Genomic DNA, 456,196 nt, shown 5'->3' on the forward strand with positions numbered 1-456,196 from the left:
CAGCGCCGCGGAACGATTCGAAGGTGAATTTGCCGACTCATACGGGCTCGACGGCGTCAGCGAGGAGACCCTGGAACACGTCACCCGCCGCACCCCCGGCTTCCACGCCTGGCAGGACCCGCACTGGCTCGTTCACTGCAACGACGCGGCCGCCTTCATCGGCGAGGTCGGATACACGGAACTCGCCGCCCACCCCGACGCGCTCGACCGGCTTCGAACCGACCTACGGCTCGGCGGTTGGCACGACGCATCCCAGCTCGAGAACTTCCTGACCCATCTCGGACAGGGCGCAAGCGCGATGCTCTTCCGCTGCACCGTCTGCGGCACCCACCTCGCCTACGCCGACGCTTCATAGCCAGGCCCAGCCTCGACGCGCGCCTTTCCCTTGCCGGGCGCGTGTCGGCGAGCATCCGGCGGAGTCCTGGCACCGCGTCCGAGGGCTGATCGCGGGGACCGATCGAGGTCACAGCATTCGGTCGACCAGCCCGTCGATGTAGTCCGGGGTGAGCGGGACCATGCCGAACAAGACGCGGATGTACATCGGGGCCAGGATGTGGTCCAGCACGTCGGACGCGTCGAGTGCGCGCTCGCCACGGTCGCGGGCGCGATCGAGCATGGACTGCAGCTGCCGGGTGCGTTCGGCGCGCAGGTCGACGCCAGCCTGCATCCCCTGCTGACCGCTCCTCGAGAGGGCGACGGCCAGGTGCAGCACCGCAGGACCGTCGGGTCCGGTGATCTCGCGGGCCACTTGGGCCGCGTACGTGCGCAGGTCACCTTCGAGGCTCCCGGTGTCGGGCATCGGCGACTGCGCGTTGAGACGGGTGAGCGCCACGTCGGTGAGCAGGGTTTCCAGGTCGCCCCACCGGCGGTAGATGCTGCTGTCGGCTACGCCTGCGCGGGCTGCGACCTCACCGACCGTGAAGTTGCCGTAGCCGCGCTCACTGATCAGGTCGGTGACGGCCTGGTGCACCTGCGCGCCGACGCGGGCGCTGCGCCCACCCGGCCGCCGGGCTCGCTGTCGCTCGTTCATGCACTCACCTTAACGCAGTTATCACTTGCGTTTGTGAATGGACCCTCCCTATAGTCGACTAACGCAGTCATCGACTGCTTTTGTGGCGCTCGGGTGCATCGCCATGCGCGTCGACCGCGACCGGGCGTAACCAACGATTGAGGGGCATCTCTTGGCTGCATCGCATGCGACCGTAGGCAGTCGATCGAACCGGGCCGTGCTGCTCACGGTGACCTGCCTCGGGCAATTCATGGTCCTGCTCGACAACACGATCGTGGGAGCGGCACTGCCCGATATGCAGCACCGGCTGCACACCGAACTGACCGGACTGCAATGGATCGTCGACGCGTACGTACTGCTGGTCGCCATGCTGCTGTTGTCCGGCGGTGTCTTCGCCGACCGATTCGGCCGCAAGCGGGTGTACCTGACCGGCGTGGCGGTGTTCACCGCCGCGTCACTGCTGTGCAGCCTCGCGCCCTCGCTCGGCTGGCTGGTCGCCGGCCGGGTGCTACAGGGCATCGGGGCCGCGGCGCTGAGCCCTGCCTCGCTCGCCCTGCTCGCCGCCGCCTATCCCGTGCCGCAGGAACGAATCAAGGCGATCGGGCTGTGGGCCGGGCTCAGCGGAATCGGTCTGGCCGCGGGCCCCGTGGCCGGCGGCGTGCTGACACAGGCCTTCGGCTGGGCCGCCATCTTCCTGGTCAATCTGCCCATCGGCGTGGTCCTGCTACTGATCGGCCTGCGCCACCTCGGTGAGTCCCGCAACCCGAGCGCCCCCGCGATCGACATCCCGGGCACGGTGTTGTCCGTTCTGGGGGTGGGGGTACTGACCTATGGGCTGATCGAGGGGGGTGCCCGCGGCTGGACCTCACCGGTCATCCTGGGCAGCCTCGCCGCCGCGGTGATGCTCCTCGCCGCTCAATCCTGCGCGCCGGCCTGCAGACCCTGCCGGTGTCCCTCGCCATGGTGATCGTCAGCCCGTACGCGGGCCGGCTCGCCGCCCGATACGGCTTCCGAACCGTGGTCACCACCGGACTGGCCCTGGCCGGCCTGGGACTGCTGACGCTCGGCATGGTGCATGCCGACACCGGCTACGGGAACGTGTGGTGGCGGCTGGGACTCGTCGGCATCGGCTTCGCACTGGCCATGTCCCCACTGACAGGAGCCGCCATCCAAGCAGTCAGCCCGCAGGAAAGCGGCCTCGCCTCAGGCATCAGCAGCACCACCCGGCAGATCGGTGCGGTGCTCGGCGTAGCGGTACTCGGAGCCATCGTCCGAACGCGGCAATCCGGCGGCGCCTCCTTCGCGTCCGGTCTCAACAGCGCCTTCCTCGCTGCCGGCGCCGTGACCTTGGCCACCGCCGTATTCACCGGCCTGTGGCTGGCGAGGTCCAAGCCCGCGGAAGACTCTGCGGCGCCGCGACGTTCCACGGATCCAGGTGTGGTCACCGCCTCCAACGAGGCATCCGCGAACAGCCGTTGACGACAACAACCGCCTTGACCGGGAGAAGCGGCTGCGCGAGGTGGTCACCGCCATGCCCAGCCGGCCCTCATGCACACTTGACCTGTCCGAAGATCGTACTGTTGGAGACCAGGTATGCAGAATCTGCCCACATTCGTATTTGTTCATGGGGCCTTCGCAAATTCGTTCTCGTTCGCGCCGCTGCAGGCCGAGCTCGCCCTACTTGGGTACCGCTCGGTCGCCGTCGACCTTCCGGGGCATGGATTCGAGGCGACCTTCACCGCCGCTTACCAGGCGCCCCAGGATCTCGACGCACTCGCCACAGAACCGGGGAGCATGAAAGGAGTCACCCTCGCCGACAACGCCGCTCGCGTGATCGAAGTCCTCGAACGGGCCAAGCGGAACGGGCCCACCATCCTCGTCGCCCACAGCAGGGGCGGCATCACGACCACCGCCGTCGCCAACGCCCGGCCCGAACTGATCGACCGGATCGTTTACGTCTCCGCCTGGTGCCCCGTCGATCTGGACGTGAGCGAGTACTACGCCCAGCCGGAGATGGCGGACGTCGACGCGGGAGCCTTCGCCGCCGCGCTCGTCGGGAACCCGGCCGAACTCGGTCTCCTCCGGACCAACTTCCGCACCGCCGCCCCGACGGCACTCGCCGCGTTCAAGCGAGCGTTCGCCGCCGACCTCACCGATGACGAGTTCCGGACCTTCCTGAACACCTTCCAGCCCGATGAGAATCTCGACGTCGGTACGTCCGCAGACCGAGCACAGGCCACGACCTGGGGGCGGATTCCCAAGACCTATGTGCGCCTGGCCGCCGATGCCAGCATTCCGCTCGCCATGCAGGACCGCATGATCCGCGAAGCGAACGCGCTCACACCCGGCAACCCCTTCGACGTCCGCACGCTTGAGGGGAGCCACCTCGGCTGGCTCGTCCACCCGAAGCCCGCCGCCGAGCTGCTCGCAAACCTCGCAGCGGACTGACGCGCCCTCAGAGGCGGCTGCCTACGGCTCAAGCAGCGCTCGATCGTCTTGGGCCGCAGGTAAGTCTCCCGGTGTCGAACCCTGTTGGTATCGGAATGTCGCTTCTGGCCCCGGGAAACGCGCGCACCGCTGCCGCGGGCGGTGTTCACCGTCGGTCGGCGACCAGGCGCAGGGTCGGCGCACGACGGAGTCTGATGAAGGTGACGACCAGAGCGACAGCCTGCAGTACGGCGCAGACCAGCAGCGCCCTGCCCAGATGCGCGGGCGGCGTAAGCGCAACGAGGATGCCGGCCGCGGGGAAAGGCAGCAGCAGGATCAGCATGGTCAGGGAGAGCGTGGCGCCGAGTGCCGTCGACGGGATGATCAGTGAGCGCACGGTACGCAACACGACCGTGAGGCCGCCGTCGCCCGCCATGAAGATGGCGACCAGGATCGTGTAGGAGATGTAGGAAGGCGCCAGCGGTAGGCCAAGACAGGCCGCGGAGGCGAGCGTTGCTGAGACGACGCCCACCGACCACAGGTCGAGCCGGCTCAGCACCAGACGACAGCAGGTGATCGCCAGCAGGCTCGCCACCGCGGCGGCGGACCACATGGTGCCGACGCTGGCCGAGGAGCGGTTGAAGGTCTCCACGACAATGACCGGGCTGGCGGACTGCAGCAGCCCGAGAGCGAGGTTCGAGCAGGTCAGACCACCCACGAGCCATCCCAGCGCGGGCAGCCGCAGCAACGTCCGCAGGCCTGCCCGCAGCCCGCCGACCTTTCCCGCCCCGTCCGGGGACGCGGCACGCAGCGGCGTCGGCGGGGTCTGGAGTCCGAGTACGGCGGCAAGCAAGGACACCGCGCTCAGACATGCGAGCATCCACCCGGGGCCGTATAACAGCAGGAAGCCGGCGAGCAGTGGCCCGATGACCGTGGCCGTCTGGTCGATGCCGACGAGCACCGCCTGCGTCCCGTGCGGTCGGGCTTCCCCGCGCCGGGTGACAACCGCGCCGACGGCCTCGTTGGCGACGAACCCGAACTGGGAGAGGGTCCCGGTCACGGCCGCCAGCACCAGAATGACGACTGTCTCAGTCGTGTCCCGCGGAAGCATCATCAGGGCGACCGCCGACGCCGCCACCACCGTGGCCCGGCCGAGCGACGACAGGAAACTCACGATGGCCGCGCCGCGGCGGTCCACCACGTTCCCGGCCAGCACGAACGCCGCGATCCGCGGCGTCCATTCCAGCGCGAACGCCAGACCCGTCAAAGAGGCGGAACTGGTGATGGTCAGGACCAGAAGCGGCATCGCGTACGTCGACATGGAAAACGCCAACGCATCGCTCGCGCGCGGAGCATAGATTCGCCGAAAGTGACTGCCGGGCGGAATGGCGGCATGCCGACCGGCAGGCCGGTCCTCGTGCACGGTGAGGGCCACGAACAAGAGGCTTTCGGTGAGGGGTACTTGGGGTGCTGAGAATGAGGGCAGTTGCCCGCGAGAGAAAGCGAGGTGCGGCAAATCCACTGTGCGGCGGCGGTACTCGCAACGATGACAGGAAGAGGAAACTGGCCCGCGCACGCTGGCAGTTGACGGCTGAACTATACCGCCTCCACGCCGCTCTCACAGGTGAGTCCGTCAGGCTCGGCGGTATGCGGTCATATCAACCGGATACCGATACTCACTCTTTCAGGGTCCGGTTCGTTACGTACCGGCAATTACGGAATGGCACGCTCCGTGGTGTAGTCGAGCAGTGGCCCGATTCCATGGAATTCGGAAGAAGATCGGCAATCGCCGGAGATACGGCGACGACATAACCTCCGCCAGGTCGGCCCGGCCCTCCCGGCTGACGGACATCGTGGTCGCGCTGCTGCTGGCCGTGGCCGATGCCCTCGCACTGGCGGGTATCGGTCTGATCATGGCCCTGGGCGGTATGGCGAGCATGGGCGACGGCTTTCCCGAAGCCCACCGACCTCATCCCGGATTCTCGTTCTCGGGACTCGCCCTGGCCTGGACGATTCCCGCCGCGCTCGCGCTCTCGACGTTCGTCCACGCCAGTCTGCGGATGCCGGTCACCGCCGTCGTCCAAGGACTGTTCCTCATCGTCGGGATCGTGCTCGCGCTCGCCGAGACGTACATGTTGGTGGCGATCGCTTGACCTGCGGCCGACGAAGCCGACGTCTGCCCGTTGGCACGTCGGCGGGTCAGGGTGCCGCGTTCACCAGCCGGCGCCAATTAGTGGGTACCTCAGTTGACTTGCCGGTCGACACCGTGGGCCAGTACGGCTCGGTTCCGGCGTACTCGCATGTCCAGCCTGCAGCGCCATCAGGTGCAGGAGTGGCCACGTATACGTGCCACGCAGCGGTGGGCTGTCGCATGCGTGACTCCCGTGCCCGTTGCCATGCCCGTGGATGCTGTTGATCGTCAACCTCCACTATGCGGAAACGGGCGTCGGCGCCTGTTGCCGCCTTGCGCGCCTGCTGGATCGGTCGCCAGGGTCGGCCTCCGGAAACGCGAAGTCCCTGAGCCTTCCTCGCATTGAGATCCTCGGCGGTGGCCACCTACTGGTAGCAGCCGGCAGCACACAGCACGGTGACCGTGCCGCTCTCGCCGGTCGTGGTTGAGGGGACATGGTGGGTGGTAGCCGTAGGGGTCCTGCTGGTCTCCCAGGGCATAGGGGTAGCCACGGCCTGGGGGGTGAGGGCGGAAAGGGCGATGGTGGCCACGAACACGGCGGCGACCGCTCGCTTGTGCGTACGCATCTGATACCTCTTTTCGTCCGGGTTTTCGCCAGGGTGGGCATCTCGTCGTGTTCGGCAGGACATAGGCTCGCCAGGCACAGTCACCGATGGTGGAGGCCGGGACGGTCTGCCTCGGACTGCCAGCTGTGCCGTTCCCTGCGCCGCCGGGCCGGCCTGCCGTGAGGGCCAACAGCTCACACCGCTGCTGTGGTCGATTGCTGGTGCCTCAACGTAGGTGTCATTGGAGGACAGCCGCAAGGATTTCGAAAGCCGTCGAAACGGGATCGGCGACCCGGAGCTTCCTTCCGTTCAGGCGTCCACAGCCGGGTGCGTTCAGGCCGCCTGTGACTCGCAGCCCTGGAGGGGCACTCCCGCGGCAGTGTCGAGCGATGAGTTCCGATGCGAAGAGAGGTCTTCTTGGGCAGCCGTGCTCGTGAGGTCCTGGTGGAGGCGGCAGCCAGGCCTCGGATCGTGGCGCGTGCGTACTTGACCAAGCTTGACGACCGGTGAGGAGACTCCAGCGTGAGCGACAGCGTGGTCCAGAACATCGTCCGGCCCGAGCGAGCAGTATCGGGCCCTTGGCTGGAGTTGATCGCCTCGAATCTCGATTACCACCGAGCGACCTTCTTGTGGAAGTGCGAGGGCCTCTCGGAGGAACAACTGCGGCTGCGTCCTGTGCAGTCGTCGGCGTTGACCCTCCTGGGGCTCATGCGCCATCTGCAGGGGGTTGAGCGTGCCTGGTTCCAGCGGACGTTGGCTGGTACGACGCCCCGTTTCCATCCCTATCGGACCTACGTCACCGCTGACGGTGGCGAGTGGTACGACGAGTCGGACGCCACGCCGGCCAGGGATGTCTACGAGGACTACCTCAAGGCGTGCGAGGAGTCGCGGCAGGTATTCGCCAAAGTGACCGTCGACGTCGCCCGCATCGCGCCGAACCCGGAATTCGGTGACACCGATGTGGGGTTCGTCCTTGAGCACGTGATCGAGGAGTACGCCCGCCACGTCGGCCATGCGGATCTCCTCCGCGAGGCCATCGATGGTGTCACTGGCGAGTAGCCGACCGCTGCGTCCCACGAGGCGTGGGCCTCAGCCCAGCATGGGACCGCCACCGGGCTGGCCAACTACCGCTGAGCGAAACGGCGCCTTCGCATGATTCGTCGTCTTCCGAAGACCCGGTGGATGCGAGGCTTGGCTGCCCGGGCCGCCTGCGTCAAGAAGACGAGCGGGGCGGCCGTCAGGGTCGTACGGCCCTCGCGGTACCGGTGCTGAAGTGATTCAGTCAAGGGGACGGGGAGGGCCCCGCACAAAGACGCGGAGAAGCAGCCAGAGGCTGCGCACCGCGCAATCAGGAACCGCGAGAAGCGGTTGGGGCCCTCCCTGTCGGCGTGCGCTACCGATCGGGTGGGCGCTAGGTGATGTCGTCAGGCGGGCGGCGAGGCCGAGTTCCTGCGCTTGTCGAGGCAGCTCAGCGGACACTGAGCTGCCCCGGATCCCGTGTCGTACGGTCTCGCGTCGCCGTGGCCCCCCGCCCCGCAACCAGCACCAGGAATCAGGCGGCGACGAGTTCTCGCTCGCGCTCCGGCGTCGTGACCTTGGGCTTCTTGTTCGGCAGCGAGAGCCGGAAGACCTTGTGCCACGCGGAGAACACCTGCTTGGGCAGCGGCCCGGTGACGTACTCCAGCTCGTACTTCTCGAACAGTGCGCGCACCTTCACCGCGACCTCGGCGTACCGATTGCTCGGCAGGTCCGGGAACAGGTGGTGCTCGATCTGGTGGGACAGGTTGCCGGTCATGAAGTGCATGGCCTTGCTGCCGCTGATGTTCGCCGAGCCCATCATCTGGCGCAGGTACCACTGGCCGCGCGTCTCGCCCTTGATCGACCTACGCTCGAAGACCTGTACGCCCTCGGGGAAGTGCCCGCACATGATCACCGAGTGGGACCAGATGTTGCGGACCAGGTTCGCGGTGAACGTGGCGGCGAGGGTGGGGAGGAACGACGGGCCCGACAGCAGCGGGTGGATCACGTAGTCCTTGAGCACCTGCTTGCGGATCTTGCGGCCGACGGCCTTGGCCCGCGCGCGGAACTCCGGGTTGTTGCGGCGGCGCTTGTGCAGGTTCTTGCCGAGCTCCAGGTCGTACGCAGCGATGCCGTACTCGAAGAAGCAGGCGTTGATGAAGTTCCACAGCGGCTGGCCGAGGTGGAACGGGTGCCACTTCTGGTCCTCGTCGACGCGCATGATGCCGTAGCCGAGGTCGTTGTCCTTGCCGATCACATTGGTGTACGTGTGGTGCAGCTCGTTGTGGGAGTGCTTCCACTGGTCGGACGGCGAGACGTGGTCCCACTCCCAGGTGGTGGAGTGGATCTTCGGGTCTCGCATCCAGTCCCACTGGCCGTGCAGGACGTTGTGGCCGATCTCCATGTTGTCCATGATCTTCGCCACGGACAGACCGGCGGTACCGAGCACCCACGCGGGCGGGAAGAGCGAGAACAGCAGGACGCCCCTGCTGACCAGCTCGAGCTTGCGCTGCGCGGAGATGACCTTACGGATGTAGGCGGCGTCTTTCTCTCCGCGGCTGGCGATCACCTCGTCGCGGATCGCGTCCAGTTCGCGGCCGAGTTCCTCGATCTGCTGTGCGGTCAGGTGGGCGGTGGGGTCGATGGCGGTCAAGGTGCTCCTACCGTTCGATGTCGCAGGGGCCCGCCGCGGCGGACACGCAGGTCTGGATGAGGACGCCCGGCTCGGCCTCGGTGATCTCGCCGGTGCGCAGGTCGCGGACGGCGCCGGCCTTGAGCGGCGTGATGCAGCCGAAGCAGATGCCCATGCGGCACCCGGAGGGCATGAGCACGCCGGCCTCCTCGCCGACGTCCAGCAACGGCGTGGCTCCGTCGGCGTCGACGCTCTTGCCGGTGGCGCTGAACGTGACCTCGCCGCCGTCGCCGGTGACGACGATGCTGGGGCGGAAGCGTTCGGTGTGCAGGCGCTCCGGTACGCCGTGGTCGCTCCAGTGCTTTTCGGCGGCGTCGAGCAGGCCCGCGGGCCCGCATGCCCAGGTCTCGCGCTCGGCCCAGTCGGGTACGAGGTCGCTGAGACGGGTGATGTCGAGCATGCCGTCTGTGTCGGTGTGCACCTCGGTGAGCCGCAGCTTCTTGTCCGCGACCAGGTCGTGGAGTTCGTTGCGGAAGATCACGTCTTGTGGCTGCGGCGCGCAGTGGACCATGACGACGTCGTCGAATTCGGTGTCGCGCAGCATGCCCATCACGGGCGTGATGCCGCTGCCGGCCGTCAGGTAGAGCACCTTGGGGGGCTTGGCCTGCGGCAGTACGAAGTCACCGGTCGCCTGGTCGAGCTGGATCAGCGTGCCTGGTTTCGTCCTGCGGACCAGGTGGTTGCTGACCTTGCCGTCCGGGATCGCCTTCACGGTGATCGTGACGCGGCCGTCCTGGCGGTTTGTCGGTGAGGTGATGGAGTAGGCACGCCACAGGCGCACCCCGTCGACGTCGATCCCGATCCGCACGTACTGACCGGCTGCGTGGCCGCGCCAGCCTCGTCCCGGCCTGATCACGATAGTCGCGGCGTCACCCGTCTCGGGGTGCACGGCCTCGATGCGCCCGCGCAGGTCGGCGCCCGCACGCAGCGGGCTGACCAGGTCGAGGTAGTCCGACGGCAGCAGCGGCGTCGTGACCATCTCCAGTAGTTTCCACGCCCTGCTGCGGAGGGCTGAACTCGTCATGACTCCAGCTTGCTGCGCCTCAAGGGGTAAAGTCCTGACCACAGGACGTAAATCTGGTGGGTAGAATTGTTCGCAGGGAACAAAAACGTGAGCCATGCAATCCGGAGAGTCAGTGAACTGGCCCTGGACGAGACGACGGTCACCGCGCTTCGGGCCGCGCTGAAGACCACCGCCGACGAGGTCGTCCAGGCGATCATCGACGAGGTCCCTTCCTACGCCAACGCCCTGTCGGGCCACATGGGCGCCACGATCCGCCGGGCCGTCCGCACCGCCCTGGGGCACTACCTGGACCTCGCGAGCGGGAACGCCACGGGCGGCGACGCCGGTGACGCGGCCTACGAGCTGGGCCGCGGCGAGGTGCGTGACGGCCGTTCGATGGACGCGCTGCTCAGCGCCTACCGCGTCGGCGCCCGCGTGGCCTGGCGATGCCTGGCAGCGGGTGCCGTACCGGCAGGTCTGCCCGCCGCCGAGGTCGCCAAGTTCGCCGAGCTGACCTTCGCCTACATCGACGAGCTCTCCGCCGCGAGCGCCGCGGGCCACGCCGACGAACTGGCCGCCCGGGGCCGGGCCCAAGAGCGCCACTTGGAACACCTGGCCCGCGACCTCCTCGCCGGCGCGAGCCCGGACGTGCTGCTGGCCTCTGCTCAGCGGGCCGCTTGGCAGCCTCCGGTTTCGCTGACCGCGGTCCTGCTGCCCGCCGCCCAGGCCCGGCCTGCCTACCGCGCGCTCGACCCGAGCACCCTCGTCCTCGACGATCTGCCGGACGCCAGCGGTGTGCTGCTCGTCCCCGATGCCGACCGATCACATCTCCTGCGGCAGCTGAGCGACCGCACCGCCGTGGTCGGCCCGGCCAGGCCGTGGACTCGTGCGTCCGCCTCGTACGCACGAGCCGTACGGGCACGCTCCCTGTCCTCGGATATTCGCGACACCGAGGAGCACCTGCCCGAGCTGGTGCTGAGCGCCGACGCGGACGCGTTCGCAGACCTGCGCGCCCGAGCCCTCGCACCGTTGCGGACCTTGCCTGCCGCGACCGCACGGCGGCTGGAGGAGACGTTGCGGGCGTGGCTGCTGCACCAGGGCAGGCGGGACGAGGTGGCGACGGCGTTGTTCGTCCATCCCCAGACGGTCCGGTACCGGATGTCGCAGGTGCGCGAGCTGTTTCCGGACCTCGCATCGCCACACCGGGTCCTCGAACTGACGCTGGCGGTCGGTCTTCGGGTCGGCTGACGCGTACTTCGCCGTCTACGACCGCGTCCGCGAGCGGTCCAGGAATCACCCGTGCAACCAGGAGATCGTCCGCTCGATGGCCCGGCGGACACTTCCCGGACCGGTGCCGCGCACTGTCCTCGTTCGACGATCACAAGCCGGATGCCGCGCTGCCGCAGGAGCCGGCGGTGCTTGTCGTGGTCGTAGCCGCGGTCGGCGAACAGCATGTCCGATCGTCTGCGCGGGCGTCCGACAACGCCGGCGACGGCCGGGATCTGGTCGTCAACTCAGCCGAGGCGGCCGAGGAGCCAGGTGACAGCCCAGCGGACGAGCGTGCCGAGTGCCGCGGCCAGCGCGACCTTCCCCGCCTTGCCCGCGACACGGCGTACCTTCCCAGAAGCGCGCCCAGGTTCCCTCATCGGGATCCCCCATTCGGTGAACAAATGGAAACTGACTGCTCAGACTAAAGCGGGACGCACAAGTAGCCTCCGGTCGGACACGACTCAACTACCCGGTCTTTATTGGGGACTTCCCACAATCTCCAGCTGCCAGATGCTCTTCCCTTCGGCTGTGTAGCGCGCCCCAGCGATCCGTCGGTCGGCCCACCAGGAAGCGTCACGGCTCCGCGTGGCCGACCAGCCACTCCAGTGCCGTGATCGCGCTGTTCAGTACCGAGATGTGTCCGTCGTCCGGGCGGAGCCACTGGGTCGATCCGGGGATGCGGTCGGCGAGCCAGCGGGCGTGGGTGCTCGGTGCGATGCGGTCCTGGCCGCCATGGAGCAGGAGGACCGGGCAGGTGATGGTCCCGGGATCGGCGCCCCAGGGATGGACGTAGGCCAGGTCGTCGTCGATCAGCCCGCCGGGGCCGTCGGCCAGGGCCGGGGTCACCACCTCCTCGAACCAGGACCATTCCCCGGCCAGTGCGGCATGGTCGGTCGCGGTGAACATGGCGGGGTCGTAGACCGCCTCCTCCTCGTGACGCGCCTTGGCCTCGCGGCCCGCGGCCGCCGCGGTCAGGGAGGCTCGGCCGGAGTCGTGCATCCCGGCGAACCAGTCGAGCCCTTGCGCGTCGTAGGGCGCCAGTCCGGCCACGCTCACCGTGCCGAGCATCCGCTCCGGCAGCAGGGCCGCGCAGGCCAGGGCGTGCGGACCGCCGCCCGAGTGGCCCATGACGGCGAAGCGCTCGATGTCCAAGGCGTCGGCGATCACACAGACGTCGGCGGCGGCCGAGGCGACGCTCCTGCCCGGTAGGGGTGTGGAACCGCCGTAGCCGGGGCGGTCGTAGGAGATCCAGCGGATGCCGAGCTGCCGGGAGGCAGGGAGCAGGGGCGCGGGTGGGCTGCCCAGATTGGGTGTGCCGTGGTGCCAGAACACCGTCATTCGGGCCGGGCCGTCACCCGCGCCGGAGTCGTAGACGTGCATGCGGCGGCCGTCGGCGTTCTCGAGGTCGGTTTCCGAAAGGGTGAGGTTCATGGGGCGTGGATCGTCCTGTCCGGGTCTCGGGGAGCGGGCTCGGCGTGTCGGCCGAAGAGGGCCAGCAGTCGGTCGACGGGGTCGTCGGGGCAGGGTGGCGGAAGGGGAGCGGCGAACAGGTCGGTGCGGTCCACGCCGTCGACCACCAGGGGGGCGTAGCCGAGCAGCGCCTCGACCAGGGTAGGCGGCAGGGGGGTGCGGCACCCGGTGGCCTGGTTGATGTCCCAGGCATGCAGGGCGAGTTCGTAGCTTGCCAGGAGTGCGGCCCAGCGGACGTGGACGGGGTTCCGGGGAAGGTCGCGCACGGTGGCCCGCAGGAGGTGCAGCTCGTGTCGGGCCGGCGCGCAGCCGGGCTGTGGCGGGGGTCCGGGAGGCCGGCCGGTGAGGAGTTCACGGGTCGCGGCGGTGGAGTCGGTGAGGTGCCGCACCAGGGTGGCGAGGTTCCAGCGGGTGCAGGGGGTGGGTGCGCCCGGGTCGGCGAGGGCGGCCCGGTGCAGGCTGTCCAGTGCGGCGCCGCTTGCCTGGACGAGCAGATCCAACGGGTGCGGCCCCGGCGGTTGTTGTGGTGCGGGCGTCATCAACTGCGAGTGAATCGGGCCCGGGAGGCGTCGGGGGTTCACGCACTCGCTCCTGCCAGCACGTTCGGGAGGCCGAAGTGCCCGAACAACTCGGGGTGCAGGAAGACCACGACCCGCGCGACCTGACCGCCCCGCGTCTCCAGGACCTCGATGGCGTGCGCCCTCATGTCGCCGTCCGCGTCCTGCAGGTACACGGCCATCGCCGGACAGCCGTTGGCCCACAGGGGCAGGGCACGTCGCGGTTTGCTGAAGACGCGGCGCGTCCAGTGGTCGCACACGGCGTCCCGGCCACGGAACCAGGTGGCGATCGGCGGCATCTCGTACGTGACGCCGCTGCGCAGCAGTTCGGCCAGCCGTCGGGTGTCGGCGGCCTCGAACGCCTCCAGGTAGCGGCGCAGCACCTCCTCGTCCACCTCGGGGTCGGGGCGGATGTCGTCCTCGGCGGGCGGGTCGGCGGCCAGGGCGGCGCGTGCGCGTTGCAGCAGGCTGCGGCAGGCGTTGACGGAGGTGCCGAGAAACTCGGCGGCCTCGGCGATCCGGAAGCCGACCACGTCGACGAGCAGCAGCGCGGCCCGCTGCCGGGCGGGCAGCCGCTGGAAGGCGGCCACCAGCGCGAGCCGGGTGCTGGCGCGCAGGACCGTGATCTCCGAGGGGTCCTGCGCGTGCGCCGTATGCCCGGGAGTGGGCAGCGGGGTGAGCCAGGCGACCTCGTCGGCGTGCACGAGGTCCGCGCCCCCGTCCTCCGTGGCCGTGCCGAGACCCGAGGGCAGCACCCTGCGGTGCGTGCCGGCAAGCGCCGACAGGCAGGCGTTGGTGGCGATCCGGTACAGCCAGGTGCGCAGGGAGGAACGGCCGTCGAAACGGTCGTACCCGCGCCAGCCGCGCAGCAGTGTCTCCTGGACCAGGTCCTCGGCGTCGTGCACCGAGCCGAGCATCCGGTAGCAGTGGGCGAGCAGCTCCTGCCGGTAGGAGGCGGCGAGTGCGGTGAAGTCGTCAGTGGGCACCGAGTTCCTCCTGTACGGCCCGGTCGGCGCCGTCGCCGACCGGTGCGGCCGGGCGAGAGCGGCCCGGTGCGAGCAGCCCGCACGCGGCGCCGGTGAAGGCCAGGGCGGCGGCGACGATCACGGCCCCGGAGAAGCCGTCCGCGAAGGCGAGCGGGGAGTCCTCGCCGCCCACCGCGCCGAAGACCGCCGCCATGACCGCGACGCCGAGGGCTCCGCCGAGCTGGCGCACGGTGTTGAAGGTGCCCGCGGCCTTGCCCATCAGGGCCGGGGGTACGGCGCCCATGACGGCCGTCTGCTGGGCCGGCATGGCCATCGAGGTACCCACCCCGGACAGGACGAGCGCGGCCACGGAGGCGCCGTAGCCCTGGTGCTGGTGGGCGTTGACGCCGATCCACAGCATCCCCGCGCCCTGAAGGAACAGACCGGCGCAGATGAGGGTGCGCGGGCCGATCCGGTCCTGCAGCCGGCCCGCGACCGGGGCGACGACGAACAGGGTCGCGGTCCACGGCAGGAACCTCAGCCCGGCACCCAGCGGCGACTGGCCGAGGGCGACCTGGAGGTACTGCGCCAGGAAGAAGACGGTGCCGAAGAGGGAGGCGGTCAGGAGGAGGGTCGAGAGGTTGCCCGCGGCGAAAGCCGGCTGCCGCAGCAGGCCGGTGGGCAGCATGGGATGCGCGGCTGTTGCCTGGCGTACGGCGAAGGCCCCCAGGGTGACCAGGCCGACCATCAGGGTGCCCAGCACCTCCACGCTCTCCCAGCCCACGGGCCCGGACCGCACCAACGCCCACACCAGGGCGAACATCGAGCCGGCCGCGAGCACGATGCCGAGGAGGTCGGGAGCGGCGGGCCGGCCGGTGTGCTCCGTGAGCACCGAGCGGGCGATGGGAACGACGACGGCGATCACCGGAACATTGATCCAGAAGATCCACTGCCAGGCGAGCCCCTCGGCCACCGCGCCGCCGACCAGGGGGCCGCCCACGACGGCGAGGCCCATCACGGCCGCGTAGACGCCCATGACGGCTCCCCGCCGGCGGGGCGGGGTGGCCTCGGTGAGCAGCGCCAGCGCGGCCGGCGACAGCAGGGCGGCCGCGGCACCCTGCACGGCGCGGGCCGCGATCAGGACTCCCGTCGTCGGGGCGAGAGCGCAGGCCGCGGAGGCGGCGGCGAACAGCAGCAGACCCGACAGGTAGGCGCGCTTGCGGCCGATCCGGTCACCGAACTCGGCCGCCGGGATGAGCAGGGCGGCGAACCCGAGCCCGAACGCGTTGACGGTCCACTCCAGGTCGGTCATGGAGGCGCCCAGGTCCTGCCGGATGGTGTTCAGCGCGGTGGCGACGACCAGCTGGTCCAGGGCGACGATGAGTCCGGCCACCGCGGTCAGGGCCAGGACCCAGCGCAGCGCGGGTGGCCTGCCGGTGGCGGCGGATGTGGTCATGGGGTGTCCTTCCGGTCGCGTTGTCACGGGTATGGACTCGGCGACCGGGAGGAATGCATCGGTGGGCCCAGCACTGAGCACTGAGCACTGAGCACTGAGCACTGAGCACAAGAATTAGCACCGGCACCGATGCATTTAGGACCCGCAGGCAGTCCAAATCCCATGAACGCCATTTCCGACAGCTCCCGGCGGCTCGTGCAGACCGCCCTCGTGTCCCTGAACGGTGTGATCGGCGAGCCGCTTCGCTGGGCCGGGCCCTACTTCGGGCCCGGCAGCGCGGGGCACTCCCTGAAGGTCCTGCAGCGGAGCGAGGCGATGCTGATGGGCCGGCGGACCTACGAGCTCTTCTCCCGCCAGTGGCCCGCCGCGTCCGGGCCGTACGCCGAGCACATCAACGCGATGAGGAAGTACGTGTTCTCGTCCACCCTCCAGGAGGCGGAGTGGACCAACACGAGGGTGATCGCCGGTGATCCCGTGAAGGCCGTGGCCGAACTCAAACGCGCCCCCGGGCGGGACTTGATCGTCTACGGGCACGGACAGTTCGGCCAGACCCTGTGCGACGCGGGCCTCGTCGACGAGCTGACGCTGACCGTTGTCCCCGTCTTCGTGGACGGCACGACGTACTACCGGCCCGGCGCTCTGTCCCGGTCGTGGGAGCTGGTGAGCGCGGGCCCGGGCCGCGACCCCGGCCTCGTGTCTCTGACCTACCGTCCGGCGAGGAGTGACAGCGCCGCAAACGGATGATGACCCGGGTGCGAGTGGCTGCCGTGCAGCCAGCTGCCGGACCGGGGAGGGTACGCAGGATGGGGACTGGGCGCAGCGGGGGAAGACGTGCGGTGGCGGAGATCATCTGCGCGGACGTCTCCTACTGCACGCGGCGGCGAGTTGCTGCGCTTCGGTCTGCATCCGCGCGTCGGACATTGCATGCCGCTCGGCCGTCGGATGGGCCTCCGCAGGCGGTCGGGGGCCTGGTGCGGCCTGGCCTCCGCGATCCAACAAGCCCTGCTGGGCGTGGAGTTGTACATACGGCGGGGCACGGGCTGCTGCGCGCATGCGGCGGGCGGTGTTCTCGCTGCCGGGGCAGTTGGCGTGGCCGACCCGGAGGTCGACCACGCCCGCAGCCGTCAGGTCAGGGGCACAGGCCCTGGTCGGAGTTGTAGTAGATGTCGATCGAACCGCTCCACGTCATGCACTGGCCGGGCTCGGGGAGGTTCTTGTACACCGGGCCGGCGTAGGTCGTGTAGGAGCCGGCGTCCCGGGCCGGGTGGTTGCCGGAGGGCCAGGTGTCCAGGGTGACCTCCATGAACACTCGGGCGCCGGGCTTGTTGCGCACCGTGACGGCGCACCACTGCTTGTCCGCGGAGCTGTAGGCCACGTACGTGGTGGCGGCCACGGTTGTCTGCGAGGAATTGATCGGCGTCGCCATGAAGACCTCGTACCCCTTGCCGCACGCGCCGTTGTAGGCACCGGCAGTGGCTGCCGAGGCCGGTGCGGTCGCGGCGAGCGTGCCGCCCAGGGCCAGGACGGCAAGAGCGCCTGCGGTGGCTGCCTTGTGACGGTTCGACTTCATGGTGTTCCCCCTGTTGGTGTCTTGGCAGGACGGCCGGTCGTCGCCGTCCACGCCAAGTGAGACCGGGCGGACCTGCTGAGAGTTGTGGTCATTTTTGTCGCGGTCCTGTCACCAGCGTCACAAAGGCCGTTACGCCGGGCGAGAGACGGTCGGCGGCGGAGAAGGGGCCCGGCGGCCCGGGTGGCGGCGGGCTGCGGGGCGCGCAGCGGCCAAGGCTCCCTCGAACCCGACGGCCCTCGCCCGGCAGCACAGGCCGGACCCGCGCACGAACGCCCTCCCCTTACCTGGCAGTGCGTGGGCGTGACGGGAATCCCATGTGGCCGCAGGGATGAATGCGGCGCGCGCGGGAACCAGAGCAGCGCAGCGGAACAGGGCGACCGAAGGCGGCGTGATGGAACACAGGCTCACGGGCAGGGATGGCACCACCCGGGACACCCGTGTCCTGCAGACCAGCCTGGTCCTGGACAGCGACGGCACGGCCATCGCCCGGGCCCGCCACGTCGCCGCCCAGTTCCTCACCGAGGTCCAGGCCGAGCACGGCCTGCCGGTCTCCCAGCGCGCCGTGGACGTGACCCGGCTGGTGGTCAGCGAGCTGGTCACCAACTCCCGAAAGTACGCGCCCGGCCCCGTCCTGCTGGACCTGCGCATCGCCGGCGACGCGGTCGAAGTCGTCGTATGGGACTGCGAACCGGCCCTGCCGATCGCGCGAGCCGCCGATGCCGGCCGCGTCGGGCAGCACGGCCTGGAAATCGTCATGGCCGTCGCCCAGGGCTTCGAGATGCAGCGCGAGCCGGTCGGCAAACGCATCACCGTCCGCATCGCCCTGCTGGACGCCCCGGACGGCGATGCCGCGGGACGGCCGCCTCTGTAGAGCCCGGGGCGGGGGCTTGTGCGGTCATGGCCCGATCGGCCTTGTCTGGGAGAGCGGTGCGACGCCTGAGGAGGTCACCATTGCCGCGCTCCAGGCCGACGTGGCGACCGGCAATCACAAGATCGGCCTCATATCTGTGCCGCCCCGGTGCCGCCCCCGAAGAGCGGCACTATCAGCCCACGTCTGCGTCCTTTGTCGTCGTGATCGCTGTGCCCCCGTTCCGGGGCGCGGGCGAGGGGCGCTCCGCGCGGACGCGGATCAGTCGGTCACCGGTCCGCCATCGGTTCCTTGTGCCTTCACGCGACGCCGGTCCTGCTCGTCCCACTTCCGGGTGTCTCGCGGCTGCGTGTAGGGCTCGGCCTCCGGCGGGTGACCGCCGGCGATGGCGCGCTGGCGGGCCGTCTCCGCGTCGAATTCAAGGCCCAGCAGGATGGCGAGGTTGGTGATCCACAGCCACACCAGGAACACGATGACGCCCGCCATCGTGCCGTAGGTCTTGTTGTAGGAGGCGAAGTTGGCGATGTAGAACGCGAAGGCGGCGGAGGCTATCAGCCAGATCACCAGGGCCAGGAAACTGCCCGGGGTGATCCACTTGAATCCCTTCACCTTGGCGTTCGGGCTCGCCCAATAAAGGATCGCAATCATGACAGTGACCAGGACGACGAGCACCGGCCACTTGGCGATCGCCCACACGGTCAGGGCTGTGTCCCCGAGCCCGAGCGTGCTGCCGGCCCGGCGGGCCAGCTCTCCGGTGAAGACCACGATCACCGCGCTGAGCACGGCCAGGATCAGGAGGGTGATCGTCACGCCGAGCCGTACGGGGAGGATCTTCCATACCGGTCGCCCCTCCGGCATGTCGTAGACCGCGTTCGACGCGCGGATGAACGCCGCCACATAGCCGGACGCCGACCAGATCGCCAGCACCAGGCCAACCAGGGCCATGAGCGAGCCGATGCCGGCGTTGCCCTGCAACTGGTGCACCGCGCTGGTGAGAATGTCACGGGCGGAGCCGGGAGCGAACTGCTTGATGTTGTTCAGCACCTTGTCGGTGGTCGACCTGCCCGTCAGACCCAGCAAAGACACCAGCGCCAGCAGCGCCGGGAACAACGCCAGCACACCGTAGTACGTCAGCGCCGCCGCCCGGTCGGTCAGCTCATCGTCCTTGAACTCCCGCAAGCTGCCCTTGAGCACCGCACGCCAGGCGCCTTTCGGCAGCTTCGTCGGGGCCTCGGGTGCGCGCCGTTCCACTTCCGGCCCCGGGCCCGCCTCTTCTGACCTCGGAGAATCGACAGAATTGTCTTGCTTTTCCGTTACATGCCTTTTTGTCATGCGAGGCGAGTGCCCCGGTGGCCGCGTCTCTCACAGCGCACGCACTCTGGACGCGCCCGCCGGGGCTGGGCCGCCGACCATTACGCGTGGTGGCCGGCGGCCCAGCCCCAGAGGAGACCGGGAGACGATCGCCGGGATGATGCAGCGTCCGAGCAGCGCCCCTCGGCTCGGTTTGCCGGCCCTGCCGGGATGGGTCACTCGGGCGGGTTGGCCGTATTCTTCAGCTGCTGCCAGCACCTGTGGACGTGCGCTTCGGCTTCCCGCACAGCGTCGGTGACCGGAGCGGCAGGAGCAGGTGCCGCGGGGGCGGCTTGCCGGGTGCCCCGTGGACTGTGCCGGTACGGCCGGTGCGGCCGGTGCGCCGCGCCGGTGCCGCGCCGGAGCCGACCCTGGTGCAACACCGTCGCCCGGGCAACCAGGATCGCGGCGATCACGGCCGCGGCCGTGACTGCGGCGGCGGCGTGCTGATCGGACATGTTCAGTGTCAGCCATTCGTCAGGGGCGGAAGGAGCGCGGGAAGGCAGGTCTTTTCGTCATCCAGGCCTTCCCGCTTCCGCCGTGCCGGTCAGTCGGGCCAGGTTCCGCAGGGCGGCGGCACGTGAGCGTGGCACCGGTGCGGTCGACGCCCCCGCTTGACCGCGGCAAAGATCGCGCCTTGCAGGGTGGCCGCGAGCGACACCTCACCACAGGAGCAGTCGTCGTCGGTGGCGTCCGCGGCTTCCCCGTCATTACCGACCGGCTTCTACGCGATCTCGCATGCCTTCGTCGCCTTACTCCTTGCCGCGGAAGGCCACCCACGCCAGCACAGCCACACCCGCGGCCACCAGCAGTACCGTGCGGTTGTCCCGCGCCAGTTGCGCCCCTTGGGCCGTCCGCTGCCGCAGCGGTTCGGGCGCCTTGTCCTGCCACAGCTGCCCGGCCTGGACCGCCTTGTCCTTGACCGGGTCGGGCACCTTGTCCTGCGCCTGGTGCGCCAGGACCGCTGCCTTGGCCTTCAGTTCGCCGGCCTTGTGAGCGGCTTGTCCCTTCAGCTCGGTAGCCCTCACCGCAGCCTGTTCCTTGACCTCGGCGGCCTTGTGAGCAGCCTGCTCCTTGACCTCGGCGGCCTTCTCCTGCGTGCGCGTCTTGACGTCGGCCTTGGCCGCCAGGGCCTCGACCGTCTGCCCGAGTTCGGCTCGGGTCTGCTCCACCTGCTGCCGCAGCTCCTCGGGGTCGGCAGCGGTGGGCTCGTCGTGCGGAGGCTGAGTCATCGGTGAGCACTCTCCTTGATCTCGGCCACGTCGGCCTTCACGTTCTCGATCGTCTCCTCCGGCTTGGGCGGAGCAGCCTGCTGCACCTGCTTCTTGCCGGTCAGGGCCATCACCGCGGCGATCACGCCGAGCACCGCCGTGACGATCAGCGCTGCCGCCCACACCGGCAACGGCACCGCCAGCCCCGCTATCGCGGTGGCGACCAGCGCCTGCAGCATCAAGAAGCCCACGATTCCGGCGCCGCCGAACAGGCCGCCGCCCTTGCCGTAGCGCTTGCCTTTCTGCTTCATCTCCGCCTGCGCCAGCCTCATCTCGCCGCGCACCAGCTCGGTCAGCTGCTGCGAGGCGCGCTGCACCAGCTCGCCCACCGGCTCCTGACCCGAACCTGCCCTGCCCCCGCTCGATTCCGCATAATGCGGCTGCATACTCGACACAACAGCCACCTCCCGTCTGATCGCCGTCACACACCGGGGGACCATGTGCCCAGCCCGGTACGAGATCCGCGAGTACCCCCAACCAGCCAGTTCACAGCTATGCGGTGTACCGACAACCACATCAGCCGGCGAGGCCGGCCCAGAGAGTCTCGACTGCGGGCCCACCGGCACCCCCCAGGGCGTGGCCCGGCAGGCTCCTGCAGCGCACTAACCGGCTTGGCGACGGGCCTGCCTGAGGGTTGGCTGCCAGACACCCCCAGCCGCCCACCGCTGGAGTGCGTACCGAGCGGGGTCGAAACACTTCAGACCACATAGACGGCACTGCCAAGTCCGCTGCGCCTCGTCGCCGACTCAACGCCCATGGCGCCACAGCTGCTGCCCTGCACGGCGGGTGAGCCAGGCGGCGGCCAGACCGACGACGGCGCCGCCGGCCACGTCGCTCAGATAGTGGGCGCCGCTTTGCACCCGCTCGATCGCCACCAGCACGGCCGACAGCCCGCACACGGCCCCGGCGGCCGGCCACGCGGGCACCACCGCGGCCGTGAAAGCCACCGCGGCAGCAGTGTGACCCGACGGAAACGACGATGATGCGGGCCGGTCGTCAACCTCGTCGTGCGGAAACCACTGCTTCGGCGGCCGGGACCGGCCGGCCAGTCGCTTGCACACACCGTTGGACACCAGCTGCCCCACCGCCAGCGCCACCAATCCCGAACCAGCCGCCCGGCGCCCGCGCCACCCGCCCCACCAGGCCATCGCCATGGCCGCACCACACCACAGCTTCGAACCCTCCGCCCCCTCCTCCAGTACCGACAGAGCCCGCCCGACACCCTCAGGAATCCAGGCCGCCCGCTGGGAAACCACCCGATCTGCCTCACTCACCACAGCCATCACATGCATGAACCGCCGGTATCCCAATACCGACGCCGCCACACCGCGCCGGCTTCGTCCGCCACGGCCAACCCGGGCGTAGGGCGGGTGCCCCACCCCGCCGCGATCCGCCGGGGAGGGACCGCACGGGGACGGATCATCACCCAGCAAGGAGGCGTGCACGATCAGGGGTGGTACCAGTTGTCCTGCCAGGCCGGTGGAGTCAAGTCTGCTGCGGCGCGGGGCAGTTCAGCTCGGGAAGGACCAGAATCCCACTCGCGGTGTCGCTGGCCGGTGGCAACCCGAAACGGCGTCACCCAGTGGGAGAAGTCGTGTGTACAGCTGGCCGTGGTTCCCCCATCCCACAGCGGAATCAAGGTGGTCGACGGCTGGGTCAGGCACCTAACTGTCGACGTCACCGTCGGGAAGTTTTCGGGCGGCCGCAGCGCAACCCGGTGGCTCCCGTAGTGATCAACTACAGCCCGGCTCCCCCACCAGGACTGGTGGGGGAGCCGGGCCAGGAGCGGGTCGATCAGCGCAGGTAGTCACTGCAATGGGCGCCGATCCAGTCCACGTGGTCGCCCGACGCGGTGAGGCTGCCGGCGTACGGGCTGCAAACCGCCTCATCGTCGTGACCGCCGCGACCGTCATGCGTGACGGCTGCGGCCGACGTGGCACCGATGGCTACCAGGGCGGCGGCGAGGACGGTCGCGGCCAAGACTGCTTTGATGCGCATGCTGCTCCTATCAGTGGGGCTGAGTGATCACGCTCAGTAATCCCCACTCGCCTTGCGCTGCACACGCCAATGCACCCGATCGGCGGCGCACGCCGTCCGACCGAGTACCGGAGCGGGCAGGGCCGGTGTGGAGGGGGGTTCAGGTGACACCGGTGTCCGGACACCGGCCTGCCAGTGCTGCGTGAGGGGTGCCGTGCTGACCCCCGTCGGTAGCTCAGCTTCCGGGGACGGTGTCCTCGAAGTTGGTACCTGCCGCGCGGTAGGTGTTGATCTTGGCTGTGACCTGCGCTGGGGTCAGGACCTGGTCCTTGACGTGCAGGACGTAGTCGACCTGCTCGTCGTACGAGCGGGCGGTGGAGCTGCTCAGGCCCCCGAAGTCGATCAGCCACTGGTTGAAGTTGATCGACATGCCCCGCTCGGGCAGGTAGGCGGCGTCATGGGTGCCGAAGAGCCGGCCGTCGATGTAGTACTTGATGTTGCTGTTGTCGATGGTCAACACGAGGTCGTGCCAGCCGGCGTAGCTCTGGCGGGATTCGGTGTGCTGGTTGACCGCCTGCCACGGGTCGGGGTTGTAGGTCTCCCAGGACGTCGTGTACAGGATGTTGGAGGGCTCGCCCCAGCCGCCGTTGGGGAGGTATTCGAAGTCGTACTCCGAGTAGTCGTCGGCCATCGGGGCCTTGAGGTCGTTGATGGTGAAGAACGTCTGGACGAGGTGGTCGCCGTCGGGTCCGGAGAGCGGCGCGTCGGCGAAGCGCACCCGAGCGGCATACGTGCCGTTCTTGAACTTCATCGCCTTGGTGAGCACTTCGGTCTGCTTGGTGCTCTCCCCCGTGCCCGAGGTCGAAGTCCGCAGGTTCATCACGGAGTTGCCGCCGGTGCTGGAGAAGGTGACGTTCTCCGGGACCCAGGTGGCGCCCGGCACTCCGGGCCCGCCGGAGTTGGAGCGGACGTTCCAGCCGTTCGCGGAGATCCTCGGATCGCTGGAGGCCGTGTAGTTGAAGTCGTCGAACAGGCTCTGCCCACCGCCCGGGGGGTCGGTCGGCGGGTCCGTGGGCGGGTCGGTCGGGTCGTTGCCCTCGGGGGCGGTGCCCCACACCGTGCTCCCCGTCAACTGGGCCGTCACCTTCGGCCAGTTCGCGTACGAGGTCTGCGAGGCTCCGAAGGAGTAGTCGTCGCTCTGGTTCAGGGTCTGCCAGTCGGCGCGGTAGAACCGCAGTTGCATGTCTCCGGTGTCGGTGCCCGGGGCGAGACTGCCGGCGCCCGAGGTGAAGCCGATGTCGAGGTAGCGGTCGGCGGTCGCCGTCGGGTGGGCGAGCGCGCCGAAGGTGCCGGTGATGTTGGCGCAGCCCTTCACCGCCCACGAGCAGGCGAAGCGATAACCGGAGCTGCCGGCATCGGCCTTGAAGTAGTAGCGCACCTTGACATCGGAGAGCTGGACGGCGGCGGAGCCGGTGTTCTTGACCTTGATCCAGGGCTCGGCCTGGTCCGCCGTGGCGCCGGACGCGCTGGTGCGGTACTGGACGGTCACTGGTTCGCCGGCAGCCGTGGCCGTGCCGGTGAGGGCGGCGAGACCGCCTGCCGCGGTGGCCATGGCGACGGCGGCTGCCGCGGCTACGCGCAGTCCATGGGGAGCAGAGGGGGGCTTCATGGTGCTCCTTCCGAAGGGATGTGACGTTCTGTCGTCGGTCGGCTCAGGCCCGGCGCGTGACCTCGAGGGCGTCGAGGTGCGATATGTGGGCGGGCAGGCGGGGGCGAAGTCGGGCCAGCTGTCGCGCATGAGGAATCCGTTGATCGTCGTCGTCCCGCCGACTGAGTCACCGAACGTGCCAACCGGAGTGGCAGGCACTGAGACCTCCAGCGATGACCAGGGCGTACACACCTGCGAGCATGCGGAGCTTCACGGTTCACCCCTGGAAGGAAAGCACCGATGGAATTTACCAGTGGGACAACTGGACAGGTGACCTCTCGTTGGCGAAGAAGGTGGCATAGACCAATCGAAGCGTCAACCCCCCGCGCTTTCACCGGATTTGAGCAAAAGCCATCACCGGAGGGTCTGCCACATGACTACCCTGGGCGGACTACACTGCGCCTGACCAGTGCGACTCAGTGGTCAACACCAGGCGACTGGTCAGGTGGCTTCACGTACGGCCGAGCGAGAGCGGGCACCATGAAGGCTGGCGAGTCGGGGGCGGTCCTCAAGCGAGAGCGCGTGCGCGATCACATCCTGCAGCTCATCGAGACCCTCCGCCCTGGGGACGCCATCCCCTCCGAGCGGGCACTGTGCGCCGACCTCGACGTGTCACGGCCAACCCTGCGAGCGGCTGTCGACGAACTCGTCGCGGCCGGGCTGCTCGTACGGGAACACGGGCGCGGCATGTTCGTCGCTCCTGAAAAGATCACGCAGGAACTCGTCTCCGACACCCACGGCATGACGCTCCCTCAGGCACCCGGCACCTGGTCCAGCCGTCTGCTGGAGTTCACCACCATCGCCGCCGGCGCCCGGGTGGGCCGCAAGCTCAGCCTCTCCCCCGCCGCCGACATCATCTACGCGGCCCGGTTGCGGCTCGTCGACGGCTCGCCGATGGCGATCGAACACCTCCACATCCGTGCGGACTTGGTTCCCGCCCTCACCACGCAGGAGCTCGAGGCGGGCGACCTGTACGAGCACCTGCGCGAGCGCCACCGCGTCCAGGTCAGCGATGCCGTGCAGACCATCGAGCCCACCGTCGTCAGCCAGGCCGAAGCACGGCTCCTTCAGGTGCCGCACCTCTCGCCCGCCCTGCTCTTCGAACGCCTCACCAACGACGACACGGGCCGGCCCGTGGAATACGTCCACTCCATCTACCGCGGCGACCGCTACCGCATCGTCTCCCACCTCACGCTGGCCCCCACGTCCGCGGGCGGACAGGCGTCCACGACGGGCCTGGTCCCCGGCATGGGGCCCGGCTCGGTCACCCAGTGGGAAGCCACGACCACCACCTCGCGCTGAAGACGCGCTCAGTCGATTGCGTCGCCGCGGAGCGGGCAGAGACGCGGCAGTAAGGCGAGAGTCGTGGCGGCTCCGCGATCACCCGCACCCCTGTCTTCCTCGCCGTCGGTCTGACGGGTCGGGTCGGGACCCGCGAAGGACACGCCGCAGACGGCCGGACTCCAAGACCGCCGACTCGCCCCGGGAAAGAATCTTCCGCAGTGTGTCGATCGGCGATCCTCCCGTTCGACGCTGGAGTAGAGGCGCGACCTGAGACACAAGATCCGGACAGGCCGCGGCTCGGCGATCAACTGATGCTGCCAATTCGTCGACCGATCGTTCGGAGTGTCGCCCGCAAACGTCGGCCGAACCGAACGCCCCGAGGAGAAATCATGCAGATCCGCGCCCGTATGAGCATGAGTGCCGACGGCTACGTGACCACACCGAACGGGTGGCCCGCCCTGACCGCCGACCCCGCCTTCGTCTCCGGCAAAAGCCACGGCATCCGGGAGTTCCTCGAAGGCTGCGAGGCGGCGCTGATGGGCCGTACCACCTTCGAGCCCGCACTGACCAACAACCGCTGGCCCTGGCCGGACCTCGACGTCTTCGTGCTCGGCTCGCACCGTCCGGACGGCACCCCCGACCACGTCACCACCGACAGCGACCCGGTGCGGCTACTGGAGAAGCTCCGCTCGGCCAACAGGGGTGGCGACGTCCACCTCATCGGAGGCCCGCAGACAATCGGCACCTTCCACGCCGTCGGCGCACTCGACACCCTCGAACTGGTCGTCCTGCCCATGCTGTTCGGCGGCGGTATGCAACTGACCCCCAAGCTCAGCCCCGACACAGGGCTGACCTTCCTGCGCGAACGCGCCCTCCCCGGTGGCTCAGTGGAGATCGTCTACTCCTGTCGGGGCAGTCGCACTGAACTTCCGAGCAAGCCCGCCAGCCAACGCTGATCCACGATGCGCCGACGCAACCGGCCCCAATGGAACCCCAGGTGGACCCGCTGCGCGCGCAACTCCTCGTCGCACACCCGGCCAGGAAGCCGATGGCGCGTCCCCGGGGCCTTCCCACCGCGGCGAAGAGCTTCTTGTTGTCGTGATCAATCCGCGGTGAGGACCCGCAAGGGGGCGATCCGGGTCAGGGTGCGGATAGGCACGGTCAGCGCCGCGCAGACCAGACCGGTCGAGACGAGGACGGCTGTCGCAGCGGCTGCGGCGACCGGCAACAGGTGCCCGGCAAGGACTCCTTCGCCGAGCGCGAGGACTGTGGCCAGTCCGGCGGCGGCGCCCGTGAGGCTGCCGAGCAGGGCCAGACCGAGGCCTTCGTAGAGGGTCAGTCGGGCCAGTTCGCCTGTCGTCCAGCCGGTGGCGCGCAGGACGGCGAGGTCCGTAGCCCGTTCTCGCTGGGACATGACCAGGACGTCCACCGCGCCGGCCGCGCCGAGCAGCAAGGTCAGGGTGACACTCAGGTAGTCGGCGGTACGGGCCCGGGCCACCACCGCGTCGCCCAGCAGTGAACCCGCGACCTCGCCCCGGAAGGCGAAGGTGACCGAGAGCAGCACGGTGAACGCCGCCACCGCCAGGGCGAGTCCGGCCGCGCCGAGCACGGTACGTCCGCGCGCCCGCAGCAGGTCGCGTTGGGCGAGACCGGCGACCGAACGCACGGGAACGGAGCGGCGGGCCGGCGCCATCGGGGAGGTGACGGCGTCCAGGGGACTGATCCGAGTCGCCCGCCATGCCGGGATCAGGCCCGCCGCCAGTGCGAGGAGCAGGGCGACCGGCAGGACCAGGGCGGCCTTTGCGAACGAGTGGGAGAGACCGAGCAGAGCGCCCAGGCCGTAGGCGAGCAGCACACCCGACGCGCCCGCGCCCAGGCCGACCACGACGAGTTCGCCGAGGATCAGGCGGAGGACCTCCCCCGCGCTCCACCCCGTGCAGCGCAGTGTTCCGATCTCGGTGCGGCGGGAGCGGACACTGGCCAGCGCGGCCTGGGTCAGGAACAGCCCGCAGACCACCAGCACGAGCACGAACAGCACGGCGCTCTTGGTATCCACGGCCCGCAGGACGCGCAGTGCCACGCCCTTGGCGGTCCAGTTCTCCCGGACGTTGAGCCCGCCGGCGAGGGCGACGGTCTGCGGTGCCGGGGAACTGCCCACGGTGACGTCGACGCGAAGATCCGGGAACGTGTCATGGATGCGCGCGGCCACCGCATTCACCCGGGCCCGGGACGCGGCGTCGACGCCCCTCACTCCGGCCACCCGGATGCGGATGGCGCTGACGGGCGCCTTTTCCTGGGCGGTGGGCGTGTGGCGGCTCTTGGTGAAGGCGCCGATCGAGTCCAGCGTGGTGAGCAGGGTGGGCGGTGGGCTCAGGTAGCCGCCCAGGTTGCGGTCGGGGTGCAGCGGTCGGCCGCCGAGCGCGGACCGGGTGGCCGCGTCGGCGCCGGTGACCTGCGGGGCGCGGTAGGTCTCCAGCGGAACGGCGGAGAGCGCGGAAAAGCCGTGCAGCCGGGTGGTGTCGTAGCGGCCGACCAGATGGATGACCGGGATCGGGGCGCGGCCGCTGTCCGGGGCACTGCAGGTCTTGTGTCCGCCGCAGTTCGTGGAGGCGTGGCCGGCGACGGTACGGTACTGCGGGCCGGCGTTCTCTTCGGGGACGTCGGACAGCAGGGCCGAGGTCCCTTCGAGGTTGTTCTTCCAGACTTCGGCGGCCTGTTGCGGGCGGGTCCGCGCCACCAGACCGTCGGCGGACGTGCTGTAGGTGACCGGACCCACGGTCCAGTAGCCGCCGGTGTCGAAGTTGACGGCGCTGTCGACGGAACGGAAGGCCTTGTCGAGGTCGGCGCCGACGGTGCCGACGGTCCGACCCCGTAGTGCGGTGACGAACCGGTGGGCGGCCGGGCTGCCCAGCTTGCCGGGCAGCTTGGCGGGGTCGCCCGCCTCGAGGCGCTCCACTTTCGCTGTCAGGGTGGTGGAGGTCAGGGCGTGGCTGCTGAGCATGACCGGTACCTGGTAGTCGTGCTGGCGGCTCGCCGCCGGGCCGCTGTCGAAGGGGTCGGGGCCCCACACCGGGCGGTCCTTCGAGGTGAGCATCCTGCCGGACGTGACCGTGTCGCCGAGGCCGACCAGCCGGTCCTCGGCCTCCGGGTCGACAGCGGACAGCAGCACCGGGAAGGCGACCGGGATCTCCGCCGAAGCCTTGCCCTGTCCCGACCGGCACGTCATCCGCGACCGCGCGTCCAGGTCGAAGGCGGACGTCGGCACCGGGTTGTAGCCGGGATCGGCCTGGGGTGTCAGCGTCTTGCCGTCGGCGCCCGTCGTCGTATCGGATTTGTCGCTGTTGTAGTACCAGCAGACCCAGTACCTCCTCCCGGCCGCCTTCTCCTGCTCCAGCCCGGCCAGTCCGATGTCGGCCATGAGGTCGTTGCGGATCGTGATGGGGTTGCGAGTGAGGTAGACGTACTGGTCGGCGGCCGGGTAGCTGCCGAGGCCGGCCTTCACCGTCGGCTTCAGGCGCAGCAGTTGGGCGGAGGCGTCCGAGTCCAGGAAACGGGAGACGTCGAGGTGCAGGCTGCCGTCCACCATCAGGTATCCGATGTTGGCGATGGGGGCGGCGACGTCGAGTCCTGGCAGTTTCTCGATGCGCCGGTACTGGTCGAGGGTGATGCCGCCGAACACGCCGGACATGAAGTTGGCCTGCACAAGGCCCCGTTGACGCTCGACGGAGGTCTGCGCGGTGGACGGGCGGACCAGGATGTCGTAAGCGGAACGGGCGTTGTGCCGAACCACTCCGGTGGTCCGGGCGCGGCTGGTGGTGACGGCGGAGGTCAGCAGGGTGAAACCGGTGGCCGCGACGAGGATGCCGACGGCCAGTGCGAGGGCCCGTCCGCGTCGACGCCGCAACTGGGAGAGGATCATGCCGATCACGGGCGGAGGCCTCCGAGACGGCCGAGGACGTCGCCGTCCGGCGTCACCCGGTCATCGGCCACGATCCGGCCGTCGTGCAGCCGTACGATCCGGTCGCAGTTCGCGGCCACCTCGACGTCGTGCGTGGCCACCAGCATGGTCGTGCCGTAGCGTTCCCGCAGCGAGAGCAGCAGGTCGACGATCTCCCGCCCGGTCGTGCTGTCCAGGTTCCCGGTCGGCTCGTCGGCCAGCAGCAGCCCGGGCCGGTTGATCAACGCTCGTGCTATCGCGACGCGTTGTTGCTGACCGCCGGACAGTTGCGACGGCAGTGCGTCCGCGCGCTCCGCGAGGCCGACGGCCTCCAGCAGTTCCTTCGCGCGCCCGTGCCGGTCGAAATCCACCCGCCGCGGCAGCACCGGAGCGAGGACGTTGTCCAGCACGGTCAAAGCGGGCAGCAGATGGAAGCGCTGGAAGACGAAGCCGACCCGTCGGCGGTGCGCGTCCAGCCGTCGCGGCGTGAGCTCATCGCCGTCGACCTCGGCCATCCCCTCGCTGGGCCGGTCCATGCCGCCGAGCAGGTGCAGCACCGTGGACTTCCCCGACCCCGAGGGACCCGTCAGCGCGACAGCGGTCCCCGACTCGATCCGCAGGTCGACGGCATCCAGCGCGACCAGCTCCGCATACCGGCGCGTCACGCCTCGTAACGTCACTTCCACCGTGCTGCCACCCTCCTGCATTGTCACAATGCAGCGGTACATTGTCACAATCCATCAGGCATGTAAATGGCGTTGCAGGAGGGTCCATGCCGCTTCACCACGCGGTGCTCGCGCTGCTGGCCGATGGCCCGGACCACGGCTACGAGTTGAAGGGCCGATTCGAGCAGGCCATGGGCCCTCAATGGGGCGGCCTGAACATCGGGCACCTGTACCAGATCCTGGACCGCCTGGTCCGAGACGGGTACGTCGTCCGCTCCCATGTGAGCCAGGCGGACCGCCCCGACAAGACCCGCTACACCCTCACACCCGCCGGGCACGACGAGTTGCGGAACTGGGCCACCAGTGCCTGGGTGCGCACCGGCGGTTTCCGCGACGAACTGTTCCTCAAACTGTTCGGCGCCTCCTCCCTCGGTCCCGACGCCCTCGACACGCTCGTCGCCGCACAACAGCAGACCTACATCGCCGAACTCGCCGGCCTGACCCGACTACGTCGCACCCGAGCGGACGATCCCCTTGTCACCCTGTTGATCGACGCGGCGATCGCCCACACCAAGGCCGACCTGGAACTCCTCGGCACGGCCACCCAACGCCTCGCCCCGATCACCGAACACGCCAAGACCGCTCCCCCACCGGCCGACACCGGCCAGGAGGAGGGCCGGCAAGGGGCCTGACTGAATCTTCCAGCCACCGCCGGGCCATCGACCGCTCCGGTCACACAGCGGGCTCAGAGGTGCGTCGGTACAGTCGGCGCCGTACACCCGCGCGGTCGTCCGCGTCCGCGTCATGCTCGTAGCGGACGATCTGGAAGGAGGCGAGCAGGGCTTCCACAGCTGCGGGCTCGCCGTTCCCGTCACGCAGCGGGAGGTGTTCCGCGACGAGCAGGTAGGGCTGCGGACCTGTCGGCTCACGGCGGACGGACAGGCGGCGACCGTCGGAGGCCCCGCCAACCAGCTCGATCTCCATACCGCAACGTCTGCCCCGCAGCCCGCTTCATACCACGTGGCCTCGGACACGTATCGGCGCGCGGCGCCTCAACCACACCGCCGCTCACCGACATCGGCTCAGCAGCGAGTTTCCCGACTGGCCTCAACTCCCCGTAGCGCTCAACGGACAGGTCGTACGCCATCGCTCGGCAGTCCAGGTGACTGGGCGATCTCGACCTCGGCGGCTTCGATGATCGCCAGCACCGCGGCCGCCGCGGCCTCAGGATCGCGGGCCTCGACGGCTTCCACGATGGCGCGGTGACCCGGCAGCGAGGCTGCGACGGCGCCGGGGGTCTGGGTGCTGACGAGGAAGCTGTGTTCCAGCGCGATGTCGACGGCGCGGCCCAGTGAGCCGAGGAGTCGGTTGCCGCTGGCGTCGAGCAGGGCGCGGTGGAAGGCGATGTCTGCCTCGATGTAGCCGTTGCGGCCGGGTTCCGCCGCCGCGGCCTGCATGGCGGCCAGAGAGTCGTACAGGGCTCGTATGTCGTCGGGGCCGGCCCGTTCGGCGGCGAGCCGCGCCGCCTCGGGCTCGACGATACGGCGCAGTTCACCCGTGTCTCGCAGCAGAGCCGTGGCGTCCCCGGTCTGCTTCCAGCGCAGCACGTCACGGTCCAGGTGGTTCCAGTGCTCCGGGGGCAGCACGCGCGTGCCGGTGCGCGGGCGTACCTCCAGCATCCCCTTGGCCACCAGTGCCTTGACCGCTTCCCGCAACCCGCCCCGGCTGACGCCGATCTCGGCCGCGAGCGCGTCCTCGACCGGCAACGGCTCCCCCGGCTCCCACGTGCCACCCACGATGCGGCGCCCGAGCTCGTCGACCACGCGCTGGTGCATGGTCCGGAAGTGCACCACGATCTCTGCCCGCCCCCTGGACGCCATTCATCGAATCATTTAATGATTGAGTGCAAGGGTACGGCCTGCGGGTGCTGTCCCGACAAGGCCCCATCGCGAAGCGGACGACGCCAGAGCCACGGGAGTGCCTGTATGACCGACGGTCGGAGCAAGAGCCGCCGCAGCCAGGCGTGGTTCGGCGCCAAGGGTCGCAGTGGGATGGTGTACCGCTCCTGGATGCGCAACCAGGGATTCGGGCACGAGGTGTTCGACGGGCGTCCGGTCATCGGCATCGCGACCAGTGCTTCCGAACTCGCGCCGTGCAACACCCATTTGACGCGTGTCGCCGAAGCCGTCAAGCGGGGCGTGTGGCAGGCGGGCGGCCTGCCGCTGCAGTTCCCCACCATGGCCACGGGCGAGACCCTGATGCGCCCCACCGCCATGCTGTACCGCAACCTCATGGCCATGGAGGTCGAGGAGCTGATCCGGGCCAATCCGCTCGACGGTGTCGTGCTGCTGTCCGGCTGCGACAAGACGACCCCCGCGATGCTCATGGGCGCCGCCAGCGTCGACCTGCCCGCGGTCATGGTCACCGGCGGACCGATGCTCAACGGCAAGTACCGGGGCCAGGACGTCGGTTCCGGCACCCACGTGTGGAAGTTCGAGGAAGACCTGAAGACCGGCCGGATGACCGAGGAGGAGTGCTTCTTCGCGGAAGGGTGCATGGCCCGCTCCAACGGCCACTGCATGACGATGGGGACCGCCTCGACGATGGCCTGCATGGCCGAGGCGCTCGGCATGCAGCTGCCGGGCTCGGCCGCCTGGCCCGCGGTCGACTCCCGCCGGATGGAGACCGCCCAGGCGGCGGGTCAGCGCGTCGTGCGCATGGTGGAGGAGGAGCTGCGCCCGTCGCAGATCATGACCCGGGAGGCATTCGAGAACGCCATCCGCGTCAACGCGGCCATCGGCGGCTCCACGAACGCGATCATCCATCTCACCGCCATCGCCGGACGCGTCGGCGTCGACCTGAGCCTGCAGGACTTCGACGACCTGGTCCGCACGGTGCCGACCCTGGTCAACCTGATGCCCAGCGGTAAGTACCTCATGGAGGACTTCTGCTACGCGGGCGGGCTGCCCGCCGTCATGGCCGAACTGCTCCGCGGCAAGCTGCTCCACCGCGAACCGATCACGGTCACCGGACGCAGCATCGCCGAGAACACCGAGAACGCCGAGTGCTTCAACTCCGATGTCATCACCGCCCTCGACGCGCCCTTCCAGCCGGCCGGCACCGGTACCGCCGTCCTGCGCGGCGACCTGTGCCCCGACGGCGCCGTGATCAAGCAGTCCGCCGCCTCGCCTCACCTGCTCACCCACCGCGGCCCCGCCCGCGTCTTCGACTCCCCCGAGGCCTACCACGCGGTGGCCGACGACCCGGAACTCGACATCGACGAGGACACCGTCATCGTCATCCGCAACGCCGGCCCCAAGGGCTACCCCGGCATGCCCGAGGTCTCCAACGTCCCGCTGCCCGCCAAGCTGCTGAAGGCCGGGGTCAAGGACATGGTGCGCATCTGCGACGGCCGGATGAGCGGCACCGGGTACGGGACCGTCGTCCTGCACGTGGCGCCCGAGGCGGCCGTCGGCGGACCCCTCGCCCTGGTGCGCGACGGCGACCCCGTCGTCCTCGACGTCCCCCACCGCACCCTGCGCCTGGAGGTCGACGACGCCGAGCTCACCCGGCGCCGGGAGGCGTGGCGGGCCCCCGCCGAACGGCACACCAGCGGCTACGCCTGGCTCTACACCCAGAACGTCCAACAGGCCGACCAAGGAGCCGACTTCGGCTTCCTGCGCGGAAGCCGTGGGCACGACGTCCCCCGCGACTCCCACTGAGCCCGCCCCGGGCGACCGCACCCTCGGATCCAGGAGAGCATCGATCGTGGAATCGGCAGCAGCGCGCCCCCGTCCGGTCCTCACAGCCGCCTCCGTCCTGCCGGAGGACTCCGACCGGGCCGCCCTCGTCGCGCGCGTCCACCACCCGGAGTGGGACGGACCGTGTGTGGCCGCGGTCCGCGGCGATCAGGTCGTCGACCTCACGGCCGTCGCACCCACCGTCTCCGCCCTGATGGAACGCGACGACGCGGTGGCCGTCGTCCGCGAGGCCGACGGCCAACACGCCTGGCGCCTGGACGAACTGCTGCAGGCACCGACCGGCCGCCGTGACGTTCCCCATCTGCTCGCCCCCGTCGACCTGCAGGTGATCAAGGCCGCGGGTGTCACCTTCGCGCGGAGTCTGCTGGAACGCGTCATCGAGGAGCGCACGGGCGGCGATCCGGCGCAGGCCGCACGGGTGCGTGCCCGCGTGAAGCAGGTGGTGGGCGGCGCGCTGGACGGCATCCGCCCCGGATCACCGGAAGCGGACAAGGCCAGGGAACTGCTCGTCGCCGAAGGACTGTGGTCGCAGTACCTGGAAGTCGGGATCGGGCCGGACCCGGAGGTGTTCACCAAGGCCCCGGTGATGTCCGCGGTCGGCACCGGCGCCGACATCGGAGTGCTCGGCGCCTCGGTGTGGAACAACCCCGAGCCCGAGGCCGTGCTCGTCGTGGACTCACGCGGCCGGGTGCGCGGCGCGACGCTCGGCAACGACGTCAACCTCCGCGACATCGAGGGCCGCAGCGCCCTGCTGCTGTCCCGGGCGAAGGACAACAACGCCTCCTGCGCGATCGGCCCGTTCATCCGCCTGTTCGACGATGGCTTCGACCTCGACACGGTACGCGGCCTCGACATCGACCTGCGGGTCGACGGCACGGACGGCTACGTACTGCACGGCAGCAGTTCCATGCGCGAGATCAGCCGCGACGTGCTGGACCTGGTGGCCGCCACCCTCGGCCCGCACCACCAATACCCGGACGGCTTCGTGCTGTTCACCGGAACGCTGTTCGCCCCCACCGAGGACCGACAGGCACCCGGCGCGGGCTTCACCCACGAGTACGGCGACGTCGTACGGATCTCCAGCCCACGACTCGGCGCCCTGGTCAACACTGTCGTGCCCAGCGAGCAGGCCACGCCGTGGACGTTCGGCGTGGGCGCGCTGATGCGCAACCTCGCCCGGCGGGGCGTGCTGTGAGACGACGAGGACGTGCGCAGCGCTGCCGCTGTTGCGACCTGCGCTGCGCACACCCGGCTCATGTCCCGGCAACCGGCTCCTGCTCGAAGGTGGCGTGCAGGCGCCGCGTGTGATCCACGTGGCGCTCGGCTCCGGTCAGCGTGACCCTGGCGGTGAGGCGGGGATCGGCGCTGGAGGCGGCCAACCGCACTTCCAGCTCGCCCGGTTCGACGACGCGCCGGCCGTCGCGTCCGGTGAAGGAGGCGAGGTCGGCCGGGACGGTGACGCTGATGCGGCGGGATTGGCCCGGCTCGAGTTCGACCCGGGTGTAGCCGACGAGACGCTGCACCGGCTGGACGACGGAGGCGACCGGGTCGTGCAGATAGAGCTGGACGACCTCGGCTCCGGACCGCTCGCCTGTGTTGCGGACGATGAAGGTGAGGGTGAACTCGCCGTCCGTGGAAGCCTCTTGTGCGTCCATGGCCAGGTCTGTCCAGTCGAACCGCGTGTAGGACAGGCCGTGGCCGAAGGCGAACGCGGGGGTCGGATCGATGTTGGACACGTCGCTGGCGTGCGCGAGCCGCGCCCCCAGGTACATCGCCGGCTGGGAGCCCGGCCCGCGCGGGACGCTGACCGGGAGACGCCCGGAGGGATTGACACGGCCGCTGAGCACCCCGGCGATCGCGTGCGTGCCCTCCTCCCCCGGGAAGAAGGACTGCACGATCGCAGCGGACTCCCCCACGGCGCGGCCCAGAGCGTACGGCCGCCCCGCGAGCAGCACGGGGACCACAGGTGTCCCCTGGCCGAGCAGGGTGTCGAGCAGCTGCTGCTGCGCGCCGGGCAGCGCGAGTGTCTCCACGTCGCATCCCTCGCCGCTGGTGCCCCGCCCGAAGAGCCCCGCACGATCGCCGAGCACCACCACGGCGACGTCGGCCTCGCGTGCCACCTGGGCGGCCTCCTGGATGCCGGAGAGGTCTCCGTCGTCGACTCCGGTGCCGCGGGCGAACGTGATCTCGGCGTCGGGGAACTCGGCGGCGAGCGTGTCGCGCAGCGTCGGAAGCTCGATGCCGAGCGGGGTTCCGGGGTGGCGGACGCCGATGTGCTGCGGGAAGGAGTAGCAGCCCAGTACGGCGGTGGGTTCGTCGGCGTTGGGACCGAGCAGGGCGATGCGGCGCGGCCCCGCGAGCGGCAGGGTGCCGTCGTTGCTCAGCAGCACGACCGCCTTCTGGGCGATCTCGCGGGCCAGTTGGCGGTTTTCGGGCCGGTCCAGGTCGACCTTGCCGCGCAGGCCGGCCGGGTCGTCCAGGTCGGCTCCGTCGAGCGCGGCGGGTACGGGGTTCCAGTCCTTGTCGAGCAGGCCGAGCATCGTCTTCTGGGTGAGGACGCGGCGCAGGGCGCGATCGACCAGCGCCTCGGGGACGCGGCCGTCGGCGACGGCCTCGGCCAGGGGTCCGCCGTACGTCTTGACGTTGGGCAGTTCGACGTCGATGCCCGCGTGCAGCGCGGTCCCGGCGGCGTCGGCCCAGTCGGCCGCGATGCCGTGCAGGGTCTTGAGGAAGGCGACGGCGAAGTAGTCGGCGACGACCGTGCCGTCGAAGCCCCAGGTGTCACGGAGGAGTCCGGTGAGCAGATCCTCGTCGGCCGCGGAGGGCATGCCGTCGGTGTCGGTGTAGGCGTTCATCACCGACCGGGCGCCGCCTTCACGGATCGCCATCTCGAAGGGAGGCAGCAGAACGTCGGCGCGCTCACGCGGGCCCACGGACGAGGGGGCGAGGTTCCGGCCGGCGCGGGAGGCCGAGTAGCCGACGAAGTGCTTGAGGGTGGCGACGATCCCGGCGGACTCCAGGCCCTGCACGTATGCCGTCCCGATGGTGCCGACGAGGTACGGATCCTCGCCGACGGTCTCCTCGACCCGGCCCCAGCGGGAGTCGCGCACCACGTCCAGGACGGGCGCGAGTCCCTGGTGGACGCCGACGGCACGCATGTCGCGGCCGATGGCGGCGGCCATGCGCCGCACCGTGTCCGGGTCGAACGTGGCGCCCCAGGACAGCGGAACGGGGTAGGCCGTCGCCCCCCAGGCGGCGAAGCCGGCCAGGCACTCGTCGTGTGCGAGAGCGGGAATGCCGAAGCGGTTCGTGGCGGCGATACGGGTCTGGGTGCGGGCGAGCGAGAGCGCACCCAGGGCCGGGTCGACGGGAAGCGTGCCGAAGGGCCGGGTCAACTGCCCCAGTCCGGTGGGCAGGAGGGCGTCGAGATCGACGACCTCCTCCATCTCGTGCTGATGGGGGGCTACTTCACCACCCTGGTCGGAGGCGCCCACCCACACTCCGTACAGCTGGGCGGTCTTCTCCTGAAGGGTCATCGCGTCGACAAGCGCGTCGACTCTCGCGGTGACGGGAAGGGCGGGGTCGTTCCAGAGGGGGATTGCGCGGGTGTTGTCTACGGCCACGTTGGTGTTCACTTTCCTCCCACGCCCGTCAGGCCCCGGGTCAGGGCGCGTTGGGCGAACAGGTATGCAGGTCTTGCCGCCCGGGCGAGCCACAGACCGGCCACCGGCCACAGCGTCGGTTCCGGCATCGGCGTCCACATCGGCGTTGGCATCGGTCAACGGCTGAATCCGGCGGTCAGACCGCTCAGCAGTTGGCGGCGGCCGAACGCGTACAGCACGAGGACGGGCAGTGTGGTGAGGACGACGGCGGCCAGAACGGCGGGGACGTTGACCCCGTACTGGCCTTGGAAGGTCCACAGTGCGAGCGGCAGGGTCCGGCGGTCGGGGCTCTGAGTGAGGACCAGCGGCAGCAGGAATCCGTTCCAGATGGTGAGGGCGTTGAAGATGCTCACGGTGAGGATCGCCGGCCGGGTGAGCGGTGCCGCCAGACGCCACAGCGTCGTCCATTCGGTGGCGCCGTCCACCCGCATCGAGTCGAACAGTTCCTTGGGCACGTCGCGGATGAAGTTGGTGAGCACCAGCACGGACAGCGGGATGGCGAAGGCGATCGACGGGAGGATCAGTGCCAGCAGGCTGTCGTACAGATGCAATTTGATGATGATCAGGTAGACCGGGATCACCGTCGCCTGCAGCGGGATGGCGAGGCCCATGAGGAACAGGCCGTTCATCGCGCGCAGGGCCCGCATGCGCCAACCGCGGACGATCGCGTACGCGGCCATGAAGGAGAACACGACCGCCGGGACCACGGCGCCGACGGTGACCACGACGCTGTTCACGAAGTAGCGAAGGAAGTCGGACTCGATGACCAGCCGGTAGTTGTCCAGGGTCGGGTCGCTCGAGGGCACCAGCGGGTTGCTCGCGTAGTAGCGGCTCTGCACCTTGAGGCTGGTGATCAGGGCCCAGTACAGGGGTACGGCGACGATGACGAGCCAGAGCCATCCGGCCAGGCCACCGGCCCAGTTGCGGCGGCCGGCAACCTGACGGGAGCGGCGCTGCCGTTCGCCGTGGGTGGCTTTCTGCTGTCGTCGCGATTCGGTGAGCGTGGTGGTCATCTCAGACCCCCTCGAGTTGGCTGGCGCCCGCGTCCCGGCCCCCGAGCCGGCGCAGCAGCAGGGCGAGGGCCAGTCCCACCAGGACCAGGATGACCGCGATGGCGCTGGCCGGTCCCATCAGGTTGGCCTGGAACCCCCGCTTGTACATGTCCAGTGCGAGGACCCGGGTGGCGTCGCCGGGGCCGCCCTCGGTCAGGATGAAGATGAGGTCGAAGAAGGTCAGTGAGCCGACCACCATCAGCGTGGACGAGGTGATGACGGTGTATTTCAGCTGGGGCAGCGTGATGCTGAAGAACTGCCGGATCCGTCCGGCTCCGTCCAACTGCGCCGCCTCGTACAGGGACTTCGGGATCTGCTGGACACCGCCCTGGTAGATCAGTGAGTGGAACGGGATGAACTGCCAGGAGACGACGAAGACGACGACGCCGAACGCGAGCCCGGGCCGCCCCAGCCAGTCCTGGCTGAGTGCGTGGATCTTCAGCCCGGCACCGAGCCCGAAGTTGGGGTCGAGCAGGGCCTTGTACGCGATCGCGATGGCCGCGGAGCTGAGCATCAAGGGGACGAAGTACACCACGCCCAGCACCGCGCGGTAGCGCTGGCGGCCTGCCAGGAACGTGCCGAGCAGAACACTCAGCGGCGTCTGAACCGCCCAGGACACGGCCATCACCAGGAACGTCACCCAGAGGGCGTGCGGCAGCCCGGGGTTGGTGAGCACCGCACGCCAACTGGTCAGCCCGGATGGGTGGATGGCGCCGATTCCGTCCCACGTGGTGAAGCTCAGCGCGAAGACACCGACGAGCGGGATCACGGCGAAGCCGACGAAGACCACCAGCGCCGGCGTCGCCAGCCACGGCAGGATGCTGCGCGGTTCGCGACGCGGCGGATGGCCGGTGAGTGCGCTCATTTGGCGGTGACCGCGTCGAGGTTACGGGCGAACTTCTGCGGCGAGATGGAGAGTTGGAACAGTTTGGCGATGTTGTCCAGCAGTGTCTCGGCGGCCGTCGGACTCAGTGCTTGGTCCCAGGACTGGCCGAACACCTTGGCCTTGCTGGCGATGTCGTACGTGAACTGCAGGAAGTCGGCGTTCTTGGAGGCCGCCAGCAACTTCTCCGTGCCCAGCCGGATCGGCACCGACCCGTTGTCGATCCACTTCTTCACCTCCTCCCCCTGGAGGACGCCCTTGGCGAAGAAGTCCTTGGCGGCCTTCTTCTCCTCGGCGCCGGCCTTCGAGGAGATGGACAGGTACTGGGCGGGATTGCCGACGGTGTCGCTCGGATCGCCCTTGCCGCCTTCGACGGGCGGGAAGGTCATGTAGCCCAGCGCGCCGCTGGAGACGAAGTCCCCGCCGTCGGCCTTCTGGATGCCGTACGACCAGGCACCGTGCAGCATCATGGCTGCCCTGCCGGTGTACAACAGGGCCTGGTCGGCGTTGGAGTCCGCGGTGATCGAGGAGAAGCCCTTCACGAATCCGTGGGCCTTGACCAGCTCCTGCACCTTGGTCAACGCGGTGATGGCGTCCGGGTTGGACCAGGCGTTCTTCTCGCCCTCGATGATGGCCTGGAACACCTCGGGACCGCCGATGCGGTCGAACAGGAACTCCAGCCACATCATGTTCGTCCACCGGGACTGGCCACCCAGGGAGAACGGCGCTATGCCCTTCGCGTTGAACTTCGGCACCAGCGCCATGATGTCGTCCCAGGACTTCGGCGGTTTCACGCCGACCCTCTCGAACACCTTCTTGTTGTAGTAGAGGATGATCGGCTGCACGGTCTCGCACGGCATCGCGTAGATCTTGCCGTCGACGGTTGCCGCGCCGAACGAGGAGGGGAACAGCCCCTTCTTGATCGCGGAGTGCTCGTCGAACCACGAGGTGAGGTCCTCGACCTGACCCGCTTCCACATAGGTGCGCAGCGTCCCGCCGCCCCAGCCCCAGATGATGGTGGGCGCCTGCCCGGCACCGATAGCGGTCTTGATCTTCGTCTTGTACGCGTCGTTCTGGAACGTGGTGTCTTTGATCTGCTCCTTGGGGTGGGCCTTGTTGAACGCGTCCACCGCGCCGGCCCTGACGCCTTCCTGCGGCTGGCCGTTCAGATACCAGTACGTGGCCCCACCGCCGCCCTTGCTGGGACCGGACGAGCCGCAGGCCGCCAGCGCCGCGGAGACCGGCAGGCCGGCGGCCAGGCCGAGGAGGGTACGTCGGGAGAGCGCCATGTTTTTCTCCGCACTCGAGAGCCATCGGCTTCTCGTGAGTCAGGGCGAAAGGTTTTCGAAATGGACGTCTTCGAGCTCCGTTCGTGCAAATTAGGTTTCGAACTGACACCCTGTCAAGGCATGTGCAGCGGCGTTGTCGGTCGGCCAACTGCTGGGTAGTGTCAGGCGACAACAGCCCCAAGGAACCTCGACAGGAGGGACCGAAACACTTTCGAAGTTCGCGCAACATGAACAGCGGTGGGTTCGATGCGTGCGGCTGGATCCACCGTCGGCGCAGGTCACGCGACGCCGACAGTGCAGGCGGAATGCCGCGCGGCTCAGCAGCCGTAGGGGCGCCAACTGCCCTGAGGCGTAGGGCAGGAGGCGGGGCAGTAAGCGACGGGCGACTCCGCCCGGCACACCGGCACACTGCGGGCACCGATCCCCCGCCGGCCGGGCACCCGCCAGGCTCGGCGCCCGGTTGCCGTACGGTTGACCGGTTCCACCAGCGTTGCCGGTGCGCCCGGCGGCTCACGACACCGGTGGACGTACAACGGGGAGGAACCGATGCCACGGAACGCCAGACGCACCACTTTGGCGGACATCGCCCAAGCGGCTGGGGTCTCCGTCGCGACCGTGTCCAAAGTGGTCAACGACCGCGGTGACGTGGCGCCGCAAACCCGCGCCCGGGTACAGGAACTGCTGCATCGGCACCACTACCTCGCGCCCGTGTTCCGGCACACCGAAACCGTCGAAGGCCCCACCATCGAGGTGCAGTTCAAGGGCGGCCTCAAGTCGTACGTGGCCGAGACCCTGGAAGGCATCATCGACTCCGCCGCCGAGTCGGGAGCGTCGGTGGTGATCAGCAGAGCTTCCCGCGCACCGCACTGGGCCCGGGACCTGGTCTCGGCGGGGCGCCGCGCCGTCATCGCGATCACCAGCGTGTACACCACGACGCACCTGAACGAACTGGCCCGCGCCGGGCTCCCCCTGGTCGTGCTGGACCCCCTGCACCTCCCGGACAACCGGGTCAACAGCGTCGGGGCGACCAACTTCGCCGGCGGCCTGGCCGCGACCCAGCACCTTCTCTCCCTCGGCCACCGCCGCATCGCCTATCTGGGCGGACCCACCATGGCCGTATGCAACCAGGCACGCATGCACGGCTACCGCGCAGCCATGGAGGCGCAAGGAGCGCCGGTACGCGACGCCTACGTCCGGCCCGGAGAATTCACGTACGAGACCGGCTTGCTCGGCGCCGTGGCACTGCTGGACCTGGAAGAGGCGCCGACGGCGATCTTCGCAGGCAACGACGAGATCGCCCTCGGTGCCATGGAAGCCGCCCGCACCCGAGGCCTGCGCATCCCCGAAGACCTCAGCGTGGTCGGCTTCGACGACACGAGCCTCGCCCAGATGGCCTCACCACCGCTGACCACCGTGCGCCAGCCCCTACGGGAGATGGGCGGCGCCGCCCTGCGCACCGCCCTCCGTCTGGCCAACGGCGAGAAGGTCGAGTCCCACCACATCGAACTCGCCACCGAACTCGTGGTACGCGCCTCGACAGCGCCGCCCCGGGAAGCGACTTCGACGCACAGGTAGGAGCGGGTGACGACTTACCGCTTACGGCTCTCTTCGCGGGCTTGCTGGAAGGCCTCGGAGATCGTCTCGGCGGCCCCGGAGAGCGCCCCCTTGGTCTTGCCGCGGGCACCGGACTCGGTGAGCTTCTCCGGGAGCTCGGTCAGGCCGGCCGGCTTCCGCGGGCCCGACTCCAGGTCGAGACGGTTGCACGCCTCGGCGAAGCGCAGATACGTGTCGACGCTCGCCACCACGACCCGTATATCGATCTTGAGTATCTCGATGCCGACCAGGGAAACCCGCACAAACGCGTCGATCACCAGCCCTCTGTCGAGAATCAGCTCCAGCACGTCGTAGAGGCCACTGGAACCTCCGCCGCCGCCCTGTTGCGTTGCTACGGTCATCAACGATCAACCCCTCGCCCTCTGTGGGTTCCGCCGTGCGGTACCAGGCCACCACACCCGCGCCTCAGTCCCCGCTGCGGGAGCCACGATCGTTCTCGTAGTTCACCGCGCGCTTCCAGGCCGCAGGCAGTCTTGCCAAAGCGGGTAGCCCCCACCCCGCAAGATCAAACGCACGGACGCGCCCCAACCAGGGCCTCCGTGTGGGCTTGGTGGGGCAAATCCGCTGGGCAGGAGGGGTGTTCCTCTGACAGGGTCCTGTCGTGACAGACATTGACAGCATTGTGATCACCACTCTCGCCGAGCGTCCGTCGTTGCTTTCCCGCCTGTACGAGATCGCCGAGACGTGGCCGGCCTTCATACCGCACGATTCGGTCGGTGAAGCCTTGCTGAGCCGGGTTTCGGAGGACTTCCCTCAGTACTGCGTGGTGGCGACCGCTGGTGACCGCGTCGTCGCCCGTGGGTTGAGCGTTCCGTTCAACGCCGAACTCGACGACCGCGAGGAGACGCCGGACAAGGGCTGGGATCAGGTGCTCGTCTGGGCGTTCCGCGACCAGCGCCATGGGCATGCTCCGACGGCGGTCAGCGCGCTGGAGATCACGGTGGACACCGACTGTCTCGGCCGTGGCCTGTCCTACAGGATGTTGGCCGCGCTGCGGGACGCCGCCGGCCGACAGAGGCACGACGCGCTGCTGGCCCCGGTCCGTCCCACCGCAAAACACCTCGAACCGCGTGTGGCCATGGCCGACTACGTCCGCCGCCGAGGAGACGACGGTTTTCCGACCGACCCCTGGCTACGCGTGCACGTCAAGGCCGGTGGCCGCATCCAGAGAATCGCCTCCGCATCGATGACGGTCAGCGGGTCACTGGCCCAGTGGCGCCAGTGGACCGGCCTGCCGTTCGACAACGATGGCGACATCGACGTACCGGGCGCCCTCGTCCCGGTGCACTGCGACACCGCACGCGATCAAGCCGTCTACGTCGAACCCAACGTATGGATCCGGCACGACGTGAAACCGTGCTACGCGCCGACGAAGGGCGAGCACTCGGCGTCGGGGACCGTCATGGCCGCCGAGGACGCCTGATCGGACGCGGAGTCGGAAGCGGTGCGCTCGCCCAGGACGATCCCTCGCCGGCCGCCCTCACCGGGTACGTCACGCTCGGCGGGATCTTCTTCCTCGCCTCGGCGATCCGCCGGCTCCGCTCCACCCCCGGGAGCTGAAGGCCCTGGCGGCCCCGTCCGCGATCGTGGTCCCGAAGGAGATCGTCCCTGGCCGGCAGCCCGGCCGCGGCCGTCAGTGGTGGAAGCCGACGCGGGTGGCGTCGTGCGGGTGCCCATGGTCCAGGCGCTCGATCGCCCGACGGATGTCCTCGGCGAGGAGTTCGATCTCGTCACGGTCGACCCCGTGCCGCACGAGCACCCGCTGGATGACGGTCTCCTGGCGGTCGGGCGGCAGCGGATACGACGGGACCTGCCAGCCGCGCATGCGGAGCTGATCGGACAGGTCGTACAGACTCCAGCCCACCGAGGCCGGATCGGTCAGCGTCCAGGAGACGGCCGGAAGCGCTCCGGCGCCGTCGTAGAGCAGAGTGAAGGGGCCCATGTCGGCGATCTGGCGGCCGAGGTGCTGCGCCGTGTCGGCGCACGCCTGGTAGACACGCCGGTAACCCTCACGGCCCAGGCGCAGGAACATGAAGTACTGGGCGACGACCTGCCCGCCGGGGCGGGAGAAGTTCAGGGCGAGCGTGGGCATGTCGCCGCCGAGGTAGTCGACGTGGAAGACCAGGTCCCCCGGCAGCGCCGCCTTGTCGCGCCACAGGGCCCAGCCCACGCCGAGGGGGGCCATGCCGTACTTGTGCCCCGAGGCGTTGATCGAGGCGACCCTAGGCAGGCGGAAGTCCCATTCCAGGTCGGGGTGGAGGAAGGGAGCGATGAACCCGCCGGAGGCCGCGTCGACGTGCAGGGGAACGTCGAGACCGGTCTCGGCCTGGAGACGGTCGAGTTCGGCCGCGATCTCTGCGACGGGCTCGTAGGTGCAGGTGTAGGTCACCCCGAGGATCGCCACGACGCCGATGGTGTTCTCGTCGACGTACTCGCGCAGCTGGTGGGCCTGCAGGCCGGTCGCGCCCGGCTCCACGGGCACCTGGCGCAGCTCCACGTCGAAGTAGCGGGCGAACTTCTCCCAGCACACCTGGACCGGCCCGCACACGAGGTTCGGACGGTCGGTCGACTGCCCGGCGGCCCGTCGGCGGTCGCGCCACCGCCATTTCAGGGCGAGTCCGCAGAGCATGGCCGCCTCGCTGGAGCCGGTGGTGGAGCACCCCACGGCGGGTTCGGTGCCCTCGGCCCCACCCGGCGCGTGCCACAGGCCGGCGAGGATGTTGACGCACCGGGACTCGATCTCCGCGGTCTGCGGGTACTCGTCCTTGTCGACGATGTTCTTGTCGAGACACAGGTCCATCAGGCGCCGGACCTCGTCGTCGGTCCAGGTGGTGCAGAACGTCGCGAGGTTCTGGGCCGCGTTGCCGTCGAGGAGCAGTTCGCTGCGCAGCAGCTGGAAGACGACGTGCGGGGGCGCCGGCAGTTCCGGCATGGCCCGTTTGGGCAGGGGCTGCTCGCTGATCGGTGACGTGAAGATGTCGGCGGCCGGGTCGGCGGCCCTTTCCTGAGCGTTGTGCAAAGCCACCGGTCGCACCTCTCGCCTGGTTCTGCCGTGTCTCCTCGGAGACTATGGGCGACACCGGGCGGCCGACAGCGGGTGTACTCCACCCGGGGCGTCGGGGTAGCACGGCAAGGCCCCTGGCTGGGCCATCGGCGCTCGCTTCCAGCGGCTATGGCCGCTCCGGGCTTTGGCGGCGGTGCTTGGACAGAAGACGCGTACGGTCAAACGCGCCCGAAATGGCCGTTCTATACGTTTTGCTCTGGCAGAGTCGAGGCGTGTTCAAGGGGCGCGCCATGCCGGTTGCCCCAGCCCAGCGAACCGGGAAATGTCATGAGTCACGCACGAGGCAGCTCTGGCCAGAATGCAGACCGGAGCACGTCCGACAGTGCCCCGTCCCGCTCAGCCCCGGCTGTTCCGGGTTCGGGCCATGACCACGCACTGTGGGGTGGCTTCCGTCTCACGTGGTGGGGCGGCAGCAAGCGGCGCCGTCTTCCGCTCAGGCCGGTGGAAGAGGGCGGCGTCGCCGCCGTCGCGGCCGCATGACATCCGCCGAGCAGCGCGCCGAGGGCGCGGGACCGTTCACCACCCGGCTCACCTGGCAGCCACCTGGCGGCGGCACCGCCGTCTGGGAGTCGCGGCCCGCCCGGCGCCGCGGCACCATCGCGGTCCGTCCCTCCGGCGCACCGGCCGGCCGGGACATCAGCGTCGACGACCTCACGCTCGGCCGCCTGCGCAAGCTCAACGCCATCGCCGCGACCGCCTTCATCATCGGCGGCGCACTCTTCACGGCCGGCGCCGCTGTCGCCCAGCTCGGCTCCGGCGACGCCACCACCTGCGCCTCGATCTACTTCGCCGGCGGACTGTTCTTCAACACCGGCGGCTACGTCTCCCTGCTCCAGGTCATCAACGCCCCCCGCCACGAACCCGGCGGGCAAGGCCGCCTGGTCACCCGCGACTGGCGCTGGTGGAGCTACGAGCCGGCACGGGTGGACTGGCTGAGCGCGCTCGTCCTCTTCGCCGGCACCCTGGTGTTCGCCATCAACCTGCTCAACTCCTTTCTGAAAGGGCTGAGCGTCCAGCAGGTCAACCGGCTCATCTGGACCCCGGACGTGATCGGCTGCCTGCTGTTCCTGATCTCCGGCCACCTCGCCTTCGTCGAGATCTGTCACCGCGCATGGCCCTGCCTGCGCCGCCGCAGCCTCGGCTGGTGGATCGTCGCCGTGAACCAACTCGGCTCCGTCCTCTTCATGATCTCGGCGCTCGCCGCCTACACCCGCCCCGCCACCGGCAGTCTGGTCAACGCCGACATCGCCAACTGGACCACTCTCACCGGCGCCTTCTGCTTCTCTGTCGGCGGCGTCCTCCAGTTGTACGAACGCCCCTGAGTCTTCCCGCTTCGAGTGCCCACCGGGGTCGCGAAGTGCGGCCCCGCGGGCAGGCTTGACGCGTGTGGATCTGCCCGTTCACTCACACTGAGCAGGCGGAGCGGGCTTCTTGCCGATCTTGACGGACACCGAGGATCCCGCAGGCAGTGCGGTGCCAGCACCAGGAGTCTGCGAACTGACCCGGTTGACGTTGTCGCAATCGACGACGCTGCCGATGCTGCCGAGTACGTATCCAGCGCTCGAGAGCGCCCGGCCGGCCTGCGCCAGCGTGTCGTGCACCACGTCGGGCACGGTCGTGACGCCGACCACCGAGGCCGAGACGGAGGCCAGGTCCCGGCTGAATCCGGTGTCCGACGACGTGTCGACGACCATGACGTTCCAGCCGACGGTTCCGGTCTGAGCGATGAACACCGACTGCGATCCCCCGCCGACCGGGAAGACGGTGGTCGACGGGTTGAAGCCCGGCCCGCTGATCACGAGCACGTCCTCGGCCGTGTTGGCCACACAGTCCGCGCTCCACTGCACGAGGGCGTTGTGGCCGTAGAGCACCGGGTCGGGCGTCACCGAGATGGTGGCGGTCGCGGTTGCCGCGCAGTTCAGTCCAGGATCGTCCGCGTAGGCGGGTGTAACGGCGAACGCCGTGGCCACCAGCGCCGCCACGACGAGCACCACCGCCTTGGGCGAGCGCGCGACCCTGGCCGCCCGCCTCCGCAGCCCTGCCGCCGCCCCGGTGAGCAGGCGGCGATGTGCAGGACTCGATGCTTGTCTCATGACTCCCCCTGTTGATTGCGCCTTTGAGCCGAACGACCAACCGTCGTCAGCGGCCGACGGCCAGCGTGATGCACCATCTGCCGGCTGTCGCCCACGGATCCGCTCAACGGAACGCCCGGGGGGAGCGGGGCGTCCGCTACGTGCGCCAACGCACTGAGCAGCGAGGTGCGGAGTCGTGCGGAGTCCCTACTGCTCGGCGCCGTCTTCGATCAGGCGGCGGTGGAGTTCCTGGGTCATGACGTGGATCGCTCGCGTCAGATCGGTGTTGGTCTTGAGCTCCAACTCCTGCTCGACGAAGTCGTGGTCGGCCTTCAACTGCTGGAAGGCCGCCTGCCGATTCTGGCCGATCATGACGAAGGTGGACAGGAAGATCGCTTCCAGCGACACCACCAGGGTCAGTGTCGGCCAGGGACTGGCCTCGAAGAACAGCATCCAGACCGCGAAGGCGACGGCGTGCACGTAGACGAAGGGCATCGAGCCCGCGAACCGGGTGATGCCGTCGGCGATCCGCAGCTGGAGATCCTCCGCACGCTTCCTGCGATGCGCCACCACCGCCGGGTGATGCCGGTCCGTACCGTCCTGCACACCCATGACAGCGCCTCTCACATAGCGGGGTGGGCTCCACCGCAGCCCAGCAAGGGCAGAACAGGGAACCGCCGATCTCCCGCAGCCTAAATCAGGCGACTTCGGCGGTCGGCACGGCCCTCCAGGCGCACTCAGCGGCGTACGCCTACCGCCACCCGACCGCCCGCCCGCTACGACATCTCAGACTCATACGACGAGGGCCCCTCTCGGGAACCGGCGGCGACCGCCGCCCCAGCCCGCAACGGCAGCACGCCGGCAAGGACGTCACGGCTGACGCCGCGATACAGCGCTCCGGCCTGGGCCGCTCGGCACGCGGGCAGGGACATCCGGCCCTGCCCGCACCATCAGCCACCACGTTGACTGAACAGTACGGGCGCCACGCCCGGACTGACCGCGTCGGCGCCACCCGCACGCCCGGAAGGCCCACCACCGGGAACACGCGGCGCGCGGGCTCAAGAACAGATCGGCCGCCCGTGCCACACGGGGCCAGAACGGAGGGACGTCATGACCGACGCTCCGCAGCAGTCCCACGCCTACCTCGTCGGCGGCGGCATCGCCACCCTCGCCGCCGCAGCCTTCCTGATCCGCGACGGCGGCTTCCCCGGCGAGCACATCCACATCCTGGAAGAACTCCCGGTCGTCGGCGGCTCCATGGACGGCAGCGGCGACCAGCCGGCCGGCTATGTCTCCCGGGGCGGCCGGATGCTGGAGGAAGAGGCGTACGTCTGCCTGTGGAACCTGCTGGAAACCATCCCGACCCTCACCGACGACACGATCTCCGTGCGCGATGAGATCCGGGAATTCAACACCAAGTGGCCCACCGACGCCAAGGCCCGCCTCATCGGCAACGGCACCACGATCCTGGATGCCGCGGACTACGGACTCGACGCACGGGACCGGCTGGAGCTGACCCGGCTGCTGGTACTGCCCGAGGCGGTGATCGGGGCCCGCCGCATCGAGGACTTCTTCTCGCCGCACTTTTTCGAGACCAACTTCTGGGCGATGTGGCGCACCACCTTCGCCTTCCAGAACTGGCACAGCGCCATCGAGCTCAAGCGCTACTTCCTGCGCTTCATGCAGGAGTTTCCGCGCATGCACACGCTGTCCGGCGTACGCCGCACCCGGCTCAACCAGTACGACTCGATCATCCGCCCGGTGCGCACCTGGCTGGAGGCCCGTGGTGTGCTCTTCGAGCACGGAGTACGCGTCACGGACGTGGACTTCACCACCGAGGACGACGGCACTCGTCGCGTACGACGCCTGCACCTCGACCGCGCCGGACAGTCGGACGCCTACGAACTCACCGACGCCGACTACGCGTTCATCACTCTCGGCTCGATGACCGCCGACGCCGCCTACGGCGACGACGCCACGGCTCCGGAGCTGGTTCGCGGCAAGCGGGACGGGAGCTGGCGGCTTTGGGAGACGATCGCCGCCAAGGCGGACGATTTCGGACGGCCGGGCGCCTTCAACGGGAACGTCGACGAGGCGAAGTGGGAGTCCTTCACCCTCACCATGCGCAGCCCCCTTCTGCTGCACCGCATCGAGGAACTGTCCGGCAACCTCCCGGGCACCGGCGCGCTGATGACCTTCAAGGACTCCAACTGGCTGATGTCCATCGTCGTCCCGCACGCCCCGCACTTCGACGGGCAGCCGGAGGACGTCTACACCCTGTGGGGTTACGGCCTGTTCGTCGACCGCGAGGGCGACTTCACCGGCAAGACGATGGCCGAGGCCACCGGTAGGGAGATTCTCACCGAACTCCTCGGACACCTCGGGCTGTCCGACATCGAGGAGCAGGTCGCGGCCACCACGACCGTGATCCCGGTGATGATGCCCTACATCACCAGCCAGTTCGCCCCGCGTACTCTCCACGACCGGCCGCTGGTCGTCCCACAGGGCTCCGCGAACTTCGCCTTCCTGGGCCAGTTCACCGAGATCCCGGAGGACGTCGTCTTCACCGTCGAGTACTCCGTGCGCGGCGCCATGCACGCCGTCTACAGCCTCCTCGGCCTCGACGACCACGAGATCCCCGGTATCTATCACGCCCTCGCCGACCCCAAGACGGCACTCACTGTTCTCAAGGCCGCCCTGGCCTGAGCAACGCGCTGAACGGCGGACCGGAAGCCGCGGGGCAACAGCTCCTCGTGGTCTCCGGCCACCGACCACCGGGCAGAACCGGCTGACGGGGCCCGTCACATCGGCAGGGAGAACAGCCGCAGCGGCCCGGAGGGCCAGGTCACGTTGTCGCGCAGCGGCGTCACCATGGTCCGGAGCGGCATGGTCACCAGGCGGGATTCCGGTTGTTCGACCAGTACTTCCTGGTCGAGCTGGTGCCATCCGAGGCGCTGGTACAGCGGTACGAGGGGAGGCCGGCAGAACAAGAGCGCGTGCTGAGGGCCCATCGTCCGAGCATGGTCGAGTGCCGCCGCGATCACGAGCCGAGCCAGCCCTCGGCCACGCTCGTGAGGTGCGACGGCCACTCCCCCAACGCCCACCACCTCTGTCTTCTTGTCCCCGATCGCCAGAGGCAGCCGTAGCAGGCCGGCGTGTGCCACAAGCCGGTCGCCGAGTTTGATGCCGAAGTGTTCTTCTTTGGGCAGCCAGGTCAGACCGGCCGCGGCGACACCGAAGGGATCATCGCCGTCGCCGAGGATCTCGTCCTGCTCGGCCCTGGTGTAGTTGGGGAGCCGTATCGCAATCGGTGCTGCGGAGGATTGGTTCTCAGACATGCCAACATGATGATCTTTCCTCCGCGGACCGGCCGAGGTACCCCCGTCCCACGCCCACCCGGCAACCCCGAGGGGAAGACGTAACCCATGCGTGACCCTGGATGGGCATACTTGCACTATGGCAACCGCCGACGATGACAATACGCCGTTTCAGCAGCTCAACGGGCATGCTCCACCACAGACCGGGGTGATCCAGTACGAACGCGGCGGAGCCTGGATCGTCGTTGCCCACGGCGCCTACGACCTGGACTCGATCGACCCGCTCGCCCACGCACTGGAGACGGCAGCCGCACAACACACCCGGGTGGTCCTTGACACCTCCGGCCTCACCTTCGCCGACTCCACCTTCCTCAACCTGCTGCTGAACACCCACCGCCTGACCGACTTGCGGGTGGCCGCACCGCCCCCGCAACTGCTGCGCGTACTGGAGATCACCGGCGCTGACACCCTGCTCGACTTGCGGCCCACCGTCGAAGACGCCGTCACCTGACCTCCAAAAAGCATCACCGACCGCGGCGCCTCCGGATGGACACCGACTCTCAGCGTCTCCACGGGCAGCAGCTGCAGTGCTATTCGCGGTTGCGGCTTCGAGAGCGGCGAACACACTTGCCTCACCTATCGAAACTCGATAGATTCCCATCGCAGGTCGATGGAGGGTGGTCATGGGAAAGCTGGCAGTGCGCGCGTTGCGCGCCGTGCTCGTGGTGGTTCTTGCCGGCACGGTGTTCGTGCAGGCCGGGATGGTGTGGGTGTTGGTCAGCGGGAGCGACAAGGAAGTCGGGACGCTGCCGCTGACCGCGCTGCGCGTCATCACCGTCCTGGGCATGGTGGCGGCTCAAATCGCTCTGACCAGCGTGTGGCGACTGGTGACGATGGTGCGCCGCGGCACCGTGTTCTCGCATGACGCCTTCCGGTACGTGAATCGTGTGATCGGCGCGATCGTGGCGGCAGCTCTCCTGTGGTTCTCGGTCACGATCGTCAATGCACCGGGTCAGCGGGACGATCCAGGCGTCACCGTCATCATGGCCGGAGTCGGCGTGGCCATTCTGGGGGTCGCGCTCATCGTGCTCGTGCTGAGGATGCTGCTCGCCCAGGCCGTAGCCCGCGACCTCGAAGCGTCGCAGTTGCAGGCCGAGTTGGACGAGGTCATCTGATGCCGATCGCCGTCGACATCGATGTGATGCTGGCCAAGCGGAAGATGTCTGTAGGTGAGCTCGCCAACCGGGTAGGGATCACCCCTGCCAACCTGGCGGTACTCAAGAACGGCCGCGCCAAGGCCGTGCGTTTCGCGACGCTCGCCGCCCTGTGCGAAGCCCTCGACTGCCAGCCGGGAGACCTCCTGCGCTGGGAGCCGGAGGCCGCTGACAGCGAATGACGTGGCCCAGCAGGGGGGACGAAATCCGACATCCTCATTGCGACGGCTTTGTCCGCGGCACGCGCGTTCATCGCCAGAAGCTCAGCTCTGCGAGTCCTGCGACTCCTGCCAGCGACGGTGCGCCGAGCAAACGTTGATCCAGAGCTGCTCGCGGGTCTCGGCGGGCAGGGCGTGCAACCGTAGGCCGAACAGATCGGCGAGCAGACCGAACCACTCCGCGCGGCGGGGGACGGGCTCATGGGTGCGCGCACCGTCGCCGATCCGGCTCAGCACCAACCCGCGCATCACGTCAGCCCCGGTCGCGTCGCGACGTTCGGCCATCGGCACCTGGACGAACGGGGACTGCGGCGATGTCGACAACCACTCATGCTGCGCCTCGAAGTCGGCCAGGCGTGCCTGAGCCGTGGTCCAGGTCATTCCGGTGAATCCGCCACCCGGGTCGTGGGTCAGGTGCCACTGCGACCGTTCAGCGTCCTGCTCCAGACCGAGCACGAACGGCGGCTGTTCGTGCGTTCCGGCGGCCAACGGCAGCGGATCGTGCAGAGCATCTCCCAACCCGTTGTCGACGTACCAGACACCGCCGGGATTCGTCTCGCTCGGCAACCCCTCCACCGTCAGAACCAGGTGGTTGCCCATCGCGGAGGCCCGAGGGCCTTCCGGGCCGTGCACTCCCCCGACGTGGCCCCGTACCGCGTATCCGAGCGAACTGAGCAGCAAGCCCAGCCCTCCGTTCATGTGGTAGCAGTAGCCGCCTCTGCCGTGGAGGGCGATGCGCGCTGCCGCCTCGTACGAGTCGATGTTCCAGGCTTCGCCGGCCGTGATCCACAGAGTCTCGTACGGCACCCGCTCGGCATGGCGCCGTACCAACAGGTGCATGGCTGGTACCGATGGTGGTGCCGCCTCGACGCCGAGACGGGCGAGATACGCTCGCTGGATATCCGGGTCCATTCGAGCTGTCGACTCGAACATGACCCTATTGTGACTTAGCCGCATGAAAATGAAAATTTCGACTGACCGGCTGACCGGCTGACCGGCCGGAAGGTCTGTCGTCCGCCCTCCCCTCAGTGCAGACCGAGGAGAAGGACGGCGATGACGAAGAGGGTGATCAGCACGGCCACGGGTACGGCGCCCCCGGGCGGCAGGATCTCGGGTGTGACCGTCCCCTGGCAGGCGCGCCCTCCTGGCGCACAGGTGCGCTGTAGGCGGGCGTGTGCATCTGGGAGCGGAAGCGCGGTCCGCCGCCCGGATCGTCGAAGGACATCGAGTCGCAGTCCAGGAAGATCACGAATTCTCCCTGGTCCACCACGATGTTGCCGGCGGAGAAGACGCCCACCACAGTGTCTCCACTGTGCAGACGGACAGTCAGGTACCCCAGATTCCAGACAACTCCCAGCAGGAAACCCCAGTTCAACTCCCGCCGGAACAAGGAGGCCCGGGTCCCTCACTCAGCTATGAGATACATGAATGAGGGCTCGAAGTCGGGATCGCTTCGGCCGGGGCCTGCCCGGACGTCCCCGTCGCCCGTCAGGGCTGGATGTTCTCCAGGTCTTCCAGAAGGCTGGGGTGCTTGGGCTCCCAGCCGAGCGTCTGCCGGGTGTACGCGCTGGACGAGGGCTGGTCGTTCGCGAAGATCTGCCCGAGGGGGCCGAAGGTCTCCGCCGGTACCGACTCCACCGGCAGGCCCAGCCGCCGGCCGATGACCGTGGCGATGTCGAGCACCTTGTCCCCCTCGTCGGCCACGGCGTGCCATGAGGTACCCGCTTCCGCCTTTTCCAGGGCATGCCGGAAGAGAACCGCCGCGTCGAGCGCGTGCACGGCCGGCCAGCGCTGTGCGCCGTCGCCCGGGTAGCCGGACACTCCCGTCCGGCGGGCGATGTCGGTCAACAGGCCGGCGAATCCGCCGGATCCCTGGTTGTGGACCGTACGCGGCAGGCGTACGGCGCTGCTGCGGACCCCGCGCTCGGACAGGCCCAGAACCGCCGCGACCGAACGACCCCGACCACCGACCGGCCCCTCGGTCATGAGCGGGTCGGCCTCGGTGGAGGCGCGGCCGGGCACGTAGGGCGTACCCGAGCAGGTGACGAAGGGGCGGTCGCTGCCGACGAGTTCCTCACCGATGGCCGCGAGGGCGGCACTCTCCTCCTTGACCGACTTCCCGACGGCGTCGGAGCTGCTGAAGTCATGGTTGAACGCGAGGTGGATCACCCCGTCGACCCGGGCGGCACCGGCGCGAAGCGTGTCCAGATCGGCCAGGGCTCCCCGAAGGGGCTCGGCACCGGCCGCCTCTACGGCCTGCGCGGACGCGTCGGAGCGAGCGAGGGCGAGGACGGTGTGGCCGTTGTCGAGCAGTTCGGCGACGACAGCGGAACCGATCAGGCCGGTGCCGCCGGTGACGAAAACGCGCATGGGAAACTCCCCCAAAGTGATGGGACTCTTATCCCATCACTCTACCGCAGTGACGGGACAAGAGTCCCATCACATAGGATGGTGACCATGGGTAGATGGGAACCAGGCGCTCGCGAACGCCTCGTCGTGGCTGCCGTCGACCTGTTCACCGAGCAGGGGTACGACGCCACGACGGTCGCGCAGATCGCCGAGCGCGCAGGGGTCACCAAGAGCACCTTCTTCCGGCACTTCCCCGACAAGCGGGAGCTGCTGGTGGCGGGGCAGGAGACGCTGAGCCGACTGCTGACCGAGGGGATCGCCGACGCGCCCGCAGACGCCAGCCCGCTCGAGGCGGTCGCCGCCGGCCTGGAGCGCGCCTCGAGCGCGATGGGCCCCATGAGCCGCGAGCTCGCGCCGCGCCTGAAGGCGGCCGTCGCCGCCAGCGCCGAACTCCAAGAGCGCGACGCCCTCAAGAGCGTCAGCCTCGCGGCCGCGATGACGACCGCGCTGGTCGCCCGCGGCGTACCCGATCCGACCGCGGCTCTGGCGGGCGAGCTGGGCCTCCTCGCCTTCAAACGGGGATACGCCCAGTGGTCCGAGGACGACCGTGACGGCAAGGACGAGCTCTCCGGGTACACCCTGGCCGCCCTGGACGAACTGCGCACAGCAAGCGCCTCACTGGGCTGACCACCGACCTCGCCCGCCGTTCACGGAACTGGTGCCGGAGTCTGGTGCGCCGAGGGGCCACGGGGGGCTGGGGGTGACGCTGAACACGGCTCAGGATCGCCCAGTCGGGTCCACGTGGGAGTGGGGGGTGAGAAACACCCGCGTGTACCGGTCGATGAGGGGTTCGAGGTAGTCGGCCCGGGGCCCGTCCAGTGCGGTGAGGTCTGCCGCGGCCTGGACGAAGACGGTGCGGTCGAGTTCGGGGAGTTGGCCGACGGCAGCGGCTGTGGACAGGACTGCGGTGAACCGGTCGGCGATGAGCGCGACGGGCTGGGGTGGGGCCACGAAGTGCACACCGATATTGCCGTGGTCGCCGCGGGTGACGGCCCACAGCGTCAGATCGTGGGGAGGGGTGTCGATTCCGAGTTCCTCCAGAAGCTCGCGTGCTGCGTTGCGGCGAAGTGCCTCGATGTCGAGCGGCTCGCCGACGCCGGGCTGTTCGACCGATCCACCGGGGAAGTGCCAGCGGCCGGGGTGGGCGGTGGCGGTCGACATACGGGCGATGAGCAGCCCGCGGTCGTCGGTGGGCTGGAGGACGTCGACGAACAAGGACGGCGGAGCAGTGGCGCCGGGTACCCGGCGCAGGGCGAAATCGCGGTAGGTGACACGGGCCCAGCCGAGGTGGAGTTCGTGCGGATGCGGCTGAGTGAGGCTGGTGCAGGCGACGACAGGGCCGTCGAAGAGGCCAGGGTTTTGGGCGGCCAGTGCCTCCCAGACGCGGTCTCGTGCCGCTTGATGTTCGACGGATAGCTGCGGCGGCGGTTCTTCGACGAAGAGGAGCTCAGTGGCCTCGATGACGTCAACGGGAGGTTGCGTTGAGGGTTGGGTCACCGCTGCAGGCTGGCACATACGACACTGTCGGGCTCGTTGACGAAGTCGAACCGTGCACCACGCTCATGACTGCATGGTTCAGAAATGCCCAACACCAGGAGTCCTGTTTCGTGGTGATGCGGCTGAGGGTTGCGGAACCGTTTTCCTCGATGGCGTCGTAGGTGTACGAGGCGAGCGGGCCGCTACGACGCTCCGCCCATGGCCAGCGCGGTTCGCGCCAGCCCTCGCAGCCAGGCGTGGGCGTGGTCGGTGTCGTAGCGCTGATGCCATGACAGATACACCGGTGCCGCAGGTAGTTCGAGAGGGAGGGGAAGCACCGCCAGGCCCAGGTCCGCGACCGCGGTCCGCGTGGTGACTTCGGGGACGCTGACCAGAAGGTCGGAGCCGCGCGCGAATTGGAAAGCGGCTGCTTCCGTGGGCGCGGTCGCCACTACGCGGCGGGTGAGCCCGAGCCGCGCGAGAGCGTCGTCGAGGGCGTTGCTGAGGTTCCCCCGGCGCGAGACGGTGACGTGCTCCGCGGCGGCGTACCGCTTCGCGGTGACGCTCCTGACGCGGGTGAGGGGGTGTCCGTGCCTCACGACGACGACGATGCGGCTCTCGCCCACGTTCTCGGCACGCACGTCCGGGGCACTCGGGCGGTTGGCGTTTGCCTCCAGGTCGACCTCGCCGCGCCGCAACTCGGGCGTATCGATGCTCGATTCCGCGACGAAGCGAAGTCGCACGCCCGGTGCCTGTTCGCGCACGGCCGCGAGCAGTGCGGGGCCGCTCAAGGCGACCAGGGAATCGTGCCAGCGCAGGGTGAAAGTGCGCTCCAGCGTCGCCAGATCAAGCTCACGGCTCGGTGCCAGCACCCCCTGGACCTGTTGCAGCAGCTCGTGCACCTGCTCCCGGACGGCGATGGCATACGGCGTCGGAGTCATCGTGCGGCCGGTGCGCACCAGAATCTGATCCCCGGTCGTGCGCCGGATCCGGCCCAGACTCCGGCTCATCGCCGGAGCGGTGACATGCAGGCGCGCAGCCGCGCCGGCCACGCTTCCCTCCTCCAGCAGCGCATCGAGCGCGGTGAGCAGATTCAAATCCAATTGCATGCGAGTAACTCTATTCGTGCCTGACATGCATTTGAAGTCAATGCCCGACCTCTATACCTTCGAAATCAGAGCGCGAAACGCAACGCACAGCGCGCCTCCTCGCTCCTCATCACCCCTCCTCACACGGGAGTACCGCCATGCCCGAAACCCTGTCAGCCACCGACGCCGCCACCTCCGACGCCGACCTGCTCGAGCAGACCACCATCGCCGTGCGCGCTGCCGGTTCGGCACTGCGCGAACGCTTCGGCGAGGTGGTCCGCTACAGGACCCGGGAAGAGCTGATGAGCGCGCTCGCCGCCAATGACGACACGGCCCTCGACATCCTGCGCCCCAGCCTCACGCGTCTGCGCCCGGACGCCGGCTGGGTGGAGGACGAACTGGACGGCGGAGCGCTGCCGCCCGGTGAATGGTGGGTCGTCGATCCGGCCGAGGGCAACGTCAACCACCTGCACGCCCTGCCGGAATGGGCGGTCACCGCCACCCTCGTACGCGAGAACCAGCCGGTGCTCACCGCGGTCCACCTGCCCCTGACCGGAGAGACCTACACGGCGCTCGCAGGCGCCGGTGCCCACCTCGACGGCCGGTCGCTGCACGTCTCGCAGACCGCGGACCTCAACCTGAGCATCGTGGCCACCAGCCAGGCCCGCCCGGACGAGGACGGGAAGGTCGTGCAACGCGTCGGCGCCTCGATCACCGCGATGCTCACCGACGCGCTGGTCGTCCGCACCGCCGTGCCCGCGACCCTGCACCTGCTGAACGTGGCCGCCGGCCGGATCGACGCCTTCTGGCAGTTCGCCGGCGCCCGCGCGGATCTCCTGCCCGGGGCGCTGCTCGTGACCGAGGCCGGCGGACGGATCTCCGACGCCGAGGGCCGCCCGTGGACCCCGCAGAGCGGGAGCTTCCTGGCCGCCGCACCCGGCGTCCACACCGAAGCAGTCACCACGCTCTCACGCTGACCGCGTACGACCAGTTGCACAGACGGAAGGATCGGATCATCCGTGACCACCATCGCCATTCTCGGAAACGGCCGTGTCGGCGGCAATCTGGCCACAGCGCTCACCCGGGCAGGGCATGAGGTGACCTCGACGGGCCGCACGCCGGGCGCCGCCGCCGACGCTGCCCGGAGAGCCCAGATCGTCATCAACGCCACGCCGGGCGCCGGCTCGCTGGAGCGGCTGGTAGCCCTACGCGAGGAACTGCGCGGCAAGATCCTCGTAGACGTCTCCAACGCCACCGTCGACGGCCCGGACGGCCTGCCCGCCGACCTGCTCTACCCCGGCTCGAGCCTGGCCGAGCAACTTCAGGAAGCCCTGCCTCGAACGCGCGTCGTCAAGACACTCAACACCATGCTGTTTACGGTGATGACCGCTCCGGCCGCGCTCACCCAGGCGCCCGACGCCTTCCTCTCCGGCGAGGACCCGCAGGCCAAGCAGACCGTTCGCGAACTGCTCACCGATCTGGGCTGGCGCAAGGAGTGGATCACTGACCTCGGCGGGATCGGGACCGCCCGCGCCACGGAGGCCGCGGTGCTGTTCGTACCGCACGTGATCCGGTCCAGCGGATTCGCGCCCTTCGCCATCTCGGTCGCGCGCTGACAGGCACTCCGTGCACTGCCCCGCAGCCCCACCTTGCGTGGGCATGAGCAACTGGTCTCGTATCCCGGCCAACTCACCCCTGCCGGCGGCTGGAGACGGGTTCAGGTCCGCATGCTCGACTCTGAGTGCGGACAATCTGCCTGAGCCTGGCGCTTCTTCAGCAAGAGCACGCCGAGGCCGGCCGCAGCGACCTGACAACCGGCCACAGCGACGACGAGACCTCCCGACCCGGAGGACTGCCAACTGCCCGCCAGTGCGGCCCCACCCGCGGCGAAGGCGCTCTTGATGCTCGCCCCCAGCGTGAACACCTGGGTGCGTGTGGTCGGGGGCGCGTAGCGGTCGCGCCCGGTCAGGAGGGCGGCGAACAGCGGTCCGGTGCAGCACCCGCTCAACACGAAGCCGCCGGCCGCGATGGCAGCGTTGTCCGCCCAGGGCACGGTGAGCAGCGTCGCCCCGGTCGCGAGCAGCATGATGATGACGGTCCGTTCAGGGCGTCGGGTGCCCCATGGTCGCCAGGCGTAGACCAGCGAACCGGCCAGGGAGCCGAGTGCCATGGCGGTCATCAGGCCTCCTGCGGCCCAGGGCGCCTGGTAGCGGTCGGCGAGCAACACACAGGCCACCGGCAGGGCGCCGATGCCGAGTTGGCCCGCGGCGCTGGCCCATGTGAGCGAGCGCAGCGGCGGGTTGCGAAGCAGCAGGACGACCGCCGCCCCCAGATCGGCGGGGCGCAGGGCGCGGGTGCCCGCAGCGCGGGGTTGCAGCGGCAGGGCGAAGACAAGCAGCCCGCCGGCCGCGGCACCCACACCCAGTGCTACGAGGGCGCGGGCAGGCCCGGATAAAGCCGCGAGGGCGGAGGCGAGGGTCGGCCCGGCGATCCCGGCCAGGTTGTAGGAGACCGCGTCCAGGCTGAAGGCACGGCTCAAGCCCGTGGTCGGCAGCAGGTCGCTCAGCAGACTGGTCAACCCGCCCGTCAGCACGGGCGTGCAGCAGCCCGCCGCACCCGCCACGGCCAGAACGGTGGGAGCGGAGGCCCGCCCGGCCAACATCGCCACGGTGGCCAGTCCCATCCCGTAGAAGACCAGGCAGCCGCCGTAAAACAACCGACGTCGCCGGATCCGGTCGGCGAGGGCGCCGGCCAGCGGGGCGGCGATGACACTGGGCACCAGAAGAGCCGCGATGAGAGCACCTCCGAACCTGGTGCTTCCGGTACGGTCCACGGCGAGCAACACCAGGCCGACACGAGCCCCTTCGGAGGCGAGGCGGACCAGCAGGGCAACCTGCAGGTAGCGGATGAGCGCCCACTTGTGCACGCCTGAAGGCTTCTGCGGCTTCACGGAAGTCTGCGTACGCACGGCATGCCTCCAGACCGGGCCTCACTCGCTCGGACACCTCCAACAGCTCCTCATTACGTCATACCCTGAAGGTATGACGACATGTGTGCCCGGTGCCGCCGATGCTCATAATCGAGGAGTGAGTTTCACCTTCGTCAGCGATCACCTGGCCCTCGATTTCGCCGCCACTATGGCGTGGCGCACGACGCGCCGCAAAGAACTGCTGGCCCAGCCAGAAGACTTCGCCCGGTGGACTGAGGAGGCCGGGGTGGTCGACGAACTGGAGGCGGTGAGCCAGGCGGAACTGGCCGAGGCGCGCGCCCTGCGCGAGTCGATCTACCGGCTGGCCCTGGCCGCCGCAGAACGGCAGCCGTCCGTGCCCGAGGACGTCGCCCGAATCCGGCAGGCAACCACCCACCCTCCCGTCAGCCTCACCCTCCAAGCCGTGGGCCGGGTGGAACGCCGCGGTGGGGTCCAACAGGTGCTGGCCACCCTCGCAGCGAGCGCCAGCGATCTGCTCGGCGGACCCGACCACCGACTCATCCGGCTCTGTGCCGGTGAACCCTGCACCCGCCTCTTCGTCGACCGCTCCCAAGCAGGTACCCGACGCTGGTGCTCCAAACGAAGCTGCGGCAGCAGAATGAACGCCGCCGCTTACCGCCGCCGCACCCGCGACGAGGCGCCCACCTGATCTCAAGCCTCGCCAGGCAGTGAACGCCCATCCACAAACAGCAGTTCTCGACTCCACTCCGGCACCGTCCGAGGGCCCTGCAACCGGCCGCGGTGACCGCCTTGTGCTGTGACCGCACAGGCTCGCCGGACTCTACGGGCCGGCATTGTTCCCTGCGAGAACGTGGAGGTACAGACTTGCTGACTGAGTCTTGGGACGGCCTTCCCATCAGATACCTCTCTCACTGCGGACGCGGACGGGTTCGCGGCTTGGGCGGCGAGCAAGTCGAGATGGCGGGCGTCGGCGTTGCGACAGCGCAGGTAGCGAGGTACAGCCTTGGGCTGCCGGGTGACTGCGATGGTGCGAGTTGGCCAGGATGAACTGGTGCAGTGGGCCGAAGTGGGCTTCGTGGTCGGGGACCCCGAAGGCGCAAGTTATGACGCGCTTGCGAGGACGAACCCGCCGCAGACCTCGGCATCCGTACTCCGACCGGGGCTGCGACTGCGACAAGTACCGCCGCCTGCTGTGGAAAAGTGGGATCAAACCGGTGATCGGTCGACGCGCCGTCGCCCACGGTTTCGGGCTCGGCAAGGTCCGCTGGGTGGTCGAACGCGCCTCCGCCTGGCTGCATCAGTTCAAGCGACCCCACGTTGGCTGTCAGCGACGCGCTGATCTCCCCAGGGGCTGCTCGAACTCGCCTGCGCATTCATCTGCCTACGACGGCTTGTGCGGTCAGCCGAACCGCAGCAGTAGGCTCCTGGTGCGTGACCCTTCCTCCTCACGACACTGACACGCCACTCCGCCAAGAGCCCATCCTTGAGCCCAGGGCCGAAAAAGCGGACGACGAGGCGTTGATCAAAGCGCTGCAGGCTCGCGCGTGGGATCCGGGCCTGCGATTCAACCGTGCGGACGTCCCTGTCGAGTGGATCGTCGAGCACTATGGCAAGCCGCGGTTGGAGCAGATCCGAGGCAGCATAGTGTCGTACAGCAGTGACGGGACGGTCCAGCTCAAGGCTGGGACCGAAGAGATCACCGCCTACTTCGCCGACGTTCCTCGCGGGCCTCTGTTCCCCCCGATCTCCCTGCCTGAGGCCGAGAAGGCGGAGCTTCGAATCGGCCGCCCTCTCCCTGAACTGCTGCGGCGTGTCTACACCGAGGTCGCCAACGGAGGATTCGGACCCGATAGCGGACTTGCCTGCCTGACCGACGGCAACCGAGCTCCAGGGCACTTGCGTGAATGGCCGTGCGCGGTCAGCGTCCACGAACGCAACCTGTCGAAAGGCATGCCGACGTCCTGGCTTTTCCTGACCTACGGCGGCTGCACGATGGAGTGGCATGTCTCATTGGCTGCGGTCGACAACCCGGTACTTCTCTACGACGCCGACGGCTACACCTTTGGTGAAAACCCTCACGACGGCCTGCGACATGCAACCGCCTCACTACGCAAATGGTTGTGGACCTGGGCTGACGGCGGCAATGTCTGGGATGAAGTCCTGTGACTGCTGTTCGGAGCAAGGGCGAGTTGGCGCCCAACGTCGCCTCGTTCTGAAACGGTCAGCTACGGGCTCGGCGCCCGGTGCCCCGAAGGCGGCCTGTCGCCCGGGCAGCGTGTCGTCGCCGCTTTCGTCACGTTTCACATGCCGCGGAGGAACTCTCGCGCTCCCCGCAGCCGTGTGCGCAGGCGTAGTTGAGTGGTACGGCAGTCGAGGCGGACGTCCAGCGGCCCGGGAACGGCGCTCTCGGCGCGGCGCCCGGTAGGCAGTCGGGTGGCGTCCAGTCCGTCCCGTCGGGCGATGAGAACGCCGAGTTCGTGACGGCTGAGGGCGTCCGTCCCGGCCATGTGGAACACCCCTACCTTGTCGGACGCGGCGAGTTCCCGCACAGCGGAGGCGAGGTCGACGACATCCACCGGACAGCGGATGTCGTCGGTGAAGAGGACGCCCTCCCTTGTCCCGTCGGCCAGAGCGTGGACCATGCGTTCGTGCTCGGATCGCCCGTGTCCGATGATCAACGAGGTGCGGACGACGGCAGCGGTCGGCGCCAGCAGCCGGACAGCGGTCTCCGCGGCGGCTTTTGCGGCGCCGTACGGAGTGACGGGATCAGGCAGGCAGGTCTCGTCGTAATGGATGCGAGCACCGGAGAACACGGCGTCGCTGGAGAGGTGGACCAGGCGGCAACCTTGGCTGGCCACGGCTGCCGCCACGCGGAACGCTCCATCGGCGGTGACCGCCCAGTCGTTCCCTCCACTCGTCGCGTTGATCACGGCGCAAGGAGCGACCGCCGCCAGTACCTCGTCGGCCCGGCCCGGGACGCGAAGATCAAGCGGGTACCACGAGGCTTCGGATACACCGCCCGGGCGGGAACAGTAGGTTGCGGTCGTCTCCCAGCCTGCGGCAGCTGACTGGCGTACAAGCTCCGTGCCCAGAAACCCGCTGCCCCCGATGACCAACACCCTCATGCCGCTCAACGATAAGGGTGCCATGGCAGGGGGCGGGCCCGGTGAATAAGGTTGGGGGGACGGGGGGAATCACATCCGCATGGTTCGAGTGCGCAACTGGTCGATCTCAGCGAGCACGTAATCCACGTGCGGACGCACGCGGTCCCGCAAGGCTTCGCTCCAACTCTCCTCCGAGTAGGAGCAGTTGAGATAGAGCTGCCTGGCGTGCTCCAGGACGGCGCAGTGCTCGGGCGAGAGACGCGCGATGGCCCACTCCGCGGCGGCATCCTTCGACTTGATCCTGCCAGTGGCGACCGTCGTCCAGATGCGAGCCAGGGTCAGCACAACGTTGCGGGTATCGCTGTCCAGGTCATCGAGGAGACCGGGGATACCCGCAAGGCTCGCCCGGACCAGATCGGACTGTGGGATCGGGTGGAGGATCTGCGCCGGGCGCGGCCCGGTGAGCGGATGATCGCCGATCAGCGTCGTGGCGATCAGCAGGGCCAGATCGGGCATCGGCTCGGGCAAGGGGACCTTGCCGGCCTCGTACTCCGCACGCAGCCACTCGCCGTACAGGAAGTCGCAGTTGGGCGGATAGCGCCAGGGGCGCACCTCGGACTGGACGACCACCGTGAGCTCGAGTGGGCGGATCAGGTTCGTGGAGCCGGAGATTCGCAGAGCGCCGTTGAGGAGTTTCCGTCGGGACGGCTCGTCCATGCTGCGGCGGGAGACCACCAGTACGTCCACGTCGCTGGCCGGCCTGAGTTCGCCGACCACGGAGGAGCCGTGCAGGTAGCCGCCGATGGCATTCCGCCCCAGCGCACCGCCGACGACGTCCACGATCTCCTGCACTTGATTCATGACATCAGCATCTCCAGCCCCGGGGCAGCAGAAAATGTCCGACAGGAAGGTGTACGCGAGGTCGACGACTGACCCGCGGCGCTGTCTTCGTCAGCCGCACGGCGGGGCAGAGGACCCGCTCTTCTGCCTACCCGTGTCGGCGTGTCCCCGCGGGCCCCGCGGACGCATGCGCATCCCAGTCGGCGCGGCCGCCGACGCCCAGGACACCGACGTCGGTGGCCAGGTCCGCCTTGGACTGTGAGCGCAGTTCTCGGCGGGTGATCCGGGCAACCGCGGCCGGGAACAGGGGCCTCAGCGGCTGGCACCAGCGAAGCCACGGCGGTGCGTAGACCTGGTCGGCGCGATGGGTGATGCCGGTGGTGAGCCAGTCGGCCACCTGCGCCGGGGTGTGCACCCGGCGCGCGAACCAGGGCTGGTTCCTGCGCAGGGCGCGTAGAACGGGGTGCTCATCGATGCTGCTGACCATGTCGGTGCCGGTCCAGTGGAGGTAGGCGATACCGACGCCCACACCGTCGGGTTCGACTTCACCGCGCAGTGCTCGCGCGAACGACTCCGCGCCCGCCTTCGAGGCGCAGTAGGCACTCATCATCGGCGCTGAGCCGAAGGCGGCCGTGGAGGCGATCTGCAGGAAGTAGCCGTGCGTCTGGGTGAGTTGGGGCAGGAACGCCCTGGCGGTGTTGGCGGCTCCGATCAGGTTGACGTCGATCACGCGATTCCACAGGTCCGCCGCGGTCCGGTTGAAGGGTCCGCCGACGGCGATGCCCGCATTGGCGACGACCACGGAGGCCGGCCCGAGTCCCGCCTCCACCCGCTGGGCGGCACGGTCGAGGGCGGCCTGGTCGGTGACGTCCGCCTCGACGCAGATGCTCCGAGTGGGCAGGGACTCGGCCACCCTGCACAAGGTCTCCTCTTCACGGCCGAGAAGCGCGATGAGCATGCCGGCATCGGACAGACGCCGCGCCAGGGCTTCTCCGATGCCGCGGGCCGCTCCGGTGACGACGGCGACGCGACCATGGAGCGGTGTATCGCGAGTGAGCGCGTCTGTGGCGGTGCGGGCGGTGTCGCGCATACGGACCTCGACTCTCGAACCTACTGACCTACTGACCTACTGACCTACTGACCTACTGAGCACAGCTTTTCTTCTCCGTATACCCGAAATGCATCTTTCTGTTGCCGACGCGCACTCCAGGCCGACCGACGAATGCGGGCACGGGGTGAGGCAGCCCAGCCGCCTCCGTTCCCGAGCGGCGCCTGATCTTTCTCCTTCTTTCATTTAATGGTCAACTTTGCACTCTCACCCCAACAGGTGAAAATTCGGATATATGGTCGTTCTACGGTTCGGTGCGAGGGCGAGTGAGGGTGGCCGTGGTCGATGCGGCAGATGGAGAGGAACCGGGGCAGGCGCCGCCCGCGCTGGGCCAGCTGGAGCAGTCGTTGGCGATGGCGGCCGAGCTGCGGGGTATGGCCGAGGCCCTGGTGCGGGCGTCCGCGTGGATGGGGCTCGTGGGCTGGGCCGTGATGCTCTTCCAGGCTGACGGCACGCACCTGTTTCCCTGCGGGATGGCCGGCCTGGGCGGGCGCTGGCAACCGCCGCTGCGGCCCCTGTCCACGGGGGACACGTGGCCGGTGGGGCAGGCGGCCCTCGGTCAGGAGCGCGCGGGCTGCGGGACGACGGGCCCCTACCCGTTGCCGGCGAAGGCCGGGGCAGCGGCCTGGATGGTGCTGCCTCTGGCCAAGAGACAGGGCGTCGCCGTGGCACTGAGGCCCGGCGTCACCGCCTTCCGCTCAGTGGAGCAGGCCTTCCTGCGCGAAGCCGTGAACTTGCTGGACCGCTATCTGCCCGGCGTGGAGCGGACCGGACGTACCGTGGAACCCGCCCCACGCCTGCGGCCGCGGTCGGCCGGCGTCTTCCGCCTCGATCTGCCCGACGAGCGGGTGGAGTGCGACGAGGTCTTCGCCCGGCAGCACGCCCTGCCCGGTCCCGGGCGCTACCCACTCGCCGACATCCTCTGCCGGATCCCCGCGCAGGACCTGCCGCGGATCCAGGAGATCCTGGGCGAGCTGCGTGAACGGCCCGGCACCTTCGAGGTTTCCTACCGCCTCACCTTGGACAACAGCGGCATGCGCCACCTGCGAGCGCACTGCACCAGCAGCCGGACCGAAGCCGGCGTGGTCCAGGACATCTCGGGTGAGGTAACCGATGTGACCACCGAGGCGCAGCAGATCGGCGAGCGGGAAGCGCTTCTACGTGAACAGCTTCAACGCGCCGACCGCATGATCTCCCTCGCGGCCAGCGCCGCCAGCGCCAGTGGAACCCGCGAGCTGGCGGCCGCGGCCTGCGAGGCTCTCGCCGTCTTCGGCGCCGACGCCCTGGCCATCGTAGAGGCCCACGGTGGCCGTACCCGTGTCGTGACAGCAGCCGGCTACGACCGCGAGCACCGCGCCGTACTCGACGGGCTCTCGCTTTCGGCTCGCACTCCACTCACCGACGCCCTGCGCAACCAGCAGGCCGTCTTCGCCCCCTCCCACCGCGACCTGGTGTCCGCCTACCCCCACTACGCCGCCACCCTGCCCCGACTCAGACGTCATGCCTGGGCGGCCATCCCACTCCCCCTGGCCGACCGCACCACACCGGCGGTCTGCATGTTCTCCTTCAACCGCGCCCACGCCTTCCAGCTCTCCGACCAGCCGCTGCTCATCGCCGGCGCGGCCCTGCTCGGTCGGGCACTGGAGCGCTGCCGCAGCTACGACGCCGAACACGAACGCGCGGTCAGCCTGCAGCGCAGCCTGCTGCCCGCCCGCCTGCCCGAGCACCCCGGCCTGCTGCTGACCGCCTCGTACCGTCCCGCCGCGCCCAAGGCGCACGCCGGCGGCGACTGGTACGACGCCTTCCCCCTGCGCGACGGACGTATGGCCCTGACCATCGGCGACGTCGAGGGTCACCACACCGAAGCCGCCGCTCTCATGGGCCGGCTGCGCACGACCCTGCGCGCCTACGCCGCCCTCATCCCCGACCCCGCAACCGTCCTGGCCCTCACCAACAACCTGCTCACAGCCGAGAACGACGCCGACCCCGACCACGCACTCCTGGCGACCTGCTGTCTCATCGCTCTGGACCCGAAAACCGGCCGGCTCGACTGCGCCACCGCAGCCCACCCGGCCCCCCTCATCCACACCCCCGACGACACCCCCGTTCCCCACTTCCCGACCGGACTCCCCCTCGGCGCCTTCGCCGACACCTCCTACCCCGCCGCGGGCCTCACCCTCCCGACCGGCAGCAAGCTCTTGCTGTACACCGACGGATTCACCGACACCCCCCACACCGACCCCGATCACGCCCGCGAGCAACTGCGCCAGCTGCTGGCGGCCACGGAACCCAAGGTCGGCGCTCACGCCCTCCACGAGGTCGCCACCGCCTGCCTCACTCCGCTTCGACCCCATGACGACTCCGCGCTGCTGCTCGCCCATCTCACCGGGGCCTGAGCCTGGCTGTCGGCCTGCGGGAAGGACAGTTCGACGTACAGCCTCGGCCACCCGACGCCGGTCCCGGATAAAATGGGGTGAATCCGGAACATTCACTCGCAGCAGGGCTACGGACAGCTCCAGCCACTCAAGACCCAGGCGGCCCGCTGACCGCCGCCAAGGACGTACACCACAGTCGAGCCGCCGTCCTCGGCGCTCGGCTGGAGGACGGGCGGTGGCCATCGCCACGGGACGTCGGCGGGTTCCACGCCAACTTCCCCAGAAACAGGGGCACTTCGCCATCCAGAGGAAATGACGAGGGGTGACCGTGCGAACGAACATCATCCGGCACGAGAGCATGATGGTGAGCTACGACGTGGTCAACGACTGGGTCGTCGCCGAGGTCGACGGTGAGGTGGATGCCCACACCGCCCCCATGATCCGCGATGCGGTGATCAAGCTCCTCGATGAGGGGCACCGCCACTTCGTCCTGGATCTGGGCTTCGTGACCTTCATGGACTCGATGGGTCTGGGCGCGATGGTGGCGATCACCAAACGCATCCGTGAAAGGGAGGGCTCGCTGCGTATCGCGTCCGTCTCCGGCCGGGTCCTCCGGCTCTTCGAGCTCAGCCGCATGCGCGAGAGCTACGACATCTACCCCTCGACAGCGGAAGCGGTGCAGACCGCACCCTCGCCCGGCGGCCTCGCCCGCTGGCCGCATCCGTCCCCCGGCTGACCGCGGAGTTGCCGGGGCACGCTGAAGCACGTCGCGGTGTACGCCACCGGGCCTGGCGCATCAGGGCCGGTGGGGTGGGCGGGGTCGGTCGCCGCGCCGGTGGAGTGCCACGGCCACCGGAGCAGCGGTGAAGACCGAGGAGTACGTGCCGACGGCCAGGCCGATCGGCAGGGCCAGGGCGAAGTCGGTGAGCGAGGACCCGCCGAGCAGGGCGAGGGCGGTGAGGATGAACGCGGCGCCCATGCCGGTGTTCACCGTGCGGGGCAGGGTCTGCAGGATCGCCTGGTTGGCGATGCCGGACAGCGGCGCCTTGGGGGGTCTGCGGGCCAGTTCCGTCACGCGGTCGAAGAGGACGACGGAGTCGTTGGGCGAGTAGCCGATGACAGTGAGCAGGGCAGCCAGGAACACCCCGTCGAGGGGTTTGCCCAGCCAGGCGAAGACGCCTACGAGGATCACCGCGTCGTGGGCGAGGGCTGCGACCGCGGCAGTGCCGAGCCGCCGGCGGAAGCGCGCCGCGAGGTGGACGAGCTGGGTGCTGAGGGCCACGGCCAGCGCGATCAGGGCGCCCCGGCGCAGTTCGTCGCCGAGACTGGGGCCGATCAGTTCGTCACGGCCCTTGTGCGCCCCGTCGGCGAGGTAGCGCACAGTGGCGGTCACCTCCGTCTCCTCAGCGTTGGTCAACCGATCCGCGCGCACCGTCAGGCTGGTTTCACCGGAGGACTGGACGACCGCACGGGGGAATCCGGCGTCAGCGAGCGCCGTTCGGGCCCGGTCCGGGTCGACGTGAGCGTCGGTGGCGTACTCGATGAGACGGCCTCCCGTGAACTCCACACCGAGGTCGACGCCACGGACCGCGATGCCAGCGGCGGCCAGGACGAGCACGACGGCCGAGGTGGCCAGCCAGCCGCGAGGATGACGCATCAGGTGGGGGTTGCGGCGGGTGAGGCGGTCGCGGACGGCGCCCGTGGTGGCGATGCCGGTGAGGTGGGGACGGCGGCGCAGGGCGGGGCGGCCGGCGGGCGCACCGGGCCACGCGGGCGCGCGGTCGGTGCTGTCAAGGTACGTCCACGTCACCGCAGCCGCCGTTTACGGCATGGCAAGCCGCGTCCTGCACGGCCGCAACCTCGCCGCGTGGGACACGGCCTGGGCCGAAACGGCACTCCGATGGACGACATCGCCGTAGCCCCGCCCCATCGAGCGGTCGACACCAGCCCCGCCGACTGGGCCGGTGCCGACCGCAGCCTCAACCCAGCTGATTTCGAACCGAGTTGAGGTAATACAACTGTCCCGAACGGCGAACCTCATGCGGACGGCATCGTCTCTTCCCGCGGGTCTGCGCTTGTCCGGATCGAAGCGCACACGCCATCCGCCGGTAGACCTCTCCGGAGTGGCGGCCCAGCCGCACGCCTCCCTCATGAGCACGCTGACGTCGGGCGAGTTCGGCGTAGAACGCCAAACCGCCGTCAGCCCGTCGAGTGTCTGGTCAGCACGCACGAGTTCATGTCGTCGGGATCCCCCACGCTCAGACCCACCACCAAGTGGCCGTTGTCCCGGTAGAGGTTGAACGGGGTTTCTTCGTTCTCTATGGTCACATCGAGTTCCTGCTCGGCGCCGGACTCGTATATGTCCCAGGTGCCGGCGCCGCTGAGGCTGTCCACGGTCCTGCCGTCGAGGTCCATGTCGGTAGGGATACCGGCGGCGGAGGCCGATCCGTCGGCCTTCAAGGTCAACCTCGTGTCGCAGTCCTGAGATCGCCACGTGCCGACGAGCTGAGAAGCGCGGACGTTCTGCGCATGCGGATAGCCGCCCCAACCCACGCACGCGGAGACCGACAGCGCCATCGGGGCCGAGATCAGCGCCCACTTCCATGCTCGGCCGCTCAACGCCGCCCCCTTCGTCCTGATCGCCTGATCTTAGGCTCCTGACCGACCAGGGAACGGGGGCGGGGCTCCCTTTGAGAGCGGTGCGGTTGAGTTTCAGAGTCGCAGGTCAGACGGCAGTGCGGCACGAGCCGGACGTGGGCCCGTTCCACGGTGCAGCGTTCAGGTCATACCGGAGGTCCGGCGGGGCAACCAACGTGCCGGACGGGCCTGCCGCCGTTCAGGGCCGTGGCGCGAGCCGATGCCCTCGTCCTCGCAACCGGCCCACATCGAGGGATCGTACGGCGTGCGGGGAATGAAGACGATCTGCGGCTGGGCGCGATCCACGGTCGGGTCCTCGGCCGCCATGCTCTGCCGCAACAGGTCCAGATCCTCCCGCAGGTGGGCGGTGTCCACTCGGACGCGACGGACGTCCGGGCCGTCCCCGAGGGGGATCTGAAGTCGATCCACCGCACGGACCAAGTCGTCGAGAGCATGCCGAGCGTGTGCCAACTCGTCTTGAACCGACATCGATCCCTCACCTCCGGACGTGTCCGTGACGAAACGTCCCCGCTCCGCCGCGGCGCGCTTGAGCATCGTCCATCCATGGTGTCCGGCTCGGCGATGTCCGCGTATGGGCCGTCAGGCCCATCGGCGAAGGCCGAACAGCCGGGCCGGACGTCGGCGGGAGTGGGCCGACCCGGGCTGCAGCGCGGTTGCAGCGTTGTCGGGTCCAGCATCCCGGCATCGGATGTGAAGGGAGCCCAGGACCATGCCCGTATCAGTGTCCCTGCGCAGCCTGCTCGGCCTGGCCGACCGGCCGGCGGCACTCAAGGACTCCGCGTTGATCATGATCGACTGTCAGGACACCTACCGGCGGGGTGTGATGCGGCTGGAGGGCGTCGAAGAGGCGCTGGCCGAAGCGGCCCGGGTGCTGTCCAGGGCACGCGAGGCCGACATCCCGGTCATCCACGTCAGGCATGACGCGGGAGCGGGATCCCCCTACGATCTCGAGGCCGACGTCGGCCAGATCAGCGCCGAGGTCGCACCGGCTCCGGGTGAGCCCGTCATCACGAAGGATCACCCCAGCTCGTTCTTCGGGACCGACCTGGACACGCGGTTGCGGCGGACAGGGCGCCAGGACCTCGTCCTCGTCGGCTTCATGACGCACATGTGCGTCAACTCCACCGCACGCGACGCCTTCAACCTCGGGTATCGGCCGACGATCGTGGCCGCCGCCACCGCCACCCGCGAACTCGCGGGAGCGGACGGCAAGCCGGTGACCGCCACGGAGCTGCAGGAAGCATCGCTCGCGGGGATGGCGGATCTCTTCGCCGTCGTGGTCGGCAAGGCCGAGGAGATCCCGGACTGACGGACCCGACCCTTGCCACTGGCTGTCGCCCACACCGCCGGACGACACCATGGCCGGTGGAGAAGGGGCGGGCGATCTTCTCCCCACCCCGGGCATATCGGGTGCCGACCGGTGCTCGCGGGGGCCGTTCCCTTGTCCACCGGGTCCGCGAAGCACCGGCTGACAGCCCCATACGGGGAACCCCGAACCTTGTCGCGTCTCGACCGTCCCCCATAGGGCCCGCAGTGCGGACTTCAGTCCGTGCCCGCCCCACCGAGGTCTGGGGCCGGCCTCTTCGGGGTGTGTTCGACGTGGCGGACGTGTGCGTCTGGGCCGGGGAACACGAGAGTCACCTCGTGGGTGTCCGACCAGCGCACGTCGTAGGGAGGCGTTCCGTCCTCGTGGTGGACTCCGACTATCTCGCCGTCGCGCTTGGTGACTCCGGTGGTCGGGCTTTCGACGACAAGTACGTCACCGATTTGCGCTCGCATGATCGTCACCCGCTTCCTCGTTCCGCTCCTGGGTCCAACGTGGCACCTGGGGGCGGCGGCCGCATGGGCTCAGGAACCCTGATCGAAGGGACCGGACGGACCTGTTTCCGGGCCGTCCGGCCCTCAACGGGTCCTGGGTGGCTCTCCTGCCGGCGCGCCGCCGCTGACACCCTTGATATGTGACCCTCCGGTTGCCGCGAAGGGAGGACGAGATGCAGCACCGTACTGTTGCCGACCTGATGACCCATGACGTCGTCCGGGCCAGGCAGGACACGCCGTTCAAGGAGCTCGTCGAGCTGCTGGCCGAGAACGGCATCACCGCGGTACCGGTCGTGGATGAGATGGACCACCCCCTCGGCGTGGTGTCCGAGGCCGACCTGCTGCGCAAGTGCTCCGCCCAGAGCGATCCGTCCAGCGGGACGCCATTGCCGCATCTGGAGATCTGGGAGCGTGCCAAGGCCGAGGGTGCCACGGCCGGAGAGCTGATGACGGCCCCCGCCGTCTGCGCGCGTCCGGAGTGGACCGCGGTGGAGGCGGCACGCCTGATGGCGCTGCGGAACGTCAAGCGTCTGCCCGTGGTGGACGAGGCGGACCGGCTGAGGGGCATCGTCAGCCGTGGCGACATCCTGCGGATCTTCCTGCGCCGGGACGACGCCATCCGCGACGAGATCACCCAGGACGTACTGCAGCGGACGCTGCACCTCACGCCCGCGGAGGTGACGGCCGAGGTGCACGAGGGGAAGGTGACGCTCCAAGGATCCGTCGAGTCGAACAGCCTGGTTCCGATCATCGAGCGGCTCTGCCGCAACGTCGACGGCGTGGTCTCTGTCTCCGCGCACATCGGCTACCGAGACGCCTCCCGGGCTGCTTCCGCCGATAAGTGATCGCCAAGGGATCCACCCTCGACGCCGGTACGGTCACCTGTGCCGGCCGCCGAGCGGTGGGGACTCCTCCTTGACGGCGGGCCCTCCTACGGCGTGCGACCTCCCCGGCGCTGTGGCCCCGGTCGACTCGCACGGGTCGGAGAACGGGCCCAGTCGACGCTCAGCCGGTCGCCCTCGTCGGTGACATCGGTGCCCATCTCGGCGCAGGCGCGAATCAGCCGGTCGGCGGTCCAGGTGTACTCCGCCCGATCGGCGATCCGGGTGTGGCAGTAGTCCAGCGCGATCGGCACCGCCTCGGTGCGCAGCGGGCCGTGCTCGTCCAGGGTGACCAGCCACAGCAGCCCCAGGTCGTTGCGCAGCGCCGGGTGGACGGCGTAGTCGTCGATGAAGTCACCCAGGTCGTACAGGACATTACGGGTGAAGCCGTGGAAGACGTGTGCGGAGTGCCCCACCACCAGGTCGGCGCCGGCGTCGATGAGGGCGGGGGCGGCACGGCGGACGTGCGACACGGGCCGGGCGGTCATGTTGGGACCCCAGTGGACACTGACCAGCACGAGGTCGGTACTGCGGGCCAGCTCGCAGATAGCGTCGGTGAGCCAGGCGGGCACGTCGCCGTGCCAAAGGTCGGCATAGGCCACCCCCGGCCTGCCGTCCGCGGCGGCGAACTCGGCGGGGTGATCCGTGACCGCGATGATCCCGATGTCCAGCCCGCCGACCTCCCGGACCAGCGGCGCGCGGGCCTCCTCGGCGGTCGCCCCGGCCCCGACCGCACGGATGCCGACGCGAGCCAGATGGACGCGGGTGTCCATGAGTGCTTCGGGGCCGTAGTCGAGGGCGTGGTTGTTGGCCAGAGACACGGTGTCCGCACCGAGGTCGGCCAGCACTTCGGCGGCGCGGGGCGGAGCGCGGAAGAAGAAGGCCTTGCCCGGCAGGTCGATGGGCGTGTCCCGGTCGGAGACACAGCATTCAAGGTTCAGCAGGAAGAGATCAGCGGCCTCGACGACCTGCTGCACAGCGTGTGTGAACAGGGGATGCGGCTTGCGGTGCGCCAGAGCCTCGGCCACGCCACGGCCCAGCATGGCGTCCCCCGCCAGGGCAATCGTGACGGCCATGATCTCCCACCTCCAGGCACACGCCACCGACCTCCACGGGCTCATCGGCGCACCGAGTGATCGTGTCCAGGACGCAGGTCGCTGGTCGGAGCCTTCGCGGCACGCATCGCTCCCACATTCTGAGTCTCACGCTCAGCTGCGAGGTGAGGGGAGGGTCGAACAGCCCGCCTCAAGGGACAGTCGGCCCTCAGCGACACCGTCCGCCGCGGCCCGCTCCGTGAGTGCGCGTTACGCCATGTTCCGCAAGTCCGCCATCGCCACAGGCAAACCCGTGCTGAAACACACGGCGCATCAGGTCCGTACGACCCATGGCAGCAGTCCGCTCGCCCTCTCCCCTGCCGTAGCCCCCGTCTCTAGCGTTGTCTCGGGCCTCGCAGGGAGAGTCTCCCGGCGCGGCGAGGGAGAGAGGGGAAGCCCGTGCGTGCCGTCACCACCACGATCATCACGGACGACGGCGCTCGCCTGTACACGGCCGTCGCCGGTGATCCGAACTCACCGGTGACCGTGGTGCTGTGCCATGGCTACATGCTCGACTCCACCGTCTGGCACTTCCAGCTCCCCGCCCTCGGTCAGGCGGCCCGGCTGGTCCTGTACGACCAGCGCGGCCACGGCCGCTCCACGCTCGGGGGTGACCCGTTCACCATCGACCGCCTCGGTGAAGACCTCCACCACGTCCTGGCGACGACCGTCCCCCGCGGTCCCGTGGTGCTCGTGGGTCACTCCATGGGCGGCATGGCCATCATGGCCCTGGCAGCCGCCCGTCCCCACCTTTTCGGCAGCCGCGTCATCGGGGTGGGCCTGCTGTCCACCTCCGCCGGAAACCTCAACGACGCCCCCATGGGGTTGCCGCCCACCACAGCCCGGCTGCTGCACAGGGCCCTGGCCGCCGGGCTGCCCGCGCTCGCCCGCCTGCCCCGCATCATCGACGCAGTGCGCCGCCACACGGGCCTGCTCGCCTTTCTGCTCACCCGCCCGCTGCTGTACCGGGCTCCGGCCGGCCAGGACGCCACGCAGCTCGCCATCCGTGCCATGTCCAGGGTCCCGATCACGACCGTGGCCGCCTGCTACCCCGCGCTCATGACCCACGACCAGCTGGCCGCCCTGCCCGCGCTGGAGCGTGGCGCGACGCTCGTCGCCGTCGGTTCGGAGGATCAGATCACTCCCGCCTCACACAGTGCGACACTCGCCGACCGCATCCCTTCAGCCGAGTTCGTCGTCGTGCCCGGAGCCTCACATCTGCTGCCTCTGGAACACCCTGACACGGTCAACCGACTGCTCCTGGCACTCATCTCCCGCAGCATGACCGCTCCCAGACGATTACCGACGGCGCACGTGCGCTCAGTGCCCGGGGACGCTCCTCCCCCGCCGCCGGTACGCCGTCCAGGCGCGGCCCCTACCTGTGCACGGCGAGCGACGCGGTCGACGGCCGGTCCCGGAATTGGGCGGTCGCGTCGGCGAGGGCCAGCGGCCCGATGGAGGCCCTGTAGTGGTGGCCGCACAGATACAGGTCGATCGGGCCGCCGATGCGAGCCGGTATCAAGATCTTGACCTGTGGTGGGGCGGAGCAGCAGCACGCCCGTGTGGGCCACCTGTTCGCTCCCTCGCCATCTGTGTCGATGTGGATGTCGCGGATCTCTTCGCCGGCGCGGGGTGGTTGTCGCACTTCTTCGAATGCCTCCTCCATGGAGGGCGGACCGGGGAGGTTGTCGGCACTGAAGCAAGCACCGTCGCTCGCGGGAATCGTCAGTACCGGGCAGGTGGCGTGCTTGGCGCAGTAACGGCAGGTGGAGCGGTGGAACCAGCGCCGTGGCCAGAGTCGACGCAGGCGGCGGACGGGTGGCTTGCCCACGATCAGCAGATCGTCCTCCCGGTGCGCCTCGGCGACCAGCAACGGACCGGGTCGGCCCATCGCCGCCACCGGGTGGACGTGTACGTCATGGGGAAGTCCCCCCAGGGCCTGCTCGAAGACCCGTGTCACCGTTCTCAGCTCCCGCTCCTCGCAGGCGGCCTGCAGCTGGTGCCAGGGCTCGGACGTCGGAGGCTGCGGTATGTGTGGCAGTCGCCAGTCGAGCTGGCTCGGTGGTGTTCCGCCACCGCTCGGTGCCGGGTAGGCGCGTACGGCCATCAGTTCCCGGCCCAGCACCCTGGCCTGGGCCACGGCGGCATGCAGGGCACACAGACCAGCCGGGGAGTCGTCCACGCCGACGACAACACGACCATCGGACGATCCTGTCATCACCAGTCACCGTCCCTCGGTCGCGGTTTCTCAACACCAGCATCCTCGCGAGCACGTCGGCCCGACATGGGCCACAAGTACTGCATGCGGGGACGCACGGTCCCAGTCGCAGCCGCCTCCCTGGGCTCACGGCACCGGCGCAGGGCGTCCCCGGGGGGCCGGCGTTTCCCTGTGCTCCGGCATCGAGGTGAACGCCGGGGTCACAGCACGATTCCCGTCGTCGCCGGACCCGGCCGCCGACTGCGCCTCGGCGTCCGACTCATCGGGCCTGTCCGCGTGCGCGTCGGCAATCACGTACCGGCCTCGCCCAGGAATCTGGAGAACTCGACCCCTGCCGGGTTCCCCGAACGGCCCACGTTCCTGATCCGCTCTCCTCAGCCCGTCCCGTCCCGCGCAGGCCGTCCGGTCCGGTCCACCCCGGAAGCAGGGCCGGCGGATGCGTGACCGGCCGGGTCTCCGGCGGGCTTCTTGGCGACGGAGACACGGCGGGGCGCGATGGTCTCACCGGCGGGGTGCGCGCTCGGGGGCTGGACGCCGAGCAAGCCGTACACCACCGTGCCATCCACGGTCTCCCGCCTGAGCAACAGCTCGGCCAGCTCCTGAAGCTGTGCGCGATGCCGGGTGAGCAGGTCGGTGGCGCGCCGTTCGGCCTCGCGCAGCAGCCGGGCGACCTCGTCGTCGATGGCCGCCTGGGTGGCCTCGGCGAAGGGGCGGCTGCTCATGGCGGGTGTGCCGCGGCCGAGGAAGACCGAGCCGCCCTGCGGATAGCCCACAGGACCCAGCGCGGGCGACAGCCCGAACTCGCGGACCATCTTGATCGCCAGCTCGGTCGCTCCGGCGAGATCGTTGGCCGCTCCGGTGGAGCCCTGGCCAAGGACGACGAGTTCGGCGGCACGACCGCCCAGCCGCACCGCGAGGGTCTGGTTCAAATGGTCCTCGCCGTACAAGTGCCTTTCGACGAGCGGGAGTTGTTCGGTGACACCGAGGGCCTGTCCGGCGGGCAGGATGGTGACCTTGGCGACCGGGTCGGCGCTCGGCGACAGGGCGGCGACCAGCGCGTGTCCCGCCTCATGCACCGCCACGGCTTCCTTCTCCGCGGGGAGCAGCACGTTGGAGCCCTCCCGGCGGCCGAGCAGGATGCGGTCGCGGGCAGCGTCGAAGTCAGCGGCGGCCAGCACTTCACGGCCGTCCCGGACCGCGACGATGGCGGCCTCGTTGGCCAGGTTGGCGAGGTCGGCGCCGGAGAAGCCGGGGGTGCCGCGAGCCACCACGTCCAGGTCGGCATCCTCGCCCAGCCGCTTGTCCTTGCAGTGCACGGCCAGGATCGCGGCGCGTTCGGCGAGCGTGGGCAGCGGAATGGTGACCTGCCGGTCGAAGCGACCGGGGCGCAGCAGAGCCGGGTCGAGTACCTCGGGCCGGTTGGTGGCGGCGAGCACCACGATGCCCTCGGCGGCCTCGAACCCGTCCATTTCGGAGAGCAGTTGATTCAGCGTCTGCTCGCGCTCGTCGTTCGATACGACGGCTCCGGCGGCGGCGCGCCTGCCCCCGAGCGCGTCGATCTCATCGACGAACACGATGACCGGTGCCCGCTTGCGCGCCTCGGCGAACAGGTCGCGCACCCTGGCGGCGCCCACGCCGACGTACATCTCCACGAAGCTGGAGCCGACCACCGACAGGAACGGCACCTCCGCCTCGCCCGCGACCGCGCGGGCCAGCAGCGTCTTGCCGGTGCCCGGCGGGCCGACCATGAGTACACCGCGCGGTGCCATCGCCCCGGCGCGGCGGTAGCGTTCGGGCCGCCGAAGGAAGTCGACGACCTCGGCGATCTCGCCCTTGGCGCCCTCGTAGCCCGCGACGTCGGAGAACGTGGTCTCGGGCCGTTCGGCGTCGAACACCTTCACCCGGGACTTTCCGACCCCGCCGAGTACTCCGGTCATCTGCGCGGCTCCGCCCTTCGACAGCCGCCGCCAGAACCAGAAGATGATGAGGAACGGTCCCAGCAGGAGGATCAGGGACAGCATCTGGGAACCGAAGGACGTCGTGGTGGACGGCTGGGACGCGGTGACCTCCACCTTCTTCTTCTCCAGGCGGGTCAGCAGCTGGTCGCCGGCGAGCTGGACCGGGACCTCGGTACTGAAGGTGTGCCCGTTGGTGAGCCTGCCGCTCGTGTGCCCGTCGGACCTGATCGTGACGGACTTGACCTTGCCGGCGTCCACGTCGGCGAGGAACGTCGAGTACGTCAGGTTCACCTTCTGCGGCTGCGTGGACCGCGTCGCGGGCAGCACCGCCCACAGGCCGAGGGCGAGAACGATCGCCAGGGGCCACAGCCAGTGGCGCCAGGCGGGCGGGGGCGGCGGCGCGGTCGGTGACGGTCGGTCGCCCGGTGGCGGCGGCTGGGCCTGCTTGGTCATGGCGTCTCCATGCGTTCTCAGGCGGGCCCACCAGATGGCGTGGTGCGGCGAGCCGGGTCGGAGTCGAAGGCGGACGCGCGGCGGGGGGAGCAGAAGTGGCAGGTGGTGCTCACCGCGTGGTAGTGGGGGCGGATGCTCACCTCGGCCTCCGTCGGTCGTGTGCAGGGATCGCGCGCTCGGATGGCAGCTCGTACCTCCACTGTCACGCTCGCGTACGCGCCCCCACAGGGGCCCACCGTCCCCGCGCACAGGGCTGCCCGGCCCATCGGACGTCTGGGCAGCGACGTCCTTCACCAGGCCATGGCGGCCGCAGGCCACGACTGACGACGCTGATGCCGACCGGCCGCCGCCGACGGATGGGTTCGGAAGGTGACGCCGGCCCGGCAGGGTCGAACGGCACCCCCATCACATCGGCGTGACCTCTTCGACGTCGACCGGGCGCGAGTGGGAGGAGATCCCGGCGTGCCGCAGCCGCTTCTCGGCCTGTTCCGGGGAGGGCGGTTCACGGGTGAAGACGTCCTGCCCGACGGCCGTGGCCTCCCAGGTGTTGGCCGCGGCCGCGGAGGCCGTGAGGAGCCAGGTGGCGCAGATCCGCTCCTCGCCGTCGTCGTAGTACTGACCACTCCAGCTGGTCACCGACTCGGCGTCGGTCCGCCCGTTGCGCCAGGCCACCGTCCAGCCGAGCGGGGTCCCATGCTCCGGAACGGTGGCCGCCTCGCACCGGCCGACCAGCGGGTACGTCCCGACGGCATGCCCGGCGGCGGAGACGTAGGTGCCCCTGACACCGCCGGTCGGGTCCGCCGTGATCCGCATGTGGGAGCCGATCTCGTTGTACCAGTCACCGCTGATGCTCATCGTTCGTCCCTCCTTGGCTTCCGGCCGATCTCATCGACGTCTTTCCGCAAGCCGGTGAAGGCGTCTGCCTGACGATGCGGTCGGTCCGTTTGCCCTTCTTCTCCACTACAGGCGTCCCACGACCGCCCCACCAGGGCCGAACAGACCGTTTCAGGAGCCGAATTCCTCTCGTCATCGAGGCCCACGAGGACCGCCGAGGCTGTCCGGTGGGGCCGTGCGGACGTAGCCTGAGGACGACGGGAGACGGACCCCGAGCGAAGGCATGTGGTGCGCATGTCCGTGACCACCTCGCACAATCTCTCAGGGCCGCTGGACGAGGTGACGGCTTCGTACCGTGCGACCTGGCTGCGACCACCCCACGCAGAGGTGTTCGCCCGCAGGCTCGACCGTCTCGCGTCCTACCTCGACCTCGCCCTCAACGAGCCCGCCGCCGTCCAGAAGGTGCGAGACGCCGTGGCGGAACTGCGCGAGGTCCCTCGCCTGAGCACCGCGCTTGTCCAGATCACCGACACGGCACTGTCGATCATGGGCACCGAGTTCGGAAATGTGCAGGTCATCGACCCGCGCGACGGCTCGCTCGTCCTGGTCGCCCATGCGGGCTTCCGGTCCGGGTTCCTCGACCACTTCGCGGTGGTCCGCGACGCCCATTCCGTCTGCGGCCAGGCCGCCCGGCACAGCGAGCAGGCGGTCGTGGCGGACGTACGCGCGCCCCCGGCCCTGGAACCACACGAGGAAGTCTTCCGCGTTGCGGGCGTCCGCGCGGTCCAGTCCACCCCCGTGCTCGACCCATCGGGCCGGATCATCGGCATGATCTCCACCCATGCCTCACAGCCGGGCAGCCCCTCCGATCGGGACCTGCGGCTCATGGAGCTCTATGCGCGGCTCGCCGGTGAGGTCATCGCACGGCACCTCGGCCAGTCACCTGCGGCCGCTGAGGGCCTGGCCGTCCGGCGGCCCGACACCACGGCCCTGCTCCTGTCCGATCAGTCGTCGATCCACGCCCTCACGGGGCAGATCCTGTCCGAGACGATCAACCGGATCTTCTCCGCCGGGCTGAACCTCGCGGGCACGCTGCAACTCGTCGCCCACGACGACCTCCTGGCGCGGCGTGTGCAGGCCGGACTGGACGAACTCGACGAAGCAGTCCGCCAGATCCAACGAGCCGCACTGGAGATCGACCTGCACCGGCACGCGGGGGAAGGGAGCCGACCCCCGCACACCAACATCGGACTGGCTTTCCCAACCCGCACCAGCCGGTGAGAACGGACGCACTCGGGCATCCCCGACGCGCCATGCACCAGGGCCTGAACAGCCCCGCCATGGCTACCAGTTGGCCTACGAAGGCAACCGGCTTTCGCGATGTACCGGGAGGTGAGGTACGTCAGTCTTCTTCTTCGCGAAGGGAGGAGAACGTCATGGCCACGCCTCATACCTTCCGTCATATAGCGCTGGGAGCCATGGTGCTCCCCCTCGCCGTGCTCGCACCATCCGCCGGAGCCGGCGCCACAGGACCCGTCGCCGCAGGCGCCGCGGTTCAGGGCCGCGGCGGAAGCCCGGCCTCCACCGTCGACCACGTCGCCGACTTCTACGGCGCCTACACCGATGCCCTGCACGACGTCGGCCACGGCCGCCTGACCGACGCCCTGCGCCGGCACTACCTCACCCCGGAGCTGCTCCGCACCCTGACGCGCTGGGAGGCAGCCCACCACCGGGAGGGTGTCCTGCGCGCCAAGGGAGTCCCCACCCGGTGGAGCGTCGAGTACAACGACAGCGGCATGGGCCATTGCTGGACCCGGGTCGCCCTGACCTGGAACGACACCGGAAAGCACCAGCGCACGAGTCACCTGATGATCCAGTCCGACCTCGCCACCCGGCTGATCTCCGGTATTCGCACGGACGGATAAGGCATACGGCCCCCTGGCACGAGCCACCCGCCCCGGCAAGCGACCGCCCAGCCTCGCCGTGCGCTCGCGCACCTGCGAGCACTTTGACGGCGTCCTGTGCAGGAGCCGCAGAGAGGGGACGGAGGCTCAGGGGATCACATACGCTGCGACCGTACGACGAGTGCCATGGGGCCCCGGTGTCGGCCGGGACCGAGTTCATCGGAGGCGATGGCCCTGCTCACCCTGGATCTGCACCCCGTCTTCCGCAGCGATCGCGCCATCGACACGGCCCTTCGGCAGACCCTCTTCAAGGCCGCCGCCACCGGGGTCGACACCGTTCAGATCATCCCGGGCAAAGGGACGGGCCAGCTGAAGAAGCGTGTACTGGCGGTGCTGGCGCAGAAGCACCTCAGGAAGCTGTACGCCCGCGTGGAGACGGATCCGAACAACGCCGGCAGGATCCTGGTCCACCTCCGTTGACTCCCCGACGGACAGGCCGGGCGCAGCAAGCGGTCCGTCCCCAGGGACACTGACGTGCGCCTCGCGAGAAGGCGGTCACACGGTCGCTTCCGTCAGACCCGCCGACATCCATCGCACCACCGACTCCGCGTTGTACACCTGCCCTTCGGGAGCCAACTGCCGCAGGAAGTCGAGGTCCTGGCCGATGGTGACGACGGGAGGTTCGACCACGCCGTGCGGGCGGCGTTGGCCGAACCCGACGGCGGCCAGCAGCCCGTTGCACAGGCATTTCCGGCCCTTCGTCTGCTCGACGGCACCGCCCTTGCGGACGTACATCGCGGCGGGCTCCGCAGGGCAGCGATAGGCGACGGCGCCCTGTTCGGTGCGGTACGGGGTGCGCAGATAGCCGAGGTCGCAGAGCCGGCGGCGCGCCGCGCTCACGCCCGGGTCGGCCAGTGTGCCGGGCAGGTCGACGACCTTGAACGGGAAGCCGGTCGGAGAGGCCGCGGGATCGTTGCGGACGGTCAGTTCCGTGCGCAGTTCCCGCTCGACCAGCCGGCGCCGCAACCGCGCCTCCAGGCCGGACTCCTCGCAGAGCGCGAAGACGCTGCCGAGTTGGACGCCGGCCGCTCCCACCGCCCGCGCCCGGCGCAGATGTTCCGGCCCGCACTGGCCGCCGGCGATCCAGAAGGGCAGGCCGAGGGCGGCCATCTTGGCGAAGTCGGGGACATCCCGGGGCCCGTAGACAGGGTCGCCCTGCGCGTCCAGGCGCATCGGTCCGCGCGGCGGCGCGCTGTGTCCGCCGGCGCCGTACCCTTCGACGACGAAGCCGTCGGGCGTGGTCTGTGGCGAACGGCTCAGGTACGACGCCAGGGCCGGTAGCGAGACGATGGCCAGGACGTCGGGGCGGCGCAGGGGCCCCGGTTGCGCGCCGCACAGTATCGAGGCGGGGTCGAAGGGCAGTTCTACGGGTGTGTCGTCACCCTCGATGTCCAACCGCGCGGTGACGGGCTCCAGTTGGGCGAGCCGGGTCGCGATGCCCGGGAACTGCGCGGGAATGCCCGCGCCGACCAGCACGTAGTCGACACCGGCCAGGATGGCGCCGAACATGGCGGGGGCCGTGGCGAGTTGGACCTTCGCCAGGTAGTTGACGCCGACCTGTCCGTCGTGGCCCTCCTTGGCGAGCCACACCTCACAGAAGTTGGCGACGACCGTCAACTCCCGGGCAGGACACCTCTCGTCGGCCGTCAGCCGGGGTGTGGCGGCGTACCGCTGGTCGGCGTCGATCCCGCCTTCGACGAAGTAGCGCCGCCGTATGGAGTCGGCGAGTTCCGGCACGGGGAATGCGGCGAGGGCCCGCCTGAGGTGGCCGCCGGGGTCACCGCTTTGCAGTGTCCGGATCAGCAGGGTGTCCAGGGCGGTGCCGGAGACGACGCCCAACTGCCCTGTGCGCGCGACGGACCGGGCCAGGCGCCAGCCGGACACCCCGACCCCCATCCCCCCTTGGATCAGCCAGGGCAGGTCGGTTTTCGTCCCGGGTGTGCTCATGGTTCCTCGCAAGGATGATCGCCGGTTCGGAACACCTACTTACGGTTCCGTAACCTACGCTACCGTAACCATGTGTGGCTCTTCAGGGCGTCGGTTCGCCGACTTGTTGGGTGCCGATGACGGCGAGGAGGTCGAGGGCGTCGGCGCTGTCGGTGCCGACGGCGGGGGTGAACCAGAGCAGCCGCTGTCGGCCGTCTTCGCTGAACAGGCTGAGGCAGTTGACCTCGATCAGGCCGAGTGCGGGGTGGTTGAGGCGTTTTCGGTCATTGCGCCGGAACGCGACGTCGTGGTCGGCCCACAGGGCAGCGAATTCGGGGGAAGTGCCGAGCAGCGAGCTGATCATCGAGCTGGCTTCGGTGTCTTTGCTGTCGCGTCGGGCGGCGGCGGCCCGCAGGTCGGCGACGAAGGCGCGGGACTGCTCGCCATGGTCGGCTTCCGGATACAGGCGACGGGCGGCGGGGTCGGTGAACCACCGGTGCACGAAGCTGGCCCGGGAGCCCCGGAAGCCGGAGTGGTCCCCGAGCAGCGCCACCGCGAGCGGATTCTGTACGAGGGTGACGTGCAGGTCGGTGATGACCTGTGCGGGCGTCGACGTCAGGCGAGTGAGCAGGTCGAGCATGCCGGGGTGGACGTGCGAGGCGGCTGAGCCGTGCGCGGGCACCGGGCGGTCTGCCAGGTGGTAGAGGTAGTCGCGCTCGTCGGCGGTCAGGCGCAGTGCCCTGGCCAGCGCGGCGACCATCTGCTCGGAGGGCTGGGACCCGGCGCCGCGTTCGAGCTCGTTGTAGTAGTCCACCGAAGCTCCGGCGAGCTGCGCGACCTCGTCGCGGCGCAGTCCGGGCACTCGGCGCCGGGGGCCGGACGGCAGTCCCACGTCGGCCGGACGGATGCGCTCACGCCGGGAACGCAGGAAGACCCCCAGCTCGGTGTATTTCCCAGAACCCATGTCCGCCATTGTGCGTCCGTCCCAAGCGACGGAACCAGGGGATGTCATCCCCTGGTTCCGCCTGCCCGGGCCGCGCATCGTGGAGAACATGACCAAGAACAACAGCACGTCGGCGGCCGTACGGGTCGCCGTCGTCACCGGCGGATCGCGCGGCATCGGCCGGGCGGTCTCCCGCCGGCTCGCTCAGGACGGCCTGGCCGTCGTAGTGAACTACGCCCGGGACGACGCGAGCGCCGAGGAGACGGTGGCGGCGATCACCGCCGCCGGCGGCCGGGCGATCCCCGTACGGGCCGACGTGGCGGACGAGAAGGAGGTCGCCGCGATGTTCGACCGAACCCAGGAGGAGTTCGGCGGCGTGGACGTCGTGGTGAACTCGGCCGGCCGGATGGCCCTCGCGCCCATCGCCGACCTCGACCTCGCGGCGCTCGACGCCATGCACCGCACCAACATCCGCGGCACCTTCGTCATCGCTCAGCAGGCTGCCCGGCGACTGCGCGCGGGCGGCTCGTTCGTGGGGTTCTCGACGTCCGTGGTGGGCACGCAGTTCCCGACCTACGGCGCGTACGCGGCCAGCAAGGGCGCCGTCGAGTCCATGACCATGATCCTCGCCCGCGAGCTGCGCGGACGGGACATCACCGTGAACACCGTCGCCCCGGGCCCCACGGCCACCGACCTGTTCCTCGAGGGCAAGACGCCCGAGCAGATCGACCGGCTCGCCAAGACCCCGCCCCTGGAGCGGCTGGGCACCCCGCAGGACATCGCCCAGGTGGTCGCCTTCCTCACCAGCCCCGCAGGGCACTGGGTGAACGGCCAGATCCTGCGCGCCAACGGAGGCATGGTGTGATGCATCAGCCGAAGGTCGTGATGGTCACCGGCGCATCCAGTGGCTTCGGAAACCTCACCGCACGCGCCCTGGCCGAGGCCGGTCACATCGTGTACGCCGGCATGCGCGCCACCGCGGACCGCAACGCGCCCGCCGTCGCGGCGCTCACCGAGTTCGCGAAGGACCGCGGCGTACGGGTAACCGCCGTGGAGATGGACGTCCAGGAACAGGATTCGGTGGACGCCGCCGTCGACCACGTCATGACCGAGCACGAACGTATCGACGTGGTGGTCCACAACGCGGGCCACATGGTCCTCGGACCGGCCGAAGCCTTCACCCCCGACCAGCTCGCCGACGTCTACGACATCAACGTACTGTCCACGCAGCGGGTGAACCGCACGGTGCTGCCGATCATGCGCCGCCGGAGGCAGGGCCTGCTCGTGTGGGTCGGTTCCTCCTCGACCCGCGGCGGACACCCTCCCTTCCTGGCGCCCTACTTCGCCGCCAAGGCCGCCATGGACGCCGTCGCCGAGAGCTACGCCGCCGAACTGATCAAGTTCGGCATCGAGACCACCCTCGTCATTCCCGGTGCCTACCCGAGCGGCACCAACCACTTCGCTCATGCCGGGACACCCGACGACACCGGGCGAGCCGCGGAGTACGACGAGTTGTACGGCCGGCTCAGGGACACCATGGCCGAGACCCTGAGCGACATCTTCCCCGCCGGACGGGAGATCGGGGAGGTGGCCGACGAGATCGTCCGGGTCATCGGCCTGCCGCACGGCGAACGGCCCTTCCGTACCCACATCGACCCCAACCGTGACGGCAGCGAAGTGGTGTCGATCATGTACGACCGGATCCGCGCGGAGTTCTTCCGCCGCACCGGCCTCGACGAACTGCTCACCACTCACGCCACCTTCTGACCAGAACCCCCTTCCACCGAACATCCCGTTCAAGGAGAAACGCTCATGCCTTTCGCCAACTTCAAGGTTCCCGCGGGCACCATCACCGCCGAGGACAAGAAGAAGATCGTCGAGCGCACCACCGACCTGTACGCGGAGATCTACGGTGAGCGGGCCCGCCCCAGCACCGTCGTACTGATCGACGAAGTCGTCGACGGCGGCTGGGGCTTCGGCGGCACCGTCCTGACCGCAGCCATGCTCAACGGCGACGCCTGACTCCCACCCCCTGTGGGGCCCGGAGCCACGGAGCCGGGCCCCACACGGCGGTTGCGACACATGCCAAGCCGTCCCCTCAGGGCTCGGCGGGCGCCGCCAACCGCTCGGCCACCTCGCGTGCTTCCACCGACCGGCCCTGGTCTCGGTACAGGCCCAGCGCCGTCGTCCAGGCGTGACGTGCCGCCTCGCGATCCCCGGCATCGGCGTACATGTCTCCGAGTGACGCCCATGTGTCGGCCTCACGATTGGCGTTGCCGATGGCCTGAAAATGGGTGAGCGCCTGTCGGTAGGCGTCCAGGGCACGACTCGTCCGGCCGGTGCGCCGCGCGATGTACGCCAGCGTGTCCCACGTCGCGGCTTGCCCCTCACCGTCCCCGTGGAGCTGGAGCAACGGCAGCGCCTGAAGGCAGTGTGCCTCACCGCTGGCGTACCGGCCGAGCCGTGCGAGCGCCCAACCGGTGCCGTTCAGGATGTTGGACTCGCCTACCTGGTCCCCGAGTTCGCGATATCCCTCCAGCGCCTGCGCGAAGTGCGGCAGGGCACGCTCGTAGGCGTTGATGCGGACGTAGACCTCGGCGAGCGAGTGGTGGGTGCGGGTGAGGCCCACCGTGCCGGCGTCGGCACTGAACCGCTCGAGAGCCGCGTCGAGGTGGGACAGCGCTTCGTCGTAGCGCCCCGCCTGCGCCAGGGCGACACCGAGCCGCTGCCGGGTGTGGGCGGCCAGCGACGGATCGTCCAGGCCTGTGGCCGCGTCCAGGGCCGTGTACCAGGCCCGGATGCTCTCCTCGAACAGCCCGCGGCGCCAGCGAAACGTGTGCAGCGCCCAGGTCAGGCGGCACAGCTCCGGTCGCAGGCCCCGCCGCTCGGCGAGGGTGATGATCTCCTGGAGGCAGGCGTACTCCGCGTCGAACCAGTCCAGCGCGGCCTGCGCGTCGCCGAAGGCGAGAGGGGCCGGGCTCGGGTCGTGGAGTGCGGGCGGGTCCTGTGCCGTGCGGTGCGGCTCCAGGACCCGGTGCGCCGCTTGCGCCGAGCGCACGTAGAAAGCGACCAGACGGCGCGTGTGCCCGTCGCGTTGCGTGGCGGTCAGGCCGGCCGCCTGCTCCTCGGCGTACAGCCGGACCAGGTCGTGCATCTCGTAGCGGCCCGGTCGGTGTTGGCGGATGAGACAGGCTTCTTCCAGGACGCGCATGGCCTGCCGGGTTCGCGTCGGGTCGCGCTCGATGAAGTGGGCCAGCGCCGCCAGGGACACGTCCTGGTGCGGCAGCAGCCCCAACAGAGCGAACACCCGGGCCGGTTCCGCGTCGAGCGCGTCGTGCGACGCGGCGAACAGGACGCGGAGACTCGCGGAGACGTCACCGGCGTCCAGTACGTCGAGGCGGGTGCTCGGATCGCGCAGGTCCTGGGCGAGTTGGTCGAGGGAGGCGCCCGGCAGACCGTCCACGTGCGCGGCCGCGATGTCGAGGGCCAGAGGCAGCCCGGCGCACCAGTGGACGATGTCGCGCAGTGCCGGCTCCGACGCGGCGCGGTCGTGTCCCAGCCGGCGGGCGAAGAGCCGCGACGATTCGTCGGCCGACAGCAGGCCGAGGCCGACGATGTCAGCACCGGCCCGTACCTTGAGGCTGCTCAGCCGATTCCTGCTGGTCACGAGCGTCCTGCAGCCAGGTGTCCCCGGCAGGAGGGGGACGACCTGCGCGCTGTCGCGGGCGTTGTCGAGCACGACGAGGATCTTCCGCCGGGCCATCAGCGTGCGGTAGAGCGCCGCGCGACCCTCCGTGTCGGCGGGCAGTTCGCTCTCGGCCGCCCCGAGCGCCATCAGGAACAGGTGCAGAACGTCACCGGGGTCGGTGGGGCGGGCACTGGGACTGAAGCCGTTCAGTTGGGCGTAGAGCTGGCCGTCGGGAAACTCCTCGGCGTGCTGGTGCGCCCAGCGCAGAGCCAGCCACGACTTGCCCACTCCGGCCATGCCCGCGATCACGCTGACGTCCGGCGCCCCGCCATCGGTGCGGCCCTCCCCCGCGTCGAGGAGCCGCAGTTCGTCGTCCCGGCCGACGAACCCCGAAGGCAGCGCGGGGAGTTGACGGGGTATGCGGCCTTCCGGCGCGTTGGCCGACGGTGCGGCGAGAGCGTCATCGAAGACGAGGATCCGCTGATGGAGCTCCTGCAACCGGGGACCGGGGTCCACACCCAGCCGCTCCGCGAGCCGTTGCCGCAACTGCTCGTAGGCCATGAGGGCAGCGGCAGGCTGTCCCGTCCGGTACAGGGCGAGCATGTGCAGGTGGGCCGCCTGTTCGTCCAGTGGCTGCTCGGCGGCGAGCGCGGCGAGGGGCTGGACGAGGTCGACGTGCAGTCCCCGGTTCAGCAGCAACTCGTAGTGATCGAGTCGGGCCCGATGGTGCTCCTCCGCCAGCGTGCGACGGTACGTGTCGAGCCACGGCGAGCGCAGACCGGCGAACGGCTCGCCCTGCCAGAGCGCCAACGCCCGTTCGTACGAGGCCTCCGCCTCCCGAGGGTCTCTCGTGCCGCGCGCCTGCTCGACCAAGGAGCGGAAACGGAAAAGATCGACGGCCGAGCTGTCGGTCCGCAGGACATACCCCGCGGGCGTCCGCGCGATGTCCCACCGCTCCGCGTCGCCCGGATCCGCGCGCAGGGCGCGCAGCCGCGACACGTAGCTGTAGAGCGAGGCCATCGCACGCGGCGGGACCTCGTCCCCCCACACCCGGGTGAGGAGCGTCTCCGCGGACACGGGCCGGTTGACGTCGATGAGGAGCAGCGCGAGGACGGAGCGCTGGCGCGGTGATCCGGGGGTGACGGCGGACCCGCGGGAGCGAATGGTCACATCGCCGAGGAGGGTGAATCCGATGCTCATACCGGTCCTTCGTCCCGCGCGGTCTCGCCGGCCCGGGGCGGCTGTCGCGGCTGTCCGCCCGACACCCGTTCTGAACAGCCCTGCAAGAAACTATCAAGGTCCTTGCAGGGCGCGTGCCGAATACTGACGGTGACCAGCACCACCCAGGGGGAAGGACTACATCGTGACCCGTCACGCCGTACCGCGCCGCGGACTGCTCGGCCTCACCGCGCCGGAAAGAGACACCGTCATTGCGACCGGGCGGTCTGTCGCACGACACGCGACGCCCCGCGGAACCGGTCACGCGTGAACATCACGTGAGCTGTTCGCCCGCCCGGCACCTCGCCGATGTCCGTCCGCCGCCATCCGCGACGACGTACACCACTGTTCACCCCGGCCAACCCCCCACCGCCCGCGAACGAGGCCGCATGCTCCGCATCCACTTCACGCCCGAGGACCTGCAGAACATCCGCATCTCACGCCGTCCCGATCCCCTGTGGGAACTCGTCTGCGCCGCCTGCCGGTTCGCCACCCACCAGGGACCGCTCGAATTCGGGGCATGGCGTAGCACCGTCCGTCAACGGCTCGCCGGAGACCCAGCCGCCGGCCGTGCCCTACACACCCTGCAGACACTCGTCCCGCCCGCCGGATACATACCCGACTTCCTCACCCCCTCCGTCCCGGAAGGGGGTCTGCCCGCGGCCCTGGAGGAAATCCAGGCCACCCCTCCCGGCCGACTGCGGGAGGAGCTGGGAAGGCTCGCCACCGCACGCCCTCTCCCGCCATGGACCACAACGCTCGGCCGGCCCGGAGACCGGGGCATGCGATCGCTGGCGAATTCCCTGAACATCTCCGCCAGAACCCTGCTGCAACCACGCTGGGCACACGCCCGTCGAGCCGTCCGTGACGACGTCGACGGGCGGACCCGCGCGCTCCTCGACGGCGGCGTCCTCGCCCTGCTGCACAGCCTGCGTCCCCTCGCCCGATGGAACGCACCCGTCCTGGAGGTCGACTACCCCACCCATCGCGACCTCTACCTGGACGGCCGCGGGCTGCGCCTCGTCCCGTCCTACTTCTGCTGGCGCCGCCCCACCGCCCTCGCCGACCCCGCACTCGGCCCGGTCCTCGTCTACCCGGTCACCGCACGGCCACTGGACTCGATCACCCTGCGCGACGACGGACTCGACCGTCTGCTGGGCCGTACCAGGACGTCGGTCCTCGTCGAGGTCGCCCGCGGCGGCCCCCGGACCACCTCGGAAGTGGCGACGGCGGTCGGCATCGCCCTGCCCAGCGCCAGCTACCAACTCACCGTCCTGCGGGACGGAGGGCTGGTGGCGAGCCGACGCGAGGGGCAGTACGTGCGGCACTCGGTGACGCCTCTGGGCTACCGGCTCCTGGACGGCGACGCCGGAGAGTCTTCCCGCATGGGTCAGGAGGTCGGCAGCGCCCCCGAGCTTCTGCACGCGTAGCCTCACGGGCCGATGGGGGATCCCGTCCGTGCGCGGAACGTGCGGCGGTAGGTGTCCGGGGGCACTCCGACCGTACGGTTGAAGTGGCGGCGCAGTGTCGTGGCGGTGCCCATGCCGGTGGCCTCCGCGATGGTGTCGATCGTGTCGTCGGTCTGCTCGAGCAACTCCTGGGCGCGGCGGATCCGTTGGGTGAGCAGCCACTGCAGCGGGGTGGTGCCGGCCGCGGCACGGAAGTGGCGGCCCAGGTTGCGCGAGCTCATCCGCGCCCGGCGCGCGAGGTCCTCCACCGTCAGCGGCTGGTCGAGGCGCTCCAGGGCCCACGGGAGAAGGGCGGCGAGCGGGTGGTCGTCCCGGGCGGGCACCGGCGTGGTGACGAACTGGGCCTGGCCGCCGGCGCGGTGCGGCGGTACGACCAGTCGGCGGGCGGCGGCGTTGGCCACGGACGAGCCGTGATCGAGACGGATGATGTGCAGGCACAGGTCAAGGGCGGCGGCCTTGCCCGCGGAGGTGAGCACGCTGCCGTTGTCCACGTACAGCACGTCCGGGTCGACCTCGACCGCGGGACAGCGGGCGGCCAGGGCATCGGTGTGCGCCCAGTGCGTGGTGGCGCGCTTGCCGTCCAGCAGGCCCGCCGCGGCCAGCACGAAGACGCCCGTGCACAAGGAGGCCACGCGCGCCCCCGCCTCGTGGGCCGCGCGCACGGCGTCCACCAGGTCGGCCGGCGGGTCGTCGTCGATGTCGGCCCAGCCGGGGACGATCACGGTGTCGGCGTCGCGGAGCCGGTCGAGCCCGTGGTCGGGCTCCAGCCGGAACCGGCCGAACCGTATGGCGTCCGGCCCGCAGACCTCGAGGTCGTACCAGGGGCCGGTCACTCCGGCCGGGGCGGTGCCGAAGATCTCGTACGCCAAGGACAGCTCGAAGTGCAGCATCCCGTCGGTGACCGCCAGCGACACAGAACTCATGTCCGTAATTGTATGTGGCATGTCGTTTCGGACACTGGTGGTGCGGTGCCCGCCCCGTGAGGATGGCTGCTGTCGATCGTTCGAGAGCAAGGGCGGACCATGGGATCAGGGCAGATGGTGGCGGTGTACGGCGCGTACGGCCACACGGGGCGGTTCGTGGTCGCGCATCTGCGGGAGCGCGGGTTCGTGCCGGTCCTCTGCGGCCGCGACGCCGGCAAGCTGACGGAGCCGGCGGCGTCATGTCCCGGACCCGAGCCCCGTACGGCATCGGTCGACGATCCGGTCTCGCTCGACCGCGCACTGGCTGACGCGGTCGCCGTGGTCAACTGCGCCGGCCCCTTCGCCACGACCGCCGCCCCCGTGATCGAAGCGGCACTGCGCGCCAAGATCCCGTACGTGGACGTGGCGGCCGAGATCGAGGCCAACGCCGACACCTTCGCGCACTTCGCGGAGCATGCCCGGGCCGCGGACGTGGCCGTCGTCCCCGCGATGGCCTTCTACGGCGGACTCGGCGACCTCCTCGCCACCGCGGCGATGGGCGACTGGACGGGGGCCGACGAGGTGCACGTCGCCTACGGGCTGAGCAGCTGGCATCCCACGGAGGGCACCCGCGCCGCGGGCCAGGTCTCCGGTGAGCGGCGCAACGGGCGGCGGGTGCGGTACACGAAGGGGCGGCTGGAGTACCACGACGATGCCCTGCCCACTCTGACGTGGCCGTTCCCCGACCCGATGGGCCCGCGGACCGTCATCGGGGACTTCACGATGGCCGACGTCGTCACCGTCCCCAGCCACTTGGCCGTCCCCGAGGTCCGTACCTACATGACCACCGAGGCGGCCGGCGATCTGGCCGCCCCGGACACACCGGCGCCGACCGCGGTCGACGAGCGCGGCAGGTCCGCGCAGACCTTCGTCGTCGATGTCGTCGTCCGCTCCGGCGGCGTCGAGCGGCGTGCCGTGGCAAGGGGGCAGGACATCTACGCGGTCACCGCGCCGCTCGCGGTGGAAGCGGTCGACCGCATTCTCACGGGACGGATCAGGACGGTCGGCGTCGCCTCGGCCGGTGAGATCTTCGACGCGCCCGACTTCCTCCGCGCGCTGTCCCCGCACATCGTTTTTGAACTGCGTCCGTAGAGCGCGGGCCGCGGGTTCCGGTTCCTTCTCGTTCTCCTTGTCCTTGCTCCTTCTCAGCGCAGTTGCTCGGCCAGCCCGACGATGATGCCCTCCGGGCCGCGGACGTAGCAGAGCAGATGGCTGTCCTCGAACCGGGCGATCTCGCCGACGAGTTCGGCTCCGTGGGGGCGCAGGCGGGCGACGGTGTCCTCGATGTCGTCGACGGCGAACATGACGCGGTGCGTGCCCAGAATGTTGTGTGGCCGGTTGCGCGGCCCGGCGTCGATCGCCGCCGGGCTGCGGTACTTCGCCAGCTCGAGCCGGCTGTGACCGTCCGGGGTCCGGACCATCGCGATGTCACAGCGGACGCCTTCGAGTCCTGTGCACTGGTCGGCGACGCGCCCCTCGACCTGCGCCCTGCCCTCCAGCTCCATGCCGAGCTCCACGAAGAACGCGACGGCGGCGTCCAAGTCCTCGACGACGATGCCGACGTTGTCCATCCGCTGAACCGCCATGCTGCACGCTCCTTCTTCCTCGTCCGGCCGGTGGTGGCCGCTGGTGTCCCCGGGACGGAGCCGACGGCACGTTCTCGACATCCGCGGACCGCCGAACCGCAGAAGGAAGACTCCTGCTACGACTCTCCTTCTACTGTGTGCGCAGCGTGCACCACCCGGCCACGAGGAACGCCATGCCCGACAGCCACGACGCCCCGACGCAGCCGGGAACCAGCCGAAGCACCTCGGCGACCATCGCTCCGAACATCCTGCGCTGCCTGCGCCCGGTCACCGACGCGTACGGGGTCGACCTGCGGCCGGAACTGAACCGGGTCGGGCTGGACGAGGCGATGATGCGCTCGGCGGCGCTGCGGGTCTCCTACCGCCAGGGCAGTGCCGTCATCCGGCGTGCGCTGGAGCTGACCGGCGACGCTCACCTGGGCCTGCGGGTGGGTGCCGCTCAGCACCTGACCTCCTGGGGTCTCCTCGGGTTCGCCCAGATGGCGGCCGCCACGCTGCGGGAGGCCATCGAGACCGGCGTGCGCTTCCAGAACCTGTCCGGGGCGATGGTGGTCTGGTCGGCCGGGCCGGAGGAAGCCGGCTACGTGCTGCGGGCCGAACTGCCCGATCCGGCCCTCGATCCACCGGTCGCGGTCTTCCTGGCGGAGGAGGCGTTCGCCAGCGTCGTGGCCCTCACACGGCTCAGTTCGGGGCAGGAGTTCGCGCCGCGGGGCGTCGAGTTCGCCTTCCCCTCCCCTCGCGACACCGCACCGTTCACCGAGTTGTTCCGCTGCCCGGTGCGCTTCGGCGCCGTGTCGAACCGCCTGGTGTTCCCCACGTCATGGGTCGGGCGTCCGATGCCGGGCCGCGACCCGGTCACCTACACCGCCGTCGTGGAGATCCTGGAGGAGCAGGCGGCGTCGACGCGAGATCGGCAGGACCTGCTGGAGGTGCTGGAGATCTCGATCGCCCAGGGCCTGCCCGAGGTGCCGTCCTTCGTCGACCAGGCCCGACGGCACGCCTTGAGCGAGCGCACGCTGCGCCGTCGGCTGGTCGAATGCGGTACGACGTACGAGGCGGTCGTCGACGGAGTGCGCCGCGAGCGGGTCGAGCAGTTGCTGCGCCGGCCGGAGCTGACCCTGCGGGACATCGCTCGGCAGGCCGGCTTCTCCGACGTCCGCGCACTGCGGCGGGCGGTGCACCGCTGGCACGGGGTGGCCCCGGCCCGGCTGCGCGCGGACACCGCCGACCGGTGAGGCGCGCGCCCGTGTCGCACCGCACCGACATCGCCACCGGACCGCCGTGCCGCGGCGTCAACGCGTGCGGATCCAGACGGTCTTCTCTCTGGTCCACTGGGCGAAGGCGTCGGTGGACTTCTCCGCGCCTCCGAATCCCGACTGCTTCCATCCTCCGAAGGGAGTCGTGATGTCGCCTTCGCTGTAGGCGTTGACGGAGACCACCCCGGCTTCGACCGCTCGCGCGAGCCGGAAGGCGGCATCGAGGTCGCGGGTCCACACCGAGGCGGCGAGCCCGTATTCGGTGTCGTTCGACAACCGCACCGCCTCGTCCTCCGTGGTGAAGGTCTGGACGGTGACGACAGGGCCGAACAGCTCCTTGGTGAGTACGTCGCTGCCCGCCTGGGCCCGGCTGATCACGGTGGGCGGGTAGTAGGCACCGTAGGGCGGCAGACCGTGCGGCAGACCGCCGGTGTGGATGTGCGCACCGGCGGTACGGGCCGCTTCCACCGCGCCGGCGACCCGGTCGAAGGCGGCACGGTTGATGAGCGGCCCCACCTGGGTGCGGGCGTCGGCGGGATCACCGACGGTGAGTTTCCTCGCTGCGGCGGTGAACCGGTCCAAAACCTCCTCGGCGATGCTGTGGTGGACCAGGACGCGGGAGCCGGCGGTGCAGTTCTGCCCCGTGGTCAGGAACGCCGCCTCGATCATGTGGTCGATCAGTTCGTCGCCGTACTCGAGCGCGTCCGGGAGGAGGATCTGGGGGCTCTTGCCGCCCATCTCCAGGCAGACCCGCTTGAAGTTGGACTCGGCCGCGTCGGCCAGGATGCGGCGTCCGGTGGCGGTGGATCCCGTGAACGACAGTGCGCGCACCAGCGGGTTGCGGGCGAGCGCCGTACCGGTGACGTTTCCGTGGCCGGGCAGGACCGTGAGCACGCCGTCCGGCAGTCCCGCCTCGGCCGCCAGCGCGGCCAGGTGCAGGGTCGAGCGCGGGGTGGCCTCGGCGGGCTTGAGCAGCAGCGAGTTGCCGGCGGCGAGCGCGGGGCCGACCTTCCAGGCGGCCATGGCCAGCGGGTAGTTCCAGGGCAGGATCGCGGCGGCCACCCCGACCGGTTCCCGGCTCGCCAGGCCCAGGCTGTCGTGACCGGTGGGAGCGACGCGGCCGAAGACCTTGTCGGCCGCCTCCGCGAACCACCGGATCGACTCGATCGCCGCGGGCACGTCCCCCGTGCGGCACTCGGTGATCGGCTTGCCCGCGTCCTCGCAGTCCAGCCGGGCCAACATCTCGGCGTGGTGCTCCATGAGGTCGGCCAGGCGCAGCAGGACAGCGGCTCTCTCCCGCGGGGACCGGCCGGCCCAGACGCCGCCGGCGAAGACCTCGTGCGCCCGCTCGGCCGCTTGTACGACGTCCTGCTCGCTCGTCGCCGGCAGGGTCGTGATCAGTTCCCCGGTCGCGGGATTGACGACGTCGAGCGTCTCCTGGACACGGGTGCTGCCCGTCCGGCTCATGCTTCCTCCACCAGTTCCCAGCGCACGCCGCCGACCTGGCGGGCCAGCCCTCTGCGGCGCAGGTCCTCCAGATAGCGGGCCATGCCCCGCTCGCCTCGTTTGCGGAACAGCGGGAAGAGCCTGGGCAGCAGGTTCGGTGCCAGCATCGCGAACCGCACCAGCCGCGACTCGCCGGAGCGCACGTAGGACTCCAGGCGGGGCTTGTCGAGCAGGCTCACCACGGCGCGCACGACATCCGCCGGTTGCTGCGGCGCGTCCTGGAACTGCATGGAGTTCCCGCCGTCGACTGCCTCCTGGCGCAGCATGCGGGTGTCGGTCGCCGACGGCAGCACCGAACCGGCCTGGATGCCCTTGCCCCTGAGGTCCAGCCCGATGGCGAGCATGGCGCCGCGCAGCCCGAACTTCGAGGCGGTGTAGATCGGGGTCTCACCCAGCGGGAAGATCCCGCCCAGCGACACCGTGGTGACCACGCGCGGGTCGCCGGAGGCCCGCAGCAGCGGGACGGCGATCCGGGTGGTGACCAGCGGGGCGACCAGGTTGACGTCGATCTCCCGCTCGATGCTCTCGACGCTGCGTACGTCGAAGCGTTCCGCGCTGGTCATGCCCACGTTGTTGACCAGGACGTCGATGCGGCCGTGGGTGATGGCGACGCCGTCGAGCATCCGCTGTACGGCGGCGCCGTCCAGCAGGTCGCAGCCCACTCCGGTGTGCCCGCTCCCGGGCAGTTCGGCGGCGGTCCGTTCGGCCCGCACCTGGTCGATGTCGACCACGAGGACGCGTGCACCGCCTGCCGCGAAGCGGTGGCACAGGGCGCTGCCGATGCCGCCGGCGCCGCCGGTCACCAGGATGACCTTGTCACGGAAGTCGTACGTCATGACGCCACCGCCTCCTGCCGCACGGACGTCGCCCGCGGCGGCAGACCCGCGGTGCGCCAGCCCATCCCTTGGGCGACCTTGCCGAGGTACTTCACGAAGGCGTCGCTGTGCACGTAGCCGGTGTGGCGGGGCGAGTCGACGAACTTCAGTCCGCCGGACAGGTCGGGCCGGTCGCTGCGGACCAGGCGGGCGAACCGTTCGGCGGTCGGCAGCCCGGCCCTGGTGTCCTGGATGAAGGAGGCGATCAACTGGGCCTGGCTGTCGAAGAGTTGGTAGGCGCCGGAGTTGGTCTCCACGAAGCCGACGCCGAACAGGCCCTCGTGGTCGCGGGAGAAGGAGGACAGGTAGAGGTCGGGGTGCTGTTCCTCGCCGAAGTACCGCTGTGCGACGGGGACTTTGTGGACGTATCCCGTCGCCAGCAGGATCAGGTCGAAGTCGTCGCTGGTGCCGTCGGTGAAGTGGACCGTCCGGCCCTCGGTGCGGGCGATGCCGGGCCGGGCGGTGATGTCCCCGTGCTGGAGGTGGTGGATCAGCAGCGAGTTGATGGCCGGGTGGGTCTCGAACAGCTTGTGGTCCGGCTTTTGCAGACCGAGCCTGCGCGGGTCACCGTTGACGAGCCGCAGCAGGCCGCCGAACAGCTTCTGCTGCAGCCACATCGGGAGGTGGGGGCCGCCCGCGGCGATGGTGTCCACCGGTCGGCCGAACAGGTGCTTGGGAATGAACCAGTAGCCACGGCGCATGCTGATCGCAGCGTGGTCGGCGGACCGCGCCGCGTCGCAGGCGATGTCGAGTCCGGAATTGCCCGCGCCCACCACCAGCACACGCTTTCCCCGCAGTTCCGCGCTGCTGCGGTAGGTGATGGTGTGCCGGATCTCGCCGGTGAAGTGGCCGGGCAGTTCGGGGACGTTGGGGTGCCACTGCGACCCCGTGCACACGACGACCTGCCGGTGTGTGCTCACCCGGCCGTCGGCCCGGGTGACCGTCCAGGTGCCGTCCGGGTTCTTCTCCACGCTGCGGACCTCGGTGCCGAACTCGATCCGGTCCGTGAGCCCGTAGACCTCGGCGAACGACGTCAGGTAGGTCAGGATCTGCCGGTGCGGCGGGTAGTCGGCGAAGTGGCCCGGCATCGGATAACCACCGAACCCGGAAAGGGACTTGCTGGAGATGAAGTGGGCCGACTCGTACATCGGGCTGCCCGGGTTGTCGATGTCCCACAGCCCGCCCGGCCCCGTGTGACGTTCGATGTGCGTGTACGGCAGATCCCGCTCGGCCAGCGCCCTGGCGACCGCCAGTCCCGCGGGTCCGGCACCGATCACACAGGTGTCGTGCTCGTTCTCACTCACGGTTCCGATCCTTTTCTCGATGCATCAGGGGGGATGCAGGGAACCTATGCACCGCGTGACCGCCTCGAACTGACCCCTGCGGCCACACAGGGGACCCCAGCGGCCAGGGACAGGCCGCTGCCGTCCGGGCCGGGAGTCGGTGACCGGGATCACAGAGGCCAGCTGCATCGTGGCGTGGTGTCCAATGTCTTTCCACAGATGTAGGGCTGGTCGAAACGGGGACGGTGCATGTGGAACAGGGTCGAGCCGAAGGGTTCGACGGGTTCGTGGCAACTCGCTGGTCGACGTTGTTCCACCTCTCCCGTCTGCTCGTGGGAGGCGATCGGCACCGGGCCGAGGACTTGCTGCAGGAAGCCCTGGTCAAGCTCTGGTTCGTCTGGCCGAGGATCGCCGATGAGGCCCCGGAGGCATACGTGCGCAAGGTCCTGGCTCGCGCGGCGGCACGCTCGGCACGGCGTCGGTGGTGGGGCGAGCGTCCGGTCGAGCAGTTGCCCGACCTGCCCGCCGTGGGCGACGTGTCCGCGGCCGTCGTAGAGCGCTCACGCCTGGAGTGGGCCCTGGCCCAACTGCCGCCGCGGCAGCGGGCCGCGGTGGTACTGCGCTACTACCAGGACCTGTCCGAGAAGCAGGTCGCCGAAGTACTGGGGTGCCCGGTGGGCACCGCCCGGTCCCATGCCTCACGTGGCGTGGCCCGGCTGCGTCGCATCTTGTTCGACGTCATCGAGCCGGTGGGGTGAAGGGGAACCGATGGACCACTTCGAACGGGAGTTGGCGCGGATGATGCGCGACACCCAGGAGTACGCCCCCTTCGGGGAGGAACACCGGGCGCGTCTGCGGGCCGGGGTCCAGACCCGCAAGCGGGTCCGCATGGCACAGAGGGCAGCGGGTTCCGTCCTGGCCGTAGCGGGACTCGGGCTCGGCCTCTTCGTGCTGCCTCACGACCCGGGAGCGAACAGGCCGCAGGCACCCCGACCGCGGCCGACGACGAGCCAGGTGTCCCCGGCGCCGACACCGACCTCGGCACCCACGACGGCACCCCCCAGCACCACGACGCCGGACAGCACCAGCAGCGCCACCGGACAACCGTCGTCCTCGACCGCGGTACCGCCCCCGACCGGGAGTTCAACCGCGTCCGACTCCACCTCCGCCCCGCCCCCGACCGCGCCGACGACTTCGCCGCCCAACGACACGACGACACCCACTCCACCGGCAGCACCGTCGACGGCACCGGCTTCGGCGTCGGGCTCCGCCAGTCCCGGATAGCAGGAGCCGTACCGCCTCCCTGACTCTCCCCTCGCACTGACCACGCCCGGCGCACCGCATCGCGAATCCGCCGTGCCTGCCTTCGGCATGCCCTTCACCAAGACTCGAATCTGGACGGACCGTGACAGAACTGATAAATCAACTGCCGCTGCCCACGCCGGTGTCGGCGCACCACCGCGAGCCCGTCCTGGACGTGGTCGTGCCGGTGTTCAACGAGCAGGCAGACCTGGAGCGCAGCGTACGGCGGCTGCACGCGCATCTGCGCGAGACGTTCCCCTACCCCTTCCGCATCACCGTCGCGGACAACGCCAGCACCGACGAGACCCCGCGGATCGCGGCCCGGCTGACGGCCACGCTGCCGGACACGCAGTGGCTCCGCCTGTCGGAGAAGGGACGGGGCCGCGCCCTGCACGCCGCATGGTCGAACTCGCGGGCGCCGGTGCTCGCCTACCTCGACGTAGACCTGTCGACGGATCTGGCCGCCCTGTTGCCGTTGGTCGCCCCTCTCATCTCCGGCCACTCCGACATCGCCATCGGCACTCGTCTGGCCCGCGGCGCCCGAGTGGTGCGTGGCCCCCGGCGGGAAGTCATCTCCCGTTGCTACAACGCCCTGTTGCGCTCCACGCTCGCGGTGGGATTCTCCGACGCGCAGTGCGGCTTCAAGGCCGTACGGCGGGACGTCGCCGAACGGCTGCTGCCCCTGGTGCAGGACACCGGGTGGTTCTTCGACACGGAACTCCTGGTGATCGCGGAGCGGGCCGGACTGCGCATCCACGAAGTGCCGGTCGACTGGGTCGACGATCCCGACAGCAGGGTCGACATCCTGTCCACGGCCCTGGCCGACCTGCGGGGCATCGCCCGCATCGGCCGCGCCCTGGCCCGCGGGGCACTGCCGACGGCCGCACTGCGCCGCAGCGGCGACGGGCCGTCGAACGGTCTGGCCGGCCAACTGCTGCGGTTCTGCGCGGTGGGCGCCGTCAGCACCGTCGGATACGTGCTGCTGTACGCGGCACTGCGCCCCGCCGCGGGAGCGCAGGCCGCCAACGCGATCGCGCTACTGCTGTGCGCTCTGGCCAACACGGCGGCGAACCGCCGGCTCACCTTCGGACTGCGAGGCCACGGCGGCGCGCTGCGCCACCACGCCAAGGGCCTCCTCGTCTTCATCATCGGCCTGGCCCTCACCAGTGGATCACTCGCCGCGCTGCACCACCTGTTCCCCGCGGCGGTACGGACCGCGGAGATCGCGGTGCTGGTCGCCGCCAACCTGGCAGCCACCCTCGTCCGCTTCGCGCTGCTGCGCGCCTGGGTGTTCCGCGCCCGCCGACCCGGGACGGACTCCGCGACCGCATGAACGACACGCTGACCCCGTCTACGCGCCCCGACACCGACTCCTTCGCGCCCACCGGCGGAACCCGCGTCGCCTCCCTGATCCACCCGGCGTGGCGCCAACTCCGGTACCACGGACCCGTCCTGGCGATGTACGGCATCCTGAAGCTCATCGGGTTCGCCGTCTTCATGCACCTGTTGGACTCCACCGGAGAATTCCGCAGGAAGAACCCGCGTTTCGGCGGCGGCGCCCACGCCTGGGACGTCCTGGCCAGCTGGGACGGCTGGTGGTACCAGCAGATCGCCGCCCACGGCTACGAACCCGCCCTCGTCCGGATCCCCGAGGCCTCGGGGCTGATCACCCTGAAAGGCAACTCGGCGGCGTTCTTCCCGCTCTACCCGGCCACCATACGGCTCGTCTCCTCCTGCACGGGCCTTGGCCTCTACGGTGCCGGAATGCTGGTCTCGATCCTCGCCTCGTTCGCGGCCGCACTCGGCGTCTACGCCGTCACCGCCCGCTTCGGCGGCCGTCGCGCGGGGCTGGCCGCGGCCGGACTGTGGGCCGTGTGGCCCGGTTCCGGCGCCGAGTGGTCCGGGTACTCCGAGTCGCTCTACGTCGCCCTGGCCGTATGGGCCTGCCATGCCGTCATGAGCGACCGCTGGCTGACCGCGGGCGTCCTCACCTTCACCGCGGGGCTGGCCCGCCCCACCGCGCTCGCGCTCATCGCCGCCCTCACCGTCGCGGCCCTGCGGGCACTGCACCACCGGCAAGAAGACGTCGCCCGCCCGATGACCGCGATCCTCATCGCCCCGCTCGGCCTCATGGGCTATCTCCTGTGGGTCGGTGACCGGATGGGCGACCTGACCGGCTACTTCCAACTCCAGAAGGGCGCCTGGGCCCACACCTTCGACTACGGCAGCCAGACGCTCGACGTCTTCACCTCCCTCGCCGTCGGCCGCACCGACTACCTCTTCCCGAGCCCGTTCGAGGACGTCATCGGCGTGCTGGTCGTCCTGACGGGCCTGCTGCTGATCCCCTTCCTGATCCGGCTTCGCCCTCCGGCCGTGCTGATCGTCTACACCGTCCTCACCTTCGTCCTGGTCCTGGGCAGCCAGCAGATCTTCGGCAATGTCTCGCGCTATCTGCTCCCCGCCTTCCCCCTGTTCATCCCACTGGCCGTACGACTGCGCACGGTCGGCCTGCCCCTGCTGTGCGCACTCCTGGCCGTGGTGGCGGTGGCATCGGGGTCGTATGCCGGATATGCACTGTTCGAGCTTGGGGTTCCCTGACGGGTCCGCCAGGCGGGAGGGTGTGGTGGTCGGCCTGACGCGGGCTGGCACGGACGGGCGCGGCATCGCGGAGACAGATCTTGCCCAGGGGGCTGCAACTCAGACCTCCACCCCTTCCGTGGCGGCATCCGTGCCACTAAATTTGGCGTCATGACTGCCATCACTCTCCGCATCCCCGACGCCATGGACAAACCGCTGCGCGACGCGGCCGCCGACGCTCCTTCCCTGAACGACTACATCCTGCGCGCCGTGCGCCGGCAGATGACGCTCGATGCGGCCCGCAAGCTCGCCTCGATCGCGCCCCTCGACCTCGCGGGCGAAGGCGACGCCCTGTGACCATTCGCAAGGGCGACGTGTGGGACGTCGACACCGGCAAGGGAACCCGCACTGTCCTCGTCGTCAGCCTCGACGGCCTCGCCGAGGCCTACAACGCCGTCGTCGTCCTGGTCCTCCACGCCCCGGCGCAGCATCCCGACACGGCGATGAGCGTGCACCTGACCACCCCGGTCGATGCCTCCCTCGTCGCCGTGAACCTCCTCCAGCTCTCCGCCGTCCGCTTCGAAACCGGCACGCTGCACGGCAACATCGGCCCCGAGCAGCAAGAGCTCGTCGACAACGCGATCCGCGCGGTCCTCGACCTCTAGAACGGACCCCCGTCACGAACATCTGCGAAGTGCGAACTGCGGTGGTGGGCCTACGGGAAGGCTCTCCGGTCACCGGCGATAGAGCTGCCACATGGCGAGTTCGTCGTCATGTGCACGTAGGCGTTCGACGGCTTCCATGGGCGTGCGCTGTTCGGTGAGTTCGTAGAAGAAGAACAAGGGGGCGAACACGCTCGCGTAGCCGAAAGGGGCGCCCCGAGGGGCGATATAGACGCCGGCACCTGCGTCGAGGAAGGCGTCGGCGAGCGCGGGCTCCCCCGTGTCGCAGCCGGTGACGAGCATGACGCTGCCTGGCAGCCGGAAATGTTCGCGTACCCGATCCGGCCCGACGGCACCGTTGAACGGCTGGAATCTGGCCAGTTCCTCGGCGACCTCCTCCATCAGGATGTGCCCCTCGTCGCCCTGGCATGACAGGACCACGTAGGGTGCGATCGGTCTGGTGCCGTCCAGCGCGGCCACCAGGTGGCGAGGCTGGCCGATCCGCAGATAGTTCACCTGGACACCGAAGACTTCCAGCCCGTCACGCAACGCGTGCGCGTGCCCGCCCTCGATGTCGATCAGGTCGATCTCCGTCCAGGCCAGGCGGCCGGCCTGGACCTCGCGCACGCGCGACGGACGCTGAGTCGCCAGCCACTCCTGTTCTTCCCCATGCATCACCCGGTCACGATGCCACGGCCACAGCCGTCGATACCGCCGATACGACATTGCGGTGAGCACATCAGGCGGCCGGATCGATATCGGATCGCGTGAGGTGGTCGCCCGCTGGCACGCTCTCCGCATGATTCATGCGGAGGTACTGCTCATCGGAGGACGCGCTGGTGTCGGCAAGACGACGGTGGGGTGGGAGGTTTCGGCGCTGCTGCGCTCCGAGGCCGTCGCTCACGCGATCATCGACGGTGACTTCATGGGGCAGGTACATCCGGCACCGGACGGGGACCCTCATCGCGCGGAGATCACCGAGAGCAATCTGACGGCCGTGTGGGCGAACTTCGCCCAGCGCGGCTACCGACGCCTGATCTACACGAACACCGTGAGTGTGCTGCCGGAGGCGACGGGCATGTTCGAACGCGCCATGGGGGCAGGCGTGAGGATCACACGAGTGCAACTGACCGCCTCCGACGCCACCGCCCGCGAGCGCCTTGTGGGACGAGAAATCGGCTCGGAACTGGCACAGGAGCTGGAAGCAAGCGTCCGCAAGGCGCGGCTCCTGGATCAGCGGGCCCACGAGGAGACCGTGAGGGTGACCACGGACGGACGCGGCGTCGTCGACATCGCACGCGAGGTTGTGACCGCCACCGGTTGGGTCGTGGGCTACGAGTGACCGCCGGCCCCGGCGTTCAGCACCACTCCACCCAGCAGGTGGAGGAGCAAGAACAGGAACACCGCCGCCATCACGCCTGCCACGAACCTGAGACGGTCCGGAGTCATCCTCGGCCTTGTGGTGACGGGGTTCTTCCGATCCAGGTAGTCATACACCCAGAGACCGAAATTGCGGTAGTCGACGGCGACGAGGAGACAGAGGCCTCCGAGCAGGGCGACCCAGCTCAGCATGAAGAGGGCTTCCACCCAGCTGACGGGCGCCACCACTGGCCGACCCGCAAGGACCAGAGGCCCGTCCACCGCGTCTTCCACTTCCCACTGACTCCTTCACGCTCCCGCTGACGCTCAGACACAGAAGACGCGGGGAAGGTTGTACGAACCGCCTGTCTGACCACGCAGGCTCAGTGAATGCTTGCGGGAGAGGCGTCGAGGGGCATCGAGGGCGTTCAGCCGGTCTCCGTCTCGTCGCCGGTCTCCGTCCTGTCGCCTGCCTCGGCATGACGCAGTTCGACGCAGCATTCGCCCGGGCGCGGAGCCAAAACCGCCTCGACCGCCGGAGCGCGCAGTCCTTGCAGATAGCCGGTGAGAAAGGCGTGGTTCATGCCGCAGACCAGATCGGGGGCCTGGGCGGCGAGCGGGTGGAAGGGGCAGTTGCGCAGTCGCAGCCGGTCGGGCGCCTCGCGTGCGGGCTCGAAGCCGTGCCGGTCGAGCATGCGCTCGCACAGGGTCAGGCCGCGCTCGGCGCCGAGCCGGCCGGGGCGTGTCTGTGCGCGTTCCTCCTCGCCGAGCTGTTCCCCCCTTTGTCCGGCGGTGCGCATCGCCGCCTGGACCGCGGTCTCGTGCTCGCCTTCGGTCACGACCGCCTGGACGAGCAGGTCGGCCAGGAGCTCGTGACGGCGGTCGGGGATGCTGACGCGAATCGGCGTGTCGGTGGGTTCGTACACCTTGGGCTGCCTGCCCACTTTGCGGACGCCCGTGGGAGAGGCGTAGCGGGCGCGCAGCAGGCCGGCGTCGACGAGCTTGTCGAGGTGGAACGCGGCGAGTTTGCGAGAGATGCCGGCGCTGGCCGCCGCCTCGTCGCGTGTGACGGGGCGACGGGCGCGACGGATGAAGGCGAACATCTGCCGCCGCGTGCCTTCGCCGAGCGCGCTGACGGAGTCGATCGCCGCGTCGCCGGAAAAGGTCGGCGGGTTCATGTCGGGAGTCACCTCATCACGGTAACGCCAATTGTCCTCGTCGAGGGCAAATCGCGTGTGCTTGAGCTGGGGCACTTGACCACCTCCCCGAATAAGACCAAGCTTTGTTGGTGAAATAAGGAGGTGGCCCCCGATGACCCAGCCTCATGAGCCGCACCAGGCCAAGCAGCCGGTCAGCGCCGCGCTCGCCGGCCCCTACGGGCACCCGTTCCACCCCATCCTCGTGACCGTGCCGATCGGAGCCTGGGCGGCCGGCCTGGTCTTCGATATCGCCTCCCACCTCGTGAAGGAGCCGGAGTTCTTGTCCCGCGGGGCCATGTGGCTGATCGCCCTCGGCGTGATCGGCGCCCTGGCCGCCGCCATGGTCGGCTTCCTGGACCTGTTCGCCATCCCGACCGGTACCCGCGCCTTCCGGGTGGGTTTGACCCACATGACGCTGAACCTGCTGGTGACCGCCGCCTACCTCGGCAATTTCCTGTGGCGCCACGCCGGTGGAGGCCCCTCCGGCAGCGTGGGGGCGGGACCGCTGGCGCTCAACGCCGCCGCCTTCGCCGTACTCGGCGTCTCGGGATGGCTGGGCGGCAAGCTGTCGTACCGCTATGGCGTCCGGGTCGCCGACGAGGCGACCCAGGCCGAGGGGTTCACCCCCGCGCACGCCGAGAAGCTCACCCCCGTGTCCCCAGGGACCCAGGGCCGCGTCGGCTGACCCGGCCGCTCCCGCTTCTGTCCGGCATCGGCCGCGGCAGCCGCTTTCCCCAACTGGAGTTCTCATGGACATCGCCGCACTGGTCACCTGGGTGATCACCGCTCTCGGCGGCTTCTACATGCTCGGCACCTGGCTCTCACACGGCGGCGCCCGCGGCGGCAGCAGCCACCTCCCGGTCCCGGTGATCTTCGGCCACTTCGCGCTCGCCGCGATCGGACTGGTCGTATGGATCATTTACGTCATCGCCGACAAGGAGGCCCTGGCCTGGACCGCCTTCATCCTGCTGGTACCCGTCGCGCTGCTCGGCTTCGTCATGCTGGCCCGATGGATCCCGGTCCACCGCGCGCAGGCCACCGCCCCGGCCGGAGCCGGGCAGGGTGTGCCCGCTGAGCGGCACTTTCCCGTCGCCGTGGTCCTCGCGCACGGGCTGTTCGCCGTGGTGACCGTCGTGCTCGTCCTGCTGTCTGCCCTGAACATCGGGGGAAGCTGACATGTCCCAGCACCACGCCGGCCTGCCGCACTCGTCACAGCCCAAACCGCAGGCGCCCGCCCTGCGTGTGGTCTCCCCTGCCGAGCAGGAGACCGATCTGGCAGCCGCCGAGCAGGCCGCCGCACAGTTCCTGCGGGCTCTGGGCATCAGCACCGCCTCCGAAAGCCTGCGCGGCACCCCGGGCCGTATGGCGCGCGCCTACGCCGAGCTGTTCTCCCCCCGTTCGTTCGACCTGACGACCTTCCCCAACGACGAGGGGTACGACGAACTCGTCCTGGCCCGCAACATCCCCCTGCGGTCCGTCTGCGAGCACCATCTGCTGCCCTTCGTCGGCACCGCCCACATCGGCTACCTCCCGGGCCGACGGATCCTGGGACTGTCCAAACTCGCCCGCGTCCTGGAACACTTCGCCTGCCGTCCTCAGGTACAGGAGCGCCTCACCAAGCAGGTGGCGGACTGGCTGCAGAACCAGCTGCAGCCCAAAGGCGTCGGGGTGGTCATCCAGGCCGAACACACCTGTATGACCCTGCGTGGCGTCCAAGCCACCGGCGCCACCACCATGACCTCCACCCTGCTGGGCCTGCTGCGCACCGACGCCCGCTCGCGCAGCGAATTCCTCACCCTGACCGGCCTGCCCGGCTGACAGCGCGCCTCGCCGCCGCCAGTAGAATTACCACCCGTGGCGGACACCCAGTACGAAGACCTGTTGCGACTGGTGCTCACGTCCGGGACGGCCAAGGCCGACCGGACGGGCACCGGGACCCGAAGTGTCTTCGGACACCAACTGCGCTACGACCTCTCGCAGGGGTTCCCGCTGATCACCACCAAGAAGGTGCATCTCAAGTCCATCGTGTACGAGCTGCTGTGGTTCCTGCGCGGCGACTCGAACGTCGGCTGGCTGCGCGAGCACGGCGTCACCATCTGGGACGAATGGGCCGACGCGAACGGTGACCTGGGCCCGGTCTACGGCGCGCAGTGGCGTTCCTGGCCCGCCCCGGACGGCAGGCACATCGACCAGATCAGCAACGTCCTCGACACCCTGCGCCGCGACCCCGACTCCCGCCGGATGCTCGTATCCGCATGGAACGTCGCCGAGCTGGACAACATGGCACTGGCGCCCTGCCACGCCTTCTTCCAGTTCTACGTCGCCGGCGGCAAGCTCTCCTGCCAGCTGTACCAGCGCAGCGCGGACCTGTTCCTCGGCGTCCCGTTCAACATCGCCAGCTACGCCCTGCTCACGCACATGGTGGCGCAGCAAGTCGGCCTCGAATCGGGCGACTTCATCTGGACCGGCGGCGACTGCCACCTCTACGACAATCACCTCCAGCAGGTGACCGAGCAGCTCTCGCGCACGCCGTTCGAGTTCCCCCGCTTGCGTCTGCGCCAAGCGGACTCACTGTTCGACTACGCCTACGCCGATGTGGAAATGCTCGGCTACCAGCACCACCCGGCCATCAAGGCTCCGGTCGCGGTGTGACCGAGGGCGGTGGCGCGTCCTCCTCGACCTGTCCGGCCGCACCTGCACGCTGATGCCCATCGGGTATCACAGGTGACGAAAGAGGTCTTGGACTCATTCCGGTCTCCGAGCGCAGGCTTTGAACCAGTCACCGACCGACGGAGATTGGAATCAAGATCATGAGGGTTTTCCTTACCGGTGGATCCGGATACATCGGCAGGGCGACGATCAGCGCTCTGGTCCGGCACGGCCACACTGTGAAGGCCCTGGCCCGCAGCGACCGCGCGGCCGAGACCGTCGGCTCCCTCGGAGCGGCGCCGCTGATCGGCGGCCTGGGCGATCTCGGTGTACTGAACGCCGCGGCCGCCCGCGCGGAGGCGGTCGTACACCTGGCGCAGGCCGAGACCGGAGCCGAGGACCTGGCGGCCGCCACCGCCATGCAGGACGGCATCGGCACCGGCACCTACGTGCACACCGGCGGCACCTGGGTCTACGGAGACACCGACGGCGTCGCGGACGAGACTGCCGCCTGGAACCCGCCGGCCCTGGTCGCCTGGCGCAAGCCCGTGGAGGACGCCGTCCTGGAGCGCGCGCGGCGGGGCGGTCGCCCCGTCGTGGTGCAGCCCGGTCTGTTGTACGGCGGCGAGAACCGTCTGATCGACAGCTTCTACACCACCCCGGGCAAGGAAGCGGGCGCCGTCCCCTGCATCGGCGACGGTGCGAACCACTGGGCGCTGGTGCACATCGACGACATCGCGGAGCTGTACGTCGCCGCGCTCGACGCCAAGCCCGGAGCGGTGTACGTGGGCGTCGGCGGCGTCAACCCCACCGCGAAGGAATGCGCGCTGGCCATCGCCCGCTCCGTCGGCCTCGACGGCAAGATCGCCTCGGTCGCCCTGGAGGAGGCTCGCCGGCAGATGGGCCCGATCGCGGACGCCTTCGCCCTGGACCAGGAGTTCACACCGGCACGTGCCGAAGCCGAACTCGGGTGGACACCGGCGCACACCGACCCGCTGGCCGTCCTCGCAGGCGGCAAGTGATCCGCCCGGACGAAGCGGCGGACCGCCTGCGACGGCTCGCCACGGTCGGAACGGTAGATTCGTGATCGGTTGCCGCGGCCGTGTGCCCGTGGACGGCCGCGGCAAAGCGCAAGCCGACAAGGCGGCCCGCGTAGCGAGAGAGCGGTGATTCCGGGTGGATCTTGACCTGCGGAAGCTCCGTTATTTCGTGGCAGTGGCGCAAGAGCTGCACTTCGGGCGGGCGGCAGAGCGGCTGCACATCGCGCAGCCCGTTCTGTCCCGACAGATCCGCAGCCTGGAGGACGAGCTCGGGGCGGAAGTGTTCACCCGTGACCGCAGGGGCACTGTGCTCACGGCAGCGGGAGAGCAGCTGCTGGAGGACGCCGTCCCCCTGCTCGCCTCGGCCCAGGCACTGCTCACACGAGTGACGGCGGCGGCACAGGACACCCAGACGCTGACCATCGGCTTCATGCCCGGCATCACGCTGACCCCCGCCACGGTCGCCTTCACCGCACGGCACCCGAACGTGCACGTCCGCCTGCTGCGCACCACATGGGACGACCAGGTGGAGGTGCTCCAGGAGGGCCGGGCAGACGTCGGCGTCGTACGGCTGCCCGTCAACCGGCACGGCCTGGAGGTGCGGCCTCTCTTCCGGGAGCCACGGGTGGTCATGCTGCCCGTCGGCCATCCCCTGGCGGACAGGGAGTCGGTGACCGTCGCCGAGCTTGCCTCCGAGCACCTCCTGCAGGACCCGGATGCCGTTCCCGAGTGGCGCGATGTGGCCGTGGAGCTGAGGGACGATCGGCGCCCCGAGGTTCCGGTCATCCATCAGGTCGAGGAGAAGCTCGAACTGGTGGCCGCCGGAGCCGGCATCTGTGTGCTCCCGCTGTCGACAGCCAACTTCTACACCCGGACGGATGTGGTCGCACTGCGCGTCGACGGCATCGGCCCCAACGAGGTGGCCCTGGCCTGGGTCGCCGGCCGCCGGTCCCCTCTCATCCATGATTTCGCCGAGGCCGCGGGAGATTCCCTCGCCGAGGCTCACCGAGAAGCACAGGGGCCGGCGCCGCAGTAGGTGCAGTGACCTGAGCGGTGCCGATGGCCCGGGACCACTGCCTTGCCGCTTGGGCGATCCTTCCGCGCGCGGCTGCCCGGCGCGCCGCTGCCCGGGCCGGCCGGGGCCCGGGCAGCGGCGTACTGCGGGTGTGGGTCAGGGGGTCAGCTGCCAGCGCGCGATGTAGCCGACGTCGATGGACGCCTTGTCCTGCACGCGCAACTTCCAAGTGCCGTTGAGAGGTTGTGCGGACGCGTCGATCGTGAAGGTCTGGTCGACGTTGTCGGCGGAGCCGCCGCTGCGGTTGAGCAGGGAGTAGACGGTGCCGTTCGGGCCGACCAGGTCGACGGTCAGGTCACCGCGGTAGGTGTGGACGATATTGACGTAGACCGAGGTGGTCGCGGAGGCGTTGCCGTCGCGGCCGGTGATGGTGACCGGTGATTCCACGGCCGGTCCGTTGTCGGGGATGTCCACGCGGGTGGCGTTGGCGTAGACGTAGGCGATGCGCCAGCTGAAGGTCTTCGAGGCGGACGCCCCGGTGCTGTCCGTCACCGTGATCGTGACGTCGCTCGTACCGAGCGTGGTCGGCGTGCCGGTGATCAGACCGCTCGGGCTGATGCTCAGGCCGTCGGGCAGCCCGGTGGCCTCGTAGGTGAGGGAGGCCGCGGTGTTGGTGGTGTAGGCGTCCACTTGGAGGCTCACCGCCTGGCCGATGCCGCTGATCTGGTCGCCGACCGGGGCGAGGTTGACGCCGAGGGCGATGCGGTTGCCCACGTTGATCGCGGCCCAGGCGTCCGCGACGGCCAGGTAGGTCGGGCTGTAGGCGCCGAAGAGGTCGGCTGCGGCGGACAGGGTGGCGGTCCGGGCGCCGGCGTAGTCGGTCGTCGAGGTCATGTAGGTCGTCAGGGCGCGGTACCAGATGGCGGCGGCGTTCTGGATGCCGATGCCGGTGACGGGTTGGCCGTCGTACGTCGGGCTGTCGTAGGACACGCCGTTGACGGTCTTCGCGCCGCTTCCCTCGGAGAGCAGGTAGAAGAAGTGGTTCGCGGGGCCCGAGGAGTAGTGGACGTCGATCCCGCCGAGGGTGGAGCTCCAACTGTCGCGGGAGGCACCGTCCTTGGAGGGCTTGTCCATGTAACGCAGCGGGGTGCCGTCGCCGTTGATGTCGATCTTCTCGCCGACGAGGTAGTCGCCGGGGTCGGCCGGAAGGTTCTCGTAGAACTCGACGGCGGCGGCGAAGATGTCGGAGGTCGCCTCGTTCAGGCCGCCGGACTCGCCCGAGTAGTTCAGGCCCGCGGTGGCGGCGGTGACGCCGTGGCTCATCTCATGAGCCGCCACGTCCAGCGCGGTCAGGGGGTGGGAGTTGCCCGAGCCGTCGCCGTAGGTCATGCAGAAGCAGGAGTCCTGCCAGAAGGCGTTGACGTAGTTGTTGCCGTAGTGGGCACGGCTGTAGGCGGCGACGCCGTCGTTGCGGATGCCGTTGCGGCCGTACATGTCCTTGTAGTAGTCCCAGGTGGCCGCGGCGCCGAAGGCCACGTCGACGCCGGCGGTCTGCCGGTTCGACGGCAGGCCGTCGCCCCAGGCATCGTTGTCATCGGTGAACAACGTGCCGGTGCCCGACGTGCCCTGGTTGAGGTCGTACGTCTTGTGCCCGGCGCGGTCGGGGTCGACGAGCTGGTACGTCGATCCCGAAGGGGTGGTGCCGAGCTGGACCGTGCCGACGTACTGGCCGGTGCCCGTACCGGTCTCCACCTTCTGCTCGGCCAGCAGCTGCTTGCCGGTCCTGGCGTCGGTGACGACCTGCAACTCGCTGGGGGTGCCGTCCCGTTGGACGCCCTTGACGACGCTCTCCCAGGCCAGGACGGGCTTGCCGGTGCCCGCCCACACGACCAGGCGCGGCTTCTTCCCCATCCGGGAGCCGGTGACCTTGGCACGCTTCGAGGCGGCCTCGGCGCGGTCGGCGGCGCTCGTCGCGGTGATCTTCGAACGGAGCGAGGGTACCGAGAGTGTTGCCCGGTTCGCCTTGGTGATGGTGAGGCGGCCGCTCTTGTCGTGGATGACGAGATCGCCGCCGAGCACGGGCAGACCGGCGTAAGTGCGCTCGTAGCGCGTGTGTGTGGTGCCGTCGGCGTCCTTGATGACGTCCTTGACGAGGAGTTTCTCCTTGGCGCCGAGGCCGATGTGCCGCGCCGTGTCCGCGGCCGCGGACTGCGCGCCCTTCACCAGGGCGGCGCGGCGGGCGGGTGTCAGGGAGGCCGGGAGCGCACCGGCGCGGGGCTTGGCGGTGATCTTCGCGGGGCTCGGGGCCGCCGGGGTGGCGTGGGCGTGACCGGTGACGGCCAGGGTGAGCAGGGATCCTATGGACGCGAGAGCGAGTGCGGTGGCGCGTCTGCGCCGCAGGAAGGGGCGGTGTCGCAGGGGCAACGAGAACTCCTTCGGTACGACGGCCCGTTGTGGGGACCGCGGACGACACGGGCCGACAGGGTGCGCCGGTCCGGAGGCTGCACGGCATGCGGGTGGAAGGAGGTGGGGGGTGGTGCCGCGGCTGCGCCGCGTGTGGAATCTGACAAGGAATAGTGAACTTCCGGAGAAGAGTGACACCCGATGACACCCAATGTCATGCGCGGGTCAAATCAACGGCTTGAAATGGTCAGGAAGATCAGGCAAATCGGACCGCCTCCCACCGGTTTTCGGCCGCAGTCGGACACCTGGCCAACTGTGCGTCCCCAACGCCCCTTGCTCTAAAGGGGGTTGACCGCCCTACGGTTGCTCCTCGTGAGCATCGAAATGCCCTACCAACCGCTTCCACTCGACCAGTCGGACGTGCGCTACGTCCACGGACCCGATTCCGCTCCACAGCCCGGCGTGCCCGCCGGCAAGACCATCGCGTTCGAGTGGAGGGACAGCAAGGTCTACCCGGGAACCGTCCGGAGGTTCTGGGTCCACGTGCCCGCACAGTACGACCCGGCCGAACCGGCATCCTTGATGGTCTTCCAGGACGGAAGGTGGTACCTGGACCCCGCAGGTGAGGTACGCGGCGCGATCGTCCTGGACAACCTCGTTCACCGCGGCGACATCCCCGTCACCATCGGCGTGTTCGTCGACCCCGGCGTCTTCCCCGGCGTGGAGAACCCGAAGAACCGCAACAACGAATACGACGCCTTCGACGACCAGTACGTCACCTTCCTCCTCACCGAGATCATCCCGCAGGTCACGCAGCGCTACGCCATTGCCCCCTCGCCCGAACGGTGGGGCATCTGCGGCGGGAGCAGCGGCGGCAACTGCGCCTTCACCGCCGCGTGGCTGCGGCCGGACAAGTTCCGTCGGGTCATCGGATACCTGTCCAGCTTCGCGCAGATGCCGGGCGGCAATCCCTACCCGGACCTCATCCCCCGCGTTCCCCGCAAACCGCTGCGCGTCTTCATGCAAGGCGGCCACCGCGACCTGGGCTGGAATGAGCCACAGCGGAACTGGCTCGCCGAAAACCTGCGCGTGGCAGCCGCTCTCGCAGAAGCGGGCTACGACTTCCGGCTTGTCCTGGGAGACGGCGGACACAGCCCGAACCACGGCGGCGTCCTGCTGCCGGACGCTCTGCGCTGGCTGTGGCGGACCGACGAGAAGTGAGCGATACCCGCTCGTTCGATCTGTCCAGCTCACCTTTGCGCTTGCTGGGCCGGAACCGCGCTGTGGTTCTGGACCACGCCCCTGCTGTACACAGGACCGCTGCTCCGTCGTCTGCTGCGCCTTCCCCCTTGCCCCTTCGATCCGGGATCGGGTATTCCGGTGCCGCTGAGAGCGGCGAGGGTGGTCTCCAGGCGGATGAGGGAGCGTGCGCCGAGGCGGAACTGGTCGAGTTTGTCGAGGATGGTCTGCAGGACCGCGAGGTGCGGGTCGACCGCGAGACCCTCACGCTCGGCTTCGCGGGCGTGTACTCCAGCTTCCTGCGCCACGCGGCGACCGCGGCCGCCCGCCACGGCCTGGACACGCGCAGCATCCTGGTCGAGGTGGGGCGACGGAAGATGGTCGGCGGTCAGGAGGACATGATCACCGACGTGGCACTGGACCTGGTCGCACGCGCGCAGGCGTGATTCCGGTCGGCGGCCGGGCCCGAGTGGAGGGCGCCGTGAACGGAGCAGATGACGACCGGACACATTCTCGGCAGGCGTCTGCCGCCGCACACCGACTCAGCGAGGTGTGAGCACCCCCGCGATCTGCTCGGCCCAGCCGTCGATCTCGTCCCAGTCGCGGTGGTCGCCGTACCGGCAGCCCATCAGCCGGAACATCAACCGGCCGCGACGCGAGAGATGCTCGGGCCTGATGACACCGGAGAACAGCCGATGTCCGCGCGGCGTGAACGGTACCGCGAGATCCGCCTCGATGACCGGCACCTCCTTGTACATCAGCCGCTTCCAAGGGCCGCGCAGCGCACCCGGCATGCCCACACTGAACAGCCACACCGGCCGGGAGCCGGGTGCGGCGATGCCTTGGCGGACGAAGCTCCGTGCCTCGGGCAGCCACTTCTGGTCGTGCACGGCACTGCCGACGACGAACGCGTCATAACCGTTCATGTCGGCGACCGCCTCCAGGGCGCGCACATCGACCTCCACACCCTCTGTCCGCATCCTTGAAGCGATGCGGTGCGCGATCTCGCGAGTGGATCCGTGAGCCGTCGCGTATCCCACCAACACAGTCATGGCCATCCCTCCACGACGGGCGACACCGCCTCCCGGCTGTGCTGCGGCGAACGTCCGCCAAGTCCAACGAACGCCACCTCGCCCGAGCCGTACAGGGACCGTTGGCCCTGTCCTCGACAACCATCCGGCCCCAACTGCTCCGACCGCGGCGACGCTCTGGCGCTGGGCCCCGAGACTGACGGCGACTGCCGTCGATCGACGCCGTACGGCCCGCGCCCGTCCCTCCGGGGCCATGCTCGCCACCTGCGTGGCCTAACCGTCCTCGGCCGTCGTGCGCAGGGACGCTCAAGGCCATGCCGACCGCCCTCAAGGCGGACACCCTCGCCGAGGCCCGTTCATGACTCCCGCCGGATGAGGCACGGCTTGGGCCGACCGGTCGTGAACCGCCATCGCGTAAGTCGATACAGATCCCCCGTTCACCGATCGGAGGCAAGCTGAGGGCATCGCTCGGCGCCGCGCCGACCGCTCCGAGACGGGTCGGCCCGTTGCCGACCGTGCCCGGAGACCACGCGTCACCCTGAGAGGGGAACACCATGCCGTTCATCACCGTCGGCCAGGAGAACAGCACCGACATCGAGCTGTACTACGAGGACCATGGCAGCGGACAGCCGGTCGTACTGATCCACGGCTTCCCGCTCGACGGTCACTCCTGGGAGAAGCAGAGCGCGGCCCTGCTCGGCGCCGGCTACCGCGTCATCACCTACGACCGCCGCGGCTTCGGCCAGTCCAGCCAGGTCACCACGGGCTACGACTACGACACCTTCGCCGCCGATCTCCACCGCGTCCTGGAGACCCTGGACCTCAACGACGCCGTCCTCGTGGGCTTCTCCATGGGCACCGGCGAGGTCGGCCGCTACGTCGGCACGTACGGCACCGCCCGCATCGCCAAGGTCGCCTTCCTCGCCTCCCTGGAGCCCTACCTGCTCAAGACCGAAGACAACCCCCTGGGCGCCGCCCCCGAGGAGTTCTTCCAGGGCATCTCCGACACCGTCAAGGCGGACCGGTACGCCTACTACACCGCCTTCTACAAGGACTTCTACAATCTCGACGACAACCTCGGCGTCCGCATCAGCGAGGAGGCCGTGCGCAACAGCTGGAACGTCGCCGCGGGCGGCGGATCGTACGCCGCGGCAGCCGCCCCGCTGACCTGGTACACCGACTTCCGGCAGGACATCCCCAAGATCAATGTGCCGGCGCTCATCCTCCACGGGACCGCCGACAACATCCTCCCCATCGACTCCACCGCCCGACCCTTCCACAAGGCCCTCCCCCACGCCGACTACGTCGAGGTCGAGGGCGCCCCCCACGGCCTGCTGTGGACGCACGCCGAAGAGGTCAACAGCGCGCTGCTCGCCTTCCTCGGCAAGTAGCCCCGAGCGGGCTTCACCTCCCTTGCGGCGGAGGTGAAGCCCGCCGACCCGGGCGCGGTGATCCGGCTGACCGACGAGCAGTTCCACGCGTGTTGTCAGTGCCCCCCACTCATTGACATGTCCTGTACCAAGCGGGAGGCTGAGAGCCCTCAAGCACAGGTCCATACCAGACTTCCGCACCCCCACCGGAGGTGGACAGTGCCCCACCCACTCAGACCCCGCCGCACGGCAGCGACAGCATCGGCAACCGCCGTCATGGGCGCTCTCCTGACCCTCACCACACCCTCGCCCGCAGACGCGGCCGCGACGGCCGCCATCTGCAACAAGTACTGCGACACCCGCGACCCGGCGGCGGCCACTTCCGACCGCACCCCCGTCAGCAGCACCCTGTACGGCCGTACCGTGCGACTGCATCTCTCCGACAACGATGTCATGGGCTGGGCCTCCATCGACGACGGCAACCCGGGGGACGAGGTCTGGCTGGACCGGAGCTTCGACGGCGGCCGCACCTGGTCCGGCGGCAGCAAACTGGGCGACACCACGACGCCTACGGGTTCCCGTGGCTGGCGCACCCTGATGTACAACGTCGACGACTGGAACACCAGCGGCGTCGGAGCGCTGCGCGCCTGCGGCAAGGCCGGGGACCGTCCGGAGATCACTTGCACCGCCTGGGCCCGGGTCGACTGGAACGCCTGGAGCCGGGGCACCGCCGCGGCCACCGCGCTGATGATGTCGTACGACCGCGGCACAGGCCTGTTCGGCGGCAACGGCTGGTGGACGGCCGCCAACGCCCTGACCGCGGTCCTCGACAACGCCCGCGTCAGCGGCATGCCCAGCTACCGGTACGCCATCGCCTCCACCTACGACAAGAACATCGGCGCACAGGGCGGCAACTTCACCAACGACTATCTGGACGACACCGGTTGGTGGGGCCTGGCCTGGGTCGCCGCCTACGACGCGACCGGGGACAGCCGCTATCTGAACACCGCACGCGCCGACGCCGATCACATGAACGCCTACTGGACCGCGACCTGCGGCGGCGGGGTTCTGTGGAACGAGACGAAGACCTACAAGAACGCCATCACCAACGAACTGTTCCTCCAGCTCAACGCAGCGCTCCACAACCGGATCAGCGGCGACACCATCTATCTGTCCCGGGCGAAGAACGAGTGGGCCTGGTTCCGGCAGAGCGGCATGATCAACGCCGATCACATGATCAACGACGGTCTCACCGACGCGTGCGCCAACAACGGCCAGACCACCTGGACCTACAACCAGGGCGTCGTCCTCGGCGGCCTCACCGAGCTGTACCGGGCCACGAGCGACAGCTCTCTGCTCACCGCGGCCCGGCAGTTGGCCGACGCCTCCACAGTCCGCCTCCAGACCGACGGAGTGCTGCGCGAACCGGGCGAGTCCGACAGCTGCACCGGTGACGGTCCCTCCTTCAAAGGCGCCTACGTCCGCGGCCTCGGCAGACTCGACGCCCAGCTGTCCGACCATCCCTACGCCGCCACCTTGGACCGATGGGCAGACGCGGCCTACGCCCACGACCGCAACTCCCTCGACCAGTACGGCCCGCACTGGAGCGGCGGAACCGGCACCAGCGACTACGGCTGCCAGCAAAGCGTGCTGGATCTGCTCAACGCGGCAGGACAGTGAACGGGGAGATGAACGGCCCGACGCCGGCGAAGGCGACGGGCCACGCCGTTTTCTCGCAGCGATGCTCCGTCCGGCGTCCGGCTGGATGACGGCGCGGACACGACCCAAGGCGCCGGCCGACGTCGACGGACGGCTCACGGTGAAGATCAACTGTGGCTCGCCGAAGACGGACGGCCGCGTCCGGTCCCCGGAGGCCGTCGCGGTCGCGCGACACACCCGCTTGGCCGGGCAGGCCGTTTGTGGTCTGCGCGGAAGGGGGACCCTGCGACCCATGAAGGACTCAAGACATCGTCGGACGGGGCAGAACAGGCTTCTGCGGCTGCTGGACGGCCTGGAGCGGCAGTCTCGTGCCGATTCGCTGATCGACCTGGTCAGCCGGGGCGTGCGAGCCCTGCCGCTGGGTGCCGGCCGGGATCTGCTGCACGGCAAGTGGTTGGGCCATCCGGTGCATCCGCTGATGGTGCAGGTCCCCCTCGGGAGCTGGCTGTCCGCAGCGGTGCTGGATCTGCGCCCCGGTCGTTCGCGGGAGGCGGGACTGCTGATCGGCGTCGGGCTGGCCGCCGCCACCCCGGCCTCGTTGGCGGGAGCCGTCGACTGGGCCGAGCTGCACCGCCCTCAGCAGCGGGTCGGCCTGGTGCATGCGCTGGCGAACACGGCGGCCGTCGGACTGTACGCCGCTTCGCTCGCCTGCCGCGCCACGGACCGCGCCCGAGCCGGCCGCGGGTTCGCATTCCTGGGACTGACGGCGGCTGCCACCGGTGGGATGCTGGGCGGTCACCTCGCCTACCGGCAGGCGTCGGGCGCCAACCACGCCGAAGAGGTTCCGCACGTCGTCTCGCCGGGCTGGCACCGGATCGGTGCCGTGGCCGAGTTCCCGGCCGGCCAGGCGGTGCGGCGCACCGTGGACAACGTCCCGGTGCTGGTGGTCCGTGAGAGCGGTGGGACCCTCCACGCGCTGGCCGACCGATGCAGCCACCTGGCGGGACCGCTGTCCGAAGGCACCATCGCCGACGGATGCGTGCGATGCCCGTGGCACGGCAGTGTCTTCCGGCTTTCGGACGGCTGGAACGTACGCGGCCCTGCCACCGCACCCCAGCCCGCCTTCGACACCAGGATCGTCGACGGACACGTCGAGGTGCGGCTGCACGAGCCGGTCCACGCGAACCACAGTCGGCCGACGCCACAGGCCGTGCCTCAGGGCCTCGAAGGACACGGCCGCGACTGACACCGGCAGGGCACGGTACGTGCGTGACGTTGCCCGGCGCACGTACCGGCCGGAGATCCCGGCGTCCTGTCCGCGCTCGTCGACGCGTCCCCCGCCCCCGCTGAGTCGCCCACCCTCGCGCGCCTCCCAGCGCTTCGGCTCCAGGGCGTAGCTCCCCGAAGGAATGGTCGGACCGGCCATGTGGCGCAAGGGCAGCTCCGCGCGCGAATTACTTCGGCGGAGTGAGACTACGTTCGCCATGACGGGTTACCCAGGCGCCGCGGTGACCGCCTGCGGACCAGACCCACCCTGGCGTTGAACGAGGGATTGCGATGGCGACGCATACCACTGAACCGGTCTCTCCCACTCCGGCGGCCGCGGGACGCCTGAGCCGAGGGAAAGTGATCGTCTCCTGGCTGACCACGACCGACCACAAGAAGATCGGGCACCTGTACCTGATCACATCGTTCTGCTTCTTCCTGGTCGGCGGCGTGCTGGCGATGGCCATCAGGGCGGAACTGGCCCGGCCGGGCCTGCAGTTCCTGTCCACCGAGCAGTACAACCAGGCGTTCACCATGCACGGCACGATCATGCTGCTGCTGTTCGCCACCCCGACCTTCGCCGGCTTCGCCAACGCGATCATGCCTCTGCAGATCGGTTCGCCGGACGTGGCCTTCCCCCGGCTGAACATGTTGTCCTACTGGCTGTTCCTGCTCGGCGGACTGATCGTCCTGAGCAGCTTCCTCACCCCGCAGGGCGCCGCCGACTACGGCTGGACCGCCTATACACCACTGAGCGGCCCCATTCGCAGCGGCTACATCGGCGCCGACCTGTGGATCATGGGCCTGGCGCTGGCCGGCTTCGGCACCATCCTCGGCGCGGTCAACTTCATCACCACCATCATCTGCCTGCGTGCGCCGGGCATGACCATGTTCCGCATGCCGATCTTCGTGTGGAACGTGCTGCTGACCTCCGTCCTGGTGCTGTTCGCCTTCCCCGTCCTGGCAGCGGCCCTGTTGGCGCTGGAGGCGGACCGAAAGTTCGGCTCACATGTCTTCGACGCCCAGTACGGCGGGGCGCTGCTGTGGCAGCACCTGTTCTGGTTCTTCGGCCACCCCGAGGTCTACATCCTCGCCCTGCCGTTCTTCGGCGTGATCACCGAGATCATCCCGGTCTTCGCCCGCAAGCCGATCTTCGGTTATGTGGGCCTGGTCGGCGCGACGATCGCCATCTCAGGCCTGTCGGTCACCGTGTGGGCGCACCACATGTTCGCCACCGGGGCTGTACTGCTGCCGTTCTTCTCCTTCATGACCTACCTGATCGCGGTGCCCACGGGCGTGAAGTTCTTCAACTGGATCGGCACCATGTTCAAAGGCTCGCTGTCCTTCGAACCACCCATGCTGTGGGCGGCGGGCTTCCTGGTCACGTTCCTCTTCGGCGGCCTGACCGGCGTCATCCTCGGCTCTCCGCCGCTGGACTGGCACGTCACCGACACCTACTTCGTGGTGGCGCACTTCCACTACGTGCTGTTCGGGACCATCGTCTTCGCGATGTTCGGCGGATTCAGCTTCTGGTGGCCGAAGATGACCGGGAAGATGCTCGACCACCGTCTGGAGAAGATCCACTTCTGGACGCTGTTCGTCGGCTTCCACACCACCTTCCTCGTCCAGCACTGGCTGGGGGCGGAGGGCATGCCCCGCCGCTACGCCGACTACCTTGCCGCCGACGGCTTCACCACCCTCAACACCATCTCCTCCATCGGGGCTTTCCTGCTGGGCCTGTCCACCCTGCCCTTCCTCTACAACGTCTGGAAGACCACCAAGTACGGCAAGCGGATCGAGGTCGACGACCCCTGGGGCTACGGCCGCTCACTGGAGTGGGCGACCTCCTGCCCACCTCCGCGCCACAACTTCACCGCCCTGCCCCGCATCCGTTCCGAATCCCCCGCCTTCGACCTCCACCATCCCGAGGTCGCGGCACTCGACCAGCGCGAGCACGCCGGCAGACGAGACGCCCTCGATGCCGCGGGGCACGAGAGCGACCGGACGTGAACGAGGGGTACGGGGCGCGGTCCGGCCGTGGAGGTCGACGCCAAGCGGTACACCCGGTGCACCGCCGGCGAGACCTGCCTACTTACTGACAGCGAAACGCATCAGGGCGTGCTCATCACCCTGCTTGATCTTGCCCGTTGTGTTGATCACTTCGAGCTTCCAACTGCCACCGACGCGCACCGCCTTGGCCACCGCGCAGCCGTTGTCCTGGGTGAGCAGGCTCGGCCAGATGTCGGCGACCTGCTGGGAACTGCCTCCGGTGGCGTCGTAGACCTTGAAGCTGACGTTGCGCGCCTTCTGGAAAGAGCTGCCCTTCTTGTAGGCGGCGGCCACGAACACGATCGACGTGATGTTGGGCGGGATCCGCGCGAACTCGACGGTCACCTTCTCGTCGTCACCGTCGCCGTGCCCGGTCTGGTTGTCGCCGCTGTGGACCAGCGAGCCGTTGCCCATCGGGTCGAGCGAGTCCAGCCCCGCTAGGCGCACCGGGTCTCCGCCCTGCATGGCGATGGCGATCAGGTCCAGATCGGTGCCGCTCTTGCGGCGCAGCTTGCCCAGCACTCCGCCGCTGCTGCCGGCCGTCGGATCCCAGGAAACGCCGATGGACAGGTGAGTCACTCCGTCGAGGTCGGCCGGACCGTCTTCCTTGGTGAGCGTGATCATGTGTGCGCATCCTTTGTTGATGGAACTACAACACGCAGAGTGTGCCTGGCGCCCTTTTGGTTCCACATGACGGGTCCGCTCCCACCGACGACCCGGACACCCTCGAAGCCCGGCGACGAACGGTCACTCGTGCCCGAGGCAGGGGTGATGACCGAGGCCGCGGCTCAGGCAGCCGCTTATGGCGCCTAGGGCGCTCACACACTCGGATGCGGCGCTCGTCGCCCGGCTGGAGCGTCCCAACCACAGCCGGGCGACGTTCAGGGCACCACTCACTGATTCCCTTGCCTGTGATTCGGAGCGCGTCCACGCCCGGATTGGTCCCTGTGCAGAGCAGATCAGCAGAAGCGGTGCTTGGTGCATCCCGGTTCTCTGCCGACAATTCGACCATCATCGAAAGCTTTGTGGTGCGTCGGCTCTGCGACGGAAGCTGACAAGGCCAGTTGACAGTCACAAGGGGGAAACATGAGATTCCATCGGCCTGCCCTGATCTCCACGGCCATGGCCGCCCTGGCCCTGGGGGCCGCCACGGCCCTGGCGGCGCCGGCCTCGGCCGCGCCCAACACCACGCCGCAGAAAGTCTGCGGAAGCGCCTACAAGACCGTGAACTCCGCTGCCGTCGGCTCGCTGGGCACCGTCTACCTGACGTACAACGCCTCCAACGGCAAGAACTGCGTCGCGACCATCCGCAACAACCCGGGCACCGCCGTGGACATGTCCACCTGGATCTACGTGCCCGACACCGACCAGGGCGCCAACGACTTCGGGCAGTACACGTCGTACGCGGGACCGGCGTACGTGTACGGCAAGGGCCACTGCATCGACTGGGGCGGCAGCATCTCCAACGTGACCGTACAGGTGACGGGCTCCAACTGCGCCTCCCTCAAGGAGCACCGGGTCACCTCCACCCACTGACCCGCCCAACTCCGGCCTCACAACGGTCAACTGACCGTTCTCTCCGCGTTCGGTGGCACGGCCTGCTTCGAACGCAGTCCTGGATCGGTTGACTTGGTCGGCGACGGCGCACAAGGGCAGGGCACAGGGCCTCTTGACAGCTCGCGGTTGCCAACACCTGCGAGGGTCAAGAGGCCTTGTCGTCTGCCGACAGGTCTGATGCACGCGGCGGTGCGGAGTGCGGGGCAGGTCTGACGACAGCGCGAGCACGAACCGGCGAACACGGCGATGAGCGACGACGAAGCCTCTGCGAGCCAGATCGCCTGAAGGCCGATCAAGCCGGACGGGGCGCTGTGGGTCCTGTGGCCGGGCGCTTGGAGTGCCCGTCAGCGGAGCACCAGGAGGCGGCGGGACACGAAACGGGACGTCGCCCAGCTCTCGGCCGGTGAGGGGCGCCAGCCCCAGGCCAGCAGTGCTCGGTACGACTCCATGTCGCCGCGGTCCACCAGGGTGACGCCGACGGCGCCGGTGTGGCCGGCGAGCAGCCGTTTCTGCAGGCGCCGGGCGAGGTTCCAGTCGCGGGCCTGGTCCTGGGTGCGCACCCGGCGCTCGACGAGGATGTCGGCGATCGCGAAGAGCCCGTCGACGTTGGCGACGTCGAGCAGGTCTTGCGGGAGGTATCCGTCGAGGTCCCGCCACCAGGACCCGCCGCGGTGCACGGGGAAGCCGTAGGCACATGCCGTGAGGTCCCTCTCACCAGAGGAGCCCACGGCCTCCGCGACGAGCAGTTCGAACCCTGGCCGCCGTACATGGTCGGCAAGCCGTTGCCGGAAGGCGGTCCACCGGTCCTGGCCCGACGGGTCCACGTTGACCCGCTCCCGCGGAGCGCACGACGAGGTGCGTTCGTACAACTCGTCGAGTTCCCACATCCGGTCGTCGACCTGGCGCCTGGTGAGCGGCCGGACGAATTCGCCCTCCTCCGGCGGCGCTCCCCGCCGACGCGGGTGCGGCACCGACTCCTCGGAAGAAATCCGATGTCGGCCCAGCGGACTGGGACGGCTGGTCACCGGGTGGCCCGGCGTGTGCACGGTCATGGGCGAACCTTGCTCCGCAACCGGACAGGGTCCGGCTCGGCGTCGTCGTTCACCGAGAACGGTGCAGCGCCTGGGGCCGGCACACGAGGAACCCTCGGTGCCTTCGAGCCTACGCCCCCATGTCCAGCGCGGGTCCGAGAGCACGAGAACGCGCCAGTGGAAGGCCGGCCGGGACGCGGCGCCGTCGTCGGGCGGATGAATCCGGCCCGTACGGGCATGCACTGGACGACGCCGTCGACGAACTGGACTGCGGTGGCCTGTCGAGGCCTTTTCGGGGCATCCGCGTCACAGCGGCGGCCGGAGCGGGTCGAAACGAGGGGCTGGCGCCCTACGACCGAGCACGGCAGGAAAGGAACCACCACCGTGACCATGGATGCCTGCGGGCCCTCGGCCCCGGACGCAACGACGGCCCGGGGACCGGCCGCCTTCGTCTGCGGCTGCGCCGCGCCGGGACCGGCCTCGCGCGCGGTGACCACCGACGCAGCGGTCGAGGAGTCGGCAGCGCCGTACAACCCGCACATCCGCCCGCGCCCCGGCGCCGTACCGCATCGTGAGTCCCATGTCCGCTGACCCCTTCCCCGGCGAGACCCGCCCCGCCGTCCGTCCCGTGCCCCGGCCCCGGCCGCATGCCGCCTGGTGGCCGGCGCTGCGGCGCACGCCGGTGTCGTTGTGGAACGACGACATCTCGGACTTCGCGGCGGCCCTGACGTACTACGCGATCCTCGCGGTGCTGCCGGCCCTGCTGGTGGCGGTCCTGGCGTTCGGCCTGATCAGTCCGGGTACGGCACGGGAGTTCGTGACGCAGGTCACCGCCTACGCGCCCGCCGAGTCGGCGGTGGCGCTGCACGCCGCCCTGTCCCGGATGCTGGGCGTGGACGGGGGCGCGTGGCCGCTGCTGGTGGTCGGCACCGTGAGTGCGCTCTGGTCGGCCTCCAGCTACCTCGCCGTCTTCCGTCGAGCGCTGCACCGTATGCACCGGATCGAGGACAGCCGTTCGCCGCTGCGCCGGGCCCACCGCATCGTGCTCACCGCGTTCGGGCTGCTCGTCCTGTTGCTGACCGGTTCCCTCGCCCTGCTGCTGACGGGACCTCTCGCCGAGGATCTGGGCCGGGTTTTCGGCCTGGGCGCCACGGCGGCATGGGGCTGGAGCGTGCTGCGCTGGCCGCTGCTGCTGTGTCTGGTGGCGCTGCTGGTCATCGTGGTCTTCCACACGGGTCCGGTCGCGGCACGCCGACGCGCGTACAGTCTGCCCGGCGGTGTCCTTGCCGCCTTGCTGTGGCTGGCCAGTTCGACCGGATTCGCGCTGTACGCCTCCACCCTGAGCACCTACAGCAGGCTGTACGGCTCCCTTGCCGGGGCCGTCGTCTTCCTGATCTGGCTGTGGCTGTCCAACCTCGCGCTGCTCGGCGGCGCGCAGTTCACCGCCGAGCTGAGCAAGGAGGCCTCCGGCCGCCTCGGCACCGGGCTCGGCCCGGACGGCAGGCCATCCGCCTGAGCCGTGAGCGGCTGGGTTCGGGCGGCCGGGGACGCGGGTCACTTCACGAACCCGATTACAGAGGCGGTCAGTTCACTGCGGAGGCCTCCGTGGAGTCGGCGTCCTGGGTGGCGGCCCACGAGGCGAGCAGACGTAGGCCCTCCTCGGAGGGGGAGCCCGGTTCGGCGGTGTAGATCGTGAGGGTGAGACCGGGTTCGGCGGCCATCTCCAGCCCTTCGTAGGCGAGGGTGAGGTCGCCGACGGCGTGGTGGTGGAAGCGTTTGGTGCCGGTGCCGTGGTGGCGGACGTCGTGGGCGCCCCAGCGGGTGCGGAAGTCGTCGCTGCGGGTGGACAGTTCACCGACGAGGTCGTGGAGGTCCTTGTCGTGGGCGTTGCGGCCGGCTTCGGTGCGCAGGATGGCGACGGAGATGTCGGCCGCCCAGTCCCAGTCGGGGTAGAAGCGGCGGGAGGCGGGGTCGAGGAAGTTGAAGCGGGCCAGGTTCGCCTGGTTGTGGGGGGTGGCGTAGACGTCGGCGTAGAAGGCGCGGGCGAGTCGGTTGGTGGCGAGGATGTCCATACGGCCGTTGCGGACGAAGGCCGGACCGGCGGTGACGGCGTCCAGGACCCATTGCAGGCTGCGGTGGGCCTTCCACTGCGCGGAGCGGCGTCGCGGTCGGGTGAGGGTGTCGGAGCCGTCGGCCGCGTGGGCGAGGTTGAGGAGGTGGGCGCGTTCGGCGTCGTCGAGCCGGAGGGCCCGGGCGAGGGCTTCCAGGACGGCCGGGGAGGCTCCGGCGAGGTTGCCGCGCTCGAGTTTGGAGTAGTACTCCACGCTCATGTCCGCCAGGGCCGCGACCTCGCTGCGGCGCAGGCCCGGCACCCGGCGCCGGCTGCCCGAGGGCAGGCCTGCCTGCTCCGGGGTGATCTTCGCTCGCCGCGAGGTGAGGAACTCGCGGACCTCTGCTTGGTTGTCCACACATTCGACGGTACGTGCCGTGCGGGACCGTAGGGATGTACTGGCAGTACACCCTTCGACGGTGCCTCGCTACGCGTACCGGAAGCGGGTTACCTGGATGACGTGGCACTCTTCGTCCGGCCGCGAGCCGGCGGGCGGGACGCCACCTGGCTCTGCACCCGGCGACGGACGTCTCCCCTGGTACGTCGCCCCGGCACGCGAAGGATTCCCCCATGCGCGGCGCAATGATCTACGCCCCCCGTGACATCCGCTTCGAGACCCTGGACGACCCCAAGATCCTCGCTCCGACCGACGCGGTCATCCGTACGGCCGTAACCTGCGTGTGCGGCTCGGACCTGTGGCCCTACCGTGGCCTGGAGCCGACCGACGAGCCGCACCCGATGGGCCACGAGTACGTCGGCTTCGTCGAGGAGGTCGGAAGCGAGGTCACGGCGGTCAAGCCGGGCCAGTTCGTCATCGGTTCCTTCGCCACCTCCGACAACACCTGCGCCAACTGCCGCAACGGCTTCCAGTCCAACTGTCTGCACCGCGAGTTCATGTCGACCTGCCAGGCCGACTACGTCCGCATCCCCAACGCCCAGGGCACTTTGGTCGCCACCGACCAGGTCCCGGGCGAGGATCTCTGGCCGAGCCTGCTGGCCGTGTCCGACGTCATGGGCACCGGCTGGTGGGCCGCGGACGCCGCCGAGGTCAGGCCCGGATCGACCGCCGTGGTCGTCGGGGACGGCGCGGTCGGCCTGTGCGCGGTGATCGCCGCCAAGGAGATGGGCGCGGAGCGGATCATCGCCATGTCGCGGCACGAGACGCGGCAGAAGCTGGCCCGCGAGTTCGGCGCCACCGACATCGTCATCGAGCGGGGCGCCGAGGGTGTCGCCCGGATTCGCGAGCTGACCGGCGGGATCGGCGCGGACAGCGTGCTGGAGTGCGTCGGCACCGAGGAGGCCATGCACCAGGCCCTGCGCTGCGCCCGGCCGGGCGGCAACGTGGGCTTCGTCGGCGTCCCCCACGGCGTCGCCGTGGACGGACAGGAGCTGTTCTTCTCCCACGTCGGCCTGCGCGGTGGCCCGGCCCCCGTGCGTCGCTACCTGCCCGACCTCGTCGACCGCGTCCTGTCCGGTGCGATCACGCCGGGGAAGGTCTTCGACCTCACGCTGCCGCTCGACCAGGTCGCCGAGGGCTACGCGGCGATGGACGAACGCCGGGCCATCAAGACCCTCCTCAAGCCCTGACCGGCGAGCAGCGCCGGGCGACCCGACCACCCGTGCACCCCGCCACCTGGCCCCCGTACACACGGAAAGAAGTCCTCCATGCCCCACCCCGCCGCGGCCGCGTCGGGCAAGCTGCCCTTTGTCGTGTGGGTGCTGGCCGGCGGCACCTTCCTGATGGGCACCACCGAGTTCGTCATCGCCGGCATCCTCCCGGACATCGCCCCCGACCTCGGCGCCTCCGTCTCGCACACCGGACTGCTGGTCACCGCCTTCGCCGTCGGCATGATCGTCGGCGGGCCGGTGATGGCCCTGGCCACCTTGCGCCTCCCGCAGCGCCTCACTCTCGTACTCGCGCTGACGGTCTTCGCCGCGGGCCACGTCGTCGCGGCTCTCACCAGCTCCTTCACCGTCGTCATGGCCGCCCGGTTCGTCACCGCGCTGGCCACCGGCGCGTTCTGGGCCGTCGGCTTCGTCATCGCCACCGCCGCGGCGGGTCCCGCCGACGCCACCAGGGCGGTGAGCGTCCTGATGGGAGGCCTGACCCTGGCCAACGTCATCGGCGTCCCGGCCGGCTCACTGGCGGGCCACATCACCGGCTGGCGCGGACTGTTCTGGACCCTGGCCGCGCTCGCCGCGCTCGCCGCCGCCACGATCGGACGCTTCCTCCCCCGAACGGAGCAGCGCGCCGGGGTTTCGGTGCGCGGCGAGATCCGGGCACTGCGCCAGGGCCGGCTGTGGCTGGCGCTGACCGCCGCCGTTCTGATCATGGGTGGTGTGCTGGCCGCCTACACGTACATCACCCCGTTGCTGACCGAGCGGGCCGGCATCCCGGCCGGGGCCGTGCCGCTGGTCCTGCTCGCCTTCGGCGCCGGGGCGCTGGGCGGCACGGTCGTCGGCGGCCGGTTCGGCGACCGCCGTCCCATGGGCACGACGATCCCGGCCGCCGCGGCGACCGCGCTGGTCCTGATCGCGCTGATCCCGCTGTCCACCACCCCGGCGGCGGCCGTCGTCCTGATCTTTCTCATGGCCCTCACCGGCTTCACGATCAACCCGGTCGTCACCGCCCTCGCGGTCCGTTTCGCCGGTGACGCGCCCACCCTCACCTCGGCGCTGACCACGTCCGCCTACAACACCGGCATCGCCGCCGGATCCGCGCTCGCCGGACAGGCCCTCGCCTCCTCCCTCGGCGTGACCGGTCCCGCCCTGGTCGGCGCCGTCTTCAGCGGGCTGACCCTGCTGCCGCTGATCGCCCTGGCCGTGACGGCCAAGAGCGACGTGACCCGAACCGTCGCCCGGAGCGCCGGCGAAGCCCAGATGCCGGCACCGCGGCAGGACGCCGCAACGACCGGCACGGCGCTGGCCTCGGCCCATCCTCGGCATCGTCCGTGAACCCCACGTGCTGGCTCATCGGCAACGCCGCGAGCCCCGCCATCCGCCTCAACAAGACCCGCCACCGTCTCAAGAAGATCGCGGACGAACGCGACTCCTCCTGATCCCGCCCCCGTACGGCCCGACACCACCACACCACAAGGAAGATCAACATGGAGCACGTCACCTCGACCCCCACCGCCAAGGCACCGGCCGAGCGGTTCACCGGGGACGTCTACCTCAACATGATCGCAACCCCGAGCGAACCCGCCCGACTGACCGCTGCCCTGGTCCGCTTCACTCCGGGCGCCCGCACCAACTGGCACAGGCACGCCAACGGCCAGACCCTCTACGTCACCGACGGCACCGGACTGGTCGGCACCCGCGACGGCAACGTCGTGCGGGTCAGCGCGGGCCACACGATCAAGTGCCCGGCGGGCGAGGAGCACTGGCACGGCGCCACCGACACCACGCTGATGGCGCACATCGCCATGGTCGTCGGCAACGCCGACGGCGACGGCACCACGTGGCTGGAGCCCGTCACCGACGAGCAGTACGCCGACGCCGTGAACGGCAGCCGCTGACCCGCAGAACACGGCAGGGATCGCCGATGCCGTGAGCATCGAGCGGCACCGGCGCCCCGCATGCGAGCCGGCCTCTCAGACCGCACGCTGGTGCCATGACCAGCACGCAGCCCATCGTGATCTACCCGCCCGCCGAAGACGGAGGCCGGCGGGTACGGATGGGCGAGCGGTTCGTCGGGATGGCGTACGGGCTGCTGGACATCGTGGAGTTCCTGCGCCTCGCGGGCCTGGAGAGCACCGACGAGACGTGGGTACGGCAGTCGGATGCGGTCGAGTGGCGGGGCGGCGGGCCCGACATGTGGGAGCACTGAGCCTCGCACGCCCACCGTCGAGGCCCGCAGGTCCGCTCCACAGGGCCTTCCGTCCCGCACCACGGGGCATTGTCAGTGGTGGCAGGCAGGATGACCGGCATGACAACACCTGCAGCAGTGATCACGGATGCCGCCGCCTACGCCCAGGCCGTCGAAGACGCGGTGAAGGCCGCCGGGGCCTACTACGCGGGCGGGACGTCGGCACTGGACGACGACGCCTACGACCGTCTGGTGCGCGGCATCGCCGCGTGGGAGGCCGACCATCCCGAGCAGGTGCTGCCCGACTCGCCGACGGGGAAGGTCGCCGGCGGCGCGGTGGAGGGCGATGTCCCGCACACGGTGGCGATGCTGAGTCTGGACAACGTGTTCTCGCCGGAGGAGTTCACCGCCTGGACGGCCTCGCTCGCCCGGCGCATCGGCCACGACGTCGAGCGGTTCAGTGTCGAGCCGAAGCTGGACGGTCTCGCGGTCGCCGCCCGCTACACGCACGGACGCCTGAGACAGCTGATCACCCGCGGCGACGGGACGGCCGGTGAGGACGTCTCGCACGCGATCGGCACCATCGAGGGGCTGCCGGACGAACTCGCCGAGCCGGTCACCGTCGAGGTGCGCGGCGAAGTCCTCATGACGACCGCCCAGTTCGAGCACGCCAACGAGACGCGTACCTCGCACGGCGGGCAGCCGTTCGCCAATCCGCGCGGCGCGTCCGCCGGCACCCTGCGCGCCAAGGAGCGCGCCTACACCGTGCCGATGACGTTCTTCGGCTACGGCCTGCTGCCCCTGCCCGACACCGAGACCGAGCTCGCCGCGCGACTGGGCGAACTCGCGCACAGCGAGTTGATGGACCGGGCAGCTACGTACGGGATCAACACCACCGCCACCACCGCGGTGCCCGGCATCACCGCCGACACCGTCGAGCGGGTGCTGGCACGGCTGCAGGAGATCGCCGCGCTGCGGGCCGAGCTGCCGTTCGGGATCGACGGGATCGTCATCAAGGCCGACCTGGCCGCTGACCAGCAGGCGGCGGGATCGGGTTCGCGGGCTCCGCGCTGGGCCATCGCCTACAAGCTGCCGGCGGTCGAGAAGATCACCCGGCTGCTGGAGGTGGAGTGGAACGTCGGACGTACCGGCATCATCGCCCCGCGTGCCGTCTTGGAACCGGTCGAGATCGACGGCGCCACCATCACCTACGCCACCCTCCACAACCCGGCCGACATCACCCGCCGCGACCTGCGGCTGGGCGACCAGGTCATGGTGCACCGGGCCGGCGACGTCATCCCCCGCATCGAGGCTCCCGTCGCCCACCTGCGCACCGGCGACGAACAGCCCATCGTCTTCCCGGAGGTGTGCCCGCGCTGCGGGTCCGGGATCGACACCAGCGAGCAGCGCTGGCGCTGCGAGAACGGACGCAACTGCCACCTGGTGGCCGCCCTGTCCTACGCGGCCGGCCGCGACCAGCTCGACATCGAAGGCCTCGGCCACACCCGGGTCGTCCAGCTGGTCGACGCCGGTCTCGTCACCGACCTCGCCGACCTGTTCGCCCTCACCCGCGAGCAGTTGCTGGGCCTGGAGCGGATGGGCGAGACCAGCACCGACAACCTCCTGGCCGCGATCGGCGCGGCCAAGGACCAGCCGCTGTCCCGGGTGCTGTGCGCGCTCGGCGTCCGCGGCACCGGCCGCTCCATGTCCCGCCGTATCGCGAGGCACTTCGCCACCATGGACGACATCCGCGCCGCGGACGCCGAGGCGATGCAGCAGGTGGAGGGCATCGGCACCGAGAAGGCACCGTCGATCGTCGCCGAACTCGCCGACCTCGCCCCGCTCATCGACAAACTCGCCGCCGCCGGGGTGAACATGACCGAACCCGGCGCCACTCCCCCGTCGACCGCCGCCTCGACCGGGGACGCGGGCGCCGAAGGGGAGGCCGAGGGTGCGGCCGGTGGACCGCTGGCCGGGATGACGGTGGTGGTCACCGGCGCGATGACCGGCGTACTGGAGAAGCTCAGCCGCAATCAGATGAACGAGCTGATCGAACGGGCCGGCGGCCGCTCCTCCTCCAGCGTCTCCAAGAAGACCACTCTGGTCGTCGCCGGGGAGGGTGCGGGATCGAAGCGGGCCAAGGCCGAGACTCTGGGTGTCCGACTGGCCACCCCGGACGAGTTCGCCGCCCTGGTCGCCGAGTTCATCGGGTGACCCCTCCCCGGCGGGTGTGCCTCAGATCACTCCGTCAGGAGTGAGGGGCCGGGAACAGTCCGGGGTGGTCGACCGTTCAAATAAGCGTGGCTGCGGAGGGGACAGTGTCCCCGGGCCTCACCTTCCGCCCATGGGGACGATCGTTCGGCTGAAGCCCCATGGAGCATCCCGCCGAGAGGCGACCGCCCTCCGCACGCCACCGCTAGCGGCCCCGGCTGGTCTCCCCCGTCCAGCCGGGGCCTTTCTCGCTTCCAGGGCCTGCTCCCCTGGTGCGCTCACCGAGTTGGGAGCCGCCCCCCACGACGGTGACCGTCGCCTCCGTCCGTACGCCGAGACCGGAGCCGGGGGTCGACAGCGCGGCGCCGGTCAACAACCCCGACACCAGCAGGGCTGCCAGTGCGGCACCGGCAGCCTCCCTGTCACGCATTCAGCTCGCCTGCCCCGGGACCTGCTTGTCGGCGTCGACGAACGCCCGCTGGGTGATCGCGCTGGTGAACGTGACCGTACCGACCTTGAACGGACTGCCAGCCACGGCCTTGACCACGACGGTGCGCTCACCGAGGAACTGCAAGGTCTTCCTGTCGAAGATCCACTCGGTGCGCTCGCCGGCGGTGTCGTTCTGCCGGGCGATCGCGATCCCGTGCCGGCCGGTGGCGTCGACCGCGTCGTCCACCGCCACGACGCCGGGGATCTTGGCCGCGGCCTTGTAGAGGGCGGCGCTGACCGCAGCGGGCGGGTAGCTCTCGGTCAGCAGATCGCCGATGGCGACGAACGCGGCCTGGTCGCGCGGGACTTCGGGGTCCCTGCTGGCGTCCGATTCCCGGTAGATCCGCCGCAGCAGCGCTTGGGGGTCGGTGGGCAGCTTGGCCAGGGCGTTGTACGCCCCGCTCAGCGGGACGTCGCTGGAGAGGGTGATGCCCTGGTCGCTCGTCTGACCGGCCTCGATCAGCCAGCCGTCCTTGCCGTCGAGGGAGTTCCACACCTGGCGGGAGTGCAGCTCGTCGCTGACCACCGTGGTCCTGTCGCCGACCGTACGGGGGTGGGTGCTGGCCACCTTTGAGGCGATGTAGACGTACTGGCCCGTGCGCGGCGTGGGCGTCGAGGTGTCGGCGGCGGCCAGGGAGATGCGGTCGAGGAGCCGGGGGGCGCCCTTGGCGTCGGCGACTCCGACCTGGGTGGTCAGTGCGGGCCCGGTGCCGAGGGTGGTCTTGTCGCCGTTCGCGTCGCCACCGGTGAGGGCGAGGCCGCCGACGACCGCGCCGGCCAGGGCGAGGGCCGCGGCGGGCACCAGGATCGTGCGACGCAGGAACGGGTTGGGCCGCTTCGGGGGCACTGCCGGGGAGGTGCGGAGGTCTTCGTGGATCCGGGCCATCATCTGCTCCTTGTGGAACTGGTGGCGGCCCGCCGGCAGATCCCGCTCGGCGGAGGGCAGCAGGCTCTGCGTCTCCGTCCACTCAGCCGGGTGCGGCTGGTGGGAGGGGCTGGCGTTCATCGGTTTCCTTCCTGTGCGGACCGGACCGCGTATCCGCGATCACCTGTTGTCTGCCGGTTCGTGGGGGTGGGTTCCCGTTTCTCTCTGACGAGTTGAGCGTCGGCGAGTCTGCGCAGCTTGCCGCGGGCGCGCGAGAGGCGGGAGCGGACGGTGCCGACGGGGATGTCGAGGACGCGGGCCGCCTCGGTGTACTCCATCCCCTCGCACAGGCACAGCGTCAGGACCTCGCGTTCGGGACGCTTGAGCAGACTCAGGGCGGCCACCGTGGCGGCGATCCTGCGCCGGTCGTCCAGGCGTCCGGCGGTCTCCTCGGCATGGTCCTCGACCTGCTCCTCGGCGGCATTCGCGGCGGCCGCGGCGCTTGCCGCGTTGCGGTAGCGGCGATTGCTGCGGTACTGGGAGCGGGCGACGTTGGTGGCGATGCCCAGCAGCCACGGCCGCAGGGAGCCCCCTTCGGCCTCGACCGAGGCGCGGCGCCGCCATGCCTCCATGAAGGTGGCCGACATGACGTCCTCGGCGGCGGACCAGTCGGCGGTCAACCGGAAGGCGTGGTTGTACACCGATCGGGCGCACTCGTCGAAGAGTTCCGCGAAGGCATCTGGATCTCCGTTTCGTACCCGCGTTCGCATATCTGTGATCACGCTTTGAACTGACGGATCGTGCGGACGAGTTCCCGTGAGCTATGTCACAGAGGTCGCACAAGTACCCGACCGTCGACGACGGGCCACGACGGACGAACCGGAGGTGCGCCTGCATCAGCCATCCGACCAATTCGTCAACTGGCCATCGTTCCCGCCCCATTGACAGGGCATCACACCTCCTCAATCATCAGACATCCGATGAATTGGGAGCCGCCATGAGTACTCCTCCAAGACGTCAGGTTCTGGGCGCGGCAGCAGGCATCACCACCGCCGCCGTCCTTCCCCTCAGCACCGCCACACCCGCGCACGCGGCGCAACCGGTCGACCGGCGCACGGGGCCGTGGGCTTCGGTCCCCGACCCCGTGCCCGTCCCGCTCGACGCCCTCTACGACAACGACGGCATCGACACCGCCTCCGCACGCGGCGGCGACTTCGACGGTTCGGGCTACACCTTCCCCGGCGAGGAACTCGCGGCGGGCCCCGTAGAGGTCGACGGAATCCCCTTCGTCTTCCCCTCCTCGGGGGCCGGCGCCAAGAACAACGTCGTCGCCCTAGGTCAGCGAATCGAGCTGCCCAAGGGCCGCTACCTGTCGGCGCATTTCCTCACCGCGGGCAGCTACGGAAACGCCTCCGGCACGGCCACCGTGCACTACGCGGACGGATCGACCACGACGGCGAGCCTCGGTGGGGCCGACTGGTACTCGGCGGGCGGCTCACTCTCGGCGTCGTACCGTTACACCCCGGACGGCGCCAAGGACACGCACAGCGTCGGCATCGGCACGGCGGAGGTGTGGATCGACCCGCAGCGGGAGGCGATCGCGCTCACCCTGCCGGTCACCAACTCGCCGCAGCCGAACAAGGCTTCCCTGCACGTGTTCGCTCTCTCCCTGCAACCCGTCGCCCAGGGACGGGCGTTGGCCCTGCGCAACGCGCACTCCACGAACTCCCTGATGGACAGCACGGGCGCGCAGAGCGTCGAGGCGACCGTCGTCAACGCGGGCACGGTCCCGATCCTGGCCGAGGACGGGGTGTCCGTGGCCATCGAGGTGCCCGGGGCCCGCACCGTGGAACCGGCCCGGGTGCGGCGCCTCTCCTCCGGCGAACAGGCCCGTGTGCGCGTCGGCATCCGCAACCGTCGGGGGGTGGTTCCCGGGACCGTTCAGGACGGGTCGGTGACCGTCACCGGCCGCGGTGCCCGCGCCACCTCCCAGCGGAGCAGGCTGAAGCTCGGCGTGGCCGACTACCTGCCCACCGAGGTCTCCCTCTCCGGCCATCAGGCGCCGTACTGGTTCCAGGACGCCAAGTTCGGCATCTTCATCCACTGGGGCGTGTACTCGGTGCCCGCCTGGTCACCGGTGGGCAAGCAGTACGCCGAGTGGTACTGGAACCACATGCAGGACCCGGCCAACGCGGTGTACGCCTACCATCGGCAGACCTACGGGGAGGACTTCGCCTACGACGACTTCATCCCGCGCTTCACCGCCGAGAAGTTCGACCCGCGCGCCTGGGTGGAGCTGTTCCGCGACGCCGGCGCGCAGTACCACGTCCTGACCTCCAAGCACCACGAGGGATTCGCGCTCTGGGACACCAAGGTCTCGGACCGCAACGCCGTGAAGATGGGCCCGAGACGGGACCTGGTCAAGGAACTGTTCGACGCCTCCCGCCGCTACGCACCCGAGTTGCACCGAGGGCTCTACTTCTCGATGCCGGAGTGGTTCAACCCCGACAACCCCTGGATGGGCCACGCCCCGCGCAACCCGTACACCCTCCAGCCGGTTCCGTACACCGGGTACACCGCCGGCAAGGACTTCGTCCGGGACTACCAGGCCCCGCAGATGCTGGAGTTGGTCCACGGCTACGATCCCGAACTCATCTGGTGCGACATCGGCGGCGCGAACGACAGCCTCCATGTGCTCGCCGAGTACTTCAACCACGCCAAGAACCGGGGCCGCCCGATCGACGTCACGGTCGACGACCGCTCGGGCATCGCCTTCCACGACTTCACCACGCCCGAGTACACGACGTACGAGAACACGGTCGTCGCCAAGTGGGAGTCGAGCCGCGGCCTGGACCCCTTCAGCTACGGCTACAACCAGGCGACCCCGGACGACGCCTACATGACGGCCGAGGAAGTGGTGCGCAGTCTCGTCGACATCGTCTCCAAGAACGGCAATTTCCTGCTGGACATCGGTCCGCGCGCCGACGGCACCATCCCGGAGATCATGCAGACCCGGCTGCGGGAGACGGGCCGGTGGCTGCGCACCAACGGCGAGGCGATCTACGACACGACGTACTGGTCCCGCATGGCCCAACTCGGCGACGATCTGCGGTTCACCGTCCGCCCGGACGACGCCTTCTACGTCCATTCACTCGCCGAGCCGGGTGCCAAGCTCCGCGTCGAGGCGCCGGTACCCGTCCGCGGCGGCGACAAGATCACCCTCCTCGGCCACGACCGGCCGCTGTCGTGGACCACGAGCAAGGGCGCCCTGCTGATCGACGTGCCCGAAGCCGCGCGCAAGGCGGGCCGGTACGTATGGGTCTTCAAGGTGGACTGGCGCCCCTGACCCCTACGACCACGTCCCGCCCGCCATACGGCGAACCGACCCGCTCCACGAACGTGCTGTGCGCTTGTGTGTCGCGAGAGCCCCGGGAGGCTGCTTCTCCTCCCGGGGCTCTCGCACTGCGACGGGCCACAGGCCCGGGTTTCTCGGCTCGCGTCACCAATAGTGGCGTCGGCCGGCGACCGCGTGGCCCGTGGAACCCATGATCCAAAGGACGGCGCCGACCACGGTCAGGATGAGGCCGAGGGTCCACAGGATCGAGACGCCGGTGAGGAAGCCGATGACCAGCAGGATGATGCCGATGGCGAGCATGCCGTACCTCCCGAAGTTGCCTGACGTGTCTTCTCCCGAATGCCCCCAAGTGGCGACTTCACCCCTGGCCGTCCGTCAGGGCGATACGAACGCTGATGCACTTGCCGGCCGTCACCTGCCGGGCCTCGAAGCCCACTGCCAGGGCTTTCACGATCTCCAGGCCGTGCTGGCCCACCCGGTCGGCGTCAGCGGTCCGGGCCTCCGGCAGCCCCGGGTGGGAATCCCACACCTGGACCTCCACCGCCTCGCCGGTGATCCTCAGCACCATCATGACCGGGCCGGGTGCGTACTTGTAGGCGTTGGTGACCAACTCGCTCACCACCAGCTGGACCACTTCCCCCGCGCGCGCGGAGACCGCCACGGCGTGCCCGGCCTGGCGGTTGAGAAAGTCCGCGGCCAGATGTCGGGCCCGGGCGATACACGTTCCGTCACCGTCCAGCGCGACGCTCGTCTCCGGCCCCTGCTCCGACGCCGTGGTCTTCCCCTTCCTCACAGCGAGATCCATGACCGCTGTCTTCAACGCCGCTGATCCTGCGCAGAATCGCGAGTCGTCCCGCTGCTACCGATGGCTGCGCCACGCACACGTGTCACACGTATCCTTCACACAGCAGCTCGGGCCAACGCTTCAGTGTGCCAGTTCCAACGTCTTGTTCGAGGGAGAAATGACCGACGTCGACCCCACTGGGCGCCCCGGCCGGCTGTCGGCCACCCCCACCGTCATCGACGGCATCCATGTGATCACTCTCGTGGGAGAGATCGACCGCGACACCGCCCAGGTGCTGCGCCAGGCCCTGCCGCGGCCGGATGCCCCTCGCCTGCGCGTCGTGGTCGACCTCGAACACGTCACGTTCCTGGACTCCACGGGCATCAACATCTTCATCTCCACCCACAACACCCTTGCCGAGGAGGGCGGTTGGCTGCGGCTGGCCGCACCCACCGCCTCCGTGCTCCGCGTCCTGCAGATCGTCGGCATCGACACCGTCATCGACTGCTGCCCGACCCTGCACCAGGCCCTGACGACCTGACGCGTGCCCCGAGTCCGGTCGGCCCTGCCACCGCCGGCCGCTACGGAACCATGCAGGACCTCACCCGCCGGGCCTAGGCATCCTCGTGGCCGCGCAGGACGAGCAGCGACCGGGCCTCGACCTCCACGTCGCTGCCCGCCTTGATCAGCGGCCTGAACTCGGTGTACGGGATGGCCGTGTCCACCTCGACCGCCCACCAGGGGCCGAGTTCGTCGGGCACCGCGAAGGTGAGGGCCTGGCTGTGGGCGTTGACCAGCAGCAGGAAGGAGTCGTCCTGCACGGGCAGGCCCCGCAGATCCGGTTCGGTGATGGCCTTGCCGTTGAGGTGCACCATGAGGGAACGCGCGAACCCGGTGTCCCAGTCGTCGTCGGTCATCTCCTGCCCACCGGGGGTGAACCAGCCGATGTCCTTCGACGCTGTCTCGCTCCCTCGCGGGACGCGCCCCTTGAAGAAGCGCCGCCGACGGAAGACGGGGTGGTCGCGGCGCAGGGCGATCAACATGCGGGTGAAGTCAAGCAGTTCGCTCCCCTCCGCGGCCTTCTCCCAGTCGATCCACGTCAGCTCGTTGTCCTGGCAGTACGCGTTGTTGTTGCCCTGCTGGGTACGGCCGAGTTCGTCGCCGTGGGAGATCATGGGGACACCCTGGGAGAGCAGCAGGGTGGCCAGCAGGTTGCGCTGCTGGCGGGCGCGGAGCGCGAGGACACCGCGGTCCTTGGTGGGGCCCTCGACGCCGCAGTTCCAGGAGCGGTTGTGATCCTCGCCGTCGCGGTTGTCCTCGCCGTTGGCCTCGTTGTGCTTGCCGTCGTACGAGACCAGGTCGCGCAGGGTGAAACCGTCGTGCGCGGTGACGAAGTTGACCGAGGCGAAGGGCCGGCGGCCGTCGCTCTGGTACAGGTCGGCGGAGCCGGTCAGACGGGAGGCGAACTCTCCCAGCGTGCCGCCCTCGCCCCGCCACAGGTCACGTACGGTGTCGCGGTACTTGCCGTTCCATTCGGTCCACAGCGGCGGGAAGTTGCCGACCTGGTAGCCGCCCTCGCCGACGTCCCACGGCTCGGCGATGAGTTTCACCTGGGAGATGACCGGGTCCTGGTGTACGAGGTCGAAGAACGACGACAGCCGGTCCACCTCGTGGAACTGGCGGGCCAGGGTGGCGGCCAGGTCGAAGCGGAAGCCGTCGACGTGCATCTCGGTCACCCAGTACCGCAGTGAGTCCATGATGAGCTGAAGGGTGTGCGGGTGGTTCATCCGCAGGCTGTTGCCCGTACCGGTGGTGTCCCAGTAGTAGCGCGGGTCCTCCGGGGAGAGCCGGTAGTAGGCCGCGTTGTCCAGTCCGCGCAGTGACAGCACCGGCCCGAGATGGTTGCCCTCGGCGGTGTGGTTGTAGACGACGTCCAGTATCACCTCGATACCGGCCTCGTGCAGGGCCTTCACCATGGCCCGGAACTCCTGGACCTGCTCGCCCCGCTGGCCCGAGGAGCCGTAGGCGTTGTGCGGGGCGAAGAAGCCGATGGTGTTGTATCCCCAGTAGTTCGACAGGCCCCTCTCCACCAGGGCGTGGTCCTGCACGAACTGGTGCACCGGCATCAGCTCCACCGCGGTGACGCCGAGCTTGACGAAGTAGTCGATCATGGCCGGGTGGGCCAGCCCCGCGTAGGTGCCGCGAATCGACTCGGGTATCGCCGGGTGGGTGATCGTCATGCCCTTCACATGGGCTTCGTAGATCACGGTCTCGTGGTACGGAGTCCGCGGCGGGTGGTCACTCCCCCAGTCGAAGTACGGATTCACCACGACCGACTTCGGCATGTACGGGGCGGAGTCCAGGTCGTTGTAGCGGTCGATGTCCTGGAAGTGGTAGGGAAACAGCGCCTCGTTCCACTCGACCTGGCCTTCGATCGCCTTGGCGTAGGGGTCGAGCAGCAGTTTGTTCGGGTTGCAGCGCTCACCGGACTCGGGCCGGTACGCCCCATGCACCCGGAACCCGTACCGTCGGCCCGGGCCGACGTCCGGCAAGTAGATGTGGTGGACGAAGCCGTCCACTTCCTTCAGGGCGACGCGTTCCTCCGAACCGTCCTCGTCGAACAGGCACAGCTCGACGCGCTCGGCCACCTCGGAGAACACCGCGAAGTTCGTGCCCGCGCCGTCGAAGGTGGCTCCCAGAGGCGCCGTCTGCCCCGGCCGCGCGCCGACTTCCGTGTTCTCCTGCCAGATGCGCATACCTCACCCTCCCCCGCGCAGCCGGAGGGCAGCCGCGCTCGTCTGCTCCCTAGTGCCCCTCCGATCACCGAGCATGCAGGGGGGCCGGGAACGGCAGGCATCCCCTGTCACAGCGGCAACGCCCACTGTGACCGGCGCGGTGCGCACCGTCACCAGGTGACGGGCAGTTCATGGGCGCCGTAGATCACGGCGTCGTATTTGCGGTGGGCCGTGCGCGCGGCCGCCTCGCGGAGCTGTAGGGACGCCCGTCTCGCGGTGAGCTTTAGGGACACCCGTCTCGCGGTAAGCCATAGGGACGCCCGTCTGGCGGCAAGCTCCGCGCATGCCCGTATGCCGCCGAGACAAGGGCGTGCGCGTCAGGGTGTCGAAGGAACGGCGCGGGCCAGAGGCTCCAGGTCCCCATAGAGGGCGGCATGGATCGCGGCGGCGAGTTCGCGGGCCCGCTCCTCGCTCCGCACCCCGTGCATCATGAAGTAGACCGGTCCCGTGTAGGCGCCGAAATCGGCCTCGCGGTTGCGGACCAGGCGGAGGATCGCGGCCCGAATGGCATCGTTGACGGCGTCGGCCACCGTGTGGTCCGCGCCGGCGGTGAGAGTGTCCGCCTTCACGGTCCACTGTCGGGGCGCCTCGGACTCGATGGCCACGAATACGGCGTTGCGCGCCATGGCCTCGCGATACGCGTCCCGGAAGGCCCCGGCACCCGTGGCGTCCGGGATGAGGCGAGCGGGACAGGGAACCGGCAGTGGCTGCACCCGTGCATTCTTTCAACAGGCAACGTTCACCGGCATCCGCGAGCGGGAGGCAGGCCACACCTCGGGGCCACTTTCACCCCTTGGAACCAGCGACCTTCACATCAGCCGTCTCATGCTACGCAGCAATAATCGTCAACAATTTCGTTGACGACCTTGCGCGGCCGCCGACCGCGGGGCTACGTTCCTCGCCGTACCGCCCTGAAAAGCCGCAGTCGACAAGGGGACGGGTGAGCCGCACGTGGGCTGCGGTGTGCTCGGGACGGGCAGGCCGAACGGCCTTCCACGCACGCCGTTTTGACGGTCACTCACCTCGGTTCAGCGATCGAGGCGATCGAACGGAGATCGAGCATGCGCATGCTTTCCCGATGGTGCCGGTGGTCGTCGGCCTCCTTCATGACCGCCCTGGCCGCCGCCCTCGCTCTCGTGACCGGGGCGGGCATCGCCCTCGCCGCCGCGGCGGCCGGCAGCGCGCCGACATCCGGCTCGGCCACGGGGGTGACCACGAGCAGCACCGCTTCCGGGATCGAGCCGGCCATGTCCTGTTCCGGGGTCGGCGCGCTCGACCTGGCGGCCGCCGTGCCCGGCGTACCGTTCGAGGTCACCTCGGCGACCGAAGTGGCCGCCGACGGCAGCACCCTGGGCAACTGGGCCTACTGTGACGTCAAGGGCGTGATCGCCCCGCAGATCCACTTCGAGCTGCGCCTGCCGCAGACCGGCTGGCAGGCCGACTATCTGCAGCTCGGCTGCGGCGGACTGTGCGGCAGCGTCAGCACCGCCGGTGCCGCCGCCTCCTACGGCTGCGTCCCGCTGACCGACGGCGCCTTCGCGGTCGCCTCCAGCGACGAGGGCCACTCCCAGGGCGGCGGACTGTTCTCCACCGACCCGACCCTGCGCGCCGACTTCGGGTACAAGTCGGACCACCTGCTCGCCCAGGTCGCCAAGGTCCTCCTCAAGCACTACTACGGCCGCCCGGCGACCCACTCCTACTTCGACGGCTGCTCCCAGGGCGGCCACCAGGCCCTGACCGAGGCACAGCGCTACCCGACCGACTTCGACGGCATCGTCGCCGGCGCCCCGGCCGACAACTTCACGCGCTCAACACCTTCTCGCACGCCTGGACCGCCCAGTCCGTCTTCCTCGACGGCGGCCCGGCCACGATCACCACCGCCGACCTCGCCCCGCTGCACGAGGCGGTCCTCAAGGGCTGCGGCGCACCCGCCGACGGGATCATCACCGATCCGCTGAGCTGCACCTGGGACCCGGCCAGCATCAAGTGCCGGGCCGGACAGACCTCGACGGCCGCCGACTTCTGCCTGACCGCCGACCAGGTCACCACCCTGCGCCGCATCTACGCGGGACCGACCGACGAACACGGCCAACTGCTCTACCCGGGCTACCAGTTGCGCGGCTCGGAACTGAACTGGGCCGGCATCATCGTTCCCACGACGGCAACCGGCACCACCGGTGACCAGAACTTCGTCAAGGAGACCATCCGCTACCAGGTCTTCGACGAGCCGCACCCCGAACTCAATTACAGGGACGTGAAGTTCACGTCGGCCTCCTTCAAGAAGATCATGCGACCCAACGAGGGCCTGTACGATGCCACCGACCCCGATCTGAACGCCTTCAAGAAGGCCGGCGGCAAGCGGATCCTCTGGCACGGACTGGGCGACCAGCACATCCCGGCCGTGGGCACCATGGCGTACTACAAGGCCGTACAGAACGCCATGGGTGGAGCGGCGGCCACCAGCGGCTTCGCCCGGCTGTTCCTGCTCCCGGGCGTCGCCCACTGCGGCGGCGGCCAGGGCCCGGACAAGCTGGACGCGCTGAGCGCGATCGTCGACTGGGTCACCAAGGACCAGGCACCGGACAGCCTGCTGACCAAGGCGGTCGACAGCAGCGGCAAGACCACCTCCTCCCGCCCGACCTACCCCTTCCCCTACGTCGCGAAGGACACCACGGGCGGTTCGCCCGACTCCCCCTCCAGCTACACCCCGGTCAAGTCCACGGCCGAGGCCGGCCTGACGCTGGACTGGCTGGGCTCCTTCCGCTCCGGCTACGAGAAGGTCGGCAACTGGGGCCACGGGAGGTGGGTCGTCACCTCGGGGAAGGCATGACCTGACCGACGCCGACGACGCAGGCCCCGCGCACGCCTTTCGTGGCTGCGCGGGGCCACTTTTCACCGAGTCAGATGGCGAAGTTCGTTCTCGAACAGCTCGCCCGGGTCGAATTCCATGCCGGTGAAGTGGCCTGCCAGCTCCAGGGAGAGGATGCCGTGCAGGCGAGTCCAGAAGAGCAGGGCGCGGCGCAGGGCGGGCGGTGACGCGGGATGGCCGGCCGCCCATTGCCGGTGTTCGGCGAGGTGGGTCAGGAGCGGGGCGTCGACCGGGGTGTCCGCACCGGCACCCGCCGCGGCGCCATCGGACTCGGCGGCCTCCAGAAGGCACTGCATGATCTCTGAGGCGATCTCGGTGATGTCGTCGGGAGCGTGGTAGCCGGGCACCGGTGTGCCGTAGATGAGGAAGTACCGCTGGGGGTCGTCCAGCGCCCACGCCCGCATCGCGCGCCCGAGTTGTGCGAGATCCGCACCCGGGACGGCCGCGGCGCGCACGGTGTCGGCGAGACTGCGGTAGGCGTCCCGGATCAGCTCGGTGATCAGTTCGTCCCGGCCCGCGAAGTACCGGTAGAGCGCGGGGCCACTCATGCCCATCTGCTTGGCGATGGCGTTGAGGGACAGTCCCGGAGCCCCGGCGGCGGCGATCTGCTCCCAGGCGCGCTCCTTCACCTCGGCCCGTAGCTGCGCCCGGTAGCGCTCGCGTGGTGTCTCCTTGCCCGCCACAGTCACGTGCGCGTCCCTTCTGTCATCTGGTCACCGGCTCCGAGGGAGCCGGACGGGGGGAGTTCTTCCCGCCACACTCTCTTGAGTTAGACCCTATTACGAACGTTCTTGACTGTCACGCGGAGGTGCGGTTATAACTTCTAACGAACGCATCAGCCACTAACTGGTGAGGGATCGATGGAGGTCGTCATGAACGCTGGAACACGGGTCGAGGTCGTACTGCCGGGCAAGGTCGAGCCGGAGGGGCTTGAGGTACGCCAGGTCGTCGCTCCGGTCGCCGGAGCGGGCCAGGTCGTCATCCGCATGGAGGCGACCGGAGTCTCCTTCGCCGAGCAGCAGATGCGCCGAGGCCGCTACTACGACCAGCCGCCCTTCCCGTTCGTCCCCGGTTACGACCTGGTCGGCACCGTTTCGCAGACCGGGGACGGTGTCGATCCCGCTCTGGCCGGCACCCGGATGGCCGCACTGCTCAAGGTCGGCGGCTGGGCCAGCCACGTGGTCGTCGACGCCGCCGACGTCGTGCCGGTCCCGCAGGGGATCAGTGCGGCGGAGGCCGAGACCGTGGTGATCAACGGCATCACGGCGTGGCAGATGCTGCACCGCAAGGCTCACGTCCGCGCAGGGCAGACCGTCCTGGTGCACGGCGCCAACGGCGGCGTCGGTTCCGTACTCGTCCAGCTCGCCCAGGCCGCCGGAGCGAAGGTGATCGGCACAGCCTCCGCGCGCCACCACACCGCCCTGCGGGAACGAGGGGTGACCCCGATCGACTACCGCACCGAGAACATCCCCGACCGCGTCCGCCAACTCGCCCCGGCCGGTGTGGACGCAGTCTTCGACCACGTCGGCGGCCGCAGCATCGTCGACTCCTGGCGCCTGCTCGCGCCCGGCGGCACGCTCGTCTCCTACGGCAGCGCCTCCACCCGGGACGACGAGGGCTCCAAGCAGTGGCCCGTACTCAAGCTGCTCGGCCGCGTATGGCTGTGGAACACCCTGCCCAACCGCCGCCACGCCTACTTCTTCAATGTCTGGGCCGGCCGCGCCCTCACCGCCGGCCGCTTCCGCGCCCGCCTGCGCACCGACCTCACCGAGGTGTTCAACGCCCTGCAGCGCGGCGAGATCACCCCCCAGATCGCCGCCGAACTGCCCCTCGCCCAGGCCGCCGAGGCGATGCGACTGGCCGAGTCGGGCACCGTGTCCGGAAAGGTCGTCCTGCGCCCCTGAAGATCCACGCGCGAGTCGGCCGACGCACGCAGTCGTCCTACGGAGTCCGGCGCACGATGGAGCCGTACCGATCGCAGGCTTCCGCCCTCTGTCCAAGCGAAAGCATCGCGTCGGTGACCTGGCCCAGCGCCTCGTCGGGGATCCTTGTGGCGACCTCTTCGAGGGCGAGGAACCGTGCCCCGAGGATCTCGCGGGCGATCGCCTCTCCGTTGCCGATGGGGAAGAACCGGTCGCGGCGGCCGTGGACGACGAGCGTGGGGACCTCGATCTCGGGCAGGCGCTCGCGCCAACGGGGTTGGCAGTCGAGCCTGGAGAACACCATGCCCATCTGGTTGGCCATCTGCACCGGGGCCGCGGTGCCAGGCGTGCGGTCCCAGATACGCCCAGCGATCGCCCGTGCGGCTATGGGGTCGTCGCCGAGGATCTCCGCACCGCCGGCGGCGAACTCCGTGACCGCTGCGCGGTCGGCCCAGTCGGGCATCGGACGCGTGAACAACCGCCCCATCGTCGCCCGGTCATGGTCGGGGAGGTCATCGTCGGGCGGTCCGGGGGCAACCGGGCGGGTGCCGACCAGGGTGAGGGCCGAGAACGCGCCCGGGTGATCGAGCACGGCCACCTGGGCGACCATCCCGCCGACTCCGATCCCCGCGAGATGCGCAGGCCCCTCGCCGAGCAGGTCGGCAAGGGCCACTGCGTCGGCGGCCAGGTCGCGGAGGATGTAGGCGGGCGCCTCTGGATCCGTCATCGTCGACTCGCCGCTGTCGCGCAGGTCGTAGCGCACGACATGGCGTCCACCCGCGGCGAGGCGCTCGCAGAGGGCGTCGGGCCAGGAGAGCATCGTGGTCCCGCCCGCGAGCAGGACGAGTGGCGCGTCGTCGTCACCGAACGACTCGACGCCGAGCGTGATCCCATTGACGTTGACAGTGGTCATCGGCTCACCCGCAGACGTCGTACGTCGAATGCGTCTCGGTCGATGCCGGGATCACGTTCCGCTGCGCCGGGGTGCCCGGCGCTTCGCCGGTGCGGACGGCCGAGGACGGCGGTGCCCCCGCGGTCCTGGCCAGGTGCCGGCTCGGTGACAATGCCGTCGAGCGGGAGCGAGATGTCATCGATGATTCGAGTCATGCCGGGGTAGACCCGTTCCGCCGTACCGATTCATCGCTCGCCCACGACGCGTGTGGCGGATGCCAGCTCGACAGTCGTTCCGGGCCCCGCGAACAAGCAGGCGATGTCGCTTGGCCGATCAGGCTGTTCCTCTCCCGCGGTTGTGAGCAGAATCTGCGGGAACGGTGCACGTTCTGAGGGGATGGCATGGTGCGACTGCGATTACTCGGCCCGGTCGAACTGGCCGTGGGAGACATGATGGTGGACATCGGGCCGCCCCAACGGCGCACCGTCCTGGCCGCGTTGGCCGTGGACACGGGCCGACCGGTGGGAGTGGACGTACTGGTCGGCCGGGTCTGGGGCACCGATCCCCCGGAAGGCGCCCGGCGTTCGCTCTACGCCCACATCACGCGTATCCGGCACGCCTGCGACCGCATGTCCGACACCTCGCGCGAGGCGGTGCGGCTGACCCGCCGGTCGGACGGATACGTCCTGCAGGCCGACCGGCAGCAGGTCGACGTACACCGCTTCCGGCAGCTGATCGACCGGGCCCGCGACGCCCGCGTTCCGGACAGCGAGCGGGCGGCACTGCTCGGTGAGGCGCTCGGACTGTGGCGGGGCGAGCCGCTCAGCGGTCTGGACGGCCCGTGGGCCGGGCAGATGCGGCAGGCCTGGCGGCGGGAGCAGGTGGACGCGACCATCGAATGGGCCCGCGTCCAGGCACGCCTCGGCGCCCCCGCGGCGACGATCGGACCGCTGTCCACCCTCCTCGACGACTTTCCCCTGGTCGAGCCTCTGGCAGAGGCGCTGATGCGGGCCCTGCACGACAGCGGGCGCGATGCCGAAGCCCTGCAGTGCTACGCCTCCATGCGGCACCGGCTGGCGGACGAACTGGGTACGGATCCCGGGTCGGCACTGCGCGAGACCCACCAGGCCATCCTGCGAGGGAACCTCCCTCCTTCCGCCCCACCGCAGCAACCCGTGCCGGCACCACCGCCGCCTCCCAAACCGCGGCAGGGCACCGTCCCGGCACAACTCCCCGTCGCCGTGCGCGGTTTCACGGGTCGGCACGAGGAACTCGCTGAACTCGACGCGCTCTTGGAGAGCGCCCGGCCGCCGGCTCCGGTGGTCGTCTCGGCCGTGTCGGGCACGGCCGGCGTGGGCAAGACCACGCTGGCGGTGCACTGGGCGCACCGGGTACGGAAGTTCTTCCCCGACGGGCAGCTCTACGTCAACCTCCGGGGCTTCGATCCCGGCGGGACCGTAGTGGACCCGGCGGAGGCGGTACGCGGATTCCTCGACGCCTTCGCGGTGCCCGCCGCCCGGATCCCCCCGAGCCTGGAAGCACAGGCGGCCCTCTACCGAAGCCTGCTGGCAGACCGGCGGGTGCTGATCGTGCTCGACAACGCACGGGACGCCGAGCAGGTCAGGCCGCTGCTTCCTGGCACACCCGGCTGTCTGGCGCTGGTCACCAGCCGCAACCGACTCACCAGCCTGGCGGCCGTCGAAGGCGCGCGCCTGCTCTCCGTCGACGTGCTCTCCCCGGACGAGTCCCGGTCCCTGCTGGCCGACCGCCTCGACGCCGGCCGGATCACGGCCGAGCCCGACGCCGTCGAGGAGATCGTGGCACGGTGCGCCGGTCTGCCGCTGGCTCTCGCCGTCCTCGCCGCCCGTGCCGCCGCCGAGCCCCGTATCCCCCTCGCCACCCTCGCCGACGAACTCCGCGAGAACGGCAGCCGCCTGGACGCCCTCGACGCCGGCGATTCCGCCACGCGGGTACGGGCGGTGTTCTCCTGGTCCTACGCGTCCCTCAGCCCCGCCGCCCAACGGCTGTTCCGGCTGCTCGGCCTGCATCACGGGCCGGACATCTCGGCCGCGGCCGCCGCGAGCCTGGCCGGCGTGCCGCCCACACAGGTACGAGCCCCGCTGGCCGAACTGACCCGAACGCATCTGCTCACCGAGCACCTGCCCAGCCGCTACGCCTCGCACGACCTGCTCCGCGCCTACGCCGCCGAGCTCGCCCGCACCGAGGACGGCGACGCCGACCGCCGCCAGGCGACACACCGCGTCCTCGACCACTACCTGTTCAGCGCCCTGCACGCCCAGCGCCTCCTCGGGCCGCCCGCGGATCCCGTCCTCCCCTCCCCCGCCCAGCCCGAGGTGACCCCCGAAGAACCGGCCGACCGCGAGCGGGCCATGGCCTGGTTCACGGCCGAGCACCCGGTGCTCCTCGCCGCTGTCGACCAGGCGGCCCAGGAAGGCTTCGACGTCCACGTCTGGCAGCTCGCGGCGGCGCTGACGCCGTATCACCAGCGGAAGGTGCTGTGGTCCGACTGGGCCGGCACTCACATGTCCGGGCTGGCCGCCGCCCGCCGGGCCGACGACAAGGCGGGCCAGGCATGCGCCCACCGCAACATCGGCAACGCCGAATCGACCCTCGGCCGTCCCGCCGAGGCCCGCACCCACCTCGAGCGCGCCGCGCACCTCTACCAGCAGATCGGAGACCAGCTGGGCGCCGCCCACACCCACCTCGCACTCGGCAGGGTCTCCACCCAGCAGGGCCGGGTCGCCGAGGGGCTGCAGTGCTCGCAGCAGGCCGTGCGGGGTTTCCGGGCCGCCGGGGACCGCGCCTGGCAGGCCCTGGCACTCAACAACGTCGGGTGGGACCACGTGCAGCTGGGCGAGTACCGGCACGCCATCGACCACTGCGAACAGGCGCTGGCCCTCATCGGCGACACCGGCCATGTCTCCGGCGAGGCCCACACCTGGGACACGCTCGGCGTCGCACACCACCACCTCGGCGAACACGGCGAGGCCGCCGCCTGCTACGAGAAGGCCGCGGCGCTCTTCCACCACATCGGCGACCTCTACTACGAGGCGGACATCCTCGCCCACCTCGGCGACACCCACTACGCGGCGCGCAATCCGCGCGACGCCCGCGACGCCTGGACCCGCTCCCTGGCCCTCTTCGAGAAACTCGACCACCGGGACACCGAGGCACTGCGGGCAAGGCTCGAACATCACCTCCACCTGGACCCGTCCGACACGGTGCTGCCCGACCGAGACTGAGCAGACCGAACAGAAGGTGGCCCCTGCCGGTCGCCCCCGTCGGCAGGTGATCGTCTACGCTGCCGTTGCCACGGCGCAGACGATCACTCGCCGTACCCGGTGACCTGGCAGGGAGACATGCTGAACACGCGAAGACTGATGGTCGCCGGAGCAACGGCGATGCTCATAGCCGGGCTCGCCGCTTGCGGAGGCGGACAGTCCGGCGCCGAACCGCCGAGTGGCACGATCACCTACAGCAGCGACGGTTCCGCTCGGGAGACCACTCCGCGGAGCGACTCGGTCTCCGGCCTGCGGGACACGGTCCGCCATCTCTCGGTGAGGACGGTGAAGGCGACTCGGCCGCACATGGTCAAGAAGTGCACGTCCAGCACCAGAAGGGTCAGGCACACGACCAGTTCGGGCACGGGCACCAAGAGGAAGACCCGCACCTGGTACACCACCGAGCGGACTCGGACCTGCAAGAACGTCCGCACCGGCACGGAAACCTACCGCCGGGTCGTCCGGCCGGAACGGTGGTGCGTGCGCCTGGACGACGTCGGCGGCGACAAGACCAAGGACGACGTCTGGTTCCGGGTCAGCAGCGCGACCTACCACCAGGCGCTTGCCGTGAAGGAACACACCCGCCTGGAGTTCGTCCCGCGGGGCTCGACCTGCTGAGACGGGATCACGGCTGACGCCCCGGGGCGCGGCGCCTCAGTACACGTACGGATTCACCTCACGCGCCAAGCCGCGCGCGTACGGCCGCGATTGAGCCGGCTACCGGACCTCCGGGCGCTGCGGCTCCCCGGCCTTGTGCCGCTGATAGTGCCGCGCGACGCGCATACGGTTGCCGCAGCGGGCGGCCGAACACCAGCGGCGGCGTGGATGGGTGGGCAGGAACAGCATCACGCAGTCGTCTGCCTCGCATTCACGGATCGTCGCCACTGCGGGATCGACGAGCAGGTCGGCGGCGGCTTCGGCGAGGCAGGCCGCAAGCCGTCGGCCCGGTGAGCCTTCGCGTCGGCGGACGAGGGCCACGGCCGATCCGGTCCAGCCCAGTTCGCTGATCGCCGGTGCGGCGCGCTGGGCCCGGTTGAGTGCCCGCAGGTCGGCTGCCAGGGGTTCTTCGCCCCTGCGGACGTGGTCCAGGGCGCGGGCGGTGTGCTCTCGTACGGCGCGTACGGCGGCCAGGTCTTCGGCGCCGATCTCCTGCGGCACCTCGTCCGGGAGGCGGGCGGCCTGCAGTGTCCACCAATCCCGCAGGCCGTCCGGTGAGGCCAGCAGATCGCCGGTGGACGGGCGGGTGTTGACCAGGTCCAGCGCCAGCGGCTCTCCGGTCAGCGGCACGAGATCACTCATGCGACTAATGCTACACCACACCCTTGACACATTAGATCGCCTTCGACTACAACCTAATGCATAACAGGGCGAACAAAGGATTAGACATGCTTGGTGTCATCGCTCGCACGGTCCACCGCCACGTGGAGATCGACGATGTCCGCGTCTTCTACCGCGAATCCGTCCCCGACCGCGCCGACGCACCCGTCCTCCTTCTCCTGCACGGATTCCCGTCCGCCTCCCACCAGTTCCGACGCCTCATCGACACCCTCGGCTCGCACTACCGGCTGATCGCCCCGGACTATCCCGGCTTCGGCCACACCCGGACACCGGACGGCTTCGAGTACACCTTCGACCGGCTCGCCGACATCACCGAAGGCTTCGTCCAGAGCCTCGGCCTCGGGCGGTTCGTGATGTACGTCTTCGACTTCGGCGCCCCCGTCGGCTTCCGCATCGCCGAGCGCCATCCCGAGTGGATCGCGGGCCTGGTCGTGCAGAACGCCAACGCCTACGAGGAAGGTCTCTCGGACATGGCACGCGGCCTTGTCGAACTGACCCCCGACACACCCGGCGCCCAGGACACCATCGACGACGTACTCACCCTCGCCGGCACCCGCGGCCAGTACGAGACCGGTGTCGCCGACCCGGACCTCGTCGCGCCGGACGGCTGGACCCTCGACCAGCACTTCCTCGATCAGCCGGGCCGCAAGGACGCCCAGCGGTCACTGATCTTCGACTACCACACCAACGTCGAGCGCTACGGTCACTGGCAGGCGTGGCTACGCCGGCACACCCCGCCCGCGCTCGTCCTCTGGGGCACCGGCGACCCCTTCTTCATCGAACCCGGCGCCCACGCCTACCTCCGCGACCTCCCCGACGCCGAACTCCACCTCTTCGACACCGGCCACTTCGCCCTCGAGACGCACCTGCCGGACATCGCGCCCCTGATGGCCGACTTCCTCGCCCGCGCCTGGAAGTGAGTGCCCCAACAGGTGTGCAGCCGTGCCGTGCGCCACGTACCGTGCTCTTCGATGCGGTTCGCGACCTTCAATGTGTTGCACGGCCGGACGCTTCAGGACGGCCGGCCCGTTTCCGTCCCGCCCACGCAGGCCGGGCGTCCGCTGGCTGACGCCGTCGCGGCACTGGGCGCCGACGTCCTGGCACTACAGGAGGTCGACCGTTTCCAGGAACGGTCGGGGTATGTGGACCAGGCGCACGTCGCCGCCGAAGCAGCGGGCGCGCGGGAGTGGCGGTACGCGTCGGCTGTCCACGGCCAGGCCGTGCCGGGCAAGGGGTGGGTGCTCGACCCTTCCGCGCCGGGGCTACGGGTCCACGGTCCGGACGACGCGCCGGCGCAGGATGCCGTGCCGTCGCACGGCATCGCGCTGCTGTCCAGGCTGCCGGTTCGGGAATGGCGGGCCAGGCGGTTCGCGCCGGCTCCCTTGGCCATGCCGCTGCGAGTGCCCGGGAGGCCCGGACTCACGGTCTCCCGCGACCAGCCACGCACCGCCCTGGCCGCCGTACTCAGCGCGGAGCGTGGGCCGTTGACGGTCGTGGCGGTGCATCTGTCGTTCGTGCCCGGGTGGAACATTAGGCAACTGCTCGCCCTACGGGACTGGATCGCCGACCTGCCTCGCCCGCACGTCCTGCTGGGTGACTTCAACCTGATCGGACCGATACCCAGGCTCGTGCTCAGGACCGCCGAGATGGCCGCCCCCGTGGCCGGCCGCGCACGTCGGTCGACGGGGCCGGGCGGCTGGCGGGACCTGGCCCGTGTTCGGACGTATCCCTCACACCGTCCTGTGGTCCAGTTCGACCATGTGCTCGTCTCCGCGGCAAGCCGGTGCGCGCCGGTGGCTGCGAGCGCCCCGCGCATGCCGGTGTCGGACCACCGGCCCGTCGTCGTCGACCTGCCCTGGTGATGCCTCCGCGCACCGAGGGGCCGCGCGCGGCAGGCCCGCTCAGCGCAGTACGGCCGCCAGCAGGTCGGCGCCCAGCGAGGTCACGTCGGTCAGATTGAGGGTGTAGCGGACGTACCGGCCCTGACGCCGCGCCGTCAGAAGGCCCGCGCGCCGCAGGACGGCGAGGTGGCGGGACACCTCCGGGGGCGAGAGTTCCCAGAAATGGGCCAGCTCGGCGGTGGAGTGCGGGCCGCGGGCCAGGGTGCGCAGCAGCCGCAGCCGTACCGGATGCGCGAGCGCCTCCAGCCGCAGGGTGACCGTCTCCAAAGACACGGGCTCCGCCGGAATCGGCTCGGCCACGGGGTACTGCACCACCGGATGCCACCCGGGGGCGTGAACGGCCACCAGGTGCGGGCGGCCGAAGACACTCGGGATGAAGGTGACCCCGGCGCCGTGCGCCGCGGTCGCCTTGTCCTGCACCTTGTCCACGACGATGCAGTCACCGTCGGGCGCCAGCGTGACCGCGCCGGAGACCGAGGCGAGTGCCACCCCGAGGCTCTGCCGCCTGAGCAGTTCGTTCTTCAGGCGCAGATCGGTCGCGAGCTGCACCGCCACGTCCGCCCAGGCGGCGTCGAAGAAGGCCTCGGCGCATTCCTCGAGGGTGCGGCGCACCCGTGCCCGAACCGAGGCCGGATCGGCGAGCAGCCGTTCCGCGAAGGCCTCCTGCAGTGCGCCGCGGGCCTGGGCCACGTCCAGGGCCCGCTCGCGCGCGGTCGCGTCGGAGAGCGGCGACCTGCCGGGGAAGTGCAACCGGTTGCTGCCGCAGGTGGTGACCAGCGCGGCGGTCACGTACGTCTCGTCGTCGATCCGGTCCACGTCGTCCAGCTCCTCGGCCAGCGTCGACCGAGGCCGTCCCGGGATCAGGAAGTCGGCCTGAGAGGAACGCCAGAGGAATTCCGCCTCCCGCAGCCGCTCGGCCAGCTCGGGCCGCAGGCCGGCCCAGACGTCCGCGGCCCAGCCGGCGAACTGCGGATGGTGGCCCGGTTCGGCCAGCACGTGCAGCATCGCGGTCAGCTCGGCCAGCGGGGAGGCAGCGAACCGCACGCGCTCGGACGGCAGACCGCTGATGTCGATCCTCAGCGTCATCCCCTCATCATCACCGCCCCGACGTCCGCCGACGTCGCCGATTGACGATGTACGTCAACCCACGTGCCGTACCCCGACAGCCGGACGCACCGTCTGCGCCATGGCAACCCTCACCCGAGTCCGACCTCGCGCCCTCGTCCGCGCCTCCGGAGGCCCCCGCTATGTCGGCGCCCTGGCCGTGGACGCGCTCGGCACCGGCCTGCTGCGGCCCTTCCTGCTGCTCTACGGCGTGACGGTGCTCAGGCTGTCCGCACCGGTCACCGGCACCGCCATGACGGTCGGCATCGTCGCGGGTCTGGTCTGCATGCCCGCGGTGGGCCGATGGCTGGACCGCGGCGCACGCAGCACGGTCGTGGCGGCGTCAATGCTGGTGCGCGTACTGGGCGTTGCGCTGTTGCTGGCCGCCCCGGCCGGGCACGTCCGGCCGTTCGCGACGGCGGCGCTCTTCCTCGGCATCGGCAACCAGGCATGGCCCGCCGCCCACGCCGCGCTCGTGGCGACGGTCGCCCAGGGCCGCGAACGCGACACCGCCCTCGCGGGAGCCCGCGCACTGCGCAACGCCGGCCTGGGCGTCGGAGCGCTTCTCGCCACCGTCTGTCTGGCGGGCGGGACCGGCGCACTGCGCGGCCTGGCCGCCGTCACGGGCCTCGCCTACCTCGCCGCGGCCGCCCTGGCGTGGTCGGTCCATGTACACGCCCGTCCGGCGCACGCCGCCTCGGTCACGGGCCGGCGCGACGAGTCAGCACCCCGCATGTCCGCGCTCCTTGCCGCCAACGTGATCTACGTCTTCTGCCTCAACGTCCCCGAGATCGCGCTCCCCTTGGTCCTGGTGACGCAGTTGCACGCCTCCCCGGTGTGGTCGGCAGCCGTCTTCGTCGCCAACACGGTGCTGGTCGTCACCTTGCAGGTGCCCGTCACCGTCGTCATGTCCCGCTTCTCCCGGCGCACCGTCCTGGCCCTTTCCGGCCTGGTGCTGGCCGCGTCCTATCTGGGATTCCTCGCGGTCACCCCGCTCGGCCACGGCTGGGCCGCACCGGCAGTGGCCGCCGTGTCGGTGGTCTGCACGATCGGCGAGATCCTCTACGCCGGCAGCGCCACCGCGCTCGTCACCGCTCTGGCGCCGGCCCATGTCCTGGGGCGCGCTCTCGCGCGCTTCCAACTCTCCACGGGCTTCGGTCTCGCCGTCTCCCCGGCGATCATCACCGCCCTCGCGCCGCTCGGCCCGGCCGCCCTCTGGGGCAGCCTCACCACTGCCACCCTCCTGTCCGCCTTCGCCGTCGGCACCGAGAAATCGTCGCCCGCACGGTGCACAGTCACGTGAAGTGCCGTTCAGCGGCACAGGTGGGGCGGTCAACGGGCTTGCATGGGCTGCCCGTTGACCGCTTCCGCCATCGGTAGCGGGCCGGCGCCGTTGTCCGCCGAGACCAGCCCTCACCACGGCTGCGACACCGCCGACCCACCCGGCGCGGACGACTACTCGTCGATCACCGAACCGAAGTGGGCGCCGTGCGCGTTGCCGCCGAGGGCGGCGGCACCGTAGGAGCGGGAGCCGGCGGCGAGCAGGCCGTCGCCGCTCGCGGGCAGCAGCCACACCGCCCCGTCACCCGCGTTCTCCTCCGGCGCACCGGCCACCAGCTCGGCCCGGCCGTCGCCGTCGGTGTCCACCAGCCGCACCTGGGCACCCCACTCGTCACCGGCCTCCGCGGTGCCCGGGACACCAGGGGTGTTCTGGTCGAAGTACAGGGCGCCGGTGGCCGTCAGGCCCGTCCGTGAGCCGCGCATCAGCCACACCGCTCCCGCGCCGGCCTCACCGTCCGCGTCCTCGCCGGGCGCGCCGATGGCCACATCCGCATACCCGTCGCCGTCGACGTCGGCGACGGACACGTCGTTGCCCCAGGAGTCGTGCTGTTCTCCCGCGCCGGGCACGCCCGGGGAGTTCTGCGACCACCACTGCGGGGCGGCGCCGGACCCGGTGCCGGCCGGGCCGTTCTGACCTCCGTAGTACACGCCCACCACACCGCCGGACGCGTTCGGGTCCGCCACGGTGTCGTCGACGCCGCTGAGTTGGCCGACGACGAGGTCGTCGTAGCCGTCACCGTTGATGTCGCCGGAGGCGGTGCCCAGGCCTCCGTGCAGGTCGCTGCGGTAGCTCAGGCCCTGTGTTCCGCCAGCGTAGTAGGCGGACCAGCCCTTGGTGTAGTCGTCGTCGGGGCTGTAGCCGGAGACGACGAGGTCGGCGAAGCCGTTGTGGTCGTAGTCGCCGGTGGTCAGGTAGGCCGCCTGGAGGCGGTGTCCGGTGGACTTCGGAGCGCCGACCTGGCGCAGGACACCCGCGTGGTACGTGACCACATTCAGGCCCGTCGTCTGGTCGAGGACGACCATCTGGTCGGCGTCGATGTCGCCGGAGAACCTGGCAGCGGCCACCGCCAGACCGAACCGGGCCCCCGCGGTGGGCTTGGCGGCGGCGACGGTGGCCGTGCGCTCGACGCCCAGTCCTTCCTCGGACCCGTACAGGACGGTCACCCGGCCCGCGTCCTCCACCGTTCCCTCGTCCTCTCCAGGCGTGCCGATGACCGCGTCGTCGTAGCCGTCGCCGTCGAGGTCGCCGCTGGCGACCGCCTGGCCGAAGCGGTCACCCATCTCGGATGTTCCGGGTACGCCCTTGGTCGACTGGCTGACGAGCTGGACGTCGCCCCGGGGCACGGTTGTGTTCGTGCCGATGCCGTTGGGGGCGCCGTACTGGACGGTGATGTATCCGGCGCCCTCCTTGCCGTCGACGGTGCCGTCCGGGACGCCGGTGAGCACGTCGTTGTAACCGTCGCCGTTGAAGTCGTTGTTGCGGTCGGCGGCGGAGGTGCCGCCGGGGACACCCGCGAAGGCGCTCGGCGCAGCCAGGATGCCCGCTCCCGCCAGCAGCAGGAAGGAGGCCGCCGCGACGGCGGTCGTGGCCGCGCTGCGGCGGGCGCGTGCGGAGATGCTCATGTCTTGTTCCCCCGTTGGGTGTTGATGCCCTGTCAGTCGGCTGGTCTTTGTGGCCGACGGGGGGTTCGACAGGCGTGGCCCGGCGCGAGTTGTGGGCTCCGGGCGGGCTGTGGCACGTCGGTGACGCCCGTTGCGAGACGGGGACCTTTTCCGAGGAGCACGGCGCGGGCGTAGCTCGCGCCGTGGGCGCTCCTCGTCATCCCGCCCAGCCTGCGACGCGATCTGTCGATCCGAAGCCGACGCGACGGCGGAGCGGGGGAAGCCGCCTTGTCAGCGGACGACGTCGAAGACGTTCTTCTGCAGGCCGTTGGCGTAGGCCTCGTGCTCGACCAGCTTGAGCTTCTGAGTGTCCTTGTCCGTCGTGCTGAACAGGCGCTTGCCCGCCCCGAGAAGGAGCGGGAAGACGAGCAGGTGGTATCGGTCGATCAGGCCGGCGTCGGAGAGGGCCTGGTTGAGGGAGGCACTGCCGTGGACGATGATGGGGCCGCCCTCGGTCTCCTTCAGCGCGGCGACGTCGTCGAGCGAGCGCAGGATCGTCGTACTGCCCCAGTTCGACACCAGGTCGCCCTCGGTGAGCGTGGTGGAGACGACGTACTTCGGCATCACCTTGTAGTCGGCGAACTCCTCCATGTCCGGCCACACCGGGCTGAACGCCTCGTAGCTGGTCCGGCCCAGCAGCATCGCGGTGGCTTCCTCCTGCTCCCGCCCCTTGATCTCGAACGCCTCGGGGAGGAACTCGACGTCCTTGAAGGTCCACCCGGCGTTGCGGTAACCGGGCTCGCCTCCCGGGGCCTCCACGACGCCGTCGAGCGAGATGAAAGCGGTGCTGATCAGGGTTCGCATCACAGTTCCTCGGTGTCTCGTGTCCGGATCTCAACAGGTCGGCCGGTGCGCCCTTCCCTCACGGTCGCGGCTGCGCGCACCAACCATCGTCTATGACCGGGGACCACGGAGAAACTCATCGGCAGCCAGGGCGGGATTCACCAAGGTACGGTCTTGCCGAAGCGGTCCAGATACGCCAGGCCGGGCGTGCCCAGCCGGGAGAGCAGGACGTCCACCAGCATGGGCACGCTCTCCTCGATGGTGAACGGCGCCTCCGGACCCCCCAGGGCGGTGCGGATCCAGCCCGGCGCCATGAGGACGAAGGCACGCCGCGTCTCACCTTGCCGGGCGGCGAAGCTCCGCAGGAACATGTTCAGGGCCGCTTTGCTGCCTCGGTAGAGCTCGCGGCCGCCGCTCGTGTTGTTCGTGATGCTGCCCTGCCCCGACGACATCGCCCCGATGAGTCCGGCCGGGGTCACCAGGTCCTCAAGGGCTTCGATGACGCGCATGGGGCTGAGCGCGTTGGTGACCATCACGTCGATGAAGTCGGCCGTCGTGACCGCACCGATGGGCGTCTGGTGACTGTTGGTGGTGCCCGCGTTGACGAAGAGCACGTCGAGCCGGCGGTGCGCCAGACGTTCGTGCAGCAGGGGCAGGCGCCCGGGGTCGTTGATGTCGAGCTGCTCGATGGTCACCCGCCCGTCGGCGCGGTCGGCGAGGTCGTGCAACGGCGTTCGGGCGGTGGTGTCGCGCACAGTGCCGATGACGTTCCAGCCCCTGTCGAGGAGCTCCGCGGCCATCGCGTGGCCCAGGCCCCGCGAGGCGCCGACGATGAGAGCTTCCGATGGGTGTTGTTCGGTCCCAGTCGATGACATCCGGCGTCATCTCCGTTCTGCGAGTGATGTGACTCCGTTCGAGCGGGTCGGGCGGGCTCGAAGGCCCGGGCCGGTACAGGGCGGTTCCCGCCACTGCGGCCCCCTCGACCCGTGCGCTTCAGTGTTTCGTCCGCGCCGCATCACGGGCGAGCTGCGACCCCTCATTTGTACGATTGCCGTCGTGACAAGGGCACTGATGACGGAATCCGCTGCTGTACACCCCGATGATGTGCGAATCATTCGAGCGCTGCAGATCGCTCCGCGGGCTTCGTTCGCCGCGATCGCAACCGCTCTGGGCATGACCGAGGGCGCCGTCAACCGCCGGTATCGCCGCCTGCGCGCCGACGGCGTCCTGCGCGTGGCCGGCGTGGTCAATCCAGGTGCGCTGGGACAGAGCAGGTGGCTGGTGCGACTGCGCTGCCGGCCCGGCAGTGTCGCCGCGATCGCCGACGCGCTCGCCAAGCGGGACGACGTCAACTGGGTCGCCCTGAGCGCGGCCGGCTGCGAGATCACCTGTGCGACACAGTCCCGGACGCGGGAACAACGCGAGGACCTTCTCGGGCAGCGGCTTCCCCGTACGGCCGCGGTGATCGACATCAACGCCTTCGCGATGCTCCGCCAGTTCCTCGGCGGCCGTGGCCACTACTGGTCGGCTCTGCGGGGCACGCTGTCACCGGAGGAGGAAGCAGCGCTGGGCGGCGGTCGGCCTCCCTTCACCGAGTCTCCGGTCGTCGCTCGCGAGCCGCTGCTGCTCACTCCCGAGGACGAGAAGATGCTCGATGCGCTGGCTGTCGACGGCCGCGCCAGTCTCGTCGATCTCGCCGCGGCCGCCGGCCTCACACCGGGACGCGTCTCGCGACGGCTCGATGCTCTGCTGCAGCACCGCGTCGTCCATATCGACGTGGAGACCGCCGCGGCGGCCCTGGGCTACAACGCTCGCGCGAACCTCTGGCTGCGCGTGCACCCGTCGGCGGTGAAGAGCGCGGGCCGCACACTCGCGCAGGAACCCGAGATCGCCTTCGCGGCGGCCGTCTCCGGGCCCTGGAACCTGCACGCCGTCGGGCACTGCCGGGACCTCGACGAACTGTTCGAGTTCACCTCCGATCGCATCGGGTCCCTGGCCGGACTGCAGAGCATGGAGGTCTCCCCCGTGCTGAAGCTCATCAAGCAGGCGGGTACGCGGCTTTCCGGCGATCGCCTCATCGAGCCGTCCAACGCTCGTACGCGGCGCTGAGGGTCATCGAAGGGCTGGCGGGCGGGTCAAGGCCGGAATGAGTTCGAGCGCATCGAGAGCCTTCCCGACAGCGCCGTGGCGGGCGGAGCGGGACCGTGTCTCAGTGGCGGGGGCCGTGAGTGGACGGCCGCTCCCGGTGTTCGGCGCCCAGCCGGGCGTAGTGGTCGATGAGGTCGGGCGCGTCGACAGCCCCGCGGTTGACGACCTGCTCTATCGGGGCGCCCTGGAGGAGACGTTTGACGGGGACTTCGAGTTTCTTGCCGGTACGGGTGTGCGGGATGCCGGGCACTTCGAGGATCTCGTCGGGGACGTGTCGGGGTGAGGCTCCGCTCCGGATCGCTTCCCTGATCTTCTCCCTGAGGGGGTCGTCCAGGGTCACCCCGGCGGCCAGGACGACGAACAAGGGCATCCAGTAGCCGCCGTCGGGTTCCTCCGCGCCGATGACCAGCGCTTCCGTGACCTCCGGAAGGCGTTCGACGACGTCGTGGATGTCGGCGCTGCCCAGTCGTACGCCGTTGCGGTTCAGCGTGGAGTCGGAACGGCCGTGGACGATGACCGAGCCGTGTGACGTGAGGGTGATCCAGTCGCCGTGTCGCCACACGCCGGGGTAGGAGGAGAAGTAGGCGTCGCGGTAGCGGGTGCCGTCGGGGTCGTTCCAGAAGTACAGCGGCATCGACGGCATGGGGCGGGTGACGACCAGTTCGCCGACCTGGTCCACCACCGGCCGGCCCTCGGTGTCGTACGCGGCCAGCGCCACTCCGAGGTGCGGTGCGGACAACTCGCCCGCCCAGACGGGGGTGTTGGGCGCGCTGCCCGCGAAGCCGGAGACGACGTCCGTGCCGCCGCTGATGGACGCCAGCAGTACGCGTTCGCCGACGTGGTCGCGGACCCAGGGGTAGGCGGAGGCGGGCAGGGCGGAGCCGGTGCAGCCGACGACGCGGATCGACGACAGGTCGTGAACCGCGGGGTCGATGCCGAACTTGGCCATGCCCAGCAGGTATTGGGGACTGGTGCCGAAGACGGTCACCTGGTGGCGTGCGGCCAGCTTCCACAGGACGTCGGGCTCGGCGAGGGGCGCCGGGCTGCCGTCGTACGTGCACGTCGTGGCGCCCGTCAGCAAGGTCGAGGCGACCAGGTTCCACATCATCCAGTGGGTGGTGGTGTACCACAGCAGACGGTCGCCGGGGCCGAGGTCGGAGTGCAGAGCGAGAGTCTTCAGGTGCTCCAGCAGGACTCCGCCGTGGCCGTGAACGATGCCCTTGGGCAGACCGGTGGTGCCGGAGGAGAAGACCACCCACAGCGGATGGTCGAACTCCACCGGGATAAAGGCGAGTTGTTCGGTGCGGGTGGCCGCGTCCTCCCACGGGATCACCAGCGACGGGTAAGGCTGTGCCGGCCGCGGCAGGCCCGTGTGGTCCACCAACAGCGTCGCCTTCAACGTCGGCAGTGCCAGGGCGAGTTCGCGGGCGGCGTCGCGGCGGTCGTGGGTGGTGCCGTTGAACAGGTAGCCGTCGGCGGCGATCAGGACCGTGGGCCGGAGCTGGGCGAAGCGGTCGGCGGCGGCCTTGGGGGCGTAGTCCTGTCCGCACACCGACCACACGGCGCCCAGGCTCGCGGCGGCGAGGAACGCGACGACCGCGTGCGGGGTGTTGGGCAGATAGCCCACCACCCGGTCGCCCTTGCCGACGCCCAGGTCACGCAGGGTCGCGGCGACGGAGGCGACCTGCGAGCGCAGACGGCCGGCGGTCACCTCGTAGCAGGAGCCGGTCTCGTCGAGGGCGATGACCGCCACGGCGTCGTCGGCGAGGTTGCGCAGGGCGTGGTGGGCGTAGTTGAGGGTGGCGCCGGTGAACCAGCGGGCGCCCGGCATGGTCTCCTCGGCGAGCACATGCTCGTACGAGGTGTCCGCGTCGATGTCGAAGTACTCCCACACCGCGCCCCAGAAGCCTTCCAGATCGGTGACCGACCAGCGGTGCAGTGTCGCGTAGTCGGCGCCGTCCATCCCGGCATGACGGGCGAAGTCCGTCAGGTTGCTGTCGGCGACGGTCTGCGGATCCGGTGTCGCGAAAGGCACGATCATCGTGTGGCGCTCCTCAGCGGGTGTGCGGTCGGTTCGGGTGGGAACAGGCGGGGCCTGGTGTGCAGGACGGACGCCCAGGTGGCGGTGCCGGTGAAGTCCCGGCCGCCGGCCGGCACGACGTCCATGACGACGCGGTCGGGGCGCAGCAGGACGGCGTCCGCGCGGCCGGCGCGCAGCCAGGCGGCGAGTGTGCCCTCGTCGCCGAGGTCGCCGACGGGTATGGCGCGGATGCCGAGACCGTGGGCGACGGCGTTGAGCGAGGGCCAGGGTTCGGCGGCGGTGAGCACGGCGAAGGAGTCGCCGAGCACGTCGTCGAGGCGCGTACGCCGTCCGTCGGCGGTGACCCACGGCTGCGGGCAGTGGGAGCCCGCCAGGCCTCTGCGGGGGCCGCGTCGGACGAGGGGCCCGGCGGTCAGGGGCGGGCTGAGATCGCGGCCGGCCATCGCGGTCAGGCCGGGTATGCGACAGGCCGCCGCCAGGAGCCCGCGGCGCAGGGCGGCCGCGCCGTCCTGTCCGCCGGTCATGGCCCAGCCCATGGCGACGGCGAGCCGGATCATGTGCCTGGCGTGCGGCTTGCGTTCGCTCTCGTACGTATCCAACAGCCGCTCGTCTGCGCCTTGTTGCAGAACGCGCGCGAGCTTCCAAGTGAGGTTGTGGGCGTCCCGCAGTCCCGCGCACAGGCCCTGTCCGATGAACGGAGGGGTGAGGTGGGCGGCGTCACCGAGGAGGAAGACGCGGCCGCTGCGCCACCGGTCGGCGGTGCGGGCCCGGAAGGTGTACTGCGTCTCGCGAACGACCTCGAAGTCCCCGTCGTAGGACGGCGGAAGCCACGGGGCGATCAGCTCGCGGAGCGGTTCGTCACCGTCTCCGAGCCGGAACTCCCAGCGGTAGCGGTCCTCCCCGACGCGCATGAAGGTCGCCGGGCGGCGCGGGTCGCAGACCTGGTCGACGCCTTCCCAGCAGCGGACGTCGGCTTTCGTCCGGACGTCGATGACGTTCCAGCGTTCCTCGAAGCGCAGGTCCTCCCAGACGGCGCCGATGGCGTCCCGGGTGAGGCTGTTCGCCCCGTCGCAGCCGAGGACCGCATCGGCCCACAGCTGGTGCTCGCCCTCCTCGTCGCGGTAAACCACCCGTACGGGAGCGGCGGTGTCCGGTCCGACGCCGGTGACCTCCACTCCGCCACGCAGTTCGCACTCAGGGTGCCGGGCGAGGGCGTCGCGCAGCAGCCGTTCGAGTTCGGGCTGGTCGAACATGCTGGTCTGCGGGTAGCCGTGATGACCGTGCCCGGTGCGGCGGATCTCGGCCCTCACCCGGTGGCGGGCGTCCAGCAGCCGCAGCCCGTTCGACGGGCGGGCGATCGTGGCGAACTCCTCCCCCACGCCGGCGGCCTGGAGAATCCTGCGGACCTCGTCGTCGGTGGCGACGGCACGGGGCAGGGGGTAGACATCCTGGTGGCGTTCCAGGACGACAGTACGGACTCCGCGCCGGGCGAGGAGGAGGGCTGCCATCACGCCCACCGGCCCGGCGCCGATGATCACGACGGGTGCGCCTGGCCCGCTGCGTTCGACGGTCATGTGCGGCTCACTTCAGGTTCTTATCGGGCGTCCGTGACGGGGGTTCGCTGCTCGCCGAGGTCGATTCGGCCGTCCGGGGTCGCGATCGTCGCCGTGATCACGTCTCCGGAACGCAGGTAATGCGGGTTCTTCGCCTGTGACTTGAAGAACGCCTTCCACTTCACCGCGGGTGGCAGGAGGGCGCCGATCTTCTCGACCGGCTTCGGCGGAGCCTTCAGCGCCGTGCCGCCGGGTGTGCCCGTCAGCAGCAGGTCGCCGGGGTCGAGGGTCTGGAAGCGGGCCAGCAGGGTCAGGGCCTGCGCCGGACGGACGATCATGTCGGTCAGGGTGCGGTCCTGGCGCAGTTCGCCGTTGACGGACAACCGCAGCCGCAGGTCCAGGAGATGGGTGAAGTCCTCCGGCTCCAGCAGGGCGAGGTACGGGCCGGTCGGTGTGAAGGTCGGGTACGACTTGCTCTCGTAGAACTGGGTCTTGGTCAGCTGGACGTCGCGGGCGCTGACGTCGTTGGTGATGACCAGCCCGGCGACGTACGACGGCAGGTCCCGCTCCTCGACCACGGCGCCGATGGGCAGGGGTGCGCCCATGACGAGGCCGAGTTCGATCTCGTAGTCGAGGAACTTCACGTGGGAGGGCCGTACGACGGCGTCGCCGGGTCCGCTGACCGAGCCGGACGCCTTGCGGAAGAAGGCGGGCGGGATGTCGCCGGCGAAGCCCGAATCGCGGGCGTGGCTGCGGTAGTTGACCATCTGTGCGACGACCCGGCAAGGGGTGGTAACCGGCGAGAGGACGTCCAGGTCGGCGACGGGCGTGCCCGGGTCGCCGGCGAGAGCGGCTTCGCGTACGGCATCCCGGTCGGCGATCAGCTCGGCGGTGGTGACGGCTTTGGTGTGGACGGGGACGGCCCGGTCGACGGGGGTTCCCCCTGCTCGAGCGGAGTCGAGGGCTCGGGGGAGGATCACCCACCAGCCGTCGGCGGTGCGGAGGACGTTGGTGCTCATGTCGGTGCCTTTGCGAGAGGGAGGGGTCGGTGGTCAGGACCTGGTGGCCTTGAGCAGGCCCAGCAGGCGCGCGGGGTCCATCTCGTTGTCGCCGCGCAGGGCCTCGATGACGTCGCGGATCCGCTGCGGGGAGGGGTTCGCGCCGAGGAAGTCGCGGGTGGCGGGCGGGCCCCACTGGGCCAGGCCGCTCGTCGACATCGGCGCCCAGCCGGGTTCGACGTCGCTGGAGAACAAGTCGCCGTCGGCGAAGTGCTCCAGCATGAAACGGTCGGGGTCGCGCCAGTAGTCGAACAGCTGGCTGCCCTGGATGTGCCGGCCGATGCCCCAACTGCGTTGGTAGCCCCGCTCCTTGAGGTACTCGCCACCGGCGGCGATCGAGTCGAGGTCGGTGACCTGGTAGGCGGAGTGGACGTAGCCGGTGCCGGGTCCCAGATGCATCGCCAGCGTGTGGTGGTCGGACGGCACACTGCCGAGGTCGCAGCGGATGAACGCCATGGTCGGGCCTCGGTCGCGCTGCCCGTCCAGGAACAGGAAGTCGGAGACGATCATCCCCAGGGTGTCCAGGTACCAGTTCAGGGCACGGCCGAACACCCGCGTCTCCAGCACCACGTGGCCCAGGCGCTGAATGCGCGACGGCTCGCGGGGCGGGCGCTGCGTTGCGTTCGTACGGCGGGGACCGGTGCCGAAGTTGAACAGCAGCGGCTGCTGTTCGGGAAGCGCCGGCAGCTGCTCGCCGCAGTGCACCACGCGCACCGGGAAGCCCGAGGGGTCGAGCAGGTCGACCGCCTGGCCGCCGCCGGGTACGTCCGCCTCGCGCACGTCGGCCCCGGCGGCCCGGGCCAGGCGGTCCAGGTCGGCCCGCTCCGCGGCGCGGAACGCCGGGCCGATGAAGCGGGAGGTGCGCCCGCGCCGGATCACCATGCAGGGCGAGCCCGCGAAGGTGCCGCGCAGCCACAGCTCACGCTCCGTGCGCGCCGCGACACCGAACCCGAAATCGCGGGCGAACACTTCGGCGCGGTCCAGGTCGGGCTTCTCGAACTCCAGCCAGGCCAGGTCGGCGACCTTGATCACCGGGTTCCGGGACCGGCCGGGGTGCTCCCCTCGCAGCGCACCGTCTTCGCTGTGCAGGTCCTGGTGGGCCGTCCTGGCATCGGGCCCGTCGACGCGGGTTTCAGACATGGTGCCCTCCGAGCAACATCGCCTTAATGAGGGAATCATCAACTTTGACAGTTCCCTCGTCAAGGCCTCGGCCGAGTGAGTTGATGAATGCATCAGAGATGTGACCGCCATCGTCCGCGCGGTTAGACTCGCCGCATGCCTACGTCAGCCCCGCCCAGCAACCGCTTCGAGCGGCGGCGCGCCGAGACCCGTCGGGCGCTCATCGGCGCCGCCCGGCAGATCCTCGCCGAGACCGGGGACACCGGCGTCAGCATCCAGGCGATCGCCGAGCGCGCCGACGTCGGCTTCGGCTCCTTCTACAACCACTTCGAGTCGAAGTCCGAGCTGTTCGAAGCGGCGGTGATCGATGCCCTGGAGGAGTTCGGCCAGAGCTTCGACGAACGCCTCACGGGGCTCGACGACCCGGCGGAACTCGTCGCCGCGGGCTTCCGCCTCAGCGCCCGCATGGCCGACACCCACCCGGAACTGATGCAGGTCCTGCGCCGTCGCGGCCTCGGTTACATCCACTCCGACAACGGCCTGGCCCGCAGGGCGGTCCGTGACCTCGAGGTCGGCATGGCCTCCGGCCGCTTCACCGCCGTGGACCCCGCGGTCGCCCTCTCCGCCCTCGGCGGAACCCTGCTGTCCCTGGTGGAACTCCGATTCGCCCGCCCCGACCTCGACGGCGACGAGGCCGCGGCGAACCTGGCCGAGATGGTCCTGCTCATGCTGGGCGTACCGACGGCCGACGCCCACGAGGTCGCACGGCGCCCGCTTCCCGACGACCCTGCCTGAGCGGCCGGCCTCATGCAGTGACCCACGCGGCTGGTCGCGAGGTGACCAGGCGGGAAGCCGACGCGCCCAGCGGCGACTCGGACGTCACGTCGACCTGGTCGGCCGGGTAAGCCTTCGCAGCCGCACGCCGAGCGTGCCCGGCAGGTCGCTGCGCCACCCCCAGGGCCCCGCAACAGCACCGAGCAAAGACCCACCGAGCCCGTCGCTCCCCGTCCAGCGCCACCCTTTCGAAGCTCGTCGAAAAGATGGTCCGTGCGCTCGGGCGACTGGAGAGTGGTGATCGCGTCGGGCGCGGCGAGGGCTGTCGGCACCGGCGGTTAAACGGTTCGCGTGTGCTTGTTCCGCGGGACGCCGGCAAGGCCTGTGACATCCCCCGGCCACGCTCGGAGAAGGGACGGGTGAATGGACAGCATCTTCTCGGGCGAAGGGCGTTCCATCGGTGGGTTCCTGGGCGAGCGCTGGAGCGAGATGTGCGACGGGCTCGGCCTGCCGCAGTCCCTCAGCGGGCCCGTGACGGACCAGGTGCGGGATCTTCTTCGGCCGTGGGCCGATCTGCCCGTCGGGCAGGCGCCGCCGTTCCCCTCGTACGTCGCAGACGACGGCTTCCCCGCGGAGATGTCGGTGAAGTGGTCCCGGGGGCGGCCGGAGTTGCGCATCTTGTTCGAGGCGCTCGGCAACTCCCGGCCCATCACCGCAGCCTCCAATCGAGCCGCCGCGGCGGTGCTGACGGACCGGTTGGCCGGGGAGCCACTGGTCTGCCTGGACCGCTACGGGAAAGTGGCCGACATGTTCGCGCCGGGCGCGGGTCACGAGACAGCGCCCATCCCCGTGTGGCACTCCCTGGCCTGGAAGCCCGGCCGCCCTCCTGCCTTCAAGATCTATTTCGGGCTGTACGCCGTGGAGTTGACGGAGCGTCACGCCCTGGTGGGCGAGGCGATGGCACGTCTCGCCATGGGCACCGCCTGGGCCGACACCTCAGCGCGGGTGACCCGAGCGACACAGGCGGACGGAGTCGAGCGCGAGCTGGAGTTCTTCGCCCTCGACCTGGACGCCGGCGCGCGGGCCCGGGCCAAGGTCTACTACCGCAACCACACCGGCAGCGTCGCCGTACTGGAGCAGATGGCCTCCCTCGCCCGGACCCATGATCCGGACAGGGCCCGCTCGGCTTTCCGCGCTCTGCTCGGTACGGACCCCGAAGCCGCCGGAGAGGCCCCACTGACCTGCCTCGCCTTCCGGCCGGACGCCTCCTGCGCCGACGAGTCGACCACCTATCTCCGGGTGTCCACGTTCACCGCGTCCGATGAGGAAGCCGCGGACAGGATCGGCGCGTTGATGGCGCACGAGGGCCTCGACCCACGACGTCACCAGGCCCTGCTGCACGCCCTGGCGCCACGGCCCCTGAACCGGAGCCGGGGGCTGCAGGAGCTGGTCAGCTACCGCTCGCTGGGCCACGACGGCGACGTGTCCGTCTACTTCAGGTTTCCGGTCTACCCCCCACACCCCGCCCAGCCCGGCCCGCCGCCACAGCCATCCCGGCACACCCTCCAGGAGGACGACTCCCTATGACCACCATGCCCGCGCCCCTCCGGGAAGTCGTCGACAGGAACGAGGAGCACGTCCGCGCGTACCGCATCAGCGACCTGATCGTCCTGCTGGAGGACCCGACGACACCGGCGGCCACCAAGGACGCCGTACTGGCCCATGTGGCACCGTGGTCGGACGCGTTCCAGCGGATGATCAGTGTGCGGGCGGCGTTCGAGACCGACCCCCAGCTCAAGGAACTCGCCCTGCAGCACCAGCAGGAGGAGGTCGGCCACAACGACATCCTGGCGGACAGCCACCACACCGACCGGACCGCCGGATGGGACCCCGTCGTCGAAGCCGGAGCCGCCTGGTTCGTCGACCAGTTCCGCACCCTGCCCGGACTGCACCGTGTCGTGCTGGCCCACCTCGTGCTGGAGGCCGGGAGCCTCACCTTCAGCAACGCCGGCTCCCTGGCATTCCCCGGCAACGCCTACTTCGCCCTGCACGACGAGGCGGACGAGGAACACATCGAGATGGGCTACCGCCTGCTCGCCGAGCGCCAGGACTGGCGGCTCGGCGAGGTCACCGAACTCCTCGACCACGCCTGGCAGATCATCACCATGGTCTCCGACCGGATCGCCGAACTCGCCCGCCGCGACACCGCCGTACGGGCATGAACACGCTCCCCCAGCGGAGTCTCGACACCGACTCCGCCACCAGGATCGCCGAAGACGGCGCGAGGCTGTTCCAGCGGACCTTCACCGACCGCCTCGTCGCTGCCTACGCCCTGGGAAGCCTCGCGCACGGAGGGTTCGCACCCGCCGTCAGCGACATCGACCTCGCGCTGGTCCTGACGGGCCGCCACCACGACGACGATCGGACCGTCCACCGTGTGACCCTCGAACTCCAGGAGCGCGACAGCTCCCACCAACGGCTGTCGGTGTTCTGGAACTCCTTGCCCGCTCTGCGTACGGACCGCGAAGACGGCAGGTTCCCAGCCGTCGACCGGCTCGACCTCAAGAACAGCGGCACATTGCTCCTGGGCGCGGACGTACGCCAGGACGTCCGACAGCCTGGCGTCGACACGCTGGTGACCGACAGCGTCCGGTTCGCGCTGCGGATGCTCGCGCCGGACCCCGTCCTGGCCGAGTTCCATCACCCCGAACGCCTGGCGAGCGACGTCAGACGGTTCACCAAGGCGGTCCTGCTGCCCCTGAGGTTCCTCTACACCGCCGCGACCGCGGACTGCGGATCCACCGACGACGCCATCCGCCACCACCTCGCACACCCCTCACCGGTGGCCGAGGACCTCGTCCGAGCCGCGACGCGCGCCCGCCACGGCCAGCCTGACCCGGCGGTGCACCTCACCGAACTCCTCCGCACCGACCTCGTTCCGCTCTACCTCCACTACATCGACACCACCCTGCTCAGGCTTCCTCCCGGCACCAGCGACCTGTCGCAAGGCCTCATCCACTGGCGGACACGACTTCTGGACCGGTGAATGCAGTCGGTCCACATGCCGTTACGGCGGAGGCTCACCGCGAGCCCGCCGCCACCAATGTCGCGGTGATGGGTTCGAGCTCGGTGACCAGTTCGTCGAGCTCCGCGGGCGACAGGGCGTCGTACGGCGGGGCGGCGAGTTCGTCGGTCAGGGCTTCGATGCGCTGTCCGGTCGCACGGCCGGCGTCGGTGAACCGGCCGTCGGCGTCGACGAGCCCGCGCTCGCGCAAGCCGTTCATCACCGCGGCCAGCCGTGCCTTCGGCAGGTGGTGCAGGCGCCCGAACGACTCCGCAGGGTGGATGCCCTGGGCCAGCGCGGAGAGTACGTGGGCCTCGGTTCCGCCGATGCGCGCGCCGACGAGTGCGGCGACGTGCCCGTCACCGCGGTGCTCGCGCAGCATGGTCGCGGAGTGCCACAGCCGGGCGACCGGGTCGCTCGGCACCGGGAGGGTGCGCATCCCCGCGTACATCACCCGGCCTTCCATGGGCGCGCTCATGGCGGCTTTGGTGGTCAGATCGGCGGCGCGCGCCAGGCCCCGGGAGCCGGCCGTCCCGTCGCCGAGGATCCGTCGGAGAGAGGCCGCGCTGCCTCGCTCCCGCGCGGCGACGGACGCTTCGGGCGGGATCGTCTCCCATGCGCTCGGGATGTGCCGCGCCACCTCACCGTCGGCGAAGCTGTAGAAGGCGGCGTGGACGACCTCCGCGGGGACCCGCCCCAGTGGCGCGGCGCGGCTGGCGAAGTACCCGTCCCAGTAGGTGCGGTGGCCCAGCGCCGCCAGTTCCTCGTTGCACTCGTCGGCGAAGAAGGTGACGAGGCAGATCGGCTCCAGGAGCTCGAACATACGGCGAGCGGTGTGAGTCATGGGCCACATCATGCCTGCGGTGGCACCCGAGGGGGCCGGGACCGGCTGCAGCCTGCTGACGCCGCTCTCGGCGCCTTCCTGGACCCCATGGCGAACGGAACGGCCGAGCCCTACGTATTGTAGGGCCCCATCGGCCGCGCCGGATCGTCAACTCATCGGGGGTACTCATGCAGGGCACGGACACGCAGGAGGCCCGCCGCAGTGTCGCCCCCACGGTGGCGGTGCTGATCGTGAGCCTGCTCATCACGATGGAGGGCGTGTACGAGCTGTCCGGCTTCGGCCTGCACAGCCTCGACCGGCGCCCGCACCTGTTCAGCGACGGGCTGGCCACCGGCGGGGTGATAGTCGCGGCGGTGGTGGCGGGAACGGCGATCGGTAATCTGGCGTGGATCCTGGCGGCGCGCTGGCGGGTGGAGCGGGCACAGCGGTAACTTCACGCTCCCCGGATTCACACCGTTTCCCGCACTCGGGCCGAACCCCTTCCTTACCTGCACCGATATCCTACAGAGTGTAGGGTCAACTCCCCCGCCGTCGTCCCCCCAGCCGCCATCAAGGTAGTCGCTCACCATGGCCTCACAGCAGTCCGCCCTGATACCCCCGCGCCCGACCGCCGCGCAGCGCACCCCCGGCACTCAGCCGAGCCGCCTGCGCCGACGGGCCGCAGACGCCACCGTCTGGTACCTGCGGGTGATCGCCGTACTGAACATAGTGGCGGTGATGTCGCTCCCGTTCCGGCAAGAGGTCTACGAGCACAACAACGGCCGTATCACCCTGCACCTGCACCGGCAGCACGCCCACCACTCCGGCCAGTTCTTCACGCCGTACCTGGCCACCGCGGGTCTGATCTCCGCTGCCCTGGCGATCTTCTTCGTGCTGGTGATGCGCCGCCGCAAACGGGCGGCCTGGGTCGTCAACCTCGCCCTGTCCGCTCCCCTGTTCGTGCTGTACGTCCTCGCGCTCACCCAGCACGAGTACCGTGCCCACGCCTTCAACTGGCTCTCCGCCGCCCTCACCGGTCTGTTCGTCGCCGCGCTGCTGATCAGCCGGCGCGAGTTCCACGCGGTGGGCGACCCCTCCAACCCGAAGCTGGCACTGGCCGTCGGCGTGGGCGGCCTGGTGGTCACCGGCGGCCTGGGCACCCTCCTCGTGCACGCGACGAACACGATCCCGGGGGCCACCCTCGCCGACGAGCTCGGCTACACGCTCCTGCGCGGCGTCAGCGTCGGCCCGCTCGCCGACCGCGTCTCCACGGTCCACGCTCCCCGCTGGACCGACATCATCATCAACATCCTCCTCGCGGCGGCCTTCTGCCTGGTCCTGTACGCCCTCTTCCGTTCCCCGCGCGGCCGCCGCCTGCTCGGCCCCGAGGACGAGGAACGGCTCCATGCCCTGCTGGACAAGCACGGAGCCCGCGACTCGCTCGGCTACTTCGCCCTGCGCCGCGACAAGGCGGCGATCTTCTCCCCGACCGGCAAGGCTGCGGTCACCTACCGCGTCGTGGGCGGCGTCAGCCTGGCCTCCGGCGACCCGATCGGCGACCCGGAGGCCTGGCCCGGAGCGATCGACGCCTGGCTGACCGAGGCCCGCCAGCACGCCTGGACGCCCGCGGTGATGGGCGCGAGCGAAGAGGCGGGCACGATCTACGCCCGCCACGGCCTGGACGCCCTGGAACTCGGCGACGAGGCCATCGTCGACATCGCCGACTTCACCCTCGAAGGCCGCGCGATGCGTGTCGTACGGCAGGCCCACAACCGGGTCCGCCGGGCCGGCTACACGGTCCGCATCCGCCGCCACGAGGACATTCCGGCCGACGAGATGGCGCTGCTCATCGACCGCGCCGACCACTGGCGCGACGGCGCCACCGAACGCGGCTTCTCCATGGCCCTGGGCCGCCTCGGCGACCCGTCCGACGGGCGTTGCGTGATGCTGGAATGCCGCGACGCCGACGACGTCCCCCGGGCCCTGCTGAGCTTCGTGCCCTGGGGGGAGCACGGCCTGTCCCTGGACCTGATGCGCCGCGATCGCGCCTGCGAGAACGGGCTGATGGAGTTCATGGTCGTCGAACTCCTCCTGCGCGCCGCCGAACTGGACATCCGCCGCGTCTCCCTGAACTTCGCGATGTTCCGCTCGGTCTTCGAACGCGGCTCCCGACTCGGCGCGGGACCGGTCCTGCGCCTCTGGCACGCCACGCTCACGTTCTTCTCCCGCTGGTGGCAGATCGAGTCCCTGTACCGCGCGAACGCCAAGTACCGCCCGATATGGGAACCCCGCTACCTGCTCTTCGCGAGGAGCAGCGACATTCCCCGGATCGGACTGGCGAGCGCCCGGGCGGAGGGGTTCCTCACCCTTCCCGGCAAGAACTGACCAGGGGCCGGGCCGAGCATCGCGGTCGTCTCCGGGCGCTCAGGTGAAGGTGCCGAGCCGGCCGCTGGCGCCGTCGAAGCGGATCAGGGGCGGCACCTTGCGGAGAGCGCCGTAGTGGCTCGGCCGGCCGAGCACCAGCGTGTGGTCGGCCACGGGCCAGTCGTGCTCCACCCGGCACACGGCCGTGGCCAGCGCCGCGTCCAGCAGGGGTACGCCGTCGACGAGGTGGTGGGGGACAGTGGCGAACCGGTCGCCCGGCGCGGTGGCGAAGTGACCGGCGAGCGCGGTCTGGTCGCCGCCGAGCACGTTGACCGCGAACACGCCCCTCGCGCGGAGCGTCGCGAGGGTGCGGCTGCCGTCGGCCAGGCAGACCAGGAGCAGGGCCGGCTGGAGCGACACCGAGGTGAACGCGGTCACGGTGCAGCCCACCGACCGCCCTTGACGTCGGCTGGTGACCACGGTGATGCCGGTGGCCCACGTCCGCATGAACCGGTGGAACCGGTCCGAGCTGTGGGGATCATCGGGACCATGGGGAGTATCCGGCTCGTCGAGAGCGGATGGCGCCGCGGTCGCGTCCTGCCGCAGGGGGAGGCGGCTCATGCCGCACCGGCCGACATCGCCGAGCCGGTCACCGAGCGAGCCGCGTCAAGGTCGGCCCGTTCCGCCTCATGGTCGCCCAACTCGCCGTAGCACTGGGCGCGTTGACGCAGCAGCTCGGCCTGGTCGGCGCCGGGCAGGTCGAGCGCGAGCGTGTAGTCGTCGACCGCGGCCCGCCACCGTTCCGCGGCCTGGTGCACGTAGCCGCGGTTGTAGCGAAGGTCGGGGTCGGTCGGTCGGAGCTCGACGGCACGGGTCAGGTCGCGCAGTGCCGTTTCGACATCTCCGGAGTCGAAGGCGAGCGCCGCACGGCCTGCCAGGGCCGCGACGCAGCCGGGGTCGCCGGCCAGGGCCAGGTCGAAGTCATGACGAGCGGCCTCGGCCGAACCGGCCTCCCAGGCCAGTTGGCCCCGCACCTGCAGCAGCCGCGCCTCGTCGGGAGCCAGCCGCAGGCCCTCGGCCAGCAGCGGCTCCACCGCCTTGGCCTGCCCGGTCTCCAGAAGCAGGCCGATGAGGTTGACGCGGGCGTCGAGCTCGGCCGGTTCGAGTTCCACCACGCGCCGCAGGTCGGCGATCGCACCCTCCGCGTCGCCCATCGAGGCCAGCAGGTCGGCCCTGTTGAAGTGGACTTCCCAGAACGGGGGGCTGAGCGAGATCGCGGTGTCGTAGTCCGCCAGGGCGGCCGAATCCTCCCCCAGCTTGTGCAGCAGCTCGGCCCGGTCGAAGTAGTAGTCGGGGTAGTTGGGGTCGAGGGCGATCACCGTCGTCAGGTCCGCCAGCGCGTCCTCGAGCCGGCCCAGCGCCGCCAGGACCCGGCCCCGGTTGTGGACCAGGACGGAGCGGTGCAGCCGGTGCCGGTCGGCCGGCAGCTCCGCGTCCAGGCGCTTCAGTCCCGTGTCCACCAGGCGAAGGGCCTCGGGCAGGTTGCCGAGGTGCATCTCGACCAGGGCCATGCCGTTGCGCTGGAAGACCGAGTGGAAGCTGCGCTGTTCGGCCTCGGGCAGCAGGGAGGCCAGGGTGATCGTGTTGCTGAGGTAGCTCTTGGCCAGCTGGTGGTCGCGCAGTTCCGGCGGGTGCATGCGGGTGTAGAGCATGGCCAGGGCGTAGCCGGTGAACATCTGCGCCATGGGCAGGGCGTAGCGGGCCCGCACCTCCAGATACAGTTCCTCGGCCTCGCGCGTGCGCCCCAGCAGCGCCAGTGCCGAGGACATCTTGCCGCTGAAGTCCCAGTAGCGTTCGGCTTGTTCGGGATCGATGACGGCCCTGGCGCGAGTGCCGTAGTCGAGCACGGCGTGCCACAGGCCCAGGCCCGCGGCGTAGTAGACGGCTTCGTGCAGGGCCTCGCCACCGGCTCCGGCGGGGTCGGTTCCCCGTTCCAGGTGGTACGGGACGGCACCGAGACGCAGGCTCCAGTCGCCCTCGCGCAGCAGCACGGCGGCGCGTTCGTCGTGCCGCCTGGCGCGCAGGCCCGCTTCGGCCGCTTCGTAGGCGGCCAGCGCGTCGGGGTCGTCGCAGGTGCCGTCCGAGGAGATGTACGTGTGCAGCAGCTCACCCTGGTCACGGCGCGCCGGGGTGGCGGACGCGTTGCCGGCAGGGGTGATGCGGGTCGCGTACCGCGCGAGGGCCGAGGTCAGCTCGTCCGGCAGGTCACCGCCCCGGCTGCCGACGGTGACCGAGATCGGCATGCCGTGGGTGCGCCGGAGCAGGATGGCCAGGAATTCCTGGTCGGTGTGGTCGGCCTCGTCGACGTCCGTGAAGCACAGGCTGAGCGTCCCCGATCCCCGCAGATTCGTGTACGAGTGGAGGAACTCGACCAACCCGTGGGCGAGTCGGCGTGTGCGTGCGGCGGCGTAGATACGGGTGCGCTCCTCGGGGACGGCCAAGGAGGTGAGGGTCTCCGGCGCGGCACCGATGCGGTCCTTCAGTTCCGGAGCCGTCGAGAGGATCTCGATGGCGTGCGCCTTCACCAGCTCGGGCCAGCGCGCGTACACGCCCGGGACCAACGCCCGGACCAGTGATCCAGCGCCGGTGTACGGACCGCGCAGCCGGCGGTGACAGCCGACCGTCACCTCGGCCGGTCCGTCGCCTGGTCCGTGGGGGCCGGAGCGCCACAGGTGGGTGTTCATGGGGCCTTCCTTCAACGTGAGTCGGTACCGGACTGCGACGCCTCGCGGCGAGCGACCAGGATCAGGAGCGTGAACTCGGCGGCGAACAGGCCGACCGATGTGGCGGAGTCCCAGAAGCGGCCGCCGTCCGCCGTGCCGTGCGCCAGCGCGGGGCCGAGCCTTGTCACGAAGCCCACCAGCAGGGGGACGAGGGCGAGTACGGCGGTCGCCACGAGGAACCCGACGCCTCCGACGGTGATCAGCGCGAATGAGGGCGCCATCCGGCGGTCGCGCTCCGACCACGCGGAGTCGGCGCCGGTGTCGCTGTTGCCGTCGGCATCGGCGGTGAGGCGCCGCAGGCCCGGCAACCGGTGCGCCTTGCGCCGGAGGTAGGCGGAGGTGGCGCCGTGCAGGTCGTCGCAGCCCAGGAGGGTGGTGAACACGTAGTACAGGTCGGTGCGCAGGAAGACGTAGAACTGCCAGACGAGCCGCAGCAGAACGGTGTACGCGATGGCGAGTGCCAACCGGCAGGCCCAGCCCGATCCTGCGGCACCCACCAGGGTGAGGCCGCTGAACAGCAGGACGTCGGCGAGCATGCCCGCGAGGAACGGCAGATAGCGCTTCTTGCGCGGAACGCTGTACAGCCCGTCGAGGTGAGCCTCCACCACGACGAAGAACAGCCGCCGGCTCACCGACAGCCGCGTGGGCAGCCCCAGTCGGCGGCCGGCCAGGACATGGAAGAACTCGTGCCAGGAGACGGCCGGCAACTGGGCCAGGGCCAGCACCAGTTGGACCGCCACGAGGGACGGTGTGAAGAACACGGCGTCCGCGTGGGGCCGTACCCGAGGATGCGTCACCATCATGGCCACGCAGGTCACGACCAGCGCCGTATAGGCGATCCAGGCCGCGGGGGAGAACGTCCACGCGCCGAGCCGCAGCATCCGCAGCCGAGACGGCACGGCAGCCGGCTGCGGCCCCTCCCTGACGAAGCCCAACTCGCGCAGGGTGGAGACGAAGTCGCCGATGTCGACGCGCTCACCGAACTCCCCCAGATACCACCGGGCCGCCTCGTCGGCCGGGTGGCCGGCGGCGAGCCGGCGCAGCAGGGCCGCGCCGTCGTGGGGCAGCACGGCGTAGGACTCGGTGTCGGGGCGTCCCACCACGACGCCGTCGCGTTCGTCGACGAAGGTCAACGGGTGGAATTCGATGGCCGGCATGGGCGTCGCGGACCTCCTCGGCGCTACGTTGCGGAAGGAGCCGCACCCCCGGCCGCCGGGGCACGGCGGACAGGGGTGCGGACAGGCGGCGTCAGCAGCCGACGAACGTGTAGGCCGACGCGGACGACGTGAGCTTGATGGAGCCGGTCTTGCGAACGGTGATCTTCTTCATGGGTTTCACCTCCCCCGGTACCTGGTGGCGATCCTGCGGAGCACCGCCGGGTGGGCGGCTCGGCCACCCACACTGGCTCCCGACCTGTCGCCGGCGCATGGGGGTACGACCCCCGTCTTCGGCCGCCCGCCGACGGCCACGAATGGGGGCCGCACCCCCATGCGGGACGCGGAAGCGGCGTCGCAGGGTGAAGGGCATGCGAGACGACGCCCTCTCGGTCATCGCCTGCGGGTCCAGCGCGGCGAGCCAACTGCCCCAGTACCTGACGTGGTTGCGCCAGGAGATCGACCTCGGCCTGCGGGTCCTGCTCACCGCCGACGCCGCCCGCTTCGTCCAGCCCCAACTCGTCGCCTGGCACGCCGACGAGTGCTACACCAGCGATGATCCCGCCCTGAACCCGGTCGAGTTCGCGAGGCGCTCCGCGGCCGTCATCGTGCTGCCGGCCACCGCGAACACGCTCGCGTCCGCGGCCCTCGGGCTGGCCGCGACGCCGGCCCAGACCGCCCTGTTGGCCGTCGAACGCCCGGTGCTGTTCTTCCCGAACATGAACCGCGCCATGTGGACCAAGGAGCCCGTGCGACGCCATGTCGCCACACTGCGGACCGACGGTCATACGGTCGTCGAGCCGCAGGAGCGGGTGGTCTTCGAGCTGTGGCGACGGGAGAACGCGGTCGGCATCACGATGCCCGCACCGGACGAGACGGCCTCGACGGTCGTCGCCTGGCTGGAGAAGACACTGGCGGACGAGGTGGACGAGGTGGTCGACGGGCGGGACGAGGGGCCGACGGACGGCTGAGGACCGCCGTCGCCCCTGTCTCAGACAGTCGTCATCCGTCGACCTGACGCAGCCGAGCCGCATACGCGTTGAGCGCCGCCCGGTTGCCCTGATCGGTCTTGCTGATCAGGCTGGCGACATGCTTCTCGACCGTGCGCGGCGAGATGAACAGCCGTGCGGCCAGCGTGCGGTTGTCGAGTCGGTCGGCCAGCAGGCGCAGCACCTCGTACTCCCGTGGCGTGACACCCAGCAGACGGAGCGGCTCCGGGACCACCGGCCCGTTGGGGCCGGTGCGACGGGGCACCACCGCACCTGCACGTCGCAGCAGATTGCGGCACGCCCCGGCGACGGCCTCGACTCCCGCCCCGTGAAAGTACTGTTCGGCCTCGCGCAGCCAGAGCACTGGATCGCCCCAGCCGTCCGTCTGCGCGGCCTCGGCGACCAGGCGCAGCCCCAGATGCGCGGCCGGCGGATACGGCTTCGCCAGCGCCCGGGCCTCCGACACGGCATCGGCCGCTTCGTCGCCCCGCCCCTGCCGCCCCAGCCGGACGGCCCGGGCCAGCACCACGAACTGCCGGTTCCAGCGAAGTCGTCCGGCTTCACCCGGCTCCGCCCCACCCAGGGGGTCGGGATCCGCGTCCAGCGCCTCCAGGAGGACGGCCAGCCCGTACTGTCCGGTCAGGGGGTACGGCGCCGGGCGTACGGCATCGTCGGCCGCCGCCCGCTTCAGGGTCAGCCGGGCCAGCTCGCGGTCCTCCTCCAGCAGCGCCCGGACGACGCCGCCCAGGCCCTGGGCCAGCGACGCCCACGACGAGGGTGATCCGCCCGCGCCCAGAAGCACTTCCAGCGGGGCGTGCCTGCCCTGGTGGGCCGCGCCGATGGCCCGTACCGCCACCAGACAGTGCGCGTCCTCGCCGGTGAGCTTCGACCGCTCCTCCCGCGCCCGGTAGGCCTCGGTGAGCTGCTGCGCCTGCGCGTACTCGCCCCGCACCACGTGGTCCAGCCCGAGCATGAGATCGGCGGAGGTCCGCACCGCCCGCGCCCCGACGTCCCGGGCCTGTCGACGCACTCGGAGCAGCGCGTCGCGCTCGCCGTCCACCAACCAACGCTGTGCTGCCAGGTGCAGCATGGCGTGAATCCGCCACAGGGGCAGCTCATGCGCCTCGGCGAGAGTCCGCATCCGGGTGAAGCAGTACGCCGCCTCCTGCGAGCCCTGCTGCAGAGCCAGTTGACCCCGTACCCGCCAGGCCCTGCAGGCGACGGCCGGCAACCCGGTGCGCTCGGCCTTGACCGTGGCCTGCTCGGCGAGCCGAGCGGCCGTCGACGGGGCGGTGTGGATGGTCAACTGAGCCTCGACCGCGTCGAGTCCGGCCGTGTGCCGGTCCTCCGCACCCGGGCCCAACGCGCTGCGCCCGGCGCGTACTTGGGCCAGCGCGGCCATCGACTGACCGTGGGCGTGCCACAGCCAGGCCAGCCGCGTGTGCAGCCGGGCCACATGCACCCCCGCCACCCCGAGTCCCTCCAACTCGTCGAGCGTGGGCGCGAGTCGAAGCCCACGGTCAATCCGTCCATTCTCCGCCAGCGCGACCAGCAGCTCGTCGAGGACATCGACCCGGACCCGCGGTTCGTCGCCCTCGCCGAGCAACTCCCACGCCCGCTCCAGCAGTTCTACGGCGATGGAGATCCGCCCCGCCGACAGGGCCCGGCGCCCGGCGGTGGCGAACAAGGACGCCGCTCCCGGCCGGTCGCCGGCGGAGAGCCGCAGTCCGGCGGCGAAGGAGCACCACCGGCCGGGCAGCCCCGGATGCAGTTCGGCCGCCGCCTCGGCGGTACGGCGGGCGAGCGCGGCCCGGTCCGCCGGGGTGAGCCGCGCCAACAGCGCCGGCGCGGTCAGCGCACCGCGAAAGCCGTACCACCCGCCGGCAGGGCCGTCCGGCGTGATCAGCCCGGCCGCATCCGCCGCGCGCAGCCGCGCGAACAGCTGCGCCTCGGACAGCCCCCAGGCCTGGCGCAGCACCGACACCGGGAACCTTTCTCCGATCACCGCCGCGGCGGACAGCAGCCGGTGTCCTTCGGGGCCCAGCCGTGCCGCCCGCCGCGCGATGCTGTGCTCGACCGCCGCAGGCACGGGGCCAGGCACTCCTGCCAACAGCCGGCACCCCTGCGGGCCGGTCACGAGCCCGCCGGTGTCGACCAAGGTGCGCAGCAACTCCTCTGCGACGAAAGGGTTTCCGCTGCTGTCCCGGTACAGCCGCTCCACGACGTCGTACGGCACCCTGTCGACGGCGATGTCCAGGCACGACGCCGCGAGCCGCGCCACCTCGGCCCGGCTCAGCGCGCCCAGGGTCAGCAGTGTGCCGGCGCGACGCCGTGCCAGGGTCCGGGCGAGGTCCTCCGGCGCGCCCGAGCCGGACCGGAAAGTCACCGCCAGAACGCTGCCCTGACCTGCGATGTTGTCCGCCAGGTATTCCACCACGGCCAGCGTCGCCGGATCGGTGTCGTGCAGGTCCTCCAGGACGAGCAGGCTCCCCGAACCCGCTCCGACCACGGACAGCAGACGCAGCACCGACTCGCCGAGGACCACAGGCGAGTCCTGCGGCCCGGTGGGCGGCCCAGAGTGCTCGTACTCGGGCACGACACGGCTCAGTGCGGTGCGATACGGCCCCAGCGTCCCGATGCCCGGTCCTCCGCCCTCGCGCGAGAGCTCGCGGAAGAGACAGGCCAGGGCCTCGCTGAAGGGCCGCAATGCCACGACGGGGCTGGCCGGACTGCCCCGGCCGAGCAGCACGCGCATCTCCCGGCCGCGGGCGATCTCCACCGCCTCCCGCACCAGCCTGGTCTTGCCGATGCCGTCCTCACCGGTCAGCAGGACCGTCGTACCGTGTCCGTCTCGCGCCCCGTCCAACGCCTCCTTCAGCACACGTAGTTCCTCTTCACGGCCCACACAGATCGATAAGTCGTCCCTGCTCGCTGCCGACATCGCACCCCCGCGCGTTCGACTCGTGTCCTGACGTGTCGGTCATGTGCAGCGCACGGGCGCGAATCATGCGGATGCATCCATCGGCCCGCCGCGCACCGCGCAGTCTGGTTTCGCCGACAGGTGCTGTCACTCGGGGTTCCGCCCAGCGGACTGCGCCCTCGCTGGGAGGAGACTCAGCGTCCACCACAGCCACGATGTCGAGAATGCACGCTATAGCCTTTCGTCGGCGTGTGACATAGGATTCCGACCACCTCTGCCGGGATCGCGGCTTATGTCGCGATCAGACCTGTGCCCTGATGAGACCGCGGAGGTGCGGTATGAGGCGTTCACCCTGGCTCGAGTATCAACACTCTGCCTGGCGCCTGCAGGCGCTGTGCGTCGGTGAGGACCCCGAGCTGTTCTTCCCGCTGGCCGAGACGGACCGCGCAACAGCGCGCGCTCGGGCGGTGTGCCGGCGGTGCCCGGTGCTGCTCGACTGCCGGGACTGGGCCATCCGTCACGGCGAGACGGACGGTATCTGGGGTGACACCACAGCGAGCCAGCGCAGAGCGATCCACAGTGCCGCGCTCGACAGGTGATCGTCCGGTCCGGTGACCGGCGGGGAAGCCCCGTTCCCGGGTCCGCGGTGCCGTCCGCGGTGCCGTCGAGCGTGACAGCCGGGTGCGTGTCCGGCCTCGGGGTCAAGTCGTCGCAGTGCTGGCGTGGTCGTCCCCGGTGGCACGCCTTTCGTCGACCTCGAAGGTGACCTCGGGCCCGCGGCCGCGGCCGTCGTGGCGTTGGAGACCGGAGCCGATGAAGATGCGGAAGGCCTCGGGGGCGGTGTCGGAGCCGCGCCGGCGCAGCAGGTCGGCGATGCGCAGGTGCAGTTCGTCGCGGATTGTGGCGGCCATGTCCCTGGTGAGCTTCAGGTCCAGATGCGGCTCCGTGCCCCCACTGTGTCCGGTCAGCCGTACCGTCGGCAGAGGCAGGTCGTGGGCGAGGTTCCACAGACCGGAGCGGACGAGCTGTTCGGCCAGGTGGTCGAGTTTGAAGCCGGCACTGTCCGCCATGGCGCCGGACGCCTCGAAGGGGATGAACCGGTGCTCGGGAGCGGACACACCGTGACCGTGCAGGACGACCAGGGTGAGCGGGTTCGCCTCGGCCGAGAAGTGGTCGGACAGCAGTTCCGCGTGGGATTCGTGCATCGACTCCCCCGGGCGCGTGCTGTAGCTGCGGAAGTACCACTGGGCCTTGCCGTCGATCATGGGCGCCGCGCGCAGCATGGCCGTGGCCGCCTGCTGGAAGGTCCGCTCCTGCTCCTCCTCGGGCGCGCCGCGGTCGCGGGCCTCCCGGGCCGCGACCAGCCGGTCGGCGAGCCGGGCCCTGGCCTTCAGCGTGTTCTGGTGCTCCTCGGACGCCTCCACCCGCTCCGCGAAGCGCGCGCGATCGTTCAGCGCGGCGGCCAGTGCGCGCAGTCTGGCGGCGGAACTCCTCAGGTTCAGCTCGACCGCCTGGCTCATCTCCTGCCGGGTCCTGCTGACCCGGGCGTGGTTCTCCAGGGTGATCTGCGCCTGGCCGTCCTCGCTGGCCAGCACGACGGACGCGAAGTGGTATCCGAAGTGCGAGGCGTTGCTCCTTGTGGGTTTGGCGTAGTTGACCGCGAGTGTGGGCTTGCCGTCGGCGTCGGCGGCGTTGATGGACTGCACGAGATAGCCCTCCCCCACCTGGGCCCACGCCGCTTCGTTGATCCCGGTCCGGCGGGCCGACTGCGCCAGGGCGTACCGGCGCGGGTCGTCCACCCGTTGGTAGCTGAGCGCGCTGCCGTACTCCCTGCCGGGCGTGGGTGAGCCGCCCTGACCGCCGACGCCCCGGTCGTCCCGGGCGGTCTGGGCGGCGGCCCAGGCCGGGCCGGTGGCGGCGGGGTCGAGGGCGCCGTCGGCTACGCGGGCGAGGGACTCGGCGAGGTGGTGCGTACCGGTGACCTCCGCCGTGTCCAGGGCGCTGACCTGCGCGGTCGCGACCCGCTCTTCGGGCACCCGGAACACCACGTGGGACGCCCTGACCTGACCTGAGACCATCTGCGCGAAATCCCGGCAGGCCTCCTCCTCGGATCTCTTGGAGCTGGTCAGGAACTCCGGGGTGATCCGCAGGAGCGGTGGGGTGGGCAGGCCGTCCTCCCGCTCGAAGGTCACGGTGACCTCGGGATCGGCGGTGAGCCGGACCTTGCTCCCGGCCGCGGCCAGCTTGGCGTTGGCCTCGTCGACGGCGCGCTCCGTGGCGTAGGCGTGCTGGCTGAGTCCGCCGCCGTCGATGGCGAGGGTGCGGTCCTGCGAGAGCCGGATCTTCGGCATGGCGCGGACCGGCACCACGTCGAGTTCCTGCATGGGCAGGATCAGTCCGGGGGTGTCGGGATCGGGCCGGGACCCGTGAGGGAATATCGCGTACTGGGTGGCCGGCAACCGGCGGAAGAGCACCGCCTGATCGTCGGCGGTCGCCACCCTGTACTGGTCGGTGAGCAGATGCTCGGCCCGCAGGTGCGCGAAGTGGTCGGGGCCCGCTTCCGAGGTGGTCGGGGCCCAGCGGGGGTCGGTGCCGATCAGGTCGAAACGCTCGATCTTACGGTGGTCGCGGCGCGAGGAAACCATCCGCAGAGTGCCCGCCGACGGTGTCCACACCCGTCTTCCCGTCGCCCGGAACACGGCCTGGGGCAGGCCGAGGGCGTCCTGCGGCAGTCCGCGCACCGCCAGCACGATGTCGGCGTGTGCCGGCAGCCTCGGGTCGTCCTGCAGCAGGGCGGCGAAGTCCTCTGCCTCGGTCAGCCGGATCTTGCCGTCCGGGGTCTCCAGGGTGATGTGGTCCTCACCGGCGCGGGCCATGACGATGTAGGCGTCGGTCCAGGGCACCTCGTGCACGGTCCGCCGCCCGTCGGCATGCAGGACGCCGTAGCTCGTGGCGTCGAGCAGAGCCCGGCCGGGACCCGCCCAGTTGCGGCCGTGTTCCATCTCCGTCTCCGGATGAAGCACCCGGCGGATCAGATTGTCGACGTACTCCTGGTCATGCCCGGCGAAGGGCGCGGCGGCGGGGGGACGCACGGGTGCGGAACCGGTCTGCGGGTCGGCCGTCAACAGGGCGTCGCGGGCGGCGGCGCCGGTCAGTCCCGGCGCCGTGACCGTCGGCTTCGCCTCGCCTGTGTAGGGCAGGTCGCGCAGGACCGGGCCGGAGTCGGTGGCCTCCGCGATGGTCCGGAGATAGGTGTCGGGTACGTCGATGGTGTCGATGTCGGCCATGAGACCGCTTCGCTCGCTCTGCCGTTCCAGGCGGCGGAAGAGCGTCGTGGCGTCGTGGTAGCGGTCCGGGAGGCCCGCGTAGTGCAGCATCTCGTGCAGCGCGCGGGCGTCGTCGCGGATGCCCTCGTGCGTGCCCAGCGGGAAGGTGAACTGATCCCACGCTCGCACCGGTCGCTCGCTCCGGCTGATCTCGACCGCCTCCGGGTGGTCCGGGCGGTGCGCCAGCTCCACGTCGATGTGCAGCTGATCGCCCGAACCGGGCAGCCGGCGGCCGTCGTTGACGTACGTGTCCAGCAGTGTCTGGAGACGCTCACGGTAGGCGCCGAGGTCCGTGGCCGTGAAACCCTCGCCGAAGCGCACCGGCAGGTGGAGGGACAGATTGCGCACCCAGCGTCCGTCGTCCGCCTGGATCCTGGCGATCGCGGCACGGATCACGACGTCGCGGCCGGCGAGCAGGCCGGGCGCGGGACGATCGGCCGCCGGGTCGCGTGCGGGGTCGTACCGCTCGGTCCGCAGCACGGCCCAGACGGCGTGGACGCGGCGCGCACGCCATTGCTCGGGGCGCACGGGCGGGCGGCTGTCGGGCGTCGGCGGCTGTGGGCCCGGGTCCGGACGGTGGATGACGTTGATGGTCGCGCGGCGGCGGGCCTCCGGTGTGTCGTGGGCGGGGTCCGTACCGTGCGGGAGGTCCGGGCCACGGGACTCGGTCGTGATCGTGAACGCCTCGGAGGTGAGTGTGGAGGCCAGGTCCCGCAGGTGGGCGTCGAGGCGGTGCGCCATGACGTCCCGGACGCCGTCGGCCCGTTCGGCGCCGAGCCGCACCGCCCTGCCGAAGTGCGGCTGCCCCGATACGGCCGCGGTTCCGTGCCCGGTGACCAGCACCTCCGGCAGCGGGAGGCCGACAGCGACACGTCGTACCGCTTCGCGCGCCAGTTCGGCGGCCAGCGCGTCGATGGCGGCGACCTCCCGGGGGCCGGGCGTGGTGGAGTCTTCGGCGTCGAACGCCACGCCATGGGTGAGCGGGGCGGAGGCGGCCGCGGCAGGGTGCTCGCCGATCGCGGTGTCGATGGCCGCAGTCGCCGTGCCGGCCGCGCCGATCCCGGATCGGGGGGCTCGGGGGGCGATCTCGTCGGCGAAGGGGCCGGATGAGCGTGGGGCGGCCGCGGGGGCGCGCAGGGGACGGGGAGGCGCGGGGTGTTCGGCGCGTTCGGCCGCGGGCGCGGAGGGGCGGGGCGGGGGCGCGGACGGCGGGTCGGCCGCGGGCGTCGTGGACCAGTGGAAGACGTGACCGGTGACGAACCGGGGTGCGCCGTTGCCGGTTGCGTCGTCGTGGCGGCGGACGGTGATCCTGACGGGCTGCCGCATCAGGAAGGCCGGATCGGTGACCTTGACCTTGCCGGGTTCCGTGGCCGTCCTGCCGTGCGGCAGGTCGGTGTCGGGGGTGGGCCGGCCGGGTGTGCCGGGTGCTCGGGTGACGGGGCGCGCCACGTCGTAGGACTGGTCGCGGGTCATGCGGCCGGTGTTCAGCGGGATGGTGACGACCGGATCCTCGGTGAGGGCGGAGAAGTCGAGCGGGGAGACGGTCCAGTTGGCGGCGTCGGTGGCGGTGGTGCCGGCCTCGTCCTTGACGGTGACGGTCAATTCGTCGTCGGCCGCGTCACGACGGGACACTGCCTCGGCGGGGCCGATGGCCTGCATCGACAGGGCCAGGGAGGTGCCCGGCACCCGGTGGACGTGGCCTTCGTCGGCCAGCCGGTGGAACAGGGCGGGCAGGGACTGCCCCGAGAACGTCTGCCTGATCGCGAACTGCTCTTCCAGGGTGAGGCGTTGCTCCCGGCTGAAGCTGGGTCGGCTGTCGAGTCGGGGATCGGCCGAGAAGGTGTCCAGGAAGCGGGCGACGGTTGCCGCGAGGTGTGCGGGCAGAGTCGATCGCACGGCCCACCGGCCGAATGCGGAGCCGCGGGCGAGGGCCCACGAGTACTGCTCGCCGATGAGTTCGAGCAGCCCGTCGCCCCAGCGGCGCGGTGTCAACTGAACCTGGACGGCGGCATCGTGCAGATCCCTGGTGCGGTCGAAGCCGACCAGGTCGTGCGCCGCGCCGAGTTGGTTCTGCCATGCGGCGTGCTCGGCACGCCGCCGCAGGTCCGTGCGGGCGAGCTCGATGTCGAACGGGTGGTTTGCCGACGGCGCCGGGTGGGGGGCCGGCCGGCCGGGGTCGTCCGGCACCTGCGGGTGCGCTGCGGCGGTCGCGCTCTCGGTGAGGGACAGGGGCACCCAGGCGGTGACCCTGGCCGGCCCGACGGTCGCCGGGTCCTTCGGCAGGTGCACGAAACGGCCGGTCTCGGTGCGCCGGGTGACTGTCACCTCGTAGCTCAGATCGGTGGTGAACCGGGCGTGATCGTCGCCGAACCCGGACGTCTTGTGCCCGACCGTGGTCGTCACGCCGGACTCGGCGCTGTCACCGCGGCTGCCCTCGAACGCGGCGCCCGGCGTCAGGGAGGCCGAGTTCAGGTGGGCCACCGGGGGACGGACCGCGGCCCGCAGGTTGCCCTCGATGCCGGCCGACCTCTTGCCACCCGCCTTGCCCTTGACCGTGTCGGCGGCGCTGACGTCACGGGTGAGCGGACGGTCCGAACGGAAGCCTTGGTCCTTCCACTCGTTGGGGACGCCGCGCACCAGCACCTCGGTGACGACGCGTCCGGCGCGGGTCACCTCGACGTGACGGTCGAGCACGCCGGGTCCGACGAGTTCGTCGTAGCGGGCGGCGAGGGCGTCGGGGGCGTAGGTGTCGGCGAAGGGCAGCGCGGCCACGGGGACCGTCTCGGCGTTGGGTCCGCGCAACTGCTGGTCGATCTCCCGCAGGACGAGGTCGGTGTCGCGGAGGTTCACCAGGACGCCGCCCGAGATTCCCTGGTCCAGCAGGGTGGCCCGGAGCTCCGGGGGGCGGGCCGTCGCGACGGCGGCATCCCCGATCTCCAGGAGAGTCGCGTCCTCGTCGGACACGAGGACGAGCAGCTCGTGGTCGTGGCGGACCGGGCGGCCGAGGTGGGGCGTCCCGGCGGCGTCGGTGATCCTCCCGGCCATGCTCACCTCGGCGGTGGCGCGGTAGACGTGCCATGTGCCGGTGTGGCTGACCTTGCGGGAAGTGGTCGTCTGCTGTTTGACGGTGTCGGCGTCGTCCCACTGTCCGCCGGCTTTCGCCCTGATGCCGCCGCGCAATTGGTAGCTGGTGGTCAGGGCGCCGGTCGCGGTCTCGGGGAACCGGCCGAAGTCCGGGCCGACGTTGCCCTTGAGCGACCAGGACGTCTGGTCGGCGAGCGTGGTGGCGGCGCTCGCCTTCAGCTCCAGGTCGAGCGTGCCGTCCCCCGACAGGGTCTCCTGGTAGGTCAGGTCGATCAGCCGGGTGCGCACCGACAGGCCGACGGTGTCGGGGTGGCGGCCGTCGCCGACGTGCCGGTCGAGGGTGTTCACCCAGCCCACGTGCGAGGCGGAGACCAGCCCGGGGAGCTGGGCCCGGCCGACCAACGCGTCGACGGCGTCGGCGAGTTCGGGTACGCGCGGTGGTTCGCTGTCAGCCCGGCGGGAGTCGTACGCGTTCCTCAAGGCGGTCCGTGCCTGACTCCGGAAACCGGCCTCGTCGCCGACATGGGTGACGGAGTGCAGCTGCGACAACCGGCCGGGGCGCATGAACTGGGGCACCGACGTGGAGACCTCCGGACGCCGCACCTCCACCCGCAGCCGGTCGCCCTCGGTGAGGACCACGTCCCGTACAGCCCCCGCGGTCCCGCCGTCGGCAGCGGGACCGGCGGGCAGGGCACTCGGCGGGTCGCCCTCCCGGTGCGGCCCGACCAGGACGCGGTAGCCGACCGGGTAACTGAACGCGTCCGCCTGCCCCTTGTGCTGGAAGGTGCGCTTGGCCTGCGTCTCTCCGCCTGCGACGGTCTGCCGGGTCGGGGCGTACGAGCCGTCGACGCCGCCGAGCCCGAACGCCCGCACGCTGTCCTGCGGGTTGAGCGCGCTGCGCACGGTGCCGCTGACGCCGAGGGTGTGCTTGCCCCCTCGGCTCACGCCCTTCTCGGACGTGTGGCCCCGGGACACCGTGTTCTTCACCGTGGTCGCCACGGCCCCGTCGTGCCGGCCCGCCCCGATGTCCGCCCCGACCACCACGTCGTAGCTACGGCCGGGCAGTCCCGGCAGGTGGGAGGCGTCCAGCGTGATCCGGAAGGTGCCGGCGAGGAGCCGTCCGCCGTCGCCGCGCAGGCCGGACGGCGACAGCCGGGCGCGCAGCAGACGCTGGTTCTCCATGGCCTGCGGGGTGACGCGGCCCGCCGCCCCGTCGGGCGGCGGCAGGATGCCGGGGGCCAGCTCGCGCAACCGGTCGGTGACGTGCCGCTCCAGTTCCGTCGAGCCCGGGACGTCGACGAAGGCGGTGCGCTGGGCGGTCAGCGGGGCACGCAGGTCATCGGGGGCGTGACGAGTGCCGCCGGGGTCCGCTGCCGACGAGGCGGCGTCATGCGCGGCGGCGTCGGGGGGTGCGGCCGGGTGGGGGCGGAGACGGATGACCTCGCCGGTGCGGCGGGCGGGCGGGTTCTCCTCGTCGCGGGGGCGCTCGCCGGGCGCGGGCCCGGGGTCGGGCACCGGGCGGACCTCGTGCAGGCCGTCCGACCCTGGCGACAGGTGCTCACGCAGGACCTCGACGCGGAACTCTACTTCCGTTCTGACCAGGTCGCCCGTGCCCGCCCGCTCCAGGCTGTGCTCCACGGAGAAGGTCTGCTTGCCCTTCTCCTGGTGGGCTTGACTGCGCGCGTAGGAGTAGCCGCCGGTCACGGTCAGCCAGGTCGACTCGTCGGTCGTACGGCTCTGCCGCACCCGCCGCGCGCCGCCGCCGTTCAGGCCGAGGCCCCAACTGGCGGTGTCGGTCCGGCCGGCGCCGTGCTCGCCGGTCTCCTTGCTGGTGAAGGAGTCCTTGTCGGAGACCGTGCCCTCGTGGACGGACGTCCCGGGTACGAGGGTGAGCCGGAGCCAGGCGTGACCGCCGTCGGAGAGGTCCAGCCGCTTGGACGTCAGGCCCCAGCCGGCGGCGTGCTCGAAGCCGTCGATGACGTTCCTCGGGGACAGGAATTCCAGGATGTCCTTGTGCGCGGTGCCGTCCGGGCGTTCCTCGCGCGGAAGGTGGCGGAACACGTCGTCGTGCAGGACGCTCAACCCTGTCACGTCGAGCGGGCGGCCCTCCGCGCGGCCCGGGCCGTCACTCTCCCAGCCGTTCCACCGGGCAGGCACCCCGTCGGGCCGGTCCGTGACCGGGCGGGTGACCTCGGCGATCACCTCACCCACGAGCGCCTCACGGGCCGGATCGGGCCGCCGGATTCCGTCGGGACCGATCACGGCGACGCGGTAGGTGAACTCCGAGACATAGGTGTCGGTGGGGCCGGTGAGAGAGGTCTTCGTACCCGTCTCGACGGCTTCCTTCACCGAGGTGTCGGTCGTGTGCGTGGCTCCGCCCGCCTTGACCGACGGGGTGATCACGGCAAGCCGGTCGGGGTGGCTCGCGTCCGGCCGGATCACGGTGGGGGCCAGGTCGAGGCCCGCCTCGGAGGTGGTGAGTGAGGTCTTCTTCGGTTCGGCCTCGCGCTTGGCCTCGGCGGACCGTTCGAACCCCTTGTCGGCCTTCTCCGCGTCGGACGCCTGTTTCCCGCGCAGGCGCCACTCCGCCGGGCGGGCGGTGAGTTCGACGTCGTGCAGGACGCCGTTCACCCGGAGTTGGAAGCGGTGGCCGCCGTTGACCATCTCCTCGTGCCTGGCCCGGAAGGTGGCCGGATCGAACTCCAGGTCGAGCGTCTGGACGACCTGACGGTCCTCGGCATGCGCGGGGGGCAGCATCGCCAGCAGCCGGGCGCGCAGGGCCTCGGGGCTAGGGGCGTTGGTGATTCGGATCCCGGCCAACGAGCGCTGGTAGCGGCCGCGGAGCTGCTGGGGCGGGCCGGCGGAGGGGGGTTGCTGGGCGGGCGGCTCGGCCGAGGGCGGTTCTTCGGCTGGGGGTTCGACTGACGGCGAGTGCTTGGCCGGCAGTTCGACTGACGGCGAGTGCTCGGCTGGGGGCTCGACCGACGGCGGGCGCTCGGCCGATGGTTCAGCCGACGGCGGCTGTTCGGTTTCGACTTCGGCCGACGTCGGCTGCTTGACTCTCGGTTCGACCGACGGCGGCTGCTCGGCTTTGGCTTCGGCCGATGACGAGTCATCGGCAGGCCGGTCGGCCAACGGTGTTTGCTCGCGCAGCCTTTCGGCCGACGGTTGTTGCTGAACGAGCGGTTCTACTGACGGTGGTTCCGGCAACGGCATGGCAGGATCGCGCGGCTCCTCCGGCACCTGAGGGGTCTGCGGCTCCTGCGGGGTCTGCGGTTGCGGCGGAGGCGAGTCGGCGTGCGGGGGTCGCTGCTGGGCGGCGGTGCCGGGTTCCGGCTCTGCGAGTGCTGGGTTCGGGAAGGGGAATTCCCGTGAGGCGTAGACGAGTTCGGCGTCGTTCACGTCGGGCCGGAAACGCAGCAGGGGCTCGCCGCCCTCCTGGTGCGACTCGACGATCTTGCTGAAGATGCCCTTGCTGAAGGGCGTGGACGGCTCCCAGTCCATGTGCGCGCCGTGCATGACGGCCATGTCGCCGGCCATCATCGTGTTGACGACCTCGTGGTACGGGTCCCCCTTCAGCCGGGTGCCGCCCGGTGTGCTGATGTCGAAGACGTCGTGGTCGCCGGTGATCTCCTTCCATTCGTGCTGGCTGTCCCGGCCGTACACCAGGCCGTTCTCGACCTTGAACCTTCCCTGCGCCTGGAGGTCGGCCATCACCGGCGCCAGGGTCTCGAACTCCTGCGCGCGCTGGGCGAACCGCTTCTCGAGTTGTTCCCAGGTTCTGTCGTCGAGGTTTCCCCGTTCGGGCCGTAGCGGCTTGAAGTACCCGATCAGGCCGACGTGTTCGGCCTTGGCGCCCAGCCGCACGTCCAGGTCGTTGATGGACTTCGCCTTGATGTCCTTGGGCTTCGGCAGCTTCCCCTCATCGAGCCATTTCGGTGCGGCCGTATTGGTCGGCCGGACGTCGATGACGAGGTTCTTCGTCCGCGCCACGTCCCTGAACTTGTCGAAGTTCTTCTCCGGCATCCCGTACTGCGACCGAGCCACGGCCGGGGCCACCACCCGTGAAGAGGCGTTCTCGGATGAGGAGGCGGGCGTCTCCGCGGGCGTCTCCGCGGGCGTCTCCGCGGGCGTCTCCGCAGTCGTGTCCGTACCGGGGTGCGTCTGGTGATGGGTGTCCGAGGTGCCTGTCTGTCGACCGCTGCCGCCCGATACGGGGGCACGAGGGGCGGCTTCGTCGGGGTGCGGAGCGGACGCCTCCCGGACCACGGCGAGCGGCGGGGGCGTGTCCGTGCCGTGGTAGACGACTTCGGCACGGTCGGACAGTGCGAGGAACTCGTTCTCGGTCTCGGACAGGAAGAGAGTGTGCTCGGGTAGTTCCCCCGCTCTGGTCTGCAGGTACGTGCCGAAGACCTGGTGCAGCGGAATCTTCTGAGTGGTGACCCAAAACGGCCCCAAGGTGTGGTTGACGGTGTCCTTCGGGTCCTTGTACGGCGCCAGGAGACTGAACGACTCCGCAGGTCCGCGCTGCAGCTTTATCGGTTTGCCGACTTCCAGGGCTACACCCTCGTTCGACTCCTGCACCAAGGATCGCTTTTCCAGACGCAGAAGATGAACGACGCCTTCGACCGGATCGACGTTGGGCATTTTCACCCGGGTCAGGATCTCGTGGGTGAAGACGTGCTGGGCTGCCATGCTCCGCACGTAGGACGAGTGGAAGTTCGTGACCGGTGTGTCATCCTCATGGCGGCTCCTTGCCGGCACGACGTCGTTCCTGAGGTCCGGGTGGTCGAGGCGATGCCAGTAGAAGCCCTCCGGGGTCTTCGCCGGACGGAAGTGGCTCATCATCACTTTGAAGCGCAGTGCCTCGGCGGTGATGGAGCCGGAGGACTGGTCCGTGGCCCAGTCCGCCAGCCAATCACTGTGGCCACCGATGCCGTTCAGCCAGTCGTGGAACCGTGTCGACACTCCGTCAGGTCCGCGCAACGAACCGCCGATCGAACCCGTCGGATTCTCCGGGTCGACCAGGGCCCACGGCGTCGTGGTGCCGGGCTCGTCTTCGGGACCGACGTGCCAACGGTCGTTGACGACCAACTCGCGCGGCAGGGCGTCCAGAAAGTCACTTTCCCCCATCAGCATCTGGAGGTGAAGGAACTCACTGCGGTACTCGGGCAGCCAGCCGTCCTCGGCCATTGCCGACTCCGTCTTCAGCAGCTTCTGGGCCCGCGCTCGTTCCTGATCGCTCGCCTCCTTCGCGCTGACTGTTTCCTTCGCTCGCTCGACGATGAGATGAAGCCGGTGCGCGGCCGCCTTCGCCCTGGCCTTGTAGGCATCAACGCGGTGCGCCCAAAGAAGATCATTGTTCTGTGGGGTTCCTTCGCCCTCCTTTTCATGGAAGTAGGCCACCGGATGCGTCTCGATCCAGCCGGCGGGCCGTCTTACAGCCACCCCGAAGGTGTCGAAGGAGTCGTCCCCCCATAGCGTTCGCGCCTCGAATGTCCCGGGCGGCAGCGCTTCGAGCAGAGGCACGACCGGGGCGGGGACATTCGCTCCTTCCTCGGCCGTCTCGTGTCCGGCCGTATCGGTGTACCCCGACCGGTCCTCGGACTGATTGGGGGACTCAGGCGTCCCGCGGCCGTCCGGGGCCGGCTCTTCGGCGTGTGTTCCGTTGCCGGGTTGCTGCGTGTCGGTGATGTGGGCCGATGCCGTCGAGTGGAATGGAGTCAAGGCGGCCGCGCGGCCAGGACGAGGCGGCGTGTAGGTATCCGCCTCCCAGTCCGACTCCGGCTCCGACTCGTCGGAATCGGACCGGCCGGCAGAGAGCATGCGTGGGTCCGTGAGCGTCGACGTCTCGCGCGCGGAGCCGTCGCGCTGCTCGTAGCGCGACGGGTCGGAGACAGGGTCGACCCAGGTGTGGCTTCGCTTGTGGGGGGTCGCGGCGAGGCGGGCCTGCTCCCACTCGGTGTCGTGCGGAAGTCCCGGGTCCTCGCGATGGAGGTCGCCCACGACGGCGGCGACCAACTGCAGATGACGCTCGCGCAGACCGCCCCTGGCCAGCCCGTCCGGTGAGTCGGTGTGGAAGTCGCCCAGCAGACTGCCCTCGGCATGGGGGCGGTGCGGAACGGCATCGTCACGGTACTCGTCCCGCAGACCGAGCACCTGGTGGGTCAACTCGTGCGCGTACTCGATGGGTTCCCCGTTCGCCCGCCACCTGCGCTGGTCCATGACCCCGTCACGGCCGACGAGATCGACCGTCAGGTGCGCCTCCTCGCCCGGCCTTGCGCGGACCACGGTGACATGCAGCCGGTCACCGGCACCGGGCCGGTGATCCTGTCCCGGCAGGCGGTACTTCGGTGCGTTGAGGAACTGCTCGACTCCGGTCGTCACCTTGGCCCACACGGCCTCCGTGTCGTGCCCCGAGCCACCGTTGCGGAAGGCGATCCTGACGGTCAGGTCGGTGACCGGCTCGCCCTGGTGCACGAACCGGCGGGCCTCGAAAGTGGAGCGCACGACGATCCGGGGGGTGCGGTCGAGGCGCATGCGGGGAGCAGGAGCTCGGACGGGGCCGTCGCCGCCCGGATCGTCACCACCGTGCGGATGACCGGCGTTGGCGGTGTGCTGCGTGGTCGCGGTCCCCGAGGCCGTGGCTGTCACGGCCCCCGCTGCCGTCGCCGTCTGCGGACGCGGGGCCTGTGTGGTGTCGGTCCGCAGCGGGGCGGGCTCACCGACGGCCTCGGTGGAGGGCCGGGCGGCTGTGACGGACGGGCCCGTGTCGGGTCCACCCGTGGTGGCCGGACGGCTCACGGGCACGGCGGCACGGTCGACGGGGGTCGACGAGGACGGTGCCGGGGTCGAGGTCTGTCGGCCCGACGTGAGCGGTGCGGCTCCCGCCGAGGTGCCGGCACGGGGACCGGTCTCGGTGCCTCCCACGGCCGAAGCCGCCCCCGATGGGCGCGGGGCGGCGCTCGCACCGGTCGCGGTACCGGCCCCGAGTGGAGTGGAGCTGCGGCCGACGCTCCCGGAGGTCCCACTAGCGCTCTGGCCCATGGCCACCTGACGCGGGGCCTCGGACAGGGTGGTTGTGAAGCCCGGCAGACCACTGTCGTGCTGGGCGGCGTGCGCAGCGGACGCGCCGCCGGTGGACTCGCGCACGACCGAAGTACGCGCAGCACTTGTATCCGTGGTACGGGTATCGGTACCCGACCTGGTGGCTGTCGCCGTCTCGGCACGCGGCGCGTGCCCGGTCGCGTTCGTGCCGCCCGTCGTCGTGCCGTCCGAAAGTTCCTTGAAGGTGTCCGTGCCGGCTGTTTCCGTCTTGACCGTCGACACCACTCCGGGCACGTCGAACGTGAGCGCGTCGGGCACGTTCACATGGACGGGGTCCACCTTGAACGCGTCACCCTTGCCGCCGAAGCGGCGCTTGCCGCCGCCGCCCAGCGCCCCCAGCGCGCCCGCGCTGATGGAAGTGCCGAACTCGTCCTCTCCGCTGTGGTAGATGCCGTACATGATCCCGGCGGTGCTGATGCCGGTGGCCGCGCCGAGGATGCCCTTGCCGAGCAGCGAGTGGGCGAACTTCGGTGCGAGGACGCTGCCCGCGCCGAAGAAGAGGCCGCCCATGGCCCCGCCGATCGCACCCGACACGACGGCGGACACGGTGTTCTCCGTGGACCACTCGGTGCGGTCGCCCTTGAGGAACTGGATGGTCTGGACGGCCACGTCGAGGCCGACGTTGAGGGCGACACCGGTGGCGACGGAGATGAGCAGGCGGCGCAGGATCATCTTCACCGCGAGGCGGGCCCCGGTGATGGCCACCGGGATGACCTCGGGCGCGAAGAACGCCCATTCGGCGATCTGGGCGGCCAGCAGGATGAGCTGCCCGAGGATCATGTACTTGGCGTACTCGACCTGGACGGCGGTGTGCTTGCCGAGCTTTCCCAGCTGGCCGGCGGATTCCGCCATCTCCGGCAGGCTCGCCTCGAGTTGGGTGACGAAACCGCGGAACTCGTCCGCGACCTGCCCGCCGACGCTCTCCAGGACCCCGTTGCCGGACGCGCCGATCTGGCCGCTGATTCCCTTCAGCTCCTGCGCGGCATCATGCCACGCCTGGCCGAGTGCGTGCAGGTCGTCCTCGTTGCCCTTCGGCCAGGCCTGCCCGACCGCCAGCCGGGCGACCCAGGCCAGCTCGGGGGGCATCTCGACGCTCATCCGGTGCCGTGTTCCTCTGTCGAGCCGTGTTCCGTCATGCCGTGTTCCGCACCGATTGCGGGGTCAGCGCCGCGCGTGGTGCGTCGATGCGGCGTGCGCCGTCGCGGAGTCGGTGGGCGTGATGGCCCGCAGCGTCTCCACGTTCTGCTCCTCGGTCTGCCGGAACCCCTTCGCCATCGTCCGGATCCCGTCGACCGTGCTGTCGAGGACGGTGCCCGCACCGGTGATGCCGGCATTGAGCTGCCGCTTCGGCTCGGCGTACTGCTCCAGGAACTGCCGGCCGCTCTCGTCGTCGCCCCAGCAGGGGCCGAGGGCTTCGAGGCGGCCGTTCAGCTTGGTCGCGATGGACCTGATCCGGGCGGCCAGTTCCTGCACCTGCGGCGCGGCCTGGTCGAGCTGCTCGGTGTCGACGGAGAAAGTGCCGTCACTCATGGTTCTCCCCTTGGAGGCCGTGGTCGACGTAGTCGCGTACGGGGTCGGGCATGGCAGGGTCCTCGGGCAGCACGGCGTCGGGATCGATGCGGCCCTGGAGCAGGTCGGGCACGGTCACGCCGGGTGGAAGGCCGTCGGCCAGCACCCCGGCGACGCTCCGCAGTGCCTCGGCTCTGGCCTGCTGGAGAGTGGTGAGCAGCACGTCGGCCAGTTCGCGGGGTGCCATCCTGCGGTAGGCGCCGGTGGGGAACTCGACGGCGGTGACCTCTCCCTGGGCGCCGACCGTGATCTTCACCGTCTGCCGCGGGGCGGTCACGGTCGCCGTGGTCTCGTTGATTTTGCGCCGGGTTTCGGCTGCTGCGTCGCGCTGGCGGCGGTACTGGGCCAGCAGGTCCTCGATCTGCTGGTCGTACGGACCGGGCATGGGAACCCCTCTCCTCTCGGACGGTGGTGGCGGAGGCGGACGGCAGGTCAGAAGGTGGCGGTGGAGTCGCCGGGGACGGTGCCCCAGGTGCTCTCGTCCTGGACCAGCAGGTCCGCGATGCCACGGACCGCCGGCTCCTCCTCCGGCTCCTCGGCCTCTTCGGACGCTTCGGGTTCCTCGGGCTCGGGTCCCCCGTCGCCGCAGAGCGCCATGGCGGGGACGCCCGCGTTCGCGCCGCTCGGCAGTGCCGAGGCGGCGCGGTCCGGTTGCCAGGTGGTGTACGGCTCGGACGCCTCGCCGTCGGCGTCCGTCCTCGCGTCCGTCTCCGCCTCGCCCGCACCGGGCAGGGCCCACAGCAGGGGGACGAACGCACCGGCTCCGGCCTCCCAGGCCGCGAAGTCCTCCTCGCCGTCGTCGGCCGTCGGCTGCCGGATCACGGAGCCGTCGTCCTGCGCGGGCAGCGGCGCTCCGTCGGAGCCGACGGCCATCGGGGCGGGCGCGGAGGTGGTGGCGCCGGTGACCGTCACGGTCTCGGGGGCCGCGGCCTCTTCGTCGGGTACCGGCCGCCCGCGCTCGCCGGCGGTGTCGGCCGTGCGGCCCGCGGTGGCGCGGGCCTGCGGTGCCGTCCCGTCGAACCCCGGCAGGTAGGGCACACCGGGCAGGGCCCCCGCGAGCGAGCCCACCTCGTCGCCGCCGTCCTCCGACTCGACGCTCCAGGGCTCGGCGCTGGCCTCGAACAGCCCGGAGGCGTCGCTGCGTTCGTTCGCGGCGTCCCGGCCCGCGCCCGTCGCACCGACCGCGCCCATACCCGGCATGAACGGCATCCCGGCGGTACCCAGACCCTCGCCACCCGCCGCCGCGCCCTCCTCCGAACCGACCTCGTCCACGGGGAGCTCCTCGCCCTCCCAGGGGTCTGCGCTCGCATCGAGCAGTCCGGACGCGTCCGTGGGCTCGGCCGTCGGACCGGCGCCGCCGGCCCCCGTACCGCCCATCCCCGGCATGTACGGCATCCCGGAGGACGTCGCCAGTTGCGCGGGCGAACCGGAGGCGAGGCCGTCGGTGAGGCCGCTGCCCAGGCCGTCGGTCAGACCGGCACCGACGCCCTCGTCGAGCCCGGTGTCGCCGAAGGCGGCCGGGTCGGCCGTGGACAGGCCGTCCAGGGCGGCCTCCTCGCCGGTCCCGAGCCCGCGGCCGCCCAGACCCGCAAGGCCGCCGAGCCCCGGGAAGGCAACGGGGTTGAGCGCGCTGTCGATGGCCGAAGGGTCGAACCCGTCGAGACCGGTGTCTCCGAAGCCGATCGGATCGAGGCCGGTGTCACCGAAGCCGGTGGGATCGAGGCCCGCGCCGTCCAGTCCGGACAGGTCGCCCGGGTAGGGCGTCGCGCCGCCGGAAGCGTCCAGGCCGGCGAGGTCCCCGACGCCGCCGATGCCGTCGCCCGGGCCCGTGGCGCCGTCGAGGCCGGTGTCGGGGAACCCTGAGAGATCCGAGAGGTTCCCGGTGCCGCCGATGCCGTCGCCGATCCCGTCGTTCGACCCGTCGGGGCCGGAATTCAGGTCGGGGAAATTGTCGTTGTTGCCGGTGTCGTCCGGCCCGTTGGGGTTGTTCGTCGGCGAGGTCACGGGGGTGGGGTTGATGATCGCGTCGGTCGTGACCTGATAGGAGTGCGCGAGGTTCTTCAGTACGGCGCGCATGTCCTCGGTCATCATCGCGACCAGTTCGGGCTTCTGGCTGATGGGGATGAGTCCGTCGGACATCGGGGTGACGCCCATCGCTCGCGCCTGGTCGGCATACCAGACGTCGATCTCCGCGAGCTTGTTCTGCGCGCTCTGGAAGGAGATGGCGTTGTTGGCGAGTTGGTGGGGAATGGAGTGGTCGCCGGTCGAACCCCCGGACAGGACGTCGGCGTTGGCCTTCACCTGGCGGGAGAAGTTGTTCATCATGTCGAGGAAGGCGTCCGCCGCGCTGCCGCCCCACGGCCCGTTGTCGCCCGCGAGCGCCTTGGCCTGGTCGACCAGGCTCTTCGTGACGCCCTCCAGGGTCCGCTGGACGTGGAAGAAGGCGTTGGCGGCGTCCAGCAGCGACTGCGGGTTGGCGATGGACCGGGCGTGGGCGATGTTGGCGTCGGTCGCGACTCCGGAGGACATCCCGTAGACGGCCGCCTTGATCTGCTTCCAGTCCCAGTTGTCGTAGTCGGTGACGGTTCCGTCCGACGACGCGTCGGGGTTGCCGAAGATGGCCCCGTCGCTCCCCTGGTGGAAGCCGCCGCTGTTGTAGTCCGGCACTCTCGCCCTTCCATGAAGCCGGCGTTCCGACGCCCGCCCGATCCGCGCCTAGGCGTGCGTGGTGTTCGTGTTCGTGTTGTTGGTGCTGGTATTGCCGCTGCCGGTGGGGGTCATGGCGCTGCCGCCGTTGGACGTCATCATCGTGTTGAAGTCGGCGGTGGTCGTCGTGAAGGCATCCGCGAGGTCGCTCGCGGTCATGTTGTTGGCCTCCTCGGTCGTGCCGTACTTCCGGCTCAGCGCCTGCACGCCGTCCCGGAGGTCGGTCAGGCCGCGGATCAGCGCCGAGAGGGCGTCGCCGTAACTCTTCTTCAGACCGCCGTCCGCGTTCGCGCCGTTCACCGTCGCGCGCATCTTGTTGGCGTGGTAGAACGCGCCCGGCGCGACGGCCACGTCGTTCAGAGCGGTGGCGACATTGCGCACCGGCTGGATCAGCAGGTCGATGTTGGAGGCGAACAGGTCCATCGACGGCGTGCTGATCGAGGTGCCGTTGTGCCCGTCGCCGCCGGGCACCGGCGGGGGCACGAAGGGATGCAGGTCGCTGAGGATGCCCGGGACGTGCAGGACGTCGGTGCCACCGTGGTAGTGGTGGTCCCCGGTGGACGTGGTGGACGTGGTGGAGCTGTTGTTGCTGCTGCCGTTGTCGTTGTTGTTCTGGGCGCTGATGCCGTCCGTCATGTCACTGGTCCCAGAGGCTCACGCCGTGCCGTTCGCCCGCGTAGTAGGACTCGTTGATCTGGCCGAGGGCATTGGTGGCGTTCTGGGCCTGGGTCACCATGTCGGCAGCGGCGGCGTCCCACTTGGCCTTCGCCACGTCGTAGGTGGCGCGGGCGTCGCTGGTCCACTCGCTCAGGTGCACCTTGGCGCTGTCGTCCAGCTCGGTCAGCGCCGCCTGGATCTTCCCACTGATCGCGGTCATCTCACCGACCACGTACTCGACCTGGTTCATGTTGACGGTGTACGTAGGCATGGATCGCTCCTCGTGTGGTGTGGTGACGGACGGTCAGAAGCCGGGCAGCGGACTGGACATGCTCTTGTGAAGCTGGTTCGCCACGTCGCTGGTGTTGTGGTGCGTGGTGTCGTAGCTCCCGGTGTTGGCCTGGAGCTTCTGCAGCATCAGATCCAGCTGCTGCTTCACCGTGCCGAAGTCGGTGAGCCAGGTGTCCATGGCGCTCTGGAAGGTGGTGGAGGCGTCACCGGTCCAGCTGGCGCGCAGCGCCTCGATCTGGCTCTGCATCTGGGTGTACGTGTTGTTGACCTCGTCCAGGGCGGTCTGGAAACTGCCCTGGGCAATGCGCATGCCCGAGGTGTCCACCGATGTGTTCGTGTTGCCGGCCATGGCCGCTCCTCTCGTGGCGAGTGATTCGTGATCGTCGTTCGTGATGGTGTCCCGGGCCGGGGTTCGCCGGGCGCCGGACGGCGGGCTTGCTGCCCGACCGGCCGCCGATCCGTGCCCGTTCGCTCATCAGGAGGCCACCAGTGCGTCGTGCAGCGGGAGTTCGTCGGCGAGGTCTCCCGGGGCGAGTACGGGGCCGCTCGCGCGGGCGGCGATGCGGTCGGCCAGTCGGTGGGCGCCATGGGCGCCGTGGGATGGGTCCTGGCAGGCGAGCACCGCGCGGACGTCGTCGGGTATGTCGAAGCCCAGGACCGTCAGCCGTCTCCGGGTCAGTTCGGCGAGCCCCGCGCCGGTCCAGGCGGGCAGTCGCAGGTAGTCGGCGAAGGAGGCGGCCAGGTCGGTGCGAGTGCCCAGCAGTTCCATGAGCCGCGGGGCACTTCCCGACAACGCGAGCACGGCGCCGTCCACATCGCGCGCCGCACTGTGAGCGGTCAACGCGTCGAGGACCGCGCGGCGTTCGGTGTCCGGACGGGACTCGAAGGCCGGGTCGGCCTCCACCAACAGCAGCCCTCCTGACGCGCTTCGGAAGGCGTCGGCGAGAAACGTGTGCGGCTGGGGCTCCCAGCGGGCCGGGACGGTGGAGAGCGGCACGTGGGTGAGTCCGCCGGAGGGGATGAGGCCGAGTTCCGCGAGAGTCCTGCCGTAGGCGGTGGCCACGGCGCGGCGACCGCTGCCGGGCGGGCCCTCCAGGACGACGTCGGCGAGCCCGGCGGTGCCCTGGCCCAGCCGGACCAGGGTCTCCAGGCGCGCCACGAGTGCGTCGGTCACCGGGCGCAGTCCGCTGAGGGCCGCGAGGTGACGGAGGGCCGAGGTGGGGAGCGCGGCGGGCTCGGGGCCGGCGGGAGGCACCGGTGAGGGTGGGGCGGGTGGGGGCACCGCGGAAGGACGATCGTGCACCGCCTCTCGCCCCCGGACCGTCCCCTGGGGTTCCGGCTCAGGACGTCGGGTCGCGGCCGTGCCGATGTCCGAAACGGCCGGGGATGGTGAGGAGTTGACCGAGGCCGCCGCGGGCTGTTGCGGCGCAGGCGTGATGTCGGCGGCTGTCAGCAGGCTCAGTTCGCTGTCGTGTCCCGGCGGGTGCAGGGCGAGCCGGGAGGCCTGGGTGCTGATCATCGTTTCGAAGACCTGCCGGGCGACACGGCCGTTGCCGAAGGTCGGGCCCTTGGGCACGTCCTCGAACCAGCGGCTGAGCGCGTCCACCGCGCCGTCGGACAGCTCGTAGTAGTGCTTGGCGCACAGGCCCCTGACGATGGTGACCAGTTCCTCCGGCTCGTAGTTGGGGAACTCGACCGTGCGGGCGAAACGGGAGGCCATGCCCGGGTTGGAGGCGAGGAAGCGGTCCATGTGCTCGGAGTAGCCGGCCGCGATGACGACGATCTCGTCGCGATGGTCCTCCATGAGTTTCATCAGGGTCTCCACCGCCTCCTGGCCGAAGTCGGGGCCGGTGCCGCGCGACTGGTTGGTCAGGGTGTAGGCCTCGTCGATGAAGAGCACCCCGCCCAGCGCCCGGTTGAAGACCTCCGTGGTCTTGATGGCGGTCCCGCCGATGATCTGGGCGACCAGGTCGGCGCGGGCCACCTCCACGATGTGGCCCTGGGTGAGGATGCCGAGTTCGGCGAGCACCGCCCCGTACAGCCTGGCCACGGTGGTCTTGCCGGTGCCCGGCGGGCCGGCGAAGACCAGGTGCCGGCTGATCGGCGGCATGGGCAGGCCCATCTCGGTACGCCGCCGCGCCATCTTGTTGAGGTTGATCAGCCCGGTGACCTCGTGCTTGACACTCTCCAGCCCGACCAGCGCCTCCAGTTCGGCCAGCGGCCCGGAACCGGTCCCCGTCGCGGCGGCTCTGTGCCCGGACGGGTCATCGTCCTCTCGTGCCTCGTCGCGGCCCTGCTCCGCCGGGTCGTCGCCCGCGTCGTCCTGGACCACGCAGTTGGCGAGGTCGGTGAGGGCGCCGTCGTGGGCGTTGACGCCCCGTCCGTGCGCACCGCTCATCCGGCATCCGACGGCCGTGAGGGAGCCGCCCGCCAGGACCTGCACGGCATCCCCGGGCGAGTCGGCGAACTCGCTGTCGTGTGCCGTCAGTTCGGCGTCCTCACCGACGATCGTCCGGCACCCGCGCAGCACGGAACCCGCGACGAATGCGCTCGCCGACCCGGCGAGCCACAGACCGTGTCCGCCGCCGTCCATGCCGATCCGGGCGTCTCGTACGGACAGCCGGGCACCGCCTTGCGCCCTGATCGCGGCGCCTTCGGCGCCGTTGACGACGAGCCGCTCCAGCTCGGCGGTACCCGAGTCGTCGGCCTGCACGGCGGCGGTTGCGGAGTCCTTGACGACCAGTCCAGCCACCGTGACGACCGTCGCCGCGCCGGTGACGTGGAGCCCGACCGGGGCGCCGGTGATCTCGCAGTCCTCCAGGCGAGGCCGCGCGCCCCCGGCGACGTGGACACCGGTGCCCGCCGCGGCGGTGACCGTGCAGTCCCGCAGACGCGGGCTGGCGCCCTCGGCGATGTGCACGGACTGGCCGCCCGAACCCGAGAAGGCGCACGTGGTGAGGGTGGTCTCGCCCCGGCTGGTGAGGTAGGCGTCCAGGGCGGTGCTGCCGGTCACCGTGACCTTCAGCAGGGCGGCGCGCGCCTCCTGCTCCACGGCGACGGCCGGCTTGCCGCTGCCGGTGATCGTGGTGCTCTCGACGGTCGCGGAGGCGGCACCGTTGACGCAGACACCGTTGCCCCGGGGACGGCTCAGCCGGCAGTCCCGGATGTCGAGGCGGCCGTGCTCGGCGACCACGACCGCGGAGGACCCTGCTTCGGAGACCTCCGTGTCGGCCAGGACGTTGGCGCCGCGCGAGGTGACGACGACGCCCGCGCCGTGCGGGTTGGTCACCTGGCAGCCGCGGGCGGCAAGGGTGCCCTCGTTCCAGGCCAGTACGGCCGTCCAGGCCTCCCCCTCGATCCGGCAGCCGTCCAGCGCCGACTGCCCGCGCCGCAGGTCGAGGACCGGGGCGTCGCGGTCCGCGCCCGACAAAACGAGCCCGGACAGTTGGACGGCCTCCGCGTCCACCACGACCGTGCTCCCCGAGGACGCGTGCACCCGTACGGTCCCGTCGCCCCTCTCGGCGGCCAGGCTGACGGGTCTGACGATGTCCAGGGACTCCTCGTACCGGCCCGGGCCGATGGTGATCAGCGCCCCCTCAGCGGCCTCGGCCAGTGCGCCGGCGATCGTACGGTGGGCACCCGGCCGGTCCGGGGAGACCATCAGGACCTGCCTGCTCACGGCTTGGCTCCTTCTGTGACGACCGCACGGGGGGTCACGATCAGTCCGGGCGGGTCGGCGTTCTCGGCGGCGGCGTCGGTGCCGGCCCGCTCCAGGGCGTCAAGGATCTTCTCCAGCCCCTTCACCGCGATCTCGTCGAGCTTCGCCCGCTGCGTATCGGTGCGGCCGTGCTCGCCGGTCTCCGACGGCGACAACTCCCGCAGCAGTACGACGGATTCGTCGGCGCGCAGCACCGTGAAGACGGTGCCGGGCAGGAACACCACCCGGTCGGGCACGGCGGGGTCCAGCGAACTGGTGCGGCGCGCGGTCATCGACCAGATCAGGACGTCCAGCGCGTCGCTGCCGCGAGGACCCGGGTGCAGGGCCGTACGGGCGTGGCAGAAGGCCCACTCGGTGACCGGTCTGCCCGGGCGGTACCAGGAGCGTTCCGCCTGGGTGAGCCGCGTGCGCAGCAGGGCCGGCCCGCGATAGGAGGGCAGGCGGCGCAGTCCCGCGGTCACGCAGCGGGCCAGCGGCACGTGCGGTCCGGCCGTGGCCGCGCGCACGGCGGCGTCGGCCCGACGGCTGTCGCCGGACAGGTACAGGCGGACGGCGACCAGTTCGGTCAGCGCGTCGGCCGCCTCGGCCCTGGACCGGCCGCGCAGGCCCGGCGATTCGGACATCACCCGTGAGACGGAGCCGGCCACGGCGTTGAACTGCTCGCTGAACGTGCGGCGCACCCAGTCCCGCTCCTGCGCGATGCCGCGCTCCGGAGGCAGGGCGCAGGCCGACGCCTTCGGGACGGGTTGCACTCGTACCCCGACGGGTGCCGAGGGCGCTCCGGCGCTGTCCGCGTCCCGGGCCGAGGAGCCGGCTGCCGACAAGCCCGGGTCCGGCGCCGGGATCGTTTCCACCGTCCCCGGCCCAGGTGCGGCGGACTCCAGCCGAAATCGGGGCGCGGGGGCCCGCACGAGGGGTCGCGCCGACGGCGGCCCGGGGGTGTGGTGAGGGCTCGGATGGAGGTCAGGGACGGCGGTGTGGTGAGGACCTGGATCGAGGTCAGGGGCGGCCGTGTGCTGGGGGGCGGGATCGGCGGAGACCGGAGTACTCGTCGAAGCAGGGGCCGCCTGCGGGTCTGGGTCGGCCGCGTTGCCGCCCTCCTCCACTGTGACCGTCGACGGCACGTCCGTGGCTGCGGCGGTGCGCGCCTCGGAAAGGCCTGCCGCATGCTCCTCGTGCCGCCCGGCGCCGAGGCTGCCGGGCGCGGGCACAGTCGGCGTCGAGACGACGGGCGTCAAGGCCCTCGGGGTGAGTGTCGGGCCTCCCTCAACGGCGTGAGCCTGCGCACCGGACTCGGCCGGGGCGGCACCCACCGCTGATTCTGTCCGGATGTGGGGCCGGGACGGTTCGGCGACGGAGGCGCCACCCAGACCGAACGGCTCACTCACCGGCACGGGTACCGGCGCCGCTTCACTCGCCGTCAGCGTGACCGATACGACGTCGGGTGCCGTGACTTCGCCGAGCGGCACATGTGTCGGCGGTGCCGAGGACGGCCTCAGTGCACCCGGCGCCGGCACGTAAGTCGTCGCGCCGGACTGGCGGTTCAGGCCCACGGACAGGACGACCTCATGGTCGAGGGCGTCGGCGAGGGCCTGGCCGGGTGCGAGGTCGCCGGGGGCGTCCAGGGTGCCGTACACCACGAAGCGGACGGCGGCGCGGGCGCCGGGGAGCACCGTCTGCCAATAGGCGGCCACGTCGTCGAGAGGCAGGGGTGGGGTGCCGGGGCTGCCGAGGACGACCTTCAGGAGGTGGATGTCGGTGGACGCCGCCTCGACCTCGCGCCGGTGGTGGGCGGCGAGCGGGTCGCGGTCGGCGTGGTGCAGCCATACGCCGGCCGGGACGGGCCGTACGACGGTGTCCGCGCCGACCGGCCGGGTACGGGTCGGCACGGAGAACCCCCAGTCCGGCTTGGGGAAGCGCTGTGACTCCGGCTCGGGGTCGCGGTCCGGCCGGAACCGCAGCCAGGCGGCACCCTCGTCGCCGGGCACGAACAGCCCTCCGCCGGCGGTCGGGACGATGGTGCCGTCGGGGGCGAGCACCTCGCGTCCGAGCCGCCCGGCGATCAGACGGGCCGCCGTACGGATGTCGTCGCCGCTGCCGCGGCCGAAGACGAGCCGCAGGTCGCCGTAGCGGGCGGGCGACAGCAGTCGGGCCACCGCCTGCCACTGGGCGGCGAGGACGTCGGCGGGCAGGTCCACCACGACGAGGGTGCGCCGGGGGTCCTCGGCGAGCCCTCCGGCGAAGGCGGCTGCCCGGTCGTCGAAGCGGCCCTTGGGGTGGATCAGCAGGACGTTCCCGACGGGCGTCGACCGCAGGCGCAGCCCTCCCATAGGGCTCATCCCTTCGCCGCCGCGGTACGGCTGAGTACCGGGCCGTCGGGGACGAGGGCGAGGACGCCCGCGGGAAGGGTCAGTCGGCGCCTGCTCGTGTCGAATCCGAGGGCGCGCGCGGCGGCTTCGTCGGCGATCCGGTACTTCAGGCCCTGTTCGGTGATCAGGTACTCGGTTCTGCCGCCGCCCGGTACGGCCAGGACGCCTCCTCCCGGCAGCAGGACGATCCCGCCGCGGCCGGGGGCCCCGACGGTGATGCGGGCCCGGCCGCCGGTGGACGTCACGCATACGGTGTCGCCGTCCAGGGCGCGGACGGCGGACAGGTCGGGGACACGGCCGGTCGAGCGGTCGGCCGAGACCGGGGCGGCCGCGATGTCCGTCTGCCCGACCTGCCGTGGCGCGGGTGCGCCGGGACGGGCTGCCAGCAGGGCGTATTCGGTGGCGTTGACGAGGGCGAGCCCGTCGGAACGCATCAGGTAGTAGTGCTCGGTGGTGCCGGTGCTGGTGCGGAACACCTCGCCGACCACGGCGCTGTGGCCGGCGACCTCACCGGCGGGCTTTCCGGCGTCGGCCGGGGTCGGCGCGGCGAGGGCGGCGCCGGTGGGCAGGTCGGCCAGCCAGTCGGCGGTGGCGTGCAGGGCCGCCTGGTCGTCCAGTCCGAGGGCGACGAGCGTCGCGTCGCCGGGGACCGGGTACTTGACGCCGCGCAGCAGCAGGTAGCGCACGCCCTTGGGACCGGTGAGCAGCACCTGCCGGTCGTCGGGCAGCGGGGCGAGCCGGGCGGCGCGGCTGCCGAAGACCAGGGTCTGCCCCGCCGCGGCGGCGGCCTTTCCTGCCGTCCCCTTGCCCGTCGGCCCCGCTCCCGCCAGGCAGCGTGCCCAGGCGCCGACGGCCAGTGCGGAGGCCTCGGGCACGGTGTCCGGGGCACCCTCGATGCCGACCGGTGTGCTGTGCGGGACGCCGGCCAGGGACTTGGCGGACACCGTCTCGGGCTTGGTCCGCTCGCCCGCGATGAGCAGCGCGGAGGCGTAGTTGCGGATCGGGCGGAGTACACCGTCGGCGTAGACGTAGCGGGTGCCGGTGTCCTCCTCCAGGACCACGGCGCCGTCCTTGCGCCAATCGTCCTTGGCCACGGGCGAGATCAGCCCGTACACGCCGAACCCGGCGCACAGCAGCACCACCAGGCCCACTCCGAAGACGGAGCCGAGGGCGGACCGTCGGGTGGGGCTGTCACCCCGGCCGGGGTCTCCGCTGACCAGGGCGGAGGCGAGGCGGCCCATCGCGAACTGGTAGGCCTGTACGTGATCGCGTCGCGTCTGCATGCGAGTCGCCCCTAGCCCGCGAGGCCGCGGAAGTACGCGTACGCGTGGAGCACCTGGAGCAGCAGCGGCAGCAGGGTGATGGCCGTGACGGTCTCCAGGAGGTCGCCGAGGTGCCCCCACACCGGCAGCAGCCGAGCGCGCGGCAGTCGCCAGGCGCCCACGAGCAGCGCCGACGCGGCGGCCAGCAGGATCGCGAGTACGGCGGCCCTGCCGAGGAAGCCGGTGGGCGCGACGCGCACGACGAGCACGAGGCCCAGGCCGTAGGCGCCGGCGACCACGGCCGGAACGCGCTGCAGGGTGCCGTTGCCGGCGCGCGCACGCAGCAGGACGGCGAGGCTGAGGGCGAGGGGAAGTACCCAGCCCGGCCAGCCCTTCTCACGGTCGACGAGCAGCCAGAGCGCGACCGCCCACACCAGCGCGGAGGACACGCTGATGATGTCGAGGCAGGCGGTGGCGACGGCGACCCGGCGGGTCACCGCCGTCCCGGGTTCGGGCTCGATGTCCAGTTGGAGTTCCTCGGCGTCGTGCGGCAGTCGGGGCACGCGCAGCCGGGCGGTGCGCAGGGCGAGTCGTGGGGCGAGGTGCCCGAGCACGAACAGGGCGACCGCGACGGCCGAGGCGGCTTGGAAGCCGTGCAGACCGGCGCCCTCGGCGAGGCCCGCTCCGGCCGCGGCGGCGACCGCCGTGAGCAGGACGGTTCCCGGCACCACCAGGGGCAGCGCGTCCAGCGCGAGCAGTACGCCGGCCAGCGCGAGCACGAAGACGGCGCCGACGAGCACCCCGGTGAGGCCGGGGGCGAATCCGCCGGAGGGGTTGTGGGGCAGGGTGGTCCCGGCCAGGGCGGCGAAGCCGAACGAACCGACCCCGGCGACCAGGACGCTGCCCCGGTCGGCGCGCATACGGCCGCCCGCGGCGCACCCGGCGGCCAGTACCAGTGCGAGGGCGGCGGCGACGGCCGCGGTGCGGGGGCCCGGTCCCGCACCGAGCAGCGCGGCGGCCAGGGCGACCAGGGTCAGGCAGGCCAGCGTCAGGGACAGGCCGCGGGTGAGTTCGGGCCGCCAGCGGCCGGGTCCGGCGCCGACGGCGTGGGCGACGCCGTCGGCCATGTCGTCGAAGTGCAGGGCCGGCAGGGCCGCGTCGGCGGGCCGCAGGTGCAGCACGTCGCCCTCGCGCAGTCCGGCGCTCTCGACGGTCCACGCGGGATCGAGGGGCTCCTCGCCGAGCCGCTGCAGTACCCAGCGGGCGTCCTGCGGTGCGGCACCCACGGCGGCGTGGGACAGCAGGACCACCAGAAGGTCGGAGACGGTGGTGGTGACGGGGACGGCGAGGTCGGCGCGTCCGTCCGGTGCCTCGACGGTGAGGCGGCAGACCTCGGTGGCCCGGGCGGGAGCGGGTGCGGCGTTGGTCATGGTGTTCCTGTGGGGGCGGAGGCGGCCGGCACCAGGCCGGTCTGGACGAGCCTGAGGGTGCGTCGGGTGACGAGCTGGGCGCGGCCGGCGGGCAGGGTGCGCGGCTTGGCCTCGCCGATGAACTTGCCCTCCTCCTTGGGGTAGGAGAACAGCAGCGCGGGGTTGCCCAGTTCCCACATGCGGCGGATCAGCGGGTCCATGACGGACCGCATGGCTCCGGAGGTGGAACGGGCGACGACGAGGTGCAGTCCGATGTGGGCGCCCTGGGCCAGCAGCGGCACCAGCGGCATCATCGGCGAGGGTGTGCCGGGCGCTCCGGTGAACAGGTCGTAGTCGTCGACGAGGACGAACAGCAGCGGCCCGGTCCACCAGTCCCGCTTCTCCAGCTGTTCGGGGCTGACGTCGGCGCCGGGCTGCCGCTTGGCCACCGACACGGCGGCGCTGTCGGCGAGTCTGCCGAGCGCGTCGTTGTCGACGACGTAGCCGACCCGGTAATCCTCCGGCACGTCCTTGAGGAGCCCGCGCCCGGGGTCGGCCAGGAGGATCTTGGCCTCCTCCGGGCGGTAGCGGGCGGTGATGGCGCGGATGGCCAGCCGCAGGGCGTTGGTCTTGCCGGTCTCGCCGTCGCCGAAGACCAGCAGGTGCGGGGTGGCGCCGAAGTCGTGCCAGACGGGTGCGAGGCGCTGTTCGTCCCAGCCGAGGCAGAAGCTCAGGTCTCGCGTGTCGGCGGGGGCCGGCAGCCGGCGGGCGTCCAGCCGGGTCGGCAGCAGGCGTACTCCGGGCGCCCGGGAACCGGTCCAGAAGGTGTCGATCTCGGCGACCGCCGCCTTGGTGGCGGCGGTGAGGTCGTCGGTGCGCGAGGAGCTGTCGAGGCGGGGCAGCGCGGACAGGAAGTGATGGCCGGAGGAGGTCAGACCGCGGCCCGGCCGGTGCGGGACACCGGCAGCGGCGCGGGATCCGACCTCGGACTCCATGGAGTCGCCGAGACGGAGTTCGAGTTTCGTGCCGAGCATGTCCCGCAGTCGGGGGCGCACTTCGGACCAGCGGACCGCGGAGGCGACCACGTGCAGTCCGAACGACAGCCCGCGGGCGGCGAGTTCCATGATCCGCTGCTCCAGGTCGTCGAAGTCCTGACGGAGCGTGGCCCAGCCGTCGACGACGAGGAAAACGTCACCGAACGGGTCGTCGAGGGTGCCGTCGGCGATCTGCGCCCGGTAGGCGGCCATCGATTCGAGTCCGCGCGAGGTGAACAACTGCTCCCGCTGTTCGAGCAGTTGGGAGAGCTCTTCCACGGTGCGCAGCACCTTGTCGCGCTCCAGCCGGGTGGCCACCGAGCCGACATGGGGCAGCCCGGCGACGGAGACGAGGCCGCCGCCGCCGAAGTCCAGGCAGTAGAACTGGACTTCTCGGGGTGTGTGGGTCAGCGCCAGGGACAGCATCAGGGTGCGCAGCAGCGTCGACTTGCCGGTCTGGGGCGCGCCGACCAGCCCGATGTGCCCTTCGGCGCCGGACAGGTCCGCCACGAGCAGTTCACGCAGTTGCTCGAAGGGGCGGTCGACCATACCGAGCGGGACGCGGAGTGCGCCCTGGACGCGGGGGTCGGCGGCTCCCATGCCGCGGTCCGGGTCGGGCACGATGCCGGGAAGCAGCTGGTCGAGGGCCGGCGACTCCGACAGCGGGGACAGCCAGACCTGACGGGCGGGCGGGCCGCTGTCCTGCAGACGGGAGACGAAGACCTCCAGCAGGCTGTCCTCGCTGCCGTCGCCGCCGTCGTCCTCGGCCTCCGACGCGACGGTGTTCTGGTCGCGCAGAGCCTCCTCGGCGAGGGAGACCAGGTGGGCACCCTCCTCCTCGGCGCCGGTCGGCACGGACGGGCCCTGGCGGTCCAGGCCGAAGACGGTCACCTCGCGGACCGCGCCGGCAGGGCGGTCGGTCTCCTCGGGGCCCGGTGCGGTGGGCGCGGGACCGGAGACGTAGGCGGCCTTGAACCGGACGAGGTTGGTGGTGTCCACCTTCAGGTAGCCGTTGCCGGGCGCGGAGGGCAGTTCGTACGCGCTGGTGGTGCCGATGACGCTGCGCGACTCCATCGAGGAGAAGGTGCGCAGCGCGATCCGGTACGACAGGTGGCCTTCGACGCGGTGGATACGCGATTCGTCCAGGCGCTGGGAGGCGAGCAGCAGATGGACGCCGAGGCTGCGCCCGAGCCGCCCGATGGAGACGAACAGTTCGACGAACTCCGGCTTGCTGGCGAGCAGTTCGGAGAACTCGTCGACGATGATCAGCAGCGACGGCAAGGGGGCCAGGGTGCCCGTGCCCGCGGCGCGTGCCTTCTCGTACTCGTACAGCGAGGCGTATCCGGCTTCCCGCAGCAGTTCCTGACGGCGGATCATCTCGCCGTTGATGGAGTCCCGCATGCGGTCGACGAGGTGGAGTTCCTCGGCGAGGTTGGTGATGACGGCGGAGGTGTGCGGCAGCCGGTCCATGTTGAGGAAGGTGGCACCGCCCTTGAAGTCCACCAGGACCAGGTTGAGGATCTCGGAGGAGTGGGTGGCGGCCAGGCCCGTCACCAGGGTGCGCAGCAGTTCGCTCTTGCCGGAGCCCGTCGCGCCGATCAGCAGCCCGTGCGGGCCCATGCCGCCCTGCGCGGACTCCTTGAGGTCGAGTTCCACGATCTCGCCGTCCTCGGTGACCCCGACGGGCACCTTCAGACGGGCCTCCAGTACCTGGCGCGGGCGCCACTTCGCCGGGACGTCGAAGGCGCGTACGTCACGGATGCCGAGCATGGTGGCCAGGTCGAAGTCCGACTCGAGCGGGCGGTCCACGAGGTCGACGCCGCCCGCGGTGCGCATGGGGGCGAGCGCGCGGACCAGGGCCTCGGCCTCGACGCGGCCGAGCCGGTCGGCGCGGCCGCTGACGCTCTCCTCCCCCTGCGGGAAAGTGACTGTGCCGGCGCGCACGGTGAGCCGCAGCACCTTGGGGCCGCCGGGCACCGCGCCGGTGAGGTCGAGCAGCACCAGACCTCGGATGCCGGCGCCCGTCAACCGCGAGGTCTCCGGCAGCCGTACGCCCTGGGCGACGACGACCGTGAACGGCTCGGCGACACTGGGCGCGGCGGAGGCGTCGTGATCGGGGCGGTCGCGCACGTCCGGGCCGAGCAGGTCGAGCAGTGCGTCGTGGTCGCCCGCCGCGAGGCGCACGGGGCCGGCAGGGTCCTCCTGGGTGGGATGGGCGTTGTGCGGCAGCCACTTCAGCCAGTCCCACTCGCGCCGTGCGGCCTCGTCGCCCAGGACGGCGACACGCAGTTCGTCCGGGGAGTGGAAGACCACCAGCTGCCCCAGCAGCGCCCGGGCCAGGGCCAGCGCGTCCTCGGTGTCGCCGGTGAACTCGACGCTGGTGAAGCGGCGCAGGGACACGGGCACCGGCAGCAGGGGCACGGTCTGGTGGGCCTTGGTGAACCGGCGCAGCGAGATCGCGCACAGCGGTTCGAGGTCCTCGACCGGCTTGGTCTGCGGCGGCAGGAACTCCAGCGCGGCGCGGCGGGTCGCGAGAGCGATGCGGACGCGGCCGAAGTCGTCGTGTCCGGGCCTGCGTTCCCACAGCCGGGGGCCGCCGGCGAGCGCCCACAGGTCGGCAGTGTCCGGGTTGTCCCACAGCAGCGCGGTCCGCTGGGCCTCGGCGGCCTGCCGGGCCTGCGTGCGCTTCTGCCCCAGATAGCGCAGGTAGTCGCGCCGCTCGGCCCGCATGCGGCGGCGGCGTTCCGCGCCGGGCCGGCCGATCTGGGTCAGCGTCATGCTGATCATGGCGACGCCCATCATCCCGGTCATCATGTACGTGGACAGGCCGCCGCTGCCGACCGAGTACATCAGCACCATCGCCCCGGCCCCCAGGCCCATCGGCAGGTACGTCATGACGGAGCCGAAGTCGGCGGTGGCGGGTTCGCCGAGGACCGGAGGCTCCGCCAGTTCGACCTGCCCCTCGGGCATCGGCGGCCCTTCGGCACGGGACGAGCGCTTCGCGATGACCGTGCTCAACCTGCTCTCTTCCTCTGCGTCGCCGGGGCTGAAGCTGCCGCCCGAGCCTAGGCAGCGGTCCACTCCCCTCCCGCGCCGCACAGCGGATGTCTGTCCCGGCGGACAGCGAAGCCTGGCCGGACGGGCAATCTCGCCAAGTACACGCCAAGTCAGCGCCAAGACGGTCGGGTGATGCTCCTCGCGCGCCGCCCACGCCGGGACCCGACGTCGTGACGACGGCCGGGCCGGCCAGGGCGACGATCCGAACCCGAAAGGACAGCAGGAACGTTGGGGATGATCTCGATCGCAGTCGTCGCCGGTGACCCGATCACCGGCGAGGGTGCCGTCTGGTGCCTGCGCAGGTACCCGGGACTGAACGTACTGTCCCAGGAGGAGCACCGGCACGCCGACGTCGTGCTCATGATCACGCCGGAGGTCACCGAGGAGACGATGCTGCTCATGGAGTCGGTGGCCGCCCGCTCGACCAGCCCCGGCATGGGGATCGTGCTCGTCACCGGACACATCGGCGAAGCCCACCTGCTGCGGGCGGTGCATCACGGCCTGCGCGGGGTGATGTGGCGCCAGGACAGCACGTACGACAGGATCGTCGAGGCCGTGCGCGCCGTGGCCGAGGGCGGGGCCGCCCTCCCCCCGCCGGTCCAGGGCGAGCTCCTGGATCACCTTCTGGCGGTGCAGCGCGACGTTCTGGCCCCGCTGGGCCTGACCACCTCCGGTCTGGAGGTTCGCGAGGTCGATGTACTGCGGCTGCTGGCCGAGGGGCTCGACACCACGGAGATCGCCCGGAAGCTGAACTACTCCGAGCGCACCATCAAGAACATCCTCAGCGTCATGATGAACCGACTGGGCCTGCGCAACCGCACCCACGCGGTGGCCTACGCCCTGCGCTCCGGCACTCTGTGACCCGCACCCTCGCTGTTATGGTGCGCCGATGTCATCGATCAAGCAGTTTCAAGTGACCTTCGACTGCGCCGAACCCGCACGACTCGCCGCCTTCTGGTGCGAGGTGCTGGGCTACGTCGTACCGCCGGCCCCCGAGGGGTTCGCCACTTGGGAGGAGTACCACCGCTCACTGCCACCCGAGGAGCAGGTCGACTACTTCGCATGCAGTGATCCCTCGGGTGTGGCCCCGCGCCTGCTGTTCCAGCGTGTTCCCGAAGGAAAGGTCGTCAAGAACCGGGTGCATCTCGACGTACGGGCCGGCACCGGACTCGTGGGCGAGGAGCGCCTCGCCACGCTGGAGGCCGAATGCGCACGACTGGTCGCCCTCGGCGCGGTTCATGTGCGCACGCTGAAGGCCGACGAGGACAACGAGTCGTGCATCGTGATGCAGGACATCGAGGGCAACGAGTTCTGTCTCGACTGAACGTCCGCTCCTCGTCGGCAGTCGCCGTGACGGCTCGGAAATGACCACTCGGAGATGACGGCCCGGAATCAGGCACTGGAGGGAAGGGAATTCGGTCCTGCCGGGCAGAAGGGCCGCCCACGGCGGCCTGAGGTCCGCCACGCAACCTAGGGTCGGTCGCCGCAGACTCATCACGCGCGCAGACGGGCAGGCAGACATGGAGCGCACAACGGGCCGTCCACAGCCTCCTGGGGAGCCGGCCGTCTGGGAACGGCCGCTGCCCTGGCTGGGGGAGACCGAAGCCGGGACGGCGTCCGCCGAACCGGCTCCGGCCGCAGAGCCCGAGCCGGATCCCGCGGCCGAACCACTGGCGCCGAACGCCGAGTTGCGGACCGAGAGCACCAGCGGCTCCCCGGACGCTCCGGCACTCGACCACGCGAACGAGGCCGACTCGTCGGCAACGCGGCCGAACGGCGCGGACGCGACGACGCCGGACGGCGCGCAGGGGCTCGTACCGCCGTCTGCCGGCGAAGACACAGCAGAAGCGTCCGGTGCCGGGCCCGGCGGGCTGTTCCGGCCGCCGCCGGCGCGGCCGGAGACACCCGACGCGCTGCACGGACAGGGCATGGGCGACGTCGAACCGGAGCGCGGCGCGCGGGTCGCCGGGGCCACGGTCGCCGTATGCGCCGTGCTGGTCCTCGGGCTCGGCGGTGTGGCGTTGACGATGCTGCCCGGCGACGACGACTCCCGGCCGCAGGCCGCGAACGTCGGCGGCGGCTCCGTCCGGCAACTCGCCGACGGCGCCTCGGTCGAGCCGGCCACGTCCCCGACGGCGCACACCAGCAGCCGTCCGCCACACGGCGCGAAGGGAACCAAGACCCATCCGGCCAAGGGAGCGGACACCGGCGCCAAGGGCTCCAAGGCATCGACCGGCGACGGCACGCACAGGGCGGCCGGCCAGTCGGCGACCCACGACTCCGATACCGGTACGGCGACCTCCGGCACGACGAAGTCTGCCGCCAAGCCGAACACCGCCACGACCATCGTGGCCGGGGACGAGATCGTCGGCTACGAGTCGTCGAAGTGCATCGAGGTGAGCGCGCACGCCGGCGTGGACGGCTCCCCGCTGCGATTGGCGGGATGCGGCTCTCAGGCCTGGCAGAAGTGGGTCTTCAAGTCCGACGGCAGCGTGCGCTCCATGGGACTGTGCCTGGACATCGCCAACGCCTCGCAGGCCAACGGCGCGGCCATCCAGCTGGCGACCTGCAACGGCGGCTGGGCCCAGCGCTTCCGCCTCAACGACGCCCACGACCTGGTCAACACCAAGATCGGAAAGTGCGTCGACGCCAAGGACTCCGGCACCGCGACCGGCACCCGGCTCCAGCTGTGGGACTGCGCCGGCACCTCCAACCAGAAGTGGCACCTGGGCTGAGCCGTCAGCCGAGCGGAACCCCCTCGACCGCAGCGGCCCGGGCCGCCTCGGCCAGGTGGCGCGACCCCCACCGGCGCGCCACGTCCTCCGCGAGGGCGAACTGCCGCCGCGCCTCCGGCTCGTCGCCGAGAAGCCGGTACAACTCGCCCAGGGAGTGGGCGAACGGGCGGGTGACGAAGGAGATGCTCGCCGCGCCGGCGAGCTGCGTACGCAGGGGAAGCAGGAGCGGGACCAGCTCGCGGGCACTTGTCACGTCGCGCAGCAGAAAGGCGAGTTCGGCGCGCAGGGAGAGGGCGATGCCGTACAGGTGGTCGGGTACGACCGGTACGGCGGCGAGCGATCGACGGCTCAGCGCGTACGCCTGCTCGTCCTCCCCCTGCCGGGCGAGGACCACCCCCAGGGCCAGGTCCACCGTGGGCACGGAGCCGGGGGCGAGGGTCCGCAGCAACGGTTCCGCCTCGCCGGGACGGCCACTGCTCAGCCGTACGGTGGTCAGCCCCAGGACGTGCACCAGGTCGCCGTGCGGCGAGCCGTGCGCGCGCAACAGTTCGCGCGCCTGCGTGTACGTCGCTTCCGCATCGGCGAAACGGCCCTCGACGTGAGCCAGCATGCCCAGCGTCGACAGGTTGATCGCCTCGGCCTCCTGGAGACGGTGGCGTCGGGCGACGGCCAGTCCCTGCCCGGCATGACCGCGGACCTTCGCGCCATCGCCGCGGGCCCCTGCGGTCATGGCCCCTATGTGCTCGCGCACCCAGCTGTTGGCGGGCAGGTCGTGCGCGTAGCCGAGCACCCGCAGTTCGGTCGCGAGCGACGTGCGGCGGTCGACGCTCCCGGGCGGCGCGACGGCGGCCTCCGCGGTCAGCGCGCAGGCGATCAGCAGCGGATCCCCCACCGCCCGGGCGACGGCCAACCGGCGCTCGACGTGCGCCACTTGATCCGCGAGAGCGATCTGCTGCGCGTCGCCAGGCCCCGACCACCCGTTCTGCCGGCCCGCCAAGGCGGGCGGAAGCGCGCCGATGACGGCGGGGTCCAACTCGGCGCGTGCCAGCAACCGGTCGACGAACGTGTCCAGCGCCTCCGGATCGACAAGACCACGCGGCCCGCTCAGCGCCCGCCCCGGTCCGATCCACGAGTCGAGGGCAGCCGCGGTCAGCTCCTCGTCCCCGACGGCCTCGGCCGCCTCGATGGCGCGCTGGCGGGTGTCCCGGGCCGCGACGATCGCCCCGGCCCGATTCTGGGCACGCAGCAGCCGCCCGAGGAGGGCGACCAATTGTCCTGCGCGGCGAGCGGGACTGCCGTCATCCGCGACGGCGGGGATCCGCGCGAACGCCTCGATCGCCTGCGTGAGCAGTTCGACTGCGGTGTCGTGGGCGTAGCGGCGCTCGGCGAGATCGGCCGCGGCCAGCGAGTACTCGACGGCCAGCGTGGCGGTGCGCGGACTGGCGGCACGGGCTAAGTGGTGTGCCAGAGCCGCGACATCGTCCGGGCTGCGGCGCCGCAGCGCGTCCGCGACCCCGGCGTGCAGGCGCGCCCGGCGTACGCCGACGAGGTCCGTGTAGAGGGTGTCCCGGACCAGTGCGTGCGCGAACCGCACCACGCCGGGCGCCGGTTCCGTGAGCAGACCCGCCATCACGGACTCCTCCAAGGCGTCGAGCACGTCGTGCTCTTCGTGCTGGGCTGGGTCCGCGGCCTCGACGAGCAGCCCGACCTCGGTCTCCCGGCCGACGACGGCGGCGAGTCGAAGGACGGCCTGCGTCCGCTCGGTCAACTGCCGCAGCCGCCGGCGCAGCACGTCGCGTACGCCCTGCGGCACCTCGGAGATCGCCACCAGGGCGCCCTCGCTGGCGAGCAGCCGGGCGCTCTCGCGCACGTAGAAGGGATTGCCGCCGGTGCGCTCGGCCAGCGCCCGCACGGTCGCGGCGTCGACCTGCTCCCGGCACACGGCCCTGACCAGGGTGTCCACCCCGTCCAGGGGCAGTCCGTCGAGCGTCAGCCGGTGCGGGGAGCGGTGGGCGAGTTCGGCGAGCGTCTGGGTCAGACGGTCCTCCGCGTCGACCGGGCGGTACGCGGCGATCACCAGCACGGGCGATCCCACCAGCCCCGCGGCCCTTTCCAGCAGGGCCAGGGTCTCACCGTCCGCTCGGTGCAGATCGTCGACGATCACCGCCAACGGCGCCTCCGCCGCCGCCTTGCGCAGCCAGGTGCCGAACGCCTGGTGCAGCCGGAACCGTCCGGCGAACGCCCCTCCCGCACGTCCGGTGGATGCCACCACGGCACCTGCCCGGTCCAGCCCGCTGCCCGGCGTGCTCCCCTGCTCCCCAGGCTCGTCAAGCCGTGGACCCTCCCCGCATCCACCGCACTCCCCCAGCTGCCCCCGCCGCCCCGCGTCGCCGCTGCCTGCGGTCCCGCTTCCCGATCCGTCACCGCGGTCGGGCCGCTGGCGGTGTCCGGTCTCTTGGAGCAGGGCGCCGAGCGCGTCCGGGTCGGCCGGAGGGACACGGCGTGCGAGCGCGTCGAGCGCCTCCACCCACGCCCAGGCCGAGGGGGCGCCGTCGAACTCGGGGCAGCGGCCCACGACCACGGTCCAGCCCTGGTCCCGCAATCGCCGCCGGTATCGGGCGAGCAGCGCCGACTTGCCGGCGCCGGGCTCCCCGGTCACGAGTACGACGCCCCCGCCCTGGAGCGCGTCGCGTGCGGCCCCCTCCAGTGCCCGCAGTTCGTCGTCGCGGCCCACGAACACTTCGTCGGCCACCGGGGAGGCCACGGGCGCCTGTTCCCGGACCGCCACGGGAGCCGCGGGCACCGCGGGCACGGCGGTGCGCAGCACCTCGGTCCGCCCCGTCAGCATGGCGCTCTCCAACTCGGTCAGGGCCTCCCCGAGGCCCAGCCCGAGTTCCTCGGCCATGACGGCAGCCGCGCGGCGCAGCACGCCCAGGGCGTCGGCGCGACGCCCACAGGCCCAAAGGCCCAGGGCGAGCAGCCGCCAGCCCTCCTCGCGCAGCGGATGCTCCCGTACGAGCGTCTCGGCCGCCGGCACCGCCTCCGCCGGATCACCGGACGCCAGGGTGGCACCGACCACCAACTCCCGTGCCACCGAGTGCAGTTCATTCAGCCGGGCCGCTTCGACGGCCGCCCACTCCTCATCGGCCCACTCACCGTAGGCCGCTCCGTGCCACCAGCCCAGAGCCTCCTCCAGCAGGCGCCGGGCCTCGGCCGGCGACGCGGTACGAGACCGCCGTACGGCCGCCTCGAACCGCCAGGCGTCGACCGCGTCCTCCGGCAGCCTCAGCGCATATCCGGGCGGGGCACTGATCAGAACGCCGGCCGGGGTACGGGGCACCCGCCCGGGTTCGAGCACGCGGCGCAGATTCGACACGTAGGCGTGCAGTGAAGCAGCCGCCTTCTGTGGTGGCCGGCCCCGCCAAAGGCCGTCGACGAGCCGGTCCACGGGTACGACACGCCCACGGTCGGCCAGCAGGAGCGCAAGGACCGCCCGCTGCCGGGGACTTCCCAGGTGGACCGGAACACCGTCGACGTCACCACGGAGGGGTCCCAGAACCTGAACTCTGAGCATGAACCGAAAATCTACAGTGCAGCTCCCTTGACCCCGAAGGCGTTCCGTGCGTGTCAGACGTGCGATACGCCACGACGCTGTTGCCCGTGTCGGGGACCGGCAGCGGAGGACTCACGCAGTCCGGCGGCCAGGCAGCAGGATGTGCGTCGGAGGTGCGGAGATGAGCGTGACCTGGGCGGCGACGGTACTGAAGTCGGGGCGGTTCGGCGCAATTGAGAGGTGTTCCGGCATCGAGGAGTTGAGGGAACACTTCGAGGTACTGCGCTCCCGTGGCAGGGGGTACCTCGAAGTCCGCCCTCCGGACGGTGAGTTCCCCCTGTTGACCCTCGGCTTTCGAGGTGAAGAGGGAGTCCTCCATCTGTTCGACGATGCGGAGAAGTCGTTCCTGCTGGTCGGAGACGGCACCGCGGCGGCGGATGCCGTGGTCGACGTCCCAGTCATGGATGACCTGGCGGCGTTCAGCGGCGACTTCGTCCTGTCTGTAGATCACGCTTGGGACCTGATGCTCCGCTTCATCGCGACAGGAGCGCCCGGCGAACTGGGCGAGTGGTGTGCCGTGTGAGCAGGCCGCACTCACCGGTCGAGGCAGAATGCGGCCGGCTGACCAAGCAGCGATCGCCGGTCACAGGAACCGCCGTATAGGAGTGACCGCGGCTTCCTTCGCGCGCTGCAGCACCGCCCGTCGTCTCCAGCGGCTGAGGTCGATGTCCACGCTGTGGCGGAGGTCTGCCTCGTAGTCGCGGTCGAGGGAGGCGGTGAAGTTCTCGTCCAGGACCGCGAGCATGACCTCCTCGTCGTGGTCCATGGACCGGCGGTTGAAGTTCGTGGAGCCGATCAGGGCCGCGACCGAGTCCACCGTGATGATCTTGGCGTGCATCATGGTCGGCTGGTACTGCCGGATGCGCACACCGGCTTCCAGCAGACGCGTGTAGTGGTGCTGGCCCGCGAGCTGGCAGGCGCGCTGATCGGTGTGCGGTCCGGGAAGGAGGATCTCCACCTCCACACCGCGCCGGGCGGTCTGGCACAGCAGATCGATGAAGTACGTGTCGGGAGCGAAGTAGGCGGTCGCCAGCCGGAAACGCTCCTCGGCGGAGGTCAGCATGACGCGGATGAGGGTCTGCATGTCCTGCCAGCCGATGCTGGCCGACCCGCGTACCACCTGAACGACGGACGACCCGGGCTGCTCGTGTTCGGTGAAACGGTCGCGGTCGTCGAAGAGTTCGTCGTGGCACTCGGCCCAGTTCTGCGCGAAGGCGGCCGCTATGCCGTCGACGGCCGGACCGCGCACCTGCACATGGGTGTCCCGCCATTCGCCCGGACCCCGGGCGTCGCCGCACCATTCCTCCGCGATGCCGACACCACCGGTGAACGCGGTGGCCTCGTCCACGATGAGGGCCTTGCGGTGGCAGCGGTGGTTCTGTTTGAAGGGTGACAGCCACACGGGTCTGCGGAACCAGGCCACCTGCACACCCGCGTCGTCCATCTCCTGGAGCAACTGCTGCTCGATCTTCTGGGCACCGAAGCCGTCCAGGAGCAGCCGGACCCGTACCCCCGCGCGTGCCCGGTCGGCGAGGGCGAGAGCGAAGTCCCGGGCGATCTGTCCGCGCCAGTACACGAACGTCATCATGTCGATGGTGTGGCGAGCCGAACGGATCGCCCCGAGCATGGCGGGGAAGATCTGGTCGCCGTTGCGCAGCGGGACGAGTTCGTTGCCCTCGGTCGCGGCCACGCCGAGGAGCCGCTCCAGGCGACGGCGCAGGCGGCGCTTGCGCGCATCGAGTGCGTCGCCGGTGGCTTGGACAGGGGCGGGGGCTGCCGGTGTGCCGTCGAGAATCACGTCATGTCTCCCGTTGACCTTGAAGGGCGGTTCGGTGCGGGCCGGTGAGCAGGCCCGAAAAGCCACTTGCCCGGCGAATACGACGGCACTCCCGAAGCCCGCCCCCTTCATACGCACCTGGAATCAGCCCCGGCGCACCCGGCTGGGATCGCTCATTTCACCTGCGGCGCTTGCTTCCGGGGCCGGGTCGGCCAACTCGTCCCGTCATCAGCGGACTTGTCGAAGCAGTCGTGCCCCACGACTCTCCCTCGCCCCCTCCCTCGACGGACCGACCCCAGCGCGGCGCGTCTGTACCCGAGTTCAGTGGGCATACGGCGGTGAGCCGGAGGACACGCCTCGGGCCGGCCATCGCCGCGACACGTCGATCAGGGAGTACGGATGCCGACCGCCGTATCGGGAAGACCAGCCGAGTTGCCCGGGGAGAGACCCGCGGGAGGTCTCACCGCCGCCGGCAGCCGTACCGCACCGCGCGGAGTCGGCTGGTCCGTTCGCTGGATCGCGGCGCTGGCCACCTGCCAGGCCGCGCTGATGGTGGGTCTGGGCCTGCTCATCACCGGCCCCGCCCACCACCTGTGGCCTTTGACGGTCGAGGACCATGTCGACTCGGGCTTCGAGCGGATACGGACGCACTCGCTCACCACCCTGTCGTGGTTCGCCTCCGAAGCCGGCAACACCGGGACGGTCATAGCCGTAACCCTGGTGAGTTGCCTGGGCCTTCTGTGGATACCGAGACTGCCGATGTGGCGGCAGGCCGCGTTCCTCGCGCTCGCCGTGTCGTTGCAGTCCCTGGTCTTCCTGGTCATCACCACGGCGGTGGACCGGCACCGCCCCGAGGTGCACCGTCTCGACGGCTCCCTGCCCACCTCCAGCTACACCTCCGGTCACACCGGGGCAGCCACGGCGATCTACGGCGGCCTGGCCGTTCTCGCGCTGTCCCGGCTGCGCAGTCCGTGGCGGCGCGTCGTGGCCGGCGTGCTGTTCCTCATTCCGATCGTGGTGGGCCTCGCCCGGCTCTACCGGGGCATGCACCACCCCACCGACGTGGTGGGCGGCCTCGTCAACGGCGGCCTGTCGCTGTGGATCGTCGGCCGCGCCGTACTCACGGACGGTTTCGTGACCGCTCCCCCGGCCTCCGGGTCGACCAAGACCGCCGGGATCGCTCCCGACGGCCTCGGACAACGCACCGGCCACGCCGCGGTGATCTTCAATCCCACGGTCACCGATCAGACCGACCGCGACGCCATTCAACAGGTTCTCCATCAACACGGTTACGGCGCACCGACGTTCATCGAGACCACCGCCGACGACCCGGGCGGCGGCCAGAGCACCGAAGCGGTGCGCGGCGGTGCGACCCTCGTGGTGGTCTGCGGCGGGGACGGCACTCTCCGGGCGGCGGCCACCGCCATGGCGGGCAGCGCGGTACCCCTTGCCCTGGTGCCCTGCGGGACCGGCAATCTCCTGGCCCGCAATCTGGGTCTGCCGCTGTCGCCCGTCGATGCCCTCGATGCCGCACTGAACGGCGCCGTCCACCGCGTCGACCTCGGCCGCATCGAGGGAGACGGCCTGCCCGCCACCCACTTCGCCGCCATGTGCGGCGCCGGCCTGGACGCGGCGATGCTCCAACGCGCCAACGCCAACGACCGGACGAAGGCCTCTCTGGGCTGGCTCGCCTACGTCCTGGCACTCCCCCGCGTCTGGTCGCGAACCCCGCGGATGAGCGTGAACGTACGTCTGGACGGAGCCCCGGCTCATCGACGCACCGCCCGCATGGTGCTGATCGGCAACGTCGGTGCGGTGCAGGGCGGCATGCGGCTGCTACCGGAAGCCCGACCCGACGACGGGCGGCTCGATCTGCTGATCCTCGATCCGCATGGTCCCGGCGGCTGGATCAGCGCCCTGTGGACCCTGCTGCGCGGCACGGCCACACCGCGGTCGGCCGCCGACGCCCCCGCGGGCCAGGAGGACGGCGCCCCGGTGGCCTTCTTCACCTTCCGGCACGCCGAGTTCACCTTCGACCACGACCAACCCCGCGAACTGGACGGCGACCCCATAGCCCGCGGACGGCGCCTGACGGTCGAGGCCGCCCCCGGCGCCCTGAAGATGCTGCTGCCTGCCCGGGGGGAGTGAATGGGTACCGCGACTCAGGTCCCCGAGACCTGGGACATGAGCGGAGAGGAACTGTCCGCCGACGAGGCCTGGGCCACTCTGCGCCGCTACGGCGGCTGGTCCCTGCTGCGCGACGCCTTCGTCCGCTTCCGCTACGCCGACGGCTTCAGCCACGCCCGGGCCCTCGCCCTGCAGACGGTACTGGCGGTCATCCCGCTGGCCATCGCCTTCGTCGGCCTGTCCACCAGCCTGCACACCGAGAACGTCGGCAGGCTGGCGGAACTGACGATCCACCGGATCGCCCAGGGCCCCAGCGCGGAAGTCGTCGACGACGCACTCGACCGCAGTCGCCACAACTCGGGCTCCGGGGCCGAGGTCGCCCTGTGGTTCGGGGCCGTCTTCTCCCTGATGAACGTCACCACGGCCATGTGCCAGATCGAGCGAGGCGCGAACCGCATCTACGGCAACGAACGCGACCGCCCCTTCCACCTCAAGTACCTGCGGGGCCTGGTGATGTCACTCAGCGCCGGGCTGCCCCTGGGCCTCGGGTTCGTCGTCATGGTCGCCGGGGGCGACCTCGCCTCGGCGGCCGTGACGGTCTACCACCTCGACGACAGCACACTGCGCGCCTGGACCATCCTGCGCTGGCCCTTCGGTCTGCTGCTCGCCCTCATCTCCGCGAGCGCCATCTTCCGCCGTTCGCCACGCCGCCGGCAGCCCGGCTACACGTGGCTGGCCTTCGGCGCGGCCGTGTACCTCGTCCTGTGGATGACCCTGACCTGGTTGCTGAGCCTCTACCTGAACATCAGCGGCTCCTTCGACACCGTCTACGGCCCCCTCAGCGCGTTCATGTCCCTGCTGCTGTGGGCCTACCTCACGTCCATCGCCCTGCTGCTGGGCCTGTCCTTCGCAGCACAACTGGAAGCGGTACGCGGCCGCCGTCCCGGGCCGATCCAGCAAGATCCCGGAGTCTGAAAATGGGCACGAACACCACCCTGCGACAGATGCGCCGCCGTTCCCGTCGGGCCGACCGTCGGTTCGGCGCCCGGCTGCTCGCCTCCGCCGGCATCGCCGCCGTGAGCGCGGTCCTGTTCGGACTGCTGCTCATCCTGGTCGAGGACCGGTGGCGGCCGCTGCAGCGCCTGGACACCGGCGCGGCGCGACGGCTGCACGCGCAGGTGATCGACCATCCGGCGTGGAGGAGCGTGCTGCACCTGCTGTCCGACTGGGTCTGGGATCCCTTGACGCTGCGTCTGGCCGTCGCCGTACTGACGGTGTGGCTGCTGCACCGCCGGGCCTGGCGCCTGGCGGCCTGGTCGGCGGTGACCGCCGTGGCCGGCGGGCTCATCGGGCTGCTGGTCAAGACGGTGGTGGAGCGGGCCCGGCCCGACCTGCAGGACCCGGTGGCCCATGCGCCGGGGTACTCCTTCCCCTCCGGCCACGCCATGACCGCCACCACGTCCTTCGGCATCTTCCTGCTGGTGCTGCTGCCGCTGATACCGCGGGCCTGGCGGGTCGCGTGCTGGTGCGTCGCCGTGTTCTCGGTGGTCGGCGTCGGCTTCACCAGGGTCGCTCTCGGCGTGCACTGGTGCAGCGACGTTCTGGGCGGCTGGCTCCTCGGCCTCGCCGTCGTCGCCGTCACCGCCTGGACCTTCGAGGCCTGGCGCGCGGACGTGGGCCGAGACCGTACGCCGGTGACCGAGGGCCTGGAACCGGAGATCACCCAGGACGAACCCGAGGAAGACGCCCCGCGGTAGGTCGTCGCAAGGCGTGCGGCGCTAGTCGCGGTTCCCGCCGAGTTCCTCCAACTCGTCCGCCACGTGGGCGAGCAGAGACTCGATGTCCGGCCAGGACGGTCTCGCGTCGTGGGACGCCGTGCCGTGCCGGACCACGCACCCGTACAGGTCGCCGGCGCGGAGATCGACGAAGAGACCGCCGCCCATGCCGTCGCCGGCCACCGGCAGCCACTGCGGAAGCCAGAGCGGCGTCGCGTCCTGCGGATAGTAGGTACCGGCCCGGTCCTCGCCACAGCGTGCCGTCCACTCCTCCAGGGAGTCGGCCAGTGGCGGCGGCACGGTGTCGTACAGCGAGCGCAGATGCAGTTCGCGTCGCGCCAGCGCCTCCGCCACCGGATACGGATCGCATCCATAGGGCAAGAGCCTGAAGGATGTGCGGTCCTCGGCTGCTCGGGCCGGGGAGACTCCGTCGGCGGCGCGCCACCAAGCGGTCAATCCGTCCGGCAGAGGACGGCCGGTCTCCCGCTCCGCCCGTCGCAGCGACGCGGGATCGGCGGGCGGATTCAGCCGGGCGTGATAAGCGGGAGCGTTCCGGGCGAGCCAATGCTCGATGCGGCTCCACCGCACGTCACCCGTTTCACCGGACACGCTCCTTCACCAACCTTCGAGGCCGGGGACAGACCTTCCGCACATGGGGAACGTCCGGTTTCTCCCCTGGGCTTCCTCCAGCACCCGTAACAACGTTGTCGGCGTCCAATCACTGACAGGTCCGGAGCCTCTTCCGTACCGGCAACAACGAGAGGTTGGCGCCATCGTGAGAAAACCCATCGTAATGCGCGGCCGGGGCAGACCATTACTGTCCACCGTCGTCGCGGTCCTCGCTCTCGTCCTGGGCATGGGGGTGCCGGCCGCGTCCGCGGCGGATACGGCCACACCCGGTGCCGGGAGCGGTCAGCGGGCCGCGGCCGACGGCAAGTTGATCGGGAAGCCGGTGATACTCACCGGCGAGGGAGTCGACAAGAAGGCGCAGCGGCCTCGGTCGGCGTGGCGCGCCGCGCCCGCGCCGAAAGCCAAGACGGCTCCCCTCTCGCCGAAGCAGGCGATGAAGGAAGCGATGGACGAGGCGAGGAAAGCGGGCGCCGAGTCCTATCTGGACACCTCCAAGGTGCCCTTGAACAAGGACGGGCAGGCCTCCGCTCAGGCGGCCGCCCTGGGCCTTCCTCCGACCGACCTCGGTGACGAACCTCCCGCGCAGGACACCAACCAGTGCCTCGACCGCGACGGCGCTTCCTCCGCTCAGGGGGAGACCCTGAATCGCTGGCTGTGGTGCCAGAAGTTACGCATCGGCGTCCAGTACTACAAAATCATCGACGGCGAACGGGTCTACCAGGGCACCAGCAGCGTCGCCTTCCACGCCGTGGCGGTCGGCAACGGCAAGCAGCGTGTTCTGCGCACCTACCTCCAGGCCCAGTACGACTCGGTGGAGTACGACGACTGGAGCCTCTGGGACCGCTTCTTCACCGCCCCCGACCTCAAGATGTTCATCCTCTCGGACTGCGCCGAGGGCTACGATTCCTGCTTCGCCACCGGCAGCGGTATCGAGCACACCTTCGACGAGTGGGACTACCACCGCGAGTGGCTGCACTGGGACATCTACTCCGACGAGGCGGCGTCCACCTCACCGGACAAGGTCCTCTTCCATCACTGGCACTTCCGGTTCGGTGGCTCCGGCGGCGGCTATGTGGGTCCCGACGCCACGACGGCCGACCGCACCTTCCGCTGCGACTCCGCCGGCTACTTCTCGCAGTTCGGCGTCGACTACCCGAAGGCGTGCGTCAACTACGAGGTGATCCCGCACCTCCAGTACGACATCAGCGACACCAGGGTCGCGTCGGTCGCCCGGCACATACGGGTCGCCCAGGACACCCCCGACAAGACCTATCCGATCGAACTGGAACCCAAGCACATCCCCGGCAAGTACAGCGGGAGCCGGGACGACCAGGGTCTGCAGCGCGTCCCGGACGACGGCGTCGTCGCCAAGAGCAACGAGGACTGGAAGAACTACGCCTGCAACCGCACGGGTCCGTACGGAGGGGACCAGGCCTGGCGCGGACTGCCCCCGTACGACACCTCCACCCAGGACTGCGACGAATACCCGTTCCAGTCCACCGAACAGGGCGCGAGCAGCCCGAACTGGGACTTCTCGGTCCGCGCCGTCCCCAATGGTGAGAACCGGTCCGCGGGCGGCCTGCTGCGCTGGTACTACTTCAGCGACCGCATCCTCTACAACGCCGCCGACCCCTTCTGGGTCGAGATCCGCGACTAGCACCCCGCATGACTGAGGGCCCGTCGACCTGCCGACGGGCCCTTCGCGTTCGGCTGTTCGGGGTCAGACGCTCTCGGCCGCGGCCTGTGCCAGCGTCTTCGGCGCCCGCCGGGTGAGAGGCAGCAGTGCTGCCGAGACCAGCAGGGTGAGGACGCCGAGCAGCAGGACGGCCGAGGCGAGGGTGCCCAGGGTGCTGGTGGCGGCGAGCAGGGCGAGCGGGCAGGCGAACTCGCCGAGGAAGAAGGCCGACGTCCACAGTCCGGTGCCGCGCCCGCGGTCGGCGTACTCGAGCCGGGACAGCGCCACCGTCAGCAGGGACGGCAGCAGCATGCCCGTTCCGACGCAGTTGACGACGGCCCCGGCGATGAGCAGGGGAAGGTGGTCGGTGGCGCCCATCAGGACGAAGCCGGCGGCGCACACGACGAGTACGGCGGGAAGGCGCCGACGCGCCCGGTCGGCGAGCCGGGTGAACAGCACCGACCCGAGGACGGTGGCGGCGCTGGCCAGGGCCGTGGCGGCGCCCACCACGCCGGTGGAGTGCACGCCCAGGTCGTCCATGAGGTAGGACATCTCCACGGGCACGGTGTAGAAGACGGCCGCGCCGAAGACGGTCAGCAGGCAGATGCCCGCCATGCGCCGCAGCGGGAAGGGGCGCCGGTCCGCCGCCGTCGGCTCGGCGGCCGGGCTCGGGGTGGGCAGCGCGCGGGCCATGGCCGGGGCGAGCAGCACGCCCACGAGGTACAGCCAGAAGGGCGCCCGCCAGCCCGCCGAGCCCAGCGCGCCGCCGAGGACGAAGAAGACCGTGGCGGACGCCGACGCGCACATGGTCTGCAGCGCGAGGTACCGGTCCCGGGTCCGTCCGGTGTAGTAGTCGCCGATCAGCGTGGTGCAGCACGTCATGATGGCCGCCTCGGCGATGCCGACCAGGACGCGGCTGGCCACGATGCCGTACAACGAGGACAGCCACAGCGGGGCGGTGCCGAACAGGGTGTACAGGACGGTGGCGGCGACCAGCAGGCGCTTGCGGCCGAGCCGGTCGACGAGGGCGCCGGCGAACGGCGCGAGGACGGCCAGCGAGAGGGCCGGGACGGTGAGCACGAGGGGGACGAGGGCGGCGTTTCCGGGGACGTCCCGGAAGTGGTCCTGCATGCGCGGCAGCACCGGAGCGATGAGGACGGCGCCCAGGATCGGCAGGCAGCTGCCGGCCATCAGCAGCACGGCCGGCATTTTGCCGCCGGCGACCGGGTCCTGGGTGTGTTCATGAGCGGGCAGGGCGGCGGAAGCGGGCATGGCGGCACTCCGGAACATGGACGGGGAGGGGCACCGCGCGGTGAACGAGCGGACGGGCGGACGGCGCCCGGTGTCGGCCTGCGGGCGGCGCGGCGGTGTGCCACGACTATGCGTTCCGGGCCGCGGCCTGCCCAGTCCCCCCGTCATCCAAGTTTGCGATGCGGCTGATCCAGCCCGTGGATGGCGGCGTCACACCGTCACCCGCCCCCGCCCCTGAACGACCGCTCCGGCTCAGTTCTCGGACTGCAACCGCGCTCCCACCCGCGCGGCCGTCTCGCGCAGCCAGATGTGGGCCGCGTCGTGCGTGTGCACCGGATGCCACCACAGCGCCTCCCGCAGCGGTACGGCCTCGTACGGCGGTTCCACCACGCGGACGGCGGCGATGGGTGCCAGCAGCCGGGCCAGGCGCGACTGCACGAGGGCGACCCGCCGGGTGCCGGCGACCAGCAGCGGCAGCAGCTGGAAGCTGTCGACGGAGACCTCGACGCGTGGTTCGACGCCCAGCATGCCGAGCTGGCGCACCGCGGGGGCGTCGTAGGTCCGCTGGTACGTCACCCAGGGCAGCCGTTCCAGGTCCTTGCGGGTGAGGTGGTCGTCGACGCTCGGGTGGTCGCGCGCCACGAGGAAGACCCAGCGGTCGTCGAAGAGGTCGGTGGCGGGGAAGTCGCTGATGACGCCGTGCGGCATGAGCAGCCCGTCGGTGGCGCTCAGCAGGGTGGCGGTGTCGTCCACGACGGTCGTCGGCGTGTGGGTGAAGCGCAGCCGGATGCCCGGGGCCTCCTCGTGCACCACGCGGGCCAGTTCGGTGCCGAAGACGGCCACGGCGTAGTCGGACGCCAGCAGCTTGAACTCGCGGTTCTCCTTGGCCGGATCGAAGTCCGCCTGGCTGGCGAAGAGGCGTTCCAGCACGTCGTAGGCGGTGGCGGTGCGGTCCAGCAGCATCTGCCCCAGCGCGGTGAGCTCGTAGTGGCCGCCGACTCGGGCGAGCAGGTCGTCGTCGAAGTGCCTGCGCAGCCGGGCCAGGGCGGCGCTCATCGCGGGCTGGCTGAGGCCGACGCGCTGCCCGGCACGGGTGACGTTGCGCTCCTCCAGCAGCGCCCGCAGGGCGACGACGAGGTTGAGATCGAGACGGGCCAGGTTCATGCGGTTCCCTCGGCAGTGCGGCGCCGATCGGGGACTATCCATGTGATGGATCGGGGTGATCCACACAATCTATTTCCCTGATCAGAGGTGCGGGGTCCAGATTAGTCGCACCGCAATCAGGAGGACATGTCCGTGAAACCCGAATCCGCGTCCGCGCTCTTCGCCGGACCCTTCGCTCTCGCGACGCTCTCGGCCCCGGACGGGCCTCGCTTCCCCGCCCTGGTCACCCCCGACGGCCTCGTTCTCGACCTGCGGTCCGCCTTCGGCGACGAGCGGCTGACCGTGCTGGACCTGCTGGAGGTCTGGCAGACCACGCTGCCGAGGCTGCACGCGCTGGCCGCCGACACCGGCATCGGCCGGACTCCCCTCGCGGATCTTCAGGTGCACGCACCGGTCGAACCGCGCCAGGTCCTCCAGTCGGGCGCGAACTACCGGCAGCATGTGATCGACCTGCATGTGGCGCACCGCGCGCCCGGTGACGACCGGCCCGAGGCCGAGCGGCGCGCCGAAGCGGCGGAGATCATGGACCGCCGGGCGGCCGAGGACCTGCCGTACGTCTTCATCGGCCTCCCCAGCGCGATCACCGGACCGTACGACGACGTCGTCCTGCCCGCCTGGGCCGAACAGCCGGACTGGGAGCTGGAGTTGGCGGTCGTGATCGGCCGGGCCGCCCACCAGGTGTCCGTCGAGGAGGCGCCCGCGTACATCGCGGGGTACACGATCGCCAACGACCTGACGGATCGTGCGACCGTCTTCCGCCGTGACATGCCGCAGATCGGCACCGACTGGCTGCGCAGCAAGAACGCACCGGGCTTCACCCCGCTCGGGCCGTGGATCGTGCCCGCCGAGTCGATCGCCGACCCCGACGACCTGCGCGTCAGGCTGAAGCTCAACGGCGAGACCATGCAGGACGAGTCGACCAAGGACATGATCTTCAAGGTCGCGCGGATGGTGTCGTACGCCTCCCGGACCGCCCGACTGCTGCCCGGGGACCTGGTGCTGACCGGCAGCCCGGCCGGCAACGGAATGCACTGGGGGCGGCTGCTGCGCGACGGCGACGTGATGGACGGGGCGATCACCGGTCTCGGCACCCAGCGCACCCGCTGTGTCGCGGAGGCGTCGTGAACCGGCTCGATCCCGAGGGCGCGATCGCCGAGGCCGCCAAGGCGTACTCCAACTGGGGGCGCTGGGGCGAGGACGACCGGCTCGGCACCCTGAACTTCCTCGACGAGGCCAAGCGCCGCGAGGGTGCCGCCCTGGTCCGGCGCGGTGTCAGCTTCTCGCTGTCGCAGTCCTTCGACATGAACGGCCCGCAGAAGGGCTGGCGGCGGCGCACCAACCCCGTGCACACCATGCTCGACACCGGCACCGACGCCGCCCTGGGCAACCAGGGCTTCCCGCACGGCATCGGCGGCGCCGACGACGTGATCGCGATGCCGCTGCAGTGCTCCACGCAGTGGGACGGCCTCGGCCACATCTTCGACCACGGCAAGGCCTGGAACGGGCGCCCGGCCGAGAAGGTCGTCACCTCCGACGGCGACCTCGTCACCGGCATCGAGCACATGGCCCCGCATGTCGCCGGGCGCGGCGTGCTGCTGGACGTCGGCCGTGTCGTCGGCGAGGCGGGAGAGCTGCCCGACGGCTTCGCGATCATCCCGGAGCACCTGACGGCGACCGCGGAGGCGCACGGGGTGAGCGTGGGACGCGGCGACATCGTGCTGGTGCGCACCGGACAGCTCGCCCGGGCGCGCCGCGAGGGCTGGGGCGACTACGCGGGCGGCCCGGCGCCGGGGTTGTCGTTCACCACCGCCGGGTGGCTGCACGGCAGCGAGATCGCCGCGATCGCCACCGACACCTGGGGCTTCGAGGTGCGCCCCAACGAGTTCGAGCACGCCTTCCAGCCCCTGCACCAGGTCGCGATCCCCAACATCGGTCTGCTGATCGGCGAGATGTGGGACCTGGAAGCCCTGGCCCAGGACTGCGCGGTCGACGGCGTGTACGAGTTCTGGCTGACCGCCGCTCCCCTGCCCATCACCGGCGCCGTCGGCTCGCCCGTCAACCCTGTCGCCGTCAAGTAACCAGCGGAACGAAGGAGTTCCCCTATGAGCACACCCCGCACGGTCCTCGTCATAGGCGGCGGCGCGGCCGGCAACGCCGCGACGATCCTGCTGCGGCGCGCGGGTCTGGCCGTGGACCTGATCGAGGCCAAGGACGACTGGAACGCCACCGCAGGCTCCGGCATCACCCTCCAGGGCAACGCCCTGCGCGTGCTGCGCGAACTGGGCGTCTGGGAGCGGATCAAGGACTCCGGCTTCGGCTTCGGGTCCGTCGGCATCACCACCCCCGACGGCACGATCCTGCACGAAGCCCGGGACATCCGCACCGGCGGTGACGACCTGCCCGCCACCGTCGGCATGCAACGCCCCCAGTTGCAGCGGATCCTGATCGACGCCGTCCGTGCCAGCGGCGCCTCGGTGCGCCTGGGCACCCGCGCCGAGTCTCTGGAGCAGGACGGCGACGGCGTGACCGTACGCCTCACCGACGGCACCGAAGGCCGCTACGACCTGGTGATCGCCGCCGACGGCCTCGGCTCCGCCACCCGCGCCGTCATCGGCATCACCGCCAAGCCCGAACCCACCGGCATGGCCATCTGGCGCGTCGCGACCCCCCGTCCGGCCGGCGTCACCCGCACCGACCTCGCCTACGGCGGCCCCGCCTACATCGCCGGCTACTGCCCGACGAGCGACACGACGATCTACGCCTACGTCGTGGAAGCGAATCGCGACCGGGCGTCGATACCGCCGGAGACCTACGCCGACGAGATGCGCCGCCTCGCCTCCGCCTACGGCGGCTTCTGGCCGGAGATCACCGAGCACATCACCGACCCGGCGAAGGTCAACTACACCTGGTTCGACCGGCTGTTGGTGGAGGGTTCCTGGCATCGCGGCCGGGTCGTGCTGGTCGGCGACGCCGCCCACTGCTGCCCGCCCACCCTCGCGCAGGGCGCTGCCCTGTCCCTGGAGGACGCGTGGGTGCTCGCCCAACTACTGACCGGCTCGCAGGACTGGGACGACGCGCTGTTCCAGGCGTACTACGAGCGGCGCATCGCACGCGTCCGCCCGGTCGTCGAGGCATCCGTACAGATAGGCCAGTGGCAGCTGGACGGCGTACGCGACGCGGACCTGCCCGGCCTGATAGGCCGCACCATGACCATGCTCAGGGAGCTGCCGTGACCACGCCCCCCACCGTCGACGTCCACGCCCACCTCCTGCTGCCCGACGTCGAGGCCCTGGTGGAGGGCCTGCCCGGACTGGCCGAGGCCAGGGCGCTGGACACCCGGCGCAACGGCCCCGCGGCCCTCGCCGTCAACGGCCCCATGGTGCGCGAACGCATCCCGCTCCTGATCGACGTCACCGCACGGCTGGCCGCGATGGACGCCCAGGGTGTGGACGTCCAACTCGTCAGCCCCTCCCCCTCGCACTACCACTACTGGACGGACGAGGAGACCGCCGAGAAGCTGTCCCGACTCGCCAACGAGGCGACCGCCGCCCACTGTTCGGCCGCCCCCGACCGGCTGCGCGGCCTCGGACTCGTCCCGCTGCAGCACCCGCACCTGCTGGCGGCAGCGCTCGACCACGCGCTGGAGCAGGGTCTGGCCGGGGTGGAGATCTCCAGCCACGCACCGGGCCGGGAACTGTCCGACCCGGCGTACGAACCCTTCTGGACGCGGGCCGAGGAAACGGGCGCGCTCGTCTTCCTGCACCCGTTCGGCTGCACGCTCGACGAGCGGCTGGACCGGTGGTACCTGTCCAACACCGTGGGCCAGCCCACGGAGAACGCCGTCGCGCTGTCGCACATGATCTTCTCCGGCGTACTCGACCGGCATCCGGGGCTGAAGGTGATCGCCGCCCACGGCGGCGGCTACCTGCCCACCCACATCGGACGCTCCGACCACGCCTGGACGACCCGCTCCGACGCGGGCGCCGGCTGCGCGCATCTGCCCAGCAGCTACCTCAGGCACCTGTACTTCGACTCACTCGTCCACGACCCGTCGGTGCTACGGGAGTTGGTCCGGGTCGCCGGGCCCGACCGGGTCCTGCTCGGCTCCGACTTCCCCTTCGACATGGGCACGCGAGACCCGGTCGGCGCCCTGCGCGCGGCACGCCTGCCCGAGGCCGACTTCGACGCCGTACGCGGTGGCAACGCCGCCGCCCTCCTCTCCCTGGGAGTGACATCATGAGCGCACGTCTTCTCACCCACCTCAGGCACGTCGACCTCGCCGTGCCCGACTACGACAAGCAACTCGACTTCTACGCCGGCGTGTGGGGCCTGACCAAGGTCGAAGAGGACTCCGGCATCTCCTTCCTGGCCGCCGAGGGCTCCCCCGAGCAGTACGTCGTCCGGCTGCGCAAGGCCGCCGAGAAGCGCCTCGACCTCGTCTCCTACGGCGCCGCGAGCGCGGCGGACGTCGACACGCTCGCCGAGCAACTCCTGGCCGGAGGCGTGCAGTTGATCTCGCAGCCGGGCAAGGTGGACACCCCCGGTGGCGGTTACGGCTTCCGCTTCTTCGACGTCGACGGCCGCACCATCGAGGTCTCCGCCGACGTCGAGGTGCGCCGGCACCGCAAGATCGAGGAGAAGGAGTCGATCCCCGTCAAGCTGTCCCACGTCGTGCTCAACTCCCCCGACCTGGACCGGACGAGGGACTGGTACGAGCGGCACCTAGGCTTCCGCCTGTCCGACACGCTCAGCTCGCCGCACATGGGCGAGGTCATGCACTTCATGCGGATCTCCAACCAGCACCACTCGATGGCCCTGGCCAAGGGCCCGCACGCCTCCCTGCACCACGTCTCCTTCGAGATGCGCGGCATCGACGAGTACATGCGCGGCTCCGGCCGCGTCATCCGCGCCGGCTTCAAGAAGCTCTGGGGCCCCGGCCGGCACATGGCCGGAGACAACACCTTCACCTACTTCCTGGACCCGCACGGCAACACCGTGGAGTACACGACGGAGTTGGAGCTGCTGGACGAGGACACCTGGCACCCGCACGTCTACGACTTCTCCCGGCCCGAGGTCACCGACCAGTGGGGCACCGCCAACCCGATGAACGAACTGATCGCCAAGGAGTCCTTCAACGACCCCGACCGCGGCTGCTTCGTCGCCCCGCCGGTCTGATCCCTCCCCCGTCTCCCGGGGGCACGGCAGCCCTGTCAACTGCCCTGACACAACACCCGCCTTGCCCCCGGGCCCAGCCCCGAGCCAGGAGCCGCTCATGCGCTTCGCCGCCTACGAACACCACGACCAGCGCCGCCTCGCGGTCGTCGACGACGACGGAGTGCTGTACCCGGTGCCCGGCGTCCGCTCGCTCACCGAAGCCCTCACCGCCGGCGGACTGCCCGCACTTCTCGACCTCGGCGCCACCACCCTCGACGTACCGCCCGGCCCGCACGTCTCCCAGGTACGCCTGCTGCCACCACTCCAGCCCACCTCGATAAGGGACTTCGTCACCTTCGAGGAACACGTCGAAGGCGTACGACGGTCCGTCGACCGGGCCGCCGGAGTGCCCGAGCAGTGGTACGCGGCCCCCACCTTCTACTTCACCAACCCGCACGCCCTCTACGCGGCGGGGGACGCCATCCCGATGCCGCCCGGCTCCGCGGTGCTGGACTTCGAGCTGGAGGTGGCCGCCGTCATCGGCCGCGAGGGCCGCGACCTCACCCCCGAGCAGGCCCGCGACCACATCGTCGGCTACACGGTCTTCAACGACTGGTCCGCCCGCGACCTGCAGTCCGCCGAGATGAAGGTGGGCCTCGGCCCCTGCAAGGGCAAGGACACCGCCACCACCCTCGGCCCGTACCTCGTCACCGCCGACGAACTGGAGAAGTACCGCGACGCCGACGGATTCCTGCGCCTCGCGCTGACCGCCGAGGTCAACGGCGAGATCGTCGGCCGTGACCTGCTGTCCAACATGAGCTGGACCTTCGAGGAGATGGTCGCCTACGCCTCCCGCGGCACCCGGGTGATGCCCGGTGACGTCCTCGGCTCCGGCACCTGCGGCAACGGTGGCTGCCTCGCCGAACTGTGGGGCCTGCGGGGCGAGCAGAGCCCGCCGCCGCTCAAGCCCGGCGACACCGTCACCCTCACCGTCGACGGCCTCGGCACCCTCACCAACACCGTCGTCCCCGGCGTCGAGCCCGTCCCCCTGCCCGCCGGCCGACGCCGCTCCCGGGAGCGGCCGTGAGCGACCTGCACCCCAAGAGGCTCCTCGGCAAGGTCGTCGTGGTCACCGGCGCGGCTCGCGGCCAGGGCGCCGCCGAGGCGGAGGCCCTGACCCGGGAAGGCGCCCGCGTCATCGCCACCGACGTCGAACCCGCCGAGGGCTGCCGTCGCCTCGACGTGACCAGCGACAAGGACTGGACGGATCTCGCCGCCGAGCTCAAAGAGGCGTACGGGCAGGTCCACGGGCTGGTCAACAACGCCGGCATCACCTGGCGCGCCCGGCTCGGCGACGTACGGCCCGAGGACCTCGACCGGGTCCACGCCGTCAACGTCACCGGACCGCTGCTCGGCATCCAGCACCTCGCCCCGCTCATGCCGCCCGGTTCCGCCATCGTCAACATCGGCTCCTCCGCGGCCCTCACCGCCCACTACCCGGTCGCCTACACCACCAGCAAGTGGGCGCTGCGGGGCCTGTCGAAGGCGGCGGCGCTCGAACTCGGCCCGCGCGGCATCCGGGTCAACACCGTCCACCCCGGCTACATCGACACCGAGATGACCGCCTCCGCCGCCCCGGCCTTCCGCGAGGCGAACATCCGGGAGACCCCGCTGGGCCGCACCGGCACCGTGGACGAGATCACCCCGCTGGTGGTGTTCCTGCTGTCGGACGACTCCTCGTTCATCACCGGCACGGAGATCCCCGTGGACGGCGGCCTGACCGCGCACGGCGGCGTGAAGTCCATCTCGGACGCGCTGCTGACGGAGGGCGGCCGGTGAAGCGGCTCGACGGCAAGGTGGCGCTGATCTCCGGGACGGCGCGCGGCCAGGGCCGGGCGGCGGCGCTGCGCTTCGCGGCCGAGGGCGCGCTCGTCGTGGGCGGCGACCTGCTGCACGAACAGGCCCTCGACACCCAGCGGCTCATCGCCCGCGAGGGCGGCACCGCCCTCACCCCCGGCCCGCTCGACGTCACCGACGAGGACTCCGTCCGCGCCTGGACCGAAGAGGCCGTGGAGGCGTTCGGCGGCATCGACATCGTCTACGCCAACGCCGGCGCCGTCCGCTTCGGGGCGATCGCCGACCAGCCGTACGAGGACTTCGCCTTCACCCTGCGCGCCGAGCTCGACTCGGTGTGGCTGACGGTCCGCGCCGCCTGGCCGCACCTGGTCCGCAGCCGCGGCTGCGTCCTCACCGTCGGCTCCACCGCGGGCCTCACCGGCTCCCTCACCAACCAGCGCACCGCCCACTCGGCAAGCAAGGGCGCGGTCATAGCCCTGACCCGCCAACTCGCCGCCGAGGGCGCCCCGCACGGCATTCGCGCCAACTGCGTCAGCCCCGGAATGATCGACACCGACGGCACCCGCGGCGACCTCCTCGCCGACGGCCACCCGATGCGCGACATCGCCCGGCACATCCCGCTCGGCCGCGTCGGACTACCCGACGAGGTCGTCAACGCCGCCGTCTTCCTCGCCTCCGACGAAGCCGCGTACGTCACGGGCGCCAACCTCGTCGTCGACGGCGGCTGGTCCACCGTCCTGCCCGGCGCGACCCCCTGAAAGGACTCCCCCGCATGAACAAGGTCCGCGCGAGCGCCGCCGAAGCGGTCGCCGACATCCCCGACGGCGCCTCGCTGGCCGTCGGCGGCTTCGGCCTCAGCGGAGTACCCGAAACCCTCATCCGCGCGCTGCACGAACAGGGGGCGAGCGGTCTGCGGGTCGTCTCCAACAACTGCGGCGTGGACGACCGAGGTCTCGGCATCCTGCTCGCCGCGGGCCGCATCACCCGCGTCACCGGCTCCTACGTCGGCGAGAACAAGGAGTTCGCCCGCCAGTACCTGTCCGGCGAGCTGGAGGTCGAACTGGTGCCGCAGGGCACCCTCGCCGAACGCCTGCGCGCGGGAGGCGCCGGCATCCCGGCGTTCTACACCCCGGCCGGCGTCGGCACCCAGGTCGCGCGGGGCGGCCTGCCCTGGCGCCACGCCCCCGACGGCTCCGTCGCCGCGGCCTCCCCGCCCAAGGAGACCCGCGACTTCGCGGGCCGCCCGCACGTCCTGGAGCACGGCATCACCACGGACTTCGCCCTCGTACGGGCCTGGCGCGGCGACCGCCACGGCAACCTCCGCTTCCGCAGGGCGGCGGCGAACTTCAACCCGCTCGCCGCCATGGCCGGCCGCGTCACGGTCGCCGAGGTGGAGGAACTGGTCGAACCGGGCGAGCTGCGCCCCGACGACATCCACCTGCCCGGCGTGTTCGTGCAGCGCGTGGTGGAACTGACGGCCGCTCAGGCCGCCGACAAGCAGATCGAGAAGAGGACGGTACGTTCCTGATGGCCTGGACCCGCGAGCAGACGGCCGCCCGCGCCGCCGCCGAACTCACCGACGGCTCCTACGTCAACCTCGGCATCGGCCTGCCCACCCTGATCCCCGGCCACCTCCCGCCCGGCGTGCACGTCACCCTGCACTCCGAGAACGGCATCCTCGGCACCGGCCCCTACCCCACCGCTGACGAGGTCGACCCCGACCTCATCAACGCGGGCAAGGAGACCGTCACCGTGCTGCCGGGCGCCAGCTTCTTCGACTCCGCCCTCTCCTTCGGCATGATCCGCGGCGGTCACATCGACACCGCCGTGCTGGGCGCCATGCAGGTCTCGGCCACCGGCGACCTCGCCAACTGGATGATCCCCGGCAAGATGGTCAAGGGCATGGGCGGTGCCATGGACCTGGTTCACGGCGCCCGCCGTGTCATCGTCCTCATGGAGCACACCGCCAAGGACGGCAGCCCCAAGATCCTCAAGGAGTGCACGCTCCCGCTCACCGGCGAACGGTGCGTCCACCGGATCATCACCGACCTGGCCGTCCTCGACGTCACGCCCGCAGGTCTGAGCCTGGTCGAGACCGCTCCGGGCGTCACGGTGAAGGACGTCATCGCCCACACCGACGCACCGCTACGGCTCGACCGGTCGGCGGCGGCCCGCTGATCGGCGGTCGGCTCGGCGCAACGTCATTACGCGACAAGGCTGTTGGTCTCGCTCCTGGTCACCGCCCGCACGATGCACCCCGCCCGGTTTCGGTGCATGGCCGAGGCGGGGCGTGGAAGGGTAAGTATGTTCAGCGGGCAAATAGCTCGGACATATGAGGCACCTGGCCTGCGGGGGAATCAGTGGCACTTACCGCGAGTTGGAGCACCGACCATGCACTCCACCCCCCATGTGCGCTTCCACGTACTCGGCCCCCTCGAGATCTGGGCGGGGGACAGACGGATCCGACCTGGTGGCCCTGTCAACGAACGCGTACTCGCCATGCTGCTGCTTGAGGCGGGACGCATCGTTCCCGTCTCGCGGCTGATCGAGGCGGCCTGGGAGGAGGAGCCGCCGTCCACGGCGGTCCACCAGATCCGCAAGGCGGTCGCCGAACTGCGCCGCCGGTTACCGTCCGGACACGAGTTCATCGTCACCGAACCGCCGGGCTACCGCGTGATGCTCGAGGACGGCCAGTCCGATCTGCGGATGTTCGACATCCGGATGCGCCGCGCGCAGGAAGCCCGCACCGAAGGACTTCTTGACAACGCTGTCATGCAGTTGAAAGCCGGACTGGACTCCTGGCGCGGCCCCATCCTCGGCGGCACGGGCGGCCCCCTCATCGACGCCGCCGCGGCGGCATGGGAGGAGAAGCGCCTGACCGCCACCGAGCAGTGCTTCGAACTCCGCCTCGACCTCGGCGAGGCGAGCGGGCTCATCGGCGAACTGCGCGAGGCCGTCACGGCGCACCCCTACCGGGAAGTGCTGCGCGGCCACCTGCTGCTCGCCCTCTACCGCGCCGGACGACAGGCGGAGGCGCTGGAGGAGTACACGCGGCTGCGAACCTCGCTGGCGGAGGAGCTCGGCATCGACCCCGGCCCCAAACTGGCCGCCCTGTACGAGCAGATCCTGCGCGCCGACCCGGAGCTGGACGCCCCACCGCTCGCCCGCGACACCGCCGAGCCGCCGTTCGCGGTCGCCGGGACCGCCCCCTGCACACTGCCGTACGACCTCGCGGACTTCACCGGCCGCCACGAGGAGATACAGCGGCTCGTCACCGCACCGTCCCCCACGGGCGACCGCACCAGCCCGCACATCCTGCTCGTCGACGGAATGGGCGGAAGCGGCAAGACGGCCCTGGCCGTGCACGCGGCGCACCGGCTGGCCGACACCTATCCCGACGGGCAGCTCTACGTCGACCTTCGCGGCTTCACCCCCGGGGAGGAACCCCTCCCCCCGGCAACGGCGCTCGGCGTACTGCTGCGGGCGATGGGGGTGGCCGGCAAGTCCGTACCCGACGACGTGCTCAGCCGCGTCGCGCTGTGGCGGGTCACCAGCGCCCGCCGACGGCTGCTGCTGGTCCTGGACAACGCCGTCGACGCGGCACAGGTACGCCCGCTGCTGCCCGCCTCCCCCGGCAGTCTGGTCCTGATCACCAGCCGGGTCCGGCTGCCCGAACTGGAGGGCGCCGAAGGGCTCTCCCTGGGGCTGCTGTCCGAGGAGGACAGCGTCGAGATGGTGCGCAGCATCCTCGGCGCCGACCGGGTGGCCGCCGAACCGGACGCCGCCGCGCACCTGGTCCGGCTGTGCGGCCGGCTTCCGCTCGCCTTGCGGGTGTCCGCCGCCCGCCTGCGCAAGCGGCCCCACTGGACGCTGCGCCACCTGGCCGAACGGCTCGGCGACGACTCCCGCATCATGGGCGAACTGGAGTCCGGGGACCGCAGCGTCGCTACGGCCCTGCGGATGTCGTACGACGCCATGAAACCCGAACACCGCGCTCATTTCCGGCTGTTGAGCCTGTATCCGGGGGTCGACTTCGCGGTGCCGGTCGCCGCCGCCCTCCTGGACACCGATCCGCACAGCGCCGAACGGATCCTGGAGTACCTGCTGGACGTGCATCTGCTGCAGGAGTTCGAGTTCGGCCGGTACTCCTTCCACGACCTGGTGCACAGCTTCGCCCGCACGCTGCCGGCCGCCGACGACGCCCCTCAGCGCTCCGACGCGGTGCGGCGGCTGGCCGCCCGCATGGTGAGCGACCTGGAACGCGCGTGTGATGCCCTGTTCCCCGGACGGGTGCGTTACGCCTGCGCTCCGCCGACCGAGGCGACGGCACCGGCCCTGCGCCCCGAGGAGGCGCAGCGGTGGTTCGCCCAGGAGTGGCGAAACGTTGTGGCGGTCGTCCATCTCGCCGATCAGCACGGCCTGCACCGGCATGCCGCGTGGCTCAGTCGCGGCGTCGGCTTCCATCTGCACGCCCAGAACCACTTCTCCGATTTCGAGCACACGGCCCGTCTGGCCGTGGACAGTGCCCGCAAGGAGGGCGATCCGGAGCTGCTGTGCGTATCGCTGATCAACCAGGCGGTCGCCCAGTGGCAGCGTGACCTGTTCCAGGAGGGCATCGCCTCGTCCGAGGAGGCGCTGGACATCGCGGCCACCCTGGAGGACCCCCGCACCGAGGCGGCCTGCCTGAGCCGGCTCGGCGTGCTGTGCACCAGCGTCGGACGCCTGCGGGAGGCCGTCGGATACCTGGCGCGTGCGAGCGAGGCGCATCGTGCGCTCGGCTCCGCGCGGGAGGAGGCGCAGGCCCTGGCCAACCTGTGCTTCGCCAGGGAGCGCCTGGGGCGTCTGCCCGAGGCCGTGCGGGCCGGGCAGCGGGCCGCCGCACTGGCCCGCGACACCGGCGACGCGGGGATCGAGGTGACCGCGCTGGCCAATCTGTCGCTCGCCCATCTCGGTCTGGAGCGGCTCGACGCGGCGGCCGAGTGCCTGGACCGGGCCCGGGCGCTGTGCGAACCGCTGCGCGCACCGGCACTGACCTCACTGGTGCTGTGCAACCTGGCCGAGGCGGAGCTGCGCGCGGGGCGACCGGACACGGCTCACGAGCACGCGGTGAACGCGCTGGACCTGGCCCGCGGCCACGGCTCGCAGGCCAGACAGGCAGCGGCCGAGAACGTGCTGGGCCGGATCGACGGTGCGCGCGGGGAGCACCGACGGTCCGTGGACCGCCACCGGGCCGCGCTGGAGCGGGCCACGGGTATCGGGCTGCGCACGGAGATGGTCCGGGCGCACCAGGGCCTGGCCCAGTCCCTGCGTGCCCTGGGCGATGAAACCGCCGCCGACGAGCACGTCCTCGCGGCGCAGGAGCACGCCGCGGCGATGGCGTTGGGCACGGGGGCGGAAATGGACCCGGCCGCCGGACCCTGAGTGTGACGCGTCAGGGCGCGGCGGCCGGAAGCGGGCGGGCGGTGACGGATTCGGTGGTCAGGGCGCGGAGCCGGCCACGACGTCACCGCCCGGCACGTGCGCCGTCGCTGTCCGGGCCGGGAGCAGCCGCGCGCCGATCAGCCGGGACAGGGCCGCCGCCCGGGCCGCCCGCGGGCCCGACGGCAGCGTGACGAACTCCGTGCCGGACGTGGAGTGGCGGCACCACGTCCGCATCCCGGACCCGTCGAACCGCACCGAGGTCCGATCGGTGCAGACCACGAGCCGGCTCTCGGTGACCGTGCGGCGCACCTCGGCCGGGACCGGCGACACCGTGGTACGGCCGGGGGCGACCGCGTCCGACACGAACAGGGTGGTGCAGACGGCGTGCCCGAGCGCCCGCTCGAACACGCCCGCAAGCGCGAGGCCCAGGTAGGCGCCCGTTCCCCAGCCGTGCACCGCGAACGGGCCGCGCACGCCCGCGTCGCGTACTTGACGGGCGAGGACCTCCGGCGGACCGGGCGGGGTGCACACCCCTGTGCCGGGGCGCAGCACGACCGGCCGGAGGGCGGCCGGCAGGGCACGGACCAGACCGGCCACCTCCGCCACCGGGGTGTCCGGTCCCGGCAGGAGAACCAGCGGAAACCGCTCCTGGTACACCGTCATCACGGTTTCCTCCCGGCCCGGGGCGCGACGGCTGTCAGTGAGTGGGGCCGACATCGGTGGCCAGGACCAGGCTGCGTCCGTCGACGGCGTGCGCACCGGCGGATCCCGCCGTGGCACCCGCCCAGCCGATCACCGCCGCCATGACCACGGCCAGTGCTCCACGTCCCAACCACCGCATGTCGCGTTCCTTTCAGCTGCCCGATCTCGATGTGCCACCACCTTGCGACCGACTGATCCCGACGACATCCCGGTCCGATACCGCCCGGCTACCCGGCAGGTCAGAGCCATCGACGGCAACGGGCTCGACGGGCTCTTCCCCGTCGGCCCGGCAGGCTTCCACGACGGGGCCGAAGTGCCGCTCGGGCTCTGCGGCACCGCCGGAGCCGAGTCAGGGCGGGCCGGGGGGCGCCTCCCCGAGCGCGAACAAGTAAGCCTGTGTCAGCAGGAGTTCGACGACGGCCGACTCCGTCTCGTCACGCGGGCCGTAGACCAGCAGCGAGCCGCGCGGTACGGCGGTCACGCCCCACCCCGCCGCGACCGCCCACCGCGCCCACCTGCCGGGCAGCATCAGGTGCACGCTGCCGTCGTACGGCGGATGCACGTGCCCGAACTCCGAACCGGCCAGGAACGCCTCGGCCGGCCCATGGGCGAGGACCGGCGCGAGATGGAACGCGCAGGTCCCCCGTACGCAGACGTACGAGGGACCCGTGCGGACCCCGTCGAGTGCGGCGACGGCGTCGACGAGCCGCTGTCTGAGGGCGGCCGGTGCCGGGTCGGTCAGCTGCTCCACCGGATCACCGGTCACGACCAGCGGGGCGGCGCCCCGGCGTGACGGCAGAGGCATGCCCGCTCACCCTCCTCCCGTCCGGCTGCCGGTCACGGCGGCAGCCTGCGGATCGCCGCCCCGCGCGGCGCCGGCCCCGGATGGCGGCTCACCGGTTCCTCACCCCGCCGTGACGCCCGGGGCGGGCGGTGTCTCGGCGAGCCGGAAGCCCATGGCGTAGATGTCCCGCCGGTACCAGCCGTGCCGGCGGCGGCAGCGGGCCAGGTCGGCGTAGCGGGTGAAGCTGCCGCCGCGGGCCACCCGGTAGGTGGCGTCGGTGTCGGCGTGCAGGTCGTCGGCGACGTACTGGCCGCCCGGGTAGGGGCGGTAGTCGTCGGCGACGTACTCCTCGACGTTGCCGGCCATGTCGTACGCGCCGAACGGGCTGCGTCCTGCCGGGTACATGCCGACCGGGGTGGTGGTCAGGGGCCCGTACTCCACGGTGTTGGCCAGGTCCGCGCCGGGCTCCTCGCCCCACGGGTACGCGCGCCCGTCACCGCCCGAGGCCGCGTACTCCCATTCCGCCTCGGTCGGCAGCCTGAAGGCGCGTCCGGTGCGGCGGGCCAGCCAGGCCGCGTACGCGTCGGCGTCCTGCGGGGACACGCTCCACACCGGGTGGTTGGCCAGGTGGGCGGGGTACACACCGAAGCGCCAGGAGGTCGGCAGCCCGGCCTCCGGGTTCTCGGTCAGGAACAGCCGGTACTCCGCGTTGGTGACGGGGTGGCGGGCGATGCGGAAGGCGGCGATGTCGGCGTCGTACTCCGGTGTCTCCTTCGCGATCCACGCGCGCGTGACGCCCACGTGCCGCCAGGCGGCCACGACGGCGTCGACCCGGTCGGCCGCCAGGCCCAGCCGCACCCGGGCGGCCGGGACGTCCGCCATCGCCGGTGCCGGCGGGTCGATGCGGGGATCTCCCAGCAGGGCCAGGAGTTGACCCGCGGCCAGCCGAAGCAGCCACTCGGCCTCCGGGTCGGCCACCCGCGCGGCCAGCTCCTGCGGGTCCTCGCCCGCGAGCGTGCGGGTCAGCCGCCGGAGCCGGTCCTGGTCGACGCGGTCGGTGAAGGCCGCGGACAGCCCCATCGCCGTGCGGTCGTCCAGTTCGTTTGGGTTGACCGCGAGGGTGTCGGCCGTGGTCATGGGGCCGGCTCCGGCTGCGGCTGGAGCGGGTAGACCCGGCCGTCGTAGGAGGAGGCGAGGAAGCGGCCGCGGGCGGCGTCGTAGTGCAGGCTGGAGATGCCCGCCGTGGTGGGCCGCCATACGTGCGGCCAGTCCCCGGTGGTCACGTCGTACACGGCCACCGTGCCCGCGTACGAGCCCGTCGCCACCAGGCGGCCGTCCGTGGAGGCGGCGACGCACTTGACGGAGTGGTCGTGCGGCGTGGGCACGGTACGGCTGGCGCGGCCGTCCCAGATCCGCAGGGTCAGGTCCCGGCTGACGCTGGCGAAGCGGCCGCCCGGCAGCGGGGCGCAGCCGTTCGCGATCCGCGCGTGGGCCTCGTCGACACGGCCGGTCTCGGTGAACGTCTCCAGCGAGAACCAGGACACCGAGGCGTCCGCGCACACCGCGAACAGCGTGTCGTCGGAGACCGCGACGCCCTTGACCGCGTTGGTGTGCAGCGGCAGCGTCGCGACGTGCTCGGGGTGCTGTCCCTCGCGGACGGCGAACACCAGGCCCTCTCCCGTGTAGGCGCCGACGACCACGTGCGGCACCCCGTCGCGGGTGAAGGCGGCGGCACAGTTCAGCGGTGAGCGGTGCTGGTGCAGGACACGGCCGTCGCGGGCGTCGAAGACCCGGCCGAGCTGGCCGCCGGTCAGGACCCGGTCGCCGACCTCCACGAGGAAGTTGCACAGGCTGCCGGTGGTGGCGCGCTGCTGTCCGTCGACCCACACGATTCCGGCGTCGCCGGTCGTCCAGACATCGCCGTCGGCGGTGGTGACGACGGCGTTGACGCACGCGGTGGGCTCCACTCCCGTCAGGTCCCAGGTGCCGTCGGTGACGCGGTACACGGCGTAGGACGAGCCGAAGGTGCCGAAGACGAGCGTGGAGTCGTCGAGGAAGGCGCACGAGCGGGCCCACACCTCGGCGGGGAACTCGGCGGTGTGCGTGAGCCGGAGCCCGGCGTCCGCGTCGGAGGCGTCCCACACCCGCAGGGTGCGGTCGTAGCTGAGGCTGACCAGGGACTCGGTGGCCGCGTTGTACACCAGCCGCTTGATGCCGGCCTCGTGGGCGGGGGCCTTGCCGGTGCGGCCGTCGGCGATGGTGATGATCTCGCCGTCGTCGTTGCCCGCGTACACCACGCCGGCCCGGGTGATCGCGATGGTGTCGGTCTCCACACCGCCGAGGTCGACCTCGCCGACCATGCCGCCGGCCGCCAGGGACCAGCGCTTGACGGTGCCGTCGTCGCTGGAGGTCAGCAGTTCGTCGCCGTCCCCGAGCCAGGCGACGGAGATGACGTCGGCGGTGTGTCCCTCGAACCGGGCCACCAGCGCGCCCGTGAGGTCGTACACGCGCACCAGGTGGTCCCGGGAGGCGGTGGCGACCAGGTCCCGGGTGGGGTGGAAGACGGCCATCTCCACGTCGTCCTTGTGGTCGCTCAGGACGGCGCGCAGCTTCAGGTCGGGCACCGACCACAGCCGGGCGGTGTAGTCGCTCGACGAGGTCAGCAGCAGCGTCCCGTCGGGGCTGAACGCGACCTGGTTGGCCAGGTGGTCGTGGACGGCGCGGGCCAGCGGCAGCCGTGCCGCCGCGTCCCACAGGATGACCTGGTTGTCGTAGCCGGCCGTGGCCACGTACGCGCCGCCGAAGGCCGCGACGCCGCTGATCGGCCCGTGATGGCGTATCACGCTGACTCCTCCAGTCGGATGGTGTGCGAGGTGCGGGCGACCTTCGCCGTCAGGTAGCCGGTGTTGTGCGGGTTGACGAAGACGCCCGTGGCGACGGTGCGCCGCACCCGGATGCCGTAACGGCGCAGCTGCTCGCACTTGTTGGGGTTGTTGGTGAGCAGGTCGATCTCCTCGTGGCCCAGAGCGAGCAGCATCTGCGCGGCCGCCGCGTAGTCGCGCATGTCCTCGCCAAGGCCAAGGGCCCGGTTGGCCTCGTAGGTGTCCAGGCCGCGGTCCTGCAGCCCGTACGCGTCGAGCTTGTTGTACAGGCCGATGCCGCGCCCTTCCTGACGCAGGTACAGCAGCAGCCCGCCGGCGGTGTCGATCATGCGCAGTGCCTCGCGCAGCTGGGGGCCGCAGTCGCAGCGGGCTGAGCCGAACACGTCGCCGGTCAGGCACTCGGAGTGCACCCGCACCAGCGGCACGCCGTCCTGGACGGTCCCCAGGCGCAGCGCCAGGTGCTCGCGCCCGTCCACCAGCCCGTGGAAGGTCATGACGCGGGCGGTGATGGGGTCTCCCGTCGCCGGGTAGAGGGGGATGCGCACGCTCTGGCGCACCTCCGCCCGCGGCGGCGGGTCACCGGCGCCGTCGCGGTGGCGCAGCGCGGGCACGGAGGGGGCCCGGAGGCCGGTGGTGCGGGTGTCGCCGGGTATGTGGGGCATGTCTTCCTCCTCCTAGGCCGGCTCGGTCGTCGCCGGGTTCGTCGGGGTCCAGGCGGTGCGGGCGCGGTGCAGGTGGACCATCACCACCGACGAGACGGCGCCGAGCGCCAGGAACGTGGCGTGCGGGCCCGCAACATGGTCGAGCGGGGGGATCACAACAGGGGACAGCAGTGCGGCGGATCCGGTCAGCAGCCACATCAGGCCCGAGGCCCGGCCCATGACGGCCTGCGGCAGGTAGCGCACCCGCAGCATCACCACGGCGGCCAGCAGCGCGCCCTGGGCGACGGCTCCGAGGACCAGTGCGGTGAGGAACAGCGGCCACACCGGCACCGCCAGCAGGGCCAGGGATGTCGCGCGGGCGGCGAGGGCCACGGGCAGCAGCGTTCGGGGGCGCAGCCGTCGGCGCTGCGAGACGAGCAGGTTGCCGGTCAGCAGGCTCAGGTTGACGGCGGCGACGACCCAGCCCGCCTGCTGCCCGGACAGCCGCCAGGAGTGGCGCAGTTCGAACAGGACCAGGGACGTCAGGCCGGTGCCGCAGACGGCTTCCAGCACCATCTGCAGGACGAGCGTGACGGCGATGCGCCGGTCGGCGGTGACGTCGTGCCACACCTTGCGCAGGCGCGCCGGTTCGCGCCGCCCGGCGCCCACGGCGGCCCGGCGCGGCGGGCGCACGCCCACCGCCCACACCGCCAGCGGTGCGAAGAACGTCGGCAGGTTCAGCCACAGCACGCCCAGGTAGCCGAGCCACGGCAGGGTCGCCGCGACCAGGACCGGCCCGGCCAGGGTGGTGGCGAGGAAGAGACTGTTGAGGGTGCCGCGGGCCCGCGCCGGGCAGCGCGGGAACATCACGGGTACGTCCGTCATCCAGCCGGTCCGGTAGGCGACCCCGCCGGCCGCCACCACCAGGGCGCACACGAACAGCGTCCAGGTCTGCGGACGGCCCTGCCACAGCAGCAGGTTCATCGCCAGGGCCGCCGACGCCTGCGCCAGCAGTCCGTACAGGACGAGGCCGGACGTGCCGCGCCGGTCGGCCACCGAGCCGAACCAAGGGGCGAGGAGCATGCTCATCGGCACGGCGGCGGCCAGCCACGCCATCACCGTCAGCGAGCCGGTCAGCCGATACGCCAGCAGCGGCAGCGCGGTCGCGTACAGGGCCTCGCCGACGTTGTTGACGGCGTTGCCGGCGGCGAAGACGAGGAAGGGGCGCTCGGTGAACGGGGAAGGCTCCACCACCTCGTCGCCGCGGGCGGTGCCGTGCCCGGCGCGCACCCGGCCGGCCGTGGTCACGGCCGGGCCGCGCCGGCCGCGGCGGGGAAGGGACGAGCGCCGGAGGAACGCGGCAGCCACAGGTCGCGCAGCACGGTCAGCACCGGGCCCTGGCCGCCGCGGTCCAGCCGGTACAGACGCAGGTAGCCGCCCCGGCCGCCGACCACCACGTACGCCCGGCCGTCGGCGCCGCGCAGGGCGGTCATGCCCTTGGGGAAGTCGGGCAAGTCCTCGTGCAGGGCGAGCAGTTCGCCGCTGTCGTGGTCGTAGGCGGCGATCTGCATGCCGTAGGTGACCACGCACAGCGTGCCGTCGATCAGCGCGCAGTTCTCGGCCGTGTTGTCGAGCAGTTCGACGAACTGCCGCCGCGGCTTGTCCTCGCCGACGACCAGTTCCTTGACGCCGCCGCCCCCGGTGACGCGCAGCCGGTCGCCGTCGACCAGCAGCCGCTTGGGGTAGCTCTCCAGCTCCGTCTCCCAGGAGACGCGGCCGCTCTCGTCGTAGGCCGCGAGCCGGCCGGTGCGGCAGCCCAACACCCGTCGCCCGTCCGGCAGATAGGCCGACGCCCACGCGCTCGCGGGCAGCCCGTCCATGTGCAGCAGCTGCCGGCCGGTGGCCGCGTCGTACTCGAAGCCGCCGGCGTTGCAGGCCACCAGGACGCGGCTGTGGTCCGGCGAGACCGAGACGGTGTGGACGATGCCGGGCAGCCGGGCCTCCCACACGGTGATGCCGTCGGGGGTGAACCGGCGCACCGTGTCGGGCCAGAAGATCGCCACCCGGTCGTCGCCGCACGGCTCGGCCCGGCGGGCGAAGCCCGGCGCGCCGTGATACTCGTCGACCAGGTCCAGCCGGGCGTGCTCGCCGCGGGTGTCGAGGCGCACCACGGCGGTTCCGTCGTCGGTGGCGGCCAGGACGGTGGTGGGGTCGCCGGGCAGCGGACGCAGGTCCCACACGCACTGGCGGGGGAAGTCGAGCCGGTGCAGCACCTCGCCCTCCGGGGACAGCGCCGTGATCTCGCCGTCCTGGGTGAGGGTGTAGACGCGCCCCTCCTCGTCGATGGTGACGTCGATGATCTGGTGGCTGAAGCCGGAGACCCGCTTGCGGACGGTCAGTTCGGGGGTGGTGTTGTCGAACAGGAGCAGTTCCCCGTCGAAGCCGCCGATGTAGGCGGTGGTGAAGTCCGGGGAGAACACGAGGCCTTCGACGTCGTTGCGGGCGAAATGCATGCGCTGGTCGACCGTGCCGTCCAGCCCGATGGTCACCACGCCGTTGGAGACGTTGCGGGTGTCGCCGATGCCGGCGTCGCCGATGGCCCAGAAGCGGTGGTGCCGGGCGTCGTAGACGACGCGGTGCACGTTGGAGGTGTCGATGCGCACCGTGGTGGGGAACGACCACTCCTCCAGCGAGCCGAGGTGCACGCATCCGTGCCGGTCGGCGACGGCGTGGACGCCCGGGGCGTCGGTGCAGAACCATTCGAGCATGTCGTAGCCGTGCGGCCACGGGACGATGCGCTCGACGGCGAAGGTCTCGACGTCCAGTACGACGACCTGGAAGTACCCGTTGTCCACGTAGGCCTTGCCGTTCCACACGCCGATGCCGCGCAGCATCGTGGGAGACGGCTGTTCGCCCTCCAGCAGCAGGGAGCGGTCGGCGGTGGTGCGGGCGTCCAGGCGGTCGGCCAGGCGCAGCGTGTCGGCGTGCCAGCGGCAGATGGTGCCGGTCTTGTCGCGGGTGATGATCCAGTCGCCGACGAGGGCGACGCCGTACACCGGGCAGCCGGCCGGGTCCTGCGCCACGGCGGGCAGGCCGGACGACCGGCGCAGGGTCAGGTCGTGGTCGAGGCGGTGCAGGCCACCGCGGACGTCACAGGCCAAGAGCCCGCGACCGGGCAGGCTGACGATCCGTGTGATCCGTTCGGGGATCTCGGGGATCTCCATGGTGAGACTCCACTCCTGTCGGACGGGCTGAAGCGGCAACAAAAAGTGAGCAAGGGGAATGAGAAGCAAGAAAGAAGGCCGCGCCGGCGGGTGACGAACTGCGCCGTGCGAACGTGGACGTGCCCCCCGGGGCTGGGGTGACCCGGCCCCAGGGGGCGATTCCTCACTGCGCTACAGGGTGAGGACGCATCAGATGGCGGCGCGGGTCACGCGGCGGACGAGCTTCGTCATGGGACTGCACCTCCTTCGCATTCTTACCTCGTGGCAAGGGAACTGACAGGGCGCCTCAGATGGCGGCGCGGGTCACGCGGCGGACGAGCTTCGTCATGAGGGGCACCCCCTTTCCTGGGTCCGGGCTCCACGTGGCGTGGTGCCGAAGCGAAGTGCCGTCCATGGCCGGACGGGCGTTCCTGCCACCGACGCGTACCTTGTGGGCACCACGCAGGGGGCAAGTCTGTGAGGGACTCGGCGCGTCACGGCGCCGAGCCGTCAGCGGCGGTCTCAGGCGACGGCCGCGGGATGCAGCCCACCGTCACCGGCCGGCGGGCGGATCACCTCGGCGTCGGCCGCGCCGCGCCGCGCCGCCCATACGGCGTCGGCCAGTTCCTCCAGCAGGGCGAGGACCGACGGATCGGTGAACCCCTGGTCCGTACGCGGCAGTGCTTCCGCGTCGCCGAGCGCGAGGGGCCGGTGGTCGATGAGGACCGCTCCGGAGCGTTCGAGGTTCACCCGCAGTCCCGGCTGGGCGTCCGCCGCACCGCGGGGCCCGGGTGAAGCACTCATCAGCGCCGTCGGCAATCCGGTCAGGGCGCTGTCGCCCCAGGGGCGGGAGAGCCAGTCCAGGGCGTTCTTCAGGACGCCTGGAGCGCCTCCGTTGTAGGAGGGGGTGCTGATCACCAGGGCGTCGGCCGATCCGAGCAGCCGCCGCGCCCGGGCCACCGGGGCCGGTCCGTCGGCCGCGTCGAGGTCCTGGTCGTAGTACGGCAGAGTCCGCAGATCCAGCAGCGGAGTGTGCACCTGTGCGCCCCGCCGCGCCAGCAGTCGGCCGATCGTCGCGACGGCGGTGCTGTTCACCGAGCCGCGCCGCAGACTGCCCGACATCAGTACGATCCTGGTCACACCGGTCTCCCTGTCCTTCGGACGGTTCCCCATCGGGCCCCGCCTTCCGATGACTTGAGAGTGCCGGAGCGGGGTCCCGACGCGATCCCGATCCGATACCGGGGGCACGGGACAGGCGGGTCGGTGGGGACCCGGCGGACGCACCCCGCGGTCCGGGTCCTCGATCTCAATGCCGGCCGTCGCGGGGTTTCTCCCACAGCAAGGTGTAACGCCACAGCAGGCGGCGCCGGAACCGGCTGCCCGGCAGCACACGGCGGGCTGTCTCGCGTGCCTCGCCGAACGTGGTGTCCGGGTCCGCCACGGGCATCTTCGCCGGTGCGCTGCTGCCTCCCTTGCGCCGGCTCAGCAGTTTCACCGAGGGGACCGCCGCGGCCAGGTGGAGCAGGTCGACGACGGATCCGGGGCCGGCGAGTCCGATGACGGCCAGTCGCCCGCCGGGGGCCAGCAGCTCGGCCGACCGAGCCAACGCGCGTTCGGTGCCCAGGTGGTGAGCGACGGCCACCATGGTGATGAGGTCGTAGTGGCCCGGCGGAAGCTCACGGCCGCCGGCTTCGAGGAAGTCCGCCTCCAGGAACCGGACGTTCTCGACCTCTTTGCTCTGATCTCGAGCCGACTCGACCATTTCCGCGGAGAGATCGATCCCGGTGACCCGGCCGGACCTGGAAGCCAGCAGACGGGCGAGTGTTCCGTCTCCGCATCCCACGTCCAGCGCCTCGCGACAGTTCCCGGGCACGAAGCCGAGAACAGCGGGATAGTAGTGAATGTTCGGATTCCAGCGACCAATATCCATGGCGACACATTAAATTCGGTGAGTTATCGGGTCAAACCCCCTTTCTGCGGGATTAATTGAGGACCCATTAGGGATCAATTCAGGACCGGAAAGCAGAAGGCTTTTCCTTTGCTATTTCGCCCGACACGGCGGGCTCCCGTCGCTCGCCTACGGGTGCGGCGAGCGAGGGGAGCCCGGGTGGTGGGGGCAGGTTGGTTCAGGAGCAGGTGGGCACGCCGTCCAGCCAGGCCGGGCCCTGGATGTAGATGTTCGTCATCCAGGCCTTGTAGTCGGGCAGGTAGGCCCAGGCGTCGTTGGTGTAGCCGTCGGAGGTGACGACCTCCGCGTGCTTCTGGCACTCGACCCGGATGGTGGTGGGGCCGGGGAAGGCGTAGACGCGGTCGGCGCCGACGGAGGGTGCCTTCTTCGTCCACACCCCGGTGCCCCAGGTCTTGGAGACATGCCCGGTGACCGCGCCGGTGTTGACGCGGACAGCCCCGAAGTAGTCACCGCCCAGGCGGACGTCACTGACCATCAGATGCGTACCGGACTGCTTCGCCTCGACCATCCTGCCCGCGCCGAGGTAGATCGCGATGTGGTGCAGGTCCGCCGACGTCCCGTAGGCCAGCAGATCGCCGGGGAGCAGCGGGGCGGTGCCCTGGGCGGCGGTGAAGCGGGCGGCGGCGCGGACCGTGTAGTACTGATGGCCGGCGTCGCCGTCGAGGATGTCGGAGCCGGCGGCCTGCGCGTAGGCGTACCGCACCAGGCCCGAGCAGTCGAAGCCGAGCCGCTCGGGGTCGTGTTCGCTGGCCGGGTCGGTGGGATCGACCTGGCCGTAGGTGGCGCCGGGCTGGGCGCCGTGGCCGCCGCCCCACGTGTACCAGGTGCCCGCGTCGACCTGGGCGCAGGCGGCGGCGATCGCGCGCTCGGCGGCCGCGGAGCCGCCGGACGCGAGGACTCCGCAGCCGCTTGCCGCCGGGGCGGCGGGCGCGGCGACTGCCGCGGGCGCCCAGAGGAGCAGGGCCAGTAGGCCGATGAGTGTGCCGATGATTCCGGTCCGCCGGAGCATGCCGGGACCCCCGTTTTCTGTGCTGCGTGAATGGTCGTGCATCAGCCTGCCGACCGGGCCTCGGCGGGTCGAGCACCCGGCGTCACCCCACCCCGAAAGGCAACGGGAAACCCTTGGGAAACCCCCTGCCACCAGTGCGGTCCGGCCGGCCGCCGTCAGGGCCGCGCGCACCCCGGAGTGAGGGACACGGGCAGTCCCGGCATCAGCGCCTTGCGCTCCCGCGGACCGATCGCCTGGCGCAGTCGGCAGATCCGGGCGAGCCGGGCGCCGAGGTCCAGGTCCCACAGGCGTACGGTCCCGTCGTTGCTGCTGCTGGCCACGGTCCGCCCGTCCGGAGCGAACGCGACGCCCCACACCGCGTTCGTGTGCCCGGTGAGCGTGGCCCACGGCCGCCGTCCGGGCACGTCCCAGAGCCGAACCGTACGGTCGCTGCCGCTGCTTGCGAGGAGGCGGCCGTCCGGGGAGAAGGCGATGCCGCGGACCGAGCCGGTGTGCCCGGTCAGGGAGGCCTCCAGACGGCGGTGGCGGACGTCCCACAGGCGGACCGTGCCGTCGTTGCCGCTGCTGGCGAGGGTCGCCCCGTCGGGGCTGAAGGCGACACCTCGTACGGCGCCGGTGTGTCCGGTGAGGGTGGCGAGCAGGCGATGGCCGGCCGTGTCCCACAGCCGTACCGTCAGATCGTCGCTCGCGCTGGCCAGGGTGCGGCCGTCCGGACTGAACGCGACATCGTTGGCGTAGTCCGCATGCCCGGTCATCACGGCGAGTTGACGGTGGGTCGCGACGTCCCACAGGCGGACCGTGCGGTCGGCGCCCGCCGAGGCGAGGGTGCGGCCGTCGGGCGCGAACGCCACCGAGAACACGTCCCCGGTGTGGCCGGTGAGGGTGGCGAGCGCGCGGTGCGAGGGGATGTCCCACAGCCGGACCGTGCCGTCCGAGCCCGCCGACGCCAGGGTGCGGCCGTCCGGCGCGAACGCCACCGAGAACACGCTTTCGCGGTGGCCCGTGAACGTGCGTACGATCCGGTGCCGGGCCACGTCCCACAGCCGTACGGTGTGGTCCGCGTCGGCGGTGGCCAGGAGTTTCCCGTCCGGGCTGTACGCGGCCTGCGAGACCTCGGTGAACGGACGCGCCGTCAGCACCGGGCCGCGCAGGTCCCACAGCACCACGGACTGGTCGAACCCTCCGGTGGCGAGCGTCGTCCCGGTGGAGTCCACGGCGACGGACATCACGTAGTCGGTGTGGCCCGCGAGGATCGCGGACGGCCGACCGGTGTGTACGTCCCACAGGCGGGTCGTGCCGTCGCCGCCCGCGCTGACGACCGTGCTGCCGTCCGGTGTGTAGGCGACCGCGTTGACGTCGTCGCTGTGGCCGGTGAGCTTCGCCGTGGCCCGGTGCGTGGCCACGTCCCACAGCCGTACGGTCCGGTCGACGCCCCCGGAGGCCACGCTGCGCCCGTCCGGGGCGAACGCCACCCCGAGCACTTCGTCGGTGTGCCCCCTGAGGACGGCCAGGGGGCGGGCCCGGTCGGTGTCCCACAGCCGTACGGTCCGGTCGGAGCCGCCCGAGGCCAGGGTCCGCCCGTCCGGGGCGTAGGCGAGCGAGTTGACGCGGCCGGTGTGGCCTACGAGCCGTACCGCGGTGGGGTGGTCGGCGCCCGCGTCCCACAACTGGATCGTTCCGTCGTCGGCCGCGACGGCGAGGGTACGGCCGCGGGGGTCGAAGGCGAGCGCCTTTGCCCCGTGGGCGCCCACGGGCAGCAGGGCCCGCAGCCGGTGGTCGGCGGTGTCCCAGATCCGCACCGGCCCGTCCGTGGACGTCGCCGCGAGCATGCGCCCGTCGGGGCTGAAGGCCACGGAGCGGACCCGTCCGGGAAGGGAGAGGGTGGCGGCGGTCCGGTGGTCGGCGGTGCGGCGCAGTTGTACGGTGCCGTACGCCTCGGCCGTTGCCAGCAGCCGGCCGTCGGGGGCGAAGGCGACCGCGTTGACGGGCCCGTGGTGGCCGACGAGGCGGGCGGAGAACGCCTGGGCCTGGGTGCTCAACAGGGCCCCTCGCGCCTCGGGGGTGGCGTCGGCGCGGTAGGCCTCCTCGGCGAGCAGCATGGAGGCCTCGGGCTGGCCGCCGGCCAGCGAGGTGGACTGCACCGCGAGGGCCTGGGAGCGGGCGACGCGTTCCTGGTCGAGGGCGGCGGAACGCTGCTGGTAGGCGAGGCTGCCCGCGGTCACGGCGAGGCCGAGCAGCACGGCGAGGACGACGAACAGGCCCTGCTTCAGGCGCGCCTGACGTCTCGCCAGGAGCAGCCCGAGGTCCTCCTCGGCCTGGCTGGCCAGAAGGAAGGCCTCTTCGCGGGGGCCGAGACGGCTGCGGGTGTCGAGTTCGTCGGCCCAGGAGCGGACCGTGTCGAGTCGGGTGCCGCGGTAGAGGGCGGACGGATCGCGGTGCTCGCGCTCCCATTCGGCGGCGGCGTGGGCGAGTTGCTGGTGGATGAGGAGTCCGGCCCGGTCGGCGTGGATCCAGTCGCGGAGCCGGGGCCAGGCGTGCAGCAGGGCCTCGTGGGTGATCTCGACGGTGTCCCGGTCCACGGTGATCAACCGGGCCCGGACGAACGCGTCGAGGGCGGCCGAGGCGGCGTCGGCGTCGGCGAGTTCTGCCATGAGGGCGCTGCGGCCGGTGCGGCGCCGGGTCGCGACGGTCCCGTCGTCGGAGACGTGGACGAGCCGGGACAGGATGCGCCGGATCGACTTCTGTTCGGCCGGGTACAGCTGGGCGAACACGGTCTCGGCGGTGCGGGCGACGGCGCCCTGGATGCCGCCGGTGCGCTCGTAGCCGGCCACCGTGAGGGTGGTGTCCTCGCGCTGCTGCCAGGTGGCGAGGAGGGCGTGCGAGATGAGGGGCAGCGCACCGGGCGGGGTGCCGTCGGGGCCGATGGCGCCGCTCGCGCCGGCCGGTTCGTCACGCAGGCCCGCGTCACGCAGGAGGAGGGGGACCAGGCCGGGTTCCAGGGTGACGCCGGCGAGTTCGGCGGGGCGGGTGATGGACTCCCGCAGTTCCGCGACGGACATGGGGAGCAGTACGAACAGTCCCTCGGTGAAGAGGGTTGCGAGTTCGGGGAGTTCGAGGCAGTGTCCGGAGAAGTCGGCGCGGACCCCGAGCACGACGACCGCCGGGTCCGGACAGGTGGACACCGCGCGCAGGACCCGGACGAAGGTCCGTCTCTCGTCCTCGTCGGAGCAGAGGGTGAACAGTTCCTCGAACTGGTCGACCAGGAGCACGGGCCGCACCGGCGGCGGGCGGCGGCCGTCAGGGCCGGGCGGGGCGTCGTCCGAGCGGGCGCGGACGGCCTCCAGCAGGGCCTCGGGGCGCTCGGCCACCTGCGCCGCGGTGAGGTCGAGATCGCTGCCGAGGACCTTCGTGGTCCGTTCGAGGAGTTCGTCGAGCGGGTGCGCGGTGGGGGTGAGGGCGACGACGGGCCAGCGGTCGGCGCCGGGCATGGGAAAGCCGCCGGGGCGCCGCAGTGCCGGGACGAGACCGGCGTTCAGCAAGGACGACTTGCCGGCGCCGGACGGGGCGACCAGCAACAGCGGCCCGCCGCCGACGCGTTGGAAGACCCGCTCGACCAGCGCGGCCGTGGCCCGCTCCCGGCCGAAGAACCGGGCCGCGTCCTGCGGGGTGAACGCCGCCAGGCCGCGGTACGGGCACGCGGGCGCACCGATGTCGGCGGCCGGCCCGCCGCCGCGCTCCACCGGGACGCTTTCCCGCACCAATCGGAGCAACTCGCCCTCGGCGCGCAGGATGTGGTCGCACTGGCGGGCGACGTCGACGGTCGCCCGCTTGACGCCGGTCTCGATCTTGCTGAGATAGCCCTTGCTGTAGTGGGTCTGGCGCGCGAGGTCGGCCAGCGACAGACCCCGCTCCCTGCGCAACCGTCTCAGCTGCGCGGGAAACGACGGAGTGGCCTGTGCGGGGTTTTCCGGCTGGTCGGTCCGGTCGACGCCCGCGTGTACGTGTTCCTGGTCCCCCAAGACGTCCCCCTAGGCACTGGCCTGCCCGGATCGTGAGACGGCGGATGCCCAGGTTACTGCGGGGGTCGGACACGGAACCAAGCCTTTCACCCGGAGTGGCGAAAAACGGGACCGCCGGGACCGGTGTGGGGCCGGTCCCGGCGGTCGCTCCCCCGTGGCGAAGGGCGCGCTACGGGCGGTTGAGGGTGATGGAGTTGACCGGCGTGAGGTTCTCGTAGGCCCACTCGTCCTGCGCGAGTGTCTTGTAGCAGTTGGTGCCGCCGTAGTTGTAGCAGAGGCTGGCGGTGGCGCCGCCGTACTGGTTGTTGAGGACCCAGTGGTTCCCGAACTGGTTGCTCAGGTTGTGGGCCCCGTACGAGGTGTACTGGACGGTCGGATGCGGGTCGTTGACGGGATTGACGCCCTCGGCCCAGATGCACACGTTGCCGGACAGGCATCCGTACACCGTGGAGTTGCCGGCGGGCGCGGCCTGGGCGGCGCCGCTCATCGCCACCACTGCCGTGGCCGCGGTCGCGAACGCGGCGGCGGCGCTCAACATCTTGCGCATGCTTCCCCCTAGCGGGTCTCCTGCGTCGTCGCAGGACGTGCTTCGAGCTGACGGGATCAGCGTGTCCCGGGCGGCTGCCGGGGTCGACGGGTTTCCTGTTGCCCGTCCGTGGGTCGGCCGGGAAACCCGGTGTGAACTGGGGTTTCCCGGATCGGCGGTCAACCGGCGAGCCCTGACCGGGCTACCGGTGCCAGCACCGGCGGAACGGAACCGTCAGGAGGCGTGGCGGAAGACCGCGGCCGGGCCGATGACGTCGGGTCCGTACTTCTCCCGCACCCGGTCGACGGCCTCCTCGGCCACCAGCCGCGCTTCCCGGGCTTCGTCGAGGCTGATCTGCCGGGCGACCTCGTCGGCCCGGACGAGGTCCTCGCCCTTGAGCGCGAGCCCGGTCAGTCGGCCGCGCTGCAGACCGGCGGCGTCCATCAGCCGGTAGGCGAGCAGCCGCAGGTCGTCGTCGTGCGCGGACGGCTCGGCGAGGCGGCGGGTCCTCTCCCAGCGGCTGCCGCCCGCGAAGCGCAGGGTGAGCGTCACGGCCCGGGCGGCCTGGTCGCGCCGGCGCAGGAGCAGACCGAGCCGTACGACCAGTTCCAGCAGGGCGGCGCGGACGTCGGTGCCGTCCAGCACATGGCGGTCGAAGGCGCGGCTCACGGCCGCCGTGGTGGGCAGTTCGCGGGGTACGACGGGACGCGGGTCGATGCCGCGGGCCCGGTCGGACGCCGTCCGGCCGGCCTTCCCGCCCAGCAGACGCTGCACGGTGGCGGGCTCGACGGCGGCCAGCAGGCCCACGCTGTGGATGCCGTAGTCACGCAACACGTCGGCCTGGCGCGGGCCGATGCCGTGCAGTGCCCCGATTGGCAGCGGGCCCAGCCAGTCGGCGACCTGGTCCGGGGCGACGGCGACGACGCCGCCCGGTTCCGGCACCTGGCCGGAGGCGGTGGCGGCCACGGTGATCGTGGGGCCGATGCCGACCCGGAGGTCGATGCCGAGGCGCGAGAGCGTGCGCACGCGCAGGATCTCCCCCAGGCGGCGCGTGTCCGCGCCGTGGTAGCGCAGGGCCCCTTTCAGCTCCACCAACGCCGCGCCGGGCGGGAGCGCCCGCACCACCGGGGAGAGCTCCGCCAGCTGCTCCAGGACCTGTCGGTAGCCCTCCTCCCCCAGCCCGTCCGGGCAGCGCACATGCATCACTGTCGACACCTCATGTGCCCTCGTCATGACCCTCACCTCCCACACACCACGTTATCGAACATAAAATCGAACATGCGAGGGCGCGAAGTGCGGATCATGAGCATAGAATCAAAAATGTGTTCGATGACCTGCCGCCCGACCTGGAACGCCTGCACACCCTGCGCGTCTGGCACGCCCTGTGGCTGGCGCGGATCGACGCCAAGATCGAGGCGCTGCGACTGCGGCAGGCCGAGGCCGAACACGGCCGGCGCAGAAGGCCGCGGCCGCCGGAGTGGATCGTCGAACTCGGCATCGGCACCGGCCGGCGGCCCGTCCAGGTGCACGCGGGCGACTGCCACATGGCCGGCTCCCGCCGCCGCCCCGTCGGCCGCGACGAGGCCCGCCGCCTCCTCGCCGGGGGCCTCGGCGCATGCGCCCACTGCCGGCCCGACGCGCAGCTCGACGTCGTGGACTTATCCCTCAAGAGGTCCGGTCACCGTTCGACCGTCGCACGATATCGCCCGATATCCTGAATCTTGGGCGATATGACTCCTATCGCCCAGAACAGGATCTCTTCCGATGACGACTCCCCCGCCCCCGGTCAGCGAGCCCGACCCGTCCGCCCTCACCTGCCCCGGTGACAAGGTCGGCCCGTGCGCCGCCTGCCAGCGCAAGACCCACAAGTACGGCTCCGGCGGCAGCCCGCTGTGCCAGTGGTGCATGGCAGCGGCCCAGGAGCAGTGGGGTCCCGGCGTGCGCTACACCAGCACCAGGCCGTGAACCCGCAGCCCGTGCCGCCCGCGGCTCGCGGCTCGGTCGGCCAGGCGTCCGCCACTCCCCCCGTCTCTCACCGAACCGGACGGCCGCGCAGTTCGCAGTGCACCGCCCAGGCCACCGAGACCATCGGCACCGCCACGACCGCTCCGACCACGCCGGCCAGGATGCTCCCCGCGATGACGGAGAGGGCCACGACGACCGGGTGCAGCCGGACCGCCCAGCTCATCACCAGCGGATGCAGTACATGGCCTTCGATCTGGCCGACGATGACGATCAGCGCGAGGACCACGAGCGCGATGACCGGCCCGCGCGAGGCGAGGGCGACCACCGTGGCCACGCCCAGCGCGACGGGCGATCCCACCAACGGGACGAACGCGGCGAAGAACTCCAGCAGCGTCAGCGGCAGGGCCAGCGGCACCCGCAGCAGGAACAGGGCGACTCCGACCAGCACGGCATTGGTGCCCGCCACGATGAAGATGCCCCGCGTGTACCCGGCGAAGGTCCGCCAGGCCGCACCGCCCGCACGGCTCCACGGGTCACGGGCCGGCTGCGGCAGCCACTCCTGGAACCAGCGCCAGAAGCGGTCGCCGGAATGGATGAAGAACAGGGAGCAGAACAGCGCGAGCACCCCCGCGGTCAGCACCTCCACGAGCCGTCCCGCACCGCTCACGGCGCTGCTGATCAATGCGGAGCGGTGCTCGGAGACGAAGGTGTTCAGCTTGCCCTGAAGGTCCGACATCACCGTGGGACTCACGTGGAAGGGCGGCCCCTGCAGCCACCGTTCGATGCGCCCGACACCCCCGCTGAACTCCTTGCCCAGCCGGTCCCACTCGCGTGCCACCAGTTCGCCGACCAGCGCCAGCAGACCGAGGACCATCACCAGGCTGCCCAGGACACTGACCACCACTGCCAGGGCCCTGGGCAGCCGGCGCGCCAGGAGATCGGCGAGGGGACGGAGTACGGAGGTCACGACGAGGGCGAGGAACAACGCCACGGCGACCAGCTGCAGACGTCCCAGGATCACGAAGCCCGCGTACACGGCCGCCCCGAGCACCAGCAGCCGCCACGCGTAGGCGGCGCCCATCTTCAGCCCGTGGTGCACGGCCACCCCGTCCTCGGGGCGCCGCTCTTCGGCGGCCGCCCTGCGCGCCCGGGCGACCGTCCCGACTCCCCGGGCGGGCCGGCTGCCGAGCACGACGTACCTCATCCGCCGCGGGCCACGGCTCGCACCGTGACCGGCTCCTGGGTCCGCACCCGGAGTTCGGGGCGACCGACGTACGGCGTCACCCACCTGCACGTCACCGCCTCACGTCATCGAGACCACGCAGCTACGTGTCCCCAGAGACGCCACTTTCTAAATCGGACCGCCCCGGACGGCCCCGAACGCACCACGGCATCCGGTTCAGTGCGCCCCGTCGTCACCGTGGCTGCGGACGACCTCCTTGACCTTGGCCACCGCGAATCCCCAGCCCTGTTCGACGGTCGGCTTGGCCGGTACGGCGATCTCGTCGGGGTTGGTGAGCACGTCGAGCAACACGGGCCCCGGGGTGTCGAAAGCCCGGCGTACCGCCTTCTCCAGGTCGCCCGGGTCGGTGACGCGGATGCCGGTGATTCCCATGGCCGTGGCCACGGCGGCGAAGTCGGGGTTGTCCAGGACGGTGCCGAACTCCGGCAGCCCGGCCTGTTCCTGTTCCAGTTTGACCATGCCCAGACGGCGGTTGTCGAAGACGACGAGCTTCACGGGGAGGCTGTGCGTCTTCAGCGTCATGAGGTCGCCGAGGAGCATGCTCAGGCCGCCGTCTCCGCAGAAGGCCACGACCTGCCGTTCCCGGTCCAGACACTGTGCGCCGAGCGCCTGCGGCATGGCGTTGGCCATGGAGCCGAGGTTGTAGGAGCCGATGAGCCGCCGCTGCCCGCGCATCTCGACGAAGCGTGAGAGCCATACCGTCGCCATGCCGGTGTCGGAGGTGAAGACGGTGTCGTCGGCGGCCAGGCGGTCCACGACGGCCGCCAGCGCCTCGGGGCGGATGTCGTGGGTGCGGTTGTCCAGCGACGAGCGCATGCGGCCGAGCAGGCCCTTGTCGTGGGCGGGGTCGGCCAGCCGGGCCTGGCCCTCGCGCCACTGCTCGAACCGTTCGCGGGCCTTGTCCAGGTGGGAGCGGTCCCGGGCGCCGTGCGACCCGGCGGGGGCGGCCGCGAGGTGGGTGAGGAGGTCGCGGACGGTGGCGCCGGTGTCGCCGACGAGACCGACCTCGACGGGCACCCGCCGTCCGATGTGGGCTGCCTCGGTGTCCACCTGGATGACGGTCTTGCCCTCCGGATACCAGTCCCGGTAGGGGAAGTCGGTGCCCAGCAGCAGCAGGGTGTCCGCCTCCTGCAGGGCCGACGCGGCGGCCGGGTTGCCGATGAGGCCCGTCTGGCCGACCTGGAACGGGTTGGCGTCGCCTTCGAAGCCTTCCTTGGCCTTGAGGGTGAGGACCATGGGCGCGGCCAGCCGGTCGGCCAGGGCGAGGACGTCCTCGCGGGCGCCCTGCGCGCCCCGTCCGACGAGCAGGGTGACCCGTTCGGCGCGGTCCAGGAGGTCGGCGGCGTGCCGCACCGCGGACTCCTCCGGCCGGCTGAGCGGCGCGTCGAGCGCGAACCGGGCCGGGCGGTCGGTGCTCAGTTCGCGTTCGCCGAGGTCGCCGGGGACGGTCAGGACGGCGACGCCCTTGCGGCCCAGGGCATGGCGTACGGCCGTCTCCAGCATCTGCGGCATCTGGTCGGCGGAGGTGATGGTGGCGCGGAAGACGGCGACGTCACTGAAGAGGGCGTCGTTGTCGACTTCCTGGAAGTAGTCGGTGCCGAGCTCCGCCAGCGGAACCTGTCCGGCGATCGCCAGGACGGGGGTGTGGCTCTTGGCCGCGTCGTACAGTCCGTTGAGCAGGTGGACGGAGCCGGGTCCGACGGTGCCCATGCACACTCCGAGGGTGCCCGAGAGCTGCGACTGGGCGCTCGCGGCGAACGCGGCCGCCTCCTCGTGCCGGCAGCCCACCCACTCCAGGCCCTCGGTGGTGCGAATGGCGTCCGTCAAAGGGTTGAGCGCGTCTCCCACGACGCCGAACACCTGGCGCACGCCGAGTTCGCTCAGTGCGTCCACGATCACGCGGGCGACGGTACGGGCCACGATGGTTCCTCCAGGTCAGACGGTGAAGTGGTCAGGGTCGGCGGCCTTCCAGTCGGCCGCCCAGGATTGCGGAGCCCCGGCGAGCAACTGCCCCGGCTCCAGCCACTCGTACAGCTCCTCGTAGGAGCGTTCGGTGTAGGGGTCGATGCGCCGGCGGAGCATGTGCGGGCGCAGATCGGCGGGGTCGGTCACGCCCATGGACGCCATGATCTGCAGGGCGCTCGCCACGGTGGCTTCCTGGAACCGCTGGACGCGCGGCGTCTTGTCGCGCACGTCGAGGGCGCGGGCTCGCCGGGGGTCCTGCGTCGTCACGCCGGTCGGGCAGGTGTTGGTGTGGCAGCGCTGGGCCTGGATGCAGCCGACGGCGAACATCATCGCCCGTGCCGCGTTGCCGTAGTCGGCGCCCTGCACCAGACGCTTGACCAGATCCGTACCGGTGGCGATCTTGCCGCTCGCCCCGATCCGGATGCGGTCGCGCAGTCCCGTGCCGACGAGGGCGTTGTGCACGGTGAGCAGGCCCTCGGTCAGGGGTGTGCCCACATGGTCGGCGAACTCCAGGGGCGCGGCTCCGGTACCGCCTTCGCCGCCGTCCACGATGATGAAGTCGGGGGCCGTGCCCTCGGCCAGCATGGCCTTGCACACGGCGAGGAACTGGCGGCGCGAGCCGACGCACAGTTTGAACCCGGTCGGCTTGCCACCGGACAGCTCCCGCATCCGTGCGATGAACCGGACGAGTTCGCGCGGGGTGGAGAACACCCGGTGGTACGGCGGTGAGATCACCGTCTTCCCCTCGGGCACGTCTCGCACCTTCGCTATCTCGGCGTTGACCTTCGCTCCCGGCAGGACCCCGCCGATGCCCGGCTTGGCGCCCTGCGACAGCTTCAGGGACACGCACTTGACGTGGTCGTGGGCCGCCTTGTCGGCGAACTCGGCGGGATCGAAGTCGCCGTCGGGGGTGCGGCAGCCGAAGTACCCGGTGCCGATCTCCCACACCAGGTCTCCGCCCGGCCGCAGATGGTATTCCGACAGGCCGCCCTCACCGGTGTCGTGGGCGAATCCCCCGGCTGCGGCACCTCCGTTGAGGGCGAGAACGGCGTTCGACGACAGCGAGCCGAAGCTCATCGCCGACACGTTCAGCAGCGCCATGTCGTACGGGCGGCCGCAGTCCGGGCCGCCGATGCGCACCCTCGGCGGCGTCTCGGGCACCGGGCAGGGGGCCATCGACGGCACCAGGAACTCGTAGCCGGGCTGGTAGACGTCCCGTTCGGTGCCGTAGGGCTGTTCGGCTTCGGTGCCCTTCGCCCGCTCGTAGACGATGCTGCGCACGTCCCGGTCGAAGGGGCGCCCGTCGTAGTTCCGTTCGATGAAGTACTGCTGAAGCTCGGGACGGATGCGCTCCATGAGGAAGCGGAGATGCCCCAGGACGGGGTAGTTGCGCAGTACGGAATGCTCCCGCTGCACCAGGTCGGCCACACCGACCAGCCCCAGCAGACACAGGGGTACGGCGGCCAGGCACCACCAGGGCGAGAGTCCGACCGCGGCGACGGCGGCCGCGATGCCGCCCGCCAGGATCACAGCGACGATTGCATTGCGTATCACCCCTCGCTCATTGCCCTGGATCGGCCTGCCAGTCCTGCGGGTTCGTCAAGAAACAGGTAAGCGCGCGCCACGGGGGCCTCTCGTACCTGCTCCATGGTCATTTCCGCGGAGGGCAGCGGTCGGGCCGCGGCGAGGAAGTCTAAAGTTGGTGCGTGAGCGAGGGGAGGAGCAGTGAGAGCGTCGCGCACCCTGGCGACCCTGGACGAGGTCGACGCCGGTGATCACGTCTGCCAGATGCTGAAGCGCACCGACGACGTGGTCGACCGCAGCCGCGCCTTCGTCGCGGACGGGGCACTCCACGGGGACAAGGTGGTGATCGTAGGTCCCGCCCTCCACCGAGGCGGCGAGTTCGCCCCCCTCGTCCTCGATCCTGCCCGGCTGGACGGGTCCCTCCTCGCCGCGGTGCGTCGCGAGGCCGCCAATGCCGACCGCGAGGGTTTCCGCTCGCTGCGCGTGCTGCGCCATGTCACGCTCGGCCGCCGCCCCGACCACGCGACGGGACTGTTGCGCAGCGAACTCGATCTGGAGGAGTTCGCCGCGGACACCGGGGCCATGGTGGTGTGCGCCTACAGCGGCGATCTCGACCTCACCACCTTGCGGCAGATCCAGTGCGTACACCCCCACCGTCTGGGCAGCAGTCCCGGACCACCCGCGTTCCAGGTGTATCGGACGGGGAAGGAGGGATGGACGGTGAGCGGGACCATCGACAGCGAGGGCGCCGACGCATTCGCCACCGTCCTGTGCACCCTCCTCGCCCGGACGGCGACGATCCGCCTGCTCTGTCACACCGTGGAGTTCTTCGACGCCGCCGGGATGAGCGCGCTGGCCGACGCCGCCAGGCATCTTCCGGATCGCAAGGTCATCCTGGAAGGCACCAACGAGACCGTACGGCTCGCCTGGGAGCTGTCCGGATTCGCGGTACCCGACATCCCGGTGGTGATCGCGTCGTGACCTCCTCCCCTGCCACCTCCACCACGCCCGGTACGGGATACCGGCACGAGCTGTATCCGTACTCCGGCCGGGAGGAGTTCGTCGAGGGCACCGCCAGCTTCATCCAGGACGCTCTGGACGGCGGCGAGGCCGTCGTCGTGGCCGTTCCGCACGAGAAGGCGTCTTTGCTGCGTGCCGAGATCCGCGAGGACGAGGCCGTGCGCTACGTCGACACCAGCAGGGTGGCGCATCATCCGGGCAGGCTCATCGGAGCCTGGCAGGAGTGGCTCCAAGGACACGCGTCCGACGGGCGGCCCGTGCGAGGCATCGGCGAATCCCCGTGGGAGGCCGTTCGCAGCCAGGCGGAGGCCGCGGAACTGCGCTACCACGAGTGGCTGCTCAACAAGGCCTTCGCCCAGGGCCCGGCCTGGTGGCTGCTGTGCCCCTACGACGTCGCCTACGACGAGGCCACGTTGCGGGAGATGGCCCGCTGCCACCCCGAGATGCGCAAGGACGGCCGTACGACGCCGTGCGAGGACTACGATCCGCGGGCGCCGTACGCGTTCGGGCCCCTGACCCACCCCTGCGATCCGTACGACGAATTCGTCTACACCAGCGGTGACCTGACCGCGCTCCGGGAAAAGATCGCGGCCTGCGCCGAACTGCACGGCCTGGCCGAGCGGCGTCTGCGCGAACTGCATCTCGCCGCCACGGAGGTGGCCGCGAACAGCATCAGCCACGGCGGCGGGCGGGGCGTGCTGCGCGTGTGGAACGAGGACGGCCGGCTCGTGTGCGAGTTCCGGGACGCCGGCTATATCGCCGATCCCCTGGCGGGACGCATCAGGCCGACCGCGGCACAGGCCGGCGGGCGCGGCCTGTGGCTCATCCACCAGCTCTGCGACCTCGTGGAAATCCGCTCCACGCCGGCCGAGGGCACGACGATACGCCTCCACACGGAGCTGCCCGAGCGGCAATGAGTGACGATGAACACCAAGGAATGTGAGACAGAAATCGAATTCCGGGTAGGCGCTCGAAGACGCCGTAAGAACAGCAAGGTGTAACGGTCTAGACGGGAGCACGCAATTCATGCTCACAGTGCGGATGCGGCAAGGGAACACGACAGTCGCCCGACTGCCCGAGGCGGTCGACTACGACACCGCTTCCCACGTCGGCGACGAGTGCAAATCCCTGATCAAGCAGGGCTGTCGCACCCTCGTCCTGGATGCCTCGCAGGTGCAGTACCTCGACTCCTCGGGCATCAGCATGCTCATCATGGTGACCCGCGCACTCGAGGAGCGCGACGGAACCCTGCGCATCGCGGACCTCAGTGACCACTACCAGCAGGTGTGGCACGTTCTCGGTCTCGACACGATGTTCCCCATCGCCCCGACCGTGAACGCCGCTCTCGAATCGCCCGCCACCGGGCCCTCCCTGGACGAACGGCTGGACACCAGCTCGATGTAGTCCTCAGTCCTCCGCGACCCGGATGATCGTCCGGCCGGAGACGCGCTTTTCGGGAGCGAAGGCGGCAACCGCCTCGGTCAGCGGGCGTACCGCGCCGACCCGCACTTCCAGCCGTCCGTCCCTGACCCGCTGCACCAGATCCGCGAGGCGTACGCGGTCGGGTTCCACGACGAAGAACAGCGCCCGCCCGTCCTTGGGCCGGACCGTCGGCGGCTGCGCGATCGTGACGAGCGTGCCCCCGGAGCGTACGAGGGCGGCAGAGCGGTCGAGAACATCACCGCCGATCACGTCGAACACGACGTCGACCTCCCCGGCGTCCTCCAGTCGGCCGGCCTCCAGGTCGAGGAACGTCTGCGCACCCAGGGCGCGGACGGTGTCCCGGTCGGCTGAGCGGCCGCTGCCGATCACGTGAGCACCGGCCTCCAGCGCCAGCTGCACCGCGATCGAGCCGACGGCACCCGCGGCACCGTGGATCAGGACGGTCTGGCCGCTCACCAGGCGCGCGTGCTCGAACAGGCCCTGCCAGGCGGTCAGTCCGGAGATGGGGAGCGCGGCCGCCACCGTGTGGTCGACGTCCGCGGGAAGCGGGGCGAGATTGCGGGCCTCCACGGCGACGTACTCGGCCAGCGAGCCGTCTCGGGCCCAGTCGGTCGGGCCGAAGACCCGCTGGCCGACGGTGAGGCCGGTGGTCCCGAATCCCAGCTGTGCCACCACACCGGAGACCTCGTGCCCTGGCACGCTCGGGGTGCGGTCCCGGCCGGCGCGGTCGGACCACGTGGCGGGCCAGTCGAGCTCTCCCCGGGTGAATCCCGCGGCATGCACCCGAACGATGACGTCGTTCTCGGCGGCATGGGGGTACGGCAGGTCGGCGAGGGTCAGCCCGGCGACGCCGGCGTCGCGGCTCGGTGCGGTGATGGCTCGCATGATTCTTCCTTTGTTCGATTGCGAAAGGTACCGGGGGTTTGCCTGAAAATTGACGTCCTGTTTCTCGGCATCAACTGGGCCAGGGTGCGTCGACGACGCGCTCGACCATGCTCGTACGCCGGAATCCCGGCACGAAGTGTTCCAGCACATCGGAATTCACGGTCCCGTAGGTGGTGTCCGGCCGGTACCGCAGCCCTCGCACGAATTCCTGCAGGAACTCCTTCTTGAATTCCCCGCGCGGATGGGCGGCGACGATCTCCTCCACCTGGCCGCCGTCCAGGCGGTCCAGACCCCAGCCGATCGCGTCGGTCAGCACGCCGTAGTTCGTGGCGGCCGTCTCCGGGCCCATTCGTCCAGGGATCCCGGGCGTCGTGTGCAGTGCGATCGCCGTCCACACCACCTCGGCGGCGCCCTCCGAGAAACCGCGATCGAGAAGGAACCTGCGCGCATGGTCGGCGCCGTCGAGCTCGAACCGCTGCTGCACGTCGGAGAACGGAGCCGAAAGGCCGACGTCGTGGAACATCGCGGAGACGTAGAGCAGCTCCGGGTCCGGCTGGAGGCCGAGCTCGCGCGCATGGAGGGATCCGAAGAGGAAAACACGCCGGGAGTGGTGGAAGACAAGGGGCCCGGTCGTTTCACGGAGGAATGCGGTGGCCTCCGCCACTGCCTCCGTGTCGGGGATTTCCACGGCTGCGACAATGTCGGTCATGAGGTTCACGCTTTCCATGCGGCGGACAGGAGCAGGTGTTGCGCCCGCTCTCCACGGTGCCTACCGAGCGGCCTTGACTGCCACCTCGGCCCGGACATGAACCACTCGAATCCAGACACCCGAGGAACAGGCCTGTGAGCTCCGACCCGCATCGGATCGCGATCCTCGTCTACGACGGGGTCAAGCTGCTGGACGTCGCCGGACCCGCGGACGTGTTCGGGGAAGCGAACCGGCTGGGCGCCGACTACCGGATCACCCTGCTGTCGACCACCGGCACGGAAGTGGCCTCGTCGATCGGTGTACGGACAGCCGTCGACGGCAGCCCCGCCACGGAACCGGACCCCGACACCTTCCTGGTGCCGGGCGCGAACATCTATCCCAGAACTCCCGTCCCCCGCACGCTGATCGAGGCGGCGAATGGGCTGGCGGTCCGGTCCGGCCGCGTGGCGTCCATCTGCTCCGGGGCGTTCGTCCTGGCCGCCACCGGCCTCCTGGACGGCAGGCGTGCGACGACACACTGGAAGATCGCGGGCGAGCTCGCCGCCCGGCACCCGAAGATCCGCGTGGAGCCGGATGCCATCTACGTCCGCGACGGCACCACGTACACCTCGGCGGGTGTCACCGCCGGCATCGACCTGGCGCTGGCGCTCGTGGAGGAGGACCACGGTCCCGACCTGAGCCGGGAGGTCGCCCGCGCCCTCGTGGTCTATCTGCAACGCGCCGGCGGCCAGTCGCAGTTCTCCGCGCCCCTGCAGACCCCGCCACCCCGCTCCCCCGCACTGCGCACCGTCGTCGACCTGGTGACCGCCGATCCCACCGCCGGCCACTCCGTCGCGGAACTCGCCGGGCACCTCAACGTCAGCCCCCGCCACCTCACACGGCTGTTCCGCGAGGAGCTGTCCACCACGCCGGCCCGGTACGTCGAGTCCATCCGGTTCGACATCGCGAAGGCGTTGCTGGACCAGGGGCATTCCGCCACGCAGGCGGCGCTGCTGGCCGGGTTCCCCGGCTACGAGAGTCTGCGGCGGGTCTTCGCACGCGAGCTGTCCATCAGTCCCGCCGCCTACCAGCGCCGTTTCAGCACCGCCCGCCGCGGAGGATAGCGGCGCCGCCCTGGCGAGCCCCCGGACGACCCCTCCGTTCGGGGAGGGAGGAGATCACGGCTCGACGACGGACAAAATCTGTCGCGGCGACAGTAGACATTGGCCCGTCGCGGGGCTACCGTATGTGTTGTAAGCAGGAAGTCCGAGAGGACGCGGCAGGTAGGGATCTGCCGCAAGAAGGTGAAGCAGGAAACGGACCCCCGGGTCCGTGAGCAGTACCCGCAGTACCCAGCAGTACGACCGAGTAATCGAAGGTAAAGGAGCAGAACGCCATCAGGATCGCCCGGACGAGGAAGTGTCCGTCCGGGTACCGCAGGCCCCGGATTGGAAGGTGGTCCCCGGTCACGCATCCGCGATCCCCGCAGCCCCGCCGTCCCGGCGGTATCTGCGGACAAAGAAGGCCGGCGCAGTAGGCCGGTAGATGGTGTTGAAAGCTCGGGGCCCGGGTGCCAGGACGGCACCCGGGCCCCCCGACGCGTCTTTGGAAGAAGAGGTCTATGCCCCCTCGCAGTGCCCAATCCGTCACCCCCCTCGATGACGACGACTACCCTGCCTACACCATGGGCCGGGCCGCCGAGATGCTCGGCACCTCGCCCGCCTTCCTGCGCGCCCTCGGCGAGCACCGTCTGATCACCCCACTGCGCTCCGAAGGCGGCCACCGCCGCTACTCCCGCTACCAGTTGCGTATCGCCGCTCGCGCCCGCGAGCTCGTCGACCAGGGCACCCCCATCGAGGCCGCGTGCCGCATAGTCGTCCTCGAAGACCAACTCGAGGAAGCCCTGCGCATCAACGAGCAACTGCGCGCCCAGGGCGAGGAGCCGCAGCCGGAGACCACGACCTGAACCGCGGTCGGCCGGCCCGCGTACCCCTCCCCTCCCCAGAAGGCCCACCGGTAACGCCCGGGTGTCCGCGGACCCCGAGTTCTCTCCTTTCCGGGCCGACCTACCGAGCCCTTCTCCGGTAATGTCAGGTCAACGTCAACGACGTTGCGCGCGTAGAGGGGCGGGGAGACATCGTGGTCGGTGAGGCGATGAATCCTCTCGCCGGTTTCCGGCAGTGGCGGCACCTGCGGCGTCTCGACAGGGAGATGCACCAGTTCGCCGAGGAACTCATCGGTCCCATCCGGGAGAAGCTCTTCGCCGAGCAGGACGCCGCCTCGGGACAGCAGGGTCCGGTGGACCCCGAGGCACTGTTCGCGGCCTTGGTGGAGTCCGCCCGGCGGTGGCGCGGGGAGCGCACGCTCGAGGTTCACCGGGTGCGCATCCCCCGCAAGTTCCACGCCACGGGGATGTGGGTCGAGCGAAAGCAGCGGGACGACGTGATCGTCGAGCAGGACGCCGAGGTCTGGCACCAAGCGCAGATCCTCGGCCACGAGTTGTGGCACATGCGGCAGAAGGACCGCATGACCCCCGAGCAGTTGGCGGCGGACGCCTGCTCCGCCCTCGGATCCGGGCACCCGCACGATGCCCGGCCGGCCGCCGCGCGTTCCGGCTTCGACGAGGACCCCGAGAAGGAAGCGGAGCTGTTCGGCATTCTGATCGGCCAGCAGATGCGGTCCCTGATGGACCGGGACGTGATCGTCGGCGACACGGCTCGTCGCATCGCCGACTCCCTCGGCTATCAGAGGCACCGCAGATGAGCGGGGCGATCAACTACATAAGCTGCGGCCTGCTCTGGGTCGCACTGCTGTTCCGGCTGCCCGACATCAGACGCCACTGGTCCGAGCCCTCCCTGCGGGCCATCATCGCCGTGCTGGGCTTCGCCTCGATGTGCTTCCTCCTCGGGGCGCCACCGACGGTCGCCCTGATCAACAGCGTGAGCGGGATTCCCAACCTGGCCGCACCCCTGACCTACGCCGCGATCACCGCGTACAGCGCGGCCTCCCTGGTCCTGATCGCCTGCTGGCGCGGCGGTGCGTCCGTCCGCCGCACGGCACGCAACTGGATCTACAGCTACGCGGGGGTCCTCACCGGGATCGCCGTCCTCTTCGCGGTGGGAAACCCCGCCGAGGAGCGGCGGACCGACTTCGACACCTACTACGCGACGACTCCCTGGGTCGCCGAGATGGTCGTCCTGTATCTGCTCGCGCATCTGACGGCCGCGACCGTCAGCGCCGTGTGGTCCCTGCGTTGGGCTCGCGAGACAGAGGTACGCCGACGGCCCTGGCTGCGGGCCAGTCTGCTGACCATCGGCACCGGCACGGCGCTCAGCACCGGATACAGCATCAGCAAACTCGCCGCCATCGCGGCACGGTGGTCGGGCCAGGACTGGGTGACGGTGGGTACGTCGGTGTCCTCGCTGTGCGCCGGTCTGGGCGCGCTGGTGACGGTCACCGGATTCCTTCTGCCGATGGCGGGGCACCACCTGTCGGCGTGGGCCGACTTCGTGCGGCTCGCGCCGTTGGACGCCCTGCTCGACCCGGTTCTCGAGGACCGTGCCCTGCGCGTCGAACGGCCCCGCTCGCCGCTGCTGTGGGGCACCTGGCGGCGCAGCACCATCCTCAACGGCCTGCACGAGATCGAGGTCTTCTTCGACAAGGCGCTCTACGAACAGGTCCACGACGCCGAGTTGAAGAGGTTGCGGGAAGCGGCCGGGGCGCACGGACCCGAGGACGGGGCGCAGGGGCGGGCCGTGGCTTCCGCGTGGGCGGTGACGATCTCGGCGGCCGCTCGGCGAAGCGCTCAGCGGTCGGCAGGCGCGTTCGGCGAGTCGGCCCCTCTGCCGCTGCCGCGGGACCCCAAAGCGCTCGTCCAGATCGCCGATGCCGTGCGGCGCACGGAACGCAGGGCACGCTCCGTCGCGGCGGGCCCGGCCAGGGCCGGGTCGCTGTGACGGGCGGGGCAGGACACACCCCCACAGCAGGCGAAACGGAGCTGCCGATATGAGTCTGGTCGTCTACGCGGCGGCCGTGCTGTTAGTCGTGGCCGCGATGATGATCCGCCGGTCCCGCACGACTCCCCGTACGCCGCTGACGGTACCGACCCGGGCGACCGCGTTCCTCGGCGCGGTGTGCTTCATCTGCGCGGCGCCGGCGACGTTGGCCGCGGTCAACAGCGCCACGGGGATCCCCAACTTCGGCGCGCCCCTGACGTACAGCGTCATCTCCGCGTTCAGCTGCTCCCTGATCATCCTGCTGATCTACTGGCGGGGTGGTCCGAGCGACCGGATCCGCCGGATGGTCCGCATCAGCGTCGCGGTCTACGGAGCCCTGATCGTCGCCATCATCGTGCTGTTCTTCCTCGCGGACGCGGACACGGAGCGGCTCAGGGACCTGGACACCTACTACGCGAACACCCCGTACATGCGGGAGATGATCGCGCTGTATCTGCTGGGGCATCTGGCCAGCACCATCGTGTTGAGCGTCGTCTGCCTGAAGTGGATACGGGGCGAGGTGACGGGCCTGCTGCGCGTGGGTCTGCGGCTGATCCTCGCCGGTCTGCTGCTGGACGTCCTCGGCTTCGAACTGACCAAGGTCACCGCGGTCGTCGCACGGTGGTACGGATACGACGTGGACTTCCTGTCGACCACGGTGGCACCGCCCGCAGCGTCCCTCGGCGCGCTCATCTACTCCGCGGGCTTCGTCCTGCCCCGCCTGGTCTCGGCCGCGTCGGAGAAGCAGAGTCTGGCCAACTACCGTGCGCTGATGCCCTTGTGGGCGGCCCTCAAGGACGTCACCGCCACACCCCGGACGGAACAGCGGAGCCGACTGTGGCGGCAACTGCCCAGCAGCCGCCTCTACTTGCTCGAGGCGCAGATCCACGACGCCTTGTTGGACCTGACGGCTCACTTCGACCGGGGGGTCGGCGAGGCAGCCCGCGGTGCCGCGCTGGAGGCCGGCAAGAGCCGGGAGGAGGCCCGTATCGCCGCGGAGAAGGCGATGATCATCGATGCCATACTCCGGGCCTCGGGCCGCACCACCGGCGCTGCCGATCCGCCCGACGAGTTCCGTCTCACCGTCGATCTGGTCGAGCTGGCCCTCGCCGTGAGGCCCGTCCAGGACCTGACGCCGAATCAGGTCCGCGCCCACTGAAGACGTTTCACCTGCACCAAGGAGAGCGAGTGTCGCAGAAAGCTGTCGTGATCGGAGCCGGCATAGGGGGTCTGCTCGCCGCAGCGGCGCTGTCCAGGGCCGCACCCGAGACGGAAGTCCTCGTGCTCGACCGGGACGTCCTGCCCGACGGCCCCGAGGACCGCCGGGGCGTCCCGCAGGGCCGGCATGCCCACCTGCTCATGGCCGGAGGGTGGTCCGCCATGGAGACCCTCTTCGAGGGAAGCATGCGCGAGCGCCTTCTCGAAGCGGGCGCCCGTGAGATCTCACTGGGCAGCGGCATGCTCGCCCTCACTCCGGACGCCGGCTGGTTCCACCGCTACCGGTGGAACGGCTCCCGCATGATCACCTGCACGCGTGCCCTGCTCGACTGGGTCGTCCGTGACGCCCTGTTGGCCCAGGCGCCCGACGTCTCGATCCACCGCGCCACCGTCGAGGGGCTGATCGGCGACGCTCGGCGCGTCCGCGGGGTGCGCCTCAGCGGAGCCGAATCGGTCCTCGGCACTCAGGTGGAAGCCGACTTCGTGGTGGACACGAGCGGACGGGGTTCACACAACCTGCGCTGGCTCCGCGACATCGGTGTCGGCGGCGTGGAGGAACGGAAGGTCGACTGCGGACTGACCAACGCCACCCGTATCTACCGCACTCCGGCGGGCGCCGAGTCCTTCCCGCTGACCATGCTCCAGGCGAACCCCTACAACGGCCGCCCCGGCAGAAGCGCCATGGTGCTGCCGATCGAGGGCAACCGGTGGATGGTCAGTGCGGGCGGCACCAGGGGCGGCGAGCCTCCGAGCGACCCGCAGGGCTTCCTGAAGTACATCTTCGATCTGCCGCACCCGATCGTCGGCCGGCTCATCGCCGGCGCCGAGCCCCTGACGGACGTCGCGGTCAGTCGCAGCACCAGCAACGTACGCCGGTACTTCGAGAAGTCGCCGGTGTGGCCCGAACGCCTCCTGGTCATGGGCGACGCGTTGGCGACCTTCAACCCCGCCTACGGGCAGGGCATGTCGGTGGCCGCCCTCGGCGCGCGGGACCTCTTCCGGGCACTGCGAGAGCACGGCGTCTCCAGCCCGGGCCTCGCCCGTCGCGTGCTCCAGGACGCGGCCCGTCACGTCGACACGGCCTGGTCCACCGCGGTCGCGATGGACGTCCTGTACCCGGGCACGAAGGGGGGCACGCCGACGCTCGCCGACCGTCTCGCCACGGTGTTCGCGCGTCGGCTGACGCAAGCGGCCACCGGCTCCTTGCAGGCGGCCGCGGCGCTGTTCGACATCACCAGCCTCACGGCGGGCCCGACACGGGCCTTGCGCCCGGGAGCCCTGCTGGCCACGCTGAACGGCTCTCCCCTGCCCCGGCTCACCGAGCCCCCGCTGCTGCCGTCCGAACGACGAGTGCTTCAGCGCCTCACCGAAGCCGCCGCACAGCCGAACGCCACGCCGTGACAGCCCGCCGCCGGAGTACGGTGGCCGGGGCCCGCCACGGTACTCAGGCGGACGGCGTGACCGGCGGCCGCTCGCCGAGCCACTGCTCGGCGCCCCAGCCCTCGAACCTCTCCACCTCGGTGAAGCCCAGCTTCGCCGCGAGGCGCATCGAGGAGAGGTTGGCGGTCTGGGTGGTGAGCATGACCGGCTCGCCGGGAAAGACGCCTTCCAGCCAGCCCAGTGCCGCCGAGCACGCCTCGGCGGCGTACCCCAGTCCCCACGCCCGCGGCAGGAACAGATAGCCGAGATCGGCCTTCCCCACGGCAGCCGGGCGACCGGTCCCGGTCGTCCTGCGGAGCAGGACATGGCCGATCATGTCCCCGTCGAGTTCGGCGACGAAGCTCCCGGGCCACTGCTGGGGCACCTCAGGCGTGTTGCGCTCGAGCTCGTCACGCGGGCGTGGGCCGCCGACGTAGGCGTTCGCCTCCGGCGAGGCGAGCAGGTCGATGAACGCCGCACGGTCCCGCGCCTCGGGCCCGCGGAGCACCAGCCGCTCGGTCCTGATCGGCTCCGGCGGCCACGGCACGCTTCCCAGATCCTCCATCAGCGCAGGCTACAGGGCGCTGTTCGGTGACGTCCGGTTCCGAGCGCCTGCCACTCCCGGCGCCGAACTCCCAAGTCCCGGCCTCCCGCGCCGGGACCTGGGAGCGGATCAGTGTGCGTCAGGCGTGGCCGGCTACCAGCCGACGGCGACCAGGAGCCACTGCGGGTCGGCGTGGGAGATGAACGAGGACTGGCCCGCCACGTCGTCGTAGGGGAAGCCGTAGGCGAGGTGGTTGATGGCGTTGTCGTGCCAGAACTTGGCGTAGTAGTTCGCCGGTGCCGCCTTGTAGAACTGTGCCGGGTCGGACTGCTGGGAGGCCGGCAGGGTGGCGACGTGACGGTTGAGGGCGGCACACATGTCGGGGTTGCCCGCCAGCGAGGCGGCGCAGCCGAAGATGTCGGAGGTGGCCGCGTTCACGCCCACGGACTGGGCGTAGGAGGTGAAGTAGTTGGCATTCGCGCCACCCGCGCGGAAGCTCGGGTCGCTGCCGGGCGCGATGATCCGGTACGGGGCCTGGGTCTGGGCCAGCACCTTGAACTCGTTCGGCACGGCGTCGGCGAAGCGCTGGAAGGTGGTGGCGCGGTCCTCGGCGAAGGTCTGCCGGTTCTCGCCGACCTCGACGTCGTAACCGTCCTTGGTGTGCAGGCGCATGGCGAGCTTCAGGCCGAAGGCGTCGACGCGGGTGGTGTTGCCGTTGAAGACGTTGTTGCCGACCGTGAACTCGATGAAGTCGTAGTAGGGGCTGTTGGGCGAGCCGAGGTAGAAGTACATGCGGCCCGCGGAGTTGGCGGGCATGTCGAGGTAGGGCTGCTCGGCGATGGAGTGCGTCTGGCCGTTGAAGCTCCAGTACACCTGGCTGTCGGGGTACTTGCCGTTGGTGCGGTTGAGGATCTTCACCTCGACGGCGTTGCTCGCCGGGGGTATGTCGGAGGTGCTGCCCCAGAAGTCGTCCGGCGGGGTGGTGCCGCCGGGGCCGTACACCTGGAACTCCCACAGGGAGTAGCCGTACGGGGTGCCGCGCGCGGTGCCGTAGAGCCTGACGTAGCGGCCGCTGCCGGAGACGGTGATGTTCTGGGTGCCGCCGGTCGCGGTGGTGGTCGAGTAGACGGTGGTCCAGGTATTGGCGTCGGTGGAGGTCTGGATCTGGAAGGCGGTCGCGTAGGCGGCCTCCCAGTTGAGGCTGACACGGCTGAGCTGCTGGACGGAGCCGAGGTCGACGCGGATCCACTGCGGGTCGGAGAAGGCCGAGGACCAGCGGGTTCCGGTGCTGCCGTCGACCGCCGCACCGGCGGCGAAGGTGCCGTTCTCGGTCGAGGAGGCGGTGGCGGGCCTGCCTTGGGACAGCAACTGGTCGGCGGCGCGGGCGGGGGACGGGGCCAGGACCGCGCAGAAGGCGGCGATCAGGGCGACGACCAGGGCGAGGACCGCGCGGGAACGTGCGGTGCCGATCGGTGGTCTGTGCGTGGGTGCGCTGACGGAACTCTGCATGCGGGGTCTCCTCGAGCCGGGTTCGGCCGTGCGTGGGGGTGGAGCAACTGCAGATGTGAGAGCGCTCTCTCCGGGTTGTAGTCCCACAGGTGCCTGTCGTCAACAACTGAAGCCGAAATCAATCGGGTTGGGCCCTGCCCTTACATCCCTTGACGCGTCCGGTACGGACCTTCCCGTGCCGTCAAGCCGATTCGCGCACCACGAGTTCGGGCTCGAAGACGACCGAGGTCGCCTCGGTGCGGGCGCCGTGGATGTGCTCGTCCAGCAGCCGGGCCATCTCCGCCGCCATCTCCTCCACCGGCTGGCGCACGGTGGTCAGTTGGGGGCGGCAGGTGACGGCGACGCTGGAGTCGTCGAAGCCGACGACCGCCACGTCCTCCGGAACACGGCGGCCACGCTCGCGCAGCACCTGGCACGCGCCCTGGGCCATGAGGTCGTTGGCGGCGAACACGCCGTCCGTGTCGGGATGGCGCTCCAGCAGGTCGGACATGGCCGCGATCCCGCTGTCGAGGGTGAACCCGCCCTCGGCGACCGGGACATACGGGTGGCCGTGCCGGGCGAGGGCGTCACGGAACCCGGCCAGGCGCTCCTGGCTCGCGGGCACGTCCAGGGGGCCGCAGATGGTGGCGAGCCGGCGGCAGCCGCGGCCGAGCAGGTGCTCGGCGGCGAGGCGTGCTCCGTCCCTGTGCGCGAGGTCGACGTAACTGAGCGGTACCGGACGCGCGGGTCGGGCGAAGAGCACCGCGGGGAGCCGGGCGTCGGCGAGGAGGCCGGGCAACGGGTCGTCGGCGTGGGTGGAGACCACGAGTGCGCCGTCGGCCCGCCCCTGCCGCAGATACGTCAGCACCTCGTGACGGGCTGCGGCGGACTCGGCGAACATCAGCACCGGGTGCAGGGAACGGGGGCGCAGGAAGCCGACGACGCCGCCGACCACCCGTCCGAAGAAGGGATCGGCGAACACCCTCGCGGCGAAGGCGTTCTGGCCGGCGTCCGTGGTGTCCCCCGCCCCGGACACCACCAGGGCGACGGTCTCGGCCCGCCGGGTCACCAGGGAACGGGCGGCCCGGTTGGGCGCGTACCCCGTCCGTTCGATGGCGCGGCGGACCAGGTCCTGTATCTCCGGATCGACGTTGCGGATGCCGTTGACCACCCGCGACACGGTCGCCCGGGAGACTCCGGCCTCCCGGGCGACGTCCTCCAGCGTCGGGGCCCGTCTGCGCATGCAGGCACCCTAACGGACGTACGGATCACACAGTAGAGCGCTCTCCGAAGGCGGACCGGGCTGGTCGGCTGTCAGGAGTAGATGCCGAACTCGTACAGCGAGTAGCCCCAACCGGTGCCCCGGGCCGTGCCGTTGACCCGCACATAGCGGCCCGTCCCGGTGACGTCGAAGTCGTCGATGCCGCCGTTGCCGTCGGACACGGTGCGCACCGTCTGCCAGTTCCGTCCGTCGTCGGAGGTCTGGATGGTGTACGCCTTCGCGTACGACGCCTCCCAGAACAGCTGGACGTGCCGGAACGTGGTGCGGGTGCCCAGGTCGACCTGGAGCCACTGGGGGTCGCTCCAGTCACTGGCCCACCGGGTGGCGGGGTTTCCGTCGACCGCGTTGGCGGCGGTGCAGGGGCAGTCGCCGTAACTCGCCTGGTAGGACGAGGCGGTGGCCGGTCTGCCCTGCGCCACGTCGGTGCCGGACGGCACGGGTGGGACGACGCGGATCGAGCGGGTCTCGACGCCGACGTTGCCCCGGCCGTCGGTGGCCTTGACGTACATCTTCCACACGCCGGGGCGGTCGGGCGCGATCACCTTCAACCGGCCGCCGCCGAGGTCGGTGAAGGGCAGCGAGGCCAGGTTCTTGCTCTGGTCGACGTACATGCTGTTGTCGAGGACCTCGTAGGAGACCGGGTCGCCGTCCGGGTCGCCGGCCTTGACGTCCAGGACGAGGTCATGGCCCGCCTGCACCCTGCCCGCGTCGCCCTCCACGGCGAGGTCGGAGATGACGGGCGGGGTGTTGTCGTGCGTGGTGTCGCCGCCGTAGGCCTTCTTGACGGCGTAGTACGACAGACGTTTCTGGCCCGCGGGCAGCAGGTTGAACCAGATGCCGCCGAAGTCGTACTCGGTGCCGTAGTGGAACATCGTGGCACCGAGTGCGACGCCCTTGTGCCCGGTGATACAGCCCCAGGCGCGGGTGTAGCCGTCGGCCTTGGCCCGGTCGGTGGGTTCGAGCGGGACGCCGTTGGCGTCGTCGGGGACCTCCCACTCGCCGGCCGGACCGGTCTCGGTGACGATGTAGGGCTTGGTGTAACCCCCCTGCTCCCAGGCGGACTTGATGTCGCAGACCGCGTTGTAGGAGTTCACGGCGTACAGGTCGAGGTCCGGCGCGTTCCTCTTGTAGTACGGCCACGCCCCCACCCAGGCGTCGGTGGAGGTGACGGGGTGATCGGGGTCGACGGCGTGGATCTTCCTGGTGATGTCGTTGACGAGCGTGGTGTAGGCGTCGCGCTGTCTCTCCAGCTCGTCGCCGCTGTAGCAGTTCTGCAGGCCGAGGACGGACTCGTTGCCGACGTCCCACATGAGCACGCCGGGGTTGTCCTTGTACGTCTGGACCCACTTGGGGAACTCGTCGAGCATTTGGTTCTTGTACGCGGTGTCGGTGACGTAGTTGACGCAGCCGCCGCTGCCGGGGCCGCCGCCGGGCTGGAGCCAGAATCCGGCGACGACCTTGATGCCGTGGGCGGCCGCAGAGTCGAAGAGGGGCTTGCTGGTGGCGTCGGTGCCCCAGGTGCGGATCGTGTTGACGCCCATGGACCGCAGGTCCGGCATGTACTTCTCGGCGTCAGCGACGCTCGGGCCCCAGGTCAGGCCCTTGATCTGGTACGGCCGTCCGTCCACCGTCAGCTGCCAGGCGCCCTGGCCGCCGGCGACCTTGACGACACTGCCGGCGGCGTGGGCCTGGGCGGCGGGCAGCGCGATGAGGAAGCCGGCCGCCAGGACGCCGGCGGTGAGTGGTGCCGCGGCGCGGCGGGTTCTGGAGCGGGTGCGGGGTCGTGGGGTCATCGCTGTTGCTCCTCAGGGGAGTTCGTAGTGCTCGTTCAGTGCCGCGCCCGCCTCCGGGTGGGTCTCGTCGTAGCCCCGCGCGTCGCACTGCAGCCCGCCGACGACGCAGTGGTCGACCAGCGCCTTGAGCGTGGCGGCGTCCCAGGCGTTGAAGAAGTCGTAATGGAAGGTGTGGCCCGCGCCGCTGGCCAGGCGCACCTTGGACATGTCGCCGTTGACCGGGAAGGCCATCTTGAACTCGATCATCGGCAGTGCGACCGGGTGGTCGGCCGGGCAGATGTTGTCGTTCGTGCCGGGCTTGACCACCGGGTAGGCCATGTGGCTCTTGTGGTCGGGGGTGTCGAGGTACTTGCCGTCCCAGCAACTGGGCGCCTGGAAACGGATGTTGAGCTGGACGTCGGCGCGGTTGGGGCAGGTCGCGGGGAACTCGGTGTTGAAGTAGCTGTCACCGCACTCCCAGCCCTCGACGAAGCCGGGGTGGTGGCGGAACTCGTCGGCGCTCTGCATGGGGCTGCCGACGACGAACCGCAGGCCCTTGGGGAAGGGCCGGACGCTGGTGTAGTCGGTGACGCCCGCCTTGTAGTAGATGACCTGCGGCCCCACGGGGAGGATCTGCCGGTCGCCGTTGTAGAGGGTGGGCATCCAGTAGCCGGACCGGTCGCCGGGGGCCTTGCAGGTGGTGCCGCCGGCCTCCAGCGAGGCCGTCGTGCTGTAGGCGTCGGTCGTGGTGTTGCCCATGAACGTGTGGTCGTGGGACTTGCCGGGCTGCTGCGGGTAGACGATGGGGTCGTCGGGCCGGGTGTGGGTGACCGAGCAGTTGGCCTGGAACTCGTGGAAGTAGCGGTGGGGCGGGTCCTGCGTGGACGGTGTCACACCGGTGACCGGCGGGTTCGCCGGAATGTAGCCGTCGCCGTCCGGGTCCTCCGGTGAGGTGGCGACGGACGCCGCCATCGCGTGCCCGGAGTGCGTGGCCGCGAACGCCCGGGCCGCGGAGCCGTGCGGTGCGGGCGGGCCGGCGCTGACGGCGACGCCGCCCAGTCCGAGCGAGGTCAGCAGGAGCGCGCCGGTGATCAGCGTGACTGACAGGCCTTTCGATCTCCGTGACATGGAGACCTCCTCCTGTGCTGGTGGGGGTCGGGGAGCGCAGGGTCGGATACGGGAGAGCGCTCTCCCGCCGAGGAGTGTTGAGGGCATGTCATCAAGGTGTCAAGGGATCCGGCAGAAGTGAACCCGGAAAGATTTCAACTTCCGAAGGCTTGCCGAGAGTTGTGACTCATCAGTTAAATCAAGACGTGAACTAAGCGTCGGGGCGCTGCTCTTGGCGTATCCATCCGCCTGCCGTCGGCGGCCTCACCTGTTCTTTTCCCACCACACCCGCAGGGACCTCCATGAGACTCAGATCCATGGGCGTCGTGCTCGCCGCCATGGCGGCGCTGCTCGCCCTACCCGTTCCCCGCCCGGCCGCCGCGGCCGAACTCCCCCTGTCCCAGGGCCGAACGGCGACCTCTTCCTCCACAGAGAACGCCGGCACCCCGGCCGCCTACGCCGTCGACGGCGACACCGGCACCCGCTGGTCGTCAGCCGCGACCGACACCCAGTGGCTGCAGGTCGACCTGGGCACCACGGCCACGGTCTCGAAGGTCGTCCTCAACTGGGAGGCGGCCTACGGCAAGGACTACAAGATCCAGGCCTCCGCCGACGGCAGTACCTGGACCGACCTGACCTCCGTCACCGGCGGCGACGGAGGCACCGACAGCCTCGACGTCTCCGGACAGGGCCGCTACGTCAGGATGTACGGCATCCACCGGGCCACCCAATGGGGCTACTCCCTCTGGGAGTTCCAGGTCTTCGGCACGTCCGGCACCGGCACGTCCTCCTGCGACACGGCGAACTCCGCGAAGGGCAGGTCCGCCTCGGCCTCTTCCACGGAGAACGCCGGCACCCCCGCCTCCGCCGCCTTCGACGGCGACACCGGCACCCGCTGGTCCAGCCAGGCCTCCGACCCGCAGTGGGTGCAGGTCGACCTCGGCTCGGTCAAGTCCCTCTGCAAGGTCGACCTGACCTGGGAGGCCGCCTACGCCAAGGAGTTCCAGATCCAGGCCTCCACGGACGGCCAGAGCTGGACCACCCTGAAGAGCGTCACCGGCGCGAGCGGGGGCACGGCCTCCTACGACGTCACCGGTTCCGGCCGCTACGTCCGTATCAACGGCACCGTCCGCGCCACGGGTTACGGCTACTCCCTGTGGGAGGTCGCCGTCCACACCGGAACCGGCGGCAGCACTCCCCCGGTCCAGGGCGGCGGCGACCTCGGGCCGAACGTCATCGTCGTCGACCCCAACACCCCCAACCTGCAGCAGAAGTTCGACGACGTCTTCGCCAAACAGGAGTCCAGCCAGTTCGGCACCGGCCGCTACCAGTTCCTGCTCAAGCCCGGCACCTACAACGGCATCAACGCCCAGATCGGCTTCTACACCTCGATCTCGGGACTCGGCCTCAACCCCGACGACACCCAGATCAACGGTGACATCACCGTCGACGCGGGCTGGTTCAACGGCAACGCCACGCAGAACTTCTGGCGTTCGGCGGAGAACCTCGCCATCACACCGTCGAACGGCACCGACCGCTGGGCCGTCGCCCAGGCCGCACCCTTCCGCCGCATCCACGTCAAGGGCGGTCTCAACCTCGCCCCGAACGGCTACGGCTGGGCCTCCGGCGGCTACATCGCCGACTCGAAGATCGACGGCACGGTCGGCCCGTACTCCCAGCAGCAGTGGTACACCCGCGACAGCTCCGTCGGCGGCTGGACCAACGGCGTGTGGAACATGACGTTCACCGGCGTGCAGGGCGCGCCGGCGACCGACTTCGACTCGGGCCCGTACACCACCCTCGACACGACGCCCGTCTCCCGCGAGAAGCCGTTCCTCTACCTCGACGGCAGTACCTACAAGGTGTTCGTGCCCGCCAAGCGCACCAACGCGCGCGGGGTGTCCTGGCCGGCCAACGCCGGCACCTCCGTCCCACTGGACCAGTTCTACGTCGTCAAACCGGGCGCCACCGCCGCCACGATCAACCAGGCGCTCGCCCAGGGCCTCAACCTCCTGTTCACCCCCGGGGTCTACCACCTCGACCAGACCATCGACGTCACCCGCGCCGACACCGTCGTCCTCGGGCTGGGCCTTGCGACGCTCGTACCGGACAACGGCATCGACGCCATGCACGTGGCCGACGTCGACGGGGTGCGCCTCGCCGGCTTCCTGATCGACGCGGGCTCCGTCAACTCCGACACCCTGCTGCGGATCGGGCAGCCCGGCGCGAGCGCCGACCACTCGGCCGACCCGACCACCATGCAGGACGTGTTCGTCCGCATCGGCGGCGCCGGACCCGGCCTCGCCACCAACTCGGTCGTCGTCAACAGCGACGACGTCGTCATCGACCACACCTGGCTGTGGCGCGCCGACCACGGGAGCGGCGTCGGCTGGGACACCAACCGCGCCGACTACGGCCTGCGCGTCAACGGCGACGACGTCCTGGCCACCGGGCTGTTCGTGGAGCACTTCAACAAGTACGACGTCCTGTGGAGCGGCGAACGCGGCCGCACGATCTTCTTCCAGAACGAGAAGGCCTACGACGCCCCGAACGCCGCCGCCATCACCCATGACGGCATCGTCGGATACGCGGCCTACAAGGTCGCCGACACCGTGACCCAGCACGAGGCGTGGGGGCTCGGCAGCTACTGCAACTACACCGCCGATCCGTCGATCGTCCAGGCACACGGCTTCCAGGTCCCGGTCACCGCCGGGGTGAAGCTGCACGATGTGCTCGTGATCTCCCTAGGCGGCAAGGGCCAGTACGCCCACGTCGTCAACAACACCGGCGCCCCGACCTCGGGGACGGACACCGTGCCGTCGAAGCTGACCTCGTTCCCGTGACCCACGGGCCGAGGGACCCCTCGCACCGCTGACCGACTCCGGCCCCCCGACAGGACGTCGGGGGGCCGGACCTCGCGGCAGGGGACGGCTTCAGGAGCAGTACCCGCTGCACGGGCCCAGCCACAGGGGGCCGCAGCCGTAGTCGGTCCAGTTGCAGTTGCCGTAGCACACCGTGTCGCAGCTTCCGGTTCCCGCGCACTGGGAATTGCAGTCCACGGCCTGGATGCTCCGACCGCTGCGCGGCGCCGCCTGTCGGGTGTCGGCCGGGCCGAGGGTCATGAGGATCGCCCGCGCCTCCCTTTCTCCGAACGCGGCGACGGCCGCCGTCCGCAGCCCTTCGGCGGCGTCTTCGTGCCGGCGCCCCGCGATGATCTGCGGTGCCAGTCGTGTCGCGTCGTCCAGGACGGCGGACTGCTCGGACGACAGCACGGGGTGGGTCCTCCGGTAGTGCGCGAAGTGCGCCACCCACAGATCGCTCCGGGCCGAAGCGGACAGCGCGCCGTAGATGGCCCGCCGATAGTCCGCGGGATGGGAGACGAACTCGGAGTAGCCCGAGGGCAGCCGGTCGTGGTTGGCCTTCACCCACCGCGAGGCGTTGCTGCCCTTGACGCGGGTGGCCGCCTGCGCGGGTGAGGCGGCCAGGCCGCCGGTCACCAGGAACGTTCCCAGGGCCAGCCCGGGTACGGCCTTGAGGATGCGCCGGCGGTCGGGCGGCCGCAGCCCGTCGAGGTCGCGGAGCGCACGCACCACCCGCAGTGAGGCCGACGGCCCCAACAGGCGTGCCAGGCGCAGGGACAGCGGGGTCCCGGTCCAGGCCCGGACCCGGTCGCCGTCGAGCGCCAGCAGGGTCGGCGCCCACTCGGCCCCGTCCCCCAGCGCACGCGCGCGCAGATCGCGAACACGGGGTTCCTTGAGGCCCGCGGTGGTCAGCGTGCCGTCGACGGAACCGCGCACCCGATCCGCCACTTCTTCGCAGAATCGGCAGTCGGCGTCGAATGCCAATATCCACTCGGTCACAAGCTTCTCCCCACGTCGACGCGCCACAGCGCTACAGCGCTGCATGAAGGGGAAGCATTCGCCGGGGCATCCGAGAGCTCAATGATTTCGACGACGATGGAAAGGCCACACCTTCGCAGGCGGTAACCCGTCAGCCCCTGCTTGTGCCGCTCTTTCGGCTGAGTACCACGAAGAGCAGAAAACCCGCGGCTGCGAGGACGACTCCGGCGACCAGGAAGGGGACCGGGGTGTACTCGTCCGTACAGGACTGGCCGCCGGCCACAGTGTGGCAGACGTTTCCAGGACCGCCGCGGTTCAGGTAGGCGAGGTAGAAGAGCGGAACGGCAAGACCGGCCAACAGACCGACCACCGCGTTCCTCGGCCCCTTCCACAGCAGCACACCCGCCCCCACGGCGGCCGGAAGGACCAGCGCCATCCCCACCGTCAGGATGGCGGCGAGCCCGACACCTGCGCACGCACCCAACGCCAGCCAGCTCGCGAACCAGCCCCAGCCGACCGCGGACCGCTCTCCTCGCGCGATGGCTTCCTGACGCACCATGCTGCCGCTCCCCCCCCTGAGACCGCGACATCGGACACCGACCGGCCCACGTCATCTCCCAGCATCGCAGGTCCACGGCAAGGCGTCCGACTCGGCGGCACGTCGGAAAGACGATCAACGACCGAATGGAGCGCCGCGCTCGCCCACGCCCCTCTCTGACCGGGACGGACAGGCCGGCACCGGGCTGACCGAAGACGCTCGCTGTGCGATGCTCGACACGTGACGTCACGGGAACAGTCGCCCGGGCAGGGGGCCGCGTCCGACTCCTCGGCCTTGGCGAAGGTGGTCGCGCGGCAGCGGGCCGAGATCGTCGACCTGCAGCGGGTCGCCGCGCTGATGCCGGTGCTGGAGCGCGCCAAGGGCGCGGTCATGGTGCAGGAGGGGTGTTCCGCGCAGGAGGCCTACGAAACGCTCCTCGAGCGCAGTGCCACCGCCGCCCGGACACTCGTCGAGGAATGCTGGCTGACGCTGGGGGCCATCCGCCCGGCCCGCAGGCGTCGCCGGCGCCGCGGCGAGACCGGCCGGGGCGGCTCGGTGTTCTCCTCCGCCCAGTACCTGGTCCCGGCGGAGTCGACCCCGCAGTCGGCCGCCCCGGGCACCGACCGCGAGACGACTGTGCTGCTGGGCAGACTGGGCCTGGGACTGGCTAGCGTGGGAGACCGCCACGATCTCGCTCGCTGCCTGCTGGAGCACCTCTCCCAGGGCGTCGAGGTGGGCGCCGTACTGATCTACGTCGGAACCGACGACGGCGTACGGCTGACCGGGCATGCGGGCATCGACAGCGTGGAAGCCGTCCGATGGCACCGGCTCACCGTCGGCGACCACCCCCGCGTCCACGACCCGCTGCGCACCCACCGGCCACTGTGGTCGGAGGGACCCGAGGCACCCGAGGCGTACGCGGTGCCCGAGGAGACCCTGCGCCGTTGGCCCTCGCGTGCCTGGCTGCCGGTGGACACCGGCGGGGAGGTCGACGAAGTCGTCACCGTCCTCCGCAGCACCGACCGGGCTTTCACACCCGCCGAGCGGGAACTGCTGGTGGGCGCGGTGCAGCTGTGCGCCGGACGGATGGCGACACTGGATTCGGGCGTGCCGCGCCGAAAGCCGTCCGTGGAGAGCGTGCAGCAGATCTTCGACGCCCTGCCGGGATCGGTGATCCTGCTCGCCCCGCTGTCCGCGCCCGACGGCACGGTGGAGGACTTCCGCATCGAGGCCGCGGCGCCCGACTCGGTGGACGTCGCCGGCCGTACCGGCCGCCGGCTGATCGGACTGCGGGTGCTGGAGTGCTATCCGACGTTCGCCGGCACGCAGATGTGGAAGGGCTACCTGGACGTACTGGCCACGGGCAGACCGTTCGCCAGCGAGCCCTTCACCTACGAGGAGGTGGTGGCCGGCATCCCACAGCACTCCAGTTTCTCCCTGCGGGTGGCCCGGCTCGGGGAGTACCTCGTCGTCTCCTGGATCCGGCACGACATCGAGGCCCGGCAGGAACAGCGCCTGGCCGCCCTGCAACGCCTGGGCAACCTCGGCTGGGCCGACTGGAACCTCGTCACCGACACCATCACCTGGTCACCGCACGTGTTCACGATCTTCGACCGGGACCCGGGCCTCGGCCCGATGCGGCTGGAGCAACTGCCCGAATGCGTCCTGCCGGAGGACCTGCCCGAACTCACCGAGGCCGCCCAGCGACTGCTGAGCGACGGCACCGCCATCGACCAGCCCTTCCGCATCACGACCAGAACCGGAGTACGTCACCTCCGCATCGTCGCCGAAGCGATCGTCGACGCCGACGGCACACCGCTGGAGGTCCACGGCTTCTTCCAGGACCTCTCCGGGCAACGCGACGCGGAACTCGCCCTGCTCAGCAGCGAGCGCGCCGTTTCCACCCAACGCGGCCTGCTCCAGGCCGAACGCAAGGTGGCCGCCCGCCTGCAGCAGGCCCTGCTGCCCCTGCCCACCGGCCCCGTCACGCTCGCCGGACTGTGGACCAACGCCTTCTACCACCCCGCGGAACGGGGCATCAGCGTCGGTGGCGACTGGTACAGCGCCATCGAACTCCCCGACGGCGACGCGCTCTTCGTGATCGGTGACGTCATGGGGCACGGCATCAACGCCGTCGCGACCATGGCGCAACTGCGCTTCACCGCCAAGGGAATGATCATCACCGGGTCGAGTCTGACCGACGCGCTCACGCGGCTGAACGCTCTGCTGATGCACATCCACTCACCCGGCCAGCGCCACACCACCGCGACCATGATCGTGGCGCGCTACCACCCCGCCGACCGCACACTCACCTGGGCACAGGCCGGACACCTGCCTCCCGTCCTGGTCCGCGACGGCATGGCCCGCACCGTCGAGCGCCCCACCGGCATCCTGCTGGGCGCCACCCCGACCCCGCGGTTCACCGAGGCCACGCTCCGACTGCGGGAGGGCGATCATCTGCTGCTGTTCACCGACGGCCTGATCGAGCACCCCGGTCAGGACCTGTTGACGGGCCTGGACGCCCTGGCCACCACTTCGGCGTCCGTGCTGACCGCCCGCCCGGACAGCCTGAGCCGTCTGCACGCGTCCATGGCACGCCCCGACCATCGCGACGATGTCTGCGCCCTCCACATCAGCCTGCCGCCGGCGTCGTCGGAGGAGTGACAGGAGCGGCGCCTTCACCAGCCGGTCATACACCGACGCCTTGCGCGAGGAGGCTCTCGGCGGTCTCCGTGACGGTGTCCTCGATGGGGCGTGCCCGCCATCCCAGAAGCCGCTCGGCCTTGGCACTGGTGGCGTCGAGATCCCGTCCGAGCTGATGCCTGAGCAGTCGCAGCTCCGGGTTCAGGATGCCCAGGCCACGGGTGAGCCATACGGGCAGCTCGCGCGTGGGTGCCTTCGCTGCGCGCTCCCCCAGGCGGTCACGGAGTATCCGCGCGATCTCGACGACGCTCAGGCTGTGTCCGGCTATGGCGAGGAAGCGCTCACCGGCGGCTGCCGGATCGGTCATCGCCCGCAGATGCAGATCCGCGACGTCGCGGACGTCGACGTATCCCATCGCGAAGGGAGGGCACGCGGGCATCCGGCCTTCGAGCATTCTGCGGACCAGACGCAGCGAGGGCGGGTCGTCCGGGCCGAGCAGCGGTCCGAGAACACCCACGGGATGAACCGCCGCCAGTTCCAGACCGCCGCCTTCGTCCTCGACGAACTGCCAGGCGGCGCGCTCGGCGAGCGTCTTGGACCGTTGGTAGGGCGGGATGTCGGCGTCGACGTCGGTCCAGTCCTCCTCGGTGAACGGCGTCGAGCGCCGGGGGTGGCCGATCCCGACGGCACCGAAGGCACTCGTCAGGACGACCCGGCGCACCCCGGCGTCGCGGGCGGCGCGCAGGACCCGTAGGACGCCCTCCCGTGCCGGGAGCACCAACTCGTCGTCGTTCGCCGGTGTGTGACGCAGGGTCGGCGAGGCGACGTGCAGGACGAAGTCGCAGCCGGCGACGGCATCGTCCCAGCCGTCGGGGTGTTCGAGATCGGCGCGTACGACGGTGAGCCGGTCGTCGTCGAATGGTGCGGCCGCGTGAAGCCAGGAGCGCAGTGCCGGTTCCCGGCGCAGGTCGCGGACGGTGGTGCGGACGGTGTGACCGGCGTCGAGGAGGGACAGGATGCACCAACTGCCGATGAATCCGGTGCCCCCGGTGACCAGTACCTGTTTCATATGTGTCTCCTGGTTCCGGCGTCGGAGCGGACGACGGGGTTCACGCGAGGGCCATTCCGGGGACGCGCTGCCGGATGGCCTCCAACTCGGCCTCGTCCGAGACGCCCTGCCAGTCGTAGCGCGGCGTGTACGGGGCCTCCAGGGCACGCACCTCGTCGTCGGTGAGCTCGACCTCGAGGGAGGCCACGGCCTCGTCGATCTGCCGGATCGAGCCGGCGCCGACCAGCGGCGCGGTGACGACCTCCTGGCGTCGCAGCCAGGCGAGCGCGACCTGGGCGCGGCTGACGCGGTGGGCGTCGGCCACGCGTCCGACGGCGTCGATGATCGCGCGGTTGGATGCCTCCTGGTCCGGCGCGTAGAGAAGGTCCGCGTACGCGCCGTCCGTCTCGGAGCGTGCCGTCGAGCGGGCGTCGTCCCACGCGCGGGCGAGGCGGCCGCGTGCCAACGGCGACCAGACGACCGTGCCGACGCCCTCGTCCAGGCACAGCGGGATCATCTCGCGCTCCTCCTCGCGGGCGAGGAGGTTGTAGTGGTCCTGCATCGACACGAACCGTGCCCAGCCGTTCTGCTTCTGCAGGTGCAGGGCCTTGGCGAACTCCCAGGCGTGCATGGAGGAGGCACCGAGGTAGCGGACCTTTCCGGCCTTCACGAGGTCGCTCAGTGCTTCGAGCGTCTCCTCCCACGGGGTGGAGTGGTCGTTGCGGTGAATCTGGTAGAGGTCGATGTAGTCGGTTCCGAGGCGGCGCAGCGAATGGTCGACCTCGGTCATGATCGCCTTGCGTGACAGGCCCCGTCCGTTCGGGCCCAGCCGCATCGGATGGCGCAGCTTCGTGGCGATGACCACGGCGTCGCGGTCGGCGAAGTCCTTCAGCGCGCGGCCGAGGATCTCCTCGCTGGAGCCGTTGGAGTACATGTTCGCGGTGTCGAAGAAGTTGATCCCCGCCTCCAGCGCGTGCCGGATGAGCGGCCGCGCCTCCTGTTCGCCCTTGGACCAGACCGGGTGCCCTCGGTCGGGCTCGCCGTAGGTCATCGCGCCGATCGCGATCGGTGACACGTCCATGCCGGTCGTGCCGAGCTTGATGTAGTGCATGACGCCCCTCTAAAGTAAGTGGAGAGCTCTCCGAATAACCGTAGTGGAGAGTTCTCCACTTAGCAAGGTGAGGTTGAGGTCCTGTGGTTCGTTCAGACGCCCGCGAGAACCGGGCACGCATCCTCGCGACCGCCCGCGAGGCGCTCACGGAGGACGGCGGCGTCTCGATGAACCAGATCGCCCAGCGCGCCGGCGTCGGAGCAGGCACGCTGTACCGCAACTTCCCCACCCGGGAGGCGCTGCTGCTCGCCGTCTACCAGGACGAGGTGGAACGCATCACCGCCACCGTGCCCGACCTGCTGTTCCAGATGCCGCCCCTGGAAGCGCTCCGCCACTGGACGACCGACCTCGTCGAGGCCATGCGCAGGAAGCACGGCCTCGGTGACGCCCTCAGCGCCGGCGCCCACCAGGCGATGGCCGAGCAGAGCTACGGCCCCGTCATCGCCGCCCTCACCCAGCTCCTCGACGCCGGCAAGGAGGACGGCACCATCCGCCGCGACGCCGACCCCGGCGACTTCCTTCAACTCACCGGCGCCCTCTGGCGCGCCTCGTCCACCCCTGAAGACCGCGCCCCCCACATGCTGACGCTCATCCTGGACGGCCTGCGCCCCCACCCGTGACGGCCGGAAGCGAACCCGAACACGGTCGCGGCCGGCCCCGAGGGACGGCCGACCTGTGAAGGCCTACCGGCTCGTCACGGCCGGCCGGGTGCCCGATCTCAGGACGCCTCCCGCTCGGCTCGCTGCCGGATCAGTTCCTCGACCGCCGTGGGGAGGGTGGTTTCGAAGTCGATCAGCTTCGCCCAGGTCGGTGTGATGACGATGCGGACCATGCCGTCGTACAGGGAGCGCACCTCCGCCTCCCACTCCACCCGTTGCTCGGGGGTCATCTCGTAGCTGCCGTTCATCTGCAGGTACTCGTCCGGGATGCCGTCGACGACGTCGAGTTCGGCGCGGCCGCGGATGAGCAGGATCTTGGGCGGGTGCACCTCGGTGTCGATCGTCAGGGCGACCTGGGGATTGCGGCGCAACGAGGGGAGCTTCGGAGCGTTCTTCGTGGTGCACAGGACGATCTGCGAGCCGTTCCACGTGAACGCGATCGGGATGTTCCGGGGAGTCCCGTCCTTGGCGACGTAGGCCAGGCGGGTCACGTCACGAGCCAGCAGTTCCTGACTGATCGGGCGGCTCAGGATCTCGGCGATCTGCTGCTGCTCCATGATCCACACTCCCGTGGTCGGTTCCTCCGGGGCCGCGGTCCGGCCCCTTCACCCCTGGGACGGAGCAGGTCGGCCGTTCTCGACATCCACGGTGAGGAATCACCACGAGGCCCACCACCTACGAGGCCCTACCACGACGACGGGCCGGGACTTCCCCCGCAGAGAGTCCCGGCCCTGGCGCGGACAGGCCGCTACGGTCGGTTGAGGACGATCGAGTTGATCGGCGTCAGGTTGACCTGCTTGAAGTAGTTCATCTCGATGGTGATGCCGCAGTCGACGCCGTCGTAGCCCGTGCACAGGTCGGCGGTGGCGTTGGCGCCGCCGTACTGGTTGTTGAGTACGTAGTGGTTGCCGAACTGGTTGCTCAGGTTGTGGGCGCCGTAGCTGTAGTAGACGTTCGTCGGCGTGCTCGAGTGGATGTCGGCGTCCCGGGGGTAGATGCAGACCGCCCCGCCAGGGCAGTTGAAGACGGTCCTGTCGCTCGCGTGTGCCGAGCTCGTGCCGATGGCTGCCACGGCGGCCGTGGCGACGGCGAGCGCGGCGGCGCCCCTCGTGATCCTGCGCATGGTGGTGTCCCTCCGTCCGCGGCCGACCCCGGTCGGCCGTCATCACGACCTGGCGCCCGAAGGGCCGCGACCTGCTGTCATCGCCCCCACCCTGCGACCCTCACGTCGCCGGGTCCATGAATTCGAGCGTGTTCAAAGCGATGCGGCGGCACAGCAGGCACTTATGCAGGTAGGAGGCGGACCGTGGGCAGATTCGGTGTGGTGTGCAAGCACTGGCCAGGAGTTGAGAGACTGGCCGGCATGGACATCGCTCGCAGGAACAACGTCACCGTCACGGGCAACCCGGACGGGCGGACGGTCGTACTGGCCCACGGGTTCGGCTGCGACCAGAACATGTGGCGATTGACCGTGCCCGCGCTGGCCCGTGATCACCGGGTCGTGCTGTTCGACTACGTCGGCTCGGGCCGCTCGGAGCTGTCCGCCTTCGACCCGGACCGCTACACCTCCCTGGACGGCTACGCCCAGGACGTGGTGGAGGTATGTGAGTCACTCGACCTGCGTGATGCGGTGTTCGTCGGGCACTCGGTCAGCGCGATGATCGGCGTGCTTGCCGCCGACATGGCTCCCGAGCGGATCGGCGCACTCGTGATGGTCGCCCCGTCCCCGCGCTATATCGACGACGACGGCTACCGAGGCGGGTTCAGTGCACAGGACATCGAGGAGTTGCTGGAGTCCCTGGAGTCCAATTATCTCGGCTGGTCGGCCGTGATGGCTCCGGTGATCATGGGTAATCCGGAGCGCCCCGAGCTCGGCGAGGAGCTGCAGAACAGCTTCTGCGCCACCGATCCGGACATGGCGCGCGTCTTCGCCCGCACCACGTTCCTGTCCGACTCCCGCGACGACCTGAAGAAGGTGCGGGTGCCCACGCTGGTGCTGGAGTGCACCCACGACTCCATCGCACCCCGGCAGGTCGGGGCCTTCGTCCACGACGCTGTCCCCGGCTCGACGCTGGTCACGCTCGATGCCACCGGGCACTGCCCGCATCTCTCGGCGCCCGAGGCCACCAATCACGCGCTCTTGGAGTTCCTGGCGGCCCTGCGATGATGTGCCGTTCCGGGCAACAACCGGACCCCTCCGATCCCTGCGACCCCCAGGATTCCGACGACGAAGGAACAGCGAACGCGGCGTTCGCCGCACTGCTGGAGGACAGCGCCGAGGAACTGTACGAATCCGCGCCGTGCGGCTATCTGTCCACGCTGATGGACGGCACCGTCGCGAAGATCAACGCAACCCTCCTGGACTGGCTCGGCATGGCCCGTGACGCGGTGGTGGGCCGGATGCGGTTCACGGACCTGCTGACCGTGGGCGGCAGGCTGTACCACGAGACGCACTTCGCGCCGCTGCTGCAGATGCAGGGCGCGCTCAACGGCATCGCCCTGGAACTGAGAGACGCCGAGGGCCGGCGCATACCGGTCCTCGCCTCCTCGGTCGTCAAGTACGGCAGCATGGGCAAGCCGCTCCTGATCCGCACCACCCTCTTCGACGCCCGGGACCGCCGCGCCTACGAAGAGGAACTTCTGCGCCGCCGTATCGTCGCGGAAGAGGCCCGCCGACAGGCGGAGGCCGACCGCGCGCGGCTGCAGGACGCCCTCGCCGTGCTCCAGCGGTCGCTGCTGCCCGACACCCTCCCGCTCATCCCCGGCCTGGACTCGGCCGCGTACTACCACACCGCCTCGCCCGACCAGCTCGGCGGCGACTTCTACGACGTCTTCCCGGTGGACGGCAAACGCTTCGCCTTCTTCCTCGGCGACGTGTGCGGCAAGGGCCCCCAGGCCGCCGCTCTCACCTCGCTGACCCGCTACACCCTGCGGGCCGCCGCGCTGCACGAGCCCGACCCCGAAGCCGCCCTGACCACGCTGAACAAGGTGCTGCACGAGCGGTACGCGGCCGGCGGAGACCCGCGCTACTGCACCGCCATCTTCGGCATCCTCGAAATCGACGAGACCACAGGGCAGGTCTTCGTACAGCTGGCCTCGGGCGGCCACCCACCCGTGCTCGTCCTGCGCGCCGACGGCACGGCCCGGTACCTGCCGACCCCGGGCGGTCTCCTCGTCGGTGTCCTTCCCGAGGCCGGCTTCACCACGGCCACCACCACCCTCTGCCCCGGTGACACCCTCCTGCTCTACACCGACGGCCTGACCGAAGCCCGTACCGGCACCGACCGCTCCAGCCTCTACGGCGAAGACGCCCTGCTCACCTTCGCCACCCGCCACGCCGGAGCCCCCGCACACGACCTCGTCCAGGCCCTGACCGCGTTGCTCGACGGTTTCGGCGACGGACTGGACGACGACACCGCTCTGCTCGCTCTCGGTGTGCCCGCCCGCCCAGCCACCCCCCCGACGACAAGAAGTCACCCATGAACCCGCTGAAGATATCCGTCCGAGACGCCGGCACCGGTCCCGTCTGGGAGATCACCGGCGCGCTCGACTACACCACCGCCCCGGAACTGTGCGACCAGCTGACCACGCTCACTCTCCGGCCGGGCGAGCGCCTCGTCCTGGATCTGGCCGGCATGGACTTCTGCGACTCCAGCGGCATCACCGCCCTCATCACCGCGCACAACCACACCCACGCCGCGCAGGCCGACCTGGCGCTCGCCGCGGTTCCCCCGAACACGGTGCGCGTCCTGCGCATGGTCGGCCTCGACCAGGTCATCCCCCTCTATCCCGACACCGACGCCGCCACCCGGCGATGAGCCTCAGAGCGGTCGCGCGGCTGTAGCGGCGGTCTTCGCGTCGTTCTCCCGGGTGGGCATCCTCACCGCGCGGTCATCGCGGCCTGCCACGCACCCGGTCGCAGGCCTGTCGCCTTGGTGAAGAACACCGAGAAGTTGGACGCGTCGGGGAAGCCGAGTGCGGCGGCGCAGCGGGCCGCGGTGAGGCGGTCGTGCGCGAGGAGCCTTTTGGCTTCGAGGATGATCCGGTCGACGATGTACGCCTTCGCCGTGCGGCCGGTGACCTGCTGCACCGCTCGTGACAGGGTGCGGGGCGCGTATCCGAGAGCGCGTGCGTAGTAGCCGGCGTCGTGATGCTCCCGGAAGTGCGCTTCGACGGCGGCCCGGAACATCTGGAACAACGGCTGTGCGAACCGTGCCTCGGTGTGCGGTGGCCGGAGCCGGGCGATGAGCGCGGAGACAAGGATCTCGGGCAGCTCCGTCAGCAGGTCCGCCGGTGGTGCGGATGCCTCCAGGAGGAGGTGGCCGCGCGCGGCGTCGACGAACGGCCAGTCGGCGTCGGGAACGCGCCAGTGTGCGGCCAGGTCCGGAGAGGCGACGAGCTGCCGGGTGGCGTGGGTGACCGGCGCGGTCGGCACGAACAGCACGAGGTGCCCCGCCACGTCCGCGATGTCGTTCCACCGGTGAACCGCCCCGGGAGGGATCCACACCGCCGACCGCTCCTCCAGAGGGTGTTGGAGGAAGTCCACCGTGACGCAACCCCGCCCGCCGTCGACGACGGCGAGGACATGGAAGTCGGCACGTTGCGTGCCGCCGTCGTTGAGCTCGCGAAGGCGGTCGAAGGCCATCGTCTCGACCGTGGCGGCATGACGCCCGGGAGGCTGATAGGTCATCTGCCGGATCACGGTCATGTGTCCAGTTTCCACCATCGGTCGACCAGTCATGCCGATGCCCGGCCCCGGTGCAGAAGCTTCAATGAACACACAGGCCAAACGCCCACCGCGGACTGACTGGGAGAGCCACGATGAACACCATGCAGCAGACACCCCTGCCCACTTACGACCATCGGCCGGGAAACGGACCGACGCTGGTGTTCCTGCACTACTGGGGTGGTTCCGCCCGCACCTGGGACCTCGTCGTCGACCGCCTTCCGGGCCGTGACGTGCTCACGGTCGACTTCCGCGGGTGGGGCCGTTCGCGCGGTATGTCCGGCCCGTACACGCTGCGCCGCCTCGCCGACGACACGCTCGCGGTGATCGCCGACGCGGGGGTCACCGACCACGTCCTGGTCGGGCACTCGATGGGCGGCAAGGTCGCGCAGATGGCCGCGGCGACCCGGCCCGCCGGCCTGCGTGGCATCGTCCTCGTCGGTTCCGGTCCGGCGAGGCCCGCCGCGCAGATCACTCCCGAGTACCGGGAAGCTCTGTCCCACGCCTACGACTCCGACGAGTCCGTCGCCGGGGCCCGGGACCACGTTCTCACCGCGACCGAACTGCCCCCGGCCGTCAAGGCGCAGATCCTGACCGACTCGCGCGCCGGCGCCGTCGCGGCCCGGACCGAGTGGCCGCTGCGCGGCATCGCGGAGGACATCACCGAGCACACCCGCATGGTCAGCGTTCCCGCTCTCGTCGTCGCCGGAGAGAACGACCGTGTCGAACCCGTCGACGTGCTCCGCGACAACCTGGTGCCCTTCCTCTCCCAGGCCGACTTCACGGTGATCCCGAACACCGGTCATCTGATTCCGCTCGAAGCACCGGGCGACCTCGTCGACGCCATCACGGCCTTCGCACCCGCGACCTGACCACCCCCGCTGCCCGAACGGACCCGGCAGGCGGCCACCGTCACGTCCCGACTGGCCGGTCTTCGCCCTCCTCCGGCTCTTGCGTGCAATCGGCACCTTTCCGCATGCCTTGAGTCCCGTCACCGGGGTACGCAGTCGTGGCGGTGGCCCCATCGGGCGCGCGACGAAGGGAGCGACATGGTGCCGAACCGAATTCGACCTGTGCCGTCCGAACGGTTCACTCCCCTGGCACGCGCCCGGTGTGCGAGTGATCGCGCCGTGAGACGTTGACAGACGAGGGCCCGATATCGGCGGATTCGGGCATGTTTCGCCCATCGAGGCGCACCCGCCAGTCCTGAGTGACCCCGACATGCGTGGCCACGGTGACCGTGGCCGGTCCAGAGCAGAGGAATCGGTACATCGATGAGTCAGCCCAACCCCCTCAAGCGGGCAGCCGAGAAAGTCACCGAAGCCGTCCAGGGCGGCGACACCGGGCCGGAGGACGGGATCCCGGGGAAGCCGGGTCCCGAGTCCCCGTCGGTCGCCGAGCCGACCGAACCCCGGGAGCCGCTCCCGCCGAAGCCGGACCAGAGCGGCCCGGAGACCATGTCGCCGACGGGGCAGCCGACCGGTGACGCCCAGGCGCGCGTGGCCCAGTCCGGGGCGTACCTGACCGACGCCCAGGGCACCCGCCTGTACGACACCGACCACTCCCTCAAGGCCGGGCCGCGCGGGCCGGTCCTGCTTCAGGACCACCACCTGCGCGAGAAGGTCATGCACTTCGACCACGAGCGCATCCCGGAGCGCGTGGTCCACGCCCGCGGCGCCGCGGCACACGGCATCTTCCGCAGCTACGGCACCGCGGCGTCCGTGACGAAGGCGGCGTTCCTGGCCAGGGACGTGGAGACACCGGTCTTCGTACGGTTCTCCACGGTGCTGGGGTCCCGGGGCTCGGCCGACACCGTGCGGGACACGCGGGGCTTCGCGACGAAGTTCTACACCGACGAGGGTGTCTTCGACCTGGTCGGCAACAACATGCCCGTCTTCTTCATCCAGGACGCCATCAAGTTCCCGGACGTCATCCACGCCGGCAAGCCGCACCCGGACCGGGAGATCCCGCAGGCCCAGAGCGCGCACGACACCTTCTGGGACTTCGTCACCCTGCACACCGAGGCAGCCCACCACACCCTGTGGAACATGTCCGACCGGGGCATCCCGCGCTCGTACCGGATGATGGAGGGCTTCGGCGTCCACACCTTCCGCCTGGTGGCCGCCGACGGCGCCACGACGCTGGTGAAGTTCCACTGGAAGCCGAAGCTGGGCGTGCACTCCCTGGTCTGGGAGGAGGCGCAGATCGCGAGCGGCGTCGATCCCGACTTCCACCGCCGCGACCTCGCCGACGCCATCGAGGCAGGTGCCTACCCCGAGTGGGAACTGGGCATCCAGACCTTCCCCGACACCCCGGAGCAGACCTTCGAGGGCATCGACCTGCTGGACCCGACGAACCTGGTGCCCGAGGAACTCGCCCCCGTGCAGCCGGTCGGGCTGCTGACGCTCAACCGCAACCCGTCGAACTACTTCGCCGAGACCGAGCAGGTCGCCTTCCACGTCGGCCACCTCGTCCCGGGCGTCGACATCACCGACGACCCGCTGCTCGCCGGGCGGCTGTTCTCCTACCTGGACACCCAGATCACCCGCCTGGGCGGCCCCAACTTCCCGCAGCTGCCGATCAACCGTCCGCACTCACCCGTCAACGACATGCTGCGCGACGGCATGCACCAGACGGCCGTGCACCGGGGCGTGGCACCGTACCGTCCCAACTCCCTAGACGGCGGCTGCCCGTTCACGGCGGGCGCGGACGCGGGTGCGTTCGTCGAGGCTCCGGTGCGCGTGCCGGAGGCGACGAAGGTGCGCGAGGCCCCCGAGTCGTTCGCCGACCACTTCAGCCAGCCGCGCCGGTTCTGGCTGAGCATGAGCCCGGTGGAGCGCGAGCACATCATCGCGGCCTACACCTTCGAGCTCAACAAGTGCTACGAGCAGGCCGTCAAGGAGCGTGCGCTGCAGGTTCTGGCCAACATCGACCCCGAGTTGTGCGAAAGCGTCGCGGAGGGCCTCGGCCTGCCGGCGCCGAAGGCGAGCGTGCCGCTGGCGGAGGTCGAGCCGAGCCCGGCGCTCTCCCAGGTCGGCCACACCTGGCCGGCGGACGGTCGCGTCGTCGGCATCGTGACCGGTCCGGACGGGGATCTGGACGCCGTACAGGCGCTGCGGGAGGCGATCCTCGGCGCTGGGATGGTCCCTCTGGTGGTCGCGCCCAAGGGCGGCATCCTGGGCTCGGGCGACGCCGCGGTGACGGTCCAGCGGACGTTCGCCACCGCGCGGTCCGTCGAGTTCGACGCCCTGCTGGTGGCCGGACTGCCCGGGGTCGGCGGTGACGCGTTCGGCGCCCGTGACGTGAAGGCCCAGCCCTCGGGCGCGGCTGTCGCCGCGACCGATCCCCGGGTCGGCCTGCTGCTGTCGGAGGCGTTCCGGCACGGCAAGGCGATCGGTGCCTGGGCCGGCGGCGAGAACGCCCTCGACGCGGCCGGGGTTCCCGGTGACGCGCCGGGAGTCGTGGTCGCCGACAGTGGGACGGCCGTGCTGGAGCAGGTGCAGGAGCTGATGGGCTCCCACCGCGTGTGGGAACGGTTCATCGCCGCTTGACCGGTGTCCACCGGGGCCGGGCGGGAGCGACTTCCGCCCGGCCCCGGTGGCCGCCACACCCGGCGGACGGACTCAGGCCGTGTGCTGGTACGACGGGTAGGTCAGGTAGCCCGCGTCGCCGCCCTGGTAGTACGTGGCTTCGTCGACCGGGGCGATCGGGACGCCGGTGCGCAGGCGCTCGACGAGGTCGGGGTTGGCGATGAACGCCCGGCCGAAACTGATGAGTTCGGCGCCCAGTTCCAGCCAGCGGTCGGCGTCGGTACGGCCCGTCTGCTTGGGGCCCATGGGAAGCACCGGGTTGACGATGAGGGTGCCCGGCCAGGTGCGGCGCAGGCCGAGCAGTACGTCGTCGTCGGCGGTGGCCTCCAGGTGGACGTAGGCCACGTCCAGCCGGGCGAGTTCGGTGAGCAGCGCGTTGTAGAGCTCGGGTACGTCGCTCTCCTCGATCCCCCAGAACGTCCCGCCCGGCGAGAGGCGGATGCCCGTCCGGGCCCCGCCGACGGCGTCGACGGTGGCGGCAACTGCCTCGACGGCGAACCGGATCCGGTTGGTGACCGAGCCGCCGTAGCGGTCCGTGCGCAGATTGGCGTTGGAGGAGAGGAACTGCGAGATCAAGTAGCCGTTGGCGCCGTGCAGTTCCACGCCGTCGAAACCCGCGTCGACCGCGCGCAGGGCCGCCTCGGCGTACGACCGGGCCTGTTCGGGCACCTCGGCACTCTCCAGCGCACGGGGCACCGGTGCGGGTTGCGGGCCGGTCGGGGTGAACACCTCGCCGACGGCGGCCACCGCCGAGGGTGCGACCGGCTGCGATCCGGTCGTGTCCGGGTGCGAGACGCGGCCGCTGTGCATGAGCTGGGCGAAGATCCGTCCGCCGTTGGTGTGCACGGCGGCGGTCACCGGCCGCCAGGCGGCGACCTGTTCGCCGGTGTGCAGTCCCGGCGTGCCGGGACTCGACTGCCCGAGGAGACTCGGCTGCACGCCCTCACTCACGATCAGCCCGGCCGTCGCCCGCTGGGCGTAGTACGTCGCCATCGACGCCGTGGCCAGCCCGCCGGCGGCAGCACGGACTCGGGTCATCGGGGCCATCACCACCCGGTTGGGCAGTGTCAGGTCGCCGAGACGGTAACTGTCGAAAAGGGTCGTCACTTCATGGCTCCATCAAGGTCCGCCGTGCCCGGATCTCGGGCACGGCGTTACGCTAAAACCTCACATGGATGTCAGGGGCAAGGCAGTGTGGCCGAGGTCACAGCCGGGAGGTCGACAGTGCGCATCGGCGAACTCGCGTCACGTACGGGGGTCAGCATCAGGTCCCTGCGCTACTACGAGGAGCAGGGGCTGCTCCGCAGCTCGCGTAGTGTCAGCGGTCAGCGGCACTACACCGAGGAGGAGGTCGACAGGGTCGCGTTCATCCAACGGCTGTACGCGGCAGGCCTGTCCAGCCGCACCATCGCCGAACTGCTGCCGTGCGTCGACCTGCCCAGCGAGGAGCACTCCGACGCCGCGCTGGAGCGGATGGCACAGGAACGCGACCGGCTCTCCGAGCACATCACCGACCTCGTCCGCACACGGGACGCGCTCGACGAGGTGATGGCCAGGGCCCGGCAGCACCGCGAGACCCTGCGCACCGCCATCACCGGGTGACCATCCCCGCACGCCGCCCTATCGGGCCGCGTGCGGTACCCACACGGCAGCGTGGAACGGACCGTTGGCCGCGCCCGGGACGGTCGGTGGAAGTGCCGCACTGCCCGCGACGACACCGTGGCCGTTGACCTGCGCCGCGGCGGAGTTGAGGCCGCCGAGGGAGGTCAGGTAGGTGAAGTCGCCGGTGTCGACGCGGGCGACGAAGGCGAACGCGTTGGGGGCGAAGTTGTCGCCGACCACGACGTCCCGGACGATCTGCCTGACCTCGGTCACCCCACGCCCGGACCCGATCGTTCTGATCTCGTGCGTCCTGAGGTCGTACGAGCTGGAGAGCAGACTGTCGCCGCCGACCACGGTGTCCCCGCTGATCAGCTGCGCGGTGAGGAACCGCGGCCCGAGATCCGTACGGGCACCCGTGCGAAGGTCGTAGGCGTAACCGGCCAAGGCGTTCCCGGCCGTTCGGGACTGACCGACCACGGTGGAACCGCTGATGTCGTTGGCTGTGCTGGAACTTCCGCCGAGGGTGCCGAGATCGGTCATCGTCCCGGTGCGCAGGCTGTACGCGAACCCGTGCGTCGTGGAGCCGGGGCTGCCCGGCAGGGACGAACTGCCCACGACGGTCCCACCGTTGACGGCCGCCGCGCTGCTGCGACCCGACGGGCCGGCCAGGCTGTCCAGATCGGTCATGGTCCGGGTGCGCAGGCTGTAGGCGAAGGCGTGGCTGACCGTGTCGCCGGGCAGTGACGACGTGCCCACCACGGTGTCGCCGTCGAGTCCCGTGATGTGGGTGCCGCTCCCGCCGAGAGTGCCGATGTCGACCATCCGCCGGGTCCGCAGGTCGTAGACGAATCCATGAGCCGGGCCGTCCGGCGAGAGGTCCGACTGCCCGACGACGTGGTTCCCCTCCACGCCGGTCGCCCGGCTGGAGTCCCCCAGTGTGCCGAGGTCGGTCATGGCATGCGTGCGCAGGTCGTACGCGAAGGCGTGCTCCGCGGCATCGCCGCTGGTCGACGACCCCCCGACAACCATCTTGCCGTCGATCGCGGTGGCCTCGCTGCGGGTACCGCCCAGCGTGCCGAGATCGCGCACGGTGTACTGCACGGCCCCCGCCACCGGTTCGGCCGACGCCGAGCCGACCCCGTATGCCGGACCGACCCCGACGGCAAGCAGCCCCGCACCCACCAGAGACCACACACGAAGACGTCTGCGCACGATTCCCCCCTGAACCGATCAGCGACGAGTGCCGCACGCGTCGGCGGCCCTCCGCGTCCTCACCGGACACGCATGCACGGCCTTCACTTGTACAACAGCCCCGAACAACCAAACAGCGCATGACCGGCCACAAATGGGACACACGGCGCGGGGGCCCAACATTCCCTGGAATTGGTTGGGTTAGGACCGCCGATGCGGGGCAAGCGCGTGAAGAGAGGTTGCGGCACCCCCCCGCCGCAGACCTCGCAGCGGCGGTTCTTGCGGACACACGGTACGAGAGGCTCCCCCACCTCGACTCCTCCGCAAGGACCGCCGCTCTGGCGACAGCCGGGTGCGAACCCCTCCGACCGGCGCGTCGCGCGTTTCTTCCCCGGTCACTGTCAGTCATGCGCCATGGCGCATTCGAGAGACAAACCGCACATCCACCGCAGAAATCCGCCGCCTCGGGGTAACCGATAGCGAGTAGGGGCCACGAGACCGACTGTTGCCGTTTGACAATAATGGTCGCGAGGCAACAAAGTGACCGTGGCGGAAGTACGCGGGGAAGGATCTGGAATGCTCCGGTGGACGGAGACCGCTCCGTGTGCTGGTCACCCTTGTCGCGAGGTGATGAAGACACCTGGGGCGCGAGTGGTGGCTCAGCCGATCGCTCAGGCGGTCCGGCTGCGGGTGTCGGACGTGTCGCCGTGTATCTGCGCCGCCGCGGCATCGCAGAACGCCTCAAGCCCCTCCAGCAGGGCGATCCGCTTGGCGGTGGGCATATCCGCCAGGACCGCCTGCAACTCCCTCTCCCTGCGGGCCCGCAGGTCGGCGAGGAACGCGCGCCCCCGGCTGCTGAGGTGCAGCCGCACCTCACGCCTGTCCTCCGAGCTCACCACCCGCTCGACGAATCCGGCGGCCACGAGCCGGTCGCACAGCCGGCTGGTGGACGGCGGGGTCGACGCCAGGGACTCGGCGAGCGAGCGCAGGTTGATGCCGTCGTGGTGCTCAAGGATGTGCAGGACGCGCAGCTGGGACGCGGAGGTGGGTGCGGTCGAGGCCCGGCCCCACACCACTTCCAGCAACTCGGCGGCCGTGGTGGTCACACGCGCGACCTCGTCGGGCTCGGTGCGGCGGCGGAAGGCAGTCACGATCACACTCTCGCAGGCACTGGGATGCCTGTCAGCGTACTAGGCCCGACCGCGGGCCACAGCTCACCAGGGCGATCGACGCGGCTCCCACGGGAGCGACGCCGCGCGATGCCCGGGGAAAGATAGGTGCATTTTCCATCATGAAGAGATTCGTAGCCGTTGAGCGCGCCCTGCGCACAGCGGCTCCCCACGCACTGCTGGACGCCGTCCGCGCCGTACTGATCGAGCAGTACGGCGCCCAGGACGTCGAGCTGTTCATGGCCGACTACAGCCTCACCGTGCTGCAGCCGGTGTCGGTGCTGCCGCACACCCTGGAACCGGTGTCCGTGCACAGCAGCCCGACCGGCCGGGCCTTCGGCTCGCAGGAGCCGTACCGCGAGCAGCTGCGGGACGGGCGGGTGCGCCTGCATCTGCCGGTCAGCGTCCGCGGCGACCGGCTCGGCGTTCTGTCGGTGACCCTGTCCGAGAGTGACGCGACGCCCGAGTGGGAGTCCGAGCTGGCCGAGGTCGCCAACGTGCTGGGCTACCAGGTGATCGTCGCCGAGCGCGACACCGACGTGTACCTCCAGGCCCGGCGCAAGGACCGGCTGACGCTGGCCGCCGAGATGCAGTGGCAGCTCCTGCCCGGCCGCTCCTGCTCGCGCCCCGAGTACGACCTGGGCGCCCAACTGGAGCCCGCCTACGCGATCTTCGGCGACAACTTCGACTGGTCCAGCACCGTCGACCATCTGATGCTGTACGTCACCAACGGGATGGGCGAGGGCATAGAGGCGTCTTTGCTGACGAACCTCGCCATCAACGCTCTGCGCAACGCCCGGCGGGCCGGCCTCTCCATCGCCGACCAGGCGGCCCTGGCCGACCAGGCCGTCTACGCCCACTACCAGGGGCGCTGCTATCTGTCCGTCTTGATGTTCGACTTCGATCTGGCCAACGGCCGCGCGCGCGTGGTGGACGCGGGCTCGCCTCAGCTGCTGAGGCTGCGCGCCGGCGCGGTGGAACGCGTCACCTTCGACGCTCAGCTGCCGCTGGGCATGTTCGAAGAGACCGACTACGTGGCGCAGGACTTCGACGTCGAACCCGGCGACCGGCTCGTGTTCGTCAGCGACGGTGTCCACGCGGTCGCCGATCCCCAGGGCGAGGCCTACGGGGAGACCGCCCTGGCGCGGGCCATCCAGGCCACCCGGCTGCTGCCCGCGGCCGAAGTGCCGCGCGCCATCCTGCGCGAGCTGACCGGCCACCGCGGGGCGGCCCTGGCGAAGGACGACGCGCTGGTCGTTTGCCTGGACTGGCGCGGCCGGACACCGGAACGGTGACCGGCGGGCCCGCCCGACGGGCGGCGAGCGGTTGTTGGTCCACGACACCCCCTCGCGCTAATGTTTGTCATGCGGCAATAATTGCCTGATGGCCTGCCGACCGGCGGGCCGCAGCGCCCGGCAGCAGGGAGACGATGCAGGTGGCGGAGCACGACACGGCCCTCGAGGCGGCCAAGGATCTGGGCGCCTTCCTGGAACGGCGCCGTGAGCAGATCGCCCAGCGCTGGGCGGACGCCGCCCTGTTCCGCACGGTCTTCACCGTCTCCCGGGACGAGGCGGTCGAGGCGTGCAAGGCCGTGGTGGACGCGCTCGCCGACGTGGCCCGTTCCGGACGGCTGGAGGACGTCGCCGCTCCCGGCTTCGACACCGTGCGCGACCAGCTCGGCCGGATGTCCACCTCCCGCGCTCAGGCCGGATTCGGCTCGGTGCACATCGACGGCGAGGTCGTCGGTCTGCGCGAGCCGGTGACCGCCGTGCTGCGCGCCGAGTCCGCCGACGCGACGGACCCGGACGTCCACGCCCGCACGCTCGCCTTGACCATCCTGATGGGCACGCTCCGCCTGGTGGTGATGGACACGACCGTGCACGCGGGCCAGGAGCTGATCGCCCGCCAGCGCCAGCAGTTGCTGGAGGTGGCGACGCCGGTCATCAAACTGTGGGAGGGCATCGTCGCCGTTCCCCTGATCGGCACCCTGGACAGCGCCCGCAGCCAGGTCGTCATGGAGAGTCTGCTGGAAGCCATCGTGGACCAGCGGGCCTCCTACGCCATCCTCGACATCACCGGCGTGCCGACGGTCGACTCGCTCGTCGCCCAGCACCTGATGAAGACGGTCGCCGCGGCACGGCTGATGGGCGCGGACTGCATCGTCTCCGGCATCCGCCCCGCCATCGCCCAGACCATCGTCCACCTCGGTATCGACCTCGGATCCATCCTCACGCGGGCCACGCTCGCCGACGCCCTGGCCCACGCCCTCGGCCGACAGGACGCCGTCGCCCCCGCACGGCCCGTCGCCGCAGGAGCGAGCCCGCGGTGACCGGCTTCTCCGCCGCCCGTCCGGCGCCGGTGCCCGTACTGGCGCTGGGAGACATCCTGCTGGTCACCCTGCAGGGGGACCTGCACGACGGAGCGGCCGAGCAACTCCAGCACGACATCACGCACCGCATCGCCTCCAGCCCTGCGCGGGTGGGCGGCGTCGTGATCGACATCTCCGGCGTGGAGATCGTCGACTCCTTCCTCGGACGCATCCTGGCCGAGATCGCCGCGAACGCGCGCCTGCTGGCCGCACGGACCGTCCTGGCCGGCATGCGCCCGGCCGTGGCCATCACCCTGGTCGAGCTGGGCCTGACCCTTCCCGGTCTGGTCACCACCCTGAACGCCGAGGACGCCCTGGCCCTGCTGGGCCGCACGTCCTCCGCCGCCCCGCCCTCTCACCCGGAAGAGGGTGCGTGATGCATGCTCGAACCGCCTCGACCTCCCGCCTGCCCATCACCTCTGACGCCGACCTGGCCTGGGTCCGGCAACACGTGCGCCAGGCCGCTGCCGAAGCGGGCTTCAACCTCGTCCAGCAGACGAAACTGGTGACCGCGACCAGCGAACTGGCCCGCAACACCCTCGTCCACGGCGGCGGCGGCCACATGGAGGCGACAGCGCTCAGGGAAGGCGTGGCCCGCGGACTCCGTCTGTCGTTCGTCGACAGCGGCCCCGGCATCCGGGACCCGGAGCAGGCCATGACCGACGGCTACAGCACCGGCGGCGGCCTGGGCATGGGCCTGAGCGGCGCCAAGCGGCTGGTGCAGGAGTTCACGCTCGAAAGCCGCCCCGGGCACGGCACCACCGTCACCATCACCGACTGGGTCTCCGGCGTGCCCTCCCCCCGGAGGGGTGCGCCATGACCAGGGTGTGGGACATCCCGGTCCAGGACAGCACCAGGATCCGGGATGTACGCGTCGCCGCCGAGGCCGCCTGCACCCACGCGGGACTGGACCCGCACGCCACCGCGGTCGCCGCCCTGGTGGCCACCGAACTGGCGAGCAACCTGGTCAAACACGCCGTCGGTGGCCGCATCCTCATCAACCTGGCCGGCCCCGCGGACACCCTCGCGCCCGACGTGACCGGTGTGCAGATCACCTCGCTCGATCACGGGCCGGGCATCGGGAACGTCCCGGCCGCGCTGCGCGACGGTCACTCCACCGCCCCGTCCTCCCTCGGCGCGGGCCTGGGCACCTGCCTGCGCGTCGCCCACGCCTTCGACCTGCACAGCCGCCCGGGACAGGGCACCGTCGCGGTGGCGAGGATCGGCCGGGCGCGGGTACCGGGCAGCGCCCACGCCGAGCCGCACCGCCCTCTTACGGGCGTCCGGGCCGGAGGGGTCACGACCGCCCTGGCCCATGCCGAGCACTCCGGTGACGCCTTCGGCCGGGTACGTTCCGGCTCGCGGGTCACGCTGCTGCTCTCGGACGGACTCGGCCACGGGGACAAGGCCGCCGAGGCGTCCAACGCAGCGATCGAGGGCCTGGGCCGCTGCGCGGACCTGCCCCCGGCCAAGATCCTGCGGCACCTGCACACCGCGCTGCGCGACACCCGGGGCGCGGCCGTCGGCGTCGCGCAACTCGACGAGGAGACCGGCCGGTTGTCGTTCGCGGGCGTCGGCAACATCGGCGCCAGACTGCGCACCGACGCCACCTGGCAGCCTCTGCTGTCCCATCCGGGCATCGTCGGAGCGCACTTCCCCGCCACCGTGCCGGTGCAGGAGAACGCCTGGCGGCCGGACAGCCTGCTCGTCCTGCACAGCGACGGGCTGCCCAGCCGCTGGGTGCCGCCGAGCGAACCCCGGCTGGGCGACCACGACCCGGCCGTGGTGGCCGCGGTCGTCCTCAGGGACGCCGGGAGCGCCGCCCGGCCCCTGCGGGACGACGCCAGCGTGGCCGTACTCGCTCCGCGACCGCCGGACGGACGTGCATGACCGAGGCCACGGACATATGGAGGATCGCTTCGGCCGCCGACGCGGCCCGGGCGCGTGCGGCCGTCGACCGCATCACCACCGACGGCGGAGCACCGGCACTGCGGCGAGTCCGCTTCCTCACCGCGCTGACGGCACGGCTGCGCCACCGCCTCGGCCGGGGGATGATCGCCCGCTTCCGGCCGGGAGATCCGCAGGTGCTCTGGGCATCGGCCGGCCACCCGCCCGCCGTCGTGCGCGACGTCCACGGCGCCGTGCGTGTCCTGGACGCCAAGCCCGGTGTGATGCTCGGCATCCCCCTGCCCTGCGTGTACCCGGACCATCGGGCCGACCTGCCCGCCGACTCCACCCTGGTGCTGTACACCGACGGCCTGGTCGAACGGCGGGGCGAGGGCATCGACACCGGGATCGGGCGTCTCTGCCACGCCCTGGAAGCGGTGAGCACGTCCGAGCTGGAACAGGACCCGGACGCCGCGGCCGACACCGTGCTCAAACCCCTCCTGCACGACTCCGAACGCGCCGACGACGTCTGCCTGCTGCTGTGCCACACGGTGAAGCCCCCCGCGCCGAACCGGCACGCCGGGGCGGACCGGTCCCCCGTCCAACACGAACCCCCTGGGAACCGGCCCTCTCGCGGTAGCGTGGAGGTCACCAGGCGAGAGGGTGAATGCCGTGAACGCACCTGAACCGCTGCCCTCGGCGGAAGCCCTGCTGCGGGCCGCCCCGCCGCACGCGCTGTTCGCCACCGCCCGCCGTCTGCTCGCCGAGCGGGTGGGCGCCCAGGAGGTGACCCTGCTGCTGGCCGACTACGGCCTGACCGTCCTGCAGCCGGTCACCCACCTGCCGCACACCGACGCGCCCGTTCCGACCGACGAGGGGCCCGCGGGCAGCGCCTTCGTCACCCAGAAGCCGGTCGTCGAAGTCCTGCACGAGTCGTCCGGCCATCTGGTGCACCTGCCCATCACCGTGCGCGGCGACCGCCTGGGCGTCCTCTCCGTCCGGCTGCCCGCGCAGACCGTCGCCCCGGACACCGTGCTCCAGCTCGGCGACTTCGCCACGGCACTGGGCCACGAGGTCGCCACCGCCGGCCGAGACACCGACCTCTACCTCCAGGCCCGCCGCACCCGGCGCCTCACCCTCGCCGCCGAGATGCAGTGGCAACTCCTGCCAGGCCGGGGCTGCGCCCGCCGGGAGTACATCATCGGCGCCCACCTCGAACCCGCCTACGCCATCGGCGGCGACAACTTCGACTGGTCCACCAGCGCCGACCACCTCACCCTCACCGTCACCGACGGCATGGGCCAGGGCATCGACGCCTCCCTGCTCACCAGTCTCACGGTCAGCGCCCTGCGCAACGCCCGCCGCGCCGGCATAAGCCTCGCCGACCAGGCGGCCCTGGCCGACCAGGCCGTCTTCTCCCAGTACGGCGGCAAGGCCTACGCCTCCACGCTGTTGCTGCACTTCGACCTGGACACCGGCGTCGTGCACGCCGTGGACGCGGGCTCCCCCCAGCTGTTCCGCCAGCGCGGCGGCCACCCCGAGCGCATCGAACTCGACGCCCAACTGCCGCTCGGCATGTTCGAGGAGACTCTCTACGAGGAGCAGACCTTCCAGGTGGAGCCCGGCGACCGGCTCATCGTCGTCAGCAGCGGTGTGCACGGCACCCGCTCCGCGGCAGGCGACCTCTTCGGCGAACGGGTCCTGCGCCAGGTCCTGGGCGCCACCCGCAGCGCGGAGCCGCACGAGGCGGCACGCGCGGTCGTCGCCGGGCTGATCGAGCACTACGGCAGCAAGGACCTGCTCTCCGACGCCGCCGTGGTGTGTCTCGACTGGAACGGCCGCCGCTGATCCCTGCGCGTCACAGGCCGGGACCGCCGGCTTCCTTGTCGACACCCTCCTGAGCGCTCCGGAACGCGCGCAGCCCCCTGCTCAGCGCCGCCCGCTCGTCGGGCGTCATCGCCTTGAGAGCCGCGGCGAGCGCCTGCGCCCTGCGCGTGGCCACTTCGTCGAGCACCTGCCGGCCGCGCGCCGTGAGGACCAGCTGCACCTCGCGCCGCTTGAGCGGATGCAGCATGCGCTCCAGCAGACCGGCCGCTTCCAGCCGGTCGCACAGGCGGCTGGCCGTCGGCAGCCCTATGTCCATACCCTCGGCCAACGCCGTGAGATTGAGTCCCGGCTCCGCCTCCAGGATCCGCAGGGCCCGCAACTGGTGCGGCGAGAGCCTCAGGCTGGCTCCCTGAGCGGCCACCGACCAAAGATGTGCCAGACCGTCGACGGCATCGGCGATCTCCAGCGCAGCAGACAGGGGCTCAGCACCCCGTCCGCTCGTCTGGTCGTCCCCCGAGCCACTGAGACGAGTCACGCACACATCACTTTCAGTAATTTCCTGGTTATACGGATTCCATCCTCATTCAGACGCGGTACCCGAAGAACCGTCGAACAAGCACATCCCCGGCGGTGCCACTCCAGCGGACCATTCCATCCGCACACGGTCTTCATACCGCCTCCTCCGCTCCCCGTGTCGAGCCTGCCGGACCGACTCGGCTCCACCGAGCGAATGCGCACGGAAGCGGGGCGAGCGCCGGGCGCCGCCCGCTCGCGCCGGACAGCCGGCCCATGCGACCCACGAGGCGATCCAGCCGCCGGACGGCACGCGCGAAAACGATTATTCGGACGTCCCCAAAACCTCGGCACAGAGGGGCACGGCTGCGGGAGCGGGCCGTGATGCGAGGGAGCGCACAACCCCGGGCGCCCGGAGTTTGCACATTATCCGACCTTTGCTCAGGCCCTTGCCCGATCCTGGCCCGACGCAGCCAACTGGGTGCCAAGGCCGCTTCCCGGCCGGGCTCCCGACGGGCCTGGCCGCAGTGAAGGGAAGCGGTCGGGAAATCGGCATGTGAGGAGTAGTCATGAAGAAGGCCTACGAGGCTCCGACGCTCGTCCGGCTCGGCACCTTCCGCAAGGAGACCGGGCTCCTCGGGCGCGCCGGCAACGACCGGCTGATCCTGAGCAAGAACTGACGGGCGACGGTCCTTGACCCGACGTCATGACTGAACTGCACGAAAGTGCGGGGACGGGCCCCGGCGACGCGCACTTCGCGGTCTTCACCGACCGTGCGGACGCGGCCGCCGTGGCCCGCTCCTTCGCCCGCCACGGAAGCCGGACGCTGGCGCACGCGTCGGGCCGGCCCTGGTTGGTCGGCCACTGGCACGACGACGAGGTCCGCACGGCCCACGTCGGCGACGCCTCCGTCGCCGTGGTCGGCTGCTGCCCGATCGACGTCGGCGAACTCAGGCGCCGTACCGCACGGTTACGTGATCTCGCCGAGCTCGGACAACTGGCCCGCTCCCTCCCCGGCAGCTTCCATCTCGTGGCCGCCCTCGACGGGCGGACCAGGGTGCAGGGCACCGCCTCCGGACTGCGGCTGGTCTTCCACGCGGAGATCGACGGCGTACGGGTGGCAGCGACGCGGGCCGACACGCTCGCCGATGCCCTGGGGCTCGCACCCGACGTGGAGGAACTGGCCGTCAGGCTGCTGTGGCCGGCGCCGTACCCGCTGTTCGAGAGGTCGATGTGGCGTGGGATCACCGCCGTACCGCCGGAGGACGCCCTGGTCGTCGGCGCGGACGGGCGCACCGTACGGCACACCCGGTGGTGGACGCCGCCGGAGCCGGTCCGGCCCCTCGAGGAAGCCGCCCCCCTGATTCGCCAGGCACTGGAAGAGGCCGTCGCGGCACGTACCCGTCAGGGCGGCGTGGTGAGCAGCGACCTGTCCGGCGGACTGGACTCCACCTCGGTCTGCTTCCTGGCCGACCGCTCCCCCGCCCGCGTGGTGGCCGGCACCTGGCCGGGACGCGATCCTGCGGACACCGACCTCCAGTGGGCCCAGCGGGCGATGAGACACCTCCCGGACGTCGAGCACGTCGTGTGGGACGCCGATGCCTCACCACTGGTCTACGACGACCTGCTGGGCATCGACGACCTGCTCGACGAACCCACCATCGGCGTCATGGACCGCTCCCGGGTCCTGCACCACCTGCCCGACCTCGCCGCACGCGGCAGCCGGCTGCACCTGACCGGCATCGGCGGCGACCATGTCGCGTGGTGCTCCGAGGCCTACTACCACCGGCTGCTGCGCACCAGCCCGCTGCTCGCGTTGCGGCAGTTGCGGGGGTTCCGCGCGCTGTGGCAATGGCCCCTCGGCGGCACGGTCCGCGCGCTCGCCGACTCACGGCCGTACGGCGCGTGGCTCGCCGACGCCGCCCGTCGGCTGCGCGACCCCTCGCCCGCGCCCGTCGCGACGGCTCTCGGCTGGGGTATGGCCCCGCGCCTGTTCGACTGGGTGACTCCGCGGGCCGAGCACATGGCCCGCCGGGCGCTGCTCGAGGCCGCGCGCACGGCTTCGCCTCTGCACCCGGACCGTGGAGTGCACGCGGACCTCGAACAGATCCGCTCGTGCACCCGCGTCATCCGCCAGTGGGACCGGATGGCCGCCCGCGCCGGCCTGCCGATGGCCTCTCCCTTCCTCGACGACCGCGTCATCGAGGCATGTCTCGCCGTGCGTCCGGGTGAACGCGTCTCGCCGTGGCGCTACAAGCCCGTCCTGAGCGCCGCCATGCGCGGGATCGTGCCCGAGGAGTGCCTGCGGCGCAGCAACAAGGCGACCGCCTCCATGGACGCCGCCAACGGGCTGCGCGACCACCGGGCCGATCTGCTGGCCCTGTGGGAGGACTCGCGGCTGGAGGAGCTGGGCCTGGTGGACGGCGCCGCGCTGCGACGGCTCGCTCTGCGGCCCGCCTCCCATGGGCTCTCCCAGGCCGTCCTCTACTCCACCATCGCCGCCGAGGTGTGGCTGCGAGGACTCGCCCGCGCCCGCAGCCCTCTCCCACAGCCCTGAGCCCGTCGACCGCCAGTCATGTCGGACACGTCAGAAAGGCCTTTGCATGCCCCTGCGGTTCAGCGACAACGTCTCCACGGCCGAGACCGACTACGGCACCGTACTGCTGGATGAACGGGCCGGTGCCTACTGGGAGTTGAACCCCACGGCCACCCTGGTGGTACGGACGCTGCTGGACGGGGGTGAGGAGACGGACGCGGCCGCGGCCCTGACCAGGGAGTTCGACATCGACCAGGCGCAGGCCGTGCGGGACGTCGCAACGCTCGTACAGGAGCTGCGCAGTTCGGGGCTGGCGTCATGACGACACCCAGCGCGCTCGAGCGCCCCGGCGCCGTCCCGCTCTCCCGGCGCCTGGCCGCCCGCCTCGTCCTGTTGCCCGCCGTCGCCCTGGCCCTGCTGCCGCCCCGCCGTATCCGCACCGTCCTCGGCATCCTGCGTCGCGGCGCCAGACCCGCCACCGCCGCCCGGGCCCAGGACGCGCGCGACGCCATGTGCGCCGCCAGCCTGCACTGTGCGGGCCCGAAGGGATGCCTGCCGCGCTCCCTGGGGGCCGCTCTGCTGTGCCGGCTCGGCGGAACGTGGCCGACCTGGTGCACCGGGGTACGCGTCGTGCCGCCGTTCACCGCGCACGCCTGGATCGAGGCGGAAGGACATCCCGTGGGAGAGGGGGTGCCGGAGGGGTATTTCGCCCGGCTGGTGGCCGTCGGCCCGGTCTCACGCTCGACGGACCGATGACCGGCACGCCGGCCCGGCCCGCCGGTGGGGCTGACGTGCCCCTCGGTGACAGGTCCACCCTGGCGGCGGTGGCGACGATGTACCGGTTGACAGCCGGACACCGCGGCGCCATAGCCGTGGCCACCGTGCTGACTCTCGTGGGCTCCGGGCTGGGACTGGCCCAGCCCCTGGTCGCCAGGCAGGTCGTGGACGCGACCGGCCGTGGCCATGTGATCTGGCCGTCGCTGGTGCTCCTCGGCGCGCTGTTCCTCGTCGAGGCGGCGTCCGGAGCCGGCGGGCGTTTCCTCCTGGAGCGGATGGGCGAAGGGGTCGTACGGCAGTTGCGCCACAGTCTGGTCGGGCGGCTGCTGCGGCTGGAGATGAGGGAGTACGACCGGCACCGTGGCGGCGACCTCATCTCCCGGGTGACGGCCGACACCACCCTGCTCCGCGAGGTCGTTTCGCAGGCCCTGGTGGACCTGGTGACGGGAAGCCTCGTCGCGGCCGGGGCGATCGTCCTCATGGCGTGGCTCGATCTTCTGCTGCTGCTTCTGGTCGCCGCCACCGTGGCAGCGGCCGCCGTGATCGTCGCCTCGCTGCTCGCGGGGATCAGAAGCGCGTCCGAGCACATGCAGAACTCGGTCGGCGCCATCGCCGCCGATCTGGAACGCGCCCTCGGTTCGCTGCCGATGGTCCGCGTGCACCGCGCCGAGGAACGCGAGGCGGCCGGCGTCGGTGCCCGCGTCGACGCCGCGTACGGCGCCGGGGTACGCACGGCGAAACTCGCCTCCGTCATGAGTTCCGCCGTCGAACTCGCCGTCCAGGGCTCCTTCCTCATCGTCCTGGTCGTCGGCGGCCTGCGTGTGAGCGGCCATTCCGGTTCCCTCGGCGACCTCGTCGCCTTCCTGCTGTACGCCTCCTACCTGGTCCTGCCGCTGTCCTCCGTCTTCCACGCCGTAGGGCTGGTCCAGCGCGGGATGGGCGCCTACCGGCGCATCGACGAGGCGCTCCGCCTGCCGGTGGAGCCGGCCGGCCTCCCCGCATCCGCACGCCGGCCGGCCGGGCCGCCCGTCACGGGCGAGCATCCCGCCCTCGCCCTGCACGACGTCCACTTCGCCTACGACCCGCGGCGGCCGGTCCTGCGGGGTGTCACGTTCGCCGTCCCGCACCGGCGGTTCGTGGCACTGGTCGGCCCGTCCGGCGCCGGCAAGAGCACCGTCTTCGCGCTGGTGGCGAGGTTCTACGAGCCGGATGCGGGCGCCGTGCTGTTCGACGGGAGGCCCGCGGCCGAACTGACGCGTGCGGCATGCCGTAGCGGCATCGCCGTCGTCGACCAGAACTCCCACGTCGTCCACGGCACTTTGCGCGACAACATCGCCTACGCCGTGCCGGAGGCCACGGAAGAGGAGCTACGGCGTGTCATCGAACTGGCCAGGCTCGAAGAGGTCGTCGACCGGCTGCCCGGCGGGCTGTCCGCCGTCGTCGGCGAACGCGGCAGCACCCTCTCCGGCGGCGAGCGTCAGCGCATCGCCCTCGCCCGTGCCCTGCTGGTCCGGCCGTCGCTGCTCCTGCTGGACGAGCCGACCTCCCACCTCGACTCGATCAACGAGTCTGCGCTCACGACGGTCATGAAGGATGTCGCCCAGGAGTGCGCCCTGCTGGTCATCGCCCACCGTCTGTCCACCGTCCAGCACGCGGACCGGATCGTGGTGATGCGGGAGGGCCGCACCGTCGCCGCCGGACGCCACGAGGAGTTGCTCACCCGCAGCGCCCTCTACCGCGAGCTGGCGGCGAGTCAGATGCTCCGGCCGGGCGGCGACGCGATCCCGGGCTGACGCGAGGAGTGCCACGACGTCACGACGCACGGTCGCCCCGGCCCGGTGGGAGCGTGGCCGAGGTCGGGACGGGGGCATCGCCCCGCGCCCCGGGGCGGTGTCGGCGTACCGCTCGCCGCACGGATGAGCCGGCGACCGCGCCTCCCGTGCCGGGAGGCGCGGCAGGAAACGGTCCGTCAGTGGCTGGGCACCGTCGCCTGGCGGGTGGTCGGAGCCGCTTCGTGCCGGCCGTCGGTGCCGAGCGCCTGCAGGATCTCCTCGACGCTCTGTTTCGCGTCGCCGAAGAGCATGCTGCTGTTCTCGCGGAAGAACAGGGGGTTCTGCACGCCCGCGTAGCCGGATGCCATGGAGCGCTTGAAGACGACGACCTGCTCGGCCTCCCAGACCCGCAGCACCGGCATGCCGGCGATCGGGCTGCCGGGGTCGTCGGTCGCGGCCGGGTTGACGGTGTCGTTGGCGCCGATGACCAGGACGACCGAGGTGTCGGCGAAGTCGTCGTTGATCTCGTCCATCTCCAGGACGATGTCGTAGGGCACCTTCGCCTCGGCGAGCAGCACGTTCATGTGCCCGGGCAGCCGCCCGGCGACGGGGTGGACGCCGAAGCGGACCTCGACGCCCCGCTCGCGCAGCCTCCGCGTCAGCTCCGCGACGGGGTGCTGGGCCTGAGCGACGGCCATGCCGTAGCCCGGCGTGATGATCACCGAGCGGGCCTGGGCCAGCATCTCGGCCGCCTCCGCGGCCCGCACCTCACGGTGCTCGCCGTGCTCCTCCTCGCCGCCGGACGGTGCCTCGATGCCGAAACCGCCCGCGATGACGGAGAGGAAGGACCGGTTCATCGCCTTGCACATGATGTACGACAGGTAGGCACCGGAGGAGCCCACCAGCGCTCCGGTGACGATGAGCAGGTTGTTGTCCAGCAGGAAGCCGGCCGCGGCCGCCGCCCATCCCGAGTAGCTGTTCAGCATGGAGACGACGACCGGCATGTCGCCGCCGCCGATCGAGGCGACCAGGTGCCAGCCGAGCGCCAGCGCCAGCGCGGTCACCGCGATCATCAGGGGCAGGCTCGGGCTGATGGTGAACCAGGCGGTCAACGCGACGAAGGCCGCGAGCGCGCCGATGTTCAGCGCGTTCTTGCCCGGCAGCATCAGGGGACGGGACTTGATGCGTGCCGAGAGCTTCAGGAACGCGACGATCGAGCCGGTGAAAGTGACCGCGCCGATGAAGATGCCGATGAACACCTCGGCGTGGTGGATGCCCAGCAGGTCGGCGCCGACCTCGGTCTGCCCCGATCCGTGGGACTCCACCTCCAGGTAGCTGTTCCAGCCCACCAGCACCGCGGCGAGGCCGACGAAGCTGTGCAGGACGGCGATCAGTTCGGGCATCTGCGTCATCTCGACGCGGCGGGCCCGCCACAGGCCCACCGCCGCGCCGAGCGCCATCGCCAGCACGATCAGCGCGACCGCTCCGGCGGTGATGCTCTGCGCCGCCACGATCACGGTGGCGACCAGGGCGAGGGCCATGCCGGCGATGCCGTAGACGACGCCGGCGCGGGAGGTGCGGTGCTGGGAGAGGCCGGCCAGGCTCAGGATGAACAGCAGGGCGGCGACCAGGTCGGCCGCGTGGGAGGCCGTCAGGGAGGTCATCTCGGCTCAGCCTTTCGAGAACATGGACAGCATGCGGCGGGTGACGGCGAAGCCTCCGAAGATGTTGACGCTCGTCAGCAGGATCGCCACGAAGGACAGCGTGGTGACGATCCAGCTCTCGTGGCCGATCTGCAGCAGGGCGCCGATCACGACGATCCCGGAGATCGCGTTGGTCACCGACATCAGCGGGGTGTGCAGCGCGTGGTGCACCTTGCCGATGACGTAGTAGCCGATCACCACCGCCAGCGCGAACACCGTGAAGTTCCCGGCGAGTTGAGCGGGTGCGAAGGCCACCAGCAGGAACATCGCGAGCATGCCGAGCCCGATCAGGCCGAAGCGCCGCGCGGGCGTCAGGGCGGACCGCTTGGGTTCGGGCGCTTCGGGGGCGGCCGCGGGCTGCGCGGCGGGGGCGGCGGAGACCGCGACGGGCGGCGGAGGCCAGGTGACGTCGCCGTCGCGTACGACGGTCACCGCCCGCTGCACGACGTCGTCGAAGTCGATCGTCAGCTGCCCGTCCTTGTCGGGGGTGAGCAGCTTCAGCAGGTTCACCAGGTTGGTGCCGAACAGCTGGGAGGCCTGGGCGGGGAGCCGGGAGGCCAGGTCGGTGTAGCCGATGATGGTGACGCCGTTGTCGGTGACGACCGTCCGGCCCGGCACGGTGCCCTCGACGTTGCCGCCCATCGCGGCGGCCATGTCGACGACGACGCTGCCCGGCTTCATCGCGGCCACGTCCTCGGCCGTCAGCAGGCGCGGCGCCGGACGGCCCGGGATCAGCGCCGTGGTGATGACGATGTCCACGTCCTTGGCCTGCTCGTGGTAGAGCTCGGCGGCGGCGCGGTCGTAGTCCGCGGAGGTTGCCTTGGCGTAGCCGTCGGTGCTCGCCTCCTGATCGACGTTCACCGGCAGGTACTCGCCGCCCAGCGACTTCACCTGGTCGGCGACCTCCGGCCGCGGGTCGGTGGCGCGTACCACCGCGCCCAGGCTGGAGGCGGCGCCGATCGCCGCGAGGCCGGCCACGCCCGCGCCGGCCACGAGCACCTTGGCAGGGGGCACCTTGCCGGCCGCGGTGACCTGGCCGGTGAAGAACCGTCCGAAAACGTGCGCGGCCTCGATGACCGCGCGGTAGCCGGCGATGTTCGCCATCGACGACAGCACGTCCATCGACTGAGCGCGCGAGATGCGCGGCACCGCATCGAGCGCCAGGGCGGTCACCCCGGCGTCCGCGAGCGCCCGGAGCAGTTCGGGCTTCTGCGCCGGGCTCAACAGGGCGATCACGGTGGCGTCCCTGCGCAGCCGGTGGATCTCGGCGTCGGAGGGGGCGTTCACCTTCAGGACGACGTCCGCGTCCCAGGCCTCGCCGATCCCCGCGCCGGCTTCGGCATAGGCGTGGTCGTCGAAGCCGGAGGCCTCGCCGGCCCCGGACTCGACGACGACCTCGTAGCCGAGGCCCAGCAGCAGTCGTACCGTCGCCGGGGTCGCCGCGACCCGCGTCTCCCCGGAGACGGACTCGGCCACGACGCCGACGCGGCGCGGGGGATGGTGTGAGCGTTCTTGAGCAGACATGTCCTGTATCTCTCGTCAAGGGAGGGTGCGAAAGGGAGATCTGCGCTCGGGGGGTTACGACGTCCTGCCCCGTGATCGCTGGAACCTAACCCGTCGGACGAGCACCGGCCAACGTCAACAGACGGTGACTTGCTTCACCTTGCGCTATCCACCGAAAGAGATAGGACAACTCGAGAAGGTCCATGAATGAGGCCAGAAGAGGAGGTCGGGGCACCTGTGTGACCACCGCCACACCCCGCTCATACCTACTGGTCGGTACGCTGCCTCGAGCCGCACACGACAGGAGGCGCGATGTCCGCGACCAACCGCCAGATCCGCTTGGCCGCCCGCCCGACGGGTGACGTCAAGGCCGAGGACTGGGAGCACTTTTCCGCCCCCGTCGAGGAGCCCGGCCCCGGCCGCTTCGCGGGCCGTACGCGCGTCATCTCCCTGGATCCGGCGATGCGGGGCTGGCTGGACGACCGTCCCTCCTACCTGCCGCCCGTGGGCATCGGCGAGGTGATGCGCGCCGGATCGGTCATCGAGGTCACCGCCTCGAACCACCCCGACTTCAAGCCGGGCGACCACGTGGTCGGCACCTTCGGCGTGCAGGAGTACGTCGTCTCCGACGGCAAGGGCGCCCTGAAGGTCGACACCTCCCTCGCCCCGCCCTCGACTTATCTCGGCGCGCTGGGCATGCCCGGTATGACCGCCTACTTCGGGCTGCTGGACGTCGGGGCGCTGAAGGACGGCGAGACCGTCGTGGTGTCCGGCGCGGCCGGAGCCGTCGGCACCATGGCCGGCCAGATCGCCAAGGCCAAGGGCTGCCGGGTCGTGGGCATCGCCGGAGGCCCGGAGAAGTGCGCCATGCTCATCGACGAGCTCGGATTCGACGCGGCGATCGACTACCGCGCCGAGGACGTCAGGAAGGCGCTGCGCCGGGAGACCCCCGACGGCATCGACGTCTACTTCGACAACGTGGGAGGAGACATCCTCGACGCCGCCCTGGCCCGCCTGGCGATGCACGGGCGCGTCGTGATCTGCGGAGCGATCAGCCAGTACAACAACACCGAACCGGTCAAGGGACCCTCCAACTACCTCTCGCTGCTGGTGCGGCGGGCCCGCATGGAGGGCTTCGTCGTCTTCGACTACGCCAAGCGCTTCCCGCAGGCCGCCCAGGACATCTCCGCCTGGATCGGCGCCGGCCGCGTCAAGGTCAAGGAGCACGTGGTCGGGGGCAGCGTGGACGACTTCCCCGAGGTCCTGCAGATGCTCTTCCGAGGGGAGAACGTCGGCAAGCTCGTGCTGGAACTGGCCTGACCCTCGAAGTTGTCCAGAAGCGTCCAGTGGCAGTAGCCGAGGACGAGCGTTCCGGTCCCGGCCTCGGCGACGAGTTCACGGACGGCGGCGGGGACGAAGGCGGCGCGTTGTGCGTCGTCCGGGGTCTGGATGCCGTGTTCGGTGACCAGCACCGGTACTGGACCTGGCCCGCTCGGGCGCGGTGTCGGTGCACACCGAGACCTACTCCCTGGACGAGGCGCCGCTCGCCTACGAGCGCCTGCACGCCGGGAAGAACAAGGGCCGGGCCGTCATCCTCCCCAACGGCCGAGCAGCGTCGGACGTCCGACGCTTGTCAGGCGGTGCGAATAAGTACAATAGGTACGGAACGTCGGTCCGGAGGCGAGGGGAAGCACGTATGACATCCCCCTTCGCCGAACCGTCCGACGCCGGCACCCTGTTCGGCCTCGACGCCCTCGGCGGGCCGGCAGCCCCTGACGCACCCACCACGCGCACACCCGCGAACGGCACCCCCTTCCACAGCTCCCCCGCCGCCCGGCATCTGCTGCCGGTGCGCACCGTCTACGCCGAGCCCGGGGCCGCCGCATCGCCCCGCGGCCGCGAGATCCTCGCGCGCTTCCCCGCCGCGGAGGTCATCGAGGTCGCTTCGCACTGGCGCATCCCGGGACTGCACGGAAACGAGGACAACGTCGAGCGGTGGGTCCGCGTCAAGGGCGAGACGCTGGTCCTGGGCGAGCGCAAGACCCTGACCACCCGGCCCAACGGGCGTTCCGCCGACTTCATCGCACCCGGCCTCTCCAACGGATGCGCCATGGCCTGCGCCTACTGCTACGTGCCGCGCCGCAAGGGCTACGCCAACCCGATCACCGTCTTCACCAACATCGACCGGATGATCACCCATCTGGGGCGGCACATCGCGCGCCAGGGCCGCAAGCCGGAACCCAACCAGTGCGACGAGACGGCCTGGGTCTACGACATCGGCGAGAACGGCGACTGCTCGGTGGACGCGCTGATCTGCGACAACACCGCGGACCTGGTCACCGCCTTCCGCCAGTGGCCGACCGCCAAGGCGTCCTTCGCCACCAAGTTCGTCAACCCCGACCTTCTGACGCTGGACCCCCGCGGCCGTACCCGGATCCGCTTCTCACTCATGCCCTCGACCGACTCCCGGCTGCTGGATCTGCGCACCTCGGCGATGGCCGACCGCATCGCCGCCGCGGCCGACTTCCTGGACGCCGGCTACGAAGTGCACTTCAACCTCTCCCCCGTCGTCCTGCGGGCCGGCTGGCAGAACGACTGGACCGAGCTCCTGCAGCACCTCGACGACGTCCTGCCCCACCGGGTGAAGCAGCAGGCCGCCGCCGAGGTCATCATGCTCACCCACAACCAGGAACTGCACCAGGTCAACCTCGGCTGGCACCCCCGCGCCGAGGACCTCCTGTGGCGGCCAGACCTGCAACAGGGCAAACAGTCGCAGAACGGCGCCCACAACGTCCGCTACCGCAACGACATCAAAGCGGACGCCCTGCACACCCTGCGCCGACTCATCGCCACCCACGCGCCCTGGCTGCGCGTGCGCTACGCCTTCTGACCTCCGTCAGGGCGCCGGAAAGGCGAGCCGTACCTCGTAGCGGGTCTCGGCGTGCCGGAGGGCCGGGACGAGCGTGCGGCGCAGGGCCCTGATCTCGCGGGTGTGGGACTTGAGGAACCGAGTCCGGAGTCGTTCCCGAGCGGGTTCGCGGACGGCCTCGACCGGACGCATGCACGCCGCGTACGCACGGCCGAGCGCGCTGCTCTCGCGGGGCAGTTCGGCGGGAGCGGCGGTCTGCATCCGGGCGTCGGCGAGGGCGAAGAAGCCGTTCTCGTCGCGGACCCGGATGCCGTGTCCGGCGAGACAGGGCGGCAGCGCGCGCAGGGCCCTGACGGTGGCGGGGTCGTGGCGCAGGGAGACGAGTTCGGCGAACCACCGTTGCTGGAGCGGGGCGTACAGGTCGCGCAGGGCGTCGGCCGCGGCCTTCCCCTCGGCACCGCACTCGCGCAGTACGGCGGAGTCGGCGGGCCGGGTCGCGGACGCGTACGGGGCCGAGGTGGGCACGGCGGCGCTCTCACTGGTGCCGTGCCGGGCGATGAAGTCCAGGTCGGGAATCTCGAAGAACCGGATGAACGCGAGCGGGACCTGACGGGGCACGGCGGCACCGCGCTCGGCCGCGCACGAGGCCGTGGCGGCACGCGACACCTGTTGCACGAAGACGTCCAGCCCCTGGGTCCAGCGCGTCTCGGCGCCGGTCGCCGGCAGGGCCATGCGGACGGGGTCGGCGGGCGGGGTGAGGCTGAGGTGGGCCGGGGTGACGGACTGCGCCGAACGGTCGGCCGCCGCCATGCCGGCCGAGTGCGGAGCGGGGTCGGCCGAGCAGGCGGTGAGCAGGACCGCAACGACCGCGACCGCGGCGCGGATCGGGAGTCGGAGCCGGTTCGTCGGGCGGGCCATCCGGAACTGTCCTCTCCTGCGGCCGGCGGGGGTGCCGTCGGCGCGTGCCTCGGCACCCCCGCGTGGCGACGGCGTGCTCAGTGGGTGATGTGGACCGTGTCGCCGCCGTCGTAGTAACTGGCCACCGTGAACGGGGTGTTGTCACGGACGTCGGTGCACAGCCAGTACGTGGAGTCGTTGACGCTGTGACTGCCGTCGGAAGCCCAGACGTAGCCCTTGTTGCACGTGTTCCAGGCACCGCTGGAGCTGCGGAGCCGTCCGGCGTAGCGGTCGCCGAGAGTGGACGTCGAGTCGTCGGAGTAGGTGAGGTTGAGGTCGCCGCAGCTGCTGGTGGACGACTTGTAGCGGATCGTGCCGACGCCCTCGTAGGCACCCGTGGTCAGCGACGAGGTCACGCAGGCCTGCGGAGTGGCCGACGCGACGGGTGCGAAGGCCACACAGGTCCCGGCGGAGGCGAGGGCGAGCGCGGCCGCGACGATGGCTCGTTTCATGAATCCCCCAACTGTGGTTGCCCCGGGCGGAAAGGTCGGTCCGCCCGGTGGCATCGGTTCAGAAGTGGTACGCGGCACACGCTCGCAGAGCCGTGCAGAGCCGGGCCATCACCTTCGAACGAGCTCGAAAATCCTTGGCAGGGCTGTGGAAGCCGCTACTCCGCCGCTACCGGTGGGGCTGCTGTGATGACCGGGAAGGGGCAGGGCCGTCCGGTACCGCCGACGCGCGCCGGGCGCCTGGCTGGAACCCGGGACGGAGCACCGCGGCGCCGAGGGGAGTCAGCGTGTGCAGCACGGTGTTGCGGTGGCGCCGGCTGGTCGTCAGGCCCGCGTCGCGCAGCACAGACGTGTGGTGGGTGACGGTGGCGGGCGAGACTCCCAGGGAGCGGGCCAGTTCGGACGTGGTCGCGCCCAGGGCGAGCGCGCGGAGAGCGGCGGCGCGGGTCTTGCCCAGCAGCGCGACCAGGGAGGCGTCGGACGGAGCCTCGGAGGCCGGTAATCGGGAGCGGTGCACGGGGTAGACCAGGACCGGCTGCAGGCTGTCGTCGACCAGGGTGACGGGCATCTGCCAGCAGAAATAGGAGGGGATCAGGCGCAGGCCGCGGCCCCGGAGATGGATGTCGCGGTCTTCGACGTAGTCGATCCGGAGAACGGGCGGGTCCCAGCGCACGGCGGGCGTCAGGTCGTCCAGCAGTCCGTCGATACCGGCGTCGAGGGTCTGACGGGCGCGCAGCGCGTGCTCACCGGCAAGCCGGGCGCAGATGCGGTCGTGGTGCGGCGCGATGACGGCTTCGTGATAGGCGCCGAGCAGTTTCACGAACTCGTCGCGGGTATGGCGCTCCGGGAGCCTCCCGGCCCAGCCGGGGGCGCCGCTGACCTCGTCGAGCCGCTGCACCTCCCGCGCCACCCGGGCGGGCGGGGCGTCACGGATCGCCTCCAGGCCCCGCTCCAGTCCGTCCGAGGACTCCAGCGGGGTCAGGAAGTCGGGGAAGTAGCGGGCTCTGGGCAGTACGGGGATGAGCAGTCTGCGTACGGCCGCGTCGAGCCCTCTGCCGACGAGGGCCTCCCGTGCGCTGCGGTACCAGTCCGCGTAGGCCCAGCGGCCGCGCGTCGTCTGGAAGCGGTGCAGGCTGCCGACGATCTCCCAGAGGGGATCGGGAGCCCTCGTCAACCGGATGCGCGCGAAGTCCTCGGGCCCGAAGTGAATGCGCAGCATGTTCCCGTCCCTCTCACCCGTCGGCCGTCACCCTCCTCGGCAAGCAGCCTTGCGACGCCGGCCACAGAAGGCAACGCACCTATTCGGACGGCGCCTGCCGTCACAGCGGGTGTCCGCGCGGGACGCCCTCGCGCGCGGCGCCTACCGCGCTGCCTCGCCTGCGCGCAGGTGTTGCCTCAGCCACTGCTCGGTGTTGCTCACGTGCAGCAGTGCCGCGGCCTGGCTGAGGGCGGAGTCACGGGCGGACAGGGCGTTGAAGATCGCCTCGTGCTCGGCGAGGGTGCGGCCCGCGGCCCGGGAGTCGACCAGACCCCGCCACACGCGGGCCCGCAGAGTGCGGCCGGATATGCCTTCGAGCAGGGTGAGGAGGGTTTCGTTGCCGGTGGCCGAGATGACGGCACGGTGGAACGCGGCGTCGTGGGCGTTGAGTTGTTCGACGTCGTCACGGGCTTCACGCATGGCGTTCAAGTGCCGCTCGATCTCGGCGAGTTGGTCGTCGGAGATCCGGGTGGCCGCCAGTGCGGTGGCCATCGGTTCCAGGAGCCGCCGTACTTCCATGAGGTCCCGCAGGGCGACCGCGTCGCCCTGCAGGAGTTCCACCGCGCCGCCGAGCCCCGCAAGGAGCAGGCTCGGTTGCAGGCTGGTCACATACGTGCCGTCACCCCGCCGGACCTCCAGGACCCGGGCGACGGCCAACGCCTTGACCGCTTCCCGGGCGAGGTTGCGGGAGAGCCCCAACTGGGCGGCCAGGTCCGGCTCGGGTGGGAGCTTCGAGCCCGGGGGCAGGGCACCGGTCCGGATGAGTTCACGGATCTGCTCGATGGCCTTGTCCGTCAGAGACACCGCGCGCATTCCTCCCGCCCCGCCGGTAATTGCCGATCACGGAGTTCAGGGTCGCACCTGTGTGGGGGATCGCGTTCGGGAACGCGATCAGAGGGCCCGCAATTTCGCATCCCGTTCGGAAAGTTGGGCCTTTCGCGATGTCACGAGGGCGCTCGCGCAGACGAGGTGCCGGACTCGGTGAGCCCTGCCGAGGCAGCGAGCGGGACCCGCTTCATCTGCGTGATTCGTTCGCTGACATGCGATGCGCCCCCACCGAGGCATTTCGAATGTTTCGGTGATCAAGTCGAATCATGCGAGAGGTATTGACGCGACCGGCCAGCCTCCTATCATCCAGTTTGCTCGATGAGTCGACCTGCGTTCGAGACTGCGAACGCAGCTCATTGCGCGGCCACCTCACACCCGCACCGACGACGGATCAGACAGGGAGTGCTGCATCGATGGATCTGTCATGCCCTCAACAATCCATGCCGCGTCGTCGGGCACTGGCCGCCGCCACCGGCCTCGTCACCGGCTTGGTTCTGCCGCTCGCCGGCGCGTCCCGATCCGCCGCCTCCTCCACCTCGGTCAGCGCTTCGACGCCGTACACGAACCCGGTGATCTGGCAGGACTTCGCGGACATCGACGTCATCCGCGTCGGCGGCACCTACTACGCCTCGGCCTCGACGATGCACTACTCGCCGGGCGCGCCCGTGCTGCGCTCGTACGACCTGGTGAACTGGGAGATCGCCGGCCACTCGGTGCCGGTCCTCGACTTCGGCGCCAAGTACGACCTGAACGGCGCCCGGGGCTACGTGAGGGGCATCTGGGCCTCGTCACTGGCCTACCGTCCGAGCAACAGGACGTTCTACTGGCTCGGCCAGATCGACTTCGCCAGGACGTACCTCTACACCGCCACCGCCGTCGAGGGGCCCTGGAGCAGGCTGACGACGATCAGCACCCCGTACTACGACGCGGGACTGCTCGTCGACAGCGACGACTCCCTGTACGTGGCGTACGGCAACACCACCATCAGCGTGGCGCAGTTGTCCTCCGACGGCCGCAACCAGGTCCGCACGCAGCAGGTGTTCACCGCGCCGTCCAGCGTCGGCACCCTTGAAGGCTCCCGCTTCTACAAGATCAACGGGCAGTACTACATCTTCGTGACCCGGCCCGCCAACGGCCAGTACATCCTGAAGTCCTCCAACGGCCCCTTCGGTCCGTACACGATGCGACAGGTCCTCCTGGACCTGCGCGGGCCGATCCCCGGCGGAGGCGTTCCGCACCAGGGCGGGCTCGTGCAGACCCAGGGCGGCGCCTGGTACTACATGGCCTTCGTGGACGCGTATCCCGGCGGCCGGATGCCCGTCCTCGCGCCGGTCACCTGGACCTCGGACGGCTGGCCCCAGGTCCAACTGGTCGACGGCGCCTGGGGCACCTCCTACCCCGGCCCGGTCGTGCCCGCCCCACCCCGCCCGGTCACCCCCATGACCGGCGTGGACACCTTCGACGGGACCACTCTCAGGCCGGCCTGGGAATGGAACCACAACCCGGACGGCACCAAGTGGTCCGCCGGCAACGGTCTGACCCTGTGGACCGCGACCGTCACCGACGACCTGTACTGGGCGCGCAACACGCTCACACACCGCATCCAGGGCCCCACCTCCACCGCCACGGTCCAGATCGACCACTCGGCGATGCGGGACGGCGACCGGGCCGGGCTCGCGCTGCTGCGCGACTCCTCGGCGTGGATCGGGCTCAAGCGCGACGGCGGGGTGACGCGGGTGACGACGGTCGGCGGACTGACCATGGACGGCAACTGGAACACCACCGGAACCGGCACCGAGCTCGCGAGCGCGACCGTCTCCGGAGACCGTGTCTGGCTGCGCGCGACGGCCGACATCCGGCCCGGCTCGGCCCGCCCCGGGACCTTCTCCTACAGCACCGACGGCACCACCTTCACCCGGCTCGGGCCCGCCTTCTCCATGGGCAACGACTGGCGCTTCTTCATGGGCTACAGATTCGCCCTCTTCAACCACGCCACGCAGGCGCTCGGCGGCGCTGTCCGCGTCCTGCGGTTCGAGCTGTCGACGCCCTGATCCCATCCGATCCGACGCACAGCGCAACCCCCCACCCGACCGTACGAGGAGAAACATGAACCCGCTGAAGCGGCTCGGCCGTCGCCGAGCCTCGGTCTTGTCCCTGCTGGCCCTGGCCGCCCTGGTGACGCCGGGCGCCGCGAGCGCCGCCCCCGACGCCGTCCGGGCATCCACTCTCGGTGCCCAAGCCGCCCAGTCCGGACGGTACTTCGGCACGGCCGTGGCCGCCGGGAAGCTGGGCGACTCGACGTACTCCGGCATCCTGGACCGCGAGTTCAACATGATCACGCCCGAGAACGAGATGAAGTGGGACACCACCGAACGCTCTCGCGGCAGCTTCAACTTCGGTCCCGCCGACCAGATCGTCAACCACGCCACCGCCCACGGTCAGCGGATGCGCGGCCACACCCTGGTCTGGCACTCCCAACTGCCCAGCTGGGTCAGCTCGATCACCGACGCAGGCACCCTGCGCAGCGTGATGAACAACCACATCACCACCGAGATGAACCACTTCAAGGGCAAGATCTACGCCTGGGACGTGGTCAACGAGGCCTTCGCCGACGGCGGCAGCGGCCAGCACCGCTCCTCGGTCTTCCAGAACGTGCTGGGCAACGGCTTCATCGAAGAGGCCTTCCGCACCGCACGCAACGCCGACCCCGCCGCCAAGCTCTGCTACAACGACTACAACATCGAGAACTGGACCGACGCCAAGACCCAGGGCGTCTACAACATGGTCCGCGACTTCAAGAACCGCGGCGTGCCCATCGACTGCGTCGGCTTCCAGTCCCACTTCGGCACCGGCGGACCGCCTGCCGGCTTCCAGACCACGCTGTCCAACTTCGCCGCCCTCGGCGTCGACGTACAGATCACTGAACTCGACATCGCCCAGGCCTCGACGACCGCGTACGCCAACACCGTCAAAGCCTGCATGAACGTGGCCCGTTGCAAGGGCATCACCGTGTGGGGCATCCGGGACAGCGACTCCTGGCGCAGCGGGGACAACCCCCTGCTGTTCGACCGCAACGGCAACAAGAAGGCCGCCTACAACGCGGCACTGACCGCGCTGGGCGGAACCCCGGCGGCCGCCGCCCGCGCCTCCGCCGCCGCGCTTCCCTCCAGCTTCAAGTGGAGTTCCAGCGGCCCGCTCATCGCGCCGAAGTCGGACTCGACCCACAACATCGCCGGGATCAAGGACCCGTCGGTCGTCTACTACAACGGCAAGTACCACGTGTTCGCCAGCGTCGCCAACGCCTCCGGCTACGGCCTGGTGTACCTGAGCTTCGGCGACTGGTCGCAGGCCGGGTCGGCCACCCACTACTACCTCGACCGCACGGCCATCGGCGGCGGGTACCGGGCGGCCCCGCAGGTGTTCTACTACGCGCCGCAGAAGCTGTGGTACCTCGTCTACCAGACCGGCAACGCCTCGTACTCCACCAACCCCGACATCGGCAACCCGGCCGGTTGGAGCGCGCCGAAGAACTTCTACGCCTCCATGCCGGACGTCATCAAGCAGAACATCGGCGGCGGTTACTGGGTCGACATGTGGGTGATCTGCGACAGCGCCAACTGCTACCTGTTCTCCTCCGACGACAACGGCCACCTGTACCGCTCGCAGACGACCGTCGGACAGTTCCCCAACGGCTTCACCAACACCGTCATCGCGGCGCAGGACTCCAACAAGTACGCCCTGTTCGAGGCCAGCAACGTCTACAAGGTGCAGGGCAGCAACCAGTATCTGCTGATCGTCGAGGCGGTCGGCTCGGACGGCAGGCGCTACTTCCGCTCCTGGACGTCCGGCAGCATCGCCGGGTCCTGGACGCCGCTGGCCGCGAGCGAGAGCAACCCCCTGGCCCGGGCGACCAACGTCACCTTCCCCGCGGGTGCAAGGAGCAAGGACATCAGCCACGGTGAGATGATCCGCGCGGGTTACGACCAGACGCTCACGATCCCGGCCTGCAAGCTGCAGTACCTCTACCAGGGCAAGGACCCCAACGCCGGCGGTGACTACAACAGCCTGCCATGGCGACTGGGCCTGCTCACGCAGACCAACTCCACCTGCTGACGCCATGGGCCCCGCACCTCGTGCGGGGCCCACCGCTGCGAGGGGCGCCTGCCGGCGAGTCCCTCGCCGGGCTTCGGGTCATGTCGTTCGAGAACACGCCATCCGCGCGAACATTCGGGAACAATTCGCCACGGTTCGCCACCCCTTCCGCCAGGTGCAAATATCTACCAGCATGAGTACGCCGGGCCTGGCCGCCCCGGCTGCGTGGAGGAAAGCCCGCCCGCTTGCGTGGGCGGAGGAGACCCGGAGGACGAACCATGCAGACCGCCATGCGGAAGGCCACGGAGTGGCTTGCGGCCGCTGCGACAGATCCACGTGAGTGCAAGCGCCAGTGGCACGGCGAGTTAGGCATCGCCGTGCTGGCGTGCGGCCGGTTCTGGGACGTGCTGAGCGTGCCCGAGGAACTGGCCATGCCTGCCCTGGACGCTCTGCTGGGCATCCCCCAGCCACCCGGCCCCGCGCTCGCGGACGCCTGTGCGCGCCGGGTGGCCTTCTTCCTGCCGCCCGATCCCGCGGGCCGCTGGATCGGTTCGGGCATCCGCTATTCGGGCAAGGGGGCCTGGATCGCGCTGCCCGCGCCGAACCGTACCGTCGGGCGTCTGCGCTGGTTGGTCCCGCCCAACGGTACCGGCGCCCTCTTCGTGCCGGCCGCCGTGGAACTGGCCCTGCAGCTGGCCCTCGGCCGGCTGTCCTCGCAAGCCCGCACGAGACGCAGGTGCCCGACGTGCGGGGCACCGGCCCCAGAAGGCCGATTCCCTCCGGCCGACCCGGCGGTCGAGCGACAGCGGAACGTCACGCGGGACACGGCGAGACCCTGATCTCGCAGGCGTCCAAGAGGTGTCAGCGCGACGACAGCTTGTCGGTACGATGCCTGGAGGGCAGCTCGGCGGCGCGCTCCCAGCGACCCGCGCGGGGCAGGCCGGGGAACTGGGCCGTGACCGTGGGGCTCATGGCCGTGAGCAGCATCCACTGGGGGTCGCGGACCCCCGGGACCATGCGGCCGCGAGCACGCCACTCCCTGAGCAGAGCGGCGTAGATCGGCGGATCCTCCTGCGGCGCCGCGAGGTGGGTGCCGTAGGACGTCTGCTGCTCCTCGTCCTGTGGGGCGAGGGCTCCGGTGGTCAGGGTGCGATCCATGCTGAGGCAACGCGCCCGCGCGGAAAGTGGTACGTCTTCGGTCGGGTATGGCCCCATCGGATGAGACCGAGTCCCTCGTTAGGGGCCATGTACTTGTCCGACGAGATCGTTATCGCCTCCGCCGGGCGCCGGGAACGGCTGGTTCAGCCGAACTGTGTGAAGAACTGCCACACCGCCGCCGAGGTCCAGGTGCGCCAGCCGTCACCGGTGGAGCCGTCGACGGGTCCCGGGTCGTGGCCCGCTCCGTCGAACGCGGCCCAGACGACGGGATATCCCGACCGGCAGCCCGAGTAGGTGGTGATGATGTGCGTCAGGCTCCCGTAGCCGGGCTCGGGCGGGTTCTGCGGGGTGCAGCCGTTGGTCCGGACGAAGGTGTCGCGCAGTTGCCGTCCCGCCGAGATGGGCAGCACGTTGTCCCGGATGCCGTGCAGACCCATGTACGCGATGGGCTGGTTGCCGCCGTTGCAGCCGCTGAGGTTCGCGCCGGAGTAGACCGCGACCGCGCGGAAGACCGTCGCGCGGGAGCAGGCAAGGGCGTAGGACATCGCGCCGCCGTAGCTGAACCCCGCGGCGAACAACCGGGTGGTGTCGACGCACAGGCCCGCCTCGATCTGGCTGACCATGGCGTCGACGAAGGCGAGGTCCTGGCCGCCGGAGTTGGCCCAGCCGTTGCCGATGCCCTGCGGGGCGACGAAGATCGTGCCGTTGTTCGCGCCGTCCGCGAGGCGGCGCAGGCCGTAGTAGGACCAGTTGTAACCGTCGGTTCCGCCCGAGTCGACGTCGCCCGCGGTGCCGCCGCGCCAGTGGAAGCCGAAGATCAGCCGGTAGGGGTGGTTCCTGTCGTAGCCGGCGGGGACGCGCAGGATGTAGCTGCGTGTCTGGCCGCCGCTCTGGATCGTGTGGGTGCCGCTCGTCAGCGTGGGGGCCTTCCCGCAGCCGGCGGTCGCCCGGACCGCGCCAGACGTCCTCGAGGGCGTCCCAGGGGTGCTTCCGTACGAGGTGCTCGCGGCGGTCAGGACGAGAAGTACCGCGGCCGCAAGCGACTTTAAGAACGGCATGCGTTTCATACGCGCCTTCTTCCGTGTTGAGTGATGGGCGGAGTCCTGGTCCGACGGTCGGTTCACACGCCGGTGATGGTCCATGCGTTGTTGCTGCTGGCGTTCGGTGTCCACATGACCGTGGTCGAGCCCACGGTGGTGCTGCCGCTGCCGTCGAGGGCGGTGCCGGTGCCGCGGTTGGTGATCTGGTAGCGGTTGTCGCCGAGGCTGTTCAGCGACCACTGCTGGTTGGTGCCGCCGTTCCACGCCGCCTGCCGGGCGGGAGCGCCGTTGGCGGAGTTGCCCCAGCTGTCGGCGGCCATGCCGTTGGCCCGGTTGATGATGCGGTGGTACCCGTTGCCGAGGTCGATCAGCTGCCACTGCAGGTTGGCGCTGCCGTCGTAGTTCCACTGCTTGAGGTTGGAGCCGGAGGCGACGTTGCCCCCGCTGTCGAGCACCAGCCCGCTGGTCACGTTGGCGATCCTCACCCAGGTCGTGGAGCCGCCCGGTGCGCCGAGGACGGGGATCTCACCGGAGAAGGTGAGCCTGACGGTGTACGCCAGGGCGTTGAACGGCGGGTTGGACGAGGGCATGGCCAGGTGCAGGCCGGAGGCGTCCTGGGTCGGAGTAGGCAGGTCGAGGTAGGTGCCGGCGGCGTTGTTCAGCAGTTGGGCGCGGGTCAGGCTGCTGAGGTTGATCTGGTTGGAGTTCAGCGTGCTGATGGTCATGGTCGCGCCCTGCCAGCCCAGCGCGGTGGCGTAGAGGACCTTGTTGTCCTGGCTGCGGGTGAACCGGACGTCCTGCGGTTTGCCGGCCACCGGTCCGCTGAAGGAGCCGCCGCCCATCTTGGTGGGGCCCTCGCCGTAACTGGACCAGGAGCGGGTGCCGTAGACCGCCTCTCCGAAGCGGCCGAGCCAGTCCCCCATCCCGAGCAGGATCGACTGCTGTCCGGAGGGGATGGTGCCGTCGGCCATCGGGGCGATGTTGAGCAGCATGGTGCCGCCCTTGCTGACGCGGTCGATCAGCGAGTGCAGCAGTGCCTGCGTCGTGTAGTAGCCGATGCCCACCGTGTAGCACCAGCTGGAGGAGGAGATGCTGTCGTCGGTCAGCCAGTACGGGGTGAGCAGCCCCGCGGGGCCGCCGCGCTCGAAGTCGTAGACCTCGCCCTTGTTGTCGAGGCCGTCCTTGTAGGTCGCGACCACGTCCTTGTTCCAGGCGACCGCCTGGTTGTAGTAGTGCGCGAGGAACTGCAGCCGGTAGGACTCCTGCACGAGGTTCAGGTCGAAGTCCTGCCAGAGCAGGTCGGGTTGGTAGCCGTCGATGACCTCGACCAGCTTGTCGTACCAGAGCTTGTTCTCCGCCGCCGAGCCCTGCTGTCCGTACAGGATGCGAAGGGTGGGGTCCGCCTGGGACGGCACGTGGTCGTAGAAGCCGTTGAAGTGGTACGCGTGGTGCAGGGAGGCCATGAACTTCAGGCCCTGTCCGCGGATGGCCCGCGCGTGCAGGGCGACGAGGTCGAGTCGGGGGCCGTGCTGCACGGAGTTCCACGGGTTGGCGCTGCTGTTCCACATGGAGAAGCCGTCATGGTGCTCGGCGACGGGTCCGGCGAACCTGGCACCCGCGGACCTGAACAGGCGGGCCCAGGCGTCAGGGTCCCAACTGCCGCCCTGAGCCACTGGCTTGGGCGCGAACTGCACGAAGTTGCCCGCCTTGTCGCGGGCGCCGTCGATGAAGTTGTGGTACGGCCACGCCGAGGGGTCGCCGTAGGTGGCGATGTGGTGCTTGTTCTCGTTCGAGCCGCCGATGTACATGTTCCGCGGATACCACTCGTTGCCGTACGCGGGGACGCTGAAGGCGCCCCAGTGGTAGTAGATGCCGAACTTGGCGTCCTTGAACCAGGCCGGGGCCGGGGGGTGTTGGTCGACGGAGGACCAGTCGGCGGTGTAGCTCGCGGGGCCGTCGGTCGCGGCGGCCGCCGGGGCGAACCGCAGCAGACCGAAGGCCGTGGCCGCGCCGGTCGCCGCCAGCAGGCTGCGCCGGCTGATCGGGTGGGGGGTGGAAGTCATGCGGGGCCTCTCGACGTCAGGGGCGTGGGGGGTCAGTTGCGCGTCCACTTCTGGTTGCCGGCGCCGCTGCAGGTCCACAGCTCCAGCAGGGTGCCGTTGGCCGTTCCCGCGCCGGTGGCGTCCAGGCACAGTCCGGACTGGACGCCGGTGATCGTGCCGTCGGCGTTCAGCGTCCACTTCTGGTTGCCGCTGCCGGTGCAGGCCGCGATGTCCACCTTCGTGCCCGGGCTGGTCCCGCTGCCCGCGGCGTCCAGACAGGAGCTGCCGTAGACCCGGAGTTCACCGGCCGGGGTGTCCGACCACTGCTGGTTGCTGCCGCCGTTGCAGTCCCACAGCTCCACCTGGGTGCCGGGCGTCTGCGACTGGTTGGGCACGTCCACGCACCGGCCGGAGGCGACCCCGACGAGCGCGCCGGTCGTACCGCCACTGCCTCCTCCGCTGCCGGGGGTGAGGGACAGGTTGTCGAACTGTGCTGTCTCACCCTGACCGGTCGCGTAGCCGATCTGGCCGCCGGCCCAGGTGCGGTCGTTGGCGGAGCCGACGGTGGAACCGTCGATGACGGCGGTGACGGTGCTGCCGGAGAAGGTCAGCGCCACGGTGTGCCATCGGTTGGTGCCCAGCGCCGTGGTCGTGCCGTGGGCGAGGGTGGAGACACTGCCGTTGGTGTTGGAGTTCAGAATGGACCAGGCGCCGGTGTCGCTGACCCGCAGGTGGTAGGCGTTCAGTCCGCCGGTGCTGCTGTAGTCCTGCCCGTTGGCGCGGCCTATCAGCTCGGCGTATCCCGGTTGTTCGAGCAGCACGTCGGAGGAGACGGTGTAGTTGCTCCAGCCGACGTCACCGAGCAGGGCGTGCGGATCGGACAGCGCGTCCCAGGTGATCGGTTTCTGGGGGCTCATCTGGCGCACGCACTTGCCGCCGCGGCCACCGCCGCAGGCCGCCACCTCGAAGGCCCCCTGCCAGTCCATGAGGTACTTCGCCTCACTGCCCGTGGTGTAGCCGTCGAAGGAGTCGCTGTAGGGCAGGCTCAGCGCGCCCTGGGCCGGTGCGGTGGCGGTGCCCTTACCCTGCCCGGTCGTGGTGGTCAGGGTGTAGACGTGGTGGGGCTGTACGGTCAGGCTGAAGCCGCCGCCGGACGGGGTGAGGTCGGCGGTGTGCACGAAGTAGTTTGCGGAATCGGCGGAGTTGACGTCGGTCGACCAGACGTGGACGGTGCCGGCGGACAGTCCCCCTGTGACGTTGAAGTTCAGTGTCTGGGCGCTGCCCGCGTCCATCGTCTCGATGACCGTGGAGTAGTCGGAGTTGTTCGTGGACTTCAGCGAGACGTAGCTGCCGTTGTTGCGGTTGCCGCCGATGTAGCCGCCGGCGGAGTCGAGATAGTGCCAGCCCGGGGCGGTGAACTGGCTGGTGTGCGCCATGACCCAGGTGTTCTTGCCGATCGCGTAGTGCCCCGACCACGGCTGCGAGGCCAGGGCGAGGCCCATGGTGGGGTACGGCAGGTTCGGCGTGATCGCCGCGACGACGGGCCAGTTGAGGTACGCGGTCATCCGGCCGTCGATGTACCCGCGGTTGATGCCGCGGGCCATGGCCGGCGCTCCACCGTTGTAGTCGTCCGAGCCGTTCTCGCTCGCCCACAGGGGCTTGCCGGACGAGGTGGCGGCCGAGGGCACCGAGCAGTTGGACTGGGAGGAGCGGTAGCCGCAGGGGTAGTGGGTGCCGATGACGCTCACCGCGGCGGCGAACGCCGGGTTGGAGTTCACGTCGTTCGCCACACCCCAGTCGGAGTCGGCTGCGACGATCTTCACGCTGCCGTAGCCGTGAGAGTTCAGCGCGCTGCGCAGCTGCTCGTACCAGGAGACGTTGTAGCCTCGCTCGTTCCAGCCGCCGAGGTAGTCGATGGACAGTCCGTGCTGCTTGGCACAGCCGAGCCACGAGACCAGGTAGTCGACCATGTCCGTGGACCAGAAGTTCCCGCCGCCGATCCATCCCGGGGCGCCCCAGGCGAGCCCGTACAGCTTGATGTTCGGGTTGCGGGCCTTGGCCTGCTCCATCAGCCACCATTCGTAGCCGCGGTCGCAGTTCAGGTCGGAACGGGTGTGCTGGTGACTGGGCTCGGCTCCGGAGGTGGAGTTGGTGTCACCGCCGATCTCGGCCTTGAGGATCTGCAGGGAGGCGCCGTAGCCGGGCTTGAAGAGGTAGTCGAGGAGCTGCCCGCGCTGAGGCTCGGGATAGTCGATCAGGAGCCTGCTGTTGCCGCCTCCGCCGCTGATGGCGCCGACGCCGTCGAAGGTCCGGCCGCCCGAGGTGCCGTTGATGGTGATGGAGGTGGCGGCCTGGGCCGGGGCGGCGGCCGTGCCCACGAGGCCGCCGGCGGCCAGGACGAGGCCCGTGAGCACGGCCGTCGAGGCGCGCAGGCGCCGCAGCAGCCATCTGAATGCTGACACGGTGGGTTCCTTTCGTACGTGGGGTCCGGGGTGGCTCACGGGTTCAGTCGAGCGTCCATCGCTGATTGGACTGGCCGTTGCAGGTCCACAGCTGTACGGGGGTGCCGTTGGCGGTGGCGGCGCCGGTGACGTCCAGGCACAGACCCGAAGGGGCGCTGGTGACCGAGCCGTCGGCGTTGAGCGTCCACTGCTGGTTGGACTGGCCGTTGCAGCTCCAGGTGATGACCTTGCTGCCGGGGCTGGTGCCCTGTCCCGAGGCGTCCAGGCACAGGCGGCTGCCGCCGACCGAGACCGTCAGTTCACGCGAGGTGCTCCGGGACCAGGCCTGGTTCGCCGCGCCGGTGCAGTCACGGATCTGCGTCTGCGTACCCGGCGTGGTGGAACCGCCCGGCACCTCAAGGCATTTGCCCGCACCCACCGCGCGCAGCGGACCCGGCGTGCCGCCCCCGCCGCTTCCCGTCCCGTATCCGGCCGCGGTGATACTGGCCTGTACGGCGTTCTCGGTGGCGTCGGAGGGGTAGCCCGCCGTCATCGCGCCTTCGAAGAACTCGCCCTGTCCCGATGGACTGTTGTCGCCGCCGGTGCCGAGCAGGACCGAGCTGTCGACCTTCATCGGCGAGTAGCCGTTGGGCAGGGGCCCGGAGAAGGTGGTGGTCAGGCCCCCGCTCGCGCCGTTGCCGTATTTGAGGGTGAAGTTGGTGGTGCCGTTGTTCTTCAGCCACGCGCTGACGAACGGATAGTGCACGCCCGGGTTGTTCGGGTCCTTGTTGGAGCCGGTGTTGGTGTGGAACATGCCGTTCTCCAGGTCGGCCTCGACCCACGGACCGCTGCCGGTGCAGCCGCCGAACCAGCAGGCGTTGCCCCAGTAGACGGCGTTCATGGTGGCGTTGCCGGTGTCGGTGTGGGAGTTCTCGCCGCTGCCGTAGTCGAAGCAGCACCACTGGTTGGTGTAGTTCGACGACGTCACCATGTAGATGCCTTCGGGCTGGGCGCCGGTGGCCACGCCGCTCGCGTGGTCCAGCCGGTATCCGACACCAGGGGTGACCTTGACGCCGAAGACCTGGTGGCCGGCCGCGGTCACCGGCAGGGCCATGGCGTCCGCGCCCACGTCGGATCCGTTGGGGCCGGGGCCCTTCCAGTAGCCGCCCCAGGAGATCGGCAGGTCGTTGTGTCGGGAGGTCTGGTCGTAGATCTTCGTGATCGTGCAGGAGGTGCCCGCGCAGAACGACACCTGGGAGGCGGCGTCGGCGTACCCTCCCGCGGCGAGCACCCCTATGTCGCGGTAGGCACGGTCGGAGGACCGCTGGATCTGGTACAGCGGCCCGTTGTACGCCGTGAAGAGCGCCCTCGTCGTGGAGTGTGCCGTCACACACGGTGTCCCGCCCGCGGCGTAGATGTCGCAGGGAAGCGAGGCGTCCGCGGCGGCCGAGGTATGGACGGCGGTGGTGGTGCGGGCCCCCGGTGAGGTGGCGAACGCCGGTGTTCCCAGCGCTGCCAGGGCCATCGCCAGGGCGATCAGGATCGCGGGGAATCGCCTGCGGCGGCGATCGGTTGCCGATCGGGGCATGGGAACCTCCTCTGTGGCGGTGGTGAGGAGCGGGCGGAGTCAGCCCAGCGTCCACCGCTGGCTGCTGCCTCCGTTGCAGGTGCGCAGCTCGGCAAGGGTTCCGTCGGCCGTGGCCCCTCCGACGACGTCGAGGCACAGGCCGGACTGGCGGCCGGTGATCGTGCCGTTGGAGTTGAGCGACCACTGCTGGTTGCTCTGGCCGTTGCACTGCCAGATCTCCACCTTCGTGCCCGGCGTGGTCTGGTTGTCGTAGGCGTCCAGACACATCTGGCCGCTGCCGGAGTAGACGGTGAGCTGGTCGGAGGCGGTGTGCGTCCAGGTCTGGTTGGCGCCGCCGTTGCAGGTCCAGATCTCGACCTGGGTGCCCGCGGTCGTGGTCGAGTTCGGTACGTCCAGGCACTTGCCCGACCCGACGGCGTGCAGCGGGCCGGTCACGCTGGTGGAGCCGCCGCCCGTGCCGCCCGCGACCCGGTACATCACGGTGCCGTGGGCCGGCACCGAGGCGCTGATGGTGCCGGAGGTGGTCGTGGTGGCGCCCGACCACAGGTCGGTGAGGGTGTAGGCGGACGCCCCGGTCTTGCCGATCGCGGCCGCGCTGGTGGTGATGGTCGCCGTGGAGCCCGTCTCGTTGAACAGCGCCACCGACACGTCCCCGTTGGCCAGCGGCTTGGCGAGCACGTCCAGGCCGCCGGAGGAGGAGACCATGGTGCCCTGCCGGCCGAGCGGGTCCTGGTCGACCGCTATCACGCGGGAGTTGGTCAGGACGGACAGGGTGGCCGAGCTCGCCTGCGGGATGTTGGTGCCCGCGATGAGCGGCGCGGCCATCTCCGCCCAGAGACTGAACTCGCTGCGGTTCTCGGTGGCCGTCATCGAGCCGTTGCCGACCTCCAGCATGTCCGGGTCGTTCCAGTGGCCGGGTCCGGCGTAGGAGGCCAGTCCGACGTTGCTGTGGAAGATCGACAGCATGCTGGAGTAGGTGGGGCTGATGTCCCCCGTCGTACGCCAGCTGTTGCCCACGTCGGCGCCCCAGGTCCACACGTTCTCCTGGCCCCAGTTGCACAGGCTGTACAGGATCGGCCGCCCGGTGGCCGCCAGGGCGTCGCGCATGGTGGTGTACCGGGTCCGCGCGGGCACGCCGGTGTTGTTGCAGTTGTCGTACTTCAGGTAGTCCACGCCCCACGACGCGAAGGACTGCGCGTCCGTGCTCTCGTGCCCGAGGCTGCCGGGGTATCCGGCGCAGGTCGCGGTGCCCGCGTCCTCGTAGATGCCCAGCTTCAGGCCCAGCGAGTGGACGTAGTCCGCGGTGCCCTTGATGCCGTCGGGGAACTTGGCCGGGTCCGGCACCAGGTGTCCGCCGGAGTCCCGGTTGTGGGTCATCCAGCAGTCGTCGATGTTGACGTACGTATAACCCGCCGCCTGCATGCCGTTGGTGTGCATCGCCTGGGCGGTGGACTTGATCAGCGACTCGGAGACGTTGCAGCCGTAGGCGTTCCAGTCGTTGAAGCCCATCTGCGGGGTCGGCGCGAGTCCGTTGCCGAGCGCGGCGGCGGGCTGCGCCGTGCCGAGGGCGAGAAGGGGGGCGGCCGCGGTGAGCAGCACGGTCGAGAAGACGAGTGCCAGGATTCCGCGCAGGGACGGAAGCGGCGGCAGGGGCCGTGAACGTCCGGGGCGCGCACTGCTCGTGGGCATAAGTCATCGACTCCTGAGCCGAGTTGGGGGCGGGATGGGTCAGCGGTAACCGGCGGCCGTGATGTTGGCCTGCACGGCGTTGTCGGTCGCGTCGGAGGGGTAGCCGGCGACCATGGCTCCCTCGTAGAAGGTGCCGGCGCTCAGGTTGGCGCCGCCGCCGGGCTTGCAGCAGTCGCCGCCACTGCCGAGGACAATGGCTCCCTGCTTGTTCATGGGGCTGTATCCGCCGGGAAGCCCGCCGTCCCACAGCGTGGTCAAGCTCCCTGACTGGGCGTTGCCGCCCTTGAGGGCGAACCTCGAGGTGCCGTTGTTCTTCAGCATCGCGGTGACGAACTTGCTCGGAAACGCCCGCTGGTCGGGGTTCCAGGACTGGCTGCCGCCCGAGTACAGGCCCCATTCGAGATCGGCCTGCACCCAGGGACCGCTGCCGGAGCAGCCGCCGAACCAGCACTCGGTTCCGAAGTTGATCGCGTCCATGGCCCCGGCGGCGTCGGCCTTCCTGGTCGTCTCGCTGTTGCCGTAGTCGAAGCAGCAGCCGCCGTTGACGTGGGTGCCGCTGGTCACCATGTACGCCCCTTCGGGCGCGGCACCGGTCGGCACGCCCGTCAGATGACCGTCCCGCCAGTAGCTGTTGCCGGGGTTGATGTACAGCGAGTACGCCTTGGTACCTCCGGCGGTGAGTGACTCAGAGGTCGCCTTCGCGGGACTGCTCTGGCTCGACCCGGGGACCTGTGCCGACCCCTGGTACCAGAGGTCGTTGCCGTGTCCGGACTGGTCGCGGACGACCGTGATCACGCACGAGGTACCCGCGCAGAACGCGTCCTGGCTCGCCGCGTTCGCGAACCCGCCCGTGGCCAGCACGCCGATGTCCTTCGTCGCGTTGTCCGAGGCGCGCCTGACCTGGTAGAGCGGCCCGTTGTACGAGGCGTACAGCGCCCGCACGGTGCTGTGCGCGGCCACGCACGGCGTGCCGCCGGCGGCGTAGATGTCGCACGGTCCCGAGCTGCCGGGCGGGGGCGGAGCCGTCGCCGTGGTCCACTTCTGGTTGCTCTGACCGTTGCAGGTCCACAGGATGACCGCGGTGCCGTTGGCCGTTGCCGCCCCGTTGACGTCCAGGCAGAACCCGGAGGCGGTGCCGGTGACGGACCCGTCGGAGTTCTCCCGCCACGTCTGGGTGGCCGATCCGTCGCACGGACGGATGACCACCGGGGCCCCGGGCGCCGTCCGGTTGTCGTAGGCGGCCACGCACCTGCTGCCGTTCATCGTCCTCAGCTCACCCGGCGCCGTGAGCTCGAACGCCTGGTTGGCCTGGCCGTTGCAGTCCCAGATCTGCAGCGCGGTGCCCGACGTGTCGACGTTGCCACTGACGTCGAGGCAGCGTCCCGACGCGGAACTCACCAGGGGCGCTGTGGACGCCGATGCCGACCACGTCGGCGCGCCGGCCAGCAGCATGGCCAGCATTGCCAGGACGCATACGGCTGCGGCCGCCGGTAAGCGTGGTGTGCGGGCCGCGGGGCGGCAGGGCGGAGCGGATGAAGGCTGCATTCCGTGTCCTCAGTGTGCGGGGGGGAAGGGGACGGAACGTGCTGTGCCTGCCCGAAAGGGCTCGAGAAGGGGTGTCGACCGCTCTTGTCAGTGCGCCCGAGAGCGCCCACAAGGAACACTCAGACATCCCATGACGCATAGTGATCCCACAGGCTCGCAGCCGTGTCAATAGAGCTCTCTCTGCAATCGAGGCCATCATTCATCCCATGTCTGGCCTTGGTGGAGCCGGTTCTAGGGCATGCCGAAATCCGCGTCCGGCGACGACCGCCGTGCCGGACGCAGGTGTTCGCGGACCCCGGTCACCTCACATGAGAGTCCACTGCTGGTTGGCGCCGCCGTTGCAGTCCCACAGGACCAGTTGGGTGCCGTCGGCGGTGGACGACTCGGGATCGTCGAGGCAGCGGCCGGAGGCCGGGTTGCGGTAGCCGCCGCCGTAGGACTGCCACTGTTGGTTGCTGCCGCCGTTGCAGTCCCAGATCCCGATCCTGGTGCCGTTGGCGGTGCCGCGGCCGGTGGCGTCAAGGCACTTGCCGAGCGCCCGCAGCGTGCCGTCGGAGGGGGCGGACCACTGCTGCGCGGCGGAGCCGTTGCACGTCGCGATGTCCACGGCGGTCCCGTTGGCACTGCTGCCGCCGTTCACGTCCAGGCACTTGCCCGCGATTCCGGAGCGCACCTGACCGTCCGCCGAGGACGGCGACTTGATCCACCCCGCCGCGTCCGCGGCCTGCACTCCCGCGTTGAAGGCGTCCGCCATCTTGCGGAAGCCGTTGTCATTGGGGTGCAGGGAGTCGGACAGGTCCGCGCTCGTCAGGGCGCTCATGTCCACCAGGCGTACGTGTTTGCCGGCGGCCTGCTCGGCCTGGACGATCCCGGGCAACTTGGCGTTGAAGGCGGGCCGGTTGGCCTCCTCGGTGCCGCTGGTGGAGACGATCACGGTGCCGACCAGGACGGTCGCGTCGGGGGCGTCGCGGACGATCTGGTCGATGAGGGCACGCAGCCGGTCAGGCGCGGTCGGGATCTGGTAGTTGCCGTTGAGGTCGTTGGTGCCGATCTCCAGGGTGACCACGTTCGGGCGGTAACGGGCCAGGACGGAGTCCGCGATGCCCGCGATCTGGTCGATCCGCCAGCCGGAGTGGCCTTCGTTGTCCGGGTCGGACATGGTGCCGTTGCGGCCCGAGCCGACGAAGTCCAGGGCGTGTCCCTCGGCCGCCAGCTGGTTCCACAGGAAGCTGCGGTAGCTGTTTCCGGACGGGCTGCCGACGCCCCAGGTGATGGAGTCGCCCAACGGCATGAGCCGCAGGGTGGCGGGGCCGGCGGCGGGGGCAGCGGCACGCTTCGCGGAGGACGTCGGTTCGGAACCGGTGGCGGCCGCCGCGGGTGATGCGGCGCCGATCCCCAGTACGGCCGTCAACGCGACGGCCATGGGTAAGCAGTGCTTCTTCATGAGCGTTCCTCACTGGTGCGGGACAGTGGGTGGGGGTGAACGAGCACACGAAAACGTCGGTCATCCGTCACCGGGCGACTCGACGGCATGACATGCCTGCCGGGGCGGTCCAGCGGGCATGGACGACGCGTGGTCCGTGACCGGCTGCGCACCGGCCACGGACGGGAGCCGCTCAGGTCAGGCGAGGTTCCACTGCTGGTTGGAGCCGCCGTTGCACGGCCAGAGTTCCGCCAGGGCACCGTTGGCGGTGGAGGCACCGGTGACATCGAGGCAGAGCCCGGACTGGGTGCCGGTCACGGTGCCGTCGGAGTTGACCTGCCACTGCTGGTTGGCGCCGCCGTTGCACGGCCATGTCACCACTTTGGTGCCGGCTGAGGTCTGGTTGTTGTACGCGTCCAGGCACAGCTGAGTGCTGCCGCTGTAGACGGTCAGCTGGTTGGAGGACGTGCGGGTCCAGGTCTGGTTGGCGCCACCGCTGCAGTCCCAGATCTGCAGTTGCGCGCCGGCCGTGGTGGACGAGTTCGGCACGTCCAGGCACTTGCCCGCGCCCACGGCGTGCAGCGCGCCGGTACTCGTGCCTCCCCCGGTCGAGTTGCCGTACCCGACCGCCGTGATGTTGGCCTGGACCGCGTTCTCGGTGGCGTCCGACGGGTAGCCGGAGGTCATCACACCCTCGTAGAAGGTGCCTTGGGCGCCCTTGCTGTTGTCTCCGCCGATGCCCAGGATGATGGCGCCCTGCTTGCGCATCGGGTTGTAGCCGGCGACGTTGGGGCGCACTCCGTCGTAGAAGGTGGACAGGGAACCGGACTGGGCGTTGCCGCCGCGGATGGCCCAGTGGTTGGGGCCGCCCTTGATGATGGCGGTCGTGTACCGGTAGTTGATGGTCGGGTCGTTGGCGTTGTAGTGCTGGTTCACCCCGGAGAACAGGCCGTTCTCCAGGTCGGCCATGATCCAGGGGCCGTTGCCGCTGCCGTAGCCCCAGACCTTGATGTTGCCGAAGTAGATGGCCTCCATCGTGCCGTTGCCGTCGTCGTTGCTGTCCGTCTCGGCGTTGCCGTAGTCGAAGCAGCAGCCGCCGTTGTAGTGCGTGCCGTCGAGGATCGCGTACATGCCTTCGGGGTTGTCCCCGGTGGCGATGCCGTTGGTGTGGTTGTTCCGGTAGCCGGTGCCGGGCGCCACGTACACGCCGTAGGCCTTGTGGCCGCCCACCGTGGTGGGTGCGGCGGTGGCGTTGGCGAGGTTGTCGGGGCCGCCCGCGGCACCGCCGCCGGGCGCCTGGGTGAGGTTGTTGCCGCGGCCCGACTGGTCGTAGATGACCGTGATCAGACAGGTCGTGCCCGAACAGAACGAGTCCTGGGCGGAGGCGTCGGCATACCCGCCCGCGCTCAGGACGCCGATGTTGCGGGTGGTGTTGTCCGAGGAACGCCGGACCTGGTAGAGCGGCCCGTTGTACGAGGCGTACAGGGCGCGTGTCGTGCTGTGCGCCGCCACGCAGGGCGTACCTCCCGACGCGTAGAGGTCGCAGGGCCCCGACGTGGCCGCGCCGGCCGTGCCGGCCGTGGCCGTCGCGCCGGCCAGAGCTCCGGCGACGAGCGCGGCAGCGGCGCCCGCCCGGGCCCACGTCTTCCAGCGGGAACGGGACGGGCTCACCGGCGTCGGAGGCGACGCGTGTCCCGGGTCGCCCCGGTGCCGTACCGCCGCGAGCAACCGCTGGACGCCGCCGCGACCGGGCAGCGGGAGGCGTCTTGTACGTGTGGTTCCCATCTGAACTCCCTACCGTGGCGGCGCAACCCGCTCGGGGTGCGGTGGCGCTGACCAATGCCGAAGCGCTCGAACGTGCCGTTGTGCAGTGGGATCGCAGAGAGGTTTCGGGGGGAGACGGTGCTTCCGGTCTCGCGGAGCGGTCGAGTGTGCGGAGCCCCCTGCTGTGAACCTCGTTGCGGAATCGATTCGACTGCTGATTCCCATGGTTCGCAAGCCGTCTGCACCGTCGAAAAGTTGCGGTGCTCAGGCGGCGGGTCGGCGGCGGCGGTCGCACGCTTCGCCGTTGCCGCAGCCCGCGCGGGTGAGGCCGACGGCCGGGCCCGGGCACGCTGAGGACTCGGCATCATGGCCATGAGCTGGGGCGTGGTCGTGCGCACGCACCACGGAGCGCGGGCACGCCGGAAGGCACGCCAGGCAGACGGGTTCCTGACGGCACGTCGGCTTCGCACTCGTGCGGAGGCACGCCGGTGACTTCACAGACGGCCGGTCGCTACCTCCGGTCGAAGCGCTTGCGTCGAACCGATTCGCCCACGGCTTGTGAGGCTTGTCGAGAGGCCGGAACGCCCGCCCGGCTCAGGCCGGTTCACGCGCGTCTGGGGCCAAATCACGCCCGGCTCAAGCCGATTCACTGCTGCCTCAGGCCGATTCGCGGACGACCAGTTCCGTACGCAGGATGACGTGGCGCCAGGCGACGAAGGGCTCCTCCATCTCCTCCAGCAACAGCCTGATCATGGCCCGGCCCATCTCCTCCACCGGCTGACGCACGGTCGTCAGGCGTGGCTCGGTGCGCTGGGCCAGTGAGAAGTCGTCGAACCCGATCACGGCGACGTCCTCCGGCACCCGTCGCCCCGCGGCCCGCAGCGCCTGGAGCGCCCCTGCCGCCGAGGTGTCGGACGCCGCGAGGACGCCGTCGATCCCCGGGTGCCGTTCGATGAGGTCCGCCATGGCGCGGCGCCCGCTGTCCTCGGTGAAGTCTCCTTCGGCGACCAGGGATGGCGTGCCTTCCAGACCGGCCATCTCCAACGCGTCCCGATAACCGCGCAGTCGGCATTGGGCGACGTACATGTCCAGGGGGCCCGTGATCGTGGCGATGGTTCTGCGGCCCTGTTTCAACAGGTAGGACACGGCGTTGCGGGCACCGCCGACGTTGTCCGCGTCCACGTAGCTGACGTACTCCTCGCCCGAGCGGCGTCCCAGCAGCACGGTCGGCAACCGCGCCTCGGCCAGCATGTCCGGCAGTTGGTCGCCGGCGTGCACGGACATCATGAGGATCCCATCGACCCGGCCACCCCGCGCGTACTCCAGGAATCGCTGGCGCTCGTCCTCCGAACGGACCAGGGTCAGCAGCAGTTGCATCCCGGTGTCCGCCAACGCGTCACCGAGCGAGCGGACGATCTCCGAGAAGAACGGCTCGGCGAACATCCTCCAGTCCGGCTCCGTGAGGACCAGCGCCACGGCGTCGGCCCGTCGCCCGGCCAGCGACCGGGCGGCGAGATTGGGCACGTATCCCAGTTCCTCGATGGCGCGTTGCACGGCACGGCGGGTCGACTCCTTCACTCCGGCGGCGTTGTTGACGACTCGGGAGACCGTGCCCCGCCCCACCCCGGCGTGGGCGGCCACCTCTTCCAGCGTCGGCGCCCCAGGGCGTCGCTTGCCCATCACCACCTCCCCCACGAGATCACCGATCCTACGGCCCGAGGTGCGGGGCACACGACTCTCGGCGCGTCATCAACTGAGGCCCTGGCCGAAGGGAGTCGGGATCGGAGACCGTCGCGGGGGTGGTGGTCGTTGCCGGGCGGGGCGGAGGCTCGCTCCCGCCCCGCCTGGGTGGGCGGCCCGTCAGGCGCCGCGCGCCGGCGGCTTTACGCCGTGGTGCAGGCCGTTCCGTTCAGGCTGAAGCCGGCCGGTTTGGCGAAAGTGCCGTCGTAGGTGCCCTGGAAGCCGAAGGAGACCTGCCCTCCGGCCGCGATGTTCCCGTTGTACTGGGTGCCGCCGGCGGTCACCGCCCCCGACGAGCCGGACAGACTGGCGTTCCACGCGCTCGTGACCTTCTGCCCCGCGGGCAGGGTGAAGGCGAGGTTCCAGCCGTTCACCGGGGAGGAACCGCCGTTGGCGACCGTGACGTCGGCGGTGAAGCCGCCCTGCCACACGTTCGTTCCGTAGGTCACCTTGCACGCCGACGAACCGCCCGGGCCGCCGGGCGTGCCGCCGCCGAGGTTCACGGCCGAGGAGAACGACGTCACCGCGAGTCCGGCGCCGTTCTGCCACGGCTCGAACCCGGCCTGAACACTCGTCAGGTACCAGTTGTCCTGCGCGAGTCCGCGGGAGACGGCCTGCCGAAGGAAGTCCATCACGTCGAAGCTCCAGCTGTCGATCGCCGACGGCGCGACGAAGGACAGCACGTCGTTGGAGCCGTTGTTGCCGGACCACACCTGCCACGAACGCCCGGCGACGGTGGCGGTGCCGGTCTGCGAGCCGACCGGCTGCACGGGCCCCACATGGTTGAGCCAGATCATGATCTCGGTGCGGTTGACGCCGTCGGTGCGAGGTGTGGGGTCCAGCCAGATGTCGTACGCGGCGTCGTAGACCGCGTTGTTCACGTAGCTGTAGGAGATGCTCGAGGGCGCGCTCGAGATCGAACTCAGCCGGGCGGGGAGGTTGGTGCCGGGTGAGCAGTTGGTGTAGTGACAGCCGTTGAAGATCGACGGGTAGGACTTCGGTGCGCCGTTGGTCGGGACCGAGCCGTCCGCCTGGGCGATCCTGAAACCGGAGTTCGTGACGGTGATGCACTGGGTGGCGCTGGTGCCCCAGCGGTTGTTCTGGACGACGTACCGGCCCTGGATCGTGGTCGAGCCGTACTGCTCGCAGATGGTCGTGTCGGCATGCGACGGCGAGGTGGCGGTGAGGAGCGCCGTCAGCGCGAGGAGTGCTGTGAGCAGTGTGCCGAGCAGGGCTCGCGCCCCGGCCCGGGGTTTCGACTGTTGCATGCGGTTCCTCCGCGGAGGTGTGAGGGGATGGCGAGAGCGCCTGCCGCATTGGGAGCGCTCCCAAGAAGATCTCGCGGGACACCGATCTTTCGATCATGCCCCTGACAAGGAGTGGAGCCGGGCGGCCCTCGGGGGGGTTGAGGACCGCCCGGCGAGGTGACCCCGTCAGCGAGTGACGGAGTCGCGCACGCGGAGCTTCAGAGGGGGCCCTGTCCAACAAGGGACTCCGCGCACGAGCCCACGCGTGTCGGCGAGATGGCCGCGCGGCGGATCGTGGCACACCGGCCATGGGCCACGCCGGCCGGCGTTCGGCGCGGACCATGGCCCTACTCCGTGCAGGCGTCCGGGATCCATGTTTCTGGTTCCCTCCTTGCGAGTGCGGCTCGAGGGGGGTCAAGGCTTGAACCAGTGGGAGCGCTCCCAATAGTGGGGACGGGTGCGGCTGAGGTCAAGACGTTAAGAAGTTGAATCGTTCGAACCGAACCAGTCTTGAAAAGTCGAGCAACACCCCTGTGCAATCAGTTGTGTTGACGCTACGGTCCGTTGCACCAGTGGGAGCGGTTCCATCAGTCGACGCGTCCGTCACGGCGCGCCAAGCTGCAAGGAGTCGCTCATGCGACACCCCCCGCGTTCAGCACTTCCATCCATCGCCGGCGAGGCCGCGCCCGACGCGAGCCCGGGCTTGCCGGTCTTCTCGGCGCACATGGCACGCGCGCGCCGCGGCCGGAGCACGTGAGGCTGTCCGGCATACGGCGTGGCCGTCGGCCCCGCCCCCGGTCCGAGGGTCGGCACTCCAGCACCAGGCACCAGGCGTCCTGCCCTGCCATGCCCCGAATGTCGACGGGAGCCCGTGGCTTTGGGGCTGGACGGTCGACGCACGCTTACGCGCGCCCTTTGGGGCTGCGCGAACTCCCGCACGTCCTCAACCCGTGATCACCACGCATGATCACCACTCAAGGGAGAAGGAACCCGTACTCATGAGTCGTACCAGACTGCCCCTTGTCGCCGCGCTGGCGCTGGTCGCCGGAACCTCGGGGACAGCGTTCCTCGCGGCACCGGCCGGTGCCTCCGTCGCGTCGGTTCCCTGCACGGTGGACTACAAGATCCAGAGCCAGTGGGACACCGGCTTCACCGCAGCCGTCACGATCACCAACAACGCGGCGGCGAAGTCGAGTTGGTCTCTGAAGTGGTCGTACGCCGGCGACCAGCGGGTCACCAACGGCTGGAGCTCGAAGATCACGCAGAGCGGTGCCGCCGTCACGGCCACCAATGAGAGCTACAACGGCGCCCTGGTGAACGGTGGTTCGGTCAGCTTCGGCTTCAACGGCTCCTACAGCGGCACCAATTCCGTACCCGCGACCTTCACCCTCGACGGTGTCACCTGCAATGTCGACGACGGCGGGGGCTCGGGCGGCGGCGGTACCGGAGGGAGCACCGGAGGCGGTACCGGAGGGAGCACCGGTGGCGGTACCGGAGGGAGCACCGGTGGCGGTACCGGAGGGAGCACCGGTGGCGGTACCGGAGGGAGCACCGGTGGCGGCACCGGAGGGGGCGGTACCGGCAACAGGGTCGACAACCCCTATGTCGGGGCCAAGGGGTACGTGAACCCCGAGTGGTCGGCCCATGCCGCCGCCGAGCCGGGTGGCAGCCGTATCGCCGACCAGTCCACCGCCGTCTGGCTCGACCGGATCGCCGCGATCAACGGCGTCAACGGTGGCATGGGCCTGCGCGCACACCTCGACGAGGCCCTGAAGCAGAAGGGTTCCGGCGACCTGGTCGTCCAGCTGGTCATCTACGACCTGCCCGGCCGCGACTGCGCCGCCCTCGCCTCCAACGGCGAGCTCGGACCGGACGACATCGACAAGTACAAGTCCCAGTACATCGACCCCATCGCCGCGATCCTCTCCGACGCCAAGTACGCGGGCCTGCGGATCGCCACGGTCATCGAGCCCGACTCGCTGCCCAACCTGGTCACCAACGCCGGCGGCACCAACAGCACCACCGCCGCCTGCGTGACCATGAAGAGCAACGGCAACTACGAGAAGGGCGTGTCCTACGCCCTGGACAAGCTCGGCGCCATCCCCAACGTCTACAACTACATCGACGCCGGTCACCACGGGTGGCTCGGCTGGGACAGCAATCTCGGGCCGGCCGTGCAGGAGTTCGCCAAGGTCGCCACGACCAACGGCGCGAGCGTGAACGACGTGACCGGGTTCATCGTCAACACCGCCAACTACAGCCCCACCAAGGAACCGAACTTCAAGGTCACCGACACGGTGAACGGACAGACCGTGCGCCAGTCGAAGTGGGTCGACTGGAACCAGTACGTGGACGAGCAGTCGTACGCCCTCGCGCTGCGGGACAAGTTGGTCGCGGCCGGGTTCAACTCCGGTCTCGGCATGCTGATCGACACGTCCCGCAACGGCTGGGGCGGTTCGGCCAGGCCCGCCGGCCCGGGACCGCTGACCTCCGTCGACGACTACGTCAACGGCAGCCGCATCGACCGGCGCATCCATGCCGGCAACTGGTGCAACCAGAGCGGCGCCGGCCTCGGCGCGCGGCCCACCGCAGCCCCGGCCGCCGGAATCGACGCCTACGTGTGGGTCAAGCCCCCGGGCGAGTCCGACGGTTCCAGCTCCGCCGTCTCCAACGACGAGGGCAAGGGCTTCGACCGCATGTGCGACCCCACCTATGGCGGCAACGTCCTCAACGGCAACAACCCCACCGGCGCCCTGTCGAACGCGCCGCTGGCCGGGCATTGGTTCTCCGCCCAGTTCCGGCAACTCATGCAGAACGCCTATCCGCCTCTGCCGTGACGCGAGCGACGCCGTGAAGCGGTGAGTGTCCGCTGGGGCCGGTCCTCGTCGAGGGCCGGCCCCGGGGGGCGATCAGGTACCGGACTCGCGGGTCAGGGGCGTACGTCGACGTAGTCGCCGGCGGCCTTGGCCGGACCGGTGGTCGTGGAGCCGGCGAAGTTCCAGCGCCAGTAGCCGTCCCGGACCGCCTTGACCTTGGTGGACAGCGTGCCGGTGTTGCTGGTGGTCACCGTGGCCACGGTGGTGTAGGTGCTGCTGTCCTTCGGACGGAACTGGAGTTTCACGGCACGGCCCGCGTAACCCGCGTACCGGTAGGTGTCCCAGTTGGCCCGGACGAGCTTGCCGGTGACGGTGATCCAGGCGCCCTTGGCGACGGGTTCCGGTGCGGCGTTCACGGTCAGCTGCGCCGCCCGCTTGAGGCCGAAGGTCCCCACGTTCGGGGCGTACACGGAGCCGCCGTCGTTGGCGTCGACCAGGGTGTCGACCGACCATGTGCCCGCGTTGGCGTTCGCCAGGTCCACCGGGTCGTCGCTTCCCGGGGCGGGGTGGGCGTTGACCGTGAACACCATGGTGCATGCCGTCCCGCTCTCGCACATGGCGTCGGTGGTGTAGAAGCCGCCGTGCGGCCCCTTCAGATCGACATCCGCGGAGAGCAGGCCGGAGTCGTCCGACCCGGTGACGGTCACCGGGAACGACACGTTGTGCGTGATGCCCACGATCACGTCGTGCCCGGAGTTGACGGTGACACCGCTGACCACGGGATCGCTGAGTGCGCTGTCGGACGCGGCATCGGCCGAGGCGGCGGCCCCCACCAGAAGGCCGGTGGCGGCCCCCACCACCGCGCCGCGGCGTATCACCCCGGCAACAGGTCTACGGATCATGATTCCTCCCGGGAACAAAGGCCCTGTTGCCAACCACCCCACGAGCGACGGCGCTTGACGGTGAGAGCTGTGAACGGACGTGTGTCACCCCGTACGACCACCGAACCCGGCCGACCGTTGCCCTGGGCGGGACAGCACTTGTGTCAACTCCTGCCGTGCGCCTGTCACTTCGCCTGGGCGAGGCGGACGGCGTCGGGGCCGGCGGGGAAGCGGAGCTGTCCGGTCGTGTCGTGCACGGCACGCCACACCGTCTCGGCCACGTCGCTTTCCCGGGTGAAGAGGTCCTGGCCGGTGAACTCGTCCATGGCCTTCTTCGCGAAGGCGCGGTAAGGCTCCGGCACCAGCTCGTCCGGTGAGGCACCGTTCGTCGCCCTGGCCGCGAAGTTCGTCGTCAGGCAGGCGCCCGGCTCGACCGTCCTGGCCCGCACACCGAAGGGCTCGAGTTCGAGGGCGAGGGACGCCGTGAACCCCTCGACGGCCATCTTGCTCGCCTTGTAGACGGCCGACAGCGGCATGTGGCCCAGCACCACACTGGAGGTCACGTTGACCACCACTCCGGAACCGCGCTCCCGGAACTGGGGCAGCACCGCTTGCGTCGTCGCCATCACGCCGAAGGTGTTGGTCTCGAAGACCTCGCGTACGCGGGCCGTGGGCGTGCCCTCGAACACGCCGATGGAGGGCACTCCCGCGTTGTTGACCAGGACGTCGACGGGACCCGCCGCCTCGATCGCCGCGGCGATGCTGTCGGGGTCGGTCACGTCGAGTGCGACGACGCGGAACCGGTCCGACTCGGGGAGGAGCCCCGGGCGGGGGGTGCGCATGGTGGCGACGACGTTCCACCCCTGCGCGTGGAAGTGGCGGGCGGTCTGCTGTCCGTAGCCGGACGAAGTGCCGGTGATCAGAACCGTGTTCATGGTGGAGTCCTCATGACGGGATGGGATCCGCTGGGCAGGATCTTCCTGCCTCGCGGAGCGGCCGTGGGGGTTACGGATCCCATTCCACCGCTCTGACCTGGGCAGACGATAGAACCATCCTCGCTGCTCCTTGCACGATCCTGCCAGTGGGTCTCTGTCAGGGCAGGACGGTCGCGGGAGTGGGTACGGCGTTCCGGAGGCGGGCCGTGTCCCGGCTCGGGGGTGCGCCGAACTGGCGGCGGTACTCCCGGCTGAACTGCGAGGGATTGTCGTAGCCGACGCGGCGGCCCACCCCGGTGACGTCGCCGGGGTGGGTGGCGAGCAGCAGCCGGGCCTCCTGCAACCGGATCTGCTTCTGGAACTGGATGGGGCTCATCGCGGTCACCGCCTGGAAGTTGCGGTAGAAGGCGGAGGCGCTCATGCCGGACATGCGCGCGACGTCCTCGACCCGGAAGGGCTCCGCGTAGTGCTCGCGGATCCACCGCACGGCCCGGGAGATGTGGCTCAGGCCGCTGTCGGCCAGGCCGAGTTGGCGCACCGTCGCCCCCTGCTCGCCGGTGATCAGCCGCCACAGGATCTCACGCTTGACCAGGGGTGCCAGCACCGCCCGGTCCCGGGGTTCGTCCAGCAGGCGCAGCAGCCGGACCACCGCGTCCAGCAGTGGTGCCGGCGCATCGCTGACCGCGATGCCCGAGGGCACGGCCGCACCGGCGCGGGGGATGTCTCCGGGCCCTGCCTGCAGCAGCAGTTCGGCGATGGCGGACGCCTCCAGCATGAGGCCGAAGCCGAGGGCCGGCCGCTCGGAGTCGGCCTGGACGAACTGCCCCGTGACGGGCAGGTCGACAGAGGCCACCAGGTACTGGCCGGGACCGTACTCGTAGACGCGGTCGCCGAGGGCGAGGCGCTTGGCGCCCTGCGCGATGACGGCGAGGACCGTCCCGGACATCGCCGGCGACGGCGGATCCGGGCGGTCCACCTTCGAGATCAGGACGCCCTCGACGGCCGTGGTCCAGTCGGGGCGGACATGCCTGGCCAGCAAGGTGCGGAACTCTTCGAGGCACATGCCTTCATTGCAGCACCGATCGACAGCTTCATTCCCCAGTCGCGAGGATCGTGCAAGTCACGGAGAGTATCGCTCTATCGTTTGCCCAGGTCAGGCCGGTTGACTGGCATCAGTGAGCCGCAACGCCACTCCATCGACCGAGAAGAGGCATCCATGATCGCCACCTATGGTTTCAGCGCCACCCTGACCGCCCGGCCGGGCATGGGCGACCGGCTCGTCGAACTCCTGCGGACCGGTCTGAACGAAGGCAGCCCCGGGGCGAGCGAACACTGCCTCGTCTATCTCGTCTCCCGCTCCGCGTCCGACCCCGACGTGGTTCATGTCATCGAGGGCTGGACCAGCGAGGAGGACCACCACCGGCTCTTCGCCGGCGAGGCCGCTCAGGCCGTCGTGGCGCGGATCGGCGAACTGCTGGCCAAGGAGTCCGAGTACACCGACCACGTACCGGTCCTCGGCAAGGCCGCGTTCTGAGATCGCCGCCTGCCGCGCCTCCCCTCCCCCTCCCCTGCACCACAGAACGAAAGGCAGCACCCCATGACCACGGCACGCCCCGCCCTCGACCCCGAACTCCGTGAGCTGCTGGCCGGCATGCCGCTCATGTCGCGGCTCGACTCGGAGGTCCTCGGCCTACTGCGTCAGCTCCCCTCGACACCCGTCGACACCCTCCTCGCCCACCGACAGGTAGACCGTCGCGAGATCAACGTGCCGGCCAAGGACGGAGTTGCCATCCCTCTGTCGGTCTACCGTCCCGCGCACGCCGGACGGCCCGAGGCCGCGCCCTGCGTCTACTGGATTCATGGCGGCGGAATGGTCATGGGCGACCGGTTCTCCCAGATCGACATCCCCCTGGAGTGGCTCGACGAGCTCGGCGCGGTCGTGGTGAGCGTCGAGTACCGGCTCGCCCCCGAAGCCACCGGCACCACCCCCGTCGACGACTGCTACCAGGGACTGCTCTGGATCGCGGAGCATGCCGCCGAACTCGGCATCGATCCCGACCGGATCGTCGTCGCGGGCGCCAGCGCGGGTGGAGGCCTCGCCGCCGGTGTCGCCCTGCTGGCCCGCGATCTCGGCACTCCGGCGATCGCCGCCCAGGTACTGATCTGCCCCATGCTCGACCACCGCGGCACCACGACCTCCAGCCGCCAGTACACCGGCGTGCCGGGCGTGTGGACCGGCGAGATGAACGCCTTCGGATGGCGCGCCCTCCTCGGTGACCTCACCGACGACGGGATACCCGCGTACGTCTCACCCGCGCTCGCCGACGACCTTTCGGGCCTGCCGACGACCTACATCGACACCGGCTCGGCGGAGGTCTTCCGCGACGAGGACGCGGCCTACGCCTCCCGCATCTGGGCGGCCGGCGGCCAGGCCGAACTCCACGTCTGGGCAGGCGGTTTCCACGGCTTCGACGCCCTCTTCCCCCAGGCACGGATCTCGACCACGGCCCGCCGCACCCGCACGGACTGGCTCGCCCGCCATCTCTCGGCATGACCGTGCGGGCGGATCAGGGGCGGGATCCGCCCTCGGGGACTCGAACAGAGTCGAAGAACCGGCAAGGTGCGCCGCCGCGCTTGCATCCAGAGCGGCACAGCAGGGAGAAGAGAGGTTGGAACCCGTATGCGCGGGCGTCGTGCGACACTGCTTGCACCTTCGACGTCGGCCCGCGCAGGTCGGGTGGGACAAGTGTTCTCTGCTTCACGACAAGGCGGTCACATGCAGTCGCCAACGCCGCGGTCCCGTTTCACGGAACCGTTGACGGCCACCGTCCACCCGGAGTTGACCGAGGCCGAGCACACCCGGCTGAGCCGCGTGCTGGCCGCACGCTCCACGATCAACATGGCGGAGGGCGCGCTGATGGTGCTCGGCCCCATGGGGCTCGACGACGCGGGCCGGGGTCTTGTGGATCTCTCCCGTGCCCTCACCATGCACCCGCACGTCGTGGCGGAACACGTACTGAACCTGGTGCAGGGAAAGCCCGTCCCCGACCACGTGAGCGACGCCCTGCACGATGTCCTGACGCAGTACCGCGCCTGAGCGAGGCACGGCGTCGACGCGCGTCAGGCATCGGGCACCGCGCGCCTGGACCGCTCGGGCAGGCGGGCGGCGAGGACGGCGACATCGTCAGCGTGATCGGCGGCCAGCCCGGTGAGGAGTTCGTCGCAGAAGATCTCCAGGGGCTCACGGGCGAGGGCGGCCGCGTGTTGACGCAGCCGGGTCATGCCGACGTCCAGGCCCTCGCCGCGGCGCTCGATCAGGCCGTCGGTGTAGAGCAGCACGGTCGAGCCCGAGGGCAGCACCTCGACGGCGTGCGGGCGCGGCTCGTCGGGGTCGACGCCCAGGAGGAGGCCCTGGCCGCCCGTCAGATAGCGGGTGTCTCCGTCGTGGGTGATCAGCAGGGGCGGCGGGTGTCCGGCGCTGGAGAAGTCCAGCGTCCAGGCGCCGTCCTCGCGCTCGCCGAGCAGGCCGTACACGCAGGTGGCGGTAGCCTGCGGATACAGCGTGTGATGGGCCAGGTCCAGACGGCGCAGGATGCTCCCGGGAGGCTCCTCGCGGTCGCAGCCGATGCCCCGCAGCATGTTGCGCAGCTGGCTCATCGTGACCGCCGCCCGCACATCGTGGCCGGTGACGTCACCGATGATCATCGTGGTGTGGCCGGTGGGCAGCGTGAAGCTGTCGTACCAGTCGCCGCCGACCTCGGCGGTGGCCGCGGCGGGCATGTAGCGGGCGGCCAGCCGCAGCGGGCCGGCCTCGGGCAGCGTCGGCAGCAGTGAACGCTGCAGGCGTTCGGCGATGTGCTGGGTCTCCCGGTGCAGCCGCGCGTTGTCCACCCCCAGTGCCATGCGGTGCGCCAGGTCCTCCACCATCGCCAGATCACTGCTGGTCAACGGCGCCCGCCCGGCGCTGCGGCCGACGGTCATCGCGCCCAGTACCTGGCGCCGGGCCCGTAGCGGAGCGACGACCGCGGTGTCCGTGCCGAGCTGCGCGAACAATTCGAGCTGGCGCGCGTGCAGCGGATCCGCCGCCTGCGTGACGGGCGGTATGTCCGCGGACGTCAGCAGCAGCGGGCCGGCCCCGGCCAGAACCCTGGCCAGCGGACCCACGGGCACCTCGGGAACCGGTGGCAGCACACCGGTCAGGCCCCCGACCGGCAGGACCTCGGGGTCGTGGTGCACGACGCTGACCCGCCGCGGCCTGCCGTCGTCCTCGATCAGATCCACCGCGGCCCAGTCCGCCAGCTGCGGAACCAGGATGCGGCACACCCGGCTCAGGCCTTTGTGCGAATCGAGCGTGCTGGACAGCGCGGTCGTGGCCTCGGCCAGCAGCGTCAGCCGGTCCAGCGCCCGCTGCACCACGTCATCGACCTCGAAGTCGTCCACCGTCTCCGACTTCCCCGTCCGACGCCTCTTCCACTCACGAGGTCAGGCCAGGGCCCGGTATCCGTGTGCCTCCAGCCAGCCGATCAGTGCGTCTCTCTCCCGCAGGGCCGTGGCCCGTGCCGGGCCGGCGCTGGTGGGCCGTGCCAGCGCGTCCAGTGCGCGATTGGCTGCCCAGAGGCGCAGCTGGCTCACCGTGAGCCGGTCGAGCTCTCCGGTCTCCGTCCAGCGCTGCGCCTGCGCGGTGGCCGCCTGGCCTTGCGCGAAGAACTGATCGACAAGACCTTCGGCCACGGTATCGACGTTCGTCATGGCGGCCTCCCGTGGGGTATGACACCAAGGTGCGCCCTACGGTGAACCCGGGCGTAGGGTCCACCGGTCCCCCTCGCGCCGCCGGCCAGCCCACTCCGCGCGCCAACGGCCCCACACGCCCGGCTCTGGTGCCCGGCGTGCTGACGGCGGACCTGCTTCCCTCCTCGGTAGGGCTCGGCAATGTGCAGGTCGGTGACGCGGTCGTCGATCTCGAAGAGGGCGCTGACCCTGCACCTGAATTCGGTGGAGGCCGCCGATCTCGCTGGTTAGTGTCGCGGGATGAGTACTCGCACTTTCCGGATCACGGTCCGTGGCGTCTTCGACGGGCTCGGCCCGGACCAGCGAGCCGAGCTCCTGAGCCGCGCCGCGGAGCACGACGTTCTGCGCGCGGCCTTCACACCCGAGGGACACCTCAGTTACGACCTGGCGGCGCGTACCGCGTTCACCTTCCGGTTCCTGGATTCCGGAGAGGAAGAGGAGGACATCCTGGAGGCGTCCGAACGCGCCGAGGAGGCGGCGAAGGCGTGGCTGACCGAGCGCGGGTACGGCTACAAGAACCTCCGGTCCCAGGCGGAGGACCTCTCTCAGGCGCCCCTGGGCAAACGGCAACGTCGCGCCGCCGCGCAGGAGAACGCCTGAGCCGCGCACCCGCCGGACGGCGTCCGCAGGCTGATCGGGTCGCCCGTGAGGCTTGGAGGATTTCAAAAAGGCGGTCGTCAGGGCAGGTTGCGGGGAAGAATGTGCGCCATGACGTACGAAGGCTCCGCCATCGACCCGAACAAGCCCAGCATCGCCCGCGTGTACGACTACTTGCTCGGCGGCAAGGACAACTACGCCGTGGACCGCGAGATCGGCGATGTGTTCAAACGTGACCTGCCCGGCTCGGTGGCCATCGCCTTCGCCAACCGCGCGGCCCTGACCCGTGCGGTCAGGGAGATCGCGAAGACCACCGAGGTGCGTCAGTTCATCGACCTGGGCAGCGGCCTGCCGACCGCGGACAACGTCCACCAGGTCGCGCAACGCCACGCCCCGGAGTCCCGCGTCGTCTACGTCGACATCGATCCCCAGGTGCTGGTCCACGGCCGTGCGCTGTTGGAGAACAACGAGTTCACGCGCGTCGTCGCGGCCGACGTGCGCGACCCGGAGGCAGTCCGCAACCACCCGGACACCGTCGAGATGATCGACTTCAGTCGTCCCGTCGCCGTCATGTTCAGCGCCATCCTGCACCACGTCAACGACGAGGAGGACCCGGCCGGCATCGTCCGCTTCTGGCGCGACCAGGTGCCCTCCGGAAGCTACTTCTTCGTCAGCCACTTCCGCTCCGGCAACAACCCGGAGACGGAGGAGGCCGAGAAGGTCCTCCAGCAGACCTTCGGCCGCGGCCGGTGGCGCACCGACGACGAGATCGCGTCCCTGCTCGACGGCCTGGAGATCCTCGAACCCGGAATCGTGCCCGCGTCGTTGTGGCGCCCCGAGAAGAACGACAACCCGTGGACCTCGGACGGGGAACGGGAACTCACCGTGTGGGAACGCCTCATCGCCGCCGGACTCGCTCGTAAGCCCTGATCAGGTGCCCCTGCCCGATGTCGCCGCGGGAACACCGGCCACGCCGTGATCAGTCGCCGTTCAGCATCCTCATGACCTCCTGGGCCCGTGGGGATTCGAGCGCCGTGTAGAGCTCCAGGGCCTCGCGGAGGTGACCGACCGCTCGGGCCGGGTCCGCATCGGCCCGCAGCACGACGGCGGTTCCGACGTGGGCGCGGGCCTGTTCCTCCTGCTCGTCGATCTCGCGGGCCACTTCGAGGGCCTGCGCGTACGCCTCCAGGGCCTCGGCGGGCCGCCCGAGGCCGTGCAGGGCCTCTCCGAGACCGTTGAGGGCACCGGTCTCGCCGTAACGCTCGCCGATGCGGCGGAACAGCTCCAGTGCCTCGCGCTGGTGACCGGCCGCTTCCGCGTGCCGGTCCAGGCCGCTGAGCGCGTTGCCCAGGTTGGTCAGCGCGTGCCCTGTTCCGGAGGCGTTCCCCAGCCGCCGGAACAGGGTCAGGGCGCGTTCGAAGTGCCCTGCCGCCGCGGTGTGGTCGCCGAGCCTCGCGAGCAGGATGCCGAGGTTGCCGAGGGCACTGGCCTCGCCGAAGGCGTGGTCCATGGACCGGTACAACGTCAGGGCGCGTTCGTAGCGTTCGATCGAGCCCTTGAAGTCCTCCACCAACTCCAGCACGATCCCGAGGTTGTTGAGCACATCGGCCTCGCCGTGCGCGTCACCCACCGAACGGAAGAGCGCGACCGCCCGCTCGTGCTGTTCGGCGGCCTCCCGGTAGCGGCCGCGCAGTTCGAGAAGGACCCCCACGTTGGTCAGGTGACGGGCCTCGCCCGCCGCGTAGCCGGTGCGGCGGCACAGCGCGAGGGCGGTCTCATGCAGCCGCCTGGCCGTGTCGTAGTCGCCGAGGCGGCGGTGGACGGCGCCGAGGAGGGCCAGGACGTCGGCCTCGCCCCGCTGGTCCCCCACCGACCGCGCGGCCCGCAGCGCGTGGGTGTGGACGGTCAGGGCGTCCGTGTAGTGCCCGGTGCGTTCGTAGTGGCGGTGCAGCGTGGTGGCGATGCGCACGGTGTGCCGGGACGGGCCGGGCTCCTGGGTGCGTGAGCACAGCGCGACCAGCGTGGGCTGCGCGGCGGACAGCCAGGCGCGGGCCTCCTCCGCGGTCCGCAGCGGTGGCGGACCGGTGGCCGGCCGCTCGACTGCGGGTCGCAGGTGCCGTTCGGCGGGGTAGAGGACGTCCATGGCCGCCGCGGCGGCCGCCAGACTGTGGTCGAGCAGCCGGGTGAGCGCGGCATCGCGGTCGGCCCGCGGATCGTGCTGCGCGGCCAGCTCCGCCGCGTACACCCGCAGCAGGTCGTGCATGCCGTACCGGCCCCCATCGGTGCGGTTCACCAGGTGCGCGCGGACGAGTACGTCGAGCGCCCGTCGTACGGCGTCCACGGACTCACCGGCCAGTGCGGCGACGGAGTGGAGGTCGGCGTCGGGCCCGGGGTGCAGGCCCAGGAGCCTGAAGAGGCGGGCCGGCAGGTCGGCCAGGCGGGCGTAGGACCAGGAGAAGACGGCGCGGACGGCGGCCCGGGGATCGTCGCCGGAGGCCAGCAGGTCCAACCGCCGCTGGTGGTCGTGGAGTTCGGCGACCAGGTGACTGAGGGGTTCGGCGGGCCGGGACAGGACCAGCTCCGCCGCCACCCGCAGGGCCAGCGGCAGCCATGCACACTGCCGCGCCAGATCCTCGGCACAGGCGCGCTCCGCGTCGACGCGTTCCCCGATCAGGGCGCGCAGCAGGGCGAGGGAGTCGGCCCGGGACAGCGCGTCGAGCACCACCCGGTGGGCGCCGTGCACCGAGACGAGCGCGCTCAGCGAGTCCCGGCTGGTGATCAGCACCCGGCAGTCCGGGCTGCCCGGCAGCAGCGGCCTGACCTGGGCGGCGGACGCGGCGTTGTCCAGGATCACCAGGAGCCGGCGTCCGTTCAGGGCCGTGCGGTAGCGGGCGGCACAGTCCTCCAGGCACAGCGGTATCTCCTGCAGGGGCACACCGAGGGCGGTGAGGAATCCGACCAGGGCCTGGCCCGCGGACAGCGGCGACTGAGGGTCGTAGCCCCTGAGGTCGACGTACAACTGCCCGTCGGGGAAGGCCTCCCTCGACCGGTGTGCCCAGTGCACCGCGAGCGCGGTCTTGCCCACGCCGGCGGTGCCGGAGACGGCGGAGACGACGGCCGCCGTGGCCCCGGCGCCGCTGTCGGCCGGTGTCAGGGCCCGGGTCAGGTCGACGAGCTGATCCCTTCGCCCGATGAAGGGCCTTACGTCCATCGGGAGTTGAGCGGGGACCGGAGTTGCCGGCTGTCGCGGGGCCGGCTGTCGGCCGAGGTCGGCGCCGCGCGACAACTCCTCGTACAGGGACCGCAGTTCTGGGCCGGGTGGCAGGTCCAGCTCGTCGGAGAGATGCTGACGGGTCTCGGTGTAGACGTGCAGTGCGTCGGCGCTGGAGCCGGTGGCCGCGAGCGATCGCATGAGTGACGCGGCCAGTTGCTCGTTCAGGGGGTGTTCGGCCAGCAGGGGCCGCAGCAGTTCGGGCACCCTGTCCGGGGTGCGCCGCCGCAGATGGATCTGTGCGCAGGCCAGTGCGGCGTCGATCCGTTCGCGGTTCCAGGCGGTTCGGGTGCGGTCCACCCAGGTTCCGGACAGCCCGGCCAGCGGGGTGCCCCGCCACAGCCGCAGCGCCTCCTCCAGCAGGCCGGTGCGCTCCGCGTCAGGGCAGGTCGGTTCGCGGCCGCGCTCGACGAGGGCGCGGAACCGGGTGAGATCGACCGCGTCCTCGTCCGCCCGCAGCACGTACCCGCCGGAGACCTTGCCCAGGCTGATCGACGGCTGCGCCGCCCCGCCGTTCTCCTCCGCCGCGGCCTCTTCGAGGAGCCGGCGTAAGCGGCTGATGTGCGAGTAGACGACGGAGCGCGCGCCATCGGGCGGATCGCCGTCCCACAGCCGGTCGAGCAGCGTCTCCATGGACACAGGTCGTCCGGCGTCCACCGCCAGCGCGGCGAGGACGGCTCGCCTTCGCGGTTGTCCCAGGTCCAACGCGCCTCGCTCGAGGCGCAGTTCCAGCGGACCGAGCACAAGGAGCTTCAACGATCCTCCGTCACAAGGTTTTCGCAAGACGCGATCCGGATCCTCACATTAACGGTCGCCGAGCGGACGGCAGCACCAGCTGCCGGGGCGAGGGGTCGGGTCGGCTCATCGAGCCGGCCCGCCTCGCCGACGGCGTGGTGCATGGGCAGGGCGCACGGGGGTCGCGCTGCCCATGCACCGCAATTCTCGGAGGCGTTCTCGGCATGCCGCCCTCTAAGATCACGGGCATGTCCATCCGACTTCGTATGCGTCAGGCACTGCCCGAGGCGATGCGCGCCCGCGACAAGGCGGCGGTGAGCGCCCTGCGTTCCACCCTCGCCGCGCTGGACAACGCGGAGGCCGTGCCCGTGGACGAGGCGGAACCGCGAGGATCGGCCCTTGAGCAGTCTCCGGTGGGTGTCGGTGTCACCGAAAGGGCGCGGCGTGAACTGAGCGAGCACCGGGTGGTGGACGTCGTACGCGCCGAGGCCGCCGAACGGCTGGAGGCAGCGGCGCAGTTGACCGCGCCCGCGCACGCCGACCGGGCCGCGCGGCTCCGCGCGGAGGCCGACGTGCTGCTTCGTTTCCTGGACGAGCCCGGTACCGCGTAGGCGCCCTGGGACCTGTCAGGGGTGCGGGTGGCCGTGCTCCAGCAGGGCGAGACCCAGTGACGTGATGGTGTGCAGGACCGCCCTGCCCTCGCGCCGGGTGGCGATCAGACGGGCGTTGCGGAGCACCGTCGCGTGATGGCTCGCGGTCGCCGGGGAGATGTCCAGGCGGCGCGCCAGGTCGGTGGTGCCGCATCCGCCGACGGTCGCCCGCAGCACCGCTGCCCTGGTGCGTCCCAGGAGGTCGTCGAGTGACTGGTCGGCGCTGTCGCCGGCGGCTTCCCACAGCGTCGGGTCGAGGCGGGCGCCGTCGATGGTGGGCACGGCCAGAACCGGTGGCCGGCCCGGGTCGAGCGGCGCCTGCAGAAGTTCGGCCTGCTGAGTGGAGAACATGGTCGGCGCGATGACGAGTCCGCGCCCGTTCAGATGGATGTCCGCCTCGCGCGGGTGGACGACTTCGAGCACGGGCGGCCGCCAGCGCACCAGGGGACCGGAGAGCGTGGAGAGAAGCCGCTCGACCCCGCCGCCGGCCATCGCGCCCGCGTACGAGGCGCGTACCTCGTTCAGGCGGGAGCGCACGCGGTCCCAGTAGGGGGCGACGGTCACCTTGTGGCAGGCGCGGAGCGCCGCGGCCACCTGGAGGCGGGCCTCCCGGTCTCCGTCGACCAGGTTGCGCGCCCAGGAGCGGTGGGCGGGGTGGAAGTCGATGTTCTCCAACTCCAGGCGCAGCAGGGGCCGGGGAGCGGTCAGCAGGTTGTCCACCGCCTCGTCGATGGAAGCCGTGTGCCCCGCCAGACTCGCGATGTCGACCAGCGGTCCGTGCGAGGGCATCAACGCGGCCAGCGGGCCCGCCTGTTCGCCGAGGCGTCCGCGCACCGACACCTGCCAGCGGCGGAAGGCCAGGGAGGCGTCGCGGTCCTTGAGCAGTTTCACCGTGTCGAACGTCTCCGCCGCCACGCCGATCGTCGTGGCCACCCGGGTCCGTGCCAGGTCCTCCGCCGTGAAGTGGATGCGTTTCACCGAACGTCCCGTCCTTCGCGTCGCCGTCGGCCCCCAGCAGTCTCGGTTTCGAACGTCGGTCGCACAATGATCAATCAGGCCATGATCGGTGAGGTGCGTCGGTGAGTGCGGGGGGCTCTGCCCCCAGCCCCCCGTTCGGCCCTGAACGGGCCTTGTCGGGGTCCCGCACCCACGGCGTAGGGGCCGTGCGGCCTTCTTCGGGGCCCGTCCAGCCCAAGCGCTCGGAGTGAGAGTGCCTCGATTCTGGAAGGTGGCACACCCTGTTGCACGTCCCCCTTCCGCCATCAGGCAGGACGGCAGGTCCGACATGGACGTCTCGATGCACGCGGCCGATGAGCTGAGCCCCGCGCTGGTCCGTGCCTGGCACCGTGCGATGGACGAGTCGCCGCAGTACGCCAACCCCTTCCTGGCACCGGAGTTCGCGGCGGCGACGGCCCGTCACCGGCGCGGGAGCGTGGTCGCGGTCCTGCGGGAGGAGACGGAGCCCGTCGGTTTCTTCCCCCACCAGCGCAGTGCCTTGGGCGTGGGGCGGGCCATCGGTTACGGCCTGTCCGACTGTCAGGCCCTCGTGCACCGTCCCGGCGTCACCTGGGACCCGCCGGAGCTGTTGCGGGCCTGCGGCCTCTCGGTGTTCGAGTTCGACCATCTCGTCGAGGAGCAGAAGCCGTTCGACAGGTATCTCACGGGTACGTTCGCCTCACCGGTGATCGATCTTCCTGAGGAGGGGAACGGCTACGTGGAGTGGCTGCGGCGGACCTCCCCGCGGCACACCAAGTCGACGCTGGCCAAGGAGCGGCGCCTGCGCGGCGACGAGGGCGAGGTGCGCTTCGTACTCGACGAGCGCGACCGGCGGGTGCTGCGCACGCTCATGCGGTGGAAGTCCGCCCAGTACCGCCGGACGGGGCGGATGGACCGGTTCGCCCGGCCGTGGATCGTGGACCTGGTGGACGACCTCTTCGCCGTCCGCGCCCGGCACCTCACCGGCATGCTGTCCGTGCTGTACGCCGGCGACCGTCCGGTGGCCGCCCACTTCGGGCCGAGGTCGCAGACGGTGCTGGCGGGCTGGTTCACCGCCTACGATCCCGAGTTCAGCCGCTACTCCCCCGGGTTGATCATGCATCTGCGGATGGTCGAGGCGGCGGGCCGCCACGGGGTGCGGCTCGTGGACCTGGGACGCGGCGACATGGAGTACAAGAACTGGCTCAAGACCCGTGAACTGCGCGTCGGCGAAGGCCTCGCCTACCGCACCAGCCCGGTGGCCACGGCACACCGGCTGTGGCGCAGGCCGGTGCGCGGCCTGCGCAACACCGTCCTGGCCCACCCCGGGCTGCGCCGTCCCGCCGACCGGCTGCTGCGGACGGCCGGCCGGCTGCGCACCTCGGGCCCGCTCGGCGCGGGCTCCGCCGCGCGTTAGCCGCTGCCCCGTCGGACTCGATCGCCGGTCGCCGGTCGCCACAGGAGGGCACCCATGCCGTACGGATCCCGACTCGCCGCGATGATGGCCCGCCGGCTGGGACGCGAATGCGTCTACACGCCCTCGGCACGGCTGGCTCTCTACCTGGCCCTGAGGCGCTGGTGCCGGCCGGGTGCCCGGCTGCTCATGTCCCCGGTCACCGATGATGTGATCCTCTTCGTGGTCCTCGCCGCCGGTCTGCGCCCGGTGGCGGCTCCGGTGTCGGTCCGGGACGGCAACATCGACCCGGCGGCCGTACCGGAGTCCGTGTGGCGCACCGTGGACGCGGTGTTGACCACCAACCTCTACGGGATTCCGGATCGGATGGAGCAACTGTGCTCCCGGTGCGAGGAGTTGGGCATTCCGCTGTTCGAGGACGCGGCGCACGCCATGGGTACGCACGTGGCGGGCCGGCCGATCGGCACCTTCGGGACGGCAGCGGCATTCAGCCTGTCCAAGCACGTGGGAGGAAAGGCCGGCGGCTTCCTCGCCGTCGAAAGCGCCGGTGTCCGACGGGAGTTGGAGGCGCTGCGAGACGACCTCCTGGTACCGGGCCGGCTCGTCGACGACCTGGCGACAACGCTGCGGCCGCTGGCCCGCTCCGCCGTGCGCGGCAGCCATCTGGTGAGCCCCGTGTGGCGGACGATGCAGCGCCTGGGGCTGCTGGAGCGCGACGGATACCGCATGGACCTGCACGCGCCGCTGCTGGCCGCCTGTGCCCTCCGGGCGCCGAGCCTGACCCCTTACGAGCCGTGGATGCGCGTCGACCTGCACGGCTTCCGCAACCGTCATGGACTGCTCGTCCAGGCGCCGTTGGCGCTGCGGATGGCCCGGCTCGACGACGACCTCGCCCGGCGTCGGGCCGGTGTCCGCCTGCTGTCCGAGACCCCCTGGGCGTCGCCCGCCCTGCGTGACCGGACGGCGCGCGAGGGCGCTCTGCCGCTTTTCCGGGTGCCGCTTCTCGTCCACGACCGCGACGTCCTGATCGACCGCCTGGTGCGGCACGGCATCGTCACCGGATACGTCTTCGATCCTCCGCTCGACGACTACGCGGGCGGCGAGTTCGTCGACCCCTCCCCCGATCCGTCGGCGGCACGCTGGTTCGCCTCCCACGTACTGCCGGCCGATCCACTGCCGGCCCACAGCGTGGTCACAGCGCTCACCCGTGCCCGTGCGGCCGAGGCTGCCGCGCCCGAGCCGCCCGCGGCCACCTCGCACGATGCGGGCACCCCGTCCCACCGATCACCGAACGGCCGTTAGCCGACGGGAGGTTGGGCGATGCCTCCGCCGTCCCGACCGTGTTCTCCCGCCCCATTGTGTTGAGCCTTGCGCCCCCTTACTGTTCGACTTTGCCTGAGTCTGTTGGATGTTGATTGCTCAGGCGGTATGGAGGCCGCAGTGCGGAGTTATCGGATCGGTTCGAAAGCTGCGAGACCCGGCGGCGGTCGGTGGTGGAAGGCGGCCCTGTCCGCCGCCGCCACCATCGCCCTGGCCGCGGGCATGACCGCGCCCGCCGCGGCGCGGGACAGCGGCGGGCAGCCACCCGCCGCCTCCGCCGCCCAGGCGCACACGGTGAGCCTCGACGGCTACTCGTTCCTCGTCGACGGCAAGCGCACCTACCTGTGGTCCGGCGAGTTCCACTACTTCCGGCTCCCGAGTCCGGACCTGTGGCGCGACATCTTCCAGAAGATGAAGGCCGCCGGGTTCAACTCCACGTCGCTGTACTTCGACTGGGGGTACCACTCGCCCAAGCCGGGCGTGTACGACTTCAGCGGCGTCCGTGACGTCGACAAACTGCTCGACATGGCCCAGGAGGCCGGGCTCTACGTCATCGCGCGCCCCGCCCCGTACATCAACGCGGAGGTCGACAGCGGCGGCCTGCCCGGCTGGATGACCACCAAGGCCGGGCACAACCGCAGCGACGACCCGCAGTTCCTGAAGTACGCGGACGAGTGGCTGACCCAGATCGACCGGATCATCGCCCGCCACCAGCTGACCAACGGCACCGGGTCGGTCATCGCCTACCAGGTCGAGAACGAGTACTACAACGGCTCCGCCGCCGGCCACTCCTACATGAAGCACCTGGAGGACAAGGCCCGCGCCGACGGCATCACCGTCCCGCTGACCGGCAACAACAACGGCACCTTCAACTCCGGCACAGGCGCCCTGGACGTCGACGGCCCCGACTCCTACCCGCAGGGCTTCGACTGCTCCAACCCCACGAAGTGGAACGGCGTCCCGGACATCAGCTACGACCACCCGGCCGGGAAGCCCCTGTACTCGCCGGAGTTCCAGGGCGGCGCCTTCGACCCCTGGGGCGGCCCGGGCTACGACAAGTGCGCCCAGCTCATCAACGACCGCTTCGCCAACGTCTTCTACAAGCAGAACATAGCCGTCGGAGCGACCGCGCAGAGCTTCTACATGACCTACGGCGGCACCAACTGGGGCTGGCTGGGCATGCCGGAGAACTACACGTCGTACGACTACGGGGCGGCGATCCGTGAGAACCGCCAACTCGACCCGAAGTACTACGAGGACAAGCTGATCGGGTACTTCACCCAGTCGGTCGCCCCGCTGACCAAGACCGAGGCGATCAGGACCACGCCCCCGGACAACTCCGCGGTCGTCGACACCGCCCGGATGAACCCCGACACCAAGACGCAGTTCCATGTGCTGCGGCACGGCAACTCCACGTCCACCGCGGTCGACAAGACCCACATCTCGCTGGACCTCAACGCTCAGCCCGTGTCGGACACCAGCTACACCTGGGACGACCCCGACTCCGCGCTGCAGTACACCGGTTCGTGGTCGCACGTCGCCGACACCAGCTACACCGGGGGCGACTACAAGCACACCGAGTCGTTCTCCAACAAGGCCGGCGACTCGCTCACCGTCCCCTTCGACGGCACCGCGATCCGCTGGATCGGGTCGAAGACCGGCAACCACGGCTACGCCGACGTCTACCTCGACGGCACCAAGGTCGCCACGGTCGACGACTCCGGCGGCGAGAACCAGGCGGTGCTCTTCCAGAAGACGGGCCTGTCGTCCGGCGCGCACACCCTGAAGATCGTCGTCGCCGGCAACCACAGCTCGGGGTCCACGGACGACTACGTGTCCATCGACGCCATCGACGTGCCGACGGCCGCCGCCGCGGAACCGACCTACCCGGTCGTGCCACAGCAGCCCGGCACCGCGATCACCCTCGACGGCCGCGACTCCCACGTGATCACGGCCGACTACCGGCTCGGCGACGCGCAGTTGCAGTACTCGACCTCCGAGATCATGACCAGCGCGGCCATCGGCGGCCGGGACGTCGCCGTCCTCTACGGCGACGCGGGCAGCGACGGCGAGACCGTGCTGCACTACTCCTCCCGGCCCACCGTGACCAGCACCGGCGGCACGGTCACGACCACCTGGGACGAGACCGGCGGCGATCTGCGGCTGAACTACACGCACAAGGGCCTGATCCGTATCGACGTCACCGGCGGCGGAAAGCCCCCGCTGACGCTGCTCGTCGGTGACAAGGACACCGCCGAGACCTTCTGGCGCCAGGACACGGCGAGCGGCCCGGTGCTCGTGCGCGGCACCCACCTGCTGCGCACGGCCACCAGCCTGGACGGCGGCCACACGGTGGCACTCACCGGCGACAACGCCGACGACAAGAACATCGAGGTGTTCACCTCCGCCGACCACGTCACCTGGAACGGCAGGACGGTGAAGACCCGGGCCACCGGCACGGCGAGTCTCACCGGGAAGATCCCGGTGGCCGCGGCGGTACACCTGCCGGCCCTGACGAGCTGGAAGCACGCCGAGGAGTCACCCGAGGCGGCACCCGCCTTCGACGACTCCGGCTGGCAGGTGGCCGACAAGACCACCACCAACAGCGTCTCCGGCGCCAACTCACTGCCCGTGCTGTACGCGGACGACTACGGCTTCCACACCGGCAACACCTGGTACCGCGGCCGTTTCCGCACCACCGGCAAGGAGACCGGCGTCCACCTGGTCTCCGACTCCGGCGGAGCCGCGCAGGCGTTCTCCGCCTGGCTCAACGGCACCTTCCTGGGCAGCTCCACCACGGGCAGCGCCGATTTCTCCTTCCCGGCCGGTTCCGTGAAGGCCAAGGGCGACAACATCCTGTCCGTCCTCACCGTGAACATGGGCCATGAGGAGGACTACAACTCCACCAACGGCAACAAGACGCCGCGCGGTCTGACCAGCGCCTCCCTCGTCGGGGCGCCGCTGACCTCCGTGACCTGGCGGGTGCAGGGCGTACGCGGCGGCGAGGACCTCCAGGACCCCGTGCGCGGCCCCATCTCCACGGGCGGCCTGTACGGCGAGCGGGCCGGCTGGTCACTGCCGGGCTACCCCGACGGGAAGTGGAACCGGGTGTCCCTGCCGACGACCGACAGCCGCCCCGGCGTCTCCTGGTACCGCACCGACGTGAACCTGGACCTGCCGCGCGGCCAGGACACCTCGCTGGGGCTGACGTTCACTGACGACCCGTCACGCAAGTACCGGGCGACGATCTTCGTCAACGGCTGGCAGGTCGGCAACTACGTCAACTACCTCGGCCCGCAGCACACCTTCCCGGTGCCCGACGGAATCCTGGATCCCAACGGCCGCAACAGCATCGCCATCGCCGTGTGGAACCTGGACGGCAGCACCGGCGGACTGGGCAAGGTCTCCCTCACCGACTACGGCAGCTACGCCTCGTCGCTGCGCGTCGCGCAGAACGACAGCCCCCGCTACGACCACCGCAGGTACGCGATGCCGAAGCGTCCGGGAGCCGAAGTCTCCCTGGACGTGCCCGACACCGCTCAGCCGGGGCAGGCCTTCACGGCCGAGGCGACGGTCCGGGTACCGAAGGACCGATCCTCCGCCTCCGGACTGACGGGGTCGCTCACCGCCCCCGACGGCTGGAGTGTCAGCGCCACGAGCCCCACGTCCGTCAAGCGCGTACCACCGGGCGGATCGGCCACCTTCACCTGGAAGGTCCGGCCGCCCAGCGGGACGCTGCCGTCCGCCTCGGCGGTCACCGCGACCGTGCACTACCGGCAGAAAGGGCGGCAGGCCGTGGGCGAGGACGAGCGCATCGTCGGCGGGATCCCGCCCGCCCCGCCGGCCGGCGAGAACGCGGTGAGCGACCTGCCGTTCCTGTCCGCCACCAACGGATGGGGCCCGGTGGAGCGCGACAGCAGCGTCGGCGAGCAGGCGGCCGAGGACGGCCGTCCGATCCGCATCGCCGGAACCGGCTACACCAAGGGCCTGGGCACCAACTCGGTCAGCGACGTCGAGCTCTATCTCGCCGGACACTGCTCCCGGTTGACGGCGGACGTCGGCGTCGACGACGAGACCGGCGGCGCGGGGACGGTGACGTTCTCCGTGATCGCCGACGGCAGGATCTTGGTCACCACGCCGACGATCCGGGGCAAACAGGCCGCGGTACCGATCGACGTCGACGTCAGCGGCGCCCAGGTGATCGACCTCAAGGTCGGCGACGCTGGCGACGGAAACGGCAACGACCACGGCGACTGGGCGAATCCCACGCTGACGTGCGGCTAGGGCCTGTCGTTTGGATCAGCTCGGCGTCGCGGGCCCTGGCACGCACATCTGCGGCGTTGTCGTCACTCGCCGACGCTCCGCGTCGACTCCCTCCTCCGCCTTGCAGCTGCACGCACCAGACCCCGCTCGGGTCCGCCGCGACGCACCGTTCCCTGCAGCCGACCTGATCCAAACAACAGGCCCTGGCGAAGGGGTGACACACGCGGGGCGTGGGAACAGCCGAGTCTGTTCCCACGCCCCGCGCCTTCGCCCGTCAGCCGTTCGCGGCCGCCGTGACCGTGGCGGGATCCACCCCGGTCAGCTCGACGATGCGGTGCGGCGCCACGCCCGCGGCCAGAGCGCGGCCGATCAGCGCGTCCCGGCCGTCGGCGCAGTCACGGTACGCGAGCAGCTCATCCTCCACCCGGGCGAGCGGCGCCGCCGACATCGCGTGCCGGACCCGGCTCAACTCCTCGTCGTTCAGCGGGACCGGAAGGCGTTCGGCTCCCTCGGGGATCGCCGCGATCTCCTCCGGGGGCAGCAGCCGCAGGTGCGGCGAAGTCGCCGTACTCCCTTGCGCCTCCAGCCACGCACGCACCGCTGGTGTCTCCATGCAGGCGAGGTCACCGACGGCTGCGGGGCTCACCCCGAGTTGCGCGGACGCGTCGCCAAACAGGAACAGGTAGGCGTCATCGGTCATCCTCGGCTCCTTCTCAACGCAGGCTGAACGCAATCCCATTACCCAGCCCCGCCCGGATTACCGCCGGCTCAACACGGTGAACAAGGGCGCGAAAACCGTGACGGCTCCCTCCCCCTGTTCCGGGGGCGGGAGCCGTCCGACAGTGCCCGAGGGCCACCTACATGTCAGGCGTGTCGGTGCGAGTGTCGGTTGCCCACGACGACGCGGTAGATGGCGAGCAGGATGAGGGAACCGACGATCGCTGCGATCCAGGTGGAAAGGTCGAAGAATCCGTCGATGGAGTCCACACCGAAGATCACCTTGCCCAGCCAGCCGCCCAGCAGGCCGCCCGCGATGCCGATGAGCATGGTGACGATGATGCCGCCCGGGTCCTTGCCCGGCATCAGCATCTTGGCGATGGCGCCGGCCAGCAGACCGATGAGGATCCACGCGATGATGCCCATTGTCCGTCTCCACTTCGTCGCATAAAGGTTGTGTTAGCTCTCCGTGTGCACCGTCGCGGCTCGAACAAACATCTCTTTTTCGATGTGGCTGGTCGGCTCCCCCGTGAAGGTGGGAATCGCCGGGGTGGGGCACCCCCGGCCCGCCCCGGAGGACGGCAACCGCCCCAATCGCACATCTGCGTGCCCCCGGCTGCATCCGTAACCTGGGCAGCGGTGGAATATCCCTCGACAGGGGAAAGCTGGGACAGTGCACGGCCGGCTTTCCGCCGGCTCTCGGATCAGAAGCAGGAATCGGTGGGGCACCCGGAGAGAGACAACGACCTGAGCGGCAGCGACCAGAGTGGCGCGGCCTGGAGCGAGGCCTTCGCCGCCGATCCGGACCTGGGGGCGGACCTCGCCGCCGTCGACTGGGCGGCCACTCCCCTGGGCCCGCCCGAGGACTGGCCGCAGAGTCTGCGGACAGCGGTGCGCATCCTGCTGTCGTCGCGGTTCTCCATGTGGATGGCCTGGGGTCCCGACCTCACCTTCTTCTGCAACGCCGCGTACCGCCGCAACACCCTGGGGCGCAAATACCCTTGGGCACTGGGCCGTCCGGCGAGCGAGGTGTGGTCGGAGATCTGGTCCGACGTGGGCCCCCGTATCGAGCACGTCCTGGCCTCGGGCGAAGCCACCTGGGACGAGGGCCTGTTGCTCTTCCTGGAGCGCTCCGGCTACCGGGAGGAGACCTACCACACGTTCTCGTACAGCCCTCTGCACGACGACGGCGGCACGGTGGTGGGCATGCTCTGCGTGGTCAGCGAGGACACCGAGCGCGTCATCGGGGCGCGCAGGATGGCCACGCTGCGTGACCTGGGCTCCGACCCCACCGTCGTGCGGACGGAGAGCGAGACGCTGGCGTTCTTCGGCCGCCAGCTCGAACGCAACCTCGCCGACCTGCCCTTCACCCTCACCTACCTCCTGCGGGAGGACGGCGCGCACCTGAGCCGCACCACGGGCATCTCGCCGGGGCATCCGGCGGCACCGCCGCTGCTGTCCCCCGAGCAGCCCGCCGCCCCCTGGCCGTGGGCCGATCTCGCCGACGGCACACCGGTGCTGGTACCGCTCGACGCCGACGTCGTCGCCGGTCTGCCGGCCGGCGACTGGCCCGAACCGCCCCGGCAGGCCCTGCTGATGCCGCTATTGCAACCCGGCGGCTCACCGCACGGCTTCTTCGTCGCCGCGCTGAACCGCTATCGCGCCCTCGACGAGGGCTACCGGGGGTTCCTGGAACTGGTCGCCGGACACCTCGCCGCGGGCATCGGCTCCGCCCGCAGCTACCGCGACCAGCAGCGGCGGGCGGAGGAACTGGCCGAGCTCGACCGGGCCAAGACGACGTTCTTCTCCAACATCAGTCACGAGTTCCGCACCCCCCTCGCGCTGATCTCCGGGCCGGTGCAGGAGCTGAAGGAACAGCTCGCCGAGGCGCCCGCGCGGGTCCGGGAGGAACTGGAGGCGATCCACCGCAACGCGCTGCGGCTGGGAAAACTCGTCAACACCCTCCTGGACTTCTCCCGCATCGAGGCCGGCCGTATGCAGGCCTCCTACGAGCCGGTCGACCTGGCCGCCGTGACCGCCGAGCTGACCAGCGTCTTCCGCTCCGCGATCGACCGGGCCGGCCTCACCCTCACCGTCGACTGCCCGCCGCTGGACCGCCCCGTCCACGTCGACCGCGACATGTGGGAGAAGGTGATCCTGAACCTGCTGAGCAATGCGCTGAAGTTCACCTTCGACGGATCGATCCGCGTCACGGTCCGGGCCGAGGACGACCGGGCGGTGGTGACCGTGCAGGACACCGGCGTCGGCATCCCCGCACACGAACTGCCCCGGCTGTTCGAACGCTTCCACCGCATCGGCGGTGTCCGCGCGCGCTCGCACGAAGGCAGTGGCATCGGCCTGGCCCTCGTACGGGAACTCGTCGCGCTGCACGGCGGCACCATCACGGCGGACAGCAGCCCGGAACGCGGTACGTGCTTCACCGTCCGGTTGCCCTTCGGGTCCGCGCACCTGCCCGCCGACGCCGTGCGCACCTCGTCCCAGGCCCGGGCCGCGTCGACCACGGCCGTCCCGTTCGTCCAGGAGGCGCTGCGCTGGCTGCCGGCCGACACCGGCACGACCGTGCGGGACAAGGCCGGCACCGGCACCGCCGCCTCGGAGTCCGGGACCAGGGCACCGGTGCGGGCGCGGGTCCTGGTCGCCGACGACAACACCGACATGCGCGAGTACCTCGTGCGCATCCTCGACGGTGCCGGCTACGAGACCGACGCCGTGAGCGACGGCCGGGCGGCGCTCTGCGCCGCCCGCTCCCACCCGCCGGACCTGATCGTCAGCGACGTGATGATGCCGATGATGGACGGACTGAGCCTGGTCCGTTCCCTGCGCTCGGACACCAGGACCGCCTCGGTGCCCGTCCTGCTGCTGTCCGCCCGCGCCGGCCAGGAGGCGGCCATCGAAGGACTGACCGCGGGCGCGGACGACTACCTCGTCAAACCGTTCGCCGCGGCCGAGTTGCTGGCCCGGGTGCGGGCCAACGTCGAACTCGCCCATCTGCGCACCCACCACGTGCGCTGGCGTACCGCCCTGGTCGACTCCCTGCAGGAAGCGCTGCTCGTCATGGACGAGAACGGCGTGGTGCTGGAGACCAACACCGCGTTCACCACCCTGCTCGGCCACGGTTCCGCGATCCTGCCGTGCGAGCCGCCCCATCCCTGGTGGCCGGATGGCGCGGCCGACCCGGAGGCCCGTCGGACCGTGGCCGACGCCTTCGCCGACCTGCTGCGTCAGGGACAGGGCAACCACACCCTTCCCCTCACCCACCGGGACGGGCGCCGCCTGTGGATCAGGGCGGCCTTCAACGGCGCCCACGACCCGGACACCGGCCGGCGGATGCTCGTCGGCACTTTCCGCGACATCACCGCCGAGCGCTACGCCGCCCAACGCGAGAGCGCCCTGGCCGCCCTCAGCACCAGCCTGGCGCAGACCGCCGGCCTGCACGAAGCACTCACGACGGCTCTCGACCAGTTCCAGCAGTTGTGGCAGGCCGAGTACGTCCTCACGGCACTGTTCACCGCGGACGTGGCACCCGCACTGACCGCCACCGGCCCGCTGTCCTGGAAGGACCTCCCCGCGCAACAGCAGGAGGCCATCACGAAACTGCAGCACCATCCCCCGCTCACGCCGGTGTGCGAGGGCACCGGCGCGGGTGTCCTGCTGGAGCACCCCGACGGCCCGCTGGCCATGTGGATCGAACTGGGCGCCGCCCGCCGCTTCAGCGGCCAGGACGAACTGCTGCTCGCGCTGCTGGCCGGCCACCTAGCCCAGGCTCTGGCCCGCAACCACCAGATCGACCAGCAGCGCGACACCGCGCTCACCCTGCAACGCGCCATCCTCGGGCCCTCCCAACTGCCCGCCGGCTTCGCCGCGCGCTACGAACCCGCCACTCCGCCGCTGGAGATCGGCGGCGACTGGTACGACGTCATCACCCTCCCGGACGACCGCACCGGCATCGTGGTCGGCGACTGCGTCGGGCGGGGCCTGGATGCGGCCACCGTCATGGGCCAACTGCGCAGTGCCTGCCGTGCGTTGTTCCTGCAGGACGCCAGCCCCGCGCGCACGCTCATGGCGCTCGACCACTTCGCCGGCGGCATCCCGGGCGCCTTCTGCACCACCGTCTTCTGCGGAGTGCTCGACCCGCACACCGGAACCCTCACCTACTCCAGCGCCGGGCACCCGCCGAGTGTGCTCGCCCTTCCCGACGGCACCACGCGCCTGCTGGAGGACGGCCGCGGGTTGCCGCTGGCCGTCCGACCGGACCGGGAACGCTCCGACAGCGTCTGCCGACTGCCCGCCCGGTCCACCCTGCTGCTGTACACCGACGGGCTCGTCGAACGCCGCCACCAGGTGCTCGACCAGGGCATCGAGGTGGCGGGCGAGGCCCTGCAGACCGGCCGTGACCTGCCTCCCTCGGAGCTGGCGGACCACGTCATGGCCGCTCTGGCTCCCACGGGCGGGTACGAGGACGACGTGGCCCTGCTGCTCTACCGCCATCCGGCACCCCTGCGGATCGCCTTTCCCGCGGAGTCCGGTCAGCTCGCCATCGCGCGCCACGCCCTGCGCGACTGGCTCACCCGCTGCGAACTGCCCGTGCGGACCGCTCTGGACGTCCTCATCGCCACCGGCGAGGCCTGCGCCAACGCCGTCGAGCACGCCCACCGCGACAACCCGGGCGGCACCATCCGGCTGAGCGCCGAGATCTTCACCGACCGCGTGCACGTGACCGTCGCCGACAGCGGACGGTGGAAGCCCGGCGAACCGGACGCCTCCTCCCTGCGCGGCCGAGGCATCGGTATCATGCACGCCCTGTCCAGCCATGTGACCGTCACGCCCGGCCCGTCGGGCACCAGCGTCGAGATGCATACGAGGATCCCGTGACGTCTGAGCAGCTGACACTCGCCCAAGGACGAACCTCCGACGGAACCGCCCTGTTGACGGTCACGGGTGAGATCGACATGAGCAACAGCGGCCGTCTCGCCGACGCGCTCGACCGCCTGCCGGGGCACGTCGTCCTCGACCTGACCGGCGTGGATTACCTCGACAGCGCCGGCCTCAACGTGCTGTTCGCCCGCGCCGAGCGCATCGAGGTGATCGCCGCCGCGCTGCTGCGGCCGCTGCTCACGGTCTCCGGCCTCGCCGACCTGGTCCCGGTGCGGCTCGCCCCGGACGGCCGGTAGGGGCTCGCCCGAGGCAGTCGGAAGCGATCACCAAGTGGGCGGCTGTGCGCAGACGATGCCCTTCGGAAGGCACATGCGTTCATGGCGGGGGGTGGAGGCGGCGCGGGCGGCTACGGTGTGGTGCCACGCAGCTACGGAGTGCGGCCGCCACCAGAGGGGACGCTGCGATGCACGACAGGCAGACGGGCTGTGCCGGCCTCATTCCGGTGCAGCGGCTCAGGCCCGGCGACCACGCCTTCGTGGGCTACGGCGTCGGGGAGTCGCGCTGGCAGGTGCTCACCGCGTACGTCTGGCTGGGCCTCGCCCGGCACGAGAAGGTGATGGTCCTCGCCGACCCCGACGTGCCCCAGCGGGAGGTCCTCACCCGCCTGGACACGTACGGCCCGCAGGCCGCCGCAGCGAGGGCGCGCGGGCAGCTCGTGCTCAGCAGCATGCGGGAGGTGATCCGTCCCGATCTCGCCTTCACCATGGACCGGCAGACGGCACGGCTGACGGAGGAGACCGCTCGGGCCCTGCGTGAGGGGTACACCGGCCTGCGCGCGTTCATCGACATGCGCTGGGTGCCGGACCTGGGTGCCGACGTCGCGGGGGTCGTGCACCGGGAGACCCATGTGGAGCACCTGTTCGCAGGCCGCGCCTACACGGAGGTCTGTGCCTACGACCGGGACTGGTTCGCCCCCGAGGTGGTGGAGGCCATGCATGACGCCCATCCCCGCCGCCTCCACGACTACCTGGGGGTCCTGCTGTCGATCCCCGACGAGGACGCGGTGCGGTTCGCCGGCGACGCCGATCTGACCACTCTCGACCAGTTCCGGACGGCCCTCACCGAGGGGCTGGCGCAGAGCGCCGACCGCGGCCATCTGGTACTCGACCTCACACACCTGCACTTCCTCGGCCTGCACTGCGCTTTCGACCTGCTGCGCCAGGTCCAACTGGCCACCGATCACAAGCGGATCGAGATCCGCTGCTCGGCCCTCCACGCCGGAATCCTGCGCAAACTCGGCGCGGCGTCCGTGCCCCGGCTCACGCTGAGCGAGGTGCGGGTCGGATGCTGAACTTCTCCGAGGAATCCGTCGACCGGGCGGACGAGACCTTGCTGGAGCAGCCGTTCACGGCGGACTGCCTGGCTCTGCTGCGGGCCCTCGTCGAGAGCACGGCGGCCAAGGAGGGGGTCGACGACGACCGGCTGGGCGAATTCGTTCTGGCGGTCGACGAGATCGCCTGCAACGCCGTCGAACACGCCGGTGGCAGCGGCCATCTGGTGCTCCGGCGCGTCGACGGCGCGCTGGAGTGCCTGATCTCCGACACAGGTCCGGGGTTCACGCCCGAACTTCCCGAGGCTCCACCGGACTTGGACAGCACGGGCGGTCGGGGACTGTGGCTGGCCCGGCTGCTCACCGACCGGCTCACGATCACCACGGGGGCCGCGGGAGCGGTTGTGACCCTGCTCATGTACCTGCCCTGAACAGTCTTCGTGGCCGAGCGGGCGCATGCGTCACCCCAGGTGCCGCTGCATCCAGTCCGCGGCGGTCCGCCGGAACAGGCGCCTGTTGTCCGCGCGCAGGAACTCGTGGCCCTCGTCGCGCAGGGTGAGCAGTTCGGCCGGGACTCCGCGTTCGCGCGCTGCCCGTACGAACTGCTCCGACTCCCCGGGTGGCACGTTGGTGTCGTGCTCGCCGTGGACGGCGAGCAGCGGGACGCGCAGCGCGTCGATGCGGGTCATCGGGGACAGGGAGCGCAGCAACTCGCGGTCGTGGACCGGATGTCCGTACTTGTGCGCCGCCGACTCAGCGATCCACGGCTCGGTGCCGGCGAAGAAGGTCAGGAGGTCGGACATGCCGCAGACGGCCACGCCGGTACGGAACAGGCCCGGGTGCCACACGAGCGACGCGAACGTCAGATAGCCGCCGTAGGAGCGGCCCATGACCGCCAGCCGGGTCGGGTCGGCGAGACCCGCGGTGACGGCGTGGGCGGCGCAGTCCGCCACGTCGTCCAGGGCGGCGAAACGGCCGGTGCCCAGGTCTGCGTCGACGAACGACCTGCCGTGTCCCGAGGAGCCGCGGACGTCGGGCGCGAAGACGTCCAGTCCACGGCCGAGGAGTTCGTGGTACAGCGGGTTGAACACCGGGCGTTCCTGCTCCTCGGGGCCGCCGTGCAGGTGGATCACACAGGGCGCCGGCTCGCCTTGGGCGCGTCCCGGTGCCCTGTAGTACCAGCCGCTCAGGGGCAACCCGTCCCTCGCCGTCAGGTGCAGGGGGACGGGCCGTACGGGCGGACGGTCCGGCGGGACGGCGTCCTCGTCGCGGGAGGACCAGGGGGTGCGCAGCAGGGACACTCCTTCGTGGGCCCACCACACGCCGGGGCGGCGCCGTGAGCCGGACAGTGCGAGCAGCAGCCGGCCCGCCCCGGCCGGCACGGCACGGGTGACGACCTCGTGCGGCAGGGGCACCGGCCGCGCCGGTCCGGTGGTGTCCGCGGCCGATCGCGCCGCGGTCGTTTCGAGGAGTTCGAGTTCGCTCGCACCCTGCACGTTCCAGACCAGGACGGCCGTACGGCCGTCCTGTGCCATCGACAGCAGTTCCAGTCCGCTGCCCGGGCGTTGGGCCGCGGGTGTGGCGGCGCGCGGCGTGCCGTCCGCGTCGAGTTCGAGGGCGTACAGCGCCGCGAACTCACGGTCGGCGTCGGTGCGCAGCCACAGTGTCCGCCCGTCGTGCGAGAAGCGGCCGATCCACGGATCACCGTCGGCCACCGGCATGGTGCAGGTGGTGGCCGAGTCGGCCGTCCGCCGGACGACCGCTTCCCGTCGGCCGCGAGGCCCCCGGCGCAGCAGGGCGAGCGTGCCGTCGAAGCTGAGGTCGCACACACGCAGGGTGGCGGCATCGGCCTCGGTGGCCAGCAGGGCGGCAGACGCCAGACCGTCGGGGTCGAGCAGATAGGCCGACAGTCCGTCGCCGGCCCGGGGCGCCGGCCCGTCGAGAGAGGTCGCGGGGCCGCCGGGCGAACCGTCCCCGGACGTGCGCACCGCGGGCACGGCGACCGTGACCGCCACGGCCGATCCGTCGCGCGCCCAGCAGCCGAGGTAGGCGGAGGTGTCCGGATCCGCCCCGGCGAGGATGCGGCGGCCGGTGCCGTCGGGCCGCACGCACAGCACCCGTGAGTGCTCGCCGCCGCCGGGCGCGGCGGTGTACGCGATCCAGCGGCCGTCCGGTGACCAGGAGACCTCCGTGACGGGGTCCGGGGACGCGTCGAGCAGCCGGACCTCGTCTCCCTGGACCGGCCCAGCCCACAGCTGGGGGACGCCTCCGCGGTCGCAGATGAAGGCCGCCTCGGTGCCGTCGGGGCTCGCGGAGGGATACCAGCAGCCGTGGGCGCGCAGCCGGGTGACGGCGTCTCGCGGGCCCACCGCCTCGGGCAGGGGCACCGCGACGGGGGCGGTGCCGGTGCCGAGGGGCACCGCCCGGGCGGTGCTCGTGGCCGACCGGCCGGTCACTTGATGCCGTGCGTCTGGAGCCATATCTCCAGCAAAGCTACCTGCCACAGGGCGTTGGCTCCGCGTTTGGTCCGGTGCTCGTCGGGCGCGGCGAGGAGTTCGGTCGCGTACGACTCCTGGAACAGTCCGCGTGCCTTGGCCTCGGGTGCCTCGAGCGCGTCACGCACCCGCTCCAGGACCGGTCCCGCCATGTGGCGGATCGCCGGCACGGGGAAGTACCCCTTGGGGCGGTCCACGACTTCGCGGGGCAGCAGCTTGCGTCCGACCTCCTTGAGGACGCCCTTGCCGCCGTCGGCGAGTTTGAGTTCCGGCGGGCAGGCCGCGGCCAGTTCCACCAGTTCGTGGTCCAGGAAGGGCACCCGCGCCTCCAGCCCCCACGCCATGGTCATGTTGTCGACGCGCTTGACGGGGTCGTCGACGAGCATGACGTGCGTGTCGAGCCGCAGTGCCGCGTCCAGGGCGGTCTGCGCACCCGGGTGTGCCATGTGCTCCGTCACGAAGCGGCCCGAGACGTCCTGCGACGGCAGCATGTGCGGCTGCAGGATCCGGGCGAGGTCGGCGTGCGGGCGGTCGAAGTAGGTCTCGGCGTACCGTTCCGGCTCGTCCTCGCGCGCGACCTCGGCGAGCTGCGGGTACCAGTGGTATCCGGCGAACACCTCGTCGGCGCCCTGCCCGCTCTGCACGACCTTCACCTCCCGCGAGACCTGCTCGGACAGCAGGTGGAAGGCGACCACGTCGTGACTGATCATCGGTTCGCTCATCGCGGCGACCGTGTCGTCCAGCGCCGCCGACACGCGGGCGGAGGGAACCGTCGTCCGGCGGTGGTCCGTCGCGAACTCGCGGGCGACCAGGTCCGAGTACCGGAACTCGTCGCCCTCCTCCCCGCCCTCGGCCTCGAAGCCGACGCTGAACGTCATCAGGTCGCGCTGGCCCTCCTCGGCCAGCAGCGCGACGATCAGGCTGGAGTCCAGGCCGCCGGAGAGCAGCACGCCGACGGGAACGTCAGCCACCATCCGGCGGCGCACGGCCGTACGCAGCGCCTCCAGCACCGCGTCGCGCCATTCGTCGGCGCTCATGCCCGCGTACTCGGGCCGGCGCGTGTACGACGGCTGCCAGTAGCGGTGATCCCGATGGCTGCCGTCCGGCTCGACGATCCGTACGGTGGCCGGGGGCAGCTTGCGCACGCCGTTGAGGACGGTGCGGGGCGCCGCGACGGTGGCGTGCCAGCTCAGGTACTGGTGGACGGCCACCGGGTCGAGGGAGGTGTCGACGTCGCCGGCGGCGAGGAGCGCGGGCAGCGAGGAGGCGAACCGCAGCCTGTCCGGTGCCGGGGCGAGATAGAGCGGCTTGATGCCCAGCCGGTCGCGGGCCAGTACGAGGCGTCCGGTGCGGTGCTCGACCAGGGCGAAGGCGAACATGCCGTGGAAGTGCTCGACGCAGGCGGTGCCCCACTGCCGGTAGGCCTTCAGCACCACCTCAGTGTCGGACGTGGACACGAAGCGGTGGCCCAGGCCGCGGAGTTCCTCACGCAGCGCCCGGTAGTTGTAGACGCAGCCGTTGAAGACGCCGGTGATCTCCCCGTCGGCGTCGGTCATCGGCTGGGCCCCCAGGTCGGACAGGTCGATGATCTTCAGCCGCCGGTGGGCGAGGGCCACGGCGCCTCGCGTCCAGGTCCCGTGCCCGTCGGGACCGCGGGCGGCCAGTCGGTCGCTCATGCGCTCCACGGCGGCGAGGTCGGGTCGTCGTCCGTCGAAGCGGATCTCCCCGCTCAGACCGCACACGGTGCGTCACCTCCCCTCCGCTCGGTGACGGCCGTGGGCCGGAACGGGCGGGCCGGGCCGCGGCCGCACCTGCCGGTCGCGGCCCGGGCGGTATGGCTGGGCATGACGAAACCTCCGTGGGGTGTCGGGAAAGGACGGACCCGTGGGCCGGGCCGCGGCTCAGCGGCCGACGGCCTCGGGCGCTCCGGAAGCGGAGCCTGCCGGGCCCGGGAGGGAGAACGGGATCCTCTTGCCGCCGGGCGGTGTCCTTCTGCGGTCCCGGCGCTCGCCGCGGGTCTCGGCGATCAGCATGTCGGTGCAGGCCAGCAGGTCCTCTTCCTGGGCGGTTCGGCGTATGCGCCGAGCGGCGTCGCCTTCCGCGAGCGCCGACGCCGCCAGCGCGCTGACGGTCTGCCAGTCCCCGCGGGCCTCGAGCGCCGGACGCAGGCGGGCGAGCAGCTTGCGTACGACCTCCCCGGCAGGGGCCTCCCCCCGGGTCTCGGGATCCACGAGGGTGCCGCCCAGGCCCGACCTGGCGGCCCGCCAGGTCGCACCGCGCACCCACTCGTGGCGGCCGTCGCACGGCGCCGCGCCGGCCGCCCGGCGTTCGAGGGCGTCGGTCACCAGGGCACGGTAGAGGCCGGCGATGAGCACGACCGTCTCCACACGGGGACAGGCGTCGCAGATGCGCAGCTCCAGCGTCTGCAGGTGCGCGGAGGGCCGGATGTCGTAGTAGATCATCCCGGCGTCGCTGATGACTCCGCTGCGGACGAGTCCGTCGACGGCGGCGTCGTATTCGGCCGCGCCGGAGAAGCAGCCCACCGGGCCCGCGGTGGGCCACCGCTGCCACAGCAGCGTGCGCCAGCTCGCGTAGCCGGTGTCGGACCCCTGCCAGAACGGCGAGCTGGCCGACAGCGCCAGCAGGACGGGCAGCCACGGCGAGATCAGGCACATGATGCCCACGGCCGTGTCCCGGTCGGGCACGTCCACGTGGACCTGGGCGCCGCAGATGAGCTGTTCGTCGGCGACCTGCCGGTACTCCTCGACCATGTGGTGGTAACGGGGGTCGGCGGTGGGGTGGCCGGAGGCGGCGGGTGCGAGGGGGGCGGTGCCGGCGGCCACGACGGCCAGCCCCAGTGAGGCGGCGGCCGTGTCGAGGCGCCGTCTGGTCCCTGCCAGATCGGCGTACAGGTCGTCCAGGGAGTCGTGCACCCCGCTGTTCGACTCGACGGTGGACTGGTGCATCTCCGCGGTGAACTTCCGCTGGGGAAGCCGTCGCAGTACCTGGTCGGCGCGCGGCACGAGCAGTCCGCTCTCCACCTCCAGGATGTGGAACTCCTCCTCGACTCCCATGCGAATGTTCACGGCACTCCTTGAGGTGTTGCTCGAACGTCGGCGCGTCCGGGACGTGCGTCCCGGGCGGGGCGCGGTGGCCTTCAGGTCCTCCAAGTGCCCAGAGCCCGGACAAATAGGCACAACCTTGCCCGTCTGAAGCGACTTCTTCTCAGATGAGCAGAACCCGGCCGCGCCGACGACACCCAGCGGTGGAGACCGCGGACAGTCCCCGCCTATGCCGCCAGCGTCTTGTCCTGCTGGTCCGGCGTCTGCCGATCCGTGGCGGTGTAGCGGTCGAGGAGGGCGCGGGCCGCGGAGACGGCCTGCTCGGCGGTACGGGAGGCGGTCATGACGCAGAGCGTGTACGTGGCGTCCTCCAGCGCACGGCTCGTCCGTCCGGACGGATGCACATCGTGCGCGATGCGCGCCTCTTCGAAACGGGCCAGCACAGCACGCAGATCCTTCTCGGCCGGAAGCAGCATGACGATTCCCTCTCCCCACAGGACACGACTCTCACAACACGGCCGACGCGGCCGCGGGTCAGGCCGCGTGAGGCAGGAGGTACACCCCGTGCACCGCACTCAGCGGCCCTGAGCGATCTTCTGGTGCCCCGCGCCGGTGGATCCACACCTGCCAGGACGCTCATGTCGCGAGGGCCGCCGCCGCCGACGGGACCGCGAGGACGAATCGACACACGTTCCGCGATCGGAGTGTTTGCTGCCGCGACCGGCGGGCAACCGGAATCACACGCTTCGGACCGGAGGCGCACGCCGGGTGGACCCGCCTTCCGAGCCACCACACGGCTCGGCAGCTCACCTCGGCGAACCCTGACTGCTGCCATACCGTCGGGCGGCCTGGTCCACGACCTCCAGGTCCGCCCCAGATCGTTCGGGGAGCCACAACGCATGCTCATCGACATGTCGACAAGCCGTCCCGGCACGCCCACGACGACCACCGCTGCCCCCACCGCGCAGCGCGCCCATGACGACGCTCCCGACACCGCGGCGCCCTTCGCCCGGCTCGCGGAGCTCGAGGAGGGCCCCGAACGCGACGCCCTGCGCGACGAACTCGTCGAGGCCTGGCTGCCCATGGCCCGCCGGATCGCCGGCCGCTTCCGCGACCGGGGGGAGAACATCGAGGACCTGCGTCAGGTGGCCGCGCTCGGCCTGGTGAAGGCCGTAGACCGCTACGACCCCTCGCGCGGAGCTTTCGAGAGCTACGCCGTACCGACCATCACCGGTGAGATCAAGCGCCACTTCCGCGACCGGATGTGGGCCCTTCGGGTGCCGCGCCGGGTGCAGGAGCTGCGCAACAAGGTCCGGGTGGCGCGCCGCGAGCTGACCCAGGCGCCGGGCAGCCACGAACCCACCGTCGCGGACCTCGCCGCCCACACCGGCCTCACCGAGGAAGAGGTCTCCGCGGGCATGGAGGCGATGGACAGCTTCAAGACCCTGTCCCTCGACGTCGAGATGTCCTCCGACGGCGACGGCTACAGCTTCGCCGACACCTTCGGTACGACGGAGGCCTCCTACGACGTGGTGCTCGACCGGGAGGCCGTCAAGGAAGGCCTGCGCCGACTGCCCGAACGGGAGCGGGCGATCCTGTACATGCGCTTCTTCGAGGACATGACCCAGAGCAGCATCGCCAGCCGGCTGGGCATCTCCCAGATGCACGTGTCGCGACTGATCACTCGCAGCTGCGCCCTCGTCCGCGAACAGGCACTCGGCCGACGCTCGGGCGGCGGTTCGACGAGGTGACACCGGTGTCGGGCGATCGGCCTCACCCGTCGGCGAGCACGCGGAACTCGTTGCCGTCCGGGTCGGCCAGCAGTATCGCGCCGCTCGGGTCGTGAGCGGAGTCCAGACGCTTCGCCCCCAGGGAGAGCAGGCGCTCGACCTCCGCCTGCCGGTCTCCGTCCGGCGCGAGATCGAGGTGCAGGTCCTTGCCGGGGTCCGGCATCAGGGGCGGACCGCCCCACGTGAGCTTGGTACCGCCCTTCGGTGACTGGACGGCCGTTTCCTCGTCCTGGTCCCAGACCAGCGGCCAGCCGAGCGCCTCGCTCCAGAAGTACCCCACGGTCTGCGAGCCGTCGCAGGCGAGCGCTCCGATGAAGCCGCAGCCGGCGAGGAAACGGTTGCCCGGCTCCAGTACGCAGAACTCGTTGCCCTCGGGGTCGGCGAGCACCACATGGGCCGCGTCCGGGCCCTGCCCGACGTCCGCGTGCCGCGCCCCGAGGCCGAGCGCCCTGGCCACGGTCTCTTGCTGGTCCTCCGACGATGAGCTGGTCAGGTCGAAGTGCAGCCGGTTCTGGGCGACTTTGCGCGCCTGCGAGGACCGGAAGCCGAGCCGGTAGCCGGCGTCGTTCCCGGACAGCAGCGCGACGCCGTCAGGGAGGTCGTCGGCTCTGTCCAGGCCCAGGAGGCCGGACCAGAACTGCGCCAGCCGATCGGGCTGATGCGCGTCGAAAGAGATCGCGAAGAGGCGGCTGCTCATAACGTCACGGGCCCCCGGTGTCGAGTTCCAGCCGTCGGTAGGGCGCCGTAACGACGCCCGGAACGGCGATCCTATGGACGAACCGGTCTCGATCGCAGCCGAATTTCGTGCGTGGAGGTGCCGGGTCCCGCGAGGGCCGGCGCGGCTCCCGGGAGACGGATCTCACCCAGGCCTCTCCCACACCCTCAATGTCAGGTAGCCTGACATGCCTCCCCGACCAAGCCGGAGGTCCCGCATGACCATCGAGTACGCCACCAGATACCGCACCCGCTCGCTCATCCCGCCCGAGCCCGGCAAGCCGTACTTCATCGAGAAGGGCCAGGGCGACCGCGCCCACCTCTTCGGTGATCTGTTCACGGTCTACGCGGGCGGCGAGCAGACGGAGAACACCTTCAACTTCTTCACCTGCGAGGGCCCCAAGGGAGACATCATCCCGGCGCACTCCCACCCTGACACCTACGAGGTCTTCTACGTCACCCAGGGCGCGGTACGCCTCTTCGTGGAGGACCTGGAGGGTGAGCAGTACGAGAAGCTGCTCAGCCCCGGCGACTTCGGCTTCGTACCGAAGAACTGCCCCCACGCCTACCGCATGGAACGCCACCACACCCAGATCGTCGGGGTGGCCGCCGGGCCGGGCGGCACGTTCGAGCGCTTCTTCGAGAACCTCGGCACGCCCACCGACGAACTCAGCCTGCCCGCACGGCCGTTCGTGCCGGAGGGAAGCAAGTTCGCGACCGTGCCGGCCGAGTACGACGTGCGCTTCCTGCCGGGCCACGAGTGGCGTACGGGAGGCTGACATGCCGTACCTGAAGGCACCGGCGGCCGGAGTGCTCATGGGCGCGCTGTACGTGGTGGTCCGGGTCAAGTCGCCCGCGCCGCCGCCCGTCTGGCGCCTGGCGAACCGGGCTGCGCGACGACCTCGGCCCCCGTTTCCGGCACTGGCGGCCCGGCCCCTTCTCCCGGCTGGTCCGCGCCGGCTTCGCCGTCGCCTGCCCGGGGTACCGACTCAGCGGCGAGGTCACCCACCCCGGCCAACTCGACGACCTGCGTGCGGCGTTGACGTGGGTGCGCGCCAGGTCCGCCGAACTCCGGCTGGATTCCGACCGTACCGTCGTGTGGGGCGAGTCGGCCAGCATCTCGCGGCACTCCTCGCCCTCACCGCCGCCGACCTCCCCGTCCGCGGATGCGTCACCTGGTACGCGCCGACCGACCTCGCCCGTCTCTCCGAGGACCAAGGAGCGTACGACGCGACCGACCCCGGCACCTTCGAAGCCCTGCTGCTCGGCGGCGCGCTCGCCGACCTCCCGGAGCGTGCCCGCGACGCCAGTCCGGTCAGCCGTGTCACGCCGGGCGCGCCGCCCTTCCTCGTCCTGCACGGCACCGACGACGTGATCGTTCCGCCCGCCCAGGACGAGCGGCTCGTCAGCGCGCTGCACCAGGCCGGTGCGGACGCGGAACTCGTCTCCGTGCGGGGCGGTGATCACCTGTGGGTGGGGATCGCGGACGCCGAGGTGGAGCGGTGCTTCACCGCGAGCGTCGACTTCGCCGCGCGGTGCGTCGGCTGAACGGGCCGGCCACGGACCGACGAGGGGGCCGGGCACGGCGGCAGGGGATAATCCCGTCTGTCACCGACCCCCTGAAGGAGCCATGAGCCACCGCACGGCCAATCTGCCCCAGCTGTTCGCCGAATCCCGGCGCTGGTTCGAGGACGCCCTCTTCGCCAGCATGGAAGCGGCCGGGGAACAGCCGGTGACCTCCACCCAGGCGTCGGTGTTCGCGCTGCTCGACGACGAGGGCACGACCGTGTCGGAGCTCGCCCGCCGCATCGGCGTCACCCGGCAGACGGCCCATCAGGTGGTGCACGCCCTGATCGGCGTGCACCTGCTCGAACAGGTCCCCGACCCGGGCTCCGCGCGCCGGATCCTCATCCGCACCACGGCCGAGGGCCGGCGGGTCCACGAGCGGGCCCAGGCCACCATCGCGGTCATAGAGTCCGTCCTGGCCGAGCGCATCGGCGCCGCGGCCGTCGACGCGTTGCGGCAGACTCTGACCGCCGACTGGGGCGAGCCTCCGCTCATCGCCGCCCCCTGACACCCGACCGCGGCACCCGGACCGGGGTGTTCGGCCCGGGGTGTTCGGCCCTCCACCTCGGTCATGGAATTCGGAGTCGGCGCATCCGGTGGCGCGGCTCGTCGCGAATGCCCGGTATCACGGGTTCGCAGGGGAACTCTCCGCGCATCAGGAGGCTTCATGCTGGACAGGGCAGTGCACGAGGTGGCCTTGGCCGAGGAACCCGTCGCCGCGGCCCACCGCATTTCACGAGAGCAGGACGCCGAGGGCTCGGGTGAGCCGCTGACATGGCGCAGTCTGCGGCTCGAGACGATGGCCTGCATGCTGGTGATGACGTTGCGCCGGCGGGGGGACCGCTTCTTCGAGGCGCAGTGCCAATGGCCGCGGCTGCACCCTCTCAACGAGCGCGCCACCGCCGTGTCGCACCACCCGCTGATCATCGTCGAGTCCACCCGCCAGCTCGCCACGGCCGTGCAGAACCGGTACCTGCGCCCCGGCCAGGAGCCACTGCTCGAAGCGGTGTCGGTGAACCTGGGGCTGCACGCGGGCACGCAGCCCATCGAGAGCGGAAGCGCCACGCGGGTGTCGGTTCGGGTGATGTTGAGCGACCTCGTGCTTCAGGCAGGCGCCCTCACCTCCTTTCGCGTCACCGCCGAATACCTGCACGCGGGGCAACCGTTCGCGACGTGTGCCATCAGGTTCGCTTCGGCGCCCGCGGAGACGGGACCGCTCGCCCTCGCGCCGGGTTCCACGCTGCTGCACCCCGCCGCGGCCGCGGTGGGTGCGGTCTCCGAGCCCGACGTACTGCTCGCCCGCGGCCCTCAGGGCCGGCTGGTGATCGTCCCGCGCGACCCCGCCCATCCCGTCCTGCTGCCGGGCCGCCCGGCCGGCCTGCCCGCCCTGGCCGTGCTGGAAGCGGGCCGGCAGGCCGTCCTGCTGTCCTCCGGCATGACGGCTCGCGCGGTGGCGGGTCTGTACGTCGACCTCAGCTCGCCGGTACCCGTCCGGGGGGCCGCCGTGGACGTCGTACCGGATCACATGGGAGCCCGCTTCGCCGTGACGGCCGCCGGACAGGTCGCGGCGACCGGTGCCGTGACCTTGCTGGGGCCGTGACGGACGAGCGTGCAACCGTAGGGCCGATTTGTCACGAATAGTGCACGAGCAGCCGTCACCGAGTGCTGCTCCGCGGAACGCCACAGCGCGTTGCGCGGACCGGGAAAGGATTCGCCATGAAACTGAGCGACGAGCTCCCCCTGGATCACAGACTGGCCAAGGTCTACCGGTACGGTGCCGCCTTCTGCGGGCTGACCCTGCTGGTCTTCGGTGTCCTCGGGTTCGCCGACGAACTGAGCCCGTTCAGCACCGACGGGCAGAGCATCGCCGGCATGTCGACCAACGGTGTGCTCAGCCTGATCTCCGTCGTCGTGGGGTTGGCCCTGATCGGTGGCGGCATCGTCGGCGGGAACTTCGCGTCGACGCTCAACATGGTGGTCGGGACGCTGTTCCTGCTGAGCGGCTTCGTCCACATCTTCATCCTCGACCGCTCGGCCAACTTCCTCGACTTCGGCATGACCAACGTCCTGTTCAGCTTCATCATGGGTCTGATCATCCTGACGTTCGGCATGTACGGGCGGGTCTCGAGCAAGCTGCCGCACGACAATCCGTACTGGCGTCGCAGGCACGCCCGCGAGGCGGCCCGTGAGGCGCTCGCGGCCCGCCGCCGCGAGCGCGGCCAGGGTCCGGCACTGCCTTCGGGCGGGGCGGCGGGTCAACGGGAGCTCGCCGGCACGAGCGCACAGCGCGAGGAGTAGGACGGATTGTTCCGGCGGGAACACGGTGGCCCTCGGGCTCGGCGACAGCCGGCGAGGGCCACCATTGGGTCAGGGCGTCGTTCACAGCCCTTCGAGCATGACCAGTGCGTCTCGCAGGCCGCGCGGACGCAGCAGGCCGGGACGCTGCCCGCGCCCCCAGCCGGGGCCCGCGAGCAGCACATGGCTCTGCGTGCGCGCACCCCGGATGCCCCACCGGGTGGAGGCGACATGGTGGGCCAACGGCAGGCTCGCCGTCGAACCGGACTGCGACCACAGGACCACCGCACTCGGCCCGACGCGCTGCACGGCGGCCGTCAGCGCATCCGCCGGTACGGCGCTGCCCAGCATGAGCGTCGCGACGCCACGCTCCGCCAGTGCGGCGTTGAGGGCCTCCAGCGGCAGCGTGTGCTGCTCACCCGGCACACAGGCCAGGATCACGGGAGCGGCCTTCCACTCCCTCTGCCCGGGCGCGGCGGCCACACAGACATGCCGGATCGTCGCCGAGATGTGCCAGGACAGCAGATGCTCGACCTCCACGTACCGCTCGCCGGCCGACTGCCATTTGCGCCCGACGGCCTGCAGCGCCGGGGACAGGATCTCCTCCCAGGTCACCACCAGCCCGTAGGCGCGGATCACCGCGGTGAGCTGCTCCTGTACGGCGACGGCGTCCAGGCGGACGGCGGCGCGTGCGAGGCCCTTGCATTCGTGCCGCACGTTTCCCAGCGGCAGGCCGCTGCCGGACCGCGAGGCGGGAACGGGCTCCATGATGTCCGCCGGGACGGCCACGACATGGTTCGGCGGGCGCGACGGTGCCACGGGGACGGGCTGCGGCTGGGGCCGGCCCGTCTGGGCCTTCGCCGCCTTCGCCGCCTCCCCCGGCGGAATCCCGGCGGCCGTCAGACGGCACATCTCGACGACCATGGCGACGTCTTCGGGCGTCCAGCGCCGGTGGCGTCCCTGCGCCCTGGTCGCCGGGCCCAGACCGTACCTGCGGTCCCAGGAGCGCAGCGTCGTGGGCGACACGCCCAGACGTCTGGCGAGGGAACCGGTGGTCACCCCGGCCGACGGCGGCAGGTCCGCTTCGGGTTCGCTCACGTCCATCGGCGCGTCCCGGCGGGTACGGTCCGGGCGCCGTTCACCGCGGGTGCCTTCCCTCGGTTTCCGGGGCGCCCAGCGCACGGTCGACGGCTCGGGGCAGCTGCTCGGACACCTCGTCGGCAAGCCGTTGGAACTCCCGCTTGAGCAGCGGTTCGGCAAGGCGGGCCAGTCGGTTGAAGTCGAGGCGTGCCCGGTAGGTCAGCCGCGTCCTGCTTCCCTCTTCCTCGAAGCGCATGTCGTCGGTGGACGTGACCGTCTTGTTGCGGCCCACGAAGGTCAGGTGCCGGGCGTCGTGACGGACCAGCCGGTAGCGCAGCTCGGTGCGGCGCCCCCGGAACTCCGACACGTTGTGCCATTCCGACCCCACGGCCGGCTCTCCACCACCGATGCGACGGCAGGAGACCGTTCCCGGGTCCCATGTCTCGGTGTTCGAGAAGTCCGCCAGGAAGCGGACGACGTCGGCCAACGGGTGATCCAACGTCACAGCACGCTCGACTTCGATCACAAGGGCCTCCGCTTCGGTGTCCGAACGCCGATCTGGGTTCAGGTCTCGGCAGCTTCTGTTCTGGAGCAGACCGGTGGACGGATGCACGAAGAGGCACGCCGGTTGTACGGGGGCGGTCGACAGCATGCCGTTCGTACGGCGCGGCGGCCCGGGGCGGGGAGGAAGAACGGCCGACTCCGGAATGAGTGCGGGCCGCGGGGGCACGCGCACTGCGGAATCGTTCACGGTCTGCCGCCCCACCGGGGGCCGGCGAGAAAACGAGGGTGGGGATGGCTGAACCGTCGACGGCGGTGCCGCGGCCGGGGTCGGACGGGCCCGATGGCGGTGATGTCCGGACGCCGCCGTTGCGGCCCGGTCACTACGACCCGGCGGACTATGCCGACAGCGTGGTGCGCAGCGCCGAGGCGGCGGGGGTGTCGCCCCTACTCATGCTGACCGTGCTGTACAACGAGGCGTACAAGCCGCACCATCCGCTGCTGGAACGGTTGTGGCAGTGGTGGAAGCCGGGGGCGTCCTTCGGCGTGGCCAACATGCACCGCGCGACGTTCGAGCGGGTCCGGCGCGCGCACGGCCTGTCGGAGCGGTGGCAGGACCTTCGTGACGATCCCGCGTTCGCCATCCGTGCCGCGGCACTGCATCTCGCGGACCTCGACCGAGGCCTTCCCGCACGGCATGTGCGCCGCTACACCCGCGAGGAGCTGCTGGCCCTCGGCTACAACGCGGGGCAACGCAACATGCGGGCGTTCGCCCGGGGAGTGCCGCCGGGCCCCACGGCGCGGTCCTACCTGCGTCGTTTCCGTTCGTACCGCCACCGAGCGGCGGCGGTACTGGCGGGCGACGGCGACCGGCGCGACGACACGGGGTCCTGACCCACCGGGCTGACGCCCCGCCCCGGCACCCCCGGCCGGCAGCGCCTGTTCAGCCGCGCCACAGATCGTCGCCGTCGCACACCGTGGCGCCCATGTTCCGCTCCATCATGCGCAGCGCGGCTTCGGCGAGGTCGTTGTGGATGTGGGCCACGGCGTCACGGGGGACGGTCACCTCCAGGTGGCGGATGTGTGCGTCCAGGGCCGAGTAGAGGATGCACTGCTCGGTGACCTGTCCGCACAGCACCACATGGTCGATGCCCTGCTGGGAGAGCAGGTAGTTCAGGGGCGTCTCGAAGAAGATCGAGTGGCGTGCCTTGACCACGAAGAGGGAGCTGTCGTCGGGCACGAGCGGTTCGACCAGCTTCGCGTGCGGGCCGGCCAGGGCCTGCTCCAGGAGTTCGCCGTGGTGCGAGCGCCATTCGCCGAAGTTGTCGTTGACGTAGATGACGGTCGCCTCCTGCTCACGCGCCCGCTCCAGGAGCGAGGCCACCCTCGGCACGACGTCCGTCACCGAGGGAAGCAGCAGGTCGGCATCGTCGTGGTCGTAGGTGTTGATCATGTCGACGACGATCAGCGCAGTCTGGCCCATACCTTGCAGAGTGCCCCACCGGAGCAGGTCATGCAGGTCCGGGTCGTCCGGGTGCGAGCCGGGGTCGACGGCGGTCATGGCCGCCTCGACGATGCCGCCGACGAGCAGCGGGGCGTTGATCTTCGGCAAGAGTGGCTGCCCGGTGCGCGAGGTCTAGGTCGAGGCGGGGCGCACGAAGAGGCAGAAGGGGTGGCCGGCCGGGTCCAGCAGGACGCGTACGTCGTCCTGGGGCTGGAAGTCCGCCACGGTCCCGCCCAGGGCGACGGCTTGCTCCACGGCCGATGACAGGTCGTCGACCTCGATGTCCAGGTGCATCATCATCTGCTGCCCGGAGCGGGCCGACGGCCATTGCGGGGGTGTGAAGAGCGGTTCGGTCTGGAAGGAGAGTCCGGCACCGCCGTCGGGCGGTGCGATCTCCACCCAGCCCGCCTCTTCCTTCCGCACGGGCCACCCGAGCAGTCGCTCGTAGAACCGCGCGAGCTCGCGGGCGTCCGGTGCGTCGAGGGTGGTGGCGGCCAGTGTGAAACGCGGTCGGGGTCTCATGCGGTACTGCTGCCCGCTTTCGCCGCTCCCCCGGCCGATCCTGAAGCTCAGGCGGCGAAGCCGACGTTGGTGACGTACTCGTACTGGCCCCATTGGGAGCCGAGGTCGACGACCTGGTCGACCCAGGCCTCGTCCAGCTCCCGGTCGTCGCCGGCGGCCCAGGCGGCGACGATGCGGTCCCAGCGGCGCACATTCAGGGTGCGGAACTCCACGACGCGCTGGCGGGGCCGGTCGACGCCGGACTGGTTGACGGGGTGGATCTCCACGCGCGTGCCGCGGCCGGCGCGGTTGAGGCGGGCGGTCAGGTAGCGGGCGACGTTCTCGCGCCGCACAGTGCGGTACGCCCGCTCGATGCGCTCCACGTTGCGCGTCGAGGGCGAGCGGATGCCCTCCAGCCAGGCGCGCAGGGTGCGGTCGGTGACCGTCAGGCCTGCGGCCCGGGCCGCGGCGCGGGCGTGGTCGGTGCGGGTGAGGTAGTGCAGGCGGGCCAGCAGACCTCGTCGGACGGTGACGGGCGTGGCGATGTAGCCGGCGAGCGCGTCCAGTTGCCGGGCCACGGCCTCATGACCCTTGATGCCACGGGCGCCGTACTTGCCGAACTCGAGGTTCCGCTCAGGCATCGTCTCTTCCGTCCTCGGTGTGTGGATCACTGTACGGGTCGGCTCCGACGACGTAGACGTCCTTGACCTTCACCTCGGTCAGGCCGCGTCCCTCCGCGAACACGGCCTGCCAGTCGCCGATGACGTGCAGTTCGTCGGTGCCCATCGCACGAACCACCATCAGGCCCTCGTCGTAGGCGCGGTGGGCCTTCCACCACAGGTTCGCGAAGGCCTGAGAGCGGACGAGGTGCATCCAGTCGGTGCGGTACAGCTCCCGGTTGTAGTTCGACTCCCCCAGCGTGGAGACGAACTTCGAGTACATCGCCTTGACGTATTCGAGCGTCACCTCGTCGCCCTCGGCGATCGCCGCGTCCCGGGCGTCCTTCAAGATGACCCGGAACTTCTCCAGCAGCCCCTCGGTGGCGCCCGACGTCCAGGACTCGTGGATCTCCGGCGGATCGCAGAGGCCGTATTTCGGGCCCGACAGGCGCAGCAGCAGGCGCAGGGTCGGCTCGGTCACCCACAGCGGGCCCGGCTCGTCGCGACTGCCGACCGGGTTGGGCAGCACCGCGTCGTGCTCCCAGACGGGCGGGGTGATCAGGTGGACGCCCGCGCGACGCCGGTCGTGCCGGTCGCCGATCGAGTGCTCCAACTGGCCGATCGGCAGGTGGGTCTTCAGCGCGGAGAGGTAGGCGCCGTTGATGTCGAGGGCGGTCACCTCGTGCTCGCCGGGCGGCAGTTCGGGGCGGGTCCACTTGGGGCGGGCCTCCCAGATCTGGTCGGCGCCCCGGGAGGTCTGCTTCCGCAGGATGTCGGGCAGCCAGGGGTGGGCGATGACGTCGTAGCGGCCGCCCTTGCGGCTGTGGTCCAGCAGTGCCATCGCGTCCGGGATCGCCCGTTTGACCAGCGCCGCGGTGGCGGCTTCCACGTCGCCGGAGTGTTCGGCGAGCGCGGCCGCGACGGCCGAGGCGATCAGGTCGGGGGTGTCCGCGGGCTGCACACGGCGTCCAGCGGGCACGATCCGCACCCCTCCGGCGGGCCGTCCGCCGGGGCGGGGACGAGCAGCGGAGGTGGTCGGGGTCTGCTCGGCACGCGGGGTGGGCGGGGCCGCGGCGGTCACGGCCGCGGCACATTCGGCGGGGTCGAGGTGCTGCGGATATCCGGCCACCTCGTGGTGGGCCGGCTGCCCGCACAGCACACACGGCCGCGCGACGGCGAGCACGTCGACATCGTCGTCCGGGGCGACACCCTGGCCGGCGTCCCCCGAGACGTCCTCCTCCGGCTCCCGGGCCGGATCGTCCTCGGCTGCGGCTGCGGCTGCGGCTGCGGCTGCCTCCAGCTTGGTCCGTGCTCCCTCCAGGAAGTACGCGTATTTCTCCCGCACTTCACCGCTCGGGTCGCGCCCCGACTCCCAGCCCCCGACCGTGGAGGGGCTGACCCCCAGCGCCTGGGCGAGTTGGGCGCGTGAGAGGTTCAGCTCCTCACGCAGGGCCCGTCGCTCCTCCGCCGGGGGCAGCGGGACCGCTTTCCCGGCGCGGGCGAGCAGCTCGTCGATCGCCTCGAAGTCACCCATCACACATCCCCGTCCGCTACGGCCGCAGGACGCACGGTGGTCTGCCGGCCTGGGACGCGACGGCGTCCGGCGGGCAACGCCTCCGCGGCGCGGGTGGGCCCTGCCAGGAGGTCGAGGACGTCGATGCCGTAGTGCGCGGCGACCACCTCGCAGTCGGCCAGACTCCATGCGGCCGCACCCGACTGACGCCGACTCACCTGCGCCTGGCTCACTCCCAGCGCGCCCGCGAGCTCGGTCTGGGACTCGCCCGCCGCATGCAGAAGAGCCGCCACAGCGGACCGCACCCGCTCTTCCAGGCTCATGCTCATGACGCCGAGCCTATCGCTCATCCCTCATATTTCATGCGCCAACTGCATGAGTCGTGAGAGATCGACAGGCTCACGCCTCGTGATCCCCAGCGTCCTCGGACTCGATCGCCACCGGCTTGGTGTGGAGGATTTCGCGGGCCTGTTCGGCGGCGCGGGCGAGGCTTTCGGAGACGAAGTCGAGGAAGCGGGCGGTGTTTTCGAGACGCGCGCCGGCCGGGGTGCCGGGACCGAGCACACCGACGCCCTGCCGGGCGGTCTCGGCGACCTGGGCGGTGGCCCTGGCGCTGGACATCATGGCCTGGTACATGACCTCGTCGTCGACGACGTAGCGCTCGCGGCGGCGTTCGTCGCGTTCCCTGCGGACCAGGTCCTGGCTCTCCAGGAAGGCGATGGCCTTGGAGACGGACGCGGGGCTGACCTGGAGGCGCTGAACGAGTTCGGCCGCGGTGAGGCTGCCCGTGTCGCTGACGGTGAGGCAGGCCATCACCCGCGCCATCATCTGGGGTGTGCCCGACTGCATGAAGACGGTGGTGAGGGTCTCCTCGTACGCGCGCACGGCCTCGGGGTCGCGTCCGTAGGGCTGCGGGGCCTCTTGGGTCCCGCGGGGCGCGGCCTGCCTGCGGCGGTGGGCCCGGCGTTCGGTGGCGCGGTGGGCTAGGTCGGCGCGGTAGGCGGTGGGGCCGCCGTTGCGCATCACCTCGCGGGTGACGGTCGAGGTCGGCCGGTCCAGACGTCGGGCGATCTCCGCGTAGGCGAACCCGTCGGCCAACCCCAGCGCGATCTGCTGGCGTTCCTGCTGCGTGAGCCTGCCGCCCGGCATCGTGGCCTCCTTCTCGGTGCGTGGTGGCCCGACTATAGCGTTCACCAACATTCCATTGCAACGAACGATCGCAGCTATTGCGTTAGCAGGCAGAACCGTTGCAACGAAATTGCGGCAACTACCTGCGATTCCCTAGTTCTTACGCAACAACGTCGTTGCCTGAATCGAGAACGCAACGTAGCGTTTCCAATGTCAGAAACAGCAACGACTCCAGGAGAACACCATGCAGAAGTTCGACACCACGGCCCCCGTCCTCGCCGTCCTCGCCATCCCCGCGGGACGCGTCCAGCTCATCGCCGCCGACCGCGCCGACACCACGGTCGAGGTCCGGCCGGCGGACGCCTCCAAGAGCCGCGACGTCAAGGCGGCAGAGCAGATCGAGGTCGTCTACGGCGACGGGGTGGTCCGGGTCACGGCCCCCGAGGCGAAGAACCAGCTCTTCGGCCCCTCCGGCGCCGTCGAGGTGACCGTCCAACTGCCCACCGGCTCCCGCGTCGAGGCCAAGGCCGCCAGCGTTGAACTCCGCGTTGTCGGAAGCCTCGGCGACCTCTCCTTCGACGGCGCCTACCGCCAGATCAAGATCGACGAGGCCGCGAGCGTCCGCCTCACCGCCGTCGACGGAGACGTCGAGATCGGCCGGCTGGGCGGCTCCGCCGACATCAGCACCGCACGGGGCGACATCCGTATCGGCGAGGCGGGACGCGGCACGCTCGACCTGCGCACGGACTCCGGCGACATCACCGTCGCGGTTGCCGCGGGCGTCTCGGCGTCCCTGGACGCCGGTACCTCTCGCGGCCGGATCGACAACGCGCTCAAGAACGACGGCAGCGCCGAACTCACCATCCGCGCCACCACATCGAACGGCGACATCACCGCCCGCAGCCTGTAATCCACCATCCGTCCCAGGGGGAACCTCTCATGACCGACCTGGCCATCACGGCGAACGGCCTGCGCAAGTCGTACGGCGACAAGACCGTCCTCGACGGCATCGACCTGCGCATCCCGGCCGGCACGGTGTTCGCGCTGCTCGGCCCGAACGGCGCGGGCAAGACCACCACCGTGCGGATCCTGTCCACCCTCGTCACCGCCGACGCCGGCAGTGCCCAGGTCGCCGGCCACGACATCACCACCGCACCCGACGCCGTACGCGCCGCCATCGGCGTCACCGGACAGTTCTCCGCCGTCGACAACCTCATCACCGGCGAGGAGAACATGCTCCTCATGGCCGACCTGCACCACCTGCCCCGCCACCAGGGACGCCGCACGGCCGCCGAACTCCTTGACCGCTTCGACCTCACCGACGCCGCCACCAAACCCGCCGCCACCTACTCCGGCGGCATGAAACGCCGCCTCGACATCGCCATGACCTTGGTCGGCGACCCCCGCATCATCTTCCTCGACGAACCCACCACCGGCCTCGACCCCCGCGCCCGCCACACCATGTGGCAGATCATCCGCACCCTCGTCGCCGACGGCGTCACCGTCCTGCTCACCACCCAGTACCTGGAAGAAGCCGACCAGCTCGCCGACCGCATAGCGGTCCTCCACGACGGCCGCATCGCCGCCGAAGGCACCCCCCAGGAACTCAAACGACTCGTCCCCGGCGGCCACATCCGCCTGCGCTTCACCGACCCCACCGCCTACCGGACCGCCACCCGCACCCTGCCCCGGATCACCACCGACGACGACAGCCTCACCCTGCGCATCCCCAGCAACGGCAGCCAGCGCGACCTGCGCACCCTCCTCGACCACCTGGACGACGCCGGCATCGAGGCCGAAGAACTCACCGTCCACACCCCCGACCTCGACGACGTCTTCTTCGCCCTCACCGCCGACACCCACCGAACCGGCCACACCGACCAGCCCAAGGAGAACGCCCGATGAGCACCCTCACCCTCGCCGTGCGCGACTCCTCCACCATGCTCCGCCGCAACCTCCTGCACGCCCGCCGCTACCCCTCCCTCACCCTCAACCTCCTCCTCACCCCCGTCATGCTGCTCCTGCTCTTCGTCTACGTCTTCGGCGGCGCCATGAGCGGCGGGGCGGGGCGCTCCGCCTACATCGCCTACATCGTTCCCGGCATCCTGCTGATGACGATCGGCTCCACCACGATCGGCAGCGCGGTCGCGGTCGCCACGGACATGAACGAGGGCATCATCGCCCGCTTCCGGACGATGGCCATCCACCGCGGGTCCGTACTCTTCGGGCACGTCGCCGGCAGCGTCCTGCAGTGCCTCATGAGCGTGATCCTCGTCGGCGCGGTCGGTGTGGCCATCGGCTTCCGGTCCACCGACGCCAACGTCCTGGAATGGCTGGCCGCGTTCGGGCTGCTCGCGCTGTTCTCGCTGGCACTCACCTGGATCGCGGTCGGCATGGGGATGAGCAGCCCCAACGCCGAGGCCGCGGGCAACAACGCCATGCCGCTGATCCTCCTGCCGCTCATCTCCAGCGCCTTCGTCCCGCTGCACTCCATGCCCGGCTGGTTCCAGCCGATCGCCCAGTACCAGCCCTTCACCCCGGCCATCGAGACACTGCGCGGACTTCTCCTCGGTACCGAGATCGGCAACAACTGGTGGATCGCCCTCGTCTGGTGCCTGGGCCTGACCGTCCTCGGCCACCTCTGGTCGAAGGCCCTGTTCGACCGCGAGTCCAAGTAAGCGACCGGTAGGTGCCCCTGCGCGAGCAGGGGCACACTGCTGTTACCTTCCGAGCCATGAACGACAGCGTGTATGTGGGCAACGCGGGCAAAGACGCGGCACTCGACCGGGGGTGGCTCCTGGGGCACTTCAAGGACGCCTCCGACCCTCGGCACAGTGAGGACGTGGAGATCAAGTGGGGTGTCCACCCGCGGGGCGACGAGCGGGCGCAGTGGGTGACCGGCGAGGCGCGGACCGCCCTGCTGGTCCTCATCAGCGGACGCTTCCGGGTGGAACTCCCCGGACGGGATGTCGTCCTGACCGAGCAGGGTGACTACGTCGTATGGGGACGGGGAGTCGACCACTCCTGGTACGCGGAGGAAGAGTCCGTGGTACTGACGGTCCGCTGGCCCTCCGTCCCGGGCTACAAGGTCGACGAAAACGACAAGGTCGACGAGAACCGATCCGCCGCCGGTGACGACCATTCGCTCAGCACGGCCGCATCGTAGGCTCGCCGTCCGACCCGAATGTGCGCAGGGTCGACGGACTCACTGAGCCACGTCACGAACTGACTGACCACGCCGGCTCGTTCAGCCACCCCCGGGCTCGACGTCCGCCCCCTTCTCCCCCTCCCCCGCCCCCGGTCCGTCGTCCCCGTCCCACGGCCGTCCCAGCGGTGATCCGTTCTCGCAGGTCACACGCACGTGACCATCCCGGTGTCCCAATCCACCGGTGGGCAGGGCCAGTTCAGGACGACCGCTGCCAGCATGATCCGGCAGCCGGGAACTCCCGGCCTTTCATACGAGGGGGAACACCGGATGGGACAAAGGACGCTTCTGCGGGGTCTGACCCTCGCCGTGGCAGCGGCCCTGCCCCTGTACGGACCGACGGTGGTACAGGCGGCACAGTCCGCGGCCACCGCCGTCGCCGTCTGCGGGCACACGAGCGCACAGCCCACCCTGCAGAGGGGATCGACGGGGGACCCGGCACTGGAGGCGCAGTGCGAGCTCAACCTGGCGACGAAGCCGAGCCGGTACACGCCGATCGCGGCCGACGGCACGTTCGGGCCGGCGACGGAGACGCGGGTCAAGGACTTCCAGCGGTGCGCGGGGCTCGCGGTGGACGGCGTCCTCGGCCCGCAGACGTGGTCGGCGCTGAACACCTGGGCCGCGCAACCGCACACCTGCGGCGTGCAGGGCACGTCGAGCTCGGCCGAGTCCGCGGTGTGCGGCCACACCGACACGCGCCCCACCCTGCGCAAGGGCTCCAACGGCGTCGAGGTCAAGGAGCTGCAGTGCCGGCTGAACCTGGCCATGGAGCCCTTCCACTACCCGCCGCTGACGATCGACGGTGACTTCGGTGGCGGCACCGAGTCCCGGGTCATCGAGCTCCAGCACTGCGCGAATCTCAGTGCCGACGGCGTCGTGGGCCCCAACACCTGGGCCAAGTTGGTGGACTGGTCCGCCCGCAACACGTACTGCGCGCCGCCGCGTCCGGCCGGCTACTCGATCGACGGTCTGGACACGGCCAAGTACCAGCACCCCGGCGGTGCACCGATCGACTGGAAGGCCGTACGGGCCTCGGGCGTCGAGTTCGCGACGGTCAAGGCGACGCGGGGCACGAACGTCACCGACGAGTACCTCGCCACCGATCTCCCGGCGGCCAGGGCGGCGGGGCTGGCCGTCGCGCCGTACCACTTCTACACGGGCTCCTCCCCCGACACGGGTGCCGCGCAGGCCGACCGTTTCATCGCCGCCGTGCGGGCGACCGGCTACACCGGGCAGCGGGCGGGCGACCTGCCGCCCATCTTCGACCTGGAGCGGATGGACGACGGCAGCGGGCGCTGCCCGACCTACGGCACGGTCGGTGACGCCAAGGCCTGGCTGGACCGGGTGGAGGCGGCCTTCGGCCGCACTCCGATCATCTACACGCAGAAGTCCTTCCTGGACGACTGCCTGGGCTCGACGACCGCCTTCGCCCGCTATCCGCTGCAACTCGCGGACTACCGCCAGTCGATCACCCAGCCGCCGCTGCCCAACGGCTCGACGACCTGGACGATGTGGCAGTACACCGACGCCGCCGTCGTCCCGGGCATCAAGGCCCCGGCGACCGCGGACGTGTTCAACGGCACCCAGGCCGATCTGGACCGGCTCGCCAACCGCTGACCCGGCCCGACCACAGGAGAACCCGCATGACCACCCGGTTCACCCGCGCGTTTCCCGTCGCGCTGCTCCTCTGCCTGGGCATCACCGTCCCGGCGACCGGCTCCGCCTCGGCCGCCCCGGCCGCCGCGGCGACCACCTGCTACGGCGGTGCGGTCACCGTGCGCTACGGGGACGCCGTCGAGTTCGGCCCCTACTGGACCACGAGCCGCTGCACCGACATCAACATGCGCGTCGTCGGCGGCACCGCCGACTACGTCAACGCCTGCGTGAAGTTCGCCAAGTACGGCACCTGCAACCGCTGGACCAAGGTCGGCCGAAGCTGGACGACCATCGCCACCGACGTCCTGAACGACACCAAGTTCACGGTGCCCGCCGGCGTGCCCCTGGAGGGCGACGACGCCGTCATGCAGATCGCCTTCTGACCCTCCTCCTCCGACGGAGACCGACATGACCCGTACAAGAGCGTTCGCCTCGGCCCTGTTCACCGCGGCCGCACTGCTGGCAGCGGGCGTCGCGCCCGCCTCGGCGCAGACCTCGGCCGCCGCCACCAGCTGCTACGGCGGCGCCAAGACCCTGACGTACCACTACCAGGCAGCCGCCAAGGAATACGGCACCTACACCACGTCCTCGCGGTGCAACGACATCAACCTCAGGCTCATCACGGACGAACCCGGAGTCTTCCTGGACGCCTGTGTGGTGTTCGTCGACCACACCACCAAGTGCAACAACGACGACGCGTACACCACGCACGGCACCGAGTGGGGAACCGTCGCCACCGACGTCAAGGACGGCACACACTTCGTCCTGCGCATCCACGCCTACGACACCGACGCCCAGAACGTCACCTTCCAGATCGCCTACTGACCTTCCCCGCACCGCCGTTCACCGAAAGGACGACCATGACCTCCTCCTTCCGACCCATGGACCGCCGTGCCATGCTGCGTGGCACCCTGGCCGCCGGCGCCGGCATCGCGTTCGGCCAGCTGCTGTTCTCCGGCACCGCGCAGGCCTACGGGTGGTCGCGCACCCTGAACGAGGGCGACAGCGGCGCCGACGTCACCGAGCTGCAGGTCCGCGTCGCGGGCTGGGCCGCGGACAGCGCCAGCCACAGCCGGGTCAGCATCGACGGGGACTTCGGCCCCGGCACGGCGGCGGCCGTACGCCGGTTCCAGGCCGCGTACGGTCTCTCCGCCGACGGCAGCGTCGGACCCAACACCCAGGCCAAGCTCAACTCCCTGGAGCAGGCCGACGGTTCCACGCTCCACTTCAACTGGAGCGAGTTCGTGAACCAGACGGACGGCACCTTCAACGGCGGCAAGCTGAGCGCCTCGCAGGTCAAGGAGAACGTGCGCCGCTGCATGTACAAGCTGGAGGCGCTGCGCAAGAAGCTGGGCGACAAGCCGATCACCGTCAACTCCGGCTTCCGCAGCATCGCGCACAACGCCGAGATCGGCGGCGCCAGCGACAGCATGCACCTGTACGGCACCGCGGCCGACCTCGATGTGTCCGGCGTGTCCAACAAGACCGTCTACCAGAAGGCGGAGACCTGCGGGTTCTCCGGACTGGAGACGTACAACACCGACCACCAGCACGTCGACAGCAGGGCCGACCTGGGCCGTGACTGGTGGTGGGAGAACGGCACGGTCTGACGCCGGCCGTCGGCGGTCCGGTGTCCTCGGGTACCGCGGGTGAGTATCCGAGGCACCGGGCCTCAGCTCTTCGGCGTGTTCTTCAACGCCGCCTGGCAGGACGGCCAGTCGTGGAAGTCGTGCCGAACGGCCCACAGCCGGTGGGCCGCCCTGATGTTCCAGTCCGGGTCGAACGCCCGCAGCGGTGTGCCGTCGAGGTCCCGCAGGCGGGCGTCGGAGATCTGGAACACCCCCCAGTTGCGGCTGCCGTTGGTGTTGGGCAGCACGTACAGCGGGTCGAGGAAGGACGCGCAGCGGGCGATGGCCACGGCGGTGCCGGGGTCCTCGACGAACACCTCGCGGATCCGCTTCGCCACCCTGGCCGTGGGCCAGGTCGCCATGCTCACCTTCTGCGCGTACAGCGCCTTCTTGGTGTCCTCGTCGACCACGCCTCGGGCCGTCACCCCCGCCAGCACCTGGAACGCTGTCACTCTGCGCAGGGTCTCCGGACCGAAGTCCCCGTCGACGGCGAGTCTGCCCTTGGCGCGCACCAGCAGGCGCTGCACCTCACGCACGCACTCGTCGTGCTCCCCCATGCTGACCGTCCCGCACGCCGAGGAGTCCAGCACCTTGTCGCCCGCGGCCGGGGAGTCGCCGGCGGTACGCCCGGAAGGCAGCCACACGAAGCCGGCCACCAGCATCACCGCGAGCACGGCGGCCAGGACCGCCCATCGCGAGGAGAGCTTGTCGGGCAGCCGGTACCGTCGCGGCGCCCCGTCCCGGCCGACGGTGACCCGCGGCGGGGTGACGTCCTCCTCCGGTACGGCGGTCGTCTGCGCCCCCTCGGCGGGTGAGGCGGGTGCCTCGCGTGCGCCGGACACCGGTTCCCGGCTCTCCTCGGTCGATACGGCCGATACGGCCGATACGACCGGTGGGGCCGGTTGGTCCGGTACGGCTGCCACAGCCGGAGCGTCCCGCTCGCTGTCCGCCAACGCCCACAGCCGATGCAGTTCGCGCAATTCCTCCGCACTGGCGCCGCACACCTTGGCGAAGGCGTGCACCACCCGGTAGTCCGCCGGGACGCCGAGGCCTGAGCAGTACCGATGCAGACTGGAGCCGCTGACGCCCGCCTCCTTGCCGAGGCGGTCGTAACCCCGGCCACTGCGGTCCTTCAGCATGCGAAGGCGAGCCGCGAATTTCTCTATGTGCGGAGAGGCAGCCACAGAACCACCCTTGATCAGGCCTCTACTGACGGGTAGAAGCTACACCGCAGGGGAGAAGTCGTACGCATGTTCACACAGGAAGGCACCAGCCAATTCGTTTGTGAACGGGGCCAGTTGAAAGTCCGTGACGCGTTGACCCCTCGGACCCCCTGAGGGGGTCGTTCGGCTCTGTGTCGGGCCGCGGAACACGCCTAGCGTGAAACCGGCGGTGAAACGTTTCACGAGGGGCAAGAGCCATGCCGACGACGACATCCTTTCCGAACCTCGACGACCTGCTCGCCGACATGGGCGCGGCCGGCAGCCGGATCAGCGACATCGGTGCGAGCGAGGCAGCCGCCGGCAACCTCTCGGTGTACGTCGGCCCGGATCTCGACCTGGGCGACCGCTTCCCCCACAGCGAGGAGATCGTGCTCCCCCTGCCCGTCCCGGCGCTGGCCGGGGGGACCGTTCTGGTGACCGGCTCCGGACGCCGGCTGCGCCAGCTCGCCGAGGACCCGCCGGCCGGCATCGGCGCCGTACGCATCCACCGCGACGGGCGGACGGCCACCCTGCGCACCTCGCCGCGTCGCCGGTTCGCCCGCCTGACCAGTGAGTTCAACTCACATCTGGCGGTCCACCAGGACCAGGTGGCGCGGCGCGGCCCGGACTTCCACGCGGCGGTCCATGCCCAGCCCCCGCACCTGACATACCTCAGTCACATCCCCGCCTACCGCGGTACGGCGGCCCTCACCTCCCGCATTCTGCGCTGGGAGCCGGAAGCGGTCGTCAGCCTGCCGGAGGGGGTCGTGGTGCTCGACTTCATGGTCCCCGGCTCGGCGGAGCTCATGGCGGCCAACGTCGAGGGGCTGCGGGACGCGCAGGTGGTGCTGTGGAGCAAGCACGGGGTGATGGCCCGCTCCTACGTGTCGGTCACCCACGCCGTCGACCGGATCGAGTACGCCGAGACCGGTGCGCGCTACGAGTACATGGACCTGGTCGCCGGGCGGCCGGCCGAGGGTCTGACCTCGGACGAGATCAAGCGCGTCGCCACCGCCTTCGACATCGCCTCGCCCTGGGCCTGAGCCCACGCGTCCGGCGCGTCGCAGATGTTCGTGGCGAGGACCTTCGGCCCTTGCCGGCCTTCGGCGCACTGGCTTCACTGAGCCCGCGGGCCTGTCCATGGGACTCGTCTCCCGCCTGCGAGCAGGGCCCGGCGGCCCTCGCGCGGGGCGGTGGCGAGCAGGGCCCGCGGGCACCGGGAAACGTGAACGTCGTAGGGCGGAGGCTGGCGGAATGATCGCGGCGGTGGGGCACACCGATCTGACCGGGGACACGCTGGAGCTGGTGGAGAACGAGCTGCGGGCGGCGCTGGCCCGCCTGCCCGGCGACACAGCGGGGTTGGTGCGGGCGGGGGCCGGGGTGCCGGTGGCGTTCGGCCGGGCCGCGCGGGCGGCGGGGCGTGACCTGGTCGTCCTGACGCCCACCCAGGGGCTCGTCCCGGCGCTGCTGCCCGAACGGGACCGGATGGCGACGGGCGAGTTGCTGCTCCTCGCCCGTCAGGTGCGGCTGCTGCCCTACGACCCGGCGGACCGGGACGCCTGTGTCACGGCCGACGAGCGGATGATCGCGGAATGCCGCCACCTGTTCGCCGTCTGGGACGGCTCGCCCTCCGACGGCCGTGACGCCACCGCCCACCTGGTGGCGTACGCCCGCGCCCACGGCATCGAGGTCGAGGTCGTCTGGCCCGACAAGGCGGCCCGCGGGACGACTCCCGGCGTACCGGCGCGTCCCGCCGCTCGCCGTCCGCACGCGATCGCCCACACCGCCGTGGGCTCGGCACCCCTCCTGGCCACCGGCAAGACGGAACACGTTCGATGAGCAGCACGACCACCGCCGCTCCCGAGGCAGGACGGGCACCGGAGCGGACGCGACAGAGCGCGCCAGGCGGCGCGAGTGGTGCCTCGCATGCCTTCGCCTGGCTGCTGATCGTCTCCGGCGCGCTCGGCGCCCTCGCCTCCTTCGTGATCACGATCGACAAGATCAGGCTCCTGCAGGACCCGCTGTTCTCCCCCTCGTGCAATCTCAGCCCGGTCCTGTCGTGCGGCAGCGTCATGAAGAGCGCCCAGGCGTCCGTGTTCGGCTTCCCCAACCCGGTGCTCGGCCTGCTCGCCTACCCGGTGGTCGTCACCGTCGGTGTCGCGCTGCTGTCCGGTGCCCGCTTCCGGCGCTGGTTCTGGCTCGGGCTGAACGCCGGCACGCTGCTCGGCGCGGCGTTCTGCATGTGGCTGATGACGCAGGCGCTGTACGAGATCGGTGCGCTGTGCCTGTGGTGCTGCCTGGCCTGGGCGGCCACCATCGCGATGTTCTGGTACACCACGGCGCACAACCTGCGGCACGGCATCGTCGGCGCTCCGCGCGCGGTGGTCGCGGGGGTGCTGGAGTTCCACTGGGTGGTACCGCTCACCTGGTGTCTGAGCATCGTGATGCTGATCGCCACCCGCTGGTGGGACTACTGGCAGACCCTCCTCTGACCCGTCCGACCGCCCACCCCGTCGTCCGACCCTCCGTGGAAGCCCCCATGCACACCGACTCCGCCCCCTCCCCCGAACCCGCCGCACCACTGCGGGTGTTCATCCTCGACGACCACGAGGTGGTGCGCCGAGGGGTGCGTGACCTGCTGGAGGCCGAACCGGACATCACCGTGGCCGGGGAGGCGGCGACCGCCCAGGAGGCGCTGGCCCGGGTGCCCGCGGTCCGCCCGCAGGTCGCCGTGCTGGACGTGCGGTTGGGCGACGACGGCAGCGGCGACCGCGCGGGGGTCGAGGTGTGCCGGGAACTAAGGGCCGGATTGCCCGAGTTGGCCTGTCTGATGCTGACGTCGTTCGACGACGACGAGGCGCTGTTCGACGCGATCATGGCCGGCGCGGCCGGGTATGTGCTCAAGCGGATCGACGGCTCCGACCTGGTGGAAGCCGTGCGCAAGGTGGCGGGCGGGCAGTCCCTGCTGGACCCGAGGGCGACCGCACGGGTGATGGCGAGGCTGCGGGCCCCGCTGCCGGCACCCGAGCCGGCCGTGTCGCCCGAGCTGGAGCGGTTGTCACCGCGCGAGTTGGAGATCCTGGATCTGATCGGCGAGGGACTGACGAATCGTCAGATCGCGGAGCGGCTGTTCCTCGCCGAGAAGACCATCAAGAACCGGGTCTCGTCCATCCTGGCCAAACTGGGCGTCGATCGCCGCGTCCAGGCGGCGCTGCTGGCCGGCCGGCTGCGCGAACGGCAGGGGCCTTCCAGATAGCCGACGGTCCTTCACTCGGCGGGCAGTTGTATCCGCCACGTCAGCCGGGTGCCGCTGTCGGCGGTGGACTCGGCGGTCAGCGTCCCGCCGTACCGCTCGGCGTGCGAGCGCGGGCCGGGCGGGCCGTCACCGGCCTTGTGCCCCGGCGGCACCGTGCCGTCGTCCGTCACCGTGAGGGTGAGGCGGTCCCCGGTCATCGGCACGGCCAGGACCACGTCCGCCCGGGTGGCGCCGGTGTGCCGGGCGATGCCGTCGAGCGCGTCGGCGGTCACGGCGAGCACCTGCTCGGCGATCTCGGCGGGAACCGTGGAGTCCACCGGCCCCTCGATCCGCAGTGCCGGGCCGAACCCGAGGGACCGGGCGGCGAGCCGGACGGCCTCGGGCATACGACGGCGCAGTCCCGCTCCGCCCCGGTCGTCACCGGCGGACCGCAGTTCGAAGATGGCCGTACGGATGATCTCGACGGTGGTGTCCAGGTCCCGCACCGCCCGTCCGACGCGTTCGACGGCGTCAGCGCCGCCCAGCGTGCGGGTGGTGCTCCGCAGGGTCATGCCGGTGGCGAAGAGCCGCTGGACGGCGAGGTCGTGCAGGTCGCGGGCGATCCGGTCGCGTTCGCGCAGCACGGCGAGTTCCCCGGACTCGGCGCGGCGGCGGGCGAGTTCGAGGGCGAGGGCCGCCTGGTCGGCGAACCGGGAGACGAGCAGCACCTCGGTGTCGTCGAAGGCCGCTCGCCCGCTGCGCCGGCTCAGCCGCAGCGCGCCGCAGGAGGCGGCGTCGAGAGGCAGCGGGACCGCGACGACGGGCCCGTACGAGGCCGTGCCGTCCCCGGCGCCGAACGGGCGCACCCGGGGGTCGTTCTCGGCGTCCGCGACGGCCACGGCCCTGCCGGTGCGCGCCGCCTGCCCGGCGAGGGACCCGTGGGCCGGGAAGGACAGACCCGTCAGGTTCCCGGCGTCGGGCCCGTGCGCGGTCTCGACGGTGAGCCGGTCTCCGTGGGGGCCGGACGGGAGCAGGACGACGGCCTGGTCGGCGTCGGCCAGCTCGCTCGCCCGCCGGGCGATCAGGCCGAGCACCGCACGTGTCTCGGTGCCGGCGAGCAGAGTGCGGCCGATCTCGCCGAGCGCCTCCAGCCACTGCTCCCGGCGGCGGCTGTCGTGATACCTGCGGGCGTTGTCGATGGCCACGCCGGCGGCCTTGGCCAGCGTGGTCAGAAGGGCCTCGTCGTCGGCGTCGAAGTCGGCGCCGTCCCGCTTCTCGGTCAGGTACAGGTTGCCGAACACCTCGTCGCGCACGCGGATGGGCACACCCAGGAAGCTGTGCATCGGCGGATGGTGCTCGGGGAGGCGGAGGCTGCCGGGGTGCCGTGTCAGGTCGGTCAGACGCAACGGGACCGGGTGGCGGATCAGTTCACCGAGGATGCCGCGCCCGCGAGGGGGCCGGCCGATCCGGGCCGCCGAGTCGTCGGGGATGCCCACCGTCAGGAACTGCGTCAGCCGCTGTCCCTCGCCGATCACGCCCAGGGCGCCGTACTCGGCGTCGGTGAGCTCGACGGCCGCCTCCACGATGCCGCGCAGCACCTGGGACAGCTCCAGCCCGCGACCGAGGTTCATGACCGCGTTCAGGAGGCCGTGCATCCGCTCCGGTGCGTCGAGCCGTGGGCGTGACGGGAGCGCCGCCCGCGCTGGTGATTCGGACATACCCGCCGTTCCTGGGCCGGTCTGGTGCTCAGCAGCGTACGACACGCGAGGTGCTGACCGGGGGTCCGTCGGCCCGCCGGGGCGAAGTGGGGCCGTTGGGCCCTCATGGTGTGCCGGGGCGGGGGACTTTGGACCCTATCGGGACAGGGTGCCCCTCGGCCGATCATGTGGCGGCGGCCCGGAAGGCCCGGTCACATCCCTCACCCGTGGCCCTTCCCGGCTCGTCGTACGACATGAGCAGATCGGGAGGACGCCGTCCGGTGGACGAGGCACAGATACAGCAGGTGGAACCCGCGCGCCCGAAGGCCGCGGTCGCCGTGGCGGGACGGCCGGTCGGACGGGCGGAGAGCCGGCCGGCCTGGACGGACTGGCTGACGACCACCGACCACAAGAAGATCGGGACGATGTACCTCGTCACCGCCTTCGTGTTCTTCCTGGTGGGCGGTGTGATGGCGCTGCTGATGCGTGCCGAGCTCGCCCGGCCCGGGCTGCAGATCATGTCGCAGGAGCAGTTCAACCAGGCGTTCACGATGCACGGCTCGATCATGCTGCTGATGTTCGCCATGCCCCTGTTCACCGGCTTCGCCAACTGGATCATGCCGCTGCAGATCGGCGCCCCGGACGTCGCCTTCCCCCGGCTGAACATGCTGGCCTACTGGCTCTTCCTGTTCGGCTCCTCGATCGCCGCGTTCGGCTTCCTCACCCCGGGCGGTGCCGCCGACTTCGGCTGGTTCCTGTACGCCCCGCTGTCGGACGCGGTCCATTCGCCGGGGCTCGGCGCCGACCTGTGGATCATGGGGGTGGCGCTGTCCGGTTTCGGCTCGATCCTGGGTGCGGTCAACTTCATCACCACCATCGTCTGCATGCGCGCGCCGGGCATGACGATGTTCCGTATGCCGATCTTCGTGTGGAACGTGCTGCTGACCGCGGTGCTGATCCTCATCGTGTTCCCGGTGCTGGCTGCAGCGCTGTTCGCCCTGGAGGCGGACCGCAAGTTCGGCGCGCACGTCTTCGACGCGGCCAACGGCGGTGCCCTGTTGTGGCAGCACCTCTTCTGGTTCTTCGGCCATCCAGAGGTGTACATCCTGGCCCTGCCGTTCTTCGGGATCGTCTCCGAGGTCGTCCCGGTGTTCTCCCGTAAGCCGATGTTCGGCTACATGGGCCTGATCGGCGCGACCATCGCGATCGCGGGTCTGTCCGTGACGGTGTGGGCGCACCACATGTACGTCACCGGCGGTGTGCTGCTGCCGTTCTTCTCGTTCATGACGTTCCTCATCGCGGTCCCGACCGGTGTGAAGTTCTTCAACTGGATCGGCACGATGTGGAAGGGGTCCCTGAGTTTCGAGACCCCGATGCTGTGGACCACCGGCTTCCTCATCACCTTCACCTTCGGCGGCCTGACCGGCGTCATCCTCGCCTCGCCGCCGATGGACTTCCACCTCTCCGACTCCTACTTCGTGGTCGCGCACTTCCACTACACGGTGTTCGGCACGGTGGTGTACGCGATGTTCGCCGGTTTCCACTTCTGGTGGCCGAAGATGACCGGCAAGATGCTCGACGAGCGCCTCGGCAAGATCACGTTCTGGACTCTCACCATCGGCTTCCACACCACGTTCCTGGTGCAGCACTGGCTGGGCGCGGAGGGCATGCCGCGCCGGTACGCCGACTACCTGGCGGCCGACGGCTTCACCGCCCTGAACACGGTCTCGACGATCGGCTCGTTCCTGCTCGGCATGTCGATCCTGCCGTTCCTCTACAACGTGTGGAAGACCGCCAAGTACGGCAAGCCGGTCGGCGTCGACGACCCGTGGGGCTACGGCCGTTCGCTGGAGTGGGCGACGTCCTGCCCGCCCCCGCGCCACAACTTCGCCTCGCTGCCCCGCATCCGGTCCGAGTCCCCGGCGTTCGACCTGCACCACCCGGAGATCGCCGCGCTCGAGGCCGAGGCGGTGAGGTGACATGGCGCAGGCCGTCCTGGCGGTCGGCACCGCCTTCGTGACCGCGTCCGGCTGTGTCTGGTACGTCCCCGCCCTCGTCGACCTGCGCGCGGGAGCCGACCGCCCGGACTCCCGCCGCTTCGCCGCGGCCGCCTGCCTGAGCGGCTGGGGCACGGCCGGCGTCGTCGCGGTCCTGCTCCTCGTGGCGCAGACCTGGTGGCCGGTCGCCGGGACGGCCGCCGTGGGCGCGGTCGCCACGGTCGGCCTCCGTATCCGTTCCCTCGTCCGGCGCCGGGACGAGCGGCGGGAAGTGGCCCGCCACTGGGCGGCGTTGACCCCGAACCCGCCCCGGCACGGCAGGGGCGACGACAGCGCCCGGTACGTCTTCGCCGCCCTTCTGGGCTCCGCCCTGGCCGTCGCCGCGGTCGCCGCCGCCGTAGCGGTGAGTCCGGGGACGGGCGGCGGGGTCGACTGGCTGGTGGCCGCGGCGCCGGTCGGGGTCGCGGGCCTGATCCTCGTCCTCGCGGCCACGCACGCGCGGACGGCCCGGCGCGCGGGCCTCCCGGCTACCAGGACAGCGGAAGAGCGGCGAGCCGGTCGTCGAGCAGACCGGAGATGATCCGGTGGTCGTGGACCGACGGGTGCCAGTCGCAGCCCAGGTGGTCCAGGCCCGCGCCGTCGTAGTACCAGTGGCGGACCCGGTCGTCACCTTGCTCGTTGCGGGTCCGCACGATCCGTCGGGTCGTCTCGGCGAACACCGTGGTGTCGGCGAGTCCGGTGGCGCTGACCACGAGGAACGTCCCGGGACCGTACCGGGACCGCAGTGTGTCGAGGAAGCCGTGGTACGCGGTCTCGTAGTCGGCGGCGAGTTCTGCCGCCGTGCTCCAGCGCTCGCCCGGGTTGAGGGGGGTGGAGAAGTCGTTGATGCCCAGCCCGATCACGACGACCTGCGGCCGCCATCCGGCCGGCCGGTGCCAGACGTCGCCTTCGACGTTCAGCAGGGCACGGTCGTAGTACGTGCGGAAGTCGGTGCCCGGGCTGCTGCCGTTGTAGTTGCGGACCATGCCGCGGCCGGAGAAGGCGTTGAGCTGGTAGTCGGCGTCGAGGCGGCGGGCGGTGAGCGCGCCGAAGGCCAGGTCGGCGTCGCTGTTCCGGTTGACCGCGCCGTTGCCCGAACAGTCGCGCGTGCCGGACAGGTTGCCGTAGCCGGCGGTGTAGGAGTCGCCGATGAACTCGATCTGCCGTCTCCGGGGCCGGGGGCCGGGGAGGATCGCGCCTCCGGGGGCGGCGACGAAGCCGCCGAACCGGCCTGCGGCCCAAGGGCTTTCGGTCCGTTTGACGAGCCGCACGCTGTGCACGGCGTGGGCGAGGCCCCGCGTCCAGTAGGTGGTCGTGCCCGGGGTCACGAGGGTGGCCGTGGTCCTTCCGTCGATCGACACGTCGTAGTCGTTGTGGGCGTCGTCGAGGACGATGCCGACGCCGGTGCCGCGGAACCTTCCCTCGAAGTAGACGCCGGGCCACGAGTACCGGACGGAACCGTCGGGGGCCCGCTCGACGCGGCCCGCGGTGTGGAACCGGGCCTGGGCGGTCGCCGCCCGCGCGGGAGGCGCGACCGCGGCGGCCAGGCCCGCGGTGCCGCCGGTCATCAGGGTCCGGCGGGACAAGCGGGGTGTCGGAAGCGTCCGCATGAGGCCATCCTTTGTCGGTCGGTGACTGACGGTCCGGGCGGGGCTGTCGGTTATGGGAGCGCTCCCATGACCGGCGTCGTCTCACGGTGACCGCCCCACCGGCCTCGGTCAACCCCTTGAGCGGGCGTCGACTCGGTCGGGACCGTCGGGGAACGCAGACAGGGCCGCACGGCCGTCGCGAGGACGTGGGCGGATGGTTGGGTTGAGGAGACGGGGAGGGCCCCGTGCAGGGACGCGGAGGAGCAGCGGGGGGCTGCGCACCGCGTGATCAGGGACCACGAGAAGTGGTCGGGGCCCTCCCCGTCGATGGTCGGTGTCCGGACCACGAAAGGTGGGGCGGCGCACGACCTCCCCAGGACCGCGCCGCCCCACTGGTTACACGGCGCCCGTCTACCCCAGCTCGCCGCGCTCAATCCCCCGACCGGGCACGATTGTCGGAATAGCTTCAACTGAGCCGCGTGCCAAGGGAGTTCAGCTCCACGTCGTCTCGTACGGACCGGGCAGCGGGAAGTACGCCTTCAGGAAGGAGCCCAGCAGGTCCTGCTGGGCCGGTAGGTCCTGTGCCTCCGAGACCGTGTCGTTGAGACAGAACACGTACCGGTCCCGACGCGCCAGCAGGCTGCCCAGGCGGGCCGCGAGCGCCGGGTGGGAGAGGTCGAGGTAGGCGTAGCGAAGGCGGGCGGGGACGGCGCGGGCGGTGTGGAAGGCGTAGTAGTGGTGCAGGGAGGAGACGATGGACACGTCGTCGAGGCTGCGCACCCGGTGGCCCGCGGTGGCGTGATGCTGGAGAGGGAACCTCTCCTCGATCTCGTACAGGACGCTGCGCCGCAGCGCGTGCGGTGTGTGCTTCATCTTCTGGCTGATCGTGGTGCCGAACGTGGCATCGATCAGGGCCCTGTTGTTCTTGCCGGCGGCGGCGACGGGCGTGTCCTCCTCGCAGGGCGGGCCCTGGGGGATGAGGGCGGTCGAGGGGAAGAACTTGGTGAGGCCGTTGGCGAGGAAGAAGTCCTGCGGCGTGGTGGGCCTGCCGAGGAAGACGTCGTCGTTGAAGTACAGGAAGTGCTCGGACAGGCCGTCGATGTGGTGCAGTTGGCTCTCGATGGCGTGCGAGTTGTACGTGGGCAGCAGGCTCGGGTCGTCGAAGATGTCCTTGTGGCTGACGACGCGCAGACCGGGCACGCTCACGTCCAGCCAGGACGGGGTCTGCTCGTCGGTGACGAGGTGGACCGTGCGCACCCAGGGTGCGTAGAGGTGCAGGGAGCGCAGTGAGTAGCGCAGTTCGTCGCGGTTGAGGTAGCGGGCTGCGTTCGCCGCCTCCTCGTGATAGCCCTGCCCGGTGCAGGCCTCGCGGCGGCGCAGCCACTCCGGGTCGTCGCCGTCGACCCACGTGTACACGACGTCCACGGGGAAGCGGATGTCGTCGGGCGCCGGACGCGCGAACTCCCTTCGCGTACGCACCCGCGGCAACGGGGGGTCGGCGGGGGCGAGCCAGGTGAACAAGGAGTCCGAGGCGTATGCGGGGGCGTCCGTGCGGGGCACCCGGTCGGCCGTGCGGTTGGGGCGCGGGGCGAGCAGCGTGTCGCCTTCGCTGGGCCAGAACTCCACGTCGCAGCCGTACTTGGGGCCCAACGTCATGCGACCGTCCGGATCACCCTGGTACCAGGTCACGCGGATGACGTCGGCGAGAGCCAGTCGTCGCCAGGCGGCACGGTGGAAGCCCGGCCGGGTCGCCCGGCGCTCGTGCCAGCGCGTGTCGAGGCTGCAGACGTAGCCCGGCCGGGCGCGGCACGCCGCCGCCAGGGCGCGCAGAGCGGGCCGCCGGTCGTCGGCGGCGACCGCGACGGCCGCCGCTGTGTGGCTGCGGCCACGGACGCAGAAGTAGTCGATGCCCGCGTCGTCGAGGGCGCGGCGCACCGCCGCCGCGTTGGCGTTGCGCGCTGCCAGCGGTGAGACGTCCGGCGCCGTGATCACTGCCTTGGGGACGTCCCGCACCAGGCGAACGGCGCGGTCCGGGCCCCGGTACAGGCCCGGTCGCAGGCACCGCAGCCAGTACGCGCGTGTCCTGCCCAGGAGGTGCCGCAGGGACGGCACCACAGCGATGTACTGCTTCATCCGCGCCCGGGTCACGGTGGACGTACGGGCCACGACGGCGCGTCTGACCCGTGCGGGCACGAGGCGGCGATAGGCGCGCAGCAGCGCGGATCCCTCGAGACTGCGGCGGACCGCGGGTCCCGCCGGTGTCGCCCTGGACGGCGTACGTCTGTGGGCAGTTGCCTTACCCATGGTGTCGTGCTCCCCCCGTTGGTCACGTGGCTTCCCTGATCAATGTCTCGCCGTGGGGAGGGTCGGCGCGGGGGTCCGCGGTCCTCGATCGAGGGCCGTACGGGCAGACAACCGGGGGACGTTCGGATGCTCGTGCCCCGGCGTGCCGTCCGCGTCGGCGCGGGGGCGCTCGCACGTCTGGCGTCTTCGGGCGTGAACGCGGAGCATGCTGGTGGGTACACGAACGGGCCGGGAGGTGGGCGCATGCGGTGGTGGGCCGGAGCATGGGCGGTCGCCGCGGTGCTGGCGCTGGCCGCGTGCGGCTCGTCGGACGGCGGCGGGTCGGCGGCGGGCAGTCCCTCGGGCCGTCCCTCGACGGAGCCCTCGTCCGGCAGCACCCCGGCGCGGCCTTCCCGGCCGCCCTCGTCCTCCGCGCCGTCCGGATCGGCCGCCTCGCCCTCCCCCTCGGCCACGGGGTGTGTCGCGGGGCGGACGCTGGTCACCGTCGAGCCTGGCGACCCGGTTCAGCGACGGTTGTGCGTGCGACCGGGAACCGTGATCTCCCTGGTGCTGCGGCCCCGGGTGGACGACAAACGGTGGACGGACGTGCGCAGTTCCGCGCCGGTCTTCGTCGTGGTGACCGGCTGGCGCCGGGACCCCGACGGCACCGCGCACGCCTCCCTGCGATGCGCCGGGACCCGGGGCGGCACCGCCGGCATCACCGCGCCGGCGAAGGCACCGGACGTGGCGGGCGCGGCGCGGGTCGCGTTCACGCTGGACGTCACCGTGACCCCGTACCCGCGGGAAGGCTGAGTCCGGCGGCTACCGGGGCCGGCCCTCCCGCGGCCGGCCCTGACGCACCGGTGCCCTGCGCATTCATCCGACGAGGTCGGTCGATTCCCACAGTGTCCGGTCCTCGGCGAGCTCCGCCGCGCCCTTGTCGGCCAGGGCGTTGACGGCGGCGTTGAACCGCGCCATGGAGGTGGGGTGGTCCGGGCCCAGGACGTACTCCTTGAGCGTGCGGCGGTGCGGGGCCATCGGGTCGTGCCGCGGTTCGCGCACCGAGCGCAGGATGTCCGGGAGGCGGCTGCAGGCGCGGTCCAGCAGATAGGCGCCGCCCGCGGTGGTGTAGGCGGCCCGGAATTCCTCGTCGGGCAGGTCGTGGGCGTTGGTCAGGACGTACGGCTTGAGGCCGGCGACGAAGTCGGCGACCACGGAGGACACGTCGCTGATGAGCACGTCGGCCTGGTTGAAGCACTCGTACAGGGTGGGCAGTTGCTCCAGGACGACGTGGTGCGCGACCGGGCCGCGGCTCTCCCAGAAGAGCCGGTGCCACTCGGCGTGCAGGGCGTGCCACTCGGCCGCGTCGTCGTGCTCGGGCGGGCGCGCCTCACGGGTCTGCTGGGCGTCGTCGCCGGCCTGCCGTCCGGCCAGTTCGTCGAGCCTCGACCGGATCCGCGTCAGCCGCGAGCGGACCTCGGCGGAGGCCGACCGTGCCGGTAGGGCCTGCCGGCGCTCGTTGTCGGCCTCCAGCAGTTCGCGGATCGTCCGGTCCGCGGCGGCCGCTTCGGCCGACCGCCTGCCGGTGAGCGGATGCGGCTTGTAGAGGATCCGGACGTCGTCGGCGAGGAGCTTCTCGATCAGGGGGACGCCCATCGGGATCAGGGAGGTGTGGCAGTCGTCGTCGCTCCAGCCCTCCCAGGTGGGGGCGTACATGACGACCGGCCGCGGGCCCGGTGTGTGATCGGCGTGCAGCCGGATCGGCGCCAGCTGCGGGCGGCCCACCTCGACGATGGCCTCCTCGCTGATGGCGTGCCGGACGCGCCGGTAACGGTCGCGGCCGGCCCGGCCCGCCACCCAGATCTCGTCGTAGACCTTGCTGACCCGGTTGCTGCTGGCCAGCTTGTCGCTGTCGCCGTGGCCGATGAAGACGTGTTTGGCCTCGGCCACGCGCAGCATGTGCACGTTCTTGCCGGCGTTGCCGGGATAGAGGACGACCCGGATGCCGGACAGGTCGAGCTCGGCGAGATCGTCGGCCTTGGGCACACAGAGGACCGGGAGCCCGGTGCGGCTGAGATGACGGAACGAGGCCCGCTCCCGGAGGATGATCAGCGGGCGCCGGTCGAGCTGTTCCAGCGTCTCGATCCACATGTTGACCTGGTACATGAAGTCCCGGGACACCGCGGCGAAGCTGAAGTACAGGGCCACCTCGGGCCGGTGGACGGCGAGTTGGCGATTGACCTCGGCGAAGATCTCTTCTCTTGCGGGCATACGGCGCACCCGGACGTACTGCCCCAGCAGTGCGGCCACCGCCCCCGCGGTGACGCCGACGGTCAGCGCGAAGCCGACGTACGCCGGCATCCGGCTGCCGGTGGCCAGCGCGGCCAGCAGTCCGACGTGGGCGGCCAGGTCCAGATGGAGGAGCTTGCGCAGGAAACGCCGGAACAGGACAGCGGGCGGCTGCTTCGGGATGGGCAACGCGCTCATGTCGAGGTTGCGCACCACCAGAGGCAGCACCCGCCGTCTGCGGATCGCGTGATGCAGCGCGGTGAACAGCATCACCAGCGCGAAATGAGCGCTGAAGACGGCGAGGGCTGCGACCAGCACGGAGTCGGGCGCGTTCATCCGGTCGGCCAGGGCGAGCAGCATCACCGTCCGGACGGCGAAGCGAAGCGTGCGGTCGAGCTGCAGTGTGGCCAGTCGGCGGACGAAGCCGGGAGCGCGGACGTGCAGCGCCTCGTCGGCGAGATAACTGACGGTCGACGCGACGGCGAAACCGCTCAGCGACGGCAGCAGCGCGCAGACGGGCAGGGCCGCGAAACCGGTGGCCAGCAGAAGGACGAGGAGCAGGTCAGTGGTCCCGCGCACGCGCAGGACACCACACAACCGGCGGGTGATCATGGACAAGGTTCCCCCCACGGAACTGACTACTGGCGGTAGCACCGCGCATGCCAGTTCGACTTGGACAGAGGGCGCATGGTTGTGCACCTCGAGCTCGGAAGTTGTTCACCTTTGATTCACACCGGTTTTCACTCCGCGTACGCGCGGGCCTCGGACATGGATTCGAAAACGGCGTGCACTTCGCCTCCAGAGGGGCATACGGGGAAGGGCACCCGGGACAGGGGGCGGCGGGAGCACGAGCGACGAGAAGGTGAGGACATGTCCGAGCCGGTGAACAGGCGGACCGCACGGCGACGGGCCGTGCCGTCGTCGTCGCCGTCCGCCGAGCTGACCACGGCGCTGGAGGCCATCGGGGCCGGCGCGTACGTCGTGGACGACGAGGGATGCATCATCGCCACCAACGTCCTCGCCGAACGGATGCTGGCCTTGCCGGCCGAGGACCTCGTGGGCCACGACGCACACGAGCTGCTGCACCGCGGACCGCAGGGCCAGACCCTGCCGAGGACGCAGTGCAGGATGCGTCGGTCGTTCCACGACCGGCGCCCGGCTCAGGCCGACATCGACTGGTTCGCGCGCGGGGACGGGACACTGCTGACCATCTCCTGGATGATCACGCCGTACGACCTCGCCGCCGAAGCCGGCCGCACGCTCGTCGTCTTCCACGTCGCCGAGGACCCGCTGCAGGCGGTGGCGCAACCGGAGCCGGCGGCCGCGCCGATGGCTGAGCTGGAACGGCTGGCCCTGCTGGCCGAGACCACCGCGCGGCTCACGTCCACGCTGGACACCGAGGAGACGCTGCGCCGGCTGGTCGAACTGGTCGTGCCCCGGCTGGCGGACTGGGCGGTCGTCGACCTGATCAGCGAGCGCGACGAGGTGTGGCGCACCGTCGTGGTCCATGCCGAGGACGACGGCACCCTGGTCCACCGGGAGGACCTGCAGGGCCCGATGCCGCCGATACCGCAGGAATCGGCGATGCCGCTCTCCCGTGCCCTGCGCGGCGTCGCCTCGACCCTGGCGGACCAGCAGACCTACCGGCAGCCACCGGACGCCGGCATAGCGGTCGAGCAGCGCCACCTGTTCGACACCACCGGCATGCACTCCGCGGCCATCGCGCCCATCCGCAGCACCCGCGACGTGCTGGGCGCCCTGACGCTGGGCCGCTCCGAGAACCCGGTGGCCTTCACCTCGGCCGAGCTCCCGCTGATCGAGGACATCGCCCGCCGTGCCGGTCTCGCGCTGGACAACGCCCGCCTCTACCAGCGTCAGCGCAAGGTCGCCGAGACCATGCAGAACCATCTGCTGCCCCAGATGCCGGGCGTGCCGGACCTGCAGATGACGGTCCGCTACCTGCCCGCGCCGCACGCCTCGCAGGTGGGCGGCGACTGGTACGACGCCTTCCGCCTGTCCGACGGCTCCACCGCCCTGGCCATCGGCGACGTCGTCGGCCACGACCTGGAGGCCGCGGCCGGCATGGCCCAGGTGCGCAACATGCTCCGCGCCTACGCCTGGTCCCAGCAGGAACCGCCCAGCCGGATCGTCGAACGGCTCGACGAGGCCATCCAGCACATCACCGACGTCTCCATGGCCACCGTGATCTTCGGCCGGATCGAGGCCGCGGAGAACGGCCACTGGCGGCTGTCCTGGACCAATGCGGGCCACCCTCCGCCGTTGCTGATCAGCCGCGACGGCCTGACCCGCTACCTCACCGAGGGCCACGGCCTCCTCCTGGGCACCGGCGCCAGGACCACGCGCCCCGACGCCGAGATCTCCCTCCCGCCCGGCTCCACCCTGGTGCTGTACACCGACGGACTGGTCGAGGCACGCGGCCACACCCTGGACGTGGGCCTGGACCGGCTGCGCCGCAACGCCGCCGCCCTCGCCCACCGCCCTCTCGGCTCGTTCACCGACCAGTTGCTGCGCCGCGTCCGGCCGGCCGAGAACGACGACGACGTCGCCCTCCTGGCCCTGCGCACCCCCGGCCACGCGATGGACGGGGTCGCCTCCGGCCGCGGGCGGTGAGCCGCCCCCGTTCGGGTACTCGCGCCGCGCGATGTTCTTCGACCGGAGGTGACCGCATGACCGATCGTGACGACGGACAGTCAGCCCAGGCACGCGAGGACCGGGGCGACGAGACGATGTCGGGGGAGGGCGCCGGCGTCGTGGAGGACGAGCCCTCCGTGCGGGAGGCCATCGACGACGACACGAGCGCCGCCGCGTTCGCGGTGCACGACGCCGAGGACCGGGGCCCGCTCGCGCCCGAGTTCCGGGAACCGCAGGAAGGTTCCGAGTGAGCGAGCGCATGGCGGACGAGAGCGGTGCCACGGTCCGGGAACGGCTGCGCCGGACGGCGACCGAGGTGTTCGGCTGGAGCGAGCTGCGGCCGGGACAGTCGACGGCGATGGAGGCCGTCGTACAGGGGCGCGACGCGCTGGCTGTCATGCCGACCGGCGCCGGGAAGTCGGCCGTGTACCAGGTGGCCGGACTGCTGCTGCCCGGTCCCACGGTCGTGGTCTCCCCGCTCATCGCCCTGCAGCGGGACCAGGTCGCCGGCCTGCTCGGCCACCGCCTGGCGCCGGGCGCCGTCGCCGTCAACTCGGCGCAGGCCGCCGGCGAGACGGCGGCCGCCTGGGACGCCGTACGCCACGGGGACGCCGAGTTCCTGTTCCTCTCCCCCGAGCAGCTGGCCAAGGACGAGGTCGTCGAGCGGCTGGCCGCGGCCGGGCCGTCCCTGTTCGTCGTGGACGAGGCCCAGTGCGTGGCCGCCTGGGGGCACGACTTCCGCCCCGACTACCTGCGCCTGGCCCAGGCGATCCAGCGGGTGGGCAGGCCCACGGTCCTCGCCCTGACGGCCACCGCCGCGCCACCCGTACGCGAGGAGATCGTGCGCCGGCTGGACATGGACGATCCCGCGATCGTCGCCGCCGGTTTCGACCGGCCGAACATCGCCCTGGAGGTGCGCCGCTTCCAGGAGGACGCGGACAAGCGGCGGGCGGTCGTGGAGCGCGCCGCGGGGGAACCCAAGCCGGGCATCGTCTACACCGCCACGCGCCGCGACGCCGAGGAGTACGCGGCCGACCTCGCCGACCTGGGCCTGTCCGCCGACGCCTACCACGCCGGTCTGGCGTCCGGTGAGCGCTCCCGGGTGCACGACGCCTTCCTGGCGGGCGACACCGACGTGGTGGTCGCCACCTCCGCCTTCGGCATGGGCATCGACAAGGAGGACGTACGGTTCGTGCTCCACGCGTCCGTGCCGGGTTCGCTCGACGCCTACTACCAGGAGATCGGCCGCGCGGGCCGCGACGGGCGGCCCGCGGTCGCCGTCCTCCACTACCGGCCCCAGGACAGCGCCCTGCAGCACCTCTTCGCCCGGCGCGCGCCCGACGAGGAGACTCTGGGCACGGTGGTGGAGAAGGTCCACGAAGACGGCGGGTGGCTGCCGCTGGACGAGATCGGCGAGGGGGCGGACCTCTCGCACCGGCGAGCGACGGCCGCGGTGAACCTCCTCGAACAGGCGGGCGTCGTCCGTACCGACGAGCAGGGGCGGGTGCGCGCGGTCGACGGCACGACGCCCGAGGACGCCACCGCACGCGCCGCGGAGGAGGCCCTCTCCCGCGGCAGACTGGAGCAGTCCAGGCTGGAGATGGTGCTCGGATACGCCGAGGCGACGGGCTGCCGCCGGCGTTTCCTGCTCGGTTACTTCGGTGAGCCGTACGACGCGCCGTGCGACAACTGCGACGTGTGCGTGCCCGCCTCGGCGCCGGACACGGTCGTCGACGGGGTCGGCGACACCGAGGACGCCCGCCCGGCCCATCCGGCGGCCCCGGCCTATCCGGCGGGCGCCTCGGTGCGGCACCGGGAATGGGGCGACGGCACGGTGATGAGCGAGGAGGGCGACCGCATCACCGTCCTGTTCGACTCCATGGGCTACCGGACGCTGTCCCTGGCCGCGATCGCCGACCAGGAACTGCTCACGTCGCGCGAAGGTGACAAGAGCTGAGCGGGCCCGGTCCTGTGACCGGCCTCAGCGCCGGGCCACCACACGTAGGGTCTTCACCGAGGGGTCTGCGGCGTCCGGGATGAGAACGCCGTGCTCGACGCCGCTGCGCAGGTAGTCCAGCACCTCCGCGGTGATGACCTCACCGGGGGCGATGGCCGGCACGCCCGGCGGGTAGGGGCTGATCATCTCGGCGGCGACGCGCCCGGCGGCCTGTTCCGCCGGCACGTGGTCGACCTCGGCGAAGAACGCCTCCCGCGGCAGCATGGCCTGCTCCAGTTCCAAGTCGGAGGGCTCGGGCAGGTGCACCGGAGGCCGGCGCTCGATGGTGTCCGCCCGGTCGACTAGGGCGCGCAGGGCGTCCAGCAGCACCTTCTCGGTCTCGTCGTCGTCGGCGTGCGTGATGGAGGCGCTGAGGCGGCAGGAGTCGGAACCGCCGACGTCCACGTGACGCTCGGCGCGCAGCCACTCGGCGGCCTGCATACCGCTGATGCCGAGTTCGCGAACGTCGATCACGATCTTCAGGGGGTCGAAGTCCGCGGCCAGCCCCTCGTCCACGATCTCCCCGCCCATGGGCCGCAGCCCGGGCAGGTCACCGGCCGCCGCGCGCACACGTTCCGCGCGGCGCAGGGCGACATCCAGCAGGTCGTGTCCGTGCTCGACCATCTGACGCCGCCAGCCGTCGAGGGTGGCGTACACCAGGGTCGAGGCACTGGTGGTGCCGAGCAGGTCCTCACGCTGCTTGAGCACCTCGGGCGAGATCCGGTCGTACTGGAGGTGGAAGACGGAACTCTGCTCGATCGCACCGCCCATCTTGTGCACGCTGGTGACCACCAGGTCCGCCTCGGCGTGCATGCCCCAGGCGGGCAGTTCGGAGTGGAAGGGCAGATGGGCGCCCCATGCCTCGTCGACGATCAGGGGTACGTCGAACTCGTGGCACGCCCGGGCCACACCCCGGATGTCGGCGCAGGTCCCCCAGTCCGTGGGGCTGATCAGCAGCATGCCCTTGGCGTCCGGGTGTTCCCGGAGCCGCCGCCGTACGTCGTCGGGCTCCGGCGGATGGGCGATGTGCCGCTCACGGTCGAACTTGGGGTGGACCCAGATCGGCTCGACGCCGTTGACGACGACGGCCGAGATCACGGATTTGTGCGCGTTGCGGGACAACAGCAGTTTCTCGCCGGGACCGGCCACGGCGAGCATCGCGGTCTTCACCGACAGGGAGCTGCCGCACGTGGAGAAGAACGCCTGCTCGGCGCCGACGGCGTCCGCCATCAGATCCTGCGCCTGGCTGAGCACACCCTGGGACTGGCGGCGGTCGTCCAGGCCGTTGAGGGACAGCACGTCGGAACGGAACACGTCCATGCCGACGATCTCCGCCACCCTGGGGTCGACGCCTCGGCCCTGCTTGTGGCCGGGGGGACCGAAGACCACGTCTCCACGGCGCCGGAACTCCTGCAGCGCCTCCAGGACGGGCACCCGCGAGTGATCCATGACTCCTCCACGTCCATCCACCGAGTCCGGGGACCGGGTCGTACGGCCGTGTCCCTCTGGACATCGTGTTGACCGGGTCCGGGCACTCAAACGCCGTGCCCGTCCTGCCAGGGCGTCACGGTCGGGGACGCAGCGGCGGTCGCGGCGCCGGTGGCCGGCCGGCGAGATCGGTGAGCAGACGCGTGCAGACGTCCCGGAGCTTGAGGTTGGTCTCCTGAGACAGCCGGCGCAGCAGGTCGAAGGCCTCCTCCTCCGTGCACTTGTGCTGTGCCATGACGCTGCCGATGGCCTGGTCGATGACGCGGCGGGAGGCGAGTGCGTTCTGCAGCTCGCGGGTGAAGTCCTCCGTGTCGGCCAGTCGCTGCGCCAGCGCGATGGCGCCACCGGCCTGTGCGGCGAACGCCCCCAGGGCGACGCGGTCGCTCTCGGTGAAGGCGTCCGGTCGTGCGGCGTAGAAGTTCAGCGCCCCGGCGGTGTTGGCACCCATCGGTACCGGCAGGGACAGCGACGAACGGATGCCCAGGCCGGCCGCGAACGACGGGTAGGAACCCCAGCGGCTCTCGTGCAGCGTGTCCGGCACATGGACGACCAGGCCGGTGCGCAGGGCCTCCAGGCAGGGGCCGTCGTCCTGGCCGTACTGCTTCTCGTCCAGTTTGTCCGCCACTCCCCCGGTGCTGACCACGGTCAGCGGACGCCCGCGTCGTTGCAGCGTCACCCCGCAGCCGTCCGCCCCCGAGTCGTCCACGGCGTCGTCCACGAGGTGCTGCAGGAAGTCGCGTACCGAGGCGGTCTCCGTCAGCCAGTCGATCATGTCGAGCGCGCGCTGGTTGCCATCCAGCCGATCCACCGCCCGTCACCTCCCATGTCAGGGCCACTTCTCGGGCTCCGAGCCTTGCTGTTACCCGCTCAGCGCCGGGATGCGACATGGGACGACATTTCCGCGGTCGGAGGACGTCGTACGTCGGACGGGACGGCGCCCGGGCGGGCGGTATCCTCGCGCGCCAGTGGCGGAGGTCGTCGGGGTCATCGGGCGGGGACTCGTGTGACACATGCGGTGCGCGGTGCGCTGTAACCGGTGGGCCGTGATCAAGGCCCGCAAGGCCCGCTTCCCCCGTGCGGGTCCTTGCCCACGGGCCGGGCGGGTGCGATTCCCCCCGACACCCGCCCGCCCGTGGCCCCTTACGCGGACGACGTGATCAGGCCTGATCCGGAGGGGCGCTGCGGACGCGCTGGGCGACGTCGCGCAGTTTGATGTTGTGCTGCTGGGAGATGCGACGCAGGACGTCGAAGGCGTCGTCCTCGCTCAGCCTGTGGCGTTCCATCAGGATGCCCATCGCCTCGCCGATGGCGTGCCGGGTCTTCATGGCGTCCTCGAGCTGGTCGATGGTGCGGGCGTCGGCGAGGGCGACGGCGGCGTGCGAGGCCAGCAGCCAGCCGGCGGTCTCGATGTCCTTGCCGAAGGCACCCGGGCGGCCGGCGTACAGGTTCAGCGCGCCGAAGTCCTCGTCGTGGGTGTAGAGCAGCACTCCGGTCATGCTGCCGATCCCCAGCTCGCGGGCCGCCGCCGCGAACCGCGGCCAGGACTCCTGTGGCCGCGTCATGTCCTCGATCCGGAAGACCCGCTCTCCGTTCGTCCGTCGGGCCAGGTCGAAACAGGGGCCCTCAGCGAGCTCGCCCTGCAGACGGTCGGAGGCCTCGACCACGTCCCCGCAGGCGGACAGGGTGACCGCCCTGCCCTTGCGCACCGCCAGAATGCCGGCGGCGTCGCAGCCCTCCACCAGTCGCACCGCCGAGTTCGCGATCTCGTCCAGCGTGCCCTGCACCGACTCCTGGGCCAGCAGGTTCCGCGCGAGCTGGGCCATCGACTCGGCGAACTCTCGCCACTCCACTGCCACCACCCGCCTCGGTCACCGGTCCGGCCAGCCTACCGCCCGCCCTCTCAAGGGCCTCGGACCGTGCGAACGGCGAGGCTCCGCCAACGGTGAGGATGATGTGACCATGGCCCCTTCGGCGCTATCGAGCCGGTGATCGCGGGTAGTCGGACGTTCTCAGTCTCATGGCCCCAGTCTCATCCCAAGGCGGTCGTATGCACTCTCCCAGACCGGAATCGCGTGTCCTCAGCCTCCCGACCACCGCACTCCGCCAGGGCCCGGCCCCGTCGGAGGACGACCAGTTCCGTCGCGCGCTGGCGGCACAGTCCGCCGCCCACATGGCGGAAGGCGCCCTGAGCGTGCTGGGGCCCATGCCCCTCGGCGAGGCGAGGCAGGTGCTGGCGGACCTGGGCCGCGCCGTCGGGATGGACGTCGCCACGGTTGCGGAACACCTGCTGAACGTGGTCCAGGGGCTGGACGCGCCCGCCGCGGTGACCGGCGAGCTGCACCGCGTGCTGGCGCCCTACCGGGGGTGAACGAGGTGCCGGGGGTAAATGAGGTGCGGGCATGTCCCGCCGTTGGCACGCTGCCCCGGTGAATCGCGAACAGATCTCCCGCATCGCCCATACCGAACACCCGATCAAGTCCCCGCTCTCCGACGACTCGGTACGCCGCCTGCTGGAACGCGGGCTGCCCAGGGGCGGCGAGCGGGTCCTCGACCTCGGCTGCGGCACCGGGGAATGGCTGCTGCGCGCCCTGGCCATGCGGCCCGGCGTGCGTGCCGAGGGTGTCGACATCTCCGAGGAGGCCCTGACCGAGGCGGCCGCCGCGGCGAGCGATCTCGGTGTCCGGGACCGTCTCGTGCTGCACCACCGCAAGGCCGAGGAGTTCGTGTCCGAGGAGCCGTTCGACGTGGTCCTCAGCTTCGGGGCCGCGCACGCCTTCGGCGGCCTGCTCCCCACGCTCGCCGCGGCCCGCCGGCACCTGGCTCCCCGGGGCCTCGTCCTCATCGGTGACGGCTTCTGGGAAAGGACTCCCTCGCAGGCGGCCGTCGAGATGCTCGGGGACTTCACCGACCTGGCGACGACCGTGGACCGGGTCGTCGCCGAGGGCTGGACTCCCGTCGACGGGCACGTCAGCACACGTCAGGAACTGGACGACTACGAATGGGCCTGCTGGGGGTCCCTGGCCGCGTGGGCCCTGGACCACCCCGACGATCCGGACAGTGGGGAGGCCCTGCGGACGGCCACGACCCGGCGTACGGAATGGCTTCGCGTCTACCGGGACCCCTTCGGCTTCTTCTCCCTCGTGCTGCGTCGCACACCCGGCTCCGCCTGATCCGGCCACGATGCCGGGCAGGCCGGCATCGCGGGGCGGTCAGGCGGTCAGGCGGTCAGGCGGTCAGGGGGTCAGGGGGTCAGGGGCAGGATCTCCACGTATCCGTCGGTCCCGTGCACGCGGATGCGTTGTCCGTCCTGGATCAGCCGTGTGGCCCCCTCCACGCCCACGACGGCGGGCAGTCCGTACTCCCGGGCGATCACCGCGCCGTGCGTCATCAGGCCGCCGACCTCCGTCACCAGGCCCGCGATGCCGACGAACAGGGGCGACCAGCTCGGGTCCGTACAGGCCGTGACCAGGATGTCGCCCGGCTCGAGATCGGCCTGCGCCATGTCGAGGATGACGCGGGCCCTTCCCTCGACGGTCCCCGCGGAGACCGGCAGGCCGATCAGGGCGCCGGCCGGTACGTCGTCGCGTCGGTACGCCCCGTTGAGGGTCTCGCCGTCCGATGTGAGCACCCGCGGCGGCGTCAGCGCCTGGTACGACCGGAACGCCTCTTCGCGCCGCCGGATGAGCTGCTCGTCCACCCGCTTTGAGCGCGCGGCCTCGTGGAACTCCTGGAAGGTGAGGTAGAAGACGTCCTCCTTCTCCCGGAGCACCCCGGCCCGCACCAGGCGCTCCGCCTCTTCTAGCAACGCCCGCTTGTAGACGAAGTAGCGGCTGACGATGCCGTACTTGGGGTACTCCCGGTACCCGATGAAGGTCCGCACCCGGTCGATCATCCGCTTGGTCTCGTCAGCCTTGCGGTCGCCGTCCGGCAGCGCCCGCAGGCGGGACAGCACCTCCTCTTCCTTCTCCCGCGCCCTTTGCCGGCCCTGCTCGAACCGCCGCTCGGCAGCGCCCGGTTCGAAGTTCCTGACGTTGTCGAGGATCAGCGGCAGGAGCGTGTCGGGGCGCTCGCGCCAACGCGGCCTCGTGATGTCGATCTCGCCGACGCAGCGCATGCCGTACCGGTCGAGGTAGGCCTCGATGGCGTCGCGCGCTTCGGTTCCGCCGGGGAGTTCGGCCAGTTCGTCCAGGAAGTCCTCGTCCTCGACTCCCTGAAGGAACGTCACCACCTCCGGATGCGGGCGGATGGCGTCCGCGACGTCGAGCAACGCCAGCCCCATCTCCGACGTGACGTTGCCGGGGGCGGACAGCGTGAGCGTGTCGGCCGCGTTCTTCTCGCCCAGCCACTCCAGCAGCTTGTCGTTGAGCCACCAGGTGGCCTCCATCCCCGCCATGATCGCGGGGAGGTTGAGCGGATCGGTGAGAACGCGCTTGTGCTCCTCGAAGGCCTCCAACAGGAAGTCGAACAGCGCCGGTCCGGTCCGGTCCCGGATGTCGTGCTCGAGGGCGGTGAGGGACTCCTCGTTGCGCTTGATCAGCTCGGTGACGATGGCCGGATCGGTCTCGATCGGTGCGGACGTGCCCGTGACCGGCGACCGGGCGGGACCCGCGTCCGGGAGCGTCGGGACGAAGCCTTCGCGGTCGAGGACGGTCTCCAGCGCGTCCCTGGTCAGCGGATCTCCCCGTCCGATGAGGTCCAGGAGGCGGGCGCGGCTCGCGGGCGAGGAGAGCGGCCGGGTGGAGTCGACGAACAGCCTCCCGCCGGCCTCGCGCATCGGCGCCATGGCCGTCAGCCGCCAGATGGACAGCCCCAGCGGCTTCATGGCATCGGTCATCATCTGCTGGTGGCCGACGGACACGTAGACGTGATTCTCCTGGTCGTCGGCCTCGGGGACGGGGAACAGCGTCGTGACGGGCCTGCTCTGGACGAACCGGAAGTCGTCGTCGACCAGGCACCACTCGATGTCCTGGGGGCTCCCGAAGTGCGCCTCGATGTCCCGGCCGAGCCGTACGAGCCGCAGGACCTGCTCGTCCGTCAGCGCCGGCTGCTCCCGCAACCGCGCGTCGACCGCCGTCTCCCGCGTCCCGCCGTCCGGCAGGGCGTGCAGGGCACGCTCCTTGGCGGCGATGGTCTTGGCGATCACCTCGCCGTCCCGCACCTTGTAGACGTCCGGGTTCACCAGGCCGGAGACCAGGGCCTCGCCGAGGCCGAAGCCGGCGTCCACGGTGGCGACCTTCCGGTTGCCCGTGACCGGATCGGCCGTGAACAGGATGCCGGACGCCCGCGGGACGACCATCCGCTGCACGACCACGGCCATGTGGACCGTGCGATGGTCGATGCCGTTGCGTTGGCGGTAGATCACGGCCCGCTCGGTGAACAGGGACGCCCAGCAGCGGCTGATGTGCCGGAGGACCTCGGTCGTTCCTACGACGTTCAGGTACGTGTCCTGCTGGCCCGCGAAGGAGGCCGTCGGCAGGTCCTCCGCCGTCGCGCTGGACCGGACGGCGTAGGCGGCCCGCTCGCCGTGCCGGGCGAGCGCGCCGGTGACGGCCGCCGCCACATCGTCCGGTACGGCGATCCCTTCGACGGCCCGGCGGATCCGCGCGCTGAGCGTACCGATGCCCTCCCGGTCGTCCGCGTTCAGTCGCGCCAGCTCGTCGAGCCAGTCCGCCATCGACGGCACTTGCGCCATGATCTGCCGGAAGGCGTCCGTCGTCACACAGAAGCCGCCCGGCACCCGGACGCCCTCGATCCGTGCCAGGCCGCCCAGATGGGCGCCCTTGCCGCCGACGACCGCGACCTGCGTCTCGTCGACCTCATCAAGATCCAGCACGTACTGCTCACTCATCGCGACTCCTCCTGGGCAGCCGTGCCCTCTCGCCCCGCATCGGCCGGTCGAACGCCCGCCCCCGTTAACAGCCCACCCATGTCGTGCCCTCGTTTCCGCAGGTCGTGGCCTCGGCCGACGATTCTGCGCCGTGACCGGGGCCTTGCCGCAAGCCCCCCAGTGCGCTATAAGTTGAGAGTGGCAAGGAGAGGTCTCCTTGCCTTTTCGTTTTCCGGCAGTGGGTTCGGTGTTGTCTTCCGGCCGCCGATACGGATCGGCCGTGGGCCGAAAAGCACTGTCAGATGCGCGCCGCGTCGCGCAGTGCGGCCGCTGAGCGCACGAGTGCCGCCACGGCAAGGGAGTTGCTGCCGGACGGCCACGCGAGCACCGTGGTGGCGCTGGGGGCGTCGACGACCGGCACGGCGACGTGTTCGGGCCACTGCCAGGCACGGCTGGACGCCGGGATGACGAGCAGCGTCCTGCCGAGCGCCACGAGTTGGGCGAGCTTGGACTGGGTGCGCACTTCCGGGCCGGGGCCGTCCGGGTAGGTGCCGTCGAGGCGGGGCCATCGGGCGATCGGCAGGTCCGGCACGTCGCTCACGTCCGCCAGCGTGAGCTGTTCGCGCGAGGCCAGCGGATGTCCCGCGGGAAGGATGGCGACCTGGCCCTCGACGTGGAGGTCTTCGGTGTCGAACCCGGCGAGGTCGTCGTAAGGACGATGCATGAGCGCCACGTCGGCGTGGCCGCCGCGGAGCAGTCGTGCCTGCTCGCCGACCTCGCAGAGGAGGACCTCGACCGGTACGGCGCCGGGTTCCTCCGCCTGCGTGTCGAGGAGCCGGCGCAGCAGTTCGTGGGACGCCCCGGCCTTCGTCACCAGGACCAGCGGCCGCTTCGGGTCCGCGGCGCGCCGCGTCCGACGCGCCGCGGCCGCCACCGCGTCGAGGGCCGCCGCGGCCTCCCGGTGCAGCACCCTGCCGGCCTCGGTGAGCGCCACGCCGCGGCGGTCCCGGTCGAGGAGCTGGACGCCGAGGCGCCGCTCCAGCAGGCGGATCGCGCGGGACAGAGGGGGCTGCGCGATGCCCAGCCGGTCGGCGGCGCGTCCGAAATGCAGTTCCTCGGCGACGGCGACGAAGTACCGGAGCTCGCGAGTCTCGAGATCGACCACGTGAGCAGCCTACTTACGGATACCCGGTGGGTATCACATGAGTCCGAACCGGTATTGGACGGTGCACGTGCGGCGCGCCGAGCATGGGCCGGGTGAACGACACGAAGACCGCGCTGGTCACCGGCGCGAACAAGGGAATCGGTTTTGCCGTCGCACAGGGCCTCGGGGCGCTCGGCTTCACGGTCGCGGTGGGCGCTCGTGACGACGACAGGCGCGCGGAGGCCGTGGCGCGGCTGCGCGCCGCGGGCGTCGACGCGTTCGGGGTCGCCCTCGACGTCACCTCCGACGGCAGTGCGGCCGAGGCGGCGGCCGCCGTCGAGCGGACGGCGGGGCGGCTCGACGTACTGGTCAACAACGCGGGCATCTCCGGACGGATCGACGGCGGCGTGCAGGATCCGACGACGCTCGACCTCGACGTCGTCCGCACGGTCCTCGACACCAACGTGTTCGGGGTGGTGCGGGTGACGAACGCGATGCTTCCCCTGCTGCGCCGCGCCACCTCTCCGCGCGTCGTCAACATGTCGAGCAACATGGGGTCGTTGACCTTGCAGACGGGCCCGGTCATGGCGGCGTACGCGCCGTCGAAGTCGATGCTCAACAGCCTCACGACGCAGTACGCCCGCCGGCTCGCCGACACGCGTGTCATCGTCAACGCCTGCTGCCCCGGCTATGTGGCGACCGACTTCACCGGCTTCAACGCGCCGCGCACGCCCGAGCAGGGTGCCGCGATCGCGATCCGGCTGGCCACCCTGCCGGACGACGGGCCGCGCGGCGGCTTCTTCGACGACGAAGGCGTCGTCCCCTGGTGATGCCGCGGAGTGCGCCCGGCAGCGCGTGCGGGCCCGGTCTCAGGGCCGGGCGTGCACACCCATGCCGCCGGAGACGACGAGGTCGTCGCCGGTGATGTAGCCGGCGGCGTCCGAGGCGAGGAAGGCCACGGCCTCGGCGATGTCGGCGGGGGTCCCGACGCGGCCGAGCGGCACGTCTTCCGCCCAGGCGTCGAGCATGTCCGGGGTGACACCCATCTCGGCGTAGACGGGGGTGTCGATCAGCCCCGGGCTGACGGCGTTGACGCGGATGCGGCGAGGGGCGAGTTCGAGCGCCAGGGACCGCACCAGGGGTATCAGAGCGCCCTTCGCGGCGGTCGTCGCGGCTCCGATCCCTTCGCCGGCACCCACCGTGAACACGACCGAGGCGCCGTCCTTGAGAAGGGGAAGTGCCTTTTGCAGGGTGAAGAAGCCGCCCTTGACGTTGATGTCGAACAGGTCGTCGAAAGCCTTTTCGTCGGTCGACGCGACCGGGCCGGGGCGGGAGACGCCGGCGTTGAGGAAGAGCAGGTCGACGGAACCGAGGTGGCGGCGCGCCTGCTCCATCGCCCGGTCGAGGTCCGGCAGGGAGCGTGCGTCGGCCCGGACGGCCAGGACGCCGTCGGGAAGCCCGGCGTCGGCGACGTTCCGTACGCCGGTGACCATGACGCGGTGGCCGCGGGAGTGGAGCAGTTCGGCGGTCGCCTTGCCGATGCCGCTGGTTCCGCCGGTGATCAGAGCCGTGCGTGCAGACATGGTGCGTTCCTTCGCGTTCCGCTGGGAAGCTGACAGTGACACCGTATGCCTATCTGGCAGCGACTGCCAGACCTCGTGTGAGTGTCACCCTGACAGTGCGGCGCTAGTGTGGGGGCATGAAGCAGGAAGCCAAGGCAGCGACGGGGGCGTCGACGACCCTGTGGGACCGGACGCGGCAGCTCGCCTCTCAGGAGATCCTCGATACGTCCCTGCGCCTGTTCACCGAGCAGGGGTACGACGAGACGACCATCGCCCAGATCGCCCGCGAGGCCGGCGTCTCCCAGCGCACCCTCTTCCGGTACTTCGGCAGCAAGGAGGACCTGCTCGGCGGCGGCCAGGACCGTTTCGGGCAGGTCCTGACGGACACGATCGGCGCACTGCCGGCCGACGCCGACGCCTGGGCGGCCCTGCGCGCGGGTATCGCCGCCGTGCTGACCCTGCACGACAGCCGGGAACAGGCCCTGAAACGGTTCCGTCTGATGCACAACACGGCCTCGCTGCGCGCCGGTTGGCTGGAGAAGCGACTGCGCTTCCAGGAGGATCTGCTGCCGCTCATCGAGGCGCGCATGGACCGCACCGCGGCCGGCGGCACGGCTCTCAGGGCCCGCGCCGTGATCGCGACGGCGTTCGCGTGCCTGGACGCCGCGTCGATGACATGGGTCGCCGATGACGGCGAGGGCGACCTCATGGACCTCTACGACGAGTGCCTGGCCGCCGTGCGCGGCTGAACGGCGGTCACCGGCAGGCGGCGCCGCGATGACCGTTTCCGGTCACAGCGCCCGCGTGGTCAGCGTGCCGGTGGCTCCGACGCGGTGAAGCGTTCGAAGCCCGCGTGGAAGGCCGTGCCACGCGGGTCGGTCGCGCTGTAGTGGAAGGCGGCCAGCCCGCAGCCGCGCGCGTCGAAGGCGGCTCCGGTGTAGGAGGCCACCTGGGTGCCGTCGACGGCGAGTTCGACCTTGATCAGACCCGCACCGGCCGACGAACAGTTCATGGCCATGTCGACCAGCTGCCGGCTGTCCACTCGGAGCCCCATGTCCGCGAGGTTCACCTCGACGACCCGGTCGTGCTGGAAGGCTCCCTTGAAGCGGAACTCGCGCACGATCAACGCCTCCTGATCCGTGGTCAGGTAGGTCGCCCAGCGGGAGCCCGTGCGGAAGTCGCCCGAGCCGTCGCACCACAGTCCGACGCCGCCCTCGCCCCCGTACCAGGCCGTCTGCGTGCTGAGCCGGACGGCGAACGACGACGGCTCGAAGGGCGCTTGCGGCCACACCTCCAGCTCGGATCGGGGGTCCACCAGCATGGTCCCGCCCTGGTGCGTGATCCTGGCCAGGGCCGGGTCCTTGTGCGTCCAGTCACCCGAATCGGTCAAGTCATCGGTGTACGAAGGGAGTCGGGAGCCCGCTGATCTCTTGGGGTTCCCGGCCGCCGCGGACACGGAGTCCTTGGCCTGCGGGCCGCCCTTGTCCGACGATCCGCCCGTTGTGGTGCTCAGGACGACGGCGAGCAGCACCGCCACCGCGGCACTGCCGGCCGCGAGGGCCCACAGACGCAGCTGCTTGCCGCTCGCGCGCACGGGTGACGGCGGCCGCTGCGGTGCCGGCGCGGCCGCCTCGGCGTGCGCGCTTTCCGTCGCCCCGGCCGCGGCGGCGAGCCGGGTGACGAGCTCGGCGGCGGTGGGGCGTCGGTCGGGGTCCTTGCGCAGACAGTCGGCGATGACCGAGCGGACCGGCTCGGGCACCGCGGTGAGGTCCGGCTCGCGCTCGCACACGGCGACGAGCACCTCGTAGTCGCTCTCCCCGTCGAAGGGATGTCGGCCTGTGGCGGCGAAGTAGAGCGTGCCGCCGAGGGAGAACACGTCGGATGCGCTGGTCACCCGGTGGGATTTGACCTGCTCCGGCGACATGTACGCGGGCGAGCCCAGCACACTGCCCGGCGTGGTGAGCGCCGACTCCAGCAGCCGGTCGTCACGGGCGATGCCGAAGTCGATGATCCGCGGGCCGTCCGGGGAGAGCAGGATGTTGGACGGTTTGATGTCCCGGTGCACCACGCCCACGCGGTGCACCTGGGCCAGCGCGTGCGCCACCGCCAGCGCCACGGACTGCAGCCGCCCGGAGGCCAACGGGCCCCCGGCCGCAACGTGTTGGTGGACGGTGGGCCCGGGCACGAACTCGCTGACGATGTACGGGTGCGGCCCGGAGAGGTCGGCGTCCAGGACCCGTGCCGTGGCCAGCTCACCCACCCGGCTCGCCGCGCCGAACTCCCTGCGCACCCGGGCGAGCGCGACCTCGTCGTACTCCTTGCCCGGCAGCAGGAACTTCACCACGACCTGGCGTCCCGCCCGGTCCCGGGCGAGCCAGACCACACCCTGCCCGCCCCGGCCGAGCTCGCGCTCGTAGACGTATCCGCCCACCGACAACTGCATTCGAGGATCCATGCCCCCGCCCCCCAGCGCCGCCCCCGGCTCATGGCCATCCTTCAGCGTATGGGGTTTCCAGGGCCGTAACAGGACTTTTGGCGGGGTCTGCTGACAAAGAGACCATCAAGCCCGGCCGCGGTGGCCGTCCAACCGCCGTTCATCAGGCGGCTCAGCGCGCGATTCATCGGGCGGTCCATCGCGCGGTTCAGCGCACCGGGAAGCCGAACGAATAGCCCTGCTGCTTGAGTTGGGGCAGGATCCGGCGCAGCGCCTCGACGGTCTGGGAGCGGTCGCCGCCGGCGTCGTGGAAGAGCACCGTCGGCCCGTTGGGCAGTTCCCGGTCCACGGTGGCCACGATGGCGTCCGTGCCCGGCCGTTCGAAGTCCTTGGAGTCGACGTTCCAGCCCAGCGGGCGCATGCCACGGGAGGCGGCGAGCTTGCGGCTGTAAGGCGTGAACGCGCCGCCGGGCGCCCGGTAGTACATGGGCCGTACGCCCCCGGACGCTTCGGTGATCATGCGTTCGGCGTCGAGGATCTCCCGGGACTGGTAGGCCTCGGACTTCTTGTCCATGCCGGTGTCGTGGGACACCGAGTGGTCGCACAGCCGGTGCCCGGCGGCGACCACCTTCTTCACGAGGTCGGGGTGCGCCTGTGCCTGCGTGCCGACCATGCAGAACGTGGCCTTCACCCCGTACTGGCGCAGCACGTCGAGGACTTGCGGGGTCCACTCGGGGTCGGGGCCGTCGTCGATGGTGATGTTCACGCCGCGCGCCCCCTTGTCCGAGGCATGCACGATGGTCACCGCGACCGGCTTGACCTCGCTGCCGTGTGCGGCCGAGGCGGCGGTCTTCGGCGACGAACCGCCCACGACGCCGGCCTGGGCGGTCCACACCGAGGCACCGGCGGCCAGCGCGGTCACCCCGACCGCCGCCACGACCACCTTGCCGTACCAGCCCCGTCCGCCGCTGTGCCGTGCCATGTCCGCCCCGCTTCCGCGCAGTTCCTCGCCGATTCCCCGGTCGACTTCCGACCACCTGACGAGACGAGCGACGGCGGCTTCGGGATGCGTCCGTTACCGATCAAGGACAATTCCGGGGGCGTTCGCGGACAACTCGGCAACCGAGAGGCCGGGCAGGGCCGTTGAGCGGAGGCGGCGGCCACCGCTCGGCGTGTTCACCAGGCGATCCGGGCCGCCACGGGCAGGTGGTCGCTGCCGGTGGACGGCAGCACCCACGAACTCCGCGGCTTCACACCCCGGACCAGGATCTGGTCGATCCTCGCCACCGGGAACCTCGCCGGCCAGGTGAAGCCGAAGCCGTCGCCGGCCACGTCCGGGGCCGAGCGCAGCCGGGAGGTGATGGCGTCGAAGACGCGGTCGTCCGTGGTGCCGTTGAGGTCTCCGAGCAGCACGACCCGCCGGTTCGGCTCGGCGGCGAGGGCCTTGCCGAGCGCTTCGGCGTTGCGGTCCCGGCTGCCCGTCCAGAAGCCGCTCCTCGGCATCAGGCGTACCGACCCGAGGTGCGCCACATAGACGGCGACAGGTCCCTTGCCGGTGGTCACCGTGGTGCGCAGCGCACGGTTGCCGGCCATCTTGACGTCGGCCGGCTTGGTGGCGGCCAGCGGCCCGTAGTCCGTCTCGATGTCGACCGGCCCGGTGTCCGACAGCGGCAGCTTGCTCCACAGCCCGACCGTGCCCTGCACCGTGTGGTACCGGTACACCTTCGCCAGCCCCTTCTCGTACGCGTCAAGGGCCTGCGGGGTCAGCTCCTCCAGGGCCAGGACGTCGGCCCCGGAGGCGGCGAGTTCACGCGCGGTGCCGACCGGGTCGGAGTTGCCGGCGTCGACGTTGTGGCTGACCACGGTGAGGTCGCCGCCCGGCTGGGACTTGTCGCCGAGCAGGGCGCCGAAGAGGTTCAGCCACACCATGACCGGCAGCAGCAGCGCGGCCACCGCGGACGCGGAGCGGCGCCACAGCGCCCCTGCCAGCAGCACCGGGACGAACAGGCCGAACCAGGGCAGGAAGGTCTCCACCAGGCTGCCGAGACTCCCGCGGTCCGTGATCCGGGCGTGCAGCAGCATGACCAGGCCGAGCGACAGCGCCAGTGCCGCGAGTACCGGGCCGCGCTTCCAGGGGCCCGGTCCGGCGAGGGCGCGGACCGCCCGGCGGATGCCGCCGCCTCCGGTGCCGGGGCCGGTGTCGCCGCCGGGCGCTTCGGCATCGCCGGGCTCGACGCCGGAGGGCGGTGCGGACGGATCGTCGGGAGGGGACGTCTCACGTGCTGACGGTGTCGGCCACATCATGCTCGCAGTCAAGGCGGCGCGGTGTTGTGGGCACGTATGCGGTTTTCGATATGCCGGCGATACGCGCCGGTTCGTAGCATCGAAGGCATGCGTGTGCTGATCGTCGAGGACGAGCCCTATCTGGCGGAAGCCATCCGCGACGGTCTGCGTCTGGAGGCGATCGCCGCGGACATCGCGGGCGACGGCGACACCGCTCTGGAGCTGCTGGGCATCAACGCCTACGACATCGCCGTCCTGGACCGAGACGTCCCCGGACCCTCCGGTGACGAGATCGCCAAGCGCATCGTCGCCTCCGGCAGCGGCATGCCGATCCTCATGCTCACCGCGGCCGACCGCCTCGACGACAAGGCCTCCGGCTTCGAGCTGGGCGCGGACGACTACCTGACCAAGCCCTTCGAACTGCGCGAGCTCGCCCTCAGGCTCCGGGCGCTCGACCGCAGACGCGCCCACAGCAGGCCCCCGGTGCGGGAGATCGCGGGTGTGCGCCTCGACCCGTTCCGCAGGGAGGTCTACCGCGACGGCCGTTTCGTCGCGTTGACCAGGAAGCAGTTCGCCGTGCTCGAGGTCCTCGTCGCCGCCGAGGGCGGGGTCGTCAGCGCCGAGGAGCTCCTGGAACGCGCGTGGGACGAGAACGCCGACCCTTTCACCAACGCCGTACGCATCACCGTCTCGGCCCTGCGCAAGCGGCTCGGCGAGCCCTGGATCATCGCCACGGTGCCGGGCGTCGGCTACCGCATCGACGCGCAGCCGCAGGCCGCGGACGAGGGAGGCAACCGTGGATAGAGCGCCCGGCGTGAGCGTGCGCCTCAAACTCACCCTCAGCTACGCCGGGTTCCTCATGGTCGCCGGCGTCCTGCTGCTCGCGGCCGTGTGGGTGTTCCTCCTGCGCTACGTCCCCAACCGCGCGATGCTCATCAACCCCGACGACAGGCCGACGGGCGTCTTCCCCATCCGGTCCGCCCTGCTGGAGGTCTTCGCTCCGAGGGCCGCCGCGGTACTGGCGTTCCTGCTGCTCTTCGGGCTTCTGGGAGGGTGGGTCCTCGCCGGGCGGATGCTCGCCCCGCTGACCCGCATCACGGACGCCACCCGCATGGCCACGAGCGGCTCGCTCTCCCACCGCGTCCGGCTGCCGGGCCGCGGGGACGAGTTCCGGGAACTCGCCGACGCGTTCGACGCGATGCTCGCACGGCTCGAAGCACACGTCGCCGAACAGCGCAGATTCGCCGCCAACGCCTCGCACGAGCTGCGCACCCCGCTCGCCGTCTCCAAGGCGCTCCTCGACGTGGCCCGCGCCGATCCGCACCACGACACCGACGAGCTCATCGACCGGCTCCACGCCGTCAACAGCCGGGCGATCGGCCTCACCGAGGCGCTGCTGCTGCTCAGCCGCGCCGACCAGCGGTCCTTCGTCCGCGAGCCCGTCGATCTGTCGCTCGTGGCGGAGGAAGCCACCGAAACGCTGCTGCCTCTCGCGGAGAAGCAGGGCGTCACCGTCGAGGCGTGCGGAGACATCGCCCCCACGACCGGATCGCAGGCACTCCTGCTGCAACTGACCACGAACCTCGTGCACAACGCGATCGTCCACAACCTGCCCGGACAGGGCACCGTGCGGGTGCACACCGCCGTCCGCCCGGACACGGTGGTGCTCACCGTCGAGAACACCGGCGAGCACGTCACCCCGGAACTGGCCGAGACACTCGCCGAACCGTTCCAGCGCGGCACCGAACGAACCCACGGCGACCACGCGGGCGTCGGCCTCGGTCTGGCGATCGTCAAGACCATCACCCACGCGCACGACGGAACGCTCACCCTCGCACCGCGCCCGGCCGGCGGGCTCCGCGTCACCGTGGAACTCCCCCGCCACAGCCCCGCACCGGGCGCGCCCCCGGTCGATGCCGTGGACCGGTCGGGCATCACCGGGACGGAGACCTCCGGCCCCTGACCGGGCGCGTAGGGAGCGAGGCACGCACGTGCACCGGTCGTTCGGCCCCCACGCAGGGCCGGACGTCCCCTCCCGCGGGGACCGGTGCCGCGATGGGATGAAGAGAGACCGGCGCGGCGGCCGCCGCGGCGGCCCCTCCGAGGTGTGTCATGAACCACTCCGACCGCATCGCACGGCTGCGCAGGCTGACCGCCGCAGTGGTGGCCCCACGGCTCGAGCCGGTCCTCCTGGTCGTCACGGCGGCCGCTCTGACCGGCGGTGTCATCGCCTGGCTGGCGGACGCCGGGGGCCTCGCCGACCTGTTCTGGGGCCTGGGCACCGTGGCCGCCGTCGTCCCCGCGGTGGGGTGGGTGCTCAGCGCGCTGCGGCGCGGTCAGACGGGAGTGGATCTGATCGCCGTCCTCGCGCTCGGGGGCACGCTGGCCGTCGGCGAGTACCTGGCCGGTGCGCTGATCGCCCTCATGCTCGCCACCGGCCGCACCCTGGAGGCGGCCGCCCAGCGACGGGCCTCCCACGATCTGCGCGCGTTGCTCGAACACGCCCCCCGTTCGGCACACCGCCGCACGGACGCCGGGGTCGACACCGTGCCGCTGGCGGAGATCGCCGTCGGCGACCTGCTCGTCGTACGGCCCGGCGAGGTCGTCCCCGTCGACGGCCGTGTGGAGAGCACGGTCGCCGTCCTGGACGAGTCGGTGCTCACCGGTGAACCCCTCCAGGTCGAGCGGATCCAGGGTGAAGGAGTGCGCAGCGGCGCCGTGAACGCCGGCGGTGCCTTCGAGCTGCGGGCGACCGCCGCCGAGCAGGACAGCACCTACGCCGGCATCGTACGGCTGGCCCAGGAGGCGGGGGCCGAGTCGGCGCCGGTCGTGCGGCTGGCCGACCGGTACGCGGCCTGGTTCCTGCCCCTTTCCCTCGTGGTCGCGGGACTGGCGTGGCTGATCAGCGGTTCCGCCGTGCGCGCGGTGGCCGTCCTGGTCGTCGCCACCCCCTGCCCGCTGCTGCTGGCCGCCCCGGTGGCCATCGTCTCCGGCCTGTCCCGCGCCTCCCGGCTCGGTGTGGTCATCCGTGACGGCGGCGCCCTGGAGAACCTGGGCCGCGCCCGCACCCTCCTGCTCGACAAGACCGGCACCCTCACCCGAGGACGTCCGCGCGTCCTCGACATCACCGCCGCCCCCGGTCTCAAGCCGGCCGAGGTGCTGCGTCTGGCGGCCTCCCTCGACCAGTACTCGCCGCATGTCCTGGCCCAGGCCATCGTCGACACCGCGCGGGAACGCAAGCTGGAGCTGTCGGCCCCGACGGACGTCACCGAGGAACCGGGCCGCGGCGCCACCGGCGTCGTGGACGGACACCGGGTCTCCATCGGGCGCCTGGGCCGCGAGGAGGAACCTCCCGTCTGGGCCAAGGCGGTCGACAACCGCGCCCTCCTCGACGGCGCGGCCATCGCCTGGCTCACCCTCGACGGCGAACCCGCCGGCGCCGTCCTCCTGCGGGACCCGCTGCGCCACGACGCCCCGCGCACCCTGCGCCATCTGCGGGCCGCCGGCATCGAGCGGCTGCTGATGCTCACCGGTGACCGCGCCGCGCCGGCCCGAGAGGTCGCCGCCGTTCTCGGTCTGGACGAGGTGCGTGCCGAGCTCGGCCCCGCCGACAAGGTCGCCGTCGTCCGCGCCGAGCGCGAGCGCGCGGTCACCGTGATGGTCGGCGACGGCGTCAACGACGCCCCCGCCCTCGCCGCCGCCGACATCGGCGTGGCCATGGGGGCCCGCGGCTCCACCGCCTCCTCCGAAGCCGCCGACATCGTCCTGACCACCGACCGCGTCGACCGGCTCGGCGACGCCGTGACCATCGCCCAGCGCGCCCGCCGTATCGCCGTACAGAGCGCCCTCGGCGGCATGCTGATGTCCCTGGCCGCCATGGCCGCGGCCGCCTTCGGCCTGCTCCCGCCCGCCGCCGGCGCCCTGCTCCAGGAGGGCATCGACGTGGCCGTCATCCTCAACGCCCTGCGTGCGCTGCGTGTCGACCAGGCGGCCCGTCCGCCGCTGACTCCCGCCGCCGAGGCCCTCATCCACCGCTTCGCCGCCGAACACGACGACCTGCAGGACGTCCTCGAATCCGTTCGGGCCGCCGCCGACCGTCTCTCCGACACGCCTGGGCCCAAGGCCCTGGCCGCGGTCGAGGAGACCCACCGGCTGCTCACCGAACGCCTGCTGCCGCACGAATACGCCGAGGAGCACCAGCTGTATCCGGCCCTCGCCCCCACCCTCGGCGGTCCCGAGGCCACCGCGACCATGAGCCGCGCCCACACCGAGATCGAACGCCTCTCCCGCCGCGTCGCCACACACCTGGAACTCGCCCACGCCGAAGGCGGTCTGGCGCCCGAACAACTCGACGACCTGCGCTCCTGCCTCTACGGCCTGAACACCGTCCTGCGCCTGCACTTCACCCAGGAGGAGGAGAACTACTTCTCCCTCGCCCCGTAGACATGGCGCCCGCCGCAGCCCTTCTCGTGCCGGGGACCAACGTCCCGCCGGTGCGGGACGAACGGCCCCGAGCCGCGCCCGGCGACGGCGGGACGATGAAAGTGAGACATTTCCCCGAGGGGGTGACGTCATGACTCACACCAGTACGTCACCGGACCACGAGCGGGCGCGGACACGCGCCCAGAAGAAGCGGAGGTGGCGCGGCGATCTGATGGCGTACGCCATCGTCAACGCGTTCCTCATCGGCGTCTGGGCGATCACCGGCCTGGGTTACTTCTGGCCGGGCTGGGTCCTGGGCGTATGGGGCCTGTTCATGATCCTCTCCGCATGGGACCTGTACTTCCGCCACGACGTGACAGCCGAGGAGATCGAACGAGAGCTGCACAAGCACGCCTGACCACCTGCCACCGGCTCACACGGCGCACCACCGATCACCGCCCCGACCTCCCCGCCGCCGGGAGCGGGCTGAGGTAGGCGTACACCGGCCCGTCCAGGTGGACCAAGTGCCAGCCGCGCGCATACGAAGGCGCGCGGCCGGTGGCGGTGGTGAGGACCGCGACCGGTGTGCGCCGCGCGGTTCCCGCGAGCCGCGCGGCCGTCGTGTTGGCGTTGTGGCCCTTCGTGGCGGCGGAGGAACACCCGGCGTAGAACGCGATCGGTATGGGCGGCACATCGGTGCCGTGGCTCGCGACCACGCAGGGCGGCCGCACACCCTCGCGATGCAGCGCGTCGGCCGTGCGCGCCCAGTCGCGATGGCTGGCGGTGGCGCGGTCCACGGTGCGTTCCAGCACCACGTACTGCACCGCCAGATGTCCGGCCAGCCCCACCGCGAGGAGCACCGTCGCAAGCCGCCGCCACGGCGCGCTCGGCGCCGTCACCAGCCACCCGAGGGCGTCGGCGACCGGAATCGCCACCAGGGCGTAGGCGGGCAGGAGGAAGCGGGGCGCCGCGTAGTCGATCATGAACAGGTACGGGACCGCGGCCGTCGTGGCGCAGGCCAGCGGCAGCAGCGTGGGCAGGGTACGGCGGGCGCGCACGGCGACGAGCAGTCCTACGGCGGCGAGCACGGGCAGCGCCAGCCACCAGGCGTACACCGCCACATGGGGCATCGCTCCGGTGCACGGGCGGCACAGCGACCGGCCGCCGAGGCTGCGCAGCTGGTCGTCGACCGCGAAGTTCCAGCCGAGACCGCCCTGGATGTCGGAGCCCCTGGACAGCCGCTCCGCGACACCGCCGAAGCTCACGTACGCCTCGACCACCCACTCGGCCGCCCCGGCGACCAGCCCTCCGACGAGCGCGAGCAGCAGCCGGGGCTGCCGGAACCGCCGGGCGGCCACCGGCAGCACGAGCATCGGCAACGCCGCCCACACGGCGTCGGTGGGCCGCATCAGGGCCATCAGGGCCGCGCTGAACGCCAGCCCCCACAGCGGGGCACGGCGGGTGCGGTCGGCTCCGGCACGCAGGAAGCAGCCGACGGCGGCGAGCGCGCCGAGGGCCACCCACAGGTTGGCCATCGCCTGCGGGCCGTAGAACAAGGTCACCCACAGGCTCGCGAACAGCGCGCCGCCCACGGCCAGGACGCGCGCCGGGAACAGGCCCCGCCAGCAGCGCAGGGCCAGGTACAGGCCGAGCCCCGAGAGCAGCGCCAAATACACCCGCAGCAACGGCGTCGACGTCGACCAGGCGGCGACGGGCGCCACCAGCACGGAGACCCCGCGGGTGCGTGGCGCGCTGAAGAAGGCCGCCGGTGCCTGCGGGCTGACCTGGCTGACGTACACCGTCTCGTCCCAGCCCAGCCCCATTCCGGGCCGGACGAGCAGCAGCTGCGCCAGGGTGAAGGCGGCCGCCACCAGCGCCGGCCACGCGCGGCCGTCCCGGCTCCACCACGGCCCGTGGGCTAAGGGCACTTCGCTCCGGACGGCACTGGTGTCCGCGTGCAGGTTTCTGGTCATGTCCCCGCTCCCCCTTGCAAGATGGTGGCCTTCCGCTGCCGCACAAAGCGCAGGACACAGCGGACAGCCCACGAACGGCAGGGAAACGACACCGCCAACGTAACGCGCCCCGGGCGCTGACGCGGGGCGGGGCTCGGCCGCACGTGTCACCGGCCCGCCCCGCTCACGACCGCGGCACGGGCAGGACGACGCGGTCCAGGACAGCTCCGTCGTCGCTCACCGCGGTGACGGTCACGCGGGTCGCGGTGAGCTCGACGGCCGTGAAGTGGTGGCGCGAGACGGCGGCCGCGCGGTGCGGGGTACGGCAGCCGGAGGCGACGGGGTACAGCGCGGCGCCGCCGCCTCCCGTCACGATGTACGTGACCCCGCGCGCGGAGGTGAACCGCTGGTAGTTGTGGTCGTGTCCGTTCAGCACGAGCGTGACGCGATGGCGTTCCAGGACAGGAACCCAGCGGGCGTCCACGGCGGGCGTGGACCCGTGCAGCGAGCAGGACCAGGCGGGCTGGTGGAAGACCACCACGCGAACGGGCGGTCCGGCGGCGGACAGGCGGTCCTCCAGCCAGCGGGTCTGGGCCGCGTCGGGGCGGTCGGCGTCGAGGAACAGCAGCTGCGCGCCGGGCAGCCGCTTCGCGTACGGCGGCTTGGGCAGGCCCAGATGACGCAGTTCCGCGGTCCCGTGGCCGTTCTGGACGTCGTGGTTGCCGAGGCTGATCCACATCGGGCGTCGCAGGATGCGGTAGGGCTGGTCGAGCCGGGATGCGAACAGGCTGGGGCTGCCGTCGGGATAGACGTTGTCCCCGGTGGTGACCAGGGCGTCCACCCGGTGCCCGGTCCGGGCCCAGGTCTCCATGGCCCGGGCCACCGCGCGCTGCGCCGCGTTGCCGGTGCCGAAGTCCCCGAACGCGACGAAGCCCGACCGTACGCCCGCCGTACGCGACGCCGATACGGAGGGGACCGGGGGTGCCGTGCCGGCGGCCGGTCCGGACCGGCCGCTGCACGCGGTGACCGACAGCATGATCGCGGCGGCCCCCAGGGCGAAACGGCGCGGGCGCCGGAGGCCGGCCTTCCCGCGGGGACGGCGGCTGTTCGGTGACCCGTGCCCGGTCATTCGACCACGCGCAGGGTCGCGGGGATGTTAATGCGCCGCAGGCGGCGGGCGGTCAGCAGCGGGGTGAGGGCCACGGCGACGATGCCGAGGAGGAGCGCGGTGAGACAGGTGCCGGGGGCGAGGGTGACGTCGAAGCCGATCTCCGGCATGGTGCGGGCGAGTTGGACCCGGACCATCCAGCGGTCGATGCCCTGGCCCAGCACGATCCCGGCGGCGGTGCCGAGCGTGCCGAGGAGGGCGCTCTCGGCGACGGCCATGCCCAGGACGGTACGGACGGGCAGTCCGAAGGCGAACATGGTGGCGTTCTCCCGGGAGCGTTCGTCGGCGGAGATGCTCGCGGCGTTGAAGGCGATCAGCACCGCCAGGGCGAGGGTCACGCCGGCGGCGATGTCGAGGATGCCGGTGAACTCCTCGACGCCCTTGCGCAGCGCGTCCACGCTCTCGGTCCTGCCCGATCCGGACGCGCCCAGCACGACGACGAAGGCGTTCTCGTCCACGTGCAGATCGACGCCGTCCAGTGCGGTGACGGTGGTCTGCCCCACCCGGTAACGACGGCACACACCGTCCAGGTCGATCCTCGTTCCCGTCGCCGCACGGCCGGCCGTCCCGACTGCGGTGTCCACGTCGGCCACCTCCCGACCTCGCTTCGCTCCGGCCGTCGCGTGTCACCCGCTCCTGCGGCCGACGCTATGCCCCCTCGCGGACGGTGCCCAAGGGCCGTTGGGCCCGGACATCGTGCCGCTGAGCCTCTCGGCAGCACGGCCCCTCAGTGAGGACGGCCCACGCGGGAACCGCCGGCGAACCGTGCCCGCAGGGCACGCCAGACGTGTTCGGTCAGGATCACGGTGGAGGCGGTGGCCAGGCAGATCGCCCACTGGGCGGGGGCGAGGGAGACGGTGTCGAACACGCCGTGCGCGAACGGCACTTGTACGGCGATGAACTGCAGGACGAGGACGACGGCGAGGCAGCTCCACAGAACGCGGTTGTGCAGTTGGTGGCGGCCCAGGACGGGGCCTTCCTCGCTGCGGGCCGTCAGGGCGTTGCAGAGCTGGTAGAGCACGAAGGTGGTGAACGCCATGGTGGCGGCGGTCGTTTCGTCGGTGAGCTGTCGGGCGGCGGCGAAGACGGCGACCGTCCCGAGGGCCATGACGGCGCCGGAGCGGGTGATGTCGGTCAGCCGGCGCGCGTTCAGCATGCGTTCGCCGGGGGCGCGGGGCGGTCGGTTCATGACGTCGTCCCTGGGCGGGTCGACGCCCAGGGCCATGGCGGGCGGCCCGTCCATGATGATGTTGATCCACAGCAGCTGGATCGCGGACATGGGGGCGGGCAGTCCGGCCAGTACGGTGACCAGCAGCGTCATGATGGCCCCGATGTTGGTGGACAGCTGGAAGCGCACGAAGGTCACGATGTTGTCGTAGATGGATCGGCCCTCGCGCACCGCGCGGACGATGGTGGAGAAGTCGTCGTCGGTGAGGACCATGTCGGCGGCCTCCTTGGCGACGTCGGTGCCGGTCCCGCCCATCGCGACGCCGATGTGGGCGGCGCGCAGGGCGGCGGCGTCGTTCACGCCGTCGCCGGTCATGGCCACGATGTGGCCCCGCCGGGACAGGGCGCGGACGATGGCGACCTTGTGCTCGGGGGCGACGCGGGCGAAGACGCCGATGTCCTCGATGCGGCTGGCGAGGTCCTGCTCGTCCATCCGGTCCAGGTCGGTGCCGGTGACGACGTCACCCGTGATGCCGAGTTCGCCCGCGACGGCCGCAGCGGTGTCGGCGTGGTCCCCGGTGACCATCTTGACGGCGACGCCGGCGCCCCGGGCCAGGGCGACGGCCTCGCGGGCCTGCGGGCGGGGCGGGTCGGCGATACCGGCGACAGCGGTCAGGGTCAGCCCCATCACCTCGCGGGCGTCCGCGTGGTCGGCGGTGGCGGCGGCGAGGACCCGCAGGCCCCGGCTGCCCATCCGCCGGGCGGCCTCGGTGACCTCGCGTCGGCGCTCGGCGGTGAGCGGCGCGGGGCCCTGTGCGGTCAGTACGTCGGTGCACCGGTCCAGGAGGACGTCGACGGCGCCCTTGACGTGGACGCGGGTGCGGCCGTCGGTTCCGGTGTGGAAGGTGGCCATGTACTTCGCGGCGGGGTCGAAGGGGACCTCGCCGTCGCGCGGTGTGCGGGCTCGCAGGGCGTCGACGTCGAGCCCGGTCTTGGCGGCGAGCACGACGAGGGCTGCCTCGGTGGGATCGCCGATGGGTCCGTCGGGTGTGAGGCGGGCGTCGTTGCACAGCGCGAACGGCCTTACCGCGTCGAGCAGTTCGGCCGACGGGCCGGAATCGGTGGAGCGGACGGTACCGGCGGTGTCGTAGCCCTCGCCGGTGACGTCGTACCGGCGGCCCGCCGCCCACAGCGCGCGGGCCGTCATCTCGTTCAGGGTCAGGGTGCCGGTCTTGTCGCTGCACACCACGGTCGCGGAGCCCAGCGCCTCGACCGAGGCCAGGCGTTTCACGATGGCGCCGCGGCCGGCCATGCGGTAGACGCCGAGAGCGAGGGTGAGGGCGATGACGGCGGGCAGTCCCTCGGGGATCGCGGCCACCGCCAGGGCCACCGCGCGCAGCGCCAGGTCGGCCAGGTCCTCGCCGCGGACGAGGGCGACGAGCGCGTAGGCGGCCACGGCGACACCGCTGACCAGGGCCAGCCGCCGGCCCAGACTGTCCATCTGGACCGTCAGCGGGCTGGGGGGTTCGCCCTCGGTGCGCAGTGCCTCGGCGATGGCTCCGACCTCGGTGCGCATGCCGGTAGCGGTGACGATCATCTCGGCGCGGCCCCGGGTCAGCGCGGTGTTCATGAAGAGCATGCCGGTGCGCTCCGCGACGGGGACGGCACCGTCGTCGGCCGCACTCGGCGCCGTGGTCTTGGCGACCGGCTGGGACTCCCCGGTCAGCGCGGCCTCGGCGGCCTCGACCGACGCGGCGACCACGAGGCGGCCGTCGGCGGGGACACGGTCGCCCGCCTCCAGCAGGACGATGTCGCCGGGCACCAGGGCGCGGGCGGGCAGCTCCCTCACGTGGCCGCCGCGGCGCACCCGGGCGGTGGGCACCAGCATCTGGCGCAGCGCCTCCAGGCTGCGTTCGGCCCGGCGTTCCTGGAGGTAGCCGAGGGTGGCGTTGATGAGCAGGACGATGGCGATGACGACGGCGTCCCTGATGTCGCCGATGATCCCGGCGACGACGGCGGCGGCGATCAGGATGCCGATGAGAAAGCTGCGGAACTGGTCCAGCAGGCGGAGCCATTGCGGCCGGCGGGCGGGTTCGGCCAGTTCGTTGGCGCCCCAGGTGTCGGCGCGCTGTTCGGCGTCGGCCGTGGTCAGGCCGGTGGCCGGGTCCACGCCGAGCCGGCCGGCCACCTCGTCGGCCTCCCGCCAATGAGCGTCCGTCACCGGTTCGGCGAGGGTCTCGTGGAGCGTCGGCGTGGACGGCGCCTGCTGAGGCATGGTCACTCCTTGCCGCGGACGACGGTGACGGGGCAGTGGGCGTGGTGCAGGAGGGCCTGGCCGACCGAGCCGAGCAGCAGGCCGGTGAAGCCGCCCCGGCCCCGGGCGCCGACCACCATCAGCTGAGCCTCTCGGCTGGCGTCGATCAGGGCGGGGCGGATCCGGGAGCGCACCAGGCGCCGCTCGACGGCGACCTGCGGCGGGTTCGGACGGTTCGGACGGTGACGGGCGACGGTCTCGTCCAGCAGGCGCTGCTCGACATCACGGAGGTGGTCGACGTCCGACACGACGGCGAGCGGCGGGTCGCCGGGGCTTTCTTGGGCGCGTGCGCTCCAGGTGTTCCACACGTGCAGCGCCACCAGCGGTACGTCGCGCAGCGCCGCCTCCGTCAACGCGAACTCCACTGCCGCCTCACCCGCCGGGGAGCCGTCCACGGCCAGCAGCACCGGGCCGTCCGGGGCCGGGCGGCCGCGGACCACCATCAGCGGACAGCGGCCGTGAGCGGCCAGCTGTACCGCCGTCGAGCCCAGCAGCAGCCCGGCGAACGCGGACTGGCCCCGACCGCCGACCACCGCCAGCGCCGCCGACCGGGACTCGACCTCCAGCACTTCGAGCGGCTCGCCGGTCACCACCGACCGGAAGACGTCGATGTCCGGCGCCGCCTCGTACGCCCGTTCCTCGGCTCGTGCCAGTACCCCTTGCACCATCGGTTCCAGTACGGGGTCGAGCGGGGGCCAGGGCTCTGCACCCGGCGGGAGGAACGGCGGAGGACGGTCGCAGGCGTGCACGATCCGCAGGGGCGCGGCCCGCAGGTGCGCCTCACGAGCCGCCACCGCGACCGCGTTGAGGCCGGAGGCGGAACCGTCCACCCCGACGACCACCGCATCACTCATGGCGCGCTCCCGTCCCGAAGGACCACCGGAGAGCGGTCGCTCCCAGCTTCCGCCTCCCAGCTTCGACGCGGCCGTCGCCGGGCGGCAGGGGCCATCCGACCGCCAGGGGGACCAGTCGGCCCCCTCCGGCCTTCCCTGCCAACCCGGGGAAGTCCGCCGCAGCCACCGGGGCTCCCGCTGGGTGCCGCAACTCCCGGCGCCGACACGGGGACCGCCACTGGCGGTCCGTGCCTTCCGGCGCCACCACGCGAGACTCCCGCTGGGTGCCGCCACTCCCGGCGGCAACGCCGGGACCGGCGTCGGCGGTCCGTGCCTTTCCGCGCCGATTCAGGGGCTCCCGCGGCAGCGCGGGGGCGGGTGTCAGTGGTGTGCGTCCTCTCCACGGACCACCGCCACGGGGCACTGCGCGTGGTACAGCAGGGCCTGGCTGACGGAGCCCAGCAGCAGGCCCGCGAAGCCGTCGCGGCCCCGGGCGCCGACCACCAGCAGCTGGGCGGAGCGGCTGGCCTCGATCAGCGTTTCGCGTGTCCTGCCGTGCACGACCCGATGCTCCACGGTCACCTCCGGATACCGTTCCTGGTGGCCGGCGAGGGCCTCGGCCAGCAGGCACTCCTCCTCGGCGGCCAGCGCGCCCGGCGGGTTCGCGTACGGCATGGAGGCGTCCTGCGGCGGAGGCAGCGGCGCGTTCCAGGTGGTCCAGGCGTGCACCGCCGTCAGGGCGGTACCGCGCAGCGCCGCCTCGGCAAAGGCGAAGTCCACCGCCCGCTCACTCGCGGGCGAGCCGTCCACGCCCAGCACGATCGGCCCGTCGGGGTTCGGTTCCTCGCGTACGACCAGCACAGGGCAGCGGCCGTGCGCCACCAGGTGCACCGCCGTCGATCCCACCAGCAGCCCGACGAACCCGCCCATCCCGCGGGACCCGACCACCACGAGCTCGGCGGCCCGGGACTGGGCCTCCAGTACGGTCAGTGGTTCACCGGTCACCACGACGTGGCTGACCTCGACCTCCGGTGCTGCCTTGTGCGCTCGTTCCACCGCCTCGGCCACCAGGTGTTCGACCATGTTCCGGACCCCGCCCTCGGGCGGTCCCAGCGGCCACGGTCCCAGGGGGACGTGGGTCGCGGGCCACAGGAAGGCGTGCACAACGCGCAGACCGGCCTCGCGCGACCGGGCCTCCCGGGCCGCCACGTCGACGGCGGCGAGGCTCGACGCCGAACCGTCCACGCCCACGACCACCAGACGGCTCATCATCATGGCTCCCACCTCCAGACATGAGAGCGTCTCCACTTTCAGACTCACTCGGCGGGCCCCGTCGCCATAGGGCCGATCGGCCACCACGGCTGCCGACCGGCGCCACCCACCGGCTGCCGCCCGGTCCGACCCGCCGGCTGCCGCCCGGTCCACGTCCGTTGTGCGGCGGCCGGTCAGAACCGGATCTCGTCAGAACCGGATCTCGACGGCTCGGCCTTCCGCGTCCGGTTCGGGCGCCTCGGGAACTCGGCCGGCGGTGCCTCGGGCGATCCGGTGCGCCGACCAGGCCGCGACGGCGGCGTCGAGCACGTCGTCTGCGGGAACGCGGTCCGCCTCGCCCAGCGCGTCCGGAAGCACGATCCCGGCCCCGGCCAGCAAGGAGCGCCGCAGGTGCTGACCCCGCCAGGTCTTCTTCGGGTGGGTCAGCGGCACCCCGCCCGCGAGCGTCTGGAAGGACAGTTCGGGATGGACCTCGTGCAGCCGCCGGTCGGCCAGCCAGCACGCCCGGGCCTCGAACAGTTTCGGGGCCAGCGCCCACGCCTGACGGCTGAGCCGGTTGCCGGTGAGCTCCTGGCAGCGGTCCGCGGCCGCCGCGTACTCCCGCTCCTGCCACGCCGGCCGAGGTGCGATCAGGAAGACACTGCCGCGCCGTACCCCGAGCAGGGCCCTGGCCGCAAGGTCCGCGGCGCGCCAGCCCTTCTCGACCAGGCCGAGCGGCATGTCCACCGCGATCACGCGTACTCCGGCGGCCCGCTCGATCAGCGAGTCGAGCCGGATGTCCACCAGGCTGCCCGCGTAGGCGCCGTCCGTGAGCGTGATCCCGACCCAGCCCTGCTTGCCGCAGGCGTCGACTCCCAGGACGTCCATTCCACCCCACTCCGTGCAGGTGGCGCAGCCTACCGCGGCCTCTCCGTGTGCCGCTCGGTGATCCAGCGGGCGGCGAGCAGGCCGGAGGCGGCGGTGAGGACGGCGGCCGCGACGACGAGCCGGGTGAGAATGCCCCGGCGGGCGCCATGATGGGGCTCGACGGACACCTCCGGGAGGCGCCATGGACCGGGAAGTCGTGCACGCGGAGCTCCGGCAGGCCGGTGCGGTCTTCCACGCGCTGCTGGACTCGGCGAGCGCCGAGGACCTGCGTCGCCGAAGCAGCGGAACCCGCTGGACGAATGAACAGCTGCTTTACCACATGCTGTTCGGCTACCTCGTCGTACTGGCCCTGCTGCCGCTCGTACGGCTCTTCGGCCGCCTTCCGCCGGGCGCGAGCCGCGCCTGGGCGCGTCTGCTGAACGCTTCGACGCGCCCGTTCGACGTGATCAACTACTGGGGCGCCGTGGGCGGTGCCCGGGTGTACGGCCACCGCCGCATGGGCGCGAAGTTCGATCGCACCGTCGCGGCCCTCTCCCGCCGCCTGGATGCCGAGCGGGACACGGAGTTGGCGCGCACGATGCACTTCCCCGTGCGATGGGACCCGTTCTTCGCGGACACCATGACCCTGGAGGACGTCTACCGGTACCCCACACGGCACTTCGACTTCCACCGCGCCCAGCTCTCCCTGGACACCCCCTCCTGACCCACTCGTCGGCGCGGTTCCCGGCTCCTTCGAGGGCCCGCCGCCGAGCCACGTGTTGCCTCGCGGGCAAATACCCCCAGGGGTATTTGACGCTCCTGCCGGAGGCCCGTACCCTCGCCGACAAGACACCCCCGGGGGTATTTGAGGAGGCAACCAAATGGCTCGTGAAGCATCTGTCGACGAACTGGCGGCCGCCTGGGCCGACGGCGGGCTCGTGGTCGACGTACGAGAGCCCGACGAGTACGCAGCCGGGCACGTGCCGGGCGCCCGGCCGATGCCGCTGCGGACGGTGCCCACCCGGTGCGGCGAACTGCCCACCGACCGCCCGGTGTTCGTCATCTGCGCCAGCGGCAACCGCAGCAAGAGCGCCGCCGACTGGATGACCGCCCGCGGCATCGACGCCTACTCCGTGGCCGGCGGTACCGGCGCCTGGGCCCGCGGCGGCCGCCCGATCGCCGTCGGCCCCGCCGAGCGCGTGGCCTGACACCCGCCCGGACCCCGAACCCGTGACCCGCACCACCGGCCACCGGAAAGGAGCACCGCCTTGGCCGCCACCCCCTCCCCCTCCGACGCCCCGCTCGAGGGCCGTCACCGCGTCGCCGTCATCGGCGGAGGCAGCGCCGGGATCAGTGTCGCGGCCCGCCTCAGGCGGGCCGGCGTCAGCGACATCACCCTGATCGAACCCTCCGACACCCACTGGTACCAGCCGCTGTGGACCCTGGTCGGTGGCGGCCAGGCCTCGCTGAGCGGCACCCGGCGCCCCGAGGGCTCCGTCATCCCCGACGGGGTGCGCTGGATCCGTCGCCGCGCGGTGGCCGTGGACGCCGAAGCCCGTACGGTGCGGCTGTCCGGCGGCGACCACCTCACCTACGAGTACCTGGTGATGGCGCCCGGCATCCAGCTCGACTGGAACGGCGTGCCGGGCCTGGCCGAGGCGGTCGGCCACGACGTGGTCAGCAGCAACTACGCCCCCGAGTACGCCCCGCGCACCTGGGACCTCATCCAGCGGATGCGCTCGGGCACGGCCGTCTTCACCCACCCCGCGACCCCGCTCAAGTGCGGCGGCGCCCCACAGAAGATCGCCTACCTGGCCGCCGACCACTGGCGCAAGCAGAAGGTCCTGGACGACATCCGCGTCATCCTGGTCATCCCCGATCCGGCGATGTTCAAGGTGCCCGCCTGGTCCCAGGTCTTGGAGAAGGTCGCCGCCCGCTACAACATCGAGGTGCGGCTGCGCTCCGAGATGACCGCCGTCGACGGCGACGCCCGCGAACTCACCGTCACCGACCACGCCAACGGCACCAAGGAGATCCTCGGCTACGACCTCCTGCACGCCGTGCCGCCGCAGAGCGCACCCGACTGGGTCAAGGCCAGCCCACTCGCCGACCCCGCCAGCCCGCAGGGGTTCGTCGCCGCGGACAAGCACACCCTCCGGCACCCGTCGTACGAGAACGTCTTCGCGCTCGGCGACGTGGCCAACCTGCCCACCTCCAAGACCGGCGCCGCCGTGCGCAAACAGGCCCCGGTCGTGGCCGGCAACCTGCTGGACGTCATGAACGGCCGCTCCCCCTCCCACCGCTACGACGGCTACACGTCCTGCCCACTGGTGACGGCCCGGGACCGGATGCTGCTCGCCGAGTTCGACTACGACCTCAACCCCACGCCCTCCTTCCCGCTGCTCGACCCCTTCAAGGAACGGCGCACGATGTGGGCGTTCAAACGGTACGGACTGCCGCCGATCTACTGGCACGGCATGCTCACCGGCCGCCTCTGACCGGTCGGCCCGGGACATCCCCCGACCCGGGCCGACCACCAGCCCACCCTCCGACAAGGGCGGACCAGACACTTCCACATACCCCCCGGGGTAATTAGCCCCTTCCTCATGGAGGTCACCCGACCATGTTCTTCGCCCAGTACTACCTCGACTGCCTCTCCCAGGCGTCCTACATGATCGCCGACGAGACCACCGGCAAGGCCGTCGTCGTCGACCCCCGCCGCGACATCTCCGAGTACCTCACCGACGCCGCCGCCCACGGTTTCACCATCGAGGCGGTCATCAACACCCACTTCCACGCCGACTTCCTCGCCGGCCACCTGGAACTCGCCGACCGCACCGGCGCCTGGATCGGCTACGGACAGCGCGCCGAGGCCGAGTACCCCATCCACAAGCTTCTCGACGGCGAACGCATCACCCTCGGCGACGTCCAGCTCAGGATCCTCGAAACCCCCGGCCACACCCCGGAGTCCATCAGCGTCCTGGTCTACGAACACGCGGCCGACGCTGTCCCCTACGGCGTGCTCACCGGCGACGCGCTGTTCATCGGCGACGTCGGACGGCCCGACCTGCTGGCCTCCATCGGCGTGACCGCCGACGAACTCGGCGCGATGCTCTACGACACCATCCAGCACAAGCTGATGGACCTGCCGGACGCGGTGCGGGTCTTCCCCGCCCACGGCGCGGGCTCCGCCTGCGGCAAGAACCTCTCCACCCAGCGCCAGTCCACCATCGGCGAACAGCGCGCCACCAACTACGCCTGCCGCCCGATGAGCGAGGAAAGGTTTGTGGAGCTGGTCACGGAGGGGCAGCCGTCCGCGCCGGCCTACTTCGTCTACGACGCCATCCTCAACCGCAAACAGCACGGCCTGTTCGACGGCGCCGCCGCGCCCCGGCCGCTGTCGGTCGAGGAGTTCATGCAGCGGCGCGCGGCGGGGGCGGTCGTGGTCGACGCCCGCTCACCGCAGGACTTCGCCCCGGGGTATCTGCGCGGCTCGGTCAACGTGCCCGCGGACGGCCGCTTCGCCGAGCAGGCCGGCATGGTCGTCGCCCCCGACCAGGACGTCGTCGTCGTCGCGCCGCAGGACCGGGAGGAGGAGATCGTCACCCGGCTCGCGCGGATCGGCTTCGACAAGGTCGGCGGCTACCTGCGCGAGCCCGAGGGCGCCTTCCCGGCCCTGGCCGACGAGATGGAGCAGGCCAGCCGCCTGACCGCCGACGAACTGCGCCGTCTGCTGGACAGTGAGGAACCGCCGCTGGTCCTCGACGTGCGCAACACCGCCGAGCGCGAAGAGGGCTTTATCGAGGGCTCGCTGCACATCCCGCTGGCCGAACTCGTCCGTCGGACCGAGGAGATCCCCGCCGACCGCCCCCTGGTCGTGCACTGCGCCGGCGGCCACCGCTCCTCCATCGCCGCCAGCCTCCTGCGCCACGAAGGCCGCACCGACGTCTCCGACCTCCTCGGCGGCTACGGCGCCTGGCTCGCCCTGCCCGCACCCGCCGACGCGTGAATCAGCCGCGACCGCCCCTGTGTCGGCGACAGTAGGAGCGGGGTTTCCACACCGACCGAGGAACGAGGTGCCCACGGTGGACGCAGCGGACTGGGACCAGCGGTATCGGGGCAGCGAACTGGTGTGGCGGGCCGAGCCCAACCGGTTCGTCGAGGAGGAACTGCGCGATCTGGAACCGTCCGGGCGGGCGGTCGACCTCGCGGCCGGCGAGGGGCGTAACGCGGTCTGGCTGGCGGAGCGTGGCTGGGAGGTCGACGCCGTGGACTTCTCCGGCGTCGCGCTGGAAAAGGCCGAGCGGCTGGCCGCCGGCCGCGGTGTGCGGCTGCGCACCGTCCGGGCCGACCTCACGACCTGGACGGCCCCACCGGCGACGTACGGCCTCGCCCTGATCTCCTATCTCCACCTGCCGTGGCCGGAGATGGCCCGGGTGCTGACCCGGGCCGCCGTCTGCGTCCGCGCGGGCGGAACACTCCTGCTGGTCGGCCACGACGCGGCCAATCCGGCGCGCGGCCACGGCGGCCCGCAGGACCCGGGCGTGCTGTACACGCCGGAGCAGGTCGCCGACCTGTGGCGGCCGTCCGCCGACATCGTGCGGTCCGAGACGGTCGCCCGGCCGGTGACCGACGCCGAGGGAGTCGGCCGCACGGCTCTCGACGTACTCGTACGCGCCGTGCGGAGATGACACCCGCGTCGGACTCGTCGTCGGACTCCGGCCAAGACCGTCCCGGCCCGAGGCACCGACCGGCCGACTGTGGGAAAATACCCTGCAGGGTATTGGGGGCGCAGTGGCCGGCACCGGCGAAGGGACCCGACGATGAGCGACACCACCCCGCTGACCGTCGGCCCGGATCCGTTCCCACCGGCCGCGCCGACGCTCGTCGAACGGATCAGAGCCGGCCTCATCGGCGACGACGAGGTGCTGGAGGGACCCTACGGCCCGAAACGGATCGTGTACGCCGACTACACCGCGTCCGGCCGTTCGCTGGACTTCGTCGAGGACTTCGTCCGCGAACAGGTGCTGCCGCGCTACGGCAACACCCACACCGAGAGCTCCAGCACCGGCCTGCAGACGACCCGGCTGCGCGAGGACGCCCGCCGAATCATCCGTGACGCGGTCGGCGGCACGGCGGACGACCTGGTGATCTTCTGCGGTTCCGGCGCGACCGCCGCGGTCAACAAGCTGGTCGGCATCCTTCGGCTGCGGGACGGAGACCGGGTGGAGCCGGAGAAGCGTCCGGTGGTGTTCGTCGGCCCGTACGAGCACCACTCCAACGAACTGCCGTGGCGCGAGTCGGTCGCCGACGTCGTGGTGATCGACGCGGACGCCGACGGCCACATCGACCTCGACCGGCTGGAGACGGAACTGCGGCGGTACGCCCAACGCCCGCTACTGATCGGCAGCTTCTCCGCCGCGTCCAACGTCACCGGCATCCTCACCGACACCGACCGCGTCGCCGCCCTGCTGCACGCGCACGGCGCCCTGTCCTTCTGGGACTACGCGGCGGCGGCGCCGTACATCCCGATCCGGACGGCCGAGAGCGCGCCGGGGGCCGGGGACCACAAGGACGCCCTGTTCCTGTCGCCGCACAAGTTCGTCGGCGGCCCGCAGACCCCGGGCGTGCTCGTCGTGCGGCGCGAACTGGTGCGCAACCGCGTGCCCACGGCGCCCGGCGGGGGCACGGTCTCCTTCGTCGACCCCCTCGGCCATCGCTACCTCGACGACCCGGTGGCCCGGGAGGAGGGCGGCACCCCGGCGATCGTCGAGTCCGTGCGGGCCGGTCTGGTCTTCGCCCTCAAGCAGGCCGTCGGCACCGACACCATCCAGGCCGCCGAGGAACGGCACTGGCGGTACGCCCTCGCCCGGTGGGACGGCAACCCCGGCATCGAGATCCTCGGCGACCACCACGCCCGCCGGCTGTCCATCGTCTCCTTCCGCATCCGCCACGGCGAGCACGCGTATCTGCACCACAACTACGTCGTCGCCCTGCTCAACGACCTCTTCGGTATCCAGGCCCGCGGCGGCTGCTCCTGCGCCGGCCCCTACGGGCACCGCCTGCTGGCCATCGACGCCGCCACCTCCCACGCACTGCGCGACGAGGTCGTGCACGGCTGCGACGGCATCAAGTACGGCTGGATACGCCTCAACTTCAACTACTTCATCAGCGACACCGTCCGCGACTACCTCGTCGACTCCGTCGACCTGATCGCCACGCACGGCCACCGGCTCCTGCCCGACTACCGCTTCGACCCCCACACCGGGCAGTGGCGCCACCACAACGGCCCAGCCGAACCCCCGCTACGGCTGACCGACGTGCGCTTCGGCGCCGACGGGCGGATCACCGCGCCGGCCGTCCGCCGCCCGGGACTGGGCGAGGAGGCCCTGGCCGGACAGCTCGACCGCGCCCGCGAGGTGCTGGCCGCCCGTCCCGGCCGTCTCGACGTCGGCCCGACCGGACTGGCCGCCGACTTCGAGCGGATGCGCTGGTTCCCGCTGCCGCCGGTCTGCGTGGAACAAACGCGGCCCGGGGCCGGTTGCCCCGACTGAATGCCCGGACCGGTATCGACGGCCCGCTACGGCCGAGGGCACCCGCGCCGACCGCACGGGTGCCCGGGATCGTGGATTCAGCGGGTCCGCAGAACCGTCAGGGCGGCGTCCAGGTCGGCCGCGCGCGGACGGTTGTGCGGCAGTCTGCCGAGCACGGCCGCCATGCCGCACGTGTTGGTCAGGGCGGAGAAGACCAGGCCGCCCGCCATGCCGGCCGGGATCAGCAGGAGGGCCGGATGCACGAGCAGCCCCACGGCGAGGCCGAGGAGGACCAGCGTGCCGGCGGTGAAACGCACCTGGCGCTCCATGCTCCAGGCGGAGCGGGTCGCGCAGGCGGCCGGCGTGTGCAGGTCGTGTCCCTCGGCCGCCCAGGCGCCGGTGCCGTCGGCGAGGGTCGCCGTGGCGATGCCCTCCTCGGCCAGCAGCTTGCAGGCGTTCTCGGAGCGGGCCCCGGAGGCGCACACGACGAGGACGTCACCGCGTTCGGCGGCGTGCCGTATCTCCGGCAGCGCCCGCCGGACGTGGTCCAGCGGGATGTTCACCGCCCCCGGGAGATGACCGGAGGCGTACTCGGCGGGCGTGCGCACGTCGATGACGGTGAGTTCGTGCAACCGGGTGCGGGCCTGCTCGGGGCCGAGGGAGAGGGGTGTGGAGGGGTGGGTCATGACAGGTGTGATCCTTAATGGTCGACGCCGTCCCGAACCGGGACGTACAGTACCCCTAGGGGTATTTTTCGAGGAGTGATCGTGGAACTGGAACTCGAGGGCGCGGATCTCAAGGCCGTGCTGAACCGGCTGCGCCGCGCGCAGGGTCAGATCTCCGGAGTGATCCGGATGATCGAGGAAGGCCGTGACTGCGAGGAGGTCGTCACGCAGCTCGCCGCCGCGTCCCGCGCGCTGGACCGCGCCGGTTTCGCGATCATCGCCACCGGCCTGCAGCAGTGCGTGACGGACATGGAGTCCGGGCGCAAGAACGGCGAGGATCCGGTGGCGATGCGCGCCCGCCTGGAGAAGCTGTTCCTGTCCCTGGCCTGATCACGCGGAGGGCGCCCGCCGCGCGGTCGCTCACCGCAGCGCGTCGACGAGCATAAAGGCCGCCACGGCCAGCAGCACCACCGCGAAGATCCGCTGGAGCATGTGCCCGGAGACCTTCGCGGACAGGCGCTTGCCGTCCCAGGCACCCAGGATCGCGGCCGCGATGAACGGCCCCACGACCGCCCAGTCCAGGCTCTCGACCGTACCGGCGCGCATCGACAGCGCGGCCAGCGAGTTGACGGTGATGACCAGCAGGCTGGTGCCCACCGCGTTGCGCATCCGCATCCCGAGCACGCCCACCAGCGCCGGGACGGCGAGGAAACCGCCGCCGACACCGAGGACGCCGGTGACCGCGCCGAGGCCGGCGCCCGCCGCTGCCGCCCGCCCCGGACGCACGGTCACGGCGCCGTCCGCGGCCGGGCGGGAGCGCAGCATGCGCACCGCGGCCACTCCCGCGACCACGGCGAACGCCGCCGTCAGGACGGCCGCCGGGACACTGGAGGCGAGCGCGCCGCCCAGCATCGCCGGGCCGATCCCGGCGGCCGCGAACAGCAGCCCGGTCCGCCACCGGACATGGCCGTCGCGGGCGTGCGCGACGAGCGCGGTGACCGAGGTGAGGGTGACGATGACCAGGCTCGCGGTCGTCGCCCCGACGGGACTGAAGCCCAGCAGGTAGATCAGCGCGGGGACGGCCAGGACGCTCCCGCCGCCGCCGAGCGCGCCGAGCGCCAGGCCGATCACGGCTCCGGCGGCCAGGGCGAGTATGACCGCGCTCACGCGATCGTGCCGTTG

Annotated in this window: 391 protein-coding genes and 9 pseudogenes (2 of these 400 running past the window's edge); 196 read left to right on the forward strand and 204 right to left on the reverse strand. The window is 70.8% G+C overall.

Translation table 11 applies throughout. The features are described from left to right. Window positions 1-355, forward strand: partial view of a CbrC family protein gene (locus tag ACIGDI_RS18825; protein ID WP_399897814.1) — the 3' portion only. 179 nt of this gene lie to the left of the window's left edge; 355 of the gene's 534 nt are visible here — the last part of the coding sequence; its start codon lies off the left edge, out of view; it ends in the stop codon at window positions 353-355. Window positions 356-463: 108 nt separating this feature from the next. Here the strand turns inward: ACIGDI_RS18825 and ACIGDI_RS18830 are convergent, their stop codons facing one another. Next, window positions 464-1,030: a TetR/AcrR family transcriptional regulator gene (locus ACIGDI_RS18830; RefSeq protein ID WP_399897816.1), complete on the reverse strand. Its 567-nt coding sequence runs from the start codon at window positions 1,028-1,030 to the stop codon at window positions 464-466. Between the two features lie 151 nt (window positions 1,031-1,181). Here ACIGDI_RS18830 and ACIGDI_RS18835 point away from each other — a divergent pair. After that, a pseudogene (locus ACIGDI_RS18835) lies at window positions 1,182-2,488 on the forward strand (MFS transporter). A 114-nt stretch (window positions 2,489-2,602) separates the two neighbouring features. Further along, complete coding sequence (locus tag ACIGDI_RS18840; protein ID WP_399897818.1) at window positions 2,603-3,457, forward strand: alpha/beta fold hydrolase; 855 nt, start codon at window positions 2,603-2,605, stop codon at window positions 3,455-3,457. A 145-nt stretch (window positions 3,458-3,602) separates the two neighbouring features. On the opposite strand, the gene ACIGDI_RS18845 is transcribed toward ACIGDI_RS18840, so the two are convergent. After that, window positions 3,603-4,871, reverse strand: coding sequence for an MFS transporter (locus ACIGDI_RS18845; protein ID WP_399897820.1), 1,269 nt, complete (start codon window positions 4,869-4,871; stop codon window positions 3,603-3,605). 418 nt (window positions 4,872-5,289) lie between these two features. Between ACIGDI_RS18845 and ACIGDI_RS18850 the strand changes: the two genes are divergently transcribed. Then, complete coding sequence (locus tag ACIGDI_RS18850; protein ID WP_399897822.1) at window positions 5,290-5,589, forward strand: hypothetical protein; 300 nt, start codon at window positions 5,290-5,292, stop codon at window positions 5,587-5,589. Between the two features lie 403 nt (window positions 5,590-5,992). Here ACIGDI_RS18850 and ACIGDI_RS18855 read toward each other — a convergent pair whose 3' ends face one another. Then, window positions 5,993-6,193, reverse strand: a complete 201-nt coding sequence (locus ACIGDI_RS18855) for a hypothetical protein (RefSeq protein ID WP_399897823.1) — start codon at window positions 6,191-6,193, stop codon at window positions 5,993-5,995. A 501-nt stretch (window positions 6,194-6,694) separates the two neighbouring features. Between ACIGDI_RS18855 and ACIGDI_RS18860 the strand changes: the two genes are divergently transcribed. Beyond that, window positions 6,695-7,231, forward strand: a complete 537-nt coding sequence (locus tag ACIGDI_RS18860) for a DinB family protein (RefSeq protein ID WP_399897825.1) — start codon at window positions 6,695-6,697, stop codon at window positions 7,229-7,231. A gap of 493 nt (window positions 7,232-7,724) precedes the next feature. Here the strand turns inward: ACIGDI_RS18860 and ACIGDI_RS18865 are convergent, their stop codons facing one another. Then, the gene (locus ACIGDI_RS18865) at window positions 7,725-8,843 is read right to left on the reverse strand and encodes a fatty acid desaturase family protein (RefSeq protein ID WP_399897827.1); all 1,119 of its coding nucleotides are present in this window, start codon (window positions 8,841-8,843) and stop codon (window positions 7,725-7,727) included. A gap of 7 nt (window positions 8,844-8,850) precedes the next feature. Then, window positions 8,851-9,906, reverse strand: a complete 1,056-nt coding sequence (locus ACIGDI_RS18870) for a ferredoxin reductase (protein ID WP_399897829.1) — start codon at window positions 9,904-9,906, stop codon at window positions 8,851-8,853. A gap of 87 nt (window positions 9,907-9,993) precedes the next feature. Here ACIGDI_RS18870 and ACIGDI_RS18875 point away from each other — a divergent pair, with 87 nt between their 5' ends. Further along, entirely contained in the window at window positions 9,994-11,133 is a 1,140-nt protein-coding gene (locus tag ACIGDI_RS18875) for a PucR family transcriptional regulator (protein ID WP_399897831.1), read from the forward strand. Window positions 11,134-11,399: 266 nt separating this feature from the next. On the opposite strand, the gene ACIGDI_RS18880 is transcribed toward ACIGDI_RS18875, so the two are convergent. The 5 genes from ACIGDI_RS18880 to ACIGDI_RS18900 all read right to left on the reverse strand — a co-directional run bounded on the left by ACIGDI_RS18880 (window position 11,400) and on the right by ACIGDI_RS18900 (window position 15,602). Beyond that, the gene (locus tag ACIGDI_RS18880; RefSeq protein ID WP_399897833.1) at window positions 11,400-11,531 is read right to left on the reverse strand and encodes a hypothetical protein; all 132 of its coding nucleotides are present in this window, start codon (window positions 11,529-11,531) and stop codon (window positions 11,400-11,402) included. 196 nt (window positions 11,532-11,727) lie between these two features. Then, window positions 11,728-12,585, reverse strand: coding sequence for an alpha/beta fold hydrolase (locus ACIGDI_RS18885; protein WP_399897835.1), 858 nt, complete (start codon window positions 12,583-12,585; stop codon window positions 11,728-11,730). Further along, on the reverse strand, window positions 12,582-13,205 hold the full coding sequence (locus tag ACIGDI_RS18890; protein WP_399897837.1) for a hypothetical protein: 624 nt from the start codon (window positions 13,203-13,205) through the stop codon (window positions 12,582-12,584). Before ACIGDI_RS18890 ends, ACIGDI_RS18885 begins: the two co-directional genes overlap by 4 nt. Beyond that, the gene (locus ACIGDI_RS18895; RefSeq protein ID WP_399897839.1) at window positions 13,202-14,167 is read right to left on the reverse strand and encodes an RNA polymerase subunit sigma-70; all 966 of its coding nucleotides are present in this window, start codon (window positions 14,165-14,167) and stop codon (window positions 13,202-13,204) included. Before ACIGDI_RS18895 ends, ACIGDI_RS18890 begins: the two co-directional genes overlap by 4 nt. Then, the gene (locus ACIGDI_RS18900; protein WP_399897841.1) at window positions 14,157-15,602 is read right to left on the reverse strand and encodes an MFS transporter; all 1,446 of its coding nucleotides are present in this window, start codon (window positions 15,600-15,602) and stop codon (window positions 14,157-14,159) included. The genes ACIGDI_RS18895 and ACIGDI_RS18900 overlap by 11 nt, the downstream gene beginning before the upstream one ends. 162 nt (window positions 15,603-15,764) lie before the next feature. On the opposite strand from ACIGDI_RS18900, the gene ACIGDI_RS18905 reads away from it, so the two are divergent. Then, window positions 15,765-16,346: a dihydrofolate reductase family protein gene (locus tag ACIGDI_RS18905; protein ID WP_399897843.1), complete on the forward strand. Its 582-nt coding sequence runs from the start codon at window positions 15,765-15,767 to the stop codon at window positions 16,344-16,346. Between the two features lie 385 nt (window positions 16,347-16,731). On the opposite strand, the gene ACIGDI_RS18910 is transcribed toward ACIGDI_RS18905, so the two are convergent. Then, window positions 16,732-17,172, reverse strand: a complete 441-nt coding sequence (locus ACIGDI_RS18910; RefSeq protein WP_399897845.1) for a hypothetical protein — start codon at window positions 17,170-17,172, stop codon at window positions 16,732-16,734. Between the two features lie 391 nt (window positions 17,173-17,563). Between ACIGDI_RS18910 and ACIGDI_RS18915 the strand changes: the two genes are divergently transcribed. Further along, window positions 17,564-18,043 carry an ATP-binding protein gene (locus tag ACIGDI_RS18915; protein WP_399897846.1) on the forward strand — a complete coding sequence of 160 codons (480 nt, stop codon included), beginning with the start codon at window positions 17,564-17,566 and terminating at the stop codon, window positions 18,041-18,043. Window positions 18,044-18,301: 258 nt separating this feature from the next. Here ACIGDI_RS18915 and ACIGDI_RS18920 read toward each other — a convergent pair whose 3' ends face one another. The 6 genes from ACIGDI_RS18920 to ACIGDI_RS18945 all read right to left on the reverse strand — a co-directional run bounded on the left by ACIGDI_RS18920 (window position 18,302) and on the right by ACIGDI_RS18945 (window position 24,307). Beyond that, the gene (locus ACIGDI_RS18920) at window positions 18,302-19,372 is read right to left on the reverse strand and encodes a YihY/virulence factor BrkB family protein (protein ID WP_399897848.1); all 1,071 of its coding nucleotides are present in this window, start codon (window positions 19,370-19,372) and stop codon (window positions 18,302-18,304) included. A gap of 770 nt (window positions 19,373-20,142) precedes the next feature. Continuing rightward, window positions 20,143-20,622 carry a DUF3618 domain-containing protein gene (locus tag ACIGDI_RS18925; RefSeq protein WP_399897850.1) on the reverse strand — a complete coding sequence of 160 codons (480 nt, stop codon included), beginning with the start codon at window positions 20,620-20,622 and terminating at the stop codon, window positions 20,143-20,145. Beyond that, window positions 20,619-21,047, reverse strand: coding sequence for a phage holin family protein (locus tag ACIGDI_RS18930; RefSeq protein ID WP_399898849.1), 429 nt, complete (start codon window positions 21,045-21,047; stop codon window positions 20,619-20,621). Before ACIGDI_RS18930 ends, ACIGDI_RS18925 begins: the two co-directional genes overlap by 4 nt. 360 nt (window positions 21,048-21,407) lie before the next feature. Next, window positions 21,408-21,986, reverse strand: a complete 579-nt coding sequence (locus ACIGDI_RS18935; protein WP_399897852.1) for a phosphatase PAP2 family protein — start codon at window positions 21,984-21,986, stop codon at window positions 21,408-21,410. Window positions 21,987-22,455: 469 nt separating this feature from the next. Beyond that, on the reverse strand, window positions 22,456-22,659 hold the full coding sequence (locus tag ACIGDI_RS18940) for a hypothetical protein (protein ID WP_399897854.1): 204 nt from the start codon (window positions 22,657-22,659) through the stop codon (window positions 22,456-22,458). Between the two features lie 214 nt (window positions 22,660-22,873). Further along, window positions 22,874-24,307: a cellulose binding domain-containing protein gene (locus ACIGDI_RS18945; RefSeq protein ID WP_399897856.1), complete on the reverse strand. Its 1,434-nt coding sequence runs from the start codon at window positions 24,305-24,307 to the stop codon at window positions 22,874-22,876. A gap of 519 nt (window positions 24,308-24,826) precedes the next feature. Between ACIGDI_RS18945 and ACIGDI_RS18950 the strand changes: the two genes are divergently transcribed. Beyond that, window positions 24,827-25,648 carry a GntR family transcriptional regulator gene (locus ACIGDI_RS18950; protein WP_399897858.1) on the forward strand — a complete coding sequence of 274 codons (822 nt, stop codon included), beginning with the start codon at window positions 24,827-24,829 and terminating at the stop codon, window positions 25,646-25,648. 371 nt (window positions 25,649-26,019) lie between these two features. Further along, window positions 26,020-26,586, forward strand: coding sequence for a dihydrofolate reductase family protein (locus tag ACIGDI_RS18955; protein ID WP_399897860.1), 567 nt, complete (start codon window positions 26,020-26,022; stop codon window positions 26,584-26,586). Window positions 26,587-26,732: 146 nt separating this feature from the next. Here ACIGDI_RS18955 and ACIGDI_RS18960 read toward each other — a convergent pair whose 3' ends face one another. Together ACIGDI_RS18960 and ACIGDI_RS18965 are read right to left on the reverse strand one after the other, a co-directional pair. After that, entirely contained in the window at window positions 26,733-29,549 is a 2,817-nt protein-coding gene (locus tag ACIGDI_RS18960; protein WP_399898852.1) for an FtsX-like permease family protein, read from the reverse strand. 5 nt (window positions 29,550-29,554) lie between these two features. Further along, window positions 29,555-30,232: an ABC transporter ATP-binding protein gene (locus ACIGDI_RS18965; RefSeq protein ID WP_399897862.1), complete on the reverse strand. Its 678-nt coding sequence runs from the start codon at window positions 30,230-30,232 to the stop codon at window positions 29,555-29,557. 107 nt (window positions 30,233-30,339) lie between these two features. Here ACIGDI_RS18965 and ACIGDI_RS18970 point away from each other — a divergent pair, with 107 nt between their 5' ends. Next, on the forward strand, window positions 30,340-30,924 hold the full coding sequence (locus tag ACIGDI_RS18970; protein ID WP_399897864.1) for a PadR family transcriptional regulator: 585 nt from the start codon (window positions 30,340-30,342) through the stop codon (window positions 30,922-30,924). Between the two features lie 40 nt (window positions 30,925-30,964). Here the strand turns inward: ACIGDI_RS18970 and ACIGDI_RS18975 are convergent, their stop codons facing one another. Next, the gene (locus ACIGDI_RS18975) at window positions 30,965-31,216 is read right to left on the reverse strand and encodes a hypothetical protein (protein WP_399897866.1); all 252 of its coding nucleotides are present in this window, start codon (window positions 31,214-31,216) and stop codon (window positions 30,965-30,967) included. A 140-nt stretch (window positions 31,217-31,356) separates the two neighbouring features. Beyond that, window positions 31,357-32,112, reverse strand: coding sequence for a FadR/GntR family transcriptional regulator (locus ACIGDI_RS18980; RefSeq protein ID WP_399897868.1), 756 nt, complete (start codon window positions 32,110-32,112; stop codon window positions 31,357-31,359). 105 nt (window positions 32,113-32,217) lie between these two features. Here ACIGDI_RS18980 and ACIGDI_RS18985 point away from each other — a divergent pair, with 105 nt between their 5' ends. Both ACIGDI_RS18985 and ACIGDI_RS18990 read left to right on the forward strand, forming a co-directional pair. Next, window positions 32,218-33,954 (forward strand): IlvD/Edd family dehydratase, encoded by a 1,737-nt coding sequence (locus ACIGDI_RS18985; protein ID WP_399897870.1) that lies wholly within the window; start codon window positions 32,218-32,220, stop codon window positions 33,952-33,954. A 46-nt stretch (window positions 33,955-34,000) separates the two neighbouring features. Beyond that, window positions 34,001-35,188, forward strand: a complete 1,188-nt coding sequence (locus tag ACIGDI_RS18990) for a fumarylacetoacetate hydrolase family protein (RefSeq protein ID WP_399897872.1) — start codon at window positions 34,001-34,003, stop codon at window positions 35,186-35,188. A gap of 58 nt (window positions 35,189-35,246) precedes the next feature. On the opposite strand, the gene ACIGDI_RS18995 is transcribed toward ACIGDI_RS18990, so the two are convergent. From ACIGDI_RS18995 to ACIGDI_RS19010, 4 genes are all read right to left on the reverse strand, one after another. Further along, complete coding sequence (locus ACIGDI_RS18995) at window positions 35,247-37,628, reverse strand: glycoside hydrolase family 3 N-terminal domain-containing protein (RefSeq protein ID WP_399897874.1); 2,382 nt, start codon at window positions 37,626-37,628, stop codon at window positions 35,247-35,249. Between the two features lie 143 nt (window positions 37,629-37,771). After that, complete coding sequence (locus tag ACIGDI_RS19000) at window positions 37,772-38,668, reverse strand: carbohydrate ABC transporter permease (RefSeq protein ID WP_399897876.1); 897 nt, start codon at window positions 38,666-38,668, stop codon at window positions 37,772-37,774. 1 nt (window position 38,669) lies between these two features. Beyond that, window positions 38,670-39,572, reverse strand: a complete 903-nt coding sequence (locus ACIGDI_RS19005) for a carbohydrate ABC transporter permease (protein WP_399897877.1) — start codon at window positions 39,570-39,572, stop codon at window positions 38,670-38,672. Beyond that, on the reverse strand, window positions 39,569-40,879 hold the full coding sequence (locus ACIGDI_RS19010) for an extracellular solute-binding protein (RefSeq protein ID WP_399897878.1): 1,311 nt from the start codon (window positions 40,877-40,879) through the stop codon (window positions 39,569-39,571). The genes ACIGDI_RS19005 and ACIGDI_RS19010 overlap by 4 nt, the downstream gene beginning before the upstream one ends. Before the next feature lie 546 nt (window positions 40,880-41,425). Between ACIGDI_RS19010 and ACIGDI_RS19015 the strand changes: the two genes are divergently transcribed. After that, the gene (locus ACIGDI_RS19015) at window positions 41,426-42,454 is read left to right on the forward strand and encodes a LacI family DNA-binding transcriptional regulator (protein WP_399897880.1); all 1,029 of its coding nucleotides are present in this window, start codon (window positions 41,426-41,428) and stop codon (window positions 42,452-42,454) included. 14 nt (window positions 42,455-42,468) lie between these two features. Here the strand turns inward: ACIGDI_RS19015 and ACIGDI_RS19020 are convergent, their stop codons facing one another. Further along, the gene (locus tag ACIGDI_RS19020; RefSeq protein ID WP_399897882.1) at window positions 42,469-42,834 is read right to left on the reverse strand and encodes a gas vesicle structural protein GvpA; all 366 of its coding nucleotides are present in this window, start codon (window positions 42,832-42,834) and stop codon (window positions 42,469-42,471) included. Between the two features lie 260 nt (window positions 42,835-43,094). Between ACIGDI_RS19020 and ACIGDI_RS19025 the strand changes: the two genes are divergently transcribed. After that, entirely contained in the window at window positions 43,095-43,916 is an 822-nt protein-coding gene (locus ACIGDI_RS19025; protein ID WP_399897884.1) for an N-acetyltransferase, read from the forward strand. Between the two features lie 210 nt (window positions 43,917-44,126). Here the strand turns inward: ACIGDI_RS19025 and ACIGDI_RS19030 are convergent, their stop codons facing one another. Next, window positions 44,127-45,518: a glutamate decarboxylase gene (locus ACIGDI_RS19030; protein WP_399897886.1), complete on the reverse strand. Its 1,392-nt coding sequence runs from the start codon at window positions 45,516-45,518 to the stop codon at window positions 44,127-44,129. A 515-nt stretch (window positions 45,519-46,033) separates the two neighbouring features. On the opposite strand from ACIGDI_RS19030, the gene ACIGDI_RS19035 reads away from it, so the two are divergent. After that, window positions 46,034-46,879, forward strand: a complete 846-nt coding sequence (locus ACIGDI_RS19035) for a hypothetical protein (RefSeq protein WP_399897888.1) — start codon at window positions 46,034-46,036, stop codon at window positions 46,877-46,879. Window positions 46,880-46,957: 78 nt separating this feature from the next. On the opposite strand, the gene ACIGDI_RS19040 is transcribed toward ACIGDI_RS19035, so the two are convergent. Next, a complete protein-coding gene (locus ACIGDI_RS19040; protein WP_399897890.1) occupies window positions 46,958-47,539 on the reverse strand; it encodes a PASTA domain-containing protein in 582 nt (193 codons plus the stop codon). Window positions 47,540-47,836: 297 nt separating this feature from the next. Further along, a complete protein-coding gene (locus tag ACIGDI_RS19045; RefSeq protein WP_399897892.1) occupies window positions 47,837-48,241 on the reverse strand; it encodes a DUF1003 domain-containing protein in 405 nt (134 codons plus the stop codon). A gap of 498 nt (window positions 48,242-48,739) precedes the next feature. Here ACIGDI_RS19045 and ACIGDI_RS19050 point away from each other — a divergent pair, with 498 nt between their 5' ends. Beyond that, window positions 48,740-50,335, forward strand: coding sequence for an oleate hydratase (locus ACIGDI_RS19050; protein ID WP_399897894.1), 1,596 nt, complete (start codon window positions 48,740-48,742; stop codon window positions 50,333-50,335). A 95-nt stretch (window positions 50,336-50,430) separates the two neighbouring features. Here the strand turns inward: ACIGDI_RS19050 and ACIGDI_RS19055 are convergent, their stop codons facing one another. Beyond that, window positions 50,431-50,967: a GNAT family N-acetyltransferase gene (locus ACIGDI_RS19055; protein ID WP_399897896.1), complete on the reverse strand. Its 537-nt coding sequence runs from the start codon at window positions 50,965-50,967 to the stop codon at window positions 50,431-50,433. 118 nt (window positions 50,968-51,085) lie between these two features. On the opposite strand from ACIGDI_RS19055, the gene ACIGDI_RS19060 reads away from it, so the two are divergent. From ACIGDI_RS19060 to ACIGDI_RS19070, 3 genes are all read left to right on the forward strand, one after another. Then, window positions 51,086-51,457: an STAS domain-containing protein gene (locus tag ACIGDI_RS19060; RefSeq protein ID WP_399897898.1), complete on the forward strand. Its 372-nt coding sequence runs from the start codon at window positions 51,086-51,088 to the stop codon at window positions 51,455-51,457. Between the two features lie 172 nt (window positions 51,458-51,629). Further along, the gene (locus tag ACIGDI_RS19065; RefSeq protein WP_399897900.1) at window positions 51,630-52,121 is read left to right on the forward strand and encodes a DUF2975 domain-containing protein; all 492 of its coding nucleotides are present in this window, start codon (window positions 51,630-51,632) and stop codon (window positions 52,119-52,121) included. After that, a complete protein-coding gene (locus ACIGDI_RS19070) occupies window positions 52,121-52,342 on the forward strand; it encodes a helix-turn-helix domain-containing protein (protein WP_399897902.1) in 222 nt (73 codons plus the stop codon). The genes ACIGDI_RS19065 and ACIGDI_RS19070 overlap by 1 nt, the downstream gene beginning before the upstream one ends. A gap of 81 nt (window positions 52,343-52,423) precedes the next feature. On the opposite strand, the gene ACIGDI_RS19075 is transcribed toward ACIGDI_RS19070, so the two are convergent. Beyond that, window positions 52,424-53,311 carry an arylamine N-acetyltransferase gene (locus ACIGDI_RS19075; protein WP_399897904.1) on the reverse strand — a complete coding sequence of 296 codons (888 nt, stop codon included), beginning with the start codon at window positions 53,309-53,311 and terminating at the stop codon, window positions 52,424-52,426. A 555-nt stretch (window positions 53,312-53,866) separates the two neighbouring features. Beyond that, window positions 53,867-54,748: an SDR family oxidoreductase gene (locus tag ACIGDI_RS19080; RefSeq protein WP_399897906.1), complete on the reverse strand. Its 882-nt coding sequence runs from the start codon at window positions 54,746-54,748 to the stop codon at window positions 53,867-53,869. 87 nt (window positions 54,749-54,835) lie between these two features. On the opposite strand from ACIGDI_RS19080, the gene ACIGDI_RS19085 reads away from it, so the two are divergent. Further along, window positions 54,836-55,414 carry a TetR/AcrR family transcriptional regulator gene (locus ACIGDI_RS19085; RefSeq protein WP_399897908.1) on the forward strand — a complete coding sequence of 193 codons (579 nt, stop codon included), beginning with the start codon at window positions 54,836-54,838 and terminating at the stop codon, window positions 55,412-55,414. A gap of 90 nt (window positions 55,415-55,504) precedes the next feature. Here the strand turns inward: ACIGDI_RS19085 and ACIGDI_RS19090 are convergent, their stop codons facing one another. Both ACIGDI_RS19090 and ACIGDI_RS19095 read right to left on the reverse strand, forming a co-directional pair. Next, window positions 55,505-56,284 (reverse strand): NUDIX domain-containing protein, encoded by a 780-nt coding sequence (locus ACIGDI_RS19090; protein WP_399897910.1) that lies wholly within the window; start codon window positions 56,282-56,284, stop codon window positions 55,505-55,507. 182 nt (window positions 56,285-56,466) lie between these two features. Beyond that, complete coding sequence (locus ACIGDI_RS19095; protein WP_399897912.1) at window positions 56,467-57,372, reverse strand: LysR family transcriptional regulator; 906 nt, start codon at window positions 57,370-57,372, stop codon at window positions 56,467-56,469. A 137-nt stretch (window positions 57,373-57,509) separates the two neighbouring features. On the opposite strand from ACIGDI_RS19095, the gene ACIGDI_RS19100 reads away from it, so the two are divergent. Both ACIGDI_RS19100 and ACIGDI_RS19105 read left to right on the forward strand, forming a co-directional pair. Beyond that, the gene (locus ACIGDI_RS19100; protein WP_399897914.1) at window positions 57,510-58,328 is read left to right on the forward strand and encodes an inositol monophosphatase family protein; all 819 of its coding nucleotides are present in this window, start codon (window positions 57,510-57,512) and stop codon (window positions 58,326-58,328) included. A gap of 42 nt (window positions 58,329-58,370) precedes the next feature. After that, the gene (locus ACIGDI_RS19105) at window positions 58,371-58,967 is read left to right on the forward strand and encodes an NADPH-dependent F420 reductase (RefSeq protein ID WP_399897916.1); all 597 of its coding nucleotides are present in this window, start codon (window positions 58,371-58,373) and stop codon (window positions 58,965-58,967) included. A 101-nt stretch (window positions 58,968-59,068) separates the two neighbouring features. Here ACIGDI_RS19105 and ACIGDI_RS19110 read toward each other — a convergent pair whose 3' ends face one another. Further along, complete coding sequence (locus ACIGDI_RS19110; RefSeq protein ID WP_399897918.1) at window positions 59,069-60,319, reverse strand: MFS transporter; 1,251 nt, start codon at window positions 60,317-60,319, stop codon at window positions 59,069-59,071. Window positions 60,320-60,437: 118 nt separating this feature from the next. Here ACIGDI_RS19110 and ACIGDI_RS19115 point away from each other — a divergent pair, with 118 nt between their 5' ends. From ACIGDI_RS19115 to ACIGDI_RS19125, 3 genes and pseudogenes are all read left to right on the forward strand, one after another. Further along, the gene (locus ACIGDI_RS19115; RefSeq protein ID WP_399897920.1) at window positions 60,438-60,989 is read left to right on the forward strand and encodes a CGNR zinc finger domain-containing protein; all 552 of its coding nucleotides are present in this window, start codon (window positions 60,438-60,440) and stop codon (window positions 60,987-60,989) included. Window positions 60,990-61,416: 427 nt separating this feature from the next. Next, window positions 61,417-61,721 (forward strand): annotated as a pseudogene (locus tag ACIGDI_RS19120) (IS5/IS1182 family transposase); the annotation flags it as partial. Between the two features lie 11 nt (window positions 61,722-61,732). Further along, on the forward strand, window positions 61,733-62,467 hold the full coding sequence (locus ACIGDI_RS19125) for a hypothetical protein (RefSeq protein WP_399897922.1): 735 nt from the start codon (window positions 61,733-61,735) through the stop codon (window positions 62,465-62,467). 134 nt (window positions 62,468-62,601) lie between these two features. Here the strand turns inward: ACIGDI_RS19125 and ACIGDI_RS19130 are convergent, their stop codons facing one another. The 3 genes from ACIGDI_RS19130 to ACIGDI_RS19140 all read right to left on the reverse strand — a co-directional run bounded on the left by ACIGDI_RS19130 (window position 62,602) and on the right by ACIGDI_RS19140 (window position 65,335). Then, entirely contained in the window at window positions 62,602-63,426 is an 825-nt protein-coding gene (locus ACIGDI_RS19130) for an SDR family oxidoreductase (RefSeq protein ID WP_399897924.1), read from the reverse strand. 69 nt (window positions 63,427-63,495) lie between these two features. After that, window positions 63,496-64,266, reverse strand: coding sequence for an aminoglycoside adenylyltransferase family protein (locus tag ACIGDI_RS19135; RefSeq protein ID WP_399897926.1), 771 nt, complete (start codon window positions 64,264-64,266; stop codon window positions 63,496-63,498). 127 nt (window positions 64,267-64,393) lie between these two features. After that, window positions 64,394-65,335 carry an SDR family oxidoreductase gene (locus tag ACIGDI_RS19140; RefSeq protein WP_399897928.1) on the reverse strand — a complete coding sequence of 314 codons (942 nt, stop codon included), beginning with the start codon at window positions 65,333-65,335 and terminating at the stop codon, window positions 64,394-64,396. A gap of 296 nt (window positions 65,336-65,631) precedes the next feature. Here ACIGDI_RS19140 and ACIGDI_RS19145 point away from each other — a divergent pair, with 296 nt between their 5' ends. Both ACIGDI_RS19145 and ACIGDI_RS19150 read left to right on the forward strand, forming a co-directional pair. Then, a complete protein-coding gene (locus ACIGDI_RS19145; protein ID WP_399897930.1) occupies window positions 65,632-67,749 on the forward strand; it encodes a PP2C family protein-serine/threonine phosphatase in 2,118 nt (705 codons plus the stop codon). 307 nt (window positions 67,750-68,056) lie between these two features. Then, the gene (locus ACIGDI_RS19150; RefSeq protein WP_399897932.1) at window positions 68,057-68,464 is read left to right on the forward strand and encodes an STAS domain-containing protein; all 408 of its coding nucleotides are present in this window, start codon (window positions 68,057-68,059) and stop codon (window positions 68,462-68,464) included. Between the two features lie 60 nt (window positions 68,465-68,524). On the opposite strand, the pseudogene secF reads toward ACIGDI_RS19150, so the two are convergent. The 3 genes and pseudogenes from secF to ACIGDI_RS19165 all read right to left on the reverse strand — a co-directional run. Further along, window positions 68,525-69,481 (reverse strand): annotated as a pseudogene (secF, locus tag ACIGDI_RS19155) (protein translocase subunit SecF); the annotation flags it as partial. A gap of 446 nt (window positions 69,482-69,927) precedes the next feature. Next, window positions 69,928-70,347 carry a hypothetical protein gene (locus ACIGDI_RS19160; protein WP_399897934.1) on the reverse strand — a complete coding sequence of 140 codons (420 nt, stop codon included), beginning with the start codon at window positions 70,345-70,347 and terminating at the stop codon, window positions 69,928-69,930. A 159-nt stretch (window positions 70,348-70,506) separates the two neighbouring features. Continuing rightward, on the reverse strand, window positions 70,507-70,920 hold the full coding sequence (locus ACIGDI_RS19165; RefSeq protein ID WP_399897936.1) for a hypothetical protein: 414 nt from the start codon (window positions 70,918-70,920) through the stop codon (window positions 70,507-70,509). Between the two features lie 175 nt (window positions 70,921-71,095). On the opposite strand from ACIGDI_RS19165, the gene ACIGDI_RS19170 reads away from it, so the two are divergent. Beyond that, complete coding sequence (locus ACIGDI_RS19170; protein WP_399897938.1) at window positions 71,096-71,695, forward strand: cysteine hydrolase family protein; 600 nt, start codon at window positions 71,096-71,098, stop codon at window positions 71,693-71,695. 233 nt (window positions 71,696-71,928) lie between these two features. Here the strand turns inward: ACIGDI_RS19170 and ACIGDI_RS19175 are convergent, their stop codons facing one another. Further along, window positions 71,929-72,165 carry a DUF1918 domain-containing protein gene (locus ACIGDI_RS19175; RefSeq protein WP_399898855.1) on the reverse strand — a complete coding sequence of 79 codons (237 nt, stop codon included), beginning with the start codon at window positions 72,163-72,165 and terminating at the stop codon, window positions 71,929-71,931. Window positions 72,166-72,377: 212 nt separating this feature from the next. Here ACIGDI_RS19175 and ACIGDI_RS19180 point away from each other — a divergent pair, with 212 nt between their 5' ends. After that, the gene (locus ACIGDI_RS19180) at window positions 72,378-73,049 is read left to right on the forward strand and encodes a CBS domain-containing protein (RefSeq protein WP_399897940.1); all 672 of its coding nucleotides are present in this window, start codon (window positions 72,378-72,380) and stop codon (window positions 73,047-73,049) included. An 86-nt stretch (window positions 73,050-73,135) separates the two neighbouring features. On the opposite strand, the gene ACIGDI_RS19185 is transcribed toward ACIGDI_RS19180, so the two are convergent. Continuing rightward, complete coding sequence (locus tag ACIGDI_RS19185; protein WP_399897942.1) at window positions 73,136-74,161, reverse strand: CapA family protein; 1,026 nt, start codon at window positions 74,159-74,161, stop codon at window positions 73,136-73,138. A 417-nt stretch (window positions 74,162-74,578) separates the two neighbouring features. Here ACIGDI_RS19185 and ACIGDI_RS19190 point away from each other — a divergent pair, with 417 nt between their 5' ends. Beyond that, complete coding sequence (locus ACIGDI_RS19190) at window positions 74,579-75,709, forward strand: alpha/beta fold hydrolase (protein WP_399897944.1); 1,131 nt, start codon at window positions 74,579-74,581, stop codon at window positions 75,707-75,709. A 199-nt stretch (window positions 75,710-75,908) separates the two neighbouring features. Here the strand turns inward: ACIGDI_RS19190 and ACIGDI_RS19195 are convergent. The 4 genes and pseudogenes from ACIGDI_RS19195 to ACIGDI_RS19210 form a co-directional block, all read right to left on the reverse strand. Beyond that, a pseudogene (locus ACIGDI_RS19195) lies at window positions 75,909-76,397 on the reverse strand (universal stress protein); the annotation flags it as partial. A gap of 374 nt (window positions 76,398-76,771) precedes the next feature. Continuing rightward, entirely contained in the window at window positions 76,772-78,808 is a 2,037-nt protein-coding gene (gene ftsH, locus ACIGDI_RS19200; RefSeq protein ID WP_399897946.1) for an ATP-dependent zinc metalloprotease FtsH, read from the reverse strand. A gap of 17 nt (window positions 78,809-78,825) precedes the next feature. Beyond that, the gene (locus ACIGDI_RS19205) at window positions 78,826-78,948 is read right to left on the reverse strand and encodes a hypothetical protein (RefSeq protein WP_399897948.1); all 123 of its coding nucleotides are present in this window, start codon (window positions 78,946-78,948) and stop codon (window positions 78,826-78,828) included. Window positions 78,949-79,213: 265 nt separating this feature from the next. Continuing rightward, window positions 79,214-79,663 (reverse strand): avidin/streptavidin family protein, encoded by a 450-nt coding sequence (locus ACIGDI_RS19210; RefSeq protein WP_399897950.1) that lies wholly within the window; start codon window positions 79,661-79,663, stop codon window positions 79,214-79,216. 273 nt (window positions 79,664-79,936) lie between these two features. Here ACIGDI_RS19210 and ACIGDI_RS19215 point away from each other — a divergent pair, with 273 nt between their 5' ends. From ACIGDI_RS19215 to ACIGDI_RS19225, 3 genes are all read left to right on the forward strand, one after another. Continuing rightward, window positions 79,937-80,923 carry a GAF domain-containing protein gene (locus ACIGDI_RS19215; protein WP_399897952.1) on the forward strand — a complete coding sequence of 329 codons (987 nt, stop codon included), beginning with the start codon at window positions 79,937-79,939 and terminating at the stop codon, window positions 80,921-80,923. Between the two features lie 155 nt (window positions 80,924-81,078). Next, the gene (locus ACIGDI_RS19220) at window positions 81,079-81,567 is read left to right on the forward strand and encodes a hypothetical protein (RefSeq protein ID WP_399897953.1); all 489 of its coding nucleotides are present in this window, start codon (window positions 81,079-81,081) and stop codon (window positions 81,565-81,567) included. A 207-nt stretch (window positions 81,568-81,774) separates the two neighbouring features. Next, entirely contained in the window at window positions 81,775-82,026 is a 252-nt protein-coding gene (locus ACIGDI_RS19225; protein WP_399897955.1) for a Smr/MutS family protein, read from the forward strand. Between the two features lie 75 nt (window positions 82,027-82,101). On the opposite strand, the gene ACIGDI_RS19230 is transcribed toward ACIGDI_RS19225, so the two are convergent. Both ACIGDI_RS19230 and ACIGDI_RS19235 read right to left on the reverse strand, forming a co-directional pair. Continuing rightward, complete coding sequence (locus ACIGDI_RS19230; RefSeq protein WP_399897957.1) at window positions 82,102-83,553, reverse strand: nitronate monooxygenase; 1,452 nt, start codon at window positions 83,551-83,553, stop codon at window positions 82,102-82,104. A gap of 82 nt (window positions 83,554-83,635) precedes the next feature. After that, window positions 83,636-84,496: a helix-turn-helix transcriptional regulator gene (locus ACIGDI_RS19235; protein WP_399897959.1), complete on the reverse strand. Its 861-nt coding sequence runs from the start codon at window positions 84,494-84,496 to the stop codon at window positions 83,636-83,638. Window positions 84,497-84,584: 88 nt separating this feature from the next. Here ACIGDI_RS19235 and ACIGDI_RS19240 point away from each other — a divergent pair, with 88 nt between their 5' ends. Genes ACIGDI_RS19240 through ACIGDI_RS19250 form a run of 3 tightly spaced genes read left to right on the forward strand, consistent with a single transcriptional unit; the run spans window position 84,585 to window position 86,497 of the window. After that, complete coding sequence (locus ACIGDI_RS19240; protein WP_399897961.1) at window positions 84,585-85,340, forward strand: SDR family oxidoreductase; 756 nt, start codon at window positions 84,585-84,587, stop codon at window positions 85,338-85,340. Next, window positions 85,340-86,242, forward strand: a complete 903-nt coding sequence (locus tag ACIGDI_RS19245; protein ID WP_399897963.1) for an SDR family oxidoreductase — start codon at window positions 85,340-85,342, stop codon at window positions 86,240-86,242. The genes ACIGDI_RS19240 and ACIGDI_RS19245 overlap by 1 nt, the downstream gene beginning before the upstream one ends. A 45-nt stretch (window positions 86,243-86,287) precedes the next feature. Beyond that, entirely contained in the window at window positions 86,288-86,497 is a 210-nt protein-coding gene (locus ACIGDI_RS19250; RefSeq protein WP_399897965.1) for a 4-oxalocrotonate tautomerase family protein, read from the forward strand. Window positions 86,498-86,573: 76 nt separating this feature from the next. Here the strand turns inward: ACIGDI_RS19250 and ACIGDI_RS19255 are convergent, their stop codons facing one another. Beyond that, the gene (locus ACIGDI_RS19255; RefSeq protein WP_399897967.1) at window positions 86,574-89,363 is read right to left on the reverse strand and encodes a BTAD domain-containing putative transcriptional regulator; all 2,790 of its coding nucleotides are present in this window, start codon (window positions 89,361-89,363) and stop codon (window positions 86,574-86,576) included. Window positions 89,364-89,770: 407 nt separating this feature from the next. On the opposite strand from ACIGDI_RS19255, the gene ACIGDI_RS19260 reads away from it, so the two are divergent. Further along, window positions 89,771-90,811, forward strand: coding sequence for an ArsR/SmtB family transcription factor (locus ACIGDI_RS19260; protein ID WP_399897969.1), 1,041 nt, complete (start codon window positions 89,771-89,773; stop codon window positions 90,809-90,811). A gap of 2 nt (window positions 90,812-90,813) precedes the next feature. Here ACIGDI_RS19260 and ACIGDI_RS19265 read toward each other — a convergent pair whose 3' ends face one another. Then, the gene (locus ACIGDI_RS19265) at window positions 90,814-91,773 is read right to left on the reverse strand and encodes a helix-turn-helix domain-containing protein (RefSeq protein ID WP_399897971.1); all 960 of its coding nucleotides are present in this window, start codon (window positions 91,771-91,773) and stop codon (window positions 90,814-90,816) included. A gap of 99 nt (window positions 91,774-91,872) precedes the next feature. Between ACIGDI_RS19265 and ACIGDI_RS19270 the strand changes: the two genes are divergently transcribed. Further along, a complete protein-coding gene (locus ACIGDI_RS19270; protein WP_399897973.1) occupies window positions 91,873-92,904 on the forward strand; it encodes a saccharopine dehydrogenase family protein in 1,032 nt (343 codons plus the stop codon). Window positions 92,905-92,957: 53 nt separating this feature from the next. On the opposite strand, the gene ACIGDI_RS19275 is transcribed toward ACIGDI_RS19270, so the two are convergent. Beyond that, window positions 92,958-93,398: a VOC family protein gene (locus tag ACIGDI_RS19275; RefSeq protein ID WP_399897975.1), complete on the reverse strand. Its 441-nt coding sequence runs from the start codon at window positions 93,396-93,398 to the stop codon at window positions 92,958-92,960. A 173-nt stretch (window positions 93,399-93,571) separates the two neighbouring features. Between ACIGDI_RS19275 and ACIGDI_RS19280 the strand changes: the two genes are divergently transcribed. Further along, window positions 93,572-94,633: an AraC family transcriptional regulator gene (locus ACIGDI_RS19280; RefSeq protein WP_399897977.1), complete on the forward strand. Its 1,062-nt coding sequence runs from the start codon at window positions 93,572-93,574 to the stop codon at window positions 94,631-94,633. Between the two features lie 57 nt (window positions 94,634-94,690). Here ACIGDI_RS19280 and ACIGDI_RS19285 read toward each other — a convergent pair whose 3' ends face one another. Genes ACIGDI_RS19285 through ACIGDI_RS19295 form a run of 3 tightly spaced genes read right to left on the reverse strand, consistent with a single transcriptional unit; the run spans window position 94,691 to window position 98,339 of the window. Continuing rightward, window positions 94,691-96,121 (reverse strand): aldehyde dehydrogenase family protein, encoded by a 1,431-nt coding sequence (locus ACIGDI_RS19285; protein WP_399897979.1) that lies wholly within the window; start codon window positions 96,119-96,121, stop codon window positions 94,691-94,693. After that, a complete protein-coding gene (locus ACIGDI_RS19290) occupies window positions 96,118-96,996 on the reverse strand; it encodes an SDR family NAD(P)-dependent oxidoreductase (RefSeq protein ID WP_399897982.1) in 879 nt (292 codons plus the stop codon). Before ACIGDI_RS19290 ends, ACIGDI_RS19285 begins: the two co-directional genes overlap by 4 nt. Next, window positions 96,993-98,339 (reverse strand): flavin-containing monooxygenase, encoded by a 1,347-nt coding sequence (locus ACIGDI_RS19295; RefSeq protein ID WP_399897984.1) that lies wholly within the window; start codon window positions 98,337-98,339, stop codon window positions 96,993-96,995. Before ACIGDI_RS19295 ends, ACIGDI_RS19290 begins: the two co-directional genes overlap by 4 nt. 230 nt (window positions 98,340-98,569) lie before the next feature. Between ACIGDI_RS19295 and ACIGDI_RS19300 the strand changes: the two genes are divergently transcribed. Then, window positions 98,570-99,076, forward strand: a complete 507-nt coding sequence (locus ACIGDI_RS19300; protein ID WP_399897986.1) for a SigE family RNA polymerase sigma factor — start codon at window positions 98,570-98,572, stop codon at window positions 99,074-99,076. Between the two features lie 198 nt (window positions 99,077-99,274). Here ACIGDI_RS19300 and ACIGDI_RS19305 read toward each other — a convergent pair whose 3' ends face one another. Continuing rightward, window positions 99,275-99,541 carry a hypothetical protein gene (locus tag ACIGDI_RS19305; protein WP_399897988.1) on the reverse strand — a complete coding sequence of 89 codons (267 nt, stop codon included), beginning with the start codon at window positions 99,539-99,541 and terminating at the stop codon, window positions 99,275-99,277. A gap of 194 nt (window positions 99,542-99,735) precedes the next feature. Here ACIGDI_RS19305 and ACIGDI_RS19310 point away from each other — a divergent pair, with 194 nt between their 5' ends. From ACIGDI_RS19310 to ACIGDI_RS19325, 4 genes are all read left to right on the forward strand, one after another. Beyond that, window positions 99,736-100,953, forward strand: coding sequence for a glycosyltransferase (locus ACIGDI_RS19310; protein ID WP_399898858.1), 1,218 nt, complete (start codon window positions 99,736-99,738; stop codon window positions 100,951-100,953). Further along, window positions 100,950-102,218, forward strand: coding sequence for a hypothetical protein (locus ACIGDI_RS19315; RefSeq protein ID WP_399897990.1), 1,269 nt, complete (start codon window positions 100,950-100,952; stop codon window positions 102,216-102,218). The genes ACIGDI_RS19310 and ACIGDI_RS19315 overlap by 4 nt, the downstream gene beginning before the upstream one ends. Before the next feature lie 150 nt (window positions 102,219-102,368). Continuing rightward, entirely contained in the window at window positions 102,369-102,554 is a 186-nt protein-coding gene (locus tag ACIGDI_RS19320) for a hypothetical protein (RefSeq protein ID WP_200698466.1), read from the forward strand. Further along, window positions 102,551-102,862: a hypothetical protein gene (locus tag ACIGDI_RS19325; RefSeq protein WP_200698467.1), complete on the forward strand. Its 312-nt coding sequence runs from the start codon at window positions 102,551-102,553 to the stop codon at window positions 102,860-102,862. The genes ACIGDI_RS19320 and ACIGDI_RS19325 overlap by 4 nt, the downstream gene beginning before the upstream one ends. Window positions 102,863-102,931: 69 nt before the next feature. On the opposite strand, the gene ACIGDI_RS19330 is transcribed toward ACIGDI_RS19325, so the two are convergent. Beyond that, window positions 102,932-103,534 (reverse strand): hypothetical protein, encoded by a 603-nt coding sequence (locus tag ACIGDI_RS19330; RefSeq protein ID WP_399898860.1) that lies wholly within the window; start codon window positions 103,532-103,534, stop codon window positions 102,932-102,934. 124 nt (window positions 103,535-103,658) lie between these two features. Here ACIGDI_RS19330 and ACIGDI_RS19335 point away from each other — a divergent pair, with 124 nt between their 5' ends. Then, window positions 103,659-104,201, forward strand: coding sequence for an AAA family ATPase (locus ACIGDI_RS19335; RefSeq protein WP_399898863.1), 543 nt, complete (start codon window positions 103,659-103,661; stop codon window positions 104,199-104,201). Here ACIGDI_RS19335 and ACIGDI_RS19340 read toward each other — a convergent pair. Together ACIGDI_RS19340 and ACIGDI_RS19345 are read right to left on the reverse strand one after the other, a co-directional pair. Then, entirely contained in the window at window positions 104,192-104,512 is a 321-nt protein-coding gene (locus ACIGDI_RS19340; protein ID WP_399897992.1) for a hypothetical protein, read from the reverse strand. The genes ACIGDI_RS19335 and ACIGDI_RS19340 overlap by 10 nt on opposite strands. Window positions 104,513-104,646: 134 nt before the next feature. Beyond that, on the reverse strand, window positions 104,647-105,471 hold the full coding sequence (locus tag ACIGDI_RS19345; RefSeq protein WP_399897994.1) for a helix-turn-helix transcriptional regulator: 825 nt from the start codon (window positions 105,469-105,471) through the stop codon (window positions 104,647-104,649). A gap of 58 nt (window positions 105,472-105,529) precedes the next feature. Here ACIGDI_RS19345 and ACIGDI_RS19350 point away from each other — a divergent pair, with 58 nt between their 5' ends. The 6 genes from ACIGDI_RS19350 to ACIGDI_RS19375 all read left to right on the forward strand — a co-directional run bounded on the left by ACIGDI_RS19350 (window position 105,530) and on the right by ACIGDI_RS19375 (window position 110,142). Then, window positions 105,530-106,102, forward strand: a complete 573-nt coding sequence (locus ACIGDI_RS19350) for a DUF2231 domain-containing protein (RefSeq protein WP_399897996.1) — start codon at window positions 105,530-105,532, stop codon at window positions 106,100-106,102. Between the two features lie 64 nt (window positions 106,103-106,166). Next, entirely contained in the window at window positions 106,167-106,592 is a 426-nt protein-coding gene (locus tag ACIGDI_RS19355; protein ID WP_399897998.1) for a hypothetical protein, read from the forward strand. Between the two features lies 1 nt (window position 106,593). Further along, window positions 106,594-107,235 (forward strand): GTP cyclohydrolase I FolE, encoded by a 642-nt coding sequence (gene folE / locus ACIGDI_RS19360; protein WP_399898000.1) that lies wholly within the window; start codon window positions 106,594-106,596, stop codon window positions 107,233-107,235. Between the two features lie 36 nt (window positions 107,236-107,271). Next, the gene (locus ACIGDI_RS19365) at window positions 107,272-108,069 is read left to right on the forward strand and encodes a thymidylate synthase (protein ID WP_399898002.1); all 798 of its coding nucleotides are present in this window, start codon (window positions 107,272-107,274) and stop codon (window positions 108,067-108,069) included. Between the two features lie 158 nt (window positions 108,070-108,227). Beyond that, on the forward strand, window positions 108,228-109,088 hold the full coding sequence (locus ACIGDI_RS19370) for an NAD-dependent epimerase/dehydratase family protein (RefSeq protein WP_399898004.1): 861 nt from the start codon (window positions 108,228-108,230) through the stop codon (window positions 109,086-109,088). A 154-nt stretch (window positions 109,089-109,242) separates the two neighbouring features. Then, window positions 109,243-110,142, forward strand: coding sequence for a LysR family transcriptional regulator (locus ACIGDI_RS19375; protein ID WP_399898006.1), 900 nt, complete (start codon window positions 109,243-109,245; stop codon window positions 110,140-110,142). A gap of 135 nt (window positions 110,143-110,277) precedes the next feature. On the opposite strand, the gene ACIGDI_RS19380 is transcribed toward ACIGDI_RS19375, so the two are convergent. Beyond that, the gene (locus tag ACIGDI_RS19380; protein ID WP_399898008.1) at window positions 110,278-112,545 is read right to left on the reverse strand and encodes a M4 family metallopeptidase; all 2,268 of its coding nucleotides are present in this window, start codon (window positions 112,543-112,545) and stop codon (window positions 110,278-110,280) included. Between the two features lie 351 nt (window positions 112,546-112,896). On the opposite strand from ACIGDI_RS19380, the gene ACIGDI_RS19385 reads away from it, so the two are divergent. Both ACIGDI_RS19385 and ACIGDI_RS19390 read left to right on the forward strand, forming a co-directional pair. Then, a complete protein-coding gene (locus tag ACIGDI_RS19385) occupies window positions 112,897-113,745 on the forward strand; it encodes an alpha/beta hydrolase (RefSeq protein WP_399898010.1) in 849 nt (282 codons plus the stop codon). Between the two features lie 242 nt (window positions 113,746-113,987). Continuing rightward, window positions 113,988-114,209 (forward strand): annotated as a pseudogene (locus ACIGDI_RS19390) (4-hydroxy-2-oxovalerate aldolase); the annotation flags it as partial. A 96-nt stretch (window positions 114,210-114,305) separates the two neighbouring features. On the opposite strand, the gene ACIGDI_RS19395 reads toward ACIGDI_RS19390, so the two are convergent. Beyond that, window positions 114,306-114,815 carry a flavodoxin domain-containing protein gene (locus ACIGDI_RS19395; protein ID WP_399898012.1) on the reverse strand — a complete coding sequence of 170 codons (510 nt, stop codon included), beginning with the start codon at window positions 114,813-114,815 and terminating at the stop codon, window positions 114,306-114,308. A gap of 533 nt (window positions 114,816-115,348) precedes the next feature. Here ACIGDI_RS19395 and ACIGDI_RS19400 point away from each other — a divergent pair. From ACIGDI_RS19400 to ctaD (ACIGDI_RS19415), 4 genes are all read left to right on the forward strand, one after another. Continuing rightward, entirely contained in the window at window positions 115,349-116,185 is an 837-nt protein-coding gene (locus tag ACIGDI_RS19400) for an alpha/beta fold hydrolase (RefSeq protein WP_399898014.1), read from the forward strand. A gap of 255 nt (window positions 116,186-116,440) precedes the next feature. Beyond that, on the forward strand, window positions 116,441-117,844 hold the full coding sequence (locus ACIGDI_RS19405) for a glycoside hydrolase family 76 protein (RefSeq protein ID WP_399898016.1): 1,404 nt from the start codon (window positions 116,441-116,443) through the stop codon (window positions 117,842-117,844). 271 nt (window positions 117,845-118,115) lie between these two features. Then, a complete protein-coding gene (locus ACIGDI_RS19410) occupies window positions 118,116-119,069 on the forward strand; it encodes a Rieske 2Fe-2S domain-containing protein (protein ID WP_399898018.1) in 954 nt (317 codons plus the stop codon). 311 nt (window positions 119,070-119,380) lie between these two features. Then, window positions 119,381-121,099 carry a cytochrome c oxidase subunit I gene (ctaD, locus tag ACIGDI_RS19415; RefSeq protein WP_399898020.1) on the forward strand — a complete coding sequence of 573 codons (1,719 nt, stop codon included), beginning with the start codon at window positions 119,381-119,383 and terminating at the stop codon, window positions 121,097-121,099. Window positions 121,100-121,177: 78 nt separating this feature from the next. Here the strand turns inward: ctaD (ACIGDI_RS19415) and ACIGDI_RS19420 are convergent, their stop codons facing one another. Beyond that, the gene (locus ACIGDI_RS19420; RefSeq protein ID WP_200698475.1) at window positions 121,178-121,762 is read right to left on the reverse strand and encodes a TerD family protein; all 585 of its coding nucleotides are present in this window, start codon (window positions 121,760-121,762) and stop codon (window positions 121,178-121,180) included. 462 nt (window positions 121,763-122,224) lie between these two features. Between ACIGDI_RS19420 and ACIGDI_RS19425 the strand changes: the two genes are divergently transcribed. After that, entirely contained in the window at window positions 122,225-122,674 is a 450-nt protein-coding gene (locus tag ACIGDI_RS19425; protein ID WP_399898023.1) for a spore-associated protein, read from the forward strand. A gap of 365 nt (window positions 122,675-123,039) precedes the next feature. On the opposite strand, the gene ACIGDI_RS19430 is transcribed toward ACIGDI_RS19425, so the two are convergent. Next, window positions 123,040-123,747, reverse strand: coding sequence for a hypothetical protein (locus tag ACIGDI_RS19430; RefSeq protein ID WP_399898025.1), 708 nt, complete (start codon window positions 123,745-123,747; stop codon window positions 123,040-123,042). Window positions 123,748-124,110: 363 nt separating this feature from the next. Here ACIGDI_RS19430 and ACIGDI_RS19435 point away from each other — a divergent pair, with 363 nt between their 5' ends. Together ACIGDI_RS19435 and ACIGDI_RS19440 are read left to right on the forward strand one after the other, a co-directional pair. Further along, window positions 124,111-124,317: a hypothetical protein gene (locus ACIGDI_RS19435; protein ID WP_399898027.1), complete on the forward strand. Its 207-nt coding sequence runs from the start codon at window positions 124,111-124,113 to the stop codon at window positions 124,315-124,317. Continuing rightward, complete coding sequence (locus ACIGDI_RS19440; RefSeq protein WP_399898029.1) at window positions 124,307-125,242, forward strand: YihY/virulence factor BrkB family protein; 936 nt, start codon at window positions 124,307-124,309, stop codon at window positions 125,240-125,242. Before ACIGDI_RS19435 ends, ACIGDI_RS19440 begins: the two co-directional genes overlap by 11 nt. Window positions 125,243-125,309: 67 nt before the next feature. Here ACIGDI_RS19440 and ACIGDI_RS19445 read toward each other — a convergent pair whose 3' ends face one another. Next, the gene (locus ACIGDI_RS19445; RefSeq protein ID WP_399898031.1) at window positions 125,310-126,194 is read right to left on the reverse strand and encodes a helix-turn-helix transcriptional regulator; all 885 of its coding nucleotides are present in this window, start codon (window positions 126,192-126,194) and stop codon (window positions 125,310-125,312) included. Window positions 126,195-126,406: 212 nt separating this feature from the next. Here ACIGDI_RS19445 and ACIGDI_RS19450 point away from each other — a divergent pair, with 212 nt between their 5' ends. The 5 genes from ACIGDI_RS19450 to ligA all read left to right on the forward strand — a co-directional run bounded on the left by ACIGDI_RS19450 (window position 126,407) and on the right by ligA (window position 131,858). Next, a complete protein-coding gene (locus ACIGDI_RS19450; RefSeq protein ID WP_399898033.1) occupies window positions 126,407-127,423 on the forward strand; it encodes a zinc-dependent alcohol dehydrogenase family protein in 1,017 nt (338 codons plus the stop codon). Between the two features lie 78 nt (window positions 127,424-127,501). Next, window positions 127,502-128,791, forward strand: a complete 1,290-nt coding sequence (locus ACIGDI_RS19455) for an MFS transporter (protein WP_399898035.1) — start codon at window positions 127,502-127,504, stop codon at window positions 128,789-128,791. A 152-nt stretch (window positions 128,792-128,943) separates the two neighbouring features. Then, on the forward strand, window positions 128,944-129,354 hold the full coding sequence (locus ACIGDI_RS19460) for a cupin domain-containing protein (protein ID WP_399898037.1): 411 nt from the start codon (window positions 128,944-128,946) through the stop codon (window positions 129,352-129,354). A gap of 95 nt (window positions 129,355-129,449) precedes the next feature. Beyond that, window positions 129,450-129,665 (forward strand): hypothetical protein, encoded by a 216-nt coding sequence (locus ACIGDI_RS19465; RefSeq protein WP_200698486.1) that lies wholly within the window; start codon window positions 129,450-129,452, stop codon window positions 129,663-129,665. Between the two features lie 99 nt (window positions 129,666-129,764). After that, complete coding sequence (gene ligA / locus ACIGDI_RS19470) at window positions 129,765-131,858, forward strand: NAD-dependent DNA ligase LigA (RefSeq protein WP_399898039.1); 2,094 nt, start codon at window positions 129,765-129,767, stop codon at window positions 131,856-131,858. 202 nt (window positions 131,859-132,060) lie between these two features. On the opposite strand, the gene ACIGDI_RS19475 is transcribed toward ligA, so the two are convergent. From ACIGDI_RS19475 to ACIGDI_RS19485, 3 genes are read right to left on the reverse strand one after another with little or no spacing between them, the layout of a single operon-like run. Beyond that, window positions 132,061-132,285 carry a hypothetical protein gene (locus ACIGDI_RS19475; RefSeq protein WP_399898041.1) on the reverse strand — a complete coding sequence of 75 codons (225 nt, stop codon included), beginning with the start codon at window positions 132,283-132,285 and terminating at the stop codon, window positions 132,061-132,063. After that, a complete protein-coding gene (locus tag ACIGDI_RS19480) occupies window positions 132,286-133,350 on the reverse strand; it encodes a CU044_5270 family protein (protein ID WP_399898043.1) in 1,065 nt (354 codons plus the stop codon). Further along, complete coding sequence (locus tag ACIGDI_RS19485; RefSeq protein WP_399898045.1) at window positions 133,347-133,979, reverse strand: RNA polymerase sigma factor; 633 nt, start codon at window positions 133,977-133,979, stop codon at window positions 133,347-133,349. Before ACIGDI_RS19485 ends, ACIGDI_RS19480 begins: the two co-directional genes overlap by 4 nt. Window positions 133,980-134,206: 227 nt before the next feature. On the opposite strand from ACIGDI_RS19485, the gene ACIGDI_RS19490 reads away from it, so the two are divergent. Continuing rightward, window positions 134,207-136,555, forward strand: a complete 2,349-nt coding sequence (locus ACIGDI_RS19490) for an alpha-L-fucosidase (RefSeq protein WP_399898047.1) — start codon at window positions 134,207-134,209, stop codon at window positions 136,553-136,555. Between the two features lie 153 nt (window positions 136,556-136,708). Here ACIGDI_RS19490 and ACIGDI_RS19495 read toward each other — a convergent pair whose 3' ends face one another. Both ACIGDI_RS19495 and ACIGDI_RS19500 read right to left on the reverse strand, forming a co-directional pair. Beyond that, complete coding sequence (locus ACIGDI_RS19495) at window positions 136,709-136,864, reverse strand: DUF6131 family protein (RefSeq protein ID WP_142146189.1); 156 nt, start codon at window positions 136,862-136,864, stop codon at window positions 136,709-136,711. Window positions 136,865-136,922: 58 nt separating this feature from the next. Beyond that, complete coding sequence (locus ACIGDI_RS19500; protein ID WP_399898049.1) at window positions 136,923-137,369, reverse strand: ATP-binding protein; 447 nt, start codon at window positions 137,367-137,369, stop codon at window positions 136,923-136,925. Window positions 137,370-137,526: 157 nt separating this feature from the next. Between ACIGDI_RS19500 and ACIGDI_RS19505 the strand changes: the two genes are divergently transcribed. After that, on the forward strand, window positions 137,527-137,889 hold the full coding sequence (locus tag ACIGDI_RS19505; protein ID WP_399898051.1) for an STAS domain-containing protein: 363 nt from the start codon (window positions 137,527-137,529) through the stop codon (window positions 137,887-137,889). A gap of 73 nt (window positions 137,890-137,962) precedes the next feature. Here the strand turns inward: ACIGDI_RS19505 and glgX are convergent, their stop codons facing one another. The 3 genes from glgX to ACIGDI_RS19520 all read right to left on the reverse strand — a co-directional run bounded on the left by glgX (window position 137,963) and on the right by ACIGDI_RS19520 (window position 140,769). After that, on the reverse strand, window positions 137,963-140,104 hold the full coding sequence (glgX, locus tag ACIGDI_RS19510) for a glycogen debranching protein GlgX (protein ID WP_399898053.1): 2,142 nt from the start codon (window positions 140,102-140,104) through the stop codon (window positions 137,963-137,965). 149 nt (window positions 140,105-140,253) lie between these two features. Next, window positions 140,254-140,376 carry a hypothetical protein gene (locus tag ACIGDI_RS19515; RefSeq protein ID WP_399898055.1) on the reverse strand — a complete coding sequence of 41 codons (123 nt, stop codon included), beginning with the start codon at window positions 140,374-140,376 and terminating at the stop codon, window positions 140,254-140,256. 84 nt (window positions 140,377-140,460) lie between these two features. Then, window positions 140,461-140,769 carry a hypothetical protein gene (locus tag ACIGDI_RS19520; RefSeq protein ID WP_399898057.1) on the reverse strand — a complete coding sequence of 103 codons (309 nt, stop codon included), beginning with the start codon at window positions 140,767-140,769 and terminating at the stop codon, window positions 140,461-140,463. Between the two features lie 621 nt (window positions 140,770-141,390). On the opposite strand from ACIGDI_RS19520, the pseudogene ACIGDI_RS19525 reads away from it, so the two are divergent. Next, window positions 141,391-142,973: pseudogene (locus ACIGDI_RS19525) on the forward strand (tannase/feruloyl esterase family alpha/beta hydrolase). Between the two features lie 62 nt (window positions 142,974-143,035). Here the strand turns inward: ACIGDI_RS19525 and ACIGDI_RS19530 are convergent. Then, complete coding sequence (locus ACIGDI_RS19530; RefSeq protein WP_399898059.1) at window positions 143,036-143,701, reverse strand: TetR/AcrR family transcriptional regulator; 666 nt, start codon at window positions 143,699-143,701, stop codon at window positions 143,036-143,038. 183 nt (window positions 143,702-143,884) lie between these two features. Here ACIGDI_RS19530 and ACIGDI_RS19535 point away from each other — a divergent pair, with 183 nt between their 5' ends. Continuing rightward, window positions 143,885-144,916, forward strand: coding sequence for a medium chain dehydrogenase/reductase family protein (locus ACIGDI_RS19535; RefSeq protein ID WP_399898061.1), 1,032 nt, complete (start codon window positions 143,885-143,887; stop codon window positions 144,914-144,916). A 37-nt stretch (window positions 144,917-144,953) separates the two neighbouring features. On the opposite strand, the gene ACIGDI_RS19540 is transcribed toward ACIGDI_RS19535, so the two are convergent. Continuing rightward, a complete protein-coding gene (locus ACIGDI_RS19540; RefSeq protein WP_399898063.1) occupies window positions 144,954-145,847 on the reverse strand; it encodes an alpha/beta fold hydrolase in 894 nt (297 codons plus the stop codon). Window positions 145,848-146,227: 380 nt separating this feature from the next. Here ACIGDI_RS19540 and ACIGDI_RS19545 point away from each other — a divergent pair, with 380 nt between their 5' ends. Then, complete coding sequence (locus ACIGDI_RS19545) at window positions 146,228-149,089, forward strand: AfsR/SARP family transcriptional regulator (RefSeq protein WP_399898065.1); 2,862 nt, start codon at window positions 146,228-146,230, stop codon at window positions 149,087-149,089. Between the two features lie 117 nt (window positions 149,090-149,206). Continuing rightward, window positions 149,207-149,746, forward strand: coding sequence for a hypothetical protein (locus ACIGDI_RS19550; protein WP_399898067.1), 540 nt, complete (start codon window positions 149,207-149,209; stop codon window positions 149,744-149,746). A 99-nt stretch (window positions 149,747-149,845) separates the two neighbouring features. Here the strand turns inward: ACIGDI_RS19550 and ACIGDI_RS19555 are convergent, their stop codons facing one another. After that, window positions 149,846-150,427: a CGNR zinc finger domain-containing protein gene (locus ACIGDI_RS19555; RefSeq protein WP_399898069.1), complete on the reverse strand. Its 582-nt coding sequence runs from the start codon at window positions 150,425-150,427 to the stop codon at window positions 149,846-149,848. An 86-nt stretch (window positions 150,428-150,513) separates the two neighbouring features. Between ACIGDI_RS19555 and ACIGDI_RS19560 the strand changes: the two genes are divergently transcribed. Further along, on the forward strand, window positions 150,514-151,386 hold the full coding sequence (locus ACIGDI_RS19560) for an alpha/beta fold hydrolase (RefSeq protein WP_399898071.1): 873 nt from the start codon (window positions 150,514-150,516) through the stop codon (window positions 151,384-151,386). Window positions 151,387-151,437: 51 nt separating this feature from the next. Next, window positions 151,438-152,328 carry an endonuclease/exonuclease/phosphatase family protein gene (locus ACIGDI_RS19565; RefSeq protein WP_399898073.1) on the forward strand — a complete coding sequence of 297 codons (891 nt, stop codon included), beginning with the start codon at window positions 151,438-151,440 and terminating at the stop codon, window positions 152,326-152,328. A gap of 39 nt (window positions 152,329-152,367) precedes the next feature. Here the strand turns inward: ACIGDI_RS19565 and ACIGDI_RS19570 are convergent, their stop codons facing one another. Then, complete coding sequence (locus ACIGDI_RS19570; protein ID WP_399898075.1) at window positions 152,368-153,453, reverse strand: DUF5937 family protein; 1,086 nt, start codon at window positions 153,451-153,453, stop codon at window positions 152,368-152,370. 100 nt (window positions 153,454-153,553) lie between these two features. On the opposite strand from ACIGDI_RS19570, the gene ACIGDI_RS19575 reads away from it, so the two are divergent. Continuing rightward, the gene (locus ACIGDI_RS19575; RefSeq protein ID WP_399898076.1) at window positions 153,554-154,774 is read left to right on the forward strand and encodes an MFS transporter; all 1,221 of its coding nucleotides are present in this window, start codon (window positions 153,554-153,556) and stop codon (window positions 154,772-154,774) included. A gap of 152 nt (window positions 154,775-154,926) precedes the next feature. Here the strand turns inward: ACIGDI_RS19575 and ACIGDI_RS19580 are convergent, their stop codons facing one another. From ACIGDI_RS19580 to ACIGDI_RS19590, 3 genes are all read right to left on the reverse strand, one after another. Continuing rightward, a complete protein-coding gene (locus tag ACIGDI_RS19580) occupies window positions 154,927-156,435 on the reverse strand; it encodes an FG-GAP repeat protein (RefSeq protein WP_399898078.1) in 1,509 nt (502 codons plus the stop codon). A 270-nt stretch (window positions 156,436-156,705) separates the two neighbouring features. Further along, the gene (locus ACIGDI_RS19585; RefSeq protein WP_399898080.1) at window positions 156,706-157,278 is read right to left on the reverse strand and encodes a dihydrofolate reductase family protein; all 573 of its coding nucleotides are present in this window, start codon (window positions 157,276-157,278) and stop codon (window positions 156,706-156,708) included. A gap of 137 nt (window positions 157,279-157,415) precedes the next feature. Continuing rightward, on the reverse strand, window positions 157,416-158,132 hold the full coding sequence (locus ACIGDI_RS19590; RefSeq protein WP_399898082.1) for an SDR family NAD(P)-dependent oxidoreductase: 717 nt from the start codon (window positions 158,130-158,132) through the stop codon (window positions 157,416-157,418). A gap of 196 nt (window positions 158,133-158,328) precedes the next feature. On the opposite strand from ACIGDI_RS19590, the gene ACIGDI_RS19595 reads away from it, so the two are divergent. Beyond that, on the forward strand, window positions 158,329-159,366 hold the full coding sequence (locus ACIGDI_RS19595; RefSeq protein WP_399898866.1) for an Lrp/AsnC family transcriptional regulator: 1,038 nt from the start codon (window positions 158,329-158,331) through the stop codon (window positions 159,364-159,366). A 100-nt stretch (window positions 159,367-159,466) separates the two neighbouring features. Here ACIGDI_RS19595 and ACIGDI_RS19600 read toward each other — a convergent pair whose 3' ends face one another. From ACIGDI_RS19600 to ACIGDI_RS19615, 4 genes are read right to left on the reverse strand one after another with little or no spacing between them, the layout of a single operon-like run. Further along, entirely contained in the window at window positions 159,467-161,446 is a 1,980-nt protein-coding gene (locus ACIGDI_RS19600) for an acetoacetate--CoA ligase (protein WP_399898084.1), read from the reverse strand. Then, window positions 161,443-163,020, reverse strand: a complete 1,578-nt coding sequence (locus ACIGDI_RS19605) for a bifunctional 3-(3-hydroxy-phenyl)propionate/3-hydroxycinnamic acid hydroxylase (RefSeq protein ID WP_399898086.1) — start codon at window positions 163,018-163,020, stop codon at window positions 161,443-161,445. Before ACIGDI_RS19605 ends, ACIGDI_RS19600 begins: the two co-directional genes overlap by 4 nt. A 20-nt stretch (window positions 163,021-163,040) precedes the next feature. Further along, a complete protein-coding gene (locus ACIGDI_RS19610; RefSeq protein ID WP_399898088.1) occupies window positions 163,041-164,018 on the reverse strand; it encodes a fumarylacetoacetate hydrolase family protein in 978 nt (325 codons plus the stop codon). Window positions 164,019-164,051: 33 nt separating this feature from the next. Next, the gene (locus tag ACIGDI_RS19615; protein ID WP_399898090.1) at window positions 164,052-165,197 is read right to left on the reverse strand and encodes a VOC family protein; all 1,146 of its coding nucleotides are present in this window, start codon (window positions 165,195-165,197) and stop codon (window positions 164,052-164,054) included. Window positions 165,198-165,332: 135 nt separating this feature from the next. On the opposite strand from ACIGDI_RS19615, the gene ACIGDI_RS19620 reads away from it, so the two are divergent. The 4 genes from ACIGDI_RS19620 (at window position 165,333) to ACIGDI_RS19635 (ending at window position 168,996) form a co-directional block, all read left to right on the forward strand. After that, a complete protein-coding gene (locus ACIGDI_RS19620) occupies window positions 165,333-165,971 on the forward strand; it encodes a TetR/AcrR family transcriptional regulator (RefSeq protein WP_399898092.1) in 639 nt (212 codons plus the stop codon). 402 nt (window positions 165,972-166,373) lie between these two features. Then, entirely contained in the window at window positions 166,374-167,537 is a 1,164-nt protein-coding gene (locus tag ACIGDI_RS19625; RefSeq protein ID WP_399898094.1) for a tryptophan dimethylallyltransferase family protein, read from the forward strand. Continuing rightward, window positions 167,534-168,172, forward strand: coding sequence for a hypothetical protein (locus ACIGDI_RS19630; protein ID WP_399898096.1), 639 nt, complete (start codon window positions 167,534-167,536; stop codon window positions 168,170-168,172). Before ACIGDI_RS19625 ends, ACIGDI_RS19630 begins: the two co-directional genes overlap by 4 nt. After that, window positions 168,169-168,996 (forward strand): hypothetical protein, encoded by an 828-nt coding sequence (locus ACIGDI_RS19635; protein ID WP_399898098.1) that lies wholly within the window; start codon window positions 168,169-168,171, stop codon window positions 168,994-168,996. Before ACIGDI_RS19630 ends, ACIGDI_RS19635 begins: the two co-directional genes overlap by 4 nt. Before the next feature lie 34 nt (window positions 168,997-169,030). Here ACIGDI_RS19635 and ACIGDI_RS19640 read toward each other — a convergent pair whose 3' ends face one another. After that, on the reverse strand, window positions 169,031-169,858 hold the full coding sequence (locus tag ACIGDI_RS19640) for a MarR family transcriptional regulator (protein ID WP_399898100.1): 828 nt from the start codon (window positions 169,856-169,858) through the stop codon (window positions 169,031-169,033). 167 nt (window positions 169,859-170,025) lie between these two features. Here ACIGDI_RS19640 and ACIGDI_RS19645 point away from each other — a divergent pair, with 167 nt between their 5' ends. Both ACIGDI_RS19645 and ACIGDI_RS19650 read left to right on the forward strand, forming a co-directional pair. Then, window positions 170,026-170,289 (forward strand): hypothetical protein, encoded by a 264-nt coding sequence (locus ACIGDI_RS19645; protein ID WP_384816612.1) that lies wholly within the window; start codon window positions 170,026-170,028, stop codon window positions 170,287-170,289. A 136-nt stretch (window positions 170,290-170,425) separates the two neighbouring features. Then, complete coding sequence (locus ACIGDI_RS19650; RefSeq protein ID WP_390627644.1) at window positions 170,426-172,222, forward strand: phosphatidylglycerol lysyltransferase domain-containing protein; 1,797 nt, start codon at window positions 170,426-170,428, stop codon at window positions 172,220-172,222. Window positions 172,223-172,261: 39 nt separating this feature from the next. On the opposite strand, the gene ACIGDI_RS19655 is transcribed toward ACIGDI_RS19650, so the two are convergent. The 3 genes from ACIGDI_RS19655 to ACIGDI_RS19665 all read right to left on the reverse strand — a co-directional run bounded on the left by ACIGDI_RS19655 (window position 172,262) and on the right by ACIGDI_RS19665 (window position 176,141). After that, window positions 172,262-172,708: a flavin reductase family protein gene (locus ACIGDI_RS19655; RefSeq protein ID WP_399898103.1), complete on the reverse strand. Its 447-nt coding sequence runs from the start codon at window positions 172,706-172,708 to the stop codon at window positions 172,262-172,264. 110 nt (window positions 172,709-172,818) lie between these two features. Further along, window positions 172,819-174,945, reverse strand: a complete 2,127-nt coding sequence (locus ACIGDI_RS19660) for a tetratricopeptide repeat protein (RefSeq protein WP_399898105.1) — start codon at window positions 174,943-174,945, stop codon at window positions 172,819-172,821. Between the two features lie 11 nt (window positions 174,946-174,956). Continuing rightward, window positions 174,957-176,141, reverse strand: coding sequence for a hypothetical protein (locus ACIGDI_RS19665; RefSeq protein WP_399898107.1), 1,185 nt, complete (start codon window positions 176,139-176,141; stop codon window positions 174,957-174,959). A gap of 368 nt (window positions 176,142-176,509) precedes the next feature. On the opposite strand from ACIGDI_RS19665, the gene ACIGDI_RS19670 reads away from it, so the two are divergent. Beyond that, window positions 176,510-177,109: a flavoprotein gene (locus ACIGDI_RS19670; RefSeq protein ID WP_399898109.1), complete on the forward strand. Its 600-nt coding sequence runs from the start codon at window positions 176,510-176,512 to the stop codon at window positions 177,107-177,109. A 31-nt stretch (window positions 177,110-177,140) separates the two neighbouring features. Here ACIGDI_RS19670 and ACIGDI_RS19675 read toward each other — a convergent pair whose 3' ends face one another. Continuing rightward, window positions 177,141-180,068, reverse strand: a complete 2,928-nt coding sequence (locus ACIGDI_RS19675) for an AAA family ATPase (protein WP_399898111.1) — start codon at window positions 180,066-180,068, stop codon at window positions 177,141-177,143. Window positions 180,069-180,385: 317 nt separating this feature from the next. Between ACIGDI_RS19675 and ACIGDI_RS19680 the strand changes: the two genes are divergently transcribed. Then, window positions 180,386-180,646, forward strand: coding sequence for a WhiB family transcriptional regulator (locus ACIGDI_RS19680; RefSeq protein ID WP_399898113.1), 261 nt, complete (start codon window positions 180,386-180,388; stop codon window positions 180,644-180,646). Window positions 180,647-180,748: 102 nt separating this feature from the next. Here ACIGDI_RS19680 and ACIGDI_RS19685 read toward each other — a convergent pair whose 3' ends face one another. From ACIGDI_RS19685 to eccCa, 12 genes are all read right to left on the reverse strand, one after another. After that, complete coding sequence (locus ACIGDI_RS19685) at window positions 180,749-194,662, reverse strand: hypothetical protein (protein WP_399898116.1); 13,914 nt, start codon at window positions 194,660-194,662, stop codon at window positions 180,749-180,751. A 63-nt stretch (window positions 194,663-194,725) separates the two neighbouring features. Beyond that, complete coding sequence (locus ACIGDI_RS19690; protein ID WP_399898117.1) at window positions 194,726-195,094, reverse strand: WXG100 family type VII secretion target; 369 nt, start codon at window positions 195,092-195,094, stop codon at window positions 194,726-194,728. After that, window positions 195,087-195,518, reverse strand: coding sequence for a YbaB/EbfC family nucleoid-associated protein (locus ACIGDI_RS19695; protein ID WP_399898119.1), 432 nt, complete (start codon window positions 195,516-195,518; stop codon window positions 195,087-195,089). Before ACIGDI_RS19695 ends, ACIGDI_RS19690 begins: the two co-directional genes overlap by 8 nt. Window positions 195,519-195,565: 47 nt before the next feature. After that, window positions 195,566-197,800: a hypothetical protein gene (locus ACIGDI_RS19700; protein WP_399898121.1), complete on the reverse strand. Its 2,235-nt coding sequence runs from the start codon at window positions 197,798-197,800 to the stop codon at window positions 195,566-195,568. A 48-nt stretch (window positions 197,801-197,848) separates the two neighbouring features. Further along, entirely contained in the window at window positions 197,849-198,475 is a 627-nt protein-coding gene (locus ACIGDI_RS19705; protein WP_399898123.1) for a hypothetical protein, read from the reverse strand. 1 nt (window position 198,476) lies between these two features. Next, entirely contained in the window at window positions 198,477-198,767 is a 291-nt protein-coding gene (locus ACIGDI_RS19710) for a WXG100 family type VII secretion target (RefSeq protein WP_200698533.1), read from the reverse strand. 33 nt (window positions 198,768-198,800) lie between these two features. Next, on the reverse strand, window positions 198,801-199,136 hold the full coding sequence (locus ACIGDI_RS19715; RefSeq protein ID WP_200698534.1) for a WXG100 family type VII secretion target: 336 nt from the start codon (window positions 199,134-199,136) through the stop codon (window positions 198,801-198,803). 126 nt (window positions 199,137-199,262) lie between these two features. Next, the gene (locus ACIGDI_RS19720) at window positions 199,263-202,466 is read right to left on the reverse strand and encodes a right-handed parallel beta-helix repeat-containing protein (RefSeq protein ID WP_399898125.1); all 3,204 of its coding nucleotides are present in this window, start codon (window positions 202,464-202,466) and stop codon (window positions 199,263-199,265) included. Beyond that, on the reverse strand, window positions 202,463-204,835 hold the full coding sequence (locus ACIGDI_RS19725) for a hypothetical protein (RefSeq protein ID WP_399898127.1): 2,373 nt from the start codon (window positions 204,833-204,835) through the stop codon (window positions 202,463-202,465). Before ACIGDI_RS19725 ends, ACIGDI_RS19720 begins: the two co-directional genes overlap by 4 nt. 5 nt (window positions 204,836-204,840) lie before the next feature. After that, the gene (gene eccB, locus ACIGDI_RS19730) at window positions 204,841-206,157 is read right to left on the reverse strand and encodes a type VII secretion protein EccB (RefSeq protein ID WP_399898129.1); all 1,317 of its coding nucleotides are present in this window, start codon (window positions 206,155-206,157) and stop codon (window positions 204,841-204,843) included. A gap of 11 nt (window positions 206,158-206,168) precedes the next feature. After that, window positions 206,169-207,566, reverse strand: coding sequence for a type VII secretion integral membrane protein EccD (gene eccD / locus ACIGDI_RS19735; RefSeq protein ID WP_399898131.1), 1,398 nt, complete (start codon window positions 207,564-207,566; stop codon window positions 206,169-206,171). Then, window positions 207,563-211,597, reverse strand: coding sequence for a type VII secretion protein EccCa (gene eccCa / locus ACIGDI_RS19740; RefSeq protein WP_399898133.1), 4,035 nt, complete (start codon window positions 211,595-211,597; stop codon window positions 207,563-207,565). Before eccCa ends, eccD begins: the two co-directional genes overlap by 4 nt. 273 nt (window positions 211,598-211,870) lie before the next feature. Here eccCa and ACIGDI_RS19745 point away from each other — a divergent pair, with 273 nt between their 5' ends. The 3 genes from ACIGDI_RS19745 to ACIGDI_RS19755 all read left to right on the forward strand — a co-directional run bounded on the left by ACIGDI_RS19745 (window position 211,871) and on the right by ACIGDI_RS19755 (window position 214,371). Next, on the forward strand, window positions 211,871-212,497 hold the full coding sequence (locus tag ACIGDI_RS19745) for a LuxR C-terminal-related transcriptional regulator (protein WP_399898135.1): 627 nt from the start codon (window positions 211,871-211,873) through the stop codon (window positions 212,495-212,497). Between the two features lie 28 nt (window positions 212,498-212,525). Next, the gene (locus tag ACIGDI_RS19750) at window positions 212,526-212,960 is read left to right on the forward strand and encodes a VOC family protein (RefSeq protein WP_399898136.1); all 435 of its coding nucleotides are present in this window, start codon (window positions 212,526-212,528) and stop codon (window positions 212,958-212,960) included. Window positions 212,961-213,156: 196 nt separating this feature from the next. Continuing rightward, a complete protein-coding gene (locus tag ACIGDI_RS19755; protein ID WP_399898138.1) occupies window positions 213,157-214,371 on the forward strand; it encodes a ricin-type beta-trefoil lectin domain protein in 1,215 nt (404 codons plus the stop codon). Between the two features lie 4 nt (window positions 214,372-214,375). On the opposite strand, the gene ACIGDI_RS19760 is transcribed toward ACIGDI_RS19755, so the two are convergent. After that, window positions 214,376-217,945, reverse strand: a complete 3,570-nt coding sequence (locus ACIGDI_RS19760; RefSeq protein WP_399898140.1) for a BTAD domain-containing putative transcriptional regulator — start codon at window positions 217,943-217,945, stop codon at window positions 214,376-214,378. A 160-nt stretch (window positions 217,946-218,105) separates the two neighbouring features. Here ACIGDI_RS19760 and ACIGDI_RS19765 point away from each other — a divergent pair, with 160 nt between their 5' ends. Beyond that, a complete protein-coding gene (locus ACIGDI_RS19765; RefSeq protein WP_399898142.1) occupies window positions 218,106-218,507 on the forward strand; it encodes a hypothetical protein in 402 nt (133 codons plus the stop codon). A gap of 60 nt (window positions 218,508-218,567) precedes the next feature. On the opposite strand, the gene ACIGDI_RS19770 is transcribed toward ACIGDI_RS19765, so the two are convergent. After that, entirely contained in the window at window positions 218,568-219,782 is a 1,215-nt protein-coding gene (locus ACIGDI_RS19770; protein WP_399898144.1) for a phosphatidylserine/phosphatidylglycerophosphate/cardiolipin synthase family protein, read from the reverse strand. Window positions 219,783-220,160: 378 nt separating this feature from the next. Between ACIGDI_RS19770 and ACIGDI_RS19775 the strand changes: the two genes are divergently transcribed. From ACIGDI_RS19775 to ACIGDI_RS19785, 3 genes are read left to right on the forward strand one after another with little or no spacing between them, the layout of a single operon-like run. Next, entirely contained in the window at window positions 220,161-221,909 is a 1,749-nt protein-coding gene (locus ACIGDI_RS19775) for a diacylglycerol kinase family protein (RefSeq protein WP_399898146.1), read from the forward strand. Then, window positions 221,910-222,863, forward strand: a complete 954-nt coding sequence (locus ACIGDI_RS19780; protein WP_399898148.1) for a YihY/virulence factor BrkB family protein — start codon at window positions 221,910-221,912, stop codon at window positions 222,861-222,863. A 2-nt stretch (window positions 222,864-222,865) separates the two neighbouring features. Further along, a complete protein-coding gene (locus tag ACIGDI_RS19785) occupies window positions 222,866-223,645 on the forward strand; it encodes a phosphatase PAP2 family protein (RefSeq protein ID WP_399898150.1) in 780 nt (259 codons plus the stop codon). Window positions 223,646-223,666: 21 nt separating this feature from the next. On the opposite strand, the gene ACIGDI_RS19790 is transcribed toward ACIGDI_RS19785, so the two are convergent. Beyond that, complete coding sequence (locus ACIGDI_RS19790) at window positions 223,667-224,272, reverse strand: SMI1/KNR4 family protein (protein ID WP_399898152.1); 606 nt, start codon at window positions 224,270-224,272, stop codon at window positions 223,667-223,669. Between the two features lie 166 nt (window positions 224,273-224,438). Between ACIGDI_RS19790 and ACIGDI_RS19795 the strand changes: the two genes are divergently transcribed. Beyond that, entirely contained in the window at window positions 224,439-225,950 is a 1,512-nt protein-coding gene (locus ACIGDI_RS19795) for a NucA/NucB deoxyribonuclease domain-containing protein (RefSeq protein WP_399898154.1), read from the forward strand. A 63-nt stretch (window positions 225,951-226,013) separates the two neighbouring features. On the opposite strand, the gene ACIGDI_RS19800 is transcribed toward ACIGDI_RS19795, so the two are convergent. After that, window positions 226,014-227,240: an MFS transporter gene (locus ACIGDI_RS19800; protein ID WP_399898156.1), complete on the reverse strand. Its 1,227-nt coding sequence runs from the start codon at window positions 227,238-227,240 to the stop codon at window positions 226,014-226,016. Between the two features lie 231 nt (window positions 227,241-227,471). After that, on the reverse strand, window positions 227,472-228,383 hold the full coding sequence (locus ACIGDI_RS19805) for a LysR family transcriptional regulator (RefSeq protein ID WP_399898158.1): 912 nt from the start codon (window positions 228,381-228,383) through the stop codon (window positions 227,472-227,474). A gap of 126 nt (window positions 228,384-228,509) precedes the next feature. Between ACIGDI_RS19805 and ACIGDI_RS19810 the strand changes: the two genes are divergently transcribed. The 11 genes from ACIGDI_RS19810 (at window position 228,510) to ACIGDI_RS19860 (ending at window position 240,815) form a co-directional block, all read left to right on the forward strand. Beyond that, the gene (locus ACIGDI_RS19810) at window positions 228,510-229,508 is read left to right on the forward strand and encodes a fumarylacetoacetate hydrolase family protein (RefSeq protein ID WP_399898159.1); all 999 of its coding nucleotides are present in this window, start codon (window positions 228,510-228,512) and stop codon (window positions 229,506-229,508) included. Further along, entirely contained in the window at window positions 229,505-230,461 is a 957-nt protein-coding gene (locus tag ACIGDI_RS19815; protein WP_399898161.1) for a cyclase family protein, read from the forward strand. Before ACIGDI_RS19810 ends, ACIGDI_RS19815 begins: the two co-directional genes overlap by 4 nt. A gap of 24 nt (window positions 230,462-230,485) precedes the next feature. Beyond that, window positions 230,486-231,616, forward strand: coding sequence for an FAD-dependent oxidoreductase (locus ACIGDI_RS19820; protein WP_399898163.1), 1,131 nt, complete (start codon window positions 230,486-230,488; stop codon window positions 231,614-231,616). Beyond that, a complete protein-coding gene (locus tag ACIGDI_RS19825) occupies window positions 231,613-232,623 on the forward strand; it encodes an amidohydrolase family protein (RefSeq protein WP_399898165.1) in 1,011 nt (336 codons plus the stop codon). The genes ACIGDI_RS19820 and ACIGDI_RS19825 overlap by 4 nt, the downstream gene beginning before the upstream one ends. Continuing rightward, the gene (locus tag ACIGDI_RS19830; RefSeq protein WP_399898167.1) at window positions 232,620-233,558 is read left to right on the forward strand and encodes a VOC family protein; all 939 of its coding nucleotides are present in this window, start codon (window positions 232,620-232,622) and stop codon (window positions 233,556-233,558) included. Before ACIGDI_RS19825 ends, ACIGDI_RS19830 begins: the two co-directional genes overlap by 4 nt. 97 nt (window positions 233,559-233,655) lie before the next feature. Continuing rightward, window positions 233,656-234,624 (forward strand): fumarylacetoacetate hydrolase family protein, encoded by a 969-nt coding sequence (locus ACIGDI_RS19835; protein WP_399898169.1) that lies wholly within the window; start codon window positions 233,656-233,658, stop codon window positions 234,622-234,624. Further along, window positions 234,621-235,376 (forward strand): SDR family NAD(P)-dependent oxidoreductase, encoded by a 756-nt coding sequence (locus ACIGDI_RS19840; protein ID WP_399898171.1) that lies wholly within the window; start codon window positions 234,621-234,623, stop codon window positions 235,374-235,376. Before ACIGDI_RS19835 ends, ACIGDI_RS19840 begins: the two co-directional genes overlap by 4 nt. Further along, complete coding sequence (locus ACIGDI_RS19845) at window positions 235,373-236,152, forward strand: SDR family NAD(P)-dependent oxidoreductase (protein ID WP_399898173.1); 780 nt, start codon at window positions 235,373-235,375, stop codon at window positions 236,150-236,152. The genes ACIGDI_RS19840 and ACIGDI_RS19845 overlap by 4 nt, the downstream gene beginning before the upstream one ends. A gap of 14 nt (window positions 236,153-236,166) precedes the next feature. Further along, entirely contained in the window at window positions 236,167-236,922 is a 756-nt protein-coding gene (locus ACIGDI_RS19850; protein WP_399898175.1) for a CoA transferase subunit A, read from the forward strand. Then, on the forward strand, window positions 236,922-237,572 hold the full coding sequence (locus ACIGDI_RS19855; RefSeq protein WP_399898177.1) for a CoA transferase subunit B: 651 nt from the start codon (window positions 236,922-236,924) through the stop codon (window positions 237,570-237,572). The genes ACIGDI_RS19850 and ACIGDI_RS19855 overlap by 1 nt, the downstream gene beginning before the upstream one ends. A gap of 213 nt (window positions 237,573-237,785) precedes the next feature. Next, a complete protein-coding gene (locus ACIGDI_RS19860) occupies window positions 237,786-240,815 on the forward strand; it encodes a BTAD domain-containing putative transcriptional regulator (RefSeq protein WP_399898179.1) in 3,030 nt (1,009 codons plus the stop codon). A gap of 57 nt (window positions 240,816-240,872) precedes the next feature. Here ACIGDI_RS19860 and ACIGDI_RS19865 read toward each other — a convergent pair whose 3' ends face one another. The 14 genes from ACIGDI_RS19865 to ACIGDI_RS19930 all read right to left on the reverse strand — a co-directional run bounded on the left by ACIGDI_RS19865 (window position 240,873) and on the right by ACIGDI_RS19930 (window position 257,783). Then, entirely contained in the window at window positions 240,873-241,478 is a 606-nt protein-coding gene (locus ACIGDI_RS19865; protein WP_399898180.1) for a hypothetical protein, read from the reverse strand. Between the two features lie 34 nt (window positions 241,479-241,512). Further along, window positions 241,513-241,656 (reverse strand): hypothetical protein, encoded by a 144-nt coding sequence (locus ACIGDI_RS19870; protein WP_399898182.1) that lies wholly within the window; start codon window positions 241,654-241,656, stop codon window positions 241,513-241,515. 210 nt (window positions 241,657-241,866) lie between these two features. Next, entirely contained in the window at window positions 241,867-242,322 is a 456-nt protein-coding gene (locus tag ACIGDI_RS19875) for a luciferase family protein (RefSeq protein WP_399898184.1), read from the reverse strand. 99 nt (window positions 242,323-242,421) lie between these two features. Next, entirely contained in the window at window positions 242,422-243,438 is a 1,017-nt protein-coding gene (locus tag ACIGDI_RS19880) for a formylglycine-generating enzyme family protein (protein ID WP_399898186.1), read from the reverse strand. Beyond that, window positions 243,435-245,144 carry a WD40 repeat domain-containing protein gene (locus ACIGDI_RS19885; RefSeq protein WP_399898188.1) on the reverse strand — a complete coding sequence of 570 codons (1,710 nt, stop codon included), beginning with the start codon at window positions 245,142-245,144 and terminating at the stop codon, window positions 243,435-243,437. The genes ACIGDI_RS19880 and ACIGDI_RS19885 overlap by 4 nt, the downstream gene beginning before the upstream one ends. Beyond that, window positions 245,141-245,845: a GTP cyclohydrolase II gene (ribA, locus tag ACIGDI_RS19890; protein ID WP_399898190.1), complete on the reverse strand. Its 705-nt coding sequence runs from the start codon at window positions 245,843-245,845 to the stop codon at window positions 245,141-245,143. The genes ACIGDI_RS19885 and ribA overlap by 4 nt, the downstream gene beginning before the upstream one ends. Window positions 245,846-245,857: 12 nt before the next feature. After that, complete coding sequence (locus ACIGDI_RS19895; protein WP_399898192.1) at window positions 245,858-247,132, reverse strand: MFS transporter; 1,275 nt, start codon at window positions 247,130-247,132, stop codon at window positions 245,858-245,860. Next, on the reverse strand, window positions 247,129-249,048 hold the full coding sequence (locus ACIGDI_RS19900; protein ID WP_399898193.1) for a PQQ-binding-like beta-propeller repeat protein: 1,920 nt from the start codon (window positions 249,046-249,048) through the stop codon (window positions 247,129-247,131). Before ACIGDI_RS19900 ends, ACIGDI_RS19895 begins: the two co-directional genes overlap by 4 nt. A 501-nt stretch (window positions 249,049-249,549) precedes the next feature. After that, on the reverse strand, window positions 249,550-250,167 hold the full coding sequence (locus ACIGDI_RS19905; RefSeq protein WP_399898195.1) for an NADPH-dependent FMN reductase: 618 nt from the start codon (window positions 250,165-250,167) through the stop codon (window positions 249,550-249,552). 166 nt (window positions 250,168-250,333) lie between these two features. After that, complete coding sequence (locus ACIGDI_RS19910; protein WP_399898197.1) at window positions 250,334-250,900, reverse strand: class I SAM-dependent methyltransferase; 567 nt, start codon at window positions 250,898-250,900, stop codon at window positions 250,334-250,336. Between the two features lie 253 nt (window positions 250,901-251,153). Then, window positions 251,154-252,005, reverse strand: a complete 852-nt coding sequence (locus tag ACIGDI_RS19915; protein WP_399898199.1) for an NlpC/P60 family protein — start codon at window positions 252,003-252,005, stop codon at window positions 251,154-251,156. Window positions 252,006-252,160: 155 nt separating this feature from the next. Continuing rightward, window positions 252,161-256,024: a helix-turn-helix domain-containing protein gene (locus ACIGDI_RS19920; RefSeq protein WP_399898201.1), complete on the reverse strand. Its 3,864-nt coding sequence runs from the start codon at window positions 256,022-256,024 to the stop codon at window positions 252,161-252,163. Between the two features lie 169 nt (window positions 256,025-256,193). Further along, window positions 256,194-256,571 (reverse strand): hypothetical protein, encoded by a 378-nt coding sequence (locus ACIGDI_RS19925; protein WP_399898203.1) that lies wholly within the window; start codon window positions 256,569-256,571, stop codon window positions 256,194-256,196. A gap of 213 nt (window positions 256,572-256,784) precedes the next feature. Further along, the gene (locus ACIGDI_RS19930; protein ID WP_399898205.1) at window positions 256,785-257,783 is read right to left on the reverse strand and encodes a hypothetical protein; all 999 of its coding nucleotides are present in this window, start codon (window positions 257,781-257,783) and stop codon (window positions 256,785-256,787) included. An 89-nt stretch (window positions 257,784-257,872) separates the two neighbouring features. Between ACIGDI_RS19930 and ACIGDI_RS19935 the strand changes: the two genes are divergently transcribed. After that, a complete protein-coding gene (locus ACIGDI_RS19935; protein ID WP_399898207.1) occupies window positions 257,873-258,268 on the forward strand; it encodes a DUF6233 domain-containing protein in 396 nt (131 codons plus the stop codon). Between the two features lie 46 nt (window positions 258,269-258,314). After that, window positions 258,315-258,515, forward strand: coding sequence for a hypothetical protein (locus ACIGDI_RS19940; RefSeq protein ID WP_142146046.1), 201 nt, complete (start codon window positions 258,315-258,317; stop codon window positions 258,513-258,515). 67 nt (window positions 258,516-258,582) lie between these two features. Here the strand turns inward: ACIGDI_RS19940 and ACIGDI_RS19945 are convergent, their stop codons facing one another. The 3 genes from ACIGDI_RS19945 to ACIGDI_RS19955 all read right to left on the reverse strand — a co-directional run bounded on the left by ACIGDI_RS19945 (window position 258,583) and on the right by ACIGDI_RS19955 (window position 263,277). Continuing rightward, entirely contained in the window at window positions 258,583-259,719 is a 1,137-nt protein-coding gene (locus ACIGDI_RS19945) for an AI-2E family transporter (RefSeq protein WP_399898209.1), read from the reverse strand. Window positions 259,720-259,914: 195 nt separating this feature from the next. Next, window positions 259,915-261,678: a thiamine pyrophosphate-dependent enzyme gene (locus ACIGDI_RS19950; protein WP_399898211.1), complete on the reverse strand. Its 1,764-nt coding sequence runs from the start codon at window positions 261,676-261,678 to the stop codon at window positions 259,915-259,917. Between the two features lie 15 nt (window positions 261,679-261,693). Further along, window positions 261,694-263,277 (reverse strand): FMN-binding glutamate synthase family protein, encoded by a 1,584-nt coding sequence (locus ACIGDI_RS19955; RefSeq protein ID WP_399898213.1) that lies wholly within the window; start codon window positions 263,275-263,277, stop codon window positions 261,694-261,696. A 171-nt stretch (window positions 263,278-263,448) separates the two neighbouring features. Between ACIGDI_RS19955 and ACIGDI_RS19960 the strand changes: the two genes are divergently transcribed. The 3 genes from ACIGDI_RS19960 to ACIGDI_RS19970 all read left to right on the forward strand — a co-directional run bounded on the left by ACIGDI_RS19960 (window position 263,449) and on the right by ACIGDI_RS19970 (window position 265,671). Then, window positions 263,449-264,228 carry an MEDS domain-containing protein gene (locus ACIGDI_RS19960; protein ID WP_399898215.1) on the forward strand — a complete coding sequence of 260 codons (780 nt, stop codon included), beginning with the start codon at window positions 263,449-263,451 and terminating at the stop codon, window positions 264,226-264,228. After that, window positions 264,225-265,184, forward strand: a complete 960-nt coding sequence (locus tag ACIGDI_RS19965; protein WP_399898217.1) for an anti-sigma factor RsbA family regulatory protein — start codon at window positions 264,225-264,227, stop codon at window positions 265,182-265,184. Before ACIGDI_RS19960 ends, ACIGDI_RS19965 begins: the two co-directional genes overlap by 4 nt. A gap of 109 nt (window positions 265,185-265,293) precedes the next feature. Continuing rightward, window positions 265,294-265,671 carry an STAS domain-containing protein gene (locus ACIGDI_RS19970; RefSeq protein WP_399898219.1) on the forward strand — a complete coding sequence of 126 codons (378 nt, stop codon included), beginning with the start codon at window positions 265,294-265,296 and terminating at the stop codon, window positions 265,669-265,671. A 3-nt stretch (window positions 265,672-265,674) separates the two neighbouring features. Here ACIGDI_RS19970 and ACIGDI_RS19975 read toward each other — a convergent pair whose 3' ends face one another. Together ACIGDI_RS19975 and ACIGDI_RS19980 are read right to left on the reverse strand one after the other, a co-directional pair. Then, entirely contained in the window at window positions 265,675-266,595 is a 921-nt protein-coding gene (locus ACIGDI_RS19975) for an NADP-dependent oxidoreductase (protein WP_399898221.1), read from the reverse strand. Between the two features lie 70 nt (window positions 266,596-266,665). Beyond that, window positions 266,666-267,304, reverse strand: coding sequence for an HD domain-containing protein (locus ACIGDI_RS19980; protein ID WP_399898223.1), 639 nt, complete (start codon window positions 267,302-267,304; stop codon window positions 266,666-266,668). Window positions 267,305-267,438: 134 nt separating this feature from the next. Between ACIGDI_RS19980 and ACIGDI_RS19985 the strand changes: the two genes are divergently transcribed. The 6 genes from ACIGDI_RS19985 (at window position 267,439) to ACIGDI_RS20010 (ending at window position 273,897) form a co-directional block, all read left to right on the forward strand. Further along, window positions 267,439-268,407 (forward strand): GlxA family transcriptional regulator, encoded by a 969-nt coding sequence (locus ACIGDI_RS19985; RefSeq protein WP_399898225.1) that lies wholly within the window; start codon window positions 267,439-267,441, stop codon window positions 268,405-268,407. 497 nt (window positions 268,408-268,904) lie between these two features. After that, complete coding sequence (locus ACIGDI_RS19990; RefSeq protein WP_399898227.1) at window positions 268,905-269,249, forward strand: MerR family transcriptional regulator; 345 nt, start codon at window positions 268,905-268,907, stop codon at window positions 269,247-269,249. Between the two features lie 188 nt (window positions 269,250-269,437). Further along, window positions 269,438-270,046, forward strand: a complete 609-nt coding sequence (locus tag ACIGDI_RS19995; protein ID WP_399898229.1) for a toxin — start codon at window positions 269,438-269,440, stop codon at window positions 270,044-270,046. Continuing rightward, window positions 270,043-271,239, forward strand: a complete 1,197-nt coding sequence (locus ACIGDI_RS20000; RefSeq protein WP_399898231.1) for an MAB_1171c family putative transporter — start codon at window positions 270,043-270,045, stop codon at window positions 271,237-271,239. The genes ACIGDI_RS19995 and ACIGDI_RS20000 overlap by 4 nt, the downstream gene beginning before the upstream one ends. A gap of 49 nt (window positions 271,240-271,288) precedes the next feature. Further along, complete coding sequence (locus ACIGDI_RS20005; RefSeq protein ID WP_399898233.1) at window positions 271,289-272,437, forward strand: DUF6545 domain-containing protein; 1,149 nt, start codon at window positions 271,289-271,291, stop codon at window positions 272,435-272,437. Between the two features lie 29 nt (window positions 272,438-272,466). After that, window positions 272,467-273,897 (forward strand): NAD(P)/FAD-dependent oxidoreductase, encoded by a 1,431-nt coding sequence (locus ACIGDI_RS20010; protein ID WP_399898235.1) that lies wholly within the window; start codon window positions 272,467-272,469, stop codon window positions 273,895-273,897. A 43-nt stretch (window positions 273,898-273,940) separates the two neighbouring features. Here ACIGDI_RS20010 and ACIGDI_RS20015 read toward each other — a convergent pair whose 3' ends face one another. The 5 genes from ACIGDI_RS20015 to ACIGDI_RS20035 form a co-directional block, all read right to left on the reverse strand. Further along, window positions 273,941-274,480, reverse strand: a complete 540-nt coding sequence (locus ACIGDI_RS20015; protein ID WP_399898237.1) for a GNAT family N-acetyltransferase — start codon at window positions 274,478-274,480, stop codon at window positions 273,941-273,943. Window positions 274,481-274,612: 132 nt separating this feature from the next. After that, complete coding sequence (locus ACIGDI_RS20020) at window positions 274,613-275,968, reverse strand: beta-1,3-glucanase family protein (protein WP_399898239.1); 1,356 nt, start codon at window positions 275,966-275,968, stop codon at window positions 274,613-274,615. A gap of 181 nt (window positions 275,969-276,149) precedes the next feature. Further along, window positions 276,150-277,190: a LacI family DNA-binding transcriptional regulator gene (locus tag ACIGDI_RS20025; protein ID WP_399898241.1), complete on the reverse strand. Its 1,041-nt coding sequence runs from the start codon at window positions 277,188-277,190 to the stop codon at window positions 276,150-276,152. 71 nt (window positions 277,191-277,261) lie between these two features. Then, the gene (locus ACIGDI_RS20030) at window positions 277,262-279,022 is read right to left on the reverse strand and encodes a discoidin domain-containing protein (protein ID WP_399898243.1); all 1,761 of its coding nucleotides are present in this window, start codon (window positions 279,020-279,022) and stop codon (window positions 277,262-277,264) included. 12 nt (window positions 279,023-279,034) lie between these two features. Next, entirely contained in the window at window positions 279,035-280,129 is a 1,095-nt protein-coding gene (locus ACIGDI_RS20035) for a DUF1996 domain-containing protein (RefSeq protein ID WP_399898245.1), read from the reverse strand. Between the two features lie 281 nt (window positions 280,130-280,410). Between ACIGDI_RS20035 and ACIGDI_RS20040 the strand changes: the two genes are divergently transcribed. Continuing rightward, the gene (locus tag ACIGDI_RS20040; protein WP_399898247.1) at window positions 280,411-282,951 is read left to right on the forward strand and encodes a discoidin domain-containing protein; all 2,541 of its coding nucleotides are present in this window, start codon (window positions 280,411-280,413) and stop codon (window positions 282,949-282,951) included. Between the two features lie 90 nt (window positions 282,952-283,041). Here the strand turns inward: ACIGDI_RS20040 and ACIGDI_RS20045 are convergent, their stop codons facing one another. After that, window positions 283,042-283,905 (reverse strand): bacteriocin fulvocin C-related protein, encoded by an 864-nt coding sequence (locus ACIGDI_RS20045; protein ID WP_399898249.1) that lies wholly within the window; start codon window positions 283,903-283,905, stop codon window positions 283,042-283,044. Between the two features lie 193 nt (window positions 283,906-284,098). Next, window positions 284,099-284,506 carry a hypothetical protein gene (locus ACIGDI_RS20050; RefSeq protein WP_399898251.1) on the reverse strand — a complete coding sequence of 136 codons (408 nt, stop codon included), beginning with the start codon at window positions 284,504-284,506 and terminating at the stop codon, window positions 284,099-284,101. Window positions 284,507-284,725: 219 nt separating this feature from the next. On the opposite strand from ACIGDI_RS20050, the gene ACIGDI_RS20055 reads away from it, so the two are divergent. Beyond that, the gene (locus ACIGDI_RS20055; RefSeq protein ID WP_399898253.1) at window positions 284,726-287,149 is read left to right on the forward strand and encodes a SpoIIE family protein phosphatase; all 2,424 of its coding nucleotides are present in this window, start codon (window positions 284,726-284,728) and stop codon (window positions 287,147-287,149) included. A gap of 25 nt (window positions 287,150-287,174) precedes the next feature. On the opposite strand, the gene ACIGDI_RS20060 is transcribed toward ACIGDI_RS20055, so the two are convergent. Both ACIGDI_RS20060 and ACIGDI_RS20065 read right to left on the reverse strand, forming a co-directional pair. Beyond that, window positions 287,175-288,197, reverse strand: coding sequence for an SDR family oxidoreductase (locus tag ACIGDI_RS20060; RefSeq protein ID WP_399898255.1), 1,023 nt, complete (start codon window positions 288,195-288,197; stop codon window positions 287,175-287,177). A 40-nt stretch (window positions 288,198-288,237) separates the two neighbouring features. Next, window positions 288,238-289,287, reverse strand: a complete 1,050-nt coding sequence (locus tag ACIGDI_RS20065) for an aldo/keto reductase (RefSeq protein WP_399898257.1) — start codon at window positions 289,285-289,287, stop codon at window positions 288,238-288,240. A gap of 83 nt (window positions 289,288-289,370) precedes the next feature. Between ACIGDI_RS20065 and ACIGDI_RS20070 the strand changes: the two genes are divergently transcribed. Continuing rightward, complete coding sequence (locus ACIGDI_RS20070; protein ID WP_399898259.1) at window positions 289,371-289,907, forward strand: TetR/AcrR family transcriptional regulator; 537 nt, start codon at window positions 289,371-289,373, stop codon at window positions 289,905-289,907. Window positions 289,908-290,005: 98 nt separating this feature from the next. On the opposite strand, the gene ACIGDI_RS20075 is transcribed toward ACIGDI_RS20070, so the two are convergent. Together ACIGDI_RS20075 and ACIGDI_RS20080 are read right to left on the reverse strand one after the other, a co-directional pair. Then, window positions 290,006-290,503: a pyridoxamine 5'-phosphate oxidase family protein gene (locus tag ACIGDI_RS20075; protein WP_399898261.1), complete on the reverse strand. Its 498-nt coding sequence runs from the start codon at window positions 290,501-290,503 to the stop codon at window positions 290,006-290,008. A 191-nt stretch (window positions 290,504-290,694) separates the two neighbouring features. Beyond that, a complete protein-coding gene (locus tag ACIGDI_RS20080) occupies window positions 290,695-291,069 on the reverse strand; it encodes a hypothetical protein (RefSeq protein ID WP_399898263.1) in 375 nt (124 codons plus the stop codon). Window positions 291,070-291,309: 240 nt separating this feature from the next. On the opposite strand from ACIGDI_RS20080, the gene ACIGDI_RS20085 reads away from it, so the two are divergent. Genes ACIGDI_RS20085 through ACIGDI_RS20095 form a run of 3 tightly spaced genes read left to right on the forward strand, consistent with a single transcriptional unit; the run spans window position 291,310 to window position 293,764 of the window. Then, window positions 291,310-292,113: an alpha/beta fold hydrolase gene (locus ACIGDI_RS20085; protein WP_399898264.1), complete on the forward strand. Its 804-nt coding sequence runs from the start codon at window positions 291,310-291,312 to the stop codon at window positions 292,111-292,113. Then, window positions 292,113-293,429 carry a PP2C family protein-serine/threonine phosphatase gene (locus ACIGDI_RS20090; protein ID WP_399898870.1) on the forward strand — a complete coding sequence of 439 codons (1,317 nt, stop codon included), beginning with the start codon at window positions 292,113-292,115 and terminating at the stop codon, window positions 293,427-293,429. Before ACIGDI_RS20085 ends, ACIGDI_RS20090 begins: the two co-directional genes overlap by 1 nt. Beyond that, window positions 293,426-293,764, forward strand: coding sequence for an STAS domain-containing protein (locus ACIGDI_RS20095; protein WP_399898266.1), 339 nt, complete (start codon window positions 293,426-293,428; stop codon window positions 293,762-293,764). Before ACIGDI_RS20090 ends, ACIGDI_RS20095 begins: the two co-directional genes overlap by 4 nt. 62 nt (window positions 293,765-293,826) lie before the next feature. Here the strand turns inward: ACIGDI_RS20095 and ACIGDI_RS20100 are convergent, their stop codons facing one another. Beyond that, window positions 293,827-294,654 (reverse strand): helix-turn-helix domain-containing protein, encoded by an 828-nt coding sequence (locus ACIGDI_RS20100; RefSeq protein ID WP_399898269.1) that lies wholly within the window; start codon window positions 294,652-294,654, stop codon window positions 293,827-293,829. 113 nt (window positions 294,655-294,767) lie between these two features. On the opposite strand from ACIGDI_RS20100, the gene ACIGDI_RS20105 reads away from it, so the two are divergent. Both ACIGDI_RS20105 and ACIGDI_RS20110 read left to right on the forward strand, forming a co-directional pair. Next, a complete protein-coding gene (locus ACIGDI_RS20105; RefSeq protein ID WP_399898271.1) occupies window positions 294,768-295,544 on the forward strand; it encodes an alpha/beta fold hydrolase in 777 nt (258 codons plus the stop codon). A 402-nt stretch (window positions 295,545-295,946) separates the two neighbouring features. Next, a complete protein-coding gene (locus tag ACIGDI_RS20110; RefSeq protein WP_399898273.1) occupies window positions 295,947-298,223 on the forward strand; it encodes a catalase in 2,277 nt (758 codons plus the stop codon). A gap of 72 nt (window positions 298,224-298,295) precedes the next feature. Here ACIGDI_RS20110 and ACIGDI_RS20115 read toward each other — a convergent pair whose 3' ends face one another. Next, window positions 298,296-299,369, reverse strand: coding sequence for an alkene reductase (locus tag ACIGDI_RS20115; protein ID WP_399898275.1), 1,074 nt, complete (start codon window positions 299,367-299,369; stop codon window positions 298,296-298,298). A gap of 117 nt (window positions 299,370-299,486) precedes the next feature. Between ACIGDI_RS20115 and ACIGDI_RS20120 the strand changes: the two genes are divergently transcribed. Beyond that, entirely contained in the window at window positions 299,487-299,864 is a 378-nt protein-coding gene (locus ACIGDI_RS20120) for a MerR family transcriptional regulator (protein ID WP_399898277.1), read from the forward strand. An 18-nt stretch (window positions 299,865-299,882) separates the two neighbouring features. Here ACIGDI_RS20120 and ACIGDI_RS20125 read toward each other — a convergent pair whose 3' ends face one another. Together ACIGDI_RS20125 and ACIGDI_RS20130 are read right to left on the reverse strand one after the other, a co-directional pair. Further along, complete coding sequence (locus tag ACIGDI_RS20125) at window positions 299,883-301,076, reverse strand: hypothetical protein (protein WP_399898278.1); 1,194 nt, start codon at window positions 301,074-301,076, stop codon at window positions 299,883-299,885. A 650-nt stretch (window positions 301,077-301,726) separates the two neighbouring features. Further along, window positions 301,727-302,161: a MarR family transcriptional regulator gene (locus ACIGDI_RS20130; protein ID WP_399898872.1), complete on the reverse strand. Its 435-nt coding sequence runs from the start codon at window positions 302,159-302,161 to the stop codon at window positions 301,727-301,729. Window positions 302,162-302,346: 185 nt separating this feature from the next. On the opposite strand from ACIGDI_RS20130, the gene ACIGDI_RS20135 reads away from it, so the two are divergent. The 7 genes from ACIGDI_RS20135 to ACIGDI_RS20165 all read left to right on the forward strand — a co-directional run bounded on the left by ACIGDI_RS20135 (window position 302,347) and on the right by ACIGDI_RS20165 (window position 308,327). Next, entirely contained in the window at window positions 302,347-303,519 is a 1,173-nt protein-coding gene (locus tag ACIGDI_RS20135) for a PP2C family protein-serine/threonine phosphatase (protein WP_399898280.1), read from the forward strand. A 134-nt stretch (window positions 303,520-303,653) separates the two neighbouring features. Continuing rightward, window positions 303,654-304,553, forward strand: coding sequence for an STAS domain-containing protein (locus tag ACIGDI_RS20140; protein ID WP_399898282.1), 900 nt, complete (start codon window positions 303,654-303,656; stop codon window positions 304,551-304,553). Further along, window positions 304,550-304,969, forward strand: a complete 420-nt coding sequence (locus tag ACIGDI_RS20145; RefSeq protein WP_399898284.1) for an STAS domain-containing protein — start codon at window positions 304,550-304,552, stop codon at window positions 304,967-304,969. Before ACIGDI_RS20140 ends, ACIGDI_RS20145 begins: the two co-directional genes overlap by 4 nt. Further along, window positions 304,969-305,412 carry an anti-sigma regulatory factor gene (locus ACIGDI_RS20150; RefSeq protein ID WP_399898286.1) on the forward strand — a complete coding sequence of 148 codons (444 nt, stop codon included), beginning with the start codon at window positions 304,969-304,971 and terminating at the stop codon, window positions 305,410-305,412. The genes ACIGDI_RS20145 and ACIGDI_RS20150 overlap by 1 nt, the downstream gene beginning before the upstream one ends. Next, window positions 305,409-306,482 carry a SpoIIE family protein phosphatase gene (locus ACIGDI_RS20155; protein WP_399898288.1) on the forward strand — a complete coding sequence of 358 codons (1,074 nt, stop codon included), beginning with the start codon at window positions 305,409-305,411 and terminating at the stop codon, window positions 306,480-306,482. Before ACIGDI_RS20150 ends, ACIGDI_RS20155 begins: the two co-directional genes overlap by 4 nt. Continuing rightward, window positions 306,479-307,165: a PP2C family protein-serine/threonine phosphatase gene (locus ACIGDI_RS20160; RefSeq protein ID WP_399898290.1), complete on the forward strand. Its 687-nt coding sequence runs from the start codon at window positions 306,479-306,481 to the stop codon at window positions 307,163-307,165. The genes ACIGDI_RS20155 and ACIGDI_RS20160 overlap by 4 nt, the downstream gene beginning before the upstream one ends. Continuing rightward, complete coding sequence (locus ACIGDI_RS20165; RefSeq protein ID WP_399898291.1) at window positions 307,143-308,327, forward strand: PP2C family protein-serine/threonine phosphatase; 1,185 nt, start codon at window positions 307,143-307,145, stop codon at window positions 308,325-308,327. The genes ACIGDI_RS20160 and ACIGDI_RS20165 overlap by 23 nt, the downstream gene beginning before the upstream one ends. 10 nt (window positions 308,328-308,337) lie before the next feature. Here ACIGDI_RS20165 and ACIGDI_RS20170 read toward each other — a convergent pair whose 3' ends face one another. Then, entirely contained in the window at window positions 308,338-308,841 is a 504-nt protein-coding gene (locus tag ACIGDI_RS20170) for a MarR family winged helix-turn-helix transcriptional regulator (protein ID WP_399898292.1), read from the reverse strand. A 547-nt stretch (window positions 308,842-309,388) separates the two neighbouring features. On the opposite strand from ACIGDI_RS20170, the gene ACIGDI_RS20175 reads away from it, so the two are divergent. Genes ACIGDI_RS20175 through ACIGDI_RS20195 form a run of 5 tightly spaced genes read left to right on the forward strand, consistent with a single transcriptional unit; the run spans window position 309,389 to window position 313,925 of the window. Continuing rightward, window positions 309,389-309,499, forward strand: a complete 111-nt coding sequence (locus ACIGDI_RS20175) for a keywimysin-related RiPP (RefSeq protein WP_107056101.1) — start codon at window positions 309,389-309,391, stop codon at window positions 309,497-309,499. A 26-nt stretch (window positions 309,500-309,525) separates the two neighbouring features. Continuing rightward, a complete protein-coding gene (locus ACIGDI_RS20180) occupies window positions 309,526-311,376 on the forward strand; it encodes a lasso peptide isopeptide bond-forming cyclase (RefSeq protein ID WP_399898295.1) in 1,851 nt (616 codons plus the stop codon). A 46-nt stretch (window positions 311,377-311,422) separates the two neighbouring features. Next, on the forward strand, window positions 311,423-311,677 hold the full coding sequence (locus tag ACIGDI_RS20185) for a lasso peptide biosynthesis PqqD family chaperone (RefSeq protein WP_399898297.1): 255 nt from the start codon (window positions 311,423-311,425) through the stop codon (window positions 311,675-311,677). Further along, window positions 311,674-312,111, forward strand: a complete 438-nt coding sequence (locus tag ACIGDI_RS20190; RefSeq protein WP_399898299.1) for a lasso peptide biosynthesis B2 protein — start codon at window positions 311,674-311,676, stop codon at window positions 312,109-312,111. The genes ACIGDI_RS20185 and ACIGDI_RS20190 overlap by 4 nt, the downstream gene beginning before the upstream one ends. Further along, entirely contained in the window at window positions 312,108-313,925 is a 1,818-nt protein-coding gene (locus ACIGDI_RS20195; protein WP_399898301.1) for an ABC transporter ATP-binding protein, read from the forward strand. The genes ACIGDI_RS20190 and ACIGDI_RS20195 overlap by 4 nt, the downstream gene beginning before the upstream one ends. Window positions 313,926-314,101: 176 nt before the next feature. Here the strand turns inward: ACIGDI_RS20195 and pntB are convergent, their stop codons facing one another. Next, complete coding sequence (gene pntB, locus ACIGDI_RS20200) at window positions 314,102-315,568, reverse strand: Re/Si-specific NAD(P)(+) transhydrogenase subunit beta (protein WP_399898303.1); 1,467 nt, start codon at window positions 315,566-315,568, stop codon at window positions 314,102-314,104. Window positions 315,569-315,574: 6 nt separating this feature from the next. Further along, a complete protein-coding gene (locus ACIGDI_RS20205; protein WP_399898305.1) occupies window positions 315,575-317,131 on the reverse strand; it encodes a Re/Si-specific NAD(P)(+) transhydrogenase subunit alpha in 1,557 nt (518 codons plus the stop codon). A gap of 291 nt (window positions 317,132-317,422) precedes the next feature. Here ACIGDI_RS20205 and ACIGDI_RS20210 point away from each other — a divergent pair, with 291 nt between their 5' ends. The 3 genes and pseudogenes from ACIGDI_RS20210 to ACIGDI_RS20220 all read left to right on the forward strand — a co-directional run bounded on the left by ACIGDI_RS20210 (window position 317,423) and on the right by ACIGDI_RS20220 (window position 320,000). Then, window positions 317,423-318,430 carry an NADP-dependent oxidoreductase gene (locus ACIGDI_RS20210; RefSeq protein ID WP_399898307.1) on the forward strand — a complete coding sequence of 336 codons (1,008 nt, stop codon included), beginning with the start codon at window positions 317,423-317,425 and terminating at the stop codon, window positions 318,428-318,430. Window positions 318,431-318,578: 148 nt separating this feature from the next. Beyond that, window positions 318,579-318,716: pseudogene (locus ACIGDI_RS20215) on the forward strand (NAD(P)-dependent alcohol dehydrogenase); the annotation flags it as partial. A gap of 90 nt (window positions 318,717-318,806) precedes the next feature. Next, window positions 318,807-320,000, forward strand: coding sequence for a spore photoproduct lyase family protein (locus tag ACIGDI_RS20220; RefSeq protein ID WP_399898309.1), 1,194 nt, complete (start codon window positions 318,807-318,809; stop codon window positions 319,998-320,000). Between the two features lie 6 nt (window positions 320,001-320,006). On the opposite strand, the gene ACIGDI_RS20225 is transcribed toward ACIGDI_RS20220, so the two are convergent. The 4 genes from ACIGDI_RS20225 to ACIGDI_RS20240 form a co-directional block, all read right to left on the reverse strand. Beyond that, a complete protein-coding gene (locus ACIGDI_RS20225; RefSeq protein ID WP_399898311.1) occupies window positions 320,007-320,897 on the reverse strand; it encodes a hypothetical protein in 891 nt (296 codons plus the stop codon). A gap of 77 nt (window positions 320,898-320,974) precedes the next feature. Next, window positions 320,975-321,388, reverse strand: coding sequence for a hypothetical protein (locus ACIGDI_RS20230; protein ID WP_399898313.1), 414 nt, complete (start codon window positions 321,386-321,388; stop codon window positions 320,975-320,977). Window positions 321,389-321,554: 166 nt separating this feature from the next. Continuing rightward, a complete protein-coding gene (locus tag ACIGDI_RS20235) occupies window positions 321,555-322,604 on the reverse strand; it encodes a winged helix-turn-helix domain-containing protein (protein WP_399898315.1) in 1,050 nt (349 codons plus the stop codon). Between the two features lie 141 nt (window positions 322,605-322,745). Then, on the reverse strand, window positions 322,746-323,447 hold the full coding sequence (locus ACIGDI_RS20240) for a FadR/GntR family transcriptional regulator (RefSeq protein ID WP_399898317.1): 702 nt from the start codon (window positions 323,445-323,447) through the stop codon (window positions 322,746-322,748). A gap of 464 nt (window positions 323,448-323,911) precedes the next feature. Here ACIGDI_RS20240 and ACIGDI_RS20245 point away from each other — a divergent pair, with 464 nt between their 5' ends. From ACIGDI_RS20245 to ACIGDI_RS20255, 3 genes are all read left to right on the forward strand, one after another. Next, window positions 323,912-325,522 (forward strand): glycoside hydrolase 43 family protein, encoded by a 1,611-nt coding sequence (locus ACIGDI_RS20245; RefSeq protein WP_399898319.1) that lies wholly within the window; start codon window positions 323,912-323,914, stop codon window positions 325,520-325,522. Window positions 325,523-325,577: 55 nt separating this feature from the next. Next, window positions 325,578-327,584: a non-reducing end alpha-L-arabinofuranosidase family hydrolase gene (locus ACIGDI_RS20250; RefSeq protein WP_399898321.1), complete on the forward strand. Its 2,007-nt coding sequence runs from the start codon at window positions 325,578-325,580 to the stop codon at window positions 327,582-327,584. Between the two features lie 257 nt (window positions 327,585-327,841). Then, window positions 327,842-328,402, forward strand: coding sequence for a hypothetical protein (locus ACIGDI_RS20255; protein WP_399898323.1), 561 nt, complete (start codon window positions 327,842-327,844; stop codon window positions 328,400-328,402). 22 nt (window positions 328,403-328,424) lie between these two features. On the opposite strand, the gene ACIGDI_RS20260 is transcribed toward ACIGDI_RS20255, so the two are convergent. From ACIGDI_RS20260 to ACIGDI_RS20310, 11 genes and pseudogenes are all read right to left on the reverse strand, one after another. After that, entirely contained in the window at window positions 328,425-328,721 is a 297-nt protein-coding gene (locus ACIGDI_RS20260; RefSeq protein ID WP_399898325.1) for a hypothetical protein, read from the reverse strand. Window positions 328,722-328,805: 84 nt separating this feature from the next. After that, window positions 328,806-329,788 (reverse strand): annotated as a pseudogene (locus ACIGDI_RS20265) (alpha/beta hydrolase family esterase); the annotation flags it as partial. Between the two features lie 53 nt (window positions 329,789-329,841). Continuing rightward, complete coding sequence (locus ACIGDI_RS20270) at window positions 329,842-331,824, reverse strand: alpha-L-fucosidase (protein ID WP_399898327.1); 1,983 nt, start codon at window positions 331,822-331,824, stop codon at window positions 329,842-329,844. Between the two features lie 32 nt (window positions 331,825-331,856). Then, window positions 331,857-334,265: a ricin-type beta-trefoil lectin domain protein gene (locus tag ACIGDI_RS20275; protein WP_399898329.1), complete on the reverse strand. Its 2,409-nt coding sequence runs from the start codon at window positions 334,263-334,265 to the stop codon at window positions 331,857-331,859. A gap of 43 nt (window positions 334,266-334,308) precedes the next feature. Beyond that, complete coding sequence (locus tag ACIGDI_RS20280) at window positions 334,309-335,832, reverse strand: arabinofuranosidase catalytic domain-containing protein (RefSeq protein WP_399898331.1); 1,524 nt, start codon at window positions 335,830-335,832, stop codon at window positions 334,309-334,311. A 39-nt stretch (window positions 335,833-335,871) separates the two neighbouring features. Next, window positions 335,872-337,521: a glycoside hydrolase family 27 protein gene (locus ACIGDI_RS20285; RefSeq protein ID WP_399898333.1), complete on the reverse strand. Its 1,650-nt coding sequence runs from the start codon at window positions 337,519-337,521 to the stop codon at window positions 335,872-335,874. Between the two features lie 39 nt (window positions 337,522-337,560). Next, window positions 337,561-338,988, reverse strand: coding sequence for an arabinofuranosidase catalytic domain-containing protein (locus tag ACIGDI_RS20290; protein WP_399898875.1), 1,428 nt, complete (start codon window positions 338,986-338,988; stop codon window positions 337,561-337,563). A 382-nt stretch (window positions 338,989-339,370) separates the two neighbouring features. Continuing rightward, window positions 339,371-340,510, reverse strand: coding sequence for a ricin-type beta-trefoil lectin domain protein (locus tag ACIGDI_RS20295; protein WP_399898335.1), 1,140 nt, complete (start codon window positions 340,508-340,510; stop codon window positions 339,371-339,373). Window positions 340,511-340,687: 177 nt separating this feature from the next. Next, window positions 340,688-342,274, reverse strand: a complete 1,587-nt coding sequence (locus tag ACIGDI_RS20300; protein WP_399898337.1) for an arabinofuranosidase catalytic domain-containing protein — start codon at window positions 342,272-342,274, stop codon at window positions 340,688-340,690. A 636-nt stretch (window positions 342,275-342,910) separates the two neighbouring features. After that, a complete protein-coding gene (locus tag ACIGDI_RS20305; protein ID WP_399898339.1) occupies window positions 342,911-343,933 on the reverse strand; it encodes a LacI family DNA-binding transcriptional regulator in 1,023 nt (340 codons plus the stop codon). Window positions 343,934-344,136: 203 nt separating this feature from the next. Continuing rightward, window positions 344,137-345,261, reverse strand: coding sequence for a cellulose binding domain-containing protein (locus tag ACIGDI_RS20310; RefSeq protein WP_399898341.1), 1,125 nt, complete (start codon window positions 345,259-345,261; stop codon window positions 344,137-344,139). A 977-nt stretch (window positions 345,262-346,238) separates the two neighbouring features. On the opposite strand from ACIGDI_RS20310, the gene ACIGDI_RS20315 reads away from it, so the two are divergent. Further along, the gene (locus ACIGDI_RS20315; RefSeq protein WP_399898343.1) at window positions 346,239-348,077 is read left to right on the forward strand and encodes a glycoside hydrolase family 6 protein; all 1,839 of its coding nucleotides are present in this window, start codon (window positions 346,239-346,241) and stop codon (window positions 348,075-348,077) included. Between the two features lie 92 nt (window positions 348,078-348,169). Here ACIGDI_RS20315 and ACIGDI_RS20320 read toward each other — a convergent pair whose 3' ends face one another. The 3 genes from ACIGDI_RS20320 to ACIGDI_RS20330 form a co-directional block, all read right to left on the reverse strand. Continuing rightward, entirely contained in the window at window positions 348,170-348,958 is a 789-nt protein-coding gene (locus ACIGDI_RS20320) for a calcium-binding protein (RefSeq protein ID WP_399898345.1), read from the reverse strand. 164 nt (window positions 348,959-349,122) lie between these two features. After that, window positions 349,123-349,872: an SDR family oxidoreductase gene (locus ACIGDI_RS20325; RefSeq protein WP_399898347.1), complete on the reverse strand. Its 750-nt coding sequence runs from the start codon at window positions 349,870-349,872 to the stop codon at window positions 349,123-349,125. A 157-nt stretch (window positions 349,873-350,029) separates the two neighbouring features. Beyond that, window positions 350,030-350,935, reverse strand: a complete 906-nt coding sequence (locus ACIGDI_RS20330; RefSeq protein WP_399898349.1) for an AraC family transcriptional regulator N-terminal domain-containing protein — start codon at window positions 350,933-350,935, stop codon at window positions 350,030-350,032. Window positions 350,936-351,088: 153 nt separating this feature from the next. On the opposite strand from ACIGDI_RS20330, the gene ACIGDI_RS20335 reads away from it, so the two are divergent. The 3 genes from ACIGDI_RS20335 (at window position 351,089) to ACIGDI_RS20345 (ending at window position 352,969) form a co-directional block, all read left to right on the forward strand. Next, a complete protein-coding gene (locus ACIGDI_RS20335) occupies window positions 351,089-351,406 on the forward strand; it encodes a putative quinol monooxygenase (RefSeq protein ID WP_399898351.1) in 318 nt (105 codons plus the stop codon). A gap of 63 nt (window positions 351,407-351,469) precedes the next feature. Then, on the forward strand, window positions 351,470-352,426 hold the full coding sequence (locus ACIGDI_RS20340; RefSeq protein ID WP_399898353.1) for an alpha/beta hydrolase: 957 nt from the start codon (window positions 351,470-351,472) through the stop codon (window positions 352,424-352,426). Window positions 352,427-352,648: 222 nt separating this feature from the next. Further along, entirely contained in the window at window positions 352,649-352,969 is a 321-nt protein-coding gene (locus ACIGDI_RS20345) for a hypothetical protein (RefSeq protein WP_399898355.1), read from the forward strand. A gap of 23 nt (window positions 352,970-352,992) precedes the next feature. Here ACIGDI_RS20345 and ACIGDI_RS20350 read toward each other — a convergent pair whose 3' ends face one another. Both ACIGDI_RS20350 and ACIGDI_RS20355 read right to left on the reverse strand, forming a co-directional pair. Beyond that, window positions 352,993-354,312 carry a PP2C family protein-serine/threonine phosphatase gene (locus tag ACIGDI_RS20350; RefSeq protein ID WP_399898357.1) on the reverse strand — a complete coding sequence of 440 codons (1,320 nt, stop codon included), beginning with the start codon at window positions 354,310-354,312 and terminating at the stop codon, window positions 352,993-352,995. 42 nt (window positions 354,313-354,354) lie between these two features. After that, window positions 354,355-354,621 (reverse strand): hypothetical protein, encoded by a 267-nt coding sequence (locus ACIGDI_RS20355; protein ID WP_399898359.1) that lies wholly within the window; start codon window positions 354,619-354,621, stop codon window positions 354,355-354,357. Window positions 354,622-354,900: 279 nt separating this feature from the next. Here ACIGDI_RS20355 and ACIGDI_RS20360 point away from each other — a divergent pair, with 279 nt between their 5' ends. Together ACIGDI_RS20360 and ACIGDI_RS20365 are read left to right on the forward strand one after the other, a co-directional pair. Beyond that, window positions 354,901-355,260: a DUF6204 family protein gene (locus tag ACIGDI_RS20360; protein ID WP_399898361.1), complete on the forward strand. Its 360-nt coding sequence runs from the start codon at window positions 354,901-354,903 to the stop codon at window positions 355,258-355,260. Between the two features lie 99 nt (window positions 355,261-355,359). Continuing rightward, window positions 355,360-356,187, forward strand: coding sequence for an SAM-dependent methyltransferase (locus tag ACIGDI_RS20365; protein ID WP_399898363.1), 828 nt, complete (start codon window positions 355,360-355,362; stop codon window positions 356,185-356,187). Window positions 356,188-356,236: 49 nt separating this feature from the next. Here ACIGDI_RS20365 and ACIGDI_RS20370 read toward each other — a convergent pair whose 3' ends face one another. After that, the gene (locus ACIGDI_RS20370) at window positions 356,237-359,284 is read right to left on the reverse strand and encodes an AfsR/SARP family transcriptional regulator (RefSeq protein ID WP_399898365.1); all 3,048 of its coding nucleotides are present in this window, start codon (window positions 359,282-359,284) and stop codon (window positions 356,237-356,239) included. A gap of 269 nt (window positions 359,285-359,553) precedes the next feature. On the opposite strand from ACIGDI_RS20370, the gene ACIGDI_RS20375 reads away from it, so the two are divergent. Further along, window positions 359,554-359,874 (forward strand): hypothetical protein, encoded by a 321-nt coding sequence (locus ACIGDI_RS20375; RefSeq protein ID WP_399898878.1) that lies wholly within the window; start codon window positions 359,554-359,556, stop codon window positions 359,872-359,874. A 15-nt stretch (window positions 359,875-359,889) separates the two neighbouring features. Here the strand turns inward: ACIGDI_RS20375 and ACIGDI_RS20380 are convergent, their stop codons facing one another. Then, window positions 359,890-360,891, reverse strand: a complete 1,002-nt coding sequence (locus tag ACIGDI_RS20380; protein ID WP_399898367.1) for an ArsR/SmtB family transcription factor — start codon at window positions 360,889-360,891, stop codon at window positions 359,890-359,892. Between the two features lie 307 nt (window positions 360,892-361,198). Here ACIGDI_RS20380 and ACIGDI_RS20385 point away from each other — a divergent pair, with 307 nt between their 5' ends. The 3 genes from ACIGDI_RS20385 (at window position 361,199) to ACIGDI_RS20395 (ending at window position 367,906) form a co-directional block, all read left to right on the forward strand. Further along, on the forward strand, window positions 361,199-362,305 hold the full coding sequence (locus tag ACIGDI_RS20385; protein WP_399898369.1) for a GNAT family N-acetyltransferase: 1,107 nt from the start codon (window positions 361,199-361,201) through the stop codon (window positions 362,303-362,305). Window positions 362,306-362,359: 54 nt separating this feature from the next. Further along, window positions 362,360-363,604, forward strand: a complete 1,245-nt coding sequence (locus ACIGDI_RS20390; protein WP_399898371.1) for a DegT/DnrJ/EryC1/StrS family aminotransferase — start codon at window positions 362,360-362,362, stop codon at window positions 363,602-363,604. 138 nt (window positions 363,605-363,742) lie between these two features. After that, entirely contained in the window at window positions 363,743-367,906 is a 4,164-nt protein-coding gene (locus tag ACIGDI_RS20395; RefSeq protein ID WP_399898373.1) for a beta-galactosidase, read from the forward strand. A gap of 253 nt (window positions 367,907-368,159) precedes the next feature. On the opposite strand, the gene ACIGDI_RS20400 is transcribed toward ACIGDI_RS20395, so the two are convergent. Further along, on the reverse strand, window positions 368,160-368,585 hold the full coding sequence (locus tag ACIGDI_RS20400) for a DUF6003 family protein (protein WP_399898375.1): 426 nt from the start codon (window positions 368,583-368,585) through the stop codon (window positions 368,160-368,162). 164 nt (window positions 368,586-368,749) lie between these two features. After that, window positions 368,750-369,028, reverse strand: coding sequence for a GlsB/YeaQ/YmgE family stress response membrane protein (locus ACIGDI_RS20405; RefSeq protein WP_200703274.1), 279 nt, complete (start codon window positions 369,026-369,028; stop codon window positions 368,750-368,752). A gap of 495 nt (window positions 369,029-369,523) precedes the next feature. Here ACIGDI_RS20405 and ACIGDI_RS20410 point away from each other — a divergent pair, with 495 nt between their 5' ends. From ACIGDI_RS20410 to ACIGDI_RS20425, 4 genes are all read left to right on the forward strand, one after another. Next, window positions 369,524-373,495: a SpoIIE family protein phosphatase gene (locus tag ACIGDI_RS20410; RefSeq protein WP_399898881.1), complete on the forward strand. Its 3,972-nt coding sequence runs from the start codon at window positions 369,524-369,526 to the stop codon at window positions 373,493-373,495. Next, entirely contained in the window at window positions 373,492-373,794 is a 303-nt protein-coding gene (locus ACIGDI_RS20415) for an STAS domain-containing protein (protein ID WP_399898377.1), read from the forward strand. Before ACIGDI_RS20410 ends, ACIGDI_RS20415 begins: the two co-directional genes overlap by 4 nt. Window positions 373,795-373,961: 167 nt before the next feature. Continuing rightward, window positions 373,962-374,849, forward strand: coding sequence for an MEDS domain-containing protein (locus tag ACIGDI_RS20420; protein ID WP_399898379.1), 888 nt, complete (start codon window positions 373,962-373,964; stop codon window positions 374,847-374,849). Continuing rightward, window positions 374,843-375,259, forward strand: a complete 417-nt coding sequence (locus ACIGDI_RS20425) for an ATP-binding protein (protein WP_399898381.1) — start codon at window positions 374,843-374,845, stop codon at window positions 375,257-375,259. The genes ACIGDI_RS20420 and ACIGDI_RS20425 overlap by 7 nt, the downstream gene beginning before the upstream one ends. 30 nt (window positions 375,260-375,289) lie before the next feature. Here the strand turns inward: ACIGDI_RS20425 and ACIGDI_RS20430 are convergent, their stop codons facing one another. From ACIGDI_RS20430 to ACIGDI_RS20445, 4 genes are all read right to left on the reverse strand, one after another. Further along, complete coding sequence (locus ACIGDI_RS20430; protein WP_399898383.1) at window positions 375,290-377,308, reverse strand: S9 family peptidase; 2,019 nt, start codon at window positions 377,306-377,308, stop codon at window positions 375,290-375,292. Next, entirely contained in the window at window positions 377,281-379,065 is a 1,785-nt protein-coding gene (locus ACIGDI_RS20435; protein ID WP_399898385.1) for an N-acetylglutaminylglutamine amidotransferase, read from the reverse strand. The genes ACIGDI_RS20430 and ACIGDI_RS20435 overlap by 28 nt, the downstream gene beginning before the upstream one ends. Window positions 379,066-379,224: 159 nt before the next feature. Beyond that, a complete protein-coding gene (locus tag ACIGDI_RS20440) occupies window positions 379,225-380,403 on the reverse strand; it encodes a glutamate--cysteine ligase (protein ID WP_399898883.1) in 1,179 nt (392 codons plus the stop codon). A gap of 209 nt (window positions 380,404-380,612) precedes the next feature. Further along, complete coding sequence (locus tag ACIGDI_RS20445) at window positions 380,613-380,861, reverse strand: DUF5133 domain-containing protein (protein ID WP_399898387.1); 249 nt, start codon at window positions 380,859-380,861, stop codon at window positions 380,613-380,615. A 423-nt stretch (window positions 380,862-381,284) separates the two neighbouring features. Between ACIGDI_RS20445 and ACIGDI_RS20450 the strand changes: the two genes are divergently transcribed. Beyond that, window positions 381,285-382,136: a SigB/SigF/SigG family RNA polymerase sigma factor gene (locus ACIGDI_RS20450; RefSeq protein WP_399898389.1), complete on the forward strand. Its 852-nt coding sequence runs from the start codon at window positions 381,285-381,287 to the stop codon at window positions 382,134-382,136. 22 nt (window positions 382,137-382,158) lie between these two features. On the opposite strand, the gene ACIGDI_RS20455 is transcribed toward ACIGDI_RS20450, so the two are convergent. Beyond that, a complete protein-coding gene (locus tag ACIGDI_RS20455; protein ID WP_399898391.1) occupies window positions 382,159-382,872 on the reverse strand; it encodes a VOC family protein in 714 nt (237 codons plus the stop codon). Between the two features lie 235 nt (window positions 382,873-383,107). On the opposite strand from ACIGDI_RS20455, the gene ACIGDI_RS20460 reads away from it, so the two are divergent. The 6 genes and pseudogenes from ACIGDI_RS20460 (at window position 383,108) to ACIGDI_RS20485 (ending at window position 386,753) form a co-directional block, all read left to right on the forward strand. Continuing rightward, window positions 383,108-383,668, forward strand: a complete 561-nt coding sequence (locus ACIGDI_RS20460) for a quercetin 2,3-dioxygenase (protein ID WP_399898393.1) — start codon at window positions 383,108-383,110, stop codon at window positions 383,666-383,668. 167 nt (window positions 383,669-383,835) lie between these two features. Further along, a pseudogene (locus ACIGDI_RS20465) lies at window positions 383,836-383,943 on the forward strand (alpha/beta hydrolase); the annotation flags it as partial. A 44-nt stretch (window positions 383,944-383,987) separates the two neighbouring features. Continuing rightward, complete coding sequence (locus tag ACIGDI_RS20470; RefSeq protein ID WP_399898395.1) at window positions 383,988-384,437, forward strand: alpha/beta hydrolase family protein; 450 nt, start codon at window positions 383,988-383,990, stop codon at window positions 384,435-384,437. Between the two features lie 82 nt (window positions 384,438-384,519). Further along, complete coding sequence (locus ACIGDI_RS20475; RefSeq protein WP_399898397.1) at window positions 384,520-384,963, forward strand: MarR family winged helix-turn-helix transcriptional regulator; 444 nt, start codon at window positions 384,520-384,522, stop codon at window positions 384,961-384,963. Window positions 384,964-385,122: 159 nt separating this feature from the next. Then, a complete protein-coding gene (locus ACIGDI_RS20480; protein WP_399898399.1) occupies window positions 385,123-386,055 on the forward strand; it encodes a hypothetical protein in 933 nt (310 codons plus the stop codon). A gap of 116 nt (window positions 386,056-386,171) precedes the next feature. Continuing rightward, on the forward strand, window positions 386,172-386,753 hold the full coding sequence (locus tag ACIGDI_RS20485; protein ID WP_399898401.1) for a DUF4383 domain-containing protein: 582 nt from the start codon (window positions 386,172-386,174) through the stop codon (window positions 386,751-386,753). Between the two features lie 81 nt (window positions 386,754-386,834). Here the strand turns inward: ACIGDI_RS20485 and ACIGDI_RS20490 are convergent, their stop codons facing one another. Together ACIGDI_RS20490 and ACIGDI_RS20495 are read right to left on the reverse strand one after the other, a co-directional pair. Further along, window positions 386,835-387,854: a MerR family transcriptional regulator gene (locus ACIGDI_RS20490; protein ID WP_399898403.1), complete on the reverse strand. Its 1,020-nt coding sequence runs from the start codon at window positions 387,852-387,854 to the stop codon at window positions 386,835-386,837. Window positions 387,855-387,888: 34 nt separating this feature from the next. After that, window positions 387,889-388,356 carry an SRPBCC family protein gene (locus ACIGDI_RS20495; protein WP_399898405.1) on the reverse strand — a complete coding sequence of 156 codons (468 nt, stop codon included), beginning with the start codon at window positions 388,354-388,356 and terminating at the stop codon, window positions 387,889-387,891. Window positions 388,357-388,625: 269 nt separating this feature from the next. On the opposite strand from ACIGDI_RS20495, the gene ACIGDI_RS20500 reads away from it, so the two are divergent. Next, window positions 388,626-389,225, forward strand: a complete 600-nt coding sequence (locus ACIGDI_RS20500) for a lytic transglycosylase domain-containing protein (RefSeq protein ID WP_399898407.1) — start codon at window positions 388,626-388,628, stop codon at window positions 389,223-389,225. Window positions 389,226-389,274: 49 nt separating this feature from the next. Here ACIGDI_RS20500 and ACIGDI_RS20505 read toward each other — a convergent pair whose 3' ends face one another. From ACIGDI_RS20505 to ACIGDI_RS20530, 6 genes are all read right to left on the reverse strand, one after another. Beyond that, window positions 389,275-389,814, reverse strand: coding sequence for a cysteine hydrolase family protein (locus ACIGDI_RS20505; RefSeq protein ID WP_399898886.1), 540 nt, complete (start codon window positions 389,812-389,814; stop codon window positions 389,275-389,277). A gap of 153 nt (window positions 389,815-389,967) precedes the next feature. Then, the gene (locus ACIGDI_RS20510; RefSeq protein ID WP_399898409.1) at window positions 389,968-390,357 is read right to left on the reverse strand and encodes a VOC family protein; all 390 of its coding nucleotides are present in this window, start codon (window positions 390,355-390,357) and stop codon (window positions 389,968-389,970) included. 47 nt (window positions 390,358-390,404) lie between these two features. Next, on the reverse strand, window positions 390,405-390,977 hold the full coding sequence (locus tag ACIGDI_RS20515) for a transcriptional regulator (RefSeq protein ID WP_399898411.1): 573 nt from the start codon (window positions 390,975-390,977) through the stop codon (window positions 390,405-390,407). Further along, the gene (locus ACIGDI_RS20520; RefSeq protein WP_399898413.1) at window positions 390,970-392,529 is read right to left on the reverse strand and encodes a helix-turn-helix domain-containing protein; all 1,560 of its coding nucleotides are present in this window, start codon (window positions 392,527-392,529) and stop codon (window positions 390,970-390,972) included. Before ACIGDI_RS20520 ends, ACIGDI_RS20515 begins: the two co-directional genes overlap by 8 nt. Continuing rightward, window positions 392,529-392,837 (reverse strand): helix-turn-helix transcriptional regulator, encoded by a 309-nt coding sequence (locus ACIGDI_RS20525; RefSeq protein WP_272178496.1) that lies wholly within the window; start codon window positions 392,835-392,837, stop codon window positions 392,529-392,531. The genes ACIGDI_RS20520 and ACIGDI_RS20525 overlap by 1 nt, the downstream gene beginning before the upstream one ends. A 70-nt stretch (window positions 392,838-392,907) precedes the next feature. Further along, window positions 392,908-393,657: a helix-turn-helix domain-containing protein gene (locus ACIGDI_RS20530; protein ID WP_399898889.1), complete on the reverse strand. Its 750-nt coding sequence runs from the start codon at window positions 393,655-393,657 to the stop codon at window positions 392,908-392,910. Window positions 393,658-393,880: 223 nt separating this feature from the next. Here ACIGDI_RS20530 and ACIGDI_RS20535 point away from each other — a divergent pair, with 223 nt between their 5' ends. The 8 genes from ACIGDI_RS20535 (at window position 393,881) to ACIGDI_RS20570 (ending at window position 400,107) form a co-directional block, all read left to right on the forward strand. Continuing rightward, window positions 393,881-394,546, forward strand: coding sequence for a DUF4097 family beta strand repeat-containing protein (locus tag ACIGDI_RS20535; RefSeq protein WP_399898415.1), 666 nt, complete (start codon window positions 393,881-393,883; stop codon window positions 394,544-394,546). A gap of 29 nt (window positions 394,547-394,575) precedes the next feature. Next, on the forward strand, window positions 394,576-395,541 hold the full coding sequence (locus tag ACIGDI_RS20540; RefSeq protein ID WP_399898417.1) for an ATP-binding cassette domain-containing protein: 966 nt from the start codon (window positions 394,576-394,578) through the stop codon (window positions 395,539-395,541). Further along, complete coding sequence (locus ACIGDI_RS20545; protein WP_399898419.1) at window positions 395,538-396,314, forward strand: ABC transporter permease; 777 nt, start codon at window positions 395,538-395,540, stop codon at window positions 396,312-396,314. The genes ACIGDI_RS20540 and ACIGDI_RS20545 overlap by 4 nt, the downstream gene beginning before the upstream one ends. Window positions 396,315-396,370: 56 nt before the next feature. Beyond that, window positions 396,371-396,802: a signal peptidase I gene (locus ACIGDI_RS20550; protein WP_399898421.1), complete on the forward strand. Its 432-nt coding sequence runs from the start codon at window positions 396,371-396,373 to the stop codon at window positions 396,800-396,802. 309 nt (window positions 396,803-397,111) lie between these two features. After that, window positions 397,112-398,458 (forward strand): GH25 family lysozyme, encoded by a 1,347-nt coding sequence (locus ACIGDI_RS20555; RefSeq protein ID WP_399898423.1) that lies wholly within the window; start codon window positions 397,112-397,114, stop codon window positions 398,456-398,458. Between the two features lie 26 nt (window positions 398,459-398,484). Then, complete coding sequence (locus ACIGDI_RS20560; RefSeq protein ID WP_399898425.1) at window positions 398,485-398,880, forward strand: hypothetical protein; 396 nt, start codon at window positions 398,485-398,487, stop codon at window positions 398,878-398,880. A 25-nt stretch (window positions 398,881-398,905) separates the two neighbouring features. After that, complete coding sequence (locus tag ACIGDI_RS20565) at window positions 398,906-399,322, forward strand: hypothetical protein (protein WP_399898427.1); 417 nt, start codon at window positions 398,906-398,908, stop codon at window positions 399,320-399,322. Window positions 399,323-399,357: 35 nt separating this feature from the next. Beyond that, window positions 399,358-400,107 (forward strand): D-Ala-D-Ala carboxypeptidase family metallohydrolase, encoded by a 750-nt coding sequence (locus tag ACIGDI_RS20570; protein WP_399898429.1) that lies wholly within the window; start codon window positions 399,358-399,360, stop codon window positions 400,105-400,107. Window positions 400,108-400,169: 62 nt separating this feature from the next. Here ACIGDI_RS20570 and ACIGDI_RS20575 read toward each other — a convergent pair whose 3' ends face one another. Further along, complete coding sequence (locus ACIGDI_RS20575; protein ID WP_399898431.1) at window positions 400,170-401,264, reverse strand: helix-turn-helix domain-containing protein; 1,095 nt, start codon at window positions 401,262-401,264, stop codon at window positions 400,170-400,172. A gap of 281 nt (window positions 401,265-401,545) precedes the next feature. Here ACIGDI_RS20575 and ACIGDI_RS20580 point away from each other — a divergent pair, with 281 nt between their 5' ends. The 4 genes from ACIGDI_RS20580 (at window position 401,546) to ACIGDI_RS20595 (ending at window position 404,583) form a co-directional block, all read left to right on the forward strand. Then, a complete protein-coding gene (locus tag ACIGDI_RS20580; protein WP_399898433.1) occupies window positions 401,546-402,370 on the forward strand; it encodes a class II aldolase/adducin family protein in 825 nt (274 codons plus the stop codon). Between the two features lie 211 nt (window positions 402,371-402,581). Beyond that, window positions 402,582-403,166, forward strand: coding sequence for a hypothetical protein (locus ACIGDI_RS20585; protein WP_399898435.1), 585 nt, complete (start codon window positions 402,582-402,584; stop codon window positions 403,164-403,166). Further along, on the forward strand, window positions 403,163-403,819 hold the full coding sequence (locus ACIGDI_RS20590; protein WP_399898437.1) for a vitamin K epoxide reductase family protein: 657 nt from the start codon (window positions 403,163-403,165) through the stop codon (window positions 403,817-403,819). The genes ACIGDI_RS20585 and ACIGDI_RS20590 overlap by 4 nt, the downstream gene beginning before the upstream one ends. Window positions 403,820-403,866: 47 nt before the next feature. Continuing rightward, on the forward strand, window positions 403,867-404,583 hold the full coding sequence (locus tag ACIGDI_RS20595; RefSeq protein WP_399898439.1) for a response regulator: 717 nt from the start codon (window positions 403,867-403,869) through the stop codon (window positions 404,581-404,583). 11 nt (window positions 404,584-404,594) lie between these two features. On the opposite strand, the gene ACIGDI_RS20600 is transcribed toward ACIGDI_RS20595, so the two are convergent. Continuing rightward, entirely contained in the window at window positions 404,595-406,217 is a 1,623-nt protein-coding gene (locus ACIGDI_RS20600) for a GAF domain-containing protein (protein ID WP_399898892.1), read from the reverse strand. 323 nt (window positions 406,218-406,540) lie between these two features. Between ACIGDI_RS20600 and ctaD (ACIGDI_RS20605) the strand changes: the two genes are divergently transcribed. Beyond that, window positions 406,541-408,238 carry a cytochrome c oxidase subunit I gene (ctaD, locus tag ACIGDI_RS20605; RefSeq protein WP_399898441.1) on the forward strand — a complete coding sequence of 566 codons (1,698 nt, stop codon included), beginning with the start codon at window positions 406,541-406,543 and terminating at the stop codon, window positions 408,236-408,238. A 1-nt stretch (window position 408,239) separates the two neighbouring features. Continuing rightward, the gene (locus ACIGDI_RS20610; protein ID WP_399898443.1) at window positions 408,240-408,836 is read left to right on the forward strand and encodes a hypothetical protein; all 597 of its coding nucleotides are present in this window, start codon (window positions 408,240-408,242) and stop codon (window positions 408,834-408,836) included. Here ACIGDI_RS20610 and ACIGDI_RS20615 read toward each other — a convergent pair. Together ACIGDI_RS20615 and ACIGDI_RS20620 are read right to left on the reverse strand one after the other, a co-directional pair. Then, complete coding sequence (locus tag ACIGDI_RS20615) at window positions 408,784-409,905, reverse strand: SGNH/GDSL hydrolase family protein (protein ID WP_399898445.1); 1,122 nt, start codon at window positions 409,903-409,905, stop codon at window positions 408,784-408,786. The genes ACIGDI_RS20610 and ACIGDI_RS20615 overlap by 53 nt on opposite strands. A 471-nt stretch (window positions 409,906-410,376) precedes the next feature. Continuing rightward, window positions 410,377-412,188 (reverse strand): stealth family protein, encoded by a 1,812-nt coding sequence (locus ACIGDI_RS20620; RefSeq protein WP_399898447.1) that lies wholly within the window; start codon window positions 412,186-412,188, stop codon window positions 410,377-410,379. A 243-nt stretch (window positions 412,189-412,431) separates the two neighbouring features. On the opposite strand from ACIGDI_RS20620, the gene ACIGDI_RS20625 reads away from it, so the two are divergent. Next, the gene (locus ACIGDI_RS20625) at window positions 412,432-412,980 is read left to right on the forward strand and encodes a hypothetical protein (RefSeq protein WP_399898450.1); all 549 of its coding nucleotides are present in this window, start codon (window positions 412,432-412,434) and stop codon (window positions 412,978-412,980) included. A 63-nt stretch (window positions 412,981-413,043) separates the two neighbouring features. Here the strand turns inward: ACIGDI_RS20625 and ACIGDI_RS20630 are convergent, their stop codons facing one another. Next, window positions 413,044-415,035: a hypothetical protein gene (locus ACIGDI_RS20630; RefSeq protein ID WP_399898452.1), complete on the reverse strand. Its 1,992-nt coding sequence runs from the start codon at window positions 415,033-415,035 to the stop codon at window positions 413,044-413,046. A 291-nt stretch (window positions 415,036-415,326) separates the two neighbouring features. Between ACIGDI_RS20630 and ACIGDI_RS20635 the strand changes: the two genes are divergently transcribed. From ACIGDI_RS20635 to ACIGDI_RS20645, 3 genes are read left to right on the forward strand one after another with little or no spacing between them, the layout of a single operon-like run. Beyond that, a complete protein-coding gene (locus ACIGDI_RS20635) occupies window positions 415,327-417,087 on the forward strand; it encodes a SpoIIE family protein phosphatase (protein WP_399898454.1) in 1,761 nt (586 codons plus the stop codon). 56 nt (window positions 417,088-417,143) lie between these two features. Beyond that, complete coding sequence (locus ACIGDI_RS20640; RefSeq protein ID WP_399898456.1) at window positions 417,144-417,359, forward strand: hypothetical protein; 216 nt, start codon at window positions 417,144-417,146, stop codon at window positions 417,357-417,359. A gap of 8 nt (window positions 417,360-417,367) precedes the next feature. Next, complete coding sequence (locus tag ACIGDI_RS20645; RefSeq protein ID WP_399898895.1) at window positions 417,368-419,065, forward strand: RecQ family ATP-dependent DNA helicase; 1,698 nt, start codon at window positions 417,368-417,370, stop codon at window positions 419,063-419,065. A 24-nt stretch (window positions 419,066-419,089) separates the two neighbouring features. On the opposite strand, the gene ACIGDI_RS20650 is transcribed toward ACIGDI_RS20645, so the two are convergent. From ACIGDI_RS20650 to ACIGDI_RS20660, 3 genes are all read right to left on the reverse strand, one after another. After that, window positions 419,090-420,553 carry an aminotransferase class I/II-fold pyridoxal phosphate-dependent enzyme gene (locus tag ACIGDI_RS20650; protein WP_399898458.1) on the reverse strand — a complete coding sequence of 488 codons (1,464 nt, stop codon included), beginning with the start codon at window positions 420,551-420,553 and terminating at the stop codon, window positions 419,090-419,092. A gap of 115 nt (window positions 420,554-420,668) precedes the next feature. Next, window positions 420,669-421,400: a GAF and ANTAR domain-containing protein gene (locus ACIGDI_RS20655; protein ID WP_399898460.1), complete on the reverse strand. Its 732-nt coding sequence runs from the start codon at window positions 421,398-421,400 to the stop codon at window positions 420,669-420,671. Between the two features lie 349 nt (window positions 421,401-421,749). Beyond that, window positions 421,750-422,442: a GAF and ANTAR domain-containing protein gene (locus ACIGDI_RS20660; RefSeq protein WP_399898461.1), complete on the reverse strand. Its 693-nt coding sequence runs from the start codon at window positions 422,440-422,442 to the stop codon at window positions 421,750-421,752. A 197-nt stretch (window positions 422,443-422,639) separates the two neighbouring features. Here ACIGDI_RS20660 and ACIGDI_RS20665 point away from each other — a divergent pair, with 197 nt between their 5' ends. Continuing rightward, window positions 422,640-422,960, forward strand: coding sequence for a hypothetical protein (locus ACIGDI_RS20665; protein WP_399898463.1), 321 nt, complete (start codon window positions 422,640-422,642; stop codon window positions 422,958-422,960). A 58-nt stretch (window positions 422,961-423,018) separates the two neighbouring features. Continuing rightward, window positions 423,019-423,762, forward strand: a complete 744-nt coding sequence (locus tag ACIGDI_RS20670; RefSeq protein ID WP_399898465.1) for an SAM-dependent methyltransferase — start codon at window positions 423,019-423,021, stop codon at window positions 423,760-423,762. Between the two features lie 71 nt (window positions 423,763-423,833). Here the strand turns inward: ACIGDI_RS20670 and rph are convergent, their stop codons facing one another. Further along, window positions 423,834-426,440, reverse strand: a complete 2,607-nt coding sequence (gene rph, locus ACIGDI_RS20675) for a rifamycin-inactivating phosphotransferase (RefSeq protein ID WP_399898467.1) — start codon at window positions 426,438-426,440, stop codon at window positions 423,834-423,836. A 277-nt stretch (window positions 426,441-426,717) separates the two neighbouring features. Continuing rightward, a complete protein-coding gene (locus tag ACIGDI_RS20680) occupies window positions 426,718-427,584 on the reverse strand; it encodes a LysR family transcriptional regulator (protein ID WP_399898469.1) in 867 nt (288 codons plus the stop codon). Between the two features lie 83 nt (window positions 427,585-427,667). On the opposite strand from ACIGDI_RS20680, the gene ACIGDI_RS20685 reads away from it, so the two are divergent. Continuing rightward, window positions 427,668-428,393 (forward strand): SDR family oxidoreductase, encoded by a 726-nt coding sequence (locus tag ACIGDI_RS20685; RefSeq protein ID WP_399898471.1) that lies wholly within the window; start codon window positions 427,668-427,670, stop codon window positions 428,391-428,393. A gap of 39 nt (window positions 428,394-428,432) precedes the next feature. On the opposite strand, the gene ACIGDI_RS20690 is transcribed toward ACIGDI_RS20685, so the two are convergent. Beyond that, window positions 428,433-429,146 (reverse strand): SDR family NAD(P)-dependent oxidoreductase, encoded by a 714-nt coding sequence (locus ACIGDI_RS20690; protein ID WP_399898473.1) that lies wholly within the window; start codon window positions 429,144-429,146, stop codon window positions 428,433-428,435. A 116-nt stretch (window positions 429,147-429,262) separates the two neighbouring features. Here ACIGDI_RS20690 and ACIGDI_RS20695 point away from each other — a divergent pair, with 116 nt between their 5' ends. Further along, on the forward strand, window positions 429,263-429,874 hold the full coding sequence (locus tag ACIGDI_RS20695) for a TetR/AcrR family transcriptional regulator (protein ID WP_399898475.1): 612 nt from the start codon (window positions 429,263-429,265) through the stop codon (window positions 429,872-429,874). A gap of 59 nt (window positions 429,875-429,933) precedes the next feature. Here the strand turns inward: ACIGDI_RS20695 and ACIGDI_RS20700 are convergent, their stop codons facing one another. The 3 genes from ACIGDI_RS20700 to ACIGDI_RS20710 form a co-directional block, all read right to left on the reverse strand. Beyond that, on the reverse strand, window positions 429,934-431,580 hold the full coding sequence (locus ACIGDI_RS20700) for a serine/threonine-protein kinase (RefSeq protein ID WP_399898477.1): 1,647 nt from the start codon (window positions 431,578-431,580) through the stop codon (window positions 429,934-429,936). Window positions 431,581-431,767: 187 nt separating this feature from the next. After that, the gene (locus ACIGDI_RS20705) at window positions 431,768-432,541 is read right to left on the reverse strand and encodes a polysaccharide deacetylase family protein (RefSeq protein WP_399898479.1); all 774 of its coding nucleotides are present in this window, start codon (window positions 432,539-432,541) and stop codon (window positions 431,768-431,770) included. Between the two features lie 194 nt (window positions 432,542-432,735). Further along, window positions 432,736-433,863: an endonuclease/exonuclease/phosphatase family protein gene (locus ACIGDI_RS20710; protein WP_399898481.1), complete on the reverse strand. Its 1,128-nt coding sequence runs from the start codon at window positions 433,861-433,863 to the stop codon at window positions 432,736-432,738. Between the two features lie 87 nt (window positions 433,864-433,950). Between ACIGDI_RS20710 and ACIGDI_RS20715 the strand changes: the two genes are divergently transcribed. The 4 genes from ACIGDI_RS20715 to ACIGDI_RS20730 all read left to right on the forward strand — a co-directional run bounded on the left by ACIGDI_RS20715 (window position 433,951) and on the right by ACIGDI_RS20730 (window position 438,682). Further along, entirely contained in the window at window positions 433,951-434,646 is a 696-nt protein-coding gene (locus tag ACIGDI_RS20715) for a response regulator transcription factor (RefSeq protein WP_399898483.1), read from the forward strand. Further along, window positions 434,639-435,805: a sensor histidine kinase gene (locus tag ACIGDI_RS20720; RefSeq protein ID WP_399898485.1), complete on the forward strand. Its 1,167-nt coding sequence runs from the start codon at window positions 434,639-434,641 to the stop codon at window positions 435,803-435,805. Before ACIGDI_RS20715 ends, ACIGDI_RS20720 begins: the two co-directional genes overlap by 8 nt. Window positions 435,806-435,954: 149 nt before the next feature. After that, window positions 435,955-438,285 carry a heavy metal translocating P-type ATPase gene (locus ACIGDI_RS20725; protein WP_399898487.1) on the forward strand — a complete coding sequence of 777 codons (2,331 nt, stop codon included), beginning with the start codon at window positions 435,955-435,957 and terminating at the stop codon, window positions 438,283-438,285. Between the two features lie 130 nt (window positions 438,286-438,415). Beyond that, window positions 438,416-438,682 (forward strand): 2TM domain-containing protein, encoded by a 267-nt coding sequence (locus tag ACIGDI_RS20730; protein WP_399898489.1) that lies wholly within the window; start codon window positions 438,416-438,418, stop codon window positions 438,680-438,682. Between the two features lie 34 nt (window positions 438,683-438,716). Here ACIGDI_RS20730 and ACIGDI_RS20735 read toward each other — a convergent pair whose 3' ends face one another. The 8 genes from ACIGDI_RS20735 to ACIGDI_RS20770 all read right to left on the reverse strand — a co-directional run bounded on the left by ACIGDI_RS20735 (window position 438,717) and on the right by ACIGDI_RS20770 (window position 448,004). Then, complete coding sequence (locus tag ACIGDI_RS20735) at window positions 438,717-440,237, reverse strand: hypothetical protein (RefSeq protein WP_399898491.1); 1,521 nt, start codon at window positions 440,235-440,237, stop codon at window positions 438,717-438,719. Window positions 440,238-440,400: 163 nt separating this feature from the next. Then, window positions 440,401-441,252, reverse strand: a complete 852-nt coding sequence (locus ACIGDI_RS20740; protein ID WP_399898493.1) for a metallophosphoesterase family protein — start codon at window positions 441,250-441,252, stop codon at window positions 440,401-440,403. 89 nt (window positions 441,253-441,341) lie between these two features. After that, window positions 441,342-441,968: an FtsX-like permease family protein gene (locus tag ACIGDI_RS20745; protein ID WP_399898495.1), complete on the reverse strand. Its 627-nt coding sequence runs from the start codon at window positions 441,966-441,968 to the stop codon at window positions 441,342-441,344. Window positions 441,969-442,111: 143 nt separating this feature from the next. Further along, window positions 442,112-444,826 (reverse strand): cation-translocating P-type ATPase, encoded by a 2,715-nt coding sequence (locus ACIGDI_RS20750; protein ID WP_399898497.1) that lies wholly within the window; start codon window positions 444,824-444,826, stop codon window positions 442,112-442,114. Between the two features lie 2 nt (window positions 444,827-444,828). After that, complete coding sequence (locus tag ACIGDI_RS20755; RefSeq protein ID WP_399898499.1) at window positions 444,829-445,719, reverse strand: universal stress protein; 891 nt, start codon at window positions 445,717-445,719, stop codon at window positions 444,829-444,831. 360 nt (window positions 445,720-446,079) lie between these two features. Beyond that, window positions 446,080-446,967 (reverse strand): universal stress protein, encoded by an 888-nt coding sequence (locus tag ACIGDI_RS20760; protein ID WP_399898898.1) that lies wholly within the window; start codon window positions 446,965-446,967, stop codon window positions 446,080-446,082. 192 nt (window positions 446,968-447,159) lie between these two features. Next, complete coding sequence (locus ACIGDI_RS20765) at window positions 447,160-447,837, reverse strand: DUF429 domain-containing protein (RefSeq protein WP_399898501.1); 678 nt, start codon at window positions 447,835-447,837, stop codon at window positions 447,160-447,162. Between the two features lie 29 nt (window positions 447,838-447,866). Next, complete coding sequence (locus tag ACIGDI_RS20770) at window positions 447,867-448,004, reverse strand: hypothetical protein (protein ID WP_399898503.1); 138 nt, start codon at window positions 448,002-448,004, stop codon at window positions 447,867-447,869. Between the two features lie 14 nt (window positions 448,005-448,018). Here ACIGDI_RS20770 and ACIGDI_RS20775 point away from each other — a divergent pair, with 14 nt between their 5' ends. The 6 genes from ACIGDI_RS20775 (at window position 448,019) to ACIGDI_RS20800 (ending at window position 454,370) form a co-directional block, all read left to right on the forward strand. After that, complete coding sequence (locus tag ACIGDI_RS20775) at window positions 448,019-448,540, forward strand: DinB family protein (protein WP_399898505.1); 522 nt, start codon at window positions 448,019-448,021, stop codon at window positions 448,538-448,540. A 157-nt stretch (window positions 448,541-448,697) separates the two neighbouring features. After that, complete coding sequence (locus ACIGDI_RS20780) at window positions 448,698-449,024, forward strand: rhodanese-like domain-containing protein (protein ID WP_399898507.1); 327 nt, start codon at window positions 448,698-448,700, stop codon at window positions 449,022-449,024. A 60-nt stretch (window positions 449,025-449,084) separates the two neighbouring features. Continuing rightward, on the forward strand, window positions 449,085-450,314 hold the full coding sequence (locus tag ACIGDI_RS20785) for an FAD-dependent oxidoreductase (RefSeq protein WP_399898509.1): 1,230 nt from the start codon (window positions 449,085-449,087) through the stop codon (window positions 450,312-450,314). A gap of 125 nt (window positions 450,315-450,439) precedes the next feature. After that, on the forward strand, window positions 450,440-451,825 hold the full coding sequence (locus ACIGDI_RS20790; RefSeq protein ID WP_399898511.1) for a rhodanese-like domain-containing protein: 1,386 nt from the start codon (window positions 450,440-450,442) through the stop codon (window positions 451,823-451,825). Between the two features lie 76 nt (window positions 451,826-451,901). Continuing rightward, the gene (locus tag ACIGDI_RS20795; RefSeq protein WP_399898513.1) at window positions 451,902-452,507 is read left to right on the forward strand and encodes a class I SAM-dependent methyltransferase; all 606 of its coding nucleotides are present in this window, start codon (window positions 451,902-451,904) and stop codon (window positions 452,505-452,507) included. Between the two features lie 132 nt (window positions 452,508-452,639). Next, entirely contained in the window at window positions 452,640-454,370 is a 1,731-nt protein-coding gene (locus tag ACIGDI_RS20800; protein WP_399898515.1) for an aminotransferase class V-fold PLP-dependent enzyme, read from the forward strand. A gap of 77 nt (window positions 454,371-454,447) precedes the next feature. Here the strand turns inward: ACIGDI_RS20800 and ACIGDI_RS20805 are convergent, their stop codons facing one another. After that, on the reverse strand, window positions 454,448-455,035 hold the full coding sequence (locus ACIGDI_RS20805) for a rhodanese-like domain-containing protein (RefSeq protein WP_399898517.1): 588 nt from the start codon (window positions 455,033-455,035) through the stop codon (window positions 454,448-454,450). 81 nt (window positions 455,036-455,116) lie between these two features. Here ACIGDI_RS20805 and ACIGDI_RS20810 point away from each other — a divergent pair, with 81 nt between their 5' ends. Next, on the forward strand, window positions 455,117-455,404 hold the full coding sequence (locus ACIGDI_RS20810) for a metal-sensitive transcriptional regulator (RefSeq protein ID WP_399898519.1): 288 nt from the start codon (window positions 455,117-455,119) through the stop codon (window positions 455,402-455,404). A gap of 30 nt (window positions 455,405-455,434) precedes the next feature. On the opposite strand, the gene ACIGDI_RS20815 is transcribed toward ACIGDI_RS20810, so the two are convergent. Together ACIGDI_RS20815 and ACIGDI_RS20820 are read right to left on the reverse strand one after the other, a co-directional pair. Next, a complete protein-coding gene (locus ACIGDI_RS20815) occupies window positions 455,435-456,181 on the reverse strand; it encodes a sulfite exporter TauE/SafE family protein (protein WP_399898521.1) in 747 nt (248 codons plus the stop codon). Next, on the reverse strand, window positions 456,178-456,196 hold the final stretch of the coding sequence (locus ACIGDI_RS20820; protein WP_399898522.1) for a rhodanese-like domain-containing protein. Its footprint extends 362 nt past the window's final position; only the last 19 of its 381 coding nucleotides appear in the window; its start codon lies off the right edge, out of view; the stop codon is at window positions 456,178-456,180. The genes ACIGDI_RS20815 and ACIGDI_RS20820 overlap by 4 nt, the downstream gene beginning before the upstream one ends.

This window comes from Streptomyces sp. NPDC085900, assembly GCF_044540925.1.
GTDB classification, from domain to species: domain Bacteria; phylum Actinomycetota; class Actinomycetes; order Streptomycetales; family Streptomycetaceae; genus Streptomyces; species Streptomyces gilvifuscus.

Excerpts from the sequence above, each read along its gene's own strand:
- ACIGDI_RS18830 (WP_399897816.1), bottom strand. The coding sequence starts at position 1,030 with ATGAACGAGCGACAGCGAGCCCGGCGGCCGGGTGGGCGCAGCGCCCGC.
- ACIGDI_RS18840 (WP_399897818.1), top strand. The coding sequence starts at position 2,603 with ATGCAGAATCTGCCCACATTCGTATTTGTTCATGGGGCCTTCGCAAAT.
- ACIGDI_RS18855 (WP_399897823.1), bottom strand. The coding sequence starts at position 6,193 with ATGCGTACGCACAAGCGAGCGGTCGCCGCCGTGTTCGTGGCCACCATC.
- ACIGDI_RS18870 (WP_399897829.1), bottom strand. The coding sequence starts at position 9,906 with ATGACGAGTTCAGCCCTCCGCAGCAGGGCGTGGAAACTACTGGAGATG.
- ACIGDI_RS18880 (WP_399897833.1), bottom strand. The coding sequence starts at position 11,531 with ATGAGGGAACCTGGGCGCGCTTCTGGGAAGGTACGCCGTGTCGCGGGC.
- ACIGDI_RS18885 (WP_399897835.1), bottom strand. The coding sequence starts at position 12,585 with ATGAACCTCACCCTTTCGGAAACCGACCTCGAGAACGCCGACGGCCGC.
- ACIGDI_RS18900 (WP_399897841.1), bottom strand. The coding sequence starts at position 15,602 with ATGACCACATCCGCCGCCACCGGCAGGCCACCCGCGCTGCGCTGGGTC.
- ACIGDI_RS18905 (WP_399897843.1), top strand. The coding sequence starts at position 15,765 with ATGAACGCCATTTCCGACAGCTCCCGGCGGCTCGTGCAGACCGCCCTC.
- ACIGDI_RS18910 (WP_399897845.1), bottom strand. The coding sequence starts at position 17,172 with ATGAAGTCGAACCGTCACAAGGCAGCCACCGCAGGCGCTCTTGCCGTC.
- ACIGDI_RS18915 (WP_399897846.1), top strand. The coding sequence starts at position 17,564 with ATGGAACACAGGCTCACGGGCAGGGATGGCACCACCCGGGACACCCGT.
- ACIGDI_RS18920 (WP_399897848.1), bottom strand. The coding sequence starts at position 19,372 with ATGACAAAAAGGCATGTAACGGAAAAGCAAGACAATTCTGTCGATTCT.
- ACIGDI_RS18925 (WP_399897850.1), bottom strand. The coding sequence starts at position 20,622 with ATGACTCAGCCTCCGCACGACGAGCCCACCGCTGCCGACCCCGAGGAG.
- ACIGDI_RS18930 (WP_399898849.1), bottom strand. The coding sequence starts at position 21,047 with ATGCAGCCGCATTATGCGGAATCGAGCGGGGGCAGGGCAGGTTCGGGT.
- ACIGDI_RS18940 (WP_399897854.1), bottom strand. The coding sequence starts at position 22,659 with ATGCGCATCAAAGCAGTCTTGGCCGCGACCGTCCTCGCCGCCGCCCTG.
- ACIGDI_RS18945 (WP_399897856.1), bottom strand. The coding sequence starts at position 24,307 with ATGAAGCCCCCCTCTGCTCCCCATGGACTGCGCGTAGCCGCGGCAGCC.
- ACIGDI_RS18950 (WP_399897858.1), top strand. The coding sequence starts at position 24,827 with ATGAAGGCTGGCGAGTCGGGGGCGGTCCTCAAGCGAGAGCGCGTGCGC.
- ACIGDI_RS18955 (WP_399897860.1), top strand. The coding sequence starts at position 26,020 with ATGCAGATCCGCGCCCGTATGAGCATGAGTGCCGACGGCTACGTGACC.
- ACIGDI_RS18960 (WP_399898852.1), bottom strand. The coding sequence starts at position 29,549 with ATGATCCTCTCCCAGTTGCGGCGTCGACGCGGACGGGCCCTCGCACTG.
- ACIGDI_RS18970 (WP_399897864.1), top strand. The coding sequence starts at position 30,340 with ATGCCGCTTCACCACGCGGTGCTCGCGCTGCTGGCCGATGGCCCGGAC.
- ACIGDI_RS18975 (WP_399897866.1), bottom strand. The coding sequence starts at position 31,216 with ATGGAGATCGAGCTGGTTGGCGGGGCCTCCGACGGTCGCCGCCTGTCC.
- ACIGDI_RS18980 (WP_399897868.1), bottom strand. The coding sequence starts at position 32,112 with ATGGCGTCCAGGGGGCGGGCAGAGATCGTGGTGCACTTCCGGACCATG.
- ACIGDI_RS18985 (WP_399897870.1), top strand. The coding sequence starts at position 32,218 with ATGACCGACGGTCGGAGCAAGAGCCGCCGCAGCCAGGCGTGGTTCGGC.
- ACIGDI_RS19000 (WP_399897876.1), bottom strand. The coding sequence starts at position 38,668 with ATGACCACCACGCTCACCGAATCGCGACGACAGCAGAAAGCCACCCAC.
- ACIGDI_RS19005 (WP_399897877.1), bottom strand. The coding sequence starts at position 39,572 with ATGAGCGCACTCACCGGCCATCCGCCGCGTCGCGAACCGCGCAGCATC.
- ACIGDI_RS19010 (WP_399897878.1), bottom strand. The coding sequence starts at position 40,879 with ATGGCGCTCTCCCGACGTACCCTCCTCGGCCTGGCCGCCGGCCTGCCG.
- ACIGDI_RS19015 (WP_399897880.1), top strand. The coding sequence starts at position 41,426 with ATGCCACGGAACGCCAGACGCACCACTTTGGCGGACATCGCCCAAGCG.
- ACIGDI_RS19020 (WP_399897882.1), bottom strand. The coding sequence starts at position 42,834 with ATGACCGTAGCAACGCAACAGGGCGGCGGCGGAGGTTCCAGTGGCCTC.
- ACIGDI_RS19035 (WP_399897888.1), top strand. The coding sequence starts at position 46,034 with ATGACATCCGCCGAGCAGCGCGCCGAGGGCGCGGGACCGTTCACCACC.
- ACIGDI_RS19045 (WP_399897892.1), bottom strand. The coding sequence starts at position 48,241 with ATGGGTGTGCAGGACGGTACGGACCGGCATCACCCGGCGGTGGTGGCG.
- ACIGDI_RS19050 (WP_399897894.1), top strand. The coding sequence starts at position 48,740 with ATGACCGACGCTCCGCAGCAGTCCCACGCCTACCTCGTCGGCGGCGGC.
- ACIGDI_RS19055 (WP_399897896.1), bottom strand. The coding sequence starts at position 50,967 with ATGTCTGAGAACCAATCCTCCGCAGCACCGATTGCGATACGGCTCCCC.
- ACIGDI_RS19060 (WP_399897898.1), top strand. The coding sequence starts at position 51,086 with ATGGCAACCGCCGACGATGACAATACGCCGTTTCAGCAGCTCAACGGG.
- ACIGDI_RS19065 (WP_399897900.1), top strand. The coding sequence starts at position 51,630 with ATGGGAAAGCTGGCAGTGCGCGCGTTGCGCGCCGTGCTCGTGGTGGTT.
- ACIGDI_RS19070 (WP_399897902.1), top strand. The coding sequence starts at position 52,121 with ATGCCGATCGCCGTCGACATCGATGTGATGCTGGCCAAGCGGAAGATG.
- ACIGDI_RS19075 (WP_399897904.1), bottom strand. The coding sequence starts at position 53,311 with ATGTTCGAGTCGACAGCTCGAATGGACCCGGATATCCAGCGAGCGTAT.
- ACIGDI_RS19080 (WP_399897906.1), bottom strand. The coding sequence starts at position 54,748 with ATGCGCGTTTTCGTCACCGGCGGCACCGGCCTGATCGGTTCCGCTGTC.
- ACIGDI_RS19085 (WP_399897908.1), top strand. The coding sequence starts at position 54,836 with ATGGGTAGATGGGAACCAGGCGCTCGCGAACGCCTCGTCGTGGCTGCC.
- ACIGDI_RS19095 (WP_399897912.1), bottom strand. The coding sequence starts at position 57,372 with ATGCAATTGGATTTGAATCTGCTCACCGCGCTCGATGCGCTGCTGGAG.
- ACIGDI_RS19100 (WP_399897914.1), top strand. The coding sequence starts at position 57,510 with ATGCCCGAAACCCTGTCAGCCACCGACGCCGCCACCTCCGACGCCGAC.
- ACIGDI_RS19130 (WP_399897924.1), bottom strand. The coding sequence starts at position 63,426 with ATGAGGGTGTTGGTCATCGGGGGCAGCGGGTTTCTGGGCACGGAGCTT.
- ACIGDI_RS19135 (WP_399897926.1), bottom strand. The coding sequence starts at position 64,266 with ATGAATCAAGTGCAGGAGATCGTGGACGTCGTCGGCGGTGCGCTGGGG.
- ACIGDI_RS19140 (WP_399897928.1), bottom strand. The coding sequence starts at position 65,335 with ATGCGCGACACCGCCCGCACCGCCACAGACGCGCTCACTCGCGATACA.
- ACIGDI_RS19165 (WP_399897936.1), bottom strand. The coding sequence starts at position 70,920 with ATGCTCAAGCGCGCCGCGGCGGAGCGGGGACGTTTCGTCACGGACACG.
- ACIGDI_RS19170 (WP_399897938.1), top strand. The coding sequence starts at position 71,096 with ATGCCCGTATCAGTGTCCCTGCGCAGCCTGCTCGGCCTGGCCGACCGG.
- ACIGDI_RS19175 (WP_399898855.1), bottom strand. The coding sequence starts at position 72,165 with ATGCGAGCGCAAATCGGTGACGTACTTGTCGTCGAAAGCCCGACCACC.
- ACIGDI_RS19180 (WP_399897940.1), top strand. The coding sequence starts at position 72,378 with ATGCAGCACCGTACTGTTGCCGACCTGATGACCCATGACGTCGTCCGG.
- ACIGDI_RS19185 (WP_399897942.1), bottom strand. The coding sequence starts at position 74,161 with ATGGCCGTCACGATTGCCCTGGCGGGGGACGCCATGCTGGGCCGTGGC.
- ftsH (WP_399897946.1), bottom strand. The coding sequence starts at position 78,808 with ATGACCAAGCAGGCCCAGCCGCCGCCACCGGGCGACCGACCGTCACCG.
- ACIGDI_RS19210 (WP_399897950.1), bottom strand. The coding sequence starts at position 79,663 with ATGAGCATCAGCGGTGACTGGTACAACGAGATCGGCTCCCACATGCGG.
- ACIGDI_RS19215 (WP_399897952.1), top strand. The coding sequence starts at position 79,937 with ATGTCCGTGACCACCTCGCACAATCTCTCAGGGCCGCTGGACGAGGTG.
- ACIGDI_RS19220 (WP_399897953.1), top strand. The coding sequence starts at position 81,079 with ATGGCCACGCCTCATACCTTCCGTCATATAGCGCTGGGAGCCATGGTG.
- ACIGDI_RS19225 (WP_399897955.1), top strand. The coding sequence starts at position 81,775 with ATGGCCCTGCTCACCCTGGATCTGCACCCCGTCTTCCGCAGCGATCGC.
- ACIGDI_RS19230 (WP_399897957.1), bottom strand. The coding sequence starts at position 83,553 with ATGAGCACACCCGGGACGAAAACCGACCTGCCCTGGCTGATCCAAGGG.
- ACIGDI_RS19235 (WP_399897959.1), bottom strand. The coding sequence starts at position 84,496 with ATGGGTTCTGGGAAATACACCGAGCTGGGGGTCTTCCTGCGTTCCCGG.
- ACIGDI_RS19240 (WP_399897961.1), top strand. The coding sequence starts at position 84,585 with ATGACCAAGAACAACAGCACGTCGGCGGCCGTACGGGTCGCCGTCGTC.
- ACIGDI_RS19245 (WP_399897963.1), top strand. The coding sequence starts at position 85,340 with ATGCATCAGCCGAAGGTCGTGATGGTCACCGGCGCATCCAGTGGCTTC.
- ACIGDI_RS19250 (WP_399897965.1), top strand. The coding sequence starts at position 86,288 with ATGCCTTTCGCCAACTTCAAGGTTCCCGCGGGCACCATCACCGCCGAG.
- ACIGDI_RS19255 (WP_399897967.1), bottom strand. The coding sequence starts at position 89,363 with ATGAGCATCGGATTCACCCTCCTCGGCGATGTGACCATTCGCTCCCGC.
- ACIGDI_RS19260 (WP_399897969.1), top strand. The coding sequence starts at position 89,771 with ATGCTCCGCATCCACTTCACGCCCGAGGACCTGCAGAACATCCGCATC.
- ACIGDI_RS19265 (WP_399897971.1), bottom strand. The coding sequence starts at position 91,773 with ATGAGTTCTGTGTCGCTGGCGGTCACCGACGGGATGCTGCACTTCGAG.
- ACIGDI_RS19270 (WP_399897973.1), top strand. The coding sequence starts at position 91,873 with ATGGGATCAGGGCAGATGGTGGCGGTGTACGGCGCGTACGGCCACACG.
- ACIGDI_RS19275 (WP_399897975.1), bottom strand. The coding sequence starts at position 93,398 with ATGGCGGTTCAGCGGATGGACAACGTCGGCATCGTCGTCGAGGACTTG.
- ACIGDI_RS19280 (WP_399897977.1), top strand. The coding sequence starts at position 93,572 with ATGCCCGACAGCCACGACGCCCCGACGCAGCCGGGAACCAGCCGAAGC.
- ACIGDI_RS19285 (WP_399897979.1), bottom strand. The coding sequence starts at position 96,121 with ATGAGCCGGACGGGCAGCACCCGTGTCCAGGAGACGCTCGACGTCGTC.
- ACIGDI_RS19290 (WP_399897982.1), bottom strand. The coding sequence starts at position 96,996 with ATGACGTACGACTTCCGTGACAAGGTCATCCTGGTGACCGGCGGCGCC.
- ACIGDI_RS19315 (WP_399897990.1), top strand. The coding sequence starts at position 100,950 with ATGAACGACACGCTGACCCCGTCTACGCGCCCCGACACCGACTCCTTC.
- ACIGDI_RS19320 (WP_200698466.1), top strand. The coding sequence starts at position 102,369 with ATGACTGCCATCACTCTCCGCATCCCCGACGCCATGGACAAACCGCTG.
- ACIGDI_RS19330 (WP_399898860.1), bottom strand. The coding sequence starts at position 103,534 with ATGCATGGGGAAGAACAGGAGTGGCTGGCGACTCAGCGTCCGTCGCGC.
- ACIGDI_RS19335 (WP_399898863.1), top strand. The coding sequence starts at position 103,659 with ATGATTCATGCGGAGGTACTGCTCATCGGAGGACGCGCTGGTGTCGGC.
- ACIGDI_RS19350 (WP_399897996.1), top strand. The coding sequence starts at position 105,530 with ATGACCCAGCCTCATGAGCCGCACCAGGCCAAGCAGCCGGTCAGCGCC.
- ACIGDI_RS19355 (WP_399897998.1), top strand. The coding sequence starts at position 106,167 with ATGGACATCGCCGCACTGGTCACCTGGGTGATCACCGCTCTCGGCGGC.
- folE (WP_399898000.1), top strand. The coding sequence starts at position 106,594 with ATGTCCCAGCACCACGCCGGCCTGCCGCACTCGTCACAGCCCAAACCG.
- ACIGDI_RS19370 (WP_399898004.1), top strand. The coding sequence starts at position 108,228 with ATGAGGGTTTTCCTTACCGGTGGATCCGGATACATCGGCAGGGCGACG.
- ACIGDI_RS19395 (WP_399898012.1), bottom strand. The coding sequence starts at position 114,815 with ATGACTGTGTTGGTGGGATACGCGACGGCTCACGGATCCACTCGCGAG.
- ACIGDI_RS19400 (WP_399898014.1), top strand. The coding sequence starts at position 115,349 with ATGCCGTTCATCACCGTCGGCCAGGAGAACAGCACCGACATCGAGCTG.
- ACIGDI_RS19405 (WP_399898016.1), top strand. The coding sequence starts at position 116,441 with ATGGGCGCTCTCCTGACCCTCACCACACCCTCGCCCGCAGACGCGGCC.
- ACIGDI_RS19410 (WP_399898018.1), top strand. The coding sequence starts at position 118,116 with ATGAAGGACTCAAGACATCGTCGGACGGGGCAGAACAGGCTTCTGCGG.
- ctaD (WP_399898020.1), top strand. The coding sequence starts at position 119,381 with ATGGCGACGCATACCACTGAACCGGTCTCTCCCACTCCGGCGGCCGCG.
- ACIGDI_RS19420 (WP_200698475.1), bottom strand. The coding sequence starts at position 121,762 with ATGATCACGCTCACCAAGGAAGACGGTCCGGCCGACCTCGACGGAGTG.
- ACIGDI_RS19425 (WP_399898023.1), top strand. The coding sequence starts at position 122,225 with ATGAGATTCCATCGGCCTGCCCTGATCTCCACGGCCATGGCCGCCCTG.
- ACIGDI_RS19430 (WP_399898025.1), bottom strand. The coding sequence starts at position 123,747 with ATGACCGTGCACACGCCGGGCCACCCGGTGACCAGCCGTCCCAGTCCG.
- ACIGDI_RS19440 (WP_399898029.1), top strand. The coding sequence starts at position 124,307 with ATGTCCGCTGACCCCTTCCCCGGCGAGACCCGCCCCGCCGTCCGTCCC.
- ACIGDI_RS19450 (WP_399898033.1), top strand. The coding sequence starts at position 126,407 with ATGCGCGGCGCAATGATCTACGCCCCCCGTGACATCCGCTTCGAGACC.
- ACIGDI_RS19455 (WP_399898035.1), top strand. The coding sequence starts at position 127,502 with ATGCCCCACCCCGCCGCGGCCGCGTCGGGCAAGCTGCCCTTTGTCGTG.
- ACIGDI_RS19460 (WP_399898037.1), top strand. The coding sequence starts at position 128,944 with ATGGAGCACGTCACCTCGACCCCCACCGCCAAGGCACCGGCCGAGCGG.
- ACIGDI_RS19465 (WP_200698486.1), top strand. The coding sequence starts at position 129,450 with ATGACCAGCACGCAGCCCATCGTGATCTACCCGCCCGCCGAAGACGGA.
- ligA (WP_399898039.1), top strand. The coding sequence starts at position 129,765 with ATGACAACACCTGCAGCAGTGATCACGGATGCCGCCGCCTACGCCCAG.
- ACIGDI_RS19475 (WP_399898041.1), bottom strand. The coding sequence starts at position 132,285 with ATGCGTGACAGGGAGGCTGCCGGTGCCGCACTGGCAGCCCTGCTGGTG.
- ACIGDI_RS19480 (WP_399898043.1), bottom strand. The coding sequence starts at position 133,350 with ATGAACGCCAGCCCCTCCCACCAGCCGCACCCGGCTGAGTGGACGGAG.
- ACIGDI_RS19485 (WP_399898045.1), bottom strand. The coding sequence starts at position 133,979 with ATGCGAACGCGGGTACGAAACGGAGATCCAGATGCCTTCGCGGAACTC.
- ACIGDI_RS19490 (WP_399898047.1), top strand. The coding sequence starts at position 134,207 with ATGAGTACTCCTCCAAGACGTCAGGTTCTGGGCGCGGCAGCAGGCATC.
- ACIGDI_RS19495 (WP_142146189.1), bottom strand. The coding sequence starts at position 136,864 with ATGCTCGCCATCGGCATCATCCTGCTGGTCATCGGCTTCCTCACCGGC.
- ACIGDI_RS19500 (WP_399898049.1), bottom strand. The coding sequence starts at position 137,369 with ATGGATCTCGCTGTGAGGAAGGGGAAGACCACGGCGTCGGAGCAGGGG.
- ACIGDI_RS19505 (WP_399898051.1), top strand. The coding sequence starts at position 137,527 with ATGACCGACGTCGACCCCACTGGGCGCCCCGGCCGGCTGTCGGCCACC.
- glgX (WP_399898053.1), bottom strand. The coding sequence starts at position 140,104 with ATGCGCATCTGGCAGGAGAACACGGAAGTCGGCGCGCGGCCGGGGCAG.
- ACIGDI_RS19520 (WP_399898057.1), bottom strand. The coding sequence starts at position 140,769 with ATGGCGCGCAACGCCGTATTCGTGGCCATCGAGTCCGAGGCGCCCCGA.
- ACIGDI_RS19535 (WP_399898061.1), top strand. The coding sequence starts at position 143,885 with ATGAACGCTGGAACACGGGTCGAGGTCGTACTGCCGGGCAAGGTCGAG.
- ACIGDI_RS19540 (WP_399898063.1), bottom strand. The coding sequence starts at position 145,847 with ATGACCACTGTCAACGTCAATGGGATCACGCTCGGCGTCGAGTCGTTC.
- ACIGDI_RS19545 (WP_399898065.1), top strand. The coding sequence starts at position 146,228 with ATGGTGCGACTGCGATTACTCGGCCCGGTCGAACTGGCCGTGGGAGAC.
- ACIGDI_RS19550 (WP_399898067.1), top strand. The coding sequence starts at position 149,207 with ATGCTGAACACGCGAAGACTGATGGTCGCCGGAGCAACGGCGATGCTC.
- ACIGDI_RS19555 (WP_399898069.1), bottom strand. The coding sequence starts at position 150,427 with ATGAGTGATCTCGTGCCGCTGACCGGAGAGCCGCTGGCGCTGGACCTG.
- ACIGDI_RS19560 (WP_399898071.1), top strand. The coding sequence starts at position 150,514 with ATGCTTGGTGTCATCGCTCGCACGGTCCACCGCCACGTGGAGATCGAC.
- ACIGDI_RS19565 (WP_399898073.1), top strand. The coding sequence starts at position 151,438 with ATGCGGTTCGCGACCTTCAATGTGTTGCACGGCCGGACGCTTCAGGAC.
- ACIGDI_RS19570 (WP_399898075.1), bottom strand. The coding sequence starts at position 153,453 with ATGACGCTGAGGATCGACATCAGCGGTCTGCCGTCCGAGCGCGTGCGG.
- ACIGDI_RS19575 (WP_399898076.1), top strand. The coding sequence starts at position 153,554 with ATGGCAACCCTCACCCGAGTCCGACCTCGCGCCCTCGTCCGCGCCTCC.
- ACIGDI_RS19580 (WP_399898078.1), bottom strand. The coding sequence starts at position 156,435 with ATGAGCATCTCCGCACGCGCCCGCCGCAGCGCGGCCACGACCGCCGTC.
- ACIGDI_RS19585 (WP_399898080.1), bottom strand. The coding sequence starts at position 157,278 with ATGCGAACCCTGATCAGCACCGCTTTCATCTCGCTCGACGGCGTCGTG.
- ACIGDI_RS19590 (WP_399898082.1), bottom strand. The coding sequence starts at position 158,132 with ATGTCATCGACTGGGACCGAACAACACCCATCGGAAGCTCTCATCGTC.
- ACIGDI_RS19595 (WP_399898866.1), top strand. The coding sequence starts at position 158,329 with ATGACGGAATCCGCTGCTGTACACCCCGATGATGTGCGAATCATTCGA.
- ACIGDI_RS19600 (WP_399898084.1), bottom strand. The coding sequence starts at position 161,446 with ATGATCGTGCCTTTCGCGACACCGGATCCGCAGACCGTCGCCGACAGC.
- ACIGDI_RS19605 (WP_399898086.1), bottom strand. The coding sequence starts at position 163,020 with ATGACCGTCGAACGCAGCGGGCCAGGCGCACCCGTCGTGATCATCGGC.
- ACIGDI_RS19610 (WP_399898088.1), bottom strand. The coding sequence starts at position 164,018 with ATGAGCACCAACGTCCTCCGCACCGCCGACGGCTGGTGGGTGATCCTC.
- ACIGDI_RS19615 (WP_399898090.1), bottom strand. The coding sequence starts at position 165,197 with ATGTCTGAAACCCGCGTCGACGGGCCCGATGCCAGGACGGCCCACCAG.
- ACIGDI_RS19620 (WP_399898092.1), top strand. The coding sequence starts at position 165,333 with ATGCCTACGTCAGCCCCGCCCAGCAACCGCTTCGAGCGGCGGCGCGCC.
- ACIGDI_RS19625 (WP_399898094.1), top strand. The coding sequence starts at position 166,374 with ATGGACAGCATCTTCTCGGGCGAAGGGCGTTCCATCGGTGGGTTCCTG.
- ACIGDI_RS19630 (WP_399898096.1), top strand. The coding sequence starts at position 167,534 with ATGACCACCATGCCCGCGCCCCTCCGGGAAGTCGTCGACAGGAACGAG.
- ACIGDI_RS19635 (WP_399898098.1), top strand. The coding sequence starts at position 168,169 with ATGAACACGCTCCCCCAGCGGAGTCTCGACACCGACTCCGCCACCAGG.
- ACIGDI_RS19640 (WP_399898100.1), bottom strand. The coding sequence starts at position 169,858 with ATGACTCACACCGCTCGCCGTATGTTCGAGCTCCTGGAGCCGATCTGC.
- ACIGDI_RS19645 (WP_384816612.1), top strand. The coding sequence starts at position 170,026 with ATGCAGGGCACGGACACGCAGGAGGCCCGCCGCAGTGTCGCCCCCACG.
- ACIGDI_RS19650 (WP_390627644.1), top strand. The coding sequence starts at position 170,426 with ATGGCCTCACAGCAGTCCGCCCTGATACCCCCGCGCCCGACCGCCGCG.
- ACIGDI_RS19655 (WP_399898103.1), bottom strand. The coding sequence starts at position 172,708 with ATGCGGACGTGGGCCACCGGCATCACCGTGGTCACCAGCCGACGTCAA.
- ACIGDI_RS19660 (WP_399898105.1), bottom strand. The coding sequence starts at position 174,945 with ATGAACACCCACCTGTGGCGCTCCGGCCCCCACGGACCAGGCGACGGA.
- ACIGDI_RS19665 (WP_399898107.1), bottom strand. The coding sequence starts at position 176,141 with ATGCCGGCCATCGAATTCCACCCGTTGACCTTCGTCGACGAACGCGAC.
- ACIGDI_RS19670 (WP_399898109.1), top strand. The coding sequence starts at position 176,510 with ATGCGAGACGACGCCCTCTCGGTCATCGCCTGCGGGTCCAGCGCGGCG.
- ACIGDI_RS19675 (WP_399898111.1), bottom strand. The coding sequence starts at position 180,068 with ATGTCGGCAGCGAGCAGGGACGACTTATCGATCTGTGTGGGCCGTGAA.
- ACIGDI_RS19680 (WP_399898113.1), top strand. The coding sequence starts at position 180,386 with ATGAGGCGTTCACCCTGGCTCGAGTATCAACACTCTGCCTGGCGCCTG.
- ACIGDI_RS19685 (WP_399898116.1), bottom strand. The coding sequence starts at position 194,662 with ATGAGCGTCGAGATGCCCCCCGAGCTGGCCTGGGTCGCCCGGCTGGCG.
- ACIGDI_RS19690 (WP_399898117.1), bottom strand. The coding sequence starts at position 195,094 with ATGAGTGACGGCACTTTCTCCGTCGACACCGAGCAGCTCGACCAGGCC.
- ACIGDI_RS19695 (WP_399898119.1), bottom strand. The coding sequence starts at position 195,518 with ATGCCCGGTCCGTACGACCAGCAGATCGAGGACCTGCTGGCCCAGTAC.
- ACIGDI_RS19705 (WP_399898123.1), bottom strand. The coding sequence starts at position 198,475 with ATGACGGACGGCATCAGCGCCCAGAACAACAACGACAACGGCAGCAGC.
- ACIGDI_RS19710 (WP_200698533.1), bottom strand. The coding sequence starts at position 198,767 with ATGCCTACGTACACCGTCAACATGAACCAGGTCGAGTACGTGGTCGGT.
- ACIGDI_RS19715 (WP_200698534.1), bottom strand. The coding sequence starts at position 199,136 with ATGGCCGGCAACACGAACACATCGGTGGACACCTCGGGCATGCGCATT.
- ACIGDI_RS19725 (WP_399898127.1), bottom strand. The coding sequence starts at position 204,835 with ATGGGAGGGCTGCGCCTGCGGTCGACGCCCGTCGGGAACGTCCTGCTG.
- eccB (WP_399898129.1), bottom strand. The coding sequence starts at position 206,157 with ATGCAGACGCGACGCGATCACGTACAGGCCTACCAGTTCGCGATGGGC.
- eccD (WP_399898131.1), bottom strand. The coding sequence starts at position 207,566 with ATGACCAACGCCGCACCCGCTCCCGCCCGGGCCACCGAGGTCTGCCGC.
- ACIGDI_RS19745 (WP_399898135.1), top strand. The coding sequence starts at position 211,871 with ATGATCTCGATCGCAGTCGTCGCCGGTGACCCGATCACCGGCGAGGGT.
- ACIGDI_RS19750 (WP_399898136.1), top strand. The coding sequence starts at position 212,526 with ATGTCATCGATCAAGCAGTTTCAAGTGACCTTCGACTGCGCCGAACCC.
- ACIGDI_RS19755 (WP_399898138.1), top strand. The coding sequence starts at position 213,157 with ATGGAGCGCACAACGGGCCGTCCACAGCCTCCTGGGGAGCCGGCCGTC.
- ACIGDI_RS19760 (WP_399898140.1), bottom strand. The coding sequence starts at position 217,945 with ATGCTCAGAGTTCAGGTTCTGGGACCCCTCCGTGGTGACGTCGACGGT.
- ACIGDI_RS19765 (WP_399898142.1), top strand. The coding sequence starts at position 218,106 with ATGAGCGTGACCTGGGCGGCGACGGTACTGAAGTCGGGGCGGTTCGGC.
- ACIGDI_RS19775 (WP_399898146.1), top strand. The coding sequence starts at position 220,161 with ATGCCGACCGCCGTATCGGGAAGACCAGCCGAGTTGCCCGGGGAGAGA.
- ACIGDI_RS19780 (WP_399898148.1), top strand. The coding sequence starts at position 221,910 with ATGGGTACCGCGACTCAGGTCCCCGAGACCTGGGACATGAGCGGAGAG.
- ACIGDI_RS19785 (WP_399898150.1), top strand. The coding sequence starts at position 222,866 with ATGGGCACGAACACCACCCTGCGACAGATGCGCCGCCGTTCCCGTCGG.
- ACIGDI_RS19800 (WP_399898156.1), bottom strand. The coding sequence starts at position 227,240 with ATGCCCGCTTCCGCCGCCCTGCCCGCTCATGAACACACCCAGGACCCG.
- ACIGDI_RS19805 (WP_399898158.1), bottom strand. The coding sequence starts at position 228,383 with ATGAACCTGGCCCGTCTCGATCTCAACCTCGTCGTCGCCCTGCGGGCG.
- ACIGDI_RS19810 (WP_399898159.1), top strand. The coding sequence starts at position 228,510 with ATGTCCGTGAAACCCGAATCCGCGTCCGCGCTCTTCGCCGGACCCTTC.
- ACIGDI_RS19820 (WP_399898163.1), top strand. The coding sequence starts at position 230,486 with ATGAGCACACCCCGCACGGTCCTCGTCATAGGCGGCGGCGCGGCCGGC.
- ACIGDI_RS19830 (WP_399898167.1), top strand. The coding sequence starts at position 232,620 with ATGAGCGCACGTCTTCTCACCCACCTCAGGCACGTCGACCTCGCCGTG.
- ACIGDI_RS19835 (WP_399898169.1), top strand. The coding sequence starts at position 233,656 with ATGCGCTTCGCCGCCTACGAACACCACGACCAGCGCCGCCTCGCGGTC.
- ACIGDI_RS19850 (WP_399898175.1), top strand. The coding sequence starts at position 236,167 with ATGAACAAGGTCCGCGCGAGCGCCGCCGAAGCGGTCGCCGACATCCCC.
- ACIGDI_RS19855 (WP_399898177.1), top strand. The coding sequence starts at position 236,922 with ATGGCCTGGACCCGCGAGCAGACGGCCGCCCGCGCCGCCGCCGAACTC.
- ACIGDI_RS19860 (WP_399898179.1), top strand. The coding sequence starts at position 237,786 with ATGCACTCCACCCCCCATGTGCGCTTCCACGTACTCGGCCCCCTCGAG.
- ACIGDI_RS19865 (WP_399898180.1), bottom strand. The coding sequence starts at position 241,478 with ATGACGGTGTACCAGGAGCGGTTTCCGCTGGTTCTCCTGCCGGGACCG.
- ACIGDI_RS19870 (WP_399898182.1), bottom strand. The coding sequence starts at position 241,656 with ATGCGGTGGTTGGGACGTGGAGCACTGGCCGTGGTCATGGCGGCGGTG.
- ACIGDI_RS19875 (WP_399898184.1), bottom strand. The coding sequence starts at position 242,322 with ATGCCTCTGCCGTCACGCCGGGGCGCCGCCCCGCTGGTCGTGACCGGT.
- ACIGDI_RS19880 (WP_399898186.1), bottom strand. The coding sequence starts at position 243,438 with ATGACCACGGCCGACACCCTCGCGGTCAACCCAAACGAACTGGACGAC.
- ribA (WP_399898190.1), bottom strand. The coding sequence starts at position 245,845 with ATGCCCCACATACCCGGCGACACCCGCACCACCGGCCTCCGGGCCCCC.
- ACIGDI_RS19900 (WP_399898193.1), bottom strand. The coding sequence starts at position 249,048 with ATGGAGATCCCCGAGATCCCCGAACGGATCACACGGATCGTCAGCCTG.
- ACIGDI_RS19915 (WP_399898199.1), bottom strand. The coding sequence starts at position 252,005 with ATGCTCCGGCGGACCGGAATCATCGGCACACTCATCGGCCTACTGGCC.
- ACIGDI_RS19925 (WP_399898203.1), bottom strand. The coding sequence starts at position 256,571 with ATGCGCAAGATGTTGAGCGCCGCCGCCGCGTTCGCGACCGCGGCCACG.
- ACIGDI_RS19930 (WP_399898205.1), bottom strand. The coding sequence starts at position 257,783 with ATGACGAGGGCACATGAGGTGTCGACAGTGATGCATGTGCGCTGCCCG.
- ACIGDI_RS19940 (WP_142146046.1), top strand. The coding sequence starts at position 258,315 with ATGACGACTCCCCCGCCCCCGGTCAGCGAGCCCGACCCGTCCGCCCTC.
- ACIGDI_RS19945 (WP_399898209.1), bottom strand. The coding sequence starts at position 259,719 with ATGAGGTACGTCGTGCTCGGCAGCCGGCCCGCCCGGGGAGTCGGGACG.
- ACIGDI_RS19970 (WP_399898219.1), top strand. The coding sequence starts at position 265,294 with ATGCTCACAGTGCGGATGCGGCAAGGGAACACGACAGTCGCCCGACTG.
- ACIGDI_RS19975 (WP_399898221.1), bottom strand. The coding sequence starts at position 266,595 with ATGCGAGCCATCACCGCACCGAGCCGCGACGCCGGCGTCGCCGGGCTG.
- ACIGDI_RS19980 (WP_399898223.1), bottom strand. The coding sequence starts at position 267,304 with ATGACCGACATTGTCGCAGCCGTGGAAATCCCCGACACGGAGGCAGTG.
- ACIGDI_RS19990 (WP_399898227.1), top strand. The coding sequence starts at position 268,905 with ATGCCCCCTCGCAGTGCCCAATCCGTCACCCCCCTCGATGACGACGAC.
- ACIGDI_RS19995 (WP_399898229.1), top strand. The coding sequence starts at position 269,438 with ATGAATCCTCTCGCCGGTTTCCGGCAGTGGCGGCACCTGCGGCGTCTC.
- ACIGDI_RS20000 (WP_399898231.1), top strand. The coding sequence starts at position 270,043 with ATGAGCGGGGCGATCAACTACATAAGCTGCGGCCTGCTCTGGGTCGCA.
- ACIGDI_RS20005 (WP_399898233.1), top strand. The coding sequence starts at position 271,289 with ATGAGTCTGGTCGTCTACGCGGCGGCCGTGCTGTTAGTCGTGGCCGCG.
- ACIGDI_RS20015 (WP_399898237.1), bottom strand. The coding sequence starts at position 274,480 with ATGGAGGATCTGGGAAGCGTGCCGTGGCCGCCGGAGCCGATCAGGACC.
- ACIGDI_RS20020 (WP_399898239.1), bottom strand. The coding sequence starts at position 275,968 with ATGCAGAGTTCCGTCAGCGCACCCACGCACAGACCACCGATCGGCACC.
- ACIGDI_RS20025 (WP_399898241.1), bottom strand. The coding sequence starts at position 277,190 with ATGCGCAGACGGGCCCCGACGCTGGAGGACGTCGCCCGGGAGGCCGGA.
- ACIGDI_RS20030 (WP_399898243.1), bottom strand. The coding sequence starts at position 279,022 with ATGACCCCACGACCCCGCACCCGCTCCAGAACCCGCCGCGCCGCGGCA.
- ACIGDI_RS20035 (WP_399898245.1), bottom strand. The coding sequence starts at position 280,129 with ATGTCACGGAGATCGAAAGGCCTGTCAGTCACGCTGATCACCGGCGCG.
- ACIGDI_RS20040 (WP_399898247.1), top strand. The coding sequence starts at position 280,411 with ATGAGACTCAGATCCATGGGCGTCGTGCTCGCCGCCATGGCGGCGCTG.
- ACIGDI_RS20050 (WP_399898251.1), bottom strand. The coding sequence starts at position 284,506 with ATGGTGCGTCAGGAAGCCATCGCGCGAGGAGAGCGGTCCGCGGTCGGC.
- ACIGDI_RS20060 (WP_399898255.1), bottom strand. The coding sequence starts at position 288,197 with ATGAAACAGGTACTGGTCACCGGGGGCACCGGATTCATCGGCAGTTGG.
- ACIGDI_RS20065 (WP_399898257.1), bottom strand. The coding sequence starts at position 289,287 with ATGCACTACATCAAGCTCGGCACGACCGGCATGGACGTGTCACCGATC.
- ACIGDI_RS20075 (WP_399898261.1), bottom strand. The coding sequence starts at position 290,503 with ATGGAGCAGCAGCAGATCGCCGAGATCCTGAGCCGCCCGATCAGTCAG.
- ACIGDI_RS20080 (WP_399898263.1), bottom strand. The coding sequence starts at position 291,069 with ATGCGCAGGATCACGAGGGGCGCCGCCGCGCTCGCCGTCGCCACGGCC.
- ACIGDI_RS20085 (WP_399898264.1), top strand. The coding sequence starts at position 291,310 with ATGGACATCGCTCGCAGGAACAACGTCACCGTCACGGGCAACCCGGAC.
- ACIGDI_RS20090 (WP_399898870.1), top strand. The coding sequence starts at position 292,113 with ATGTGCCGTTCCGGGCAACAACCGGACCCCTCCGATCCCTGCGACCCC.
- ACIGDI_RS20095 (WP_399898266.1), top strand. The coding sequence starts at position 293,426 with ATGAACCCGCTGAAGATATCCGTCCGAGACGCCGGCACCGGTCCCGTC.
- ACIGDI_RS20100 (WP_399898269.1), bottom strand. The coding sequence starts at position 294,654 with ATGACCGTGATCCGGCAGATGACCTATCAGCCTCCCGGGCGTCATGCC.
- ACIGDI_RS20105 (WP_399898271.1), top strand. The coding sequence starts at position 294,768 with ATGAACACCATGCAGCAGACACCCCTGCCCACTTACGACCATCGGCCG.
- ACIGDI_RS20110 (WP_399898273.1), top strand. The coding sequence starts at position 295,947 with ATGAGTCAGCCCAACCCCCTCAAGCGGGCAGCCGAGAAAGTCACCGAA.
- ACIGDI_RS20135 (WP_399898280.1), top strand. The coding sequence starts at position 302,347 with ATGAAGAGATTCGTAGCCGTTGAGCGCGCCCTGCGCACAGCGGCTCCC.
- ACIGDI_RS20140 (WP_399898282.1), top strand. The coding sequence starts at position 303,654 with ATGCAGGTGGCGGAGCACGACACGGCCCTCGAGGCGGCCAAGGATCTG.
- ACIGDI_RS20150 (WP_399898286.1), top strand. The coding sequence starts at position 304,969 with ATGCATGCTCGAACCGCCTCGACCTCCCGCCTGCCCATCACCTCTGAC.
- ACIGDI_RS20155 (WP_399898288.1), top strand. The coding sequence starts at position 305,409 with ATGACCAGGGTGTGGGACATCCCGGTCCAGGACAGCACCAGGATCCGG.
- ACIGDI_RS20160 (WP_399898290.1), top strand. The coding sequence starts at position 306,479 with ATGACCGAGGCCACGGACATATGGAGGATCGCTTCGGCCGCCGACGCG.
- ACIGDI_RS20175 (WP_107056101.1), top strand. The coding sequence starts at position 309,389 with ATGAAGAAGGCCTACGAGGCTCCGACGCTCGTCCGGCTCGGCACCTTC.
- ACIGDI_RS20180 (WP_399898295.1), top strand. The coding sequence starts at position 309,526 with ATGACTGAACTGCACGAAAGTGCGGGGACGGGCCCCGGCGACGCGCAC.
- ACIGDI_RS20185 (WP_399898297.1), top strand. The coding sequence starts at position 311,423 with ATGCCCCTGCGGTTCAGCGACAACGTCTCCACGGCCGAGACCGACTAC.
- ACIGDI_RS20190 (WP_399898299.1), top strand. The coding sequence starts at position 311,674 with ATGACGACACCCAGCGCGCTCGAGCGCCCCGGCGCCGTCCCGCTCTCC.
- ACIGDI_RS20195 (WP_399898301.1), top strand. The coding sequence starts at position 312,108 with ATGACCGGCACGCCGGCCCGGCCCGCCGGTGGGGCTGACGTGCCCCTC.
- pntB (WP_399898303.1), bottom strand. The coding sequence starts at position 315,568 with ATGACCTCCCTGACGGCCTCCCACGCGGCCGACCTGGTCGCCGCCCTG.
- ACIGDI_RS20205 (WP_399898305.1), bottom strand. The coding sequence starts at position 317,131 with ATGTCTGCTCAAGAACGCTCACACCATCCCCCGCGCCGCGTCGGCGTC.
- ACIGDI_RS20210 (WP_399898307.1), top strand. The coding sequence starts at position 317,423 with ATGTCCGCGACCAACCGCCAGATCCGCTTGGCCGCCCGCCCGACGGGT.
- ACIGDI_RS20220 (WP_399898309.1), top strand. The coding sequence starts at position 318,807 with ATGACATCCCCCTTCGCCGAACCGTCCGACGCCGGCACCCTGTTCGGC.
- ACIGDI_RS20225 (WP_399898311.1), bottom strand. The coding sequence starts at position 320,897 with ATGGCCCGCCCGACGAACCGGCTCCGACTCCCGATCCGCGCCGCGGTC.
- ACIGDI_RS20230 (WP_399898313.1), bottom strand. The coding sequence starts at position 321,388 with ATGAAACGAGCCATCGTCGCGGCCGCGCTCGCCCTCGCCTCCGCCGGG.
- ACIGDI_RS20235 (WP_399898315.1), bottom strand. The coding sequence starts at position 322,604 with ATGCTGCGCATTCACTTCGGGCCCGAGGACTTCGCGCGCATCCGGTTG.
- ACIGDI_RS20245 (WP_399898319.1), top strand. The coding sequence starts at position 323,912 with ATGCCGCGTCGTCGGGCACTGGCCGCCGCCACCGGCCTCGTCACCGGC.
- ACIGDI_RS20250 (WP_399898321.1), top strand. The coding sequence starts at position 325,578 with ATGAACCCGCTGAAGCGGCTCGGCCGTCGCCGAGCCTCGGTCTTGTCC.
- ACIGDI_RS20255 (WP_399898323.1), top strand. The coding sequence starts at position 327,842 with ATGCAGACCGCCATGCGGAAGGCCACGGAGTGGCTTGCGGCCGCTGCG.
- ACIGDI_RS20260 (WP_399898325.1), bottom strand. The coding sequence starts at position 328,721 with ATGGATCGCACCCTGACCACCGGAGCCCTCGCCCCACAGGACGAGGAG.
- ACIGDI_RS20270 (WP_399898327.1), bottom strand. The coding sequence starts at position 331,824 with ATGACTTCCACCCCCCACCCGATCAGCCGGCGCAGCCTGCTGGCGGCG.
- ACIGDI_RS20280 (WP_399898331.1), bottom strand. The coding sequence starts at position 335,832 with ATGCCCCGATCGGCAACCGATCGCCGCCGCAGGCGATTCCCCGCGATC.
- ACIGDI_RS20285 (WP_399898333.1), bottom strand. The coding sequence starts at position 337,521 with ATGCCCACGAGCAGTGCGCGCCCCGGACGTTCACGGCCCCTGCCGCCG.
- ACIGDI_RS20295 (WP_399898335.1), bottom strand. The coding sequence starts at position 340,510 with ATGAAGAAGCACTGCTTACCCATGGCCGTCGCGTTGACGGCCGTACTG.
- ACIGDI_RS20300 (WP_399898337.1), bottom strand. The coding sequence starts at position 342,274 with ATGGGAACCACACGTACAAGACGCCTCCCGCTGCCCGGTCGCGGCGGC.
- ACIGDI_RS20305 (WP_399898339.1), bottom strand. The coding sequence starts at position 343,933 with ATGGGCAAGCGACGCCCTGGGGCGCCGACGCTGGAAGAGGTGGCCGCC.
- ACIGDI_RS20310 (WP_399898341.1), bottom strand. The coding sequence starts at position 345,261 with ATGCAACAGTCGAAACCCCGGGCCGGGGCGCGAGCCCTGCTCGGCACA.
- ACIGDI_RS20315 (WP_399898343.1), top strand. The coding sequence starts at position 346,239 with ATGAGTCGTACCAGACTGCCCCTTGTCGCCGCGCTGGCGCTGGTCGCC.
- ACIGDI_RS20320 (WP_399898345.1), bottom strand. The coding sequence starts at position 348,958 with ATGATCCGTAGACCTGTTGCCGGGGTGATACGCCGCGGCGCGGTGGTG.
- ACIGDI_RS20325 (WP_399898347.1), bottom strand. The coding sequence starts at position 349,872 with ATGAACACGGTTCTGATCACCGGCACTTCGTCCGGCTACGGACAGCAG.
- ACIGDI_RS20330 (WP_399898349.1), bottom strand. The coding sequence starts at position 350,935 with ATGTGCCTCGAAGAGTTCCGCACCTTGCTGGCCAGGCATGTCCGCCCC.
- ACIGDI_RS20335 (WP_399898351.1), top strand. The coding sequence starts at position 351,089 with ATGATCGCCACCTATGGTTTCAGCGCCACCCTGACCGCCCGGCCGGGC.
- ACIGDI_RS20340 (WP_399898353.1), top strand. The coding sequence starts at position 351,470 with ATGACCACGGCACGCCCCGCCCTCGACCCCGAACTCCGTGAGCTGCTG.
- ACIGDI_RS20345 (WP_399898355.1), top strand. The coding sequence starts at position 352,649 with ATGCAGTCGCCAACGCCGCGGTCCCGTTTCACGGAACCGTTGACGGCC.
- ACIGDI_RS20355 (WP_399898359.1), bottom strand. The coding sequence starts at position 354,621 with ATGACGAACGTCGATACCGTGGCCGAAGGTCTTGTCGATCAGTTCTTC.
- ACIGDI_RS20360 (WP_399898361.1), top strand. The coding sequence starts at position 354,901 with ATGAGTACTCGCACTTTCCGGATCACGGTCCGTGGCGTCTTCGACGGG.
- ACIGDI_RS20365 (WP_399898363.1), top strand. The coding sequence starts at position 355,360 with ATGTGCGCCATGACGTACGAAGGCTCCGCCATCGACCCGAACAAGCCC.
- ACIGDI_RS20375 (WP_399898878.1), top strand. The coding sequence starts at position 359,554 with ATGCGCGCCCGCGACAAGGCGGCGGTGAGCGCCCTGCGTTCCACCCTC.
- ACIGDI_RS20385 (WP_399898369.1), top strand. The coding sequence starts at position 361,199 with ATGGACGTCTCGATGCACGCGGCCGATGAGCTGAGCCCCGCGCTGGTC.
- ACIGDI_RS20390 (WP_399898371.1), top strand. The coding sequence starts at position 362,360 with ATGCCGTACGGATCCCGACTCGCCGCGATGATGGCCCGCCGGCTGGGA.
- ACIGDI_RS20400 (WP_399898375.1), bottom strand. The coding sequence starts at position 368,585 with ATGACCGATGACGCCTACCTGTTCCTGTTTGGCGACGCGTCCGCGCAA.
- ACIGDI_RS20405 (WP_200703274.1), bottom strand. The coding sequence starts at position 369,028 with ATGGGCATCATCGCGTGGATCCTCATCGGTCTGCTGGCCGGCGCCATC.
- ACIGDI_RS20410 (WP_399898881.1), top strand. The coding sequence starts at position 369,524 with ATGTGGATGGCCTGGGGTCCCGACCTCACCTTCTTCTGCAACGCCGCG.
- ACIGDI_RS20420 (WP_399898379.1), top strand. The coding sequence starts at position 373,962 with ATGCACGACAGGCAGACGGGCTGTGCCGGCCTCATTCCGGTGCAGCGG.
- ACIGDI_RS20425 (WP_399898381.1), top strand. The coding sequence starts at position 374,843 with ATGCTGAACTTCTCCGAGGAATCCGTCGACCGGGCGGACGAGACCTTG.
- ACIGDI_RS20430 (WP_399898383.1), bottom strand. The coding sequence starts at position 377,308 with ATGGCTCCAGACGCACGGCATCAAGTGACCGGCCGGTCGGCCACGAGC.
- ACIGDI_RS20445 (WP_399898387.1), bottom strand. The coding sequence starts at position 380,861 with ATGCTGCTTCCGGCCGAGAAGGATCTGCGTGCTGTGCTGGCCCGTTTC.
- ACIGDI_RS20450 (WP_399898389.1), top strand. The coding sequence starts at position 381,285 with ATGCTCATCGACATGTCGACAAGCCGTCCCGGCACGCCCACGACGACC.
- ACIGDI_RS20455 (WP_399898391.1), bottom strand. The coding sequence starts at position 382,872 with ATGAGCAGCCGCCTCTTCGCGATCTCTTTCGACGCGCATCAGCCCGAT.
- ACIGDI_RS20460 (WP_399898393.1), top strand. The coding sequence starts at position 383,108 with ATGACCATCGAGTACGCCACCAGATACCGCACCCGCTCGCTCATCCCG.
- ACIGDI_RS20475 (WP_399898397.1), top strand. The coding sequence starts at position 384,520 with ATGAGCCACCGCACGGCCAATCTGCCCCAGCTGTTCGCCGAATCCCGG.
- ACIGDI_RS20480 (WP_399898399.1), top strand. The coding sequence starts at position 385,123 with ATGCTGGACAGGGCAGTGCACGAGGTGGCCTTGGCCGAGGAACCCGTC.
- ACIGDI_RS20485 (WP_399898401.1), top strand. The coding sequence starts at position 386,172 with ATGAAACTGAGCGACGAGCTCCCCCTGGATCACAGACTGGCCAAGGTC.
- ACIGDI_RS20490 (WP_399898403.1), bottom strand. The coding sequence starts at position 387,854 with ATGGACGTGAGCGAACCCGAAGCGGACCTGCCGCCGTCGGCCGGGGTG.
- ACIGDI_RS20500 (WP_399898407.1), top strand. The coding sequence starts at position 388,626 with ATGGCTGAACCGTCGACGGCGGTGCCGCGGCCGGGGTCGGACGGGCCC.
- ACIGDI_RS20505 (WP_399898886.1), bottom strand. The coding sequence starts at position 389,814 with ATGGGCCAGACTGCGCTGATCGTCGTCGACATGATCAACACCTACGAC.
- ACIGDI_RS20510 (WP_399898409.1), bottom strand. The coding sequence starts at position 390,357 with ATGAGACCCCGACCGCGTTTCACACTGGCCGCCACCACCCTCGACGCA.
- ACIGDI_RS20515 (WP_399898411.1), bottom strand. The coding sequence starts at position 390,977 with ATGCCTGAGCGGAACCTCGAGTTCGGCAAGTACGGCGCCCGTGGCATC.
- ACIGDI_RS20520 (WP_399898413.1), bottom strand. The coding sequence starts at position 392,529 with ATGGGTGACTTCGAGGCGATCGACGAGCTGCTCGCCCGCGCCGGGAAA.
- ACIGDI_RS20525 (WP_272178496.1), bottom strand. The coding sequence starts at position 392,837 with ATGAGCATGAGCCTGGAAGAGCGGGTGCGGTCCGCTGTGGCGGCTCTT.
- ACIGDI_RS20530 (WP_399898889.1), bottom strand. The coding sequence starts at position 393,657 with ATGCCGGGCGGCAGGCTCACGCAGCAGGAACGCCAGCAGATCGCGCTG.
- ACIGDI_RS20535 (WP_399898415.1), top strand. The coding sequence starts at position 393,881 with ATGCAGAAGTTCGACACCACGGCCCCCGTCCTCGCCGTCCTCGCCATC.
- ACIGDI_RS20540 (WP_399898417.1), top strand. The coding sequence starts at position 394,576 with ATGACCGACCTGGCCATCACGGCGAACGGCCTGCGCAAGTCGTACGGC.
- ACIGDI_RS20545 (WP_399898419.1), top strand. The coding sequence starts at position 395,538 with ATGAGCACCCTCACCCTCGCCGTGCGCGACTCCTCCACCATGCTCCGC.
- ACIGDI_RS20550 (WP_399898421.1), top strand. The coding sequence starts at position 396,371 with ATGAACGACAGCGTGTATGTGGGCAACGCGGGCAAAGACGCGGCACTC.
- ACIGDI_RS20555 (WP_399898423.1), top strand. The coding sequence starts at position 397,112 with ATGGGACAAAGGACGCTTCTGCGGGGTCTGACCCTCGCCGTGGCAGCG.
- ACIGDI_RS20560 (WP_399898425.1), top strand. The coding sequence starts at position 398,485 with ATGACCACCCGGTTCACCCGCGCGTTTCCCGTCGCGCTGCTCCTCTGC.
- ACIGDI_RS20565 (WP_399898427.1), top strand. The coding sequence starts at position 398,906 with ATGACCCGTACAAGAGCGTTCGCCTCGGCCCTGTTCACCGCGGCCGCA.
- ACIGDI_RS20570 (WP_399898429.1), top strand. The coding sequence starts at position 399,358 with ATGACCTCCTCCTTCCGACCCATGGACCGCCGTGCCATGCTGCGTGGC.
- ACIGDI_RS20575 (WP_399898431.1), bottom strand. The coding sequence starts at position 401,264 with ATGCTGAAGGACCGCAGTGGCCGGGGTTACGACCGCCTCGGCAAGGAG.
- ACIGDI_RS20580 (WP_399898433.1), top strand. The coding sequence starts at position 401,546 with ATGCCGACGACGACATCCTTTCCGAACCTCGACGACCTGCTCGCCGAC.
- ACIGDI_RS20585 (WP_399898435.1), top strand. The coding sequence starts at position 402,582 with ATGATCGCGGCGGTGGGGCACACCGATCTGACCGGGGACACGCTGGAG.
- ACIGDI_RS20590 (WP_399898437.1), top strand. The coding sequence starts at position 403,163 with ATGAGCAGCACGACCACCGCCGCTCCCGAGGCAGGACGGGCACCGGAG.
- ACIGDI_RS20595 (WP_399898439.1), top strand. The coding sequence starts at position 403,867 with ATGCACACCGACTCCGCCCCCTCCCCCGAACCCGCCGCACCACTGCGG.
- ACIGDI_RS20600 (WP_399898892.1), bottom strand. The coding sequence starts at position 406,217 with ATGCACGGCCTCCTGAACGCGGTCATGAACCTCGGTCGCGGGCTGGAG.
- ACIGDI_RS20610 (WP_399898443.1), top strand. The coding sequence starts at position 408,240 with ATGGCGCAGGCCGTCCTGGCGGTCGGCACCGCCTTCGTGACCGCGTCC.
- ACIGDI_RS20615 (WP_399898445.1), bottom strand. The coding sequence starts at position 409,905 with ATGCGGACGCTTCCGACACCCCGCTTGTCCCGCCGGACCCTGATGACC.
- ACIGDI_RS20620 (WP_399898447.1), bottom strand. The coding sequence starts at position 412,188 with ATGGGTAAGGCAACTGCCCACAGACGTACGCCGTCCAGGGCGACACCG.
- ACIGDI_RS20625 (WP_399898450.1), top strand. The coding sequence starts at position 412,432 with ATGCGGTGGTGGGCCGGAGCATGGGCGGTCGCCGCGGTGCTGGCGCTG.
- ACIGDI_RS20635 (WP_399898454.1), top strand. The coding sequence starts at position 415,327 with ATGTCCGAGCCGGTGAACAGGCGGACCGCACGGCGACGGGCCGTGCCG.
- ACIGDI_RS20640 (WP_399898456.1), top strand. The coding sequence starts at position 417,144 with ATGACCGATCGTGACGACGGACAGTCAGCCCAGGCACGCGAGGACCGG.
- ACIGDI_RS20645 (WP_399898895.1), top strand. The coding sequence starts at position 417,368 with ATGGCGGACGAGAGCGGTGCCACGGTCCGGGAACGGCTGCGCCGGACG.
- ACIGDI_RS20650 (WP_399898458.1), bottom strand. The coding sequence starts at position 420,553 with ATGGATCACTCGCGGGTGCCCGTCCTGGAGGCGCTGCAGGAGTTCCGG.
- ACIGDI_RS20665 (WP_399898463.1), top strand. The coding sequence starts at position 422,640 with ATGCACTCTCCCAGACCGGAATCGCGTGTCCTCAGCCTCCCGACCACC.
- rph (WP_399898467.1), bottom strand. The coding sequence starts at position 426,440 with ATGAGTGAGCAGTACGTGCTGGATCTTGATGAGGTCGACGAGACGCAG.
- ACIGDI_RS20685 (WP_399898471.1), top strand. The coding sequence starts at position 427,668 with ATGGGCCGGGTGAACGACACGAAGACCGCGCTGGTCACCGGCGCGAAC.
- ACIGDI_RS20690 (WP_399898473.1), bottom strand. The coding sequence starts at position 429,146 with ATGTCTGCACGCACGGCTCTGATCACCGGCGGAACCAGCGGCATCGGC.
- ACIGDI_RS20695 (WP_399898475.1), top strand. The coding sequence starts at position 429,263 with ATGAAGCAGGAAGCCAAGGCAGCGACGGGGGCGTCGACGACCCTGTGG.
- ACIGDI_RS20700 (WP_399898477.1), bottom strand. The coding sequence starts at position 431,580 with ATGGATCCTCGAATGCAGTTGTCGGTGGGCGGATACGTCTACGAGCGC.
- ACIGDI_RS20705 (WP_399898479.1), bottom strand. The coding sequence starts at position 432,541 with ATGGCACGGCACAGCGGCGGACGGGGCTGGTACGGCAAGGTGGTCGTG.
- ACIGDI_RS20710 (WP_399898481.1), bottom strand. The coding sequence starts at position 433,863 with ATGATGTGGCCGACACCGTCAGCACGTGAGACGTCCCCTCCCGACGAT.
- ACIGDI_RS20715 (WP_399898483.1), top strand. The coding sequence starts at position 433,951 with ATGCGTGTGCTGATCGTCGAGGACGAGCCCTATCTGGCGGAAGCCATC.
- ACIGDI_RS20725 (WP_399898487.1), top strand. The coding sequence starts at position 435,955 with ATGAACCACTCCGACCGCATCGCACGGCTGCGCAGGCTGACCGCCGCA.
- ACIGDI_RS20730 (WP_399898489.1), top strand. The coding sequence starts at position 438,416 with ATGACTCACACCAGTACGTCACCGGACCACGAGCGGGCGCGGACACGC.
- ACIGDI_RS20735 (WP_399898491.1), bottom strand. The coding sequence starts at position 440,237 with ATGACCAGAAACCTGCACGCGGACACCAGTGCCGTCCGGAGCGAAGTG.
- ACIGDI_RS20740 (WP_399898493.1), bottom strand. The coding sequence starts at position 441,252 with ATGCTGTCGGTCACCGCGTGCAGCGGCCGGTCCGGACCGGCCGCCGGC.
- ACIGDI_RS20750 (WP_399898497.1), bottom strand. The coding sequence starts at position 444,826 with ATGCCTCAGCAGGCGCCGTCCACGCCGACGCTCCACGAGACCCTCGCC.
- ACIGDI_RS20755 (WP_399898499.1), bottom strand. The coding sequence starts at position 445,719 with ATGAGTGATGCGGTGGTCGTCGGGGTGGACGGTTCCGCCTCCGGCCTC.
- ACIGDI_RS20760 (WP_399898898.1), bottom strand. The coding sequence starts at position 446,967 with ATGAGCCGTCTGGTGGTCGTGGGCGTGGACGGTTCGGCGTCGAGCCTC.
- ACIGDI_RS20765 (WP_399898501.1), bottom strand. The coding sequence starts at position 447,837 with ATGGACGTCCTGGGAGTCGACGCCTGCGGCAAGCAGGGCTGGGTCGGG.
- ACIGDI_RS20775 (WP_399898505.1), top strand. The coding sequence starts at position 448,019 with ATGGACCGGGAAGTCGTGCACGCGGAGCTCCGGCAGGCCGGTGCGGTC.
- ACIGDI_RS20780 (WP_399898507.1), top strand. The coding sequence starts at position 448,698 with ATGGCTCGTGAAGCATCTGTCGACGAACTGGCGGCCGCCTGGGCCGAC.
- ACIGDI_RS20790 (WP_399898511.1), top strand. The coding sequence starts at position 450,440 with ATGTTCTTCGCCCAGTACTACCTCGACTGCCTCTCCCAGGCGTCCTAC.
- ACIGDI_RS20800 (WP_399898515.1), top strand. The coding sequence starts at position 452,640 with ATGAGCGACACCACCCCGCTGACCGTCGGCCCGGATCCGTTCCCACCG.
- ACIGDI_RS20805 (WP_399898517.1), bottom strand. The coding sequence starts at position 455,035 with ATGACCCACCCCTCCACACCCCTCTCCCTCGGCCCCGAGCAGGCCCGC.